Raw genomic sequence first — 451,723 nt, 5'->3', positions numbered from 1 at the left:
GCCGAATAATCAAGCTCACGACCCACCACTTTCTTTCTTCGTTTTTCAACATAATTAACAAGATAAATTTAAGTAAACCTAAGCGATGAGAATGCAAGCGTTCGACAAATTCGTCTGGAACGAATTTGAACAACACGAAGTGTTGGCCACGAAGGGGTGAGGCACACGATGTGCCGAATAATCAAGCTCACGACCCACCACTTTCTTTCTTCGTTTTTCAACATAATTAACAAGATAAATTTAAGTAAATCTAAGCGATGAGAACGCAAGCGTTCGACAAATTCGTCTGGAACGAATTTGATATGCATAATATGTAAATTTCATTTGAATTTATTATCAATCCACTAATCTAAACAACAAAATAAGCTAAAGATTTTAATTTTGCAGATATTTAGGTAATAAAACGCATTAGTGCAGGTTTTCAATACAAACATAGTCATTGTTTAAAATGAAAGACCACTATGCTATAGATTAAAAAGGCTGGATTAATCAGGTTGGCTAATAAAATTTGACGAGATTTGCAAATATTTCAACTTAACTTGCAATCATTATAATGATCACAAGTGTTGAAACGATCTTGTTGGTCAATAATGGTATATTAATGGTTTAAGTCAATTAAATACCTTGGTAAACATACATAATTAATCGATAAGCGATATAAAACATCACCAAACCGACCAAGCAATCTAAAATGACCCACATTCTTTTTTGTTTGAATAGGGGGGTTAAAAGTCTGGCGCCGTAACCAATACCAAAAAACCAGATAAATGAAACACAAACAGCACCAATTAGAAATGCTATTTTTTGCTCACTGGTTAACGTGCCTGCAATTCCCCCAACAATAACAACCGTATCTAAATAAACGTGTGGATTGAGTAACGTCACAGCTAAAGTCGCAAGTACGACTTTAAGTAAACTATTATTTTTTGTATCTTGAGATTCAATTTGCATACTACTTGTGCCTTTAATCGCACTTTTTAATGCGTTAAATCCATACCATATTAAAAAAAGTGCCCCTAAAATGGCAAGAATATTGGTAATAAAAGGATTGGCACTAATAAATGTTCCGACTCCCATGATGCCAATAGACATTAAGGTAAAATCACATATAAAACAGATAGCTGATACAAAGAATATATGATTTTTTAATAAACCTTGCTTTAGTACAAATAGATTTTGTGCGCCTATAGCAATAATAAGACTACCGGAGATCATTGCTCCCCGTAATATTTCTGCCAACATAGTGTAATAATCCTTTAAATGTATTTAATTGTTATTTTGATATATTCCATTCTATTATTCAATACACTATAGCATCGTTGATATAAATTAAAGTTGATTAGGTTATATATTCGCTTTAGTGAATGCCGTTAATTGGCATTTTCCTTGATTAAAAATCAAAACAACAATGCCTATCGTTAACCAGATAATCCCCACTATTTTGGCTTGATTATCAATATGCAGTAATACCGGTATTAAGACCAAGATACCGATAATAGGCAAGCATATATCAAATATAAAAGATGAAATCCCATAGTTGAAATTCTGTTTTTTAAACTTGAAATAGCCGATCACTGAAAGATGTAACATAATAAATGCAGTGAGTGCACCAACATCAACAAATGAAATTAAAGTTGGCAATCCTTTTGGACTGATTGCGGCAATCGCTGCCAAGCCTAAATTAAAAATTGCTGCAAATAAAATTGCGATAGTAGGTACACCGCTTTGCTTACCGACCTTTGCAAACATTGCAGGTAAGCGTTTATCTCGACCCATACTAAATAGTAAACGGCTAGAAGCAGCTTGTCCTACCATGGCAGCAAATGACGCGCCTATTGCTTTCATTAAACCTAATGCCCATCCAAGCCATAGACTTATCTCTTGGTTAACAATATTGTAAAAGGCTTTTCCTTGTAATTCTGTATGCGTTTGCAGATATTCGGGAGAGTAGGGACTGAGTAAGGAACCGACATAAATTTGAATAACAAACAGTAACCCTGCTATGAATAAACAAGTTAGGATAGCTTGACTGACTAAATTGCGTTCACCACGATTTTCTTCAGAAAAAGTTGCGATGGCGTCAAAACCTAAATACGATAATACGGCAATGGATACCGCTGTAAATAATTTTTCCCAAGTAAATAATTGTCCCCCTGTAAATGGGCTTAACCAGTCTCGTTCAATATCACTTGTTAATAATACCCAAATTCCTACAGTTAAAATCGCTAATAAAATTAAGACTTCCAGAATTAATATAACTAAAGTGATATTAATCGATTTTTTAATCCCTATTAAATTCAGTGCTGTTGTCACAATAACCGCTAAACCCGTCCATAGCCAAACAGGAATATCAGGCATGAGGGCATTAAGGGATATTCCACTAAATAAATAAGCTACAGCTGGAATAAACAAATAATCAAGCAATAATAACCAACCGACTAAAAAACCAGCATGAGGATGAATTCCCGCTGAACAGTAAGCATAAACTGATCCGGCATGGGGTAACGAATTTGCCATTCTGGCATAAGAATATGCCGTAAACCCCATAACTAATGTCGCTACTATATACACTAACGCCGTGGCGCCATCACTCGTTGCATCTAATACCCCAAATAATCCAACTGGGGCTGCGGGTCCAATAAAAAGCAATCCAAGAATGACCAGATCTCGAAATCGCATACTCTTTGTTAACTGCGGCATAACCATTCTCATATAAAATCAAAGCCTACATTCAATATGTTAATGGATGAATGGTTATACAGCTAAGATCAACTTGTTATTTATATATAACTTTTCGATCTATACGATTAATGGTGCTCTCTTATTTCATAGGTGTAACTCATTTTTGCTGTTTTACCTAACATAATTGAGGCACTACAATATTTTTCAGATGCAAGTTTTATGGCTTTTTCGACGGCTTCGTTGTCAATATTCTTACCTGTGACGACAATATGAAAGTTAATCGAGGTATAAACTTTAGGGGAAGAATCAGCTTGAGTTTTATCGATTTCAATCCACAGATCCCGTATATCTTTTTTAGCTGTTTTTAAAATAGCGACAATATCATAAGCCATGCAACCAGCAGCACCATGCAGTAATAGTTCCATTGGACGAGCACCACGATTGCGACCGCCGTGTTCAATGCCGCCATCCATGATTAAGGCATGACCGCTTGCTGTTTCGCCCATAAAACAAAATTCATCAACCCATTTTAATCGATCTTTCATGATGTACTCCTTACCATTTTAATTTTTAGAAATTTATTTTATTCATTGATTTTCTATTAAAATAAGCGATTTTTTGTCATCTGTCACTATTTGATCATGACCAAATACATTGTCATGTTAAACTTAGGTGGTCTGTCAAATATTAACCCTGTAAAACCGTACAATTTCGATGTATAACCAAATGATTATTTGAAATATTATTTAAAATCTGAATTTATGATCTCGATTTTAATGTTAGCTACTAAAACAAAAGGATGCTTTATGATACTAGAATTTATTCTGTTTCTTTGCATTGGGGCAGCAGCAGGTCTGTTAGCCGGCATGTTTGGTATCGGTGGGGGCGCTTTGATTGTGCCGGCGCTAATTTTTACACTCAACCACTTTACCGTTAATAGTGTTTGGACAAACCATATCGCTATAGCCACATCTTTAGCAACAATTATTGGGACGAGTTTGTCTTCAAGCTGGATGCATAATAAAAACCACAATATCGAGTGGTCTATTTTAAAAAGAATGGTTTTAGGTTGTATTATTGGTACTATCGGAGGATCCTACATTACGCCTTTGATACCGGGTGTTTGGTTAAAATGGATTTTTGTCATTTTCATGATTTATGTTGGTAGTCAATTTGTTTTTAAAACCCGTCAAGTTGCGCACAATCACGCTACTAAAGTGGTAAAGTTGAATACTAGTATTTATATCGCAATGGGCGGTGTTATTGGTCTTTTTGCCGCTTTAGTTGGCGTAGGTGGAGGCGTATTAGTCGTGCCTTTTCTAAAAAAATGCGGTATTGGTATGCGTAAAGCAATCGGCACATCAGCGGCTTTTACGCTACCGGTTGCCATAGCTGGCACGATAGGTTACATCATTTCTGGTTGGCATGTCATGCCTTTACCAAAATATTGCGTTGGTTTTGTTTATGTTCCTGCTGTATTAGCCATTATGCTAGCTAGTATTCCTATGGCAAAAGTGGGCGTACTAATTGCACAAAGAATTTCAGTGGATAAACTGATTAAGTTGTTTGGGATGTTCTTACTGGTATTAGCATTAAAATTAATGATCTCTTAGCGTTATACTCTGTTTTTTTGAAATGGTAAACAATTTAGTTTGGATTTTTTGTTTCTGTAAATTGTAACGTTATCTATACACTTTTATAATAAAAATATGTTATGCTTTCTCTAATTTAACTTTTATCGGGTTTTATATAAGGAAAATATAATGGCAGAAGAAACTATTTTTAGTAAAATTATCCGACATGAAATTCCTGCAGATATCGTATTTCAAGATGATAAAGTGACCGCTTTTCGAGATATCTCACCGCAAGCCCCCACTCACATTTTAATCATTCCAAACAAACTTATTCCAACCGTTAATCATGTGACTGAACAAGATGAACAGTTACTTGGACATATGATGATTGTGGCCGCTAACATTGCTAAACAAGAAGGAATTGATGAAAGTGGTTATCGATTAATCATGAATTGTAATAAAGATGCGGGACAAGAAGTCTTTCATATTCATATGCATTTATTAGGTGGAAAAAATTTGGGGCGATTAATAGGTTAATTTAATATGAGAAAAATTATAAGGTTATTAGCATTTATTGCATTTGTCAGTTTATTGGTGGGGTGTCATCTTCTTGATTCTAAAAAAACAGTCGATACTCCTCCAATTGACAATTCACCAATAGGCATTATTGAAACTCCGCCGCAAATTGTTAAAAAAACAGATTGGCGAAGTATTTTATCGCCATTTATTACTAAAATACTACAATCCTCATCAATCCCTGAAGGCAATAGAGTATTATTAATCAGTGATATACAAAATCGCACAGGTGAATTTGTCGCAAATAATCAAATTGATGAAGCGCTACACCAGTTAATGAGTAAGCAACCCATTTTTTCAGTTGTTAATAAGCAATCAATTAATCAAGCTAAACAAGCAATTGGTATTGGTTCAGATGATAAATTTGTGTCTCGAGGAAAAATGATTGGGTTAGCTAAATCAATAAATGCGCAATATGTATTGTTTACCACACTTTATCAATTACCTAATGATGATAATGGCACAGATGCTGATCTTTCAATAGAATTACTTTCTACCCAAAATGGCGAAATTTTAGAGAGAGTAACTTCAAAAGATTTTGCTCAGCCAAAGACGCAAACTAATAATAATCAAACTGAGGCAAATGAGTAATGGGACCGCTATTAATTGATTTTGAGGGGACGACCTTAACCAAAGAAGATCAAACGCTGTTACAAAATCCTTTAGTTGCGGGCATCATTTTATTTAGCCGTAATTTTCAGAATGTAGAACAATTATCAGAATTAATAAAAGAGATTCGTTCAGTATCCCCAGAACGATTATTAATTTCAGTGGATCATGAAGGGGGACGAGTTCAGCGTTTTAGACAAGGTTTTACATTAATTCCCCCTGCACAATCGTATGCGTTGCTGAATGATATTGAACAAGCAAAATCCTTAGCTTTTGATGCCGGTTGGTTGTTAGCAATGGAACTAATTGCCTTTGATATTGATTTGAGTTATGCGCCCGTATTGGATTTAGGTCATGAATGTTTGGCTATCGGCTCACGTTCGTTTCATCAAGATGTCGATATCGCATACCAAATTGCATCAGCAATGATTGATGGTATGCATAGTGCTGGAATGAAAACAACCGGTAAACATTTTCCGGGGCATGGTCATGTTATTGCTGATTCTCATAAAGAAACGCCAGTTGATCATCGCAATCAATCATTAATTGAACATGATATGCAGATATTTTCCAGATTAATTGCTGATAAAAAACTTGATGCAATTATGCCTGCGCATGTTATCTATCCAGCGTTTGATGATAAACCAGCGAGCGGTTCAAGCTATTGGCTTAAAACAGTGCTTCGTCAACAATTACATTTTGGTGGTGTCATTTTCTCGGATGATTTATCGATGGAAGGTGCTTCTGTCATGGGAAATTATGCTGAGCGAGCAAAAAATGCATTAGCAGCAGGTTGTGATCTGTTGTTAGCGTGTAATAACCGTCAAGGAACTTTTGCGATTTTAGAACAATTGGAAAGTTTAGATAAACAACACTCCCTTAGATCAACCAAAGCGCAATCGCTGTTAACAAAAAACAAAATTAGCTATGACGATTTAATCAAAACAGCTGATTGGCAAAATCGATATAATAATTTGATGAAACTAAACGAAAAATGGGCGGATTATAATGCAAATAGCCATCCTTGAAATTGATCATAATAAACGACTGATAGCATATAATGACAAGGCTAAAGCGTTACTTTCATCGACTTTGTTAACGTTACAACAACCTTTTGACTATCAGGCAATATTTCATCTGGATAAGACGCAAGGTGTTGATGAGCTAGATGATACTATTATTGTACTTAATGCACAGTATTATCTGTTGCAAAAAGTTAATGAAACATCAAAAACTATTTTTATCATTCAACCTATAGAATATCTTAAAAAAAGATTATCCAAAATTCATGTTGTGGCAAGTCAGGCTTTTGATATTTTTGCGACCCAAAGTAATGCCATGCAAAAATTAATTGCCCAAGCTAAAGCGTTTTCGATGCAACGTGAACCGTTATTAATCTCGGGAGAAACAGGTACTGGTAAAGATCTGCTTGCTTATGCCTGTCATCAATACAGTCCTCGAGGGGAGCAAACTTTTCTAGCGTTAAATTGTGCTGCAATGCCAGATGAAGTGGTTGAAAGCGAACTTTACGGTCATGCTGCTGGGGCTTACCCGGGGGTAATAGAAAGTAAAAAAGGTTTTTTTGAACAGGCTAATGGCGGATCGGTTCTACTTGATGGCATTGATGAAATGTCTTTTCAAATGCAGACCAAGTTATTACGTTTCATTAATGATGGCTATTTTCGTCGGGTTGGTGATGATAACGAGGTGTATGTTGATGTACGTATTATTTGTGCCACAAAAGTTGATTTAGCCGATTTAGTCGAACAAGGAAAATTTAGAAAAGATCTCTATTATCGGCTCAATGTGCTTTCATTACATCTTCCTTCATTACGCGAACGCAAAGAAGACATTGCTCCGCTAACCATGATGTTTGTCAATGAATTTGCCGATAAACAAGGCATACCTGCTCCTTATGTCGATAATGAAGTTTTTGACTATTTAGCCCGCTACTCATGGCCAGGGAATGTAAGACAACTAAAAAATATTCTGTATTGCGCTCTATCTCAGTTGACATCAACTAAATTGACCGTCAATGATATTGAGTTACCAGTGCAAACTTCATCAAGAATATCTAGCATTGATAATATCGAAAGTAAGACATTAGATGAAATGACCAAACAGTTTGAAAAAGAGATTTTATTACAGTTATACGATAAATATCCAAGTTCCCGTAAACTGGCGAAACGGTTAGGCGTATCACATACGGCAATCGCCAATAAATTACGGGATTATGGTATGAATCGATGATTAATTTTGAAAAAAATCCAATTGAAAAATAACGATTGATTTGTTTTATAAGACAAAATTGTTGAACTATTTATTATGGAAAACTGACGAGACAATAAAGAATGATTGAATGCTTCAAACGCCTTAATCGATATAGAAATTTTCTAATTAAAAAGATTAAGAATAATCTTAAAACAAATCAACTTAACAAACGAAAATTAAATCAAACCGTTTTTGATGCTGAAAAATATCACTCATTATTAATAGTCATGTGCGATTTTGGTATTGGTGATGCAATCGTTGCATCTTTTCTTATTAATGAATTAAGACAGAAAAATTATCAAGTGAATGTTGTTGTGGATGAACGGTTAAGCTTTTTATTTAATGGTTTTATTGAAGTCGACAATGCTTACTTTTTTAATAAAAAAGAGATAAAAAAATTTTGCAAAACCGAAAAAAATATCAAGATAGATCTTGCCATTGATCTTTATGATGAAGGTGATAATAGTCTTAGAAGAGTTGAACTTATCTCATCTTTTGACCCGACGCATACCATCGGGTTTAATCAATCTAAATTCTTACAATATGATACTTCAATTGTTTTTAACGAGGTGAATGCTCATATCACTCAACGAAGCTGTAAAATTCTAGATCTTCTGAAAATTAGTTATAATTGTGTTCAATATCATCTCAATATTTATCATGATGAATTATTAACAGCCAAAAAGTTTATTGACGAAGTGTGTAATGGATCGGATAAATTTATTATTGTTTTTAATCCGTTTGGATCGTCTGAAACGAAAAGTTTTTCACATGAACAAATAAAAAGAATTAATGCTTTTCTATCACAACAAAAAAATTGTACTACCATTATTGTGGGGGAACAGAAGCAAATTTGTGCTATTGATGAATTACCGAATATTTATCTCAATAGAAATCCATCTTTTATTGTGGCATCAGCGCTTGTTTCGCTATGTCATTTAGTCATTAGTGTGGATACATCAGTTGTGCATGTTGCATCAACTTATAATAAACCATTGATAGCCGTTTATAATAATCGTTTTAATGCTGGTTTCAATCTGAATAAAGTATGGGCACCTATCGGCACGAACGCTAAACTTTTATTTACACAACAAAACAAGATTACAAAGGCAGGTGATCCGATTGCTGAATTAGATATCCAATTGATTATCGAACAGATTAAAGAAACATTAAAAAGTTTCAGACCTTTGGTGTAATTTAAGCGTAGGATAATTTACGCTATCGATAATCGTTTAAATTTAGGTCATGTTGGTTGAAATTGTTAAGTAAATGAATCAATTTTTATACAAACGAACTTCAAAAATCAATATTTACCAACTTTCATTCCCAATTCAGTGACTAATAGTATAAACTTACCGCCATCCAATATTGAGTTTGGAATTATTAGTTAACTTTTTTATAAAAATAATGTTGACCAGTTATCAATTATTAAATATAACACTGTAATAAAATTTAAGTATTAAGAGTCAATAAAATCGTTGTGTCGTGAAATAATCTAAAAATCTTTAGTAGAGTGTGATTTCTATAGATTGGCATAAAAAAATACAGAATGTTGAATTAAGAATTATAATTGAAATAAGGCATTTTGTTTTAAATAATTGGCTATAAACTAAATAACATTAGAAAATTCCAAGTTTGGTTGTGCTTTGAAGACTGATTTTGGTGTTTAATCATGACTGATGTTATTTGACATATGATTGATAAGCTCATTTTAAACGTTATATTATAATGTTAAACGATACAGTATAGAAAAAATGGGATCAGCTTTGTGATAAATGGCACTTGTATGATCAGTATCCCTTTTTTGCGTGATTAAAATATATCAAACCTTTAACTAAAATATTAGCTAATTTTACCAAACGAATAATTGAATGTTTCAACCCAATTGCAAAATAGTACGTAATATAGTGATTAGAAAGTTAGAAAAGCAGTAAATTGTCAATGCTTTTAACGTTCTAATGTAAGCAGGTAATGTAGCAACCCATTTAATTGATAGCGTTTATTAAATTACGAATTGTAATGGCTGGAAAAATTCAAATTAATACATGGGGTAATATTAATTATGAGTTATCTTAAAGAGTTACAGAGAAAAGTTAATAAATATAAAACAAAATACAAAGTTAATGATAAGAAAATTGCGCTTAAATTAATTTGGTGGAACATTGTTCAAATAATTAGTTTAAAAACCAGTAAAGATAAAATATCTAAGAAAAATCTAAATAAAATAGCCCTAATTTTATCAGGGGGTATTGGTGATATTTTAATTGGTTTTAATTACGCTTGTTATTTACGAGAATATTTAAAGCCTAACAACATTATTATCGATATTTTTGTTAATAATGCTGGTATGGTGAAATCTTTAGATGGTGGGGCTGAATTTAATATTTTTCCCGTTTTAGAACCAATAAATGATAAATATCTGTTGAAAATAGGATTAGTTAGATATCCACAAATTTTAGAAAATAACCTTATTTATTCAAAGCATTCCAAAAATAAAAAATTGCTTAAACTTATTGACGTTTACAAAGATTTTTACAAGAAAAATACCCGTTTTTTTGATTACTTACCTTTTATGGACGGCATGACTAATCAGTTTTCGCTTATCAATGGACATAAAAGAATACAACAACCTGATATTGCTAATTTATTAAATATTAGTCGTAATTTTAAGTATACCCCTAAAATATTTCACGAAAACCGAATATTAAACAATTTAAGGCTCAAGCCAGGTAAATATATCACTATCAACAGGGGCGTGGATAATCAAGGTAATGTGATTGAGTCCACTAAACTGTGGAGCTTACACAATTATAATGCTTTAGTGAATCTTATTAAAATCAATTATCCAAATTATAAAATTGTTCAATTAGGCGCATCAACCGATCGATGTCAACTGATTGATAATGTTGATATAAACTTGGTTGGCGAAACATCATTAGACGCCCTTAAAGTATTACTTAAGCATTCTGTACTACATATTGATAGTGAAGGGGGAATGGTACATTTAAGAAAGGCTTTAAATGGAGGGGTATCTGTCGTGATTTTTGGGCCTACCTCTGCCGATTTTTATGGATATGCTGACAATATTAATATTGCTTCTAAAGCTTGCCCATTTAGTTGCGAATGGTTAAATGAAACATGGGCAAAAACTTGCATCAATAGTCTCAACAACCATATCTGCATGAAATCTATAGATACAAATTTTGTTTTTGAACAAGTCAAAAAATTTTTAAAGCATGATGAAAGTATAAATTAATTATTATCAATAGTCGCTTTATTGGAAAGGTCAAAGACTAAACTAGCATAGTTAAATAACACGATTGTTTACTCAAGTTATAAATATAATTACTTATTTATTCAGTTTTTTTGCTATAAAAATAATTTTAATTATTAGAAATTTTTCTAAAAATTTTCCTTTATTTTAGGGTATAATACCCCGCCCAAAAGCTAGGTTAATGTAAATATATTTTAATATTGAAACTATATGAGTAAATAAGAAATCAATTATGAACTATTTTGATAAATTACAGCAAAAAGTTAACAAATATAAATCACTTTATTCCAATAAGTATAAAAAAGCTGCAATCAAATTGTTGTGGTGGAATTTGTGTAAACTTTTTGACTTTAAATCAAACAAGCAAAAATTTGATCCGATTACTAATGAACCCTATGAAATTGAATATCGCTTAGATCGTTTATCTTTTTTCATTACAGGGGGAATCGGTGATATCTTAATTAATCTTAATTACTGTAGTTATCTCTTAGATTATTTGAAAGATGAAATTAAAACTATCGATATTTTCGTAAAGAATACCAAATTAGTTAAAGAATTGATTGGGGAATCAGTTTTTAATATCTATCATAAAGATGAGTGGAATCAAGATCGAGTAGCTTACTTACTTGATTTTAAAATAGATCGTTTTCCACTAATAGTTAAAAATAATTTAGTTTTACTCCCGTCAAATGTAAATTTGAAATTAAAAAAATTGGTTAAATTGTATGAAGAATTTTATCGAATAAATGGTAAAATTGTGTACGATCCACCTAAAATTGACTCATTAAGTATTCAGTATTCTATAATCAATAATCAAAATAGATTGCAACAGCCAGATATTTATGGTTTTTTGAATATTGATCGCAATAATTATAAATTTTTACCAGCACTATCTGATGATGAAAAAGTTTTAAAAGATCTAAAATTAGCCGATACAAAGTTTATTACGCTTAATCGTGGGGTGGATGGGACAAATCCTCAAAGTGAATCCACAAAATTATATCCGCTTGAATACTATGATGAATTAGTCAGGCTGATAAAAACAGCGTTTCCAGAATACAAAATTGTTCAATTAGGTGTATCGACAGATAGATGTCAGTTAATTAAAGGTACGGATTTAAACTTAGTTGGAAAAACGACTTTAAATCAGTTGAAAGCTATTTTGAAAAATTCCATGTTACATATTGATGGAGAAGGTGGAATGGTTCATTTAAGAAAGTCTTTAGAAGGTGGTGTTTCAGTCGTGATTTTTGGTCCGACCTCTGCAGACTTTTATGGTTATTCAGATAATGTCAATATTTCTTCCAGTGCGTGTCCTTTAACATGCGAATGGATAAATAATAAATGGGCATCATATTGTATCAATAAAAACAACAATCATATCTGTATGAAAAGTATCAAACCAAATTCGATTTTCGAAGAAATTAAAAAAATATTGAAATAGCATAAACTGGAAATATTAATATGAATCAATTTTATTCTTACCTTGATAGATTTAGAAATACTAAAGTAACGGTCATTGGGGATATTATGTTGGATCGTTTTTTGTATGGAACGGTAGAGCGGATTTCTCCTGAAGCACCCGTACCCATTTTCAGATTGGATCATGAAGAGGTAATGTTAGGTGGGGCAGGTAATGTGGCGGCAAATTTAGCGTCTCTTGGCTGTAAACCTACTTTTTTAGGATTTGTTGGTTTAGACACAAACGGTAAGCTTGTTACTTCACTTTTAAAAAATGCAGGAAGCCATAGTCATCTTTATCGATTAAAAAATCATCCAACTATTATCAAAACACGATTCATCGCTAATCATAATCATTTACTTCGTGCTGATGCTGAAAAGCTACTTCCGTTTGTACCTGAATTACTCCCTAAATTTTCTAAGTTAGTCAAGCAAGCCATTAAGATGACCGATATTGTTTTGTTATCGGATTACAATAAAGGTATTTTTAATCAAGAAACCACTCAGATGATTATTAATCTTTGTAATAAGTTTAATATTCCAGTTATTGTTGATCCAAAAGGTAATGATTATTCTAAGTATCGTGGTGCGACATTAATTAAGCCAAATATCAAAGAATTTTTTGATGCAACAGGTATTAAACTCAATCCTGATAGTCCACAATTTGATGATGAATTGAAACAAGGTGCTGATATTTTCTTAAAACAATATGGTATTAAAAATATTATTGTGACCTTAAGTGAATATGGAATGGCTTATATTTCATGTGAAAATAAAAATTTCATTGTCAAAATACCAACAGAAGCTAAAGAAGTTTTCGATGTTTCTGGTGCGGGGGATACCTCTTTAGCCACATTAGGTATTGCTTTAGGTGCAAAAGCACCAATTGCCGAAGCGATGCAATTAGCCAATATTGCATCAGGAATTGTGGTTGGAAAATTAGGCACAGCCACTGTTTCTTTTAATGAGTTAAAAGCAAAATTAACGACAAAAAAATGTGAAATTAAGTGTACTCGAACAAATAAAATTATCAGTTTATCCGATGCTAAGCCAATTATTGATGAATTAAAAAAACAAGGTAAAAAAATTGGATTTACAAATGGCTGTTTTGATTTGTTACATTTAGGGCATTTAAGTTCTTTGCAACAAGCTAAAAATGTTTGTGATATTCTCATTGTGGGAGTGAACTCAGACGATTCGATAAAAAAATATAAAGGTGCTGATAGACCTATTCAAGATCAAAACACTCGAGCCACGTTACTGGCTTCACTCGAATTTGTTGATTATGTCATCGTATTTAGTGAAGATAATGCGTGTCATATTGTTGAAGAACTTCGACCTGATGTGATTGCGAAAGAAGGCTACACCATTGATAATTGGCCTGAAGCGCAAAAAGTAGTCAGTTATGGTGGTGAGGCCATTATTCTTGAACGTATAGAAGGTTATTCAACCTCTCAGTTAGTCGCTAAATGTAAAAAATAATCGACGATTGGGTGATCTAAATGCATATCGAGTAGATATGCATTTTTTTTGATGCGAAGATTCTATTCTATTTTAAATGAACGAAGTTTTATTGTAGGAATAATTAACTAAGACTCTTTTAAGCATTTATTAAACTAACGAGACATCGTTATTTGTAGTATAATACCTATTATTTTGATAATTTTTAATTAACTTTATGTCGGACAAATATACCTCTTGGAAAACACTTAGACTGCTTTGGCCTTTTGTTGCACCATACAAAAAAGCATTAATTGCGGCCGTGTTTGGATTGCTATTAAATGCCGCTACTGATGCTACGCTAATTTCTCTTACAAAACCGTTATTGGATCATGGTTTAATGGGAAAAAATTATTCGTTATTGATGATCATTGCTGGTTCGATCATTGGTTTAATACTGTTAAGAGGATTGTCAAACTACGCATCGACCTACTGTCTATCGTGGTTGTCGGGCAAAGTTGTCACCAAATTTAGGCAGTTAATCTTCAATCATCTTGTTAAAAGCCCCGTTAGCTTCCATGATAAGAGTTCTGTGGGTGACCTTGTGTCAGTTATCACATTCAATACACAACTCTTATCCAAAGCTTCATCTGATGCATTAATTATCTTGGTTCGAGAAATTACCTACGCCATTGGACTTTGTTGTGTCATGTTTTATGGTAGTTGGAAATTAGCATTAGTGCTATTTATCATTGTTCCTTTAATCATTTTTATCGCACAATTTATTGCCAAAAAATTTAGAGAAACCATTAAATCGATGCAAAAAGGGATGGGTGAAATTACCACCGCTGCCGATGAAATGTTAAACGGTCACAAAGAGGTATTAATATTTAATGCCAAGGATTACGAAAAACGTAATTTTAGCCAGATAACGGATACTGTGCGACGTGGCGTATTAAAAATTGAATTTGTTTCAAGATTGTCAACACCAATCATCCAGTTGATTGCAACTTTAGGTTTAGGGGGCATCTTGTATCTGGTTGCCAGTGAAAGTTTGGATATCACGCCTGGATCTTTTACCGTGGTATTTTCTGCTATGGTTGCGGTTATGCGCCCACTTCGTGAATTAACCAGTTTACATGTTGAATTACAAAAAGGTGCGGTAGCTTGTGAATCATTATTTGGGATCTTAAATTCACCATTAGAAGAAGATGAAGGTAAAATTGAGAAAGATAAAGTTAATGGTAATATAGAATTTAGACATGTTACCTATACTTATCCTACTCGAAATACACCCTCACTCAATGATATCAGTTTTACGATAAAAGCGGGGCAAACGGTTGCATTAGTTGGACGGTCTGGAGCTGGTAAATCCACCATAGCCAGTTTAATTCCTCGTTTTTATGATGTAACAAACGGCGAAATTCTGTTAGATTCTATTAATATAAAAGATTACACATTAAAATCGTTACGAAGCCAGATTGGATATGTATCGCAACGCGTGCATTTATTCAATGGAACAATAGCCGATAATATTGCTTATGGAGAGAAAGGAAAACATTCTCAAGAAGCCATTATGCACGCTGCAAAATTAGCAAATGCTTTAGAGTTTATTGACAAATTAGAACAAGGTATTAATACTGAAATTGGTGATAACGGCGTATTGCTATCAGGAGGGCAGCGACAACGGATTGCAATTGCCAGAGTTCTGTTACGTAATAACCCGATTTTAATTTTAGATGAAGCGACTTCAGCATTAGATAATGAATCCGAACGATTGGTACAGGAAGCGATTGAAATTTTGCAAAAAAATCGTACATCTATCATTATTGCTCATCGATTATCAACCATTGAAAAAGCCGATCGAATTTTAGTTATTGATGAGGGAAAAATCGTTGAAGATGGCGATCATGAATCACTTTTAGCGCTGAATGGTATTTATTCTCAAATGCATAAAATGCAATTTAATGCGTAATATCATTAATTTATTTATGAAGAACAATATGACTAAAAAACATCAACAAGAAAAGCATGATCTCGATAAAGATTCATCAACATGGCAAACGTTTTTGAAACTGTGGCCATATATTATTGAGCATAAACTCATTTTATTTGTCTCTGTATTATTACTTTTCTTAAGTGCATTTGCCGATACATCACTCATTGCAATATTAAAACCCCTTTTAGATAGAGGGTTTAGTGATGGTGATAAAAGTTTTTTACTTATGGCTCCCCTCTATATTTTTGGGTTGGTTTTATTACGAGGTATAGCTAACTACGGCTATTCGGTTTCGTTAGCATTTATCTCTGGAAAAATTGTCATGCGGATTAGACAAAGGTTATTTAACCATTTTGTCGATGCGCCGGTTAGTTATTACGATCAAAATTCGAATGGTCGATTATTGTCTCGTATAACTTACGATACCGATCAGGTAGCCTCGTCATCATCCGATGCTTTAATTATCATTATTCGTGAATCAGCGTTTATTTGTGGATTATTTTATACGATGTTTTATAACAGTTGGCAATTATCATTGTCACTGATCATCATTACTCCCATTGTTATTGGTTTAATTACGTTTATTTCTGTGAAATTCCGACGATTAGCTAAAAACATGCAAAATTCAATGGGTAATGTCACCATGTCTGTTGAACAAATGTTAAAAGGACATCGTGAGATCATCGTATTTGGTGCACAAGACGAAGAGTCGAACAATTTTGTTAAAATAAGTAATAAGTTTCGTCGTGACGGTATGAGACTTGTCTCTATTTCAGCGCTCTCTACCCCAATTGTTCAGTTAGTTATTTCATTTGCAATTGCTTTTGTCTTATTAACGGCAAGTAATCCAGATTTAAATATCACAGCGGGTGAGTTTACGGTTGTTTTTTCTTCCTTAGTTGCGCTTATGCAACCTATTAAAAGTTTGACCAGTGTGAATGCGAGTTTTCAAAAAGGTATGGCGGCATGTCAAACACTCTTTTCCATTTTGGAGCAACCTGTCGAAAAAGACATGGGTAAACTTAACATTGAGCGTGTAAAAGGGGATATCGAATTTAAGCATGTTAGTTTTGGGTATGAAACCCGACAACAACTTGCGATCCAAGATATTAGCTTTACTGTTTCGGCAGGAAAAACCGTGGCTTTTGTTGGGCGTTCGGGTTCAGGGAAAACGACGATCACAAATTTACTGACACGTTTTTATGATATTTCTGAAGGTGAAATATTGATTGACGGACATAACATTCAAGACTTAACTCTATTTTGTTTAAGAAACCAAATTGGATTAGTTTCGCAAAATGTTTTTCTGTTTAATGATACCATTGCCAATAATATTGCATATGGTCGACTTGATCAGTATTCACAAGCTGAAATAGAAGCAGCCGCTAAAAAGGCTTTCGCTTATGATTTTATTATGAATTTTGAAAAAGGCTTTGACACCAAAGTTGGGGAAAGTGGCGTATTATTATCAGGAGGTCAACGCCAGCGAATCGCTATTGCAAGAGCATTATTGCGTGACAACCCTATTTTAATCTTAGATGAAGCGACTTCTGCATTAGATACGGAATCTGAACGTGCTATTCAAAAAGCGTTAGATGAATTACAAAAAGGCCGAACATCTTTAGTGATTGCACATCGACTCTCAACGATTGAAAATGCCGATGAGATTCTAGTCATTGATGATGGACATATTATCGAGCAAGGTAATCACGCAGCTTTATTAGAGAAAAAAGGAATATACTTTAATTTATATACAGGTAAACAATTCCAATAAATTAAGTGAACGCAAACTATAATCAAAAACTGTATTAGTCAAACCGGAAAAGTCGATACTATTGGATTTTTGAGGGTAAAAAGAATAATTGCAAGATATTTAATTTAAAAATATTATTTGTAGTAAATGGTGCATCATGGAAATAATTTAGATGAATAAACATAATACGATTAACATCGCTTTTTGCTCAGATAAAAATTACTTAAAATATGTAGCGATAGCTATTCAATCAATCTATTTTAACAATTTGAACAATGCGTTAAAATTTCATGTTTTTCTTTATGATGTCGAACAAGACGATATTGATCAATTGAGTCGTTTAAGCTCAGATATTATCGTCTATCCTATACCTAAAGCATGTTTGGACAAATATGATAACGAACATGCGATAAAGCATCTTAATCGTTCCATGTTTATTCGACTACTTGTCCCGCGGTTATTAAATGGAAAAGTGGATAAATTAATCTATTTAGATGCTGACATCCTTTGTTTCAAAGATATATTTGCAATAAATAATATCGACATCGATAATGTCGTGTGTGCGGCCGGTATTGATTCATTAAATAATGAAAACGTTTCTAAAAATATTCAACGATTAAACTTGTCGACTACACATTATTTTAATTCAGGTTTTTTATACATTAATGTAAAAAATTGGAATGATTTTAACACCGAAGATAAAGTAAATACGCTTTTATTATCGCATAAAGGTCAGTTGCGTTATCCAGATCAAGATGCGCTTAACATGGTATTACAAAATGATGTGTTAATCGTTGATCCTAGTTGGAACTACTTATTCACATGGATTAACGAAAAAAATAAAGATAAGTTTTTTGAAACTGAAAAAAATTTACCTTACTTTATTCATTTTACGGGAGCGAGAAAACCTTGGTACCATGAGCATGTGGGTGCTGCCCAGAATTGGTATCTTTTTTATAAACATTTTACGCCATGGCGAGATAATTGTTTAGACAGCTATCAAGATAAAATGAGACCAACTGATTGCCGAGTTTATGCAAAAAAATTCTTTAAAAGTGGTCATGTATTAAAAGCCTTAAAATATGCATTTATGTATATTAAACTTAAAAACAAAAAATAAAGTTAATCAAAATGAAATTAAGTGATGAATTGTTTAAAGTAATCTATCGACTAACGCACTCTAAGCGTTATAAACATAACCGTAAACGTTGGCCTCATGTCAAAATCTCTCGTGGGGATTGTGGGCAAATAGTCGATTTTGCTTATAAAGGGATCTCGATTCCTATCATCGATCTTAAGTCATTAAAACATGCCTTTACCGGTCAATTAGTCATGGTTGCTTCTGGGCCATCCATTAATCAAATAACGTTTAAACACTCTCCTTCGGTATTAACTTTAGGGGTAAATGGCTCATATTGTCTAAAGGACAAGATAAACTTTAATTTTTACGTTATCACGGATATTCACTTTTTTTCTCAACGACCTGAGATTGTAGAACAAATTATTGCTAACCCAGATCTTCTCTTATTTTTGCAAGTTGATGGTTTAGTGAAAATCATAAATCTTTTCGGTAACCAATCCATCTGTTGTAAAATAGCGTTAATTGAAGATGCGTTCAAACTGACTTATCAACCGATCCAAACATTGTCTGAAATTGAAAAAGATCCTACCCGAAATAAAAGTATTTACTTCTATCATAATGATCATCGGGAACATGAGCCGTTAGCCTTTGAGACAAATATTGTCAATGGCGTATTTCCGGCTAAAACTGTTGTTTATTGGGCGCTTCAAATAGCCGTTTACTTAGGTTTTAACCAACTTTATTTAGCTGGTGTTGATTTAAATAATTTCCATTTACCTCGATTTTATGAAACACCAGACAATATCACCTATTCACAATTAGCATCTGATTTTGAAAAAAATATTCTCCCTGCTTTTGAGCACGCAAGTTCTGTCATGAAAGCGTTAAAAGTAGAGGTTAAAAATATGTCTTTAGATAGTGCTCTTGATACGGATATTTTCGAAAAACAGGCTTATAACGATATTTTTAATTCATTATAACTGAGTAAGCTTAAGCTTTATAAACTTCATGACAATAATATTTTTTAAGTGAAATCTGATTTAAAGATTTATTGTCAGCTGATCTATATAGTGCTTTAAGTTCATTATATCTAAATTTTGGGCTGAGTTTTCGGGTGCAATGATCTGTATTGCATTTTCATAATTAGGTTTATACACATCGTTATTTTTATATCGGGGATCAAAAGTATCAATCTCAGAACTATAAACACTAATTAAAGGTTTATTATAAGCATTGGCAAGATGTACAATAGAGGTATCAACCGAAATAACAAAATCACAATGTTTAATTAACGACGCAGCATGAAAAAAATGATTGAGTGGATTAATTACTATATTTGGTGATGGATGTAATTTACTGATTTTATCTGGCAAACCAATGACAATGGTTACTATATTGGGGTAACTCGACATAAGATCTATAATATCTTGTGCCTGTTTGCTTGAAAAACTTCGGCGATCTGAGGATGCATAAGGATTAAAAATACAGATCTTTTTAGATGGATAATTAGATAAAAGACCTTCAACTTGTAAATCATATTCATCGGAATAATGAAGATCATATTTGTAATCATTTTCGCTTGTTTGTATATTAATTCTATTTAAAATATACCTAAATCTTTGACTAAAATGTGCACTAAAATCCGTATAGGTGATGATTGAGTCATATACACGGTAACAATTGGGATAGTTAAAGCCAATAGTATGTTTAGGTTTTATTTTCTTGATGATCTTAAAAATCCAATTGGAATAACTGGTTCTATTGTTTGGATCAATAAATAGATCGCATTCTAAAGATTTTAAAACACGAATCTGTGATTTGGTTAATGGTCTGTCAAGACAAATAACTTGACTGACATAAGGATTAGATTCAAATAAAAAAGCATTGGATTTTTTTGTCAGCACTGTCACTTCAAAACCGTGAGTGGCGAGAATTTTAGGCAGTCCTGATATGATAACAGCATCGCCAAGTCCATTTTTACATGCTTGAATGGTGACTTTATCTATTTTTGATAAATCTAATTGAGACCGTTTCAGCTTAAAGGACAAAATAAAAAGTTTTACATTTTTGAATAAATAATTTCGTTTTCTGTTTAATTTGCTAATTGTATTGATAATTTTTTTAAGCATCGGCTAGGTCTAATTGTTTTGTCTTGATTTTTTTATTGTACCAAAATTTGTATCAGTAAAACATAACCATTAATAAGATAAAATGTTTTTCAAATTATGAAAAACAAATAAAGAATATTTAAATCTGATTGAATAAGAACACTCGAAAATAACGATATTATACAATATAATATCTTTATTCATTAATTAAAAAGGTAATTATTATGATTGTTGTGACCGGTGGAGCAGGATTTATTGGTAGTAATATTGTAAGAGGTCTAAATAAAAAAGGATTTAAAGATATCCTTGTTGTTGATGACTTAAAAGATGGGACAAAATTTTCAAATCTTGTTGATCTCGATATTGCTGACTATATGGATAAAGATGATTTTATTGTCGCCATTTTATCCAACGAAAATTTAAATATCGATGTCATTTTTCATCAAGGTGCATGTTCCTCAACGACTGAGTGGGATGGCAAATTTATGATGGAAAACAATTATCAATATTCTAAAGATCTACTACACTACTGTTTAGAATTTGATATACCATTTTTATATGCTTCTTCTGCTGCAACTTATGGTGGTCGTAGCGACAACTTTATCGAAGATAGAGCTTATGAAAAACCGTTGAATGTATATGGGTATTCAAAATTTTTATTTGATCAATACGTAAGACAAGTATTACCAACGGCTAAATCACAAGTATGTGGTTTTCGCTATTTTAATGTTTATGGGCCTCGTGAAACACACAAAGGTAGTATGGCAAGCGTTGCATATCATCTTAATGAACAGCTTCACAAAGGCGAAAAACTTAAATTATTCGCTGGAAGTGATACTTTCAAACGTGATTTTATTTATGTGGAAGATGTGGTTGATGTTAATTTATGGTTTTGGGAAAATAAAGTATCAGGCATTTATAACTGTGGAACTGGAAAAGCTGAATCATTCCAAACAGTAGCTGATGCGGTACTTAACTATCATAAAAAAGGTGAAATTGAGTATATACCGTTCCCAGAACATTTAGAAGGACGTTATCAACGTTTTACCCAAGCTGATTTAACCAAATTTAGAAATTCAGGTTGTCCGATTCAATTCAAATCGGTGACCGAAGGTACGACCGAATACATGAAATGGTTAAATAACCAATAAAGTTTACGCTTTTTAGGCAATAGCATTTTTAATCATATTAACAACATCGTCCCTTAATAAACCGTTTTATCGTCATATCATTAAGGGACGGGTTGATAAAGTAATTTTCCTCAAGTTTTTAATAATATCTAGTGCTGGCTGCAAATAATTGGTATAGTATATTGGTTATTTAAGTTACGGGTTGTTCAATTCCAATACAATCAATTCATCCCTTTTTTATGAAAATACTATGTTTTCTTTATATTGAATTATTCCTTAAATAAACTTTCTAGCGTTTACATATAAACTAAATTATCTTTTTAAATTAGGTGCATTTAAGTGATTGATGATTTTTCTGAAAATGGTTTGCTTGCTCAAACTATTCAAGGCTTTGTGGCAAGAGAGCCACAACGACATATGGCAAGTAAAGTTTCTGAATCAATTAAAAAACAAAAATCATTGGTTGTTGAGGCGGGAACGGGTACCGGAAAAACATTTGCTTATTTAGTTCCTGCGCTACGGAGCGATAAAAAAGTTATCATCTCAACCGGTTCGAAAAATCTTCAAGAGCAGTTATTTAGTAAAGACCTGCCCATTATCAAAAAAGCATTAGACTACACCGGTAAAATTTCGTTATTGAAAGGACGAGCAAATTATCTTTGCTTGGAACGATTATATCATCAATACGCGGCAGCCGGTGACCTTGATAAAGGATTACGGGTTGATTTAGCTCGCGTTAAAAATTGGTCAATCAAAACTAAAGATGGTGATATTAGTAAATGTACGACGGTAACAGAAGACAATGCGATATGGCCTATATTAACCAGCACTAATGATAGTTGTTTAGGTAGTGATTGTGAACATTACAACGATTGTTATGTGGTTAAAGCGCGTAAAAGAGCCATGAACGCTGATATTGTCGTTGTGAATCATCATCTATTTTTAGCCGATGTTGTTGTGAAAGATACCGGTTTTGGGGAGTTAATCCCTAAAGCGGAGGTAATGATCTTTGATGAAGCACATCAATTACCCGATCTTGCTTGTCACTATTTTGGGCAACAACTAACCAGTCGACAGCTTTTTGATTTAGCTAAAGAGATTAATCTTACCTATCGAACTGAAGTTAAAGATATGTCGCAGTTGCAGCAGTGTGTCGATAAATTGCAAAAATGTACGCAAGATTTACGTCTTGTGATTAATCAACAAGCACCTAAAGGAAATCTGCGGTTTTTATTCAATCAAGAACCAGTCAAAAAAGAGATAGCTTACCTTTTTGATACGTTGAATTTTTGTCATGAGGTTTTATTATTAGCGGTCGGACGATCATCAACTTTAGATAATTGTTTTGAGCGTGTTAATCAATATAAAACGTTGCTTAATAGATTAACTGAAACCCATGTGACTGGTTTTAGTTATTGGTATGAAAGCACTCATCATCATTTTGTCTTTGCTTTAACGCCATTATCTGTCTCGGATAAATTTACGGAATTACTAACAGAACGCAAAGGGAGCTGGATATTTACGTCAGCAACCTTGTCTGTAAATAATCAACTTGACTATTTTACCCAGCGTTTAGGGTTAACAAATGCGGATTCGTTAATATTAGAAAGTCCGTTTGATTATTTGCACCAAACGATAATGTGCGTTCCTCGTTATATGCCTTCACCCAATGAACATGGCATTGCAGAAAAATTGGTAGAGCTACTATTACCAGTGATTGAGGCGAATAATGGGCGATGTTTTTTTCTGTGTACATCCTATGCGATGATGAATGCGTTAGCCAAGCAGTTTCGGGAACTGACAGCGTTACCAGTATTAGTTCAAGGTGAAACCAGTAAAGTTAAACTTCTAGAACAATTTATTAATAGTGGCAATGCGCTATTGATTGCAACCAGTAGTTTTTGGGAAGGAATTGATGTTAGAGGGGATACGCTTTCTTGTGTTATTATAGATAAATTACCTTTTACATCACCGGATGATCCCTTGATTAAAGCTCGCATGGAAGATTGCCAATTACAAGGTGGCGATGCTTTTAATGATGTGCAATTACCCGAAGCAGTGATCACGCTAAAACAAGGGGTAGGGCGATTGATTCGTCATCATGATGATCGAGGGGCAATCATTATTTGTGATAATCGTTTAGTCATGAGACCTTATGGCGCAATATTTCTTAATAGCTTGCCACCGTCGCCACGAACACGTGATCTGAACAAAGTTATTGATTTTTTGCTTGCCAAACACTAGCTTTTAAAAACGGACTATTTTGGAAAAAAAATGAGTACTATTTTAGCCATTGATACCTCAACTGAAGCGTGTTCAGTTGCGCTATTATATCAAAATGAAATCACGCATGATTTTCTTGTTTCTGCTCGAGATCATACCAAGCAGATACTGCCTATGGTGGATAAAATATTAAAACAATCCGATTGCCTATTATCACAAGTTGATGCTATCGCTTTTGGACAAGGTCCTGGTAGTTTTACGGGTGTAAGAATAGGTATTGGCGTTGCTCAAGGATTAGCGTTAGGCATTGACAGACCGATGATTGGTGTCTCGACATTGATGACGTTAGCCCAAGGCGCTTTACGTTTGAATCAAGCAAAAAACGTAATTGCCGCAATCGATGCCAGAATGAACGAAGTTTATTTAGGACAATATCAATATGTTAATGAGCAATGGCAAGCCATGATCGATGAATGCGTGATTGCTCCTGAAAAGGTCGCTGATAAAGTCAAACGAAAATGTACAGATGGCTATTATAGCGCAGGTACCGGTTGGCAAACTTATCCTGAAATGTTAACAGATATTAAAAGCAGCGATCTTTTGTTACCTCATGCACAAGATTTGATTGTTATTGCCAACCAAAAATGGCAAAGACAAGAGTTAGTGAATGTTGAAGATGTCGAACCAACTTATTTGCGTAACGAAGTTACTTGGAAGAAGTTGCCAGGGCGTTAAAAAAAATGCCACTGAAACGGTGGCATAGTATTAATAACCAATCAAGGAAAAGTGTTTAAACTACTCTTTAAATAATCCTAAGTGTGCTTTAGCATAAGCTTCAAAATCAGTACAACCGCCAATCGGTTTTTCATCAATAAAGATTTGAGGTACTGTTTCAACAGGTTTGCCAACACTTTTTGATAAATCTTCTTTAGTGATACCTTCTTCATTGATATCGACATAACGATAAGAAAAATCATCTCGCTCTTGAGACAGTTTTTCAGCTAATTCTTTTGCCCGTACACAATAAGGACAGCCTGAACGTCCAAAAATTACAGTAAACATTGGTCACCTCGGTTATATGTTATTTAATAATAGTTACTATACTTAACTTTTCTAGAAAAAAAAGCACTAAATCATATTTAATTTTATAGTTTAAACCTATTAATAATTTATTATTAGCTGTTAAAATTAATGAATACGTCTGATTTTAAATTAATTATTTCTAACAACGGTTAATTATTAAAAAACGTGTTTACCTAGTTTTAAACTAATATTGTTTATAAAGATAAGTTTCGTTGTTATTATGCTAAATATGGTTTTGTTAATGGCGTTTTTTTATGTCATGTAATTGATCATTTTATTATGGCAAATAAAAATTTTGTTATGTTTTTTATTTAAAGTCTGGTTATAATTTAACTAATCTTAATATATAAAAGTTGATATGTTAAAAAAACTATTGTTTTTATTATTGTTTAATTCATTCACTGTTTTTGCTGCTAACCAAGAGTGTGCAGTAAAACCCAGCTATGACATTGTAATAAGTAAACAGAATGTCCATATTTTTAATGATAAAAATGATTTATTGATTTCACCAACAGGAAAGATTATTTTCAATAATCAGTCGGTTTCGCCTTCTCCTCAATTGAAGCAAAATGCATTAAAATTTCAGCGTGCTTTACGTCAACAACTTCCAGAATTAGAACAACAAGCATTGAACTTGTTAGATGAAGTTAATACAACCTTCAAAAAAGCCATTATTACAAAATTGGATGATGATAGCGGATTACATGAACAACTCAAAAAATTATATAAACGATTAGTAAACTTATTACACCAATCGATTATCACTGAAAATAATGAAACCCATTTTTATTATAAAAATTTTAATAATTTAAAAAAAGATGGTGAACAGATTGGGCAACGAATTTTTTATAATATTGTCGGTAATAGTATTTTGCATTTTCGCCTGTTCAAAAATTATGGGGGAATTAAACAAATATCGAAAAATGAGTGGAAAACTCAAAAACCAAAATTAAAAGCTTTTGATAGTAAAATTTGTTCGGTAATTACAAATGTTGATACACAATATAAACAGATATTATCTGAACTTAGTCAAGCAAACGATAAGTGAATAGACATTAATAACAACTTTTGCGAAAATAAAGACTTTAGTGTTTAAAATAAGTAAGTATAGAAGCTCATGACTGCACATATAATTAATGGTAAAGCGTTAGCACAACAAATACGAAACGAAATTGCTAATAAGGTAAAAGTTCGGGTTGAAAATGGGTTATCTATTCCTGGGCTTGCTGTTATTCAAGTCGGTTCAGATCCTGCATCAAAAATATACGTAAACAATAAGCAAAAAGCTTGTGATGATGTTGGTTTTGCTTCATTTGCTTATGATTTTCCTACATCAACAACTGAAGCATTATTAGCATTGATAGATGAATTAAATCAGCGATCTGATGTGCATGGTATTTTGGTGCAACTTCCTCTCCCTGAAAATATTGATAAAACTAAAGTGCTTGAACGAATCGATCCGAATAAAGATGTTGATGGTTTTCATCCGTATAATATTGGTCATTTGTTACAGCGTGATCCACTTTTACGTCCATGTACACCCTATGGTGTGGTTAAAATGCTTGAATCGACCGGTATCAATTTATCTGGATTAAATGCCACTGTGGTTGGTGCTTCAAGTATTGTTGGTCGTCCCATGGCGTTAGAACTGCTTTTATTGGGTTGCACAACGACAATTACACATAGTAGAACGGTCGATTTAGCAAAGCATGTTAGTAATGCTGATATTGTTATCGCTGGGGTCGGAATTGCCAATTATGTGAAAAGCGAATGGATTAAACCCGGCGCTATTGTTATTGATGTCGGTATTAATCGTTTACCTGACGGTAAGCTTGTTGGCGATGTAGAATTTGATACTGCCGTAAAACGCGCGGGTTGGATAACACCTGTTCCCGGTGGTGTAGGGCCAATGACGGTCGCTATGTTAATGAGCAATACACTTCAAGCTTGTGAAAAATTAAGTAATTGAGTTCAATTAATCGAAACTCATTTAAGGTTTATTTGTTAGATTTACATTAAATAAAAATGAAAATAAGGAACATTTATGATCGTATTTCACACTACATATGGTGATATAAAAATTAATACTTTTGATGATAAAGCACCGGAAACGGTTAAAAACTTTGTCGAGTATTGTAAAGAGGGGTTTTATAATAACACTATTTTTCATCGTGTTATTAATAATTTTATGATTCAAGGTGGTGGTTTTGAACCGGGTATGAAACAAAAAAAGACGAAAGCACCGATTCAAAATGAAGCCGCAAATGGATTAAAAAACAATCGTGGTACATTGGCGATGGCACGTACATCAGATCCGCATTCAGCTACAGCACAATTTTTTATCAACGTGGTTGATAATGATTATTTAAATTATCGTTCAGCAGATGTTAACGGTTTTGGCTATTGTGTCTTTGCCGAAGTGGTTGATGGACTTGATGTCGTTGATAAGATCAAAGCGGTTAAAACGGGACGTAATGGTATGCATTCCGATGTTCCAGTCGAAGACGTGATTATTACGAGTGTCACGGTTGAATAATCCTGTCCGTTATTTTATCGCTGATATCCATTTATCAGATAGTGAGCCTGTGGCTGATTCATTTAATATTAGCGCAGGCTTTTTCTCGTTTCTTGACACATTACCTAAATACAGTGAACTTTACATTTTAGGTGATTTATTTGATTATTGGGTGGGTGATGATGTTAATTCTAAATTACAAAATCAAGTTGCAGATGCATTAAAATTACTCTCTCAACGTCATATTAAAAAATATTTTGTTCATGGTAATCGTGATTTTTTATTAGGTAAAAGATTTGCTGAAACTTGTGATATGATCTTATTACCAGATATAAATTGCTTACCAAATCAAAACGGAAAAATTCTATTTTTACATGGCGATTTGCTCTGTACAGATGATCTTCAATATCAAAAGTTTCGTAAAGTTATGCATAACCGATGGTTGCAAAAACTTTTCTTAATGATGCCATTATTCATCCGTTTGAAAATTGCTGCAAAATTAAGACAACAAAGTCGTGAACGTAATCAAGTTAAATCAGCGTATATTATGGATGTTAATCAGCAAACGGTTGACAGTATGATGAAACATTATCATGCAGATATTATGGTGCATGGTCATACACATAAACCTGCTGTTCATGATTTTTTAGTGGACAATAAACCTGTAAAAAGGCTTGTACTGGGTGCATGGCATGATGGTATTTCGTATATTAAACAAGAAAAAGATAGTGCTCAAGTAACTCTTTATAACCACTCTTGTAAATAAGCGCTTTGTAAAATAGAATCGGTTTTTCCATAATCTAATAATTTTCCTTGTTCCAAAATAACCACATCGTGAGCGATACGTTTGACTTCGTTTATGTTATGAGTGACATAAATTATTGGAATGTTTAGTTCATTAACCAATTTTTCGATGTAGCTTAACATCTCTTTTTTACGCGGCATATCTAACGCTGATAAAGGCTCATCCATTAATAATAGTTTAGGATGAGTTAATAGTGCTCGACCAATAGCGACTCGTTGCTTTTCACCGCCTGACAACATGGCTGGATAGCGTGATAATAAGGGGCGAATATTGAGTACATCGACGATTTCATCAAATCGTGACATTGTGATTTTTTTTGCACCATAGGTTAAATTTTTTATGACTCGGTAGTGGGGGAAGAGCAAAGGATCTTGAAATACGGTACCAATATCTCTTTTTTCAGGCAAAACAAAAATTTTTAGTTCTTCATCATATAAGGTTGTGCCATTAAGTTGGATAAAACCATGGTCGGGTTTAATTAAACCATTAATCAAATTAATTAGTGTCGATTTACCCGCACCCGATACCCCTAATACGGCAGTCACACCTTGACAAGGAATTTGAAGTTTAAATTCAAATAAAAAACGGGGAAGTTGTTTTTTTACATCAAGTTTTAACATCATTTATCAGCCTGCTATCTTTTTTTTATGCCAGCGGTTTAATATTTCAGATAAGAATAACGCCACTAGCGATAAGATAATGGAGATAATGCAAAGTCGAAAAGCGGCGAATTCACCATTTGGTATTTGCAATAAAGTATACATGGCTAAAGGCAATGTACGGGTTTCACCCTGTATATTTGAAACAAAGGTAATCGTTGCACCAAATTCACCTAAACAGCGAGCAAAACCAAGAATTATGCCCATTAAAATACCAGGAAAGGCTAATGGTAATGTTATGGTTATAAACACTCGTAACGGTTTTGCACCTAACGTGCGAGCAACTTGTTCAAGGCGGTAGTCAATCGATTCTATCGCCAAGCGAATTGAACGTACCATTAAGGGAAAAGCAACCACGGCTGAAGCTAACGCGGCACCTTGCCAATTAAAACTAAAACTAATATCTAAATAACGATAAAGCCATTTACCGATTATTCCCTGTTTGCCCATGGTCAACAGTAACAAATATCCCAACACTACAGGAGGCAAAACTAAAGGAAGATGAACAAAACTATCCAAACAAGATTTTCCCCAAAATTGGCATCGAGCCAAAATCCATGCGGTGAAAATACCGATGGGTAAACTGCAAGCAATGGCTACGCCTGCAATTTTTAAACTTAGCAATAAGGTTTGCCATTCAAAGTCTGTCAGTAGCATAGTGATAATGTGTTATTGCGTGATAAATCCATATTTTTCAAAAATTATTTTAGCATTGGGTGATTGCAAATATTGATAGAAATCTTGTGCTTCAGGTTTCAATAAAGCGATCGGGTACTCAATCGAGGTAAATGTATTGGCAGGAAACGTCCCTACTATTTTCACTTTATTACTTACTTTAGCATCTGTGCTGTAGACAATCCCAAGTACGGCTTCGTTTCGTTCAACTAACATTAAAGCATCACGAACATTACTTGCCGGTGCAAACTGAGAGGATAATTGATCATATACCCCTAAATTTGTTAATGACTCTTTAGCATAAAGTCCTGCTGGCACATGATCGGGATCGCCAATAGAGAGTTTTTCATTTTTAGGCAAAATAGCATTCCAATTCGTTGTAGAATTAATCTCAACTTTATCAATCGAAGACTGTTTTGGTGCAATAAGTACTAAAGCATTTTTGAGTAAGTTATCTTTATGGTTAACAAGATGATGATCAATCAAGTAAGTCATCCATTTCTGATCGGCAGACATAAAAATATCAGCCGGTGCACCTTGTTCAATCTGTTTGGCTAACACGGATGATGAGGCAAATGAAAACACAATCTCAACATTTTTATGATCGGTTTGATATTCATTTGCAATATCTTGCATAACGTTCGTCAGTGAAGCCGCAGCAAAAACAGTTATCTTCTCAATGGCTGAAACAGAAACGCTAAATAGAGTGGTTGCTGTCAACAGTGTTACGGCTAACAATGTTTTTATGTATTTGTTCATCCTCTTCCTCGCTCGATATAGGTTGTTTTAATATGACCTATCATATTGGTTTAACTAAACTTGTCATAACAGATAGCTAATCGTTATATAAAATATTATATAGCGATGCTACCAAAATTCGTTTATAAAGTACAATTAAACTTTTTGATATTTAGGATTGATTCGACAATCGAAAGCGTGTTTAACAGTCTAGCAAAATTGTTGAGTCATTTTATTGCTAATCAATCAATTAGTAAGATCGATTCATTTTTTGGTGGATGGCTAAAAAGCGTTTACAATAACAGAAATCTTTTGGTGACGGGTCGCTTTGAAATAAGCGCAATAATGGCTAACATCATGTTTTCTACTGAAATTTTACTGACATTAAATCTGAATCAACACCGGTTTGTCGATCCTCGTCGAATAGCCTTACTTAAAGCGATTGAGCAAACAGGCTCATTAAGTCAGGCTGCAAAACAAGTCGGCATGAGTTACAAAACTGCATGGGATGCTATTAATGAAATGAATGCGTTAGCCCCGACTCCTTTTTTTATTACCTCAATTGGTGGCAAGAAGGGCGGTGGAACAAAGCTTAGTCCTTATGCAGTAAGATTTATTCAGCTTTATGAATTGCTAACGCAATTACAGCAAAATGCTTTTAATATATTGAGTGATGATAAAGTTCCACTCGATGATATTTTAAAAACGACAGCAAAGTTATCTTTGCAGACCAGTGCACGTAATCAGTTATATGGTAGTATTAAGCAATTAGAGATCAATGAGGTCGCTGGCTATATCACCGTTCTATTAAGCGATAATCAAACTGAATTGAAAGTTAATATTACCCAATCAAGCGTGCAACGATTAAAATTGAGTCCAAATAAAACTGTTATGTTACTCATTAAAGCCCCTGCCATTGAATTTAATCATCTCAATGAAAACTGTTTATCGGCAAAAGTGCTGCAAATTAAAAGCGATAAACATTGGAGTGAAATTGAATTATTATTGCCCTCTGGGCTTGCCATTTATGCGACCAAATTAACCCAAGAAATAGAAAAATTGGCAATAACTAAAGACAAGAAGATTATGCTGTCTATTGATCCACAGCACATTATTATCGCCACCTTAATATAATATTGAATAAATGGAGGTATCCATGTTACGAATTGAAAATGCGGTTTATAAGATTAGTGATTATCGTGTATTTGATATTGAATCTTTGACGCTCAACTCAGGCAGTAGTTTAGCGTGTATTGGTCGTAACGGCAGCGGTAAATCGGTTTTTGTGAAAGCTATCGCTGGAGAGTTACCCCTATTATCTGGTATAATCGTTAACCAATTTAAATCCATTGCCCATATCTCGTTTGAGCAACTGCAAAAATTGATTGATGACGAATGGAAGCGAAATAATACAGATATGTTAAGTGAAGGTGAGCACGATACCGGATTAACGACTTCGCAAATTATTCAACAAGCCCATGCAAATGAATCTTTGTGTCAGCAATTAGCGCAACAATTTGGTATTAGCGAACTTTTAAGCCGTCGATTTAAATATCTGTCAACTGGTGAAACTCGCAAAGCATTGATTTGTCGAACGTTAATGGTAAAACCCGATTTATTGATTTTAGATGAACCCTTTGACGGATTAGATGTGCAATCACGTGAAAACCTATCTCAAATCCTTGAGGGGTTAGTCAAACAAGGAATTACTATCATATTGGTTTTAAATCGATTTAATGATATTCCCCCATTCATTGAAAATATTGGACTATTAGCCGATTGTCAACTCTTGAAAATGGGCAAAAAAGATACAATATTAAAGGATGAAACAATCCAGCAGCTGGTTAATTTGGAAAATCTGCCTGAGATGTCATTACCAGAAGCAGATGAATCACCTATTGAACTTGCCGATCACTTAGATCGTATCATTTTAAATAACGGCTATGTTTATTATGACGATAAAGCGGTGATTAATGGATTAACTTGGCAAGTTAAAGCGCATCAAAATTGGCAAATTATCGGGCCTAATGGTGCCGGTAAATCGACACTATTAAGTTTAATCACAGGCGATCATCCTCAAGGTTATAGCAATGATTTGACACTTTTTGGGCGTAAACGTGGCTCTGGTGAAACCATTTGGGATATAAAACGTCATATAGGCTATGTCAGCAGTAGCTTCCATTTAGACTATCGAGTGAGTACCAGCGTTAAAAATGTCCTTTTGTCCGGTTATTTTGATTCTGTTGGGGTTTATCAAACAGCGAGTGATAAACAAAATAAGCTAGCGGATAAATGGCTACAACTACTTGGTTTATATTCTCAGGCTAATAAACCGTTTCAATCGCTTTCTTGGGGGCAACAGCGCTTAGTTTTGATTGCCAGAGCATTGGTTAAACATCCTACATTATTAATATTGGATGAACCCTTACAAGGATTAGATTATTTAAATCGAGAATTAGTCAAACGTTGGATAGATTGCTTAATTGTTGATGGGCATACACAATTGTTATTTGTGTCTCATCATGCTGAAGATGCCCCTAAATGCATCACTCATCGATTAACTTTTGTACCTACAACTGATGTTAACTATCAATATAAGATTGAAGAGATTAATTAGTTTGTTAGTTTTTTGCTATTAAAAACTATTTAAAAATAGAAAAAAACAATTAAATAAAGGCGATTTAATCCCTAAATTTTTTGTTGAAATTTGAAAAAATTTTAAAAAGACTATACTTATGGAGTTATCCCCCAACCCTGTGGATAACTCTGTGAGTAGTTTATTCAAAACAGTAAAAAACTCAGTTTCTATAAGGTTTTGTATTGAACTGTTTAGATTGTAAGCGCAATGGAATGAAATTAATAATATCAATAAGTTATCATAAATCAAGTTGTCATTAGTAAGCGGCGATTAATTGAATTTATGTTAACTGAACAAAAAATATAACATTTTAAAAGGTCAAGCCCTTTTGGGGATAATTTTTATTAATAGGTAAAATTTTAGGTTACGACGTAATGAAAAAATTCAAATTGTGTTCCGATTTTAAACCTGCCGGCGACCAGCCAGAAGCGATTAAAAGGATTAATCAAAATCTTGATGACGGAATAGCACATCAAACATTATTAGGCGTGACTGGCTCAGGTAAAACGTTTACGATGGCAAATGTCATTGCTAAACATAATCGCCCAACGATTATTTTAGCGCCAAATAAAACACTTGCTGCACAGTTATATGGCGAGATGAAAGCTTTTTTTCCTGAAAATGCTGTTGAGTACTTTGTTTCTTACTATGATTATTACCAGCCAGAATCTTATGTACCTTCAACCGATACATTTATTGAAAAAGATGCATCGATTAATGAACATATCGAACAAATGCGACTTTCGGCAACAAAATCTTTATTGGAACGTCGTGATGTCGTCATAGTCGCTTCGGTATCAGCGATTTATGGCTTAGGTGCGCCAGAAACTTACATGTCAATGATTTTGCATTTAACTAAAGGTACGATTACCGATCAGCGCTCGATATTAACCCGTTTGGCTGAATTACAATATACGCGTAATGACCTTGGATTTAGTCGTGGTACTTTCCGAGTTCGTGGTGATGTCATCGATATTTTTCCGGCTGATTCGGATGAACTTGCGGTAAGGGTAGAACTATTTGATGATGAAGTCGATCGAATTACATTATTCGACCCATTGACAGGTAATAGCGTTAATGAGGTATCACGTATAACTATCTATCCAAAAACCCACTATGTTACACCAAGAAACATTATGGAAAATGCGATTGCTCAAATTAAGCTCGAACTTAAAGAGCGTCAGAAAGTACTACTTGATAATCAACGACTGTTAGAAGAACAACGTTTAACGCAACGTACGTTATTTGATATTGAGATGATGACCGAATTAGGCTACTGCTCGGGTATCGAAAACTATTCACGGTTTTTATCACAGCGCAAACCGGGCGATCCGCCGGCAACGTTATTTGATTATCTACCGGCTGACGGATTATTGTTTATTGATGAATCCCATGTTGCTATTCCCCAACTAGGTGCAATGTATAATGGCGACCGTTCACGTAAACTTAATTTGGTTGAATATGGTTTTCGTTTGCCGTCAGCGTTGGACAACCGTCCATTGAAATTTTCTGAATTTGAAAATATTATGCCGCAAACAATTTATGTATCGGCAACACCGGCAAAATATGAAATCGAAAAATCGGGTGGCGAAATCATCGAACAAGTGGTTAGACCAACAGGCTTGCTAGATCCTATTATTGAAATAAGACCGGTGGCAACGCAAGTTGATGACTTGCTTTCGGAAATTAAAATCCGCATGCAAAATGAAGAGCGGGTATTAGTTACCACCTTAACCAAAAAAATGGCAGAAAATCTAACCGATTATTTATCGGAGCATAATGTGAAAGTGAAGTATTTGCATTCTGATATTAATACGGTTGAACGCATGGAGATTATTCGGGATTTACGGTTAGGCAAGGTAGATGTGCTTGTTGGAATTAACTTATTACGTGAGGGATTAGATATTCCTGAAGTCTCGCTTATTGCGATTTTAGATGCTGACCGAGAGGGCTTTTTACGTTCTGAAAGTTCTTTAATTCAGACAGTAGGACGTGCCGCGCGTAATGTAAATGGTAAAGCGATTTTGTATGCTGATAAAATTACGCCAGCAATGCAAAAAACCATTGATGAAACCGCTCGACGTCGAAAAAAACAGGAAGATTTTAATACTGCACATGGCATTACACCAAAATCAGTACGTAAAGAGATTAAAGATATTTTAGAAGCAGGATTAAGCACTAAAAAATCAACGGCGAAAGTCCAAGCTTTTGAACCGGGTAAACCGTATCATTATGTCTCTGTCAAAGAGGTTCAAGCCAGAGTGAAAGAGCTAGAAGCAATGATGTATGAAGCAGCACAAAATCTTGAATTTGAAAAAGCAGGTGTGTTGCGTGATGAAATAAAAAAATTACGTGCAGATTTTATTAAGGTTTCTTAATTAATCATCTTATAAGGAATAAATGATGGCAATAACACGAATTGATCCAGCAGAACGTTGGTCTGAAGCGGTAATACACAATGATGTAATTTATTATACCAGTGTACCGACTAACTTAATCGACGATGCTTATGCACAAACTAAAAGTGCACTGGCTGAAATAGATAATATGTTAGCCAGAGCAAATAGTGATAAAACACAGCTTTTAGATGTTACCATTTTTCTTGCCAACAAAAGTGATTTTATCGCAATGAATAAAGCATGGGATGAATGGGTAGCAAAAGGCAGTGCGCCCGTTCGTTGTACGGTACATTGTGCGCTGATGGTAGAAGCGTATCTGGTTGAAATAAAAGTTATTGCTGCGGTGAAAGCGTAAATTAAAATTGATGCACATGCTACCTTTGTTATGTAGGCAATGGTAGCATGGTGTATATCCTTAACGATCCTTTTTATCCCCATTCATAAAATTTTAGTGTATACTTTATCTACTTAATCTTTTAAATATTCATACAATTTTCTATGCGTATTCAACCTAAAATTGCTATTGTTATGGGCTCCAAAAGTGATTGGGCAACGATGCAACATGCTGCAGACGTGCTCGATATACTCAGTCTTCCTTATCATGTTGAAGTCGTATCTGCTCATCGTACTCCAGATAAACTGTTTCAATTTGCTCAGGACGCTAAGCAAAAGGGCATTGATGTGATTATTGCTGGTGCTGGCGGTGCAGCTCACTTACCGGGTATGTTAGCGGCTAAAACGCTTGTCCCTGTACTGGGTGTACCTGTTCAAACCGCAGCTTTAAGTGGGGTAGATAGTCTTTATTCAATTGTGCAAATGCCTAAAGGCATTCCTGTTGGTACGCTAGCGATTGGTAAAGCTGGGGCAGCAAATGCCGCTTTACTTGCGGCGCAAATTCTTTCCTTGCATGATGCCGATATTTTCCAACGATTATCCCTTTGGCGATTAAGTCAAACGGATGATGTCCTTAATCATCCCGATCCGCGAGTTGAAGATTAACATGACAATGAAAACGGTATGTGTACTTGGAAACGGGCAATTAGGACGAATGTTAAGACAAGCTGGTGAGCCTTTAGGGATAAAAGTCTATCCTGTTGGCATAGATGTTGAACCCGATTCAATTCCTTATCAACAGTCGGTGATTACTGCTGAAATTGAACGTTGGCCTGATACGCCTTTTACCAAGCTTTTAGCTAACCATCCTCAATTTGTTAATCGCCATGTATTCCCTATTATTGCCGATCGTTTAACGCAAAAACAGTTACTCGATGGACTTGGTCTACCAACAGCGAAATGGCATTCACTTGAACATCAACAACAGTGGACAAATCTGTTTGCACAGTTAGGACAACGTTTGATTGTTAAACGTCGAACAGGCGGATATGACGGTCGTGGTCAATGGCGGATTACCGATCAGAACAATGTCAATATACCGGATGAAATCTATGGTCATGCGATCGTTGAGCAAACCATTAAATTTGAGAAAGAAGTTTCACTAATTGGGGCTCGTAATGCTAATGGGAACAAGGTTTTTTATCCGTTGACTAACAATTTACATCAAGACGGCATTTTAAAAATGAGTGTTGTCTTACCCGATGAATACAAAACATTACAGTCAAAAGCTGAGCAAATGCTATCGGCCATAATGGATAAACTAAATTATGTGGGTGTCATGGCGATGGAGTGTTTTGTGATGGGTAATGATTTGCTCATTAACGAACTGGCGCCTCGTGTGCATAATAGTGGACATTGGACACAAAATGGTGCTTCAATTAGTCAGTTTGAACTGCATTTAAGGGCTTTATTAGGATTGCCACTACCTAAGCCAGATGTCTTTACCCCTTCAATTATGGTGAATTTAATCGGTACAGAACTCAATAAAAAATGGTTATCGATTGATTTAGTGCATCTGCATTGGTACGAAAAGGAAGTCCGAGTTGGGCGTAAAGTAGGGCATATCAATTTAACACATGATAATCCAGATAAATTAAAGCAATCTTTAGCTAGTTTGATATCGTTATTACCAGTGGAATATCAATCGGCTATTGAATGGGTGAAACAGAAATTATAATAATATGAATACAAGGGATTGAGTATGATCGACTTCAATAAAAAAATTAACTATCAACGTAGCGCAAGCAAAACCCGAGAAAAGATAACCAATCTCTACTCAATAATTCGTTGTTTCGAAAGCGATCGAGGAAGGATCCTTAACTCTGCTGCGATTCGCCGTTTACAGCAAAAAACACAAGTTTTTCCATTAGAGCGTAATTCAGTTGTCAGAACACGATTAACCCACTCCATGGAAGTACAACAGGTAGGGCGTTATATTGTTAAAGAGATCATTCATCGTCTTAGCAACGCCGGAAAACTGGAACAATTGGGATTAGAACAAGTTATTATGCCGATTGAAAGTTTGGTTGAAATGGCTTGTTTAATGCATGATATTGGTAATCCTCCTTTCGGACACTTTGGTGAAAAAGCAATTAACCAATGGTTTGGCTCACGATTAAAAATTCATGCATCATCTTATTATCCTGTGCTTGAAATACAAAAAACGGATAATACTGAGCTTCAGGAGTTGAAAAGTAAAATCCGTCAAGACTTATGCAATTTTGAAGGTAATGCACAAGCCATACGATTAGTTCATACCATTTTGCGATTAAATCTTACTTATTCGCAAATTGCATCAATATTAAAATATTCCAAACCTGCCTATTGGTTGCGTGAAGTTCCTGTTAAATTCTCCTATTTGATGAAAAAGCCGGGTTATTACTTATCTGAAGAGCCTTTTATCAAAGAGTTATCTGAACAACTTGATATTAAACCTTTTCACCGTTATCCACTCACTTATATTATGGAAGCAGCAGATGATATTTCTTACTGTATTGCCGATCTTGAAGATGCGGTAGAAAAAAAATTATTTTCTGTACAACAACTTTATGAATATTTAAAGGACGCTTGGGGGCCAACCAAACCTGGTGATCTTTTTGATAAAGTTGTCGAGCGTTCATATGAAAATCTAAGACAAAATCAATTTAATGCGATAGCTATTGGGCAATTTTTCATGTATTTACGTGTTAACACTATCACAAAACTCGTCCCTCATGCTGCTGAGCGCTTTATTGAAAATATCGAGGAGATATACCATGGTTCATTTAATAATGCGCTGTTGGAAGGTCACGGGGCTGAATATAAATTATTAAATATCTTTAAAACGGTTGGAGTTAAATATGTTTTTAATCATGAATCTGTTGAAAATATTGAATTACAAGGTCACCGAATTATCAGTGGATTGTTAGATATCTATAGTCCTTTACTCGATATGCCAACCCATGATTTTTTAAAATTAGTAAAAGACGATAATCACAAAGAATACCCGATTGAAACACGACTTTATCATAAACTTTCCGCTAAACATCGGGATGCTTATCAACAAGCTATTAAGAATAAAGATGAAACGAAAGAGACTTTTCAAAGTTGGGAGTTCTATTATCGTTGTCGTTTGTTGCAAGATTATATTAGTGGCATGACTGATCACTTTGCTTTTGATGAATACCGCAAGTTAATGGTGACCTTCTAATTAAATTAATGAATAGATTAAAAGGCACTACAAAAACGCAATAGCACCAGATTAGTGCATCAAACGCTATCGAGTTAAATTTTCTTGATAACCCAATAGAGCTTATCAGCTCAATCATTTGTTATACAATTCATGTTTTATACCTGCATGATAACGCTTCATCATTGCTTATCTAAAATCACAACAAATTAATCTTAATCAAAGCTGGCATAACCTTTGCATTATGTTGATTACCCATAGTAAAAGATGAGGAGTTACATAGATGAAATTAGTGACTGTTGTGATTAAACCTTTCAAATTAGAAGAGGTCAGAGAATCACTTTCAAATATTGGTATCACTGGATTAACTGTTACAGAAGTAAAAGGGTTTGGGCGGCAAAAAGGTCATGCCGAACTTTATCGGGGTGCAGAATATACTGTTAATTTTTTACCTAAAGTAAAAATAGAGTTAGCGATCAGTGACGATCAACTCGACGAAGCTATTACCACAATTTGTCAGGCAGCTTATACCGGCAAAATTGGCGACGGAAAAATTTTTGTTACGCCATTGATGCACGTTGTTCGGATCCGAACGGGTGAAACCGATGAGTTAGCACTATAAATAGGGATAATATTATGTTAAAAAAATTAAGTTTAGTGTTTGGATTATTGGTTTCTGGTTCAGTATTGGCAAATGAAGTTCCTATTGCTAATAAAGCGGATAATGGTTTTATGATTATTTGTACTGCACTGGTACTATTTATGTCCGTACCGGGTATCGCACTCTTTTATGGTGGATTATTACGTTCTAAAAACGTGTTATCCATGTTGTCACAAGTATTGGTTACTTTTTCATTAATCACCGTGCTTTGGATAACGTATGGCTATACCTTATCCTTTGGTCAAGGAAATTGGTTTTTTGGTAACTTCGACCATTTTTTATTAATTGGCGTGAAGATAACGGACTTGTCGGGAACGATTTATGAGCTGATTTGGATCGCTTTTCAAGGCTCTTTTGCCTGTATAACCTGCTGTTTAATACTGGGGGCTTTTGCGGAACGTATTCGTTTTTCAGCAGTATTAATTTTTATGGTAATTTGGTTTACATTCGCCTATATACCGATGGCTCATATGGTTTGGGGCGGGGGTATATTAGGGGATGAAGGGGCATTAGATTTTGCTGGTGGTACGGTGGTTCATATTAATGCTTCAGTTGCCGGATTAATTGGCGCCTATCTGCTTAAAAACCGTATCGGTTATAATCGTGAGCCCTTAAAACCTTTCAATTTACCTTATGTGTACTTAGGGGCAGCAATTCTTTATATTGGCTGGTTTGGTTTTAATGCGGGATCGGCAACACAAGCCGATGAGATTGCCAGCTTGGCTTTTATTAATACGGTCGCAGCAACGGCAGCCGCCGTTTTAGCGTGGACCATTGCCGAATGGGTATTGCGAGGTAAACCATCATGTTTAGGCGCTGCTTCAGGGGTTATTGCTGGATTAGTTGGCATAACGCCAGCCGCTGGATTTGTCGGCGTTGGTGGCGCAATGTTAATTGGTTTGATTTGTGGTTTTGCCGGTGTTTGGGGCGTATCTTCTCTTAAAAAAAGGTTAAAAATTGATGACACCTGTGATGTGTTTGGAGTACATGGCGTCTGTGGTATTGTAGGTTGTCTGCTAACAGGTATATTTACAGCAGAATCGTTAGGCGGCATTGGTTATGCCCAAGGCATGAATATGCTAAGCCAATTAGGTATCCAATTATTGAGTGTGATTACCTGTGTTGTTTGGACAGCTATTATCGCATTGATTGGTTATAAAATTGCCGATTTGTCAGTTGGATTACGTGTATCAGAAGAGCATGAACGTGAAGGATTAGATATTAACAGCCATGGTGAAAGTGCCTTTAACAGTTAGCACTGATAAATATTAGTATTTGTTCTAACAAACCTATTAAATAAATTACAGGGCTTATACCCTGTAATTTATTAGACCTAGTATTAATTATTGTTAAAACTATTTTTTAATCATCCCAAAGCATAATGGCATTATCTTCAGTTAAGATTAAAGGTGGAGCAAACAAATGTTCTTTTATTTGTGTTGGGATCACATCAACATCACTTAGATCAAGTTCAACATCTGGGTATACTTTAGCCATCTCTTTCAATCGAGTACCAAGTAATTCCTTTACTTTATTGGACTCTTTAGCCAAAGCTATCTCATCTTTTAACATACCGATTTGTTTCTCATGGTGTTCGGATTCAAATATTTCCCCAAATATAAATGAAAACTCTTTATTTTTACGAAAAGTATTTTTTTCGTTGTACTCTTTTTCTTTATACTCAGTATGATGTAATTTAAGCTCCTTAATACGTAATGCAATGATTTCATCTACGCAATCCGGATAATTTAGTTTAGAGTCTAAATAGCTTAAAGTATTTTGTTTTGTTACTGATTCACTGTTTTGTACTAAGGTAAATAATGGTTTTTTATGTGTCTTCATTCTATAACTTCCTTTCTATTTCAGGACAATAATATAACAATGTGTCGGACAATGAAAAAAACGATTGTTACTTGTTTTCTTAAGATACTTCTTGTTACGGCGCTACATCAGTATAAAATAACTAACTTCCAGTTTTTTTGTAATTTCCTTATAACAAGTCGATTAAATGCTATTCAACAATTAATAAATCAAGTTAAAAAATTATTATTTACTTTATTTTTACAAGACGAAAATTAAAATTTAATGCCTCCTGTCATTACTAATACACTTTATAATGGATAAAACTAACCAAGAACTTAACACTAATTTCGAATAAAAATACCAATAAAATTACCAATTCTGTTCGGCTAACTCGTTTTCATATCACTCTTTAAATCAAATTCAGCTTGATCTCCATAATGAGAAAATATCGACATAGGTATAAGCTTTCCTAAGAAAATAACTATATTGTTAAGCAAATAATTACTTAAACTGTCGAGATGATAGTGTTTTTCTGGAAATAATGTTGTGTTCGATATGATAATTTTATTTGGCTTAATAATTCCTTTTGTTACAGCCGCTTTTGGAGATGATTTCTCGTGATAAGAAGTACTTCTTACTAGTTGTTGATCACATTCCATTACGCCTATTTTTGTTAATACTTGAAAAAATAATTTTTGAGTTAAAACGGTTATTCTTCGTTTAGACCAAGAAAATATTGCCAATTTAACAAGACTAATCACTAAATGGTGGCTTAGTAGACGTTTTTCAAGGTCTTGAAACATCATAATCCTATTCCTCTATATTATTTTATTGATTTAAAAAATAAAAATGTAGAAACAAGTATAACAAATCAAACTATTAAGGTTACAAAAGTATAGAAATTGTTCATTGCAATAAAGATTGTGGAGGAATATGTTTAAATTAAACATAAAAAATGGATAAGACATTTTGCTAGACGCATTTAAATTTAATATTTATTCGATCTTATTCACTCTCACATTCTTATTAAAATATTAGGATGACTATATAGCAGTAACTTAAATTAACGGCTAAGTTGTCTAACCAATATTGAATACAACAAACTCATTACATTCATCTTAATTTTATCGATCACCATTCTTTTAAGCCGGTTTAACTCACTAAATAGGCTAATCAGACAAGATGAATGAATAACAATTCACGACAAAAACTTCAATCTACGTTATACTAATGATTAATTTAGTAAAAATTATAAATTTTGAATTAAAAATGCCGTCTTTTTAAGCTGTTAAATACTGTTATTATTAGATGTTTTTGATTAATATTTGACAAATGATAAATAAACAACTTAACATGAACTGGATTCATCTAAAAAAGTAATTTAAAACCAGCAAGTCCTTCTTTTCAATACTTGTCCTACATATTATTGTTTGTAAATGTAAAGATGAAAGTTGAAAAACAGCTAACTGAAGTTTGACCGTCGAAGTACAGGAGAATTACAGATGTATGATGAAAATAAATATTTGGCACAAAGCCGTATCGTTAATCGTTATCAATTAGCTAAACTACATACTTTTGAATCAGCAGCTCGCCATTTATCATTCGCTTTAGCCGCAGAAGAGCTTTGTATTAGCCCAAGTGCTGTCAGTCATCAAATCAATAAATTAGAAGATGAGCTAGGTTTTAAGTTATTTCAGCGTTTTCATCGTCGTATTGAATTGACTTATAATGGCAAAAATCTTTTTAGTGCAGTAAAAAATTCGCTTCGTAATTTGAATCAAGAAATTCTGGAAATAACGAATCAAGAGGCAGCTGGAACATTAACGGTCTATGCAAAACCGTCATTTACTCAATGTTGGTTAGTCCCTAAACTTGCTGAATTTACTCGGCAGTATCCGTATATCAGTTTGAATATTTTGTCCGGTAATGAAGTGAGTAATTTTAATCGTCATCATATTGACCTTGCCATCTATTTTGATGCGCTACGCTATGAAGAAGTTCGTTATGACCATTTGATGAATGAAACCATTATTCCAGTCTGTAGCCACGCTTATGCGCTTAAACAGGATTTATATGGTAATATGGATAAATTGACCAATTGTACTTTGTTGCATGACGGACAAGCTTGGGGACATGACTCCAACTTAGAAGAGTGGAAGTCATGGGCAAATAATTTTTCATTACCTTTTGAACTTAATGATATCCCCAAAATCATCTTTGATCGTTCTGATTTAGCTATTATTGCGGCTATTAACCATACCGGTATTGCCATGGGACGAAAACAGTTAATTAGTAAATATTTGGAAACGAAAGAGTTGGTTATGCCTTTTCCTGATATGGAATTATTATGTAAACAGCGTTATTACATTTTAAGACCACAAACCAAATATAATCCGAAAGCGGATATTTTTATTAAATGGCTTAAACGTTATGTTTAAGCCTTGATGTCAGAATTTGTATATATAAAGCGAATTAGTCTTATTCGTAAATTATAACACCGTTATGAGCCTTTCTTAAGGTTTTTCAGATTTAACAATGCAATGGCTGATAGAATAATGATGACGCCGATCCATTGCGTTAACAAGACAGATTCTTTCAAATAGAAATAAGAACAGGTCACGGCTATCGGAAGCTCAGCTGCCGATAATATCGCACTAAATGAAATGCCAATTTTTGGCATACCAACCGAAAATAAAAAGGGCGGTAAAACGGTTCCTAATAACGCCAATAAGAATCCTAATACATAAAGTGGGTCTGAAATACTGTATTTAAAAAAGAATAACGGTGGAAAAATTAAAAACGTAATAATACATGCACCCGTTATCATTAAGGCACTTTTTTCAAGCTTTGGTAAATCGTTACCCACATTACTACTGGTAGTGATAAAAAGGGAATACATTAAAGCGGCTAAAAATCCAAATAAACAGCCTGAAAAATTTAAATGAATGTCTTGATTAAGAACGCCTGCTGCTAAGCAACTACCGATGATGATAATGCCTACTGTCAAAAGTTGAACGCTACTGGGTTTATTTTTAAATATGACAAAATCAATAATGATACTGATCCATAAATATTGCATCAGTAGAATAATGGCTATTGATGCCGGAACTAATTGAACACACTGATAGTAGCAGATACCAACTAAGCCGGGAAAAATTCCAACAGCACACACTTTCCATTTTGGGGTAGAAGGAGAATGTTTAACAGGGGTTGCTTTGGGTTTATTTAAGCTTTTAACGATTAGGTGACTGCCCCATAGTATCAGCATACCCAAAAAACATTGCACACCGGTAACTTCACCTAATGTATATCCAGCTTGATAAGCGGTTTTTACAATAGAAGAGAGGACACCAAAACTACATGCCCCTAAAAAAACTAGAAAACTGCCTAAAAATTTTTCTTTCATATTTGAATCTCAATACTTTTGTAACAAAAAACTTCATCGATAATTTTCGATGTAAAACATAATCACAGGGGGATTAGCCCTGTCGTTTATTCAAGTTCATTAAATGAGTGATGATAATGAATACGAATTGATTCGATTTAGAAGATAAACATGTTGTTATAATCCATTATATGAGTTGACTATCCTATTGTTTAATCTGTTTATTGCTTGTATGGTCATCATGAAAACTAAAGTAAAACACGATAGCTAAAATGAGTGCATAAGACGCAAAAATTAACCATATTGCTTGCCAATCTTTTACATTATTATGGGTACACATATCGACAACTAAACCACTGATAATTGAACCTAAATAAGCCCCGACACCGTTTACCATAGTCATAAATAAACCTTGTGCGCTGGCTCGTATACTTGCATTAACCTCTTTTTCAAGAAAAATTGAACCGGAAATATTAAAGAAATCAAATGCACAACCATAAACAATCATGGATAACATGAGTAAAACAAAACCAAATGGTGTTGGATCACCAAATGCAAATAGTCCGAATCTTAAAGTCCAAGCGATTAAGCTTATCATTATGACCTTTTTTATCCCCAATTTTTTGAGAAAAAATGGGATAGTTAAGATAAAGGCAACCTCTGCCATTTGTGAAACTGAAGATAAAATAGCCGGGTACTGTGTAATTAGACTATTTTCAAATTGCGGAATCTTATTAAAATCACGCAAAAAGGTGGTACCAAAAGTATTGGTTATTTGCAAAATAGCGCCTACTAATACCGAAAATAAAAAAAACACCGCCATTGTCGGTTTTTTAAAAAGTACAAATGCGTCTAATCCTAATCGAGAATGCCATGACTGTTTTATTTTTTTATGAATCGTTATTTTAGGTAGTGTCGAACTGTAAATGACAAGTATGATTGATGCGATACTGGCTACATAGAGTTGTGCATGACTCTGTTCTAATTTAAGTAGGCTTATTATCCACATTGCAATAATAAAGCCTACGGTACCAAAAACCCTTATTTTAGGAAAAGTTTTTAATGAATCAATATTATTGTTGTCTAAACAGTGATAACTGATTGAATTCGATAAAGCGATAGTGGGCATAAATGCTAAAGCATTCGCTAACATTACCCAAAATAATGGATTAGGTTGAGTGATTGATGCTGCATAAAAAAGTGCAATGGCACAGATTGTATGACATAGCATGAAAAGGTATTTAGGTTGTAAAAATTTATCTGCAATAATGCCGATAATGCATGGCATGATTAATGCGGCAAGTCCCTTTGAACTAAACACTAATCCTATTTCAGTCCCTGAAAAATGGAGAGTATGACTCATATAAGAGCCAAAGGTAACCAGCCAGCTTCCCCAAATAAAGTATTGGAAAAACAACATTATTTTCAATCTATTGCTTATGTTCATTACAGATACCTACAAAGTAAACCCTTAATACAACATCAACACAATAAAACAGTAATTAAAAGCGTGCTATCGTTTTAGTAATTAATTGTAAAAACGTTGATTTTACACGTTCTGCTGTTTCAATCACTTCTTCATGCCCTAATGGTTGATCCAAAATACCACAAGCCATATTCGTTAAACAGGATATGCCTATCGTTTTAATTCCCGAATGATGAGCAATAATGGCTTCAGGCACAGTGGACATACCGACTGCATCTGCACCTAATACCCGAATCATTCTAATTTCTGCTGGTGTTTCATAAGTTGGCCCTGTCCACCAAGCATAAACGCCTTGGCGTAAGGTAATATTAAGTTCTTTGGCAACGTCTAAAACGGTTGCACGTAATTGTTTATTATAAAGTTCACTGACATCTAAAAAACGTACACCTAGTTCATCGTTGTTCGGGCCAATTAAAGGATTATTTGCCGTCAAATTAATATGATCAGTGATCAGCATTAAATCACCAGGATTAAAACTGGTATTCACTGCACCACAAGCATTGGTGATAATCAGTTTTTCAACGCCCAGCATTTTCATGACTCGCACCGGAAAGGTCACTTGATCTAACGAAAATCCTTCGTAGTAATGAAAACGTCCTTTCATGGCAACTACTGTTTTATCGCCGCTTTGACCAATAACTAACTCATTAGAATGTCCCACAGCAGCTGATTTTGCAAAATGAGGGATTGTGTCATAAGGAATATGAACTGCATCTTCAAGCGTATCGGCAAAAGGGCCTAATCCTGAACCTAATATAATACCAATAGATGGTTTTTTATTGGTTTTTTGTTGAATATAGTTGACCGCTTGTTGAATATCAGATGTTTGATGCATGGATGTATCCTTAAATTGTCTGTAGATGTTTGTAAGAATAAATTTTGATGAAGCTAATTCATCTTTTCAAGATTAATGTATTATTAATAAATTCATTTTGAGAATGTGTGATGGCGTTGTTATTTTTGGCACATTCTTAAAATCGCCGTAGTATGTCATATCTAAAAAAATAATTAATCATCTTTTTTTTAAAACGCGAAAAAGATCACATAAAAATTTATCGTTAAACTCGCATTGTTCACCTTTTAACGTATTCGGTGACTAGCTGAATAAATCACACCTTTATCATTTTTGAAAAAACCGATTAAGGTAAGATTACTTTTCTTGGCCATATCGACTGCCATCGAGGTTGCAGCGGATACTGCCATCAATATTTCAATTCCACAATGAATGGTTTTTTGTACCATTTCATAACTGGCTCGACTTGAAACAACAATAACACCTTGAGGAAAATTCGGATTTTTTTTAAGTTGTGTCGCTCGAAAGCCTAACAATTTATCCAATGCGACATGTCGACCTATATCTTCGAAACCGGCAATAAAATTACCTGCTAAATCAAGTAATATTGCAGCATGCGTACAACCCGTTTGTTCACCAACAGTTTGAACACGTTTTAATGCTGACAATGCTTGATTAAAATAGGATAACTCAATGAAATGAGTGGATGACAAGGTAGGCAAGATGTTACAGACTTGTTCAATCTGTTCCGTGCCACAAATACCGCAACCTGTTTGACCTGTTAAGTTCCGGCGCTTTTGTTTAAGCTCAAAAAATCGCCGTGAAGATAGCTCAATGTGCACTTCAAAACCATTTGTCACTTTGATAATGTCAATGCTGTAGATGTCATCTAGGGATTGAATAATACCTTCTGTTAATGAAAAGCCGATAGCAAAATAGTCAAGGTCTTTAGGGGTTGCCATCATGACAACATGTGAAATACCGTTATATACCAATGCAACAGGGGTTTCTATAGCTAAAACATCATGTTCTGAATTGATAGGTTGATTACTGTTAAATTTTTCAACGGTAATATGTTCTAAACCGATTGTCATAGACTTTCTCTGGCTATCTGTCTTTGATAAAACGTTATGGCTAAGTGATTAGCTATTATACGCTATCTGGATTTGTTGAAAATAGGGTATTAGCATACTTAAAAATAGTTGTAAGATAATTCATAATGCACTGATAACTTAACGCTAATACTTACTTATTATGATAAAATAGGTCACCATAATCAATTGAAAATTTGTGATGCAATTATGTCATTAAATGAAATTACACACACCATAATGCAATTTATTGAAAATCATCAAATCTGGGCTTTGCCCATTATATTTTTATTAGCATTTGGTGAATCGCTTGCCATTATTTCTTTAGTGGTTCCAGCAACGGCTATATTATTAGGTGTAGGTGCATTAATTGGAACAGGTACACTCTCTTTCGTACCGGTATTGATTGCTGCTTCGCTAGGAGCCATTTTGGGTGATTTAATTTCATATTGGTTAGGTAAACATTATCATCATCAAGTTATCCATTCTTGGCCACTTAAAAAGTATCCTAAATTGGTTTTTCGAGCAGAACAATTTTTTCAACGTTATGGCGCATTAGGGGTTTTTATCGGGCGTTTTTTTGGTCCGTTAAGAGCCGTAGTGCCGTTAGTTGCTGGCGCAATGCATATGCCAACAACTAAGTTTAATTTAGCTAACATCACCTCAGCACCGATATGGGCATTTGTTCTGTTAGCGCCAGGCGCCTTCGGCGTGCCTTGGTTAGAGACACTTTTTGGTTAAATGGTTCCTACAGTATAACTACGACGCCCACTTTTGCGACCCAGTGCCTCTAAATTGGTTTGTAATGGTGGAAAAGGGAGTGTCAGACCGTTTTCACGGTAGGCTTCTAGGATTAATTTATGGATTGCGCTTCGTAACACCATGCGATGTCCCATTTCAGCAGCAAAAACACGCAGTTCAAATAATTGAATACCTTCTTGAATATCCACTAAAAAAACTTGCGGTTCAGGGTCTTTAAGCACATATTCACATTTATCCGAGGCTTTTTGAAGTAATTCAATAACCAGATCACTATTGGCATCAATTGTAGCCGGGATAGTGAGTACAATTCGTGTAATAGAATCTGACAATGACCAGTTAACGAGTTGTTCGGTGATAAATGCTTTATTCGGCATCACAATCTCTTTTCGATCCCAATCAACAATAGTGATGGCTCGAGTGTTAATTTTGGTGATATTACCAGTCAGATCCCTGATTGTTACGGTATCGCCTATTCTGACTGGTTTTTCGAAAAGAATGATTAATCCCGAAATGAAATTTGCAAATATTTCTTGTAAACCAAAACCTAAACCAACACCAAGTGCCGCTATAAGCCATTGTATTTTAGACCAATCTATCCCAATAAATGAAAAGGCCATCATGGAGCCAATCATTAAAATGATATATTTTGATAAGGTTGATATTGCATAACTGGTGCCCGGTGCTAAATCTAAGTGTTGCAATATTCCCAATTCCAGTAATGCAGGTAGATTTTTAACTAATTGGACGGTAATTGTCATCACCAAAATAGCAATACATACCGCGCCTAAAGTAATATATTGTTCAACTTCGGTACCATTGATGATCGTGGTAGTTCCCCAAAGTTTGATATTATTCATAAATGCGAATGCTGAATGTAATTCAGACCAAAGTAAAATCATACTAATTAAAGCAATTAACATGATGATAGAACGTACAAGTTGTAAAGATTGTGCACTAATCACATCTAAATCGATAACAGGCTCATCGACGTTGTCAGCCAGATCTTCTTCGGGTGTTTTAGCGCGTTGCAGACGTTCAAGACGGCGTTGTTTAGTTCGTTCAAATTCGATACGCCGTTTTTGTATCCACATCCAGCGACGAATCATAAAATAGATAACGAGAAGTCCACACCAAATCACGACCGATGCTTCAAGACGACCTAATAAAACTTGTGCCGTTGATAGATAACCCAAACAAGCAGCAATAATGGCAAGCCATGGCGCACTAAGAAGTATTAGCCAAACGATACGGCTTAATAAATTTTCGCCCGATCCTTTTTTATCAATATAAAGTGGAACGCCTGCTCGGTGGATAGAGTTAGTCATAAACACTAACGCAAAGCAAAGAATGATAAACGCAATACGCCCAATAGTTGCGGCAAATTGACGATTACTGAACTGATCAAAGCTCATGACAACCATAACCAATGGTATGACAAGCCATACCGATAATTGATAATATTTCATGGCTGCACGGACTTTTTTAGATGACCAACCAAAATGACTAATAAACAAGCCGTTTTGTGATGCCAGATGTGCCGTGATGATAAATACCCATAAAATTGGAGCAGCAGCATTAACACCGTATCCTAACGCAACGGCAACAGGATAATCCCAGTTGAGTTGTAATGCATAGCCAAAGACTGCCCATAAAATAGGAATCGGTAAAGCCATTATTAAAGAATATATGACGACTTCTAAAGTTAATGAAAAGTTATCTTGCGTTACTTTACCCACACGGGAGGCAGATTTATTCAAAAATGCGTAATATTTTTTACGCATTTTAAAATGCACAACGACAAATAATATCGATAAAATCAGTAAAAAAAGTGTTTTCGGGGTCGTCAGTATTTGGATTCCCGCTTTATATAATTGTGAAAGCGAGTCGATCGAAAAAATGACATAATTGACGTCTTTAGCTAATTGTAACGGAAAACTCAATGATACGGGATTTACATCAGCAACCCAAAAGAAATATCGATGAGCAGCATCATTCACTTCGTCAATAGCATTAATTAATTGCTTATTGGCAATTTTTAATTTGGTTAATTCTAAAATCGTGGTATCTGTACCTGCGATTAACGTCTTAAGTAACTCGCTTTGTTCACGTAATAGACGGCGATATTGCGAGCCTTGTTTTCCAGCGTTAATTTGATTAGATAAATTTGGATAATTATCCAAATTTTTAAGAACATTACTGTAATTAAGTTGTTGAACTTTGGCTTTGGCTATCTCTGCGTCGAGCGCTAAAGATTTTGGTTTTTCAGGTAAACGTAATAATTGTTGACGTAATGTTTCACCTAATGCCGTTGAAAAGCTTAGCCACTCTCCTTGTTCATCGAGAGTAGCTAGGGTATTTTGAACATGAGAGATTTGCGTTGATATATTTGTTTGTTCGTTAATTATACTGGTTAAATGAATCTTTTGGCTTTCCATATTTTGGCGAAGATCTTCATTAGTCTCGTTGAGTTTATCAACGATTTCAGTAAGTTGTTGAACATCATCAATAGTCGTTATTTTTTCTTCAGCGAATAGGGTTGAAGAAAAAACCATTAATAAAAAACATAACAATCCACGCATCCACATATTGTTAAATCCTTTCAGCTAATTTTTGACCTACACGTGTTACATCCCCAACTTTAAGATTGTTTGAAAATTCAATCGCATTTGAAGCAAATAATGTAATAACGGTTGAACCTAATTTGAAACATCCCATGTCTTGACCTTTGCTGAGTTTAATTTCATCAGAATATGTCCAACGTTTCATGATTCCTTCACGTGGTGGTGTGATTATTCCAGCCCAATCTACTTCAATACTTCCGACGATCGTAGCCCCGACTAATATTTGTGCCATTGGCCCCAATTCTGTTTCAAAAAGGCATATAACACGTTCATTACGCGCAAAAATATTCGGAATGCTTTCTGTTGTGGCTTTACTGACTGAAAAAAGTGAACCAGGCACATAGATCATCTCGCGTAATGTACCGTCACATGGCATATGGAAACGGTGGTAATTTTTGGGCGATAGATAGGTGGTGGCATAAGATCCATTTTGGAAGTACTTAATCATATCTGGATGACAAGCAACCAAAGATTCGAGTGAATAAAAATGTCCTTTTGCTTGTAATAATTGGCTATCTTGAATTGTACCAAATTGGCTTAATACGCCGTCGGCGGGCATGATAATTGAATTTTCAGCCGTATCAATTTCGCGAGCATCTTCTTTTAATTCCCGCGCAAAAAAGTCATTAAATGTTTTATAGTCTGCGGCATTAGTGAGCTTTGCTTCACTTAAGTCGACTCGATATAACTTACAAAAGCCTTTAATCATCCATGTTGTGACTTTTCCCAACTGTTTTTTGGCTAACCATCCAAAGATAATTGTTAAAAACTGTTTTGGAAGAAGATACTGAATAATTGCTTTAAGCTGATTTAACATAAGTCACTCTCAAATTATTGTAAAAATAGGTCATTATAACAATAATTATTATGAAAGTATAAAACGAACTAAAAACAAAACTGAAGCCTTATTGTTTATTTGCTTTATTATGAGTAATAAAATGATCGTTTTTGCATGGATTAAGAAAACATATTTGAACTTAACCAGACGTTTTATTTAAAGCCTCAAGCAGGATGAGCTATTACGCATTTAAATAAAAATTTGCTAATGAATATTGATGGATGCTGGGGTAAATTCGCTGTCAATTTAAAACAGTTATTGATGAAATAGTTAAAAGTTAAAAGGTTAAAATATTCATGTTAATTTAGTTGATGCTTTTAAAAAATGCCTTTTTTTGCGTTCATCATTTAGTTAAAAAAATGACTGTAATTTTTATTATAAACTCAATTGCAACCTCATTTTGACATGCGTCAATATAAACAACTTATCTTTTCTAAAATGATTTTTGGGAATTATTGTGATTATCTAAATTAAATAATTGTTAATGAATTAACATAATCTATACATAAATAAATAATTATTTACAATCATTAGAGTTTGATATTAAATTCTATTTATAAAAAAAGTAAATATTTTTTTATAGCATATAAAATTTGGATATTAAGTTGTCATTACTGATTCATTTTTCTCAATATCAATAAAATTTTTTTATTTGAGTTAAAAATATCATGTAAATAAAAATAGGTAATGTAGTATTCAGTGCAAAGTAAAAAATAAATATCAATCAGTTGGTTATAGTTTTAAGAGGTAAGTTGAAAAAAAACATAAAGAATTTAAGTGTTATGACCGATATATAAATAAGCTTAAGGCAAGATGGAAATTTTGTGTTTTACACAAAATTAATTGATGGGATTAAATGAGAGTTGTTTTAAATATGGATCAAAAATATAGATTAAAGTGGAATGTTGCACTACAACGTTGGATTATGACTTCGGAAGTATTACGACATGGAAAATCAAAATTTAAAAAAATATTAGTATTAACAGCATTAATGGGCGCTCCCTATATTTCTTATGCTGATTGTTATGCCGGTAACAAAGCGTATGCTAACCAAGGCTCAACATGTGAATTTTCAAACGGTGATTACTACGGAACTAATTTATCACGCATTGAAGGTGAAAATACAACAGCAATATTTACCGCTGATAAGGTAAAAATGATAAGCCCTTCTTATTCAAGTAATCACACGCTAGCGATAGGTGGCGGTAATGGCGGACCTCAAGTAGAAGGCGGGACAACAATATTTAATGGTGATTTGGAAATTATTACCGGTAATAAAGTTTCTCGTGGTATTTATATGTACAATAAGGGTACCCTTTTAATTAAAGGTGATTTAACGATAACTAAAAAAACCCCTACTGGTGCACCACTGGAAGTTGTAAAAGATAACAATGTGGTAACGGTCAATGGTGTTGCAACGTTTAACACTGATGGAGCAGATGCGATACGTAATGGTGGAAACATTACCTTTAATAATGATTTAATCATTAATAACAGTCAAGTCAGTGGTATTGGAATCAGCCTAGGCAACAAAGATGGAAATGAAAAATATTCTGGTAATCTAACATTAAATAAAAATACGACAATTACTACTGCAGGAAAGGGTATCCATTTATGGTACGGAACCTTAACGAATAATGGAATTATCACCTTAAATTCAAATAATGATGTATCAATAGTCCATGCAGCTGTCATGGGTGATGATACGACAACATTTAACAATAATGGAACACTTAGAGCTGATCCCGCTTCGACATCAATTGAACATATGTTTATTCATGAAGGAACAGGAACGTTTATTGTGAATAATAGCAATAATGGGGATCTTTCTTTTGAAAAAGGTTCATTATTTAAAAATATCACACCAGGTACAATTAATATTAATAATGCAGGTAAACTTAGCGGAACAATGGATGCTAATGTAGGTATTATAAATCTTGATAATAGTGGTCAATGGTATATTAATGGCGACTCAAATTTAAATAATGTCATAAATTCAGGTCTCATTTCATTTGCTCATAAATCACCAACTGAATTTCATATTATGGATGTGAAGGGTGATTATGTTGGAAAAAAAGGTATCGTGAAAATGCGTACTGTATGGGGAGCTACTGATAATGAAAGCGATAAAAATATTCAATCTGATACAATAAAAATTGCCGGTTCAGCTAAAGGGCATACCGTTGTTGTTCCTGTTTCTAATGATGGTAAAGAGAATATTATTGATGGTGATATAAAATCAATCACTAAAGCGATAAATACAACGCCTGTCATTTATGTTGCCGAAAGTAATAACGAAAAAGCCTTTAGTGGTACAGCAAAAACGAATGGCGTTGTTGAGTTTCAGTTAGCCAAACGCACAACAGAGAGTGGCGATGAATACTTTTGGACTATGGCAGCTAATTCGAAATCAGGCAAAGATGCTCAAAATGCTAAATTTGATAAGTTAATTTACGCAAATCCAGTGTCAGGTTATACATTGATGCCTCGTGTCAATTTAGAACAAGGGTATTCTAGTATAGCCAGCTTCAGAGAACGTCGAGGTGACATAACTTGTTATGATTGTAGTGAAATTAATGGAAATCATTCTTGGGGACGTTTTTTTGGGAAACATCATAAACAAGATGGTAAACAACGTTTAAATCTTGATACAAATATTTATGGTTTACAAATTGGTCATGATTTTTTTGTTAAACAGACAGATAGTCAAGATGTCATGATGTTAGGTGCTTATTTTGCCTATAGTAATGCCAATACTGATTTTTCAGATAAATATCATGCAAAAGATGGCGTTATCACACATGATAAAAAAACAGGTAATGGTAAATCAGAAAGCTTTAGTTTTGGCTTAACGAACACTTACTATACCCAAGGTGGGAGTTACTTAGATTTAGTAGGTCAATTATCTTATTTAACTAACAAATATCATGCTAAAAATAGCCATAATCCAGATAGTCAACATGGTTGGGCTGCTGCTGTTTCTGCTGAAGTTGGGCACGCTATTTCAGTGTTTGATAAAAATTGGTCAATAGAACCACAAGCACAATTGATTTACCAATATATCAATTTAAGTCACTTTAAAGATGGTATTCGTCATGTTGATCAAAATGGACAAGACGGTTTACGTAGTCGTTTAGGCTTAAAGTTATCCTATCATGATGATAACCAATTTAGTCAACGCAAATCTTTTTATGTTATTGGAAATTTATGGCATGATTTCGTGAATCCAGAAAAAACCAATATTGGTCGTAATCATATCAACGAAAAGTTTGCACGAACTTGGGGAGAAATGGGTATCGGTATGCAGTTACCTATAGTGACCAACATGAATCTGTATAGTGATGTTCGATATGAACATAACTTTGGTAGTACTCATCGTCAAGGTCTATCAGGGAATGTTGGAATGATGATCCGTTGGTAGTATGGAATATTAACGATTAATAATTAATAATAAAAAGGATCGTACATCATTGGTTTTATAATGTTGTACGATCCAGTAAAGTAAAATTTAAAACGATTTAACACCGCTAAATTTGTCTTCTATCCTTCATATCCTAAACAACAGTATAAATAGATTACTCTTACCGATTGCATAGCCTATAACTTAGGTTAAATTGACATTTTTTAATATTACATCGTTTTGTCTGTCATTATTGGTCATTGTTAACCAATTTTGATGACGTCAATAAGCCATTTTTTAAGGCTAATCTTAGTTCAATTAATTATAGAAAATTAAGCGTTGAATATTCTGCCACATAAATTCAACATTACTTTCATGTGGCAGAATAGATTGATGATAATTACCAGTTTATTTTTAAACCGATGTTACCACGAAAACTTTGATGTTTACTGCCACCAAAATTGTGTTCGTAGCGGACATCACCATATAGTTCACTTTGGGTAGTAATTGGAATATTTAAACCTAAACCAATTTCTCCCCAAGTTTTATTGAACTTCTCGCTAAGTTTATCATGTCCAATTTTTACATCATCAGGGCTAAAGAAATCATGCAAGATATTTACAATACCATATACTGACGTTTTTTGGTCTTCTGTATCTGTTGCATTATACGCAAACATGACACCAACACGACCACGTAATGTATCAGGATTATTCTGATCGACATGGCGAATATGATCATTAAAACTGTCAAGTTTCAAATACTGATATGTCAGTTGTGCTTGAGGTTCAATAGACCAATTCGTTCCACTTAATGGAATTGAATGACCTGCTTCAGCCGATAGCGCTACACCCCAACCATCTTGAGTGGATGGATTTTTACCTGTGCGAGCATTATATTTGTTGCGTAGATAAGATAATTGACCGACTAAGTCAACATAAGTGCCAGTACCGGTATAGTAGGTATTAGTGATACCCAAGCTAAAGTTATCTGATTCGCCTTTCCCTGTTTTTTTGTTACTGATGAGGATACCGTCTTTAGTACGATATTTATCAGAAAAATCAGTTTTAGCTCTGTTGTAAGACAGATAACCACCAAATAAATTCAGACCATTATTTTCCAACGATGTGATGGCGAAGTCGTGCCCAATTTGGAAACCATAGATATTGGTCTCAAAATTGAGGCGATGTTCACCATCTTGTTTTTGATGTTTACCAAAAATTCGAGCCCAAGTATTTTGACTATCGTCAGTAGCACAGTTCAAGCAATAGATATCTCCACGACGTTCCCTTAAATTAGCTAACGTTGTGTATCCTTGTTCAAAGTTGACACTCGGCATAAGTGCATAAGCCGCAATTGGATCGGCATAAATAGTTTTATTGGTTTCGACAAGTGATTTGGTTCTTGCTTTCATTGTCCAATAGTATTCATCTCGATTATCGACGGTACGTTTAGCTAACTGAACTTCTGTCAATCCGGTCGTTTGAGCTTTACCCGTAAAGGCAACTTCTGATCCGCTATTAGCAACATTGACAACTAAAACACTATTTAAACTTTTTTCAATTTGCTTTATATTACCATCAATAATGCGTTCTGTACCATCAGCAGATAATGGAACGATGGTCGTTGTGCCTTTAGCTGTTCCACTTATATTTAAAACATCTGACTTGATGCTACTATTATTTGGGTCGTCTGAAGCATTCCATATAGTATGCATTTTCACTGTACCTTGATCACCAACATAATCACCGGCAATATCAATTGAATAGAATTCGCTTGCACTACGGTTAAGCGATGTTGGGTGTTTAAAGTGAATGGTTCCGGCATTTTTGACATTGGTGAGAGTAGAATGTTCAGTGATTTCCCAAAGACCTGAGTTATTTAAATTAATGCTACCATTTCCGGTTTCTATCTTGCCATACAAATTACCAGCATTATTAACGACGATAGTTCCCGTAGATGTGTTGGTAAAAAGATTACCATTGTTAGCATTCAATACACCCGTTTTCGCATTGTTAATTTCTAACGTACCTGTTTTATCATGACTAACAATAGATTGAATATTATCAATTTTACTGGTATCTAATGTTCCAGCATTATTAAATACCGCTTTTTTGCCAGATTCGACAGTACTATGTATCGCTGCCGTATCCGTCACGGATTCAATAGTCAATTTACCTAAATTAGATAGTGAACCACCATCGAGAATAATGGCTTTATAACCTTGCGGAGATTTAATATTTGTATTTTTTAATATTAAATTTCCACCTGTTTGATAAATAGCGCTTGATTCTGTCGTGGTTATGTCTAATTGTGAATCATCTGCGGCAATGATGTTTCCTCCGCTAAGATGAATACCGTTGCCCAATTGGGTATTGATAGTGGTTTGTTGATTCAAATTAACTGTACCATTTTCAACATGAATACCGTGAGTAGCATGTTTAGCATTAAGCGTGGTATTTTTGGCTAAGTTGACAGTACCGTTTGTAACTTTAATTAAATTACCATTATTCGCATTTGAACTGATATTTAATTGGTCGGCTTTATCACTATTGATTGTGCCACCATTAATATTGAGACCATCGCCCATTTCGGTAAAAATAGTCGTTTGTCGGTTAAGGTTTAATTTACTATTACCACCCATAGTTATACCATTACCGGCGCCTTTTGCAGTAAGGGATGTTTTGCTCGCTAAATTAATTTCTCCCAAATCTTGCAGTTTTATGACATCACCGTTACCGGTATCCGTATTATTGGAATTGACGCTATTGGTGGTTGCGTTAAGTTCGGAACCAAAAGACGCTTTCCCTTGTCCTGAGACATATAATGAAGTGCCTGATGCATAATGTTGATTCCCTGCACCATATGATTCAATTGTGGTTATACCATCAATATTCATTTCACCACCATAAATATCGATGGCGTTATGGCTAGCACCGCTTAATTTATTTGATTCTACACCCAGATTACCTTTCACATGAATCGAACCAGAAGTTTGAACAATTCCTTTTCCTTCTTTCATATTAATATTTAGATCATTATGAAATGTAGTGTCACCTGCGCTGTTTTTTAAACCAACATAATTTGCTTCAATATTGACGTTTTTCTCAAAATTTAAGATTCCCCCTAATTGGGTATCATTTAATTCCGAACCATTACGAATACCGTCACCATTCGATTTTATATTGGTTTCTCCTTTTACCGTGATGCGTGCTGAGTTTGCCTTCGTCAAAGACACGTCGATCGGGGCACCCGTTTCAAATTCGGTTTGTGACTGATCATTTTTATCGGGCCAGAAATCGGTGTGATTGATGTTTAAATTACCATTAACCACTAATTCACTATTGTCCCCTAATAAAATACTACTTGGTCGGTATTGTTTTTTTGTAGCATCTGGTGGTAAAGTTTGAGCGTTAAGATTAATCGTTAAATCGCCGTCAACGGTCACCGTTCCGCCTAAATTTGGACGATTATTTACTGGGTCTTGCTTAGGATAAGGTTCTGTCGTCCCAACGACCAAAGCATGATTTTGGTTTTTGCTGGTAATGGTCACTTTACCGTTAGTTGGATTAAAAGTCAGTTTACCGCCGTTATCAACAGTAATGACTTTATTATCTTGCCCTTTAGTTTCAATGCCCGTATAGCTGTCATCAGTAAGTTCACAGTTACTACCATTGACATTTATTTGGTTTTGAACATTGATTGAGCAAGGACCAGCTAATGCATTAGCGGAAAGCGAAGCCAATGCTGTTACTGCTAACAATTTTGAACTTTTCGTTTTCCCTTTTTTTGCCAGCTCTGAAACAACAACCCATTGTCGTTTAGAGGTGTGCCAGACTATTTTGTAAACTTTATTCATATTTTCATCCTTTTAAGGTATTTCTTAGTCAACTTTGTTAGAAATCAAGCCAACAAAGTTTTTTTTATAATTAGATCTTATTACTTGTCTTTAACGGGTTGCGTAAAAATTATCCTAACAATATTTACATTTAAATAATAATTTGATGTGAATTATGTATCTAAATTGATTTTATTGTCAGGAACTCGTTAAAGGCGATTAATTCTATTCTTATTCGATTAATAAGTATATATAAAAATCATCTTTTTATGATCATAATTTGATCAGTGAAATTAGTGGTTAAAATCAAAAATTAAATTTTTGTTAAAATGTGTAAGTGTGCATTTCGACCCGTGATTAGGGATTAATATTATTTCGATAGGCATCGGGTTAACATTAAAAAATAATGCTAATCCCGATGAAATAAAATTAAGTGAAGTGTCTTCAACTAGTAAAAAAGAAATATTTAAAGTTCTTTTAGGATTTATTAACAGGCAATATTCATCTCATGTCACTGACTGACCCCATTCTATTTTTACGTTGTCAAATAAAAAATAATAAATTATTAACAATAAAAACAGGGATTAATATGCCAATTGACCATTTCATATACCCAAAAAAACTAGGCATCTCGATTTGATTTTGGGTCGCAATACTTTTAACCATAAAGTTAGGTGCATTACCAATATAGCTTAAAGCCCCCATAAAAACAGACCCCATAGATACGGCTAACAAGGTCTTTTCAAGCGAAGTCATTAATATTGTTGCATCACCCGATGCTAAATTAAAAAAGACAAGGTAAGTTGGTGCATTGTCTAAAAAGCCTGATAGGAGCCCGGAAAGCCAAAAATACATACTATTAATGGGGTGCGCTTGTTGATTATTGACTAACGAAACTAGTGGTGATAACGCTCCGTCACTGCCTGCTTTTAAAATGGCTAGAACTGGTACGATTGTAATAAATATACCAATGAATAGTTTAGCTACTTCAATAATAGGTTCCCAATTAAACTCATTAGCTGCGCGAATGTTTTTCGGAGTTATGCAAATGGAAATTAGGGTGATAATGATAAAAACGCCATCTCGGACAAGGTTAGGTAAACTTAGATGTGTCCCGAATAGCGTTATCTCTATAGAAGAATGCCATATTCCAGATAATAGAACCATTGCAATAATCAGGATTAACAGTAACACATTATTTAATCCATAAAACTTTATGGAACTGTTATTTTTGGGCATTGTGGCTAAATGTTGCTTTCCGTATTGTAATTGGAAATAGTGGCGATCAATGAAATAAAAAATCGTGAGTAATAGTGTTGAGGTTAACAATACCGGTAATAACATATGGCTCATTGTCCAGAAAAAATCGACACCTTTTAAAAAACCGATAAATAGTGGCGGATCACCAAGTGGTGTCAATCCTCCTCCTATATTAGCCACTAAAAAAATGAAGAAGATAATAATGTGAACGGCTTGTTTTCGATTGCGATTGGCTCTGATAAGGGGGCGTATCATTAGCATGGCAGCTCCAGTTGTTCCCATGATTGAAGCTAATAAAGTGCCCAATGCTAATAAGCATACATTTAATTTTGGGGTACTGACTATTTCACTTTTAATTAAAATACCACCTGATACGGTAAACAGCGCCAGCAATAACAGAATAAAAGGGAGATATTCAGCGAATATTGCATGAGTAGTTAGCTCAAGAGTTGATTGCCACCCAAAAAAATAACATGCTGATCCCATAAAGAGCAACGTCCAAAAAATGGTGATCTTGCCATAATGATGATGCCAAATTCGGGGGATCAATAATGGTAACAATGCTATCGACAACAAAATACCAACAAATGGGATACCCCAACAGAGTGATAGATGTTGACCACTAAAATCATCAGCATACAAGTCGAAAGGGATGAAGGTTAATATAATCAGTGGTGCGAGTGATATTTTAATTAATTGTTTCATTAGATCTATTTTAATTATTTATTTATCACCTATTATAACAAATATTTTAAAGGTAATAATGATTGCTGATTGCTGATTGCTGATTGCTGATTGTTGTATCCGTTACTGTGCTGAAAAGTTTGAATATATGCTATGTTAATAGTTGCAATTTGCTAGAAACCTATGTGAATGATGCCTAATTCATCATGTTTGTATTTTTCTCAATGCAAAACGCCATTATAATAAATAATAGTACATATTTCTGGAATAAACATGCCAAACCGATCACCAACTATCAACACATCGCCTTTACATATTCGCAATAAACATCGCCATGGATATGACTTTGCACAATTAATTAAAGCTGTGCCAGAATTTTCAGCTTTTGTTAAACGGAATCAATACGGAAATTTATCGATTGATTTTGCTGATCCTAACGCTGTCAGAATGTTAAATAAAGCACTACTATTGACCTATTACCAACTTTCTTATTGGGATATTCCTAACGATTATTTGTGTCCACCAATACCCGGACGAGCCGATTATATGCATTATTTGGCTGACTTACTGGCAGAAGATAATCAACATATCATACTCATGGGTAAAAAAGTTCAGGTGTTGGATATCGGTATGGGAGCCAATATGATCTATCCTATCATTGGTCGAGCTGAGTATGGTTGGTCATTTGTGGGCAGTGATATCAATCCAACAGCCATCAAAGTTGCATCATTAATCACAAAGGCTAATTTGTTACTCAAGGGATCTGTTCAATGTCGATTGCAAAAAAATTGTTTGGCGATTTTTGATGGGATTATTCAGCCTAAAGAGTTTTATATGCTAACTCTTTGTAATCCTCCTTTTCATGCGTCAGCGCAAGCTGCCTTAGCCAGTACCCAGAAAAAACTCAAAAATCTAGGAAAATTGGGTGATTCAAAACAAAAAACAGTACTGAATTTTGGTGGGCAACATATGGAATTATGGTGTCAAGGTGGCGAAAGTACATTTATCAGTAATATGATAAAAGAGAGTGCCAATTATAAAACACAGTGTTTATGGTTTACGACATTGGTTTCAAAAAAAGAATCATTACCGGTAATTAGAAAACACTTAAAAGCCGTTAAAGCTATTGAGACAAAAATTGTGCCTATGGCACAAGGACAAAAAATTAGCCGTTTTGTAGCATGGACTTACTTTAATAAAGCGGAACGTCAACAGCTTCTAGCAAATTATTAATGTTTAGTAAAATATCTCAAACAGACAGATAGTTAAGTCCTACAAAGGCGAGTGATTAATCACCCAAGATGTCCTGCAAATAGTATTCAATAATTTTTGTGTTGTTAATTGACCTTTTCTTGTTTTATCTAATCAGATGTTTAACCAACATGCTATTTTATACATATATAAAAAATGATATGTAATCAATGTTTAATATTAAAAATGGGTATTCATTATTTATATAATTCTTTGTTATAACTAAAAATTATTATTTTTCTTATAAAAAATTAACGATAATTAAAATGCTTTGCAATAAACAGTAATGGTTATAATATAATCAATACTGAAGCGATATCCATTTAGGTATAAGGAAGATAATATGAGTAAGAATACGACGGCAGAACTGATTGAAAAGTTAGAAACTATTGTGGGTAAAAAGCACACATTAACTGATCCTTCCCGTACTTTACTTTATCGTAAAGGTATTCGTTTTGGTGAAGGTGATGCTATTGCAGTGGTTTTACCCGGTACGTTAGTTGAACAGTGGCTAGTTTTAAAAGCGTGTGTTGAAGCCGATGTCATTGTGATTACTCAATCGGCAAATACAGGATTAACCGGTGGTTCTACACCTGACGGTAATGATTATGATAGGCCTGTGGTAATTGTCAGTACTCGTCGACTTGAAGGTATTCATGTGATTGAAAATGGTGAGCAAGTGGTTTGTTTGCCAGGCAGTACGCTATTTAAACTTGAAAAAGAGTTAAAAAAATATAATCGTGGGCCACATTCGGTAATAGGTTCATCTTGTATTGGCGCATCCGTTATGGGTGGGGTGTGTAATAATTCTGGTGGTGCTTTAATCCAGCATGGGCCTGCCTATACACAAATGGCCGTATTTGCTCAATTAGATGATCAAGGACAATTGCATCTGGTTAACCATTTAGGGATTGAATTAGGTGATGATCCAGAAACGATCTTACAAAATCTTCAAAATCATACTTATACTGAAAAAGATATTAATCATGATGCAGGTTTAGGACACGATCATCATTATTGCGATCATGTTCGTGAGATTGATGCCGATACGCCAGCGCGTTTTAATGCCGATCCAACTAGACATTACGAAGCTTCGGGTAGTGCAGGTCGGTTAATGGTATTTGCTGTACGATTAGATACGTTTCCACTCGAAAAAAATAGTGCAGTATTTTATATCGGTACTAATAATACTGATGATCTTGATGAAATCCGACGTCATATTTTAGCTCACTTTAAAAATTTGCCGGTATCGGGCGAATATATTCATCGTGATGCATTTGATATCGCTGCTGTATATGGTAAACATATCTATTTAGCCATACAAAAATTAGGGACAAATGTGATTCCTCGCTTATATGCATTTAAAAATTTTGTTGATCGTGTCAGTACAAAAATTCCATTCTTCCCCAATAATTTTTCAGATCGATTTGCGGTGTCTGTGAGTAAATTACTTCCTAACCACTTACCTAAATCTATTCGTGATTATCGTGATCGTTTTGAACATCATCTTATTTTAAAAATGGCCGATGATGGCATAGCGGAAGCTCAGGCATTTTTGCAAACATTTTTTCAAAACAAACAAAGCGACTATTTTCATTGTAATGAGAAAGAAGCAGAAGCGGCGATGTTGCATCGTTTTGCGACAGCTGGTGCTGCAACTGTTTATCGTAGTGTCCATTCGGATACGGTTGAAGATTTGGTGGCACTGGATATTGCTTTACGACGTAATGATAAAGATTGGTTTGAAACATTACCGGAAAATATAAGTCAGCATTTTATTCATAAATTATATTATGGGCATTTCTTCTGTTCTGTTTTTCACCAAGATTATATTGCCAAAAAAGGAACAGATTGCCACAAAGTGAAAGAAGCGATGTTAGCCATTTTAGATCAGCGTGGGGCACAATATCCTGCTGAACATAATGTTGGTCATTTATATCAAGCTAACGCTGATTTGAAAAAATTCTATCAGCAATTAGATCCGACTAACAGCCTCAATCCAGGTATTGGTAAGACATCGAAAAAGAAATATTGGCAGTAATTTGACCTTAAACGAAAACCGCCAGTATCGATAAACTGGCGGTGTTATGTTGATATGACTAAATAATCATATTGTTCAATAAATCGATTAATATATTGTCTTGAAAATCATTTGTATATCAAAGTAATTTTTTTAATTGATATAACATTTCTAATGCCTGTTTCGGTGTTAATGCATCAGGATCAATACGTTTTAAAGCCTCTTCAACTTCAGACGGTTCAGGCTCAGTTTCAAACGAAAGTTGCGAGCTATCAACATGGCTGTTCGCTGTCTGTTTTGAAATCATTTCAAGCTCTTTTAATTTCTGTTTGGCCCGTTTTAAAACCGTTTTAGGCACACCCGCTAAACCCGCAACGGCGATACCGAAACTTTTGCTTGCTGCACCTTCAGAAACTTCATGAATAAATGCAACGGTATTATCATGTTCAATAGCATCAAAATGGATGTTATAGACACCTTGCATATGTTCAGGTAGTTGAGTTAATTCAAAGTAATGAGTAGCAAATAGGGTCATTGCCTTAATGTGATTAGCTAAATTTTCTGCACATGCCCAAGCCAATGAAAGCCCATCATAGGTTGAAGTGCCTCGACCAATTTCATCCATCAGTACCAAACTTTGTTCAGTTGCGTTATGCATAATATTGGCTGTTTCGGTCATTTCAACCATAAAAGTAGAACGCCCGGATGCTAAATCATCTGATGCACCTATCCGCGTAAAGATGCGATCAACAGGTCCAATCACAGCTTTAGATGCAGGAACAAAGCTACCAATATAAGTCAGTAAAACAATCAATGCAGCTTGACGCATATAGGTGCTTTTCCCGCCCATATTTGGGCCCGTAATAATAAGCATTCTTCGGTTTGGTGATAGCAAAAGCGAGTTTGCAATAAATGGTGTTTTTAATACTTGTTCTATAACGACATGTCGACCATCTTTAATTTCAATTCCGGCGCTATTAGATAATGTCGGGCACTGATAATTAAGTGTTAAAGCACGTTCAGCAAGGTTAGTTAGTACATCAAGTTCAGCTATTGCATCAGCACTCATTTGCATATTCGCTAAATCAGGCAATAGTAACTCAAAAAGTTGATCGTAAAGTTGTTTTTCTAAAGCTAATGCACGACCTTTAGAGGTTAACACTTTATCTTCATATTCTTTTAATTCTGGAATAATATAACGTTCAACATTCTTCAATGTTTGCCGTCTGGTATAGTGAATCGGCGCTAAATGGCTTTGCCCTCGACTGATTTGAATATAGTAACCATGTACCGCATTAAATCCGACTTTTAAGGTATCGATACCTAGCGTTTCACGCTCGCGAATCTCAAGTTGTTCCAGATAATTCGTTGCACCGTCAGCAAGATTACGGAGTTCATCTAATTCGGCATTATAGCCAGTTGCAATCACCCCTCCATCACGAATAATAACAGGTGGGGCTTCAACAATCGCTTGATTTAAAAGATCGGCTATCTGATCAAATTGATTGATTTTAGCTCGTAAAGCAATTAAATAAGGTGATGAGTGATGATTTAACAATTGTTGTAATTCTGGCAATACATTATAAGCATCACGTAAACGAGCAAAATCACGTGGGCGTGCTGTTCTTAACGCTAATCTGGCTAAAATTCGTTCCAGATCACCAATTTGCTTTAAGATCGGTTGAATATTAATAAGATCTTGTTGTAATTCGCTAATGGCTTCTTGTCTATTTTGCAAAATAACCACATTACGGATAGGCGAATGCAACCAACGTTTTAACATTCGGCTTCCCATAGCGGTTTGCGTTTTGTCTAATATATCGGCAACCGTATTTTCAGTGCCACCACATAAATTTTCGGTGATTTCTAAGTTTCGGCGAGTAGCCGCATCTAAAACAACAAAATCATAGGCTGACTCTTTTATGATAGAGCGAATATGGGGCAGGGCTGTGCGTTGAGTATCTTTAACATATTGTAATAAACAACCTGCGGCAGACAATGCATAACAACAATTTTCAACTCCAAATCCGACTAAATCATTCGTTCCAAATTGTAACTTAAGCTGTTGTTTCGCTGTTTCAAGATCAAAGTCCCACAATGGGCGCCGTCTTAAGCCATTGCGATTGTCAATTAATGACATGGATTCGAAATCTTCAGGATAAAGAAGTTCAACCGGATTTGTCCGCTGTAGTTCAGCTTGCATTGCTTCAACGTTATCGCATTCGAATACAAAAAAACGACCAGAACTGATATCAAGAGTTGCATAACCAAAATGATTTTTGTGCTGCCAAATGGAAGCCAACAAATTATCTTTTCGATCTTCTAAAAGTAATTCATCACTTACTGTGCCAGGAGTGACTATACGAACAACCTTACGCTCAACAGGCCCTTTACTGGTAGCAGGATCGCCAATCTGCTCACAAATTGCGACCGACTCCCCCAACGCAATGAGTTTTGCTAAATAACTTTCAACTGCATGATAAGGCACGCCTGCCATTGGAATAGGTTCACCATTTGAAGAGCCTCTTTTTGTTAACGAGATATCAAGAAGTTGCGAAGCCCGTTTGGCATCATCATAAAACATCTCATAAAAATCACCCATACGATAAAACAGTAAAATATCCGGATTTTCTGCTTTCAATTTTAGGTATTGTCGCATCATTGGTGTGTGGTCGGTTAAATTTTCATTTTCATTCATGGCGTTATTTTTTATTTATGTTTATATTTCAATTCATTAGTTGTTTTTATTAGTCTCATTAAGTACCACTTGGACTCATAAAATATCGCTAATTCTTAATAATTAGTATAACTAAAAGTATAACTATTATGTATAATATGTTATAATTCAGTTATAACATATTAATCACTATTCGTTTATTATAACTGATTATTAGTTCATAGCAGAGGGCTATTTTATGGCAAATGGCAATCAAAAAGCATTATCTCATCAAGCCATAGTAAAACTAAAGCCGAATGGTAAAGTATTATGTGATTGTAATGAAAATCGTGGTTTAAGAGTTGAGTGTTCAAAGACCGGTAAAACACGGTTTATATATAGATACCGAAGAACTGATGGTAAATTAGTTGAAATGACTATTGGTTATTTTCCACAAATGCAATTAGCTGAGGCTCGTTTAGAATTACAAAAATTAAAAAAAATTAGAGAAAGTGGACAATGTCCTAGAGAACTACGAGAACAACAAAAACTTAAAGAGCTACAACTTAAAAAAGCTCAAGAAAATAAATCTAATTTTACTATTAAGAAAATGATTGATTTGTATCTGACTGAATATATTCAAGATCGCCAAACTAAAGATGGTAAAGTAATAGAAGGCGCAAGAAAACCTAAAGGTCAAAATGAAGTCAGAAGAACATTATACGCGGATCCTGTAAAAATTTTAGGTAATCAACCTGTAACGGATGTGACAAGGCAAAATATTATTGATCTTATAAAAGATATTTGTGAAAGAGGTGCAAATGTTCAAGCTGGTAATGTATTACGAGAACTTAATGCTGCATATGAATATGCATTAGGAACAGGTAAAATAGATAATAATTTTATCAATCCGGTTATTCTTGCAAAAAATAGTTTGCAGATAGCTAAATTTAAGTTAACCCCAAAACGTGGTACCAGAGTATTATCAGAATTAGAACTTAAACAATTTTTAAAATGGTTACCTATTTGTAAGTTACCAGATAAAGCCAAACATATATTTTTACTAACTTTATATACTGGATGTAGAACTGGTGAATGGTGCAATGCTAAATGGGAAGATATTAATTTTGAAAAAAGAACTTTTCACATAAAATTCACAAAAACAGAGACAGAACGTTATGTTCAATTAACAAAAACGGCAATAAATTTATTAAAATGTATTAAAGAAAAAAGTTCAACTGATGATTATTTATTTACGTCAAATTACACAGGTAAGGCATTAAATCAGAAAAAGTTAACTGAATATACCTGGCTTTTGCGTCGACATAACGAAATGTTAAACATTCCACGGTGGACACCGCATGATTTACGGCGTACTGTCCGTACTGGATTATCTCGGTTACGTTGCCCTAATGAGGTAGCTGAAGCGATTCTTGGACACTCACGAAAAGGGATTGAAGGAACATATGATTTATATCGCTATGATGATGAATGCAGGGAATGGTTGGAAAAGTGGGACAATTATTTAGATGAATTACAGCAAAATTCAAAGTAAGTCACGATTCAGCCACCAGTTAAACCTAGATTTAAGTTATTCAGTAATAAATTATCTTATTATTCATGAAAATGAATCCTACCCATAATTAACGATGGGTAGGTATGAATTTTAAAAATAAGTAAATATTGCGAATATTGATAGCAAAATATCCAAAGATACAACCACTAACGCTAATTTCTTCCATAATTTTTGATTGTTTGTTTTAGAAATACTTATGGCTATAATCGTAGACCACACAGTCATCCCAAAATCAAGCATGATTGCTTGTCGAGTGTTGTTTTCATATGCTTCAATAATTGTAAAAATAATCGTTGGAATAAACCAATATAACCAAAAAGTTTTTGTTAACCCATATCCTCCGGCTAATAATTTTTTATAAGTAGCATTACTTTTTTCTTGTTGTAATTTAATCTTTTGTAAAATGGACATTTAATACCCCTTTATAAAACTTCATTAGTTAACTATTTGGACATAAAATATTTTTTGTTGTTTATCTTGCCAAGTAATAGAGTATTTAAACGAGCCTGACTTCATTAAAGTTGCTTCTTGCAAATATGCCTGACAAAGATACTGTTTATTATCATTATCAGTACGGAGTGTTTTTTGATTGACAATAGTTGGTCTTTGAAAACCTTCTTTAGTGAAAATTTCTTTTAATGTTTCTTTAGCATCCTTACTATCACATTTTGGTGGCATTTCATCTCCACAACCAGTTAATAAAAAACAGCCTAATAAAGTAAATATAACTATCTTTTTCATTATTTTTCCTTAATCAAATAATATTTTAAATAGAATTAATCAGTTTTTTTGTGATTTTTGTTCTTCTTTTTTAAATACGGTATCCCAAGAGTAAACCCCTGCTAAAATTAATGCACAAATAGCTCCTCCTTTTCCAAAAGGTTGAATGGTGATATGCCCACAATATTGGTCAAAAAAAGTAAGAATAAAAAATATAAAAATAAATATAAAAATAAATATAAAAATGCTTTTCCTATAAAAACCATCATTAATTTCTCAGCCATGATTTTATCTTTTTATGAAATAATCAATTTTTAAACAATGAGATAATCTAAATTAATAAATATACTCATGTATAACGTTCTTATATTGGCTTGTGTTAAAAGTGACAATCCCTTTTTATTTTTGTTATTAAGTAACAAGCTATATGTCATTAAGTGTAGTATAAATTTATAAATATATCAATAATCGATACTTAAATTAGCATATATATCTATAACTGATATTTAAATGTTGGGGTAATGACTGGACAATAAGAAATAATAAATAACATAATTTAGAGCTATATAAATATGGCAAAAACGCCTGTTTCAGATATTGATAAAAAAGTGGGTAAACGAGTACAACTGTGTAGAAAAGAAAAAGGACTCACAGTTGTACAGCTATCGGAAAAAATTGAGTTACCAGCTCAAACTATTTCTCGTTACGAAAGAGGAGAGAATAAAATCAATCTGGAACATTTAACATTAATCGCCACAGGTCTACAAACCCCAATTAGTTGGTTTTTAATTGATGAAGAGCAAACCTACACTATAGAAACATCTAATAAAGTTGCAGAAAAAAAAGAAGCTTATTTTTATTCAAATTCTAAGGATCTTGAGATTAGATTGTTACAACGATGGGAACTTTTAACGACGGAACAAAAACGAGCATTCATCATTTTGCTAGATACACTACCACTACATTAAGTTTTGATTTTAAAACCTTTAGGTGCTTTATTACTTGTTAACAAATGATAAGGTGAAAAATACAATGAATTTATTAAATTGCCACTCTGCTTATAAATTTGATACTTTTGTATTGGTTGTTTAATATTACTAGCACTAACATTTTTTTCTTTTTTCCAATTGATCTTACTACCATTATTTAATCGAAGTTTTGATAAGTAGACTTCAATTTCAGGATCTCCATAAACAGGAATAGGGTTTGTTCTGTCTAAGCCAAATTGACCATAACCTTGTGGAATTTTATTTTTTCTACACGCTTGGGGATTATGCCTAATTATTCTTTCTAATGCTTTGGCTTTATAGTTTGGCATAGTATAAAACCATGAAGGTATTAATTGTATTTTCGGTATATTCATTTTTAACTCCCATTTAGCATAATATTTCATTAAGGTTTTGATTTAAAATGATTAAATTTGATTTCGGTACTGTTTTTTGCTATACTATTAGTTAGTATTAAGTTAATTGTGTTTTTTAATTACTCATTGGGTGTTATTACTCGTGATGCCAGCAAAGCAAGGGAGTTTAGATAACTTTTGTGGCATTTACAGTTTGGTAAATGCAGTATCACACCTGTATGGAAACCGATTAAAACGTAAAAATTTATACCTTAAATTAGTCAATCATTTTAACCAAAGCTACAATATTATTGATTTGATCAATTATGGTATGACTAATGTTGAAATGGATAATTTAATAATGACTGTATTTCAACAAGGTTATTATTATCAGCATTACCCATTAATAATCACGATGCCATATCGAGGTATATCAAAACTCACAACACCACAGCTATTTTCACAAATCAATCAATTTCTTAATAAATACCCAGATAAAAGAACTTCTGTCATTATTGGCACTCAGTACCATTGGTCAGTAATACAAGCGATTGATCATAAGTTTATTTATTTTTTAGATAGTACTGATTTTAATAAAGCATACCGACATAGTTTTTCAATAGTAAATAAGAATAAGACTTATCAGATTAGTTTAGATGATATTTATTTTTTTGAGCGTGTAATATGACGATAGTAACTATTAATGAACATGACCTAGATATCATTAATCAAGCCAAAGCTATTATTGCCAAATATATGCACACGGGCAAAAAACTATGTTCACCAAATGATGTAAAGGACTATCTGATATTAAACTTAGGACTGCTTGATTATGAAGAATTTTGTGTATTATATTTAAATAACCAAAATCAAGTAATAGTATTTGAAAAACTGTTTAGAGGAACAATCAATGAAACTAGTGTCTATCCACGTGAAATCGCTAAGCAAGTGATTTGTTATAATGCTATTTCAGTGATACTTGTACACAATCACCCCAGTGGAGAGCCATTACCTAGTAAGGAAGACGTTAAATTGACCCAACAAATTGAGAGTGTTTTATCATTGATCGATGTGAAAGTACTTGACCACTTTATTGTAGCCAAGCAAAAGATTGTTTCAATGAAAGAACTTGGGATAATTTAGTACAATTTAGTTTATTGTTCTTGGTTTTTTATTCGAGTTTTTTTGGCTTTTAATGTACTCACATATTTTTTTATAAATTTCAAATTAGCTGTATCTCGTAATAGTTCAGGTGTCCATTCAGGTGATGATTCAGATATATCCCAATGCATTACTTGTCTATGGTAATAATCAATATTACTAATCCCCATAGCATTTATTTCTTGAATTGCACCATAATCGCTTAATTCATCAATTGAACGCCAATATTTTGCTATTCTATGCCGTCGGTATAACTCTCTAATATGTTGGCTTTTATGTGTTTCAGGTGGCTCTGAATCTGCTTCATATTTAAGCAAGTATCCTATTATTCTGCTATAGATTTCAGAACCTCCTTTTTCATTTTCAGACACGGGTGAATATCCAAGTTTTTCTCTTAATTTGATTAGATTATTTAGAGCAATACTATTAAGTGACAATGTGATATTAACTTCATTACTTTTCTTTTTTCTATGCTTTTGTACGGCTTGTCGATTTTTTGATTTTTTTTCTTCTTCTAGTTTGATTTTTTCTTGTTCTTTTTTTGTTAGCTTAGCCATATTTGTCAACCTTAATTCATCAATTAACGATAAGTTTTTAACATGATTATCTCTCATTTTTTGACTTAAATAAATGCTAATAATTAATTGTGTTTTTTTTGTAATAATTTCTGAAATTATTTCTGTAATAATTAATAAAATTCACTAATTTCATTAAAAACTGATGTGTTATTTGTAGGTGATTCACTTGCTTTTATAGTGTGTTTTTGAATGAAAAATTTTTTATTTTCGATCTTGTAAATAAATTCCGCTGGAGTCGCAATTGTTGCAACTCCGTTAAAAATCGGAGTTTATAAAATGGTTACAATTATAAAAATTAGAGATGTATCAAGATTAACATCATTATCAAAAGCTACTATTTATCGTCAAATAAAAAAAGGCGTATTTCCAATACCTCTTCAATTAACTGAGAGAAATGTTGGTTGGTTAACATCAGAGATCGAAGAATGGATTAACCAAAAAGCAAAAAATAGGAGAGGAAATAATTTGCTAAATTAATATTGGGGTGTCATTTGTTATTGTGTCGTTGAGTAAATTCACACTTATTTTCAATGATTTTCCATAACACAAAAATAACCATACGATATTTATTTTTCTGAATCCAAAGAAATCAATGCTGTTATGGTTTTTCTCCTTAATAGAGACCTCTATCTGCTGTTTTGAACAAGTTTAACAATTATTTCTCTGCCATATTAAAGGCATATTCATACATATGATGATAAAAAAAACATCAATATATTGCACATTGATATGGTTGAAATACGAGAGTAAATATATAGACAGGATAATACAAAAATATGAAATATAATAAAATAAAAAAGAGTAAAGCTTATCTGATCAAACGAGCTATTTTAGTTACGTTAGATACCTTTAATAAATTTAACGATGATATTGATAACATACCTTTTATGGGTAATGACAAGAGAAAGTCTCCTTCATATTATCGAGATATAAAAAATTTTTTAATACATTTGATTTGTAATTGTTATCTTTACTCCAAAGATTCAAATAATAAACGTTATACGCGATATTCACCATTTCCGAGTAAATTGGGAAAAGCTAAATTGCCTCATGTATTTAAGCAAAAAAAATATCTTGGTTATGACAGAGCGTTAGAATTTTTAGAAAAAAGCAGAATCATTAAAATTAAAAGTTATAACTATGGGAATCATCAATGTCGCCGATTTGCATTATCAAAAAAGTATTTGAAAAAATGGTTTGGTTCAAGCAAAAAAGCTTATATGAATGACGAAGCGCGATTTATTCATCTAAATATGTCTAAAATAGGCGTTAGTCGCCATATTTTGACGCAAGACAACCTAGTGCACGAAATAATAAAAGAACAAAAAAAAGCAAAGCATTCTGTTCGGCATATCTCACGTAATACGATGAGTTATATGACATCGGTATATAGTAAGATGGGATTGTTGTTAATTAATGTAGACAAACTTTTCTTATTTAAGCCGAGAAGTGATATTGAAAACTTTCACAAAATGATGCTAATTCAACATTTAATTGATAGAGGTTGTGACGTTATAACGGATAGTCCTCTTGTTGTCGGTTATAAACCAGAATATAAAGTGGCTAGTATTGGAACCCGGTCTTTTGAAAAAAATGGAGGATTTCAGTTTTTAAAATCGAGTTTAAAATGGAATATTTTTGTTGGTTACAATTATGATATTAAGAGTAGTCAATTAATGATTTTAAAACATGAATTTAAAGAGAATAATATTAAATGTAAACGACTAAAAGCAATAACCAAAAAAAAGGTTATGGAGCGATTTAATATTAGTGATAAAGTAGCAAAAATATTGATATATTCCTTGATTTTCTCTATGGGGCATGTTCGTATAACGAGAAAAAGTGAAGTTTTTAAAGGGCTATCAAAGTACTATACTTATAGAGATATAGTAAGATTACTTAAAAAATGGAAAAAATATGTGAGACCAATTAAGGACTCACTCAATCAATTGGTTGATATTTACATCTCTAGAGCAACAAAAAGGGTAGATCGTGGTATTTCTATTCGTAATGCAGTTAAACATACCTATTTGATTAGAGATTCAAAAGTAACTATTAAGAGTAAGGGGAAAATATTAGCTCACATGATTCAGGGTATCGAAAGTAGAGCTATTTATGACACAATTTTGAATAATCCGTGTGTCTGCGGTTCAATAGAGCATGATGGATTAGTATCAAGTGAGCCTATTAAGTGGGTGCATCCTTATTTGAAGATTAAATTGAAACATGAAATAAAATATAGCTTTTAGCATTATTTAACTCAAGATTAAGCCTAAATTAGTGATTAATTTTTAGGCTTATGTGTACCAATAAAAAGAAATCTACATGTTATATCAAAGTAATATTCTTAACTGATTCATTAGCCGGAAACATAATATTATGAAAAATTATAGCAACAACACATCAATTAATTTTTCTAGAGCAGGTGATATTTTCCATTATAGATGGGCTGTTAAACGCTGTCTCAAGCTTTTAGACTTAAATACCAACCTAACCCAGATAACGATTGAAGGCTCTAAGGAGTCTAAATTAGCTGGGGAGTGTGTTATAGATTTAGCTGAATATCGCCAATCTGATGATGGAAGCAAATCTGTAGAGTATTTTCAGTTAAAACACTCAACTGTAAGGGTAAGTGATAGTTTTAGTTTATCTGATTTAAGGGAAACTATAGAAGGCTTTGCAAAGCGTTTTATAGATCTAGAACAATCTGAAAGTAAATTCATCAGTATAAAGTTAACAATTTTAACGAATCGTTTAATTTCAGATTCCTTTAAGACGAATATTAAGAAGTTGGCTAACAGCGGAAAAGTACCTAAAAGTTTCATAGCTACTATCGAAAAATATACGAATCTCAAAGATGTTAAATTAAAACAGTTCTGTCAATGTTTAAGCCTAGATGATTCGGAAGGTAACTATGACGAGCAAAAATTTGATATTCATAAAGAACTATATAAATTAACTGTTTCAAGAAATATTCATGACCGTGAAAAACTGTTAGTGGCTAAAATTTGGGAAAAAATTGAACCAGGTAAATCTAATGTGATAAAACGAGAGGACATATTGGAAGCATTCGATGCTATTAGTATGGATGATTTTTTTCCTGCTCCTCCATTATTTGAACCCATTGAAAACTATATTCCAAGAGAGCAACAAACTAACATTGTTAAATCAATAAAAGAAGCAATAACTCATACTATCATTACCGCAAGCGGGGGTGTTGGAAAATCAATATTAAGCAATAATATTTCTAAAGAATTTGACGAAACGTCAGTGGTTATTGCATATGACTGTTATGGAAATGGTAGTTATCGAAGAACTAGTGCGAAACGTCATGAGACTAAACATGCCTATACTCAAATAATAAATACTTTGGCTAAAGATGGATTGTGTGATCAGGTTATACCTACAAGAAATGAACCTGATGAATATTGGACAAAAATCTTTTTAGGTAGGCTTCGCGAAGCCTGTAACTTACTTAAGTCACAAGATTTGAATGCTCTTTTAGTCATAATTTTTGATGCGGCAGATAATGCTGAAATGGCTGCTGAAGAACAAGGTTCTACATGTTTTGTAAGCAGTCTTATAAGGGAAATTGTGCCTGAAAATTGTAGATTAGTATTTACTTGTCGACCTGAGAGATTAAGCCTTCTTGATCCTCCCAGCACAATTAATAGATTACAGTTGTCTACTTTTTCTGATGAAGAAACCTTGTCGAACCTACATACAAAGTTCCCTGAGGCAAGCCAAGAACAAGCGATTGAATTTAATCGGCTGACTGGTGGAAATCCTCGCGTTCAGGCTAATGCACTGTCACTGAAAGCATCTTCGTTAAGCGAATTGCTATTGTCTTTTGGTTCTCAAATAGTTACTGTTGAAGATTTGATTGAAAGACAATTAGAGCAATCGATCGAAAGAATAAAAGATGAATTTCCCAGAAACTATAGAAATAGTATAGATAATATTTGTACAGGACTTGCAGCACTACCACCATTTGTTCCAATAAGTGTTTTGGCAAGCGCCGCTAATGTATCAAAGGATTCTGTCACAAGCTTTATTGCTGATTTGGGGCGACCTTTATGGCAAATAGATGATATGGTTCAATTCAGGGATGAGCCAACCGAAAAGTGGTTTCAGGATAATTATTCTCCAACACCTGAAAAAATCTATTCTTTTATTCAAGCTATTAAACCATTGGCTCCACAATTCACTTATGTCTCAGAAGTGCTCCCCTTTTTATTGCTTAAAGCCAACCAGTTAGATGAACTTGTGGGACTGGCATTATCTGATGATTATCTGCCTTCGATCAGTAAATACGATGATAATTTGGTTAAAGTACAAAGATTACAATACGCTTTTAAGGCTGCACTTAAGGCGAATAAAATCTACGAAGCAATAAAATTGGCACTGCTAGCTGGTGAAGAAATCGCTGGCAATAAGCGTCAAATCAGTATATTGGCTCACAATATAGATTTAGTAGCAATTTTTTTGACAACAGAACGCATACAAGAGTTAGCGCATAGAAAAGTACTTAGAGGTAACTGGGAGGGTTCAGAAATGGTGTACGCTGCGTCATTATTGTCCACTATCCCTTTATTAAAAGGTGAAGCGCACAACTATTTTCGGTCTGCTCATCATTGGCTTTACCGCTACTTCCAAAAACGAGAAGAAGTTAAAGCTAAAGCTAAAGATGAACATGAACACTTCGATGAGAAGCTGGAAGATAACGAAATTTTAGAATTAGCTTTTACTTTATATCGAATGAATGGCTATAAAAAATGTGTTGATTTCCTTCTTTCATGGAAACCTCCCTGCTGTATCTACAGAGTTACATCTGACTTAATTGAAAGATTAATAGATATTGGTAATTTTGAAGACATTGAATTAATGGCCAGTTATGGAAAAGATAATCCAAGTTTTATCATAGCTATTACCTCGGAGTTAATGAAGGTAGGAAATACGCCCCCGAGGGGCTGTTTAATCCGTTGTCTTAACCAAATTATTCAACCTAAAGCTAGGTTAGATAAAGCGGGCGATGATATTCATAATACTGGATTTTCAAATGACGCTTATTTATCATTTTTTGAAGCCTGTGTTATTCATAGTTTGCCTATAGCGAATATCAGAAGAGGATTAAATTATTACTATAACTCTCTTTCTCTTTATCGAATAACAAATGATCACCAATATGGTAATGCAAGGGAGAGCTTTTTACGTTATTTGTCACTTCAAGCAGCATTGAAAAGCAATTTTAATCTTCGCCTTGATGATTTCATTCCCAATGATTGGCAAAACAAAAATGATACATACGAGGGAAGGCAAGAGCTCGAAAAAGTAAAAGAGTTAGTTGGTAAGCTTTTGCCTTGGTATATGGTAAGAGCTAAAGTTTTATCCGGACTGAAAGTCGATTTAAAAGAAGAACATAAAAATGCGGAATTATTATCGTCAAAAGTAGGACGTAGCTCATACCGTGAATATGATCCATTATCCTTTGAAATTACCAAGGCAAAATTCCAAAATATTTTATTTTGTACATCGGACTATTTGACCGAACTGAAATTATTTTCTGAAAAATATCAAAGTAATCATTTGAAGATATCTTTTCTTGATGATTTTTATTTTCTTCGAGTAAGTTGTCGAAGTGATAAGTTTTTTGATCTAAGCGATTTTATTGAAGAGGGGTGTCGTTCACGCTTAAATAATTACGACTACGATGAATCACCTGAAACACGCTCGGAAAATTTTATTAAATTATCTAGAGCAGTGCTTGCTGCGGGTAAAGATGATGCAGCGGTCTACTTTGATCAAGCACTAAGTAAAGCCTCTGAATTTGGTGAAGAAGGTATTATACGTTGGGAAGCCTTAACCTCAATTGCTAAACAAAGTTCACAGACTAATATAGGCAACCCCGAACTCTCCCATCGATATATGAGATGTGCAGAAATGATAGGAGATTCTGTCGCTCGAGAAAAATATTGGGATAGAAATGATGCGGTTTCAACTTGTTTCCAATTATCAGCAGAGTCAGCTTTTCCTATACTACATCGTTGGAAAGATAGAGACGTTGGCTGGCATGGGAGGCAAATGAATGCTCTCGCATATAGTGCAATTGATTCAAAACTTGCTTCATCAAGTGTTTTGTGGTCATTGTCGGCATTTTCTTGGGAATATGGTCTAGAGGAGTTCTTGGAAAAGTGTATTGCAAATGAACCAGAAAAGGCAAACCAGCAACGAATGCTTAATCACTACATTCGTGATTTGAGAATAAGTGGATATTTTGGTGATGAATGGGTAAAACTTGAAGCGCTGGCTAATAAATACTCTCTTAACTGTTTACCTGAAAAAGAACTCAAGTACTTAAGTGTTAATGATAAGCAAGATAACTCAAGTTATTCACTAAACCATACTGGAGAAACTGAAAAGAAAACGTATCCTTGGAGTACGCTTTATGGGCAATTTGATTTATTAACTGATAATGGTTTTATGAATGCCTATCAATGTTTTGAAAATCAAGGTTATCCAAGAAACACGGATGAGTTTTGGAAAGGCTGCTTTCAGAAAGTCACCTCTAGGGGATTAGGTGCGTTCTTAAATATTATTGCTTATTCAGAAAAATTGGATTTTTGGAATATTAAATGGGCATTTGAACAAATACCTATCGATTGGAAAAACAAAGCTTCTGTTCAAAAACAATGGAATACTGCTATAAAACATATTGCTTCTCGATTTCCAAGTAGATTTACAGAGATATATGAAAGACAATATATATTAGAATCTTTTTTATTGAATGAAGCAACCAATGGAGCTATAGAAAATGGCGTTAATATAGGGCTTTCAAATTCGGTCGATATAGAATCACCTAGCGCTTTATTCAGTTTCGCAAATTACAGTGCTAACAAGCTAACAGTGGAACAAGCTCAAAAAATGATTGATTTTGGGCTTGCAAGACTTGAATCATTTCTTGATGCTGATTATGCCGATGGTTGTTGGAATGAACATAAAAAATTACCAATCAGCCTTCCTCATGCAGTTATTTGTTATATATATGCAAATTTAGGTTCACCTCATGCAGAAGAACGGTGGAGAGCTATTCATGCAGTAACGAGACTATATGATCTTAATTGCCTAAATGAGGTCAATTTACTGTTAGATTGTTATACAAAAGGACTACCCCAGTCATACATCCCAACAAAATATGAATTTTATGATTTACATGCCAAATTGTATTTGCTTGTGGCTTTGACACGATGTGTTCATAAATCCCCCGTGTTATTAATGGGAAATAAGGACTTATTTTCAACAATAGCCATTAATAACGAACAAGGAATATTGTTTCAATATTATGCCAAACAAATATGTTTAATATTAAAAAGTTACTGTTCAGATATTTTTGATGATATTTTATGGGTAAAAATCACACAGGCTTGTACAACTCCGTATCCAACTATAAATAGAGATAAGTATCGATATCATATTGATACTCCTTGGCATAAAGCAAATACTTTAGGTAAGTTGCCCAAAATTAACTTTGGTTATGATTTTGATAGCTATTGGTTTGAACCATTAGGTCGAGTATTTGGTGTCTCAGGACAGCAGGTTGAAGATCTTGCAAAATATGTCTTACAGAATCGATGGCAGATGAGTGTTGAGTCATCATATATAACAGATTCAAGATCTGAACTTTGGAGACAAAGAAGAAACTCTAGAGATACATTTCATTCGCATTCAAGTTACCCTCAAATTGATAACTATGCTTTTTACATTTCTTATCATCTAATGCTTGAAGTCGCCTCAATGTTATTAAGTTCAATGCCAGTTATTAAAAATGACGATTATGACATTGATTGTTGGGAGGATTGGCTCAGTGGTCATCTAATTCTCAATAAAAATGATACCTTACTAGCAGAACTTAGAGATCCTATGCCACTTGAAATGCCAAAATGGTTAAACATTAAAAACGATGAGAATTGGCAATGGCAGATTATTGAAACAGACTTTATTGACCAGTTAATTACTAATGATGATTTTTCTACCTGGCTAAAAGTTAGCGGAGGTTTTGATAATTATAACAATTCAAAGAATGAACATATTTCATTTTCAAGTGTTTTAGTACCCAAGCATCTAAGTAAATCACTAATGTACACTATAGTAAATTTTGAAAATCATTTATATGAATGTTATTTAACTAATTTTTGCGATGACGATTATGACGATGAAAAGAGAAATGATTTTAAATGTAAAGCATGGTTGATGAAAGAAGGTGAAAACAATTATATTGAATCAAAAGATCCTTTTGTTGGCATAATATCTGCTCAGCCATATAAGTTAAAGCAATTTATAGCGGAGCAAATCAAAGTCAAGCATAGCAAGAATTATAAAACCTATAGCTTGTTGTCTAATGATAGCCAATGCTTCAAAAATATGTACTGGAGTGAAGATAAGCCTAATGACTCGGAATCATACATCAGTTCTGGTCATTTGGCACTAGCATCACTCGATTTTTTAAAATTAGTTTGCAATGTTTTGAATGTCGATATAGCAATTCAAGTAAATATTAGTCGAACGCTTAAAGATACTTACAGAGTGAGGAAAAATGAAGATGAACTCGGATACATCCCTAGATACAGTAAAACCTTCATCTTGTCTGGAGATGGAAAACTTAGAGATACAAGAAAAAGTTATCAACTTAGGTAAAAAGCTGCTTTCTAACTTAAAAGACAACAATACTGATGAAATTACAGCTTGGATGGTCAACTATATTGCAGAACTGATGATTAAAGCTGAGAGTGGCAATGAGGCTGATAAAACCAACTGTTTTAATACCATTCTAAAGCTTTGGGAGAATCGCAAGTTACTGCCAGATGGTACTCGACCATTTGAAAGTTTTGAGCCTATATTTCAAGCGTTAGAATCACTTAATCCTGAATCAGTCATACCTCGCTATTTTATAAATTTATATGATGACGAAAGTGATAAAAAACTAGATGAGTCAGCGGGTTGGCTTGAATTGATCAAAAATCTTGACTCAGCTACAAGAACATTAATCACTTTTATGTTTGAACGAGCTATTGAAGATATAACAAATGAAGAAACAAAAGAATGGCTTGAAGCAGTTTCAGGTACTGTTAAGTCTATTGAGCTAGAAATCATTTTTAGTCATATTCATTCTAAAGAAACTAATGAAAAAGAAGAAAGAATGCAGAAATTAGAAAATAGGATTAATCAATTGAAGTTCTTTGAAGAATTATGCTTGCCTGTGAGAGAAAAATTAGAAGAAGAGTTAAAAATTTTAAATAAATCATATGATATATGATCATTAAATAAATATTTTATTACAATATGCATAATGGTATTTTTATTAAACTAAGAAGGGGTTCTAATGTGTGACGAATCAAATGTTGAACTTCAAGAAAGTCACTATTTTCCAAAAGCAATTTATAAAAAATATAATTCACTAGCTAAAAACGATTCGGGTATAGTTCTTGTTAAAGAGAATACTAAACGAAAATTATCAGTTCAGTTAAAACAATATTTGCTCAGTAAAACATGTGAGAATAGACTTAAGCGTGGAGAGGATTATTTTTTTGAAATATCGAATCTTAATAATAAAAAAAAGCATCAAGAAAATATAGAAAAAACTTTATGAAGTTATTTTAAATTCCAATCCAGAACTAAAAAAAAGATATCTCGGATGAAGAAATAACAAAAATAGCCTTTAAATATTCTGAAGCTAACAAACTATTAGATAACACCCAACCTATTTTATTAAAGTCATTTGAGGCATTTTATAAAAAGAATAATGATTAAAGTGCTAGCAATATGCTGGCTAATATAGATAACGATTTGTTACATTATTTTATTGTTAGTATTTTCTGGCGCTCATCATTTAAATGGAATGAAGCTAAAAAAATAGAATTCCCTGAAAGGGTTATTAAGGAAATGAAAGAATATCTTATAGATCCACAGAAAAACCCAAAATCTTTTCATATCATTATTATACCTATCTTTGATTTGTGGTATAGCTTGATGTTTGTAGTTCCACTTAAAAATGAAAGTTATATGTTTTTAATTAATAACTTTGTGTTTTATCTTGTAGTTGGTGATAATAAAGATAATTATATGACTTATAAAATACATAATGAACTAACTCGAGAATTAAAAAACTGTATAGTTGGGGCTTTTAAAAAAGCAAAAGTAAAGGGAAAAGAACCTATTGATATTACTTGGTAATCATTATCAAATTTAAAGTAACCATATAAGTATTAATTAGCTAGTGTAACAAAAAATATAACAAACCATTTTAATTAAATAAAAATCCTTAAAAATCAATTTAACCACACAAGCGCATCATTGGTGTGTGGTCGGTGAAGTTGTCGTATTCGGTCATATTATCAATTCTTTTTTATCTAAAACTCAGGCGATTACTATATATCTACTCTTACTCACTTATCGCAAAATCTTTGATTTTGCTCTTAAGTAACTAGGTAACTGTCTTAAAAACCCTAAAAATCGGTGAAACTTATTATATTAGGCATTGTTTAATATTAAATGATTGTATCACTTTATAGGCTGTATTGAAAATGAGGGGATTTGATGTGAGTAATATTAGATTATTTATAAATTAGGTTTAAAAAGACTAGTTTAATTATATTCTAAAATAGCGAATTCTTTATTTAATTAACTGATTAAATGATGGTTTTATATCTCACGGCAATATTTAGTCATTGTCATTAAAAGGGTAACACATGAACCAAAAAAATTGGATAATTTGTCTCAATCACGTTAGTTAACGATTGCAAAAGAAGCAAATATTGACAATAAAATTGACTTCTTCAATTTATAATATGACTTTTCAAAAATATTAATAATGATAAAGAATTTGCTTTAAAAGTCTTATTATTTCTTAAATTAATCATCTTTATTGTTTAAAAATTTAGCATTAAATGAAAAAAATAAGATTAATTTTTTTCATAAGATCACTAAATCAAACTGTTTTTATTCTAACTGTCTGATAATTAATTAATAAATAGAGAAAGGAAATAATATGCGGATAGTTTTAGCGATTTTGTTGGTGTTTTGTTTAACGGCTTGCCATGTTCGTACGGCTGATCAAGCTTATAACGAAGGGAAATATGTAGAAAGTATTAGTTTATTAACGGCTACTATTGGTGAAAAAGGCGAAGCAAAATTTAATGAAGAAAGTGCCGAAAAATTACGGGGATTGGTTAGTAATGTGATGAAACATTACGAGACAATCATTAATAGTAGTGCTAGTACTGATTATCAAGCACGTATTGATAGTTATGAATCGCTTCGAAAAATCAATTTAATGTTAGTTAATCGTTTTTATAGTCAAACTGTTGCATTTTTTAACGATAAATATCCAGTGAGTAAATTAGATCAACTTATTGCAAAAGAGTATTACGATTATGGTAATTCGATAAAAGGTACGGATAGTGAAAGTTACAAAATAAAAGCTGACTTATATTTAAAAGGTTCAGAACGGTATAAATATAAAGATATTTTTACTTTATATAAAAATGCTAAAAAGCAACATTTGGATATTGAAGCAAAACAACACTATGATTTAGGTAAAACATTTTCGCAACAGGGTAGTTATCATGAAGCATCCCTAGAATATCTTAAAGCTTGGGAAGTTTATAAGCCAATAGGCGAATATAAAGATAGTTTTAAACTCTATGAGGATAATAAAAGAAAACATGTTACTGCGCTAGCAAAAGAGTATTATGAAAAAGCCTCGTCACTTGAAAAAATAGCTTATAAACGCAAAATTTATCGTGAAGCGGCTAAATATTATGAGGCAGCCAATTCAGCCTATGAACAGTTCGGTTCATACCGTGATGCCAGCGCTAGAGCGAGTCGTTGTAAATTAAAGGGACGCGTTAATGTGTATGTTAAAGATTCCGACTATCTTAGCTGGGTAAAACAAGTTTTTAACGCTGATTATATATACTTTGTTGATCATAGTTCACAAGCTAATATCATTATAGATATTAATGCCAAATCTGACTATATTCATATGAAACCGTATGAAAAAAATGAAGTAAAAACAGAAAAATATGTAGAAAGAATGAGCGAAAAAACCGATGATAAGGGTAATAAAATTAAAGTTCCAATTTATAAAGAGCAAAAATTCAACTTAAAGACTATCACTAATTCAAAAAAATACATTTTTACTACTGATATCGAAATAACCGGAGAAATCAGTAATTCTAAACGTTTGATAAGCGAAGCCATCTCTTCTAAAACGGATTATATCTATTCGGGCGATGTTCCAAGTAAATTTCATAACTCACAAGCAGGCGAGTGGAAGTCCAAATCAACGTTAAAATCTGAAGCACATTATACGCAAGGTGAGGATATCAGAAACCATTTAAAACAATTTATTGATAAGATGAGTTCTTTATAATAATTGTTAATTATCGCTCAAAAATAGAATCCCACAAAATTGATAATGTGGGATTTTTTATTTTAATCGTCTTTTAGTATAACTTAACGTCTGATATGGATTAATTGATACCTTTTAATTTATTAAATGTAATCGTGCGATTATCTAAAATTTAGCACCTTAATTATGATCAATTTAACTCTGACAATTTAGTTAAAAATTATCATTGTCATTGCTCAATCCAATCACAGTCTTATATAAAATATAACTAACCTATATCCTATGATTATTAAGATAATTTTCATTTTAATTTATTCTTGCCAATTATTCTGAATCAGCTTGAATAAACCTTAAAAATTTGGTAGTTTACTGTTAGTTATTTTATCATTTAACACAAATAAAGAAGGTAATTTTTATGACAATCAAAGTAGGTATTAATGGATTTGGCCGTATTGGTCGTATTGTTTTCCGTGCTGCACAAAAACGCTCTGATATTGAAATCGTTGCTATCAATGATTTATTAGACGTTGAGTATATGGCGTACATGCTTAAATATGATTCAACTCACGGTCGTTTTGATGGTACTGTTGAAGTTAAAGATGGCAAATTAATCGTTAACGGTAAAACAATCCGCGTTACAGCTGAAAGAGATCCTGCAAACTTAAAATGGAACGAAGTGGGTGTTGATGTTGTTGCTGAAGCAACAGGTTTATTCTTAGATGATGCAACTGCTCGTAAACACATCCAAGCGGGTGCTAAAAAAGTTGTTTTAACTGGTCCTTCTAAAGATAGCACGCCTATGTTTGTTATGGGTGTTAATGATAAAGATTATGCTGGTCAAGATATCGTATCTAATGCGTCATGTACCACTAACTGTTTAGCGCCTTTAGCTAAAGTAATCAATGATAACTTTGGTATCGTTGAAGGCTTAATGACAACTGTTCATGCAACTACAGCTACTCAAAAAACGGTAGATGGTCCATCTCACAAAGATTGGCGTGGTGGTCGTGGTGCAGCACAAAACATCATCCCTTCATCAACTGGTGCAGCTAAAGCAGTAGGTAAAGTTATTCCTGAATTAAACGGTAAATTAACTGGTATGGCTTTCCGTGTTCCAACTCCGGATGTTTCTGTTGTTGACTTAACTGCTCGTTTAGCAAAACCTGCTAAATATGAAGATATCTGTAAAGTGATCAAAGCGGCTTCAGAAGGCCCAATGAAAGGCGTTCTTGGTTACACTGAAGATGATGTTGTTTCAACTGATTTCTTAGGTGAAGTTTGTACTTCTGTATTTGATGCAAAAGCGGGTATCCAAATCAGCGATACTTTTGTTAAATTAGTTTCTTGGTACGATAACGAAGTTGGCTATTCAAATAAAGTTTTAGATTTAATTGCGGTTGTATCTAAAAAATAATGACTAATTTTTAGTTTTCTAAAAAGTGACCAAATGGTCACTTTTTTTTCGCTAAAATCTTATAGCCTTACAAAATAAAAACGCTCATTTTTTAAAAATGAGCGTTTTCACTAATATATATACTACGATATTAATTAGATTACGACAACTTCTGATGCCGCTGGTCCGCGAGGGCTATCTTGAATAGCAAATTCGACTTGTTGACCTTCAGCTAGAGTTTTAAAACCTTCCCCCGAGATTGCTGAAAAGTGAACAAATACGTCTTTGCTCCCATCGGTTGGTGTGATAAATCCAAAACCTTTACTCTCGTTAAACCATTTTACTTGGCCTGTTTTCTTATTCATTTACTAGATATCCTAACAATAATTAATATTTTGCCTTTAAGGCACGTATAGACTTTTATGCAATATAAATTAATCAACTTACAAACTAGATGATGCGTTAAAAACACCCCCTAATTGTTAAACGTTTTCATAAAAAAATATTGCTTCATAAGTCTGTTACTATTACCGCATAATTTATAATCGAAAGCAAGATATTAATGACAATTTTTTCATCTTAGGATGAAGTTTTTTATAAAATTTTTAGATATAATGGTTAAATTTGATAAATAGCAAATTATTGAAGGGTTTTTGATTTAAATTTATTTCGAAAGTAAAGATTATTTAAGCAGATTAAGGCATGTAAGATGTAAATTTAAAAATTAGTATTAACGATTACTTTTAGGTTTCTTTTAAATACATTGTTTTATCTTTTCTTTATATCAAACGTTTACATACGTTTTATCTGTAGGTTTACAACTTACTGTTAAAGATGTGAATCACAATGTGGTTAATTATGTCATTTATGTCATATAAGGCTTGCAATTTGCCTTATTGAGATAAGATTGCCAGCTTAAATTATCTAAGCTAAATATCATTAAATTGGATATTCACTTATTTTTCATCTCATCTGTTAAAAAGGCATTGTTATTGATTTAATTACTTTCTGCTATTCTTTATTTAAAAATAAAAGCTATAAGTAAAGACTTATAGCTTTTAATTAACCATTATTATGAAAATTGATAGCAAATATTAATTATTTTTTAGCTCTCTCAAAAGATTCAATAATTTCTTTGCGAGCAGCATCGGCATTTTCCCAACCGTCAACTTTTACCCATTTTCCTTTTTCTAATGCTTTGTATTGTTCGAAAAAGTGTTTAATTTGAGATTTTAGTAATTCAGGTAAATCATCCACATCTTTGATGTGATCATACTCTTTAGATAATTTAGTATGTGGTACGGCAACCAATTTAGCATCTTGACCGGCTTCATCAGTCATTTTTAATACACCAACAGGACGGCAACGAATCACTGAACCAGGTTGTAATGGATACGGTGTTGGAACTAAAACGTCAACAGGATCGCCATCAAGCGATAATGTGTTATTAATATAACCATAGTTACATGGATAAAACATTGCTGTTGCCATAAAACGGTCAACAAAAACTGCACCTGTATCTTTGTCTACTTCATATTTAATTGGATCCGAATTTGCTGGAATTTCAATTACTACATAAATATCATCCGGTAATTCTTTACCTGCTGGTACATTTAAAAGTCCCATTTTTGTATCCTCTATCTTGGTTAATAATTTACAATATTGTTTCTGATATGAAATGAGCGAACATTATAAAGATTATTCGGCGTTGCTCAATTCTTTTAAGTATTGAAAAATCTGTTTGGCTGTTTTTGGTGGTTTATTGGATTCTCGTTCTTTTTTAGCCTGACGGGCAAGCGTACGCAGTTGTTGTCTGTCTGCTATAGGAAAGAGTTCGATAATGTTTTCTGCATCACCTGTTTCAATCAATTCGTCACGTAACTTTTCTAGTTTATGAAATAAGGCAACTTGTTGGTTATGACGGTTTTTAAGCTTGTCTAAAGCTTGCGTGATAGGATCGATATTGCGGCTACGAAGCAATTTGCCAATATATTGTATTTGTCTTCGATATCCCTCTTTTTTGATTTTTTGAGCAAGTTCGATAGCATAAAGTAAATCTTCATCAAGAGGGATTTTAGTCAGTTCATTTTTGCTTAAATTGACCAATTCTACGCCCATTTTTTTCAAAATTTCGGCATCTCGTTTGATTTCACTTTTACTGACATAAATAATTTCATCATCCATATCAGTATCAAATTCTTGGTCAATGATTAAATCTTTAGGGTTATTCATAGGATTTCTTTTGTTAATAGTTAACTAAAATTGAATTCTGGCTTATTATAACGTATCACTAGCAGAATTGTAGAAAATAATAAAATGAGTATTGAACAGATTAAAAAAGATGCCCAAAGACAACAAGATAAGTTATCAAATATTGTTGCTCAAGCTATTGAACTGGCTAAACCTCGTGTTGATTCAGTTGAAGTTTCAATTAACCAAGCAACTGGTATTGGTGTAAGTACTCGACAAGGGGAAACTGAAAATGTTGAATTTAATAGTGATGGTGCATTATCTATAACCGTTTATAAAGAACAACGCAAAGGAAATGCATCAACTAATGATTTATCGCCACATGCAATAAATCAAGCTATCGATATGGCAATTAATATTATGCAATATACTTCTGCTGATCCTTGTTCTGGTTTAGGAAACTTAGATCAGATGGCATTGAATCCTCCTGATTTAGATCTTTTTTATCCCAGTGATTTAGACGTGGATAAGGCTATTGAGCAGGCAAAACAAGCTGAGCTAGCAGCCCTTGCCAATGCTGACATTATGAGTAGTGACGGCGGTTATTTTAGTAGTAAATATGGTGTGTATGTATATGGTAATAGTCTTGGTATGTTACAAGGCTACTGTGCAAGTTCTCATTCGTTGTCTTGTACAGCGATTGCTGAACAGGCGGGAAAAATGGAACGAAACTATGCTTACACTTCATCGCGTGATATTAAGGCTCTCAAATCCCCTAGTTGGGTTGGGCAGCAAGCAGCAGAAAGAACAATTGCGCATTTAGGGGCTAAACAAATTTCTACCATGCAAGTACCCGTACTGTTTAGTGCAGAAGTTGCAGTTGGATTAATAAGGCACTTAGTGGGTGCAATTAGTGGCGGTGCAATCTATCGCAAATCATCATTTTTACTTGATAGCGTGGGTAAACAGATTTTTCCTTCATGGCTAACTATTTTTGAAGATCCACATATTTTAAAAGGTGTTGGTTCATCGCCTTTTGATAGTGAAGGAACCAAAACAATTAAACGAAATATCATTGAAAACGGTGTATTGCAAACCTACTTGCTTAGTCATTATTCAGCCAGAAAGCTTGGTTTAACATCAACAGGTCATGCGGGAGGAATTCATAACTGGCTTGTATCGCCAAGTGAGCATGATGCTGATTTTAAAACCATGTTGAAAAAATTGGATAAAGGGGTTGTGATTACTTCGCTTATGGGGCAAGGTGTGAATAATGTAACGGGCGACTATTCACGTGGTGCGACAGGTTTTTGGGTTGAAAAAGGTGAAATTCAATATCCAATAAATGAAATAACCGTTGCTAATAACCTAAAAGATATGTATAAAAATATTGTAGCAATAGGGAATGATCTTGAAACACGCAGTAATATTCAATGTGGTTCAATATTGATAGATAAAATGAGTATAGCAGGGAAATAGGATGAAAAATGGGAAAGTTAGTCAGTAGTACGTTTTTCCAAAAAATCACATTATGGATGCCAGGACTAATCAGTTTCTTACATTATAAACGTGAATATTTAAACGCAGATATAAAAGCCGGATTATCCGTAGCCGCGGTATCCTTACCGGTATCGATTGCTTATGCTGAGCTAACAGGTGTTGGTGCTATTGCGGGGCTATACTCAACTATTTTACCGCTTATTGTCTATGCCCTTTTTGGATCGTCTAAACAGTTGATTGTAGGACCCGATACCGCAACGTGTGCGGTGGTTGCTGCGGTTGTTTTTCCTTTAGCTGCAGATGATCCCATGTTACGTTGGCAACTGGTGGTGCTGCTGACAATTATGATTGGTATTTGGTGCATCATTGCCGGCAAATTTCATCTTGGCGCTTTAGCAGATTTACTCAGTCAACCTATTTTGATTGGTTTGTTAAATGGTATTTCTATTACAATCATTGTCGATCAATTAGCGAAAACATTTGGTTTTCATTATGACTATTCTTACCTTATTGAACGTGTGGTTTATTTACCGGTTAAGCTTTATCAATCACATTTAGGCACGACATTTATATCTTTCATAACATTATTGATTCTCATTGCTTTTAAGAAATATAAACCACGTTACCCGGCACCACTTTTTGCTGTTGTGATAATGACTTTATTTTCATGGCTGTTTAATTTTGAACATTTTGATATCCACATTATTGGTAATGTAACTGGTGATTTTATACCATTGGAAGCTTGGATTGATTTTGACAAAGGATTAATGCGTGATTTAGTTGTTCCCTCATTGAATATTGCTGTTATCTGTTTTGTGAGTATGATGATTACCGTACGAAGTTTTGCGACAAAAAATAATTATGAAACGAATGCCGATGTTGAATTTAAGGCATTAGGCATGGCAAATATTGCAGCAGGTCTTTCACAAGGATTTGTTGTAAGTGGTACTTCGTCACGAACGGCAGTGAACGATGCGAATGGTGGAAAAACTCAGCTTGTATCGATAATCGCTGCGGCATTAATAGGATTTGTGGTACTCTTTTTGTTGTCACCGTTACAATATATTCCAACTAGTGTCCTTGGCGTGATTTTGATATATTCCTCGATCTCGCTAATTAATGTACAAACAATTTTGCGTTTTTTTAAATATGACCGTGACGCATTTTATTTAAGCTTATCAACATTTATTGCGGTATTACTTATCGGTATTATACCGGGTATGGCTTTAGCAGTATTATTAGGCATCTTTTTGTTTCTACGTCGCGTTTTTCGACCTAAAGATCAGTTATTAGGGGTTGATGATGACGGACGAATTCATTCATTAGGCAAAGATGTTAAACCTGTTAGTAATACGATAATTTATCGATTCAATTCACCTTTAACGTATTTTAATATTGCTTATTTTAAACGAAGAATCATTAGTTATATTGACGAATCAGAGCAACCTGTTAATTATGTTATCGTCGATGCGATTCCTTGCTTTACTTATAAAGATGTCAGTGTATTATCGGGTATTAACGAATTAGTTAATGCATTAAAAGTACGTAATGTGGTTTTAATCTTATCAGGTAGACGCAAAACCCTTAAAAATTGGTTTAAACAAATGAATATTACCCCTGAACATGATTACATTGAATTTACTTACGATCTCTATTTTGCTGTTAAGTTAGTTCAAAGTAGGGAACATATGGACAATAAAAATGAAGACGAGGATACGGATTAATTAACGCCCCCTTTTTTGTTCAATTAATGATGTCAAAAGGTGCAGAACCATGATGAATAGGAACAATAATCACGTTAAGATCGAAATGATAAGTACCGGCGATGAAATTTTATATGGTCAAATAACCGATACGAATGCAGCTTGGCTTTCTGAACTATTTTTTCAAGAAGGTATTTTAATCACGACTCGCCACACAGTTGGTGATAATCTTAACCAGCTTACCCAAACATTACAAGAACGTAGTCTGATCAATGATATCATTATTGTTAATGGGGGGCTTGGGCCAACCAGTGACGATTTAACAGCACAAGCGGCAGCTTTAGCCAATCATGAAGCACTGGTACTCAATCAGCAGTGGTTGACACAAATTGAACGTTATTTTGCCAGTTGCGGTAACGTGATGCCGTCAAGCAACCTTAAACAAGCTTTATTGCCGCAAAGTGCTATATTAATTGATAATCCAATAGGAACAGCCTGCGGATTTAAAATGCACATCAACGGTTGTATTGTGTTTTTTACGCCTGGTGTGCCTGCTGAATTTAAAGAGATGATCAAAACTCTTGTATTACCAGAAATTAAATTATCCTTTCCAAAATTAGAAAAAACGCTCTGCTATCGATTAACTATTATCGGGCGCACTGAAAGTGATTTAGCCACCGAGCTAACATCTAAATTAGATATTCCAAAAGATATCGTGATTGGTTATCGTGCTGCGATGCCTATTATTGAATTAAAATTGAGTGGTCCTCAACACAAAAAAGACACGTTGGATAGTTTATGGCGAAAAACTAAATCTATTGTTGATGACAATTTGCTTTACGAAGGCATGATTAGCAAAGACAGTGAACTCGGTTTAGCCAAAGTTGTTTCAGGGCTATTACATGAAAAAGATTTAACTATCGCAGTGGTCGAACAACAATCAGCAGGGATAATTAGTTATCAATTATTTGAAACCGATGCACCCATCGCAAAATCAGAAGTGATTCCATTATTATTTGAAGATCCCAAAGATTATCTTTGGCATATTATGACCCAATATAGAGCTGATATTGTATTAGGTATGGTTAATTTTAAAGAAAAGAACAGTCAATTTACGTTAATCATTACCACAGCAAAGCAAACTATCCAAGTTAATTTAAAATATATTGGTCGAAAACTTTCACGGCATGAAGAGTTACAAACTTTTTCAGCAATAGCGTTAGATGCTTTACGTCGTTATTTGTTAAATAAACCAATAATTGCTTCTAATGCTTGGCTCGATATTTTGGATTAAGTTAAACGATAATGTGATGTTTTTTAGACTGGGAATGGTTAATTTTAACTATCTTAACAATAGTATGATATTAATATAGACAATTCCCCACAAAATTAAGTAAAATAACGGATCTTCCAAATTACATAAACTAGTAAATACATTAGAGGTAAAAATGGCTCGAGTAACTGTTCAAGATGCTGTAGAAAAAATTGGTAATCGCTTTGATCTAGTTTTAGTTGCAGCAAGACGCGCACGTCAATTGCAAGTTGAAAACAAATCACCATTAATTCCAGAAGAAAACGATAAAGAAACCGTTGTTGCTTTACGTGAAATTGAAGATGGTCTTGTTAATAAACAAATTCTTGATACAGCTGATTTTCAAGCTCGTCAGGAAGAAGAAGCAGAAGTGCGTTCTACACTGCATGAATCGATCCTTCTTGAAAATACGCCATCATACGAATAAGCGCTATAGGAATTGCCTATGCAATATTTTGATAGCTTAAAAGAGGTTGTAGCATCTTATCTTCCACCCAAACAAGTTGAACTTATTAAAGATGCTTATCTTTTTGCTCAGAAAGCACATGAAGGGCAATTTCGATCTAGTGGTGAACCTTATGTCACGCATCCTGTTGCTGTGGCATCAATTTTAGCCGATATGCGGCTTGATTATGAAACCATCATTGCTGCACTATTACATGATACGATTGAAGATACACCAGTTACTTTCCAAGATATCACAAATCATTTTGGTAAACATGTTGCAGTGTTAGTTGAAGGTGTATCCAAACTTGATAAATTAAAATTTCGTAATCGACAAGAGGCTCAAGCTGAAAATTTTCGGAAAATGGTGCTCGCCATGACCGAAGATGTGCGAGTGATTTTAATTAAACTGGCTGATCGTACGCATAATATGCGAACACTTGCTGCATTAAGACCAGACAAACGCCGTCGTATTGCAAAAGAAACGCTTGAAATTTATGCTCCATTAGCTCACCGTTTAGGTATTCACCATATTAAAACTGAACTCGAAATTTTAGGATTCACGGCGATGCATCCTAATCGAGCCAAAGTAATTGAAAATGTGATAAAAGCAGCTCGAGGTACACGTAAAGAATTAATTCAACAGATTTTATCGGAAATACGTGGTCGTTTAGCTGAAGCAAATATCGAGGCGGAAGTTGAAGGATTAGAAAAAAATATCTACGTGATTTATCAAAAAATGCAAATGCGTGAACAGCATTTTCATTCTATCATGGATATTTATATTTTTCGGATCGTTGTGAAAGATGTTGATGCCTGTTATCGTGCACTTGGTCTTGTTCACAATCTGTATAAACCTCGCCTTAATCGCTTCAAAGACTATATTGCAATTCCTAAAGCTAACGGTTATCAGTCATTGCATTCTTCATTAATTGGACCACATGGTACGCCAGTTGAAGTGCAAATACGTACTGAAGATATGGATCAAATGGCTGAAATGGGCGTTGCCGCACATTGGGTTTATAATGCCAATGATGAGCTGAATAATACAACGGCGCAAATCAAAGCACAGCGTTGGATGCAAAGTCTATTAGAGTTGCAACAAAGTGTGGGTAACTCTTTTGAATTTATTGAAAATGTGAAATCTGACCTGTTTCCGAAAGAAATTTATGTTTTTACCCCTAAAGGAAGAATAGTACAGTTACCGGAAGGTTCAACCGCCGTAGATCTTGCTTACGCTGTCCATTCTGATATTGGCTATCAATGTATCGGCGCAATTGTTGACCGAAAACCTTATCCACTTTCACAGCCATTAAGTAATGGTCAAACCGTTGAAATTATCACGTCGCCTGAAGGTCGTCCGAATGCAAATTGGCTTAATTTTGTTGTGAGTGCTAAAGCCAGATCACGTATTAGACAAGCGTTAAAAATGTTAAAACGTGATGATGCAATTGAATTAGGTAGAAGACTATTGAATCTGTCATTATTAAAAACAGGTGGCATCAATTCACTTAAAGCTAAACAAATTGCGAAAATTGTTGAGATAACGCAGTTACAATCTTTTGATGATGTCTTAGCCGAGATTGGTCTTGGTAATATAATGAGCCATTTTATTGTCAAAGGATTGGAACACAAAGAATTGTTTCAAAATAACAACGACACAAATAAAACCTTAGTCATTACTGGTAGTGAAGGGGTTTTAGTCACATTTTCGAAATGTTGTCACCCAATTCCCGATGATCCGATTGTCGGTCAAGTGAGTCCTGAAAAAGGATTAATTGTCCATCATGAATCATGTCGAAATGTCACGGGATACCAAAATAATCCTGAAAAATACATCTCTTTAAAATGGGCGACTGATATCACTCAACAATTTGTTGCTGAAATATGGGTAGATATTTCCAACAACCAAGGAGCACTTGGGCATATTCTTTCAATTATTAATGATGAAAAAGCGCATTTGCAATGGCTTAATACCGAACAGAAAGATCGACAAATTTATACAGTCATTTTGCAAGTTGAAGTTAAAAATCGTCAGCAGCTCAATGAGTTAATGCGTAAAATTTCATTGCAGCAAGATGTTGTAAGTGTCTCACGTAATATTAATAAGCGATGATGGCAAATCGATTTTTAAGTCAGGTTCCGATAATAAAATTGAGCGGAATTGGCTCTAACCTTGAAAAAAAATTCAATGCATTAGGTATCTATACTGTTCAAGATCTTTTATTACACTTTCCGTTACGTTACGAAGATCGCACCTCATCTTGTCCTATAAGTGAGGTTGCTATTGGTGAGCACACTACCATAGAAGGTCGAATCATCAAGTGTGAAGTGGTGCTTAGACGTCGACAAATGTTAATTTGTCATATTCAAGATGATTCGGGCATAGCAATATTAAGATTCATGCATTTCAATGCAGGCATAAAAGCAAGTTTAGCACTTGGCAATTGGGTTAGTGCTTATGGTGAGATAAAAAAAGGAAAATTAGGCGCTGAAATTATTCATCCTCAATATAAAATTATTGCTAATCCAGCAGACAAATCTAAAAAATTATTGGATGATCAAGAAAAATATACCCCAGTCTATCCAACCACCTATGGATTAACTCAAAATGTCATTCGTAAATTAATTGCTTCTGCGTTATTACTGTTAAAACGTAATCCACCCAAAGAAATTCTGCCTAAGTCAATAGCAAATCATTTTTTACCAGCATTGGAATCATTAAATATCATTCACAATCCTCCAATTGGTACCGATATCACTCAATTATCTGCAGGGGAACATCCTGCTATCAAACGTTTTATTTTTGAAGAGCTACTTGCTTATCATCTGAGTATGTTAATGCTAAAAGTCGATAACCAAAAACAGCAAGCCCGTATTTATCGCCCAACGCAACAATTTATTGAGCCTTTTTTAGCCTCGTTACCCTTTAAACCCACTAACGCACAACAACGTGTTGTACACGATATCTATCACGATATGGCAAAACCAGTCCCAATGATGCGATTAATTCAAGGGGATGTGGGATCTGGAAAAACGTTAGTCGCGGCTTTAGCGGCATTAAATGCGATTGAAAATGGTGCGCAGGTTGTCTTAATGGCACCGACCGAGATATTAGCTGAGCAACACTATAATAACTTTAAACAATGGTTTGATCCGTTGGGTATTACCGTTGATTGGTTATCAGGGCGTTTGACTGCTAAAAATAAAAGATTGCGTTATGAACAAGTAAAAAGTGGGGATATTAGATTGTTAATTGGCACACATGCCGTATTTGTTGATAAAGTTGAATTTGCTTCGTTAGGACTGGTGATTATCGATGAACAGCATCGCTTTGGTGTGAATCAAAGACTGAGTTTATGGGAAAAGGGAATCCAAGATAACGACTATCCTCATCAGCTAATTATGACAGCTACTCCGATTCCACGAACATTAGCCATGACGGTATATGCTGACTTAGATGTCTCTATCATTGATGAGTTACCCCCGGGGCGCACACCTGTCACAACTGTTGTGATTCCAAATTCTCGGCGTGATGAAATTATTGAACGCGTTAATCAAGCTTGCCTGGAAAATCGTCAAGTCTATTGGGTTTGTACATTAGTCGAAGAGTCGGAAACATTAGATGCCCAAGCCGCTGAAATACTGGTTGAAGAGCTCAAAGAAAAAATGCCACATTTAACGATTGGGCTGGTTCATGGCAAAATGAAGTCGGACGAAAAACAATCGGTAATGCAGAATTTTAAACAAGGTGTCATCCAATTGCTCGTCGCCACAACGGTTATTGAAGTGGGTGTCGATGTGCCAAATGCAAGCTTGATGATTATTGAAAATGCGGAAAGATTAGGTCTGGCGCAATTGCATCAATTACGTGGTCGTGTAGGTAGAGGAACGGCGGTATCTCATTGTGTATTAATGTATCAAGCCCCATTAAGCAAAGTTGCACAAGCAAGAATGAAAGTCATGCGTGACAGTAATGATGGTTTTGTGATTGCGCAAAAAGATTTAGAAATACGTGGTAGTGGGGAGATTTTGGGCACGCGTCAAATGGGGATAGCTAACTTCAAAGTTGTGGATTTAATCCGTGATCAACATTTGATAAGTCAAGTTCAAAAAGCCTCTTATTTTTTACAACAACAACACTCCGAAAGTGTGAAAGAGCTGATTGACTGTTGGCTTCCGGATAGACAAAAATATATTAATGCCTAGTATTTTCATTTTCTTATTAGTTTATTCATACAAACAGATAGATAATTTCAGTGAATTGATTCCACATTTATTCATGGCAGAGAATATAAAAAGTGGACATTGAATCTTATTCACTGCCCACAAAAATTATTGATCTAAATTACAAGAAAGATCGATAAGGTAATTCAGGCTCATCGGTAAAGATGTCTCTAAATCCACGATAATGCTGATAGTGCATTTTGTTTTTATCTGTTGGATAAGTATATTTACCGCCAACTTGCCAGAAGAAAGGCGTAAATTGATATTCCAAACGATCTTTTTTCATTTGCCAAAGTACTTCAATTTCACGAGGATCACTTTGGAAATTCGCCCAAATATCATGATGAAAAGGGATCACAACTTGTGTTTTCAGCGATTCCGCAGCACGCAAAATATCTGAAGAGGTCATTTTATCGGTGACCCCACGCGGATTTTCACCATAAGAAAGTAACGCAACATCGATTTTATAGTCATTACCATGTTTGGCATAATAGTTAGAGTAATGAGAATCTCCTGAATGATAGAGTGAACCGCCCGAAGTTTCAAACAGATAGTTAACGGCTCTGTCATCCATGCCATCTAAAATCGCTTTATCAGTTGAGGAAACCCCTTTAGGTAGTGTCACTAACGAAGTTCTGTCAAAAGAATCTAGCACTCGAATGGTAATATCGCCCACTTTAATGGTTTCGCCTACTTTGGCAACAATGCAACGATCTTCAGGTACACCCCAACTTTTCCATAATTCGACACAAGCTTTAGGGCCAATAAATTTCACTTTTGGTGAACAGTTTTGAATGACCGCAGCAGCCACATTGACATCAATATGATCGGCATGATCGTGGGTTGCCATTACCGCATCAATCTCTTTAATAGCAAAAGGATCTAATACAAATGGGCTGGTTCTTAAATTAGGTTGTAATTCGCGTACTCCCCCCATACGCATCATTTGATGTTGTTTGTTCATCAAAGGATTAGCGTGTGTTTTTTTACCGGTCCCACACCAAAAATCGACGGAGATATTGGTATTACCGGCAGATTTTAACCAAATGCCAGTACAAGCAAGCCACCACATGGTAAACGTATTGGGTTTAACCTCTGTTGCTTCAATCTCTTCATTTAGCCAAGTACCCCATTCAGGAAAGGTATTTAATATCCACGATTCTCGGGTAATTTCGTTCACTTTACTCATACTTTGTTCCTTTTACATTTTAATAATTAAACTAAAATAACATCTACACCTTGCTCCTTAATGCTTTCAATGACTTCCTTGTTTGCTTGTTTACCGGTAATTAAAATATCGATTTTATTCACAGGACAAAAAAGCATGCCAGAATTGGCTTTGGTTTCAATTTTTGAACTATCGACAACAACAACTAATTTTTCAATTTTTTCAAGTATCTGTTGTTCAGCCACTGCACCTAATATTTCATTCTTATAAAGTCCATTGGGTGTTAACGTCTTGCCACTGGTAAACATCCATTTGCCAGCATAAGAATCAGTAATGTTCGCAATGGGGTTAAGAATAATATTTTGTGTTTTGTTATATAATCCTCCCATAATGATGACATTTTCATGATCATGTTCAATCAAGTAACACGCTAACGGAAAATAGTTAGTAATGATTGAAACATTTTTACCACAGAGTTCTCGACCCAATAAAAACGCCGTTGAACCGCAGTTAATGACAATATTTTCATCAGCACCACATAACTTAGCTGCACGAATAGCGATGCGAGCCTTTTCATGATAATGATCGGTATTATTATTGCCGATTGGTGCCCATATTGGCTTTTTCTCTTCGATGCGCATAATACCGTTACGTACTTTTTTTACTCTTCCTTCCTGATCGAGCTTAGTGATATCACGACGAGCTGTAGCCGGTGAGATAGAAAAATATGAAACTAACTCAGTCACTCTTAACATCCCTTTGTCGTTAACCATTGCCACTATTTCATTATGTCGTGATATTTCGTTCATTATTACCTCTTTGTTGAATTAAAGTGATTAATTTTGATCAAAAATGATAATAATTTTCATTCATAATATTGTCAAATATTTATAACCAATATTTAACTCATTATTGATTCAATATGTTGATAATAATAATTATATTTCTAATTTTTACCGCTGTTTTTTCCTAAAAATGTGATGATAATCACAGATGTGGGTGTGATAGATTTAGAAAAGTGATCTTTATCAAAATAATCATAAATAATCATTGAATGGTTAATTGTGATTGTAGAATATAACAAGTGTTATTTAATCATGAATAACGAAGTGTAATCAGAAATTTTATCTATTCATATAACAATAAATATTATAGAAAAATTTAAAAACGAAGTTAGTTCTCCACAGTAAAGCGTTAGATATTTAAAGATGTCGATCAACCAATGAGAGGAACATATGGAAGTAATCTACAACATATTTTATATTTTTTATAGCCAAGTTATGACAAAAGCGCCTTTGTTGCTTGGCTTAGTGACAATGTTAGGTTATTGCCTTTTACGTAAAGACATAACAACCGTTTTAAAAGGCACCATTAAAACCATTGTTGGTTTTATGTTATTACAAGTCGGTTCAGGAGTGTTAGTTTCAACCTTTAAACCCGTCATTGCAAAACTATCAGAATATCATGGTATTAAAGGATCGATTATTGATACGTATGCCTCGATGGTGGCCGTCGAAAAGGGTATGGGCGATCAATATTCTTGGGTTGGCTATGCAGTATTATTGGCACTTGCTATCAACATTGCACTTGTGCTGTTTCGCCGTTTAACCGGTATCAGAACGATCATGCTGACAGGTCATATTATGTTTCAGCAAGTCGGTCTTATTGCACTATTTTACTTTTTATTTGGTTATGGCATGTGGGAAACCATTATCTATTCCGCCATTATTACTGCACTCTATTGGGGGATATTCTCAAATATGATGTTTAAACCAACCGAAGCGGTAACAGGTGGGGCTGGTTTTTCCATTGGTCATCAACAGCAACTCGGTTCATGGATAGCAGTAAAATTAGCGCCAAAACTGGGTGATAAAAATGATTCGGTTGATAATCTTAAATTACCTAAATGGTTACATATTTTCCATGATAGTATCGCTGCCACAACCATTGTCATGACATTCTTCTTTGGCATCATCCTTCTTTCATTTGGTTTAGATAATCTTCAAACAATGGCTGGTTCAACCCATTGGACAATCTATATTTTCGAAACAGGACTTAAATTTGCCGTTGCAATACAAGTTATTGTGGGCGGTGTACGAATGTTTGTTGCTGAATTATCCGAAGCATTTAAAGGTATTTCTGAAAAATTAATTCCCAATGCTGTGCTTGCTATTGATTGTGCAGCCATTTATGCATTTTCACCCAATGCCATGGTTTTTGGTTTTATTTGGGGTGCATTAGGGCAATTCTTAGCGATCGCATTATTGCTTATCTTCAAATCCCCAATAATGATTATTCCAGGATTTATTCCTATGTTCTTCTCAAATGCGACAATCGGCGTATTTGCCAACCATTTTGGAGGTTGGAAAGCGGTAATGAAAATCTGTTTTGCGATGGGGATAATCGAAGTTCTGGGTTCTGCTTGGGTGATCAATATTTTTGCACAAAACGGCACGCCTATTGACTCATGGATGGGGATGGCGGATTGGTCAATTTTATTCCCACCAATCTTACAAGGGTTATCATTTTCTCATTTGTTTATCTATTTAATCATTGCGTTAGCGTTAGTTTATATGTTCTTTGCCGCTAAAACACTACGCGCTGAAGAAGCACAACAAAAAAATCAACCTATCGAAAACGATATACATCAGGATGTAAATGAAGCAGTAGTTGAAAAAATGGATGAAGTTGCAATAAGTGAAGGCCAACCAATTCGTATTCTGGCGGTATGCGGTAGTGGTCAAGGGTCATCAATGATGATGAAAATGAAAATTGCGAATTTTCTGGATAAGAAAGGGATCCCTAACATTATGGATTCTTGTGCAGTTACCGACTACAAATCCCGATTACCGAATGTTGATATCATCGTAGCATCGAAGCATCTGATACATGAAATTGAAGTGAATGAAGGTCAACATGCACTCGGTGTACAAAATATGCTTAATCCACATACGTTTGGCGATGAGCTTATCGAACTAATTAACCAAGTTAATACGAATAAATAGATAGAATATGAAAAAGGAGCGCAATATGGCTTTCAAAGAATCTTTAATTGAAAATAACTCAATATTACTCAGCGCAGAAGCGGCAAATTGGGAAGATGCGGTCAAGCTTGGAACCGATATGTTAGTAGCATCAAAAGCCATTGAACCATCTTATCACGATGCCATTATCCGTTGTGTAAAATCCATGGGACCTTACATTATCATTGCGCCTAATCTGGCTATGCCGCATGCCAGACCTGAAGATGGTGTCAATCGTACCGCTTTTGCCTTAGTAACCTTAAAAAAACCTGTTTATTTTGACGGAGAAGATGAACCGGTTGATGTGCTCGTCACCTTAGCCGGAAGTACGTCTGATCAACATATGGAAGGGTTAATGGAAGTGACACAAATTTTAGATGATGAAAATAGCGCAACAGGTGTTGATCTCGATAAATTAAGACGTTGTCACAGTAAAGAAGATGTCTATGCAGTCATTGATCGGGCTTTAAATGGAGGCTAGTTTATGTATCAAGCTTTAAAAGAAAGGGTTTTACACGCTAATTTACTGTTACCTAAATATAATCTGGTTACTTTTACTTGGGGCAACGTATCAGAAATTGATCGCACAAAAGGCGTTATTGCCATAAAGCCTTCAGGTGTTGAGTACGGTGCGATGACTGTAGATGACATTGTTGTGCTTTCATTAACAGGGGAAATTGTAGAAGGTAAACTCAATCCGTCCAGTGATACAGCCACTCATCTTGAACTCTATAAAGCATTTGAAAATATTGGTGGCATTGTCCATACCCATTCGCGCTATGCCACCATTTGGGCTCAAGCAGAGTTAGACATCCCAGCCTTAGGCACAACGCATGCCGATTACTTTTATGGTGATGTACCTTGTACTCGTCGGTTAACTGATAATGAAATTGCGACCGATTATGAAAAAAATACAGGACTTGTCATTATTGAGGAGTTCAAACGTCGAGGCGTCGATCCAAAAGCCATGCCTGGCGCTGTGATTTCTGGACATGCTCCATTTTGTTGGGGAAAAAATGCTATCGATGCCGTACATAATGCTGTGGTACTGGAAGAAGTCGCTATGATGGCAATTGCAACTCGTCAACTCAATCAAACCATTAAAATACAACAAACCTTATCTGATAAGCACTATTTTCGCAAACATGGCGCAAACGCTTATTACGGTCAAAAATAAAATGAACAAGGAAATAAAAATGACAGCACCTAAATTACAAATCGCCTTAGACCAAACTGAATTAAAACCGGCATTAGATGTTGCTAAAAATGTGTCAGGATTTGTCGACATTATTGAAGTCGGCACTATTCTTGCGTTTGGGGCAGGCATGGAAAGTGTAAAAACATTACGACAACTTTATCCCGATCATATTTTAGTCTGTGATTTAAAAACCACCGATGGCGGAGCAATATTAGCAAAAATGGCTTTTTCTGCTGGCGCTAATTGGTTAACTGTATCGGCAGCTGCGCACATAGCCACGGTTGAAGCATGTAAGAAAGTCGCCGATGAGTTTAAAGGCGAAATCCAAATCGAATTGTATGGGCATTGGACATTAGAAGATGCGAAAGCTTGGCGTAAATTGGGTATTAAACAGGCAATTTATCACCGTTCTCGAGATGCGGAATTAGCTGGCGTAGGTTGGGGGGAGGAGGATTTGGTTAAAATGCGTCAGCTTTCAGATTTAGGACTAGAGCTTTCAATCACAGGGGGAATTGTACCGGAAGATATCCACTTGTTTGCTGGCATTAAAACCAAAGCCTTCATTGCTGGTCGAGCTCTTGCCAATGAAAATGGTAAAAAAACGGCTCAAGCATTAAGAGAGCAAATAGCAAAATATTGGTAAGTGATAGATTGCAGTCGTTACGGCGACTGCATTTTTAAAATAATAAAGATATGAGCAGGTTTTAACTATGTCAACATTTGCAATCGATCCCACACTACAGACCAATCATATTGGTATTTATGAAAAAGCATTGCCTAATGAACTTTCATGGCAACAAAAATTGCAGGAAGCAAAATCATTAGGATTTAATTTTATTGAGATATCAATAGATGAATCTGATGAGCGTCGAGCAAGGCTCGATTGGTCTGATGACGAAATCTATGCATTAAAACGATTATGTGAGCAAAATCAAATACCACTACATTCAATGTGTTTAAGTGCACATCGTAAATATCCGTTTGGCTCAGCAGATGAAACAGTCCGCAACCAAGCAAAAGACATCATGAATAAAGCGCTTCGTTTGGCTTATAAGCTTGGAATACGAGTGATTCAGTTAGCAGGGTATGATGTCTATTATGAACCAGCCAATAACAAGACTCACCAACGTTTTATTGAAGGTATGCAATGGTCAGCTAAACAAGCGGAAAAAGTTGGGATAATGTTGGCAGTTGAAATTATGGATACTAATTACCTAAATTCACTCAGTAAATTTGAAATTTTAAAACGGGAAGTGAATTCCCCTTACTTCATGGCTTATCCTGATGTTGGAAATATTACGGGTTGGAACTACGATACATGTACTGAGCTATTGTTAAGTCGTGATCATATCGTCCAAATTCATCTGAAAGACACCTTAAAAGTGAAAAAGAATTATTCAGGACAATTTAGAGATCTTGTCATTGGTGAAGGTGAGGTTGATTTTCTGGCCATATTTAAAACACTTAAAATGATGAACTATTCCGCACCGTTAGTCATTGAGATGTGGGCAAAAGATGATAAATGGAAAGAAAATATTATCACAGCTCAAAAAAGATTAAAGGCAATCGGCGAACAGGCAGGATTTCCTATATTTAATTCAATATAAAATCAAACATGATTTGATTGTGAATCAACGCTTCATCTTATGAAAAAAGATGAAGCATTCAATGCATTAAGCTTTTTTGACAAAACAGGCTTTAAGCATAATTTTCATGCCATCGATTTTACAATCAATTTCATGATCACCGTCGACTAAACGAATCCCTTTCGCTTTTGCCCCTTTTTTTAGCACAGTCGATGAACCTTTTAATTTAAGGTCTTTAATCAATAATACATCATCACCATCCGCTAATAAATTATCGTTACTGTCTTTCACTTCACGTTGAGATGATTCAGTCGTTACTTGATTAGGATCCCACTCATGAGCACACATTGAGCAGACAATTAAATTACCGTCGGGATAAGTATACTCTGATCCACAGGTAGGGCAGTGATTTGTTGATTCCATCTTGTTTCCTGTCGTATTAAAAAGTTTAATTATAGCATAATTATTGTCAAATTTCCTGACATTAGATTTTGCTTTGTTATTTACCAAATTCATTATTTGCGCTTTGCACGATAAGGGCTATCGTGTAATATAGTCGTTATCATAAAAATTTAGAATATTGTGAATATTATATGAAATCATTAATAAAATTACTTTCGATGTTTTTGCTCATTCTATCTATTGTGGGGTGCGGTCTAAAAGGGCCTTTATATCATCCTACAGAAGCATCCAATAATCAAACAGACCAAACAACTATGAATAGTTTGAATCAAGAACAAATAATAAATAAAGTTGCTTAAGTTAGGAAAGAAACAATGAATTTTTTGCATTATCAAAATGGTCATTTATTGGCTGATCAGATAGCTATTGATGATTTAGCCAAACAATATGGTACCCCTTTATATGTCTATTCTGCTGACTATATCACTCAGCAGTTTTTAGCTTACAAGCATGCACTTACTCATCGTAAAAACTTAATTTGTTATGCGGTCAAAGCGAATAGTAACTTAGCGGTATTACAGTTGTTAGTTAAGTTAGGCTCAGGGTTTGATATTGTTTCACAAGGTGAGCTAGAACGAGTACTTAAAGCGGGCGCAGACCCCAAAAAAGTTGTCTTTTCGGGCGTGGCGAAATCCATTACCGAAATTGAACGAGCTTTACAAGTAGGTATAAAATGCTTCAATGTTGAATCAGAAGCAGAATTGTATCGAATCAATGATGTTGCAAAACGTCTTGGTAAAGTCGCTGCTATATCTTTAAGAATTAATCCCGATGTTGATGCAAAAACGCATCCGTATATTTCAACGGGTTTACGAGAAAACAAATTTGGTATTAGTTATCAATTAGCGATTGAGGTGTACCGCCAAGCAAAAGCATTATCCAATATTAACATTGTTGGCATTGATTGTCATATCGGCTCGCAACTCACCGAATTATCGCCATTTTTGGATGCCGCTGAACGTATACTTTTATTAGTCGATAAATTAAAATCAGAAAATATTCAGATACAACATATTGATCTAGGTGGCGGGTTAGGCGTTTGTTATGATGATGAGCAACCACCAACGGCATCGCTACTGGTGACTGAATTATTGAAAAAATTAGCGCATTATCCAGATCTCGAAGTAATATTTGAACCGGGGCGTTCAATAGTGGCTAATGCAGGTTTACTCATTACGAAAGTGGAATACACTAAACATCAAGATGATAACCATTTTGCAATAGTCGATGCGGGGATGAATGATTTAATTCGTCCAGCGCTTTATAAAGCTTGGATGCGTATATTACCCGAAAAAGAGCAACAAGCGGAAGATAAAACCTTTATATACAACGTTGTTGGGCCGATTTGTGAATCAAGTGATGTACTTGCTTATCAACGTGAGCTATCTGTCAAACAAGATGATTTAGTCGTGATATGTAGCGCAGGTGCTTATGGGTTTAGCATGGCTTCAAATTACAACAGCCATCCTCGCCCAGCAGAAGTGATGCTGATTGATCAACAACAGCATAAGTTGATTCGTCAACGCGAAACGTTTGACGACTTATGGCGTGGAGAACACGTCTTCTAGCTATCCATTGATGTATAGGTTATAACTGGTTAAACAAGAATGATGAATCTTAATAAGTTGTTTATGACGTTCTTAGTTCAAACGAATCAATAAACAATTATTCAAGATATAGTAATCTTTGATGATAAAAGGTAGATGATGATGAACTTTTCAAAAATGCATGGACTGGGAAATGACTTTATGGTTATTGATGCGGTAACGCAAAATGTTCATCTGTCTCCGGATTTAATTAAGCGTCTGGCTAATAGATATACCGGTATTGGGTTTGATCAGCTACTGATTGTTGAACCACCTTATTCACCTGATAGCGATTTTCACTATCGTATTTTTAATTCGGACGGAACAGAAGTTCAGCAATGTGGTAATGGTGCACGTTGTTTTGCGCGTTTTGTTCGTTTGAAAGGTTTGACCAAAAAGCGCGTGTTAAAAGTCAGTACCATGAAAGGGAACATTGTCTTAACCATTAACGATGATGAAACCGTTCGAGTGAACATGGGGGTACCTGTTTTTGAGCCAAATAAAGTACCTTTTAAAGCGATTAAAGAAGAAAAGACCTATATTATCAGAGCACAAGAACAAACCATTTTATGTGGAGTTGCCTCAATGGGCAATCCACACTGTGTAATACAAGTCGATAATATTCTAACTGCTCAAGTGAGCACGCTAGGGCCATTATTAGAGCAACATGAACGTTTTCCTGAACGGGCTAATATTGGATTTATGCATATTATTGATCGTAATAACATTAATTTGCGCGTATTCGAACGTGGAGTGGGTGAAACCCAAGCCTGTGGGACTGGTGCGTGTGCAGCGGTCGCGGTAGGAATTAATCAAGGCTTGTTAAATTCGACTGTAAATGTCAATTTACCCGGTGGCAAGTTGCTGATTGAGTGGAAAGGCGAAAATCAACCACTTTTTATGACGGGGCCGGCAACACATGTTTATGACGGTTTTATCTCTTTTTAAAATAGTGCTTATTTGGCAATTAATTTGTAGCGTGGGTCAATAAAAATCCGAGTTCGCATATTTGAATATTAAATGAGTCTATCTTTAAAATGTTAACAAATGAATAAAGAATTTAACTATGGTTGTAAAAAACACGCGGAATTTAAAAACTAAAAACAGTCAAACTCAAACTAAACCACTCAAATTAAATGATGAAGTGGTCAGTCAGTATATTATCAATAACCCTGATTTTTTTATTCGCAATGCCAACCAGATTGAAAGTTTGCAAATTCCTCATCCTGTGCGTGGCGTCATCTCATTACCCGAATGGCACATGGCAAGGCAACGAAATAAAATAAAGCAACTTGAGTCTGAGATAACGTTATTAATGGAACATGCCACAGCGAATGAGCAGCTGTTTAGCCAATTGATGGATCTTCAACTGAAATTGATTCAAACCTCAGACCTCAATGAATTAATTCAGTCACTTAATTCATGGGCAAAATCATTGGGACTGAACGGCGCTTATCTCTATCTTTTTGACGATAAATGGCTACTTAGCGCGCCATCAAATTATCACTACTTGGCGCTGAATTCTTCACAATTTGATTTTATTCGTGTTCGTCATTTGCAGTATAGCCATCAGTATTTAGGTGCATTAAATTCGACGGAATTAGATTTTTTATTACCGGAACATAACTATGTTGGATCAGTTGCTTTATCGCTATTAGGAAAATTTGGTGATTTGGGCATCTTGATTTTTACCAGTGCAAATCCACATCATTATCAAGCAGGTCAAGGGACACTCTTGTTGGAAAAAATAAGTGAGTTATTACCGATCTTGATTGAAAAGTGGATTATGCGAACAAAATAAGGACTAATGATGATTCAGTCTAATCAAGAACAACTATCATTATTAACCCAACCCGTTGAGCAATTTTTAAACTACTTAAAATCCGAAAGACAACTCAGTTTAAACACGCAAATTAATTATCGTCGACAACTCTATGCCATTATTGAATTAGCAAAAACAGTCGAAATTGCTAACTGGCAAGATCTCGATTCATCCGCGGTGCGCTTATTAATTGGTAGAAGTAAACAAGCAGGGTTACAAGCAAGAAGCTTGTCATTAAGGTTATCGGCATTGCGGAGCTTTTGTGATTGGATGGTCAAGAATCAATTGATCAGCGCAAATCCTGCTCGTGGCGTTTTAAATCCTAAGATCGGTCAACATCTGCCTAAAAATATTGATATTGACGAGATAAATCAATTACTGGACATTGAATATAACGATCCTTTATCTGTACGTGATCGGGCAATGCTTGAAGTTATGTATGGATCTGGATTACGTTTGTCAGAATTAGTGAATCTAAATTGCCGTGAATTAAACCTAAAAGAGGGGGAAATTCGGGTAATGGGGAAAGGAAATAAGGAACGGAAATTACCATTAGGTAGAGAATCGATTAAATGGATCCAACACTGGTTATCCATGCGTAACTTATTAGAACCTCAAGATGATGCCTTATTTATATCAAAATTAGGTCGTCGAATCTCCCCACGAAATGTTGAAAAAAGATTTGCTGAGTGGGGGATCAAACAGGGATTAAGTTCACATGTTCATCCGCATAAATTGCGTCACTCTTTTGCAACGCATATGTTAGAATCCAGTCGAGATCTGCGTGCAGTACAAGAGTTACTCGGGCATGCTGATTTGTCTACAACTCAAGTTTATACCCACCTTGATTTTTCACACTTATCTGATGTTTATGATTCGACGCATCCAAGAGCAAAAAGAGGAAGAAAGTAATGCGTTTTTACCGATCAATTAACCGCATTCAAGCAATGACATTTGATCTTGATGATACGTTATATGACAACAGCATGATTGTTGAAAAAGCTGAAGATGAAATCATCAAGTCTTTAAGACAACATGAACAGCTAAAAAATATCACCTTGTCAGATCTTCATACTGAAAAACAACAGGTATTAGCCCTAAATCCCGAAATCTATCACGATGTGGTTATTTGGCGAATCGAAACGATTAAATCTCTACTCCTTAAAATGGGTGTATCCACATTTAACATTGATGATATCGTTCAGCAATCTATGGCGTGCTTTAACTTTTGGCGTCATAAAATGCAAATCACTGAATCGACGCATCAATTATTGGCAACACTTGCCAGTAAAATACCCTTAGCGGTGATCACAAATGGCAATGTGGATATTCATAAAATAGGATTAGGAGATTACTTTCAATTTTCGCTTCGAGGTGGGGCGGATGGTCGTTCTAAACCTTTTCCTGAGATATTCGATTTAGCAGTTAACAAGTTAGCCGTACCAGCAAAGCACGTTTTACATATCGGTGATAATCTATTAACAGATGTTAACGGCGCAGTAAATAATGGTTTATTAGCTTGTTGGATAAATATTTATGGTCAAGATATTTATCACCTTGCTGATGCCAAATGTTTGCCACATATTGAAATCAATCATTTATCAGAACTGGATAATCTGCTATAATTTATTTTAAATATGTATAAATAGACAGTAAGCTACACGATCATCATCAATTGCTTTAAAAAACGCCTATCTTTACATCCTTTTTGATGACAACCTAAACACGACAGATTAACTGAAAAGAATTGATTGATACTAGGTTTAAATTCAAAACCTATCAATAATTGCTATGATGACAACAGGTTTTAACATAATGGAAAACAGACAATCATTATTAAACGACCTTAATACCGAGCAGAAAGATGCGGTGACCACTGATAATCAATACACTATTGTTCTTGCAGGGGCTGGCAGTGGTAAAACACGGGTATTAGTTCACCGTATTGCATGGCTCTGTATGGAAAAACATTATTCTCCTCATTCCATATTTGCCGTCACTTTCACCAATAAAGCTGCGGCTGAAATGCAAGAGCGTATACAGCATCTGATTGGTGAAGGTTATTTTAATGGTATGTGGGTTGGAACATTTCATGGGTTAACGCATCGTTTATTACGCATGTTCTCTCAGCAAGCTAAACTCCCATCCAATTTTCAATTGATCGATACGGAAGATCAGATTCGTCTGATCAAACGGATTTTCCGTGAATTAAAAATTGACGAAAAACAGTGGTCGGCAAAAGAGTGTGCAAGTTTTATCTCTAATCAAAAAGAGAAAGGCTTACGCGCTAAAGATTTGATACCTGAAGATCCTAAACAGATAATGTGGCAGACTATCTACAATGACTATCAAGCGATTTGTGACAGAGTAGGCTATGTTGATTTTTCGGAGCTTATTTTACGTGCTTATGAATTATTGTGCAGTGACAAAGATGTATTAAGTTACTGCCAACATCGTTTTTCAAATATTTTAATTGATGAATTCCAAGATACGAATCATATACAATATTCTTTAGTAAAAAAATTAGCGGGCACGACGGCGAATGTCATGATTGTTGGCGATGATGACCAATCAATCTATAGTTGGCGTGGTGCAAATGCCGATAATTTACAACTCTTTATTCATGATTTTCCCGAAACTGAAATTATTCGATTAGAGCAAAATTATCGTTCAACCAGTACGATTTTAGATGCTGCTAATCAACTTATTGCTAAAAATCAGAATCGATTAGGTAAGAATTTGTGGACAGATCGCAATGAAGGCGAAAAGATTTCTCTTTATGTTGGTTTCAATGATATTGATGAAGCCAGATTTGTTATTGGGCAGATAAAAAAATATCATGATGCTGGTGAAAAATATTCCAGTTGTGCCATTTTATATCGCAATAATGTGCAATCCCGACTGTTTGAAGACACGTTATTACAAGCTGGGTTACCTTACCAGATCTATGGTTCGATCCGGTTTTATGAGCGGCAAGAAGTCAAATTAGCACTTGCGTATTTACGGCTTTTGCATGATCACGATAACGATATGGCATTTGAAGCAACGGTGAATACGCCAACGCGGGGTATTGGTAACGTGACCCTTGATAAAATCAGATTAACAGCCAAACAAAATAATATTTCATTATGGAATGCGTGTTTAATGTTAATTCAAATGAATGGATTAACCGAACGGCAGCGATCTGGAGTAAGTCGTTTTCTTGAACTCATGGGATCAATTTATGATGAAGTTGCGCAAATGCCGTTTTATCAACAACTCGATATCCTGATAAAATCGTCCGGAATTCAACAAATGTATGAGCAAGAGCCAGGCATTAAAGGACAATCTCGACTTGAAAATCTTGAAGAGTTAGTGTCGGCGGCTGAACAGTTTTATCGTAATAATGAAAATACCGTGATTGAAGATAGTGAAACCGGTCAGACCTTAACCGTGCTTGAATCATTTTTAGCTTATACTTCGTTAGAAAGCCGAGACGTGCTAAAAGAACAAGATTCAGTCCAATTGATGACATTACATGCCGCAAAAGGACTTGAATTTGATAATGTTTTCATTGTCGGTCTTGAAGAAGGACTGTTTCCGGCGCAACGTTCAGCACTAGAAATCGACAGAATGGAAGAAGAAAGACGCCTTGCTTATGTTGGTATAACACGAGCACGCAAGCATTTAACCTTATCGCTATGCGAGTTAAGACGCCTTTATGGTCGTGAAGAGCGTAATTTACCTTCTCGCTTTTTAGCTGAATTGCCAGTCGACAGGTTAAACGAAATTAGCTATCGGGGATTCTTTGCGCCTCCTGAAGGCAAATTAGATAATCTAAGTCAAGAAAAGCAATTTCAGCAAAATCGTAGACAATCTTATCTGGATAAAAGTCGTGAAAGTGATGGTTATACATTAGGCAGAAAAGTGAAACATCATCGTTTTGGTGAAGGCACAATAATCAATCTTGATGGTGAAGGGGATCATCGACGCGTTCAAATCGCATTTGTTAACGAAGGAATCAAATGGTTAGTGATTAAATTAGCCAATTTAACCCTACTTTGATTATACCTGCAAAAAAATGAATATTGTTTGAACCTGAAAAGGGATCTTAATAAAGTATTGTAGGATCCCTTTTTTAACTGTTTATATGATTAGCTTGCTTGTTCTTTTACTGCTTCAGAAAAAATCGTGTCAAAGGTTTGATCACTTCGGTTACATATCCACTGCTGATCATGATAATCAAAATGATAACCCTGTTTTGAGGTTGCTAACCAAACTTGATAAAGCGGCTCTTGAGTATTGACAATGATTTTGCTGCCATTTGGAAAGCTGATTGTAATCACATTACCATTAGTTTCATAATCAATATCGACATCATGTTCTTGAGCGTAGTTATCTAAAAAAAGTTCAACACTATTAAATAATTGTTCTGTTAGAATGTGAAATTGCGTAATATTCATTTCATTGTCATCAATTCGTTAAAAATAATGCCAGAATATTAGCATAAACGCCTATTCTTCGCTACCGTACGCCTAAATGCAATGCACAAAGTTTGTGACTAATTCACAAGAGGTAACGAGCAGGCAATAACCAGTAACACCCGCATATCAGTTCCTGGATTGGTTGCAACCCAACGGTTTACTAACTGATTTTCAGAAATCAATTTACCGTCACCAAAATAGTTTGCATAAATTTGTATCTTGCCTTCGGCAATTTCCATTTTATCGCAATTCGCAAATTCTTGGATAACCATTGAATGATAAGGTACTTTATTCCCATTAATCTGTTCATAGTTAAGAGAAGGTATATAATTAGTCACTTTATTAAATTGACGAATGTTTTTATTATACGGATGCAATCTGACCGAATTTTTATCTATAAAAGTGTAACCGACCGAATCTCTTTCATAACTTTTATTGATTGAAATAAATTGCTCTCCAATACTGGCGTCTTTTAATTTTTGATACTCTTTATTAAAGTCAACTTTATTCACCTCCGTTTTATTTTTTGTTACTCCCTGAAGGCTTAGTACAGAAAAAGAAAAAAGAAATAACAGTATTCCTAATTTTTTCATTAAATTTCATCTCCATTTTTTAATTATTTTTTAAGCTTTGGTTAGGCTTAACTTGAGGTTGAAATTGTCTTTTTTGTTCTATTTCTTTCTGTTTATTATCTAGTTTTAACTTCTGTTTACGTTCAAGTTCCATTTTTTTCAAAATTGGTTTTATATCTGGTCTTGTAACATAAAGAATCTGTTTGTCTACATCACCTTGAATCGAGCACGACACCAAGCTTTGTTTGTCAGAAATTGGTTCTAAATAAAGTGATTTTTCAATAGTGCCAATTTTAGGAAGCACACCGTCTATAGAATAAGGATTATCCTGCCAATTAGGAGAATGAGATTGGGTATCAAAAATTTTAGTATTTGCAGTATAAATTTGTGCATTGAATTTAGACCAATGGAGAGTATCTAATGCGTTTTTTACATCGTCAATGGCATTATCAACAATAAATCCCCAGTAATAAAATTGGCCTGATGCGGTGGTGGTAAGGTAGACATTTTGATAACCCGAAATGGTTAACCCACGATATTGAAACGGTTTTTTAAACATCACTTTGTTTTTATCATGATTTTCGATAGATTCGACAGGAATATAGGTCACATTATCGGCGGTGGCTAAGTCAACATATTGATTAAAATCATCTTTGTATAAAGCAAGTTGCTTAAAAAATTGATTATCACATGCTAAAAAAGCTTTCATTACTTTGTCAGTTTTATTGATATCTTGTTGATTTTGAGCAGAAAAAGCCATGCAAGATATCAATAATGTACTCACAAGCACAGAAAGTTTTTTTAAAAGCATGGTGATGTCCTTTTGGTAATCTTTTTATTAAAAAAGTATAATGATATTGTAAATTATTGTAAATCACGCCGTCAATGTTTACTACTAAAATCTTCAATGAAAATGATTAAATTACCTTGTTGAAAAGTAATTTTAACTAAATCTGATATGGCTTTATTGCGTACGCTAATAAATTTCCCAAAAGTGAGCGTTTGATTGACTAAAGGATACTGCACGCCTGTAATGGTCAAGTCCGTCACTTCACAAAATGGCATAAAAGAGACTATATGATTGTTGATATTAACGATTTCTTGATACTTTTTGGCAAAAAAGAAGTGGCCGTAATTATCATAAAAAGTGATTTGATATTGTGAATGATACTGCAACGCTACCGATAAATTACCTAAAAAATGGTCGCTAGCATGTCCAGTTGCCCCATAAATATCAAAGTGTTGAATCCCTTTATCTGCTAAAAAAATGATAGCTTTCTCAAAGTCAGTTTTATTTTGATCGGGAGTTTGTATTATTTGGATTTTGTCTGGCACAGCCATAGTGTGATGGTAACTGTCTAAATCGCCAATAATAAAATCCGGTATGATAGCGGTTGGGGCTAAGTAATTATGATAAGCGCCGTCAGTACAAGCAACATAATGATAGCCGGTTAAATCACTTGGAAAGTGATGTGGCGGTTCACCATTGACAAAAAGTAGAGCCCGATGAGCTATCATTGATTATTCCTTCTGTAATTTATCGTTATGATAAGGTTAATGTGTAAGCCATAATAATTGCATCTTCGTGTTTGCCATTGGTTGTTGGATAATAGTTTTTCCTAACGGTAATTTGGTTAAAACCAAGAGAATGATAAAGTTCGATTGCGGGTGTATTTGATCTTCTTACTTCTAACCACAATGTGGAAATCGCAATCGGGTGATCGATGCTAGTCAGTTGATCAATTAAATGATTCAGTAACGCCTTAGCAAGCCCTTGTTGTCGGTATTTTGGATGAATAGCGATATTGAACAAATTAGCTTCGTCTGCAACCATTTGACAAATACAAAAACCAACTATACGGTTATCGATAGTCAATTTAAGATTGTAATAATGATCGCCTTGATTTGAATAGAACGTCTGCTTTGACCAAGGAATCAAGTGGCATTGTTGTTCTAACTCAAAAGCATCGGGTAAATCATTGTCGGTCAGGGTGGAAATAGTTTTCATATTCGCATAATTGTTGCCAAAGTTGGCGTTTTTGTTGTGGAGCTTTAGCTAAAGAAATTAAATCCGTTGTTTGAATCGTTAATGCACGTTTCCAAGATTCATCAGGATTTATGTCAATAAACCATATAACCTTATCAATATCATCTGAGGGGATGATTAATTGTGAAGGCGTTAAAAAAAGTACCTGCTCTTGATTAAGGCGAATGGCATTTAAAATATCAAAATAAATTTTTTGCGTGGGTTTTTGCTCAGCGACAACAATTAAACTAATTTCATCGTCAATATGGTTTACCACTTCACCTTTAAAAACATTTGCTTTACGCAACACATATTGCGTAATATTGCATTGTTGTAAGTACCAATCACGTTGTGACATTATCGACATTCGGTTTTTATTAGAGATTAAAGATGGTTAATTGTATAATCATCGCATCAATTTATAAAGGTTTTTCATTGAGGCATTATGGCAACATCCGCTTTTACTCCTGCAAGTCAAGTACTTGAACGTCATCAAACATTTTTTAGCGATAAAAAAGTTATTATTGCTGGTGATATTCAAGATAGTTATCCTATTGTTATTGCGGCTAATCAAGTTAAAATTCATTGTTCACAATTTCATACCTATTTGCGTCTAAAAAATAGTCGTAAGGGCACTGAAATCGATTTTTCTCTTCTGCCTGATAAAGATTTTTATAACGGCATGAATACGTTAATCTATTATTGGCCAAAAACAAAAAGCGAAGCCCAATTTCAGCTCTCTTATCTATTAAATAATATGCCAAAAGATAGTGATATTTTTATTGTTGGTGAAAATCGAACGGGGGTGAAAAGTGTTGAGTCGCTTCTCGCTGATTTTGGTGTCATCCAAAAAATTGACAGCGCAAGGCGTTGTGGTTTGTATCATTTTCAAGCTGAAAGTCGTTTGGCATTTGATCTTAGTGAATGGTGGTTAAATTATCATTTATCCATTGAAGATCAAGATATTGAAATTAAGAGTTTACCGGGCGTATTTAGTCAAAAAGGATTAGATGCCGGAAGTGAACTGCTATTAAATGCGTTAGTTGATCATGCTGATATTATTAAAGGTAATGTGTTAGATGTAGGATGCGGAGCAGGAGTGTTATCAACCGTGTTGGGTAAATTGTATCCTGAAATCAATCTTACTTTGTCTGATGTTAGCGTTGCTGCCATTGAATCAAGTAAAGCAACGATAAATGCCAATCATATTGATGCAACGGTTGTTGCCAGCGATGTATTTTCAAATATTAATGATAAATATCATCTTATTGTTTCTAACCCCCCTTTTCATGACGGTAAAGAAACCAGTTATACGGCAGTAAACACACTGATTAAAGAAGCGAAAAAACACTTGAAACTAAATGGTTACCTTTGTATTGTGGCAAACTCATTTTTACCTTATCAAGCTATTTTAGACGAAACCTTCAAAAGTGTTGAAGTCATTGCACAAACAACAAAATTTAGAGTTTATTTAGCTTGTCATTAACTGATAATTCCACACAAGAAAAAAAGTTACGGTTTTTACCGTAACTTTGCCTTTAATACATCATCGAAAGAGGGCGGTTTGACTAGTGACTAAATCACCCTTGAAAACTGCTGTTGCCGTGCTTGTTGTCTCATATAGCTATCAAAACACATGCAAATATTACGGATAAGCAAATGACCTTTAGGATTAACAATAATGGCATCGTCTGTTACTGTGACTAATCCATCTTTGACTAATGGGTCAAGCAAGGTTAAATCTTCGGCAAAATAGTGATCAAATCGGATTTGATACCGCTGTTCAATCGCTTGTTTATTTAAAAAGAAATGACAAATAAGCTGTTTTATCACATCACGACGAATTTTATCATCTTCATTTAAGCAAAACCCTTTCCATAAACCATTACCACTTAATTCAACTTGTTGTTGATAAAGTTTAAGATCTTTCTGATTTTGTGCATAACTATCACCCAGCATACTAATTGCTGATACGCCAAGCCCTAATAAATCTGCCTCTCCTTGGGTGGTATAACCTTGGAAATTTCGATGTAATTTATTTTGCTGCTGGGCAATTGCCAGTTCGTCAGTCGGTTTTGCAAAATGATCCATACCAATAAAGCGATACCCTGCTTGGGTTAACTTTTGAATACTGGTCTGTAAAATCTGTAATTTTGCATGAGCATTAGGTAAATCGTGGTCTTTAATTTTGCGTTGTGCTGCAAATCGGCTAGGTAAATGGGCATAATTAAAGACACTTAAACGATCGGGTGAGATATCAATCACTTTATCCAATGTTTCGGTAAAACTGTCAACCGTTTGTTTAGGTAATCCATAAATAAGATCTAAACTAATTGAATGAAAACGGTTTTTTCTTGCTTGAAGGATCAAGGATCGAATGAGTTGTTCATCTTGTTCACGATTAATTAAATACTGAATTTCATGATTAAAATCCTGAATCCCCATACTTAATCGATTAAAGCCCAAATTGGCTAGATGATCGATAGTTTGTGGGGTAATTTCCCTTGGATCGATTTCGATTGAAAGTTCAGCGTGGGTATCAAAATTGAAGTGCTTTTTTAACGAGGTAATAAGTCGAGTAATCTCGTCATGCGTTAAAAAAGTCGGTGTACCGCCTCCCCAATGCATTTGAGTGACGGTGCGATCTTTAAATAACTGAGAACGTGAAGCTATTTCCCGTTCCAGTATATCTAAGTATTGGGTGACTTTTTGGGTTTGTCGGGTAACCAGTTTATTACACCCACAAAAATAACAAAGTTTATGGCAAAATGGGATATGAACATAAAGCGATAAAGGTCTATCCGCAAAGCGGGTGGCGGACAAGATAAAGTCTTGTTGGCTAAAATTTTCATTAAACTCTAACGCAGTAGGATAAGAAGTATAGCGTGGGCCTGAATAATTGTATTTTTCAATTAAACTTTGATCCCACAATTGTGCTTCTGCTAAGCTATTATTTTCGTCTAATTTTGTCTTTGACATGACTTTTTCCATGACCTTTTAAAATCGTTTTCTGTTTTGCCTTAACACGAAATTTAATCCGGTTCGTTTTTCGAAGATAGAGTAAAGTACAAATAAATAGTCCAATATATAAACTAAGCATGATTAACATAGGCATAATGATTGGCTCTCATTATTAAATATTTGATTGTACATTCAGTCGACGGAACAGATTGATGTTGATATTTTAACAGCCAAACTATCACAAATTCATTGCATTATATATCACAATAAATTAATGTAAATTTGTTCAGGTATGACGTTAATTACGTTTCAATAAACTCACAATATCTTCTTGTTTCTCTTCTTCATCTTCAAAATCATCAACACTATAACCGAGTTGCTGCATCAATTCATCGATACGATTTAATTTAGTATCGAGATATGTTTGTTGCTCTTTTGTTAATTGGCTTCCACTTTCGACTAAATCAAGTAATTGCTCTAATTTAGGATCGTTTTCCAGTTGTTCCAATTCTTGCTCGGGTGAAAGAACTAATTTTTGCGTTTTCGGTTGTTTGATTTTATTGGTCGATTTCACTGATTCATCTGCAATTAACGAAATCGGTTTTTTACTACCAATGCGCGGATCTTTAACGGTTTTAGTAGTTGGTTTATTTTTTTTGGTTTCATTATTGAAACGAGAACCACTTGGTAAGCCTTTATGTTTGCGTTTTCGCTTGAGTGCCCAAGATTCTTCATTAATCTCTTGACGGGTTTTTTTCGGTTTTTGTTTCGATTTGGTTTTTAACATATAATCTCTGTTTAATATTAGGACAAATATTTATTTAGGCTATTTTATCAGTAAGTCTTCAATATAGCTACGATCATGCATTAATGCTAATTTATGATTGTAAAAGTTAAGATTTATGTATAATCTTAACCCAATCAATTTAAATAGATGGAATTTGAGAACACGACATGATGAAAAATCATCTTAGTCCTTATATGCAGTTTAGCCGCCAAGAATGGGCTAGTTTGCGTAATGCTGAACCCATGACATTAACCCCTGAGGAACTCACCTCATTGCAAGGGATTAATGAAGATTTGTCCATAGATGAAGTCAGCGAAATTTACTTACCCTTATCCCGATTGCTCAACTATTATATTAATAATAGTTTTAGCCGTCAGGCTGTTCTTGCCAAATTTTTAGGTAAAACCCAAAAAATCCCTTACGTTATCGGTATAGCAGGGAGTGTAGCAGTAGGTAAAAGTACAACTGCACGCGTTTTACAAGCACTATTAAGTCGTTGGCCTGAACATCGAAAAGTTGCATTAGTCACCACGGATGGTTTTTTATATCCTAATAAATATCTTGAAGAGCGTGGCATAATGAACAAAAAAGGCTTTCCACAATCTTATGATATTAAAAGGTTGATCAATTTTGTTGCTGATGTAAAATCAGGTCAATCTCAAGTTAAAGCACCCGTCTATTCACATCTGGTTTATGATATTGTTGATAATGAAGAAATCGTTATAGATAGTCCTGATATTCTCATTTTAGAAGGATTAAACGTATTACAAGGAACCTTAAATTTTACACAAAATACCAACCGAGTCTTTGTTTCAGATTATGTTGATTTTTCGATCTATGTTGATGCGGATTTGTCGCTTCTACATGATTGGTATGTGAATCGTTTTTTAAAATTTCGAGCTGGCGCCTTTAGTGATCCTAACTCATATTTTAATCACTATTCACAGCTTCCAGAGCAAGAAGCGATAAATATCGCTAATCGTCTTTGGCGAGAAATCAATGAATTAAATTTGATCGAAAACATTTTACCGACAAGAGAGCGAGCAAGTTTAATATTAACGAAAGGCAAAAACCATAAAGTCGATTGTGTTCAATTAAGAAAATAAACTTAAGAGGAATTATTATGAAATCAACAATTAAGTCGTCTGTAAGTAAATTAACACTGCTTTCTTTTTTAACAACCCTTACATTAGGTGTTTGTGCCGCAAACGTTGATGATCATGAAGGGCAAACCTGTGCCGGCAAAAAAGAGGCAATTGAAGCACAAATTACTGAAGCCCAAAAAACCGATAATGTTGAACGTGTTCAAGGATTAGAAAAAGCATTGTTAAATGTCAAAATGCATTGTAAAGATGATAATTTAGAAGCCGAATACAAAAAAAATATTAACGAAAAAACTGAAAAAGTGGCAGAAAGGCAAAAAGATTTAGCAGAGGCAAAACTCAAAGGTGATAACCAAAAAATTGCCGAAAAAACCGCAAAATTAAATGATGCTGAAAAAGAACTTGCGGAAGCTAAAGATAAATTGGACAACTTCTACAAAGCAGTGAAATCGAAATAAATTTTAAATTTTAGCTTTTATTAAGATTATCCTCCAAATTTGTCATCATCAAAATAGTGATAACGTTGTGTGTTATCCCGTTGATGATGACAACTTTCTTATTCAACACGCATTGCTATTGTTTAACCAAAATGCCCCAATTTTCAAGCAAATTAAGTTAACTTAGCGGTTAACGCCGTTATGCTAAGTGATTAAGCAATAGGCTAGACTTTTATCACAAAAAAAGGTAAGGTGTGCGCCTTATCACGTGGTTCGTAAACCTCCCACGCAAAAAAACTAAGGAAAATTATGAGTAACGTTACACTACTAGGCGATCAGTCTGTTCGCTATCCTACAACTTATTGTCCAGAAATTCTGGAAACCTTTGATAATAAACATCCTGATAATGACTATTTTGTAAAATTCAATTGTCCGGAATTTACCAGTCTTTGTCCTATCACCGGTCAACCTGATTTTGCAACGATCTACATTTCGTATGTACCTAATATCAAAATGGTCGAAAGTAAATCACTTAAGCTCTATATGTTTAGTTTCCGTAATCATGGTGATTATCATGAAGATTGTATTAATATCATCATGAAAGATCTGATTAAATTAATGGATCCCAAATACATCGAAGTCTGGGGTAAGTTTACGCCACGTGGTGGTATTTCTATTGATCCTTATGCTAATTACGGTAAACCCGGTACTCATTGGGAACAAATTGCGCTTAATCGTTTAGCTAATCACGATCTTTATCCTGAAAAAGTCGATAATCGCTAATCTCATCAGCCTAACAGGAATTTTTTAATGCAACATCGTAAAGCACTTGTGATATTTTCGGGTGGGCAAGATTCGACCACTTGCCTGCTACAAGCCATTGCTGATTATGGACGTGAAAACGTTGAAACAATCAGCTTTCAATACGGTCAACGACATGCCATTGAGCTTGAAAAAGCCAAATGGATTGCTGACGATCTTGGTGTAAAGCAAACCCTCATTGATACTTCAGTGATCAAACAAACGACCAATAATGCCTTGATTGATGACTCACAAGAAATCAAAGCCGCTCAAGAAGGGAATTATCCGAATACCTTTGTTGACGGGCGTAATATGCTATTTTTATTGTTAGCGGGGTGTTATGCCAAACAACACGCTATTCAAGATATTATTATTGGTGTATGTGAAACTGATTTTAGTGGTTATCCGGATTGTCGAGATATCTTTATTAAATCCATGAATGTATCGATGAATTTAGCTTTGGATTACACGTTTAACATCATCACCCCTTTAATGTATCTGACTAAAGCGCAAACATGGGAAATGGCTGATAAACTCGGTTATCTTGATTATATTCGACAACACACTCACACTTGTTATTACGGGGTTGACGGCGGATGTGGTCAGTGCCCAAGTTGTGAGCTACGTGAAAAAGGGTTAAATCAATATTTAACCGATGTCACAAAATAGTCGTGTCTGACGGTTAAATGAATGCAGGCAAATCATCAACGATTATTTTGTATAACAAGTATTTTTGTATAAAAAGTTAACAATATTAAATATCGATGTAATTAAATTAAGGTAATCCGACATTTTTACCTTAATTACATCATTTTTACGTTAAACATTATGGGTTCTCTCACCCCATTCAAAAAAGGAAACGAATATGTATTTAAATATTCACTCAGACTCATTACAGAAAAAATTTACTCCATCTCAGCAGCGTAAAGCACTTTGTTGGCTCTCTTTTTTTCATATCTTAGTTATTGCATCAAGCAATTATTTGGTACAAATCCCGTTTGATATCTTCGGTTTTCATACCACATGGGGAGCATTTACCTTTCCATTTATTTTTTTAACCACCGATTTAACCATTCGGGTATTTGGTGCCAGCCTTGCCAGAAAAATTATCTTCGTTGTCATGATACCGGCCTTACTGTTCTCTTATTCCATTTCGGTTGTGTTTTTTGAAGGGCATTGGATGGGCTTTTCAGCTTTATCTGATTTTAACAGTTTTGTTTTCCGTATTGCTTTAGCCAGTTTTGCCGCTTATTTGGTTGGGCAACTGATGGATATTACCGTGTTTAATTATTTACGAAAAAATAAAGCATGGTGGGTTGCGCCTTCAGCGTCAGCGGTATTAGGTAATGGTATTGATACTATTGTCTTTTTTGCTATTGCCTTTTATCAAAGTAACGACGAATTTATGGCGAATCATTGGATCGAAATAGCCTCGATTGACTATAGCTTTAAAATTTTAATTTGTGGATTATTCTTCTTACCCCTTTATGGTGTTATTTTAAATTTTTTAATGAAAAGATTAATGACGTTAGCTAGCGCCAATTCATAATTTTGTTCGCTTTTGTAACGAAGCGCCTTCCACTATTTACAAAACTCATTTATTTTCATGAATAAATGAGTTTTGTCTCTTCATCTAATGGCAATGATTTCTATTAACAATATGTTTTAATAAAAGATAATTTTTTTATCAGACATACTTGAAGAAGTGGCATTGTCTTTAAAAACAACTTTTGCCAAACGTTTTTAGGCAGTGCATAATATAGATAATCGAAAAATGTTGATAATGTAATATTTGGAATAGAAAATAGGTGAAAAATAATGAGCTTTATTAAAGGGTTAAGCGTATTGAGCTTAATTTTGGTTTTAATCGGTTGTGATAATAATAATAAATCTTCATCGATAGCTAATGAAAACAAAGATAGTCAGACAACAACTCAATCTGTCAATGACAATACTTCAAAGATTAATTCGAATCAAAATAATCAAACTCAAAGTATATTTACTGTTACTCCTGAGTTAAAAGAAAAATATAAAAATAACCCTTTTACTGTCCTTGATACCTCAGAAATGATACTTGATGGTTCGAGTACTTTAGTTGTTACGTTTTCTGTTCCGGTTAACCCTAAACTCAATTTTTCCAATCTTCTAAGACTTGTCGATAAGGAAAAAGGAACGGTTGATGGCGCATGGGAGCTTTCAAATAACGGTTTGGAATTAAGGCATCGATTCCTTGAACCGAATCGTAAGTTAACCTTGACCATTGATAAAATGCTATCTGCTATCAATGATAAGAGTTTATCCTCAGTATATCAAATTGAAATTAATACCCAAAATCGTGAGCCTTTTATCGCTTTTTCAAGTAGTGGAGTATTATTACCCAGCAAATCCATGAATGGTTTACCAGTTACGACACTGAATATTGATAAAGTCGATATTAATTTTTATCGAATCAAACCAGAAAAGTTAGCTAAATTTATTACGAATTACGGATTTATAAACCGTTATTATACTTGGCGTTCACAAAATTTTGAAGAATATATGGATTTATCTTTTTCTTCAAGGTTTGATCTCAATCCTACACCAAATACTCAAGAAACACTATTGCTGGATTTATCTAAGTTTTCAGAAATAAATAAAGAAGGCATTTATCTTGCAATAATGGATAAAGCTGGATCTTATAATGATGAATTGCCTGCCACATTATTTTCAATCAGTAATATTGGGATAGCTATTCATGCTTACAACAATGGTAAATTATTGGTAATGACTCATGGATTAGATAATGGCAAACCGTTACCAAACATAAATTTATCGCTACTTTGTGTTAACTCCTCAAATGACAACAATAATAATTGTAATACCCTTTCATTCCAAACGAATAATGAAGGTTTTGCTGAGATCACATTACCAGAAGGATCTAATTATTCTTTATTAACAGCCGATGATGGAAGCCAGACTTCATTTGTCACCATTAATCGTAATGCCCTAAATTTAACGGACTTTAATCTATCTGGTTCAACTTTTTATTCAAAACAATTATTTATTTTTGGGCCTCGCGATTTATACCGTCCTGGTGAAAAGGTTTATTTTAACGCATTATTACGGGATGCTGACGGACAACAATTACCTGATCAACCAATCATGGTTGAGGTGCTCTCTTCTGACGATAATGTTATAGCAAGTGGTTACGTAAAAAAAGAACCAGACACGCATGGTTTATATCAAGTTGAGTTCACGATACCAAATGATGCGCCAACAGGTAAATGGTCACTTCGTATTAATGTCGGTGATGACAACTATCGTTTTTCTTATTTTAAAGTAGAAGAGTTCCTGCCAGAAAGAATGGCAATGGAAATCAAAGCGCCTTCTAATGAACCTATATCATTTGATCAAGACGTGGAATTTAGTATAAAAGGTTGGTATCTCTATGGTGCACCAGCTTCTGGGAATAAATTGAATGGTAGGAACTATTATAAAAATTTAAGAACTGTTCAGGGATTAAATGATTTTAAAATCGGAAATGTTCAAGGTGAGACAGATTATACTGAGTTGTCTGAAATTGATGAAACTTTGGATAATAATGGTAAAACAGAAATCAAGCTTAGTGCAGATCAGTGGGCTCGTGTAAAAAAACCTATTAGAATCGTGACAAATATAAGTTTATTGGATTCGGGTGGAAGACCAGTTACTCGTTATGCAACTCAAGATATTTGGCCAGCAAATCAACTTCCCGCTTTACGTACTTTATTTAGTGACGAACCTTATTACAATTGGCAGATGGATACTTATAGTCAGCGTCCAACTGTTGACATTGGCGCTTTAGCGGAGTTTGAAGTCGCTTACGTGAATAAGCAAGGTGAAAAACTTGCTACAAATAATTTAATAGCCCGTGTAGTGCGTGAGCGTCGAAATTATTATTGGTCTTGGTCTGATGGTAGTGGTTGGGAGCAACATTCAACTTTAAAAGAGTTTGTTGTTTCAGAAAATAGGATTTCCATTGATGAAAACGCTACAGCTAAAGTCAGCTATCAACCTGATGATTATGGGGCATATCGAATGGAAATTGTGGATCCAAATACCAATGTAGTAAGTAACATTCGTTTTTGGGCTGGCTATGACTGGGAAGATAATACTCAAGGTACAAATAATTTGCGTCCAGATCAGGTAAAATTGAGTATAGACAAAGCATTTTATTCGGTTGGTGATACAGCAAAAGTACACGTACAAGCGCCGGCTGCCGGTTCAGGTTACATATCACTTGAAACCAACGATGGAACATTATGGAAAAAAGAAATTACCGTTGACGATGAAGGTCTTGAAGTTGAAATTCCAATTAATGATTGGAAACGTCACGATATTTATATAAATGCAATGATTATCCGACCATCGACGAATGCTGAAGTACAAACGGTTAAACGGGCGGTTGGTCTACTTTATTTACCGTTAGACACGTCAAATCGTCAATTAAATATCACGATTGACGCACCGAATAAAACCGAGCCAGAAAAAACCGTTCCAATTAAAATAAAAATGGATAAACAAGCAATTAATAAAGATCAGACCGTAACAGTTTTAGTTTCTGCGGTAGATGCAGGCGTGTTGAATATAACTAATTTCGCAACGCCCGATCCTTATACCTCATTTTTAGGACGTAAACGATATGATGTTGATCAGTATGACGTATACGGCAAGTTAATTGAGGCAAAAGGACGAAACATTAAAATGAGTTTTGGTGGTGATGCGGTAGCCGCAGGCGGTAAAAGACCATTAACGGAAGTAAACATCGTTGCTCAACAACTCAAAACGATCCAATTAAATGAAAATGGTGAAGGAATTGTTGAGTTAGCATTACCAAATTTTAATGGAGAATTACGTTTAATGGCGCAAGCATGGGATGACAACCGCTTTGGTAAAGCTGAGCAAGCGATGATTGTTGCTTCTCCTGTGATTGCTGAATTGTCTATTCCTCGATTCATATCAGGTGGAGATCGTGCTGAATTAGCATTAGATATCCATAATTTGACTGATACAACTCAAACCATGAAAATTGATGTCGCAACCTCAGGACTGGTTTATCAAACGGAATCGAAATCTATCAATCTTAAGCTTGATACAAAGCAGAAAAATATTATTCAAATCCCTATTATTGCTGATTACGGCTATGGTCAAGGAACCATAACAGTCACCGTAACAGGAATTAAATTGAATGATGGATCGGATTATAAAATCAACCGTTCATGGAAATTAGGAGTCAGGCCTGCCTATTCTGCAACCTACAAAAGTTATGTTGAAGCAATTGATGCAGGTGAAAGTTGGATGCTATCCCCGTCTAATTTAGATAATTTAATTGATAATACTGTTAGCGCTCAATTAATTGTTTCTAATCAGCCACCGTTAAATGTTGCCCAATATATCAAAGAATTGTTTGCGTATCCTTATGGATGTCTGGAACAAACTACAAGTGGCTTATTTCCATCTTTATATGCTAATAGTGAACAGCTAGCTGCATTAGGCATCAAAACCGATTCGGATGAAGAACGTCGTCAAAATGTTCAATTAGGGATTTCTCGTATTTTATCAATGCAAAGAAGCAATGGTAGTTTTGGTCTTTGGAGTAGTGAAAGTAATGAGGAATATTGGCTTACTGTCTATGCCACTGATTTTCTACTTCAAGCTAAAGAACGAGGTTATCAAGTGAATGATAAAGCACTCAATTCAGCGATGACACGAATTGGAGAGTATATCTATTCCTCTTCAGTTCTTGATAACATGAGATATTATTATCAAAATTCAGATAGATATGATCATGTAGAGCTTTCGATAAAAGCTTATGCGTTAATGTTAATGGCAAAACAAGATAAAATTACTTCGATAATGCGTAATGAAATTAAAAATCTATCTCGAAAAATTATAGACAACAACATAGCGTTATCTCCACTACCTATAATGCAGTTAGCATTAACGGCAAAACTTACCGGTTATGAAGAATTATATCGAGCTTTGATGGAAGAAGTGAAAAATACAAATTACGAAAACGACATTAATTATTATGGTGATTACGGTAGTGAACTTCGTGATGACGCTTTAGTATTAGCGATTCTTGTTGAAAATAAAATTGGTACGAATTTGCAAACTGAATATCTATTTAAATTATCTGATTTATTAAGTGACAAACGTTATCTATCAACGCAAGAATTAAATTCACTGTTTATTGCGGGATGGTCGTTAGAACAAAGCAAAAGCACACAGAAGTTTAAAGTAGCAGTGAATAATGAAGTCACTTCGGCTAGTGGGTCATTTAAACGTAATTTTAATTTTAACGATATAAATCATGGATTAACTATCAGTAACCCACAAAATGATAAACCGCTATATATTAAATTAACCGTATCAGGTTATGCTAAAACAGCGCCTGCACCAACATCAAATGGGAACATCTTAAGGATCAGTCGAAGTTATTATGATATGAAAGGCAATCCTATTATTCCTACAGATGTAAAAGTGGGTACAATGATGCTTGTCATCTTAGATGTAAAATCGCGAGAAAGAATTCAAGATGCGTTAATTGTTGATTTCTTACCTGCTGGATTAGAATTGGAAAATCAAAATCTTATAGGCAGTAATGTCAGTTTAGATTCTATTCCTGGGTTAGCCAATTTACTCAATAATCAAGATAGTAGTCATATTCGTTATCAGCAATATCGTGATGATAGATACGTAGCGGCTGTTGATATCCAAAATTATATCGGCAGAAATTTGTACGGTGAACGTATGGCTTATTTAGTTAGAGCAGTGACGCCAGGTAGCTATATGGTGCCTTCACCATTTGTTGAATCAATGTATCGTCCGGAAAGATTTGCGATTGGTCAAACACTAGATATGATGACAATATTTCAACCTAAAATTAAAAATGATTAGTAGTATAAACTCATTAAATTAATAATCTTTAAAACATCCGCCAAATAAAATTGGCGGTGTTTTTTGTGTAAAAATCTCTGTTAACTCCTGAAATTAGATAATGACAATGAAGATAATAAAACGCCTTTTTAAACTTCTTATTTGGCTATTCATTTTCGGATTTTTTGGGTTAATTATGTTTCTCATCGCTGATTACCTTTTTCCCATATCAATTTCAAAAAATAAACCTACTCAAACAATAGTTGCGCAAGACGGAACACCCTTGTGGCGATTTGCTGATGAAAATGGTATTTGGCGTTATTCCGTAAAACTCGATGAAGTTCCTGATTATTATCTGGATGTTTTATTAAATTACGAAGATCGCTATTTTTATGAACATGTTGGGATAAACCCTTTTTCTTTGCTTCGTGCTGCTTGGCAAAATATCAATAATGATAGAATTATATCTGGTGGTAGTACAATATCAATGCAAGTTGCCAGATTACTCTATCCTCATGAACGAACGCTTTCAGGTAAATTAAAGCAAATATTTCGAACTTTACAACTTGAACTGCATTACAGTAAAAAAGAAATACTCACGCTATATATTAACCATGCTCCTTATGGGGGAACAATAGAAGGTATTGGGGCTGCGAGCTGGTCATATTTTGGTAAAAAACCCAGTGCGTTAACTCGTAGCGAAGCTGCTTTATTAGCGGTTTTACCCCAAGCGCCAAGCCGATTAAGACCGGATAAATATCCAGAGCGAGCCAAACAAGCACGCGACAAAGTCTTGGATCGCCTAGCAACATATCAAGTCTGGACACCAGCAATTATTGAGCAAGTTAAGCAAGATGAAGTGTGGGTACATCCTCGCAAATCCCCACAACTAGCACCATTGCTATCTTATCGTTTAAAGCAGCAATATCCTAATGATGAAATTATTCATTCAACTATTGATCCATCACTTCAATATCATCTTGAAGATATGGTATTAAACCGCAAAAAACAGTTACCCCCTAAAACATCGCTTGCGATATTAGTTGTCGATCATACTGATATGACGGTGAAAGCATATTTAGGATCAGCGGATTTTAATGATAAAGAACGCTTTGGACAGATTGATATGATCAAAGCACTACGATCACCAGGCTCAACATTAAAACCCTTTATCTATGCTTTTGCGATTGATGATGGAATGATTCATTCTGAATCTTTACTGCAAGATGTGCCGCGTATAAGTACTGATTATCGACCCACTAATTTTGACGAAGATTTTAACGGACCCGTCAGCGCCTCAAATGCACTGCGAAAATCCCTTAATCTTCCGGCAGTACAGCTTATTGAACTCTATGGTCCAAAACGATTTGCAGCTAAACTTTTTAGCGTGGGGTTGCCATTGATTTCACAAGGCAACAATCCTAATATCGCTTATATTTTAGGTGGGGCTTCGTTAAGAATGGATAATTTAGTGAGTGCTTACAGTGCCTTTGCTCGACAAGGTGAAGTTAGCCCATTAAGATTTACTCAAAATGAACCTATCATTAATCAACCGTTTATTTCTGAGGGTAGTGCATGGATCACAAAACAAATGCTTATTAATAATAATCGCGTTTATTATAAAACAGGCACCAGCTATGGATATCGAGACGCATGGGCTGTCGGCATCAATCCTCGTTACTTAATTGGAGTATGGGTTGGTCGTCCTGACGGAACACCAGTAATAGGTCAATATGGTGCAATTACCGCTACCCCAATTTTGCAACAAGTAAACTCAATATTATTAAATAAAGAAAATCGAATTAATCGACCGTTACCAATTTCGGTTAAACCGGACTCGGTCACATCAGAAAAAATATGTTGGCCTACTGGACAAATATTACCTGTAACAGATGCTAATTGTCACCGTCAAAAAACGGCTTGGGTATTAAATAACATGATTCCACCAACGCAAAATTCATTAAATGAACTTAAAACTATTTATCGCACTGGTTGGATAAATGTATGGATTAATGATCAAGGAAAACGTGTTGCGCCTGATTGTGCTGGTGCTCAGAAAAAAACAATAGCACTTTGGCCGATAGCACTGGAAAACTGGTTATTACCGAAAGAGCGAAGAAATTCACTTATTCCACCAATCGATAAAGATTGTCCTATGATGGAAAAAAATATTTTTTCTACATTAACAATTATCGGAATGAAAAACCAGCAATTTGTTAAATCGCTACCGGGACAAAATCAAATAAATATCGAACTGTTTGCCGAAGGTGGAGTGGGCGAAAAATGGTGGTTTCTAGATGGAGAACTTGTTGCCCAATCAACTGATAATGATAAAATCGCATTAACAATCGTGAAAAAAGGACAACATCGATTATTATTACTCGATGAAAGTGGACAAATAACACGAATCCAATTTACTTCAGATTAACAAGGATAACGCACAATGGCTATTGAACGTACTTTATCAATTATTAAACCCAATGCCATAAAAAAACATTTAATGGGCGAAATAGAAACTCGAATAACTCAAGCAAATCTTAATATCATTGCAATAAAAATGCTTAAATTGACCCAAACACAAGCAGAAGGTTTCTATGCCGAACATCAAGGAAAACCGTTTTTCAATAACTTAATTAAATTTATGATCTCTGGTCCGATTATAGTACAAGTATTAGAGGGTGAAAATGCTATCAAACGTTATCGTGATCTTATGGGCCCAACGGATTTATCAAAAGCCCCTACAGGCACATTACGTGCAGATTTTGCTGACAACGTAACTGAAAATGCCGTTCATGGTTCTGACTCATTATCATCAGCTGAAAAAGAAATTGCCTATTTTTTTGTGGACAGTGAAATCGTCGGCAGCGACCATGTTTCCCCGCATACACAAAGATAAATCACCGATATAACCCAAATTACATAGCGTTAAAACAAAAATGATAAAACACCTTTTCTTATCTATTTTTTTATTTCTGGTAGGTAGTTATACAACAAATAGCGAAGCTAATAATCTAAAAAAGTTTTCAATAAACTTTATAGAAAAAAAAAGCAGCGCAGAAGAGTTCCGTCATATGAAAAAAATTTATGACCCAATGATTGAAAAAAATGATAAAAGATTCATAAAAACAGAATTATACCTAAAAGTGAACAATAAAACCTATGTAAATAATTTGAACGATAACGAATCCATGAAAATTCATGACTATTATGGTTATTGGAAACCCTTGAATAAGGATATTATTACAGTTTCATCTTATGAAGATAGCGAGGTTAAAATTCAGGATAACAAAAATAATACCATTACTTTACAAGGAATACCCTATATAAATAAGGCAAAAACGCATTTTACTACCTTTTATTTAGATTATGAAGGATCAAAATCAATTATAGACTTATACAAGATTAAACATGATCATATAGAGCATAATTTTTGTTTCGAAACAGAAAAATGGATTATTTGGGATTTGGTTTGGAATGACAATATTCTATACATAAAAGTCACGGATACTATATGGAACGAAAAAGGTTCTTTTAGTACTGATTATAAATATAAAAAATTAATTATTGAGGAATTTAATTAACCCCCCAATGAAAACAGTAAAAGCTATCTTATTGTTACTTCTAAAAGCATAACACCTTCTATTAAAGGTCAAAGAATAATATAGATTGACCTTAAAATTTAGGGCATGTGACTAAATATACAAATCAAAAGGGTCATAGAGTATCGTAATCAAAAAAACTCGTTACAATAGTGTAATTGTTACCACAAGGAATATCCTTCTATAAATAATAATAATCAAGATGAGAAAACGCATATTTTAAGTGGGACATGACTAGATTTCATTTAAAAAATAATAATATAAAAGGGCTCGATTACTACCCAGTAAAGAGATAATAAGCCAAAAATTTACACAGTTAAGCAGTGCCACAGAAAAAATGACTAAGGAATATGCCGATCAACTCACTATTGCGTGGTGCGAACAAAAATTATAGAAAAAAATGTCGTACAAAATTCCTTACAAATTACGCTTAACATTATGATAATATTATAAATTTAAGCCGATAATGCTTAATTATCAATTGCTTAAAAAAGCATCAAAAAATTTGGTAGATTTTTTCACCTTACTATTTTAATTAATAAACAATAAGTTATAATAAGTGTTCCCTGTATACACAGGGATAAACCGCAAGATACAACTGATGTAGCGCGCCCGCCACAACGAAAATAAAATCCGGTCAACGCGACAACCCAAATTATTATCGCACTAACCGAATTTACCAATAGCAAAACTTAGACTGGCTGTTCTGGCCATTCTATTTCATGACCAACATCAGCATCAATTTTGGATAGCGCAACTCGATATCGTCTCCACTCTATTAATTGAGCTATATCATTATCAGTGGCCTCACTGAATTCAACAACATCCTGTAGTATTGAGAGCTGCTGACTGGCATAGCTAATTAGCTGGCTCTTTCTAGCTTTATTCACCGCCCTGATTTCATCGGTATTCAGAGTGGGTTTAACGGCTACAGGAGCACCATTTTCATCCGGCTTAATAGTGAACCCCTCTGACTGTTTTTGCATTAATTCTGCGTGTAATTCTGCAGTTATCTCAACCGATTCACTAGGAATCTCATTAATTTCGTTAACATAAAACCCGTTATTTGTCGCATTGTAATAAATCACGTTATCCTACCTCCCGATAGCCATCATTTGCACTGACGAATCTGTATACACACCGTCATTTTTACCCCAAATTCTCACGGACGATAGCGAATTCGGAACTGCGCTAACAGAGTGACAGCCGTTATATCCATCACCACACATCACAAAATAAAACCCTGTTGGAAACGCCACCGGCAGTGAAACAACCGTGCCGATCTCACCGTGCCCTGCGTGGTAGCTAGCTCTGAAATGCTGAATAATTAACCCATCAGCGCGCCTCAAAACAGTGGTGGACGGCGTCACCTCATACACAAAATCCGATTTAACCACCACATCAGAACCATTGAGCATTGGGCGTCTCGAAAAATTGACGATTCTGTCAACCTGATAATTTACGTCATCGGATTTTTGGGCTGGCAAAAACGCACCAGCTGACACCAACGACCTGACAGCCGCACTCAACTGGCCTAGCTCACTTTTTACAGGCTGAATCCCAGCCGCACCCAATACATTCAGCAATTCAGCCTGAACAATATTAAACCAGTCTGCGCCAGGATAACTAGGTGGTGTTTGAGTATCTCCCTCAGTAAACCACTTTTCCATTCTTGATGACGTTTGTTTGATTGTCGGCATTACATCGATGCCACTATTGTTATCTAGGTGAAACATCACATCTCCTCGTAAATTAAATTGACGTGCGCCGGCTTATATCGTTCCAGCAGACACTCCAAATCGCCGTAATCGCTGACCCGTAGATAGGTTTGAACACCGTCTAATACTGTCATGCAACGTGACGCACGGTTAAAAACCTGTACATACGCCACCCACCAGTTACGCCACGGATTCAGCGGATAATTCACACTGCGCAGACAATGATGGGGGTGTTTATCCACTATCTTAATTTTATACCCTCGATCAGCCGCAATTTTTTCCAGAAATAGGGCGCACAGCGACGGCGACATCCGCAGTTTTGCAGATAGCGCGTGGTGGCGCGTATCGATAGTTGCTGTTTCGTCAGTGGTACAGTCAGGTAGTCCCGCAAACGCCTCCCATTCTGCCAGTAACCACATTGATTCACTGGGCAACACCTCCCGCAATAGCGATTCTGCGGTTGATTCAACACGTGAAAATTCGTGACCAAATCCCAATTGCAGTTTTGCGTTTTCGCTACCTGCCTCTTTATTCCACGCGTAACCATTTGGCAGTAATTGCAGTCCAGCACGCTGATAGTCCAACGGTGTCATAGCCACGTAATTACCCCTAACACAGCCAGTTCGTCGTTATTCACCTCAACGTCCTCGACCAGATTAATTCTGTGGTCAATAACGCCTGTTGTATTTGAAACTGCCGCGCGTATGTGGGACAGGTAAAAATTTTCGCCCAATTGTGATCCATTTAACAATTCAGTCAACGATTGATGAACTGCGGCTCGCGTTTCGGGCGTGTCCGGAAATAATCGGATCTGCGGGTTAATCGGTTTGATTACTGGCGCACGAACAATTAACTCTGCCGCTGGTGGTTTACCCTCAAACTGATTTGTAACCGGATTGACGTGTCCATTTATATGTTCACGCACACGAGCCAGATCGCTGTCAGTGGGCACAATATTCGGTCGTTCATCCAGCACAAACAGGACTATCACATAATTGCAATACATTGGCGCCGGAACACACCACGCACGCGTAACACCGGCGCATTCTCGTGCCCACCGGATATAGTCCCACCGGTTACCACCCGACGGCGGATATTGGACACGAAACAACAATCGCGTACGCAACGAGCTAATGCTTTCAATATCAGCGCCCCCAGTCAGCCCCGCTGAATCCAAAATTGCCGCACTCTCAACGTTTGCAACAGGCGAAATCAATTCAAATTTAGTGCCGCCAGCCATATTACCTAACGCGCCCTCAGTCACAGCAGTAACCTCTACTGTCGATATTCCCGCACCCAACAGGGCAGACTGAACGCACTCAACGATAAATCCGGATTCTGTTTGCCACTGAGTGCCCGCAGTAATTGCAGCATCCCCTCGAACAGTCAATTTTAATCGCCCTGACGAGCGGGCGGGCATTTTTCGTTGAACCCCCCAAAACTGACAAAACAGCAGCAGGATTTCGTCATCAGCGAGATGTGGCACAATCTGACGCGATATCCAACCCAAAAACTCATACAATCCGTTCACCTGCCCCGCGTGGGCCATCGCAATTGATTCAATCAATAACGACTGAATTCCGACGGCACGGAAATCCTCCGCCGTCCGTTTAATTAACTCCGTTAATCTGGGTGGTGTGTACGACATTTAAACCTCATCTAAATACTATTTAAAACTGCTGTAAACGAATACTCCGGAACGTCAGCGTCACTCAACAGGACAGGTCGAACCGTCAACATTAAAACGCCACGCGACGGATTTGTTGCAACGACCTCGACGGATTTTACCAAATTCTCCTCGACCATCCATTGCAGTGATTCTGCAGCATACTCCTGTGCTCGCCGCAGGACTGACGACAGCTGCTTTTCCCGACTGAGTAACCATAAACGTGAGCCAATTTTTCTGTTACTGAACGTATCACCCCACCAACCACGACGGTCTGTGCCGCCGTCTGGCAGGACGTCGTCTGCGTGCGCTCTGGCATCTGTAAACAGCGATATGATAATATTCGTTAACACCTCATTACCGTGAATATAATCGATATCTGCCGCATAGGCATCCCATGTCAATTGCATCACATTACCCAACCATTGGTTTTGACGTTGTTGTCCCGCATTTCTGACAATAGTGCACGTGATTCAAAAAACTAACGTTGCCACTGATATGATCTGATGCGGTGCTCGTACCTGTTGTCACGCTATATCCACCCATAATACGCACGTTCCCCGTAAACTGGGTTTGCGGCGTTTCAAACAAAATTAATTCATCAGCTATTACGTGCAAATTTTTGCACAACATTTTTACTAATTGCTCCTCTGTCAGTAGTAGGTAGTGCCCCTCAGCATGATAAACAGCGCTGTCTGCAATTTTCAGGTCTTTTAGCCTAGCGGTTTTGTTATCAACAGCAACAGCGACCAGATGCTGGCGTTTTCCGCCCACAGAGAGCATTATCGCCTCAGAGCCCGTCGGTGGCACTGACGTGTGCCCGTAGTTCTGAAATCGCTCAACATCGTCAGCTGTTTCACCGGATAGCAGACTAACCTGCACGTTTTGCTGTTTGAACGAATCGTTGACAATATTAACAACCGCACGCGAAACCAATAGCTGCAGCTTTCGCTTTAACTGACTAAACATTTTTATCTCCATATTGCACTCCGCTTTTCTGGCTCTGCGGGGGCGAGAAATCCGTCGCGAGGCATCAACAATAATTTTGTTGTCATACCATCGTCGTTACCGACGCCGAACTCAACCTCTATAATCAGCAACTCCTCAGCAAACAATCCGTACGTTTCAGCGGTCAAAAAAACCATGTGGTTTGGCAGCCACAAATTGACGTCGTCATACAGCCAACCCTGAACGGTAACTGAAAACTGCTGTCCGTGTGCGGCGGCTCGACGACGCTCCCAGTTGGCCCGTACCGTCGCACTTTTTTTATTGAGGTTATCGTCAGATACGATAATTGTAGGGCGGTAACGGGTGACCAACTCATCAACAGCGTTGGCGTAAACTGCGGTTGACTGGGTTGCGGTTTGAGTTTCACCCCAAATTGCCCCCCCCGCACAATCACCGATAACTCGATACAGACTAAATCTGTCGCGCCACGAGCGGGTTATACACAAATTTTTGATATTGTCACCTAACGTTAATATGGAGATGTTTTTTTTGCCCGCTCCCGTGAATACAAGATTCCCGTAAACGTCACTGGTCAGTATAACCCCTCGTTGACGCGTAGCTCTGGCCAGTATCTCAAACACGGTTTCGCCAGGCTCTATCTGCAGCCACCTAAACACCTCTCCAGCCTCGCCATCGTCCACATTCCAGACAACATTAATACCGAACGCCCCACACAAATCCGTCGCAATTTTTTGTAGCGACGCATTGCGCCAGCGTCCCGAGGCGTGAATTGCTGCACAATCAATTAGGTCGGCGACTTTGTCTCGACCTGTAACCGTTATTGTGTGCTCGGTATCACTAATATTAATTACGACGTCATCGATATATCCCGTTATTACTCTGTTATTGTTAATTTCCACGTAACATTCAGCACCGACCTGAATATTTCCGTCACTGACAGTAATTTTTGACGTGAGCTGCAGACTAAACGAGCCGCTCATATCCTCAATACCACGCGTGATACGCACATCTGTCCAGCCACTATATATCAAATGGCCAATATAGAGCTCAACAACTGGCCCGTTATTCATTCTCAATCACCTCATAGCTAGTGCCACCAACTGCAAACGTTGGGTGTCTCAGTCCGTTTCTGCGTATAAACTGCCCAACAGGGGCAGCGTTACCGGTCTCACGATAAAGAGCCACCAGCGCTGGCTCGGTTTGCGACAACGCGATAATTTTGCCAGCAGGCAGCCTTATCGATAACGCCTCCAGCTGGGCAACAAACGCCTGCCGAACGCCCCTGAGTGCCTGCGCTGATTTATACCAATACGCATCGCTACTAGCAATAATCAGTTCCTGCAGTTTATTGCCGTGCTCCCCGATTACGCGCTGGCAGTCGTTATATGTCACAATAATTTCTGGCTGCTGCGTTTTGACGGCATTAGCCGCGTCCTGCACTGCGATTTTTGCAACCTCAGTGGCGATAACCATATCAACCAGCAACTGCAACGCGTCGGTTACGACATTTCTGGATTTAGTCGCAGTCGCATTTTTGACATTTAACTCAACTGATTCGAGTATTTGGGTGGTGCTCGCACCTGATTCGACCAGCAGTGCTGCGGGTGGTGTTACTATATTCCGACGCGCCAGCCCCAATTGCTCGACAACCTGATTGGTATTTTTATTTTGCCTGTTATCACGACACAATTCCTCGATACCACCCAACAATCCCCTCAGCTCACGAGCTACAATCTGGGGGGATTTAAACAAATTCCTCAGTGACGCCTGATACGATTTAACTCTGCCCAGTAACGACGACAGACCAGACCCACCAACTGCGCCACGAATCGCGTTGGTGATACCGTTGGCGATTGCCTCTCCGTACGCCAGACAGTCCTCGATAAATAACACGGCCTCACCAACAGCGTCAAAAACACGAACAAAATCACTCACCAGACCCTCACCGAGAACGTCAGACAGTGCGCCCATTATCGATATACCGTTTGGTGTGGCGACAGGGGATTGTTCGTCCGTATCCGGAACAAACGTTACAGAAAAATAAACAACACGCTGTTCGCTAGCGACCGTTCTGGAGCTCCACTGCTCAACGTAAACCAACTGGGTCTTGAAATCTGGGTGCTGTAATTCACCCGATTCCGAACTATCCAGTGCGTCAATCAGCGTATCAGCCTGCTGCCTACAATCGTCACCCACAACAACAACGTTAATTGTTGTTGACGCAGTGGTTCGCCCCATATTCTCGACCAGACCAACGTCGCGCAACGGATATTCGTGCCGGATCAGCCGATTGCCACCCGTGCGCGCCGCTTCATCGATAACGTAAAACGGCACCCCACGAAACGATCCTCTGCCGATGTTTTTTGTGCCACCTCCCCTCAAAATATCCAGCATTAATACGCCCCCCCACCGTACATACTGTACGTTTTACCTGTATTAACAACAATATCAGTGCTGGCAATATTATCGACCGATTTTGTTTTAACCGTCAGCCCGTTGGCGGGCTCGATTTTCAGTACAATTTCTGAACGACCGTTATTTGCACCAGCCAGAATTGGGATATTGCCGTTAACCGCTCTGTTCGCGCTAGCCCCTGTCGGAACTACAGCGTCGATTGCCGACGTGAGCGCGTGAGTTAATTTTCTGTCAAAATTTTGCAGCGAATTATCTATTTCAGGATTAAACAGGTGCCTGCGCCATGTTTGCTCGTTACCCAAATCGTAAAACCTCTCAGGGTGCTCACGCATTTCCTGCAATCGTCGCAACTGGTGGGTCTCCGGCAGCTCATCAATCGACGGTCTGTTTATCAGTAATTCGGCAGCAGCTGCAACGACATTGAGTGATTTTGCGTTATTTCGCCCAAAACCAACCCCCCCCCTCCGATTATTACCACCAGCGCCCGAAAAATCACTTGGCCAGTTGGTTACGAACACAGGTGTCGCACCAGCTGACGACACCGCCGAATCAATAGCGCCCCCTAATTTGTGGCCACCCAGCATATTTTTAATACCTCGATACCCCCTATAGACGTATCTCGCAGCAATCGCTCCACCAATAATTTTGGCACCCGTTTCGAGTTTGCTGGTGTACGCGTCTAGCTGTTCAGGGGTGAGAGAGTTGATTGCATCAGCCAGATCCTGGATCGGTTTAGCCAATTTTAATTGCGCCCAGCGCTCCCCAGCGTTAGTTAGTGATGTCAGCGCACCATTGAACGTATTGATGTTTTTTGACGTCTTGCTCTCCAGTAAACCGTCCTCAATTTTTACACCGGCCAACAGCTTTTGTTGCTGCTCAGAATTTGCAAATGCCTGAGTTGTTTTTATCAGATTTTCAGGGAATATGGTTTTTAGGTTATGCTCTTTGAATTTTGAGCGATTGCCAATTTCTAGCAGCAGTTGAGCGGGGTCTTTGAATTGTAGTTTATTTGCATCTGAATAAACATCAATTCCGTTTAATTTTAATATTTGCTGAGCCTTCTTATCTTTGATGGTGTCGGCAAATGATTTCAACGCTGATGCGGCATCGGCGCTATTACCGAGTTGGGCATCGCTCAGACGCTGAATTGCCAACAACTGCATTAACTGCTCTGGCGATTGCCATTGAGTGTTTTTTGTCAGCTCAACAATGCCCGCAAATTGCTCCCTAATATTCCCTGTGCCAATTTTCGACGCCGATGCAACACCGTTAAATAATTTATTAATATTGTCAGATGTAACACCTTTATTCATTAATTGTGCAACATGCGCACCAGCTTCATCTGCATTTAGCCCAAGACCCTTTATAGCTTTAGCAATATTATCAACATTACTGATACTGCCAGACACGTCATTAGTGCGCTCTAACATTTTGTCCAGTGCTGTAATTACATCGCTGTACGGCATTTTGTATGCTGCGCCAGTTGCGTACACGGTATTTAAAAGGCCGTCAGATTGTTCAGCAGTGAGATTGTAACGCGTGCCAAGTTCTGTAAGTTGTTGTTGCCAATCGCCAACCTTTTTTGCAGCCATTACTAAGCCACCGCCTGTTGCAAATCCGACCAGTTTATTGTCAAATTTATCTAACATCCTGTTTGACGCAGACATTGCTGACGACAACATTTGCATTGAACGGGAGCCCGTCCGGCCCATCGCTGAAATTGAGCTACCAAACGATTTGGCTCGCTGTGCAACGTTACCAGTTAAATCAACAACAAATTGAGCCTTATTTTGCACTGTCATTTTTAAACGTCCACATTAAATACCGATAAAACCGATTTAACGGCAACCCCAACACCCAATCTGGGGCTGCATTTACACGAGCGCTGAGCGCGAGCGCTGCCCGTTCGAGCCTGCGAACGAGCATTAGCTTATCGCCCCTCAGCGCTATATTCAGCCACCTCTACAACCGGATTATTGAGTGCGTCGTACGCGTTTCTCAGCAAATTGTAATCGGTCAGTGATAACGATTTGAGTTGGCCCATTGATAGCGGGCCATCTAAATCACCAATTTTTGCAACACTACGGCGGTACAACTCGGCGGACATAACCGCAGCGCTCGCAATGAGCTGATGCCCCTGTGGCGTCAGCTTAACCTGTTCTGCAGCCATCTCACTATCGAGCAGATCACCCGTAGTTAATCTGCGTAACGTTAACGTAGTGACACGCTCATCTCCGATTTGTAAGCCGCTCGTTAATTCAATCTCCATTTAAATCTCCTTTGCCTCGCACGACGAAAAACCACAACTGATATTCCCCTCACTGTTAATACTGGCGTTACCGTTCGACCACGCGTTCGGCATTAACCATTGTCTGCCGGCGTCAGGCGTGATAGTAATTGTCGCGTCAGTTATGTTATTCAGCTCGTCAACTGAGGTGTCCGCACTATTGGGGATTGTCAGATTGACCACTGCCTCTGTCGGTGTCTGATTAAAACCGTATACCCGCGCACCCTTAACCGGTTGACGTGTAAATCCACCAGTTGTAAATGTTGCACCAGTCAGTGATTTAATTTCACGGCCATTGATTCTAATAACCGCGGTACCCTGAAATTGCATAATTCCCCCTAGTTACAGTAAAAATTGAATTGAATGTGCGTAAATTCGGAACTGATTAACCAGATCGTCATTGCTCAGTACGTTAATTCGATTTCTGTCGTTAGCGTCACGCTCCACAATCAATGAATTTTTATACGCGTCAAAATTTTCGACCAATCCTGCTGATTCCAATTCGGTGAATAGCGCAATTAGCTCAGCCCTGATAACTGACGGCGTGACCATCGCCTGACCAACACCAAACCGAGTACCGTCGTCAGCCAATTTATGACGTGGAAAACGCTGCGTGATGCGCGCCCGTATTGCGTAGCGTATATACGACAACGTTTTAATAGTCTCAACATCCAGATAGCTCGAATCCTCGACGTTATATTTATTCACGCGATACGTCGTGATAACCCGATCTAACTGAACAGCCCCGTTGGCGTTAACGTTATACGCGCTCAGCCCGTCAAATAAATGCAAGTTTCGCTCGTTCCACTGCCAGCGATCGGCGACCGCTGGCGGTTTAATACCCGTCAACTCCAGTGTTTGGACAGGTCGTGCCGGATCTATATTTAGCGCATACGTACACACCGCAGCGTTAACAGACGCCCAGATATACGGCGGCTCTGGCGATATATTGGTCGGTATACAGGTAAACAGATAATCGTTGCGTGATAACGCAAATGTGCTGGCCTGTGCGTGTGTGCCACGATACGCAATCCAGCACAGACCGTCAATTTGACGAATACCGCCCCAGCGCGATTGCAGCTCCTCACTGAGTAAATTCAGGTTATTGGTGTCCGTAAACGGATTAACAATATCTGTCCACCACGTGTCACCCAACGCCGCAATAGCCTGCGATACGTCCGGATTACCCACACCCCCAGCCATACCTGAAACGTCAACCGCAATTCCTGCCGGCACCGTTTCACCTGTAAAATAATTAACACGAACATCCACGTCGTTACCCGTGATACCACCCCAGCGGCACGTCAGTGTCACCTCAGAGCCAGATACACTGGCTGTAACGGGCAGGGCGGCATTAGCGTTAACCGCTGTAGCAATTTTATTTGCAATTGTTGCGGACGTATCGTTTGCACGAGCGGTCACGGGAACCCGCACACCGGCAACTAGTAGCGCAATTTGTCCAGCAGCGCTACACGTGCCAGTAACGGTTATTTTCCCCGTCGCACACACTGGGTCGGCAACGTCGTCGAGCGCCAGTGCGTATAAATCGCTGTAGGGATTTGCGCGCAAAAACGCACACAGCATTTCAGAGAGCATCGACCCCCGACCAAACGCCGTCACGGCCTGCTCACTACGTGTTATACGAACAGGTTGACCGGCAGCAACACTTCCTGTTGGCAGACGCAGACCTAGCACCAGCGTTTTATTATTTTTAACCGGTGTTCCTGTAATCGCCTGCGAATTATCAAATTCAACGTACGCCAGCGGTACACGCACCGTGTTGGGTATTGTATTAAATGAAACTGCCATTATTCAGCTCCTCTATTTTTCTTCTTTGCTGGCTCAACGACTTCGATGTCGCCATCGTTCAACCTGCGAAGCCAATAACTATTTTTGGGTTTTAATTCACCGCTTTCAGCCAGTGGATCTAATGTCTCGGGGTCACGAACTGTGACGCCGCTAACGGGTTTAATAAAAAATTCAGTCATTATTATTGTCCTGTGGCAATGTATTTAATGATTCCCAGTTAGGGGTTACTGATATAAATTTGTGATAATAGGTAACAAAATTGTCGATTGTATGGTGTTCGTCATCTGACGGCAGCGGCACGTCGACCGTGAAATAAACGCCGTAAACGAATAACCCCCGTTTTGCTGATAAATCGCTGAACAAATTCGCCGATTGAGCAAACCGCATTGCACGCGCAGCACAATTGAATTGCCGATTATTGAGCAGCCTGATCAGATAGTCGTGAATTAAAAAGGCTCGTTCAGGCTCAATTCGAACCCCGTTTAGCACGTTAACTGACACGAATAACGCCCACGTTTGACGCACGCAATCGCGTAGATCGCTCTGGGAATTACCGATAAACGCGACGTAAATTGCAGGTGCCACCCTCAACAACGTGCGCAGTGTCTCGTCAGTCCACGCACCACCGAGCGCCTCAACCGTTTTTATTTCACCGGTAAAATGCTCTCTGACACAATCGATTAACTCCCGCTCCAGCGCAGCAGTAGGGGAGAGCTGCCTCATCAGATAAACCCCCTCGAACGACCGCGAGCCCAGACCGAGCCGGCGCTGGTGATTACTGCAACCTCGCCAACCTCATCCAATTTCGAGTTATCAATCGACAACCCCAAACTGATTTGACCGGATGCCACCCGCTCCAAAAACCTAACAATATCGTCCTTGTCCTTTTCAGCTTTCTCTGTTGCAACATTGTCAGCCAGATTGTAATACGCCAGTACGCACGCAGCGCGGACTAATACAGCGGGGATTTTGTCAATAGGTAGCGTAACTCGCCCACTAATATATCCGTCAATCGCAGCTGACGCGTCCAGAATTGCATTGTTAATGATTTGTTCACGAGCCTTTGATAGCTCACCAGTTTCGGCATCAATATCAATTTTATTGTCAGCCAGCTGGTTAATAACTGTTTTGCTGTATCGGTTATACATATCCTGCGCTGTTGCGTACATCGTTTTATTCTCCAGATTTTGCGTTTTCGATCGCCTCGACCACCGCGTCCCTTTCTAACTCATTGTTACCGGTCACCTCACGCCATTTTGCAATTCGCGGTGACCCGTCCCGATTGAAATACACCAGCGAATCGCCTTCTGCTAGGGCTACCACAACCGCCTGAGATAGTTCAATATGCGGTTGAGGAATTGACGGAGTCTCAACATCGTCCTCGTCAGCGCCTCCTGAATCCTCAGTCGCACCCGTAGTTTTTCCGCTGGCACCACGCGATTCCAGACCTGTTGAATTACCAGTAGCGTCAGTAGCAGGGCGACCAGCATCATCAAATATTTCATTAATATCTCCCCCCTCAATAATTGTTACGGTCAGTGCAGAATCTGTTTGCAACGCATTAATCTGCTCAACCGTCAAATTCGTAAATTTATTTTCACCTCGACTGAGGGTTAGCCCCGCACGTCGATAGCCGTCATGACGAGTATTAACAACCTTAATACCTACAACACTGCTTATGCTTCTCATTAAAAACCTCCTAATCCAGCCACGGCACAACCAACACGTCGACAGCTCGATAGTTGATGTTGCTTTCACCGTGAACTTTATTTTCAGCATCCACTACTCGTTTGGCTGCAGCACGATTTTTAGGGCCAACAACTAATAGATTAGGATTAATACCCAGTTTTCGCCCCTGCTCAGATTTGAACCCCATCATCGCTGCAATCGCGTCGTTAAAATTATCCTCAACTAGCTCAGCCTTTGAACCAAATGCCTGCTGCCAAAAACCAAACCCCGCCGCAACACGAGCGTCAACACCATAGAGCAGCTCATCGGTCATAAAAACCCTATCACTGGTTGCGGGGTCATTTTTTTGTTGCAGACGATATTCACGTCGATTCTGAAAAATTAGCGGTTTTAGTGGTCGGCGTGTATCGAGTAAAAACCACGGTGCCCCGCTACCAGCCTGCATATTCGATACGCTCGCATCACCGACGGGGTGTTCTGCATCAAAAAAATTCTGCCCATCGTAACATTGTCGCTCAAAACCCTGACTGATTAATCCGAACGTCAGCTCGTCCGGATGTGTTGCGGCTGCATATCCCATGTCCTGAAATTTGGGCATTAATAACCCGTAGTTATCGTCCTCAACGTATTCAGCCGGAATCCCTTCGGTCGCCTCAAATTTAATATTAGTTAATGTGTACCGGTTGGCCGACATTTTTTTTACGTCACGCTCACCAACCCACTCTCTAAATCGAGCAAATTCACCGATCCAACTGTAATCCTCGGTCAGATTATTTGACGGCACAACGGTCGCTATTTGTTGATACAATTGCTGATACGAGCCCCGACCACTATTAAATGCGGTATTAACAGCTGTATAAATTGAACGCAAATTTTGCGGGTTAATCTCCATTAATCATCTCCTGTTTGGTTTTCAAATAATCGTCCCGATTGACCCCAGTCGCCGCAATCACCTGCAAATCAGACGCTGTCAATTCCGCCTGCGAATTTGATTTACGTACCGCGACTGTGCTGGTTTGACGCGCGGTTAGTGCAGCTAGAGGGCGGCGTCCGTCAATCAGTGCGCTGAGCGCAGCTATACCCTGCTGGCGAGCCACTCCATGATAGTAGGGCACCTCGCTAGCCAGAATTTTTCCCTGATTGCGTGCGTTATTAATTAACTGCTCCGCTGATAGCTGAGCGTTATTTGCGCTCAATGCGGCCAGCTGGCGCATTGCAGCTCGGTACGTTGGTGCCGGCACATATTTGCTCAGGTCAATACTGGACAATTCCGCCTCCGCAATCAGTTTTTCAGTTTCGGCGATTTCGTCAGCGTTCTCCGCTACAATATCCTGTGCCCGCTCGGCGATTGTACTAGAGCCCTCTGTCGTATCGACCACCTCCTTAATATTTACAGCCGCCTCAGCCGTCGTTTTCAAATTAGCAATAGCCTCAACGGCCTGTTCCGCATAGCGCTGAACATTATCGGCAGTGATATCAATATCGTTGTCTGACGAAATCACGCCTAGCGATTGCAGAATTGTTTTTAACAATTCATTCATTACATCCCCCTCCAGTTGGTCATTATTAATAAATTCAGCAGTGAGTGCGGCCAGCGATTGGATACCGAGCAGGCCCGGATCGTTTGTGATTGCCGCCATTCTCAAATATATTGGTTGCCCCGTCTCCCTATCGTATTCAAATACAGCCGACAACTCGTTAAATTCTCGATTATCAATCTCAGCTCTGGCAATTGGTGTCCAGTGTGGGCGTATATAAATACCGTCAGAGCGCCATTTTACGTCGTCGGACGGGTGCGCAATCCACCCAGCAGCAGGCGTCTTCTGCCCGTGTTCCTGCCTATGCAGCGTTAAATGGTCGTAATCAATTAAAATTGGTTTGTTGTTGCTCTCAACAATTGTTTTCTGAATAAACGCTGCTGCCACAGCCTCATCCAGATACCAGTGTCCGTCAGGTACGTCAAACGGTCTGCCGTCACGAGCCCTGAATTTTCCAGCTGGCAGCAGTTGATACCAGCCGTCGTTATCTGACGATAAATTTAGGTCTGCCGATAAAATGGCAACGCTATTTTTTGTTTGGTTATTTTTCGTTTTCATAACGCCAGAATAGCGGGTGTGATTTTTTTTTGGATTTGTGGTGTTTCAAATATTTTTTAACAGACAATATATAGGAGAGGGGGATATTGCAGAGATAGAGGGTACAAACCTAATTTAAAACCCGTTTAAAAAACACCAAAAACGTTTAAATAATTTGGGGAATATCTACGCTCACGTTTTGGTGTTGATTGCGTTAGAGAGCGTTGTATTAATTATATCGATAATATCCCTGATGCCGTATTGAGGCAACCCCATGTACGGGCGCGCAGGAACAGCTGCAGGAGCGGCCGGCATGTCAGGGGTACCTCCCAATAGGTGAATTGCCGCATAAATTTTATTTGAACCGATAACGGCACTAACAGCATCGAAATCCGTGGTCAACGAGGTTGCGAGCCCGCCCATGGTGCGATTGAGCATTTTCCCAGTCAATCCTCGTGCCGCCAATTTTTCGGCATATTGAGGGGTGAGGGGACGCCATTTTTGCCCCGTGGTTGGATCCTGCTCGTGCTGAAATGAGGCCTCAGCCTCACTAGCCAGAACAGCTGCCACTCCTCGGGTAATTGGCGTCATGTCTGCCCCGAGCCCCTGCAGACGTTTTATGCTAGCCTGTATCGCCTCGTCACTAAATTTATAATCAATTTGCATATTATCTGATTTCGTTTTATATTAGTCATCATCTGTGTACGAATAACGGTAATTCGGCGTAAACGCATAGCGTCACACGTTTATGTGGGTTCGACTCCCACCACAGTGCGCCTCTGTTCAGTATTTTATTCCATTTTTTTGACGGAGGCGTTTTTTAAACACTCCCGCTCAGGATCTGATACAAACCGCCAGCAATACCTCGCCTCAAATCAGTAAGGTTAACCCTGTAGGCGTTGATAATTACATCTAGGACGTCCTGCTGCCCCCTCAATTTGTACGGCGCATTAATGACTATCTTCATTAGACCGTCTCCACGTGATATATATAGTAGATTATTTTTTTTCACATCCCACAAAACAGCCTGAGGGTTATTAATTAACTCGGGCAATGACTGATAATCCCGCAGTGTCAATCCGACACCTGTTTTCCGGTGTTTCATACTATCAGCATGTAGTACGTTTTTTTCACTCATCACAAACAATCTAGCCGGCTCAACGCCCGATATCGCTCTAACCCGCTCAGCTACATCGTCGGTCATAAAACCGAGCGGTTGCAGCGCATTACCCGCTCGCCTCGTCGTTAAAATATTGCCAACCCACTGCGCAAACGCGTCACGACGAGCAGGCGCATTATTTAATGATTGAATGACCTGCTGGCGCAATTTTCTATTGCGTAATATTGCGAGCTTTTTGGCAATGTTGACATCCGAACCCATTGCGGCGCTACCAACATTACCCGACCATCCGGCATCAGTTCTAGTTGTCTGACCACCCGATTTAAATTCCGTAACCTCTGACTGGTAAATCTCGCCAGTTGCGTCATCAACACCTGAATTTACGTTGTACGTGTCCAATTTTCCTGCGCTAGATTCAATAATCAAACCCTCACGCTCCACCTGCGCCCGAGTTAATGCACGAACACGGCAACGACACCCCCAGCCGTTGGGCGGGTATAATTTTTGCCAGATTGGGTCGTCGTATCGAAATACCCGCAAATGCAACGCAGCATGAGCTGTCCGTGTTTGGCTGTCCATTGTTGCAACATACTGCCAGTACGGATGCGTCTCGCTACTAGCTAGCTGTTGCTGATAACGCCCAGCCTGATATGCAGTGGCGAGGTTAGTGCGATAAATAACACTCAGACGCCGCGGACTGCCGAGCTGCACCTCGTTATTAATATCAATTTTTTTTCCCCACCAGCCGAGCTTTTCTAAAACCGGCCTTAGATTTTTTTTGAACTCATGCTCAGTTGTTCCTGTTGCTAACGCTCTGTCGAGTTCCAAACGAACCGACTCCAATACATCCAGCGAGGTCGCCTTGGCGACTGTAAATGCCTGAGAGTGCGCCTGCATTGACATCTCCTGCCAATTCCACGAGATTTGGTACCCTTTACTGCGAAAATAGTCGACAGCTAATTTGGGCTCCAATTTCATGGCATAACCTAAATCGATATCAGGCATTCAGTCGCCCCCACATCTGAGCAACAAAAACCCCTCTGGCGATAATATCCTGTAGCTGCTCGTCATCCAAATTACTGTAGAGCGCTTCGATTTGGGATTTAGCTGTCGCCAAATCGTTTTGCATAATAATATCTACGATTGGCTGCAAAATAGGGTCGACAGCCTGTCGCCACTCGTCGCCGTTAATAGCAGCAGGGGCTGCACCTAACGGGTCAGCAGGTTGATGCTCGGCATTTAATGCAGCGATTCCGTTGCTGTGATTGGCGTTCAAAAATGCTGAGGGTGCAGATTGGATCGATTGCAACATCTCCTCGCCAGCTCTCGCCTCTGGTATTTGCAATTTATCGTGCGCCCACGAGCGCGGTATCCTCATACCCAGACCAACCAGCGCGGGAAGGGCGGTCGCATATGCTGCAATATCCTCAGCCTGCGTAATATCAAACTCAAAACGAGGGTGACGGCGAGGGCTCGAGAATGACACACCGTTCAAGCTGTAAAGGGGTAAAATTAAATCACGGGTAATTGTCGCCGCTAATTGTTTGGCATCACTATAACAAACCTCAACGCGCACCTCATTATGCACATTGCCGAGCGCGTTGGTGCTGGTCGCTCCGTCCGCCTGACTGGTCAGCGTACCGCCTAAAATCGCTTTAGATTGCGCTCGCTCCATAAGATTATTCATAGCTAAAAACGGATCTGACGTGCCGCTGGCTGCCGATTGAAAATCGATAGCCATGCCGTTTGGTATAATGCCACCCGCATTATGCCCGATTGACATCACTGCCTTTAATAGCGTTTTCTTTTCATCTTCAGTTGCGCCGCTCGGATAACTGCCGAGCCGAATCGGTATGCCATAGATTTCAAGAAACTCCGCCAGATCACGAACTGAATAATTTTTAAAGATGAACGGCCATATTAGCGTACGCACAAGCCCTGTGCGCGCCAGATAACCACTTTTTGAACGTGAAATATGTTTAACCCAGTTAAACGGTTGCAACCCAACACCTTCGTAACTGCCGTCTGATAGTCGTAACTCGTTACGATTATTAGGGTTAACTTGAAATGTGCTCGGGTCAATCCACTCAATGCCGGACGGCACAACTAAATCATCAGCACGTTCCCAGCCCGTGAACTCCTGACAGCTAACCCCCTTCAAAATGGCGTCAGTGCCGTCAAAGATGAAATCGTCAAGCCACGTGAACGAGTCAAGGACTTCATTCAGCATGTCAGTATCGCGCTGCTCTTCTTTGGACGGGTTCAGCGGTGGCACAACACTAAAACTTAATCGCTGCACAGCTCGACGGCGTTTGGCTAATTCAGACAGGATATGCGTGTCTTTTTCTTCCATATCTTCTGCCAGCGCGCACTGCGCCATAATGTTGCCTTGTTCGGCTTCTTTCAGAATCACCGCCGCCTGAAATGGCGTTAGTCCGCTGGACGGGTGCTCACTAAATCGCTGTTGAATCTGAATAATACGCGCATCGCTTTTTGTTTGTTGCTGGGACGGTAAATCGCTTTTCATCACCTTTATCATCTCATTCATTACCAGCATCCTCTTTCATATTTTCCATAGTCATCATCTTCATCATAATTGTGCTTTTCGTGCTTATTAGGCAACGCAATAAACTCAGCGACAAAACCCTCCAAGTAACTTGCGCGAACAGCCATAATGTAGGCAACACAGCTATCACCATGCCGCTTTTTGCCGTCACGACCCTTATCCCGTGACTTATCAATTTTTGGTACACCCTGAATTATCTTCAGGTGCCGCTGATCAACAATAATGTCCTCGTCTTTGGGTATTTCGATATAGCCTGACTCGTAGAGCGATTTATATTTCGGTGACCATTCCCGATAAAAATTCTCCGTAGTGTGCACAGCATCAACCATGGATTGACCGTATTGCAGCAGCAATGCTTCGCCGAGGTACCCGCCGTTACCGGTTGCATCTATCGCAATGCCGGTTATCCGCGGCGTGCTATTGATAATTAAAAAAGCAAGCTCACGCTGCTGATTGTACGGCACGTCATGCAGCTCTATTGTTAATCGCATCTTACGAGCTGTATTTTGCTCGATGCTTTCGATTGCAATTGTTGAACGGTCACCGCTTCGCGCAAAGTCCTGCCCGTACGCGTGTCGAACATTTTTATCGAGCTCATCAAGCAGCGGCTTAATTTTTTCATTGAAGAAAGTTATCACTTCCGTTGTTCGCGCCGGCTCTGTCCAAAGCATATGCCCCTCAGGCATCTCATAACGTATAACGCTATGCTCAGCGCGAGCCGCGTTATCAATAAGTACGCGCGGAATGTATGCACCTGCGCCATTTTTTGGCACACAAGAATACTCTTCAAGCGCGTCATCTTCAGTAAAGCAACCTTTTAATAAATCGGTTTTCCATTCATCTTCCTTTGCCTGTGACCACCGAGCATGATTGATCTGACAAATTCGGCGATAAAGCCCATCCTTGCATGCACTATCAAGTGTAATTGTGTGCACCGAGCCTTTGCGGACGCCCTTCCTGATTTCCTGAATCAGCTCATTAAAATCATTTTCCGTTCCATTGTGAGTGGAGATAATGCGAACTTTTGCACCCCACATGGTGAGCGCCATGCCTGCCTTTAGCAGTTCCGGCAGATACTCGTGGAATGCGGCTTCATCGATAACAACATTACCTTGCATCCCACGCAGATTTTTGGGATTGGATGATAAGGCTTGAATTTTAAAACCTGACGCAAAATAGATAACAAACGTTAAAATATCAGTGCGCTCATTCTCTATAATCAGCTCTTCTTCAACAATTTCACTAACAGCATAATTAAACGCCCTCGCCCACATTGCGCACGCATCAATAAACTCGCGCGCCATATCTTTTGATGAGCCGACATAGAACGTGTTGCGTCCACCAGCATCACGACTCATTGCGCCCGTCAATGTTGCATCGCAAGCCTCTGCCCATGTAAGACCTGTTCGCCGAGACTTTTCAGCGACCTTTAAAATCGAATCATCAGCAATCCAGCGCTTTTGATAACCGAGCAGCACATCCTCAGGGCTAAACTCACTATTTAAAATAGCGTTAACGGAGGCTGAAATATCGGTTAAATCAGTCCTAAACTCACTCATTACGCAATACCTAAAATCATCTGCTTAATACTTTGTGCTGTTTCTGCGCTCATACCGGCGGATCTAACTGCGTGCTCAGTCGATTCGGCAACCTCTGCGGCAAATGCCTCTCTAATTTCCCGCTCTCGTTTGTGACTTGCCATTGCCGCTTGCTCGACTCGTTGAATCGCAAGCGCCATTTGCGCGAGCGCTTTAGGCTCCGCTGCTTTATCCGATTCACTCATGTGCATTGATGTTTCAAACGCCAATGTCCTGACAATTTCCTGCAGTAGTTTCCCTACGTCAGACGTAGGAGCGTCCCCTAATTTGGCTGTCCACGCCTCGGCCACCTCTCGCGATTGTCGGATTTTTGCACCCATCTCCTCCATTCTGGTTGCGTAGCGATTCAGTCCGGTGCGGGAGAGTCTCATGTCGGCGCTCAATCCGTGCTCATCTATTAACTCATTAACGGCGGCACGAATATCCTGCTGCGTCAAACCCCTGTCACGCAATAATTTGTGCAGCTCATCCCTAATATGCTGTGGCAACAAATCTATTTTTGATGGTCGCCCGCGTGTAGTTTTAGTCATAATCACTAGCTCGCGGTTTTTTTACGCCAACAGCTGTTGCTCGACCCGTCGCTACGTCTGTACCCCGTCCGGTAATTTCAGCAACGAGACAACCAACAATATCCTGCAGTCGTATGAGATTTTGCTCCGCCAGCCAACCCATATACAAGCGCACCAAATCTCGACTAACGCGGTGCCCGTACTGGTCTAGACATGTCTGCAACACGGATTCGTTTGCAGAGCCTCCACAATCGCACAATGCCCGTAAAATTACGAGTCGTCGGTCAGCATCCAGTAGCTGTCTAAGGCTCATTTTTTACCTTCCTTTAATTCGTTTTCTAATAAAAGATTACTTATCCGTTTGACTCCTGCTAATTCAGGCTTTATTTCTTTAATATCACCACGCAACCCTGAAATTTCAAGATTTAATTTATGGATATCATCCTTAGTTGGCAATGACTCAAGCCGCCCCTGAATAGTGGAGACATCTTTTTTTAGTTTTGATACATCGCTAACAATAGCGTTCAGCTCTTCACGTTTTGCGAATTTTGTCGCTAAAAACATCACTAAAAACGACAACGCAAACGCACCTACCGAGCTGAGCGTTGACCAATGTTGACGAAAAAAATCGATCATAACCGCCCCTGTTTTTTCAGTAACTCATGTGTATGCTGACAATCAATACAGCGAACGATGTGGCCGCCCGCGTTCAATCGCTCAGACGGTATAGGCTCGTCACAATCAACGCAATTATCACCAATACGCTGTGGTAGCGTTTTGTTAATACAATTATTAATTTCAATATCCCTCAACAGTTGTTCAGTTTTACTGCCGCTGTCCACTAAATCCATTGTTTTCACTCCATTCTGCAATCGTTTTTATATTACTTTCCAACCGCTGACAGTATGCGCCATATTGCGTTGCAAACCTCAGCAGCTCCGCCGGCTGACCGTTTATTGGTGGTGCTGGTTTAACCGGCAATACCAGCGCCGATGTTGGTGGCTGGCTATTTGCAACTGTAACCGTAGGCCCGTCTGTAGACGCACAGGCTGTCAGCGCCAATGCCGCTATAAATATTGCCGTCGTTTTTAATCGCACCATCTATTGAACTCCCCAATTGCAGTAACTGTGTTGTAATCTGATTTTGCCGATCAATTAACTGCCTCGTCAATTCGTCATTGAGCGCAGCCTGCCGTTGCAATTCGGCGTTATATGCGTTAGCCGCGACCAGTCGCTCAGTAGTGTGACGCTCAGACATTTGCGCTAATTCGTTTTCCAAATTCACACTCCGCTGCATCCAGTAGAAACTGATGAGCGACAGGAGAGCGATAACAAATAGAGAGGGCGAAATTTTTCTCAGCGCGCTAATCAAAATACCCATTTTCACCTCGTCCATTGCGGAAATCCCGTTTTATTGCAGCACGTTTACTCGTCTGTGACTGCGTAACCCATGCCGCCAGATACGCACCCAGTAGTAACTCGTTGGGTTGATAGTTGACAGCCTGCCACAGGACAACAATTGTTGACACCACGAACGCCAGACACACAGCACAGTCTGACGACGACAAACGACCCGTTGCCGGATTCGTGATTAATTCGAGAATTTTTTTCATTTTTTGACCTCATTTAACGCTCGTTGTAGCCTGACGTCCTGCGCACTCACGCTACGCCACCCACGGGTAAAAACCGATTGATAGGTAGCGTCGTGGCTATATAGTGGCACGTTCCGACAGTCCTCGCCGTGTAACGCACGGCTCATGGCGGACTCGCGAGCAAATTCGAATACCGCCAAAAATCGAGGGTTGCGCAATATTGGGTACATTTTTGTGTACTCAGCAATTGTGTACGCTGATTCAACCATCAATTGCGACCCCAACGACTGAGAGTAGGGCGCACGTCAACGTGCGTAAACGTACGATAACGTCCAATACCGTATTTGTCTGGGTACTGTGACTCCAGATAATCGGCGACCAATTTTGGTGCAACACCCCTGACTGTTATATCTGCCGCGTCACCACGCAGGTGCCGGCTATTCGGTTGACCCCCGACGTTTTTATTGTGCTGAACACAACGAAAACCGCTATTAATAACAACGGGTGAATTAAAATGCGTGCGGACGTTTTCCAGAACATCTATTAACTCGTATGCGCACAGGAACCCGCTGCACCCGCAGCAACATACAAACTCACTACGTTTAAAATGGGATGATAATTGTTGTTGTTTCATTTTTTACCCTATCAATGATTGATATTGATAGGGTAGTTGATGTGGGGATTGATTGGGTTTGTGGCGGATCTAAGATTTTTCGAACATGTCAGGCTGATTTCGTCGTCTGTGCAGCGCCAACTGCTCACGTATAATAGAATAAATGTGACTGTCTGTTAACCGGTATTTTTTGGCCAGTGGAATAATATCACCGTTACCAACCTGATAATCCAAAAAAATCCGATTATCCCGAATTGCCTGTTGTAATCGCTCACCACTGGGGATATAACAAACACGACCGCCAAAATAATTACCCAGAACGCCAGCCAATTTTGGCGCTGCCACGATAGCCTGTGCCTCAGGCAGCCCCTGCCTGCGAAGCTCAGAATAGAATAAATCCACAAATTCTGACAACAATTTAGGCCAGTTTTTTCTGAGTGCCACAACGTCGGGTATACCGTCCAGCGTATCGAGCATTGCACCAAATTCCGCGTGGTCGTCATCGAACAATTGCAAATTATTAGTTCTGTCCGTCATTTTTTCGTCTCCTGTTTGCCAACCACTCCTGCGCACCGGCAACCTGAATTTTGGAAAAATCGGCACCGGCACGGTACATTTGTTCAAAATAAACCTCGTCGCTCTCCTTGACGGGGGCGACCTCCCCACCAGCCTCTGAGTACAAAAATAAATTGCTAGTTGAATCGTATACCGTTTTTAGATAATTGTGATTCGATAGCGGTTTAACGTCACCGCTACCGGCACGTTTTTTTTGAATCTGTCTAACCGTCTCACTGAGTGCGTGTGCGAGATGCCGACTCGGTTTAAACTGGTCTAACACCTCGCGCATTAATTTTGCCGTTCGGGAATTACTCAGGTTAGATTTGGCAGGGCGAAATAGCCCGAGATAGGCGACGAGAGGGCGGGCGCAGCTGTGTGTGAATTTGAGCAGCATGGCCAGCACCTCACGACCCGCCGCGTCCTCAATGAGGGCATCTAGATGCAGGTCGGAGTGACAGATTGGGCAGCGTCCTAACTTCATTTGCCCCTCCTGTATTTCTGATTAATTACTGCCTCGTATAGCTGAGTGATTTTGTCGTACCCATTGTACGAGGTGTTGTCTGGCAGATATAAAACACCGTTATTATACCGCACCCCGCTAACCAGTGATAACTGCTCAACAATTTCACGTACATGCCATTTTTTTAGCGATTCCAAAACATGCGCCGCCAAATTGGGATCCAGCCACGCGTGATTTTTAATGCCCAATCCGCCCGTAAATTTTCTGGTCATACGCTCGACAAACACATCGAGCGCAGCATCTCGGGAATCGGAAATAAATCCCTGATGCCCCATAGTAATCCAAATCCCGCGAATTTTTTTTATATCACCCCGCCTGTCAGACACCCTGACAGCTGGCGCAGGATGTCGTTTTTTCACACCTGTATATTTAAACCCGCGAGTTTTCAGTGCCTCATAAACACGTTCCAGTTCGGATTTTGCCATTTTAGCGCACGAGCGTTTTTGAGTCTCAGTAACGAGCAGGGCGCGATACGTCTCGTCGTCCAGTCCCAACTGGGACTGGGCTATGTGAATCAACTGAATTAATTGATTTTTAGTCACGTCAAACCCCCGAAACACCTAACGATAGCGGGCGATATTCGTCGCTATCTCCGACTCGTTCGTAGATTCGAATGTAGGTGCGATTACCCACAACCTGCAACGACACGTCCAGCGCGACCATTGCGCGACACCAGCGTTCGTCCTGAATATCCAGTCGTCGTAATTCCAGTAATCGACCCAATCTCAAACTGCCGTTTTTATCAGTGGCAAACGCTCTACTCACCACGGTTTTTAGCTCAGGTCTGGCGTTTTCAGCCCAGCTATTAACGCAATCAATAATCAGCTGTTTTGCAGCCAAAACGCGCTCGTCAGGTGCAACGCAATCGTAAACTGCGCGCTGAACTTTGTATCTACCGTCAAAACTAAATAGCGTCACGTTGCCCCGAGCACCTCCAACGTGAACATTATACTGCTCGGCAGATAACTCAACAAAAGCCTCAATGTCCCCCAAAATTTTCCCCTTGAAAAGTGACAACTCCCTGTTAAGCATTTTTGCGTGCTCAATAATTTCAGCCACAACCTGCTCGCGCTCCCTGTCAATCCCTCTAATCATTGATTCTGGGACTAGGGTACCTCTCGCGTCTCGCCAGTAGCCTGCAACCACCTGTTCGCTAGTGTACTGTTTATAAAATTCGTTTTCGTTATTCATATTCATCACTCCTCAATTTGATTAATGTGTAGTACTGTGATTGTCAGTGTTGAGACATTCCTGACTAAATTTAGTTAGAGCGTTTTCTATACAGAGCTTTATTTGGGTCACCTCTGTTTCGCTCGCCGCATCAAATAACTCACCAACCACCCGAACATCAAATCCGTCGCCAACAGCATCACGAGTTAACGTAACGCTAATCACACCCATTCGGCGGTCAATTCTGGTCAAAATCCTCATAATCACCTCTCGCTCCACACAAATCTACAACCGTGCTGATAAAAAAAACCGTTACGATGCAAACCATCACTGTCAGCCCACCCCAAACTCGCAACACCTGTCCGCAACAATTGCTGACACGCGTCATTGTTAAATAGTTGAATCTCTGGTGCGCAGCCGCCCTGAGTAACACTGATTTTTTGAATCGCAAACCCCTCTCGCGTCATTTTTAACGCAACCGCCGAAACGTCGATTAACGCCGCGGCAATTTCACCGGCGGTATACTGACGCCAGCCCCCATTAGCTCCAAACATAATGACCTCCTAATTAATTAAATTCTCAGACCAAACAACACAACAACCACCGAACTCGAACGCACCCTGTTTAATCCGGCAGTGATTCCCTATATACCGATAGTGTGCCCGACCTGAACTAATCAGCGCCCGACACCTGTCATTAACAAATAAAAAAATAGTGGGGCGCTGAGCATTACCAACAATCACCCTGTTAACCAAAAAACCGTCACCGGTGAGCTGAGACACCACCTGAGAAACGGTGCTCATTGTTGATGCTATTTCGTTATTTGAACTCATGATTAAACCCCCTCTAAATCCCTAATTGCCGCACTAATGTGCGCCTCGTTAATAGCTGAATTGCTACTATTTGCCAGTATTGCAGCTAGTGAGAGGGTTGTTTTAATAATACGTAACGCCCCTGCTCGTCGCCCTAATTCGTGCACCAATTTGCGCTCACGTTCGCCGTCAATACCCCACGCGTCGGCGATAGCGTCGATATCATCGGCAGTAACGTTGAGAATCGCTAATTTTTTTGCGATACGCGAAAACAGTCGTGCAAAATCAGTTTTACGTGTACCTCCCCCTGACAATTTTGAATAAATCTGGTGATTACCGCAGAGCACAACTCCGACGCCTGTCATTTCCTGAATTAGCCGAATTTCCTCCAAAACGTCGTAGGGCAGGTGGTCAGCTTCGTCAACAATTAGCAGCCCCTGAGTGCCTCGTAATTTTCGGCAAATGTGACTACTGAGTGCGCCAACACGTTTGGGCGCGTAATCCAGTTCGAGCGCGTACGCAATGTCGCTCAGACACTCAAGCAGCCGAGATGACGATGGGCGCGCGGTAATCAACCACGTGTTCGGTTTTTTTGCGTATTCAGTGATTGCGTTCGTTTTTCCAACCCCGCTGTTACCGTAGATAACCACAAAAACCCCAGAGATTTTTGCGTAATCCAGTGCGCTGAAAATTTTTTTACTGGTTGGCGTTCTAACAAAATTCGGTGCTACTCTCAGACTGCCTGCTGTGCGTCTATCCGCCAGCCAAACCGCCAATTTATCCGCAACACGCTGATTATCCCCAGCATACGAACCGTTAATAAACTGACTGAGGGTTGTGGGTGATATGCCGGACTGTTTAGCTATAACGCTATATTTTTCACCCCCCTCAACAGTTGACCGCACCTCGTTTCTGATATCAGTAAACATTCATCATTCCTCGCTCATTTCTGTTAGTTTTTTTAGTCCCAATTGGAATGCAGATTCAAAATCAATCACGTCAGCCAAATTGTCGTTATCAGAATCTGCCACCGTTTCCGCATTCACTGCCTGTAGAATCTCAATCGCTCCAGATTCTGTGCGTTCGGACAACTCAACGTTTGGCATCATTGCCTGAACCTCTAAAATCGACATACGTTTTTGATTTTTAGCCGCCTCTTTGTGTCGTTTAACAAATTGCGTGCGTTCGCGTTTATGTTCTCGGGCTGACTGGGTGTCGCCGAACGCAACCCTATCCAGACATTTGGCGTCACAGATAAACCGCCCGTCGAGCGTGTAAACCAGAACATGCTCGTGCAAATTGCGAGGATCGAATCGGACAACGATTTTATTCGGTCTGATACCAATCAGCCGCTCGTTGTAATAACGGTTTTTAGCACCACGGATTGAACCCCCCGCGTCAATTGTAAACGTGCCGTCGTGACGAACCGTGACAGCCTCGGACGGGAGCAGCAATAGTCGACGCTGTTCAGCTGTGGCTCGCCTAACCACACTGGACTGATAGTTCGCGTTAAACGCGTCATCAAACGACATTACACCACCACAGACCTCAGTATTACGACTAGGTTTGCTGTTAAACATTGCGATACCCTGTTCGAGTGCGCGGAGGAAAACGGTAACGTCGACGGCATTTTTGCTGTTGTAGTTGCTGGGTTTTTCGAGTACGTTCGCACCTGTATATGCACCAGCCAGCAGAGGGTGTTTATCAACCAATTCACCCAGCCCACCGTGTGAAAATGCTCTCTCAATTGGTTTAGCCTGACCGTGCCCACGACCCAGCATTACGCTAGACCAGTGCAACTGGATACCCAACATAGGAATGATACCCAGTGGCTCATCCGGTTTAATTCGGAATCGGTAGCGGTTTGGCACGCCCCCAGTTAGCCATTTATTGGCTGCCGCCCGCGTGTTATCGATAGTGATGTGTTTAGGAACACCGTACCGCTCAATAACGTCAGCCAACGACAATCGAATTGAATCGCTGTTTTCTGAAACGTCACAGTAATACGCCAGTATTTTACGGGTGCGAACATCCTGCCAAATCCACGTTTTAGGACGCAAAATCTCGCCGTTGTGCCAGCGAACAAACACGTTGTGCAAATAGCCGTCCCCATTAATCCACTCTAGCGCACTCAACTCCTCAACACTGCGTTGCTGAGCAGGGTATAATTGCATCAATGCGTATTCACCCTCACGCCACAGTACGCGTTGTTGTGGCGTAATTTCGCGCTCAATTTTACGGCGAACGCTGGATAATGACGGGATTTTCCAACCCCGCTCGCTGGCGACGTCGCACAATAATTGATAACACGTGTTAAATGCAGGGCGTTCGGGTCTGAAATAACTGGCCACAAAAAAATCCCACGCATCGGCCGTCATATCAAAATGTCGAGAGGTATTATTACGTGTTGCGTGACCGGATATTAACGCTGGCAACAAATCAGACTGATCTAATTTTCTCGTTCTGAAATACCAGCGCCACACGCTACCAACAGCCTCCCCGTGGGCGTTGGCAACAGTCTCGATCGCCTCGGTCGTTTTAGTTCCCGAACCAACCAATTGACGGACGTCGATAACTGCAGCAGCTCGTTTTTTGGCGTCGGATTTTTGCCTGTCAGTTACGCGTTCCCAGCGCGTCCACAATGCCTCTGCACAATAATTTTTTTCTATTGAATTAGGTCTATCCACGATCTGATTACCACCGATCAACATCTTGTTTTTCGATTTCAATACGCGAGCCTGATCGTGTATAGATAACGAGAAGAGATTGTATTCATAAGCACCGCCCCTAACACCCTGCGCCGTTCGTTTTTCCCACCCCTCTAGTCGTGCCTTCTTTGCAACACCTTGAGTGGTAGTTGGCATACCTGAAACCTGACTCAATTCCTGTGCTGTAATCCACATATCTAACCTCATTTATATTGATAACGTGACGGCCAGATATCCCTAGGACTCAAACCGAGTGCACCAGCTATAATTTTCTCAGCTTTAGGGTAAGATACTCTAAGTGCATTATTTAACGTGCATGGCGCCAACCCAGCATCAATCGAAAGTTTTTTTAGAGTAATCCTTTTTTTACGTAATGCGCATTTGATATCCTCGGGGTGCCAATCTTGTTGATTCATGTTTATTTCTCCTGTGATTTATGTAAATATGTAAGGTTAAAGATGTCTTAAATACACAACTTTAAACTCTAGGTGTAATTTAAGATAGCATACATAAATCTTAAGTTTCAAGTTAAATTTTAATTAGTTTCAATTTAAATTTGCTTCTAATTTTTAAAGTTTAACTTATCTTATTGTTTATTTTAATTTTATTTAAATTTAAACCGACAAAATAAAATAGAAACCATTGGATTAATTTAAGGGGTTTACATGAAACCAATTTGGCTGAGTGCAAAAAATTTAATTGGCAAATATAATTTACCTAACACAGTGCAGGGTTTAACAAAAAAAGCTAGAAATGAAAATTGGCAAAAACGAAAAGCAAAGGGTATAAAAGGAGGTGGATACGAATACGAAGTGTCTGATATTATTAATAAATTTGAATTATTACAGAATTACGATGCAGATCCTGATAATACACTGCGAGAGTCGTCAACCGAATACAAAACAAACAATAGAATACCAGTCAACAACAATTTTTTTGAAAATTATGTTTTGGTTGGCGATTTAAGTGTTGAAACTGCTGATAATGGTAATTTAAACGTTAAGACGAACGGTATAGCACGAATTATATTAGCCAAGGATTTCGTGGAGCAACAAGGGTTGGCAAACGCCCAGCTAGCAACATTTACAGCAACCGACGACAGCATGACAGAAACGATCAACAACGGTGATACTCTCATGGTTAGCGTCTATAACGAAACCGAACAACAAAGACCATTGGACGGCATCTACGTTATTCTATTTAACAATGTATTAATGGTTAAACGACTGCAATACAACCCCGTGACAGCATCGTACAACGTTATCAGTGATAACGCACAATATCAGTCGTTTACGATAACCCCTAAAGACGAACCCACATTTAGGGTCATCGCAAAATTGGAACGCGTGCTATCAAAAAAATAAAAGAGGGAGGAGTTTTTTAAACGTTTTTTAAATTCAATTTAAACGGCTAACCGGCGTTATCGTGCTCAACGAAAATTTCGAGCCGGTTTGTGTTTTTATTTTCATTTTGGTTTTTTTGACATTTTATTTTTGTAATTTCTACAATCTCAGCTTCCACCAATATCCGTCCCATTTATTCCCGCAAATTTTTATTTGATCCCTATATTTTCATTATTAGTGGTTCATTACAACTGATAAAATTTTCGAATTAAAGTGTTCCCTGTATACACAGGGATAAACCGTCCATCCTCCTCTGCATCAAGTAGATAGCCCAGTGTTCCCTGTATACACAGGGATAAACCGGGTTGCTAAAACTATAATTTTTATTTATTAACGTGTTCCCTGTATACACAGGGATAAACCGCAGTGAGCGGACGATTTTTGGCATTAACAAAAGTGTTCCCTGTATACACAGGGATAAACCGAGCGGGTTTTACACAAACCGATTTGGCTGCACGTGTTCCCTGTATACACAGGGATAAACCGTTCCAAAAACAACTAATTATGGTTTGGAAATTGTGTTCCCTGTATACACAGGGATAAACCGTTAGAATTGTGATTGAATGGTGTATTTATTAAGTGTTCCCTGTATACACAGGGATAAACCGATTATTAATTAAATCGTAGGCTTGAGATTGCTGTGTTCCCTGTATACACAGGGATAAACCGGGACATTATAAAAGCACGTCGGATAAAAATATGTGTTCCCTGTATACACAGGGATAAACCGTTTAACGCATAAAAATACCGCTTAAGCGGTTGGTGTTCCCTGTATACACAGGGATAAACCGTCTGGAACCAATCCCCGACGAGCGCCGCCTCGGTGTTCCCTGTATACACAGGGATAAACCGCCAGAGCCCGAGCCGGAACCTATACCTAGCGAGTGTTCCCTGTATACACAGGGATAAACCGGGTAAAATGTCAGTTTCAACTGATTCATTGTTGTGTTCCCTGTATACACAGGGATAAACCAGTGTCACATTTGATGATGCTAATTTAGAAAAATGTGTTCCCTGTATACACAGGGATAAACCGCATAGGTATTAAGTCAACACCATTTGAGGGGAGTGTTCCCTTTATACACAGGGATAAACCGAGAACATACGATTCGAAGTTTATTTATTAGATTAAAAAAATAAACATTTTTGATTACTTTTAATTGAAAAAATAAACATTTTTGTTTACTATAGTCTAATCTTAAATCAGCTCGAAATTAATTATGAAACATGCAGAGTTTTTAAGATGGCTAGTTGCTCAAGGAGTCGAAGTAAAGCAAGGTAGTAATCACCTAAAACTTTACTACCAAGGAAGGCGATCAACCATGCCAAGGCATCCAAATAAGGAATTAGCGAAAGGTACAATGATTGCGATTAGAAAGCAACTCAATCTTTAATAGATGCCCCGAAAGGGGCTATCTTGATAAGAGAATTCAACTTAAAAGCAAAGGAGGAGGTATGTTATATCCTGCAACATTAACCAATGAAGGGGATATGTATACAGTAACATTTAGAGATATACCAGAAGCAATAACCTGTGGTGATGACTTAAACGATGCTTTGAAAATGGCACGAGATGCATTAATTACAAGCATTGACTTTTACTTTGAAGATCATCGAAAAGTCCCATTACCCAGCAAGCAAAAAAAAGGTGAATATTTAATTGATTTACCAGTTAGTCTTTTTGCTAAAGTATTGTTGTTAAATGAAATGATTGAACAAAACATATCTAATGCTGAATTAGCTAAGAGGATCCACGTAAGACCACAAGAAGTTCAGCGGATTGTTAACTTAGGGCATTCAACAAAAATTGATACCATCAGCAAAGCGCTCTTTGCTCTGGGAAAACGTCTGGAATTAAACGTAACCTAAGGTTAAAAATTTAATTTAACGTAAATAAAAATCATTAAAATAAAAGCCCCTTAGTGGGTTTTTATTTTCTTCCTTATATATAAACTTTTATAAGGTTATAGCGACACTTATTATTTTTTATAAAATAAATGTTCTTTGTATAAACAGGGATAAACCACCAAATATAGTTATCTATCCAACCTAACCTAGGGTGAACTAAATCTGCCGGCTATAGTTTTTTTATTTTACACTATAGGTCAAGCAAGCAACCCAACCCAAACCAATAAAACGGTGACTAAACAATTGAAACAACAGATCATTACGATGACTTGTGTGATGTTAACTGATATGGTAAATACAAATTATATTATTGAAAAAATTGAAAAGTTATATTTAATTTGTTAAGTTATGCTCATTATAAATTTTAAGTTACAGGAAATATCACATGAAAAAAGTAGTTTTTAGCGCCATCCTTGCTTGTATTGGTTTTAATGTCTCAGCAAATGAAAATGCAAAAAGGATCATTGAATTTTTAATAGAAGATGATATAGAAGTATTCAGAGCGAATGGAAAATCAGGTTTTATGGATGCAATGCCAACGGTTAATGCTGCACAGCTAATTAAAGAATATGGTGATAACCAATATGTTTATGAAAAAAAATATGATAAAAATTTGGTTAATATTAAAACAGTTGCATCAGGAGTAAAAACCAGTTTGACAGGCGATCCTTATGTAGTAGCAAATGGAAAAAATCAATTTGAATATGTTTCGCTTGAATTAAAAAATAAAGATGATGCCATGAATATCAATAAAGGAACTAAGCTTGATATGATTTGTCTTGGCTCTAAAAATAATGTCATATTTCCTTCGTTGAAAAGTTGCGTAACCGCTGATAGTTATTTCGATAAGTTCCTCAACTCAGTAATGAGCGATCTAGATAAATTAGATATAAATGATAAACCATCAAATAAACTTGAGGCTGTTTATTTAGCAATGTGGGAATTTGATAAGCAAAAACCAAATACATTAGAGAAATTTAAAACAGCTGAGGATTTTGAAAAAAATCAAGCAGATTTCATCGAAATTATGACAATTGCACAGACTAAAGCGAAGGATGGGGTCAAAAAATTTACATTACCAAAACCATAAAAAAGCCCTTTTAGGGCTTTTTTTCTATGCCAGTTACATGTTTTACGCAATTCAATAATAAACGTTACACCAATATTATGTAGAATAATAAAATATTAAACAAAACTAAACGATATTTTTCACTTAAATGATATCAACAAATGAATTGATATCAAATATGTACGGAAAGACCAATAAGATTAAATAATACAAAGATGTATGATGCACGGTAATTTATTATTAACCTTTAACCAATCGATTACAGACATATGATGATTCCAAATTGGTTGGTAGACAAAAAAATTACAAGAACGTGTATCGTAAAAAGTCCCTTATAAATCATATTTAACAGTTTGATTAAATTATAAATTTAATCTGTTATTGCTCAACTCTTAATTGCTCAAAAAAGAATCAAAAAAATCGGTAGAATTTTACACCTCTCTATTTTAATTAATAAACAATAAGTTATAATAAGTGTTCCCTATACACATAGGGATAAACCGTATTCTGCACGGTCGAAATAGTTGCCAATATCGTGTTCCCTATACACATAGGGATAAACCGCGATTATGGTATGCCTGAATTTTATTTAGATAGTGTTCCCTATACACATAGGGATAAACCGGGCGCTCCGCCTTTGCTTAATCTTGCATTGCTGTGTTCCCTATACACATAGGGATAAACCGTTTAATCTCCTCTCCAGATTGTCGGCGTATTCGTGTTCCCTATACACATAGGGATAAACCGGTGTTTCTAAACCCCTCACCCCTACCGGTGGCGTGTTCCCTATACACATAGGGATAAACCGGCTCTCTATGAGTAGAGAAATAATCATACATTGTGTTCCCTATACACATAGGGATAAACCGGAGCTAAATAATGAATTTGAGAGAAATTATAAGTGTTCCCTATACACATAGGGATAAACCGAGCGGGGATCGCGTACAACATATATTTAAACGGTGTTCCCTATACACATAGGGATAAACCGGTAAATATACTGCATCAGTAAGAGGTATATCTGTGTTCCCTATACACATAGGGATAAACCGGTTCCGCCCTGTCCGAAATTGGCGAGAACTTTGTGTTCCCTATACACATAGGGATAAACCGTTAAACGTTGCCGCTTAGGTATTTTTTTTTCGCGTGTTCCCTATACACATAGGGATAAACCGGTTTTTCGTGTCAGGAATTTACCGGATGGGAGCGTGTTCCCTATACACATAGGGATAAACCGTTCGCATGCGAACAAATGTTTTTACAGTGGTAGTGTTCCCTATACACATAGGGATAAACCGATACCGTTAGTAGAACCAAGAGAATTAAGAATGTGTTCCCTATATACATAGGGATAAACCGTTTTTGGTCGGCGTATCGGCTTTGCTATATAGCTGTTCCCTATAAACATAGGGATCCGCGTTTGTCAAAAAAACGAATAAAACGCCTGCTAATGCTCTAAAAATAGCTAGAACCCGACTACAGGAGATGATTGAAAATGACCACTAGAAAAAAACATAGCACAACATTCGAGGAACTCAAAAATAGGGTTTTAGCAAACCCCACAGCCCTAGCCGCGTATCGCGAATCCCAAAAAACGTGGAAATTGAGGGCATTTCTGATTAACGCGCGTGAACGCGCGGGGTTTACACAAACCGATTTGGCTGCACAGTTAGACGTGTCGCCGTCAAATATCAGTAGAATTGAAAACAACCCAGATCATGCCAATATAAAAACAATTTTTAAATATCTGGACGCGTGTAACGCGGACGTCGATTTTGTAATATCTGGCAACAAATAACGATCGTTTATAATAAGTTATACAAAATTATTAGTTACAGGTTATTGTCAATTAATTGAATTAATCATATAGTTAACAATTATTGATATTGCAAATTGTGATTGAGAATTGTTAATTGATGAAAGTGTTTGTTATAAATTTAAAAAGCGCTGTTGATGTGTTCCCTATAATAAACCGGATTCGCTGGAGCAGGACATAGCAAAAGCGGAGTGTTCCCTATATACATAGGGATAAACCAGGGATTTGTATTAGTAATATATACGATGACTTAAAAAAATGTTCCCTGTATACACAGGGATAAACCAAGACTTAATTGCGTTGTGTAAAGTGACCAACCCCAAATACAGGTAAAGTTTATCAGCTTAAAATAAAAGATTGTTAGAAAGTTGAATCGTGTATCGTGTCATTGTGACAAAAAATAAAATTATTATTTCCCCTTGATTCCCCATACTATTTAAATGGATGTTTTCTTGATTAAGCTCGTATTTAAATATCTTTGTGACATATCTCAAAAAAATGTATTTTGTAAGTATTATTATGTAAATTTTATGATAATATAATGAAAATAAATGCAGAATTTTGTTATTAATGTTAATCAATAGAATATAAGGGAACAAGGTTATGAAAACAAAGGAGCAGTTGATAGACAGTTTGTCTTCTTTAGCAGGAAACTTATTAACTGGACATTCAGCGCAAAATAATTATTCCCTTTCAATTGATGGTGTAGATTTACTCACAACAATATCAATATTATCACTTGAAGGTAAAGAAGAATTAAATCAACCATGGCAATATGCAATTCATTTTACCAGTCCAAATAAGCATATATCCATTGATTCGATACTTAATCAAACCGCATCGCTTACTTTTCATCCTCGTCAATTACCTTTAAAGTTAACTCAAATCAGTTCCCTTGATAAGCTTGATAAATCAAGAACAATTTACGGTGTTATCACAGAGTTCAGCCTTGTTTCAATGAGTAAAGACGAAGCGCATTATTGCGTTACATTAGTGCCAAGGATAGCCTTATTAGCCAACCATCACCAAAGTGCAATTTATCAAAACACAAGTGTTGTTGATGTGGTTGAAGAAGTATTACGAAATCATGGTTTTACAGGAATTGATTTTCGTTTTGAATTAAACGAAACCTATCCGGCTCGTGAATTTATCACCCAATGGCAAGAGTCCGATTTAGCGTTTATACAAAGATTACTTGCCGATGTCGGGATTTGGTTCTATTTCGAAACGCATCCTAAGCACCATTGTGATGTTATCGTGATGAGTGATTATGAACAAGGACTGGAAGATGCCGGCAGTATTATAATCAAACAGCCGAGTGGACTAACGGATAATCAACGTCATAGCATATGGGACTTACAATTTAGTACTAAAACCAAACCTAAGCAAGTTAGTGTTAACGACTACAACTATCGCATGGCAAACAGTCAACTACATGGCTCAACCAATAGCCAGCCTAAAGATATCACAACCCATGGCGATGACTACCGTTATGAAGAGCATTATAAAGTATTGGGTGATAAACAAACCGTTGAAAGCGGGCAATGGTATGCGCACATACGTCACCAACACTATATATCAGAACAATTCATTATCTATGGTAAATGTAATGATTATCAACTGGTGCCGGGTCAACGTCTTATTATTGAAGAATGTCCGATTTATGATATAAAAGAAGGTATTATCATTCTTTCTACCGAAAGTCATGGTAATCGAACAGACTCTTACGAAACCCATTTTACTGCCATTCCATATGATGTATTAAAACCTTATCGTCCTTTGCCACTTCCTTGGCCACAAGTTAGCGGTACTTTACCGGCACGGGTAACCAGTCCGGATGATGATACTTATGGTTATATCGATACAAAAGGGCGCTATCGTATTAAATTCAATTTTGATTTAAAAAATTGGAAAAAAGGCGAAGAAAGTTTATGGGTAAGACTGGCAAAACCTTATTCGGGTAATACGTACGGCTTTCATTTTCCGTTAATAGACGGTACAGAAGTGGCGGTTGCATTTACTAATGGTAACCCGGACAGACCTTATATTGCCCATGCTATGCATGACAGCACGCACCCCGACCATGTCACCACAATCAACAAACACCGCAATGTAATTCGTACACCAGCGAACAACAAACTGCGCATGGATGACAAACGTGGGCAAGAACATATCAAGCTTGCCACTGAGTACGGTAAAACGCAGCTCAACATTGGTCATTTAGTGGATAGCGAAAAACATAAACGTGGTGAAGGCTTTGAGTTACGCACTGATGAATGGGGGGCAATGCGTGCTGCTAAAGGGGTCTATATCAGCACCATATCGCAAGAAAAGGCTGAAGGTCAACAACTTGATATGAAACAATCAATCCAACAGGTAGAAAAATCTTTAGAAATTTCTTACACCTTGATTGAATGTGGCAAATTAAGTGGTGCTGAACCGGCTGACATTAACGAACAACAAACACTGCTTAGCGCAACTAATCAACTACAAGAATCAACGGTCGTCATTCACGGTGAAAAAGGGATTGCCCAAACATCACCAAAAAGTATTCAAAGTTCAGCCAGTGAAAATATTATTGTCACAGCAGGTAAAAATGCCAGCGTCAATATTTTAAAAAAATTATCCATGGCAGCTGGCGAAATGGTGTCGATATTCGCACAAAAATTAGGGATCAAACTGATTGCGGCATCGGGTCGCATTCAAATTCAAGCACAATCTGACGAAATGGAAGTAATATCCCAAAAAAATATGTTTATAACCAGTACCGATGGCAAAGTCACGATCAATGCCAATAAAGAATTATTACTACTCAGTGGTGGGGCAGGCATACGCATTAAAGATGGGACCATTGAGTTAATTGCACCAACCAGTATTTTACAAAAAACCGCACTATTGTCCTATTCTGGGGCGGAAAGTATAAAAGAAGTTACACCTTCTTTTCAAAAAGGCGATTTTGGGCGTAAATTTAAGTTACGTGTAAATGGATCACCCACTCAAGTACTTAAAAATCATCCTTACCGAATTCATTTTAGTGACGGTAGTACACAAGAAGGCATGACGGATGAAAGTGGTAACACCGAACAATTACCGATGACTGAATTAGATGATTTAAAAATTGAAATATTAACAAAGGAATGATGAATGTCGAATAAAACAGACTCAGATAAAGTACTTCATTCAGTTGAAAAGGTGAGTGGCGTTCCATCAAATTCGACCGATGCAATGTTAACCTGTAACGTTGATGTATCAGCACCACTACCTTGTATCGTTATTTTAATCCACGGGGTAAATGATATTGGTGAAGCATTTGAAAATCAGGATCAAGGTATCTGTGAAGGATTAAATAAGCGATTAGGTCGTTGTGATTTAATTCCCAATAAATGGGCGACGATTCAAGAGGAAAGTGACAACTTTGCACCAAGAATAGCAATAACCAAAAGTCACTACTCCCCAGTTATTCCCTTTTTTTGGGGGTATCGTCCGGTCGATAAACAAAAGTATGACGAAGATCAACGCGCTTATGAAAAAAGACTTAAAGATCCGTCGGTGATTGATCCAGAATTACCCTACAGCAGTTATTGGCTAGATCGGGAATTTAAATTAGATACCGGTACCCTTGAGGTTGATAAACTCAATAGCGATAATTTTTTCAATTGGATCGATTATGGTTATCACCGCAATGGGGGGCCGTTTGCCAATGCGACCACCTCGATCCCCGATATGTATGGACCAGGCATGTCAGGTTTACTTGCCTTTGGCGGAAAAATAGTTACCCCTGAAGGTTCAAAAAGCTACGATAACCCGCATCGTATCTATTTTGCTTTTGCAGCTTACCGGTTAGCAAATTTGATTAAAAAAATTAGGAAGGATACCAAAGGGCAAGATATTCCGATTAACATTGTGGCGCACAGTCAAGGCACTATTATTACTATGTTGGCAACTTTTTTATTAGCTCAAGACAATGTTTTGCCTGCTGATTGCGTAATTTTGGCACACTCACCCTATGCCTTTGACCCGTCGTATGCTGAAGTGTTATCGAAAGATCTCTATATGGGTATTCAAACTGCACAAAGTCGCGAAAAAACATTTATCAACTTTGTAAAAAAAATTAAAGATCTACAAAAATTGAGAATTAAAAAAGTTACTCCTGAAATACTAAAAGAAAACTACATTATTAATACCACCGTTAACCCTGATGAAAAATATATTCAAGCGGACGGTAGCGAAAAACAGTATGATCGCTTGGGCAAAGACGAGGAGATGTTTTATCGCGATAACTTTGGCAAAGTGTATCACTATTTTAGTCCCAATGATCACGTGGTTTCGTTATGGAATGTGCAAGGGATGGGGTGGCAAGGGATTCCTGACCATATCATTAAAGCGTGCCATGAAAATTTAAGGCAGCGAGTGTTTTCTCATAAAGTTATTGCCGGTAACAATCCGATCAATCCAAATTTTATTATTCCTTTAGTGAGCATGACTATTGATGAGCAAGATTACCCGGACTATATCAGTTTTGAGGATTATAAACAACGAGTTACGTATTTTACTGTCCGTGAAGAAAAAATAGCGAATGCAGTCGCATTACTTCCTGAACAGTTGCAAAAACTTAAGCAAGAACCGTTATTCAGCAAATTAGAAGGGACAATCGAAAATGGTATATATACTAAATACGGTCGTAAAGTGAGAGTGGTATATCGCCCGACTTTTGCCGAAATGGCAAAAAGCCACCCAGAACAAACCTATAATAAGGTATCGTCTAGTAAAATGAAAAAACAGGGTGCAATGTGCTCAAGTCCGGACGAGCTATTACGTGATAATCCAAGTTTAAAAATCAGACCCTATAATTATGTCGATGCATTGATAAAAATGTTGAAATTTGCAACGGCACAATGTGATAACTATTCCACTGGTGACATTCAAACAGCACCTTTTATCCTCACAGAGCGGATTATCAATGGTGAAGAAGTGCCCGAAACCATGATTTATCAAGTTGATCAGCCCGGTGATAAAACTAAACTGAGCCGTGCCATACATTATGGGGATATCTATAATAAAAATCCTCAAAAAATAGAAAAACTAAAACAAGGGACAATCAATGTAACCGTACCCCGACCAAGTTATATACCGCCATCTAACCCGATTGATCTATTGGGGCAACCAATCATTACCGATCCGGTTTTATTAAAAAAACTTAATGATGATTTGAAACTATCGGATCGAGGGATAAAATGCTTTAGGTATATTGGTAATAACGATATGGGAAAAGATAAAGACCAAATTCGAATTTATTATTATCTATCAAATCAACAATTAAAGGATGCCATTCGTGATCTAGTGGACAGTGAAGAGGATAAAAGTAGCCACCATTCAGGCATCACCAACAGCAAAGAAGCACCGGCAAAAATTATGGCTTACGATCTAGCCCTTGGCGTGGTGAACGGCATTACCCCGCAAGACCAGCGGCTTCTTTTTGAATGGCGTGCTATAGCCGATTGGCGCCACCCCGAAAATAACGATACGGAAACAGTCTTATATAGTCGTTATGGCATCTTGCCAAAACCTATAAAAGAAGCGATGAATTATCCAAGCAAACACATGCCAATTGGCGATGATTTAGTAGATAATAGTTTTTATCATGATCCTTCTAGCCGAGAAATTGCAATACAAGAACTAATGAAAGAAAAATATCGAAAATTAAGCGAAAAGCCACAATGGCCATTACCCGATCCCGATATTAAGGAGCCTTAAATGTTAGCATTTTGTTATCTTTTTGTGACAACAGGGTTAGTCATTTACAGTTACGTCCAAAAAAAGCGAGGGTTAATGGCGATTAGCTATTGCGCTTTTCTAATCTGTTTTTTGGCATTAATGCCGATACCTGGTCAAGATCGCACGGTTTTCGGGGCGCCCACCCAGATGGTATTTAAATTTGACAACTACCGTTCGTTGCAGCTGACCGGCTTAGGGTGTCAAGGGCGGTTATATTATATTGACGAACAAAAACAGATTTACTCGGAATTAGCGCTACATTCAGCTCAAGCACTAACCGAACCGTTTAGCCATATGCCCGAAGATTATATATTTGTGCCTTTAGATGATTATTCAGGGATTGACTACTCCCGTGACGGCGGGCGTACTTTTCGAACTACGCATTTTGAAACTTCGGATAAGGTAAAGGGGTATTACCGCCCAATGGTTGATACGGTTGAACAAATAGTGGTGCTGAATAATCAAATATTTGTATTGGATAAAAACAGAGGCATATACCGCTCACCACAGCCTTATGGTACAAGAATTGCTTATGATTTATTATCGCCAATCAACCAAGCCATTTTAGAAGGTTATGATCGCTATATGGGCCCCCGCTGGGACAATCCGCCTGCAAGCCTGCCAACAATGCCAGACCAGTACACGGGCTGGGACCGTTGGCGGTGTGACCCAAGTCTAAAGCAAGAGGTGATAATCCAAAGTCGCTTTAAACCGTTTCATCAATGGCAAAACAAGTTGCGAGCGATAATAGGATTAAGTCATGACGAGGTAACGCATGAATCATAAATTAAAAGGGCTATTTTTGCTGCTGGTTGTGGTGCCGGCAATAATCTGGTTGTCAGTTTATTGGGTTGGGAATGCTCGACCCGATCAGGTTCAAAAAGTGGGGTTAGATATTCCAATGGCTGAGCCACGGGAAGGGTATGAAATCGTCTACCCATATATGTATGACTTACCTAATAAAATCACAACAAGAACCATAACTCATTACGAAAAGGCAACATATTATTATTTAAGCCAAAAACGTCAGGTGGTTTATCGTTACGACGAACACCGCTATTTAGAGTTACAAGGTGAAAACTGTGAAGGGTTAATGTGGTATCACGATGACGCTAACAATATTCATACCCGAATCAATATTCCGTTTTTCACCAAAACACAATTGCCAACGTTTCACTATTACAATCCGGGCAAGAAATATATTGCTATTCCGGCGAATGATATGTCATTTGTTCTGTTTTCGTTAGATCAAGGGCGAACGTTTCACATTGGTGAAGTCACAAGCTATGCCGCAGTGCCGGCAGAAAAAGTCGAGCGTTTTATTGGTGTGGATGATAGTCCACTTAATGTAACATTTGAAGATGTAAGAAAGAGTGATCCAAATGGATTTATGAATACTATCGCCATTCCGGGCAATACCGGTTATTTTATATTAAAAAATGGTAATGTACTGTTTGGGGAAACCGTATTTTATGATAATGACAAGTTTGGAACAAAAAATCAGCAGTCATTTCATTCATTAAATGATATTGATCCAAGCCTTATCCAGCAAAAAAATCCTAATTTTTTAGGTATGCAACCATTTGGAGCATACTGGGAAATATATCACAACCCCAATTATTTAGAACGGGTGCAAGCCGCGCGAAGCATCCACCCCGAACCTTACCAAGGCTGGGATAAGATTCGCTGTGTTGTTGGGGCGGAAAAGTAATATGTTAGCATTTTGTTATCTTTTTGTGACAACAGGGTTAGTCATTTACAGTTACGTCCAAAAAAAGCGAGGGTTAATGGCGATTAGCTATTGCGCTTTTCTAATCTGTTTTTTGGCATTAATGCCGATACCGGGTCAAGACCGCACGGTTTTAGGAGCGCCCACCCAAATAGTGTTTAAATTTGACAACTACCGTTCGTTGCAGCTGACCGGCTTAGGGTGTCAAGGGCGGTTATATTATATTGACGAACAAAAACAGATTTACTCGGAATTAGCGCTACATTCAGCCCGAGCACTAACCGAACCGTTTAGCCATATGCCCGAAGATTATATTTTTGTCCCTTTAAGAGATTATTCAGGGATTGACTATTCCCGTGACGGCGGGCGTACTTTTCGAACCACGCATTTTCATACTTCGGATAAGGTGAAGGGGTATTACCGCCCAATGGTTGATACGGTTGAACAAATAGTGGTGCTGAATAATCAAATATTTGTATTGGATAAAAACAGAGGCATATACCGCTCACCACAGCCTTATGGTACAAGCACTGGCTATGATTTATTATCGCCAACCAACCAAGCTATTTTAGATCGGCATACCCGTTATATGGGTCCCCGCTGGGACAATCCGCCTGCAAGCCTGCCCAAAATGCCAGATCAATATACAGGCTGGGACCGTTGGCAGTGTGACCCAAGTCTAAAGCAAGAGGTAATAATCCAAAGTCGCTTTAAACCGTTTCATCAATGGCAAAACAAGTTGCGAGCGGTAATAGGATTAAGTCATGACGAGGTAACGCATGCATCATAAATTAAAAGGGCTATTTTTGCTGCTGGTTTTAGTGCCGGCAATAATCTGGTTGTCAGTTTATTTGGTTGGAAGTTCTCGACCCGATCAGGTTGAAAAAGTGGGGTTAGATATTCCAATGGCTGAGCCACGAGAAGGATATGAAATTGTCTACCCATATATGTATGACTTACCTAATAAAATCACAACCAGAACCATAACTCATTATGAAAAGGCAACATATTATTATTTAAGCCAAAAGCGTCAGGTGGTTTATCGTTACGACGAGCACCGCTATTTAGAGTTACAAGGTGAAAACTGTGAAGGGTTAATGTGGTATCACGATGATGCTAACAATATTCATACCCGAATCAATATTCCGTTTTTCACCAAAACACAATTGCCAACGTTTCACTATTACAATCCGGGCAAAAAATATATTGCTATTCCGGCAAATGATATGTCATTTGTTTTGTATTCGTTAGATCAAGGGCGAACGTTTCGTATTGGTGAAGTCACAAGCTATGCTGCAGTTCCATCAGAAAGGGTCGAGCGTTTTATTGGTGTGGATGATAGTCCACTTAATGTAACATTTAAAGATGTAAGAAAGAGTGATCCAAATGGATTTATGAATACTATCGCCATTCCGGGCAATACCGGTTATTTTATATTAAACAATGGCGATGTGCTTTTTGGAGAAACCGTATATTATGATCATGAAGCGCTTAGAACGTTTGAACAAGCCTTTCACTCTGTTAAAGGTATTGATCCAAGCCTTATCCAGCAAAAAGATCCTAATTTTAAAGGTATGCAATTTTTTGGAAAATACTGGGAAATATATCACAAACCTAACTATATAGAACGGGTGCAAGCTGCGCGAAGCATTCACCCCGAACCTTACCAAGGCTGGGATAAGATTCGCTGTGTTGTTGGGGCAGAAAAGTAAAAATATATAAAAAAAGGAGTTATTAATATTATGAAAGGTGTGATTCGCTTGGGTGATCCCCATTCACATGGTGGAAATGTCATTAGTGCGTCAGGCGCTAAATTTGAGGGAAAACCGGTTGCTTTAGTTGGTGATCAAGTTTCGTGTCCCAAAAAAGGTCATGGGGTGAATAATATTGTTGAAGGCCATCCTACTTGGAAAATGTTTGATCGCAATGTAGCTGTGAATGGTTGTAAAACTGCTTGTGGTTGTTCTTTAATCTCAACTTTACCCGTAGCAGGGAGCGAATAATGCAGTGGAAATTTCCTAATATACCCGAAAAAGCATTGCCTAAAAACTTTTCTATCTTTTTATATTTATTAGTTTTTGTGGTAAGTATTGCTATTTTTGCTTTTGTTGTAATACTTATCAATGCTGAAAACATATTACCTAGTCTAGGGTTAAGTTGCTTATATTTTGTTATTGCACCACTATGTTTTGGTTTGTCGATAACAGGGATAGTGTATAATATTTATCATCATAAATTACTTTACGTACTTTTTTTTAATAAAAAAATCGAAAGTAAACACGAACAGTGGCAAAATTGGACTCGTCAATCAATTTGGTTAGTTGATTCACAATATCTTACCGATATTGAGAATCTAGGCTTGAAAATTATGGGTTTAGAAGGTAGTCAACCAATGAACCCAGAAAAACAAGTTCCCATTTCGACTTTGCATAATTTGAATAGTTCAGCCTTTTTTTATGTATTTGAAAAAATACTGATTCCAATGAAAAAGAAAATTAATCAATTTTCAAATATAAAAGTGCAATTGAATACATTAAACAATTCAGATTTAGCTATGACTAATTTGATTAATTTTTGTCATTCAAATAATATCAGTATTCGTGATTCAAATATCAGTGCATCAGATCAAATCCCTTCGCCAAAAATGATTAATGAATGGGTAGATGAATATGATAATCAAACAACATTGATTATTAATTTGATGTTTGATGTCAAAAATAGTTTACCTTTTAGTGAATATTGTTGCGCTTTATTGTTTTCAAATGAATATAAAGCGTCAAAACTTTCAAAATTAAGAGTATTTCGTCCTCTTACAACCAAATTAACGGATTTAAGTGACGATATTGAGTATCTAATTAAAGCTGAGCAAGTTGATAAAAAGCAAGTTCGACAATTATGGGCAGCGCATTTACCTTCTTCTGCATTGAATATTCTAAAAGGAACATTTTTAGATAATAATAGTGAGATCATTATTGAACCGAATAAGCTTTATCATTTGGATGATAACTTAGGTGTTTTAGATGATAGCCACGCATGGTTGACGTTATCGCTTGCTGCCGAAGCCGTAAATCAAGGTCAAAAAGGGCAAATGGTGGTAGCGCAGTGTGGTGATGAGATTCATATAATGCAGTTGTATGATAAAAATATGCAGCCTTCAAATCAAAAAATTGAACTATTTATTTTACCGGTTGTTTATCTTATAAGTATCATTTCGTTACTGTTTACTTTGATTGCTTTAATTCCGGCTAACGAAAATATTTTGATGACCTGTTTTATCATTATTTTTGTGGCAGCCGTTGCTTTAGCTTTTATCATTCCGGTTTCTCAATATGGAGAAATAAAAACTTATGAGCATGAATTCCAAGAAATATGGTCATCAGAATTGGCAAAACTAGATCCATAAATATCCAAGTAGTCGTAATAAAAAATTGCTGATAGCAATGATTATTTAAAGGCATTTTGATATGTTTAGTTTTAACTGACTTTATTTTCACTAAGTTTTTTATAAATATAATGTTAAGTTAAAAGTATCGAAATAATTGTTATGTATCCACCCGATATTTTATTGATAAACTTATAACCTTATCAAGAAAGAGGGGGGTAATAACAATAATATTTTTAACTAAGTCACTGACGGTGGTTACCTTAATCGGCTCATTTTGGGTGGCGAGTTTGGCTTATGATAATTGAATTATTTCTTCGGCAATGAGCAGAAATTTATCTTACTTTTTATTTACTTTTTTGAGTGTCAAATCCGCCCGAGTGAGTGTAAATAGAATGTTCTCTAAATTCAGATAATTTTTTGCTTTACTTATAAAACTATAAGACATTTTTAAATATAACTTTAAGTTATAAGCATCTAAATAATCGTTATTTATCCCCCCAATACTTTATTGATAAACTTAAAACCCTATTAAGTCCAAAGGGGGATAATAACAATGAAATTTTTTACTAAGTCACTGTCGGTAGCTGCATTAATCGGTTCATTATTGGTCGCAAGTTCGGTTTATGCTGATCGTCTTGATGATATCGAAAAAAAAGGGGTAATTAAAATTGCGGTATTTGATAGTAATCCACCCTTTGGATTTGTTGATGAAAAATCGCATAATATTGTCGGGTTAGATGTGGATTATGCCAATCAAATCGGTAAAGCTTTAAAGGTAAAGGTTGAACTTGTACCGACTAATCCTGCCAATCGTATACCATTATTAACTTCACAAAAAGCCGATTTAATTGTGGCTAATTTCACCGTAACTGAGGAGCGTGCCAAAGCGGTTGATTTTAGTTTGCCTTATTTTGCTACCGGACAAAAATTTGTGGCAAAAAAAGGGGTATTAACATCACCGGATGATTTGAAAAATCTTCGTATTGGAGCTGATAAAGGGACAGTAATGGAAATTACTCTACGTGAAAAATATCCTACCGCTAAAGTAATTTCGTATGATGATACGCCGTTTGCGTTTGCCGCTTTACGTAATGGGGTGGTGCAAGCTATTACGCAAGATGATGCTAAATTAATTGGTTTACTTGCCAACGTACCCGAAGAGCAACGTGCTATTTTTGAAATCTCACCCTTTAGTATTACCCAAGAATATCAAGCGGTTGGCATTCCTAAAGGCGAAACTCGTTTAAAAGATAAAGTGAATCAAATCTTGTTAAATCTTGAAACAGACGGTGAAGCGGTGACGATTTATAATCGCTGGTTTGGACCCGAAACGACGTCAGCAATGCCTCGTGGTGATTTTAAAATCGGTAAAGGTCAATAAATAGATGTTTGAGCAATTACTTGAACCACGATATTTGTGGTGGCTGTGGGACGGTTTTTTAGTGACGCTTGCGATTTCGTTATTAACCATAATATTGTCAACTGTGCTGGGTTTTTTGTTAGTGATTGCTCAACAAAGCCATATCAAAATCTTAAAAGGTTTGGTGACATTCTATAATGCAATTTTTCGTTATTCGCCTTTACTGCCCCAACTGTTTTTTTGGTATTTTGGTGTCGGTAATTTATTACCAATTGAATTTAAAGTGTGGTTATTTGATGAACCCCAAATTCAACTCTTTTTTTTAACGTTAAAAATGCCTTCTTTTGAGTTTATTATTGGTTTGATTGCTTTAACGTTTTATTCCAGTGCTTTTATTGCTGAAGAGTTTCGGGCTGGTATTTTAGGTGTGGCGAAGGGACAACAACAAGCGTCTTTAGCGTTGGGGTTAACGTGGTGGCAAACTATGCGGTTTATCATTTTACCACAAAGTGTGCGCATCGCTTTTCCGCCATTAATTGGGCAATATATGAATATTATCAAAAATTCATCATTAACCATGGCTATTGGCGTGCTTGAACTTTCTTATGTTTCTCGGCAAGTCGAAACGGAATCCTTAAAGACGTTTCAAGATTTTGCTATTGCAACCTTGTTATATATTTTAGCCATTGTAATAGTAGGAACGGTTGGCAATATTTATCAAGCAAGTCGGTTGCAAATAAGTAAAGGTTAGTCAGTTATGGATTTTATGGGATTTGCTGTTATTTGGAATAATCTGGGTTACCTGATGTGGGGTAACTTTCCTGGTGGCATGTTTTTAACGTTATTAATGAGTGTTGTTGCAATTGTTTTTTCAACTATTTTAGGCATAGTAGCCGGTGTTGGTTTAACCGTGCTAAAAGGGGGAGTGCGTCAGTTACTTATCACGCTTCTTGCTTTTTTGCGAGCAATTCCAGTCATTATGTTAATTTTTTGGACTTATTTTCTATTACCCGTGATTTTTAATGTCGATGTACCGGCTATTGCTACCGTGATCTTTGCTTTATCATTAATTGGAGCAGCTTATATTGGGCATTCTGTTCATGCCGGTATGAATGCAGTTGGTAAAGATCAGTGGCAAGCGGCTTATTCATTGGGGCTGAATAAAGCGCAAGTGATTATCGCAATTATTTTACCACAAGCATTAAAGATGATGTTGCCGTCGTTTATTAATCAGTGGGTTTCACTCATTAAAGATACTTCTTTGGCCTACATTGTTGGTGTTGCCGAGTTTACCTTTGTGGCAACACAAATTAATAATCGTAATATGGTTTACCCGACTGAGATTTTTTTATTTGTCATTCTGGTTTATTTTTTCATTTGTTGGTTGCTTGATATTACGGTTTCATTTTTGGCAAGATGTTGGTTGCATTATGGCATCGACCACAAATAAACATGTCTAACTTTTCAGTATTTAAATTAAACCCATATAACGATAAGTCACTCAAGTAAAATAGATTAAAGGGGTTATTAAGGTTTTTTTAAGGTTAATAGGTTACATTTTTGATATGAATAATTCAGTCTGTTCAACTTTTCATGTGGTATGATATTAATACTAAACTCTTTTTATTGATTAATGCTTCTGATCAAGCATCAAAATCTTTTATCTATTTTGCAATCTTTTGTGCTAATTATTTAATGTTTTTTCCAATTATCATGTTAGCTGGCTATTGGTTTTTGAAGCCCGATTATCGAGAATCGATTGTTAAAATTATGGTTAGTTTAGTGTTAGCGCTATTGATTTCTTTTGTGATACGTCATCTATTTTATTCGCCTCGCCCTTTTGCGCTTGATGTTGGAACCCATTATCTGTATCACGAAACCAATAGTTCGTTGCCAAGCCAACATGCTGTTTTTGTATGGACACTGTTTTTTTCGATTTTTTTCAATACAAAGCAGCAAGTTAAAAAATTATATTATTGCTGTTTTATTGTTGCGTTATTGGTTTGTTGGAGCCGAATTTATTTAGGTATTCATTGGCCTTTAGATATTATTATCAGTTTTATTGTCAGTCTTTTATCGGCTTATTTTGTGTCTAAATCTTGGGTTGCTTTTCTTAAATGATTGAGTGTATTAATCGTTAATTCAATAAAGTTGAGTCAATAAATCCAGTAATTGAATTTTTTCGATATCACTATTTTTACGTTAATTAAGGAACATTTAATATGAATGTCCAATCGACAATAGGATAACATTTAATGAAAATACTTATTGTTGAAGATGATAGCCTTCTTCAAAAAGGACTCTATGATGGCATTACTTCTAACGGTTATGTGTGTGAAGTGGCATCTAATGGTAAACAAGCTGAGCAGTTTATTCAATTTGGTCAATTTAGTCTGATAATATTGGATCTGGGGTTACCTGATTGTGACGGTTTAGATTTGCTAACGCGTTGGCGTAAAAAACAGATAGATACCCCAGTGCTTATTTTAACCGCTCGAGATACCATTGAAGATCGAGTTGAAGGATTAGATCATGGTGCCGATGATTATCTTATTAAACCTTTTGCTTTAACTGAGCTTTTAGCCAGAGTGAGAGCCTTAATTCGCCGTAATCAGGGCACTGCTGATAATCTTATTTGCTTTGGTTCAATTACCATTGATATTAAGCAACAAATTGTCACTCAACATCAGCGTGAAGTAACATTGACGCCTAAAGAGTTTATTGTACTTTCTCGACTGATGTTAAAAGCCGGCGAAAAAGTACACCGTGATTTATTGCAAAATGATCTATATGATTGGCAAAGTGATCCAAGTTCTAATGTGCTTGAGGTTTATATTCATGGATTACGAACTAAATTAGGTAAAAGTTTAATCAAAACTGTACGGGGCTATGGTTATCAACTCAATAGCGACTATTAAATTATTATTTTTCTTTATTGAATGAAAAACATGATGATCTTTAAATCGTTAAATAATATTCGTCAAAGTATTCGTTGGAATCTTTTTTTCACTTTGGGGGCGATTATGCTCATTTGCCAGATCATTACGGTGTTATGGTTATGGCATGAAAGTAAAGAACAGATAGATGTATTGGTAAATTTGACCTTAAGTCAAAACAAAATTGATGAAGTGGTTGAACATGAAGAACTAGAAGCTATTTTTGCCTTATTTTGTTCTGCTTTTTCAATGATGTTAGTCACTTTATTCCTTGCGTATAAAGCCATTAAATGGATTACAAAACCCTTAGAAGTGTTAGAAAAAGATTTAAATGAACGAACCGAAGATAATCTGAGTCCTATTGATCCCATTAGTAATAAGCGAGAAATTAAATCCATTACCACTGTTTTAAATAAGTTGTTTGTCCGATTAAGTAGTACACTTGCTCAAGAGCGTCTTTTTACGGCTGATGTTGCGCATGAAATGCGAACACCATTAGCCGGTATCCGTTTGCATTTAGAATTATTAGAAACAACACATCATATCGATTGTCATGAATTAATTGATCGTATTGATCGTTTAGTTAATACCGTCGAACAGTTATTAATGCTTGCCAGAGCTAGTCAAAAATTTACTGTTGGACACTATCAAAAAATTAATTTTCATGATGATATTATGTTGCCGCTTTTTGAAGAGTTATCCGAGCAAGCATTCCATAAGCAACAAGCGATTCAATGGAACATACCTGATAAAAAACTGATGTTTGAAGGAGATACCACTTTAATTAGATTATTGATTCGAAATTTGGTTGAAAATAGTAGTCGTTATAGTCCACCCAATACCAAAATTGTCGTTAATTGTTTTAAAGATGCCGAAGGCATTATTATTAATGTCGTCGATGAAGGTAGCGGTATTGATGAGTCTAAAAGCGAAAAATTAACTCAAGCCTTTTTCCGTATGGATCGAAAACATGATGGAATAGGGCTTGGATTAAGTATTGTGAATCGTATTTCAAAGTTGCATCATGGATCGTTCACTTTAGAAAATCGTCATGATCATCATCAAGGGACAGTTGCTCAGCTACGTCTTACTGATTTACCTCATCAATTAAATTAGCCACCAGTGGATTATGCCAATTATCTTTGATGATTGATTTTAAAAAACGTTGCCATGTGCGCTCAATCTTCGATTTAGCAAAATAGGGGATATAGTTGGCAACCGGAATAAAGGTCGAATTACCAATATTATCTATAATGACAAGCCGATTTTTTTGTTCTGAAAGATGTTGAAATAAGATATTTTTGCTTTTAATGGTCATCGTAATGATACGATTGTCAAGCAATGTCGACTTTAATGCTTTTAACAAAACAATTAATTCATCATAGTATTGTTGTGTTAATTGTTGGTCAGCAAGATATGTTTCGAGTGGTGTAGCGGTTTTGCCATCATAATTACGAATTAATTCGAAAAGATGTCCTTCACCAAAATTTGTTTGCACAGGGCCATAATATTTGGCTAACGCATCCCACGAGATATTGCGTTTAATAAGATGTTTGTAATAGGCAATTTCGCGGTTAGTTTCTTGTTCTGCCCCATCATTATAGTTGACTTTAATACATTGATCGGGATTAGTCGGATGGTGATAGCACTTCCTATGTAAGCCTTTGCTTATATAATCTTTATCGGTAAGTTGAATTATCTGAGTCATCTAAAATAATATGATTGAGTAAAATTAGTTTTAAGTTTAACAGCAAGCGTTTTTACTTGCTATAATTTTTTATGACAAAACCTAGCACTTTTACTATATTTCTGTATAATATTGCAACCCACGTTACAACAGTGTTCTTCCCAACGCTGTTTTCGGTTGTCAAGGTTAATATAACAACTCGAAGGGGTTAGTTACTTAATCATTGCAATCAAAAAGTGTAAATAAATCGTTTGATTTATTAACGTGAGATTAATTAAAAATTGGATAAATACGAATGAGTACTTTTTCAGCTAAACCAGAAACAGTTAAACGCGACTGGTATGTTGTTGATGCAGCAGGTAAAACGTTAGGTCGTTTAGCTACTGAGATCGCAAGCCGTTTGCGTGGTAAACATAAAGCAGAATATACACCACATGTAGATACAGGTGATTATATTATCGTTATCAATGCAGAAAAAGTTGCTGTAACAGGCAAAAAACGCACTGATAAGATCTATTATCGTCATACTGGTTACATCGGTGGACTTAAAGAAGCGACTTTTAAAGAAATGATTGAACGTCATCCTGAACAAGTCATCGAGATTGCTGTAAAAGGCATGTTACCGAAAGGTCCTCTTGGTCGTGCAATGTACCGTAAACTTAAAGTTTATGCTGGTAGCGAGCACAATCATGCGGCACAACAACCGCAAGTATTAGATATTTAAGGGGATAGAAGATGGCTGATAATCAATATTACGGTACTGGTCGCCGCAAAAGTTCTGCTGCTCGTGTGTTTATTAAACCAGGTAGTGGAAATATCGTTATTAACAAACGTTCATTAGAGCAATACTTTGGTCGTGATACAGCTCGTATGGTTGTGATGCAACCTTTAGAGTTAGTTGAAATGACTGACAAACTTGATCTTTACATCACTGTTAAAGGTGGCGGTATTTCAGGTCAAGCGGGTGCGATTCGTCACGGTATTACTCGTGCATTAATGGAATATGATGAAACTTTACGCTCTTCATTACGTCAAGCGGGCTTTGTTACTCGTGATGCACGTCAAGTTGAACGTAAAAAAGTGGGTCTACGCAAAGCTCGTCGTCGTCCACAATTCAGCAAACGTTAATTGCAGACGTTAAAAAATTATTTCAAAAGCCCAGCATTGTCTGGGTTTTTTTATGACTAAAATTTATCACACTTCCAATTACCAAAGTCTTTTTTTTCATTTCATCGGATTATTTAATTGTGAGCCAACTGTTATTGATAAATTGTATCGGTTTTAATTGACTTAAACATGGTAAATTGTCAAAGTTTTTCACAATTAAAACGATTATTTGAAGAAAGATGATAAGAAAATTAATTTTTTTTAACAATTTTGTTATCCAATTTGCTAGAATAGAAACTCTCTAAACCTATTTTAAATTTTGCATATTTGGAGTGAACATGGTTGTTGCTGTTAATAAACGTTCTGTAATGACATTATTTTGTGATACAACAGATATCTATGGTCATCAGATCCGATTTGTGTTGGCAGAAAAAGGTGTGACTGCTGAAATTGAGTTTGTAACTGCTGATAATTTACCTCAGGAGTTACTGGATCTTAATCCTTATGGTTCAATTCCAACGTTGATTGATCGCGATTTAACACTGTATGAGCCTCATATAGCGTTAGAATATCTCGATGAACGTTTCCCTCATCCACCATTAATGCCTGTTTATCCGATTGTGCGTGCTAATTCTCGATTAACGATGTATCGCATTAAAAGAGAATGGTACAGTGCTTATGAAACCATTATCGCCGATCCAAATAGTGATGCCGCTAAAGTCGCACGTAAAAATCTTCTTGATGATTTAGTCTCAATTTCTGTCATGTTTAAAGAAAAAGACTTTTTTATGAGTGATGATTTTACGCTATGCGATTGTTATTTCGCACCTCTACTATGGCGATTGCCAATACTTGGTATAGAATTACCTAAAGTTGCGGAAAAAAATTATTTAGCCTACATGGCAAGAATTTTTGAACGCCCAGCTTTTATCAGTTCATTAACTGAAGATGAGAGAAAAATTAGAGTATAATAATTTATCTGCTCTAATTTATTATATGATTTTAGAAGGTAATCTAAATGGATCCAAACCAAATGACTGCTCGACGCCCTTACTTATTTAGGGCGTTTTATGATTGGATTGTTGATAATGAACTTACTCCTTATATCGTGGTAAATGCTTCGGTATTCGGTGTTCTTGTACCGCAAGAGTTTGTGAAAGATAATCAGATCGTGTTAAATATTGCGCCACATTCCGTTGCGCAATATATGGCAACAAATGAAAAAATTGAATTTAATGCGCGATTTTCGGGTGTGCCACAACATATTGTTGTGCCGATGTCAGCCGTAGAAGCCATTTATGCTCGTGAAAATGGCGTGGGCATGGGATTTGAAGACGAACCCGAATATAAACAGCAACGCGAAACCGATATTCAGCAATCTGATAAAACCGAGAAGAAATCAACAAACCCATTCCGAGTAGTGAAGTAATAATTTAACCTAAAACGTGATAATAAATTCAGTTGAACAGTTGGTTAACTATAGAAAGTGATGATCAACTGTTTATTCCCACCTAATAGTGTATATTTATTTCATTAATCGGGATATGATATAGCAAATTAAATCCTATTCCCGTTTAAATTCATGAGTAATGAAATTGAGTTAAAATTCCAGATAAATAATTGTGACATTGCTGATCTACAATCTTTTTTAAACCAATGGGCAAGTAGTGATGAGCTTGAGTTTTCGAGCTTATCGAACAATCAGCGTACATTTTCAACCTTATCTTTGTGTAACTGTTACTATGACACAGCGGATAATTATTTGCGAAATCATCATTGTGGATTAAGACTTAGAGTAACTGAAAGCAACGAAAGTAAACAGTACGAAATGACGTTAAAACGTGATAGTCATGCTATCGCCGGTTTGCATGAACGCGCTGAATATAATGTTGATTTAAGTTGTCCACAACTCGATTTATCTCTATTTCCTGTAGGCGTATTTCCTAACAATTGTGACATCGAAAAGTTACAGAAAAATTTACAACCACTTTTTACTACTAACTTTACTCGTCAAGTGTGGTTAATCTCGTTTGCGAATAGCGAAATTGAAGTTGCTTTAGATTTAGGCAAAATAACCTCAAATGGTAAATTTAAACCAATACAAGAAGTTGAACTCGAAATAAAACAAGGCAATAAACAAGATTTGATTAACTTTGCGATTGAATTAAGTCGTTTTAACTTACATCTTTTTTCGCAGAGTAAGGCTTCAAGAGGTTACCGTTTATTATTAAATAAACCTGTTACTTCTGAAATCTTTTCTGCACAAATTGAACAAGATTTACCAAATTTACTCAACTTTTGGCAACAAAACGAAGAATATGCTTTAGAAAATAATGATTTCAGTTATTATAAACAGTTACTTATTCAAATAAACGAAGTATTAATAAACCTAAATCTTCAAATTGAGCCAGATTTTGAGCAGTGGCAAATGGCGATACAACGTATTGACTCAATTATAAAGTTTGCTTGTAGCGAGGCAAACACAAAACTCAAACTTAGGTTAATTTCTGAAATAAATGGAATATAGGTATAACAATGAAATTGAACAAGACTTTTTTTAAATTACCACTATTATTAGTTTTATTTTATTGGTTATTTAATATTTTATATATCATAGTCTATGTTACTGGATTTAATGATTATCCTTTACTGTCAGATATGACAAATAATCAATTTATTCGGTATGTAACTAGGCAAGTCGTAATCAACTTCTTCTTCCAAATACCTTGTTCGATTGTTTTATTTGTTGTTTCCATCGTATTATTTAATAAATACTCCATTCATCAAGTCAATTCGAGAAATATTATTAATACTTTACTTGTTGCTATTTTATTTGCCTCAATGGAGGTTGCAGGACGATCGCTTTTCTACAGTGATATCTTTTTATGGGTTAGATCTAAACTTAATTATTCAAATTCTGTTATCTCTTCTTCGTCTCTAACTTATGAATTGATTAATTTTGTTAACATATTAATTAGTTATATTTTTATAACACTGTGGACTTATCTTAGTATCAAATTGTTTAATAAAAATTTTATTCGCAGCAATGACGTATTAACTCAATCTGAAAGTCAGCGGTTACATTTTGGGTTATTTATTTCGCTTTATAATTGTTATTTTAGCACGTTGTTATTTCCTCTAATTTTTTTCGGTTATTATCACAGTTTAACAAGTTCAATTATTAATCTAACAATTTTAGTTCTATTTTTATTCATGACTAATTTGATAGGCTATTTTTTGTTGAGAAAATGTTTTACAGGCGTAACAGAAATTTTAAACCTGAAAAAGCTTATATTTAGTTCGTTATGTATATTTATTTTCAATTGTATCTTGGTTGCAATAATTTTTTGGGTATCTGTTTTTCTGTATGAATATTTACAAGCATTCTATAGATTCTCCAATAACTTTTTATTGTGTTATACATGGATAACGATAGCAATGGTGTTTATTTTAAGTTCGATACTGGTTAGAATTATGACTAAACTGTTATTTGATTCAAAAAATAAAATTAATATCACGCCATAATACAAGTTGTTATAGATGTATTGGTGAAAATGAATTTTAACGTAATACTCAGATTATGTTTTCGGTTATAGTAAATGGCGTTGATGCAATGATCTAACAAATCAAACCCGATAATACCTTGTGTGAGACAGAAAAATGCCCCAATCTAATCTTTTTAAAGATCAAAAGCAAAGCGTTATCAATCAGCTTCAACATTGCGATCCAGTACTGGTACAAGCAAACCTTGATATTTTAGTGCAAAGTAATTTTCTTGTTGAGGCATTTTCTCGTTTTCCACATTGGCTTGCTGATTTTGTACAAAACCCACCACTGGCAGATGAAAGACAATATTATCAATCTTGGTTGAATGAACAGTTAGTTTCAGTCATAGATGAAGCCTCGTTAATGAAAATATTAAGGCAATTTCGCCATAAAATGCTAATTCGTCTGGCATGGTCTCAATTAATAAAGGCAAGCAGTGATGAACAGATTTTGTTACAACTCAGTGAATTGGCAGAAATAATTGTTGTAACGGCTCGTGATTGGCTCTATTCATTAAGTTGTCAAGAATGGGGAACGCCAAGCAATATGCAAGGTAAACCCCAACCGTTATTGATTTTAGGTATGGGTAAATTGGGTGGTGGCGAGCTAAACTTTTCGTCTGATATTGATTTGATTTTCACTTATCCAGAACATGGACAGACACAAGGCGGACGTCGAGAATTAGATAATGCGGTTTTTTTTACACGTTTAGGACAACGTTTAATTAAAACGCTTGATCAGATTACAGAAGATGGATTTGTTTACCGTGTTGATATGCGTTTACGCCCTTTAGGCGATGGCGGTCCATTGGTTCTTAGCTTTTCTTCTATGGAAGATTATTATCAAGAACAAGGTCGAGATTGGGAACGTTATGCAATGGTGAAAGCAAAGGTGTTAGGTGACCAACATGATCCTTATACCCAAGAACTCTATCAAATGCTTAAACCTTTTATTTATCGCCGTTATATCGATTTTAGTGTTTTACAGTCACTGCGAAACATGAAAAGTATGATTGAACGTGAAGTCCGTCGTCGTGGCTTAAAAAACAATATTAAACTTGGCGCTGGCGGCATTCGGGAAATTGAGTTTATCGTTCAAGTTTTTCAACTTATTCGAGGTGGTCGAGTGGTTGGATTGCAAACACGTTCGTTATTAAGTGCTTTGCAGGTTATTGAACAAGAATCATTACTGAAACTCAATGAAGTGATTTTACTTCGAGAAAATTATCTTTTTTTACGTCGTTGTGAAAACCTTTTACAAGCGATTAATGATGAGCAAACCCAAACTTTGCCAGACAATGAACTAGATCAAATGCGTTTAGCAATCAGTATGGGGTTTGACAATTGGGAAAATTTTGAACAAGACTTGGCAAAAAGAATGTTGATCAACCGTGAAATATTCAATGAATTAATCGGTGATGAACAGTCCGAATCCACCCAGTCTAAACAATATAATGATAAGTTTGATGATTTATGGGTACCAGACTTAGAATTAAGTGATGTCAAAGCGGTGTTACCTAACTATTGTGATCAAACGGCAAATCAGCTTTGTCAATTGTTGTTACAATTTCGCAATGATATTGGTAAACGGACAATAGGTGTGCGTGGGCGAGAAATCCTTGATCAACTTATGCCGAGATTATTAGAAATACTCTGCAATGAAAAAAATGCCTTAACTGTGTTAGCAAGAATTTTTCCTTTATTAGTCAATATTGTTAGCCGTACTACCTATTTAGAATTATTACTTGAATATCCCACTGCATTGAAGCAGTTAATTCGGTTGTGTAGTGCTTCTCCAATGATTAGTGATCAGTTGGCACATTATCCGATTTTGTTAGATGAACTCATCGATATTCATTCACTTTATCAAACGGTTGCCCCGAATGAATATAAAAGTGAACTTTACCAATATTTGCTTCGCATTCAAGTTGATGATGAAGAACAACAACTTGAAGCGCTACGCCAGTTCAAGCAAATGCAACTATTGCATATTGCCGCAGCCGATGTTGCGCATGTATTAACCACCATGAAAGTGAGTGATCATTTAACGTTTGTGGCCGAAGCTCTCCTTGATTTTGTTGTTCAAATGGCATGGAATCAAATGATAGCTCGATATGGCAAGCCAGAACATCTTACAGATGACCATAAAGGTTTAGTGGTTATTGCGTATGGTAAATTGGGCGGTTGGGAGCTGGGTTATGGGTCGGATTTAGATTTAGTTTTTTTACATGACTGTCCTGTTAACAGTATGACTAGGGGTGAAAAACAGATAGATAGTCGTCAATTCTATCTTCGCTTAGTTCAGCGTATTATCCATTTATTTAATATACGTACCAGTTTTGGTATTTTGTATGAAGTTGACGTTCGTTTACGTCCGCAAGGGGAAGCGGGTTTATTAGCTTGTAGTTTAGCTGCTTTTGAGGACTATCAAATGCATGAAGCATGGACTTGGGAGCATCAAGCATTAGTCCGCGCCAGAGCCATTTATGGCGAAGTTGAACTTATTGAGCGTTTTAAACAAATCCGACATAAAGTACTTTGTAAAGTACGTGATGAACATCAATTAAAAACCGAAGTTAGAGAAATGCGTGAAAAAATGCGTACTCATTTGGGGTCAACTCAACCAGATTTATTTAATTTAAAAATTGATCAGGGTGGAATAGGGGATATTGAATTTTTATCACAGTATCTTGTGCTTAATTACGCACATCATTATCCTAAAATGACAACTTGGAGCGATAACGTTCGGATATTAGAATTAGCTGCTAATTATCAGATTATGGAACAGGATGAAGCCCAAAAGCTCACTCAAGCTTATATAGATATGCGTAACGAAATTCATCAATTATCATTACAACTATTACCCAGCACGGTTGATAACTCCTGTTTTGTTGAGGAAAAACAAATCGTCAATCAAAGTTGGTCTAAATGGTTAATGAATTGAAAAATATTAATGTTGATGCTCAATTTAAACTTTATCAATTATGTAATCGATTGAATGTTATCAGTGAGTTAACGCTATTAAAATTGACGAAAAAATGATGTTTTAGATTTGTTATCCCACTAAAGTGTTGAGTGGGATAATTTTACAAAATAGCGATAATATAAAGATTTATTTAACTTCTTTCCATAAGATCATGTCTTGATCTTCAAGGTCGGATGCATCAAATCCAATCGGTTGGGGCATATCTTCGTGATCAAATGCTATATCTCCTCCATCAATTACGTGATCCCCCTTTTTAATTCCTTTGAAATCAAAAAGTGAAGTATCACAAAGATGCGATAAGGTGATATTTTGGGTTGCACGGAACATGGTTTCAATGCGTCCGGGATATTTTTTATCCCATTCATTAAGCATCTCTTTAATCACTTGACGTTGTAAATTGGGCTGTGAACCACAAAGGTTACAAGGAATTATTGGGAATTGCTTAATTTCAGCATATTTTGCAATGTCTTTTTCTTTGCAATACGCAAGCGGACGAATAATGATATGCTCACCTGAATCATTCATTAATTTGGGTGGCATTGCTTTTAGTTTACCGCCGTAGAACATATTTAAAAACAGGGTTTCTAAAATATCGTCACGATGATGACCTAAGGCAATTTTTGTGGCGCCCAGTTCGGTTGCGGTGCGATATAAAATTCCACGGCGCAGACGTGAACAAAGCGAACAAGTTGTTTTACCTTCTGGTATTTTTTCTTTGACAATACCATAGGTATTTTCTTGAACTATTTTATATTCAATGCCTAACGACTCAAGGTATTGCGGTAATACATGCTCAGGAAATCCGGGTTGCTTTTGATCTAAATTAACGGCAATAAGATCAAAATCAATAGGCGCACTGATCTTTAAATTTAATAAAATATCAAGCAAGGTATAACTATCTTTACCGCCTGATAAACAGACCATAATACGATCGCCTTCTTCGATCATATTAAAATCAGCGATCGCTTCACCAGTAAGGCGACGCAATCGTTTATGGAGTTTGTTTTGATTATAGGTTTTCATGACAAATTAATACGTTATTCTGATCGTCCCATATAACGACGTTCGGCGATATGAATTTTGACCTTTTCATTGTTATCAATATATTCTGGAACTTGAATAACAAGTCCTGTTGATAATGTGGCTGGTTTGGTGCGAGCACTTGCTGATGCCCCTTTGATACTTGGTGAGGTCTCAATAATTTCTAGATCAACCGTTTGTGGTAATTCCAATGCAACGACTTCGCCATCAGCCATGAGTACTTGAATGCCGTTCATGCCACCTTCTGGAATAAAAAGAAGTTCTTCTTCAATTTGTGCTTTTTTGAAAATAAATGGCGTATAGTCTTCATTGTCCATAAAGACATATTCATCACCATCGATATAGGAAAAGCTGACTGGACGTCGAAAAAGTTCAATGGTTTCGATAATATCGTCACCTTTAAATCGCTCTTCAACTTTACCGCCTGTCTTGACATCGGTAAAACGCATTTTATAGAGTGTACTTGCACCACGGGCACTTGGGCTTTGAACATCAATGTCTTTAACCAGTAATAATTTGCCATTATAAGTGACGGCATCGCCACGTTTTATTTCATTTGCTTTTGCCATAATAGTTTCTTTGTGAGGTTTTAAAATCGAATTTAAAATTTAGCTCGCTATTTTACCCCTATCTTGCTATTGTCACCATCAAAATTTATCGATGTTCCTTAAATTAAAGGAATCTTATGACAGAATTGGTTAAATGTCGTCAAAATTGTGGGGCCTGCTGTATTGCACCTTCGATCTCGTCCATTATTCCCGGAATGCCCAATGGCAAGCCTGCCGGCGTGCCCTGTATCCATTTAGATAGTCGTTTTCAATGTCAACTCTTTGGACAATCCTCCAGACCAAAGGTTTGTTGTCGATTAAAGCCATGTATGGAAATGTGTGGCAATGATCGTGAACAAGCTTTAGATTATTTAACTCAATTAGAACAGGTCACTAGCGCCTAAATATTGCTAATATTTAACAAACTTGCGCTATTATTAGAATTATTTATCTCGTGTTGTTTTTTTTTTGATACACTTCACCGCATTTCATTATTTAATGATAAATATACACAATAATTAAGATAAATAGCGTTTTCTATCAATTTGTTAAAATAACCGATTGGAAACTGAAGTTTTCTTAATTACCTTTACTCTCTTTAAAAGAAGATTTTTGTTATGAAAAATAAATTAAAACGGGATTTAAAGGCTCGCCATTTAGCCATGATTGCAATCGGTGGTTCAATTGGGACAGGGCTTTTTGTTGCATCCGGTGCGACAGTTGCACAGGCAGGGCCTGGAGGTGCTTTGCTTTCCTATGCCATTATTGGTGTAATGGTGTACTTTTTAATGACCAGCCTTGGTGAACTTGCAGCATATTTACCTGTATCTGGGACATTTGCGACTTATGGCGCGCGTTATGTTGACGAGGCGTTCGGATTTGCGATTGGTTGGAATTATTGGTACAACTGGGCAATTACCGTCGCGGTCGATCTGGTTGCTGCGCAGTTGGTCATTTCGTATTGGTTTGATGCCGGAGCGTATAGTTGGCTTTGGAGTTTGCTATTCTTAAGCATTATCTTCTGTTTAAATTATATTTCTGTCAAAGGTTTTGGCGAAGCTGAGTTCTGGTTCTCATTAATTAAAGTTGTGACTGTTATCATTTTTATTGCAGTTGGCTTATTAATGATTGTCGGTATTTTACGTGGGAGTGAAAGCACTGGTTGGCAAAATTGGACTGTTGGTGATGCGCCTTTTGTTGGTGGCTTTTCTTCGATGATTGGTGTTGCTATGGTGGTTGGTTTTTCATTCCAAGGCACAGAACTCATTGGTATTGCAGCCGGCGAATCAAAAGATCCTGAAAAAAATATTCCTAAAGCCATGAAACAAGTTTTTTGGCGTATTTTGCTATTTTATATTTTTGCAATTTTAGTCATCAGTTTAATTATTCCTTATACCGATCCTAATTTACTTCGTAATGAGGAGACCGATATTAGTGTCAGCCCATTTACATTAGTATTCCAACATGCGGGCTTATTATCGGCAGCAGCCATAATGAATGCGGTTATTTTAACGTCAGTCTTATCCGCAGGTAATTCTGGTCTATATGCCTCGACACGTATGCTATATGCCTTAGCAAAAGAAGGAAAAGCACCTAAAATCTTTTCAAGATTATCTTCAACGGGTGTGCCTCGATTTGCATTATTAGCCACAACATTTGTTGCTATGTTATGTTTTTTAACATCAATGTATAAAGATCAAGAAGTTTATTTATGGCTTCTTAATATGTCGGGGATGACCGGATTTATTGCTTGGCTTGGGATTGCGATTAGTCATTATCGATTCAGAAAAGGATACATGGCTCAAGGTTTTGATGTGAATAAATTACCTTATCGTTCAAGTTGTTTCCCTTTTGGCCCTATATTTGCTTTTGTACTTTGTCTCACCATCACCCTTGGGCAAAACTATGAAGCATTTTTACAAGATACCATTGATTGGAATGGTGTAATAGCGACTTATGTTGGTATCCCGTTATTCTTTATTATTTATTTGGGTTATAAGATTGTGAAGAAAACTAAATGGGTGAAATACGAAGATATGGATTTTTCTCAAACGGATTAGTTTGAGAAAGTTGGTTAAATTTTTTCTCTTCCGTCGACATTTATGTCGACGGAATTTTATTAAAAAAGAGAAAAATAACCCATAAGGTTAGTTAATTTTTAAATAACAAGTTTGATAACGATATTAGCGACTACGGAAGATGATACGTGCTTTAGAAAGATCGTAAGGCGTCATTTCAACAGTAACTTTATCGCCAGTTAAAATACGAATATAGTTTTTTCGCATTTTGCCAGAAATATGTGCAGTAACGACATGACCATTTTCAAGTTCAACACGAAACATCGTGTTAGGAAGAGTATCAAGTATGGTACCTTGCATTTCAATGTTATCTTCTTTTGCCATTGGGGCCTCTTAATAATAAAAACAAATTAACTATACACAACTCGTTTATGATATCCCTTTTATTTTTGAGGGAAAGAAAAGTCAACTTTGGATGCTTTTCTTAAGTGACTAGTTCAGTATTTTATCATAAGATAAAATGATAGTGTGTATAAACATAAAAAAGCTCAACTTACAACATATAAGTATCGCCGCAAAATAATGCCGAAAAAACTCCCAGAAGTAAAGTCATTTCTAAATTTTCTTTGTCTGGTAAAGACCTTGTTGGTGGATATATTGCCAAACTTTTAGTGGTAATAGACCTTCACAACTTTGTTGATTCTTAATTTTTTGCCTGATTTGCGTTGCTGAAATATTTTCTAAAGGCGTATCAGAAAAATAGATACATCCTTGAGCAGAATCATGCAAATTTTTTATATTAGTCGTACGATTTTTATCAATCCATTGTTGAAATTCAACGTTATCAGTTCTTGCGGCATAATTTGGTCGCTGACAAATAATCAAATGGCAATAATCGAGTAATGATTGCCATTTATACCAACTGGGCAAATTCAGTAATGAATCTTGCCCCATAATGAATGCAAGTGATGCGGTTTTCCCGTTTTCATGACGCCATTGCTTTAAAGTATCGATGGTATAAGAAGGTCGATTTACAGTGCTAGGAACAATTTCACGGTTGTCAATGGTAAACAAAGGTAAATCTTCAATGGCTAATGCTAACATTGCCAGACGCTGTTGTGTGGTTGCTTCTGGTTGCGCTTTATGTGGTGGTATTTTATTGGGTAATAAAACTATCTGTGTCAAACCCACTTCTTGCGCTAATGAAATTGCAGTGCGTAGATGACCATAATGGATAGGATCGAACGTGCCACCAAATAAAGCGGTTAGCATTGATTTAATCCCATAAATTGCATCATCAAACTGGTCAAATTGTCCCAAATTTGCAATTGGCTATCGTGCTTTAAACCGATCTCAATATCGGTCAATTTTGCCAAAGTGGTAAATAAATTTTTGATATCACAACGCGTTAAATAGGCGGTATATAAAGCTCTTTTGTTTTGCCATATTTTATATTCATCAAACGCTTGTTTAAGCGATTTTTTTTCTGAAGATTTTTTTAAATTAATAAGTAGAATTAGCTCTCGTTGAAAAATTCGCATTAAAATCAGTGGTTCCAAATCATTCATTTTTAGTTGGTGTAATATATGTGTTGCACGTTTAGATTTATTGGCAACCATGGCATCAATCCAATGATAAGGCGTAAATACAGCCGAATCATTAATGTTATTTTCAACTTGATCATAACTAATGGTATGATTTGGATATAGTAATTTTAATTGTTCAATAATTTGTGTTAATGCGAGTAAATTACCTTCATAATAATAACAAAGTAGTTCAATCGCTTGTGGTTCGATGCTTATTTGTCTGTGCTGAAGATGACTTTTTATCCAATGAGGTAATTGTAAGGTATCGGGCGTGACGCAATTAACGACAACAAGTTTATCGTTTAACGCTTTATACCATGTTGCGTTTTCCTGGGTTTTAGTGATTTTGTTTAAACTGATTATTAGCGCAATTTCAGGGGTTAAAACGTCACTTAGTGTATTAAGCTTTGTTATTAAGGCTGTATTTAATGCATTATCACCAAAATCAAGAAAGATAAGCGTGTTATTCGAAAATAGATTTAATGCCTGACAACTGTCATAAATTGCTGACCAATCGGTTTGATTGTCTATCGTATATGTCAGTTGCTCATCGAATCCTTTCTGTTTAAAAGTATGACGCAATTGAGTTTGTGCATAATGTTGCAGATAGGGATCACTTCCTACTAATAAATAATAGGGTGATCCTAGGTGATTAGTAATTTGATCAGCATTGATTTTAATCATAACATCGTTATTTTTTGGCATCTACAGATTTTAATTTACCTATAATCTGTTTTGCTGCTTGCCTATACATTTCGTCTTCGATTAAATTTTGCTCTGCTGTTTTGGATAATGGCGTTGACGGATTATCAAAGAATGTACGGAATATCCGTACATTAATTGGATATATTTGCTTACCATTGATTACGGCTTGAGCATGGACGGTTAAAACTAATTGATATTCAGCAGCTTTACCGTCTTGATAAATCGATATAGTATTACGATCAATATTTTCATTGGTGATATTCAGTGTCGGATATTTGCCTGAAGCATCATCATTGACTAGTGTGATATGATTATCATGCAAGAGTTCTTTAACATATCTTGATAATTTACCGTAAGGATCATAACTTACGTAAGACATGGTTTTAAATCGTGCAGGAATTTCAGTTTCATTTTGCAAATGAAATCCACACCCTGTCAGTGATATTGCCATTAGCATGATTAAGACGATATATTTTTTCATAAGTATTACCACCAATTTTCGTTATTAACAATATTAACCAACAACCAAATTCAATAATTTACCTGGTACATAAATGACTTTACGAATAGTCACATCTGCCAAATATTTTTGTATATTAGGTTCTTGTTTAGCTTGTTCTACAACAAAATCTTGCTCAGCATTAGCAGGTACAGTGAATTTGCCCCGAACTTTACCATTAATTTGTACTACGATAAGTTTTTCATCTTCAATCATCGCTGATTCATCAGCAATCGGCCATGTTGCATCATCGATTGATTCACTATGCCCTAATGCTTGCCACATAATAAAACAGACATGCGGAATCATTGGATAAAGTAAACGAACAATCGCGTTTAAAGCTTCGTTCATTAATGCATAATCTTGATCGTTTTCTAAAGGTGCTTTTTGTAGACGATTCATAAACTCCATGACAGCAGCAATTGCCGTATTAAATGTTTGTCGACGTCCAATATCATCACTGACTTTGGCAATGGTTTTATGAAGTTCACGACGCAATGTTTTTTGTTCAGCATTCAATTGTGTCACATCTAATTTGACACTTTTACCTTGCTGTGCATATTCATACACTAAACGCCAAACACGTTTAATAAAACGGTTAGCCCCTTCAACACCTGATTCTTGCCATTCAAGCGTCATATCAGCAGGCGAGGCAAACATCATAAATAATCGAACTGTGTCAGCACCATATTTTTCAACCATTTCCTGTGGATCGATGCCGTTATTTTTCGATTTCGACATTTTAGTCATACCTGCATGCACAAGTTCATTGCCTTTGCTGTCGATTGCTTTACAAATGCGACCTTTTTCATCACGTTCAATGGTGACTTCGGTCGGTGATACCCAAATGCGTTCGTTTGTTGGACTGGTATAATAAAATGCATCAGCAAGTACCATACCTTGACAAAGTAATCGTTTAGCTGGTTCATCAGAGCTGACTAAGCCAAAATCACGCATTAATTTATGGAAGAATCTAAAATAAAGTAAATGCATAATGGCATGTTCAATACCACCAACGTACTGATCGACAGGTAACCAGTAATTCGCTGCTTTTTCATCTAACATGCCCTTGTCATAGTGCGGACAAGTATAACGTGCGTAATACCATGATGATTCCATAAAGGTATCAAAGGTATCGGTTTCTCGTAATGCCGCTTGACCATTAACAGTCGTTTTTGCCCAATTTGGATCGGCTTTAATTGGACTGGTTATTCCATTCATTTCGACGTCTTCAGGTAAAATAACCGGTAATTGGTCTTCTGGCGTCGGAATGGTGGTTCCATCTTCAAGGGTGACCATTGGAATCGGTGCGCCCCAATAACGTTGACGGGAAACACCCCAATCACGCAAGCGATAATTAACTTTACGCTCACCAATACCCAATGCAGTCAATTTGTCGGCGATCGCATTGAATGCTTGCTCAAAATTAAGTCCATCAAATTCACCCGAGTTAAATAGCTTACCATGTTCAGTATAAGCATTTTCAGACAGGTCAGGAGCTTGCCCATCTTGATTTAAGATAACTGGTTTAATTGGCAGATTATATTTTGATGCAAACTCATAATCTCGCTCATCATGTCCCGGTACAGCCATTACTGCACCAGTGCCATATTCAATTAAGACAAAGTTGGCAATCCATACCGGCACTTTATTACCCGTTAACGGATGAATAGCATAAAACCCAGTGGCGATACCTTTTTTCTCCATTGTTGCCATATCGGCTTCTGCGGTTTTGGTATTTTTGCATTCTGCAATAAATTCAGCAATTTTCGGATTATTTTTCCCTGCTAATTGTGCTAGTGGGTGCTCAGCGGCAACTGAGACAAAACTTACGCCCATTAAGGTATCAGGACGGGTTGTATAAACACGCAATTTATCATTGTAGTTTTCTACAGCAAAATCAAATTCGACCCCTTCAGAACGACCAATCCAGTTTCGTTGCATTGTTTTAACTTGTTCTGGCCAATCTTCAAGCGTATCTAAATCATTGAGTAGCTCTTCGGCATAGTCAGTAATTTTGATAAACCATTGTGGGATCTCTTTACGCTCGACGGGGGTATTACAGCGCCAACAGCAACCTTCAACGACTTGTTCGTTCGCCAGTACAGTTTGATCGTTAGGGCACCAGTTAACTGCTGAAGTCTTTTTGTAAACTAAACCTTTTTCATAAAGTTTAGTAAAAAACCATTGTTCCCATTTGTAGTATTCTGGTCGGCAAGTGGTGACTTCACGATCCCAATCATAACCAAAACCTAATAATTGTAATTGCTTTTTCATGTAAGCAATATTTTCGTAAGTCCATTTTGCTGGTGCGGTATTGTTTTTTACTGCCGCCCCCTCAGCGGGTAAACCGAAAGCATCCCAACCTATTGGTTGTAATACATTTTTACCATTTAGACGTTGATAACGTGAGATCGTATCACCGATTGTATAATTACGGACATGACCAAGATGCAAACGACCTGAAGGATAAGGAAGCATTGACAAGCAGTAATACTTCTCTTTAGATGCATCTTCAGTAACGTGAAATGTTTTGTTCTCTAGCCAATGTTGTTGAACTTTGGCTTCAATCTCATCTGGGCGATATTGTTCTTGCATGACGAATTAATGTCCTATCTATTATTGCTAATAAAAAATAATTTGCTAATTGTATTGGTTATTGGCACGTTTTACAAACGATATATGAAACAAGGAGAATGATTTGATACCAATATTTATAAGAATTAAAATCAATAGAGTTAACAAAATAAAAGAAATAAATCTTTGCTTCTCAATATATTTAAAAAAACTTAAGATATATTTCTAAAAATTTAAGGAATAGCTTATGGAAAATCGTACATTTGGATTTCGTTGTTTCACTCGTCGCTCATTTATTGTTTTAGTTATATCAGTTATTAGCTTTGCTTCATTTATCGCAGGTTATCTCATTTTTTTATTTACCTCTGATGCTGTCATGCCTTTGATCCCCAAACAATATTTTATGGAGATTCTTTTTGGTGGAATCCTTGTGTTGAGCTTACTTTCTGGCGTTTTGTTTGCTATAAGTATTGTGAGTTTATTCCGTAAAAAAATGACGTTTAATGTCAATTCATATTCGATTAATATTGATGACCATAAAAAATTGAATCAAATGTTTCAATGGTCAGCATTACAAAAAGTAATAATGTTTAAAGTCGAAAACGCTGTTTGGATTAATCAGACACTTATCCTGGAATTTGACAATGAGCGTATTAATATGCAGATAGTAAAGGGAAGAATTCCACTGTTATCCAAAAAAGATATCGATCAATTTTTTGAATTTACACAATATCTTCATGAACAAGTTCTCAAACCAGATTTTACATTATTCTCGGTGGATAAAACTTTATCATCTAAAACAGCTGAATTTCTAGTGGATGTTTCACATGATTTAGAATATCGTTACCTTTATATCAGAAAGTAGCTAATGCGCATATGTTGTTTGTAAATTAGTGATAAAACAATGGCTATTGAATGGTTAAATAGCCATCAACTGTTTTGATAAACGTTAACTGTCTTTTAATTGGTCAATATAATAGCTATCATTAAACACACTTAAGATACGAGAAAGAATGATTTTTCTCTTCAACCGGTATATTTTCGAAATTGGTTTAAATAAGTTCATCGACTTTTGGGGCTTCAATCTCATCTAGGCAATATTGTTCTTACGTGATGAATATATGTCCTATCTATTATTGCTAATAAAAAATAATTTGGTAACTCTATTGGCACGTTTTATAAACGATGTAAGAAACAAGAAGAATGATTTGATACCAATATTTATATGAATTAAACACAATAAAGTTAACAATATAAATAAAAAGAAATAAATCTTTTCTTCTCAAAGTATTTAAAAAAAACTTAAGATATATTTCTAAAAAAATATAAGGAATAGCTTATGGAAAATCGTACATTTGAATTTCGTTGTTTTACTCAGCGCTCATTTAAAAATTTAATGATACTCATTTGTTGCTTTGGTGTTTTAGTCCTTGGTTGTCTCATGTATTTATTTTTCTCTGATGCGATCATGCCGATGATTCCCAACCGGTACTTTGAGGTCATTTTTATTGTTGGACTGCTTGTTCCTGAATTATTTTCTATCTTTCTGTTTGCTATATGTATTGCTCGCTTGTTTCGTAAAAAAATGACGATTAATGTCAATTCATATTCGATTAGTATTGATGACCATAAAACATTGAATCAAACGTTTCAATGGTCAGCATTAAAAACAGTAATAATGTATAAAAGTACCGTAGTGCTATATCAAACGATTATTTTGGAGTTTAACAATAAGCTTATTAATATGATGATGGCAAAAAGTATATATTTATCCAAAAAAGATATTGATCAATTTCTTCAATTTATACAATATGTCGAAGAACAAATTATAAAGCCAGATTTTACATTATCCTCATCGGATACAACTTTATCAACTAAACTTACCCAAGAACTAACAAAAGCATTAACAAATATAAATGATGATCATGGAGTATACCGTTATTTATATGTCAGAAGGTAACGAGGCAATGTTTCTTGATGATAAAATACTAATATGGCTATTTAAACAATTAAATAGCCATACTCGATTTTATACAAATTTGGATATGAAGTGATTAATGGTTAATTAGCCGCCATTAAAGACGCTAGTAAACCGTGAAAAGAATGACTTTTGTTCCTCTTTGGGCATATTTTCAAGATTAGCTTGAATGAGTTTATCAACATTTTCGACTTCTGCCGTTAACCCTAATTCTTGATAAGCATTGCGCATTAACAATAGAGCAGATTTTGTTGAATCTGTATCGGGAAATAGGGATAGCATTTGTGTCACACGATTAATGACAGCGACATACGCTCCACGTTTGGTGTAAAATTCAGCCACTTTTAACTGATATCGTGCTATTCTATTTTTTAAAAAAACTAAGCGTTTTTGTGCATCAGCGGCATAATAACTTGATGGAAAACTGGAAACGAGGTAGGAAAAATCTTTAAAAGCCGTGATCGCATATTGGGAATCGCGATCTGAACGATCAACATTGAACCAACCCTGAATCATATTGTCATCTTGAGCCATATTAGATAGGCCTCGCATATATATCACCCAATCAACATTTGGATGAGTCGGATTCAATTTTAAAAAACGGTCTATTAAGGCTACAGCTAGTGGTAAATCTGCAGTTTTGTAATATGCATAAATTAAATCAAGTTGAACTTGTTGAGAATAGGGACCAAAAGGGTAACTTTTATCCAATGCTTCTAAAACAGAAATACTTGATTTTAAATTACCACTATTAAGTGCATCTTGTGCTTTACTATGGAGTTCAACCTCTGATACATTTTCAACATCAGGCTTTGTTGATGTACAACCAATAAGCACACCACTTAATGCGATAGCCAATAACGAGTGTAAGCGTAATTTCATTCAGTTTCCAATCCAAAAAATAAACAATAACCGTTATGATTAGTATATAATACTCTAAAACATATCAGCTTAAAATAGATAAATTACATATGCAAGAATTAAAATTATCAAATCAAATTGAGTCAACTCAACTTGGGATGCGTTTAGACCAAGCATTATCAGAACTTTTCCCCGATTATTCTCGCTCAAGAATTAAAGACTGGATTATCAATAATAAAGTATTAGTAAACGATGTGATAGTTAATAAACCCAAAGAGAAAGTATTGGGTGGTGAAAAAATTATTATTCATGCTGAGATTGAAGAAGAGACTTATCATCAACCAGAAGATATTAAATTAGATATTGTTTATGAAGATGATGATATTTTAGTGATAAATAAACCACGAGATTTAGTTGTTCACCCAGGTGCAGGTAATCCAAATGGCACAGTATTAAATGCGTTATTACATTACTGCCCTGAAATTGCTCGCGTTCCACGTGCAGGTATTGTTCATCGGTTGGATAAAGACACGACAGGTTTGATGGTCGTTGCTAAAACTATCGTTGCCCAAACGCATTTAGTCGAATCGCTACAATTAAGAGAAATAACCCGTGAGTATGAAGCGGTAGCTATGGGTATTATTACGGCGGGAGGAACGATAGATCAGCCGATTACCAGACACCCTACCAAACGAACTCATATGGCTGTGTTTCCGACAGGAAAACCTGCTGTAACACATTATCGTGTTTTAGAAAAATATCGATTGCATACAAGATTGCGTTTACGATTAGAAACTGGACGAACACACCAAATTCGAGTACATTTAGCACATATTGCTCATCCTTTGGTCGGTGATCCTCTTTATGGCGGACGTCCAAGACCACCAAAAGGGGCAAGCGAAACACTTATTAACACATTACGAGAATTTGATAGGCAAGCATTACATGCAACCATGTTAAGGTTATATCATCCAGTAACGGGTGAGCAAATGGAATGGCATGCGCCTATACCAGAAGATATGCAAAGACTAGTTGAAGCATTACAAGAAGATACAGAATTATATAAACATGAGCTGGATTGGTGAAAGAAAAATGATTAAATCGATTTATCCTTACTGGTTTGCGCCGAAAAATGTTCGAGCGTTGACCACAACACGAATGGGCGGTGTCAGTATGCCGCCATTTGAAAGTTTAAATATGGGAGGGCGTACCGGTGATAATATAAATGATGTTGCAGAAAACCGAAAACGCTTAATTACCGCTGAACAAATACCCAGCGAACCTTATTGGCTTAATCAAACTCATAGTACTGTCGCCCTTGATATTTCACAAATAAAATTACACCCCCCCACTGGAATCGTTAATAATAAACAAATATTTGAAGCTGACGCGGCTTATACTCATCAAGCAAAGCAAGTGTGTGTTGTGTTAACTGCCGATTGCATGCCTTTATTATTTTGCTCTTCGAAAGGCGATGAGGTCGCGGCAGCGCATGCGGGTTGGCGAGGATTGTGCAATGGAATTTTAGAAGAAACCGTTAAAAAATTCTCCTGTAAACCATCCGAAATTATGGTTTGGATGGGACCAGCCATAAGTGCCAAAAAATATGAAGTAGGGGAAGAAATAAAAAAACAATTTGAGGCCATCGATCCAGAAGCAAAAAGTGCATTTAAATTAATCAATATACCAGAGCAAAAATATTTGGCCGATCTCTACTTAATTGCCAAACAACGTTTGAATTCAATAGGTGTAAATAAAATATTTGGTGGTGATTATTGTACTTATACAGAACAAGATAAATTCTTTTCTTATCGACGAGAAAACCGAACAGGAAGAATGGCATCAATGATTTGGTTTGAGTGATATTTAAAAAAATGGTGCAAACATTCTCAGATTAGCTGGCAAATAAAGAAACCAATCATGACGTTCCTCAGTTATTCTATTTTGGTGACTAAAAAATATAAAACTTTTCTTTTGCCAGCTAAATAATCATTCTTACGTGTTTAACTTAGTGAAGTTAAGTTAATTTTCATTAAAAATTTATCTTTCATGTTTTAAGCAAGTTAATCTTGGCTAATAGTATGAAAAGTTCAAACATGTTATTCTTATTTTCGTAACAAAAACTTTATTAAATTATTAAGTTATATAACCATCACAATCGTTCGGGCAAAATTATGAGTCGTTAACGGTAAACAGATGTGCTTTTTCGTGATTAATTATTCAATATTAGCAAATTTATGCGTTTGGATATTCAGTAACCATTTATTTTCAATACGATTTTGATTAATTTGTCCAAGTAATATGATTGTGTCATGCATGTTAAACTCGCCATTTCTTTCACAAGGCGATAAGTAATAACGTTTAGCTTGAATATTTTGTTCAATATATTGGCAAAACGAAATGAAGTCAGGATGATTTTCAGCAACGATTCTCACTTCATTAGCAATTGACTGAACTATTTTTTGATAACGTGATTGATAGCAAAACTTAGGACTGAGAGCGATATAGTCAATTAAAGCGTCGACTTTGCCTAAACCATTACTTTCAATAGCAATAAAATAACCCGCTTGTTTAAGGGGGAAGAGTAATTTAGATAGATCTTTAACTAAGGTTGGCTCGCCACCCGTAATAATGATATTTTTGCTTTTATACTGTTTCACTTTGTCGAGAAGTTGATCTAATGTGAAACGGGTATATTGGCGAAAATTGGTATCACACCAACAACAATTTAGATTACAACCTGCCAAGCGAATAAAAATGGCGGGCATACCGGTATTATAACCTTCGCCTTGCAGTGATTCGAAGATTTCAACAATACGAAACTCAAGCATAGTTAACCCCGTTGATACTCGCAGTATGAGCTTGGGGTTTCCCACAGTTTAATCTTGGATATGGGTAAATAGTTCGATAAACAATCAAAAATGTATTGACTCATTCCTTCAGCGGTTGTGCGACACGGAAAAGCAAATGTTTTTCGATCCATTTCTTGCAATAAGGTAGCAATACGGCATTCATTAACATTATTTTGGTGGTAAAGATAAGCATGATCGAGCGGATCAATAATATGTTTTTTTACAATGGATTTGAGATCAGCGTAATCCATTACCATATCTTCGCTGGAACCCTTATTAATGAGTTCACCACTAATTTCGACGACTAATCGGTAAGTATGACCATGCAGGTTATGACATTTTTTGTTATGCCCGTCTAACATGTGACAAGCATCAAATTGGAACTCTTTGGCAATTTTGAACATTTTACATTCCTAGTTTTTTTTCGTGGGATGGATCACGAACCACGGTTAGTTAACCTAACAGAAGAAAGCGGTTAATATAATAGATATCAAGTTATTTGTCACCTTTCAATGATTATCTGAAACTAGATATTCTATTTAGGATGCGATTGTAAATATATTTAAATTTATCATTTTTAGGTCTAAAATGTTTCACGTTAGTCAGTTTTTATTATCTGTAAAAAAATTCTTGACAAGCTCTTGAAATTTTTCCTTCCACACTCATTTAGTCATTATGCAAATGGAATAAGTGTTTAATCATTTATGCCAAATTTATTGCTAAGGAGATAGATAATATGAGGTTAGATAAACTCACAAACAAATTTCAACAAGCTTTAGCTGATGCGCAGTCTTTAGCATTAGGCAAAGATAATCAGTATATAGAGCCTATCCATGTACTCTCAGCAATGCTTAATCAAGAAGGCAGTAGTGTTAATCCATTATTGGCAGCTGCTGGGGCAAATAATGCCATTTTACAACAAGAATTAAATCAATCCATTGACCGATTACCTCAAGTGCAGGGTGTCGGTGGCGAAGTTATCCCTTCTCAAGATTTAATTAAAGTTTTAAATTTATGCGATAAATTATCTCAAAAAAATGGAGATAGTTATATCTCTTCAGAGCTATTTATATTAGCTGCATTAGACGAAAAAGGGAGCCTTGGCGATATCCTAAAAAAATCGGGTGTCACTAAAGATAAATTTCTTCAAGCAGTCAATCAATTAAGAGGAAGCGACAACGTGAATGATCCAAATGCAGAAGATCAACGTGGTGCGTTGAAAAAATACACTATTGATTTAACACAGCGTGCAGAACAAGGTAAACTCGATCCAGTTATTGGGCGTGATGAAGAGATTCGCCGTACGATACAAGTGTTACAACGTCGTACCAAAAATAACCCTGTGTTAATTGGTGAACCGGGTGTGGGTAAAACTGCGATTGTTGAAGGATTAGCACAACGTATTGTGAATCGTGAAGTCCCCGAAGGATTACGTAATAAACGTGTCTTATCCTTGGATATGGGAGCCTTAATTGCTGGTGCTAAATATCGCGGTGAGTTCGAAGAGCGTTTGAAAGCTGTCCTTAAAGATATCGCTAAAGAAGAAGGTCGTATTATTCTGTTTATCGACGAAATTCACACTATGGTCGGTGCAGGTAAAGGCGATGGTGCTATGGATGCCGGAAACATGTTAAAACCAGCATTAGCTCGTGGTGAATTACACTGCGTTGGGGCAACAACACTTGACGAATATCGTCAATATATTGAAAAAGATCCTGCATTGGAACGTCGTTTTCAAAAAGTTTATGTGGCTGAACCGACTGTTGAAGACACCATTGCCATTTTGCGTGGTTTGAAAGAGCGTTATGAATTGCATCATCATGTTCAAATTACCGATCCAGCCATTGTGGCTGCGGCAACCTTATCGCATCGTTATATTTCAGATCGTATGTTGCCAGATAAAGCTATTGACTTGATTGACGAAGCTGCATCGAGTATTCGTATGCAAATGGATTCTAAGCCAGAATCATTAGATCGTCTTGAAAGACGTATCATTCAACTTAAACTTGAGCAACAAGCGCTTAAAAAAGAGTCGGATGATGCCAGTAAAAAACGACTTGAGATGTTAAATAATGAACTTGCTGAAAAAGAAAAGGATTATGCGTCACTTGAAGAAGAGTGGAAATCAGAGAAAGCTGCACTTTCGGGCACTCAGAATATCAAAGCAGAGTTGGAAAAAGCTCGCACTGAGATAGAACAAGCTCGTCGAGCAGGGGATTTAAACAAGATGTCGGAATTGCAATATGGCAAAATTCCGGAACTTGAAAAGAAACTCGCAACAGCTACGCAATTAGAAGGTAAAACCATGAAATTATTGCGTAACAAAGTGACCGATAACGAGATTGCCGAAGTATTATCGAAAGCGACGGGTATTCCTGTTTCGAGAATGCTTGAAAGCGAAAAAGATAAATTATTACACATGGAAGACGCTTTACATAAACGTGTTATTGGGCAAGATGAAGCTGTTGTCGCTGTTGCAAATGCTATTCGTCGTAGCCGTGCTGGTCTTTCTGATCCGAATAAACCGATTGGGTCTTTCTTATTCTTAGGTCCAACAGGTGTGGGTAAAACCGAGCTTTGTAAAGCATTGGCAAACTTTATGTTTGATAGTGAAGATGCAATGGTACGGATTGATATGTCTGAATTCATGGAAAAACATTCCGTTGCTCGCTTAATTGGTGCGCCTCCTGGTTATGTTGGTTATGAAGAGGGCGGATATTTAACCGAAGCTGTACGGCGTCGACCTTATTCAGTGATTTTACTGGATGAAGTGGAAAAAGCGCATCCGGATGTCTTTAATATTTTATTACAAGTCTTAGATGATGGTCGCTTAACTGACGGACAAGGTCGTACAGTGGATTTCCGCAATACGGTTATCATCATGACATCTAACTTGGGTTCTGATTTAATTCAAGGACAAGTTGAGCTTAGTTATGACGAAATGAAAGCATTAGTTATGACTGTGGTAACTAAACATTTTAGACCTGAATTTATCAACCGTATTGACGAAACGGTGGTCTTCCATCCACTGGGTCAAGAAAACATCAAAGCGATTGCTAGAATTCAATTGGCACATGTTGAAAAACGCTTAGATGAACGAGGTTATGAAATGGATATTTCTGATGCAGCGTTAGAACATCTTGCTAAAGTTGGTTTCGATCCAATTTATGGTGCAAGACCGTTAAAACGCGCTATTCAACAAGAAATTGAAAACCCATTAGCACAACAAATATTGTCCGGTAAATTAGTACCAGGTAAAACCATTCATTTGGATTTAGTGGGTGATAATATCGAAGCTAAACAGTAATCAACAAATAAACCGACCTTAATGGTCGGTTTTTTTTTATTGTACCGATCCGTCACTTTAACAGTGTATATTGCGGTAGATAAGTCATCGTCAATTTTAGATCTATCAATAATCAATCGATCCATTCTCGTTTTAACTCATTTGCATTAATAATAACTTTAACATATTAATAATATTGAGTATTTCCTAATAGAAAAACATCAATGGAATTTTTGACTTCATTTTTTTTGTGATCATGATCTCATCCTGAACGATTACAATATTGCCAAATCGATCATAAAACATCATAATCAATCATATCTTGATTGATTAAATAAAATGGCAATGAGAAAGGATATTAAAATGATTAAATTGATCATAAGTGATCTAGATGGGACATTTTTAAATAGCCAAGGTGATTATGACCGTAAGCTATTTTCGCAAGTGTATGCGCTTATGGCTGAGCAACAAATTCATTTTGTCACTTGTACCGGTAAACAATGTGAACGGGTTGAAGAGCTATTTGGTGATTACAGCGACAAAATCTGGATAGTCGGTGATAGCGCAACGACCATAAAACATAAAGGTGAATTTATTTATCGCTCATTCATCCCTAATGAACTAGGGCAGCGTATGATAAAAACCTTGGAACAAGTTAGTAAAGCGCACGTTATCATTGCTTGTACTGCTCAAGGAGCCGTCATCAAAGCCCATTTACCTGAACGATTAAAAGCTAAAGTCCGAGGTTCATATGCAACAATAATTGAAGTGGATGATCATGCTCTTATTGGTGATGACTTTATTAAAATCACTGTATATGATGAAAAAGGGCAATGTTTACAAACTCGACAGCATTTAACTCCTTTTGAAAACCAAGCTTATATTGTGGTGTCTGAAGCTTCATGGATTGATATCACTCAGCATGATGTTCATAAAGGGAATACTATCAAAAAATTACAACAGCTACTTAAGGTAAATTATCATGAAACCATGGCATTTGGTGACGGTTACAACGACATAGAATTACTTGAACAAGCGGAGTATAGTTTTGCAATGCGTAATGCATTTGAAGAAACCAAAGCTGTCGCTAAATTTATCACCGGTTTCAATGATGATAGTGCGGTACTGAATACGATAAAGCAACTAATTGAATTGCAAAGCAAATAATGGTATGCTCAGATTGAGTTGATGACAGCTGAATCTATTAAGCGATTTCTATTTTGAGATTAAAATCTTCAAAGCCCTCAATTTTGCTATCTCGACTAGCGATAATGATATCTATATCTTCACAAGTGGCAACTTTATAGCGAGCAACTTGTTGCATTTTGTCGGCAATCACTGCGGCTATAACCTCATTGCTTTGCGTAATGACTTCTTTTTTGAAGCAGGCATCATCATAATAAACTGCGCTTAACCCCGCATGCGGGTCAAGTCCACAAACGCCAATAAAGGTTTGATCAAAGACCATATTTCGGATTTGATTAACGGTATCAGCGCCCATTGTTCCCCCCGTTAACGGATTAACTTTGCCACCTAATAAAATGAGCTCGCCATTGGTACGGCTACTTAAGACCGAAGCAATTTGAGGAGAATTGGTGACAATCGTTAATGTCAAATTTTGTGGGATATAACTTGCCATTGCTAAATAGGTGGAACCAGTATCAATAAAAATGCAGGAATTATTTTTGATTAATTTTGCACATTTTATTGCTACTGAAGATTTTTCGTCTACACATTGATTAATACGAGTTTCAAATGTGTCTGATTGTTTTAAATGGCTAACTGCTCCACCATATACACGCTTGCAAACACCGTCACGGGCTAGTTTTTGTAAATCTCGACGAATCGTGTGTTCTGAAACCCCTAACAATTTAATTAAATCAGCACTGACAACACGCCCTTTTTCAGTCAAAAGCTGCCGGATAAAAGATTGGCGTTGTTCAGGGAATGCATTATAATCAATCATCTAATATCCTTTAAAAAATTATGCTGATTTCTAAAAATATCTTTAATGATCATACCGTTTTTAAGCGAATTATCCTATGATTTTTTAAAAGGATAAATTACTTCTGCCCCCGAATTTTTTAATTAACTTATTGATTGTGTGGTTTTTTTGTATTAAAACTTGATTAACCTTTCATATTTTATTTGTTATTATTTAGAACAGAAATTAAAATATCTTTTTTTACCTGAGTTAGGTTGGAAGTAATGTCTATTGCTGTCGTTAATGTTAATCGTCAAGCTATTCTGCATAATATTGAGTATGTGAGACGAAATTCACCTAATAGCTCCTTAATGGCTATTCTTAAAGCAAATGCTTATGGTCATGGGATTGCTGGCATTGCTCAATTATTATCCGATAAGGTCGACTACTTTGGGGTTGCAAGACTTTCTGAAGCGCTTTTGTTACGGCAAATTGGGATCATTACCCCCATTGTTTTGTTGGAAGGTTTTTTTCCACATGATGAAATAACGGATTTAATTGATTTTAATTTGCAAACTGTGGTTCATTCAAGTTGGCAAATTGATGCGTTAAATGCGATTAAAATTGAAAATCAAATCACAGCTTGGTTCAAAATAGACACAGGTATGCATCGTTTAGGGTTTCGGTTTGATGAGGCTCAAGGTGAATTTAATCGATTAGCAAGTTGTTGCGTTGTGCGTAAACCATTAAATATTATCAGTCATTTTAGTTCTGCTGATGATTTTTCTTCCAACCAAACGTCAAATCAATGTTTGCTGTTGGACGAATTTGTTGAATCAATTTCTAGTAAATCATTGCTTGATAAGCAATCTATTGCTGCTTCTGGCGGTATTCTTGCTTGGCCAAATTCACATCGTGATGTGATTCGATTAGGTATTGCTTTGTATGGCGTTTCTCCTTTTGAGAATCCCATTGCCGAATTACACCCAGCTATGACGTTTAAGTCAGAGCTAATTGCAGTAAGAAAGCATAAAAAGGGTGAATCTGTGGGCTACGGGCAAATTTGGACAAGTCATAAAGAGACAAAATTAGGTGTTGTTGCAATGGGGTATGGTGATGGATATCCTCGCGGTATACCCGAAAATACGCCTGTGTTAATTAATGGTAGACGTGTTCCTATTGTGGGGCGTGTTTCAATGGACATGATTATTGTTGATCTGGGACTGAATAGTTCGGATAAACCAGGCGACGAAGTCATTTTTTGGGGAAAGGAGTTGCCGGTAGAAGAAATTGCTAAATATACAGGTATCAGTGCATATGAATTATTAACGCGCTTAACTACACGAGCTAAGGTTCACTATATAGATAAATAAGTTATGATTAAAAAAATATTTTTATACACGTTTTTGGCAATAATTTTAGTTGTCACCGCTTCGCTTGCGTTGGGTTACTATTTTTTACAACAGTTTTCTAAACAGCATATTCATGTTAACGATGATAATAAAGTGTTTATTATCAAAAAAGGAACGTCAATACATCAGTTAGTTGAACAAATAGATCAAGCAAATTTAATGGATAGGGCTTATCTACTTCCTTATTTGTATAAATTAAATCCTGAATTAAGTTCTATTAAAGCAGGGGGATATAAGTTAGAACCCCATATGACTGTTGATGAGTTTCTAAAATTATTAGTGTCAGGGAAAGAAAGCAGTTTTACGCTAAGATTTGTAGAAGGGAAGCGAGCCAATGATTGGTTAAATACCATGAAAAATACCCCTTACATTCAACAAACTTTGGTTGATAAATCAAGCGATGATATTGCAAAAATTCTAGGTATTGAGGGGCCTCTTGAAGGGTGGCTTTCGCCAAATACTTATCTTTATACGGTCGACACCTTAGATATTAATATTTTAAAACGTGCTCATCTCACTATGAAAAATAACTTGCAAAGAGTGTGGGAAAATCGTGATAGTGGGCTACCATATAGCACACCGTATGAATTACTTATTATTGCCTCAATTATTGAAAAAGAAACTAGTCTCAGTTCTGAACGTGCGAATGTAGCATCTGTTTTTGTTAATCGATTAAAAGCAAAAATGAAGCTGCAAACCGATCCTACAATTATTTATGGTTTAGGTGATAAATATACGGGTAAAATTAGACGTATTGATATGACCGATAAGACTAATCCTTATAATACCTATGTCATTAATGGTTTACCACCTACGCCTATTTCAATGCCAAGTTTAGCGTCGTTAGAAGCTGCGGCACATCCTGCTGATACCAAATATCTGTTTTTTGTCGCTAATGGTAAGGGCGGACATACGTTTACGACGAATTATAATAGCCATTTAAAAGCGGTCAATGAGTATCGAAATAAGTTAAAAAAATAAAAATTATGTTCTTTATTAAAATTACCGCGTGCAGAACGCGGTAATTAACTTCTCAGATCTATTCAATATCACTTTTTCATATGTTTAAGCCACCATTAACTATTTGGATTGGGTCAATTCATCAAGTTGTTTTATCAGATCTAACAAATGGTCAATATTGTTCTCTGACTCTTTTAACGCTTCTTCAAAATAGGGGTGTAACGCAAAGGGGGGAATAGCCGAATTGGCATCAATTATAGCTCGAATTCGGGGTATAAAAATCCATTGTAACCATTCGTATGATTTCATGGTATCAAGAGCAAAAGGTTGTTGACTTAAAAAAGCATCCTGAGTGGGTGGCAAGGCTTGCCATAAATCTATTTTTTTTAACGCTTGCTCAATTCGTTCTAATTGATCTTTAATTAAGTTAGCTTGCATTTTATTAGCAAGCAAATGCCTATAATATTGCCAATCAAAATAAGGCCCAGGATCTGTTTTACGTTCTGGTGCAATGTCACTGTGTCCGGTGATATTGTGAAGTGGATAAGTTTGTTGTAGTAGAAGGGTGACTTTTGCCAGTTGTTGATATTGCACTTCGGTAAATTTTTCACTATCACATCCTTCCAATTCGATTCCTATTGAAAAATCATTACAATTTTCTTGTCCTTCAAATGCTGATATACCTGCATGCCATGCTCGTTTATCAAAAGCTACAAATTGAATTATCTCACCGTCACGACGAATAAATAGGTGACTTGATACCTGCATTTGATAGATATCGGCAAAATAAGGGTGTTCATTTGGATCAAGCTGACCTGTGAACAGTTGTTCTACATAAGGGCCACCAAATTGATTGGGCGGAAGGCTTATATTATGAATCACTAATAATGAAATGGGTTTATCACTTGGTCGATCATTATAAAATGGTGAAATGACCTGTTTTACACCTTGTAACCAACCATTAACGATCTTTAAGGACATATCGACTCCCTATCTTATAAAACTTTGTTATCAAATGACTGATTTGTGATTTGACTTCCAATAATTTAAATAATGATGAAATCAGAAAAACAATTATTGTTATCCTTTTTCCATACTTGGCATACCGTTATTATTTCATTTTTTTTAAACGCTATAAAGTTGCTTGTGTTTCGTTAGCAATTTAATAACAGAGAATGAATATGAACAAACAATCGGGATTTTCCTTATTTGAACTCATGATAGCAATTATAGTAATTGCTATTTTAACGGCAATTGGTTTGCCTGCTTATCAAGGCTATGTAAAAAAAGCAGCCATGACCGATATGCTACAAGCCATGACCGCTTACAAAACAGCGGTAGAAATATGTGTAATTGAGCAAGGTGGATTAGCAAATTGTAATAATGCAAATAATGGTATTCCAATGACTAAATCAACCAATTATGTCACCTCAGTGACAGTCACAAATGGGATGATTGAATTAGTTGGACAAAATGCCTTATCTGGCTTAACAGTAACGATGACACCGACGCTGAATATAACCCATGGTAGTGTTGATTGGTCACGTACCTGTGTAACTAATCCTGTTGATGTAAGCTTAAATAGTGTATGTGAAGATATCTTTAAATTTTAAATTAATGCAACAATAAAATGGTTTTAGTCATGCAAGAAGATCAACTAGTCGACAGTATTGATAAATTATTGCTTAAAGCTTTAAAAAAACGTGCTTCGGATATTCATTTTGAACCTTATCAACAAAGTTATCGCATTCGTATGCGGATTGACGGTGTATTGCATACCATACTGGTTCCTCCTTTAACACTGGCAAAGCAAATCGTTGCCAGATTGAAAATAATGGCAAAGTTGAATATTGCAGAACAGCGATTACCCCAAGATGGGCAATTAGTAATAGATCGTTATGCAATGCGGATTTCAACCTTACCGGTCATGAATGGTGAAAAAGTGGTGTTACGCGTACTCGATAATCATGATTCACCGCTGTCAATTCACGATTTAGGATTAACGGATCGGGATCTTGTTCAGTTTCAACAAATATTAAATTACCCACAAGGATTAATATTAGTTACAGGGCCGACAGGTAGCGGTAAAACGGTAACGCTATATAGTGGACTGAAAACATTAAACCTGCCTCATTGTAATATCTGTAGTGTGGAAGATCCGATTGAAATACCGGTTGAAGGTATTAATCAAACGTCTGTAAATATGAAAATTGGGTTAACTTTTGCAACCATTTTACGCGCTTTGTTAAGGCAAGATCCTGACGTGATGATGATTGGTGAAATTCGTGATCATGAAACAGCAGAAATAGCCATTCAAGCTGCCCAAACCGGACATTTAGTCCTGTCTACCTTACATACTAATTCAAGTATAGAAGCAATAACACGTTTGAATCAAATGGGAATAGAACGATATCTCATCTCTGCTAGTGTTAAATTAATCATCGCTCAACGATTAGTACGTAAGTTATGTTGTCATTGTAAAGTGGTGGCGAGCGAGCTGATTAGGCTAGGACAAAAGCCGATTCCACATTATGTCGCAATCGGATGTGAGAAATGTGTAGGTGGTTACTCAGGACGAATAGGGTTATATGAATTTTTAACTATCACCCCTGAAATTCAACACCAAATTTTAAATCAACAGGTTATAACACCTTCAAATCAAATTTCTTTAAGGCAATCAGCTGAACAATTAATACAGCAAGGGATAACGACCTTAGCAGAAATAAATAGAGTATTAGGTGAAACATGAAAAGGCTCTATTATTGGTACGACATCAATTTTGTAGAACATAAAATTATAGCGGCTTCACAAAACGATGCGCGACGGCAATTATTATTGCAAGGTGATATCGCCATAAAATTCAAGGCAGGTCACTATGTATTTTCAAGTAGTTTTAAGCGTATTGAATTATATATCTTGACAAAACAACTGGCTACCATGCTAAAAGCTGGATTACCTTTGCTTGAAATTTTGCATTTACTTGCGCATGAACACCCTAAACAGCATTGGCAATGTTTATTGACGGAAATTGCAGGGCAACTAGCTAAAGGAGAACGACTATCAACAGTACTAACTCAACATCAATCTGTCTTTCCACCACTTTATGCTGAAATTATTGCAACAGGGGAATTAACAGGACAACTTGATTTGAGTTTTGAACAATTGGCTTTTCAAATAGAGGCATCAATTAATTTACAAAAACGACTAAAAAAAGCATTGCGTTATCCATTATTCCTTTTGTTTATGTCAGTTGTTGTAACACTAATTATGTTATTGATAGTATTACCTAAATTTGTAGATATTTATCAAAGTTTTGAAGCTGAACTTCCCTTTTTTACATTATTAATTATTGATTTGTCTTACTATATTCAGAATAACTATGGGAAATGGGTCGGCATGATTGGTTTGTTTTGGCTTATTTATCATTATCACTTAAAAAAATCTTACGCCCCAAAAATGGATAAATTAATATTGAAATTACCATTCTTGAATTCGTTAATTCATACTTTGCATTTAACCCAAATATTTCAGACTCTTTCGATAACTCAAATAGCAGGTATTCCTATATTGAGTGGGTTGAATGCGGTTGCAACAATTATGCAAAATTACCATTATCGTCATGTTATTTATCAAATTATCGCCGGAATTGAACAAGGTTATTCATTCAGTGCTATTATCGAGCAGCAAAGTTTATTACCTCCATTGTGCAGTCAATTGATCTTGGTTGGTGAAGAGTCAGGTACATTAGATTTGATGCTAAAACAACTAGCAGAATATTATCAGGAACAACATCAAACGCTGACTGATAATATGATACAGCTGTTTGAACCGCTGTTGATGTTAATTTTAGGTTTGATTATTGGTGGGTTAATTATTGCCATGTATTTACCGATTTTCCAATTGGGGGATGTAATTCATTAATGATTTGGTTAATTATTGGATTGGGAATGTGTTTGGGAAGCTTCATTCATGTGGCTTACTGTCGTTTTAAGCCTATCTATTCAGGGTATGAATATTTAATTGCTATTTCTTTTCATCACTCTCGTTGTCCACATTGTCACAAACAACTTAGATTTTGGCAACTGTTTCCTGTTTTTTCATGGCTATTACTGAAGGGACAATGCTGGGCGTGCAAAGGGAAAATTCATTATCGCTATATCGTATTTGAGATTTTATTTGCGGTTATTTTTGCTATTCTATTTTTGACAAAAGGCTGGACTTTAAATACGGTTTTATTAATGATATTAGCGTGTTATTTTCTCTTATTGGCAATGATAGATCTAAAATATTATTTATTGCCAGATCTATTTACTCAACCCCTACTATGGTTAGGGATTTTAGCTGGCTATTTTAATCTGTTTGGCATTACGTTAAATAAAGCGATCACTGGCATTATTTGGGGTTATTTTTTATTAATTGTCCCTAAAGAATTATTTTATTTGCTGACCAAAAAACAGGGACTAGGGCAGGGTGATGTTAAGTTATTGGCTGCTTTAGGCGCATGGATATCTTATGAAGATCTTCCCTTGTTGTTAGTTTTTTCATCATTTTTAGCTATCGTTTATTATCTTATTTTGCGTTATGGATTAAGTGATCAATCAATAACTGTAATTCCATTTGGTCCGTTTTTGTTAATGTCGGGTTATTTGATTTTGTATTACCATGTGTGAGTTTTTTCAGTTATATACTGTTTTCAAAGCCGTTTTAATGTTTGATTGAAAATAGAGGCGTTTAACTAGTTTTAAATGTGAAACTTATAACTAAAATTAATAATCATAGTAAAATTAGTTATTTTTATTAAGAATGATATCGTATTATAGTGGCTATTAATTCGAGGTATAACTGGTAAATCAATTAGTCAGAAAGGAATAATTAATGGACTCAATTACACAACTAAAAAATGAGATGATCTCATGGCGTCACTATATTCACTCTCATCCCGAAACTGCATTTGAAGAAACTAATACCACTCAATTTATCATTGAAAAGTTGAAATCATTTGGTATATCAGAATTATACACTGACTTTGCACCCACAGGGGTTGTTGGCATCATAAAAGGTAATAAAGAAGGGCGGATGATTGCTTTACGAGCTGACATTGATGCCTTGGATATTACCGAAGAGAATAATATTGATTATAGTTCAACAATACACGGAAAAATGCATGCTTGTGGTCATGATGGTCATACAGCAACGTTATTGGGAACGGCAAAATATTTGAGCCAGCATCGTGATTTTAGTGGAACGGTAGTTGTTATCTTCCAACCAGCCGAAGAAAACGAAGGGGGTGGCCGTGTAATGGCGGAAAATGGGCTATTTGATAAATTGCCTATTGAAGCAGTATATGGAATTCACAATCAGCCCAATATGGCATTAAATCATTTCTATATTAATCACGGTGCAATAATGGCATCTTATGATATCTTTGAAATTAATGTGACAGGTGTTGGCTCACATGCAGCGGCACCGCATCTGGGTAAAGATACAATTTTAACTGCAACACAAATCGTCAATGGATTACAAAGTATTGTGAGCCGTAATGCCGATCCTCTTAGCTCCTTAGTTGTCAGCGTAACACAAATTCATAGTGGTGATACTTGGAATGTATTACCTCAACAAGCTGTAATTCGAGGAACGGTTAGAGCATTTAGTTCCGATGTTCAGGACATGGCTGAATCAAGAATCAAACAGATAGCACAGGGTATCGCATCAACTTTTGACGCCAAAGCGGAAGTCAATTATCAGCGCCGTTATCCTGCTACCATAAACTATGCTAAGCAGGCGGATATAGCCATTAGCGCTGCAAGAAAAGTGGTGGGCGATGATAATGTAACGATTGATCCTCCTCCTTCAATGGGATCTGAAGATTTTGCCTTTATGTTACAAAAGGTTCCTGGTGCTTATGTTTGGTTAGGTGCAGGGCAAGGGGCAAATTTGCATAATCCTGCTTATAATTTTAATGATGAGCTATTAACAACGGGTGTAAACTATTTTGTGCAAATTGTTTATCAAGAGTTAGGTAAGGGATAATTAAAGATTTCATTGATAGCTAGAATATATTTATCTATATTCTAGCTATTCTTATCAATTCAAATTGTTTAATTTTAATGAATATAAATTGAAAAATCGATATTGTTTTTAATTGGAATGATTAATAGCAACTAATTAATCAATGAAAATTTAGCTTGCTTGTTGATTGTCCTTTAATTCTAAAGTCAGTATTGATATCTATACCATTAGGTAGTACTACTTGTACATACACATCATGATTTTGATTAAGTTTTAGTGATGCTAACACTTTCCCCCCTTCTCGCCAATTTCCTTCTATTTGATATTCTATCGTATCACCAATGATAGGTAGTACATCACTTTTGCCAGATAATAGATAAAGTCCACGTTTATTTGTGCCACGAAATTGCGCTCTAGCAACCATTTCTTGTCCGCAATAACAACCTTTATCAAAACTAATGGCATTATAGAGTTGTAAATTACACGCTTGTGGTAATAAACTTTCTGTATTTTCACTATCAATAATGGCATAGCCTGCTTCTAAATCAAGTTGTAACCATTTATTGCTTGGTTGTAAATGACTTTCAATAGGCTGTGGTGTAATGACAATGATTCGGGGTTGAGGTAACATTAATTTAATATAAGTAGTGTCATTATCATTAACACAATTATCGTCATTGAATTTTGATAGTATTTGCGCTGGTAATGCATCAGCCATAATCCCATACATATTTAAATCTTGTTCCTTTTCAATCGTCACTTTGGAAAAAATAGCATATTTTTTTAGTTCGGTAATTTGCTTTTCTGCAACACTTTTACGCAATAAATAATATATCTCAGCACCGCGCATAAATAATAATAGATTACTCCACATTCTCCCTTTAGCATCACAATGAGCAGCAAACAATGCTGAGTGCTCGGAAAGATTTTTCATATCAATAGTCACTTGACCTTGTAAATATTTAAGATTGTCTTCTCCTGTCACTTTTACTAATTGCCAATCAGTAAGCGAGATAGGTTCCAAAGAATAATTGCTCATGATAATACCTTTTAGGAATAATATGTCGGGTTTAGATAAGACTTAAATAGACTTTTCCAAAGTGTATAGAAAAAACATAAAAATAACAATAAAACACAAAAATTATATTTTGCGTTAAATTTTTTAACAATATGTTTTATATTGACTTTTATTAGCATTTGTTTACGCTGTTATCGTATAAAGAAAATTAATAACCTTATACAGTTTATTGATTTAATGTAGTAGTTAATGCAAAATAAATGACTAATTTGTAATATTGGAGGCAACAACGATGGCAAAACTGTCAGGCGCAGAAATGGTCATTCAATCTTTGATTGATCAAGGAGTAAAACAGATATTTGGTTATCCCGGTGGTAGTGTTCTTGATATCTACGATGCAATTCATACTTTAGGTGGCATAGAGCATATATTAGTTCGTCATGAACAAGCCGCTGTACATATGGCTGATGGTTATGCTAGGGCTACAGGTGATGTTGGTGTTGTACTCGTAACATCAGGGCCTGGAGCGACCAATACAATTACTGGTATTGCGACTGCCTACATGGATTCTGTGCCATTGGTTGTTATTTCGGGTCAGGTAGCAAGTAACTTGATTGGCAATGATGCCTTCCAAGAGTGCGACATGGTCGGTATATCACGCCCGATAGTCAAACATAGTTTTCTAATAAAAGACAGTAAAGACATTCCTGAAATTATTAAGAAAGCTTTCTATATTGCGTCAACAGGTAGACCTGGCCCGGTTGTGATTGATCTGCCAAAAGATATTGTTAATCCTGCAAATAAATATAATTACCATTATCCTAAATCTGTCTCAATGCGTTCATATAATCCAACTATTCAAGGACATAAAGGACAAATTAAAAAAGCATTAACGACATTATTGGCAGCTAAAAAACCCGTTTTATTTATTGGTGGCGGAGTAATTAGCGCCGGTGCAAGTGATGCTATTAAACGTTTAGCCGAAAAATTGAATCTCCCTGTTGCGTCAACATTAATGGGGATAAGTGCTTTTCCTGGTACAGATAAACACTATTTAGGCATGATTGGAATGCATGGGGTGTATGAAGCCAATATGGCGATGCATAATGCCGATGTAATATTTGCTGTTGGTGCCAGATTTGATGATAGAACAACCAATAATGTTGAAAAATATTGTCCGAAAGCAAAAATAATACATATTGATATTGATCCAACATCAATTTCAAAAACAATTTCTGCCACTATTCCTGTTGTGGGTGATGCTAAAGTAGTGGTTGAAACGATGTTATCCGAACTTAATGAATTGCAAGCTGATCGTGATCTTGATGCATTAGTGGATTGGTGGAAACAAATTGATCATTGGCGTTCACGTCGCTGTTTAGCTTATAGTCATGAAGGTGAAAGCATCAAACCACAAGAAGCAATCGAAGTTTTATATAAATTGACTCAAGGTAATGCATTTGTCACTACTGATGTAGGTCAACATCAAATGTTTACTGCTTTGTATTATCCTTTTGATAAACCTCGTCATTTTATTACTTCTGGTGGTCTAGGTACCATGGGGTTTGGTCTTCCGGCTGCGCTTGGGGTGAAACTTGCTTTTCCAGATCAATGTGTCGTGTGTGTAACCGGTGATGGTAGTATTCAAATGAATATTCAAGAACTTTCTACCGCTTTACAATATGGTTTACCGGTTATTGTTTTAAATCTAAATAACCGTTTTTTAGGCATGGTTAAACAGTGGCAAGATATGATTTATGCTGGGCGACATTCTTGTTCGTATATGGAATCATTGCCTGATTTTGCAAAAATAGCGGAAGCTTATGGTCATGTTGGTATGGTCATTACCAAGCGTGAAGATCTGGAAACAAAACTTAAAAAAGCCTTGTCAATTAAAGATCGATTAGTCTTTATTGATGTCATGACCGATGCAACTGAACATGTCTACCCAATGCAAATACGTGGTGGAGCAATGAACGAAATGTGGCTGAGTAAAACGGAGAGAACCTAATGCGATATATTTTATCAATTTTAACAGAAAATGAACCCGGGGCTTTATCTCGAATTATTGGTCTGTTCTCACAACGTGGTTTTAATATTGAAACCATTACGACAGCACCGACAGAAGATCCGACCATGCACAGAATGACCATTCAAACAACAGGTGATGAACATGTGCTAGAGCAGATTCAAAAGCAGCTTCATAAACTTGTCAATGTTTACCGTGTACATGATTTAACCGAAGGGCCTCATGTTGAACGAGAAATTATGTTAGTGAAAGTGGCTGCTAAAGGGTCTGATGCACGAGATGAAGTTAAACGTTGTGCCGATATTTTTAGAGGCTCGATTGTCGATGTTACCGCAACGCATTACATTGTTCAATTATCGGGTACGAGTGAAAAACTAGATTCTTTCTTAGCGTCGATACGTGAAACTTGTCATATTGTCGAAATGGTTCGATCGGGAATTATTGGATTATCGCGTAGTGAAAAAACAGCAAATCACTAAATAAAAGAATCAGATTGACCAATTTTATCAGTTAAATATAACTATAATAATGTTTCATAAGGAATAAGTCACAAAATGAATATATTTGGTTTAATATTAGTCATTCACATTTTGGTTTTGATCGTTTCGTCGATTAGAAAAAACTTCAAAAGTAACAAAAAAAAGAAAAAGTTAATTGAAAAAAACTATATTGTTGATCTTAGGCCTATTAGGCAATTGTCCACACTAGAAGAACGTCTTATAACACCTTATCTAAAAACAACAAAACATTTATCTTCAGAGGTAAAAGAATCGTCATTAATAAATTCAGATGTAATATCAATATCTGGCAAATTAGTCAAACAAAATATCAATCACTATGTTGGCGAAACACTTTTTTATAAAATTAATAATATTGATGTCATTATCCCCTATGATATGGATCGTTTTATCTTAGATGATAATGTAGCTGAAGTAGTTTTCACTGAAGATTATGCCATTGTGATTAGGTTAAATGATCACGATATTCGTTATGCAGCGCATCAAAATATCATCAATGAAAAAAAATTAGAAAAAGATGATATGGAGTATTGGGCAAGTGAATTGTTTGATGTTCAACATCCAGAAAATTATAATCATAATCATGACAATGAGACTATAAACAATCGCATTGAAAATCAACAAAAATTTGGTTATGAAATTTTAATGACACGGCAAGAAACACCGTTAGAATCAGCGTATCGGAATAAAAATAATAAAGGGATAGTTGCGGTATTTTTTTGCTTTTTAACAATTAATTATTTTTTAGATTTTTGGCAAAGTAATGAACTATTTGATCTGTTTTTATTTGGCATAAATTTACTAGCAGTTATCTATTTTTATTGTCGTAAACCAAAGTCTAAAGTAAAAATTCAATTTGTTAATCGAATAAGAGGAAAAGTTAAACATAAAAACTCTAAAACGAAACAAATTACTGTTGGTCATAATTCTATTTTAAATTATCCTGATAATTGGCAAGCATATATTCCCGAACATACATTAACTAATGTTGAGCTTGATGTTACTTTTGAGGATAAAAAAATAATTCGTTATGGTTATACATTGTCAGTTTCGAAAGAGATTGAAAATTTTGGACCACCAAAGTTTGCGGGACGTAATTTATGGCTATTTCTTGTAGGTATTATTTTGACATTTATTGTTTATGCAAAATCCAATGTTAAAGATAATATCTTTTATATGTATCACTTTGCTAATCATGACCTGAAAAGTTGGAATTTTGATGATAGTTCACAATTATTAACCAACAATCTAAAAGAGGGCGATTGGGTAAATGTTACCACGGAAGAGGCACTTTGTGATAAATATAACAAAAAGGTGAATAGTAAGTGCGGAAAAGTAGAAATCCATAATCAAACCGATAATGTTTCTTTCTTCATTACGCTGAAAAATAAGTTTTTTAACGAAACAGATAGCAAAGACCAAGAGGATTTAGAATCTAATCGGGTTTCGAATTCAACTTTTCAAAATAGTTTGAATAGCCAATCGGGGCGAGTCAATTTTTCTGGATTAGTCTCAGATATTTATTATCGAGATGATAATTCTATCTCAGGATTTACGATTAATCCTGACATTAGATATCAAATTAATGAACAAGACAGGTGGTTACCCATTATTTTAAGTATCTCTTTATTTGCTTTTTTTGCATTAAGTACGATTTTTAATGGTTTAATTTTCATTTGGAAACGGATACAAAATCGAGTTCGAAAAAGTAAGATTAATAACTTTTATGCTAATCTTACAGTTTAGATTGATTGTCGAAGATAATTCTGTTTTCAAATTAAAGTTGATTAGATTGAGTAGCATTAAATCTATCTAATCAGCTTAATTAAAACATCTGTTAAAGATAATTATTCAATTGTGAGCAAGGTCAGATTCTGTTATACTATTTTCCCGTCTGATTTATCGTATATTGTGTTGCTTTTATCGTTTGAAAACGACGCAATATTGTTCTTATAAATTAATAATGGTCTGGTATTAATGGTCACGAATTATATTTTTGTTACAGGCGGTGTCGTTTCTTCTCTTGGTAAAGGCATTGCCGCAGCATCACTCGCTGCAATTTTAGAAGCCCGCAATTTAAAAGTCACCATGTTAAAACTTGATCCCTATATTAATGTCGATCCGGGTACAATGAGCCCGATTCAGCATGGTGAAGTTTTTGTGACGGAAGATGGGGCAGAAACGGATCTTGATTTAGGTCATTATGAGCGTTTTATTCGCACTAAAATGACTCGCAAAAATAACTTCACAACAGGGCGTATCTATTCCGATGTATTACGCAAAGAACGTCGTGGGGATTATTTAGGTGCAACTGTTCAAGTCATTCCCCATATTACCAATGAGATCAAATCTCGCGTTATTGCAGGAGCTAAAGGCTTCGATGTTGCTATTGTTGAAATCGGTGGCACAGTTGGGGATATTGAATCACTTCCATTTTTAGAAGCGATTCGTCAATTAGCGGTTGATGTAGGTCGAGAACATACCTTATTTATGCATTTAACCCTAGTGCCATATTTAGCTTCTGCTGGAGAAGTTAAAACAAAACCTACACAACACTCAGTCAAAGAGTTGTTATCTATTGGTATTCAACCTGATGTGTTAATCTGTCGTTCAGATCGTATCATTCCAGCTAATGAGCGAGCAAAAATTGCACTATTTTGTAATGTGCCTGAACGTGCAGTTATTTCATTAAAAGATGTCGATTCAATTTATAAAATACCTGCTCTTTTAAAATCACAAAATTTAGATACTTTTGTCTGCAATCGATTCCACCTTGATTGCGTTGAAGCAGATCTATCAGAGTGGGAACAAGTGATTTATGAAGAGGCCAATCCTGTTGGTGAAGTCACAATAGGTATGGTGGGTAAATACACTGAATTACCTGATGCTTATAAGTCTGTAAACGAAGCATTAAAACATGGCGGGTTGAAAAACCGTTTAACTGTTCATATTCGTTATATCGATTCTGAAGATCTTGAATCGCGTGGTACGGATTTACTTTCAGGCTTAGACGCAATACTTATTCCAGGTGGATTTGGGTATCGTGGCGTTGAGGGTAAAATCATTGCTGCACGCTATGCGCGTGAAAACCAAATACCTTATTTAGGTATTTGTCTTGGAATGCAAGTTGCCATGATTGAATATGCTCGTAATGTGGCTGGAATTAAAGACGCAAATTCTACAGAATTTGTTAAAGATTGTGCGAATCCAATCATTGCGTTAATCACTGAATGGAGTGATGAATCGGGTAATGTTGTCCAACGTAATGAAAATAGTGATTTAGGTGGTACTATGCGACTTGGTTCTCAGATATGTCATTTAGAACCAGACTCATTAGTATTTGATATGTATAAAAAAGAGTCAATCACTGAGCGTCATCGTCATCGTTACGAAGTGAATAATAATTTATTACCTGAAATTGTAAAAGCAGGATTAAAAGTAACAGGACTTTCAACTGATAGAAAATTAGTCGAGATTATTGAGGTTCCTAATCATCCATGGTTTGTTGCTTGTCAATTCCACCCGGAATTTACCTCGACACCACGAGATGGGCATCCACTGTTTAGTAGTTTTATAAAAGCTGCCAAGGAGTATCAGCAGCTACAACAAAAATAGTTTTAAAGTTTTACATTTGTAATATATCTGTCATATAGAGGAAAATAACATGGCAAAAATCGTTAAAGTACATGGTCGTGAAGTCATCGACTCTCGTGGGAACCCTACAGTTGAAGCTGAAGTTCATTTAGAAGGTGGTTTTGTTGGTCTAGCAATCGTTCCATCTGGTGCATCAACTGGTTCGCGTGAAGCATTAGAACTTCGTGATGGTGACAAATCTCGCTTTTTAGGAAAAGGTGTTTTAAAAGCAGTTGAAAACGTAAATGGACCAATTGCGAAAGCAGTTGTGGGTAAAGATGCGTTAGATCAAGCGGCTATCGACCAAATCATGCTTGATTTAGATGGAACTGATTTTAAATCTAACTTGGGTGCAAACTCAATTCTTGCAGTATCATTAGCTAATGCTAAAGCAGCAGCAGCAGCAAAAGGTGTTCCACTATATCAACATATTGCTGATTTGAATGGTACGCCAGGTCAATATTCAATGCCATTACCGATGATGAACATCATCAATGGTGGTGAACATGCGGATAATAACATCGATTTACAAGAATTTATGATTCAACCAGTTGGCGCGAAAACAGTACGTGAAGCAATCCGTATGGGTTCTGAAGTATTCCATAACTTAGCGAAAGTTTTACATGCTAAAGGTATGAATACTGCTGTAGGCGATGAAGGTGGTTTTGCCCCTAATTTAGATTCAAATGCTGAAGCATTAGCTTGTATCAAAGAAGCTGTAGAAAAAGCGGGTTATGTACTAGGTAAAGATATTACTTTAGCGATGGACTGTGCTGCTTCTGAATTCTATAACAAAGAAACAGGTAAATATGTATTAAAAGGTGAAGGTAATAAAGAGTTTACTGCTCAAGAATTTACGCACTATTTAGAAGGTTTAACTGAACAATATCCTATCGTATCAATCGAAGATGGTTTAGATGAAAGCGATTGGGACGGTTGGGCATACCAAACTAAAGCATTAGGTCACAAAATCCAATTAGTAGGTGACGATCTTTTTGTAACTAACACCAAAATCTTCAAACAAGGTATTGAAAAAGGGATTGCGAACTCAATCCTAGTTAAAGTTAACCAAATCGGTACATTAACTGAATCTATCGCAGCGGTTAAAATGGCGAAAGATGCAGGTTATACTGCTGTTATCTCTCACCGCAGTGGTGAAACTGAAGATTCAACTATCGCTGATTTAGCTGTTGGTTTAGCTGCTGGTCAAATCAAAACGGGTTCAATGAGCCGTTCTGATCGTGTTGCTAAATACAACCAATTAATCCGTATTGAAGAAGCATTAGGTGCTAAGGCTCCATTCAACGGACTTAAAGAAGTGAAAGGACAATAATTGAGTTTATAAAAACTGAATAATTGTTTAATAAGAAACGGTGACCAGTTCACCGTTTTTTATTTTCTTTTCTTATAGAATAAGATAGCAAAGGTTGCGTTGATTTATGTTGTATTGTACTCTTTAAAGTTGGTATTTATGACTAATCTTTGATATCTATTGATATTTTATAATTTAGCCACATATAAATTTTTTATAAATTAACTAACTCAAATTTATTTTTTCTGCTTATGAATAATATTACGAATATGTCCCAGCCAAAAAGCAAATGGCAACTTTTTAACTGGCTATGTACCGGTAAACTTCCGCTAAATGAACTTTGGCTTAATCCGACTTATCGTTATAAATTTTTTTTTAGAACCTTATTTTTAAGTCCTATTACACTAAAATGGTTGGATAAATTAAGACAATATCCATTACTTGGCTACTATTTTTCTTGCCAAACCAATTTACCGTGTAAATTACAAAGACCGTATTTATCATCAAGTTTGTCGCAACAAGAGCGTTTTGATGCGTTAGCATATCACTATGATTTTTTAGCGAATCAGCCTGATAGCATGACTAAGGCTTTTTATAATCCTAAAACTCCTTATGTATTGGCTAACCTAACAGTAAAAAATGAAGCTAATATTCAAATTGCGATTCAAGCGCGTAACAAGTTTGCTCGAGAAGGCGAAATAAGCCTTTATTTTTATGATAATGACGGTATTGATTTAGCAACATTAACTTTTTCAATCATTCAATATCAACAAAAAACGACTTTATTTATTGCAGGGTTGCAAGGTACCGGTCATCATGAAGCGCGAGTTCGGGTACAAAAAGCGACTAAGCAATGTTATGGATTATTTCCAAAACGAGTCGCCGTTGAGGCAGCATTAATCATTGCGCATTATTTTCAGCTTGAGCAAATTGTGGCGGTTGGAAATAAAACGCATGTGTATAACAATTGGCGTTATAACAGCAGACAAGAACGCATTTTGTCCGATTATGATGATTTTTGGTTAACAATCGATGGTCAACAAGATGATCGTGAGTTATTTATTTTACCTACTGAGATTACACGTAAATCGTTAGAAGATATAGCAAGTAAAAAACGTTCTGAATACCGTAATCGTTATGCTTTGTTAGATCAACTCAAACTGAATATTGAAACACAATTAGCATCATTAATATAATATACTAAAGGTAATGATTATTTACCTAATGTAGTGTCAAATTATCAAAATTGATTACAATCGATATTCAACTTGTTGTTTATCGATTTTTTTAATTAAAGCTCAATAAAATAATTGTCTTAAATTAATTAGTAGGGAATGAAATATGTATTTTGGTATTCTAATAGCACTTGTGCCTTTGTGCATTGGTTATTTAATTAAATGCAAACAAGAAAAATGGATAGCTAAAATTAACCAAATTCTAAGTTGGATGGTTTATTTTATTCTTTTTATTATGGGCGCAGAACTTGCTCATTTAGATAACCTTGCGACTAATTTGCAAAATGTTCTATTTTATACTGCTATTATTTTTATCTGTACTTTTGGCGGGAATTTTATTTTTCTAATGTTATTTGACCTATTTTTACCGTGGAAAGCCTCAAGCGTTAAACAAACCTTTGGTTCACGCGTAAAAATGATATTGGAATCATTGCGTGTCTTTATTGCACTTGTTTTGGGATTTATAGTCGGACTTTTTCCATTGTTTGTATGGCAATATACCGAAAACATTATTCAGGTTGTTTTAGTTTTTTTACTCTTGTTAATTGGTATTCAGTTAAGAAGTAATAATATTTCACTTAAACAAATTTTACTTAACAAAGTTGGTATTGCAACAACGCTAATCGTCATTATAAGCACTTTTATTGGTGGAATGGTAACCGCTTTACTATTAGATCTTCCTTTGCGTATAGGATTAGGTATGTCATCTGGATTTGGTTGGTATTCTTTGTCAGGCATTTTAATGACTGAAGCGCATGGGGCAATTATTGGCAGTGCCACATTTTTAAATGATATATTACGTGAACTTTTTGCCATTATACTTATTCCAACATTAATAAAACGGTATAAATTAACAACACTGGGTTTATGTGGTGCAACGTCTATGGATTTTACTTTGCCTATGTTACAGAAAGGAGCAGGAATAATGATAGTGCCACCTGCTATCGTGCAAGGTTTTTTGCTTACATTGCTAATGCCAATATTTATGACGTTATTTAATTATGGATGATAGATTATCTATTACTTGAGTCAAAAATCATATATTGATGAATTGAAAATGATATACAAAAATTAATGGTATGAAGAATTGAATAAAATTGCCTGGATTGCAAATTGGCAATATGATTACCTTATGTTACACTGCCAAAATCCGAATGGTTTGAGTGAATTATGAATACTGGATCGATTGATTATTGTGCGATAGGTCAGCGTTTACGGGCGTATCGTATAGCGGCTTCCTTAAAAGCAGAAGACATAGCACAAAATCTTAGAATTTCAAGAGCTGCGGTTTACCGTCTTGAAAAGGGTGAAATTATCAAAATCGAAACATTAGGACGTTTAGCGACTTTGTTAGATACATCCTTAGCAAGCTTGCTTGGTATTGATACTGAATATTATTCAAGTGGTGAAGGTTTTTTTGAACGTATGCGCCAACTTGAAGAACAATCAACACATATTTATTCTCATTTTGATCCTTTTTCTTTTTTACTCACTTCACCAGATTATCTTTCTCATCTTGCTATGATGCTAGATGAATCGGGCGATTCAATTAATTTAAAAAAATATGCAACAACGTTAGCCATTTTAAAAGAACGACAAACACAATTCTATCAATCAGCGCCTAAAGTCATTAATTTAATTAGTTTACGCAATGTAGAACGTTTTTTACATATTGGTTTAGTCGGTAATTTAAATCTTTCACCGGGTAAAAAGTCTGAACGCATGCTATTAGCTCGCAAAGAAGTCTATCACTTAATTGAATTAATTGAACAACAAACTTATTCGCCAACCATTGCTATTACAGAGCATGCAATTCCATCTATTGCTTTTCAACTATTTTATCAAAATGAAAACCCGATTTCGTTAGCGATGAGCCCGTTTCGATTAGGTGAATTACCGAATGTGACCACAGGGATTGCTTCTATTACCTCGTCTCACGATGCGATTAAGCGATACCGGTTGTTATTTGATAAATTGTGGCAAAATAGTGCTAAAGATAAACAAGCGATTGAATTGTTGAAAGCAACTTTAGATAAATTTTAAAAATCTTAAAAATATAAAGAGAACTATCATGTTATCCCTAACATTACAACCGATAAAAAGATTTAATGGTACGATAAACTTACCGGGTTCAAAAAGTGTGTCTAATCGGGCGCTACTTTTGTCTGCATTGAGTCAAGGTAATACACGTTTAACAAATTTATTAGACAGCGATGATGTCCGTTATATGCTTGATGCTCTTAAAGCATTAGGTGTTACGTATCAATTATCGAATGATCGCACGATTTGTGATATTCAGGGTGTCGGCGGAAAATTACATTCATCCCATGCATTAGAGCTTTTTTTAGGGAATGCCGGTACGGCGATGCGTCCTTTAACTGCTGCGTTATGTCTTGGTGAAAATAATATTGTGCTTACGGGCGAACCACGTATGAAAGAGCGCCCAATAGGGCATTTAGTTGATGCGCTTCGTCAAGGTGGGGCTAACATAGATTATCTTGAAAATGAAGGTTATCCACCACTGCATATTCATGGGGGCTTTATTGGCGGTAATATTCAGGTTGATGGCTCTGTTTCAAGTCAATTTTTAACGGCGCTATTAATGGCATCCCCACTTGCTGATAACGATACTGAAATTACTATTTTAGGGGATTTAGTCTCTAAACCGTATATTGATATCACGATCAAAATGATGGCGATATTTGGGGTGTCGGTCATCAATGATAATTATCAAAAATTTGTTATTAAAGCAAAGCAAACTTATAAGTCACCGGGTACTTATTTGGTTGAAGGTGATGCTTCATCTGCTTCATATTTTTTAGCTGCAGCGGCGATTAAAGGGGGCACTGTTCGCGTCACAGGTGTTGGTAAAAAAAGCTTACAAGGTGATACCCAATTTGCCCATGTACTTGAAAATATGGGAGCTAAAGTAACGTGGGCTGATGATTATATCGAGTGTAGCCGAGGGGAACTTAACGGTATTGATATGGATATGAATCATATTCCTGATGCGGCGATGACAATAGCAACAACCGCTTTGTTTGCCAAAGGATCCACAACTATCCGTAATATCTATAATTGGCGAGTTAAAGAAACTGACCGCTTATCTGCTATGGCAACTGAATTGCGTAAAGTAGGGGCAGAGGTTGAAGAAGGTAACGATTATATAACGATTATCCCCTCTAAATCTTTAACACATGCTGAAATAAAAACCTATAACGATCATCGTATGGCAATGTGTTTTTCATTAGTGGCATTATCCGATACGCCCGTGACTATATTAGATCCTAAATGTACAATGAAAACATTTCCTGACTATTTTGAACAATTTAAACGATTGAGTGAATACTAAATGAATACATTAGTTCCTGTTATTGCTGTCGATGGCCCTAGTGGTGTGGGGAAGGGCACGTTGTGTCAAGCGTTAGCTAATCATTTCAATTGGCATCTTTTAGACTCTGGCGCGATTTATCGTGTGCTTGCGTTGTCGGCGCTTAATCATCACATTGCGCTCAATGATGAACTACAATTAACTCAATTAGCATTAAATTTACCTTTAACTTTTGATACCCATCATGGCGAAGTCAAAGTACTATTAAATGGCGTTGATGTTTCTAAAGATATTCGTACTGAAGAGACTGGAGGCGCTGCTTCTAAAGTGGCTTCGCTAAATCAAGTTCGGGCAGCATTATTGCAACGACAAAGAGATTTCAGGCAGTTGCCGGGGTTAATTGCGGATGGGCGAGACATGGGGACAGTTGTGTTTACTGATGCACCAGTAAAAATTTTTCTGGATGCCAGCCCGCACTCAAGAGCAGAAAGAAGAATGAAACAGTTGCAAGATAAGCAAAAACATGCTAAATTCGCCGAAATTTTGCAGGAGATAACTGCGCGTGATGAGCGAGATCGTAATCGAGCCGTTGCCCCATTAAAACCTGCAACAGATGCACTAATAATTGATACCACATCACTCTCTATTCAAGATGTATTTAATCAATCTATTACGTATATAAACGAAAAACTTGCGTTGTAAATTTATTTATAACGTGAACAAAGCTCCATTATAAGGACGAGTGGAGTATCATAAACAACCCCACAAGACATGATGTAATGTGGACGTTAATATTAATTTAAGTATATAAATATGACTGAATCTTTTGCTCAACTCTTTGAAGAGTCTTTAAATCAACTAGACACTCGTTCTGGTAACATGATCCGTGGTACTGTCGTTGCAATCGACAAAGATGTTGTTTTAGTTGATGCTGGTTTAAAATCTGAATCAGCAATTCCAGTAGAGCAGTTTAAAAATGCCCAAGGCGAATTAGAAGTTAAAGTTGGTGACGTTGTTGATGTCGTACTTGACTCAATTGAAGACGGCTTTGGTGAAACCATTCTATCTCGTGAAAAAGCTAAACGTCATGAAGCGTGGCTTACATTAGAAAAAGCAGTTGAAGATGCTGCAACAGTTTTAGGTGTTATCAATGGTAAAGTTAAAGGTGGCTTTACGGTTGATCTTAATGGCGTTCGTGCGTTCCTTCCTGGTTCGCTTGTTGATGTACGTCCATTACGCGATACTTCTCATATTGAAAATAGAGAAATCGAATTAAAAGTTATTAAATTAGATCAAAAACGTAACAACGTTGTTGTTTCTCGTCGTGCAGTAATTGAATCTGAAAATAGCGCAGAAAGAGAACAACTTCTTGAAAATCTTCAAGAAGGTTCTGAAGTTAAAGGTATCATCAAAAATCTTACTGATTATGGTGCATTCGTTGACCTTGGTGGTGTTGATGGTTTACTTCATATTACTGATATGGCTTGGAAACGTGTTAAACACCCAAGTGAAGTGGTTGAAGTGGGTCAAGAATTACTTGTTAAAGTTCTTAAATTTGATAAAGACCGTTCACGTGTATCTCTTGGCTTAAAACAATTAGGCGAAGATCCATGGGTTTCAATTGCTAAACGTTACCCAGAAGGCACTAAAGTAACTGGTAAAGTAACTAACTTAACTGATTACGGTTGTTTCGTAGAAATTGAAACTGGCGTTGAAGGTTTAGTTCACGTTTCTGAAATGGATTGGACTAACAAAAACATTCACCCATCTAAAGTGGTTAGCTTAGGTGATGAAGTTGAAGTTATTGTTCTTGAAATTGATGAAGAACGTCGTCGTATTTCTCTTGGTCTTAAACAATGTAAACCTAACCCATGGTTACAATTTGCTGAATCACACAATAAAGGTGATAAAGTTAGCGGTAAGATCAAATCAATCACTGATTTCGGTATCTTCATCGGTTTAGATGGTGGTATTGACGGTTTAGTTCATCTTTCTGATATCTCTTGGAATATGCCAGGTGAAGAAGCAGTTAAAGCTTATAAGAAAGGTGATGATATCGAAGCGGTTGTATTACAAGTTGATGCAGAACGTGAGCGTATCTCTTTAGGTATTAAACAACTTGAAGATGATCCATTTAGTAGCTTTGCTTCAAACTTCAAAAAAGGTTCAATTGTTAAAGGTCATGTAACAGCTGTTGATGCTAAAGGCGCAACAATTGAAATCGCAGAAGGCATTGAAGGTTACTTAAAAGCTCAAGATATCGCACGTGAACGTATTGAAGATGCAACAACTGCATTAAAAGTTGGTGATGAAGTCGAGGCTAAGATTGTTAATATCGATCGTAAAACTCGCGCAATTTCATTATCTGTACGTGCTAAAGATGAAGCTGACGAAAAAGAAGCACTTGCTGCTGTAAATAATACTTCAACTCAAGAAGAAGCATCATTTACTAATGCAATGGCTGAAGCATTCAAAGCTGCATCAAAAACCGAGTAAAAAATATTCAACTAAAAAGTAAAGAGGGCTTGCCCTCTTTTTCTTTTGTGGTATAAAATGAACAAATTATATATCACATACATAACTTAGGAGTGACCATGAACAGATCAGATTTAGTGGAAAAGATAGTCAACTGGCGGGCACACCTTCCTGTGCAACTTGTTGATGACGCTGTAAGAGATATTATTGAACAGATCGCTTTAGCTATGGAAAGCAACGATCGTGTAGAAATTCGAGGATTTGGTAGTTTCAGCTTAAATTATCGTGCACCACGTAAAGCGAGAAACCCAAGAACTGGTGGTAATGTTGAGGTGAAACATAAATACATTCCTCACTTTAAACCAGGTAAAGAATTACGTGAAAGAGTAAATAATGCCGCTAAAGCATAATATCTAAAATAGTATTTAGTTTAAAAGCCTTTGAGTTAACTCAAAGGCTTTTTTATTAATCCCTCAATTAATATATTGATTAAACATTAAAAAGTTATTTAAAAATAATTAAAAAGTTTGATGACTATTTAAAGTAATTTTAGTCTTAACACCTATCAAAATACATTTATAAATGTTCTTATCATAATGATCGATTTTTAACAAATGCGAATTAAGATTGGAACCAAGATCGCAATATCTATCAAAAGTTTCTGAGCATAATTTGTTGACAGGTTATGCTAACTTATTGTTAATTCGATAGCCTAATTTGAGTCAATGCGGCAAATTTATTCACATGATTTACTTATAATTACATTTTCATTAGGCTGCTTGCCATTAATGTTTATGTCTAAATTACTTTCAGACATATTTTGGTATGCGACAGCTTTTGGCGTGTTGATTATTGTCATTGCGAGTAAATTTCTATTTAGAAAAACGTTGTTACTTATTAGTATATTTATGTTAAGTTTCTTATGGTCGACGGCATATTCTAAACAGTATTTAATCAATATCGATCCTTACATTGACAAAACACTCGTCGTCAAAGCAAAAGTCGAAAGTATCAATATCCGGCATCCATCTCAGCAAATGAATCCTTACTATCTGCAATGGACTATTCTTGAAAGTAATCACCAAGCATCATCAACTCCTATCCCAATTTCAATTTATTGGGATAATGTTAATGTACCTAAAATAGGTCAAATTTGGCAATTAACGATAAAAACGAAAGTAATTCATAGTTATTTAAATGAAGGAGGATTTGATAGTCAGCGTTTTGCTATAGCCAATCGGACATTATTATCTGCAAAAATCAATAATGCTAAATTATTAAAAGATAAAAATGATATTAGACAAACTATTGTTGATCATGCTTTGCCTTATATGTATTTGTTTCATTACCGTGGGATATTATTTGCATTGGCTTTTGGTGATCGCTCTCAACTTGATCATCATTATCGGCAAATTATGATGAATACCGGCGTTGCTCACTTAATGGCGATATCAGGTATGCATATTTTGTTGGTCTTTGGTATGTGTTACAGTCTCGTCAAATTAATGTTATTTTTTATTCCACAGCGATTTAATAATTTATATGTCCCAATTATAATCGGATGGTTATGCGCCTGTTTTTATGCTTGGTTAACAGGATTCAATCCTCCTGCTTTACGTGCAATAATGGCATTAGGGATATGGATTTATTTACGCTGTCAAAATCAACATATCAGCGCATGGCAGAAAATTAATCGAATAATAGCCTTATTATTATTAACCGATCCGTTGATGATTTTATCTGAAAGTTTTTGGCTATCTTGTTATGCTGTTGTTAGCTTAATATTTTTATATCAATGGGTACCATTATCAAAAAAGATTCAAAATAACAAAAAGTGTTACCTAGTTAAATTAATACATCTACAATTAGGTTTAACGGCGTTATTGTTACCAATACAATTATTTGTTTTTCAAGGTGTCAGTACTATGGCTCTTTTGGCAAATTTAATTGCGATTCCAATCATATCGTTACTGACTTTTCCATCAATCTTGATAGCACTCTGTTTTAGTTTTTTTGATTGTTTCTATTTAGCATTATGGTTTTGGTTTATTGCTGAACAGTCACTTGATTATTTATTTTACTGTCTGAAGCTGATTGATTTCCCTTGGTTTACTACTTCATCTGATTTTTATTTATTAAGTATTATTGGATGGCTGGCCATAATTACTCTTAAAACGGAATTTTGGCGTCGTCATACTATAACCCTCTGCATTTTACTCATGATAATAGTGAGTCCATTTTTTAAAAAACAGCATTATCTATGGCGAATGGATATGTTAGATGTCGGTCATGGTCTGGCAATTGTCATACATGATGGGAAATCCGCAATATTGTATGATACGGGGGCGCAGTGGCAAAATAGTTCTGCCGCAGAACGTATAATCATTCCATTTTTACAATGGCACAATTTAGATGTAAAGGGAATTATTATTAGCCATCAACACAATGATCATATTGGTGGACTTTATCTACTTCAACAACATTATCCCAATGCATGGCTGATGAGTTCATCAGTAAAATTAAAAAATCACTATCACTGTTTATCAGAAAATCATCTGACATGGAATAATCTAAGTTTAACTGTATTATGGCCAACTCATCTAGCCGAATATGCGCAAAACGAAGATTCATGTGTAATACACATTACAGATGGTCAATTTTCAGTATTATTATCAGGTGACTTAGAAAAAAATCAAGAGTATCAATTGATTGAAAAATATCGAAATACACTTAAATCAACAATTTTACAAATTCCTCATCATGGTAGTAACACGTCATCAAGCTATGCTTTTTTAAACGCTGTTAATCCTAGCGTGTCCCTTTTGTCGACTTCCCGTTATAATCCTTGGAAATTGCCTTCCAATAAAGTTATAGCACGTTACAAAGATCGACAATTAAATTTTTATACCACATCTAAATCAGGACAAATAAGTTTAGTTTTTTATCATCATAAATGGGAGTTGAAAACAATGAGGAATGAAATAAATCCGCGTTGGTATCATAATTGGTTTGGTCATTTGCCTGTATATTAACTAAATTTTCCTTTTGAAAAGGATAGATTAATTTCTCCAATCATCTTCTCAAAAAATCTAACACATAATATTTGCTAACGGGAATTCAACACAGTGACTTATTTGTTAATTTTCTGTAATAAAAGCAAACTTATTTTACAAAATAAATTTTTATGCTCTTCTATAAAATCTCAGTAATAGCTTATTTGGCTAATAATATAATTAACTTGAGGATATTGAACTTACTTAAGTAAGTTATTTAAAATGATTCGCCATAATTATTCATGGAATTTTAGGGCGTTAATCGGCGTAAAAAATTGATCTAAAAGTTTCTAATTTATAGTTTAATAAAAGTGCAATATTCATTAAAGCTAATAAAGATAATGGTTTATTATAGTTTTTTTAGATGTTTTTATTTCTAAATAATATTTATTTGGAAATTTTTGAATAAAAAGGTTTCAATTTTTTTAATCAGTATTATAATAAGAATTCATCATATTTTCGTTAAGAAGATTGATGAATATTAATTTTTTATAAAAAATTGGAAAATAAATATAGTTATACTAAATTATGAATGTTTTTATAATTTAGTTTAAGGATGGATAAAGTGAAGTTGAATTCTGTTAAACGATCGATAAGATTTATATTATTGATCCTCTTTGTAATAGTAATAGCTTATGCATATTTTTTTGATGATCTTTTAGAAGCTATTAATCATAATAAAATTATCAATACCGCTATTATTTCAATGCAAGTTATTGGTGTAATTTATACTTTTATTGTTTCTGTTTCACTAATGAGCGGAATCAATAGCTGGAAAAAGTTTTTATCAGTAGCCTCAGAAAATCCCAATAATTTTGATAAATTAAATAACTTTCCTTTTAAAGGTGCAGTTAAAGGGTTAAGAGGGCGTGTATCTGATTTGGCACTTTCAGGTCCAGAAATCCGTAATTCTGTTCTAGACAAATTAAAAGATAGCTTTTCCCACCGTGTATCTGGCGCAGATTATTTATCAGGTTTATTAGTTGGTTTAGGGTTATTAGGTACGTTCATTGGATTAATCTTAACAATGGGCAGTATCCGTGAATCAATGGATATTGTTACTAATAATACCAGTGATATTTCAGCTTTACTTGGTGGTATTGCCGCACCTTTAGGTGGCATGTCAGCAGCATTTACTGCATCATTTCTTGGATTAATGGGTTCTTTAGTAATGGGCTTATTAGCGCATTTATTAGGCTCAATAGTTGATAATATCTATTTTTCAGTTGAAGATTGGGCTAAAACGAATGCTAATGATGTAGGCGTTTCTATATCAAGTGTAATTAATGGTTCTACTGAGTCTGCTCTTGCATCACCTTCGGACGTTAAATTGCAAACAACGAATTTAAATGCAGCTTTATTAGATTCATTTAATCAATTTCTTAATTATCAGAAAAAATTCGAAGATAATCAATTACAACAGATTGAAAGCACCAATAAATTATCTAATTATTTTGATAAGCTCATTCAACAGCAAGAGCAGAGTTTTGCCTCACAAAACCAAATATTCAATTCTATGCAATCTGTGTTGGGGCAAATACAAAGTGAGTTAGAAGGTGTCAATTCAATGCTTGCCTCTATTGATGGTCAACAACCTATTTTACGAAGTATTCAAGTCGAATTAGAAACAGCGAATAATGCGTTAAATGCAATTGATGAACATACGGTGAAAATTAATGAGGTTCAAAGTCAAACAATTGAAGTTATTGAAAATGTTTATACCTCAACAGATAGAAATCGTACTGCTCTAGTTGAAGCAATTGGTGGAATGAATGCGGATCGCATACAAATAGTTCAAACATTTAAAGAAGTAGCTGAAACACTGACATGTTTGCAATCTGAAATGGAAGGTGTTCGCCAACAGTTATTAACAATTGAATCCGTTGCTCGTATGAAAACAAGTGATTCCGAAGCAGTAGTACAAGTAGTGCGTCAACAAAATGAACTTTTGCAAGAATGTGTTAGTCAAATGACTACATTAAGAGCATCTGTTCAAAATTGAGTTAATACTTTGTGTAGCACAGTTAATTAACTCTATTTTATTAAAGATAAGATGGAGTTAATTATTTTTAAATAGTTATTTGTTATATGGATTATGTTGTGAAAAATAAAATTATCGTATTAAGTGTGCTTTCGTCCCTTATGATTGGTTGTACTGTTAAACATGAGCTACCAAATACCCAAAATACTTACGAAGCAAATGAAAATATTCTATTAGCTAATAAACAATTACCTAGTATATTGCAAAATGGTTTTGATATTGAATCAAGAGGATTATCTTTAGCAGAAGCCATAGAACTTGCTCAATATTACTCCTTGCGTACTGTTTCTGCGAACTCAAGATTAGAAGAAGCAGATGCAAGAATAGATGAAATGAAAGCAACATACTATCCTAAAGTTAATGTGTTAGCTAAAACCCGCGATAAAGCCTTCGATCGAATGAGCTCGATATCAAGGTCTAATGATGAATATGCTCAAGCTCAGGTCTCTTTTCAATATAACCTGCTTGATTTTGGTCGTACTCGTTATAGTGTAGATAGTGCAAAACAACTTCGTGAATCAGCTAAATATGTTGCTGATTATGAAAAAAATAAAGTTACGTTCAATGTAGTGAAAGCTTACTTTAATGTACGTCGTTACACGCAACAAAAAGATTACGCTCAAGATTATATAAAAGAAATGTCACAACTTGTAAATACTATTGGTGTACAAGTTACAGGAGGGCTTTCACCTCAGTCAGAATTAATCAGGGCACAATTAGCATTAACCAATGCACAAAATGCTTCTAAATCAATTGAACTTCAATTGAAAAAATCGATACAAGAGTTGAATTCTTTGTTGGGTCGTTCAGCGCCAACCCATCCTGTAAAATTGAAAGAAGTATTTATTACAAGTCAATTATATGACCAAATCTTGAATAATGTGTTGGAAAATAACCCTGATATTAAATCTTCTGAGGCTCAGTTAAACAGTGCTCGTTCAGAAATTGAGGTAGCAAAAAGTGCACGATATCCTTCAGTTGATGCTGTCGGATCGTATAGTAAACCTTTCCAACATCCAAGTGATAAAAATGGCAATTTCATCGGTGGTAAAGTGTCACTACAAGTTAGTATGCCTGTCTTAGATGGTGGTATTAATTCATCAAGAATCAGTCAAGCAGTAGCTCGATATAGTTATAGTATGGCTTCTTACAATCAACTGGTACGTGATATTAAAGAGGTTTCAAATAATTTGGTAGAAGATGCGCTTAACTCTACTGATACTTACCTAATACAATCGAAAGCCGAAGATGATGCAAGTAGAACTCGCAAATTATATATGGATGAATTCATTTTAGGTAAACGTAATCTAAACGATTTATTAACCGTAGAAACAGATTACTTTAGTGCGAAAGTAAGTCGATCATCAGCATTATATGATTATTATCTTTCTACACTCGGTTTATATTTACTTGCTGATAAGTTAGATGATGGAATGTTCAAACTTAGCTTAAAATAATGAAAAGAAAGGTATTTCTATGAAATCAAATTCACATTTCTGGCCAGCATATGTTGATATGATGACAGTATTATTACTTGTATATCTTCTAATTACGTTACTTTTTCAAATATTAATGATTATTGCTCAACAAAATGTTGGGATTAAATTGCGTGAGCGTAATCAATTAGTGACTAATGTTTATAAGTATGATCAGGGTGTCAATCCAAATGAATTACGTCTGGATTTTCAGGGGCCTAAAAATCGAAATTTCTTAACAGAAGCAAATAAAGAAAAATTGATTCAATGGATTGATGCGAATAAAGACCAAATCGAGGAAAAAGGTGCTGTTATTTTTGCTACTTCGTCAGATGACGCACAAGTTGGTTTTTCTTTAAGTCTACAATATCAACGAAGTTTAGAAGTGTTTAGTATTTTACAATCTCGAAAAGTTTCCGTTCAAAAAGTAAAAATAGAAAATGCTTCTGTTAATAGGAGTGATATTGGATTTGTATCTATCCGTATATTACGTGATGATGAAGTCAATGTGGTTGAAAATCAGCCTTCAGAGATTCAAAGTCAAAGAATGATACAGAACTAAAATATAGGCGCAATAAATTACTAGAACAGGTAAATTAAAGTGGTCATCGCTGCCAACTGATACCAACAAATTAATGACAATATTTGAATCAAAATGAAAGATAGATTTAGAGAAAAATTTCAAGATGGAGTGGTAGTTTTAAAAAAACTAGCTAACTATATGCCAACAGGAATAGCAGGTAGAACACTACTTGTTATCGTTCTATTTCTAATTTGGATTTCATTATTTAAAGTTGATGTGTTAGTTAAAGGTGTTGGTGTTATTCGTGTCGAAAGTCGAAATATCACTCTTCAACACCCTGAAGGTGGCGTTATTCAACAACTTTTGGTGCATGAAGGGCAGCATGTTACAAAAGGACAATTAATTGCGATTGTTGATAATAGCTATGTTAATGAAAGCTTTGCCAAAAATGAAATTGAACGCAAAGCTTTATTGGTCAGAATAGAACGACTTAATGCAGAATTAAGTAATGAAAAATTTGAACCTAAATTTACGGGTGAAAAATCATTAGATGAAATTATAACAAATGAATTGCATTTATTTGATTCAAGATCCGTAGCTTTACGGGCACAAAAACAAGTCATTAATGCTCAAGTAGAACAGAAGAAAGCGCAAATTTTAGAATTGGTCACTAAAATTGATGATCTTAGCAAACAAGCGGAGTTGGCTAAACAAGAAGTACAGCTTTACAAAAACATGGTAGCTAAGGGAGCAGCAGCACAAGGAGCTTTGCTTCAGAAAAAACTTGAAAATCAGCAAATACAAACCGCACTTAATGAGTCCAGATTAAGAGTACCACGATTAAATAGTGAACTTTCAGAATATGAAGCAAGATATGAACAGATTCAAGCTGACTTCATATCTGATGTTCAAAAACAACTAACTCAAGTTAATATCAATTTAAGCGATGTTGATAACTCGCGAACGCACAGTGAAGGACGACGAGAAAACTCAAAAATTGTCAGTCCTGCCGATGGCGTAGTTCAGCGTCTGTTTGTTGCTCATACAGGTGCAGTTATTCGAGCAGGGGGAGAAGTAGTTGAAATAGCACCTTCAGAAGTCCCTCTCATTGCTGAAGTAAAAGTAAGACCAGAAGATAGGGATCGTATTTGGGAAAAAATGGTTGCAAGATTGCATATCAGTGCTTTTGACGTTTCATATGCTAACACACTAGAGGGAAGAGTATCTGTTATCAGTGCAGATGCTGTTTCAGACGAAAATTTAGGTCGATATTACCTTGTTAGTATTGAAGTTCCTTCTGAGAAATATAATGTAACTATGTACCCAGGTATGAGTGTCGATGCATATTTGCTGACTGGAAAAAGGACATTACTGGAATACTTTTTAAAACCCTTATTGTCAAACAGTTCTCTTGTTTTTTCAGAACCTTAACTTATTTAGATGAATGGATATAAATAGATGTCACAATATAATGAATTACCAATGCCTGCATCATCAGAAACAGCTGTTGTTCCTGTTACCTATGCAGAAAACTATATACCCGTTAATTATAAAGATGTTGAATTATTAATTAATGGTACTGATTTGATTGTTCAGTCTGGTGATAAAAAATTAATATTACCATTAGCGGCTAAACTAGCATCATTAGACCCAAATATATTTACTTTTTCATTTAAAGATGGGGTTACAATCAATGCTAATGAGTTAATTTCCAAGTCTCAATCTATTAATACTGCGCCAAAGTTAACTGAAAATAATGAATCTGATGTTACTGAAAAAAATGAGATGAAGGGGCAAGATGAACATGAAGTTATCGAACCTGTCGCTAATGAATCTGTTGAAATTATCGTAGTCAATAATTTAGACAGTCAATTACAAAAAGATGAAGAGAGTATTGAAGATCTTGAAAAGTTTATTTCAAAAAATTCTTCATCAACTATCAGTGATAATGATAACAATATTTCAGAAAATATCCCGTATCCATCAACATCCGATACAGCCGAATCTTCAAAGGAAAAATTTATTGCAGAATCGCATGAAATTATCGATATCAATGATAATAATAATAACAATAACGAAGATAGCTCTGATGAAATCGATATTCCTTCAATAAAGTTATTACAAATCAAATCGGTTGTTAATAACTCAAGTAAAATTTGGATAGCGGGTACCGGTAATGACGAAGCAGCTGAATCAGAAAATTTTAATATCCAATATGAAAATATTCATATAGATCTATCGGGAGAAACAGAAAATTGGACAATTTACGCTAATGATGAAACGAAGCTACCTATTGGGCAAATAGGGCGCGTTATAGAAATTAATGATGCAACAAGTGTCGTTTCTGTTACTGGTCAACTCGGAAATATGAAAATCATTACAGCTGATTCGGCACTCGGTAAAGAATTTGGATTAGCTGCAAATCAATTTTTAATTATTTATCCTGAAGGAATAAAATCGTCTTTTAGTCTTGCTTTAAGCTATATTGATAATCAAGGCAATACAGTAAATGAACAGGCTAATTTTGATATTACCGATCACCCAGCAATTATTGTTGATAATACTGGGCATTTTCAACTTTCATCAACCAAAAATAATGTTGATATCACCGCTGGTAGTGGGGATGATACCATTTTTGCAGGCAATCAAAATGGACATTATGATGGAGGTGCTGGTACAAATACAGTTAATTATAGCCAACTTAAAGAATCACTGGTTATTGATTTAAATAATGGAAAAACAGACGCCAAAAATACCCACCATACATTAGAAAATATTCAAAATGTAATTGGAAGTAATAATGGCGATACCATAATTGGGCATAGCCAAGAAAATAATATACTCACTGGCGGTGATGGTAATGATACGATTATGAGTGGTGGGGGTAACAACATTATTGATGGCGGTAAAGGTATCAATACCATTGCCTTTGAAAATGTGACTAGCGGTGTTCACGTTGATTTATCTGCAAATAAAGTTATTAATAACGGTAATGGTGGCACGGACTCTGTTAAAAATATTCAAAATATCACCGGTAGTGATTTTGATGATATTTTAATAGGCGATGATCAAGACAACCTCATTGTCGGTGGTAAAGGTAATGATACTTTATCAGGTCGAGGTGGAAATAATACACTCGATGGTGGTGAGGGAATTAACACCGCTGACTATTCAGACGCTGAATCTGGAATTGAAGTGGATTTAACAAAAGATAATAACCAAGTTGAAGATAATGGATTCGGTGGAAAAGATACACTAATTAATATCCAAGCTATTGTTGGAAGTGATTATGATGATAAATTCATAACAGGTGTTGGCACTACCATTATTGATGGTGGCGCTGGTGATGATCACTTTAAAGTTGGTGGTAATGAAGCGAGCATCACATTTTTAAGTGGAAATAGTGGTAATAACACCTATGAAGCAGGAGCAGGATTTAACAATTATTTAGGGGGAACAGGTTTTGACACCCTTAGTTATGTAAATGCAGCTTATGGAATTAGCATTGATTTCAATAAAAGTATTGTTTATGACAATGGCTTTTCAGGCATTGATATTTTAAAGGATATTAATAAAGTCATTGGAACTAATTTTGATGATTATTTCGTTTTAGGTAATGGCGATCATTCAGTCGATGGGGGTCTTGGTAATAATACAATCATAGCAGGTTCTGGCAACAATAAAATTGATGGAGGAAGTCAAGGCGCAGGTTTCATTAATACTGTTGATTACAGTAATGCAACTTCAGGTCTGGAAATGGATTTAGTAACGGGTGATGTTGCTAAAAATGGCTTTGGTGGTCAAGATAACATAACAAACATTCAAAAAATTATAGCGACTGATTTTGATGATGTGATCTACAGTAGTGCTAACGATCTAAGTATTTTAGCTGGGGCTGGAAATGATACAGTTTACGGCAATTATGGTAATGATATTCTTGATGGTGGAGAAGGTGTAAACACATTAAGATATGATGCTCTCAGTGACGGTGTTACTATCAATATGAGTAACGGCACTGTTACTAAAACCTCTGGTACAGATAATTTTACCAATTTCAATACTTTTATTGGTTCAAAAGGCAGTGATGTTTTCATCGCTGCAGCAGGCAATCAAACAATTGATGGTAGCTCAGGTCACGATGCCATAGATTATAGTGGTATGTCTGGAAGAATGGTGGCTCATCTTGATACTAATCAGATTGATGATGATGTTAAAGATAGACATTTATTTCATCACACCGTAAAAAATATTGATGAAGTTAGATTTTCAAATGCTTCAGGTAATGTTGGTTATACTAAAACATCGGGTTCAACAAAGTTTGTCGGCGGTTCATTAAATGATACCTTCTATATTTTAGGCGGAAATAATGAAATTTTTGGTGGAAGCGGCACAGATATAATCAGCTATCGATACTCTACTACTGGAAAAGGTGTTGTAGTAGAACTCAATCAAAGTGGTACAGGTTATGTAACACAAAATAGCTATGGTGGTAAAGACCATATTGTGGATGTCGAAACCGTTCATGGTACCGAATTCAATGACTATATTAAATCTTTCGCTGAAATGAGAGGATTTTCTGGTAACGATACACTAGAAGGCGTTGGTAAAAATGCGTGGGTTGATTATGGCGATGCATCAAATGTGGATATCGATTTAGAGAAAGGTATTGCTGTAAAAAGTGGTGGGAAAACCACAGGTACAGATAAACTAATCAATATCAATAAAGTTGTGACTGGTTCGGGTGATAGTATTGTTCGAGGCAATGATAACGACAATGTTATAACCGGACGATTTGGAAACGATACATTTTACGCTTCTACAGGAAACGATAGTTATAACGGCGATCGCGGTAATGATACGTTAATTTATAATGAATTAAATAATACTAAAATTGAAGTTAATCTTAATACTAACACAATTGTCAAAACCCATGATAATGGTAATCAAGGTGTGGACAACTATAAAAGTATTGAAAACATCATTGGAACCAATGGTAATGATATATTCAAAATTACCTCATTAGCAGATTTAAATGGCTATCAATGTATTGACGGAGGTCAAGGATTTGATGTTGTTAAAAAATCTGGTCAAACAGATAATTTCTTTTTTGGAAGTTCAACTATTTTTAAACATATAGACAGTTTTGATTTCAAAGACAATAGCATGGATAGAATTTCCATTGATTTATCGACCTTTTTTGATGCTTTGGATACAGATTCAGTTGAGTTTGTTTTAGATAGTAATGACAGTTTAGCATTAATAAATTCTTCTTCTTGGTCACATAGTGTAAATGGTTCAAAAGAAATTTGGACAGATGGTACACATGAATTAATCGTTGACCGAGTATAAATAGAGATAAGAAGTGAGACAAGTTTATGAGTAACACAAATACAGCCTTAACACCGATGGAGCCAGCTCTTTCAATTATTCCTTTTACTTATGAAGACAATAAAATTAATGCTTCATGGGAAAAAGATAAAGTATCTTTATCAATTAATGGTTCGGATTTAATCATTACTACAGGTGACAATCGTAAATTGATTTTAACGATGGGAGCCGAATTAGCTTCTTTAAATGGAGGCGTGCTTTCATTAGCATTTAATGATGGAAAAAAATTAAATTCATATGAAATTATGAGTTTAGCGAAAATTGAAGATATTACACCAGAGATAATTGAAACAAAAGCACCTGAACAACTTACCACTAAAGAGGATGACATCACTGTCGAAAGTGTCGAAGATAAAACGGTTGATCTCACGACAAACATGACAGACAATTTTATTGTTATTGATACAAGTGGTGGTGCGGACACGTCATCAAATGAAGTTCAATCTTCACTTGAAAATATGATGGATTTAGACATGCAAGTGAAGCCTGCTAAACTTAAGTCACCTCATGCAGATATTGTTTTTAAGAAGAGTTCATCATCCAGTTCGGATTCAGAAAAGTTTCAATCAAGTATTGATGGCGAAGTTCCAATTGTTGAAAGTAAACCACCTGCAAGTATTACGCCAAAGATGCCTAATGTTAAACTTTATCAATGGGAAGGATTAATTGATAGTGCTCAACATGTTTACGACGTCGGTGGTGGTAATCTAACAGCAAGAACGGATGTTACAGCCAATGCGCAGTATTCAACAACACTGGTTGATCTTTCGCAAGAAAATGCTGATTGGACGGTTAACGTAGCTAATCAAAATTATATTGAAGAAGGTAAAATTCTTCGTATTGTCTCTTTTGATGATGCTCAATCAATAGGTAACATAACAGGGCTTCCTTCTGACTATGAAATTATTCGAGGCGGTACAGCGCAGGGTGATAAATATGGTTTATCGCTCAATGAAATCATTATTTTATATCCAAAAGGTCAGATTAATAAATTCTCGATTTCGGTAACATACACTGATTCAAATGGAAAAACTGTAACAGAAGACTTTAATTTTTCAGTTGTTGATTCCCCTTCATCTCTTATTGATATCGATGGAAACATACTGTTATCAAGTTCCGCTAATAATGTTCATGTTGTTGGTGGTGCTGGAGATGATGTCATTATTGCTGGCACAACACAAGATATTTATGACGGTGGAGCTGGAATTAATACTGTAGATTATAGCCAAGTAAAAGGTGACTTAATTATTGATTTACATACGAAAACTGTTACAGGAGCTGTAAATCAACAGGTTGAAAATATTCAAAATATTATTGGTAACAATGGTGATAATACTTTTATCGGAAGCTTAACAGAAAGTAACAACTTGATTGGCGGTGATGGCAAGGATATCTTTTTTGTTGGTGGCGGCAAAGATAATCAGATAGATGGTAAAGGCGGTATTAATACAATAAGTTATGAAACCACTGATAACGGAGTCAATGTTGATTTAACTAAGGGCATTGTTACCGATGCATTTGGTCGAAACGACTCAATTCGAAATATTAATAACATTACTGGTACACATTTTGATGATGTCTTAATTGGAGATGATAAAGACAATATCATAATTGGTAATGGTGGTAATGATATCCTTGTAGGTATGGGGGGTAACAATACGCTAATAGGCGGTAATGGTGGAAATAGTACGGCCAGTTATCAAGAATCCGTAAAAGGAATTAATGTTGACCTTTCTAAAACAGATAAACAAGTTATCAATAATGGCTTTGATGGTTCGGATACTTTAACGAATATTCAATCAATTAAAGGTAGTCAACATGATGATATTTTTAAAACCGCCAAAGGTAGTATAACGATATATGGTGGTGAAGGTAATGATACTTTTTATATTGAAGGTGATGCAATTAGTCGAGCTGTAATTCACGGTGAAGCAGGTAATAATCTTTATGTTGCTGGGCAAGGTTATAACTCCTTTATTGGTGGTTCAGGAATTGACGTTGTAGATTATCATCTAGCGTCTTCGGCCATTGATGTAAATCTTAAAACACGACGTGCCTATTCAAATGGTTTTGGCGGTGCGGATCAGCTAACTAACATAAATGGCATTGTTGGAACTGATTTTGACGATCGTATTGAATTGGCTAATGATACTAATTATCTCATTAGTACAGGCGCTGGCGATGATTATCTTATTGTAGGCAAAGGCGGAATGTCTAATTATTATGATGGTGGAGATGGTGTCGATACTATCGATTATAGTAATGTCGCTAATGGCATTGAAATCAGCCTGAAAAATCAAGTAGCAACAAAGAACGGTACCAAAGATAGCAATGGTCTTGATGGTGTAGATAAGGTCTCAAATTTCGAAAATATTGTTGGTTCAGCTTTTGATGATATCATTGAAGGAAGCGATGCTGATAATATTATTCATGTTGGTGGCGGGTCGGAAAATATCATCTATGGTTCTTTGGGTAATGACCAAATTATCACTAAAGGTAATGGAACGAATACGTTAGATTATAGTCGTTATTCTATTGTTGCACAGAATTCTGGGATTGAGATAGACGCTACTAATGGAACAGTAATAAAAGATATCAACGGACAGACATATCAGGATAGTTTTACAGCGGGTGGATTCGCAAAATTTGTTGGTACGGAATATGATGATACATTCATTATAAACCAGAGTACAACATTTGTTGACGGTAGTGGTGGAACTAACTCGCTTATTTTAGATGAAACAATGCAAGGATCGTATATTGTTGATTTAGAAAACAATCGTATTACAGCTAATAATTATGATGCTGAAATAAAGAATATAAATAATGTGACCATTAAAAATGGTACTTTGCAGTTTTATGGAAACGAAACGGAAGGTAATACCGTTATTGCTGGTGCAGGTGATGATCATATCCATGCTAAAGGTGGTGATAATTTTATAGACGGTGGCGCTGGTAGTGACTGGCTCTATTACGATGATGGAATTCAAGGTGTGGTTGTTTCGTTAGATGCAAACGGTAATGGTACGGCGACTAATGGTTTTGGCGGAAAAGATACGATAAAAAATATCGAAAACATATATGGTTCACAATATGACGATATAATATCAGGAAAAGGAATTTTAATTGGTGGTGATGGAAACAATACATTAATTGGTATTGGCAATAATGCAGTTGTTCAATATAAATCACCAAATGGAATTAAAGCAAATCTTGACACAGGTATAGTAAGCGATAATGGGTATGGTAAAGAAGATCGTATCGTGAATATACACAAAATCATTGGAACTGATAAAGATGATGAATTTTATGGTAGTAGTGTAAGTGATGAAATTCATACTGGTGCTGGAAATGATATTGTTTACGGCAGTAGTGGTAATGATAGAATAGTGAATACTAGTGGTAATACGAAAATAGATTATACTAATTTAAGAGAAGGTATAAGAGTTTATATTACTAACAATAAAGATATGACAGTTTCTAAAGGTAATTGGGGGAGAGATACACTTACTTCCATTACCGATATTTCAGGAACTAATTTTAATGACGAGTTTCAATTCAGTTCGCTTACCGATTTCAATCGATATCACTCAATTGATGGTGGTTTAGGTATAGATAGTGTCACCAAAAAAGGAAGAGCTGGAACGTTTGATTTTAGTGTCGTTAATAAAAATTTATTTAAACATATTGATATTTTCAATTTTAAAGATGGGGTCGCTGGTGATTTTATCCTCGTAAATTTAAGTGATTTATTTGAGAATATGGATAATAACAATATTCGATTTGATACCGATAGCACTGATTCATTACAAATTTTAGATAGTGCAGGTACTTGGGTACATTCTGAAATTTCACCGGGTGTTGATCAGTGGACAGATGGAACCCATACATTAACTTGGAATCATGTATAGGTATCAGATATCTTTATGAATAGTGAATTATCTACAAATTCTGGTGATATTTTTCAACTAAAGTCGGTCTTGTCAGAGGCCGCAAAAAAATTATCTTTACCTGTTGGTCAATGGGAATGGCAGGAGCAGATTGAAAAACTAGAGCAGACTGCTAACCGAGAAATGTTGTTTGAGTTGGCACAAAAATATCTTGGTATAGAATTATTTCCTTGTTCCGAAGAACATAATGCTGTCAATAAAGGGTTATACGTTGCTTTTGAAGAACAAACAGGATGGTCTCTGCTTACCGTTCATTCTAATAAGATAAAAAATGAAAAAAATGTTAAATTAGATAAACTGCCAAAGGAGACTTGGCGTGTCTTGCTAACTGAAAGAAAAAATAAATTAAGTTGGCGTTCATTGTTGGTTATGGGGCAAAAAGAAAATAGGATTATCAGTCGTCTTTTTTGGACAACTCTGATAATCAATCTCTTTATCATGCTCATTCCATTATATTTAAATGCAATATATGATCGAGTAATACCCGGGCAAGCTGACTCTTCACTTTGGACACTATCCTTAGGCGTAATGCTGGCTATTTTAGTTGAGTATTACTTTAGAATGGATAGAATAAAATTGGGGTGTGAATATTCATCGTTAGTACAATATCGTTTAGAACCTAAAATTATTTCTGAACTTATTCAAGTTATGCCTAGCTTTAAAACTCAATGGGGACGCAAAGTAATTGAGGCAATGAACAACTGGAATGTGTTTAGAATGCAGTTTTTAACGTTCTTTTCAAGCACAGTATTAGATCTGGTTTTCAGTCTGCTTTATTTTATTGTTATTGCGATTGTTGCGGGTTGGTTAATCGTTGTTCCTATTTTTATTTTTATATGTGCAATCGTTCGTATTACGCTTTTTTATTTTGAAAATAAATCTATTCCAACGATAAATGCTCAAGTCCCTTTTTCACCGACAACTCTTGAATATTATCAGTCTTCGGTTTCTTATAAAGAAGCGACTTATACCTTTCTAGCCGGTAATGAAAAAGCGCAGCAAAATGAACAAAAACGCTATATTATTCATAACCGCTGTAGTTCTTTTTTAATGGGTTTAACTAGTTTACAAACTGTGCTTGCCGTGATTGTCGCTTTTTACCTAATACAGACAGGTCATATGTCGCCAGCAGGTTTATTTGCGACAATTATTATTGGTGGTCGTTTGAGTCAACCGTTTTTCTCGTTAATGCATATGTTACCCAATCTTGAACGTATGACTAACTCCATGAAACAGATTAATGCGCTTCTTGATAAAGAACAAAATGAAAACGGATTATTAAGTGGCTTCAACGGCCCTAAAAATGGTTGGGGGGCATCTAAAGTCAGTTTCAAATATCATCCTTCTTTACCTTGTTTAGACGATATCAGTTTGCAAATCAAGTCAGGTGAACGAATAGCGATAGTTGGTGGGCCAGGATCAGGGAAAAGTACTTTATTAAAATTATTATTAGGTATTTTAGAAGCAGATGAAGGCAACATAACATGGAATGGTTTTATGTTAACTAAATCTATTGCGGATTCATTACGAAGTGAAACTCATTATCTATGGCAATATAGTGGTATTATCGGCGAAACAGTATACGAATATCTTACATTAAATAATAAACCTGACCAAATTTCGCATGATCGCGCTTTAGAAGTATTAAAACAAGTGAATTTGCAAAATTTGTTACCTTTTTTAAATAATGGACTTGATACTTACTGGCGCCAATTGCCTGTTCCGTTAACGATTTTACAACGTCAAAAGTTAGCTTTAGCTCGATTTATTTTATCTCCGCATAGCATATCATTTTTAGATAATCCTAGCGCCGAGTTAGATCCGAATACTGAGCAGTTATTGTTAGCACAACTTGATTTACGTGCAAAACAAGGACAAACAATGGTTATTGCAACAGACAGAACTAATCTTTTGAGCTTTGTTGATCGAGTTATTATGCTTAATGGTGGCAATATTGTTTTTGACGGAAATAAGCAAGATTTCCAACAATATTTGCAAAAAACAGCTCAAGATAAATAAATTTGATTGATTACTGATAATCAATTCATTTTTCAATGATAAAAAAGGATTTGATAAGAATCCTTTTTTATTTGTTGTTTCCCTTCTATATTAAAATTATTGTCAGTAATACTGAATGATTAAAAATTCTCAAATTTAAACTTTTAATATTGGTTTAATCGATTTTAAAATTATAAAATAGGGTAATTTTTTAAAAAGCTTACTTAACTATGCTTTGTTAGATTATTCTCATTGTATAAATTAAAAATGACTAAAATGATTTGGATTAGTCAATAAACACCAGAATAGATTACAATAGCAAATTTAATATAAAAGCATAATTCAACGGTGAATAAACAATGATTGAAAAATTATGGTATGGTAAAACACATTTTTATTGGTTACTGATGCCATTATCATGGTTGTATGGATTAATAACATTGGTTAGACGCCAACTCTACAAAGCAGGAATATTAAAATCTTGGAAATCACCTGTACCAATCATCGTAATTGGAAACTTATCGGTAGGTGGGAATGGGAAAACTCCTCTGGTAATAGGATTAATTGAAGCTTTAAAGACTAAAGGTTTAAAAATCGGTGTTGTTTCACGTGGATATGGTGGAAAAGCAGAAAGTTATCCGCTTATTTTAGATGAACTAACAACCACCGCACAAGCTGGGGATGAACCAGTATTAATTTATCAAAGAACACATGTGCCAGTTGCCGTTTCTCCCAATCGAAGTCAAGCGGTACAAGCTTTATTAGATAACTATCAATTAGATGCAATTTTAACTGATGATGGCTTACAACATTATGCATTAAAGCGAGATATTGAAATTGTGGTTGTTGACGGTAAACGCTTATTTGGTAACGGTTGGTGGATACCAGCAGGGCCAATGAGGGAGCGACAAAGTCGATTAAAATCTGTTGATATTATTATTATTAATGGCGAAACTAAAAGTCATTTAGCTGAAAAATTCCCCGAAAAAACTTATACAATGCAACTAAAACCGCAATATGCAGTAAATTTATTAACAAAAGAAAAAATAGAATTGCATTCATTAAAAAATATCTGTGCTATGGCCGGTATTGGTGATCCCAACCGTTTTTTTACAATGCTAAATACACTCAAAGCTGATGTGATCAAAACAGTATCATTTGCGGATCATCAAAATTATACTTTGCCATTGTTAGCGAATATTGCTACACAAGATCAAACCCTTTTAATGACAGAAAAAGATGCGGTAAAATGTTTTCAATTTACATTACCAAATTGGTGGTATTTACCCATAGAGGCAATATTGCCTAATCAGGTAACTAATCAAATCTGCTCATTGTTAGAAGAAATAAAATCTAAAAGAGAATAAAAAATGAAAGAAATCCTCCTTAAGGCGCTAGCTTGCCCTAAATGTCATGGTGAACTTCAATATGATACTGAACAAAATAGTCTAATATGTCCAAAGGATAAACTTGTTTATTTAATCAAAGATAATATTCCTGTGTTACTGGAAAACGAAGCGAAAACACTGAATTCTTCGATTTCAGTTCACGAATAGGTAAAAGGTTTTAATTATGAATTTTTCGGTTATTATTCCTGCGAGATATGCTTCAAGTCGTTTACCGGCTAAACCGCTTGCTGATATTCATGGTAAACCTATGATTGTGCGAGTGATGGAGCAAGCCAAAAAGTCTTCAGCAAATCGGGTAATTATTGCAACTGATCATCAACAAGTATTCGATGTGGTGAAATCTTATGGCGGTGAAGTAATTCTGACTAGCAATAAACATAATTCGGGTATAGAACGATTAGCAGAAGTCATCAATGCCTATCAATTTTCCGATGATGAAATTATTGTGAACGTACAAGGTGACGAGCCGCTAATTCCACCAATCATCATTGATCAAGTTGCTGAAAACTTAGTACAGTATAAAACAGGAATGGCAACATTAGCTGTTCCAATAGATTCAGCAACAGAAGCATTTAATCCTGGTGCAGTGAAAGTAGTGACTGATAAAGATGGGTATGCACTCTACTTTTCACGAGCAACCATTCCTTGGGAAAGGGATCGCTTTGCGAAATCTGAAGATCTTTTCAAACCAACAAGTATTGGTGATTTTTATCTTCGACATATCGGGATTTATGCCTATCGAGCTGGTTTCATTCGTCAATATATCAATTGGGCACCTTCTACACTTGAGCAAATTGAAATGTTAGAACAGTTACGTGTACTTTGGTATGGTGAAAAAATTCATGTGGCAGTTGCTAAACAGGCCCCAGCTATAGGGGTTGATACACAAGAAGACTTAGAAAAAGTCAGAAAGTTATTCAAGGATTAAAATATGGCACAATTTTCTGGTTTTACCCAAACAGGACTTAATTTTTTACAAGATGTATGGATTAATAATAGTAGAGCATGGTTTGACGAGCACCGATCAATCTATGATAATGAATTAATCAAACCATTCCGGCTGTTAGTAGAACAGTTAACCCCCAACATGCTGGAAATTGATGAATGGTTTGAAACAAAACCAGCTATTGGTAAAACGATATCTCGCATACATCGTGACACACGTTTTTCGAAAGATAAATCGTTATATCGTAGTCGTTTATGGTTGACATTTAAACGACCAAACCGAGATTGGAAAGAAGCGCCTGCTTATTTTTTTGAAATAGCACCAGATTGCTATCGTTATGGACTTGGCTATTATTGTGCATCAAAGCAGACAATGGATATTTTTCGTGAAGAAATTCTTAATGATAGTGCAAAATTTTTAGACATGATTCGTTGTGTTAAAAAACCATTTGAACTTGTTGGTGAAAGTTATAAACGCCCACTAATTAAAGATCAAGATCCAAAAATAGCAACATGGTATAATCGAAAAAGTTTAGCAGCAATGGTTACAAACTCCAATATTGAAGATTTGCTAAACGGCGATCTACCTAACAAATTATCAAAGGGTTTTAAACAACTATTACCGCTTTATGATTATTTAATGCGGGTGGAAATGATAAAAAATATTCCCAATTTATGATTTAACACTGTGATTAAATGAGCTAGCCTAAGTAAACGACATTATTATTAATAAACAACTTTTTCAAAATGATTTAGTTTACTAAATATTGGGAAAGCTCATGATTAATTCTTTTACACCATTGATAATAAATTGAGTACCAACACAAACTAATAAGAACCCCATAATTCTTGAAGTCGCTTCAATTCCACTTTTTCCCATAAAACGCATAATACTGCCTGCACTTCGCATACAAAACCAAAGGATAATACACAATAAAAGCGGAACTAAGATTGAAGAAGTATAAACAACCCAACTTGAAATATCATAACCTCCACTTTTTACTGTTGAAGCCATACTGATAATCATTGCAATCGTTCCAGGACCTGCCGTACTTGGCATGGCTAGTGGTACAAAAGCAATATTATTCGATATTTCTTTCATTTTAGCATCGGCTTCTAACGTTCGATGAGAAGGTTGCTGAGGAAACAGCATTCTAAATCCAATAATACCAACAATCATACCACCAGCAATACGCAAACCTGGAATGGAAATACCAAACGTGCTCATCACTAGCTGTCCACCATAAAAAGAAACAACCATAATGATAAAAACGTAAATACAAGTCATCTTAGATTGGTAATTACGCTCTTCATTAGTCATATCACCCGACAAACCTAATAAAAGTACGACAGTAGTTAACGGATTAGTTAAAGGAATAAATAATATTAAACCAAAGCCAATAGTTTGTATCAGTTCAAACATAACACTATAAAATGAATAAAATTGGTAGGTTATAAGTATAATTGAAATTAAAAAGATAAGAAATATGGGCGCTTAATTACGCCCAATATTTTAAATGGGAGATAAAAATTAAAAAGGAATATCGTCATCAAAATCCATTGGTGGTTCAGGAGCTTTAGGTTGAGCAGCGGGTGCGGCTTGTGGTGCTGGGCGAGCCGCAGCGGCAGGCGCAGTTGAAATATTATTAGCACTTTGGCCCCAATTTTGTGAATTATCATCAAAGTTATCATTGCCATTTCGTGAACTTAAAATTTGTAATGTGCCACCGATTGGATTAACAACAACTTCTGTCGTATAGCGGTCGTTACCTGTTTGATCTTGCCATTTACGGGTTTGTAATTGACCTTCTAAATAAACTTGCGTGCCTTTCTTAATATATTCACCAGCAATTTCAGCTAATTTACCGAAAACAACCACACGATGCCATTCAGTACGATCGCGGTTTTCACCTGTTTGTTTATCTTTCCATGATTCTGAAGTTGCTACGCTAAAATTTGCAACAGCGCTTCCGTTTGGCATATAGCGAACTTCTGGATCCTGACCTAAATTACCCACCAAAATGACTTTATTTATTCCTCGGTTTGCCATTATAAACTCCTAAAAATTGCTTAAATATTTAATTTGCGTATTGTAACATGAGACAACAGCAACATCACCGTTTTTAATTTAATTCTGGAATATTACTTCTATTTTTAACATTACAAAAATAACTTTAGACATAGGAATTTAAAGATATTACGAGTATAATGCGCCACATTTGTTAATAGAATGTTCTAGAAACTTTCCTGTAAGGGGGCCTTATGATTAATGCGTTTGGACTAAAGAACAAACAATTAGTAAAAGTTAATGAAGGCGACATCAATAATGCGGCTTGGATTGACTTAATTGAACCAGAAGAAGCCGATCGTGATTTTGTTTTAAATCATTTAGGACAAAATTTAGCAACCAGTATTGAGTTAGATGATATCGAGGCCTCTGCTCGTTTTTTTGAAGATAATGAAGGATTGCATGTTCACTCTTTCTTTTTTTATGAAGATGCTGAAGATCGGGCGGGAAATTCAACCGTTGCTTTTACTGTACACAATGGTCGATTATTTACTTTGCGTGAACGGGATCTGCCAGCTTTTCGTTTATATCGTATGCGATCTCGTTATCAAAGCATGGTTGATGGAAATCCTTATGAAATATTACTGGATTTATTTGAAGTCAAAGTTGAACAACTAGCCGATCAAATCGAAAGTATTTATAGCAAATTAGAAGAATTGAGCCAAGTAATTATGGATCGTTCTGCACAAGAGCAATACGACGAAGCAATGACATCGTTAGCTGAACTTGAAGATACGGCTTGGAAAGTAAGATTGTGCTTAATGGATAGCCAACGTGCGGTTAACTACCTTGTTCGCCGAGCAAAAATGCCGGCAGATCAACTTGAGCAAGCACGTGAAGTTATTCGCGATGTTGAATCATTGGTACCACATAATGAATCATTATTTCAAAAAGTTAATTTTTTAATGCAAGCAGCAACAAGCTTTATCAACATTGAACAAAGTCGAATTATTAAAATTTTCTCAGTGGTATCTGTTGTATTCTTACCGCCAACTGTGGTTGCATCTGCATATGGTATGAACTTTGAAAATATGCCGGAACTGAAATGGGAATATGGTTATCCATTTTCATTATTACTCATGTTATTGGCTGGTGTTGCACCCTATATTTATTTTAAACTTAAAAAATGGTTATAAATACAGAAGTTGATTAGATGTTAACCTAACCTTTTAAATCAGTGAGTAAAAAAATGCGTTAATTTATAAAGTTAACAAAGGGAACTGAGTAACTCCACGAACACCTAGGAGACTACAAGGTTGCCTTTTATGTTTTTTAAGCTTAACTACTAAATACAATAAGTATAGAAAGATATTGATTTTAGATCATTAGTAAAATTAGTTTGTCAAAAAAGGGAGTAACATGAGTCAGTACGCACTAGTCACCGACATCGGTGGAACCAATGCCCGTTTTGCATTGTTTAATTTAGTTACAAACGAGTTATCGGCAATCACAAAAATACTCATTTCAAAAGAAGATATATTACTGACATTAATCAAAAATTATCTTCAAGCGCAATCCGTAAAAATTGAGATTGCGTGTATTGCCATCGCTTGTCCAATTGATGATGCTGACATTGTTACTATGACAAACAACAATTTGTCGTTTTCTCGCCGTGAATTAATCAAAGAACTCAAACTAAAAAAACTTGAGGTCATTAATGATTTTACTGCAGTCTCGACATCCATTCCAAGACTGTCACCGCAAGATTTAGTAAAAATTGGAGGGGATGAACCTAATCTAAATTATCCTATAGCAATTTATGGTGCGGGAACTGGGCTTGGTGTTTCACATTTGATAAAAGTTAATCAGCATTGGGTAAGTTTGTCCGGTGAAGGTGGGCATACAGAATTACCCATGATAAATGAAGAAGAAGATCGCATTTTGGTTCAGTTGCGTAAAAAATTTGGACGAGTTTCAGCCGAACGATTTTTATCCGGAAATGGTATTATTAACATTTATCAAGCCATACAGCAAATTAATCATCAACCATTAACTGATATCACTCCAGATATCATTGTCAACAAAGCACTAACAAATAGTTGTGATTTATGTTTGCAAACCTTAAATTACTTTTGTACATTTATGGGAAGATTTGGCGGTAATTTGGCATTAACGCTAAATACTCAAGGGGGAGTATATATTGCCGGTGGTATTGTTCCTCGTTTTATTGAATTTTTTAAAGCTTCGCCGTTTAGATCTGCTTTTGAATATAAAGGGCGAATGTCTACGCTGGTCAAAAAAATTCCTGTATATGTGATTACACATGAAGATCCAGGGCTATTTGGTGCAGGTGTTTATTTACAAAATAGCCTTCTAAATATTGATTAAAGGTTTTATTTTATGATGTGGTGTTATATTTATCGTAGTCCAAAAAAAGAAAATTGTTACTTGTATATGAAAAATGAAAATGATTTTTCTGGAATACCTGAAAGAATACTCTCAATTTTTGGTTCTCCGATATTTGTTATGAAAGTATTATTAGATGGAAAAAGACGTTTTGTAGTTGGAACATCCGAAGAAATCGAAGAAAAGATTAAAACGGATGGGTTTTTCTTACAAATGTTAAAAGAAGATGATTTTAAAGCATGATTGAGCCATTTTGGAAAGGTAAGACATTAGATCAACTTAGCGATGACGAATGGGAGCAGCTATGTGATGGTTGTGGTCAATGTTGTCTGAACAAATTAATGGATGAGGACACTGACGAAATCTTATACACTAATGTAGCTTGCAATTTGCTCGACGCCAACACATGCCAATGTAAACATTACGTTAATCGATTCAAATATGAACCCGATTGTATTAAGCTTACTCGAGAAAATTTACTTACTATTGAATGGCTACCTTTGAGTTGTTCTTATCGATATTTCCAAAAAAATGGGGATTTACCTGAATGGCATCCACTAATAGTGGGCAACAAAAAACTGATGCATGAATTAAAAATATCGGTTAAAAATCGAATTGTATATGAAAAAGATGTGATTTGTTGGGAAGATCATATCATTTAAAAAAAGGAGCAACAGCTCCTTTTTAAATCATCTAAAGAATGATCCACAGAGCACCAAAAATTTTGGTGGCAAAATAGTTCATAAACATTAGCACGACAGCCACAATAGCAAACGTAACATCGATCATGCCTATAGGAGGAATAAAACGACGAATTGGAGCCATTAATGGCTCTGTTAATTGGTAAAGAATTTCGTCAGGTACAGATTGCCCACGACTAATCCAACTCAAAACCGCTCTGAATAGCAATAACCAAAATAACAGGTAACCCATAGCATGCAAAATTGCGACCAAAGCAAACCATAAATAATCAACATTAAATGGTAAATTTATGGGGATAAAACTAAAAATAAACAAAATTTTAATTAAGGCAACTAAATACAAAAGTAGCCACGTTGCATAATCAAATTTTCCTACTGAAGGAATAAATCGGCGCAATGGTCCGATAATAGGTTGAGTAACTTTTACAATAAATTGAGTGATTGGATTATGAAAATTAACTCTGACTTGCTGCATCCACAAACGTAAAATTAAAACATACAGACAAAACGTTATAACCGTTTTGCCAAGAAAGTAGATCAATTCCATTGAAAACTCCTTAAATAAAAGTCATTGAGCCAATATATCATAAATACTTTCGCTCGCCAAAGATTGCTGTTCCAATACGAACCATTGTGCTACCAGCTAAAATCGCCGCTTTCATGTCTCCGCTCATTCCCATAGATAATGTATCGACATAAGGAATATCAATTTTTAATTGTTGTAAAAGCGCCGTCATTTTTGAAAAAATAGTGAATTGTTTATCGAAATCATCTTCGACTTCAGGGATAGCCATTAAACCACGTAAACAAAGGTTAGGTAATGTAATAATCTGGTGAGCTAAATCGAACACTTCTTCTGGTTTTACGCCGGATTTAGTGGCTTCTTGACTTATATTAACCTGAATAAGTACATTTAATTTAGCCATATTGGCAGGGCGCTGATCACTTAAGCGCTGAGCGATCTTGAAACGATCAATTGTATGCATCCAATCAAAGTGTTCTGCAACCAATTTGCTTTTATTCGACTGCAAAGGTCCAATAAAATGCCAAATAAGGGGACAATTTGGCATCGCTTTTTGAAAATAATTTATTTTTTCTACACCTTCTTGTACATAATTTTCACCAAATGCGAGCTGTCCTGCGTCTACCGCTTCTGTAATCAATGTAACTGGTTTGGTCTTACTTACCGCAATAAGTTCAATTGTTTTGGGATCTCGACCGCAATTTGAAGCTATTTTCTCAATATCTTTTTTTATAGCCATTAAATTGTCATGTACTGTATTCATGTTTATACCTAATTATCATTAGTATGTCTAAATTAATATTACATTCTTTATTATCGCTTAGTGTAACCCAAAAAGCATCCGATTTGCACCTATCTAGTGGCGAAGTGCCTTGTATGCGCATTAATGGACAACTGCAATTTTTGTCTGTTTCTCAACTATCATCTCAGGTTTTGGAAATAGAATTATTTAAATTACTTAATGATTCCCAGAAAAATCGATTACAACAAAATGGTCAAATTGATATCGCTTATCATCCCGCAGAAATAGGGCGATTTCGAGTAAATATATTTTATCAAATGCGAGGTATTTCAGCTGTCTTTCGTGTCATCAATCACCAAATTCCAAGTTTACAAGAAATTAATGCCCCAAAATTCTACCTGAATTAACACGAACTCAAAGCGGGATTATTTTAGTTACCGGTGCAACTGGTAGCGGTAAATCAACAACGCTGGCGTCATTGATACAATATATCAATATGACAGCAACTAAACATATTATTGCTTTAGAAGATCCGATAGAATTTATTTATCAAAATAATAAATCGCTTATTCAACAACGCGAGATTTCTGATTTTGGCTCGGCAATTGATAGTATTTTAAGACAAGATCCCGATATTATCATGCTTGGCGAATTACGGCATAAACAATCTATTCAAGCTGCGTTAACCGCTGCTGAGACAGGACATCTTGTCTTTGCAACTTTACATACAAGCTCTGCAATTAAAAGTATCAACCGAATTATTGATGTCTTTGAAAATCATTCACATAATTTTATACGAGCACAATTATCGACAAGTTTAAAAGCGATTATTACCCAAAAATTAGTCACAAATAACCGGCAGCGTAAAGCATTATTTGAAGTTTTGATTAATACGCCTGCGGTAAGCAACCTTATCAACGAAGGCAAAACTAAACAAATACTTTCATTAATGCAAACGGGTCAACAATATGGTATGCAAATAATGCAAAATGATGATTTGTAATGATCAGTAATACAATAAAATTATCATTATATTAAAATAAAAAATGATTGGATAAAATTTAAAGTTTTCTAAAAAAATAAATTATACTAGTGTTAAAAAGTTCAAATGAAAAAGGGGTAAATAATGGAACAACGCATTGGTTTAATTGGTTTAGGTAATATGGGTAATGCTATCTTACAAGGTATTTTATCAAGTAAAATTGTATCAGGTAATCAAATCAATATTTATGATACCCATCCAGAAAAAGGGATTTCACTTAATCAATCTTATGGAATTAATAATTTAGATTCAGCCAGAAATGTAGCAAAAGAATCGGATATGGTTATTGTGGCTGTTAAACCCAATGCTATTATTGATGTTTTAAATGATATCCAAAAAGAGTTAAAAAAAAGTACTATTGTTATTTCTATTGCAGCAGGGGTTAGTATAAAAACGATTGCAAAATGTGTGGGATATGAACAAAAAATTATAAGAGTCATGCCAAATACACCTGCCTTAGTCAATGCAGCAATGTGTTCAATCACGCCAAATACAGAAGTCACAGAAGAAGAATTAGCTACGGTTCAAACATTATTTAATTGTATTGGTGAAACTGAAATTGTACCTGAATATTTAATCGATGCTGTAGTTGGCGCAAGCGGATCCTCTCCTGCGTTTGTATTTATGTTTATTGAAGCTTTAGCTGATGGGGCAGTAAAAGGCGGTTTATCCAGAAAACAAGCCTATAAATTTGCCGCCCAAACAGTAATGGGATCTGCGAAGATGTTACTTGAAACGGGTAAGCATCCTGGTGAATTAAAAGATATGGTATGTTCACCAGCCGGTACGACCATTGAAGGCGTGCAAATGCTTGAAGAAAAGGGATTCAGAGCGGCGGTTATTGATGCTGTTGAAGCAACAATAAATAAGTCTCAAAGCATGAGTGAAAAATAACTTAGTCTCAAAATTTACATTTGGCAAAACTCTAAAATTAATTAAAACAAAAAAATTAAATTAATTTAACTAATGAATGCAAGTTAGGTTTTGCCTATTAAATAAATTTGTAAAACTTTACAAACAACACTTGCATTAACAATTAATATATGAGTTAATAGTTTACAGCATATAACGTGCAGATTTATTTAGTGACATCTTGATTTAAGCAGTTTGTAGTTTACTTTCTATTTACATTAGTATTAGTTCTCTTCAGCTTTCACGTTTCAGTGTTTATAAGTAGTCCAAGTTTTATGTTTTTTTTAAATTAGCCTTGTTGGCTTAAATTATTTTATAGGAAGATTATTATGTCTAAGAAAACTGGTCAAGTTAAGTGGTTCAACGAAAGTAAAGGTTATGGTTTCATTTCTCCTGCTGATGGTAGTAAAGATGTATTTGTACATTTTTCTGCAATCTCTGGTGAAGGTTTTAAAACTTTAGGTGAAGGTCAACAGGTTGAATTTTCAATTCAAGACAGTGAACGTGGCCCAGCTGCAGCAGATGTTGTTGTAATGTAATTCTGCACCCATCTTTATATTTTATCAGCATATTATAAATATGCTGATAATTTCCTACATCCTATAAAATATTTTATTTGCTTTTCCAAAATCTCTAATGTATTATTTTTTGCGATATTAGATGTGATAAATATACTAATATTATCAAAAAGATATTTTTTAAATCGAAAGGAAAAGTAAATAATGAAAAAAATACTAGTTTCAGCTGTACTTTTAAGCCTATCTTCAGCTGCGATGGCTGATTTATCTGATAGTTGTAAAACTTATTTTGAAAAAGTGGATAAATTAGTTGAATCTTTACCTAAAGATGCAGCAACAAAACAGCAAACTGATATGATGAAACAAAATTTAGAAGCAGGTAAAAAACAAGTTGCTGCTATGTCTTCAAGTGATCAAGAAACAGGTTGTAAACAAGGCTTAGATGCACTTAAACAATTAGAATCTCTTTATCCTGCTTTAAAATAAATTAATAACTTCTTGATGAAAAATCTATTTCTGATTTAAGCGTCGGAATTTCCATGGGGCTATTGGATTTTTATCTTTCCATAGTCCCTTTCTATTTTGTTTGGCTTGCGATTCAAGGGCTATTAATTGCTTATTTTTAGCCACACCTTTATAGCGATATACCCAAGCATATCCACTTGCAACCATTTTCTGATTGATATTAATGCCATTATAAAAAACGGTTCCTAATGTTCTGTTATAAATATCTTTGTTACTTTCTTTAATATAAACAGATTTTCCTGCGATGAGTGAAGCTAGGTATTTTCTAGATGCATTACCGTAGGCTTGTTTGCTTTCTGGTGCATCGATATCAACTAAACGGATTCGGATTTTTTGTTTCACAGGGGTTAATACATCAATTGTGTCACCATCTATTACTTTAACGACTTTTCCACTGAAATTAGCATAGGAAAAAGTATTGAAAAAACAAGATAAAATAAAAAAAACAACAAAACGATTAAGTAAACTCATGATTAATAAAGACTATAAAAAAATTGCCACATTATACCTTGAATAGCAAAAAATACGAATGAAAAATCATTAACCTAAAGAAAATTTGTATTCAATAGTTAATTTTTTAAGACAATAAAAACGGGCGAGAATATATTATTATACAAGGGATAAATGTATCATCAGAAACTGCTTGGATAATCGATATTCAAGGTAGCCTTACCGAATAATGTGTAAGGCTAGTTAAAATCAAAAAAATTAAAATTCGCTGGTATCTTTGAATAACCCAACTTTAAGATCGGTAGCTTCGTAAATCAATTTGCCATCTACATAAACTTCGCCATCACCGATTCCCATAATTAACTTGCGGTTAATCACACGTTTAAAATGGATTTTATAGGTAACTTTTTTGTTTTTAGGTAATATTTGACCTTTTAATTTTAATTCTCCAACCCCAAGAGCTCGACCTTTACCCTTACCGCCAATCCAGCCAAGGTAAAATCCGACTAATTGCCATAAAGCATCAAGCCCAAGACAACCAGGCATGACAGGATCATTTTTAAAATGACATTTGAAAAACCACAAATCTGGATTGATATCAAGTTCCGCTTCCACATAACCTTTATTAAAGTTTCCACCTTCTTCATTCATTTCGATAACACGGTCCATCATAAGCATTAAATCTGATGGTAAAGGCGGTCCGTCATGACCAAAAAGTTCACTATTTCCTGATTTAATCAGATCTGCTTTATCGTACGAAGATTTACGTTCAAATGTCATAAAAAAACCTTTTATTTTCTGTCATTACTTACATGATTATAAAAATAATTATTCAATAAAATATTATGAATAACCAATACTGTAAAATCCTTTGCCGCTTACTAAAATGTTACATCTCAACCAAATTCGGCTTTCAAGTTTATTGGGTATTACTATTTTTTGCAATATCTTTGCCATTTTGCAAACCAACCATCTTGTTTTTTATCTTGTAATAGCATAGTTTGCATACGTGCATAAATAAGCTTATAAAGACTAATTGCATTATCATCTTTATAAGGAATTCCTGTTAATAAATAAAGTGCATCCGCAATATGTTCAACAGTCCAAATAGAAAACTTTTCTTGAGCTATTGCTTCAATCACATTATCACTCAAGCACAAATGGCGTTGATTAGATGCGGGAATAATAACGCCTTGCTGACCGGTTAACCCCTGATGCTGACAAACAGTAAAAAAACCTTCAATTTTTTCGTTGATACCACCAATTGATTGTACATGACCAAACTGATCTACCGATCCGGTAACAGCTAATTGTTGATCGATAGGCTGACCTGAAAGCGCACTAATAATTGCACATAACCCAGCAAGCGATGCGCTGTCTCCGTCAATTTCATTATAAGATTGTTCAAATACTAAAGAGGTTGAAAAAGGTAATTGATGATTAATAGCAAATTCTGACATAATAAAAGCCTGCATGATCATCATACCTTTAGAATGAATATTTCCTGCAAGTTCAGTTTTGCGCTCGATATCAATTAACTCACCGTCTCCAAAATGAACAAGGCAACTTAAACGCGTTGGCTCACCAATCGCTAAAGGATAGCCAGGATATTCAACAACAGATAAACCATTAATTTGACCAACAACCTGATCTTGAGTATTAATCATGATCTGTTTATTAAAAAACTCTTCATGAAATCGTTTTTTAAGATAATCTTCACGCCATAATTTATTTTTAGTCGATGAAGCCACTGATAACTCATCAATAACCTCATTTTTGGCATAATAACTAGCATTAACTAATAAACCATGAACCCAATCAATCGCAAGGGGAAGATAAAACTGATCGCCTGTAAAACGCACCGCTTCTTGATATATTTTGTTATAGGCGGATGGTGCAATACTTGGCAAATGAAATTTATCAGCAATGAATTGTAAATAATCTAGCCACGTAGTGAGCTTGTCAGATGAGGTAATCTGCAATTCATTTTCAAATTCAGCATAGATAGACGTATTGTAAAATTCTGGATCAAAATCCTGTAATTCAGCTAAACTTAGCCGATCGCCAACCAATATAATTCTTAAATCCAGTGGCATTGAAGGAATAGATAACGGCAATGGATGCGATTCATCAGCTGAAAACCAGTCGAATTCCTGTTTAAATACCATCTGCTTTAATTTAATCAATAAAGTAGGTTGGCTTAATAAAGATCGTAAACCTAAAATTAAAACCCCACCATTAGCCTGATGCACTAAACCTGGATCGAGTTTAATTGGGCTATTCTCTGGTTGTCGAACACAACCAAATAATTTCTCGCCATCAACATAACTTGATGCTAAACAATCATCTAAAATGGCAAAGTTATCCTGCTTGCTTTTGGCCTCAGTCAAAGTGACTTTATTATCATTAATAAAATAGCTGTAACCCAACGCTGAAGAGGACGCATGTAATTTAACTGCTTGTTTTAACAAATCAAAAAATAGTTCACTTTCTGACGCTTTCAGTAACATAAAACGAGGGTGATAACTTGCTCTTTTACTCGGGCATAACATGGATAATGCAGACGAAATCCGAGGTTGCCAAGAAAGAATATTGTTTGACTTTTCTATCACAGATTCAGTTTCTGCTTTACTAGGGTTAACAAGCGCACTAATCTGAGACAAATCAGGTTGGATTTGATGTATTTTAAGTTGTGAGATAGCCAAAATTATTATCTTTGTTGTTAGCGAATTTAATCCTTAAATTATAACAAGTATCGATTATAACGCCAAGATCATACCAAAATCTTTATGCTAACAAATAAAAAAATTACAGAAAGATTTTTCAAAATCAGGTAAACTGTAAAGTATCTTACAGTAAATATTCTTCATTACTATCGTTACCAATAATAAATATGCTCAAACTCAAAAATAATCATATCAAAGATACCCAATCCTCACAAATTGTAAGCTGGGGACACTGGTTTACATTATTTAATATTTTTGTTGTTATATCTTTGGGTAGCCAATATTTAATCATTGCAGACTGGCCAAGAACATTTATGGGGCGGTTTTATGCAATCATTAGTGCAATTGGGCATTTTAGCTTTTTAACGTTTATAACCTACCTCATATTACTTTTTCCATTAAACTTTTTTATTCACTCAGCGCGTTGGCATCGAATATTAGCAACCATAATTGCCACATTAGGAATCGCCTTACTTTTAGTTGATATTGATATCTTCTCGCATTTTAGAATGCACTTAAATTTATCCATATGGCAGTTATTTACAGCGCAAAACGCTACTTTTTTAAGTAGTGCGTTTATAATCATTCCATTTATTTTATTAATTGAAATATTATTTGCATTATGGAGTTGGAAAAAATTACGCAGCTTAAATAAGCGTAAACGTTATGCAAAACCAGTCGTGGTTATATTTATTCTTTGTTTTGTCTTTTCGCATCTGATTCATATTTGGGCCGACGCAAATTTTTATCGCCCAATAACCATGCAACGTTCAAGCTTACCATTATCCTATCCATTGACCGCAAGACATTTCCTTGAACGATATGGATTTATGCCAGAAAATGATTACCGAACTCGGGTCAGCCAAGAAGGTAATCCTTTTGCTATTGCTATAGAATATCCTCTTGCACGGCTGAGTTATGATGAAAAACAAGCAACCCAAAATATACTAATGATAGTTATTGACGGATGGAATAGTCGTTTATTAAACGACAACATGCCATGGTTAAATGAATTTGCGAAAGAAAACCTTAAATTTACGGATCATTACTCTGCAAGTAACCAAACAAATATTAATAAATTTTCATTATTTTATGGACTCGATCCCAACTATTACAACAGCATATTAGCGGGTCATAAACCTTCAGTACTATTTGATGCTATTAATTATCGTCATTACAACTTAGGGATGTTTTCGTACGATGGATTTGATGAACCATTGTATCGATATGCATTGCTATCCAATTTTTCAATACCGCCGGCAAAAAAAATGACTAATAAACAGGTTACTGATAATTGGATGGCGTGGCATGATGAACAAAATAAATTAGAAAATCATGCACCACTATTTTCACTGGTACAATACTCACTCGGCGTAAAACATAAAAATATACCGCTAAAAGAACTTGAAACAGAAGCAAGAAAATTAGATCAATATCTTGAATCATTAATAGCGTATTTAAGACTAACCAATACCTACGAAAACACCGTAATTGTCATTACCGGAACCAATGACATCACTATAAAAGAAGCGAAAAAAACAGCGATACGTAATGACGACATTAATTACAGCCGAGAATCACTTAATGTGCCACTGATTATCTCATGGCCAAATAAAGAACCCGCTCAAATCAGCCGACTAACATCGCAAACTGATATTATGCGCACCTTAATGCAAGATGTGCTTTATGTTAACACCTCACCACATTTATATAATCAAGGTGAAAACTTATTTAATAGCAAGTCACGGCAATGGATAGTGGCGGGGAACGAAAAAGAAATCGCTGCACTATACAATGATAAAACAATTGTTTTAGATGGATTTGGACGATCTAAAATTTACGATATCAATAATACATTACAAAAAGAAGAAAAAATAAGTCTTCCTATATTTTTACAAATTGTCACGGCAAACCGTCGATTTATGGTGGTGTCCAATTAAAATTTGTTTACTTTATATAGGTAAGAATTGAGACTTGATTTTAATTTTGTTGAGTTTCAAAAAAGTAATCTTGGTTATAAAAAGAATAAACCATTTTTCGGTTAGCATAATATACATTTTGTCAATGTTTTCTATACACATAGGGATAAACTATTCAACCTGTATTATTAAATATCTATCCCTTGTCTTTTGAAAATACTTCCCATCAACATTTATCAACAAAATATTTCATCACCCGATTATCGTTAGATAGCTCGGGATGAAATGAGCAGACTAAAATATTATCTTGTTCTGCCATTACACAGTGATCATCAATAAATGCCAGTTGTTTTACTGGGTTACCTGCATGGATGATATAAGGAGCACGGATAAAGATGGCTGGAATGTGCTTGCCAATTGACGCTATATCTAAAAAGGTTTCAAAACTTGCTACTTGCCGACCAAACCCGTTGCGTTCAACGGTAATATCCATTAATTCAAGAAGTTCAACTTCATGATGAGTGGTTGTCATACCACAAAGAACTAAGCCGGCACAGGTGCCTAAAATACCTTTGCCTTGACGGGCAAATTCTTTAATGGGACCAAATAGTCCATTTTGTTTAATTAGTCGGCTAATTGCGGTAGATTCCCCGCCTGGAATAATTAAACCATCTAACCCCGCTAAATGGTCAGGTTTTTTTACTGTCACCGCAATCACATTTTCGATACTCAGCAACATGGTTATATGTTCACTAACTGCGCCTTGCAAGTTAAGCACGCCAATTTTTTTTAACCGTAAGGGTTTGAGTGATTGCATCGTTACCATCCTCGTTCTTGCATTCTTTCGGATACAGACAATTTACTGATCTCAATACCTTTCATTGCCTCACCTAATCCTTTAGATAGTTCTGCTAAGCGTGGATAATCGTCATAATACGTCGTTGCCTGTACAATCGCTTTTGCAAATTTTTCAGGATGTTGCGATTTAAAAATACCCGAGCCAACAAAAACGCCGTCTGCGCCAAGTTGCATCATCAAGGCTGCATCGGCTGGGGTTGCAATGCCTCCGGCAGCAAAGTTAACAACAGGTAATTTACCCAACTGTTTGATTTGTATGACGAGTTCATAAGGCGCACCGATTTCTTTTGCCAATGTCATTAGTTCGTCTTTAGATTTACTGTTTACCAATCGAATTTGTTCGTTCACTCTGCGCATATGGCGTACTGCTTCAACGATATTACCTGTCCCCGGTTCACCTTTTGTGCGTAGCATGGATGCCCCTTCACCTATACGACGTAGTGCTTCGCCTAAATCACGACAACCACAAACAAAAGGTACGGTAAATTCATCTTTGAGTAAATGGTACTGTTCATCGGCAGGTGTTAATACTTCGCTTTCATCAATATAATCAACGCCCATTGATTCTAAAATACGGGCTTCAACAATATGACCAATACGCGCTTTTGCCATAACAGGAATTGTAACCGCATTCATGACAGTTTCAACAATAGTTGGATCTGCCATTCGGGCAACACCGCCAGCAGCACGAATATCTGATGGAACCCGTTCTAGTGCCATAACTGCGACAGCGCCAGCTTGTTCAGCGATTTTGGCTTGTTCTGCATTCACTACATCCATTATCACGCCACCTTTTTGCATTTGTGCCATACCCCGTTTTACGGTCTGTGTTCCGATAATTTTATTCATCACGTCTCCTGTTTTAAATTAATTAATGCTTAGTTATATATTATTTAAAATTAACGATAGGTAAGATACAGCCAATTGGACTATAATTAGGTCATCCAATTTTTTATGCGTTGTCTGGCAAGGTTTAAAATGTTGAGTAATCGATAACATGTGGAATCATCAGAAATTAAATGCCTATCAAGGCGCACTTTTTAATAAAGTAAGTCAACTAATTGAATATTATATTGAGCAAGGCATATTGATTGCAGGCGAACGATTACCATCAGAACGTGAACTTGCTAACATTTTAAACATCAATCGAACAACGGTGGTTCGTGCTTTGGATAATCTCTCTGAACGAGGACTTTTAATCCGCAGGCAAGGAAGTGGAACATTTGTTAATGATAAAAAATGGGGTGTTCAGGCGTATACTTCAATAAATTGGAGGTTACCAGCACGTTTTTACCAAAATAAACAATCTCGTTATCAACAAAAAGTCGAACTGATACGACGTCAGCAATCTAACATCATCGATCTTGCTAATGGGGACTTACCCACAATTTGGATGCCCAAATTGTTATTACCCAATATCAGCTCAGATGAGCTTATCATGCATGAAAAAAATAGTGACCAATTACAGTTAGGTTTGCCAGCACTAAAAACGCAAATAGCCAATTACATGCAACAACGTTTTGCTATGTCGGTAGAGACATCTCAAATACTCATTACATCAGGCACACAGCAATCACTATTTTTAATTACTCAGGGATTACTTAAATCAGGCGATGCAATTGCTATCGAATCGCCTTCTTATTTTTACTCTTTGCCACTTTTCCAAGCAGCAGGGTTACGCTTATATGGGATTGAGTGCGATAATGAAGGTATTACCTTAGACAGTTTAAGTAAAGTCGTTAGTCAGCAACCCATAAAATGGCTGTTTCTCAATCCTATCTTTCAAAATCCATTAGGTTTTGTGATGAGTGATAAACGCAAAAAAGCAATATTAGCATTTTGTCGTTCGCAATGTATTGGTATCGTTGAAGATGATGCTTACAGTGGTTTAGCATTTAATTCTCAATTATCCATTTCACCCATTAAAAAGTTTGACCACCATAATCAAGTTATCTATTTAGGATCGCTTTCTAAATATATTGGTCGAAATATACGGGTGGGTTGGATGATAGCACCTCGTAATATTATTGAAAATCTAGCGAATATTCGTCAACATATCGATTCTGGGTTGAGTATTTTGCCGCAATTATTGGCAGAAGAATATCTAAAAAATCATTATTTCACTCATCAACACTTTTTGAGTGAACAGCTCAATTTTAAAGCGAATCAATTAATGGTATGGCTCAATAATTATTTTGATGACACAATAAATTATCAAAAACCTTTAGGTGGTTTTCATTTATATGCCCAATTACCTGTTAAATCATCACAACAAGAAATCGCTATTTTAAATCAATTGCTTGCTCAAAATATTATCGTATCACAAGGAAGTGATTATGGTGATAAATTAGGGTGGATACGTTTAAGCTATGGACATTTCAATCAGAATTTGGTTTGATCTTAAAAAATTACTATTATTTTTATGTTATGCAATATTCAACAAAACGCTCAATATCAACAAAAAAACTTTTATTTATTGCCGGTACAGGCTGGCTGTTTGATGCGATGGATGTCGGATTACTGTCGTTTATACTCGCCGCCTTAAAACAAGATTGGGGATTAAGTCCTGAACAACTTAGCTTAATTGGCAGTGTCAATTCTATCGGTATGGCGATAGGTGCTTTTCTGTTTGGGATCTATGCGGATAAAAAAGGACGTAAATCGGCATTTTTATTTACTTTATTAATGTTTAGTATTGCCAGCGGATTAAGTGCATTTGCTTGGGGACTAGCAAGTTTAGTTATTTTACGTTTTTTTATTGGTATGGGATTAGGCGGTGAATTACCGGTTGCTTCTACTTTAGTAAGCGAAAGTGTCGAGCCTGAACATCGGGGTCGAATTGTCGTATTACTTGAAAGTTTTTGGGCTGTCGGTTGGATTTTAGCTGCTCTAATCGCTTATTTTCTTATTCCTATTCCGGCAATAGGTTGGCGAGGAGCGATGATTATTTGCGCTATCCCTGCGTTTTATGCGCTTTACTTACGTTTTAACTTACCCGATTCATCGGCTTTTAATAGTTTGAATGCAAACTCTAAAAATGATTCGGTAATTAAAAAAGTTAATTCATTACTCACTTCAGAGTTTCGCCGTTCGACCATCATGTTATGGATAGTATGGTTTTGTGTGGTTTTTTCATATTATGGCATGTTTTTATGGTTACCTAGTGTCATGATGATAAAAGGATTTTCCATGATAAAAAGCTTTCAATATATTTTAATTATGACATTTGCTCAGTTACCGGGGTATTTTTCGGTTGCTTGGTTGATTGAGCGAGTAGGGCGTAAATGGGTGCTAATCACCTATTTATTAGGTACATTAATTAGTGCCTATTTATTTGGTGAGGCTAAATCTGTTAATCATTTACTCGTGTATGGTGCATTTTTATCATTTTTCAATTTAGGTGCTTGGGGTGCTATGTACGCTTATACTCCAGAGCAGTATCCTACCAATATTCGTGCAACAGGTTCAGGTATTGCTGCTTCGGTTGGACGTATAGGGGGAATATTAGGCCCTCTCATGGTTGGTTTTTTAATGGCTAAAGATATTCGTTTAAGTATGATTTTTGGGATATTTAGCTTATCTATTTTAATGGCAATAATGGCTATTGTCCTATTAGGTAAAGAAACAAAGCAAACACCATTAACCTAACTGTTTCCTAAAATGTGAGTTGTATAAATTCAGTGTTGACCTATACTAGTAAAGTCATCCGGTCGTTTCGTGTAATAAATAAATGATAAACATGAAGCGATAACACTGAATTTAACTTTAACGTTGATACCGTTGCTCAAATCTTTTCGTTCTTTATTAATCAATCTTTAGTCATGAATGAGTTTTATATCATTTAAACGTTTTCATTCAAAATGATGAGTATTGCAGTTATCAACATTATCGATTTAACTAATCATTAGGAGGTTATTTTGTATCTTTCAGCAAAAGCTTTCCATTATCTGGGTATTATTGCAACCATTGCTTCACTGGGTATGTACATTTCTTACATTCCACAAATCATTGATAATTTACAGGGTATGAAATCGAATCCTACTCAGCCATTAGCGGCAGCAATCAACTGTTCCTTATGGGTCAGTTATGGTCTTTTACGTGAAAAAAAGGATTGGCCTATTGCGATAGCGAATTCACCGGGGGTGATTTTTGGTCTTATCGCTTTTTTTACCGCCTTATAATTGTCAATGAAAGCGGAAGTATTTGCTTCTGCTCATTTATCTGAAGTCTTTTTTCGTCTATTTAATCCGTCTTAATTTAGCCTAATTTTAACAATTTAATACTTGATTTTTTCTTTAAAATAATATCATTTTTGAGGTCGTTTATTATTTAATCTGAATGATAAATTATTAATAATTAATAAGATAAAGAGTTATCAACAGGTTTGTTAAATACTTATCAAATAGTACAGTGCATAATTTTGATGTTACTCACAGCATCAATAATTATGTTTAAAAGTTACCGCCTATCCGATTATTCGTGTACCTATTTGAAAAGGGTATTTGAGTTTATTTGTCTTAAAATCTGCTATGATAAATGTATGGCAAAGTTAATCGTTATCATTTAATAAGTAATTATAACAATTTGATTTATTATATTTTAATTTCATAGAATATTATTAAGGAAAGAGATGAAAAAAGTAGTTTCTGTTTTGATGATATGTATGCCAACATTTGCGCTGGCATCAAATTGTGACGCTATTTGTGCCGATATTGCTGAAAAAATTGAAAATAATGGTGTAAAAACGTCTGACTATATATTAAAAATTTCACCCACCGATATTGCCGATCAAGCTGAAGGTAAAATTGTCGGATCCTGTGAAGCCGGACAGAAAAAAATTATTTATCTTCGGTTAAATCATGTCTCAGCGGAATTTTTAGATTTATCATCAGAACATCATTCAGGGGTCATTGAATGTACAAAAAGAAAGTGATTTAAAGCAAAGTACAGAAAATAAAATTGAATGAACAGCGTGAATAATTGAAGATGGATAAAGTTATGTTATTCGGTGATCTAAGCAGGTCATTTTTCTAATCAGAAGTGAGTAATATCTCTTCTACCATGAAAATAGAAGAGATAATCATTACATTATAATAAATTAGTGTAATTTTGATGAGTTACATCGTTCCAAACACTTGATTGTACTTGTCCAATATGTTTTTGTTGTAAAAGTAGCATCGCTAAACGAGATTGACCAATTCCACCCCCTATAGTTTGAAGTAGATCACCATCCACTAAAGCTTTATGCCACGCATATTGTAAACGATCTTCATCATTGGTTGCTTTTAATTGGCGTTTTAAAGCTTCTGGATTAACTCGAATTCCCATAGACGAAATTTCAAACGCACTATTTAAAATTGGATTCCAAACTAAAATATCGCCATTTAAACCTTTTGAACCCATTTCATTATCGCTACTCCAATCATCATAGTCGGGTGCACGTACATCGTGTTTTTCATTGTTAGACAAATCACCCCCTATACCGATCAGGAACACAGCACCAAGCTCTTTTGTGATGGCATTTTCACGTTCTTTAGGTGATAAATCAGGATAACGTTTTAATAATTGCTCACTATCGATAAATGTGATCGATTCGGGTAAAAATCGTGATAGATGATATTTATCGGATACTGCACTTTCAGTCGCTTTGATGGCGGCATAGATCTTTTCAACAGTTTGCTTTAAATACCCTAAATTACGATCTTCTGGTCGCATTACTTTTTCCCAATCCCATTGGTCAACATAAACAGAGTGAATAGGGGAGAGTTGATCTTCGTCGGGGCGTAATGCTTTCATATTCGTATACACACCTTCGCCGACAGGAAAATGATGCATACTTAATATTTTTCGTTTCCATTTTGCCAGTGAGTGAACGACTTCAAATTGTGATTGAGGAATAGCTTTAACTTTAACTTGAACGGCTTTTTCAGTTCCCGATAAATTGTCTTGTATCCCATCACCTACTTGACTTAATATGGGGGCTTGCACTTCAATAAGCGATAAGTTTTTTGCTAATTGTTCAGCAAAAAATTGTTTTACAAAACTGATACGTTGTTGTTGTTCTTTAAATGATATCGTCATGTTTACTCTTCAATTATTAGTTAATCCAGATAGCTAAATTAAACTAGAAAATAAAAATATGCAAGTTAGAACATATCGGCACTTTTTCAAAAATACTAAGCAAAATAGTTAACGAGTTTACTTTGGACTTTTCATCAATGATAGGAGCCGATATTAAATGTAAAAACTAAAAATTAAAACGCCTAATAAGACAATATATTAGGCAATATTTTAATAACACCAGAAAAAGATAAATGGGTTAATTATTGATTAATATAGGTGGTAATAATATTCGCTAAATTTGGTTTTTGCCATTTTGCGGTCAGCACAAAATTAGGCACTTTAAATGGATATCGTTTATTTTCAGTAGTTGTAAATTCAAATTTGCTGTTAATCCAACCTTTTTTGAAGGTCATATTTGAAATTGATGTCATCGGTATTTGGAGAACATTATAGGTAAAATCTCCTGTTACAGTTAAACCTATTAAAATAATTTCATTGGAATCAAAATAAATAAGGTAATTTTTAATATCTAAAACAGCTAATTCCTGATAAAGTGCAAATTTCCAAAATTTTGGGTTGATACAACCATAAATTACTGATGAGCTGTTAAACTTGGGTAATTCAAATTTTTCAAATAATGCGTTAATGTTTTCTAACTTTAAGCCTTCGTTCATGTTAATATTCCTTATGTATCGAGAATTTATTTTTAGTTTTTATTAAAAAAAATTATTTTTTAGTTTATATACTGTTTAATGTTAGTTCTAAGGATTTTCGTATTTTACTCTAATGAAATGTTTCATGATATTACAAAGTAGTGAAATAATTGTTTTATCTTCCGTTTTTCGTCATAGGTAATATTCTTTTTTTCAAAAAAATTTTGCAACGATTTTATAGCAGAAGTTTTAGATTCTGAATCTGTTTTAAAATCAGCTTCCATTTCTGCACAATATAACCCGTTTTTTAAATTTATTATTTCACTTCTTTACCCATAGCCTGTAAATCAGCATGATACGATGAACGGACAAAGGGGCCACATGCGGCATGAGTAAATCCCATATTTAAGGCAATTTGTTTTAGTTCATCAAATTCTGATGGTGATACATAACGCTCAACAGGAAGATGATATTTACTTGGTTGTAAATATTGCCCTAAGGTTAACATTGTCACACCATGACTACGCAAATCTTTTAAGACTTGAATAAGTTCTTCATTTGTTTCACCCAAACCAACCATTAAGCCCGATTTTGTTGGAATATCCGGATGTTTTTCTTTAAAGGCTTCTAATAACTTTAAAGAGCCTTCATAGCTAGCACCGGGGCGTATTTTTTTGTATAAACGAGGAATATTTTCAAGATTATGATTGAAAACATCGGGCGGGTTTTGACTTAAAACTTCGACAGCTTCATTTATGCAGCCTCGAAAGTCTGGTGTTAAGGTTTCGACTTTAATAGTCGGGCTTAAGGCGCGAATCTCTTTTGTACATGCTGCAAAATGACTTGCACCACCATCTTTTAAGTCGTCTCGGTCAACCGAGGTAATAACCACATAGCGCAATCTCATCTCTTGAATCGTTTTAGCAAGTTTAATGGGTTCTTCATGGTCTGGTGGTAATGGTCTACCGTGCGCAACATCACAAAATGGGCAACGGCGTGTACATATATCACCTAAAATCATAAAAGTAGCCGTTCCGTGATTAAAACATTCCGCTAAATTTGGACAAGACGCTTCTTCACAAACTGAATGTAAACCATGTTTACGCATAGTATTTTTTATATGGGCAATATTATCACTGTTAGCGGATAATTTAATTCTCATCCATTCAGGTTTTTTTAAGGGGGCAGAATCTTCCACCGTAATAGTTGGAATTAAACGTGTTTTATCTGCATCACGGTATTTTGAGCTTCGGATTATTGGTTCATCATTTTGCATAATTTTATCTTATTGATTTTGTAACTGGCTAATAAAGTTATCCGTTAATTGTTGTTTAATAACTTTGCGATCGATTGAAGAGACATATTCTTTTAATTGTGTCATTTGCAATCCAGCATAGCCACAAGGATTAATATAAGTAAAGGGAGTGAGATCCATATCAATATTTAAAGCAAGTCCATGCAATGTGCAACCACGTTGAATGTGCAAACCAAGTGAACAGATTTTTTTTGTATCAATATAGACGCCAGGTGCATCAGGTTTGGCATAGGCTATAATATCATAATTAGCTAAAGTTTGTATGATACTGTTTTCCAGATAACTGACCATATCACGAATGCCGAGTTTGGCTCTTTTTAAGTCAAACAAAATATACATAATTTGCTGACCGGGAGCATGGTAGGTGATTTGTCCACCTCGATCAGTTTGTACGACAGGAATATTGGTTTGTTTAAGTAAGTGTTCAGGTTTACCCACTTTACCTTGAGTAAAAACAGCATTATGTTCGACAAGCCAAATTTGATCTGGCGATTGATTATCACGACGTTGAGTATACTCATGCATAGCTTGATACGTTTGCATGTAAGGTTGTAGGTTCAAATCTTTGATAATGATGTCTTTCTTAGTCATGCTTGTTTTTTTCAATCTCTACGTTGCATTGCTTTAAAATTTACATTTATATATCAGATTTTACTATAGCTTGACAACCTATGCTTGAACAAGGTATAACCATATAAATAATTCTTTAGTTTTTCACTTCTTAAAAACTCTTTTATATCAATAGAATATGTGTTGAAAGTTATATTTATTGGAATAGTTGATTAATTTGATAGGAATTAACATTCTTTTCTAAACTCAGGTTTACTTTACTTTTTTTGTGAAAATGGCAGACTGATATTAGTAAAGCTCCATAGTGCAGAATTGAAGCTAATATATTTAGTTATGCTTTTGTGATAGCTAAGGATAGCAAAAACTGCATTTTTTTTAACAAAAAAGAGGTTTTTATATGTCGGACATGCAAATGAATGATATCGATCCATTTGAAACGCAAGATTGGCTTAAAAGTATCGAGTCAATTATCCGTGAAGAAGGTATCGAACGTGCTCAGTACATTATCGAACAAATAGTCAACAAAGCGAGAGATGGTGGTGTTCCACTACTTTTCGGTTCTTCAACAAGTAATTATATCAATACCATTCCAGTAGAAGAACAACCTGCTTATCCAGGGGACTGGGAGATTGAAAGGCGCATTCGTTCAATTGTTCGTTGGAATGCTATCATGATGGTATTACGAGCGTCTAAAAAGGATTTAGAGCTTGGCGGTCATATGGCTTCATTCCAATCGGCAGCCACTTTTTATGAAGTCTGTTTTAATCACTTCTTCCGCGCACGTAATGATAAAGATGGTGGGGATTTGGTTTATTTCCAAGGTCATATTTCACCGGGTATTTATTCTCGTGCTTTCATCGAAGGACGTTTGACTGAAGAACAATTAGATAACTTCCGTCAAGAAATTCATGGTAAAGGTTTACCGTCTTATCCACACCCTAAATTGTTACCAGAATTTTGGCAATTCCCTACCGTATCAATGGGATTAGGGCCGGTAAGTGCTATTTATCAAGCTCGCTTCTTAAAATATTTAAATCATCGTGGATTAAAAGATACCTCTGAACAAACCGTTTACGCTTTCTTAGGTGATGGTGAAATGGATGAGCCAGAATCTAAAGGTGCAATTACGGTGGCAACCCGTGAAAAACTGGATAATCTAGTATTTGTTGTCAACTGTAACTTACAAAGACTTGATGGCCCAGTAACAGGTAATGGTAAGATTATCAACGAACTTGAAGGGATTTTTGCTGGCGCAGGTTGGAATGTTATTAAAGTGCTTTGGGGTGATCGTTGGGATAAATTATTACAAAAAGATAAATCAGGTAAATTGATTCGTTTAATGAACGAAACCCTTGACGGTGACTATCAAACTTTCAAATCAAAAGATGGTGCTTATGTGCGTGAGCATTTCTTTGGTAAATATCCTGAAACGGCTGAATTAGTAAAAGACATGAGCGATGAAGAAATTTTCAGACTCAACCGTGGTGGTCAAGATCCAGAGAAGATGTTTGCTGCCTTTAGTCGTGCTAAAGAGACTAAAGATCGTCCTACAGTGATATTAGCACATACTATCAAAGGTTATGGTATGGGTGAAGCAGCTGAAGGTAAAAATATTGCTCACCAAGTGAAAAAAATGAATATGGACGGCGTTCGTCATGTTCGTGATTTCTTTAACATCCCGGTTAATGATGAATCACTTGAAAAATTACCTTACATTAAATTTGAAGAACATACACCAGAATATAAATATATTCATGAACGTCGCCAAGCATTACATGGTTATGTACCTTCACGATTAACTAAATTCTCAGGCACAGTATCAATTCCACCGTTAAGTGAATTTGCACCACTTCTTGAAGAGCAATCAAAAGAAATTTCGACCACTATTGCTTTTGTTCGTGCGCTTAACATCATGCTTAAAGATAAAGATCTTGCACCACGTTTAGTGCCAATTTTAGCAGATGAAGCAAGAACATTTGGTATGGAAGGTTTATTCCGTCAAATTGGTATTTATAATCCACACGGTCAACAATATACGCCACAAGACAAAGAACAAGTGGCTTATTATCGTGAAGACGAAAAAGGGCAAATTCTACAAGAAGGTATTAATGAATGTGGTGCAACCGCTTCATGGCTTGCAGCCGCAACATCTTACAGTACCAACGACTTGCCAATGATTCCATTTTATATTTACTACTCAATGTTTGGTTTCCAACGTATTGGTGACTTAATGTGGGCTGCTGGGGATCAACAAGCACGTGGATTTATGATTGGTGGGACTTCAGGACGAACAACGTTAAATGGTGAAGGTCTACAACACCAAGACGGTCACAGTCATATTCAATCTTTAACCATTCCTAACTGTATTTCATATGATCCAGCTTACGCTTATGAAGTAGCAGTAATTATGCAAGATGGCTTACGCCGTATGTATGGTGAGCAAGAAAATGTTTACTATTACATTACCACATTGAATGAAAACTATGCACAACCTGCAATGCCAGAAGGTGTTGAAGACGGTATTCGTCGTGGTATCTATAAACTTGATACGGTTAAAGGTAAAAAAGGTAGTCCAACTGTTCAATTATTAGGTTCAGGGGCAATTTTACGTCATGTTCGTGAAGCGGCAGAAATTTTGGCTAAAGATTACGGCATTGGATCCGATGTATATAGTGTTACTTCGTTCACTGAATTGGCTCGTGAAGGTCAAGATTGTGAGCGTTATAACATGTTACATCCAAGTGAAAAACCAAAAGTACCTTATGTAACACAAATTATGAATAATAACCCAGCCGTGGTTTCAACAGACTATATGAAACTGTTTGCTGAGCAAATCCGTGCCTTTGTACCTGCTGAAAGTTACAGAGTACTTGGTACTGATGGTTTTGGTCGCAGTGATAGCCGTGAAAACTTACGCCATCATTTTGAAGTGGATGCATCTTATGTTGTTGTTGCAGCATTAGGTGAGCTTGCTAAACGTGGTGATATTAAAGCCAGCGTTGTTGATGAAGCGATTAAAAAGTTTGAAATCAATGCTGACAAATTAAACCCACGTATTGCATAAGAGGTAACCAACATGAGTATTGAAATTAAATTACCTGACATTGGCAGTGATGAAGTCGAAGTCACCGAAATCCTTGTAAAAGTGGGAGATAAGGTAGAAGTCGATCAATCATTATTAACGGTTGAAGGCGATAAAGCCTCAATGGAAATCCCTGCGCCACAAGCAGGGATCGTAAAATCTATCTCAGTCAAAGTCGGCGATAAAGTTAAAACTGGTGTCGATATTATGGTATTTGATACCGAGAATGGTGCAGAATCTGCGCCAGCTCAAGCAGAGTCTGCCCCGAAAGTCGATGTTGCTCCAGCGGCTGCAACCGTAAGTCAAACAGTCGATGTTAATGTGCCAGATATTGGCGGTGACGAAGTCGAAGTGACCGAAATTTTAGTGAAAGTCGGTGATACTATATCGGTAGATGATTCACTTATTACTGTTGAAGGCGATAAAGCCTCAATGGAAATACCTGCCTCTATCGCAGGTGTGGTTAAAACGATAACAGTTAAAGTTGGCGATAAAGTGAAGACAGGTTCCAAAATTATGGAATTTGAAACGGCATCCAGCAGTGCGCCAGCTAACGCTGCAACTGCAACGCCAGCGCCGACAGCACCAGAAAAATCAGCTTCAGTTGCTGCACCGGTGAATAATGTTTCTACTCCTGCTGCAACGGCTTCTACAACGGCAAGTAATGATTTTGTTGAAAATGATGCATATGCACATGCAACACCTTCTGTTCGTCGTTTAGCGCGTGAATTTGGCGTGAATCTGGCTAAAGTATCACCAACAGGGCCTAAAAACCGAATCCTACGTGAAGACATTCAAGCTTACGTTAAAAATGCGGTTAAACAAGTTGAAAGTGGTGCAACAGGCGGAGCATTACCGGGATTATTACCATGGCCGAAAGTTGATTTTAGCAAATTTGGTGAAACTGAAACTTTACCATTAACTAAAATCCAAAAAGTGTCAGGTGCAAATTTACATCGTAACTGGGTCATGATTCCTCATGTTACTGAATTTGACGAAACCGATATTACGGATTTAGAAGCATTCCGTAAACAACAAAATGCCGAAGCAGAGAAGAAAAAACTTGATCTTAAGATCACGCCATTAGTGTTTATTATGAAAGCGGTGGCAAGTGCATTAACTGCTTATCCACGTTTTAATAGTTCATTATCGGAAGATGCGCAAACCTTGATTATCAAAAAATACATCAATATTGGTGTCGCAGTTGATACGCCAAACGGTTTAGTCGTACCGGTATTTAAAGATGTCAATAAAAAAGGCATCGTTGAGTTATCTCGTGAACTTGCCGAAATCTCGAAAAAAGCTCGTGAAGGTAAATTAACCGGTGCGGATATGCAGGGCGGATGTTTTACAATTTCAAGTTTAGGTGGTATTGGTACAACTTCATTTACCCCAATTGTGAATGCACCTGAAGTCGGTATTTTAGGGGTGTCACGCTCAAGTATGAAACCTGTATGGAATGGTAAAGAGTTTACGCCACGTTTAATGTTACCTTTATCTCTGTCATTTGATCATCGTGTGATTGATGGTGCAGACGGTGCACGCTTCTTAAGCCATATTGTTAACGTCTTATCTGACTTACGTCGATTAGTGATGTAGTTTAGGAGAATAAATTATGAGTCAAGAAGTTAAAACACAAGTGGTGGTTTTAGGTGCTGGTCCAGCAGGTTATTCTGCTGCGTTCCGTGCCGCCGATCTTGGATTAGACGTAACGTTAGTTGAACGCTATTCTACATTGGGTGGCGTATGCTTAAATGTGGGATGTATTCCTTCTAAAGCACTTTTGCATGTAGCTAAAGTCATGGACGAAGCCAAATCACTGACAGAACATGGAATTCATTTTGGTACACCTAAACTTGAACTGGATAAAGTTCGAGGTTGGAAAGAGAAGGTCATTAATCAGTTAACTAATGGATTAGCAGGTATGGCTAAAATGCGTAAAGTCAATGTTATTCAGGGCGAAGCGCAATTTACCGGTAGTCATACTATGGATGTGACTTCAGCAAAAGGTATTACTAAAATTACGTTTGATAATGCTATTATTGCAGCTGGGTCTCGACCAATTAAATTACCTTTTATTCCGCATGATGATCCTCGTATTTGGGATTCCACAGATGCGCTTGCTTTGACAACCATTCCTAAAAAATTATTATTAATGGGTGGGGGAATTATTGGGCTTGAAATGGGCACGGTTTATCATGCCTTAGGTTCAGAAGTCGATGTGGTTGAAATGTTTGATCAGGTCATTCCTGCTGCTGATAAAGATGTGATCAAAGTCTTTACTAAGCAAATTCAGGATAAATTCACCTTACGTCTTGAAACAAAAGTAACGACGGTTGAAGCAAAACATGATGCGATTTACGTCACTATGGAGAAAAAAGACGGAACCACTGAAACACACACTTATGATGCAGTATTAGTGGCAATTGGACGTTCGCCAAATGGAAAACTAATTAGTGCTGAAAAAGCAGGCGTGAACGTTACTGATCGTGGTTTTATTGAAGTCGATAAACAAATGCGCACCAATGTTCCACATATCTATGCTATAGGTGATATTGTTGGTCAGCCAATGCTTGCGCACAAGGGCGTTCACGAAGGACATGTGGCTGCTGAAGTGATTGCGGGCAAAAAACACTATTTTGATCCAAAAACGATTCCTTCTATTGCTTATACTGAGCCAGAGGTTGCTTGGGTTGGTTTAACCGAAAAAGAAGCGAAAGAAAAGGGTATCGATTATGAAGTGTCTATCTTCCCATGGGCAGCATCTGGGCGAGCTATCGCATCGGATTGTTCACAAGGGATGACTAAGCTGATCTTCAATAAAGCAGATAATCGCCTTTTAGGTGGCGCAGTCGTTGGTGCTAATGGCGGTGAATTGCTTGGAGAGATTACCCTTGCGGTTGAAATGGGGTGTGATGCCGAAGATATAGCCTTAACTATTCATGCGCATCCAACACTTCATGAATCAATTGGACTTGCTGCTGAAATTTATGAAGGAACGGTAACTGATTTACCGAATCCGAAAGCAGTAAAAAAATAGTTTATATTCAGTCATTCTATCTATCTTAAAATTTATGCCGTCAATGATTGACGGCTTTTTTTTAATCACTCACTTTTGCAAAACATCCTTTCCCACTATAACTATAATATTTGGCATGATACGCAATAAACACCGATTCACCTTTATTTAAAGTGAGTACTTCATGTTTTGTTGTTAATGTAATAGCGCCATTTGCACAAAATAGGATTTGAGGGCTGTTGACTTTTTCTTTTCTTAATTGAAGATCACTTTGAATGATTTCAAATTTAAAATCATTAACGGGAACAGGAAAATCAATTTTATTATGATTAATTAACGGATTAATTAGCAATTCACTAGCATCAATACTGCTAAAGTTCGTATTCGCTATTAATGCGTCAATATCAATAAACTTATGGGTTAAACCTGCTCTTAAAACATTATCTGAATTTGCCATCACTTCAAAACCGGTTCCCGATAAATAACAATGCGGTGTTTGGGCATGTAAAAACATCGCTTGAGATGGCTTGAGTTCAATCACATTCAAAATTAAAGGCATAAACAAACCAATATCGTTAGAATAATCTTTTACCAGTGTATGAATGGTTAAAAAAGGCTCTTGATTGAAACTTCTAGTACAGGCTAATAATTGATGAATAGCTTGTAATTTTTGGTCTGGAGAAAGATTCAACAAGAATTGAAAAAAGTGTTTCAGTTGTTTTGGATGAGGATTATTTTGTAATTGTGCTAATTCATGGTTAAAGATAGGGATAGTTATTTGCGAAAAAAATGATAATATTTGCTCAATCGGTCGAAACGAATTCATGGCTTTAAATGGCGTGAGTGCATACAATAATTCTGGTTTATGATTGGGATCTTTAAAATTTCGGTTTGGTGAATGAAGATCGATACCTAATTTATTTTCTTTTTCAAACCCTTTTTTTGCATCAGCTTTAGTTGGATGAACCTGAACTGAAAGGGGTTTATTTGCTGCGAGTACTTTGAATAAATAGGGAAGAGTACCGAAAAGTTGATAAGTATTTTTACCCAAAATCTGCAATGGGTTTTGATTGATAAGCGCATTAAGATTTATCTTTTCGCCATTTAAACCGATAATCTTTGAACAACCCAGAGGATGTATACCCATCCATATTTCAGCCATCGGCTTTTGGCTTGGGTTTTTAATACCAAATAAAGTCGTAATACTATCGATACTTCCCCAATCATAATCTTTAATACAATTTTCAAGTTTCCATATCGTTTGCTTCATATTATCAACCTGTAAAAGAGTGAATGTGATGCGAATATTGATATTTAAGCTTATTCCTTCTTAATAAACGTTATTTAACAGTAAAATCTGTGCCTTAAACCGATCATTAAACATATTTTTAGTTATCTTTTCCTGTATTCATAAAAAGTGTTGAATAGAGTAAAGACCTTTTAACAAAGTAACCAATCAACTGAATCATAGTAACGACTAAGCAAATTTTTGAAAAGATTAAAAAGTGATTTTTGTGAAATAAATAACACTTTTTGAATGTCTGTGTTTAAAATAAAATTCTGAGATATTTCACAGCATTATTAATAGTTGCAAGGATGAAAAAGTAGGGAAACTGTATTTTAAAGGCGATTAAGTATATAATGCCCCGCAAATTCATTTATTCACGATTAAAAATAGACTTTTATATGAAACCCTCAATTATCAGTAAGTTAGAAACTTTGCAAGAGCGCTACGAAGAGGTTCAAGCGTTATTGTCTGATGCCTCGGTGATTGCCGATCAAAATCGATTCCGTACTCTTTCTAAAGAATATGCGCAATTAACGGGTGTGGTGAAATGTTTTACAAGTTGGAAGCAGACTCAAGAAGATATTGAAACTGCTAAAATAATGCTTGCCGATCCTGAAATGAGTGAAATGGCTCAAGAAGAGTTAAATGAAGCGTTAAACCGTATCGAAGAGCAAGAAAAACAGTTACAAGTTTTATTATTACCTAAAGATCCCAATGATGATTATAACTGCTTTGTTGAAGTCCGAGCTGGAACAGGTGGAGATGAAGCAGCAATATTCGCTGGCGATCTTGCAAGAATGTATACAAGATATGCAGAATCCCGTCATTGGCGAGTTGAAATTATGAGTGCCAATGAGGGTGAGCATGGTGGCTATAAAGAAGTCATTATGTTAGTCAGTGGCGACGGCGTTTATGGTAACTTAAAATTTGAATCGGGTGGTCATCGTGTGCAGCGTGTACCTGAAACAGAATCGCAAGGTCGTATTCATACATCTGCATGTACGGTTGCGGTGTTACCTGAAATTCCAGAAGCAGAAATGCCTGAAATTAATCCCGCTGACTTAAAAATTGATACTTATCGTTCGTCTGGGGCAGGGGGGCAGCACGTTAATACAACCGATTCAGCTATTCGTATTACGCATATTCCAACAGGAATTGTGGTTGAATGTCAGGATGAACGTTCTCAACATAAAAATAAAGCTAAAGCGATGTCGGTGTTAGCAGCACGAATCCAAGACGCTGAAACCCGAAAACGCCAACAAGAAGAAGCGTCGACCAGACGTAACCTTTTAGGTACAGGTGATCGTTCAGATCGTATTCGAACCTATAACTATCCACAAGGACGAGTAACAGATCATCGTATCAATTTGACGATTTATCGCTTAGATGAAGTTATGGAAGGCAAGTTAGAAATGTTGATTGATCCAATTGTACAAGAATATCAGGCAGACCAGCTTGCTGCATTATCGGAACAAGATGAATGACTTATTTAGAGTGGCTTAAATATGCATCTCAAACTTTAAGTGAAAGTGAAAGTCCCAAGCGTGATGCGGAAATACTATTGAGTTTTGTGACGCACAAAACACGAACATTTTTAATGGCGTTTAGTGAAACTTCATTATCAGACGATGAGTTAACGCGCCTCAATGCATATTTAGCTCGTCGGCAAGCGGGTGAACCGATTGCTTACATTACCGGGGAAAAAGAGTTTTGGTCTTTAAAATTTAATGTGTCGGATTGTACTTTGATTCCAAGACCAGATACCGAAAAATTAGTTGAGCTGGGATTAGAATACCTACCTAAAATTCCCTGTGAAGTTTTAGATCTTGGAACAGGTACAGGAGCCATAGCCATTGCTATGGCAACAGAACGCCGAGACTGTCTTTTTACTGCTGTTGAAAAAAATCGAGATGCGCTAATATTAGCTCAACAAAATGCGACACAAATCGGTGTAAATAATGTTTATTTTTTACAAGGTGATTGGTATAAACCACTCAAAACCCGTAAATTTTCGATGATAACATCCAACCCGCCTTATATTGAGCCAACAGATATTCATCTATCTCAAGGTGATGTTCGTTATGAGCCAAGAACAGCACTTGTGTCAGACGACGATGGACTTGCGGATATAAAGTTAATTGTCAAAGGGGCTACCAAACATCTGAATCAATATGGTTGGTTACTGATCGAGCATGGTTGGAAGCAAGGCTCTGCAGTACAAACGATTTTCAAACAACATGGATTTCAATTAGTTGAAACCTTCACAGACTATAGTGGCAATGATCGAGTGACGCTTGGTCGTTGGTTCAAACCTTAACTAGGAAACAATTTATGATGAAGCAAAAACAAGTAAAAGTCAGGGATATTACGGTCGCAAATGATCTTCCATTTGTGTTATTTGGTGGTATGAATGTGCTTGAATCACGTGATTTGGCAATGAAAATTTGTGAGCACTTTGTGACGGTCACGGATAAACTCAACATCCCTTATATTTTCAAAGCTTCGTTTGATAAAGCGAATCGTTCTTCTGTTCATTCCTATCGTGGCCCTGGTTTGGAAGAAGGTATGAAAATTTTTCAAGAATTAAAACAACAATTTGGCGTAAAAATCATTACTGATGTTCATACCGAACAACAGTGTCAACCCGTTGCCGATGTTGTTGACGTTATTCAATTACCGGCTTTTTTAGCCAGACAAACCGATCTCGTTGTGGCAATGGCGAAGACAGGTGCCGTCATTAACGTTAAAAAACCACAATTTGTTAGTCCCGGACAAATGGGCAATATAGTTGAAAAATTTGAGGAAGCAGGCAATGATCAAATCATTCTTTGTGATCGTGGTAGCTGCTTTGGTTATGATAATTTAGTGGTTGATATGCTTGGCTTTAATATCATGAAAAAAGCCAGCCATGGTTCACCGGTAATTTTTGATGTCACTCATGCCTTACAATGTCGTGATCCTATGGGAGCAGCATCCGGTGGACGTCGTGGACAAGTGACCGAACTTGCTCGTGCAGGCATGGCAGTGGGTATAGCAGGGCTATTTTTAGAATCACATCCTGATCCAAGTCATGCAAAATGTGATGGACCTTCAGCACTTCCATTAGCTAAACTTGAGCCATTTTTAAAACAGATGAAAGCTATTGATGAGTTAGTAAAAAGTTTTGATGAAATTAATACTGAAAATTAAAATTGATTGATGTGATTAAATCCCTATTAATAAATTAAATTTTATCAATAGGGTTTAATCTCAGTATTGGTAATAAGAATTTTTTGATTTTTCTTTTTTCACCTTCCTATATTTTCATTTCTGACAAGCAAATTTATTTAAACATAGGATTTATACATCTGAATGCGTTAAGCGATCGTCTGGGTTAGTTCAAAACTCTATTAATCTTTTCTTATTTTTTAATATAAAAAAAGTTGTGATATTTATCGAAAAATTAGAAAAAAAAAGGGGTGTTTTGGTGATTCGGATCACGATTTAACAACATTTAATTTGATAACCAAAATATGTTTATGCATTATAAAAACACCTTATTCACAGGAGTTTTAGATTAATTTAGTAAATTTAACCAATTGTTTGTACAGAAGATTGACATTAATTTTGTCGTATTTTATTGATTTTAGGTAGAAAATGATTTTTTGATCCATAAAGATAAGTTGTTAACGGACTAATCTGATCGTTGATTTAAAAAAGTCATTTCAAGGAAGCAGATATGAATTTTTATAACCCCCTATTAACCACTCGTTCACTCAGTCGTATCACTAAGCTCATTTTGTCTTGCTCCATTTTAATCAGTGCGTTGCCTGCACAAGCAGAATATACCCATCCCTTTGTTGAGGATGCTTCATTAACCGGTAATGTCTTTTTTTGGAATCGTGATCGGGAAAGAAAGAATGTCACTCAACATAAATATGAGAAAAACCTAAGGCATACTTCTTTCAATACCAATCTGGATTTTAAAACAGGTTATATAGCCGATATGTTTGCTTTAGAATTGGGCGGCTATGGTGCTTGGGAAGTCAGTAATGGTGGTAATGGTCATCCTAATGAAATCGGTTTTAGTGGTGCCAATAATCGTTGGGACGAAAATTGGAAAAAAGATATTAGTGGTCTTAGTTTCTATAAAGCCCAAATGAACTTCAAACTTGATGAACTATTTTGGCTCAAAGCGGGGTATATTCAACCGTCAGGACAAACGTTGCTTGCTCCACACTGGAGTTTATTACCAGGCACTTATCGAGGCGTTGAATTTGGTACAAAGCTTGATTTTGATTCTGCGGGGGTGTTATCTATGTCCTATATGTGGGCAGATAAATATAAAGCACCTTGGTATAAACGACTTTATGAATTTAGACAATGGCAAAAAGGAAGAAAGATCGATTACTTACATTCTGCTGGTTTAAAGTATGATTTTAAAAATAATGTCGTGCTAGAAGGCGCATTTGGTCAATCCCATAACTATATGAATCAGTTTTTTGGTAAAGCGTCTTATCAATTAGATATTTTGGATAACCCGTTAACAATGAGTTATCAATTTTATGGTGCGAAAGATCAGTCTCATAAGGGGGCTAAAGTATATGATGGTTTAGCATGGTTACAAGCTGCGACGTTAGGTTATCAAATGGGGCCAGTAGGGTTACGTCTTGAAGGTGTAGCAGTTAAAGCAGAAGGTGAACAAGGATTCTTCTTACAACGAATGACGCCTGATTATGCTTCCTCAAATGGTCGTTTAGATGTCTGGTGGAATTCACGTTCAGATTTTAATGCCAATGGTGAAAAAGCATTATTTGCAGAAGTTACCTATGATTTAAGTCATCTATCACACTATTTATCTGGTTGGAGAACTGGCGCTTCGTATGCTTATGGCTGGGATGCTAAACCAAGTACTAATAAAGATTTTGATCAAAAAAGACGGTTGATTGAATCAGCTTATAACTTCGATTTAGGTTATACCGTACCACAAGGTTTTGCTAAAAACACCTCTTTCCAGTTACATTATACCAAATATAATAACCACTCAAAAATACCAAGTTGGAGTGAAGGTTATGGCAATATTTTCCAAGATGAACGAGATATCAAATTTATTGTTACCGTTCCATTCACTATATTTAATGCAAAACAAAAATAGGTAATAAAATAATGAAAAAGCTTAAAACTGCAATACTTGCAACCTCGATAGCCTCTTTATTAAGTGTAGGCGTTACACAATCAGCTTATGCAAATCAAAAGACAGTTGATTTAATGAGTGCTCAACTTAATGTTAAATATACTGTTAATGATAATCAGGCGAATGATCATGGTATCAATTGTGCTACTTTAGGTGCGGATTGGGCTGCATGTAATAAAGTGACTATTTCGTTAACAAATAAAGGTTCAGCAATTAATGATAAAGATTGGGCAATTTATTTTAGTAGTATTCGTATGATTTTGTCGGTTGACAATGATCAGTTTAAAATTACACACCTAACAGGCGATCTTCATAAAATTGAGCCGACGGATAAATTTGTTGGTTTTCCTGCTAAAGGCACTATCGAAATTCCTATGATTGGTGAATATTGGATCTTGAGCGAAAGTGATATTATGCCTCGTTGGTATGTGACATCGACCAATGCAACCCCTAAAATTATAGCAAATACCAATACAGATTCTGATAATTTATCGGCATTTGTGTCGCCAATTAATCAACACTGGAAAAGAACGGCTGATGATCATAATATTTTAATGACACCCGTCAATCGTTTTCAATATAATGCCGATATTGAAAACTTATCGGCAGAAACATTACGTGGGCAAATCTTGCCAACACCAAGTAAAATATCCATTGGAAATGAAGATATAACGCTCGATTCGCAAGGGGTAAATTTAGTTTTAAATGGATTAAATCAAGACAGTTTAGCTGTCATACAGACTGAATTTAAAGCATTAAATATCCCAATTACTCAACAAGGCTTTAAAATACAAGCAACAATCGAACCTGAACAATTTTCCCAAAAGCAAGCAGGGGCTTATCAATTAGTAATCAACAAAGACAAAGCAATCATTACAGCTTATGATGAGACTGGAATTTTTTACGCGATCCAATCCATTTTATCGACAATTTATGTCGATCATTCTCATACCATTCCAACACTTAATGTCATTGACTCGCCTCGATTTGAATATCGTGGTGTCATGCTTGATATTGGCCGTAATTTTAAATCTAAACAGGCCATTTTGCGTTTATTAGATCAAATGGCAAAATATAAAATGAATAAATTTCATTTTCATTTAAGTGATGATGAAGGTTGGCGAATTGAGATTCCAGGATTACCAGAACTCACCGAAATTGGTAGTAAACGTTGCCATGATCTTACTGAACAAACTTGTTTACTTCCTCAATTAGGATCTGGCCCTGACAGTAATACATCTGGCTCGGGATATTTAAGTCGTCAAGACTATATTGAAATTATTAAATACGCTAAAGCACGGTTTATTGAGGTCATCCCAGAGATTGATATGCCTGCGCATGCTAGAGCGGCGATTGTCTCTATGGAAGCACGTTATAACCGTTTAATGAAAGAAGGCAAAGCACAGCAAGCGAACGAATTTCGTTTAGTTGACCCAACGGATACTTCTAACACGACAACTGTTCAATTTTATAACCGATTGAGCTATTTAAACCCTTGTCTTGACTCGTCTAAACGGTTTGTAAATAAGATTATTGATGAAATAGCTAGCATGCACATCGAAGCAGGCCAACCTTTGACAACTTGGCATTTTGGTGGTGATGAAGCTAAAAATATCCATTTAGGATCTGGCTACCAAGATTTACAGCTTAAAGAAAAAGTTGCTTTTAAAGGTATTATCGATCAAAGCAATGAAGACCATCCATGGGCTAAATCACAAGCATGCCAAGCTTTTATATCTAAAGGTATTGTCAAACAAATTGAACATCTACCAAGTTATTTTGCTGAGCAGGTTAGTACTATCATTAAGGAACATGGTATTGACCATATGCAGGCTTGGCAAGACGGCATGAAACATGCTGACAGTGCTAAATCTTTTGCTGTTGATAAAGTCACAGTGAATTTTTGGGATACTCTTTATTGGGGTGGGGCTGACTCAGTCAATGAATGGGCAAATAAAGGCTATCAAGTCATTATTTCGAATCCGGATTATGTCTATTTAGATATGCCATACGAAGTCAATCCTAAAGAAAGCGGTTATTATTGGGCTACACGTTACAATGATGAACGTAAAATATTTACTTTTGCGCCTGATAACTTACCTCAAAATGCTGAAACATCGTTAGACCGCGACGGCAATCCATTTACCGCTAAAGGTACACTTAATTGGTCGGGCGCTTACGGATTATCTGCGCAAATTTGGACAGAAGATATTCGTAGCGATAATAAAATGGAATATATGGCATTTCCTCGTTTGCTAGCGGTGGCAGAAAGAGCGTGGCACCAAGCCGATTGGGAACTTAGTTATCAAAAAGATCGTGAATTCATACAAGGGAAAACACAGTATGTGGATCAACAAAAATTACGGCAAGATTGGGTACGTTTTGCTAACTTAGTTGGTCAGCGAGAATTAGCGAAATTGGATTTAATGGGAATAGATTATCGATTACCTATCCCAGGGGCTAAAATTGAGAACAATCAGCTCAATGCTAATATTGTTTTTCCGGGATTAATTATAGAATATTCGAAGGATAATGGTAAAAATTGGCATCGCTATACTGATCCCGTGACAATTAAAAAAGGTGATGTTGTATCAGTACGTAGTCTTTCAGCTGATCGAAAAAGAATAAGTCGTATTGAGCAAGTTAACGAGTAATCGAAACAGTTTACCATTTTTATCCAATCACCATTGGATAAGAATGGTAAATAATTAGTTCAATGTTTCTAGGCTATTAATGTAACGTTTCATTGTCAAAAACGCTATCATCTAAAATATCGTCACTTCCGTCTTCAAAATAAGTGCCCCAACCGTCATAATTCACATTAAATTGGTGCGCCAACGTCATAATTTGGGCAATTTGTGCATTGATTAAATCAGCACTGAGGGGGCTTTCAGCGATGATATCAAAACCAATAATAACATTACCAGAATCATCGACATCTTCATCAGGATCTGTTGCTTCATAACCTAATTTATAGGCTTCTACTGCAACTTTTTCAAGTTTATCAAAGTTTTCTGAAGAAATATGATGTTCTATCAAATACAGCGCATGGGGATCACTCCCATCTTCTAAAAGTTCATCAATAATTGATTGAGTATCTTGTTGGGCAAGCAGAATTTGATCTTTCATAATATACCTTTTAGTGGTCACGCAAATTGTGTGGTATATTACACGTTTAAAAATAATTTTCGAGAAAAAAGTGATCGTAGATTTGCATTCTCATACTATAGCCTCTGATGGTGTTCTATCACCAAGCGAGCTGGTTAAACGTGCTGTCGATAACCAAATTGACATATTAGCGATAACGGATCACGATACCATAAAAGGAATTCCTGAAGCGCAAAAGTTGATCTTAACTGAAAATCTTCCGGTTAAACTGGTGAGTGGAGTTGAAATATCAACCGTTTGGAAAAATAATGAAATTCATATTGTTGGATTGAATATTGATATTAAAAATCAACAATTATTAACATTGCTTCAAGCTCAAGAACAAGGTCGGATTGATCGCGCAATGGCAATTAGCTATAAATTGGGCAAGTTACATATTGATGATGCTTATGAACAAGCAAAGACTTTTTCAAAGGGGGATATTGTGTCTCGTGCACACTTTGCTCGATTTCTTGTTGCTCAAGGTTTGGTCAAAGATGTGAAAACGGCATTTAAAAAATATCTTGGAAAAAGTGGATATGCTTATGTACCAGCAAAATGGTGTAGTATTGAAGAGGCAATAACGGCGATTCATGTGGCAGGTGGACTTGCAGTATTAGCGCATCCGACTCGTTATGATTTAACTGGCACTAAATTAAAATTATTAATTAATGATTTCAAAACTTGGGGTGGTGATGCCATTGAAGTTTCGCAAAGCCGACAAACACAAGATGACTTACAGCGATTAGCTAAATTAGCCAACGAATTTGAACTGCTTGCTTCGCAAGGTTCGGATTTTCATGATCTGGTTAACTATTTAGATTTAGGAAAAACGCCCCCTTTGCCAGGCAGTGTCACACCGATTTGGCATAATTGGAAACTAAATTAATATGGACTAAAATTGCTTTAAGTTAACATGCTATCAACCTTCATGATAGCCAATCTGACATTGTAAAAAGTGTTTTAAATTTAATATTAATATAGAAGAACATTATGAGCCAAACTTTTTATATTCATCCGGACAATCCTCAAAATCGATTATTAGAACAAGTTGTTAAAATCTTAAAAGAGGGTGGCGTTATCGCTTTTCCTACTGATTCCGGTTATTCATTAGGTTGCTTGCTTGATAATAAAAATGGTGTTGAGCGTATTTGTAAAATACGACAGCTTGATAAATATCATAATTTTACGTTGATGTGTCGAGATTTATCGGAATTATCTTCCTATGCAATGGTCGATAATATTACGTTTCGACTGTTAAAAAATAATACGCCCGGTAAATACGTTTTTATTCTACCTGCAAGTAAAGAAGTACCACGTCGCTTGATGAATGACAAGCGAAAAACCATAGGGTTGCGTATACCGGACAACAAAATTGATTTAGCGTTACTGGATTTATTAGGGCAACCATTGATGACCACAACGTTAATTTTACCAAATGAAGAGGAAGCGCAATCCGATCCGGATGAAATTGAGGATAGAATTGGACATCTACTTGATGCAGTTGTCCATGGTGGTTATATAGGTCAACAACCTACAACCGTTATTGATTTAACAAATGATTACCCTGATATTATTCGTCAAGGAAGTGGTGATATAAAACCTTTTGAATCGTGATCAAATATTTCAAGAGCTCACTATTAAAAGCATCTGGATTATATAATTATGGTAGCTATTTATTGGGTGTTTTTGGAATATTGAAGTTCAAATTATGGATAATCTAATGATTTTGTTTGGTAAACACTATCCATTTTTAAGTTAGTCAAGCTGAGCACTATCGTATTAATTGTAATGCTAGTAAAGCAATATGAGTAAATCGTCGTTTTTCACAAAACGAACAAAGATATGGTTAATCTGATACCTGTGAAGGTAGCGAGGAAAATATGAAAAAAGTAAATGACAATACTGAAAAGTTGCAAAAAGTGTTAGCTAATTTAGGTAATGGCTCACGTCGTGAAATTGAGGCGATGATAGCCGCAGGAAAAATTAGCGTTGACGGAAAAATTGCAACATTAGGTGATAGGGTTGATGTAAATGCTAACCCTAAAATTCGAATTAATGGACACTTAGTTCAGCTAAGAAGTAAAGAAAAAACGGTTTGTCGTGTATTAGCCTATTACAAACCTGAAGGGGAAATCTGTTCGCGAAGCGATCCTCAAGGGCGAGCAACGGTTTTTGCTCGATTACCGCGTTTAAAAAATGCCCGTTGGATTAATATTGGACGATTGGATATTAATACTTCCGGTTTACTCCTTTTTACCACAGATGGTGAATTGGCTAATCGATTAATGCATCCTCGTCATGAAATAGAACGTGAATATGCGGTACGTGTATTTGGAAATGTGACTGATCAGCAAGTTAATCAATTACGCAAAGGGGTGCAACTTGAAGATGGCCCAGCTTCTTTTAAATCTGTAAAAGCGCAAGGTGGTGATGGTTTAAATCAGTGGTTTAATGTCGTCATAACTGAAGGGCGTAACCGTGAAGTGCGACGAATGTGGGAAGCGATTGATGTTCAAGTAAGCCGTTTGCTGCGTATTCGTTATGGCAATATAACCTTGCCTAAAGGTTTATCACGAGGAACTTGGATGGAGTTAAGTATTGATTCGGTTAATTATCTACGTGATATTGTCGGATTAGCAAAAGAATCCAAATCATTCATTGACGCCAAAACGGATAAACGTAGTTTCAGACCAAAAAGAACTAAACTTAACAACTTGTCAAAATCATCAAGACAAGCCACAGCCAAAAAACCAACACGAATCTAAAAACTAAATCACATCCTCAATAAAAAACATCAATTTATTGGGGATATGATGACATCTATCCAATTTTTCTTACATAGACAGTAAACCAATTATCATTAACTACATTGATTAAGTTGATAAACTTAATTTTAATTTATAAATTATTTGGTCACTCAATTGTGGTTTAGACCTTGTTATTGTTGTTGTAGATTTTCCAAATTTAGACTTAAATAACTTGAAATTAACAAATATAAATAAAGTAAAATGACTACGAAAACATTAACCGTCAAATGTTCACAATGAAGGTGTATTAAGCATATTTCATTAAGCTATGTACAATTACCTAGAAAAAAAAACAATAAAAATATTTTTCGTACATTCATAATTAAAAGCCGACATAACGTCGGCTTTGTTCATTTCAATTACTTAATGGCATTAGCAACAATTTGTTGTGCTTCTTCTTGAAGTAAGGCTAAATGCTGATTGCTGATAAAACTTTCCGCATAAATTTTATACGCATCTTCGGTGCCAGAAGGTCGGGCTGCAAACCAGCCATTTTCAGTGATAACTTTCAATCCACCAATAGGAGCATGATTAGCTGGCGCAGAGGTTAAACATTGGGTAATTTTTTCACCCGCAAGGTGATCGGTTGTCAGTTGGCTTGCATCAAGTTTGGCTAGTTTTTGTTTTTCAGCAAATGATGCGGGTGCCTGGATTCTGCCATAATAAGAAACGCCAAATTTATCCTCAAGTTGTTGATATTGTTCTTGAGGGTTTTTGCCTATTTTGGCGGTCATTTCTGCTGCCAGTAGACATAAAATAATCCCATCTTTATCGGTTGACCAAACTTTACCATTCGTTCGTAAAAATGATGCGCCTGCACTTTCTTCACCGGCAAAACCTAATTGACCATCATAAAGTCCTTGGGCATACCATTTAAAACCGACAGGGTATTCTAAAAATTTTCGGTTTAGACTGTTTGCAACGCGATCTATCATTGAACTTGTCACCACTGTTTTGCCAATGGCAACATCTTTATGCCACTCTGGACGGTGCTGAAATAAATAATTTACACAAGCTGAAAGATAAGCGTTTGGGTTCATTAATCCTTTTGGCGTAACAATCCCATGGCGATCAAAATCGGTGTCATTACCGAATGCTAGATCAAACTTGTCTTTTAAATTTAACAAACCATCCATTGCCCAGCGGCTGGAACAATCCATTCTTATCACTTCGTCGTGATCTAAATGCATAAAACTAAAGGTAGGATCAATTTTGTTATTTACAATATCAAGATTCAGACCATACTTTTCAGCAATTCGGGGCCAATAGGTAATACCTGCGCCACCTAATGGATCAACGCCTATTTTAAGCGATGAAGATTTAATCAATGCAAGATCAACAATGTTTTCCAGATCGTTAATATAATCAGTCTCATATTCTTTGGTATGAATAAATTGTGAATGAGTGGCTTTGTCTAATGAGACCCTTTTCACACCGTCTAATTGCTGTTTAAGGAGTTCATTTGCTCGATGTTCGATTTGTTTAGTGATGTCAGTATCAGCAGGGCCACCATTTGTTGGATTATATTTAATTCCACCATCTTCTGGGGGATTATGGGAAGGAGTAATGACAATACCATCAGCAAGCTGTGATTTTTTATCTTGATTATACGTTAAAATTGCATGTGAAATAACTGGAGTAGGGGTATATCCCCAATCATGTGCAATAACAACAGTCTGTTCGTTAGCAACGAACACTTCAAGCACTGATTTGAGCGCTAATTCAGATAAAGCATGCGTATCTTGACCAATAAAACAAGGACCAGTGATACCATGGGATTTACGGTATTCGGCAATAGCTTGAGCGATAGCGAGTATATGGGCTTCATTGAATGTGCCTTTATTTGAACTACCTCGATGTCCTGAAGTGCCGAAAATCACCAATTGGCTGATATTATCGGTATCGGGTTTAATTTGAAAATAGTTATCTTGTAAGGTTTCCACATTGATTAGATCAGAAGGTTTAGCTAATAATCCCGCTCGGCTATGGTTTGCCATTTTTCGCTCCTCTACATAATTTTTAATCATTTGATAATGGTTACAGCGCTTTTCTGATTAATATGTGACCACAGAAATTTTATTTCACTGATGTTGAAAACACATCTTTAATTTGGTTAATCGTATTTTCTGAAATCCCCATGTCGCTCATGATTGATTCAATGATATAAATTTTTCTTGCCGTATTGGTATTACTGATTACCCAATAAGGTGTGCCAATAATTTCACGAGGTTTAGTATTTTTACCCGAAATCTCTAAAGATTTTTTATCTTTGGCTAGATATTGGCGTTTACTACCATGAAGCGATGTCGCCGCAATGGCAAAAAGTGCTGGATTATAGTTATAAAGCGCAGCGAGTAATAATAAAAAACGACTGATAATCGATTTTTCATTCGTAAAGGTATCGCTGGTTAACAAATCATTGAACATCGAGTAATGACTTTCTAAATGAACTTTGGCGTTTGAGTTAACAGGATCCGCTTCTATTTTTAACAAACGTCGCAATATACTTGATGCATCTTCACCGATGTGTTTTGTTTGCCCTGCAATAAATTTATATAATTCGTCGTCAATTTCGATAGTTTTCATTATGTTAATTATGCCTATTAGATTATCTTACTGGACACCCTTGTACAGCAATATTGTCAATTTTATGTAAGTTTTGTGTTACGCTATTATTTAAACAATCATTATGAACCTCATCTTGCGGCTTAATGTTTGTTATTACGTCATTTTTTTGTTGTTGATATGAATTATGACAGGCCGATATCATAACTGATAATAATAATTGAAAAAATAACCGTTTCATATACTTATTGTATGTCATATAAACTATTAACTTGAGTATACTCCAACTTAAATGTAAATTGTATTATCTATTGATAAAATAATGAAAAAGATATTGTTGTTATTGTAAAAGAATATTATGCTTAATCTGACAAAAAAAGTATAACTTCAATAATATATATGGGGAATCAAATATGAAAAAAATTGTTTTAACAAGTATCATAGTTGCTATCCTTTCGGGATGTAGTAATAGTGATATCTATTCTGGCGATGTTTATACAACCGATCAAGCAAAACAAGTTCAACAAGTAAGTTATGGCACTGTTGTTTCAGTAAGACCAGTTAAAATTCAAACAAATGCATCTAATGGACGAAGTGAAAATGTGGTAGGTTCATTAGGTGGTGCTGTGATTGGTGGTGTACTTGGTAACACCATTGGTGATGGAGCCGGTAGAGCTTTAGCCGTTGCAACAGGTGCGATTGGTGGTGCGTTAATTGGTAACACAATCGAGGATAAAGCAAGCCAATCAAATGCGGTTGAATTAGAAATTAAGCAAGCAAATGGTGCAAATATTGTGATTGTGCAAAAAGGCACAACCAAAGAGTTTTATGTTGGTCAACAAGTTAGATTAGTGAGTAATGGAAGGCAGATAAGTGCTTCTCCTCGTTATACTACTTCAACACAATAGTTGTCATTAAAAGTTACTAACCCATTTATTATTAGTTTACATTCCAAGACTTTTGTTTATACCTTGTATAAATAAAAGTCTTTCTATCTATTTTATATGAAAGCGATTTCATACTCTACTTCATCTAAACTACTAAACGTTTTATCACGCGGTTGATAATGTTTTGCCTGCTATGACATCAAAAAAATTTGCGTCACTAAATATGAACATATAAACTCAATATTAATTTCACTAATAAAAAGGAATATTTTAGCAATGCGCATTTTACATACGATGATACGTGTAGGAGACTTACAACGTTCTATTGATTTTTATACTCAAGTTATGGGAATGAAAGTATTAAGAACAAGTGAAAATACAGAATACAAATATTCGTTAGCTTTCGTCGGTTATGATGATGAATCTGTCAGTTCCGTTATTGAGCTAACGTATAACTGGGGAACGCAAGAGTATGACCATGGTAATGCATTTGGTCATATTGCTATTGGTGTTGATGATGTCGCCAAAATGTGTGAAGACGTTAAACTTGCTGGTGGTAACGTAACCCGTGAAGCTGGTCCCGTGAAAGGTGGAACGACCATTATAGCCTTTGTTGAAGATCCTGACGGTTATAAGATAGAACTTATTCAGAATGATCAGGCTGATCAAGGACTAGGTAATTAACGCTAACGCTTTTATATATCGCCGATAACATCGGCGATATGTGTATTAAATAAGTATGAAATGATTAGTACTCAACTATATCAGCATGATTATTAATTATTGTGCGTTAAAAGTTTTGTGAAGAATGATTGATGAATGACTTCTTGTTTATCACGCTCTAAACTTGCTGCAATAATGATAGAATTAAGGGCGTTTAATGAAGTGTTAAAATCATCATTAATAATCACATAGTCATATTCATGATAATGTGAAATTTCAGCTTGTGCTTTTGCCATTCTTTTACGAATAACTTGTTCGGTATCTTGTCCTCGCTTAATAAGACGATGTTCAAGTTCTGCTAACGAGGGCGGTAAGATAAAAATACTTTTGGATTGTGGCATTTTTTCTCTAACTTGCTGTGCACCTTGCCAATCAATATCTAAAAATACGTTAACTCCTTGTAATAAGCTCTGCTCAATTTCTGCTTTCGAAGTACCATAATAGTGATCAAATACGTTTGCATATTCGACAAATGCCTGCTGACTAATCAATGACTCAAAATGGTCATGATCCACAAAATAATAATCTTCACCATGTTCTTCGCCTGGTCTTGGCGCTCGGGTGGTATGCGAAATTGAAACTTTTGCCGGATACTGATTTTTTTGCTCTAAATAAGCCCGAATCAAACTTGACTTTCCTGCTCCACTCGGAGCCGAAATAATAAAAAGTGTACCCGTATACTGGTTTGATATGTTATTTTTCATATAAAATCGATTTTGATTATCTTAAAAAACAATTTAAAGGATTATAACAAATTTACAGGCGGAGTGGTGCATAGTCGAACTATTTATCTTAATAATTACTATTAACCCGATCAAACTACATTACTGAGTGTAATTACGTTAATGTGATCCTTGTTAAAATAAGTGAATATTTTGCCTAGACTGAAAACGCATAACAAACTGGTCAATCATTTCATTTAAAATAAATTTTAAGATTAATCATTTATTGTTTGACAGTACCGTGTTAATAATTATGATGAAGTTTTTATCAAGAGAATGCGATATGTCACTCACATTTAAAGATGGTGTTTATGCTTGTATTCCAACGTTATTAGGCTACGTTGGTATAGGTATTGCTGCTGGCGTTGTAGGAAAATCGGCAAATTTAACGATTTTAGAAGTAACTCTACTTGCTGTGATTGTTTATGCTGGAGCGGCTCAATTTATCATAGCTGGGTTAATGTTAGTTGCTACACCCATTACAGCCATTATTTTTACTGTTTTTCTGGTTAATTCCCGCCATTTTTTAATGAGCATGGCAACTGCGCCTTCTTTTCGCCGTTTTTCATTACTGGATAATATTGGTATTGGTAGTTTGCTCACAGATGAGAGTTTTGCAGTGGCCATGAATGCAATTGCCAATCATAAACCTGTCAACGCCGTATGGATGCATGGACTGAATGTCACGGCTTATGTTGCTTGGATATTATCCTGCTTAATAGGTGCTTTAATCGGTGAGTGGTTACCCGATCCCACTATGTTTGGTCTGGATTATGCTTTAGTGGCTATGTTTATCGGTTTACTTTATTTACAGTTGATAGGTGACAAAACAAAAAGTATTTATAACAAGATTCTTGTTATGCTCACTGTTTCAGTACTGCTGATCATCTTAATGCGATTTGTATCCCCTGAAATGGCAATATTAATTAGCACATTTGCTGGATGTTTTATGGGAATAGCGATGGAGCGTAAAGTATGACTACTTATAGTTTACTCATCATTATAGGATGTGGATTGGTAACATGGTTACCTCGAATTATTCCTTTTATACTTGTTAGAAAGTTACATTTGCCTGATATTGTGATTCGATTTTTATCGTATGTTCCACTTTGTATCTTAACGGCACTTTTTGTACAAAACCTATTTCTTGCAAAACAGGGGCATTTTCCTGATTTTAAGATCGAATACTGTTTAGCTAGTCTTCCTACTATTTTGGTGGCTTTATTGACGAAAAATCTGATGTGCATTGTTGTGACAGGGATGTGCTTTATGGCGTTGATTCGATATTTTTTATAATGCAAAATATTTTATACCTAAAAAAAATAGGGCTTATCGCCCTGTTTTTATGTTCTTTCTTGATCTTTAATTTTAGCCACTGATTCCAGCAATTTATCTGCTTCGACAGTTTGGCCAAGTTGTTTAAGGTAGTTAGCCATTGCTTTTTGATACGCAGTATTATTAAGTATTGCTTTTGGCTGTGATTTCCACCATTTAATTAATGCGAGCGGATCATTATCGGTTGATAACTGTTTGATTCGAGCAATATAAGCAGCTTGTTTAAACTGATCTAATTGAGAATCACTATATGTTTTTACTTTATACATAATAGGTAATAAATCAATAACAGCTTGATAATTACCCATTTCATAATAAAGTTGATCTGCAAGCCTTAATACTTCGGCATTACGTGGCTTTTCATTTAACAAACTTTCAATAATAGTATGAGCACTATCATATTCATGATTCTTAAGCTGTAAGCGAACTTGAACCAATTGGAAAGCAAATTTTTCGCTAGGTTGGCAAGTCGCTGCGGCTGCTTCGAGCATTTGGTTAGCTTGAATCAACTGATCATTATCAATATTCGCTTGTGCCGCTAATAAATAAGATAATGTTGTATTGGTTGCACCCTTAGCACTTTTCATGAAAAGTTTAGCTGCTTGTTGGTAGTTACCTTCAAGTAATAAAAATTGTGCTTGTTCAATTAATTTTTTTGCTTTATGAGGCGATTTTAAACGAAGCCAATTACCGAAAGCTGTTTTAGAATTGAAGATTTTTTTAAATAATCGATCAACCAAATAAAGACAAAAAAGCGCCAACAATAATAAAATAACAAAAGAATTGAAGGACATGCTAATTTTATAATTGGCGATGATAAATACAGCTGAACCTTGATTGAATTGCAATAAAGGCCCTAAAAAGAATCCCCCAACTAATGCTAAGAAAATAACTAATATTTTAATCATTATTATTCTCCTATTTAGCCAACATAGAACGAACACGAGTTTGCATTAACTTCTCAAGTTCACTTAAGCTAGCTAATCTGTCAGGAACACTTTTATTACTAATTGTTTGATTTTGCAAATTATCAAGATCACTTAGGAAGGCTTTAACACTTGGCGAATTATTATCAAAATAGGCATTAACCCAAACAGCAACATCATTAAGCGAACGCTGATAAATCAACTCTTGATGTCGAGGTACAGCTTGTGCGGCTATTAACAGACGGAAACGAATATTTTCACGAAGATACAGTGATTGTTCTAAATTTAGTGGGGTACTTAAAATATGGCATCTAACGATCTGCTTTTCATCTTTCCCTGCTTGTGACAAACATGTCGCAAAGTTATTATCATTTTTATCCAATTTTTCAATGGTAATAAATTTTTGCATAAAAGAATCAATGTTTGCCCATAAATTATGCGACCAATCAGAAATTGACGAAGTGACCACATTGTCGGAACTTTTAGTTGGGTCAATTTTATTTTCTGAATCAGCATCTGAAGATGCGCTGTGAGAATCATCAACTGGCAAAGCATCATTATACTGCGTTAAGCCAAGATCAATATCATTATAATTCTCAACCAAAGGAAGATCGGTCAACGAATCCGAAAGACTAATTAAATTCAAAACAATACCGTCAGAATCGATAAAACTCAATTCAGAAAGCGAACTGATATCTTTATTAATGGCTTGTCTGGCAGGCAATAAACTGGGGTCATTTGTTTGTGCTAAACTTTCATCTGCATTTCTTAACAACAAACGGGCAGTGGTATAATCTTGATCACTCCAGATTTTTCGAGCTGCTAAATGGACTAAATAGTTAGCTTGCGATATCAGCCAAACATTATTATCAGTGCTCGACATTGCTGATAATCGTTCGTTAAAGTTATGAAGATTTTGTTCATTTAACCTAATTGTGTCATTAATTTGATTGGTTAACTGTTTTTGTAACTTTTGTTGCTCATTTAACTGATTAGTAACACGCTCTTCAAGCGAAGAAAACTGCTGGTTTTGTTTGGTTACTGCATCATTAATATTACTTTCTAAATCCTTAACAATACTCTGCTTGGTAGTTTGTTTTAAATTGGCTATTTCCATTTCGAGCATTGAAATAGTGCTGTTTTGTTTTTCAAGTTGTTCATGGCCGTGATAAAAAACAAAGCCACCTAAGCCTAAAGTTAAAGCAATAGCTACAAGCGATAGTTTTGAAATGGGTGTTTTATTGACATTATTTTTGCTGGATGAAGAAGTCGATTTTTTTTCTGTTGTTAGACTTGAATTTGTCGTTATCGTATTTTTTTCTTCTTTCATAATATTGTTCACTTGTGTTAGTGCATCGGTTGTAAAAGGTTTGCTAAATGAGGTGGTACTAATCGTTGAACTGGTTGCATTAGCTCCATAAAATCGAATCGGCATAAAAACCTCATTTAGATGATTTTATATAATTGATATTATTATGACATAGACTTATCATTGTTTTAAATAAAATTTGATTATTTGCGCTTTTGGCTAAAACAATATTTTGCCAGTTTAGGCGCTTAGCTTCCTCAAAAATTCTTAGACTGGTCACCACTAAACAAGCTTGTTTTTTATGTTCTGTTTGGCAATACAACTCAAGTTGATGTAAATGTTCAATACTGGTAATGATAACGAGCTGATGCTCAATGGAATTACTCAGTATGTCCAACGGATAGGATATAGCATGACGAGAATAACACTCTACCAGTTTGACTTGGGCTTGTTTGGCACTTAATGTATCGGCAATTAGCTGTCTTCCTGAATCACCGCGTAAAATTAAAACTCTTCGGTTTTTCACCATATCAGCATCAAATAAGGCAAGTAATCCTTCACTATTTTCTTGTTTTGGAAAACTTACCGATTTATGGACTAATTGACGAATCAGTTCCGCCGTTTTATTTCCTATGGCAAAATACTGTAAATGTTTAGGAAAATTAAGATGCGGATTAAATGTGGTAATAACATTTGCGACTTGTGGCGACACTGCAATAACAATATCATTTGGTAACAACTGGTTTAAATTATATTGTAAATTCAGCAGATCCTTACCTGCTGAAATCCTAAATAAAGGAAGATGGGTAGCCTGTAAATTGGCTTGATTTAATAATTTAGTCAATGCTTCACCTTGCGGTGAAGGGCGGGTGACGAAAATCATTCGCTATTCAATTCCTCTAAAATTGCTTTAGCACCAAGCATTAACAATTTATTAGCGACATCTCGTCCTAACTGTTCTGCTTGAGTAATGCTACCGGACAAAGGGACTTTGATTATTGTAGAACCATCTGTTTTGCCAACTAAACCCTTTAAAAATAGCTTGTCATCCAAAATTTGGCTATAACAAGCAATAGGAACTTGGCAACCACCTTGCAATTGTTGATTCATTGCTCTTTCAGCTTGTATGCAAATTCGACTATGTTGGTCATCTAAAGGGGCCAGTAAAGCTAAAATTTGCTTATCATTAGCACGTGTTTCAATACCAATTGCCCCTTGACCGACAGCAGGTAAGATTACATCAGTATCAATATATTGTTTAATACGGTCTTGCAATGATAAACGTTTTAATCCTACAGCGGCTAAAATAATTGCATCATATTCTTGATTGTCTAATTTTGCTAAACGGGTACCAATGTTGCCTCGCAAATCTTTAATATGCAAATGTGGGTAAAGCGCACGTAATTGACATTGTCGTCGTAAACTTGAAGTACCAACCACTGCACCAGAAGGTAACTGTGATAAATTTTCGTAGCGATTTGAAATAAATGCATCTCGGACATCATCCCGTTTGCAGATTGTTGCAAGTGTGAGTCCATCGGGAAAATGCACGGGAATATCTTTTATAGAATGCACTGCAATATCAGCTTCATTATTTAAAATGGCTTCTTCCAATTGTTTAACAAATAATCCTTTGCCACCTATTTTTGATAATGGGCTATCAAGTAATATATCACCTTTTGTCACCATAGGGATAAGCTCTACAGACAAATCAGGGTGAATGGCTAATAGCTGCTGTTTAACATAGTTAGCTTGCCAAAGAGCTAAAGGGCTTTTCCTTGTTGCAATGCGGATTTTCAATGGATGTTCCTATAAATACTTTTAATGTTATTTTATTATTGATGTCTTAAAGGTGAATAAGAATAACCGTTTGTTATTTAATCACAAATTGACATCATTCAATCATGTATTGTGATTCAATATAATCTGAAACATTATTCAATGATGTTTCAGATTATTAACCAACAAAAGATAATCAAAGTTTATCAATAAACGTTGAAGCGTAACCAATATAGTTGGCTGGTGTTAACTGTTTCAAACGTGATTTTTCATTTTCTGGTAAATCTAACGAATCAATAAACTGCTTCATTCCTTCGGCATCGACACGTTTTCCTCGCGTCAATTCTTTTAGTTTCTCGTAAGGCTTTTCAATACCATAACGTCGCATCACTGTTTGAATGGGTTCAGCTAAGACTTCCCAGTTACGATTGAGCTCATCCAACAAGTACTCTTGATTCACTTCAAGTTTGCTTAATCCTTTTAAGGTTGATTGATAAGCAATGATTGCATAACCAATACCTACACCAAGATTACGTAAAACGGTTGAATCTGTTAAATCACGTTGAAAACGGGAAATTGGCAATTTGCTACCTAAATGATTCATAATGGCATTAGCTATGCCAAGGTTGCCTTCAGAGTTTTCAAAATCGATTGGATTGACTTTGTGTGGCATGGTTGACGATCCGATTTCGCCAGCTACCGTTTTTTGTTTAAAGTGATTTAGTGAAATATAACCCCAAATATCACGATTAAAGTCGATCATAATGGTATTAAACCGAGCAACACAATCAAAAAACTCGGCAATATAATCATGCGGTTCGATTTGAGTTGTAAATGGATTCCATTGTAAACCCAAAGAACAGACAAACTCTTCACTAAATTGATGCCAGTCAATATGAGGATAAGCCACAATATGCGCATTATAGTTACCGGTAGCCCCATTGATTTTACCCAGTATTTCTACCGATTGTAGCTGTTTTAATTGACGCTGTAAGCGATAAGCAACATTAGCAAATTCTTTACCAATCGTTGATGGAGTAGCTGGTTGACCATGAGTTCTGGAAAGTAAAGGTAAATCACGATACGCTTTAGCCTGATCAGTAATTTTATCAATTACTTTTTTCCAATACGGGATTAAAACACTTTCTTTCGCCGTTTTTAACATTAAAGCATATGATAAATTATTGATATCTTCGGATGTACATGCAAAATGAATAAACTCATTGACGGCATGCAACTCTTCATTCGTTTTCACTTTTTCTTTAAGAAAATACTCAACCGCTTTAACATCGTGATTGGTTGTTTTTTCGATCGCTTTAATACGTTTAGCATCATCTTCGTTAAACTGTTCAACAATTTGATTAAGATGCGCCAAGGCTGATTGGCTGAGTGCAGGCACTTCAATAATTTCGGGGTGTGAAGCTAATTTTTGTAACCAACGAACTTCGACTTGTACACGGTATTTTAATAAACCATATTCGCTAAAAATAGTACGTAATTCTGTCGTTTTATCTCCATATCGACCATCAATAGGCGAAAGGGCGGTAAGTGCAGATAATTCCATCGGGATAACTCCGTTACGATGTTAAAATAGTAATAAAAAATTAAAGTGAATTTGCTTTTTCAATTTCTTGCAAAAGCGCCTGAGCCGTTTTTATTAAGCGTTTTCGTTGAAAAAATAGCTGTAAACGGCTTCCTCCTACTTGGTACCATAAAATAGCAGAACGAATACAACCCAACAACGACGTTCTCACCTTTGCTTGAACTAAAGAATTTTGTAAATACTCAATTTTACCCATCACTTTAATTTTAGCGGTTAATGGGCTAATAATATCGGAATAAATACCGGCTAACGAATAAGACAGATCATCTACATGTGAACTAATCGTTTCTTCATTCATGATAGGATACAATCCCGAAATACGCGTTAAACGCTGGTCAATATTATTTAATGCATCATTATTTTTTATTAATCTACTGGTAATACTTAATGTTCTTAACAGATAGCGAACAACATCCAGTTGTTCTTTTTGCCCTGATGAAAACAGATAAACTAATGTTTGTAAACCCGTTTTAATATTCTGAATACCACCATACACTTCTTCGGTAGTTTGTGGTGAGGTAATAAAAAGGCTATGTATAGTTTGCTCATAAAGTGTTGAGCTACAGACCCCAGTATTGGCTAACTGGGGAACTAAAACAGAACTTTGTATCACACCGGCAAGGGCAATAGTAGTATGGTAATACTTATTCGTCACTCGAACTCTCCTTACTTCGAATAATACGTTCCTCAATAATGCCGCCACCTAGACACACTTCGTCTTGATAAAACACAGCAGATTGTCCAGGAGTGACTGCCGCTACAGGGTTAGCAAAAATCACTTCGATTTTGTCTTCTGATATTGGATTGACCTGGCATTGAATATCTTGTTGACGATAACGCGTTTTCACCGTACAAGTAAAAGGTTTGGTCACAGCTTTTCTATCAACCCAATGTAGTTGTTGTGCAATCAGACCATCTGAAAATAGCGCAGGGTGATCATGACCTTGAGCAACAATAAGTTCATTATTTTTAATATCTTTATCCACAACATACCATGGGGTATCATCGGCTTGCTTTAATCCACCAATTCCCAGTCCTTTACGTTGTCCTAAAGTATGATACATAAGTCCTTGATGTTTACCGATAATCTGTCCATCCACCGTACGAATTGCGCCAGCTTGAGCCGGTAAATATCGAGCTAAAAAGTCACTAAACTTTCGTTCGCCAATAAAGCAAATTCCTGTAGAGTCTTTTTTAGATGCAGTAGCTAATCCTAGCTGCTCAGCGATTTTACGAACTTGCGGTTTTTCAAGTTCCCCAACAGGGAACAGACTTTGTCTGACTTGGTCTTCGCTTAACGTATATAAAAAGTAACTTTGGTCTTTATTATTATCTACCCCTCGCAATAATTCGACTTTATCGCCAGTGGTACGTTTACGAACATAATGACCAGTTGCAATATAATCGGCACCAAGATCTTGCGCTGCATACTCTAAAAATGCTTTAAATTTAATTTCTTTATTACATAAAATATCGGGATTAGGGGTTCGCCCTGCTTTATATTCTGATAAAAAATGTTCAAATACGTTATCCCAATATTCGGCTGCAAAATTAATAGTATAAAGTTTAATATTGAGTTTATCACAAACAGCTTGAGCATCGGCTAAGTCAACAGCCGCTGAACAGTATTCATCTGTGTCGTCTTCTTCCCAGTTCTTCATAAATAAACCAACAACTTGATAACCTTGTTGCTGAAGTAAATATGCAGAAACAGAAGAATCAACGCCACCAGACATACCGACGACAACTTTTGGGGAAGTATTCATATTTGGCATAATAACTAACATTGTCTATAAAAAAATAATGGCTAATTTTAGCATAAATGACCCCAAAAGCATAAATTTATGCCAATAAGAATTCTGATTGAGAACATTTTTTTTACTGGAACATAGACGGATACTTAAACATTTTTACGTTTTTTTACTCAGTAATCTTTCTAAAATCTAAAGAAAAAAAACGAGTGCCTAAATTTCTTAATAAGTGGTTCTATCAACATTAATCAACAAAACCACATATTTTATATGCCATAAAAAAATACAATCAATACACAATATTGTTAATAAAGATCCTTTAACAGATAAACGACATGACCAATAATTTTAAAATCTTGAGGTTCATTTTTGTCTACAGTTATAGACGGATATTTTTGATTATCACAGAGCAAAGCAATGTTAGAACCCTGATTTTGGATGCGTTTAATACTTATCTGATCATCATATTGCACGGCATAAAGATATCCATCAATCGGTTTGCTATGTGCAGTATTAATAATCAAAATATCATGATTGGATATCGTCGGCTCCATGCTATCACCTTTAGCCCAAACCGCTCGCAAGTCATCATTATCAAAAAGTTGATGTTTAATCAATGTGATATCAAACGGTATTGCCTCGATTTGTAAAAGTGACTTATTATTACCGAATTCATTTAATTTATAAAAAGGGATATAGACAAAACCACGACGTTCAGTATCGGGAAGTAACCGACACTCACCTTTACCTGTTGCTAACCACTCAATAGGGATATCACATTTTTGTGCGATAATTGCTAATCTATTAAGAGAAGGGTAAGTTTTACCAGATAAATAGTCACGAATAACGGCTTCAGACATTCCCACTTTTTTGGCAAAGGCATTACCCGATAAACTCTCTAAAACTAAGGTAAGTCGATGCTTAAAATCGATAACACCTGTTTCCTTAAGAATTCGTGTTTTTTCTTGATCTTCAGTTGTTTTTATGTTGCTTTCTTTCATTTTTATAATCCATTTTGCGTTATTTTTTATTTTTCTTGTTTTAATTCGTTTTTTTATGTGTTATTCTTTTGCTTGGAATTTACACCATGCTAGTGTTGTATACCGATAATCTTTTGGATAGCAATAAAAATAAACTTATAGAGGATCTCATAATGAGCGAACAAGATCAAGACTGGACTCCATCAAGAGTAGTAGGCGAAATTAAAATTAGAGGTGGAAATTTAAGAGGTCTATCTCGTGCGAGTGGCTTGCAAGCTGATACTCTACGAAACGCACTTTATCGTCATTGTCCTAAGTATGAACATATTATTTCAGAATATTTAAAAGTTCCTGCTGAAAAAATTTGGCCTTCTCGATATAACTCAAAATCAAATAAAGTTAAATATAAATAAATTATTTAAGTTTCTATTGAAAGACGCCAATCTGGCGTCTTTTATCTTATTGTTAAGTTTTAAAAAAATTAATTCTTTGCTTTTTCCGCTGCTTTAACAATAGCTGCAAATGCATCTGCTTTTAATGATGCGCCACCCACTAATGCACCATCAATATCTGGTTGAGTAAATAACTCAGCGGCATTTTTATCATTGACCGAACCACCGTATTGAATAATGACTTGTTCAGCTACTTTTGCATCTTGTTTTGCAATATGGTCACGAATAAATTTATGAACAGCTTGAGCTTGTGCAGGCGTCGCTGATTTGCCTGTACCAATTGCCCATACAGGTTCATAAGCAATAACTGCGCCATTGAAAGCTTGAACACCTAATGCATTAATCACCGCATCAATCTGACGAGCACAAACAGTTTGAGTTTGACCCGCTTCGTTTTCGGCTTCGGTTTCACCAATACAAAGTACAGGAACTAAACCTGCTTCTTTAATGACTCCAAATTTTTTAGCGATAAATTCATCTGATTCTTTATGATAAGTACGACGTTCAGAATGACCAATAATAATATGCGTGACCCCGACTTCTTTTAGCATGTTGACAGATACTTCACCAGTATAAGCGCCAGATAAGTTAATTCCGACATCTTGAGCGCCTAAAAGAATATTTGATCCACCTAATTGGTGTTTAACAAAATCTAAATAAACGACTGGTGGAGCGATCGCAACATCACATTCGACATCCGTAGATAGCTCATTTCTTAGTTCGGCAACTAAGTTTTTAGCCATTTCAATACTACCATTGAGTTTCCAGTTACCCATCACGAGAGGTTTACGCATAATTTTCTCCAACTTAAATTTTAAAAAGGTGTTGATTTTAGAATGAATTCGTTATAATAGTAGACATTATACACCAAGTAAATAAAGTCTGAGGAAAAATATGTCATTAGAAATATTGAATCAATTGGAAAATAAAATCCAACATACTGTGAATACTATCAGTACATTACAACAAGAGATTGCAACGTTAAAACAAGGAAATCAAGAATTAGAACAGTTGATTAATGACAGTTCAGACGAAATGAAAGCACTACGTGACGAAAACGAAAAATTAAAACAAGATCAACAAGTTTGGCAACAACGTATTCAAACTTTATTAAGTAAAATTGGTGAAATAGCACAGTAATATATTTAACTTACACAACGCGACTTAAGTCGCGTTTCTTTTATGCTTCATTAATCTCATTTTAAGATAAGTATAATGCGAGAAAAGTTAAAATCTTTATGGCTTGCTGAAACGATACGCTTGATTGAAAATGAATCAGGTCGATATGCCGATCAAGACATCAATCGAAAGGCAAGGGCTACACAATCATCATTATCCGATCGAATTATGCTACGAGCGGTGATGTTGTCTAAGCAAAATGGACTTTATACTGCACAAACGCTATTACTGCATGCGATAAAAATTTCTTTTGTTCTGCTCCTGTTACTTTCCGTTTTTTTAGGCGTGACATTAGCGTTTAGCGCACTCAATCAAAACCCTGTTAATTTATACTGGGCACTTTTCAGCTTATTAGGCGTTCACCTCATCACCTTTTTAATCTGGGTTTGTTCCTTTTTTTTCTTTTCCAATATGGGCGGAAGTATTCTTATTCATTGTTGGTTATGGTTAGCTAAAAAGCTATCTCAAAAAAAGACCATACAAGAACTGATTCCTGCTTTTGTACAACTGTTTGGGGGTAAAATCCGCTGGCTAATTGGGTTTGTCCTTAATCTTTTTTGGACAATCATATTAAGCTTTGCCCTTGTTGTACTGGTGGTTTTGTTTTCGACACAACATTACAGTTTTGAATGGAAATCAACCCTACTAAACCCCGATGCAATTATACAACTGACCCATTATCTAGGGTTGTTACCTTCAATATTTGGGTTTTCAATTCCGCAAGATGAGATTATTCGATACAGTGAACGCGCACTTAATGCTAGCGAAGTTCGATCTGCGTGGGCGATTTGGTTACTTGGCGTGTTTATTGTTTACGGATTAGCAGTACGTTTTATTTGCATGATCATTTGCGGTATTAACTGGATAGTCAGTTGCCGTAAAGTAAAATTGAATTTAAATTTACCTGAATATCAAATTTTGGCTAATGATTTACAACCGATTTCAATCCACGTTGTGGATGAAGATACGCATAAACAAGATCTTAATATTGATTTAACCAAACATTTTATAAACAATGGCGAAGGAATTTTTTTAGTTGCGGTAGATATTCCTGAAAGCTGGACACCGCCAGCATCTGTTACCTTTTTAGGTTTTGTAAATACGCGTGAACAGCGCAAACAAATTTTAGATTATCTTCAAATAAACCCAGCTAAAAAATTATTAATCGCTATTGATACCGACCGATCACCCGATCGAGGAGTATTAAATTTACTTAGTCAATTAACTGAAAAATCGCAACAAAACCGTATTTGGTTCATCAATCAAGGTCACCAACTTAACAACTGGCAATCTTTACCGTTTGAGTTTGCTCAACCCTCATGGTTAAAAGAGGAACTGTAAAATGTTAACAACATTAAAATTAGCCGTTGTTGGTCATGCTAATGTTGGTAAAACCTCATTATTACGGACATTAATTCGCAATAGTCATTTTGGTGAGGTTTCGAATAAACCTGGCACAACAAGGCATGTCGAATCCATAAAAATAAAACTAGGCAATCAAAAATCGATTATTTTTTATGATACACCTGGTTTAGAAGATAGCTTGGCTCTATACGACTACATTAATCAACTTTTGCCTACCAATCATAAACTTGACGGCATTGATAAATTAACGATTTTTTTACAAAGTTCAGAGGCAGAAAACCAATTTAACCAAGAAGCAAAAGTTATAAAACAACTCCTAAATAGTGATGCAGCTATCTATGTTATTGATGTGAGAGAGCCTATACTACCTAAATTTCATGATGAATTAGCTATCTTAGCCAATAGTGATAAACCTATTTTAGCGGTGTTAAATTTTACTGCACAACAAAATCAGAATGAAAAAGAATGGAAAATGTTACTTTCACGAGTCGGGATACATGCTATCATAAGGTTCGACGCGATCGTGCCACCATTGGACGGTGAAGAAAGATTGTACAAAAGCCTTGCGCTTATGATTGAGCCAGCTAAAGCTATTTTAGATGAATGGCTAAATAAGATAACCGAATTACGAGACTCTCGCAACCAAAGCGCTAACTTAATTATAGCAGAAACACTGGTTGATGTGACTGCATTTTATCAAATGGCGAAAACAGATGATAAACAAGCCATAGTTGATATGCAAAATAAAGTAAGAAAGCGAGAACAAAAAGCAATTGATGAATTATTATCGCTTTATCAATTTGATGCTGAGCACGAAAGCGAACAAGGTTTACCCTTAATTAAAGGGCGCTACAAAGCGGATCTTTTCAATATTGATGCGTTAAAAAGCATGGGCGTTCATTTAACCAAAGGTTTTGTATCGGGAGCCACTATCGGTGCAAGCATCGACTTAGCAACCGGAGGATTGACCTTCGGATCTGCTGCGTTAATTGGTGGTGCTGTAGGTACGCTAATGCAAACGGCCAAACATTACGGATCTAGAATGCGCTACCAGCTATCTGGATACAGTAAATTAAGTGTTGACGATGCAATTATCTGTTTTCTTTCATTGCGATTAATTCGTCTTAAAGAAAATTTGAATAATCGTAGTCATGCAAATACCGACCCGATTCAATTGTCTAATTTGGATAATAGCGAATGGGAAAAGGGTGTATTACCCAAAAGTCTAAAAGTTGCAAGACGTTATTCACAATGGTCAAACTTAAACAAGGGAACCAAAAGATATGACAAAAAAAGGCAATCAACGATACGTGACGTTGCTAAGCAGTTGTTTTAGTCTAAGGAAACGTTGTTTTATTCTCACGTTAATTTTATCTATGTTTATGCTATTTGGCTGTAGCAGTAGTCGGGGACAAGTGACCTCAAATACGCTAAGATCAGAAACGGCTATGTTAGCTAAAATAGAATCCCATTACAAAAAATGGCAAGGTACGCCATACCGTTATGGTGGAACAACCCTAGCCGGGAGCGATTGTTCAGCTTTAGTCATGAACTTCTTTAAAAATAAACTAGCTAAACGATTGCCAAGAAGTGCAGCTGAACAAGCTAAACTAGGTTATAAAGTGACGAAACCCAAAGCGGGAGATTTAGTCTTTTTCAAAACCGGTGGACGGGGTAGTGGATTACATGTCGGCATCTATTACACGGATGGAAAATTTTTACATGCCTCGACGTCGAAAGGTGTCATCTATTCCAATTTAAATGAGTCTTATTGGAAACAGCGCTATTGGATGGCAAGACGAATAAATGATATTTAAAAACGACTAAAATGCTCACTCATCACATCATGACAAGTGAGCATGATACTATCAGCACAATCAGTAATTTCAACTTAAATCAAAGACTGACTTTTCAAATTTCGCATAACATTTGCAACATAAAGCATTTCACTTGGTGTCCCTAATAATATTCGACACCAATTTGTGGCAGGCTCAAAATCTCGACCTATTAAAATAAAATTTTGTTTCATGAGTTCTCGATATTTTTTTAAATCAATGGGGCTTTCATGAAACAAAAAGTTCGTTTCAGATTTAAGATAATGTAAACCTAAATCTGACAAAGTCTTTTCCATAATCGTCCGTGACACATCAACTGCTTTTTTAGAATAAGTTAAAAACTTGACATCATCCATTGATGCTAAAGCCGCACAGACACCGCAATAATTTAACTTTTCGCCTGCAACATACTGAGCAATATGACGAATATTATCTGCTGAACTCACCACATAACCGACACGTAGACCAGCCATAGCATGAATTTTTGAAAACGTTTTCAGTAAAACGATATTATCAAACCCCTTCGATATTAAGTAATCAACCGACTTAAAAGCTGGATCATTGACGAATTCGGCATAGGCTTCATCGACAATAAATACCGTATTTTTGGGTTTACTTGTTAACCATGATTCTATTTCGCTATTGGCAAATACAGTCGAAGTAGGATTATTAGGGTTGACTAAATAAACGATTGAAGAGCCTTGATAATCCTCAACCGCTTTTTGTAAGCCTTTAATATCAATTTGCCAATCGGCTAAGCAGGGCACTTTGGTTACCTTTAATTTAAAGATTTTAGCAAAATGTTCGCCGTCACTATAAGTTAATTCTGGTATCACTAACTGTGTATCCGGTTTCACATAAGCTGCTAATGAACTTCGAATACCTTCAGATGATCCTGCCGTTAGCAAAATGTGATCATCGCTTACATGATGATATTCAGCCAATCGTCTATTTAACAGGGGCATTTCAGCTTTAGCATAACGGTTTGCTTTAGGAATCGCATCAATGGCTGCTTGTTTAGCTGCGCCTGACATACCAAGCGCATTTTCATTAAAGTTCAGTCTAACGGGATTGTTAAGGTTAGGTATCACAACGTTATCTTGTATGGGTAACGAATATGACACTGTTTTTTGTTGTTCTAGCGCATGTGCTTTAGCCAGTAATTGATTAACCGTCAAACCTGCAATTGCAGCGGAAGACAACGTTAATAGTTTTCTACGGTTGATATTCAAATTTGCGACCATTTTTCACCTCTCGATTAATGATTTCTTTACAGGCTAATTAAACAGTGCAAAAAACATACCAAATATAATGATAATCATTAAAAGCGTATTGATACCCTAATTAGGGTCAATAATGGTCAATTTTGAAAATGATAACGATTAACTTGGTTAAAAAAACGCACTTAACTGGTGCTAGTTTGCACTAAAGCGCATCACGAATAAAAAGCCATTGCGTATGCTGCATAACATACGCAATGGTCTTAATTAAGATGATATGATTCTAATCACAACAGCGATTGATTAGCTGTCTGAGGGCGTTTCGATATCAGAATACGTCGATAACATTTGCAAGAACTTAAATTTAGCGTTTACCATTTTGGTTGAACGTTCATGCAAGGTATTGGCAATCACCGGTTCCAACGTTTCTAAACGTCTAAAACGCTGCTCTTTCAATAAAATACTAGATAATAATTCACTATTTGGTGATTTAGAATCAAGCACCAGACCAGGTTTACCTTCTGCCGTACGTCGTGGATCATAACGATAAAGCGGCCAGAATCCTGATTTAACTAAATCTTTCATTTGTTCATGCGATTTTGCTAAATCATAACCATGCTCTTCGCAAGGGCTATAAGCAATCACTAAAGAAGGGCCGTCATAGGCTTCGGCTTCTTGCAGGGCTTTTAACGTTTGATTAAGCTGTGCACCTAATGCAATTTGCGCAACATAAACATGCCCATACATCATCACACTCACGCCTAAATCTTTGCGTGCTTTATGTTTACCTAAATCGGCAAATTTAGACACGGCTCCCATTGGCGTTGCTTTAGATTGCTGACCACCAGTATTAGAATAGCATTGTGTATCTAATACCAAAATATTAACGTTATCGGTCAAACTCATTACATGATCCAGTCCACCAAAACCAATATCATATGCCCAACCGTCCCCACCAATTGCCCAAACTGACTTATCGATTAAATAATCCGCATCTTGAATTAACTCTATTGCTTCAGGCGAGTCCAAATGAGCCAGTTGATCACGCAATAAAGCAACCTGCTTGCGTTTATCATCAATAGTAGAATCAAGGGACTGTAACGCAATGACAATTTCGGGCGAAATCTCACCCGCTACATGTTCAAGCAAACGTAACGCCCGTTTTTTATGTTGGTCATAAGTGATCCGATAACCTAAAGCAAACTCGGCATTGTCTTCAAATAACGAATTTGCCCAAGCAGGACCACGACCGTAACGATCGGTAGTATAAGGGGTTGAAGGTAAATTACCGCCATAAATTGAAGAACAACCGGTTGCATTAGCTATGGCAAGATGATCACCATAAAGTTGCGTTAACAATTTAATGTAAGGGGTTTCACCACAGCCGGCACAAGCGCCCGAATACTCAAACAATGGTGTTAATAACTGCGATGTGCGGACATCAATACGTTCAAGTGATTTAATATCACGATCAGGCAACTCATTAAAGAACGCAAAATTAGCGCGTTGCGTTTCTAAATTATCAATGCGTGATTGCATATTAATCGCTTTAATATCAAAATTATTACGATCCCGAGACGGACACACCTCAACACACAAATTACAACCCGTACAATCTTCAGGCGCAACTTGTAAAACGTAGCGTTGACCTCGCATATCGCGGGCTTTTACCTCGAGCGAACTCAATGAATCGGGTGCGTTTGCCAAATCGTCAGGTAATACCACTTTAGCTCGAATTGCCGCATGTGGACATGCAACTGCACAATGATTACATTGGGTACAAAGGTCAGGTTGCCAAATTGGAATCGCTTCGGCAATGTTTCGTTTTTCCCATTTTGTGGTGCCCGTTGGCCAAGTGCCGTCGGGTGGAAAGGCAGATACTGGCAAGTTATCGCCTAAACCGGCAAGCATTGATGCCGTCACTACTTTCACAAAGTCAGGCGCATTACTTGGTACTATAGAAGGGCGTGATGCGCTACTTTGATCGACACAACTTAGCGGAATTTGCTCTAAAGAAGCAATCGCTAAATCAAGGGCTTTCCAGTTGTTTTCGACTAATTCTTGACCTTTGCTACTGTAACTTTTGGCTATCACTTCTTTAAGCTGTGTGATACTAAAATCATTTTTAAATATTTCAGAAAGATGAAAGAAAGCCGCTTGCATAACGGTATTAATACGGGCTCCTAAATTACATTCTCGGGCAATTTTAGCGGCATTAATAATATAAAAGTGTGCTCTTTTCTGGATTAATTGTACTTGAACTTCTTTCGGTAAACGATGCCAAACTTCATCTTTACTATAAGGTGTGTTAAGTAAAAAGATCCCGTCATCTTTTAGTTTTTCAACAATCTGGTATTTATCGATAAATTGATCTTGATGACAGCCAATAAAATGTGCGCTAGTGATTAAATAAGGAGAATCAATAGGCTCCAAACTTACTCGTAAATGCGAAGTCGTTAAGCCACCGGCCTTTTTAGAGTCATAAACAAAATAGCCTTGCACATAAAAAGGTGAGCTATCACCAATAATTTTAATATTATTTTTAGTCGCCGAAACCGTACCGTCACTACCCAAACCATAAAATAATGCTTCAAGCGCAGATTTTTGTGGAATAGATTGTTCGGGTAATTTCAATGACAATCCAGTTACATCATCATAAATCCCAACGGTAAAGCGTGGTTTAGGTTTTTCTGCTAACAGCTCGTTAAAGATAGCCAAGACACAGCGAGGATCAAACTCTTTCGATGACAAACCATAACGTCCACCAACAATGGTTGGTAAACAATGGCGTTCACCTTGACTAAAGCTTTCGGCAAAAGCAGTCATAACATCTAAGTACAAAGGTTCGGCTTGGGCACCAGGTTCTTTTGTTCTATCTAAAACCGCTATTTTTTTAACAGAATCCGGAATGACCGCTAACAAATGTTTTGCAGAAAAAGGGCGGAATAATCTAACAATCACCACACCGACTTTTTCATGATTATCAAGCAGATAATTGACAACTTCTTTACAAGTACTCACGCCTGAGCCCATTATGACAATCACACGTTCGGCATCACTTGCCCCATAATATTCAAACGGTTGGTATTGTCTGCCTGTCTCTTTTTCAAATGCTTGCATAGCATCGACAACATGCTGATAAGTCTGATCATAATAAGAATTTACCGCTTCACGACATTGAAAATAGGTATCAGGATTAGCCGACGTGCCACGAATAACAGGATTATCGGGCGTCAAAGCACGGCTACGATAAGCTTTTATAGCATCATGCGGTAATAGGTTATGAATTTGTTTATCGCTTAAAGGATGAATTTTATTCACTTCATGAGATGTTCGAAAACCATCAAAAAAGTGGACAAAAGGCACACGACTATTCAATGTTGCCATTTGTGCAATTAGCGCAAAATCTTGGGCTTCTTGAACTGAACTTGAACACAGCATAGCAAAGCCCGTTTGTCTGATTGACATTACATCAGAATGATCACCAAAAATTGACAGCGCATGGGTGGCAACCGTACGAGCAGCGACATGTAAAACAAAAGGCGTTAATTCACCGGCTATCTTATATAACGAAGGGATCATTAACAACAAGCCTTGCGATGATGTAAACGACGTCGCTAATGCGCCCGTCATTAAAGAACCATGCACAGTTGAAATAGCACCAGCTTCGGACTGCATTTCAACTACTTTTGGAATATCGCCAAAGACATTAGGCTTATTAAATTCAGCCCAAGTGCTTGCTTGCTCAGCCATGGTTGAGCTTGGCGTAATAGGATAAATTGCTATGACTTCATTGGCACGATAAGCAACGGATGACACCGCACTATTAGCATCAGATATGATCATTAAAAAACCTTGTGTTTTATAGTGTTACGACATTACTTCATTATTATAAATTTAGACTATTGTATCAGAAACCAAGATAGCTTTGAGTTATTTTTGAATTAAAATTTTTTTGACTTGAAATTAGTGTTCAATAATTGGATTAGGATTAACTAAATAAACCCAACCTTTTTTAAACATGATTGATGACTTTGTAGATATTAAAAAAGAATTGCATAGTTTCATTCATCTAATATGTGCTCGATAATGAACAAATGAAATGGTTTTGGCATTATTCATTGAATAGACATCTGTTACTATACAATTTATCTAAATTATATAATAACAGATGTCTATTTTACTGAATAATGACTTGTTCATCCGATGTTGACTGTTTTATTTCACCCATTAACCACGCTTTTTCACCATGATTATTGAGTAACGTTAAGGCGTCATTAACACAATGTTGGGGTAAGACAATAATCAAACCTACACCGCAGTTAAAAGTACGGTACATTTCGTGCCGACTGACATGACCTGCTTGTTGTAGCCAATTAAATAGTGGTGGCCATTGCCAACTGCTTTCGTTAATGATTGCTTGCATATTGTCGGGTAGCACTCGTGGAATGTTTTCCCAGAATCCACCGCCTGTAATGTGCGCTATGGCATGTACATTGACATGTTCAATTAAATCAAGAATCGATTTGACGTAGATTTTGGTCGGTGCAAGCAGGTGATCAGCAAGTGGCATACCATTTAATTGTTCAGTTGCCGGATTTACCCCACTGACTTCAATAATTTTTCGAATTAATGAGTAGCCATTAGAGTGCGCCCCACTGGATGCTAACGCAATGATGGCATCACCGTCTTGTACTTGACTGCCGTCAATCATTTTTGATTTTTCAACGACACCCACACAGAATCCAGCTAGATCGTAATCATTATCCTGATACATGCCTGGCATTTCGGCCGTTTCGCCACCGACTAGTGCACAACCAGCTTGTTTACAACCTTGTGCTATTCCTGTCACTACCGTTGCTGCAATGTCAACATTGAGTTTTCCTGTTGCATAATAATCAAGAAAGAATAGGGGTTCAGCACCTTGAACAATAAGATCATTTACACACATGGCGACTAAATCAATGCCGATAGAGTCATGGCGTTGTAAGTCCATTGCTAACCGTAATTTAGTCCCGACACCATCTGTACCCGACACTAGAATCGGTTGGTGATATTTTTGTGGGATTGCGCATAGTGCGCCAAATCCACCTAATCCGCCCATGACTTCAGGACGTTTAGTTTCTTTGACAACTGATTTAATACGGTCAACCAGTGCATTACCGGCGTCGATATCGACACCGGCATCTTTATAGCTAAGAGGCGTTTTATTTGACACGAGAAGCAGTCCTTAAATAAAAAAACTGCTGATTATTTTAGCAAGTATGTAAATGATTAGCGATGAATTATTTGTAAAATAAATAAAAGGTTAAAATAGTTAATGGTTTTCAAACCAACTTTCTAAAATTATAATTGCCGAAGTAGCATCAATATGACCTTTTTCAAGTGCACGGTAACCACGTGACGCAAAGATGTGCGATTTAGCTTCGACCGTCGATAATCGTTCATCCTGTAAATGGACTTGATAACCAAACATGCCATGTAAACGGTTAGCAAATTTTCGTGCTCTGGCTGTCAGTGGTTGTTCGCTACCGTCCATGTTAAGGGGTAACCCAACCACTAAGTAATCAGGTTTCCACTCTTTAAGTACCTTTTCAATAGTTTGCCAATTAGGAATGCCGTCTCGTGCTTTGAACGAACAAAGTGGATTGGCTGTTTTGGTGATGTCTTGTCCAATCGCCGCACCAATACTTGAGGTTCCAAAATCAAATGCAATAATGGTTGCCATTGTTTATGCATTTCCCATTTGATGTGATATGCGATTGATATTAATCCCTAGCGATTCGGCGGCTTTTTGCCAGCGTTCTTCAATGGCAACATTAAAAATAATATTGGGATCGGCTTCTGCCACTAACCAATCGTTGCGGGCAACTTCTGATTCAAGTTGCAGTGATTGCCAACTTGAATAACCTAATGCAAGAAAAAGATCTTTCGGTTGTTCAGGTGTTCCAATCGATTTTAATGCATCAAGTGATGTGGTTATCATCACGTCATCAGATATTTGAATGCTCGATGAAAAGCCCGATTGTGGAGTATGTAAAATAAATCCTTGTTCATCCGCTAAAGGGCCACCACAAAATACAGGGTATTCTAGTTCAGCACAGTTTTTTGGTGCCATAATTTCAAGACGAGTCAATACGGTGGCAACATTGAGTTCAACAAGAGGTTTGTTAATGATGATACCCATTGCTCCATCTCGATTATGTTCACAAATATATACCACCGATCGGCTAAACAAGGTTTCGGATACGTTTGGCATTGCAATGATAAAATAATTTTTTAGATTCATATGCTCACATTTTAGTTTTATTTAAATTGCACACTTGCCGATTTTTACGTTGTGTTCAACTAAGCAACGCATCAATAATTCGGGTTCATTGGTTTCTTCATTGATGGATTCGGAAACAATTTCAAAATTTTGTGAAAGATAAAAATTAATAGCTGTACTATTTTGTTTGTAGACATGAACAAGTAATTCGTTGTAACGCTGTTTCGCTTTATTAACTAGTGCTTTTCCTGTCCCTTGTCGGCGGAATTCTTCATCAACAAATAAACCAGAAATATAGTTTTCGGTTAAGCCAATAAATCCTTTTACGCCATTAAGATCTTGCACGTAAATGGTTGACATTGGAATGAGCATTTTAACAAATTCATAATTTTGTTTGAAAAATTCAGGATCAATAAAATTATGGGCTTGTATATTTCCTTCAAGCCATAGTTGCATAATTTTATCGAGATCCGTTTTTTTATATTCTCTAATCATGTTTAGCTCTTTTTATTTAATCGTTTTTCAATGGCATCCATTAACATGCCTGTAATAGATATGTCTGGGTTTGCCGCTTCAATTTCACGTACACAAGTCGGGCTGGTGACGTTTATTTCAGTTAATTTATCACCAATAATATCTAAACCAACAAACAATAGTCCTTTTTCTTTTAAGGTTGGTGCTACGCTTTTAGCTATTTGCCAATCACTGTCACTGAGTGGTCTTACTTCGCCATATCCCCCAGCTGCCAGATTTCCACGAGTTTCCCCTTTTTGAGGGATTCTAGCAAGACAGTAAGGCACCGGTTGACCGTCAACGACCAAAACACGTTTGTCGCCGTCTTTAATTGCAGGAATAAACGCTTGAGCCATGCAATATCGGGTGTTCATTTCGGTTAGGGTTTCGATAATAACGGATATATTGGGATCATCTTGTTTTATTCTAAAAATCGACGATCCGCCCATGCCGTCAAGTGGTTTTAAGATGATATCTTGGTGTTCTTGATGAAATGCTCGTATTAATTGAGTTTGACGAGTCACGAGGGTTTCTGGCGTAAATTGGGCAAACCATGCTGTAAATAGTTTTTCGTTACAGTCACGTAAGCTTTGTGGTTTATTTACTACAAGTACACCATTTGCTTCTGCTCGTTCTAAAATATAAGTTGAATAGATAAATTCAGTATCAAAAGGGGGATCTTTACGCATTAGTATGACATCAAGATCACTTAATGGTAGTGTTTGTTCTTCATCCATATCAAACCAGTGATTGAGATCGTGATGAACGGTTAACTTTCGTGTTGTTGCATAAGGTTGACCATTACGTAAAAACAGATCGTTCATTTCCATGTAAAAAAGTTGATAACCCCGTTTTTGTGCTTCAAGCAACATTGCAAAACTGGTGTCTTTTTTTATTTTGATATGACTGATTGGATCCATAACAATACCAAGCTTAATCATGGTAACTCCTTTTGTATTGTTCAATAAAATATGAATTGTGACAGATAGTGTTTTTATCACTATGCAAAAGCTTTGGCAACTATCATACTCGCAACAGATTAAGATGCAATGTAAACATGATGAATTATGATTTTTTACAGTTAATTATCCTAAATCACCAAATTGAACTTGTAGTGCTGTTAAGGCTGTAAGCGCTGCAGTTTCGGTGCGCAATATTCGTGGTCCTAGTAAAATATCGGTAAATTGATACTGATGTGTCATGTTGATTTCGTCATCAGATAATCCCCCTTCAGGCCCGATTAGTAAACTGATATCCGTTTGTTCGGTAGGAAGGTGTTTTACTCCATGCGTTGCTTTAGGGTGTAAGTTTAAACGTAAACCGCTGTTTAAGTTGGCACACCAATTTTCTAGTTTCATGACGGGATGAATCACCGGAATGATATTACGACCACATTGTTCACAAGCTGAAATCACAATTTTTTGCCACTGATTCACTTTTTTGTCTAATCGTTCTGCATCGAGTTTTACTCCACAACGTTCAGAAAGTAGGGGCGTAATACTGGTTACCCCTAATTCGACAGATTTTTGTATGGTGAACTCCATTTTTTCACCGCGTGATATGACTTGTCCAAGATGAATTTTTAAAGGGGATTCACGGTTGTCTAATAGGGTGGTCGCCGTTTTGACGGTTACCGATTTTTTATTGATTTCATGTATTGTTGCTGGTGTGATGTGATTAGTACCATCAAAAAGGATAATATTTTCACCTATTTTCATTCGTAAAACCCGAATAAGGTGATTAAATGCATTATCATCTAATGTCATGATGCTATTTTCAATAATCGAAACAGGTTGATATATACGGGTCATAAGTGCTATGGTTAATTTCATTACAATTTAAAATAAATTATAGCGTAATTTGTTGAGATTCGGTAATCTTCTGTTTAAAGTAGATAAACTTAATCTGTTTTTAGGGTGAAATATGCGCATAAATAATCATGATCGTGTTCTGATTGAAGGTTTAACTATTTTTACAACCATTGGGGTCTATAGTTGGGAAAAAAACATTAAGCAAAAGCTTATCTTGGATTTAGAGATGGCTTGGAATAATCAACCAGCAGGCAAAAATGACGATGTTTCGCTCTGTTTAGACTATTTTTTGGTTAGTCAGTCTGTTACTCTGTTTGTTGAAAGTCAGCAATTTGAACTAATTGAAACCGTTGCTGAACAGGTTGCTGAGCATGTTATGCAAAAGTTTTCAGTTGGTCATATTAAAATTAAAGTCTCTAAACCCGATGCTATTGCTAATGCTAGTAATGTCGCTGTGTTAATTGAGCGATATGCAAATTAATAAGGGTAGTTTTAATGAGTTATGAACAGAAAAATATCGTTGATCAATCTCACCATAACGGTAAAAAATTTAAAAATCAGGAGCCGTTTAAGCTTACTTTAAGTGATACTTGTCGTTGGTATTTTAATCGGAATGTTTTGCCCCCACAAGCAGGTTATCTTGGTTTTAATCATCAATGGTGTCAATCGATTGATATGACGTTAGACGATGATAGAATTTGGTGGATAGGGCATTCAACCACGTTGATTCGTCTTAACGGTAAAATGATTTTAACCGATCCTGTTTTTTCTGATCGTGCTTCACCTTTTCAGTTTTTAGGCCCTAAACGCCGTACACCACCCGCACTGAGTATTGAAGAACTTCCTAACATTGATTTTATTGTGATTTCACATAATCATTATGATCATCTTGATTATCATAGCATTCGACAATTAGTGAGTCGTTTTGCAAATGTTGTTATTTTAGTGCCAATAGGTTTAAAAACTAAACTTCATAAGTGGGGGGCTAAGACGGTTATTGAGCTGGATTGGTGGGGATCGGCGGATATCGATAATCTTACTTTTACTGCAACACCTGCCAAACATTGGAGTAAACGTGGTTTATTTGATGTGAATAAGGTATTGTGGTGTGGTTGGGTGATTCAATCAAATGTGGCTAATGCTAATCAAACAAAAACACTCTATTTTATGGGCGATACCGCTTATTCATCAGTTTTAAAGCATATTGGTGAATATTTTACACATATTGATTTGGCACTTATTCCAATTGGTGCTTATGCGCCTCGTTGGTTTATGCAGTCACAACATATCGATCCTGAGCAAGCAGTACAACTTTATGATGAGTTACATTGCCATGCCGCAATGGCAATACATTGGGGAGCGTTTGAGTTAGCCGATGAACCTTTAGATGAACCGCCAACTTTGTTATCTCAATACCGTGAAGCTCGAGCCTTTCATTTGTTAAAAATAGGTGGTAGTCTATCTATTCATCAAACAGATTCTAAAATAGAATAACAGTTATTAATCTATATAGCTTAAGTAATCATTTCTACATTAACATCGGAGAAAACCATGAAAACAGTACTGATTACATTGTCTTGTGTGATACTGAGTTTAAGCTTAATTGCTTGTGGTGGTAAGAATGATCACGGTAAACAATATCGTTGGTCAAAAGCGCACGGTGTGTTAGAAGGTTGTGATGGTGTGATGAGTAATTCACAACAATGCCAAAAAAATTCAAATAACCAGCAATATATGATTCAAATAGACAGGAATTAAAGATGAGTGCTTGGCTTATTTATGCCTTGTTGTCTGCCATTTCTGCGGCTTTCGTGGCAATTTTGGGCAAAATTGGTTTACAGCATCTTGATGCAAATACGGCAACCGCAATTCGAGCTATTGTTATGGCGATATTTTTGGTTGGCGTGGTGGCAGTTCAGGGTAAATTAAACTTAATTAATACGTTTTTTAATGATAAAAAAGCATTACTGATTATTGCATTAAGTGGTATTGCCGGTGCGTTGTCATGGCTGTTTTATTTTATGGCAATCAAAGACGGTAAAGTGTCGCAAGTTGCCCCTATTGATAAGCTAAGCGTGGTGTTTGCAGTGGTATTTGCCGCGGTTTTATTTGGTGAAAAAATTTCATTTTTATCAGGCGTAGGGGTTGTGATGATTGCCGCTGGAGCCATTTTAGTGGCACTATTTTAATAAGTCATTAAACAGCGTAACGGTGACATATTCTCCTTTACTGACGTTTCCGCGTTCTTGTTCTAATATTATAAAACAGTTAGCTTTATTGAACGATTGGGTAATATGTGAACCTTGTTGACCCGTTGATTTAACTTCTAACTCGCCTTGGTCATTTGGTTCCACTCTACCACGTTGAAAATCTATGCGCCCAACACTTTTTTTAAGATCGGTTGCTGTTTTAACTTTAAAAGTTAAATCCGCTGATAGCGTTTGTTGTCCTGCAAGCGCTGAAATTAAAGGTTGAACGAGTTGATAAAATGTCACTACTGTTGAAACAGGATTACCGGGTAAACCACAAAATAGCGCTTTGCCAATTTGTCCAAAGGCAAATGGTTTACCGGGTTTCATCGCTATCTTCCAAAAATTAATTTGTCCTAACTCTTCTAAAGCCGTTTTGGTGTAGTCAGCATCGCCTACCGATACCCCACCACTGGTAATGATTAAATCAGCTTGGGTTGAGGCTGTCATTAAAGCTTGTTTAATTTGGTTAGGATCATCAGGAATAATACCTAGGTCGATCACTTGGCAATTCAGTTTTGTTAATAGCTGTTTTAATGTGAAACCATTACTGTCATAAATAGCACCATTGTCGGTTAACGGTTGACCAATTGGCGTTAGTTCGTTGCCGGTTGAAAAGATAGCAACGTTTAATGTTTTATACACGCAAACTTGATGAATGCCAAGCGTTGCTAATGTCGATAAAGTAGGAATTGATAAGAGTTGACCTTTGGCAACTGTGATTGCATCTTTTTTGATATCTTCACCGATTCGGCGAATATTATCCCCAGCTTTAATATCTTTAAGAAAAGTAATGTGTTGACCTTTTACTTGTGTATGTTCTTGCATAACAACCGCATCAGCATCATTAGGAACAGGCGCACCTGTCATAATTCGTAAACAACTGCCAATTGCCCAGTTAAGATCATCGATATCATCACCTGCATAAACAGTCTTAGAAACCGGTAAGGTTCTTGATTTTTCAATATCAGCTAATCTGACAGCATAACCATCCATTGCCGAATTATCAAAACGAGGGACGTTAATGGGGGAAATAATGGGTACAGCAGTAATTCGGTCGAGTGCATCATTTAATGATACTGTTTCGTGTTCAAGTGATTTTACGGTGGTGCAAGCTTGCAATATTTTTTGTTTTGCTTGGTCGAAAGTCAGTAACATAGTTTTTCCTTACCTAGTTGATGCATCCATTTTATCGATAGTGTTAATGTTTATTAACATGGTTATTTGCGTTTCAATGGATCGACTCGATGTGTTTTGATTATTGTTTAATGATTTAGGCTTTGGTTATCGTGTTTTTTATCGTTTAACGTCAACGCCACCTTGTGGTGACGTTAATGTATTTCATCATACGTGTTACTATTAGACATTAAATAAAAAGTTCATAATGTCGCCGTCTTGTACGATGTAGTCTTTACCTTCAGAACGCATTTTACCTGCTTCTTTTGCCCCTTGTTCACCCCCGTATTTGATAAAGTCATCAAATGCGATAGTCTGCGCTCGGATAAAGCCTTTTTCAAAATCAGTGTGGATTTTTCCAGCCGCTTGCGGTGCGGTATCACCAACGGATATTGTCCATGCTCGTACTTCTTTCACGCCTGCGGTAAAATAGGTTTGTAAATTAAGTAATTTATAACCTGCACGTATGACACGATTTAACCCCGGTTCAGTTAATCCTAAGTCTTGCATAAATTCATCTCGGTCGGCATCATCAAGTTCTGAAAGTTCCGCTTCAATGGCAGCACAGACAGGAACAACAACCGCTTTTTCTGCTTCTGCAATGGCTTTAACTTTATCTAAATAAGGGTTATTTTCAAAACCGTCTTCGTTGACATTAGCAATATACATGGTTGGTTTTAAGGTTAAGAAGCTAAGATACTTTATTGCGTTTAGCTCTTCTTTGCTTAAATCCAATAGTAATAATTTTTTACCTTGTTCTAAGTGGGGTAGACATTTTTCTAGAATTTCAAGTTCAAACTTGGCATCCTTGTCACCGCCTTTTGCTCGTTTTTGTATTCGAGTCATAGCACGTTCACAAGCTTCAAGGTCAGCTAACGCTAGCTCGGTGTTAATAATTTCAATATCTTCGGCAGGGTCAATTTTACCTGCTACGTGAATGATGTTTTCATTTTCAAAGCATCGTACGACATGACCAATTGCTTCGGTTTCACGGATATTGGCTAAAAACTGGTTTCCAAGCCCTTCACCTTTTGATGCACCTTTCACTAATCCAGCAATATCCACAAATTCCATTGTGGTTGGTAAAGTGCGTTGTGGTTTGACAATTTCAGCAAGCTGATCGAGACGAGGATCGGGCATTGGCACTACACCAGTGTTTGGCTCGATTGTACAAAACGGAAAGTTAGCCGCCTCAATGCCTGCTTTAGTTAGTGCGTTAAAAAGTGTTGACTTACCAACATTTGGTAGTCCGACGATCCCACATTTGAATCCCATACTGTTTGTTACCTTTTATCATTAAATTACTTAAAAATAGTGGCTAATTATATACTAAATCGCACTATTTGTGCCAATGTTCTTATCGATGTTTTACTGTCTAATCTTATTCGAGGTTAACGCTTATCTTACGGTGTAGCTTGTAAGTTTGTTTTAGCTCAATAGCTATTAAATGTTAGTTGGTTGATGCTTTCATTATTCCAAACTCAATCCAATTTGATAAAGTTGGTTCTTTTTAAGTCCGTATATTTCGGCGGTGATTGCAGCCGCTTTTTTTAATGGAAGCTCTTTGGTTAATAACTTTAATGTGTGAATGACATTGGGATCGATATCCATGTCAGTTTTAGTATGACCTTCAACAATTAAAACAAACTCCCCTTTTTGACGGGCAATATCTTCATTTAGCCAATTAATTAATTGACTCACCGGATAGCTGACAATCGTTTCCCATGTTTTTGTTAGCTCTTTGGCTAATACGATTTGTTTGTCTGTGCCAAATGCAGTTTGCATATCATGCAAGGTATCAAGTAAACGATGTGTTGATTCATAAAATATCATCGTTCGTGTTTCATTCACCAGTGTTATTAAGTAGTCCAGACGAGCTTTACTTTTAGCGGGTAAAAAACCTTCATAGCTGAATTTATCAGACGGTAGTCCTGCAACCGATAAGGCTGCAATCGCTGCGCAAGCACCAGGAATAGGAACAACGTTAATCTCATTTTCACGGCAAGCTTTCACTAAATGATAGCCTGGATCATTTATTAAGGGGGTTCCTGCATCAGAAATTAATGCTATCGATACGCCAGACTTGAGCTTTTCGATTAATAGCTGAGATTTTTCTTGCTCGTTGTGATCGTGCAGTGCAAAAAGTTTGGCTTTGATTCCCAAATGTTGCAACAATAATCCACTGTGGCGAGTGTCTTCGGCAGCAACTAAATCAACCTTTTTAAGGATCTCAATTGCGCGAAGCGTGATATCGTTTAAGTTTCCAATTGGGGTGGCTACAATATATAAAGTCATTAGATTTGGTCACATTTTAATTTTGAAAAAAATACCACAAATATACTATACGAAAACCTATTTTATTGTATATACTCATTGCGTTCAAAACAATTTCAGTTTTTATCATTTTATACCCATTGTAAAATTGCATTTTGAATATTTAATCTTAGTTGATAAGCAAGTTTGCTTGTTGATTCACTAATGGTATAGTGGTGTTAAATTTCTTGTCAGAAAGGGCATTCATTTTTATACAGCTTATTGGATTTATGGCGTGAGTTTGTCTTTAATTAAGTACTCATCATCATTCTTCGACCATGATCAAATTAGCATGAATATTTTAAAGATAATAGCTTTTTACGGTAAAAACGTTAAAATGTATAATCATGGGCAATTTCTACCAAAATAAGATTAACGAATGAAAGGTATTAAAGTGAAAAAAATTCTCACATTAAGTAGTTTAAGTTTGCTGATTGCTGCGTGTACTCAAACAAACCCTGCTACAATTGTAGATATTTCAGATTCTTCCGGGAGTTCAAATCCGTCTGTTTATAGCAGACCACCGACAAATATTTCGACGGGTAACCGAATATCGAACTCTACTTATCCTAAATCGTCATCAAGCTCTAGTTCAACTGTGCAATCTTCCAGCTCGTCTGGTCAAAGCGTTGCAACAACGAATGAACGTATTGTGTATAATCGTAATTATGATGATATTCCTAAAGGTGGCTATAAGGGGGATACATATACTGTCAAACGTGGAGATACCTTATTTTATATTGCTTGGGTAACGGGTAATGATTATCGATCATTAGCCGCAAAAAATAATATTAAAGAACCTTTCGCCGTTAATGTAGGTCAAGTTTTGGATGTCAGTTTTGGAACAACGGTTGTTGAAACTAAAAATAACGTAACCCAAAAAGTTGTGACGATCAAAGATAATTCAAATGGTACTTCATCAAGCCGTTCATCTGATCAAGGCAGCACCATTCAATCTGTTCAAAGTAATACTATTACATCTGTTCCAAGTAGTTCTAATTCATCGGATCAAAGTCGTTCCAATTTAGGAGGCGCAACAGCCACGGTTGCTAATATTTCATGGCAATGGCCAGCTAATGGTAAGATTATTGAAAAGTTTTCTAACGCAAGTAAAGGGATTGATATTTCAGGATCGTTAGGTGATAAAGTTGTCGCTGCGGCTGATGGTCGAGTGGTTTATTCTGGTAATGCGTTACCGGGATACGGTAATTTAATTATTGTTAAACATAATGATGATTATTTGACAGCTTATGCGCATAATCAGTCAATCTTAGTTAAGGAACAACAAACAGTTCGAGCCGGTGAGCAAATTGCAACAATGGGCGCAACAGGAACTTCATCAGTTAGACTACATTTTGAGATTCGTTATAAAGCGCAATCCGTTGATCCTGCAAAATATTTACCAAAATAATGTGTATAGTTTAAAAACGTTTATTGAAATACAACAGGAATACATGATTAAAATCATGTATTCCTGTTGATAACAAGATACATCAAATTTATTTTACGTAACAAAGGAGTTATATTCATGGCAGTAAAAAAATTAGTTCTTATTCGACATGGAGAAAGTGTTTGGAATCAAGAAAACCGTTTTTGTGGTTGGACTGATGTTGATTTATCTGATAAAGGTAATAAAGAAGCAGCAGAAGCAGGTCAATTACTTAAAAAAGAAGGTTTCGAATTTGATTATGCGTATACCTCAGTGTTAAAACGTGCTATTCATACATTATGGCATGTTTTAGATGAAGTGGATCAAGCATGGTTGCCTGTTGAAAAAAGTTGGAAATTAAATGAGCGTCACTATGGTGCACTTCAAGGTTTAAATAAAGCGGAAACTGCTGCAAAATATGGTGATGAGCAAGTAAAATTGTGGCGTCGTGGTTTTGCTATTACCCCACCTGCATTAGAAAAATCAGATGAGCGTTTTCCGGGACATGATTCACGTTACAGCAAATTGCCTGAATCAGAATTACCATTAACTGAAAGCTTAGCATTAACAATTAAACGTGTTCTTCCTTACTGGGAATCAACGATTGCACCACGTGTAGCAAGAGGCGAGCGTGTTATTATTGCTGCTCATGGTAACTCTTTACGTGCTTTAGTTAAACATTTAGATAATATCAGTGATGATGATATTATCGATCTTAACATCCCAACGGGTGTGCCTTTAGTATATGAATTTGATGACAATATGAAAGTGATCAAACATTACTATTTAGGTAATGCTGATGAAATTGCCGCCAAACAAGCAGCTGTTGCAAATCAAGGCAAAGCAAAATAGTTTTTATTTCATTATAATGATAAAAGGTAGGTTTGATAACTTACCTTTTTTATTTTCTAAATTATTCTGTTTCTTTATTAATTTATTTTGAGGCCTTATTTTGTCGAAAATTTATTATATTTATGCCGTCATGAATGCGGGTAAATCAACTGAATTATTACAAATCGACCATAATTATTTAAGTAATAATATGCAAACATTGCTACTTAAATCGTCTGTCGATACGCGTGATTCTGCTGTAGAAATTGTATCACGTTTAGGATTACGCAAAAAAGCGCTACAGCTTGATGATAATAGTGTTGATGAGATAATTGAATTAATTAAACAAAATGATTATGCCTGTATACTGATCGACGAAAGTCAGTTTTTATCCCGAAATACAATCTGGAAATTATCTGATGTTTGTGATGAGTATGGAGTACCAATGATGTTTTTTGGATTAAAAACAGATTATATGGGACATCTTTTTGAAGGCTCAAAAACCTTACTTGAAATCGCAGATAATTTTAGAGAGCTTAAAACCGTTTGTTGGTGTGGAAAAAAAGCAACGATGAATTTGCTAGAAGGTAAAGATGGTAAGATTGTTAAGTTTGGTAACTCTATACATTTAGGTGATAGCGAGTTTCATTCTGTTTGCCGTAAACATTGGAAAGCAGGACAGGTTAGACCCAATCGTTAATTGTGGTTAAATAAAATCATTTCATTATAACTCATAAGATTATTGATATTTTTTCTGTTTAAAAAGTGTGAATAATCTCTCATTTTTGATATTTTCTTTTTGTTGATTTATCTCGTTTTATGCCATATTGACTGAAGCGATTCAGTTTAGTTGTTTTAATAAATTATGAGGAATTAACATGAAAGTTAAAATCATTTCACTTACAGTATTAGCATGTTTTACAACCATGACGGCTAATGCTAAAGAATTTGTGCTAATTGATACCGAGAAAGATGTAGCAAAAGGAAATTGGTCTATCTCCAATAAAGATTTAGGGATAAACGCCGAAAAATTTTTTATTGCAAATACTGTCCTTAAAGGTGGAAAACAAGAAGGAAGCGAGTTATTAACAATCAACAGTAATGATTTTACCATAAAATTAAGTCCGACTCGTGGACTGGGAATTATTTCAGTTGTTGGTGACGGTATTAGAATGGGGTGGGATTCACCAGTTGACGAAATTGTTCACCCGAAATTTATAAATCTTGAAAGCCGTGCAGGGCTGGGTTGGTTGGATGGTTTTAACGAAATGATGGTGCGTTGTGGTTTTGAATGGACAGGTCATGCAGTGCAAGCAGACGGAATGATGTATACATTGCATGGGCGAGCTCAAAACACTCCGGTTTCAAAATTAGTCGTCGAAGTTTTAGATAAAGCACCTTACACAATCACGGTTAAAGGTTTAATAAAAGAAAACACATTCAAAAAGAGCAATCTTGAAACGTGGGCATCAATAAGTTACGTACCAGGTAGTAAAGAGTTTACGGTACATGATGTTGTGACCAATAAAGGTGATTACACGAAAGATTTCCAAATCATTTATCATAGCAATTACGGTACGCCAATTTTGGAAGAGGGTGCTCAATTTGTTGCACCAGTCCGAGAAATCTCGCCTTTTAACGATTATGCTAAAGATGGGTTAAAAACATGGCAAACTTATCTAGGGCCAACCAAAGGTTTTGACGAAATGGTATTTAACGTTTATCCGTATGCCGATGCTAATGGTAAAACGCAAGTTATGTTAACGAATAAAGCAGGGGATAAAGGCACAGGTATTGCTTTTAATACCAAAGAACTTCCTGTTCTTTCTTTGTGGAAAAATACCGATACACTTAAGCAAGGTTATGTTACTGGTTTAGAACCGGGAACCAGTTTTGCCTATCCTGTGACTATTGAACGTGAACAAAAACGGGTACGCCAGTTAGAGCCGGGACAAAGTACCGAATTTACGTTAACTTATAGTCTGTTATCCGGTAAAGATGCTGTCGCCAAATATGCTCAACAAATCCAAGCAATTCAAGGTAATCAAGAAACCAAAGTGGTTGAACAGCCAATGGCTAAGGAATAACTGAAACTATACTACGCCTAAGCCTATTAAATTAGGCGTAGTTAGCGCATTTTATCTTAATTCATCACATTTCATCCTGTAATGTTGTATTTGTGTAGCTGATATCCAAATCCTTAAACTTAATGTAATATCGTTTTATTAAAAAGATTAATTTTATTAAATAAATTTATTCTTTTTTGTTCTCAATTTTTATATAAGCTTTCCCTTACTTGAAAGCTAAATTCGATATAGGTATGATGTGTTGTGATAAATCTATCATAATCGATCTTTTTAACTTGACAGCTTTTTTGTTCAATGAGCTATCAATGATAAGTGATAAGATTTACTCATGCATAACATCTCAGTTTATCGAATGAAAAAATTGGAATCATCTTATTTTGAACATATCAATGTCAACCGATGTTGTTTGTATTCAAAATACTATAGGAATTAACATGACAGCAAAGCGTATCATTATAGGAATCAGTGGTGCAACGGGGTTTGCTTATGGCATAAAAGCGTTAACGCTTTTAAAACCATTGGATATTGAAACTCATTTGGTAATCTCTAAAGCTGCCCACATGACCTGTTCTTACGAAGTTCCCAATATGAGCATCAAACAGATAGAGGCGCTTGCCGACAAGGTTTATTCTATTAATAATATCGGGGCAGCTATAGCAAGTGGTTCTTATAAAACAATGGGCATGTTAGTTGCACCGTGCTCAATGCGTAGTTTGTCTGCAATTGCTAACAGTTTATCGGATAATTTGCTAACTCGGGCTGCCGATGTAGTTTTAAAAGAACGTCGCCGTTTAGTCTTAATGGTACGTGAAGCACCTTTACATTTAGGACATATTAAAAATATGGAGGCTGTCACTTTAATGGGTGGGGTGATATTTCCACCTGTGCCGGCACTGTATCAACGTATTGATAGTATTGATGATATGATAACTCATAGTGTAGCTAGAGCGTTAGACCTGTTTGATATCGATATTTCTGCATTACCTCGTTGGGGTGAAGATATGCATTTAAACAATACACCATCTTAATCGAGTTTAACTTTCATTAAATATGCAGCCCAATAAAAAAATCCTTGAATTTATTAACAAACACCATGTGTTATCACTCAGTATGATTCTGCCTGATCATCAACTTTGGGCGTGTAATGCTTTTTATGTTTTTAATGAAGATTCCATGTGTCTTTATATCCTTTCTGACGTGAAAACAATTCATGGTAATGCGATGTTAACCCATTCACACGTGGCGGGTACAATAAGCATAGCACCAAAGACCGTTGCAAAAATCCAAGGTATTCAATTTCAAGCCATCGCATCGCGATTAGAGGGGCACGATGCCACCCAAGCTTACTCACACTATTATCGAAAATTCCCTTTTGCCAGAATGATTAAAGCGCCAATTTGGTCACTTAAATTACAACGAATTAAAATGACCAATAATTTAATGGGATTTGCACATAAAACCCATTGGGATAGGACAGAGGAATAAATAATGAGTGAGTTTTTTAGTAAAATCTGCTTAGTCCAATAGAGCTAATTAACATAACGATCTGTTATGCAATGATCCAAAATAGCGTTGGTACATAAGCGCATGGCAAGTATAAATATTGCACAAATTTCTTTACTAATATTGCTTAATAAATTGATAATATTATAAATTTTGTCAAACTCCATCAGAATTTCAATCGCTTAAAAAAGCAGCAAAAAAGTTGGTGGAATTTTACACCCTCCTATTTTAATTAATAAACAATAGGTTATAATTAGTGTTCCCTGTATACACAGGGATAAACCGGTGATTTAAGTTTGATTTCATTCATAATGTCTGTGTTCCCTGTATACACAGGGATAAACCGGCATCCTGTTTATTTACGAAATAATCACCACGGTGTTCCCTGTATACACAGGGATAAACCATTGGATTCCTCTCGAGCCTATCCAGTTTTAGCGTGTTCCCTGTATACACAGGGATAAACCGGTGTTGATGTTTCATCAACAGGTTTTAATTTACGTGTTCCATGTATACACAGGGATAAACCGAGCCGCGTACGATTTTGCCGCACCATTCCCCAGTGTTCCCTGTATACACAGGGATAAACCGAGCTCCAATCACAACTTTATAATGAAATGATAGTGTTCCCTGTATACACAGGGATAAACCGCGGGGAGAGTTGCATTATTGGCATGCTATCAAGTGTTCCCTGTATACACAGGGATAAACCGGGGAGCCGAAAGAGTTTTCAGCACGACTTATACGTGTTCCCTGTATACACAGGGATAAACCGAGACCGCTCAAAATTCCGGGATGTTATCCTCGGTGTTCCCTGTATACACAGGGATAAACCGCGCTACAGAAAAATTAGCGGCGGCACAGGAAAGTGTTCCCTGTATACACAGGGATAAACCGGGAGCTTGTAGTGCGCTAATACAGTAGGAATGGTGTTCCCTGTATACACAGGGATAAACCGCCCTCATTAGAGGGCTGGGGGTGGATGCTGTAGTGTTCCCTGAATACACAGGGATAAACCGGAACTGAATTGCGTAGTTGTTCTGTTAACTCAGTGTTCCCTGTATACACAGGGATAAACCGGGTGAAATTAAATAAAAATTACCACCAAAACAGTGTTCCCTGTATACACAGGGATAAACCGAACTCAAAGACAGAATAATCAAATTTCCAAATGTGTTCCCTGTATACACAGGGATACATCATCAACAAAATCAATAAACTCTACAATTAACTATTTTGATGCAACAATAAAAGGTTATTTTTAGCTTGTAATCACTCTTAATGATTAACCCTTTTTATTCTGCAAATTTATTTTTGTGATCGTAACGATCAAAGTGAACATCATCGCTAATCAAATATTGATAAATATCATCCACGATTTCGATCCCATTTTTAATATAATCTGCTTCCCGTTTTTTTCCTCTTTCACCAGGGAAGAATACTTCACTATTGCCTTTTGCAGGTTTTACCTGTTTCAATTGATCTAACATCGCAGACATGCTTTTTTTGAATACTTCAAGCCCAACAAAGTATTCTGGGTTAATGACAATATGTAAATGCCCTAGATCACGTCCTTTGGATAAATCGGCATACATCGAAGACACGTTTTTACCAAATGGTACACCAAGCAAAATTCCGGATAACACATCAACCATCATCATTAATCCATATCCTTTTGCATCTGCAATAGGTAATAATGCATTGACTTTATAAGGATCGGTAGTGGCTTCACCATGCTCATCAACAGCCCAAGTAGGGGGGATTGCTGCACCTTTAGAGCGAGCATACAATACTTTACCCCAAGCTTGTACAGTCGTTGCCATATCAAATGATACGACTCTTTCATCAGCAGAAGGGGCGGCAAAGGCGATAGGATTAGTGCCAAAAAATTCTTCGGCACCGCCAAAAGGTACCGCCATCGGATCAGATTGACACATTGAGATAGCAACAAGATTATGAGCGGCTGCCATTTCGGTAAAATAACATAATGAACCACTGTGTGACATGCGTCGAATACCGACAACGGCAACGCCATTTTTTTTGGCTAGTTCAATCGCTTTATCCATACCAATTTTTGCGCCAACCAAACCACATCCATTATCAAAATCGAGAATCGCACTAGCTGGCCCGGTTTCTTTATAGGTCATATTGGGATTTGTGGTCATGCCGCCTTTGGCTATCCGCTCAGAATAGTATTCAACTCTTACCGCTCCATGTGAGTGTATTCCCCTTGCATCAGCAAAGGCTAGTGCATCGGCAGCAATATCAGCATGTTCTTTGCTTAATCCTGCTTTATGTAGTTTTTTCGCAATTAAATTATGTAATGTTTTTCGGTCTACTCTCATGTTTGTACTCCTCTGAATGGATTCTATTTAACCATGGAATGGTTTTTTATTACGGTACCTTTTTGACCTTTTAATAAGGATTCAATATCTGTTAGGGTACCGATATAAGCTGTATTCCCTGTTTTTTCGACAAATTCAATGACGGATTTGACTTTAGGGCCAATGGCACCATCATCGATAGTAAGCGGTTTTAGGCGTTCAGTATCAACATGACCAAGTGCTTTTTGTTGTGGTGTCCCCCAGTTTTCATAAATGGCATCAGCATCGGTTAATATCATTAGGTGATCAGCTTGTAGCTGTATGGCTAATTGCGCCGCAGACAGATCTTTATCAATGACCGCTTCCACTCCTTGGTAGCCATGGTCAATGCTGATAACAGGAATACCACCACCCCCATTACAGATCACGATAGTATTGTCATTCAGCAATTTTTGAATGGTTGCAATTTCCAAAATTTTTTTTGGTTTAGGGGAGGGGACTACCCGTCGAATGTATTGACCGTCTTGTTTAAATATCCAACCATATTGTTGTTTGAGTTGATTTTGTTGTTCGGGGGGATAGACAGGCCCTATAAATTTTGTCGGGTGAGTAAACGAAGGATCATATTTATCAACCTCCACTTGCGTAAGTAACGTGACCACTTGGGTAACATTAGGTTGTTGCTGTAAACTTTGACCTATCATATACCCTAGCATGCCTTGAGTTTGCGCAACTAATATATCAAGCGGATAAGCCGGTACCTTTGAATAAGCTGCATTTTGCAAGGCTAAAAGTCCCACTTGCGGACCATTACCATGTACAATGACTAATCGATATTTATCTGCTAATTTGGCAATTAATTTGGTTGTAGAATGAATATTTTGATATTGATTCTCAACCGATAAAGGTTCATTTCGTTTGGCAATTGCATTACCACCTAAAGCAATGACAATCAGTTCCATATGGTTTCCTTGATCATTTGTTAAAGTTAACGGATTTATCCGTTTTTAAGTTTACGTTGTCTTATTATTGATTGATTAGATAGCAACGTCTCGATGACAATCTTTAGAATAGATATAACTTAAAGGCACTTTACCAACGGCATAACAGGCTTGTAAGGCATAGGCACCCATAAAAATATAGTCATCTTTTTTAACGGGGATCCATTCATTATCCAGTAGGTACATCCCTTCACCACTTAGCAGATAAGCACCATGTTCTTGGACATGGGTTTCAATGTAACCATGACTGGCGCCGAGATTGAAGGTTAAAATATGGAAATTCATATCAAATCCAAGTTCTTTAGGTAATAAGTCTTGGATAAATACGTTATCCATATTTTCATAATTTAAGCTTTCTAACTGCTGAACGTGATTGGAAATAATGCGAGTTTGATAATCTGCTAAGGGGATATAACGTCTTTTGTAGAGAAATAATCGTGAACTTTCGGCATGATTGTGTAGATATAATTTTACCCCAGCAGGACAATATAAATAGCCACCAGTCTTTAATCTAAACGATTGACTATCTGCGGTGGCGGTAATATCTCCACTAATGACATAAACAAAAAGTTCAATCCCTTCACTGCCAAAACCTTGTACATTTTTTGCATCTTGATGCATGGTGACAAGATAATCTACGAAGGATGCACCTAACTTAGGTGTCGATAAGATAGTGATATCACAATTTTCGAATCCCGGAATGACATTTTTGACTAATCCATCAGGCGGAATAAGCGCATAATTTTGGCGTTTGATGATGGCTCTGGAAGCCAGCAAATCTTTTGGATAACCGGTATTGTGATTGAAGTACCCCATATTTATCTCCTTGAAAAATAATAATCTTATACTTTGCTGTTCGTTTTTTTAGGGTAAAAGGCAACTAGCCTGTAAAACAACATCGTTTTAAAGCAATATAGTAATTGCCGACTACCGCAATGGATCGGCAATGATTGATTTGTTAATTGGTGATATGTTTACGCATGTTGATCAGGAAAAAGAGCAAGGTAGCGATAATTAAAATGCCAATTGCCACGTAAAATCCTGTCATTTTGGTTCCGGTTAGATCAGCTAAATAACCGGTTAATGGCGGTGCAATTACCGATGAGCTCATACCAAAAAAGTTAAATACCCCAAACGAAGTGCCATAATTTGTTTTCGGTGCTGTATCAGCCACGTGTGAGATGAGGATAGGCTCTACCGCCAATTTACCAAACAGTCCATAAAAAATGAGCCCACCTAGCAATAACGTGATGGTTGTTGCTTGTACGGTCGTTAACAGGGTCGCTGCTGCAATTAACTCAAGTACAATAATGAAAAATAGCCGTTTATTTTGGTATTTATCTGATATTTTACTGATGATTAACGCCCCGGGTATGGCTGCAAAGGCAACCAAAGACGATGCAGATCCAATGTTTCCACCCGTAAAGCCACGCTCGGTTTCGAGAAAGTTAGGTAACCAACTAACTATCATGTAATACCCATAGCAGGTTGCAAAATACATAATATAAGAAGCCACCATTTGACTACTAAAAAATCGGTGTTTGGCGTTCGGTTCGTCAGCGGATGTGACCGCTTCTTTTGCTGACGATGATTGACTTTGATTTTGTTTTTGTTTTTGCGTTTCCTTAATAATCAGGGCAAACCCTGCCACTAAACAAAGTAATAAGGCTGCAATGATATATAGCATATATTCCCAAGGCATTCCCCATGATTTGACCAAAAAGCTGGTGGCAAGCAGACTGATCCCCATTCCTAATGCTGAACCAGTATTAATAATAGCAGAAGCAAAACCGCGATGTTGCGAAGGAATGTTTTCAGCAGAAAGCGACCAAGCTGATCCATAATAAGAGCCACATCCTAATCCAGCCAATAAGCTACCGACATAAATCATCATAATTGAATGTGCATTACCAATGATTAATGCCGCTATGGTAAAGAGTAAAAATCCCGGAATCACCACGGCTTTTTTACCGAATCGATCGACAAGAATGCCAGCCGGAATTTGCATTGCGGTGTAAGCAAAAAAATAGCAACTTGCAATAAGTCCAAGTTCCGTATTGGATTGAGGGCCTATAGTTTGTTGAACTTCAGGGAAGATAGCGGTTAACACAGGGCGATAGATCCACATCACTGTCCAACCCAGACATAATAATACGACGATTTTATGCCAATATTGAATACCGCCTGTTTTTTCTGTCGTGGTCATATTGATTCCTCTTACTCTTGATAAGCTAGTTTATATAGGGCATAAGTGAGCGCTTTAATGCCTTCAACTAAATCTTCGGTTTTGGTATCTTCGGCTATATTGTGACTAATGCCTTTTATACTCGGCACAAATAGCATCGCTGTTGGAACACGAGGTGCGAAAATCTGTGAGTCATGACCTGCACCGCTGTGCATTACCCGATAACTTAATCCTTCTTGAACACAGATTTCTTCTAGCAGATGAATTAATTTAGTGTCCATAGGAATGGGATCTTCATCCATCCAGCGATTGATTTCGATCTCAAGATTAAGTTGATGGGCGATGCGAATCATATCCGCTTCAATCTCTTCGGTGAAGGCGACGAGTTCCGCTTTATTGGTATGTCGACAATCCATCGTGAATAGCACTTCACCCGGCACGACGTTTACAACATTCGGTTTAGGTTCAACGTGCCCAAAAGTCAGGACTAAGGGATCACCCACTTTTATGGCTTTATTAATTGATTGATAACAGATTTGACTAAAGGCATAAACTGCGTCTTTACGATAACCCATTGGTGTTGTGCCGGCATGGTTAGCTTCGCCAATTAAGCGGATGTTATAACGGCGCTGACCAACTATGCTTGTCACCACACCGATACTTTTTTGTTCTTTTTCAAGCACGCCACCTTGTTCGATATGAATTTCTAGAAAAGTTTTAATGTCGTTGCGTGCAGGCTGAGTTTTGAAATTAAATCCACATGCTTTCATGGCATCAACAAATTTGATTCCGTCACTATCTTCAATCTCATTAACATCACGATGATCGGCAATGGCAAACACATTTTTACTTCCCCAAAAAACATACGGAAAACGGCTACCTTCTTCTTCTGCCATTGAGATGAGTTCTAGTGTTCGTAACGGTTGACCATAATGTTGATGTAAGTATTGCATGGCAAGTAACGCAGCAATAATACCAAGTTGCCCGTCAAGTTTGCCACCGTTAACAACGGTATCAACATGCGACCCAGACATAATGACTTCATCCGGATATTTGCTACCTTTGAATCGTCCATAAAGATTGCCTATTTCATCAAAGTCGCTTTCCATACCGATTTGCGTCATTCTGTCTTTTAAGGCATTTTGGGCGGCCAGCCATTCTGGTGTATATAGCAGTCGGGTGGTACCGCCTTGTTCAAGCCCCCCAAAACTCGATATCCATTTAACTGCATTAGCCACATCATCATACAAGATATTCATAAGCGTTTACCTATCATTAACCATTCGTTTAGAAAAATTGCTTTAACTCTTTTTAACTACTCGTTTTTAATTAGGTTTTTAGTTCTGGAACAAATTCGATAATTGTTTATTTGCCGTTTAGACTATCTATTAATAGCAGAGAATAATGTGATCAAACTAACTATTTTAGATTTATAAAATTTAATTAAATTAATGGGTTATTATTATAAAAAATTTTTTAATAATAATTTATCTTCATGATTATATTCATATTTATTTAATGATATAGATGATTGTTTTGTGACTTATGACCTATTTATTCCGCTTTTTTTACGTAATATATAAATATAGTCTGATAGTTAGATTTAATAGGTTAACGCAATATTGTTGTTGTAAAACAGATTCAAAGCGGATAGCAGGGTATGACTGAGTAGGATAATTTATCGCGTCAATGAAAATGTCTTTTAACATCTAGCAAGCGCATATCTATTTATTTCCAATTACCATTACAGCATTTATTACAATAATTTAATAACTGAGAGGTCCAATTCTCATGATTCAATCTTTCATAAAAAAAGGTAGTTTTCAGGATTCTGTTAGCCTCATGTTGATATCTAAAAAGCTGAGTAACCTTGAAGAAGTCGATGAAGTTTCCGTTATGATGGGAACACCAGCCAATAAATCATTGCTTGTAGCCACGGGATTTTGGAGTGATACTTTCAATCAAGCAACGCCTAATGATATCTGTGTAGCAATTAAAACGCATGATGATGCTAGCGATGCCATAGATTTAATTCGTTCACAACTTGAAGAGGCTTTAAAAAATATTGCTCAGCAACAGCAGGGGGGCAGTAAATTACTTAAAGCAAGGCGTTTTGCAACCGCTAATCGAAAACTCCCTGATGCTAATTTGGTGCTTATTTCAATTGCCGGTGAATATGCGGCAGAATTGGCAGAACAAGCGTTAGATGAAAATAAAAATGTCATGATATTTTCCGATAATGTGTCGCTTGAAGATGAAATCCGTTTGAAAAAAAGCGCAGCAGCAAAAGATCTTATTGTCATGGGGCCGGATTGTGGAACGGCAATCATAGCTGGGGCGCCATTGGCATTTTCTAACGTGATACCTAACGGTAACATTGGGGTGATTGGGGCATCGGGAACCGGCATTCAAGAAGTGATTTCACAAATTGCATTACTCAATCAGGGAATTACACAAGCAATTGGACTTGGCGGACGTGATTTATCGCAAGCAGTAGGGGGGATTAGCGCATTAACCGCATTAACTATGCTAGCAGCTGACAAGCAAACGCAAGTCATTACTTTTATTTCTAAACCGCCAGCAGAAAGTGTCCGTATAAAAGTGATTAATGCAATGAAGCAAATAGCTAAACCTATTGTAGCGCTCTTTTTAGGTTCCTGTATTGATAAACGGCAAGACGATAATATCTTTTTTGCCAGCACGTTAGATGAAGCTGCTAGATTAGCTTGTTTATTAGCCAAAGTTGAAAGTGCGAAGAGCACGTTGCCTAGTGTGGCTCATCAAACCATCATGGGATTATATACCGGTGGTACATTAGCATCGGAAGCCGCAATGTTGCTGGCTAATCAACTCAATCTTTTGCTCAGTGATAACCACGACAAAGGCATCATGTTTGACCAACAAGGTCATAAAATTATCGATCTGGGCGATGACTTTTATACCGTTGGACGCCCACATCCCATGATTGACCCATCCATACGTGAACATGCAATAGCACAATTGGGCGAGCAAACAGGGGTGGGGGTATTGTTGCTTGATCTGGTCATAGGCTATGGCGCAAATGCGAATCCGGCTGAATCAATAATCTCAGGTTACAACAAGGCTAACGCTAAACGATCTTCTCATCATCCCTTAATTGCTATTGCCACGGTGACAGGATCTGAATCCGATCCACAATGTCGTAGTAAGCAAATTGCAGCACTTCAATCGGCAGGTATTACCGTAATGGATAATTTACCCGAAGCCATTTTATTAGCCACAAAATTAATTACGCCAGCAAATAAAATTGATTGCTTAAAACCTTACCCTTTACTTGAGCATATCAGTGTGATTAATGCCGGTTTGCGGAGTTTTGCTGAAGATCTGCAATCATCAAATATTCCTGTGGTGCATTATCAATGGGCACCGATAGCTGGTGGCAATCAAAAATTAGCGGCTATTTTGAAAAAATTAAACTAAGAGGTTGTAACAATGAACTCATCAATTAATGAAGCAAATCAGGCCATTATTGAAATAATTAAAGCGGCAAGACCGCATTGGGTTGGTGTTATTGCTGCTAAAGAAGCGATCCCGACTTTGGCACAAGGTTACAAATTATTACATGCAGGCCCACCGATTATATGGCAGGACATGACTGGACCAATGCAAGGTGCCTGTATTGGTGCCTGTTTATTTGAAGGCTGGGCGCAAAATGAAGAACAGGCACTAGCTTTGCTAACGACAGGTAAAGTGGAATTTATACCTTGTCATTCGGTTCATGCTGTTGGCCCTATGGGTGGGATTACTTCGGCAAATATGCCTGTTGTTGTGGTTGAAAATATTACTCATGGCAACCGAGCTTACTGCAATTTGAATGAAGGTATTGGAAAAGTCATGCGTTTTGGTGCCTATGGGCAAGAGGTGTTAAATCGTCATCACTGGATGAAAATGTCATTAGCACCGGCGCTTAATGAAACATTAAAATTATTTGAAAAAGGAATCGACTTAACCGCACTGATGGCTCAAGCCATTTCAATGGGGGATGAGTTTCATCAACGCAATATTGCTGCATCGGCATTATTACTTCGTACCTTATCACCTAAATTAGCTCTGCTTAATCGTAGTAAAGAAGAAATGGCGAAGATTTTTGATTTTTTAAGTGTCACCGACCAATTCTTTTTGAATTTAGCCATGGCATATTGTAAATCAGTTATGGATAGCGCAGCACAGATCCAAGCCGGCACTATTATTACTGCGATGACACGTAATGGTAAAGATTTTGGTATTAAAGTCAGTGGACTGGGTGATGAATGGTTTACTGCACCCGTTAACACACCACAAGGACTTTTCTTTACCGGATACTCCCAAAAGGATGCGAACCCCGATATCGGTGATAGTGCAATAACTGAAACATTTGGTATTGGTGGGGTGGCAATGGTTGCTGCACCAGGGGTAACCCGTTTTGTTGGCGCAGGTGGTGCGGATGTTGCATATGAAGTATCAGAAGAGATGAGCGAAATCTTTTTAGAACATAATATGCAACTACAAATACCGTCTTGGAACTTTCAAGGATGTTGTATGGGATTAGATCTTCGTCTGATTGTAGAAACCGGTATTACGCCCTTAATTAATACAGGAATTGCCCATAAACAAGCAGGTGTGGGTCAAATTGGTGCAGGAACGGTGCGTGCGCCGTTAGCCTGTTTTGAAAAAGCGCTTGAGGCATTAGCGATAAAATTGAAAGTGTAATTTATGAATCAGGAACTTGCAGATTGTCATCGTACCGATAATCAAGCTGAAAATCAGCAATGGCTCTCACCATTCTCTGCCGATTTTAATCGGCAGGGAGTTTTCCATACATCAAAACGTATTACGCAATCTATAAAGCCATTGCTTAAAAGTGCCCATGTACCATTTACTGTGAGTGATTTAACACTATTTAGTCTGCATGAACATACCATTAATCTGATTAATAATGCAAAGCAGCTTATCACTTTACACCGTTATGGTCACGGTTTGTCGCCAATGGGTTGGTTACTAAAAAGTGCTCAATTTGATTTAATCAAACAGACACTAACTCAACGTCATAAACCAATCGAACAATTAGCAACGGGTGACTTAATTATCGGACATATTCAAATTAGTGCGAAAACACACATCTGCTCTTTGCAATTACTTCCTTATCCGCTTACCAATTATGATAAAAATAGAGTTGCTCAATTATTCAAGCAGATCAATAATCCTACAGGATTGTTTGGCGAGTTAAGACAAAATATTACTGAAAAAAGGGCGCCTGAATTGTGCCAGTTTTGTGACAAAATTGACGCATTATTAAATGGATATTCTGATGATATTACCCCTTTTATTGGTCTAGGAGCAGGATTAACCCCCAGCTTTGATGATATTTTGATTGGCATGATTGCAGTACTATTAAGTGATCAGCGTTTTTATCGTCGATGTAACTTGTTACAACGTGCCATACTGAAGCTTGATCTTGATTCTTTAACGACAACTATTAGTGCGACTTTTTTACGTCATGCCCTGCAAGGAAGATTTTCATTACAAGTACTGCAAGTTATAACCGCACTCAATCAACAAAAATATCAACATCGATCTTTGGCTGAGATATCAAATTATGGTCATACTTCAGGGGCTGATCTGTTGCTTGGTATTTGGCTTGGTATCGATCGTTTTGTCATAAGGGATTGAAGTATGTTAGATACAGAAACTATGCGCACATTTACTAAAGTTGTTGAGTGTAACAGTTTTTCTAAAGCCGCAAAGTTATTATATAAAACCCCAGCCGCAATTAGCTATCGAATAAAATCATTAGAAGCTGAACTCAACACTCAGCTATTTGAACGAACCACTCGAACGGTTTCACTTACGCTTGCCGGTCAACACCTTTATGAGCATTGTAGTCAGTGGTTATTATGGTTAAATTCAATGCCCGAAGAGTTACAACAAATTCGTGATGGCGTTGAACGTAGAGTCAATTTAACCATTAATAACCTATTATATGACAGCGACGCTATTACAGAACTGCTAGATTATCTACTGGAAAAATTTCCTTTTACCCATTTTACGATTAATCGCCAAGTTTATATGGGGGTGTGGGATTCATTGTTATATGGAGAATGTCATCTTGCTATTGGGGCAACAGGCACGGAATCACTGGATAATATGATTAATATCTTTCCATTAGGCGAAATAACTTGGGCATTTGTAGCTGCTAAGCATCATCCTATCACTCGTATAGATAGTCCTTTATCAAATGATGCACTGCGTAAATATCCTGCAATCAATGTTGAAGATACCTCTATTCATATGAATAAACGTGTGGCATGGTTATTGCCAAGTCAGACCGAAATCATCGTACCGGATATTTCAACTAAATTGGCTTGTCATTTAAAAGGGCTTGGTATTGGATTTTTGCCTCGCTCTTTGTGTCAACCCTATTTGGACACGGGGGAATTAATTGAATGCAAAGTGATTAATGAACGCAAACCCTCACCACTTTCGTTAGCATGGAAAAAATCGAATATGGGTAAAGTGATGAATGAAATCGTCAATTTGTTTAAATATCATCATCCTATTGCACTTCGTTTTTTAAAAAATATTGATAAAAAAAGGTAATCCAATTCGTTCTTAAAGTAGACATTGTTAATTAACAAATTTGATATTAATAAAGGAAAAATAATATGTTAGACCTAGATAAGTATGATCAAATTAATCCGCCGATGCGTTTACTCATGGGACCGGGGCCAATTAATGCCGATCCAAGAGTGACCCGTGCTATGGCTGCGCCATTAATTGGTCAATTTGATCCAGTTATGACGGATTATATGAATCAAACAATGGCACTGTATCGAGATATTTTCAAAACCACCAATGAGCAAACTTTTGTGATTGATGGCACAGCACGAGCAGGAATTGAAGCGGTCTTAATTTCAACTATTCGTCCGGGTGATAAAGTTTTGGTACCGGTTTTTGGTCGGTTTGGATTATTGCTATGCGAGATTGCCCATCGTTGTCGGGCACAAGTCCACACGATTGAAGTACCATGGGGTGAAGTGTTTGATCCTAATGTGATTGAAGATGCGATCAAAAAAGTGAAACCGAGATTATTACTTTGTGTTCAGGGCGATACTTCGACAACGTTACTTCAACCGCTTGATAAAATCGGTGAAATTTGTCGCCGACATGGTGTGTTGTCGTATGTTGATGCGACTGCTTCAATCGTCGGTAATACTTTGGAAGTGGATAAATGGCAACTCGATGGGGTATCAGTCAGTTTACAAAAATGTTTAAGTGGTCCACCGGGTGTTGCACCATTAACCTTAAGTCCTGCGATGGTCGACGTTATTCAAGCTCGCAAATGCGTTGAATTAGGCATTCGTGCAGAGGGTGATACCAGTGGCAATGACGAAATCATCTATTCTAACTATTTTGACATCGATATGATCATCCGCTATTGGGGGGCGGAACGCATTAATCATCACACAGAAGCAACTTCGATGCTTTACGCTGCAAGAGAGTGTGCCCGTATTGTGTTACAAGAAGGACTAGATAATGTTATTGAACGTCATCGTATTAATGGCGAGGCAATGGTCGCAGGTTTGCAAGCGATGGGGCTTAAACTTTTTGGCGATCTTAAATACAAAATGAATAATGTGGTTGGGGTTATGCGTCCTGAAAATATCGACGACCAACAAGTTCGTAACCTAATGCTGAATGATTTCGGTATCGAAATAGGGGCATCTTTTGGCCCACTTAAAGGGAATGTTTGGCGCATTGGCACAATGGGATATAACGCCAGAAAACAGTGTGTTTTACAAACCTTGACCGCATTTGAAGCCGTGTTAAACCGTCTTGGCTTTAAAACCATACAAGGTGCTGGTCTTCAAGCTGCCTGGAACATTTATCAAAATTCGTAATATATCGTCATCGTTATAAAGCTCACTAAGGTGAGCTGATCTTATAACTATTAAAAGTATTAGATACACCATTTATATCGAAAAGTAAGTTAGTTGTTATTGGTTGCAATAAAAGCAGATTATCAAATTAGCGTCTAAAAGCGTTGTGACTCGTTGCTCATTGATTTGAGTGATGGAGGACAATAGCCTAATTATACTTAAGGAAATTCTATGAGTATCTTAACAAATAAAGAGCCGACATCGGGATATCATCCTAAAAAGTGGAAAGGTCGTTATAGTGTCCTGTTGTTATTATGGTCTGCTTGGTTAGTATCATTTCTCGATCGAATGGTGATGAATGTATCGCTTCCCTTTATTGGTGACGATTTAGGGTTGGATAAAATAGAACAAGCATCAATTATCAGTGCTTTTTTTATTGGTTATGCCCTTTTTCAAATACCGGGCGGGTATTTATCCGATAGATTTGGATCCCGTAAAGTCATGGCATTCGCCATCGTTTGGTGGTCAGTTTTTACTTTTTTCACAGGTTTAATCTATATTCTGCCTTTAATGTTATTAGTCAGATTTCTGTTTGGTCTAGGAGAAGGCGGGTTTCCTGCTTCATCATGGAAAACCATTGCCACTTATTTTCCTGCTAAAGAACGAGGTCGAGCCACTGCGATTCAATCTTCTGTCAATACATTAGGGCCTGCTATTTCGGTCATCGTTGCGGTGACAATTATCGAATGGTTAGGTTGGCGTGCCGTGTTTATTCTGTTGAGCCTGCCCGGATTAGTATTAGGTTATCTTATCTACCGTTTGATACACAATCATCCTGCTGAAAATCCCTTAATCAAGCCTGAAGAATTGCATGAACTACAAGAATGCAATGACAATTTTAATCCCCCTAATCATAACGTCAATTTGCGCAATAATAGCCAGTCGCTAGCGGATGTGTTGAAAATGCCTTTATTATGGAAGCTGTCGCTAATTTGGTTTTTATTTGATATTACTTTTTGGGGATTTACGACTTGGTTACCCAGTTATTTACTGGAAGCAAGAGGATTATCGTTATCCAAAACTGGGATATGGGCAGCTATTCCATTTTTATTTGGTGCAGTAGGTACCTTGATCGGTGGCTATCTTGCCGATAAATTTGTACAACGACTCAAAATTATTTATGGCGTTACCGCAATCTTATCTGCTAGTTTTTTATTTCTCATGTTTAACGTTGAAAATCTAGATGCAGCCATTGCTTTTCAATGTATTTCAGCGTTGTTTATGTTTATTGCCTTTGCTATTTTTTGGGGAATGTTAATGCAACTTATTCCAACGGTCATTATGGGTAAAGCTTCCAGTATCGTTAATTTTGGCGGACAAGTTGCCGGAATTATTTCACCCTTTATCATCGGTTTTTTAATTGAAAAATCAGATGGTGGATACCAAAGTGGTTTTTTATTTATGGTGCTATCACTGATTGCATCGGCAATTTTAACGCTATTCATTCAAAAAATAACACGTTAAAAAAGTGGAGCAATGCTCTGCTTTTTGTTATTGCTATTCAATCCATTAATATGGTTGCCATAAGGTTTGATTAAACAAGTGGAATAAAAGTAGTCAGAATAACTAAGAAGAAATCTATACGATTAACCTAATCGGAAAAGTAAAATTATTTTATTTTCTCTAAAAATCATCTTGTTGTAAAAGAGATAAAAATATCTGCGAAATTTATTGATTACTATGTGATTCAAAAATAAGTCAGGTTAACGTAACGCATTAATTAGTTAACCAATGAAAAATAGGATGTTTATAAAATGAATGTTTGCGATATTTTTGAACGTGAATAAAAAAACCGTTCCAAAGAGAACGGTTTTTATTTAACTAAAACACTAGACTAAGCTTTATATTTTTTCATGACAATTGAAGCGTTAGTTCCACCAAATCCGAAGCTATTCGACATGACTGTCGTTAATTCACGCTCGGTTGGTTCAGTGATAATGTTCATGCCAATAGCGGCTTCATCAAGTTCATCAATGTTAATACTTGGCGTAATAAAGCCATGTTCTAACATTAATAATGAATAAATTAATTCTTGTGCACCGGTCGCACTTAACGAGTGACCCGTCATTGATTTAGTGGATGAAATCGCCGGGATATTATCACCAAATACTTGCTTGATAGCCCATAGCTCTTTAACGTCACCAACAGGAGTTGATGTACCGTGTGTATTGATATAATCCACAGGCACATCTAAATCTTGGATCGCAAGTTGCATACAACGCATTGCACCTTCACCAGATGGGGCTACCATGTCATAACCGTCAGATGTAGCAGCATAACCAACCAGTTCACCATAGATATGGGCACCACGAGCAAGCGCATGCTCTAACTCTTCAACTACAACCATACCAGCACCGCCGGCAATCACAAATCCATCACGGTTGGCGTCATAGGCACGAGATGCTTTTTCAGGTGTATCATTGTATTTAGTTGATAACGCACCCATTGCATCAAATTCACATGACATTTCCCAACAAAGTTCTTCACCACCACCGGCAAAAACAATATCTTGTTTACCGAGTTGAATCAGCTCAGCAGCATGACCAATACAGTGTACAGACGTTGCACAAGCTGACGTCATAGAATAGCTAATCCCTTTGATTTTAAATGGTGTTGCTAAACAAGCTGAAATGGCTGATGACATTGATTTTGTCACAGCATAAGGCCCCACGCCACGTAATCCCTTTTCTTTCATACCTGCAACGACGTTATATTGAGTTTTGGTTGAACCACCATAGCCCGCAATTAAACCAGTTCGAGGATTTGAGACTTGTTCAGGAGTCAATTTTGCATCGTCAATAGCTTGTTGTAGAGCAAGATAACCATAGATAGAAGCATCATTCATAAAGCGCACGATTTTGCGATCGATAAGTCCAGTAGTATCTAATTTAACATTACCGCAAACATGGCTTCGCATTCCGCTATCTTTCATTTCTTGAGAAAAAGTGATTCCACTACGACCCACTTTTAATGATTCTAAAACCTCTTTAGTATTGTTCCCAATACTCGAAAGAATACCTAATCCGGTAATAACAACTCGTTTCATGTAATATTCTGCTCCTAAATTAACTGGCTTCATAAGAAAAATTGATGTGATTATAGCGTACACTTGTAAGCTGAACAATACCTAACGAAGCTATTTTATTTATAATATTAAATCGAGTAATTTCGAAAGTAAAAAATATATCAATTATCCTTTAAATTATATTAATTATTATGTTTTATTAACAATAAACCTCATACTTTGTTAAGTACCTAAAATTACACTTTTCTGATTGTTTATTTACTTGCTAATTAAAAAGTGATTAGTATAATACTGTTTGTTTATACAGTATAAGGGGTTAGCAATGAATGAAAAGATGATATCAAAGCTTGAAATATTAGCTGAATCAGCAAAGTATGATATTTCTTGTGCTTCAAGTGGCTCATCTCGAACTAATAAAAATAAAGGGATTGGCAGTGCGCATCGTTGTGGAATATGTCATTCATTCACTGCTGATGGGCGTTGTGTCTCTTTGCTTAAAATCATGTTAACTAACTATTGCATGTTTGACTGTGCTTATTGTATAAATCGCCAAAGCAATGATATTCCCAGAGCTGGATTTACGCCTAAAGAATTAGCTGATTTAACCATTGAATTTTATCGTCGTAACTATATTGAAGGACTTTTCTTAAGTTCTGGCATTGTCAGAAGCCCTGATCATACGATGGAAAAAATGATTAGAGTGGTAAAAATATTACGTAATGAACATGGATTTAATGGCTATATCCACATGAAAGCCATTCCTGGTGCCAGTAATGATCTTATAGTTCAGGCTGGTTTGTTGGTTGATCGAATGAGTGTGAACTTAGAGATCCCGACAGAAAAAAATCTAAAGTTATTAGCGCCCGATAAAGATCATCAAAGCATTTATCAACCAATGCGCCATATTCATCAAAACTTACTTGAAAACATAGAAGATCGAAAAAAAATTAAATCTACGCCAAAATTTGTACCAGCAGGGCAGAGCACTCAAGTCATTATTGGGGCGACAGATGAGACAGACAGCCAGATTTTACAACTAACGGCTAAACTCTATAAACGACCAAGCATGAAGCGTGTTTATTATTCAGGGTTTATTCCTGTTAATGGTTATGATAAAAGATTACCCGTATTGCAAGAAGTACCAAGAGTGCGAGAAAATCGCCTTTATCAAGCTGATTGGTTATTACGATTCTACGATTTTAGTGTCGACGAAATTGTCAATGATCAATATCCTGATCTTGATTTAACTGTTGATCCTAAACTGGCGTGGGCTATTCGAAATCCCCAATTCTTTCCGGTAGATATAAACCGTGATAGTTATCAAAAAATTTTACGGGTACCGGGTATTGGTGTTAAATCGGCAAAATTAATTGTTTTAGCAAGGCGACATCGTAAATTAAATTTAGAAGCTTTAAAACGAATAGGCGTTGTTCTAAAAAGAGCCCAATTTTTTATTATTTGCCATGAAATGCGAAAATTTAAATTATTAGACTCATCCGAGCAGTATATTCGGCTTTCTTTGCAAGAAAAACCGTTGCTTGAAGTCAAAAATGATAATATTCCTCAGCAATTAGTGATGGGTTGGTAAATCATGTTAGCTTTTCAATATGATAAAAGTTTTGAAGGATTGCTATGCGCAGTGTTTGATGCGTTTGAGCAAAAAAAGATGCCCGATTGTTTGTTGGCGCATAATGATCTTGTGCCTTTGTTAGTATCCGATACGCATCATGTGGAAGTACGTAATAGTAAATATGAACGGGTTCAAGTAGCTTTGAACAAAAAGTTATCTCACGTTGCGCTTAATCAATTAAAGTATGTTTGGCTTTCTGAATTACCAGAAAGTGATTTCATTATTTTTCGTTATATCTGTAAAGTTTTCAAATCAAAGCATCCTATTGAAACGGATTTTGGTGATCCTGATGTACTAATTGTTCACGACATTGCTAAAAAAGTAAGTCGGGAACGGCATCATTTAATGCAATTTGTTCGTTTCAATACTATTGAAAACCCAATTGATAACACAAATGACGGACAAAATGAAAAGATCTATTTTTCGGTTATTGCTCCTATCTATAACGCATTGCCTTTAGTCTTAGATTTTTTTAAAGATCGTTATGCCGATCAGAAATGGGCGATTTATGATGAAAAACGTAAATATGGCTACTTTTATGATCTCGACAAACTTGAAAAAATTTCACTTGTTGATCATGAGGAGTTGATCGTAGATAACAAAGTCAATCAACGGTTTTTAACGAAAGATGAACAACTATTTCAAACCCTATGGCATCGTTACTTTAATGCTTTATCTATCAAAGAAAGAGAAAATCCTAAATTACAACGTCAACAGATGCCAAAACGGTTTTGGCACAATTTACCTGAAATGAAAGGCAAATAAAAAACCGCTATTGAAGCAGCGGTTTTTTTTATCTATAAATCATGATAAAACAAGTTATTGTGAATCGATATCATTAATAAAACTATTGATGCTTTCTTCACGTTGTTGCTGTTTCTTTTCATCGACTTTACCACCAGAAGCAATAAAATCATTTCGTTGGAAATAAGCATTACGCATAAAGTTATAAGGATCGTCACTGTTTTTAATCAGATCTTCGTATTCAATCGCCATCGCACGAGCCTCAATACCGTCGAACACGCCTCGTACTAATGCCCATTTCCAATTTAACCAAGCTAAAGGTGGATAAAGCGTATCAACTAAGGCACCGCCTTCCTCTCTAAGCGTTGCTGAACCATAGAAAGGTAAAACCACATATGGACCATACGGTACGTCATAGTGACCAAGCACATCACCAAAAGTATGCCTATTGCCTTTTTGTAATTGTGGGTCAGCTAAACTGGCAACATCAAATAATCCTGCAACACCAAAAACAGTGTTTAAAAAGAATCGTGCTAAGTGTTTTCCGGCTTGGTGGACATTTCCTTGTAAAAGATTATTCACCATCGAAGCAGGTTCAGAAAGGTTAGAAGAAAAGTTCACGACACCTTTACGAAGTGGTGTTGGTACATAATCTTTCCAAACGACAGCAGCTGGACGCAAAACATACGGATCTAATGCATAATAGTTAACATTAAACATTGCTTTATTGAATCCAGATAAAGGATCACTGTATGAATTGCTTTCAGGATCATATGAAGCGCAACTTGTTAGTGCCATAACAGAGAACAGCATGCCAATTATTCTTTTTTTCATAGGATTTTCAACTAAACAAAATTCAGATTATTGATTTTTTAATTGTATCATGTTTACACATAATACAAAATTTTTCATTATTTAAATGGTATTATTTTTTTAAATTTATTAAAATGGGCGCCCCCGATGACCTCATAGTTAAATGGATATAACGAGCCCCTCCTAAGGGCTAGTTGCAGGTTCGATTCCTGCTGGGGTCAAGTACATATATAAACCTATCTATTAAATATAGCAACTGTAAAAAATTTTTTACTGAAAAATATAACAATTTGTCATGTTCTATCTTAACTTATTTGTCATCACTTTGTTTGGTGTATTTTAATTATTTTTTGTTATCAATATAATAATAGTCATCAATTCAAATGTATAATGTATTAATGGATGCTGATTAAAATAGTTGAAGTTTAGTCAGAAAATTTAACACCACGATTGAAGCATTTTATGCACCGGCTTATGTTGAAAGTCGACAACTTAAGCAAGCTTTTATTCAAATCGGGTTATAAAAGATACCTTAAAATAATCTACTAAGGCTGATATTTTATTGGTTGGTTTAGGCAATAATCCCTTTGTTATTGTCATTGCTTTCTAGGCGCATTGTGCTTAGAGCGATTGATATTTTTGCAATTAGTGCTTCAAATGGCCGAACGGTTTTAAGTTTGCAAAAAAATAGCCCTGAATAAATATTATTTCGTTAAATTTTTAAAGCTATAGAGATTAAATTTGACTAAGAACAGTTGTTATTATCTTTAATAACTAGTCAATTTTATTCTCTATAGCTTATTTTAGTTGACGATTTACTAACAGCTTATCATTTATTTTCGTTTTATAATAAGCGTTTTATAATCCGATCAACACGTATGCGAGTTAATCTTTTAATTAACTTATGTACGTGAGGTGGGTAAAACTGGCTGGCTTGAATTTGTTGAAAATGTGTCACCAATGTGGTTTTTTCTCTGATTGTATCAAGTTCTTTATCAAACTGATCTTGCAATTCTTGTTTAGGATCATGAATTAAAATACCATTTTCAAGATCTAATCGCCATGCCCTTGGGTTAAGATTATTACCCGTAATTAATACCCATTTTTTATCGACCCAAATACCTTTAAGGTGATAAGTTTGTTCGCCATCTTTCCATAATCGAATAATGAGTTGTTCTTTATCAATAAAAGGTTGCAGTCGCTCGATAAATTTTCTTAAGTTAATTTCATATAAATAAGGTAGCCCACCTGAAATATTGAAAGGTTTATCTTCTGGAATATAGAAATCATTGGCGATTTTGTCACCGATTATAATTTCTACTTGTTTACCTTTGCGCAATAAGCGAATAATGTCACGAACTAAAATATTAGGTAAGTTGAAATAAGGGGTACAAAAGATAATTTTTTGCTGAGTAACATTAATTAGGTGATGTATCGTTCTATTTAATGAGTTATTACGGCCTAAACCTGAAATAGGGGATACTGAAAGGGATTGATTATCGGCATCGCCCGTATAATGATATTTTGCATTCATTAAATGTTGACGAAGGGCTTTAATCTCAGCTTTTAGTTGTTTTCTGGTTTTATGGTTTTCACCATCCAGCCGTTGTAATCCGCTAAAAGGTAAAAAATTGTCATTAATATAGTTCACCATACTATCGGCGAGTACTTTATTGGTAATAAAGTGGTAGCGGTCGTAGCGATATTTATCCAGCTTATGTAAATAGACGTTATTTATACTTGCACCGCTATAAATCACGGTATCATCGATAATAAACCCTTTAAGGTGAAGAACGCCCAGCACTTCACGGCGATTAACAGGCACACCATAAATAGGAATATCAACTTGAGGATTTTCTTGTTTTAATTGGTAATAATATTTTGCATTAGTTTGACTTTTGTCTTCACCAATCCTACCGCGTTGTGCTCGATGCCAATCGACAAAGATTTTTATATCTAAATTGGGATTTTGTTGCTTAACATTATATAATTCTTTAAGAAATTCTTTTCCTGCTTCATCTTGCTCTAAATATAACGCAACAATATAGATGCGTTCCTTGGCATGTTTAATTGCATCAAGCAAAGCAAGCCGATAGTCTGTAGGATTATATATAATACGGTATTGATCGGCATGTTGAGAAATTTTTGCTAATTCATCAAGCTGTTTTTGGTGATTATATTTTATAAATGGTATTCGCATGATTTCTATATCATTTTAACTGACGCATATCGTTGAGTAATACGAATTATATCAGAAAATAATTCTCCTTTTTATACAACATTTGTTAATGTATTTAGTCACAACGTTATAAAATCTTATTTTCGGGATGATAATAAATTGTTTAAGATTGTTCATCAACCCATGTCTGAATAATTTTATAGGTTAAGGCTAATACGACTGGTCCGATGAATAATCCCATAATACCAAATCCAAGTAATCCACCAATAACACCAAATAGAATAAGTAAAAAAGGTAAATCAGCGCCTTTTTTGATTAAATAAGCACGCATAACACTATCAAGTGTCGTCAGTATTACTGCGACGACAATTAAGATAATACCTGAAGCCGTATGACCACTCCAAAATTGCCAAATTATACAACCTAGCATGACGACAACTGGCCCAATTTGGGCAACACAACAAATAAATAGTACTAGAGTTAATAGACCCGCTAACGGCATATTCGTTAACACAAAGCTTAAACCACCAATTAAAGCTAAAGTAATGGCGGTTACCACTACGCCTAATGCGACTGCACGAATTGATTGGCCTGCTAAGGTGACGGTTGTTTCGCCATATTGTTTAGAGAGTCGATTAGCAAATACATAAACATATTTGGTAATACTTTCACCTTTTAAGAAAAGTAAAAGGCTAAAAATAATCATGACACCAGCATGGAAAATGAAAATACCTAAATTAGTTACTTGCTCGATCAACCACTTAATCATAGTGCCAATATAGGGTTGAACATTGCTCATTAAATCTGAACCATCGGTTTTGATCAGCTCTAACCATTTTTGATGTAATTCCTCACCAAACATAGGAATGCTATTTAGCCAATCAAGAGTGGGTAACTCGTGATGAGATAGTGATTTTGCCCATTCAATCAGATAGTGTCCATTTTGTGCTACACTACTAATAATGAGAAGAAAAGGAATGACACAAACAAAGGCTAAAATTAATGCCATAACCAACAAAGATAACCAGCGTTTATGGAAAAGTTTGTTTTGAATTTTGATCATAAGTGGCCAAGTTGCAATCACGACCATGACCGCCCAGAAGAATCCAAACAAAAAAGGTTCAACAATCCGATAAGTAATGATGATAAATAATCCAATTAATAGCAGATTAAGAATTAATTTTAATAAATCATTAGTATTTTTTTCTTTAGGCATTTTATAACCATAGTAAATAGTAAATATAATGCTATTATACGCATTATCATTTAAAAAGCATATCATGCAATATTAATGAACCTATTTTTACAGGAGACAAAAAAATGAAAAAAATAATATTGGTAGCCTTAATGGGCGTATCTTTATTTGCTTGTGCTGAAAAAACTAAATTGCCAGAAACAGTGCAAAATGTGAATGACATTGCACCTTATCCTGAAGCGAAAGCTGGTTACACCCGTTTTGCAATAAATCTACCTGCATTGCCTGATGAGAATAATGCTCGTATTGAATTACTAATTGGCAAAGAAATGAATGTTGATTGTAATTCTCAACGTTTGGCAGGGACAGTTAAAGAGGAAGAATTAAAAGGTTGGGGTTATTCTTATTATGTTGTAGAAGCCGGTAACGGTGTTCTATCAACCATGATGGCTTGCCCGACAGGTTCTAATAAAAATCAGTTTGTTACTCTTCATCATAATTTGGGTTGGTTAGACTATAATAGTCGCTTACCAATTGTCATTTATGCACCAAATGATTTCCAAATTAAGTATCGTGTTTGGCAACCTGATGCAAAAATTCTACCAGCCATAGCTGAATAAAATTGGAAAGGACGCTATTGGCGTTATCTATTTTTAGTATCGTTAAAAAGGGTTGAGTGAACAAAATATCGTCACTCAATCTCAAATCTTAAGTTATTTTACATTTTATGTAGACTTCTTTGAAAAAAAAGGTATTTTATGCCACGTAATGCAAAGCTAACCATTTATTTTTATCAATATAATAATAAATAATTTGCTTGCTTACCTCGGTTTCGCCAGACTGTGTGTTTTCAACAGGTTTTTGGTAAAATTTGGGGGTCCATTGTTTTGATTCAGTGGGCTTGTGTTTAACATGTAATATCCCTATTACTAGAGGAGAAGTGGTGAGCATGTTTACTCAACGTAAAACAATTCTTTCAATTCTTGCTGGTGTCACACTAGCGTTATCTCAATCTGCTATTGCTAAAGATCGTGTCGTACATTTTTATAATTGGGCAGGTCAAATTGGTCATGAAACCATTAATGATTTTGAAAAATCAACAGGTATTAAACTTGTTTATGATGTTTATGACTCTAATGAAGCACTTGAAGGAAAACTCATGGCGGGGCATTCCGGCTTTGATGTTGTTTCACCTTCTGATAGCTTTTTAGCAAGACAGATTAAGTCAGGTATTTATCTTCCATTAGATAAAAGTAAATTACCGAATTGGAAAAATCTTGATCCTAACTTAATGAAACTAATGGCGACCCATGACCCAGATAATACTTATGCTATTCCTTATGTCTGGATGACAACGGGTATCGGTTATAATATCGATAAAGTCAAAGAGCGTTTAGGTGAAGATGCCCCAGTTAATAGTTGGGATTTAGTCTTTAAACCTGAAAACATGGAAAAACTTAAAGATTGTGGTGTTGCATTTTTAGATGCGCCTACTGAAATTTTTGCCAGTGCGTTACAATATTTAGGTAAAGATCCTAATAGCACTGATGCCAAAGATTATACTGGTGCGGCTTATGATCTTTTAGCAAAAGTAAGACCGAATATTCGTTATTTTCATTCATCTCAATATATAACCGACCTTGCTAATGGTGATATTTGTGTCATTTTAGGTTGGTCTGGCGATATTTTACAAGCACGAGATCGCGCAAATGAGGCTAAAAATGGTGTCCATATCGGTTATCAAATACCTAAAGAAGGGGCATTAGTCTTTTTTGATACTTTTGCGATTCCAAAAGATGCGGCTAATGTTGATGAAGCCCATGAATTTTTAAACTTTATCATGAAGCCAGAAATCGCTGCGCAAGTGACTAATGATGTTAATTTTGCAAGTGCCAATAAAGTCGCAAATGACAATTTTGTTAAACCGGAAATTAAAAACGATCCTGCGGTTTATCCATCACCTGAAGTCATGGAAAAATTGTTTACATTAAAAGTTAAAGAACCTAAACTTGAACGCGTGATTACTCGTACGTGGACAAAACTTAAAACTGGTCGATAAAGTTTTAACAAATAATTGATTATTAAGTGTTATTTATTATAGACGGAGAGATTGATTTAATCTTTCCGTTTCGTTTTTTATGGCTTGTTGTTATGAGGAAAAAAGAGTGAATAATAAAACAACAATTCAGGTTCAGCCTAAAAAAAAGATGGTTACGCCATTATTGGAGATCAAAAATTTAACCAAAGTGTTTAATGATGATTATTATGCTGTTGATGATATTAATCTCACTATCTACACTGGTGAAATTTTTGCTTTGCTTGGTGCTTCAGGTAGTGGTAAATCGACCCTATTACGGATGTTAGCAGGATTTGAGCAACCAACATCTGGGCAAATTATTTTAGATGGTAAAGATTTATCGCAAGTTCCGCCTTATAATCGTCCAATCAATATGATGTTTCAATCGTATGCTCTCTTTCCTCACATGACGGTTGAGCAAAATATTGCTTTTGGTTTAAAGCAAGATAGATTAGACAATAAAGAGATCAAACACCGTGTTGAAGAAATGCTTGCGCTTGTGCATATGGAACAATTTGGAAAACGTAAGCCACATCAATTATCTGGTGGTCAAAGACAACGCGTAGCGTTAGCACGTAGTTTAGCAAAACGTCCAAAATTATTGCTTCTTGACGAACCGATGGGAGCGTTAGATAAGCAACTGCGTGATCGTATGCAACTTGAAGTTGTCAGTATTTTAGAACAAGTAGGGGCAACTTGTGTTATGGTTACCCATGATCAAGAAGAAGCCATGACCATGGCTGGTCGTATTGCCATTATGAATAAAGGTCAATTTGTTCAAATTGGTGAGCCTGAAGAAATTTATGAACATCCAAACAGTCGTTATAGTGCTGAGTTTATTGGATCGGTAAATGTGTTTGATGGCATTTTACAAGAAACACTTGAAGACGGATTGATTATTAGCTGTCCAATGATAAAACATCCAATAAAAGTTGATTATGATTCACCAGCGGTTGAAGGTGTGCCAATTCAAGTTGCGCTTCGTCCGGAAAAAATCAAATTATGTGACGACATTCCAGAAGACGGCTATAACGTTGCAACAGGTGAAGTAGTTGAAATTGCCTATTTAGGTGATTTATCAATATATCATGTTAAGTTATCAAGTGGGCAAATTATCATTGCACAACTACAAAATGAGCACCGTTATCGAAAAGGAATGCCTACTTGGGGTGATATAGTTAACCTAAGTTGGGAAGTTGATAGCTGTGTGGTACTTACCGAATAAACAAAAGAGGATATAACGATGCGTTCCATTTTTTGGAGTGTAGTATTAAATGCATTTGTCTTGCTCTGTGTTTATTGGCGTTTTGTCACCACAGATGCATTTGATAACTTATTTTTAGATGCGCTATTTACTGCATTAGTATTAAGTTTTTTAATGTCATGTTTTGGTTTGTTTTTAGCAAATTACAAGCCTTCTAGACTTGCTTATCGAATGATTATTGCTGGCAGTATTCTATTTATACCTGCTGGTTTAGTTGCTATTTATTTTGCAATTAAGAAAATTAAAAAACAGCCTGATGATACAGATTTGATGACGCTTTATGGTCGTTTAACAGTCATTGCTATTCCTTATTTATGGATGCTGCTACTGTTTTTATTACCATTTTTAATTGTTTTTAGAATCAGTTTTTCCGAAATAGCATCCGCTGTTCCGCCATATACGGATTTATTTAGCTTTGACGATGGATTGCTCAATATAACCTTAAATTTTGGTAATTATCTCAATTTATTGAGTGATACCATCTATTTTGATTCTTATTTGCAATCATTAAAAATTGCGGCAATATCAACTTTATTATGTATTTTAATTGGTTACCCACTAGCTTGGGCTATTTCGCAATGTAAACCGTCAACGCGAAATATTTTGCTTTTACTAATTATTTTACCGTCATGGACATCCTTTTTGATTCGTGTTTATGCGTGGATAGGTATTTTAAATCCTAATGGGCTTTTGAATCATTTTTTAATGTGGTTAGGCGTTATCGATCAGCCGTTAATCATTATGAAAACCTATTTCGCTGTGTATATAGGAATTGTGTATTCTTATTTGCCTTTTGTCGTTTTACCGATTTATACATCGTTAATCAAAGTTGATTCAACGCTAATTGAAGCGTCGTTAGATTTAGGCTGTAAACCGATTAAAACCTTCTTTCAAATCATTGTACCATTGACAAAAAATGGAGTAATTGCAGGGGGAATGTTAGTGTTTATTCCTGCCGTTGGTGAATATGTTATTCCTGAATTATTGGGGCCGTCAGAAGGAATCATGATAGGTACTCAGTTATGGACAGAATTCTTTAATAATCATGATTGGCCTGCTGCTTCAGCGGTTGCATCGGTGATGTTGTTAATATTGATTGTGCCGATTTATTATTTCAACAAATTCCAAAATCGACAAATGGGAGGTAAATAGATGAACAATTTACCAATTATCCTACGTTCAGCTTTGATTGTCTTTGTGTCATTGTTGATCGGTTCATTTATATTAACGCTTTTAATTTCATCATCGGGATTTGAACTTATTACAAATGGCAGTGTTTACGTGGGCTGTTTTGTTTTTAGTCTGATTGTCACGTTAATTATTACATTAGCGTTAGCTTGCCGATGTTTAAAAGGGCTTATATTATTGGCGGTATTCTCTTTTTTATATATCCCAATGATTATTTTGATTGTTTATTCATTTAATAGTTCACGTTTGGTGACTGTTTGGGCAGAATTTTCAACCAAATGGTACGTTGAATTGATTCATAATCAAACTTTACTCAAGGCGGTTGGTTTAAGTTTAACTATCGCAGCTTGTGCAGCAACATTTGCGATTGTACTTGGTACGTTAGCTGCTTTTGCCATTATCCGTTTTAGGCGTTTTCGTGGGTCAAATCTGTTTTCTTTTATGACAACAGCACCTTTGGTTATGCCTGATGTAATAACGGGTTTAGCTTTGCTATTGCTCTTTGTAGGAATGGGGCAGGTACTGGGTTGGCCAAAAGATCGGGGGGCGATCACGATTTGGATGGCTCATACTACATTTTGTACAGCTTATGTCACCGTCGTTATTAGCGCACGGTTACGAGAGTTGGATAAATCCATTGAAGAAGCTGCATTAGATTTAGGCGCAAATCCATTAAAAGTCTTTTTCGTGATTACTTTACCAATGATTGCGCCGGCATTAGTGTCAGGGTGGTTGCTTGCATTCACATTATCACTTGACGATGTGGTTATTGCTAATTTTGTGACCGGCCCAGGTGCGATGACATTACCTAAACTGATCTTCTCCAAAGTTCGCTTAGGTGTGGATCCTCAAGTTAATGCACTTGCCACAATTATTTTGTTAATTGTTGGCATCATTGGATTTATTTCGTGGTTATGGATGCGTAAATCTGAACGTCGTCGATTGCGTGAAACTCGCCTGCATTAAATCTTTTTAAAACTGAATATTGCCGCACAATGCGGCAATATTTTCCTTTCAAAATATCCGTGTCTTTTTACTAGATTTATATTATAGTGTTGAGTGTTAGTTTACTAACAAAATTCTCAGGGCGGGGTGCAAGTCCCCACCGGTGGTATAGCCCACGAGCGCTTAATATTTTAGTCAGTCAATATTTCAAATAGCTAAAATCAATTTCATTGTTGTGCAAAATGATTTGAAGTGAATTTGAAGATGATTAATAGGTATTAAGGTCTAGCAGATTTGGTGAAATTCCAAAGCCGACAGTGAAAGTCTGGATAAAAGAGAGTTGCTTATCTTTTCTTAATTTGCTATTAAGTTGCATAGTTTACTTTTTAGCAATATCACTATGGTCAAGCACAGCCCTGATTCTGGTATTAAGTTTATTTTTAATTAAATTAGCTTGGAAATGCATAAAATACGATTGATGAGTATTACTTTGGAATACCAAGATAATTTAGAAAAATAATAAATATATTAAAAAAGGACCTAGGTATTTACCATGAATCAGTTTAATTTAAATGAATTTGGAACCCCATCAGAACGTGTCAAAAAAGCGATTGCATCGATTCAAGCAGGGCAAGGCGTGTTAGTTTTAGATGATGAAGATCGGGAAAATGAAGGTGATATTATTTGGGCAGCGCAAACCATAACGACAGAACAAATGGCACTGACAATTCGTTATGGAAGTGGAATCGTTTGCTTATGTATGCCAAAAGAACAATGTGAAAAATTGAATCTTCCCATGATGGTGGCAAACAATACCAGTAAAAATCATACTGCCTTTACTATTTCAATTGAAGCGGCAAAGGGTGTGTCAACTGGCGTATCAGCGGCAGATCGCGTTACCACGATTAAAGCTGCCGTAGCCGATGAAGCTAAACCCAGTGACTTAAATCATCCTGGTCATGTTTTTCCACTGGTAGCAAAAGAAGGTGGAGTACTTGCTCGTCGAGGACACACCGAAGCATCGGTTGATCTGGTCAAGCTAGCTGGATTGAAACCTGCCGCTGTGATTTGCGAAGTAACGAATGATGATGGTTCAATGGCAAGAGCGCCCCAAGTGATTGAGTTCGCTAAAAAGCATCAATTGCCTGTGGTGACAATAGAAGATATAGCAAACTATTTACAGTCTTTATAATCATTACGTTAGAAGTTTACTTCCTTTTATATAGGGAAGTAAATTTACGTGTAATTGTGTGCTTAAACATTTATTCATATCTGTTTAAACCGTTTCAATCAACTTATCTTCAATTTTTTAATGAAACACTGAAATATAGCGAATAATCAGGGTTAGCCTTGCCAATTTTGTATCTTCATTATAGAATTGAATAAGAATAAGCTAAGTAAACTAGTAATGATATATCAAAATGTTTTAGTGCGACTTAAGTTAGTTTAATCTTAAACCACGTAGTTTTTCTGCATTAACATGTTGATCTTTCGGTGGCAAACCTTCATGTTTGCGAACCATCTTATTTTTCAACGATATAAACATCGGTAGAAAAAGCAAAATCAAGCAATAAATAAAATGATAGCAGCGAGGTAGCTATGTTTAGCATTAATAAAGAGTGGGGATTTGTTATATTGACCTGCTTTTTTGAATTATGTTGGATTTTAGGATTTAGTGTTGCAACGGAGTATTGGCATTGGATGATTATTATCACATTAATTATTGTCGATTTTACATTTTTAACTAATGCCTGTAAGACCATTCCAACAGGCACTGTTTATGCCATATTTTCCGGCGTTGGTGCCGTTGGGGCAACGATTATTGATATGGTGCTTTTTGGTAAAGAAATCAAAATGATGCAACTCTTTTTTGTAGCATTAATCATAATTGGCGTTGTGCAACTTAAACGTACAGATAGTTAATCGACAAAGATCAGATTGAGGATTTTATTATGGGATGGCTTTTAATATTAACAGCATCATTTTTTGAAGTGATAGGGGCAATAGGATTGAAGCTCTATGCTGAACAAAAAAAAATAATAAGATTAGTTTTATATTGGGGCGGATTTTTTGTTTCTTTTGTTCTTTTTTATTTCTCCCTTCATTATCTTGAACTGAGTATTGTTTACCCCGTATGGGTTGGACTTGGCACATCCGGAGCAGTATTTGCCAATATGTTTTTATTCAATGAGCCTAAAAATTTACCGCGTTTATTGGGATTGGTCATTATTATTGTTGGCGTGGTTGGACTGCATATGACAATGTAAAACGAAGTGTTAAATTATTTTCCATTATTGTTTTTAATCGTTCGCAAACTATTTTCAACTGGATAACTCAATTTGATAAAGTATTTTTATTGATAAAAGATCCGTTTCAAGTCACAGAATTTATCTAAATAGACATTCATTTCAATCTTTTCATCTTCTAGTTAATGTACACAAAACTATTGAATGAATTTATTCAAAGTAAAAAGGGAATTAAGAAAACAATTAAGAATAAAAAAAACCGGAGAACATCTCCGGTTTAACAAAGTAACTTGAATTGAAAGTTAATCTTTTCAATAAGTTATTCAGTATAGAGTAGAATATTAAAGTTCGTTAGCGTGTTGTTTTAAGTAGCTTGCAACACCATTAGGATTGCCTTGCATACCTTGTTTACCTTTAGTCCATTGTGCAGGGCAAACTTCACCGTGTTCTTCATGGAATTGGAAAGCATCAACAATACGGATCATTTCATCAATATTACGCCCAATAGGTAAATCATTGATAGTCTCGTGACGAACAATTCCATTTTTATCAATAAAGAATGATGCACGAAGCGCTACACCTGCTTCAGGATGTTCAACACCATAAGCTTGCATAATAGTGTGCTTGATATCGGCAACAATTGGGAATTTAACTTCGCCAATTCCACCTTTATCTTGCGGAGTGTTTCGCCATGCGTTATGAACATATTCTGAGTCCATTGAAACACCAATAACTTCAACACCACGTTTTTTGAATTCTTCAAGACGATGATCGAAAGCAATAATTTCTGATGGACAAACAAAAGTAAAATCCATTGGCCAAAAGAATACAACGGCATATTTACCTTGAATATGCTGAGCTAAATTAAAGTTATTTACAATTTCACCAGAACCTAAAACTGCTGATGAAGTAAAATCAGGTGCTTTTCGCGTGACTAATGTCATGTGTTTCTCCTTGTATAAAACCAAAAATATTGTAAACCTTGATGGAATGTATTATAGCAACTGATAAAAATTGTCCAAGTTGTTATTAACAATCGCTTTCATAAGCTCTGACTATGTCAAACTTTTGAATTAGTCGATTCGCTCAATTTGTGTTTGGGTTTACCTTTATTTTTGGTGTCACGTAAACGGACTTTAACTTTTTTCTTTGCTGTGTCATCCTGTTTTTTTGCACCCCGCTTCAATTTTGATTTATTTGACGGTTTTTTCTTGCTAGTCGGTTTTGGTGCTTTAGTTTTAGGACGTAATCCTTCAATCGTTCTCAATTTTATGGGTTCTTGAATATAGCGTTCAATTTTCAGTAATAGATCATTGTCATGCGCTTCAACTAACATGATAGCCGTACCTTTTTTACCTGCTCTTGCTGTACGACCAATACGGTGTAGATAAACATCTGCTGTTTTTGGCGCATCAAAATTGATCACGTGCGTAACATCATCAATATCGATTCCCCGAGCAGCCACATCAGTAGCCACTAAGACGTTTACGGTGTTGTTACTGATTCTTTTTATTGCTTCATTGCGTTTTGCTTGTACCATTTCGCCTTCTAAATAACAACTTTTTATACCTGCTTGATGTAACCAAGTTACCAGTTCGTGTACCCGTTCACGTTTTCGAACAAATACAATTGTTTTTTGAAATTCATCTTGCTTGAGAAGATGGGTTAATAAAGCAACTTTATGATTGAGATCATCAGCACGATAATAAAATTGGATGATTTTTTTACGCTCTTTACGGGACGGAGTCGCATTAATTTCAACAGGCTGATCGAGAATTCGACTGGCAAAATTGAATAAACCTTCACCTTCCAGTGTCGCTGAAAAAAGTAAGGTTTGTTTGCGCCAACGGGTTTCGGCAGAAATTGTTTCCACATCTTGTGAAAAGCCCATGTCTAACATGCGATCGGCTTCATCTAATATCAACATTTCCACCGCTCGGCAGTCGAAGTTTTCTTCTTTAATATACTGCAATAGTCGTCCGGTTGTGGCAATGACAATGTCCTGGTTTCTACTAAATACTTCTGCATGATTCATATAAGCGACACCACCAGTAATTGTCGCAATACTCAGATGCGTTGATTGCGTTAAGTTTTTTGCCTGTTCTGCAATTTGCATTGCAAGCTCACGCGTTGGCGTTAAAATTAAAATTCTTGGTGGCCCCGGTTTTCGACGCGGAAAGTCTAAAAGATGTTGTACCGCTGGGATTAAAAAAGCAAGTGTTTTACCGGTACCAGTTGGTGCCGATCCTAAGATATCTTTGCCATCTAAAGCTACAGGGATCGTTTGTGCTTGAATTACGGTAGGGGTAATAATATTTTGGGCTTTAAGATTGTTAATTAATACATCATCTATTTGTAAATCGGAAAAAGTTTGCGTTGTCATAATGACCTTTATAACGAGAAATTTAAAACACATTATAACGGCAATCAATATAACTACAATATTATCACACCAATGATTGTCTATGGTGATACCAACATTTCAACCAAATGAAAGCTTAATGCGCTAATTTTAGTAAATCCCCAGATAATTAATGTCAATGAATGAAAATAACTTATTTAAGTGAATGTAATATTCATTAAGAAAAAACGTCAATTCTGACCAACTGCATAAATTGAATTTCATGATGCAAATTTGATGACAAGTGACTTAAAGTTAACGTTGGGTGGTATCAGGCTTACCATTGATAGTGGTTTATGATAACATAGATAAAATAATGGGGCTAAAATCTTTGTGATATACTAAGCGAAAATCAATTTTTATATCTCTGTTTAGTCTATAGCATTAAATCAAATTGACTAATTTTTTATAACCACTTTTTAATAATCTGATAATTAAAATGGCAGAATGTTTCTCTAACGAAAAATATCAACAACAGCTTGAAAATAAAGTCACGAATTTAAAAGCGCTTTTATCACATTTTTCACTACCTGATTTAACCGTTTATTCGTCTCCAATCAGTCATTATCGTATGCGTGCAGAATTTAGAATATGGCATGATAAAGATGACCTTTATCATATCATGTACAATAAAAATACAAAAAAGCGAATAAAAGTAGAAACTTTCCCGATTGCAACAGCACTTGTTAATGATGCTATGCAAAAAATTATTCCACTTTTAAAACCTAATTATTTGCTTCGCCATATGCTTTTTCAAATCGATTATTTTTCGACATTAAGTGGTGAACTGCTTATTACACTTTTATATCATAAAAAATTATCCGATGAATGGCGGGTAGAAGCTGAAAAATTAAAGCAACAGTTAGCCGAACAAGGTGTTAACTGCCATATTATCGGTCGAGCAAGTAATCAAAAAATTGTTATTGATGTTGATTATGTTGATGAAGTTTTACCGGTTATGGGTAACAATTTGATTTATCGGCAAGTTGAAAATAGTTTTACGCAGCCTAATGCAGCCGTCAATATTAAAATGCTTGAGTGGGCTACTTCGGTCACCCAAGGTTTATCCGGTGATCTGCTAGAATTTTATTGTGGAAATGGTAATTTTTCAATTGCGTTGGCTCGAAATTTCCGAAAGGTATTAGCCACTGAAATTGCCAAAGCTTCGGTCTATTCGGCACAACATAATATTGCGGTCAATCATATTAATAATCTGATTATTGCTCGATTATCGGCTGAAGAGTTTACGTCAGCTATAAGAAAAGAACGAGAATTTAATCGATTGAAAGGAATTAATTTAGATGACTATCAGTGTGATACGGTACTTGTTGATCCTCCTCGTGCAGGATTAGACATAGAAACATTAAATAATTTAAAAAGTTATAAAACCATTATTTATATTTCTTGTAACCCTTATACATTGCGTGAAAATTTACAGCAACTGACAGAAACGCACTCGATTAAACATTTTGCTCTGTTTGATCAGTTTCCTTATACAGAACACATCGAAACAGGCGTAGTTTTGCATAAAAATAACTGAATTTGATATTCAGATTCAGTTATTTTTGTTAGAATGCCGAGATTTTAAAGTCAATCATTTATTGTTTCAGAGATTAATTCGAGCTTATCGTGATTTATAAGCAAAAAAAAACCCTAGATAAACTAGGGCTGCATTAAATTGCAAGGAATGGATGAAAGGAAATAAAACAATGAAACAATAATGTCTAGCCTCATGAATCATTGTGTGGATACTATAACAAACACATTCAAACGGATTAATGACAAGTAGATTACAAAATAGTCATGGAAATATCATGAATGTTTTTGAACTTTTCATATATCATAGGAACAGTATTATGTAAGTTAGATAACCTGATACTTTGGCAAAGGAAATATTTAAAATGAAATTGTTAGTTGTTGAAGATGAACAGAAAACAGGTGAATACCTTCGTCAAGGATTAATTGAATCAGGCTTTATTGTTGACCTAACCAAAAATGGTTTAGATGGCTATCATCGGGCAATGACAGAAGATTATGATTTAATTATCCTGGATGTAATGTTACCGGATATTGTTGGTTGGAAAATTGTTCAGTCATTGCGTGAAGCGGGTAAAGACACCCAAATTATATTGCTGACAGCAATGGGAAGTGTTGAAGATAAAGTTAAAGGATTAAATTTAGGTGCCGACGATTATTTAGTGAAGCCTTTTTCATTCGCTGAATTATTAGCGAGAGTTAAATCGTTATTAAGACGAAATGTGCCGCAAGTAAACAATTATCAATTAAGTATTGCTGATTTAGTCATGGATTTGCCAAAGCGAACAGTGACGCGTTCAGATAAACGTATCGATCTCACCAATAAAGAGTTTTTATTACTTGAATACTTCTTACGTTATCCGGGTGAAGTGTTACCGCGATCGTTAATTGCTTCACAAGTTTGGGATATGAATTTTGATAGCGATACTAATGTGATTGATGTAGCCATAAGACGGTTACGTAACAAAATAGATGCTGGATTCGAACCTAAACTTATTCATACTGTGCGTGGAATGGGTTATAAAATAGATGTATTAGATGAAACAGAGTAAATTAATTTCCGTTCGGTTACCCATTATTGTTTGTCTGATAACATGTGGACTACTTTATTGTTTCAGTTATTTGATCGAGCGGTCTTTTGAAAAATTTTCAATCAGACAAAATGTGACCGAATTAAATTCGGTTATTACCTCTATAGAAAGAGAACTAACTTATTATTCTCCGAATGATAATCGTGATGAATTTATCCAAAATTTATTGCTAATTCTCACCGGGCATCATCACTTATTTGTTTATATCATTGATGATATGGGCAAAATAGTCTATCGCACTCGAGGCCCCAACTTAGCGATAGCACTAAAATCACAAGAGTTAGAACGGATTATTGAAAATGACAGTACTTCTATTGAGACGATAGATAAATCATCTTATCGAATTGCGGCATCAAGGGTGATAGGGGAAGACGGTAAACGATTCACTACGATTGTTGCCGTTCGTCGTGATGTGCAACTTGAATTTATTAATCGATTAAGAAACGGATTAGGTCTGCTAATTATTATTTCTTGTGTGTTAGCATTAATCGGTTCATTCATCAGTATTTACTATACTCAAAAACCAATCAATCGCTTAATCAAGAAGATTGAAAGAATTAGTTTAAATAATTTAAATTATCGTATTCCAACCTCGTCAGTACCGGTTAAATATGTAAGCTTGGTCAGAGCATTTAATAACATGCTTAATCGTATGGAAGATGTTTTTACTCGTCAGCATAATTTTACTGCCGATATTGCACATGAGATGCGTACACCAATTACTAATCTTACCACGCAAACGCAAATTGTACTCAATAACGCTCGTACGACAAATGAGTACCGTGAAATTTTATATTCTAATTTAGAAGAATATGAAAAAATGTCACAAATGATTTCTGATATGTTATTTTTGGCGCAGGCAGACAATCGCCAGCTTGTGCCTAATTTGATTGACATTGATCTTACTAACATGGTTATGATGATGTGTGATTATTTCGAGCCTCTCACCGATGAAAAAAATATTACTTTCCAACTCGACGGTCACTGTTCTCACATACAAGGTGATAAAATGATGTTAGGGCGTGCAATTGGTAATATTTTGTCTAATGCGATTCGTTATACACCGAATAACGAGGTCATAACTATCACGTTAAGTCAAATGAGTGAAAAACGGGTTAAGATTATTATCTCTAATCCGGGCAAAAAAATTGATAAAAAACATTTACCACATCTTTTTGACCGATTCTATCGTGTCGATGAATCACGTCATCGTAATGACAGTTCCGGCGCAGGTATTGGGCTAGCCATTGTTAAATCCATTATTGAAACCCATAAGGGATCAATTTATGTAGAATCAGATGATAAATCGACACGTTTTATTATCAATTTACCAACGGCTATTTAATGTCATAGTCACTCATAAATAAGTTAGCTGCTGCATAAGCAGCTTTCTCTCTAAGTTCAGTAGGTACTTGTTTATCAGCTGCAACTTCATTTAAAACCAACATAACGGCTCCTAAAGCATCTTCAACATAGCCTAATTCATTACTGCCGATTTGAGCATATTTTTCCCGAATGAGCTCACAATATTTATTCATTAGTTCGATTCCTTTAATCTTTTTCAATAACGTTATTTCAATTCTATCCTGTTTTACAAAAAACGGGCTAATTGCTCATATACCTTCGTTGCTGAGATAGTTTGCATTTTTTGATCTGGAGAGACAAGACTAAATTGATTTTTACCATAACCGCCTATTAATTTCGGATCGGTTTGACCAAATAAAGTTATGTTTGGGCGATCGAGTGCCGCAGTTAAATGACTTAATCCTGTATCGACTGAAACCACAGCTTTAGCCCCAGCAAGTTCAGTCGCCACTTGAGAAAGAGACAATTTTGGTAGCACTTCGACATGATTAAATCCTTGTGCTAAGCGTTGAGCGCTTTGCATTTCATTCGCCGTTCCCCAAGGTAATTTAATTTTTAAACCGGTTGGCGCTATCAATTGTATTAATTGACGCCAAGCGTCTTCTGTCCAATGTTTTTCATATCTGGTAGTGGCATGTAAAAATATCAAATATTGTCCATGGTCAGACGGTAATTCTGATAAAAAATGACTTGCAATTGCATAGTCACCCATGTCACCAGATAGGTCGTACCCAAGACTTTTTGCAAAGAGTTGTCGTACTCGTTCAATGGCATGCATTGATTTTGGAACAGAATGTTTAACATCATAAAACCAACTGGCAATCGGTTCTCTTATGCTATGACGATCTAAACCGTGCTTAATGCCTCTTGCTTTACGTGTGATAAAAAAAGCACTTTTTATTAATCCTTGCGCATCAATAATACAGTCATATTCCCGTTCAAGTAGTGATTGAATAAATTGGTGACGCTCTTGACGAATAGATTTACCGAACCAGTTTTTACGCCAGCGCCGAATGGCCACAGGGATCACTTTATCTACCGCAAAATGCCATGTTGGTATTTGCGCAAAATTTTCTTCAACCACCCAATCAAAAGTCATATTAGGTAAATGACGGGCAGCATCAGTTAACGCGGGTAAAGTATGAAGTACATCACCCATTGAAGATGTTTTAACAATAAGTACACGCATAATTAATGACTCTTTTCACAACGAGCAATAAGCTTCATTAAAGTTTCAAACACAGTTTCAGGTTTTATATCAATCAAACTTTGATGATAGCCTTGTTCTGCATCGCCTTTACGAACTTTATGATACCCTGATATTAAGCGAATAACTTCAGCTTTATCAGAAAGGGGTGGGGTAAAGTCTGGACTACTTGGGCCATAAAGCGCAACCAAAGGGCGATCCAAAGCTGCGGCGACATGCATCAATCCTGAATCATTAGTCACAATTGCTTTACAAGCCGCAATTAAATTAACCGCTTGATCCAATTTTGTTTTACCGGCAAGATTAATACACTGATCGCCTTGTGTCATTTGTTCAATAATTTTTTCGCCAACTTGTCGATCATTATCAGAACCAAAAATAACAATTTTGGCATGTTGCTTTACAAGCATATCACCAAGAGCGGCATAATGATAATCCGGCCAACGTTTTGCTGGACCAAATTCAGCACCAGGACAAAAACCAATTAACGGCAAATTATCATTGATCTTAAACGTGTTAAGCGTGCCATTGATGTCTGTTTGACAAACTTCAAGTTTAGGCCAAAGTATGGGTTGTGGTATTTGCTCTGCTGTGTGGATCTGATCCTTAGGGTAGGCAAGGGCAACATAACGTTGAACCATTAATGGAAAGGCTTGTTTATTAAGTTTACGAAGATCGTTAATCAGTCCATAACGCATTTCACCTTTCCAACCTGTTCGCTGATGAATCCTAGCAAAAAAAGGGATTAAAGCTGATTTAAACGAATTAGGTAAAATTATCGCTTGGTCGTAATGATTATGACGGAGTGATTTGCCGAGTCGATAGCGTTGGGTTAAACCGAATTTACCATGACCAATTGGCATCTCAATAGCTCGATTCACTTCTGGCATTTTATTCAATAGTGCTTGGCACCATGCTGGTGCCATAACATCAATTTCAATATTAGGATGAAGTTGTTTTAACGTTCGATATAAACTTTGCGACATCATCATATCGCCAACCCATGAAGGACCAATAATTAGTGTTCTCATTTAATGTCCTTTTATAATCGTTGATGAACAAACATTGTGATGAAATATTGCTTTAATGTCTAACTGCTGATCGGCAACGATAGCCGTAGTAAAGTCATCTTTATCAATAAAATCAGCCATATTTAAATCAAGTAAATTGGCAAATTTTGTCTCATCAATTAAATTATCAACGTCTAAAACATCTTTAATTTTTTGATTATTCAGACTATTAACAATATTACTTCCGATAGAAACAATACCATCAGATATGATGATTATCATTATTTTCCTTAATTAATTAAATTACGCTGTTTATCATACCGAGTTAAGCCAATATTTTCGAGTGAAGTTTAACTATTTCAAGCTTAGTATCAGTATGATGAAAAGTGTTAGCCATTTTTTGCGGTAACTAAAATGTATCGAGCAAGACTTAGATACGGTTCCGCTTGGCAATACTGCTTTTCAAGTGCCAATAACTGATCAAACTGACTATTTATTTTTTCTTTATTATTCATATAATCATGAAATAGACGAATTCCCGTTTTTTTAATAATATGAAAATCAAGCGTGGCTAACCATTGATAGACATCATCTGGTATTCGAGGAAAATCGGGTGATAATGTTTTTTTCTTACGTTTTGCAAGCCCTGATTGAGTATAACCAAAATTACCAAGTGTCACCGTTTTAAAAAGAAGTGCATGATAATTATAGAACATCAGCGATAAATACCCTTCGGGTTTGAGGTGTTTTTTTAATGATTCGAGAACACTGATTGGATCGGCAACCCACTCTAATACTGCATGACAAATCACCATATCATATTGTTCATTAATGATATGATCAATATCTTGAATAGCACAACAATGACAATTGATATTTAACTTTTCTCCTTGGGCATTTTTTTGTGCCAGTTCTAGCATTTGCATAGAAATATCACATAATGTGACATGATGTCCTAATTTTGCCAATCGGCAAGCCATTTGTCCTTGTCCACCACCTGCATCAAGAATTTTCAACGGTTTGGTTGTTGGAAATGTGGCTAATATATTTTCTAATTCCTGCCAGACAATGGCTTCACGAATTTTTCCTTTACTTGTGCCATAAATATTTTGTGCAAACTTATGACTGATATCATCAAAATTACGGTCTTGCATATTCATTAATTATTTTTTACTGTTTAGTTGCTTAACTTCATTGTTGATTTCAATTAATTTTTCAGTCATTTGTTGATAACATTGTTCCATTAATGTTCTGGCGTCTTCTTTACGTAACGATTTGGTGTCAATAGGATCCAACATTTCAACAATCATATGACCGTTATTTAAACGATTTAATTGAATGTTATTGGTATCAGAGACGCAAATAGGCACAATAGGAACACCTGCCGCAATTGCTGCTTTAAATGCGCCTGTTTTAAACGGTAATAATCCACGTCCGCGACTTCGTGTTCCTTCAGGAAACATCCAAATCGATATGCCACGTGTTTTAATTTCTTTAACAACTTGTCCAATGGTATCGTGGGCTTTTGATTTATTATTACGATCAATTAAAATATTACCGGTCAGATAGTATAATTGCCCAAAAAAAGGAATCCACGCTAAACTTTTTTTTCCGACAGTCACGGTTTTGGGTTGGACAACGTCTGCGGCAACAACCATATCAAAGTTGTTTTGATGATTAGCGATATAAACACAACTGCCTATTTTACTAATCTCAGGATAGAGACGAGTATCAACTTTAACGCCCAAAATAGGTTTAAAGAAAAAACTAAATAAATGTGCAAATCTGGCTACGTTTTTGGGATTCCGAGGATTGAATAGGCAAAATATAATGCCCAGTACACAAACTACAATACCTATTAACACAACTGTAATTAAGCGGAAAAGAAAAACCATAATTTACCTCATAAATTGATTTAGCGTATTATATACGTAAACTGTGCCAATATACAGTTTGATCAACGATAACTGAGTAAAGAGGCGTCATGCAAAAATCAACTATTATTTGGAACGAAAACCAAGCCCCAGTGTCTGTCTATTTTGATGATATCTATTTCAACACACAAGGTGCAGTTGCTGAAACAAAATATGTTTTTATTGAAGGCAATCATCTACAGCAACGTTTTATCCAACATGATAAAGATACTTTTATTATTGGTGAAACGGGTTTTGGTTCGGGGTTAAGTTTTCTTATAGCCTGGCAAACGTTTTTAACTTTTAAAAAAGAATATTCCAACCATCAACTTCAGCAACTTAAATTTATCAGTATTGAAAAATATCCGTTATCAGTGACAGAAATGATGAAGATGCATCAAGCCGCCATAGAAGATGAACGCCAACTTCAACTATTAGCCAAGCAGTTATATGCCTATTTAACGGATAACACCTGTCATTTAGACAAGGTCAGTTTAGATATACTTTATGATGACATTCAATATTTTCCGGAATTTTTGGCTAAACAAAATGGGTTGATTGATGCTTGGTTCTTTGATGGATTTTCACCCGCTAAAAATCCTGACATGTGGTCAGAATCCTTATTTAAAAGCTGTTTTGAATATACGTCACAAAAGGGAACGTTTGCGACTTTTAGTGCGGCTGGATTTGTTCGGCGAAACTTAATCAATGCAGGATTCAATGTGATAAAACAAAAAGGTTTTGGCTTAAAAAGAGAAATGTTAATCGGCAGTAAAAATTAGCTAGCCTTAACCAAATAATTGATAAGGCTAACTCAATTATCCTAATAAGTGATTAAAATTCAAATTGGTAGATAAAATCTAACGTTTGTGCAAGTCCAGATGTTGCTTCTAAATAGAGTCTTGGCATCAATCGGTATCGTAAAGTAAATGTCGCCAGTGAATCAAAAATACCTACACCATATTTCAGTTGTAGGTTAGGCAAAATATACCCACTAACAACCACTTTAGAATTATTACCGGCTCCTTGCGTGTCTAAAGAAAGATTTTTTATTCCAAAGACATTACCAATATCACCAATATATTTACCTGTTTTTGCCGTACCGATACCAACGAGTAAGGCGGTCATCATATCATTATCGCTTTGATCGGTGCTTTCAAGTCCTTGACCTCGTATTAGATAAGATAATGCTTCTTGCTGGGACATGGCTGGATCTGAAAATATTTCAATTTTGGGCTCTTCCGAAGATCCTGTTACACGAATACCCGCTGTAATACTACTGTTATCAATTGAGTCTGGATTACGAATAGCTTCAATATCTAACTTAGCTTGGTCAGTAGGGCCCGAAAAAGTGATAATACCTTTACGGATAACTAAATCTTGACCATAAGCGTGAAATCTTCCTGTTGGAATCAAAACTTGCCCATGCAGATCTAAGCCTTTGTTGGTTTGTGCCGCAAGGAGATTGCCTTTCAGTGATGCGTTTAACCCAAAAGCATCGACAGTCACATGTTCACCAATATCAATTTCAATATGGCTACTGATTTTTATGCCAAGTTTTTGTTTTTCGATTACTTGATAATTTTTATCTAACATAACTTCGTCAGGCGATACATCAACACTGGATGCCGGTAACGATTCGACGGTAATCTTACCTTTAGGGATACTGACTTTTCCGGAAAGAATTATCTCATCTTGGGTCGCATCAATTCTAATATTGGGGATAATACTTAACACAACCATTGGCGGTACGGTAACTTCCATTGCTGCACCCGTGACAGAAAGATCCGCTTGCCATTTATCAAATGTATCCCAATTGGCGTGACCGTTAATATCAATATTACCAGACTTGGTGGTTAAAACTCCTTTTAAGTTGGAGGATTTACCATTGAAATTAAGATCTACCTTTGCTGATTTCAAATCAATTGGTAATTGACTGGATTTTATTTCACTGTGTTTTAAATCAATATTACCTGTTAAATAAGGATCCATTAAAGACCCGGAAAAATTAACGTTGCCATTTATCGAGCCTTTAGCAAAATCATCTTTATCTAATAAGGGATTGATTATTGCTAAGGCAAGATGATCAATGTTTAATTTTCCATTTAATTTCTTTTGTTGAGTGGGATCGATAATAGTTAAATCACCGCTCATTTTACCTAATTGTTTTAAGCTAAATAACCAATCAAACTTTGCTTGTTGTTGATTAAATTCAGCATTAATAGTAAATATTTCAAATGGAATAGATAATGATTGGGATGTGATCATCTGTTGAATATAAACTTCATTCCCTTTGATATTGGCCTTGATATTCGGCATTTCACTATTTGCATTAAATTTTATATAAGCTTTACCATTAATCAAGCCAGCTAGTTTTGTTTCACCGTCGTTTGGAATAGGGAGTTTTGCCAGATCAATATCTTTTAACGTGATACTTGTATTACTGTTAGCTGTTGGAGATAGTGCTTGATCTAAACAAATACTTGACCCTTTGTTTGACCAACAATGCGAGCCTATAGTGGGAACTTGAAGAGTAACATCATAAGATAAAGGTAATGTTTTAACCAATTGCCAATGATTTTTATCACCTAAATTTAACACAGCGTGGGATAAATCCCCCGTCCATTTTGTTCGATCAGGATCTAATTTTCCATTGAGTGATGTTGTGAATGAGGCTGGAGTTCCTGTAAGGTTGATATCTAAAACATGATGACTTTCATTACCTTTAAGCTCAATATTGGCATTTTTTATGCTTTGATTAGGAAGTTCTATATCGTGTCCTATGAGTTTTAAATGTCCACTAATTTGTTTTTTATATTCTATTTTTCCGGAAAGTTGGGCTGATGATATTGACATATTCATCAAACTTAATTGGTGAATATTGATATCGGTATCCACGTTTGGTTCATTAAAGCTACCATTCATTTTCAACGTGCCGACAATTGAACCCTGTAAGTCATCAGCCAATAATGATAAAGAGGATAACTCTAACTTAGCACTCAAATTTTCTTTATCTGAAGCGCCATTGATATTGATATGATTTTTTCCCCAATCCATAACAAAATTATTCGCACTGATTGATTGATGAGAGTTAATTTGAATACTGCCATTAGTTGAAAAATCAGCGTGATTAATATTACCTTTTAATTGGATTTCGGAAAGATTCAATTGCCATTTATCACCTTCTAACTGACCATTGGTTTTAAGTTGACCATTTAATCGTATAGGATAGTTTGGTAAATCTTTGCTGGTATCAACATCAGTAAATTTAACTTTTGCATCCCAGTGTAAGGCTTTTTGCCAGTCGAAATTACCTGAAACATTGATTTCCCCTTGTGGTAGTTTCACTATTCCATGATCGAATATGGCTGATTGATTCGTTCCCTTGCCTATAACATCAAACGACGTATCGGGCAGATCGTCACCTTTAAATTTACCTTTAGCTGATAAGTCATACTGTTGGACGTTACCCCCTATTGAAAGATTAAAATTATTAACTTGATATTGCGCTTGTCCTTCAATTGGCCATTGAATGTGTTTACCCTTTAAGTCGGTCATCACCGGTAAATATTTTCCGATAAAATTGATTTTTGCATTAATTTTTGCTGAATTCAGTCCTTCAAGTACCGTATTTGTCGTCAATTCACCTAACAATTTACCTGAAAATTGGCTATGTAGTTGATTACTGGCTGTTTTTAATTGAATAAATGCCAAAACAGGCCAATCATTGCCTAATGTAATATCTCCTGAAACAAAAGCATGCCCATTAGCATAAGGAGTTGTCGCATCCGTATTCACCTGTTGAACGATAATATGATTATTGATGATATTAGTTTGAATAGTCACATTGTTAAATCGATAATCTTCTCCGCCAATATGTAAAAGCCAATTATTACCCGTTAAGCGACCGACATTGATATCGAGAGGAATTGTAACTTGGGGTAATGATTCGATTAACGGCTGATTGAATAATTGATTTATCTTTTCATTAAGAGGCAAATCATTCTGAACTGAATCTGTTGTTGATTTTACTTGTGGGTGATCAGCAAAAATAGCACTTAAATCCTGAGCCTCAGCAGGAAATACATAAATTTTTTCGTTTACCCAAGTCGCCTTACCCGTAAAATCAGACAGACCAAATTGCATATCATCAATATCAACTTTCACATCTGATACATGTGCCGTTTTCAGTTCGATTGGTAATGGGGTTTTCAAAACAACCCGTTTGTCTGGTATTGGCTTATTGGGGTCGGTAATAATCTGATCGGTGTTCAGTTTTACTTTAATACCCTTTGATTCAAACTGTTCGATACAGATTTTAGTTTCAAGCAAACATAACCCAGATAATTTTAATGATGCATTATCAACCTGAACATCAATACCCGGTAGTTGCAATGAAAGACCATTTACCTGTAAATCGCTTAATGTCCCTTCCACTTGTTCAATTTTCAATTCGGGTAGGGCTTTACTTAAGACATAAGTGGTGAACTTAACGCCTAAACTGGTATAAAGCAGTAAGATAATAAACACGACCAAAAACACGAAAATAGATAATACTACAATACTACGCTTTTTCCATTTTCGTATTCTTTTAATTTTTTTTAATTTTTTTTCTCTAATGGGATTTTTAGCCATATTATAATTCGGATCCTAAACCAATATATAGGTGAACTGAACCAGAGTCTCTTCGCGTTAACGGAGTTGCTAAATCGAATTTTATTGGTCCAACCGGAGAAGCCCAACGCACACCAATACCACTTCCTGTATAAAATTTAGTTTTATCGACTTTATCAATTGCTTCACCTGAATCAATAAAAACAGCACCCCACCAAGCACCTGTTAAATTAAATTGGTATTCAACTGAACCTGTGATGAGCTTTGACGCACCTTTTAATTTACCATTTTTATCTTTAGGCGAAATAGATTGGTAACTATAACCTCGTATACTACGGTCACCCCCTGCAAAGAATCGAAATGAAGGCGGAACACGATCAAAATTATTTGCCTGAATTATGCCGAAATTGCCCCGAAAAATAAATCGATGACTATCAAACAAGGATCGAATCCAAGTTTGTTGCGTTTGAAAACGAATAAGATTGAGATCGGATCCTAAAGAATTTGTAGCTGCCTCAACAGAATAGCGTTGTGAATCTCCCCACATTGGCATAAGATTGCCATCGCTACGAATTCGTGAAAGACTAATAGAAGGGTAGTACAAAAGGGTATTAAAACTTGAGTCACCTTGCGTAAAGTCATCATGTAAAAGATTTAAACCTAGCGCGCTTTGCCACCCTTCAAAATTGTCCCAATATCGAACCACACCAAAGGTATAGGAACGTGATTTAGTATCGTTATTGTCAATTTTTTTATAACCACCTTGAACAGTGTAGTATTGTTCAAGGGGAGATTTTTTTAATGGGATTTTATAGCTCATTGTAATGGATTGTTCGGGTGAAGAAAGTGATAAATTACTTTGTAAACTTTGTCCACGACTGTTAATCCACGGTTTATTCCAAGTTATTTTGCCATATACGCCATTGTCGGTTGAGTATCCAAGCCCTAAATCCATGCTATTTTTTTTTCGGGGAGAGGTGACAACATTGATTGGTAGTGATTTGTCTGCTGTAACATTTGGAAAATCAGGAACAACAACAATTGAACTAAACCAATTTGTAGAAGTTAATCGACGATTAAGAATGGAAAGTTTTTCGGCACTATAAGGTTCACCTTCTTTAAACGGTATAATATTTTTAAGATAATCATCTCTTATTTTGGTATTAGAAAATTTCACTTGACTGAATTTATAGCGCTGCCCGGTATTAAAATCGATATTCCAAAAAGCTTGATGATGATCCATGGACACCGCTAATTGGTGTTGCGTCATATTGGCATCAAAATAGCCTTTTTCTAACGCGAGATTTTTCAAACTTTTCTTGAAAGACTCATAAATGCCATGATTTAAAATATCACCCGTTTTAGGTAGGTTTTTTTCGAGTAAATGTTGGTAATCATTATCATGCTGGCCTTCACCTTCAATAATCACATTTAATTGTTCAATTTTAATCGGTTCACCAGCTGAAATCGTTACCGCTAATACTCTTGGATTTTGAGTGTTATATTGAAACACAGGAGCGTAATAACCCAAAGCTCGAAGCGCTTTTTTAACCTCGCTTTCAAAATACCGTTTAAAATTAGGCGTGTTATCGACTTTATCTGGGGTAATTAATGAAACACGAGCATCGACATTGTCAGCAAGTTCACCCGATAAACCTTTAATCGATAACTTCATATCAGCATAGCTTGATGTTGATATGATTGTAAACATTAAAAGTAAACAAAACCTATAGGAAAATTGTGACACAAAGACCTCGAAGAAGTTTAAGTTAAAAAACGATCAATTGTTAATTTCTGGGCTAATCATGAACGTAAATTTAACATATTTAATATTTCATCGTCTATGATAAGCTAACTAAATCAGTTTTGATATCATCTTTTGTAAGGATCAATGTCTAATTTATTAATATTGAGTTTTAACATTTTAAGTTTAAGATTGTAAAGGTAACCCCTTGATCTTTGGGAAAAACCTTTTATAAGCAAATAAAATATTATAAATTACTATAAGCATTTAGTTTATTCTGAAGTGGGACTAAGATTTCTACTATTTCATTAATGTATAATATCAATGAAGCAAAGTAGGGACTAATTAATGGTATATTTACTTAATTTATGCAGATACCTTAAGTTAACATTATTAAAATGTAAAAAATATACTTAGCTGTTTTGATATAGGATCGATTGATAGACATCGATCCTTTTTTGTTTCAGAAATTTTAAAAAGGTTATTGATTGCGCTATAACGCAGTACTATAACTTTAAATGATTATGCAAACCACAGATTGTTAACATCTGTTCAGTTTAATACTAAGGGCTTTTAATTAAGTCGTATCACAGATTTATTCTATTAATGACTAAATTTTCGACCAACATTTATTTAGGCTTCTAGTAGTGTAACCTGACCGATATAAGGTAAATGGCGATAATGTTGAGCATAATCAATTCCATAACCAACGACAAATTCATCAGGAATTGAAAAACCAATGTATTTTACTGGTACAGCCACTTCCCGACGTGATGGCTTATCTAAAAGCGTACAAATTTCGATACTACGAGGATGACGTAATTTTAAAATTGCCATGACTTTACTTAACGTATTACCAGTATCAATAATATCTTCAACAATTAGCACATCTTTATCACGAATATCTTCATCCAAATCTTTCAATATTTTGACATCTCGATTACTGACAACGGCATTACCATAACTTGATGCGGTCATAAAATCAACTTCATGCCCGACAGTAATAGCACGGCTTAAATCCGCCATAAAAATAAATGAACCACGTAGCAGACCGACTAAAATAAGTTCATTTTGGCTGTGTTTATAATCTTGACTAATTTGTTGCCCTAGTTCTTTGATACGTTTTTGAATATCATCCGTTGATATCATCATTTCTAAAGTGTGTTTCTTCATTACTAATACTCAAAAAATAAAATTTAAATTAGATTCTAACAATTTTCATAGATAAAAAGAATAACAAAGCTTATTTTAATCTGCTTAGCATAACATTTGATAACCCTATACTATTCATAGTATGTTCTTATCTATCATCTTGTTAGCATCGATCTTGGCTGCTCTTTTTTCTAAGCGACGTTTTTTGAAAAATTGACTGAGTAGCAAGCTGCACTCATCAGCTAATACGCCACCTTGCACTTGTGCAATGTGATTAATGCCTTGATAAGCTAGAATATTAATAAACGAGCCGGCAGCCCCTGTTTTATAATCGCTTGCTCCAAATACTACTCGTTTTATTCGACTATGTATAATGGCACCAGCACACATCATACACGGTTCAAGTGTGACAAAAAGGGTCGTATTAATTAAACGGTAATTATTGATACACTTACCCGCTTGCTCGATAGCAAGCATTTCAGCGTGAGCAGTTGGATTATGGGTAAGTATTGATTGGTTAAAACCTTCGCCAATGACTTGACTGTTTTCATCGATAATTACCGCTCCTACCGGAATTTCACCTAAGGATTCAGCACGTTTGGCAAGCGTTAATGCATATTGCATCCAATATTCATCTGACATTGCAATTATTTATAGATTATTCAAATTTAATACGTCTCGCATGTCATAAAGTCCGACAGGCTGTTTTGCAAGCCATAATGCAGCACGGACGGCGCCATTTGCAAATGTCATCCGACTAGACGCCTTATGACTAATTTCCACACGTTCGCCAATATCGGCAAAAATTGCCGTATGTTCGCCAACAATATCACCCGCTCGGATAGTTGAAAAACCAATTGCTCCTTTTGGTCTTTCACCGGTATGACCTTCACGACAATAAATCGCACGATCGTTCAAATTGAATTTTAAAGCTTCAGCTATCGATTCACCCATCGCAAGTGCAGTACCCGATGGGGCATCGACTTTATAACGATGATGAGCCTCAATAATTTCAATATCTGTATAATCTCCCATGATTTTTGCCGCTTTTTCAAGTAATTTAAGTACCAAATTTACACCTACACTAAAATTGGCAGCAAAAACAATAGCGATATTTTTTGCCGCATCCGTTATGGCTTGCTTACCTGTAGAATCAAAACCAGTGGTTCCTATAATCATCATTTTTTTATGTTCAACACAAAAATTCAAATGGGCAAGCGTACCTTCAGGTCGGGTAAAATCAATTAACAAATCAAATTGATCTTTGGCGAGTTCTAAATTATCCGTAATAGTGACACCACAAATGCCTATTCCAGCAAGTTCACCTGCATCGCTTCCAATGAGGGAAGAACCTTGTCTTTCAAATGCCGCACCTAAAGTTACTCCTTCGATTTGTGCAACAGATTGAATTAATTGACGTCCCATTTTTCCACCTGCGCCAGCAATAGCGATACGGATGAGGTTAGTTGACATAAAATTTTCCTTACCTATTTTCAAAATATTATCGAATATTATATCGGAAAACAAAAGACTTATATACCGTGCAAAATTAAAATGCTGTAATATAAGTGATGTATCGTAATTCTTTAAATGAACAATTTTATCTGTTGTTCTTGGTACATCGGAAAGGATGGTATTATTGGTGCTGATTTCTATTTTAATCGTCGTTAACTTTTAAACATTATTGTTATTGGCAGGTTATTTAGAGCTTATAGTTAGATTATAAAAAAAGGACGCTTAAATGCGTCCATTAGATTTATAAAACTTTCAATAATTCGACATCAAAAATTAATGTACTGTAGGGTGGAATTGAGCCTCCTGCACCTTGTGCTCCATAAGCAAGTTCTTGAGGAATATACAATCTCCATTTTGAACCTTCAGGCATTAGCTGTAAAGCTTCAACCCAACCTTGAATAACGCCATTAACAGGAAACTCAGCTGGTTGTCCACGTTGTACAGAACTGTCAAAAATCGTACCATCGATTAATTGTCCCGTATAATGAACTTGAACACGGTCTGTTGATTTAGGTAAGGCGCCTGTACCTTCGGTAATGACTTCATATTGCAAGCCGGATTCAGTTGATTTAATCCCATCTTTTTTAATATTTTCTGCTAAAAAATCTTTACCTGCTTGAGCTATTTTCTCAGCTTGTTTTGCTTTCTCTTGAGTGGCTTTTTCATGCATATGGCGAAGCGCATCATGCAATTCTTGTAATGGTAGAATAGGTTGATTATTTGCTAGAACGTCTTGCATAGCTAATTTTAATGCATCAAGATCTAGACCATTCAAACCTGACTCCTTTAATTGTTGTCCAATTTGTAATCCAATAGCATAACTCGCTTTTTGATCTATGGTTTCTAATTTCATTTTTTACCTTTTGTTTGTCGTTTATAAACAGTATTCGAGACCCATTAAGTTTGTGATCAACAGAATAAATATTAATTAATAAAATAGAATAACGCTTTTTTTATAAAATGCATAAAGAATTTATTAATTTGGCTAGCACTTAGTGCAAATATCAGCGATAATACATCTTATTATAATTTCAATATGGATTAAGTTAAATGCAGTTTCGTAAATTTACCTCGCTTGCAATTGTGGCTAGTATATTATTAACTGGTTGTTCAGTGGTAGACCGTTGGGTATATAGACCTGATATCAATCAAGGTAATTATGTAACACAAGATGCAATTGATTTATTGAAAGTTGGTCAAACAAAAGATCAAGTTATTTTTATAATGGGTTCACCTATGTTAACGTCGGTATTTGGTGATAACGTTTGGTATTATGTTTTTCGTCAACAACCACAACATAATGGTATAAGCCAAATTACTTATTCTATTTATTTTAACGAAATGGGCATAGTGACTGACATTAAAAACTCAACGCTTGATGGTTCCAAAACACTACAAGAAATGAATAAACAAATCATTTCTGATCCTATCGATGTAATTTCTGACAACAACGAAGATATAGAATAAAAGTCATTCCAAAGTTGTTTTTCTTAAAAAATAAAAACCTCATTAATTAATGAGGTTTTTATTGTTATCTTTTATATTTAAAACCTAAGTTTAGGAACGATAATTTATTGTTAATAATATTGATTATTCACTGCACTAATAATGGATAAAAGAGCAAATATAAAGAAAATAACCATCATTACAATAGAACAGATAAAAACAATAAGGTTGAATTTCCAATAACCATGTAAATTTTGAATAGCATAAATAATATCTTCTTCTCGTCCAAGAGTCGCTGTTTGATTAAATCCTTTTCCCGATTGAAACAGTTTGACCCCAGTTATAATTAACGGAACACCTACTATTGCTGTAATAATACCTAAACAAGTTAAAGAGCCACTAATGATTCCTAAAACCCCAAAAATTTGCTGCATCGTTCCCACAAATCTTAATTGTTTAAATAACAATTGGTTCATACTAAATGATATTATCTTATTTTCAGTTGTATTCATTTCTTTCCTCTTCCTTCATTTATAGTTGTATTTAAAAAGGAGCATAGAATATCAGTTTTATCATAGATGTCTAGGTGTTTTTCATCATAAATTACAAGGTTTAATTACTATTCATAATCGCGATAATATTTAAGATTTTTACATTTTAATCTTTATGTTTTGAGAGGCAAAATTAGGGAAAATACTTTTACATATAAAGAGTATTTAAATAATCACAATAAATAGTGTTTAAAGTTACTATATAAAATCTATGCGTTAAAGTGAGTGATTAGTATTGACCTTTTGTAGGTTATCGTTATAATATAAATCGTCATTTCTTTAGTTTTGAAATGATACGAACATAGCGTTACTATGCAATTAAAAAATGTTATTATCATGAAAAATGAACTTAAAAATTTTAAGTTAAAAGACCTAGGATGTGTCGCAGGATCATGTCTGTCAGGTCTCGAAATCAAAGTACTAGGCTATCGAGATCCTGAGACTAATTGTGAGTGTTATGGATTATTAGCTGAGTATTATTGTTTACCAATTCCTGGAACGCAAGTCTCAATTAGCGAAGAGACTTATAATGAAATTACCGGTCAATTTGAAAAGCCTGGATATGCTTTTACTAAAGCTGCCCAAATTTGTAAATTGAGTAAGCACGCAAAATTTGATATTCGTCCTTATAATCGATGATTTCATCCAATGAACCCCAGTTATTAATAACTGGGGTTTTTTATTGCATAATCAGAATGATAGACCTTATGAGGTTATGCTTAAATATTATAGGCTTTCTTAATTGTTTTTTTATAAATAATATTGACTTAAATCGATTATCTATATAATATAATCAGCAGTTAATTTTTAAAATTAACTAACTACAAAGTATAATTTACCTATGCCTTAATGAATTCAAATGTTTTATTAACTTTAAATTTTTAGTATTATGCAAACGTTAAGAACGCACATTCCAGAATTCAGAATCGGGGAAGTTCCTGGTTCAATTTTGAAAGACTTTCAAATTTTTGTTAGTCGAAGTCAAACAGCCGAAAAAGAAGTATGCTACAAATTGTGTGCTTATATCAACGGAATGCGCATTAAAGAAACAGAAACGATTATAACTGAACAAGTTTATCGGCAGAATTTTCAAAGTTATTTTGATTCTTCTATCCTGTTTTATAATGCGTTGGAGTTGATTGGATTCGACAAATTTGTTCTTGGAGGTTTGACAACGAATTAAATTTTAATTTAATTCACCCCCCAGTTATTTATTTAACTGGGGTTTTATTGCTTGATATAGGTGAAAATTATCAAAAAATTATTTAAATTGTCAGTTATATTTTATTCACTTAATCTAAAACTAATTTGATATAAAAATTATCTACAAGTTTTACGCAATTTACACCATTGCTCTTTCAATAAAAAAGCTATTTAATTACTGAAAATCTCTGATAACTTAATATCAAATCAAGCTAATAAACTAGCTATATAACCAGCACTAATGTTAATGACGTTTTGGCAGAAAGATAAATTAACCAAATAAAGGTATGATTAAGTATCGATCAATAAACTATGGAAGTTATATAAATAGTCATTACAAGATAAACAAAACAAAAAATGGCAAATTCTATCAAATCTTCTATTTTAATTTATTAAACAAAATTAGCATTCCCATAATTTTTATAACTGACAGTGGCGTTAGCGTTGCCTACTGTCTACATAAAACAGTTTTTGAGAAATAAATAATTTGAATTATATGAATTATCGGTATAATATAGATTCTGAGTTTTGTCAACTCCCATGTGAGGTGCACATATTAAACAAAAATAAAAATTTAAGAAATGAATGATTTACTATTTAAAGGCTTCTTATATGAAAGTCGTACAGGTGAAATCTCAGTAGCAGTTTATACAGATATAAATTCTACTTGTTATCGTATAGCCATAATAGGCTCGAAATCAGAACAAAGAGGTGAAAGCATTTTTGCCGACTATACTAAAGAAGAGTATGAGCAATTTATTTTATCTGTTTGTCGGAATAAATATCGATTATTAAAAGCTTATGAAGCTTCTGGTTATACATTAGATGTCGATGATATTAATAAGCTTATCCGAAAAATGGAAAAAAGGGCTGAAATAAAAAGATTGATAGTCAGATTCTCGATTATTGCTTTTAATGTTATTTGGATTTTATTGATAATTTTGTTATTGGGACTATTTTTTTCTTATATCTTTTAATTGTTCTAAACAGACCCCGGTAATTCAACTGGGGTTTTTTATTATAGTAAGCATGAATGATTTCAAGTGAGAAACATTTAACAAAATGTCACTTATATCAATCCAAACTAGTTAAGCGTAATCGAAAAAAATACTTTTCAAAAAAAGTGATTGATTATTCAACCGATTGAAAATAATGTTCAATCAAGACATATTTATTTAGTAGAAAGCAGGAATATTGTGATTTTCGTTATCAACTTTATGGGCTTTCTTAATAGATAATTTTTATGGATGTTATTGACTTAAGTCGATTATCAATATAATATAAAAAAGTTAATTATTAAAATTAACTGACTACAAAAGTATAATTTAACTATGCCTTAATGATTTTAAAATTTTTAAATAATAAAAAAATTAAATCATGCAAAAAAGAAGAAGTACAAAAAGAAGAGTTCGCGAAATCGAAATGCTTTCGAGTTCAATGTTCCTAGCGGTGACAATCTCAGTTAATCGAATTGAAGAAGACAATCAATACTCATTGATCCTTTGTAAGAATAGACAAATCATTGAAAGAACAGAGGTTATTATAAGTGAACAAGTTTTTAAAGAGAATGTCGATACTTATGATGATCAATATATAAGGTTTGTTAAAACCTTTAGGTTGTTTCCTTCTAATTCTGTTAAGATTGCCATCTTTATAGAAATATCTTCTAGACTCAGAAAATTAAATTAGTTTAATTTTATCTAACCTCAATTTATTAATTTAAATTGGGGTTTTATTGTTTGATATAAGTTGACATTGACATCAAATTATCAAAATTGCCAATCATATTGTATCTAATTAATCTAAAATAAAATTGATTTAAAACAGAGATTTATATATAAATTTTACGCAATTCACACCATTGCTCTTTTCAATAAAAAGTTATTTTTTTACTGAAAACCTCTGATAACTTAATATCAAATCGAGGTGATAACCCGCTAACATCAAACGTAATAACATTGATGACGTTTTGGCTGAAAGATAAATTAATCAAGTTAAAATGTGATTAAGTATTCAATAAACTAACCGATGAACAAATAATTTGGATAGTAGAATTGATTAAAATACATTAGGGATAAAAAAATATTGAAATTTATAATTATCGGTATAGTATAAAAACAGGTTGCTTTAATTCACAGTATTGAATTAAATACTACCTACTGGTGAGGTAATTCACAAAATTTAATTAATTAAAATCTTATTATGATGTTTAAAATTAACGGATTTCTATCCGAAAACAGTGAAAATGGAATATCGATAGCAATATTGATGAATCCAGATCGTTCGATGGTCAAATTAGTGGCAATGCGAAATGACGAAAAAATTGAAGGTACAACTGAAGTTGAATTAACTTCAGCGCGTTTTGATGAACTGATAGCTGATTATCCTGACATATCAAAACGTTTGTATCATGTCTTTGACATGTGTAAAGTGGACAAGGATTTTTTATCACCAAGTGTAATTGTTCGAACAATAGCTAGGACTGATTCAAAATCTAAGAAATATTTACTAAGTAAGGAAGATCGTTTACATTTCGAATTTATGCTGATAATTGCTTTATTTATGGCTTTGTTTTATTTGTTAGGTAAATGGCTTCATATTTTTTAGATAGAATTTCCTTTATCTGTCAAAAGTTTTTTAAGATCATCTTGAATTTAATTAATTGATCTAAATAAACCTCAGTTATTTAACTGGGGTTTTTTTATTACATGATTAAAACAAAAGTCTTGTTGAGGTCATACTTAGAATAAATTAAAGAGTTAATATGTGATCTAAAGCAATATTAAGGTAACTTAAGAATATTTCAAATCTAGTTTGTTTTAATGCTAATAGATGTTAATTAAAGGTTATGATTAATTGTTATTATTTGCAAATGAAAATGTATTTAGAATTTGTGTGTTATTATCAAAAAATCTTATTATAAGTTAAGAAAAATTGAAACATTTTTGTTATCGGTGTAATATAACTATTGAGTTTCTGTTAACTCCCAGGTGTGGTACACACAATTTTAATCATTAAAAAAATTAAAAAATGAAACATTATGATTTTAAAGGCTATTTATTCCTAGATAGTCAAAGTGAAATGTCATTAGGAATTTTTGCAAATGCAGATCTTACTATTTATCGCATAGTTTTGATGCGTGGAAATGAAATTGTTGAAGATTCACTTATTTTAGAAATGCCTAAAACGCTTTATGATGAGGCTGTTAGTAAGGATCCTCATATTGTAAGTCGTATTTTTCAACAGTTCTATTTGTGTAGATTTATGGAACATGTCAAATCTTTACACTTAGCAAAAAAGGGGATAAAGCCGTTTTTATCGTCTTTATTTAATGGGTTGAAAAGAGGTATGTTATTGATTATAGATTCTTTTAAAAGAAAAAATAAGAATCTATAGAAGAATCTACAAAAAGAGATTTAAATTTCAAACACGAATTTGAACAATTTGGCGAACAAAAAATGACTTCAGAGCAATCACGTTTAACGTTATTACTAGTGATGATTCTGATTATCATGATGGCTACCTTAGTTTATTTGGTTTCTAAATCGTGTTAATTTATTTTTAATACTTTTTATTGATCCAAAAGAACCCCAGTTATCTAACTGGGGTTTTTATTATATAAAGCATGGTGAGTTTGAGAAAGGAACATTAAACAAAATATTCCATATACCCATCGAAAGTAGTTAGTAACGATCCCTAAAAATACCTTTCAAAAAAGTAAATAATGATATAAACAAATAAAATGATATTTAATAAAGATATATCTATATTTATAGAAAGTAATAATATTATGAATTGGAATAACAATATTATAGACTTATTCAATTCATAATTTTTAATCTTTTTATTGATTTAAGTCGATTATCTATATAATATTAAATAGAATTAATTTTAAAAAAATTAATTTACTACAAAAGTATAATTTACCTATACCTTAATGAATTTAAATTAATAATTAATTTTAATTACAAATTTATGAATCAAAAAACAAACAACGACAAGAAATTAATCGAATTCGGATATATTCCTTGTCTAAATTTGCCAGAAAGAATTGACATCTTCATTTATGAAATCGAAGAAACTGAGATGTACTTATTGGTACTTCGTATTAATGGAAATCCCATTAAAACAACAGTAACGATAATAAGTCAACAAGTCCTTAATGACCATTTATCTGGTATTTCAGGTCTTGAATTGTTTGATGAAACAGTGAAGTTGTGTAATGTCTTTACACGCATAATAGTCTTTCTTAAAAAGTTATATTATGTTTAAAAATTAAATTTTAATTTTAATTTAATTCACCCCCCAGTTGTCGATCTAACTGGGGTTTTTATTGCTTGACTTAAGTAAAAGTCGTCATGGAATAATTTAAATAGTCTATTATAAAATATCTCATCAATCCAAAGCTATCTTGATTTAAAACTGAAGAATTATTTAAAAGTTTATGAAACTCACAACTTACTTTTTAATAGAGAGCAAAAATATTATGAATTCAAATCTCAATATTATAGGCTTTATTAACTAATAACTTTTATAAGTGTTATTGACCTAATTTGATAATCTATATAGTATAGAATGGAATTAATTTTTAAAATTAATTTGCTACAAAAGTATAATTTATCTATACCTTAATGAATTTAAATTATTGTTAAATTTTAATATTAAACTCATGAAAAAAAGAAGTGACGACAAGAAATTAACCGAATTAGGTTATATTTCCTGTCCAAATTTGAAAGAAAGAATTGACATCTTTGTTTATCGAATTGAAGAAATTAAGAAGTTCTTATTGGTACTTCGTATTGATGGAAAAACAGTTAAATCAACAGAAACTACGATAAGTGAACAAGTCTTTATTGATAATCTAGCGGGTGATTTTACTCTTGAAACCTTGTTTGTTAACGCTGTGGGATTGTGTAATATCAATGCACGCATGATACTCTTTCTTATAAAATTTTCTTCTGTTCTCAAAAATTAAATTTTTAATTTATTTTACCCCTCAGTTATTGGTATAACTGGGGTTTTTATTGCATGATATAAACGAAAATCGTCATGAAATAGCTTGAATAATCAATTATAAAGCATTTAATCAATTCAGAGTCATCTTGATTTAAAACTAAAGAATTATTTAAAAGTTTATGAAACTCACAACTTCCTTATTAATAGAGAGCAAAAATATTATGAATTCAGATATCAATATTATAGACTTTCACAATTAATCACTTTTAGGAATGTAATTGACTTAATCCGATTATCTATATAATCTAATCTAGAATTAATTTTTAAAATTAATTTACTACAAAAGTATAATTTACCTATGCCTTAATGAATTTAAAAATTTTATTAACTAAAAAATATTTAAATCATGAAAAAAAGATTTAGACGTATGCCTAGAGGAAAATCTGAGTACGGTTGTTTTTCTAGTGAAGAGGTAAAAGGATGTGAAATCTTAGTTTATACTTATTTCCCTTACTTAGAATACTCATTGGTTCTTCGCTTTGATGAAGATATCATTGTTAGTGAAACTGAAACTTTTATAAGTAAAAGTGATTATTTTGATAATTTCAAAGATTATTTTGATTCTTATACGAAGTTTCATATTGCATTGAAGTTGATGAAATTAGATTTAAATAAGATTCGCGATTTACATCAAACATGGTCTCAATCCAAAAAATAAATTAAATTTTTAATTTATTTTACCCCCCCAGTTATTGATTTAACTGGGGTTTTTATTGAATGATATAAGGGTTCATTGCCTTGAAATTATCAATCATATTGCATCTAATTAACCCAAAGTTACCTTGATATAAAAATAAAATTATCTACAAATTTTACGCAATTCACTTCACTCCTCTTTCAATAAAAAAGCTATTTAATTAGCTGAAAACCTATGACTAATTAAAATCAATTGGGATGATAACTGGCTAATTCAGTTAATATTAACGCTGATTGCGTTTTGATTGAAAGCTAAATTGATTCAATATAGTTTAATAAACTAACTGAAGAAATAAAAAAATGATTACTGTAGAATTGAGTAAAAAACCTTAGGTATTAAAAAATATTGAAATTTCAGAATTATTGGTTTAGTATAAAAGTAGGTTAGTCTAATTCACAATGTTGAGTTATATAACTACCTACTGGTGAAGTATTCACAAATTTAATTAATTTATTCCATTATGTCAAATTTTGTAATAATCGGATTTTTATCCGAACAAAAAGAAGAGGGAGTATCAATAGCAATATTGATGGAACCTGATCGTTCGATTGTTAAATTAGTAGCAATGCGAAACGGCAAGAAAATTGAAGGTACTATTGAAGTTAAATTAACCTCAAAGGATTTTGATAGACTGTTATATGATTATCCAGATCCAACAGAGCGTAAGTATTATGTCTATGGCTTGTGTAAAGTAAATAAAAATGTATTATATCCTAATACGTTTCGTACTGTACCGAGAAATCATAGAACGCTAGAACATGTATTTATACATATACTCTTCTTTATTTGTATATCTGGAATTCTGGCTTGTTTACTCTTTGGTTTAGGTAAATTTGTTCTATATATAGTAGAATTTTTTTCTTGGCCATAGTTTTGGAATTTTATTAATTCAACAAAATAAACCTCAGTTATTTAACTGAGGTTTATTATTAAAGTTTGGTCTTTCATGAATAGTTATCATTATTGCGCAACAAATTAAAATTCTATAGCAAATAAAGACTACGATGAATAAATAGGTTACTCGTATAAATATGATACTTTTAATAACTTTAAGACTTTTAACAGGTAATCTTTTAAAGATTTAACAAAACTATTGAATTAATTAAATAATATATCTTTATAAATTATCAATCATATTGCATCTAATTAACCCAAAGTTACCTAGATATAAAAAATAAAATTATCTATAAATTTTACGCAATTCATTTCACTCCTCTTTCAATAAAAAAGCTATTTAATTAGCTGGAAATCTATGATTAATTAAAATCAATTGGGATGATAACTGGGTAATACAGTTAATATTAACGCTGATGGTGTTTTGATAAAAAGCTAAATTGATTCAATATAGTTTAATAAACTAACTAAAGAGATAAAAAAATTATTACTGTAGAATTGAGTAAAACACTTTGGGGGATTAAAAAAATATTGAAATTTAACGATTATCGGTCTAACATAAAAACAGGTTAGTCTAATTCACAATGATGAATTATATAACTACCTACTGGTGAAGTAATTCACATGCCTAATTAAAAAAATTGCATTATGTCAGATTGTAAAATCATCGGATTTTTATCCGAAAACAGTGAAAGGGGAGTATCAATAGCAATATTGATGGATCCTGATCGTTCAATTGTTAAATTAGTAGCAATGCGAAACGGCGAACAAATTGAAGGTACCATTGGAGTTGAATTAACTTCAAAGCGTTTTGATAGACTGATAGATGATTATCCTGATCTAAAGAAACGTAAGTATCATGTCTATGGCATGTGTAAAGTGGATTACAATGTATTATATTCTGATACATCTGATGAAACCACAAATGAAATTAGTTCAAATTCTAATGATCATCTACGGATTGAAAATAAAATCGTCGATGCACTTGCAACTACTTTGGCGTTTCTTTTCATAATAGGATTAGTGTGTATTTCTGTTTATCTTATAGGCAAATTCGCACTTGCTATATTAGTGTACATTTTTGACCATTTGAAATTTGATTAATCTAACCAAATAAACCTCAGTTATTTAACTGGGGTTTATTGTTATAGTTTGTTCTTTCATAAATAGTTATCATTATTGCGCAACTAATTAAAATTCTACAGCAAATAAAGACTACGATGAATAAATAGGTTGCTCGTATAAATATGATACTTTTAATAACTTTAAGACTTTTAACAAGTAATCTTTTAAAGATTTAACAAAACTATTGATTTAATTAAATAATATAATTTTATAAATTAAAATCCAATATAACAAGATAAAAAACAAGTTAAATTATGCACTTTTTATTGATACACTTCTAAATTAAACACAAAACCCTAACATCATTGTATTCTATGTTTTATGATAGAATATATGTTTAGTTATTTGCTTCATAATTTAATTACCGCTTTAAATCTGGTACATAAATGAAATCAACAAACAATAAATTTTCTGTAGCACCCATGCTTGATTGGACCGATAAACATTGTCGGTATTTTCATCGGATATTGACTAAACAAACTTTACTGTATACCGAAATGGTAACAACAGGAGCAATCTTATTTGGTAAAGGGAATTACCTTGATTTTAACGTCGATGAACATCCTATTGCTTTACAACTTGGCGGAAGTGATCCCAATGCATTAGCACAGTGCGCTAAATTAGCTCAAAATCATGGTTATGATGAAGTAAATCTTAATGTTGGCTGCCCTTCAGATCGCGTTCAAAATGGGATGTTTGGTGCGTGCTTAATGGGAAATGCTGATTTAGTGGCTAAATGTATTGAATCCATGCAAGAACAAATTGATATCCCCGTAACGGTTAAAACACGAATCGGGATCGATGATCTAGATAGCTACGCTTTTTTATGCCAATTTATTGAAACAGTTCTACCTTATACTAACACGTTTATTGTACATGCACGTAAAGCATGGTTATCCGGACTTAGCCCTAAAGAAAATCGTGAAGTTCCACCACTTGACTATGAACGAGTTTATCAACTCAAACGAGATTACCCTAACTTAACTATAGCCATCAATGGTGGTGTTAAAACGATCGACGAAATAAAACACCATTTAAATTATGTTGATGGCGTCATGGTGGGACGAGAAGCCTATCAGAATCCCATGTTATTAGCACAAATTGACTCCCAAATCTTTGGCTTAGATACGCAACCCATAGATCCAATAGCGGCAATACGATGTCTTTATCCTTATATCGAACAACAACTTTTACAAGGTGCTCAACTTAATCACATTATGCGTCATACATTGGGTATTTTTAATGGACAAAAAGGTGCAAAACAATGGCGACGCTATCTTAGCGAAAATGCATATAAAAAAGGGGCAGGGATTGAAGTTGTCGAACATGCTTTAAACTTTATTCAGTAACATTGCCAGCGTCATCCTGTTGTTATGGTTGTTTAAAAATTAAGCGTAATTGCAGGTGACAAGCAAATCGTTATATACTATTAAGCCATTTTCATAAAGGTCTAAATTCTGTGCGGTTAAATACAAGTCAGCAACAAGCTGTTGAATATGTTTCTGGCCCGTGCCTGGTCTTAGCCGGTGCAGGTTCGGGAAAAACTCGGGTTATAATAAACAAAATTGCTTACTTAATTCGTGTTAAGGAATATTTGCCACGCCACATTGTTGCTGTGACCTTTACCAACAAAGCCGCGCGTGAAATGAAAGAGCGTATTGCTCAATCACTCAGCAAACAAGAGGCAAGAGGGCTTAAAATCTCGACTTTTCATACACTGGGTTTGGATATCGTTCGTCGAGAATATAAACATCTTGGCATTAAAGCTAACTTTTCTTTATTTGATGATCATGATCAAACTGCATTACTCAAAGAACTGACTCAACAATGGTTAGATGGCGATAAAGATCTCATTAACCAACTACGTTCAACTATTTCGAATTGGAAAAATGATATTGTCGACTCAACAATAGCCATGGCTAGGGCTCAAACCAACAAAGAAAAGTTATTTGCTCATTGTTATCAGCTTTATGAAAAACAATTAAAAGCTTGCAGTATCTTGGATTTTGATGATCTTATCTTATTGCCTACCTTATTATTAAAAAATAATGAAGAAGTTCGAGAAAAATGGCAAAATCGAGTTCGTTATCTACTCATTGATGAATATCAAGATACTAATACCAGTCAATATGAATTCATTAAATTATTAGTCGGTAATCGAGCCAAATTTACTGTTGTAGGCGATGATGATCAATCGATCTACTCATGGCGAGGAGCCCGCCCTAAAAATTTAGTTTTACTCCAACAAGATTTTCCTAATCTAGAAGTTATAAAACTCGAACAAAATTATCGATCTTCTGGGCGAATTTTAAAAGTTGCCAATATTTTAATTGAAAATAATCCCCATATATTTGAAAAAAAACTATTTTCAGAACTGGGTTATGGTGAACAGCTTAAAGTTATCTCTGCCGATAGTGAAGAGTCCGAAGCCGAAAAGGTGATCAATGATTTAATTGGTCATCGATTTGCGAATAATAGCCAATATGGTCAATATGCAATTTTATATCGTGGAAATCATCAAGCCAGATTGATCGAAAAAATGTTAATGCAATACCGGATCCCTTATCGAATTTCGGGGGGGACTTCCTTTTTTGCTCGAACTGAAATTAAAGATCTCATGGCTTACTTGCGATTATTGACAAATCCCGATGATGATAATGCGTTCATACGCATTATCAACACGCCAAAACGTGAAATAGGGCCAGTCACGATCCAAAAACTAGGGGAATGGGCAAATCATCGAGCTGTCAGTTTATATCAAGCAAGTCATGATATGGGACTTACGGAAGTATTATCTGGCAAACGAATGGAAACGCTACAACTCTTTATTCAATGGTTTGATTCACTAATTCAAAAATCCCATAATGAACCCATGGAAGCTATTCACGAGTTACTGCATGGAATCCATTATGAAAGTTGGATTTATGAAACATCACCCTCACCAACCGCAGGACAAATGCGAATGCGCAATGTAGAGCAATTAATCAGTTGGTTAAATGATATGTTACAAGGTGATGACATTGACGAAGGTATGACACTTGAACAAGCCGTAGCAAGATTTACCTTACGGGATATGCTAGAACGCAACGAATCTGAAGAAGAACTCGATCAAGTTCAGCTTATGACACTTCATGCATCTAAAGGATTAGAATTCCCTTATGTCTATTTGGTTGGCATGTCTGAAGGCGTTTTACCGCATCAAAACAGTATTGATGAGGACAATATAGAAGAGGAGCGTCGTCTTGCTTATGTTGGCATTACCCGAGCACAACAAGAACTCACTTTTTCCTTTAGTCGTCAACGCAAACAATTTGGCGAAACAGTTTACGTAGAGCCAAGCCGTTTTTTGCTGGAACTCCCTCAAGATGATCTCAATTGGACGGATGAACGAACAAAATTATCCCCTGAGAAGAATATGCAACAAGGACAAAGCAGGCTTGCTATGTTAAAAGCGCAGATAGCCAATGCTAAATAAATATCAATTACAATTAAACTTAATTCGAAAAAATTTAAAAACAGGCGGAAAGAATAAACTGATAGAAATTTAGAATTAAAATTTCCAAATGGAAAATGTTTAAGTGATCGATAGAAGTTAAATAAAACCAATAAACAGATAACCTACAAATACCGTTTTAACGATTAGCAAATATAGACAAATAAAACGATAAATTGATGATATTTTGATAATCTAAGCAGACAAACGACTAAAAATCATTGACGGATCGAAATAGCTTTATATAATACACAGCGTTAAATCAACAAATCAATGATAACATGTCTCCTTAGCTCAGCTGGATAGAGCAACGGCCTTCTAAGCCGTAGGTCACAGGTTCGAATCCTGTAGGGGACGCCATTTCATCAATAACTCACAATGCCCGACCACGATTAAATCCCATTGATACTTGATTTTTAGAATTTTTAACACGATCTAATATGATTCTATAGGATTGACAACACCAATCTATTAACGGTGTCGTTACGGTATATTCTAATTCAGCAACAAAAAAATACTGTAAATAGGCTAATTGTAAAAGCCATTGAATCTGCAAAACCTAGGATAAACATCCAGTAGAACAAGCCAAATAATCCACCTAAATTCACCACGTATGTGCAAAGTAAGGTGAAAATTAATTTCGCAGTTTATTAACTCATAAACTTTCTAAAACCTATCTTTGATTTTCATATTAACAAAATTTTTTTAGTCATAATCATCTCTAAAAAAGCCTTCAAAAGAAGGCAAAGTATATAAGATGCTCGCCTTTTCGAGCTATCAGTATTCATAAATTCACCCGTAAATAATTTTGTGAATAATGTATTTGGCTGTATAGTGTGCTTTATTTATACACGAGAAACAGATATGAATATATTTAAGAGATTAGTGAAAGGCGATCTAGGTCTAGCTGTAACTTTTTGGGTGTTCGGTGTTTTATTTAGTGTGATTCTAATTGTAATTTATTTTGCAATTACTTCTATTTTCAACGCATATCACGTTCCAACATTGCTTAGAATTAGCGTAATCTTATTTATTTATTCAATTAATTTTTTAAATTCGATTCTGGTTCTTGTCGGTTTATTTAATCTATTAAAAAATAATGGCGTTACTTATTGGAGAGTGATAGCTTTGGTTGTTTGGTTATGCGCGACAGCATATTCAGTCTATGATGACAGCTGCGACATACTACATTTAGTTACGCAGTAGCCTTACAACTGTTTACATCTGTATTTTTAACATGTAAGCACTCTGAAGCGTTATGAATCGCAATTACCAGCAGTTCCCTAAATTATTAAGCCAACAGTTGAGGCTGATTGACTGCCGTTAATTTTGGTCCGCCGAGCATTTGGTGCATGAATTTGCGTTTTTCTTCGATGATAATACAATCATAAGGGCATTATTACCTATTTATTTTTGTTGGATAAAATAATCGATATTCCTTCGATGGCTAATTTTGTATAATTACAAAAAAATCAATTAACAAAAGGACATTATACATGTTCAAGAAGTTACTAGCTGTATTTGTTGTTAGTTTTGTTTTAGTTGGATGTGGTGATGGTTCACCTAAAGTTGACGCTTCATCTAAGTCAGCATTTCAAACATCAATGAAAGAAATATCGGAAACTTTAAAAGGAGAGGATAGCGATAATTTCAAAAAGGCAATATTTAACATTGTTTTCGCCGCTAGTTTTGAAACTGGAGGTGACGAAGCTAAAATTCAGCAAATATTGAAAGAAAAACTTGATGGTAAAACGGCAAAAGAAATCCTAAAAGAGTATAGCAAAAGTCAACCATAGTAAAAGATTAAAAGCTCGTTAAAAGCGAGCTTTTTTGGGAAAAATAAATGACTAAAAAGTAAAAATATATAATTTTGTCATGATTACCTATCTTATTACTTCTAATGGTGCATTAGGATAAGGGCGATGGAGATAGATTTGATATGAGTAAATATCATTTTTATCTTCTGCAAACAGCGGAGTTTCGCCTTTTTTGTCTTCTAATGTCACTAATCTTCCATTTCCATAAAACATAATATTATAATTTTTGATCGGTTGTATATTTCCTATACTTTTAGATAATCTATTGTCTATATATTGTTCATCTTCTTTAATTAATTCAGTATCATTATATAATGATTTAAAGACTTCGGAATCTCTTACTTTCATAATGGTCAAGAAAGATTTTTTATCGCCTTTATTAATTATATTAGCTAAATGGTTATAATAATCTACGACTTCTTTAAGTAACTTATCCTTATTTTCTTTTCTCAAATCTATGCTGTGTTCCCAATTTTTTAGTTTGTACGGAACATCAATATTGAAAATCCATTCTTTGGTGATTAGTGGCATTTCTGCATGTGGATCATCCAATTTAAATTCGTAAATTAAAGTCGATTTTTGTTCTGAATAAGATGAATATCCATTATTATATTTATAAATACTTAATGTTAGGTAATCAATACCCAATTTATCTACCGTTTTATTTCCATCATTTGGTAATAAGACAATTTGTAATTTTTGTTTTCCCGATTTTAATATAAGATCATTAATAATTAATTCACTATCACTCGAACCTGCTAAATAATTTTTTTCCAAAACCATGTTATTTACGTAAGATTCATACGGATTACCGGAAGTAACTTTTAAAGTATAGATAGTTTCTTGAATTATTTGTTTATCTGTTTTTTGTGCTTGTCCGCAAGAAAACAGAAAACTACTAAGTAAAAAAACGTTTATTAATTTTTTCATGATTACCATACCTTCAACTCATTGCTACCTTGTGGCATATATAAAAAAATACCTCATCCTCATAAGGAGACGTCATTTTTTCTAAAGATTCTTAATTATAATTACCCTTAAATTTAGATGAAAAGATATCGATAGGTACGGAAAAATCGAGGTGTCTAATATCAAAAGGTTTTCCATTGATGATTTTAGAACTTTTTGGTTGCGGGACTTGATTGCATCCGATCCTCAAAATAGGTCATACAAATAATAAGTTTTTTTAAGTAGCTTCAATGTATTCTTTTCCGGAATTATAAATTTTTCTTTCATTAGATAATGTAATATGTTTTCTTTATATAAGTTATATGTTTTCCTTAATACTCATTTGTATATTTTTATCGTTATTTTAGCCCTCCAAAAATTATTGTCTGGTTTAATTGTTTATCAATTTTGTTTTAACCTAATTGAATCATGATCATCATTTCTAACAAAAAGCGGAAAATTAATTTCCGCTTTTTTAATAAAATAACCAGTTTATAACTTTAATGCTTGAACACTTTGTACTAAGTCAGCTAGTTGGGTAACAATTTGGTTACCGGTATTCGCTTCGTCACCACCTAGTGTTTTATTGCGCATAAAGTCAGCTTTGATTTGTTGCCAACGTTTAGTTTGTTCTTTTGTTAACACCCCTCGAATTTCAGCAAGTTTAAGCAGATTTTCTTCTGCGCCGTTGGTCAGCAGTTGTGCCTCGCCCAAGTAGTGATCTTCAATAATTTGGTTGAGTTCTTCATCATTCATTACGGAAGAAACTTTTTCGGCTAATTTGTTCATGTTTCGATAACTACCTTGTAACTTGAACGGCGGTTCTGTTCGATATTTATCGGATTGCGCTGCGCTAATAATGTATTGCTGATTGACTTTAAAGACGACTTCTCGAATTTTCAGTAAATGACGCAGTACGGCTACAATTTCGCTAATTTCCGCTTGGCTATAGGCATAGCTAAGTTCGTTGGTGTTAAGCGGTTTTCCTTGCGCATGGTCGATAAACTGATATAGGTCATTAAGATCACGTAGTGCCAATGGCGATAATATTGGATTTGATGTTAAGCAGTTTTCAATGTAACTTGATGAAAACACTTCATCCATGCCACCTAAAACTTCACCTAAGTTATAAATATCTGCACGGTTGGCTAACATGTCAGGGATTTTGAAAACCTCACCCGATTCGGTATAAGGGTTGCCAGCCATAATGACACAGAATTTTTTACCCCGTAGGTCATAGGTTTTGGTTTTTTCTTTCCATACCCCTTCAATACGACGAGAACCATCACATAACGAAATAAATTTTTGTAAAAATTCTGGGTTAGTGTGTTGAATATCGTCAATATAAAGCATGACGTTATTACCCATTTCGAGCGCTAAATTGAGTTTTTCAAGTTCTTGTCGCGCGGTGGCATTTGGCGCTTGCTGTGGATCGAATGATAATACGCTGTGACCTAGTGCTGGGCCATTAATTTTCATAAATATTAAGCCAAGTCGATTAGCCACATATTCCATTAAGGTTGTTTTACCGTAACCTGGTGGCGAGATGAGTAGTAATAACCCCATTAAATCAGTACGGCGACTTTCACCGACAGTGCCCATTTGTTTTGCTAAATTGTCCCCAATGATTGGTAAATAAACTTGGTTGATCAGTTTATTACGCACAAATGAACTGAGTGGTTTAGCTTTGAATTCTTCAATATGTAATTGCTCACGTTGTTCATCCAGCACTTCTTGACGCAGGCTTTGGTAATGTTGGAATTGCGGTATGACGACACGTGATTGTTTACGCATGCGACTAAAAAAGTCATCAAGATTGATTTGTAACCCCCCTTGTGTAATTGAAGGGTGTTCACCTAATAAATCATTGACGGTGATATCCAGTTCAATTTCGCTGATTGCTAAAGTGATGTTACTTTCTTTATCCAGCATGCATAGTAAAGTGGCTTCGGCGATGTATTCACTCAATTTTTGATATTGGGGTAGGGTACAAAGCCCTTTAAACCAACTTTCAATAAGATTCCAACGGTCAGCCAGTCGTTTTTTAAGATTTAATTGCGATTGGTTAAAATCACTCCACATGTGCGATTCTTCTAATCGAGTATTTAATCCTTCATATAAATAATGGCTATATTTGCTTAACGTAAATTGTTGTGGAATTTCAGCTAAGACATAGCTTAAGTATTCGCTTGCCTGTTTAATATGGTAAGGTTCATGTTCGATTGGCTGTTTTTGTAAGAATAGAGTGAGTTCAACCGATATTTCGTGCTGTAGATTTTTTAATCCTTCTTCATGTCCGAATAATGCTTGTATATCCTTACACGTTTTGGCACGTTCTGGCCATAATCTGACGATATCATTTTTTTGATTGTGATACCAAAATAGTATCGCTAAGCTACGTGCTAGAGGATTGTATCTGAGTAGTTTGGCGGCTTCACCAAGTGGAACAATTTTCGATAATATTTTTACCGCATCGTGATCATGTATCCCTTTTTCATAACCTTCTCGATAGCGTAAGGCAGCGTAGTCACGTACCGTTTTATTTAGAATTTCGGGTTGATTAAGTTGGCTGATTAAATCTTCATAACTTAAATTATGTTCTTTTTTTAATGCCGAGTTGATGATCGAATAGGCAAGATACTCTGCTCGATAGACAGTAGGGGATTCAGATTCAAGCGAAATAGTCCAAAAAGGTTGATAACTTTCTAATTTTGGATGGACTATTTTTTCTTGGTAATCGGTACCCGTTAATTGTAAGTAAAGATGATGTTCTTTGGGTACAATGGTAAGGTCAAGTTCTTGTGTATTGACGCTAAATTTATGTCTTGGCCCTAATTTAATGACATTTCCACCCGATTCAAAGATTTCGGATTTGTCACGTAAAGAACGTATTGCTTGATCTCTGGCACTTTTGAAGCGTGATTCAATATCATCAGCTTTGACATTATCAAAAAGTGCACGTAATTTTTCGACTATTTCACGAATTTTCAGCGCTAAAGGATCGGCAACAAAAAAGGCATTGAGTTCGTTTTGATCTGAAAATTTTGCGGTTCGTCTTGGAATACTGTCTAAAATTCTATCAGCAGCAGTGAGTAGCGATTCCGTTCGTCTTGTTCGATCTTCAAGTAGTGCTTGTTTGTGCGTTTCGAATGATTCTAAGATTTCTTCACGTTTTGCCAGTATGTCATTTAAAAACTCTTCACTTTCGCTAAACTGATTTTCCAGTTCTTCAAGTTGAACTAATAGCCTTGATAGTTCATCGTCACATTTTTCTGGCGTGGTGGCTAAGCTTAATGCACTGGCAATACTTTGACTAAATAGTTTGAATTGCGCACCAAATTGCGCCACCATTTCAACGCTGGATAGATTTTTCCGTTTTTGGTTAATGCGTGCTTTGGTTTGATTGAGTTTGGCATAAACTTCGGCGATCGATTCAATAATTTTGGTTTGTAGTGTTACGTCATCAAATTTTAATGATGCCATTAATTGTGAAAGCATATCTAAGTTTTCAGACATTTGGTCAGCGGTTTTTATCGGTTCGATAAGTTTGGCGACTGTGTCTGCTTTAGTAAGATATTTTTCAATTTCATCTATTTGGGTGATAAACGGTTCAAGGGCTTTGTCACTGCCTAAAAATTCGGCTGTCGCTAATGATACGATAGATTGGCGTTCTTTTAAGGCTTTTTCCATTATGTCGATCTGATTCAAATCAATATAACGGTAGGTTCTTAATGTCACTAAACTACCTAGCTGCATTTTTATCGCATTTAGCGCATCGACATATTCTTGTGTTTCTTGCCAGCTGTCGGGATAGAGTTTGGCTAATAAGTCTTGTTGGTTTGAAATCGCTTCACGCATGGCGCTTTCAGATTGTCGGCGTATGCTTTCCACTTTTTCATATTCATCTATCACTAATTCACTCGTTTGTATAATGTTACGTAGTACAGGCGTAAAAGATAGATTTTTTTCATCGTTGAGCCAAAAATAGCTGTCAAATAACCGTTTTGTGTCTTCACTTAGTTTGCTGTATAGTTGGGATGAAACCGATTGGTTATCAATTTCACGTGCAATAAAGTAAAGATCTGAAATCCCTCTGACCAGTTCCGCATTACCAATCTTGCCTAAAAAACTGTTGTTAGTTGGTTGTGTTGCTGCAAATTCGTCACTATAAAAGGGGGTTTGCCAAATTTGCATTGGATGAACACGAGTCGGGTCGTTATTTTCACCTTCAAATACCACCATTCGACCGTCTTCAAACACTGCATAACCATGACCTAAAATTGGATTATCAAGTTTTCGTTCGATCATATTGTAGTTGAACAATGCTAAGCGACCTGAACTTGGTTCATAAAATATGTAAAGGACATCTTCGCCATTGGGTGAACGTCTGATACGTCTAAATCGCATACCCGACATGGATTGATCGAAAGTTTTATATTCCCCATTTTGTAGATAATATCCACCAGGAAAGATTACACCATGATCTTCTGGTAGCTGAATACAGGCTTGTCCAATAAAATCGATGCGTTGGGCTTTTTGAGTGAGGGTGTTATAGATTAAATAGCGCCAATTTTCTTCACGATACGGTAAGACTTTTAGCAAAATTAAGGATCCGACTTTTGCGTATTCAATTTTGGCATCATTAATGGATTGATTTTTGTCGAGTACTTCTTCACTGTAGATTCCCAGCCCGTCATTGGTGTTGTTTTCACATTTTATGGTTAAGTCACCGCCAATGGTTTCAACAAAAACAGTATCTAAAATATTTACATGAGGGAATCGTCCATTGACGATATTGTCACGTGTGGTTTCAATCCATTCAAAATCGTAAGCTGGTGGTAGCGCTATATCACGTTCACCACGATTATCAATGTAATCAATGGTTTTTTTGTCACTTGAAATTGACCAACGAAATACACGAATGTCACTGACTCGCTCACCAATTTGGAAACTGGCAAGTAGCTTTCCATCTCGTTCAACTAATTGGAGTAATTGTGCATTTTTATAATAGGTGTAGAGTTCATTAAAATCTTGAACAAAGCGATCAATATTTAAAAAGGTATTGGATAGATCAACCGAATCGGCTTCGTAATTGCCATCTCGTTCTACAAGTTGATAAAGCGAGAATACGTCTTCGATTTTGGTCTCTTTTTTTAATCCTAGAAAGACGTTGTAACCAAAAAGTAACCAATCACCAAATCGAACTATGTCTCTGGCGATACAGTTATTTTCAGTTCTGATGCGAATACGTCCGATAATTGACATGTCACTTTTGCCAAATTCGGTCAGTCGTTGTTGATTTAGGGCTTCGGTTTTTTGGTTTAGTTCTTGTCCTAGCGAAGTCAAACGTTTACGAAGGATTTCATAAGCACCGCCTTCGGCGACCGCTTTATCGAGTGTTGTTTGTTGTTCATTTTCTTGTTCTATTTCTGCCATTTTTAACTCTTGATCATTATCCAGAAAGGCGATTGTTTTCGGTAGGCTATTATTGCCTTACCGAAAACAGGTGATAGTGATAATGTTGTTTTAATCATTATCAATAATGTGCAGTTGGGTTAGCTGTCACTTTCTTTTTTGCTATCCGATGGTAAAAATTGTTTAGCTAATGCTTTTAAATCAGTATTTTTTAATGTGTCTTTGATATCAATGTCTTTATTTCCGGATAGGCGTGATAAGACTGATTGTAGAGCAGATTGCAGAACAGGGCTTTGGTTAACTGTTCCTTCAATTGCTTTACCTACGCTAATGGCTTTAGAGAAGCTGTTAAAGAAGTTGTCATTACCGCCAACAATTTCAATATTTGCTTTACTAAATGCAGCTGCAAGTACGTCTGCTTGTTCTTTAGCGATTTCTTTATTCGCAGCAATTGCTGCCATTGCTTGTTCAAAGCCTTTTTCGAGTGCCAAGCGGAACTCTTCGTGATTTTTAGATTGTTCACTCATGGTGCCCATTGCTTGGAATTTTTCAATTAAACCATTTGCTTCAGCAGTTAGTCGTTCACGTATAATCAGTGCTTCAGCCAGACCTTGTTCTTTCATTGCAGCGGCTTTAGCAAATCCAATGCGTTCATCACCACGTGCTTGAGCAGATAGTTTTTCTTCCAATATTTTCGCTTCGGTCAGACCTTGTTTTTCAATTGCTGTCGCTTTCGCTTCAATGACTTTTGCTTCAGATAATCCTTTTTCTTGATTTCCTCTTGCTTCTGCTAATAAGGTTTCAGCGGTAATGTTGGCTTTGACTAATCCTTCTTTTTCTTCCGCTTCGGCACGTGCTTTACGTACTTTTGCTTCAGCAAGTCCAATTGCCGCTTCTTCCGCTTCTATACCTTGAGCAAGTTGTTTTTTCGCTTCGGCTTGTTTTGCAGCAGCTTCAAGTTCGGCTTGTGCCATGGTGCTAAGTTCGACCGCACGATGTTTCGATGCTTGTTCATCCGCTTCGGCTTGTTTAACTTGTTTGACTAATTCTTGCTCTGCTCGTGCTTCGGCTTCGATAATTGTTGTTTGTTTTTCTCGATCTGCTTTTGATACTTCGCGCACTTCTTTGATGTTTTCTTCTTCAATCGCAACGGTTTTTTCAACCGCTACACGTTCACGAATCACATTGGCAATATGTTTCTTTTCTTCTTCAAGAACTTTATCTTTTTCGATTCGTTGTAATTCAACTTCACGTTCACGAGCGACGATTTCAAGTGATCGAGCACGTTCAACACGTTCTTCTTCAATGGCAATTGCTCGTAAGCGGTTTTGTTGTGCAACTTCTACTTCACGCAGCCGGTTTTCTTCACGAACTTCGATTTCTTGTTGCGATTGAATTCTTGCTTGTTCAGCTTTTAATCGCTCTTCTTCTTGAACTTTTAATGTTTCAGCTTGTTCACGTGCTCGAATCGTTTCAATCTCACGTTTTTGACGGGCTTCGGCATCGGCTTGTTGACGCTCAAGTTCTAATTTAGCTTCAATCGTTTCTGTGTCTTTTTTCTTTAAGGCTAATTCAAGATCTCTTTCCCGTTTGTTGGTTTCATCTTTATGGATAGCGGTGATAGCCGTGATTTTATTAATCCCTTCTGCATCAAAAATATTATCCGGATCAAGCGATTTAATCGGAGTTTGCTCTAAGTAATCGATAGCGACATCTTCTAAAGCATAACCGTTAAGATCTTTTCCAATCACATCAATGATTCGTTCACGGAAATTCATCCGATCTTCAAAGAGTTTGGCAAGTTCGAATTGTTTACCAACCGTTTTTAACGCTTCCGAGAATTTAGCACTAAATAGGGTGCTGACGGCTTTTTGATCTGATGCACGATCAACGCCGATCGATTTTGCCACTTTTAACACATCTTCTGTGGTTTCGTTGACACGTAAATAAAAGGCAACACAAATATCTGCACGTAGATTATCTTTACAGATTAATCCGTCTTTGCCTCGACGTTCCACATCAAAAGTAATCAATGATATTTTCATAAATTCTTTTTTGTAGATTACAGGATAGACTAACGCGCCAGTAAAGTGTACCTTCGGTCTTGACGTCATATCGTTAACAATAAGTGCAGTACCTTGCGGCACTTTTATATAAAATGCTTTGAATAATAAGAAAAATCCAACAATAACAAGGAATATAATTCCGATTGTTAACAAGAAAAATATGACTGTATCTTGATTGATTGACATGATTTGTTTTTCTCCAAAAAAATAATTTTGTTATCCATTAAACTCGTCGAGGCTAATAATTTCATAGCTATTATTTGTTTTATCATAGCTTAGCAAAATGGCTTTATCGCCACGTTTGAATTGATATGATTCGTTACATCTAACTTGTAAGATTAGACCTGCTCCACCGTCTTCATACGTTGCTTCACCTTTGGTTTCGCTGACAGTACTGGAACGGATTTCAACAGTTTGACCTAATAATGATTTATGACTATTGGCTGTATTGAGTTTGCTAAAAATAGGGCGTAGAGGTTTTATTGTAAATGCGGTTAAGTACACCGCCGCGATAAAGGCCGTTATGAAAATTATTAATCCTAATAAGTAGTAAATTAGCGCATAATGACTAATTGGTATCATGAAAAAACGAAATGAAAAATAGCAGATAGTCCATCCAAATAAAGAGATTAGGGTAATGACTAATGTCATGGGGACTTCGTTGAATCCTAACTTCATGAGTAAACCGCTAAATCCTGAAGCTGGATTATCAGTTGATAGTTGTTTGACATCTATATCAAAATCAATGTCTAAGCAATCAACCGTTAAAACGCCAATTGATGCAACCAACCAATACAGTACGCAAATCGTGACTAATCCACTAAAGATGACGACTGGAAAAGAAAAAAAGATTCCCCAGAAAAGATCCATTATATTTCCTTAAATTTCATTCTTCCAAATAGCGATATTTATAATTTTTAAGTTTAAAAAATAAATAACTATTTTAGTTTGTTTGTTTTTCTTTTAATCTGGCTAAAATTGCCATCGCGCTTTGATTGCCTGTTTTAATTCCTGCTGCTTCAAGCTTGTTATCAAGTGAACTTTCATTTTCTGCTGTTGCCAGTTCATTTTTTGCTTCAATAATGGCAGCATTTTTTTCCTGACGTTTTTTGATACGTTCTAAAGAATCTAACGCCGTTTGTAATTTAGCGGTCGAACTTCCATAACGTTGAGCAATCGCAGTTTGAGCTTTTTGCACGCTTTCGGTCGCTTTGACAATATCAACTTGTTGTTTTAAATTGCGAATGTTAATTTCAGTTTGTGAAATGGTTTGACGCAAGTTTTTTACACTGTCAGAAAAATAGGTCACCTGTTTTTGGTAGTTATCATGTTCGTTTTCAAGTGTCACTAATTTTTCAGCAATTTCTAATGCAAGTTCTTCATTATTTGAATCTAATGCTTTTACTGCGTAGCCTTCGTATTCAGTAATTTGAGTTTTAACTCTTTTTGCTTCTTTTTCCGCTATTTTTTGTTGAGCAAGGACGTTCGCTAGCGACTCTTTCGCTTGTTTGAGTTCTGCATCGGCGTCTCGGATTTCTTGATCCAATATGCGCAAAGCTTGGGTATCGATAATGGATTCACCGGCTTCGTTAATACCGCCTCGTAGTGCCGTAATCAGTTTTTTGAAAATGGTCATTGTTTAATCTCCTTATTGTTGATATTTATTCTGTAGTTAAATATTAAAGTAATGTTCGTAAGCTTCGGTCGCTTTGATCACATTATCGGATAAGGTTTCTAATTCATAAATGACATTACTTAGTATCGATGTCGCACTAAGCGCACCATACATAATATAGTTAACTGAGCCATCTCCCGTTTTTTCAATCGCAATGGTTGATAATGGGAAAAGTTTACGAGTACATAAAATTTCTTCGTTAAATTGGGATGGTTGTTTAATTATATTAACAGGCCAAAGTAGCGCTTCAACAATAATTTGTTGATTTGATACACTTAAAAATAGTGGTAAGTCACCATATTCATGCATGATAATATGCAAACAAGCATCAACACCATCAATGATTTCGATACTTGCAGAACCTTGTTTAACTAATTCAGAATTGTTTAATTCATCATAAAGATCTGTAATTAACCAAACTTTATTATTTTTCATTTCGTTATATTCCTGTTTATCATTAAAACGCTGGTTGTTTATTACCAAAGGTTGTCGAAATTGCTTTTCAATATCGAGTAACCTTGAAGTATTTTCTGGCAAAATCCAAACTTCTTTTTTGATTAAGCCCTGATCACGCAGACGTTGTCGATACTGCTGCTGATAAAAAGCCGAACTTTTTGTCTCTTTCATTTTTTTCATAAAAATTAGTTAAGATTTTGTTAGTGTTTAATGTGAACAATATTATCATAAAAATATTACATGTAAATATTACATGTAATATTTTTTATGATGATTATTTATTCATGAAAAATTGAGTTATTTTTAAATAATTATTTGATTAATTGTGCTTTATTAATAGTTGTCTGTTGAGTAGCCATTAACGATAGGATAATTAATCTTTATTCAGCGCCATATTATTGAATAAATTTGAAACGTGTTCAATTCGATTTGTTGTTTTTTTTGATGTACCGAATTTTAGGCTAGCTTGCTCTCCTTTTCTAACAAAAACCCGCATAAGCGGGTTAATTGTCAACATTATGTTATCAGGCGATTTTAAAAATCGATATCTAAGCCGAGTTGGAATGTTCGACCCGGTGCAGTAAATAGATCGAGGTATTTACGATCAGATGAACGATATAACTTGTTATTACTTAAATAATCCCAGTATTTTTGGTCAGTAAGATTATAAATACCACCACTTAACTTGACGTTTTTAGTGATGTTAACATAGCTGGTTAAGTCAATGACTCCATGTCCTGCGATTCTAAAATATTCTTCTTTTGAATCAGGAATGGGTTTACCATCATTGTTATAGGATTCCCGTGAAGTTGGGGTGGTTTTTTTGCCTTTTTGGAAAGTTGCATTAATTGCAATACCATAAAATTTATTTGGATCATCCCATGCTAAACCAATGGTACTTTTGAGTGGGGCGATAGAGTCCATTTCAACATATTTGTCACCTAAATAGCTCGATTTTGATTTACCTTGGTTGTAGCCGATTGCAAATTTAGCTGTTAAGCCATTAGCTTGGTCGAACCATGAACCAAAATTAAATTCACTGCTTAATTCGGCACCATAAATGTGCGCTTTATCACGGTTTTCGGCTTGATAAACCAGTCGATTACCCGTTCCGACAAAATCTTTTTTATAGCGTGTGTAAGCGATAAAATTTTTGTATTTATTGTAGAAAGCTGCGGTGGATAAGGTTATTCCTGTCATGGGATGACCTTTAACACCTAATTCAAAATTGTCGCTTGTTTCGGTTTTGAGATTAGAGTCACCAACCAGTACATACATGGTGCTATGCGCTAAATAAGAACCATAAAGTTGATTTTGGTTTGGCATTTGTGCGCTGCGTTTATATTGTAGGTAAGCTGTAAAATTAGGATTGATGTCGTACATCAAAGCGAGTGAAGGTAATAGCTGGAAATCACTGTTACTTTTATATTGTTGGCTTAGTCTAGATGCATCTGCAATGGTGACAGCCATATTTTCTAAATGACGTGGCTTTGTTTTTTGATAAATTGCTCGAATGCCAGGTACTAAGTAATAGTTATGATGATCATTAATATTGAAGGCGATTCGGTCTTCAATAAATCCACCAAGTTGATAAGTACGGCTGTCAGCTTGGGGTTTAGTGTAATCTCCGTCAGGGAAAATCTTTCCATATCTTGGTTTGGCTGATGTATAAAATGGCGATTCGTCCTCACTCCATTTACCATTTAAACCAGCACTTATTTTTTGATTATTATATTGTTTTAGCAAGGTGGTAATAAAATTATAGGCTTTAGTATTGTAATTGGTTTGAATGTTATATTGACCATTTGTTGTATGATTTAGATAGGTGCTGTCATATACATTCGTACGTTGATAATTTAATTGCGTTGTCAGGCTATCTATCCAATTAATATTGGTTGGTGTCCATATATCTTTTATCGCCAAATTGAAGCGGTTGTTTTTACTTCGTTGCTTATCATGCGATTCAATTTTTTTACCATTTTTGTCCCATGTATCATAATGAGAATGTTTAGTTTTATTATTGTAATCGATAGTTGTGTTAAGTTGATGCTCATCAGTCATTTGCCAGCTGAAACCCGCAAGGATTGAATTTGAATGGTAGTTTTCCGGATAGTTATTAATTGAGTTTCCGTAATTTCTTCCTTGCTGCCCATCACGACGACTTAATACGATAATTCCGTTTAGTTCATCATCACCGCCTGCTAATGTGATACCTTGATGATAGCTTCTGTCGGTGCTGTCATAATTATTTTGGAATCCAAAATAGCTGGTTTTTCCGGGGTAGAGGTAATAGCTAGCAGTTTTAGTTTGAAACGACACCGATCCACCAAGTGCATTATTGGCATTACTTACCGAAGTTGCACCAGATTGAATATCGACTTTGTTATACATATAGGTATCGATGTAATCGCGTCCTATTCCATACGAGCCAAAACCCGCTCGCCCGACAGAATTGACGCGTCCTTGTGCAATAGGCAGTGGCATTCCGTCAATATCGATAGAAACGCGATTAGCATCTAATCCTCGAATGTTGTAACCTGTAAAGCCTCCTCTGTCCCAACTACTTTTACCACTGCCAGAACCCGATATGTTGCCCGATGCTGAAATCAATGGTTGGTAGCGCATAAGCGTGCCAAAATTAGTTCCGCCGTCTCGTCGAATATCTTGTTCGGAAATTTCAGTATTGATACCCGGCTGTTTGATTGATTCGTGTGCCGTTACTGTCATGACATCGTTGATTTTTTCATCATCATGTTTGTCAGTTGCTATGGCAGGCATAACGAATGTTAAGCCTAAAGCTAGTGTGCCCGTTTTTTTTAAGTTCTTAATGTATAACATGTTTAACCTTCAATCTTACTAATCTAAATTAAATGATTTTTATCATTCGTTAAAAACAGTTTTCGTGATGCTTGATTGTTTTATCGTTACTGTTAAATGCCTTTAATGCTGAATAATCTAAAGTACTTTCAATTGATTATTCTGGGTAAAAAATTTGATAAAGCTGGGTAGCAACTTCATCCACTCGTGGCCCAATGCCAAAAAGATAACTGTCATCAATGGTTTTAATTCGATTATTTTTGTAAGCGGATGTTTCGGTTATGCCAGATATCGTTTGTAATTTATCCATACCCCCTAATTGTTGTATGGAATGGCTGTTTAATAAAATAACATCAGGATTCATCGCAATTAGCGATTCGGCGCTGTAATTTTTATAGCTGTTATGCGTCGCTAGATTTTCACCACCTGCAATGGTGATTAAGGCGTCAGCGGTGGTATTTTTACCGGCAATGGCATTACTTCCTCCCATTGTCATCATGAATAATACTTTGGTTTTTTGGGGATGCGTTTTAATCTTGTCTTGTAGCTTGGAAAGATGGGTTTTTATTCTGGTAATTAATTGATTACCCTCATGTTGCTTGTTGAGTTTTTGAGCAATCTTTTCAATGTTTTGATAAAGTAATTCAACTGTGCCTGGGACACGTGGTAATGCCAATACGTCAACGTTAGCTTGATGCATTTGTGTTAAAACGTTGTCGGGTTCAATATCATTAAAGGCAATAAATAGCGTTGGTTTAAGCGATAATATACCTTCTATGTTGAGCAGTTTCCAATATCCAATTTGGGGTAGATGTTGAGTTGTTGCCGGATACGTACTGGTTTTATCAACACCGACCACTTGTTGATCTTCTCCCAAAGCATAAACAATCTCTGTTAACGATCCCCCAGCAATGACAATTCTTTGATTAGCTGAACTGATATTTATTAAACCTGATAATGTAAGTATAAGTAAAATAACACTCAGGTTTGTATATATTTTTTTAATCATTACATAATTCCTATAGCTAAAATACAGTTGCATTACACTATATTGAAAATGAGAACTATTATCAATAGTGATATGGTGATATTTTTACGTTTTAGTTGGATATTCGGTTTAAAACTAAGGGGAAATAGAGTAAGAACAATGAATGTTATAAGTGATTATTTTGTTAAAAATGGCAAAAAATTGAAAAAAGGAGATTCAAATTGGTAGTAAAAGAATCTCATCACTCATTGAAAAAATAAAAATATCTATCAAAGTATCAAATGGTTAATAAAAAATTAAATAAAATATATTGATAAATGATAATAATTATTATTTAATCTTTACAGAATATTTAATCAGAATGGCAGTTATGAAATCTTTAGATGTTAGTCCTTTTTATGCGTTAAATTCAGCACTTCCTTTTAAGGATCGCTGGGCGGTTATGCCCTTACAGGCAAGTTTACCCGTTGCCCCACACGAAATTGAACAAAAATGGCAAGAAATTCAAAATGCTGATTTGCGTGGTCGAAAGCGTCTTATTTATATTCATATTCCTTTTTGTGACATTCATTGTCAATTTTGTGGCTTTTATCAAAACCCCTTGCGTAAATTTGATACAAGTACTTATATCGATTATTTATTGAAAGAAATTTCATTGGAAATTAATAATAAAGCCATGCAATCCGCCCCCGTTCATGCCATTTATTTTGGCGGTGGTACGCCTTCGGCTTTAGCTGCCGGGCAATTAGCACGCGTTATCCGTTATCTTAAGCAATATGCGCCTTTAGCCCCCGATTGCGAAATTACGGTAGAAGGGCGTATTTCTGATTTTGATGATGAAAAAGTGGATAGCTATATTGAGGCGGGTGCTAATCGATTTTCAATTGGCATACAAACCTTCAATACGACAATCAGACAGAAGTTAGGTCGTCAATCAACAGAACAAGTAATTATCAAAAATTTTGAGCGTATTGCTTCACGTGATAGTGTGGCATTAGTCTGCGATTTGATGTTTGGTTTACCTAATCAAACTATTGAAACTTGGCAACGTGATCTTGAAATCGTCAATGATCTTCCGTTAGATGGTGTTGATCTTTATTCACTAAATTTACTACCTACCACACCGTTAGCAAAAGGGGTAGAAAACAACCGTATAGCGTTGCCGTCAGTAAGTGACAAATGTCATTTTTATCATCAAGGTGCTGAGTTTTTAGCTAAACAGGGGTGGGTTCATTTGACCAATGCGCATTGGGCTAAAACAAGTCGTGAACGTAACTTGTACAACTTTTTGATTAAGCAAGGTTCGCATTTTTTTGGCTTTGGATCGTGTGCTGGTGGTAAATTAGATACGCATTCGTATATGCTTCATCGTGACTTAAATCAGTATTATATGCAACTTGATCAGGGCAAAAAACCCCTAATGATGTTAACAGGTAAATCCTTATTAGGGGATTGGTTACATCAATTACAAGCAGGCATTGAGAAAGGTCGAGTGGATTTGACTAAATTGACCGAGCATAGTCATTTATTTGATCCTTTAATTAAACAGTGGCATCAAGTTGGTTTACTTCAAGATGAGGATCATTGTTTACGACTGACATTATCTGGTCGTTTTTGGTCAAGCAATATTTTACAAGCTTTGCAGCAGTTGTTATTACAACTGAACAACCCCGAACATATTGAATTACAGCATAAAATGGCAAAGGCTAAGCAAGCAATGAAAGGTCATCCTGCTATGCCTGGTGCACATTCTGAAAAGAAAAATAATCAACCTATTTCACATCATTAAAGGATATTAACATGGTAGATAAGCAAACTCATCTCAGTAATCTTTCAACTTATATGCAAACAAATCCCGAGGAGTTATTAGAAAAAATTGCTCAAGATCATCAAGTGACTTTGACGCAAGTTATTCAAGCCTTACCGGATGCGAAAATTGTTGATGGTTCATATTTTGATATGATTTGGGATGAAGTGACAACTTGGGGCGATGTGTTATTTTTGATCCATACCGGAGATGTGATTGCTGAAATTTCAGGTGAATTACCGCCAGGTTCGCATAGTCAAAAATATTTCAATTTACGTCATCAAAAAGGATTAAGTGGTCATATTAAAGCTGAACATTGTCAATATATTGCTTTTATTGAACGTAAATTTATGAAAATGTCGACAGCTTCGATGATCTTTCTTAATCATATGGGACAATCAATGTTTAAAATTTTTGTGGGTCGTGATGAAAAACATCAGTTAAAACAAGATCAGTTAGAAAAATTTAGAGCATTAGCAAATAAAATTAACTAATGTTGAGATGATAATAGCATGAAAACAATATTAGTTTTTGGTGTCAGTCCAAAATTGGGTACGGGTTATCAGATTTGTCAGTTAGTTAAACAGTGCCAACCAAGTTGGCGTTGTATTGCATTGGTACGAGACGAAACTTTTGCCAAGCAGTTAAGTGAGCAAGGTATTGAGTGTCATGTCGGTGATGCGACCGACTCATCTATGGTTAGCCAGCTTTGTGCATTAGCCGGACCTGACGCCACAATTATTTCAACACTGGGTGGGGAAACCGGAAATTATCTAGCACAACGTATTATTATTGATTGTGCTGAACAAGCCAATATAAGGCAGATGGTGTTAGTCACATCCTTAGGTTGTGGTGATACATGGTCAACATTATCTTTACGAGCTAAACAAGCGTTTGGACATGCGGTACGTGAAAAATCGTTAGCGGAAGTTTGGTTACAAACTAGCACGCTAAAATACCTTATATTAAGACCGGGCGGATTACAAAATGGGGAACTAACAGGTAATGCAAAATGCTATTTTCAGCAAGAGGTACATGGACTGATTCATCGTATCGATTTAGCGAAAGTCATTATTGATAAAATAGCGCATCAGCAACTTAATAATAAAGCTTATACTGTTATTGATCCGAATCTTAAATTTGAACATTAAAATAGCATGAATGTAATTAAATCCATATTTTTAGCGAGGATAGTGAGTGCAACGTTATAGTCATCGTTCATTGTTATGGGGACTGTTTATCGTGCTGTTGGTTTTGATGGTTTTATCAGCTAATACGGGTGCTTTAACATTTCCAGTTTCTCAGTTATTGTCATTATCATTTGATGATCCATTGATGAATATTTGGTTGAATATACGTTTACCTCGTATTTTATTAGCAGTGATTGTTGGTATGGCATTAGCAACTTCAGGCGCTGTCATGCAAGGATTATTTCGTAATCCTTTAGCGGATTCAGGTTTGTTGGGTATCAGCAGTGGCGCTGGTTTGTTGGTTGGTTTGTCAGTTTTATTTCCGACTATCTTTCCACCAATTATGATGCTGTATGGAAAAATGTTGGCTGCTTTTTTGGGTAGTTTATTCATCTGTTTTCTGATCTATCTTTACAGTCTTCATGCCGAGTGTAATTTGGCCAAAATGGTGTTGTTGGGTGTAGCAATCAATGCCATTATCGGAGCAGTAATGGGATGCCTAAGTTATATTAGTGATGAAGCACAATTAAGACAAATATCACTTTGGTCAATGGGGCATTTGGGTAAAGGATCGTGGGAATTAGTGTTAGTTGCTACTTCGTTAATTATCCCTGCTTTGTTAGCCATTTTGGTCCTTTCTCATCAGCTCAATATATTGCAATTGGGGGATGAAGATGCGCACTATTTAGGTATTAATGTTATTCGTATTAAGCAATATTTGTTGGTGCTTAGTGCTATTTTAATCGGTACATCGGTTGCAGTAAGTGGCATTATTGCTTTTGTTGGTTTAGTAGTTCCTCATATGATTCGATTACGTATTGGGGCTAATCATAGCGTGTTATTACCTGCATCGGCATTGGCAGGTGGCTGTTTATTACTTTCTGCCGATACTCTGGCAAGAACGGTTGTTGCACCGACTGAAATACCGGTAGGGTTATTGACAAGTTTAATTGGTGGACCTTATTTTCTTTGGCTCATTTTAAGGCACAAATAACGGGTATAATTTGACGATGTTGATAGCAAAAAACTTAACTTTTTATTGTGGTACTCGGTGTTTAATCGATGATGTGTCTTTAGATATTCAAGCTGGCGAAATTGCCATTATCATTGGTCCTAATGGTGCAGGTAAATCAACTTTATTACGGCTTTTAACGGGTTATCAGACCCCATCATCTGGCGATATTTATCTTTTTGATAAAGCGATGACACAATGGTCTGCTAAGCAATTAGCTAAAGTGAGAACGGTGATGTTACAGCATAGCCAGATGACGTTTCCTTTTACGGTAAAAGAAGTGGTGGCAATGGGGCGAGCACCTTACGGTAAACTTCATTTTGAACAAGCCATTCACGAAACTATGCAACAAACTGATTGCTTGAAGTTGGCTAGCCGTGATTACCGTAGCTTGTCAGGCGGAGAACAGCAACGTGTCCAATTGGCTCGCGTTTTGGCACAATTATGGCAAGAGGAGCCAACTGAAAAGCTACTTTTTTTAGATGAACCCACTTCAGCATTAGATTTGTATCATCAGCAACATACATTGCGATTATTAAAACAACTCGCCAAAGAACAGCAACTGGCAGTGTGTTGTGTGTTACATGATCTTAATTTGGCTGCCTTGTATGCGGATAAAGTGTTGCTTCTTAGTCAGGGAAAAATCGTTAAGCAAGGTGTACCTGCTGAAGTATTAACTGTTGAAAATATTAATCATTGGTATGGGGTTGAATTAGGTATTATTCCGCACCCTAGTAATGCTATGGTTCCGCAACTCTATTTAATGCCTTAATTTTGATAAATTAAGTTAATCAATCGCTCCATTTTTAAGCAATTTCAGTATATAATTAAGAAAACTTAACAAATGGGGCTTATAATGACGAATGAAAATAGTGAAAATTCCGTTCCTGTTTCAGATCTTATATCAGCAAAACCTGTTTTTAGTTGTCAATTTGATGGTAAAGGTAAAGCCAATCCTTTAAATAATGATTGCCAAGCGACGGTGCAAAAGCCATGTTGGATCCATCTGGATTTTGCTAAATCCGAAACGATTAAGTGGATTAATCAGACAAAATTGATTCCGGATTTAGTGAAAAATGAGTTAATTAAACCCAACCAAATATCGAAAGAAATTCGTTTTGATACAGGTATTTTAGTCGTATTAAAAGGTGTCAATTATACGCCAAATGAATTACCCGATCCGATTGTAACCTTCCGTTTTTATATTACCGATAATCTAATTGTTTCGACCCGACATCAACAAATTGATGCGATTTTCCAATTAAAAGATAATTTAGAAAAAGGGATAGGGCCTGTTGATGTTGCTGATTGGTTAATTCAAGTATCCGAACTCATTAGTGATCAAGTCAATTTATCGTTTGATAGTGTACATAACAAAATTGTTAAACTTGAAGACTTAGTATTAAATCAGCGAATTCTTTCACATAAAGAAATTGGTCGAGTACGTAAACAGTTGATCATTCTTCGTCGATTATTATCTCCACAACGGGATATTTTTGTCAAAATTTCAACCGAAAGGATTTCTTGGATTGATGATAACGATCGCCAACGTCTACATGATATTTCTAATCAACAAAGCCACTATGTGTCAGATATCGATAGTTGTTTATTGCGTCTTGCCTCGATTATGGAGCAAATTAATAGCTTTTTGGCAGAATCGACCAATAAACGAATCTATTTAATGTCACTATTTACCATTATATTTACACCAATCACGTTTATAACCAGTTTACTTGGTGTCAATCTTGCCGGTATTCCGTTTAGTGAGCATCCTTGGTCTTTTGTTGGGTTAATCTTGATTCTTATTGTTATTTCTATTATTTCTGCCATTTGGCTTAAGTTCAAAAAATGGTGGTAAAAACCCGTTTTAAAATCACAACAACTAAAAAATGATAAAGCTGAATCTTGTAACATAATTAATCAATTAAATGATATTTTAAAAGCTTTAACATGCATTGTTGACGATGTATTGGCAAAGTGATAAGTGTTGTGCTTTCAATCTTAGTTGATTTCAGCCTTGTGATAAGATTATAAATAATAACTGTCTTCTTTAGGGTATTAGGATTACTTAAACAGACTAAGCTTAGTTATGTTCTTTTAATGCATTGTAAAGATTAGGTTATTTTTGTGTTTATTGTTGAAAATGATTATCTGCAAATTATTGCGCTTGAATGGCGTTAAGACTTATGTAACAATTTTCAACCTTATTGAGCATTAATAACAGACTCAGCAGGATTGGAAATTTTAAAGGATAATATGATAATTTATGGAGCCTTACCTTATTTGGCCTATCACACGGGTTTTAAGATTGAATGGTACACGACAAAGCAAAAAAGTCGAAAAGAACAAGGTTTGATGTGTTTAGACAAACATATTTTAATTTGTTTTTATTGTCGCATTCTGCCTTGTAGGGATGCTGACAAGGCATTGTTATTGAAGATGTTAAATCATTTAAATTTTAGCGTTAAATCATCCTATCAAACTTATTTTGTTTCAAATTTATGATTAAGACTAATAATTATGCAATCTAATCAAACTTATCGTCTGTTTATTGCTGAAAAGCCCAGTCTAGCAAGGGCTATTGCCGATGTTTTGCCTAAACCACATCAAAAAGGAACGGGTTTTATCAAAGCCGCTAATGGCGATATTGTGAGTTGGTGTATCGGACATCTTTTAGAACAAGCCACCCCAGAAGTGTATGATGATCGCTTTAAAAAATGGGTGATTGATGATCTTCCTATTGTTCCGGAAAAGTGGATTTTGATGCCAAAAGGGAGTACAAAAAGCCAATTTGATATTTTAGTCGAATTGATTAAATCTGCCGATCAGATTGTACATGCAGGCGATCCAGATCGAGAAGGGCAATTATTAGTCGATGAAGTTTTGAATTATTGTCAACTCACGCCCGATAAACGCAAAACAATTAAGCGTTGCTTGATTAGTGATTTAAATGCCAGTGCAGTTGAAAAATCGCTTGAACAATTACGCAGTAATCAAGATTTTATTCCGCTCTCTACGTCAGCGCTTGCAAGAGCCCGTGCTGATTGGTTGTATGGTATTAATATGAGTCGTCTTTGTACACTGGTGGGGCAACGAGGCGGGTATCGAGGAGTGTTATCCATTGGACGGGTACAAACGCCTATTCTTGGTTTAGTGGTAAGGCGTGATTTAGATATTGAAAAGTTTGTTCCCAAACCGTTTTATGAAGTTTTTGCTGTACTTCAAACCCAGCATAATGAAATATTTAAGGCCAAGTGGCAACCTAGCGAAGCTTGTGCTCCCTATCAAGATGAAGAAGGGCGAGTTTTAGTCAAAGCATTAGCCGAAAATGTTTGTCAAAGAATTAAAGATCAAACCGGTATTATTGAGAAAGTCAGTAACAAAAAGAAAGAAGTTGCACCGCCTATGCCATTTAATTTATCTGCTCTTCAAATTGAGATGGCTAAAAAAAATGGGTTAAGTGCACAAGATGTGCTTGATATTTGCCAGTCATTATATGAAAAGCATAAACTGATCACCTACCCGAGATCCGATTGCCGTTTTTTACCCGAAGAGCATCTTAACCAAATAATCAGTGTAAAATTAGCAATCGAAAATAATTGCCCGGATTTACAGCCTGCTATTGAAAACGCTGATTTTAGTTTGCGGACAAAAGCTTGGAACGATAAAAAAGTTGAAGCGCACCATGCCATCATTCCAACACAGCGCAAGGCTAAAATGGACAATTTAACGGATAATGAAAAATTAGTTTATCAGGTGATTGCAACCCAATATTTAGCACAATTTTATCCTGTATATAAATACGCTGAATTACAAATTGATGTTGATATTCAAGGTGGAAAATTTATTGCTAGAGCAACGCAAATGCTTGAAGCAGGCTGGAAAGCGTTGTTTGGAACGAAAACTTTACAAGCTGATCAATCCGAAGCGGATGCAGAGAGTAATGGATTGTTAACTAAATTAGTGAAAAAAGGGGAGGCAGTGCAATGTATCGATGCTGAACTTATCAGTAAAGAAACACAACCCCCTAAACCTTTTAATGATGCAACTTTACTTTCCGCAATGACAGGCATTGCAAGATTCGTTAAAGATCCAGAGATAAAAAAAATATTACGGGAAACCGATGGTTTAGGCACAGAAGCAACCCGAGCAGGAATAATAGAACTGTTATTTAAACGTCAATTTTTAACACGACAAGGCAAAACAATTCGTGCCACTCCAGTTGGACGTAAGTTAATTTTATCGTTACCAGATATTATGTCTATCCCCGATATGACTGCGCATTGGGAACGACAATTAGATGAAATCAGTAAAAAGGCGTTTTCTTACCAACAATTTATGAATCAGTTAAATCAATCATTGCTTGAACTTGTAGAGCAGCTTAAAAATGCCCGTTTAAATATACGTGCTTAGTTCCCATATAACTATTAAGGCGACGTAAAGCCCAGATTTGTCGCCTTATTTATTACCACAGCAGATAAAGCCTTCGAAATTGGGTTATGATTGATGCGATTCTTCTTTACTCATTATGGATTTTTCAAAACTAGGATTACTATTATTACTTTCTTGAATAATGCGAACTAGTTGATCATTAGCACGCTTTAAAAAAGTGTCGTCTTTCAAAATCAATCGATAGGTATTAAGCCTTTTTAAAGGCGCTATGGCGAACTGAGTTGCAATCAATAAGATAATAAAAATGGTTATCGAGGCAATGATTATATTAATCATTGAATTTGATCTAAAAACGGTATCAAGATTCGATATCACCATAATAAAAGCGAGAATGAACCCAACACATAATAGGATGACTTCTTTAACTAAAAAAGGATTGACTGCCGTTATTTTATTTTGTCTGATACAAAAGTATTGGGTTAGTGAATTTAATTGTAATAAATTGATGATGTTTTTAATGTCAGCATTAATTAACGAAATTGCGATTCTTTCTTTATTCATGTCACCGGTTTGATAAAAACAGACCTTGTCCCAAAGAAGTTTACTTTTAATATTATTCAAGTAATCCTTTTGGTATTTTGGCTTAGGTGTCTTTTCTAAAATATCAGCATATATAATGATATTATCGAGGTATTGATTGGGTGATCTTTTTCGATTGAAAAACCATAAAAATGAAAGTGCGAAAATGATCACGAAATTTAACCAATTAGTATCGAGTAATGTTATGAGTTCCACTTTCGTTTTCCTTGCGTTGAACAGTATTAGTTATTGTAAATGATATTAAGTTTTGTGTGTATTATTTATATACAAAAAAGCATTTATTGGGGCGATAAGTGCTGTTTTTAAGCTGTTATGACCTTTTTAAAGGATTATTGGTTGACTTATTTTGGCTAAAGGCGTATAAATTGCCCGCCTTTGAGCTTTTCTTACTTTTTTAACTATTAGGTGGTTAAAAATGAGGGTTAAGAAAAGTTGAAATACAAAGTGTTGAGTTCAATTTTATAGGAGAACTATGGACGCTCAATCGGGTCACCCCATATATGGGGAGATGTATTCAAACACAAATCATTATCGGTTAATGAACCTGTCTAAATAATCATTTTTTCAGTTCACGCGCCGAAATTGATCGAACGGTAACGGTGAACGATATGCAATTTTTTACACGCTATCACACAAATTCAAAACATCATGGTGCGCACATCTTAATGTTGTGTTCATTACTTTTTTCAGAAAAACATTTAGAACCACCGAGTTGTATCTAATTCTTAATTAAATTATCTCGCTAAATTATTTTTTGCTCAGCCATCGCTTTGAGTGCGGTCATGCTGTTGCATTAAAGTCTTAGCTATTCAATTAGTTACTTTGCTTATTGTTATTTTTTAACAGTGAGTAGGCATATTTTTGTCTAAAAAATTATGAATATAGGTACATAAGATGACCAAAAACACTACAAAAATTCATTCACAAACAAGCTCAGATATTAAAGCAATTCATGAAGCTCAACATAGCTTAGATAGCATTTTATCTAAATTTCAATCGAGCTTGTCCGGTTTAACGCAAGAAAATGCAAAATCAAGATTAGAAGAGTATGGCAAAAACGAAGTAGCCCGAGAAAAAGTCCCTTCAGTATTTATGCAACTATTAATGGCGTTTAATAATCCATTTATTTTTGTGTTACTTATTTTAGCGGTGGTTAGTTTTGTCACGGATTTCTGGTTACCTTTACAAAAGGGGGAAGAAACCGATCTAACCAGTATTATTATCATTTTAACCATGGTTTCATTAAGTGGTTTATTGCGTTTTTGGCAAGAGTTTCGATCTAATAAAGCCGCTGAAGCGCTCAAATCGATGATTCGAACAACGGCAACGGTATTAAGACGTCCGCATAAGGATATGAATCCTGAACATTTTGAAATTCCGTTAAGCGAGATTGTGCCTGGCGATATTGTCTTTTTATCGGCAGGGGATATGATTCCTGCGGATATCCGCTTAATTGAATCACGGGATCTTTTTGTCAGCCAAGCGGTACTGACAGGTGAGTCTATACCTGTTGAAAAATATGACACTTTAGGCGCCGTTTCACAAAAGACAACCGATGAAATTAATGCATCGGATATTGATAAAGATAATGTTCTTGATGTGAATAACGTCTGTTTTATGGGGACGAATGTGGTAAGTGGAACGGCTAAGGCAATTGTGGTTGCCACAGGTGCAGACACGCATTTTGGATCATTAGCTAAATCCATTGTTGGTTCCCGTGCTGAAACGTCATTCGATCGAGGTGTGAATAGTGTTAGTTGGTTACTGATCCGTTTTATGCTTATTATGGTGCCAATTGTTTTTGTGATAAATGGTATTTCAAAAGGGGATTGGGGCGATGCGGCTTTGTTTGCTTTGGCGGTAGCGGTTGGATTAACCCCTGAAATGTTGCCGATGATTGTCAGTGCTAACCTGGCTAAAGGTGCGGTTGGAATGGCAAAGCGTAAGGTTGTTGTGAAACGTCTTAATGCGATTCAAAATTTTGGTGCAATGGATATTTTATGTACCGACAAAACGGGTACATTGACACAAGATAAAATTATCCTTGAACATCATCTTGATAGTCATGGTCAAATTGACCCAGCTGTATTAGAACTCGCTTGGTTAAACAGCTATTATCAAAGTGGTATGAAAAACCTAATGGACAAAGCCATTATCCGTTTCACTGAAGAGAAAACCAGTGTTAAAAAAGTCGGGGTTGGACTTTATAAAAAGATTGATGAATTGCCATTTGATTTTGTTCGTCGTCGTTTATCGGTTGTGGTGCAAAATGGTAATGATGATCATTTGATGATTTGCAAAGGTGCCGTTGAAGAGATGCTGTCTATTTCTCGTTATGTTTATCAAGACGGTGAATATTTGCCATTAGATGAAAAACGCAAACAAGAGTTAATCGAACTTGCTCATAACTACAATAAAGAAGGATTCCGAGTTTTAGCGGTGGGATTAAAAAATATTTCTGCTTCACAAACAAAAACGCAATACAGTGTCCAAGATGAGACTGATCTTGCAATTCGAGGGTTCTTAACGTTTTTAGATCCGCCAAAAGAGAGCGCATACGAAGCCATTTCTGCATTAAATGAACATGGTGTAGGGGTAAAAGTTTTAACTGGTGATAATGAAATTATTACCATAAAAGTGTGTCGTGAAGTGGGGCTAGAGCCAGGAACTCCCTTACTGGGTACCGAAATTGAAAAAATGGATGATGATGAACTCAAAGAACAAATTGAGCAACGTACTATTTTTGCTAAATTAACACCTTTACAAAAATCACGAATCATCCGTTTATTACAAGAAAATGGTCATACAGTGGGCTTTTTAGGCGATGGTATCAATGATGCGCCTGCATTACGTGACGCCGATGTTGGTATATCGGTGGATACTGCAACCGACATTGCGAAAGAATCAGCGGATATCATTTTGCTTGAAAAGAGTTTAATGGTGTTAGAAGAAGGGGTAATTTGCGGTCGAGAAACATTCGGTAATATTATGAAGTATTTGAATATGACTGCCAGTTCAAACTTTGGTAATATTTTTTCGGTGTTAGTTGCCAGTGCATTTTTACCTTTTTTACCTATGCTAGCAATTCATTTGTTGATCCAAAATTTATTGTATGATATTTCACAATTATCATTACCTTGGGATAAAATGGATGATGAGTTTTTACAAAAGCCTCGTAAATGGGATGCGCAAAATATCAAACGATTTATGATTTGGATTGGACCAACATCTTCTATTTTTGATATTACTACCTATGCGTTAATGTGGTTTGTGTTCAGTGCAAATAGTGTCGAAGTACAATCATTATTCCATTCTGGTTGGTTTATTGAAGGGTTACTTTCACAAACTTTAGTTGTGCATATGTTAAGAACACAAAAAATTCCATTTGTTCAAAGTACAGCAGCGTTTCCGGTCATTGTGATGACATTATTGATAATGGTCGTAGGTATTTATATCCCATTTTCTCCAATAGGAAGTTTGATTGGTCTTGCTCCTTTACCTTGGTCATATTTCCCATGGTTAATTGCCACACTACTATCTTATTGTTTTGTTGCGCAGTTAATGAAACGAATTTATATAAAACGTTTTGGGCAATGGTTCTAAATTTGTTGGTAGCGCAAGTAGGCGATATGGAAGTCGCTTACTAAATAACCAAAATAATTGGTAATACCGTTAATTTATGCTAAAGTAACTACCATTATTGGAGATGGCGAGTATTTTATACAAAATACCTGATAAGGATATTGCTAGTCACTCTTTAAAAATTCCATACATTTTCGTGGTGTGATAACTATAACAAAAAGAGGAAATTAAAATATGAAAACTCCACATAAAAATATTATTGTATTGATTAAAAATCGTAAAAAAAGAACGACAAAAGAACAATTAAACAAGTAAAAATTCGCTTTATTATTAAATTTTTTAGTTTTTGTTTTATCTGTTATCATCATAAACCCCTTGTTTGGGGTTTATTTATATTTATTGCTTTTGATAAAAGCACCTACATCAACATTGTTTTCACAACACTAATTTTTTGAATAAAGATTGACTAATACGCTATTGATGTTTTTATCCCGTATTTATGCCTGATTTTTTAAGATTGTGTGTATTTCATCTTTAAGTTTAAGTTTCTGTTTTTTTAAGTTTTCGATAGTTTCGGATGTGTCGATTTCGATACCTGACTCAATATTTTTAATTTTTTGATCCAAAGCATTATGTTGATCAAATAATTTTTGAAATCGTAAATCTGTATTTTTTAATTTTGAAATTAATTCTCGATATTCTGGAAACATAGTGGCTCCTTATGTTGGCTAATGAATGGTTAAATCGTCGATATTGCATTCTTAGCTTACAATATTACTGATTGTTTTAATAGCAATTTAATGAGGATTTAATGTATGAGTGAATCTATCGTTATAGCCAAAAGCAATGGCAAGGATTTATCTATTATCAGCGCATTAGCTAATCGTCATGGTCTCATTTCTGGTGCAACAGGTACCGGTAAAACAGTGACGCTTCAAAAAATGGCAGAGAGTTTTTCTCATATAGGTGTACCGGTATTTTTGGCTGATGTTAAAGGGGATTTGACCGGTTTGGGTGAGAAAGGGATTTTAACAGATAAACTTAAAGCACGCCTAACAAGCATTGGGGTAACTGATTGGCAACCTGAAGCCTCGCCCATTGAATTGTGGGATGTGTTTGCTGAAAAAGGGATTCCGGTGCGAAGTACCGTTTCGGATATTGGTCCAATTTTATTAGCACGATTATTAAATCTTAATGATATTCAATCAGATGTATTACAACTGGTATTTAAAATTGCCGATGACAATAATCTTTTATTACTGGATTTTAAAGATTTACGAGCCTTAGTGCAGTTAATTGGTGATAATGCAAAAAAATTTACGTCTGAATACGGCAATATTTCTTTATCATCGATTGGTGCCATACAACGCAGTTTATTATCGCTTGATCAAGAAGGGGCAGAATATTTTTTAGGTGAACCTATGCTTGATATTCAAGATTTAATGAAAACCGATGCCAACGGTCACGGTATGATTAATATTTTAGCTGCAGATAAATTATATAACTCACCTAAATTGTATTCTGTTTTTTTGTTGTGGTTGCTGTCAGAACTGTTTGAACATATGCCTGAAATTGGTGATCCTGATAAACCTAAATTAGTCTTCTTTTTTGATGAAGCGCATTTACTATTTAATGATATTACCCCCGCTTTATTACAGAAAATTGAGCAGGTAGTCAGACTGATTCGCTCTAAAGGCGTTGGTATCTATTTTGTTACTCAAAATCCTACCGATATTCCCGATACCGTTCTTGGTCAGCTTGGCAATCGTGTCCAACATGCGCTTAGGGCATTTACGCCTAAAGATCAAAAAGCAGTAAAAGCCGCGGCTCAAACTATGCGAGCTAATCCCAATTTAGATACCGAAAAAGTGATTATGGAATTAGCTGTCGGCGAAGCCTTAATTTCTTTTTTAGATGAGAAAGGGCGTCCTAATATGGTCGAGCGTGGTTTTGTTATTGCACCAAATTCTAAAATTGGTCCAATTACACCTGAAAAAATTCCTGAGATTATTAAACAATCGCTATTTTATGATAAATATGCTAAAACTGTCGATCGGCAATCCGCTTATGAGAAAATAAAAGCAGGTTTTTCATTGGATAATTCAGCTAACGTTCAATCAGCTGATGATGATAATTCAACAGAACCAGCTGAAAAATCCAGTAGTGGTGGTTGGTTAGATATGCTAAGTTCTCTGTTTTTTGGTCATAAAGGCCCAAGAGGTGGTCAACAAGATGGCTTTGCGCAAAAAGTTGCTCGAAGCGCAACGCGACAAGTAGCCAATGAAATCGGTCGACGCATTACTCGTGGTATTTTAGGTGGATTTAAACGATAAATGCATTGGGCTTATAATTTATCGTATTGAAACTTAATCTAATATAAACAGCAAAATAGGAGTGTTTGCAATGTTTAAATTGTTTGTGGAATGGTATAAAAGACGATTCAGTGATCCGCATGTGGTATCGTTGATAGTGGTTTTAGTCTTCCTGTTTTTAATTATTTATTTTTTTAATAAAATTCTTTTACCCGTTTTCATTGCAATCGTGCTTTCCTATTTGCTTGATACCCCAGTCAATTTTTTGTATCGAAAGGGCATTCCACGCACTTTTGCGGTTATCATTGTATTACTCATTTTTCTTCTTGTTGTTTTAGCATGTTTTATGATTCTGGTACCTTTAGTTTGGCAACAAAGTATTAGTTTGATAACCAATATTCCAAACATGCTCAATTTTGCTAATAAGTTTTTGACATCACTGCCGGAACACTACCCCGAACTGATTGATGTTGGATTATTTGATTCTATTATTCAAGGCATTACTAGCAGGGTCGTGCAAACCGGAAATTCGTTATTACAATTCTCTATTGTTTCCCTGTTTGGTCTTGTTTCAGTTGCAATTAATGCCGTGCTAGTCCCTATTATGATGTTTTTCTTTTTGAAAGATAAAGCAAAAATATGGGGATATTGTTCTCGTATTCTGCCTAAAAATCGAGGAGTGTTAAATAAAGTCGCCGCTGAAATGGATACGCAAATTGCTAACTATATTGTAGGCAATGTTTTGCATATTCTTATTCTAGGTATTAGCGTGTATATTCCATTTTGGTTTTTTGGTTTAGATTATGGATTATTATTGGCGGTAATTGTTGGGCTTTCGGTGTTGATTCCTTATATTGGGATTATTATTTCAAGTATTCCGGTTATTCTTATTGCTCTATTCCAATGGGGCATCAGTCCAGAATTTGGGTATTTGATTTTCTTTTATGTGCTTATTCAGGCTTTAGACGGTAATTTGTTAGTTCCTTGTCTTTTTTCCGAGAAATTGAATCTTCATCCATTAGTAATTATTTTAGCGGTGATTGTATTTGGTGGATTATGGGGATTTTGGGGAATATTTTTTGCTATCCCACTTGCCACTTTAGTCAAAGCAATTATTAATGCTTGGCCAAATCCGGATGAGATTAATAGTTTTGATAAAGTAAAAGCAGATTAGGTTAATCTGCTTTTAAGATGTCTATTTTGAGTGGTTTTTGAGGTAATCTAAAACCACTTCATGGTGATTACTGGTTTTGAAATCGTCAAAGACTTTTTCGATTTTTCCATCAGTCCCAATTAAGAAACTAATACGGTGAATGCCGTCATAGGTTTTTCCCATAAACTCTTTTTCACCCCATGTGCCAAAAGCTTCACATAATTCATGATTTTCATCAGAAAGCAACGTAAAGTTTAATAATTCTTTTTCTGAAAATCTTGATAACTTTTCTGGCTTATCTGTACTAATGCCAATGATTACCACATTGTATTTTTTGAGGTCATCAGCACAATCCCGTAAATTACAAGCTTGAACTGTACAGCCAGGTGTCATGGCTTTGGGATAGAAATAGATCAACATACGTTGACCTTTAAAGTCTTTAGAGCTTATTAGCTCTCCATCTTGGTCAGGCAACGAAAATTGAGGTGCTTTTTCACCTTCTTTAAGTGGATTAACCATAAATTAATTACCTATGTTAATAGTTTAATATTTTAATCGCTAATGGTATCAAAAACTTTGTGTCATCAATTTAACTTATCTTACTAAAAAAACGACTTGCTGCATCAATAGTATGATTGATTTCTTTATCTGTGTGCATAAGTGACATGAAACCTGCTTCAAAAGCTGACGGTGCAAAGTAAACACCTTCAGTGAGCATATGATGATAGAATTTTTTGAATAATTCAATATCACAATTCATTACATCTTGATAACTGCTTACTTCGGAAGCATTTGTAAAGAAAAATCCAAACATCGCACCCGCTTGATTAACCGCAAAAGGAACTTTATGCTGTCTGGCAGCGGATAAAAGTCCGTTTGTTAGCGTTTTAGTTTTCTCCTCTAATTCTTGATAAATACCTACGTCCATCAATTTGGTTAAGGTTGCATATCCGGCTGCCATGGCAACAGGATTACCCGAAAGCGTACCAGCTTGATAAATTGGTCCGGTTGGCGCTAATTGTTGCATGATATCTGCACGACCACCAAATGCGCCCACAGGCATTCCCCCTCCAATGATTTTACCTAAACAAGTCAAATCGGGGACAATGTCATAATAATCTTGCGCTCCACCTAGTGCTACCCTAAATCCTGTCATCACTTCATCAATAATTAACAATGCCCCATATTCATCACAAAGCACTCTTAATCCTTGTAAAAACGATTTTTTAGCCGGGATACAATTCATGTTGCCGGCAACGGGCTCAATAATAATCGCGGCAATTTCATTTGGATATTGTTCAAACTGTTTTTTAACTGATTCAAGGTTGTTATAATCACATACTAAAGTATGCTTAACAAAATCATTAGGTACGCCGGGTGACGTCGGATGTCCAAAAGTAAGAGCACCTGATCCAGCTTTTACCAATAGATAATCAGCATGACCATGATAGCATCCTTCAAATTTAATGATTTTATCACGCCCGGTAAAACCTCGTGCCACGCGTATTGCACTCATGGTTGCTTCAGTACCTGAGTTGACCATGCGTAGCATCTCTATCGATGGCATAAGTTCAGTGACTAAATTGGCGACTTTAGTTTCAATTTCGGTCGGAGCACCAAAACTGAGTCCATTACGCACAGCGTGAATGACTGCGTCAGCTACGTCTGGATCATTGTGTCCAAGAATCATTGGACCCCATGAGCCTACATAATCGATATAAGCTTTTTCATCAACGTCATAAATATAAGCACCATTGGCACGCTCAATAAATAAGGGTATTCCACCCACGCCATTAAAAGCCCGTACAGGTGAATTTACGCCACCAGGTAAAACGGATAAAGCTTGATGAAAGAATATTTCGGATTTTAATGATTTTGTAAACATATGTTGTATTCTCATTGAAGAAATATGGTGGTATTTATTCATAGTTTCAAAATTATTTCAAGCAACTAAACAAAAATTTAAATAATAGAGTTTTTCATTTTGTAATTTCTTTTTTACACAGTATATAATAAGCAGATCAAGACAGTAGGAGAATAAAATGGGCAATGCTTTACCAATTAATTTTACTGATGCTGCAGCGAATAAAGTAAAAGCGTTAGTCACCGAAGAAGAAAACCCAAATCTTAAATTAAGGGTTTATATTACAGGTGGAGGATGTAGTGGATTTCAGTATGGGTTTACTTTTGACGAGAAAGTAAACGAAGATGATTTAGCCATAGAGAAAAATGGGGTATCGTTGGTTATCGATCCTATGAGTTTACAATACTTAGTTGGCGGTACCATTGATTATGTAGAAGGATTACAAGGCTCACGTTTTGTGGTTGATAATCCTAATGCAACAACGACTTGTGGTTGTGGTTCGTCATTTAGTGTTTAATCTTCAGACCCAAAAATTTTGGGTCTGCGTTCTAAGCAATAATTCATTTTAGAGTTGTTAATATCATAGATAAAAGTTACTCCAATAACATTTCCTTACCAAACTAATCTTGTCACTAAAAAGTTTAATTATAGCGCTATTTTTTGAGCATACTCAGCCGTTAGCTATTGATCCATTAAACATTATGGATGATTACATTATTTTTGTTCAAGCAGTGGATCTGACTTATCTAAAAAATTGAATTTTATTAAACAACTAAAACATCTTTAATTAAATGATTGATAAAGTTTTTTAGTAAAATGTTGATATAAGTTAGTAATAATATGCTTACAAAGGTGTCGTTAAGACAGTGATAAAATAAGTCGATGAAAGAAGGATAAAGAGAGATAGATGTGGTGCCCGGGGCGAGACTTGAACTCGCACGGCCAAAAAGGCCGAGGGATTTTAAATCCCTTGTGTCTACCGATTTCACCACCCGGGCTCAAAACGATTCGTTAAAAATAAATGCGTTTCGAATGCAGTGCATTTTACCCATCTTAATTTCTACGTCAATAGAAATTTAAAAAAAATTGATTAACCGCTCAATGTTTATCATATTTCTGTTTTATTTTAGTCTGTTTCTCTATAACCTTATCGTTGCGTTATAGAATTATTCTGTAAAAGTTGGTCTTGATTAATTCCTTATTAGGAATCTAATTTATTGGTGATCCATTTAACTAATTTCATTTTCCTTTCTCTTGAACAATAGACCCAATAACCTTTTATCACTGAGGGTATAGTTAATTTTATCAGCCATCTGTCATCTTTTTCGATATCATTAGGAAGAACAATGTCCCGTAACACAATATCGATGTCTGAATTAAGTTTTTTAACAATCCAGTCTGATAACGTCATATTGGCTTTTTTGGCTAATTTTTTCCATTTTATAAATTTTTTTTTCTGAGTATGAAAACAAAAACTTATTTGTTTAGTGTTTGAATCAGTAAACATATTTCTTTCCTGTTAAAACTTTATTAATTTTAAGATTTTAACCTCTATTCCTTAATAGATTAACGCATACTAGGTTAAGATTTTATTTTTGAGATTATTTTTTTGATTTTAATGGCATTAAATTGATGCTTAAATAACAACAATTACTTGTCATTTGACTGGGTTCGGTTAACTTGAGGAACAACCAAGGATATTTACTCCATTAACATTTGATGTCATCTTTTATGGTTTGTATTTATAACAAACTGCTTACCCGTCTAAGTATATTGTAGTTCACCTTTTTTATAATGACATGAATATCAATTAATATTTAATCAATAATTATGCATGATTAGAATAATCGGTTTAGTATTATTTCTGATTTTAATCACTTAATCAAATTTATTTTGGCGATTAATATTTGATATTTCTTACATGTAACCTATTGAATTAAGTTAAAATAAGTAAATAATTTTAATTTTTTATTTAAGAAATGAATGGAAAAGCAAATTTTCGATCTGGCTTGAAAACCGATTTTTATCGAAATCATCAGACAATATCCTAACTAGGCTTAGGATGAGCGAAGCGTTTCTAGTATTCCTTAATTGTAATTATCAAATTGTCTATCTTTTAAATGGCATAACAATATGAATTCTAACTCTTAGTTTCAATATAAGTTCAAATTTTTCATGTTTATTAAAAAAATTAAATTGGTAAATTCACTTTTCTTTTTTATTTTAAACATGTATTTTATATACCTGTTTTAGTAAGAGGAAAGAAAACAGGAGTAATGATGTTTTGTATTCAGTGTGAGCAAACAATAATAAAATCAAATGAAAAAGGGTGTAGTTATTCTAAAGGAATGTGTGGTAAAACAGCAGAAGTTTCTGATCTTCAAGATGTTTTAGTCGCCAGTTTGCAAAAGGTTTCATTTTGGGCGGCCATTTGTCGTAGACATGACATTGTGGACAGACAAATCGATAGATGGTGTGCACAAACATTTTTCTCAACGTTAACTAATGTGAATTTTGATGCAGACAGAATGTTGGCGTATCTTGCAGAAGCCGATATCTATTCTCAAAAATTAGAACAGCTAGCCAAAGTTGCTGTACTACAATTTAATGAACATTTACCTGCGTTAACCTATGTAGCCCAATTAAATTTTCCTAAAACTAAGCAAGAATTATTGGATTTTTCTTCTTTAGTGATGTTAAAGCACGATCAAGATAAAGTCGGAAAGGATGTCATTGGACTGCGCTTATTAGCACTATATGGATTGAAAGGGGCAGCTGCTTATATGGAACACGCTGCTGTTTTGGGGCAATTTAATCAAGATATTTACACCGAATATCATGAAATGATGAGTTTTCTTGGCGATAATCCTTCTGACATTAATAAATTATTTCAATTATCCATGCAAATAGGACGATTGAATTATAAAGTAATGGGAATGCTTGATGCCGGCGCTACCAATACATTTGGCGATCCTATCCCGACTAAAGTCAATACTAGACCTGTTGCAGGTAAATGTATCCTTGTCTCTGGTCACGATTTTCATGATTTGCGTTTGATATTAGAACAGACTCAAGATAAAGGCATTAATGTGTATACACACGGCGAAATGTTACCGGCTCATGCTTATCCTGAATTAAAAAAATATTCACATTTAGTTGGAAACTACGGTACAGCTTGGCAAAATCAACAGACTGAATTTGCTAATTTTCCTGGCGCTATCGTCATGACGTCTAACTGTATTATTAATCCTTTTACTAAAGGCTATGCAGAGCGCATCTTTACCCGAAGTATGGTTGGCTGGCCAGGTGTCACTCATATTGAAACAGATGATTTTAGTCCCGTTATAGAGTGTGCATTGAACCAACTCGGATTTGATTACACGGAATTAGAGCATTTTATTACTGTCGGCTTTGCCCGTAATACTTTATTAAATGTAGCACCAACGGTTGTCGAACAAGTTAAAGCAGGTAATATTAAGCATTTCTTTTTAATTGGTGGATGTGACGGCAGTAAAAGTGAACGGCATTATTATACCGAAATGGCAAATCAAGTCCCTAAAGATAGTGTTATTTTAACTTTAGGTTGTGGTAAATATCGGTTTAATATGCAAAATTTCGGCAATATCAACGGCATCCCTCGATTAATTGATATTGGGCAATGTAATGATGCTTATTCCGCAGTGCAATTAGCATTGGCGTTGGTTGAAGCTTTTGGATGTGGCGTGAATGAATTACCATTGACTTTGGTTTTATCATGGTTTGAACAGAAAGCTATAGTTATATTATTGACATTATTGTCGCTAGGTATCAAAGGAATTTATGCAGGGCCTTCAATGCCTGAATTTTTAACCGACAATATATTGAATATTTTACAAGATAAATTTGATCTTCGTATGACTTCTCAAGCCAGTAAAGATCTAAATCAAATACTAAATTATTGTGCAGCATAACAAAACTTAAACTGATTGTTATCCTCATGTTGTTGATGAGGATAACACCATGATAATTTAGTTTTTTAACTTGGTAATAAAAATTCAATTAGTCATAAAAAGAGGGTTAATTTAATCATTGATATTGCCTATAATGTGAGATGATAAGTTTTTTAAGTAGATAGGAAAAATCAGTGCAATTATCAAGTTTTACCGATTACAGTATACGTGTGCTTCTTTATTTATCCACGGTAGATGGTGATCAGCTAGTCAGTATCGCAGATATTAGTCATTATTTTAAAATTTCTAAAAATCATTTGGTTAAAGTCGTTTATAATTTAAGTAAATTAGGTTATGTCGAGACCAAGCAAGGAAAAAATGGTGGCATTAAATTAAAAATAGAAAAAAAACTGATTAATATTGGTACTGTGGTTAGACAAATTGAACCGCTAAATCTTCTTAATTGCAGTTTATCATTTTGTCATATCAGTCCTGCTTGTCGTTTAAAATACTATCTGTCAGATGCTAAAGAAGCATTTTTGAAAGAGCTCGAAAAGTATACGATAGAAGATATTATGGATCCCAATGTGCAATTAAATAACTTTAACTAACAAGTTTAATTAGCTAAAGTTAATTTAATTAGGTGATTATTTTTTTAAGTGGGTTTTAAGCTGACTTATTTTCAGTTTTATCATATGGGTAGATGATGAGTTTATTATCAAACCATTCTGCACAAAAAATGTCTTCGACTTTTTCATATCCTTGTTTATGGATTTCCTGCATGAGCCAATCTTCATCTTTTTTGAGTTGTTCAAGATTATCTTGACTAATACAGCCATTTTCGATGATCAGTTCAGCAATATCTTTTTCACCTTTCTTAATAATGGTTAGCGAACCATTTAATTCATACCAAACTTGTTTTAATTGACTAAATGAGGATATTCCTTGTATGTTCACTAAAGTTTCAAAATCACGTACAGGCAAGTTTGCCTTGGCAAAATTATCTGTTAATAATTTTCCGTTTTTAACTAACTGAATTGCTTCACCGTCAATCGCATCTCTTAATCGAGAATTTTTTGATTTAATAAAGCGAATTAAAATTAATAACGCTGCCCAAATTGCGACAAGCCCAGCGGCTTCCCAAGCTGAAACGGTTGGACTGAGTAAAGCTCCCCCGACTAACGCACCGATTACCATACTACCAACCTGATCTAACTGAGACATCGGGGCAATTTGACTTTTACCCGATAGTTTCACGTAAATAAGCAAAATGATGAGTGCAAGTAAAAATTTCGGTGCCATTTGTAGTAAATACATTTCCAACCTCCAAATTAAAAAGTTATTTTAAGTAGCATTGATCCATGCCTTTTTAGAGAAATAAAAAATTAAATTTAAAATGGTCGAGATTAAATTTAGTGAGTTCTAATTTATGAAGAATTTTTGTTAAAAACGTGTTTTTTCTTGAAATGCAGGTTTTATTATATCTGATTTTTGAAAAATTAATGAGAAAATTATTGTCAGTTGGATTGTAAATTAATCAAATCTAAACTTGATTTTTTACTGATAGACGTTTATATATAATAGTGATAAGTAATGTGCTTATCACTAACCTACAACATACGAGGAGCTAATAATGGTACAAAAATTTGCTTCATACGGTAGTGATGTTTCAGCCGGCACCTATAAGTGTGCTGATTGCGGTTATACTTTTTCCAATCAAAGTAAAAAATCCTTACCACCATGTCCGGATCATAACAAAAAACCACATATCAAAAATGGTTGGTATATTGTTTCAGGACAGGGCGATTCAGTAAAAGATCCTCATCCAGATAAAAAAAAGTAGACGACCATTGCTAAAATACATTCGCTATCTATGTGTTTTGGTTATGAATAGTATAAAAAAAGGAGCGTTGCTTGTTTTTCTACTTATGAAAGCTGCATGATGAAATCAGTAACGCTCTAATCATGATTTAATCCTTATCTTTATATGTAAGCTGAACTAAAAAAAGTGATTAACTTAAAGATGTTAATAAGCGCAAAACGTGTTATCTTTTATAAGATAACGATTTTATTAAATCGAAATAGTTGCGGATTTTCAGTTTTCAACATCACAATGAATTTTATAATTAGGCAATAAACAAAATTTTAACGTAGTTGACTGTCTTTACTGCCTCGACGATTATATAAAATCGCCGCTTTAGCAGACTGTTTATCCAGTTCTTGTTGGCAGTTTAAACAATATTGTACGCCAGGTAATGCAAGCTTTCGTGCTTTTGGAATAGGATCACCGCATTCAATACAGAAATCAGCACTTTGAGCACCTTGTTTAAGTTGGCGTCTAGCATTTTCGATAGCATCAGCAATGGTGCTTTCAATTTGTTGATTAACGGCATCGTCAGATGCCCAACCACTAGCCATATTCGATCCTCCTAAAACTGAGATGGTTAGCTTGTGAAATGGTGATTTTTTAAGCTTTTTCAAGGGGTGTCTTTTAAAATCATTTTTATTGGAGATTATTATGCAACAATATGAGCAAGCAACATTCGCCGGCGGTTGTTTTTGGTGTATGGTCAAACCGTTCGATCAATACGAAGGTGTTATTAGTGTGGTGTCGGGTTATACGGGTGGGCATGTAGTAAACCCTACCTATGAACAAGTATGTCAAGGTGATACCGGGCATACTGAAGCCGTTCAAATTACGTTTGATCCCAAGAAAATTAGTTATAAAAAGTTATTAGATATTTTTTGGCAACAAATTGATCCTACGGATCAACATGGTCAGTTTGCTGATCGAGGAGATTCTTACCGTCCGGTTATTTTTTATCATAATCAATTCCAACATAATTTAGCACTAGAATCGAAAAAAGAGTTAGAGGCAAGTGGTCGTTTTACTCACCCGATTCAAGTCGCTATTGAACCCGCTGTCGCTTTTTATCCAGCTGAAGAGTATCATCAAGACTTTTATAAAAAACAGTCACAACATTACAATCGTTATTATCAATTGTCCGGGCGTTCGTCATTTTTGTCACAGCATTGGCAAGATAAATCTAAACCTAAAAGTGAGTAAGTTATGCAAGATTACCCTCAGTATCGAAGTCAACAAAAATTAATACATTGGCTATCAGCAGTGCTAGTTATATTAGCGTTTTTGCTGATTATGTTTAAAATCATTCTATCTCATTTTTTGGGAGGGATGCCGAATATCTATTTGTTACATAAATCAATTGGTGTTTTAGTCTTCATTGTAACAATATGGCGTATTAAAGTAATTATCCAATATGGTATCCCTGATGTTTTAGATAAACATCAAAGATTACAGCGAATTTTATCAAAATCTACCCAAGGCTTTATCTATATTTTTCTGTTAATTGTTCCGTTATCTGGGTATTTGATGAGTAGTCGCCCGCTCAATGTTTTTGGTCTTGTTTCCATCCCTGCTATCGATATGCCAAATGAGTTTTATCTGTTTTTCCATAGCACTCATTTAATCAGTTCATATTTGCTAGCCGTATTAATTTTGGTACATATTCTCGGGGCTTTATATCATTACTTTTGGCTTAAAGATAAAGTTTTACAATCGATGTTGGCAAAATAGTTAGCTTTAAAGGCTGTTTTGCTAATTAAGTTCTTCAATATTAGCTATTAGGTGACTTATGAATAAACTTACGAAAGACCAAGCCATTTCTAAATTAACCGCTATGCAATATCATGTGACGCAACAAAATGGCACAGAACCACCGTTTGAAAATGAGTTTAATGATAATCATGAAGAAGGATTATATGTCGATATTGTATCCGGTGAACCTTTATTTACTTCTTACGATAAATTTGATTCTGGATGTGGTTGGCCAAGTTTTTCTCGTCCTGTTAATGATCATCATATTCTTGAAAAAGCAGATAACAGTTATGGTATGCATAGAACCGAAGTCCGATCTGTAAAAGGGGATTCTCACCTTGGGCATGTTTTTAATGATGGGCCTAAAGCGTTAGGTGGATTGCGTTATTGTATTAATTCTGCTGCTTTACGTTTTATTCCGGTTAATAAACTGGTCGAAGAGGGGTATAGGGAATATTTATCTCTTTTTGAAAAACATAAATCTTGATTTCCTATCATTCATTTATTGAATGATAGGCGTTAAATGGTAAGTAAAAAGAGCAACAAACATTTAGGGTATGTTGGTTTAATTTCTTCTTTTAAATAGTGCATAACTTATCAGTAAAAAAACAAAACTGGTTATTAACGATCCTATGATTGGATAGATACCAATAACGATACTCATTTGAGCAAATAAGTTATCGGCTATGTAGAAAATAAACCCAAAACTAATGCCGATGATGACCCTAACACCTGTTGACACACTTCGCAGTGGGCCAAATATAAACGAGAGGGCAAGTAACATCATGACAGCAACAGAGACCGGTTTTATGATTTTTTTCCAGAAAAGTAAATCATAATAGCTCGTATCTTGTCCCGAGTTGTGCAGATATTGTGAATATTTATAAAGTCCTGTAGCAGAAAGCGAATCAGGATCAAAAGCAACAATGTTCAATTTATCCGGCGTGATGTTAGTTTCCCATTTCATGGACATCAGATTTGTCCCATTTACTTTAACCGGATCACTAAAGTCATTTCTTTCAACTTGCGTTAATGTCCATTCATTTTTTTTAAATATGCCATAATCAGCATGGGTTATAGACAATAATTGATTATTATCTGTCGCATAAATTGAAATATCGTTAATGGAATTATCGTCATTAACACGACCAATATAAATATAATTGTTTCCATCTTTTGCCCATAAACTACCTTGTTCAGCTAATAACGAATTGCCATATATTTTTACAGAACGCATATTACGGGCAGTTTGTTCACACTCAGGGGCTACCCATTCACCGATTGCCATAGTAATAATCACTAATGGTATAGCCGTTTTCATAACGGCTTTTGCAATTTTAAAACGGCTAAAACCAGACGTTTCCATAACGATAAGCTCACTTCGAGATGCCAGTAACCCTAATCCAATTAAGGCGCCTAACAATGCTGCCATTGGAAAAAAAGTTTCCAGATCTTTAGGTGTCATTAAGGCCGTATATATACCAACTGAAAAAGCATCATAATCACCTTTTATTCTTCTGAGTTGGTCTATAAAACGAATAATCCCTGACAAGCTAATAAGTAAAAACAGGCTCAGACCTATTGAGCTTAAAATTGTTCTACCAATGTAGCGATCTAAAATCGAAAACACATTTTTCCCCTTTATGATTTACTGAATTTTAGACGAAGTTTACGCATGAAGATGCTATCCCAGCAATTTAATATCAATGCAATAATAAAATAGGTAATATTAATTAAGTAAAACCAAAATTCAGCATCCATACGGCCTTTCCCAGCATTTGCTTTTATTGAACTGGCTAACAGAAAATAGACCAAATAGAGCAGTAAAGCGGGTAAGATTTGCGAAAGCCTGCCTTGCCTTGGATTTGTGACACTCAGTGGAATAACTAAAAAAGCCATTAATGGAACGGAAACAATCAGTGTTAACCGCCAATAAAACTCAGCTTTGGTTTTGGGCGTTTTCAGCGTTTGCAATTCAGTTAATCCGAGCTGTTGTACATCAATTTTTTCATCATCACTATTCATATCCAATTCTTTAGGTTTGATAATTCCCAAATAATTATGAAAATTTGATATACGAAAATCTTGTAATTGTATGTTTCCTTCGTAACGATTGGCGCTTTCTAACGTAATAATTTGATTGCCTTCTTTGTCATGGCCGGTTTTGCCTTTATTCGCAATTATGATCGAGGGTCTTTCGTTATCTTTAGTTTTTACTTTAGCGATAAAAACATTTTCTAAATTGTTATTATTGACATTACCAATATAGATGACCGAATTTCCGTCAGGAGTTTGTTGAAATTGTCCGGATAATAATCCCGCTAAACTTGGATTTAATTTTGCATTTTCAATTAATTGACTTTGCTTGATATTTGACCAAGGCCCGAACCATAAAGTATTTAGCATTGTTAACGAGCAGGTGAAGATACATAGTAAAAAAACGACTTGATAAGTGACATTTTTTTTCACGCCGCAGGCATGCATAGCAACCATTTCACTGTCTGAATATAAGCGGCCAAATGTAATAAGCACCCCTAAAAAAAGACTTAAAGGTAAAATCAAATCAGCCATATTAGAAATACCCAAGACTAACAAGGGCATGATTAAGTCACGAGGAATATTTCCTTCGATCGCGCTCGATAAAATTTTAATTAATTTTTGAGAAAAGAAAATAAGGAGCAAGATAAACAAAATAGCACCTTGTGTTTTCAATGTCTCTTTAACTAAATATCGACGAATTATCACATTTTACCTATACAAAATTAAACGTTTTTTCAGATCTAATTATTATAAACTGAAATAAGAGTGATTAGTTATCTTTTTGTTGCTATCCCATGATGAATCGATAAAATATTACTATTCGCATTATCTTTTACACGAGAAACATTATGGAATTCTTAATCAAAAACAGTCATACTTTAACGAATCAAAAAACAGAATGTTTAGTTATTTCAATAGATTCAAGTAAGAAACAATCAGACATTGTTAATGAAATCGATGAATTGACTCATGGCATGATTAGCCAACTTATTAAAAGTGGTGATATTAGTAGTGAATTAGGAAAAACCACTCTGTTGTACCCTTGTATAGCTGGTTTTACTCAAAAGTTATTATTGGTTGGCTGTGGCAAATGTAAAGAATTTGATTTTTCAAAAGCCAAAAAAGTGATTCAAAATGTGGTGAAAGAGTTAGTTGCTAAAAATATTAAGAGCCTCACTTGGGATTTACTAACCGTCAATACTGCCTATAGTTCAATCATTGCAAAACAATTACCGCAAATTGTGAATGATATAACGTATCACTTTGATCTATTCAAAACGGAAAAAGCACCCAAACTGAATATTGCTAAAGTTAATTTGATTTATGGTGATAAAGAACAAACGCAATCGATTAGTTGCAATTTACAACAGGGTAAAATTATTGCTGATGCTATCTTGGCTACAAAAACGCTGGCTAATATGCCTTCAAATATCTGTAATGCACAATATTTAGCAGAACAGGGTAAATTGCTAGACAAAACTTATGAATCATTAAAAACGACGTGCTTAGGTGAAAAAGAGCTCGCTAAATTAAATATGAATGCTTATCTAGCTGTAGGTCGAGGTTCACAGAATGAATCGATAATGACAGTTATCGAATACAACGGTGCAAAAGACAAAAAAGCGCAACCTATTGTTTTAGTCGGTAAGGGATTAACGTTTGATTCTGGTGGTTTGTCAATTAAGCCAGCTGCAAGTATGGATGAAATGAAATACGATATGTGTGGCGCAGCTACCGTTTATGGCGTAATGCAAGCTGTAGCAGAATTAAATTTACCAATTAATGTGGTTGGTGTTATGGCTGGATGTGAAAATATGCCCGATGGTAATGCTTATCGTCCTGGCGATATTTTAACGACAATGTCAGGTACAACGGTTGAAGTGATTAATACAGATGCGGAAGGTCGTTTAGTTTTATGTGATACACTAACTTATGTTGAGCGTTTTAATCCAAAAGCGGTGATTGATATTGCAACGCTAACTGGTGCATGTATTGTGGCTTTAGGACATCATTATACGGGCGTGATGGGAAATGATGAAAAGTTAGTAACACAATTAGTGCATGCATCCAATAAAGCAGATGATAAAGCATGGGCTTTACCAATGGATAATGATTTCCAAGATCAGATTAAATCAACGTGTGCCGATATTGTCAATGCTGGTGGGCGTGATGGTGGTACGATTACAGCGGCATGTTTCTTGTCTCGTTTTACTCAAAAATACCATTGGGCACATTTAGATATTGCGGGTACAGCATGGAAATCAGGTGCAAACAAAGGTGCGACAGGGCGACCGGTTGCTATGTTGATTCAATATTTGTTAGATCAATAAGACGGCATTACTATTTTTATGAAAAAAGTGATTTTCTATCTGTTAGAAAACCAAACAGAAGCAAGCGAAACAGGCATATTGTTTTATGAAAAACTCGCTTGCCAAAAAATTGTCGAGGCATGGCAGGCAAAACAAAGAGTGTTGGTTGCTTGCCAAGATCAAGTTCAAGCTGAACGTATCGATGAATACCTTTGGCAACTGGATACCGATAATTTTGTTCCTCATAATTTAGTCGGCGAAGGAATGAAAGGGGGATCACCTGTTGAAATCTGTTGGCCTCAAAAACGCAGTAGTGGTAATCGTCAATTATTGATTAATTTGCAGGAACAATTCCCTGAATTTTCTGGATTATATCATGATATTATTGATTTTGTGCCTGTTGAGGAACGATTGAAATCACTTGCCAGAAATAGGTATAAAACGTATAAAGAAAGTGGTTTTAATCTGAAAACAATACCCATATTATGTACATAATGGCTAGTATTGCTATGCTTGGTCATTAAGTTTTCAAACAGCAAATTTAATACTTTATGGTAGTATTAAGCCAATTTATTGTTTTTCTATTTTATTGTAAAATAGTTCCATTTTTATGCCTTGAATTAGGATTAATGCATTTATATGAAAAATTCGACTTATAATCCACAAGAAATCGAACAGCCCATTTACCAACATTGGGAACAGAGCGGTTATTTTAAACCCAACGGTGACAAATCCCAGCCTAGCTATTGCATAGCGATTCCACCACCTAATGTGACAGGTAGTTTACATATGGGACATGCGTTCCAACAAACGATTATGGATGCGTTGATTCGGTATCATCGTATGCAAGGTCATAACACATTATGGCAATCTGGTACTGACCATGCCGGTATTGCAACGCAAATGGTGGTAGAGCGTAAAATCGCAGCCGAAGAAAGTAAAACCCGTCATGATTATGGTCGTGAAGCTTTTATTGAAAAAATTTGGCAATGGAAAGCCGAATCAGGGGGAAGCATTACTAAGCAAATGCGTCGTTTAGGTGATTCGGTTGATTGGGATCGTGAGCGTTTTACCATGGATGAAGGTTTATCTAATGCCGTTAAAGAGGTATTTGTAAGGCTTTATCAAGAGGATTTAATTTATCGTGGTAAACGTTTAGTAAACTGGGATCCGAAGTTACGTACAGCTATTTCT

402 protein-coding genes, 3 tRNA genes, 5 pseudogenes, 3 CRISPR repeat arrays and 3 riboswitches (1 of these 416 running past the window's edge) are annotated in these 451,723 nt (G+C 35.7%); of the genes and pseudogenes, 239 read left to right on the top strand and 171 right to left on the bottom strand.

The genetic code is table 11. From position 1 onward, the window contains the following. Positions 1-615 precede the first annotated feature (615 nt). From ACGH6R_RS03095 to ACGH6R_RS03085, 3 genes are all read right to left on the bottom strand, one after another. The gene (locus ACGH6R_RS03095) at positions 616-1,242 is read right to left on the bottom strand and encodes a LysE/ArgO family amino acid transporter (RefSeq protein ID WP_411597209.1); all 627 of its coding nucleotides are present in this window, start codon (positions 1,240-1,242) and stop codon (positions 616-618) included. Positions 1,243-1,344: 102 nt separating this feature from the next. Then, positions 1,345-2,700 carry an APC family permease gene (locus ACGH6R_RS03090; RefSeq protein ID WP_411598876.1) on the bottom strand — a complete coding sequence of 452 codons (1,356 nt, stop codon included), beginning with the start codon at positions 2,698-2,700 and terminating at the stop codon, positions 1,345-1,347. 107 nt (positions 2,701-2,807) lie between these two features. Then, positions 2,808-3,227 carry an OsmC family protein gene (locus ACGH6R_RS03085; protein ID WP_411598875.1) on the bottom strand — a complete coding sequence of 140 codons (420 nt, stop codon included), beginning with the start codon at positions 3,225-3,227 and terminating at the stop codon, positions 2,808-2,810. A 261-nt stretch (positions 3,228-3,488) separates the two neighbouring features. Here ACGH6R_RS03085 and ACGH6R_RS03080 point away from each other — a divergent pair, with 261 nt between their 5' ends. The 13 genes from ACGH6R_RS03080 to ACGH6R_RS03020 all read left to right on the top strand — a co-directional run bounded on the left by ACGH6R_RS03080 (position 3,489) and on the right by ACGH6R_RS03020 (position 19,700). After that, entirely contained in the window at positions 3,489-4,295 is an 807-nt protein-coding gene (locus tag ACGH6R_RS03080; RefSeq protein WP_411598874.1) for a sulfite exporter TauE/SafE family protein, read from the top strand. 150 nt (positions 4,296-4,445) lie between these two features. After that, entirely contained in the window at positions 4,446-4,793 is a 348-nt protein-coding gene (locus tag ACGH6R_RS03075; protein ID WP_267361157.1) for an HIT domain-containing protein, read from the top strand. Positions 4,794-4,799: 6 nt separating this feature from the next. Then, complete coding sequence (locus ACGH6R_RS03070) at positions 4,800-5,423, top strand: hypothetical protein (RefSeq protein ID WP_267361159.1); 624 nt, start codon at positions 4,800-4,802, stop codon at positions 5,421-5,423. Beyond that, positions 5,423-6,469, top strand: a complete 1,047-nt coding sequence (gene nagZ / locus ACGH6R_RS03065; protein WP_267361161.1) for a beta-N-acetylhexosaminidase — start codon at positions 5,423-5,425, stop codon at positions 6,467-6,469. The genes ACGH6R_RS03070 and nagZ overlap by 1 nt, the downstream gene beginning before the upstream one ends. After that, a complete protein-coding gene (locus ACGH6R_RS03060) occupies positions 6,450-7,691 on the top strand; it encodes a sigma 54-interacting transcriptional regulator (protein ID WP_411598873.1) in 1,242 nt (413 codons plus the stop codon). The genes nagZ and ACGH6R_RS03060 overlap by 20 nt, the downstream gene beginning before the upstream one ends. A 101-nt stretch (positions 7,692-7,792) precedes the next feature. Beyond that, positions 7,793-8,908: a glycosyltransferase family 9 protein gene (locus tag ACGH6R_RS03055; RefSeq protein ID WP_411598872.1), complete on the top strand. Its 1,116-nt coding sequence runs from the start codon at positions 7,793-7,795 to the stop codon at positions 8,906-8,908. Positions 8,909-9,774: 866 nt separating this feature from the next. After that, on the top strand, positions 9,775-10,968 hold the full coding sequence (locus ACGH6R_RS03050; RefSeq protein ID WP_267351280.1) for a glycosyltransferase family 9 protein: 1,194 nt from the start codon (positions 9,775-9,777) through the stop codon (positions 10,966-10,968). A gap of 250 nt (positions 10,969-11,218) precedes the next feature. Beyond that, positions 11,219-12,430 (top strand): glycosyltransferase family 9 protein, encoded by a 1,212-nt coding sequence (locus tag ACGH6R_RS03045; RefSeq protein WP_267351281.1) that lies wholly within the window; start codon positions 11,219-11,221, stop codon positions 12,428-12,430. Positions 12,431-12,450: 20 nt separating this feature from the next. After that, positions 12,451-13,929: a D-glycero-beta-D-manno-heptose-7-phosphate kinase gene (gene rfaE1, locus ACGH6R_RS03040; protein ID WP_267351283.1), complete on the top strand. Its 1,479-nt coding sequence runs from the start codon at positions 12,451-12,453 to the stop codon at positions 13,927-13,929. A 196-nt stretch (positions 13,930-14,125) separates the two neighbouring features. After that, entirely contained in the window at positions 14,126-15,862 is a 1,737-nt protein-coding gene (gene msbA, locus ACGH6R_RS03035; protein WP_267361167.1) for a lipid A export permease/ATP-binding protein MsbA, read from the top strand. 28 nt (positions 15,863-15,890) lie between these two features. Beyond that, positions 15,891-17,660: a lipid A ABC transporter ATP-binding protein/permease MsbA gene (gene msbA / locus ACGH6R_RS03030; RefSeq protein ID WP_411598871.1), complete on the top strand. Its 1,770-nt coding sequence runs from the start codon at positions 15,891-15,893 to the stop codon at positions 17,658-17,660. A gap of 151 nt (positions 17,661-17,811) precedes the next feature. Then, positions 17,812-18,759 (top strand): glycosyltransferase family 8 protein, encoded by a 948-nt coding sequence (locus tag ACGH6R_RS03025; protein ID WP_411598870.1) that lies wholly within the window; start codon positions 17,812-17,814, stop codon positions 18,757-18,759. Positions 18,760-18,770: 11 nt separating this feature from the next. Continuing rightward, entirely contained in the window at positions 18,771-19,700 is a 930-nt protein-coding gene (locus ACGH6R_RS03020; protein ID WP_411598869.1) for a sugar glycosyltransferase, read from the top strand. Between the two features lie 60 nt (positions 19,701-19,760). On the opposite strand, the gene ACGH6R_RS03015 is transcribed toward ACGH6R_RS03020, so the two are convergent. After that, on the bottom strand, positions 19,761-20,768 hold the full coding sequence (locus ACGH6R_RS03015; RefSeq protein WP_411598868.1) for a glycosyltransferase family 9 protein: 1,008 nt from the start codon (positions 20,766-20,768) through the stop codon (positions 19,761-19,763). A gap of 284 nt (positions 20,769-21,052) precedes the next feature. Here ACGH6R_RS03015 and rfaD point away from each other — a divergent pair, with 284 nt between their 5' ends. The 3 genes from rfaD to tsaB all read left to right on the top strand — a co-directional run bounded on the left by rfaD (position 21,053) and on the right by tsaB (position 24,916). After that, positions 21,053-21,979: an ADP-glyceromanno-heptose 6-epimerase gene (gene rfaD / locus ACGH6R_RS03010; protein WP_267351293.1), complete on the top strand. Its 927-nt coding sequence runs from the start codon at positions 21,053-21,055 to the stop codon at positions 21,977-21,979. Between the two features lie 318 nt (positions 21,980-22,297). Further along, positions 22,298-24,202, top strand: a complete 1,905-nt coding sequence (locus tag ACGH6R_RS03005) for an ATP-dependent DNA helicase (RefSeq protein ID WP_411598867.1) — start codon at positions 22,298-22,300, stop codon at positions 24,200-24,202. Positions 24,203-24,232: 30 nt separating this feature from the next. Beyond that, positions 24,233-24,916 (top strand): tRNA (adenosine(37)-N6)-threonylcarbamoyltransferase complex dimerization subunit type 1 TsaB, encoded by a 684-nt coding sequence (gene tsaB, locus ACGH6R_RS03000; protein ID WP_411598866.1) that lies wholly within the window; start codon positions 24,233-24,235, stop codon positions 24,914-24,916. 60 nt (positions 24,917-24,976) lie between these two features. Here tsaB and ACGH6R_RS02995 read toward each other — a convergent pair whose 3' ends face one another. Then, complete coding sequence (locus tag ACGH6R_RS02995) at positions 24,977-25,243, bottom strand: GrxA family glutaredoxin (RefSeq protein ID WP_220216757.1); 267 nt, start codon at positions 25,241-25,243, stop codon at positions 24,977-24,979. A 379-nt stretch (positions 25,244-25,622) separates the two neighbouring features. Between ACGH6R_RS02995 and ACGH6R_RS02990 the strand changes: the two genes are divergently transcribed. From ACGH6R_RS02990 to ACGH6R_RS02975, 4 genes are all read left to right on the top strand, one after another. Then, the gene (locus tag ACGH6R_RS02990) at positions 25,623-26,312 is read left to right on the top strand and encodes a DUF2884 family protein (RefSeq protein ID WP_267361175.1); all 690 of its coding nucleotides are present in this window, start codon (positions 25,623-25,625) and stop codon (positions 26,310-26,312) included. A gap of 69 nt (positions 26,313-26,381) precedes the next feature. Then, the gene (gene folD / locus ACGH6R_RS02985; protein WP_411598865.1) at positions 26,382-27,233 is read left to right on the top strand and encodes a bifunctional methylenetetrahydrofolate dehydrogenase/methenyltetrahydrofolate cyclohydrolase FolD; all 852 of its coding nucleotides are present in this window, start codon (positions 26,382-26,384) and stop codon (positions 27,231-27,233) included. Between the two features lie 75 nt (positions 27,234-27,308). Further along, complete coding sequence (gene ppiB, locus ACGH6R_RS02980) at positions 27,309-27,800, top strand: peptidylprolyl isomerase B (protein ID WP_065559211.1); 492 nt, start codon at positions 27,309-27,311, stop codon at positions 27,798-27,800. Further along, the gene (locus ACGH6R_RS02975; protein ID WP_411598864.1) at positions 27,784-28,545 is read left to right on the top strand and encodes a UDP-2,3-diacylglucosamine diphosphatase; all 762 of its coding nucleotides are present in this window, start codon (positions 27,784-27,786) and stop codon (positions 28,543-28,545) included. Before ppiB ends, ACGH6R_RS02975 begins: the two co-directional genes overlap by 17 nt. Here the strand turns inward: ACGH6R_RS02975 and modC are convergent. Genes modC through modA form a run of 3 tightly spaced genes read right to left on the bottom strand, consistent with a single transcriptional unit; the run spans position 28,524 to position 30,677 of the window. Next, positions 28,524-29,207, bottom strand: a complete 684-nt coding sequence (modC, locus tag ACGH6R_RS02970) for a molybdenum ABC transporter ATP-binding protein (RefSeq protein WP_411598863.1) — start codon at positions 29,205-29,207, stop codon at positions 28,524-28,526. The genes ACGH6R_RS02975 and modC overlap by 22 nt on opposite strands. Before the next feature lie 3 nt (positions 29,208-29,210). Beyond that, entirely contained in the window at positions 29,211-29,900 is a 690-nt protein-coding gene (modB, locus tag ACGH6R_RS02965; protein WP_267351309.1) for a molybdate ABC transporter permease subunit, read from the bottom strand. 12 nt (positions 29,901-29,912) lie between these two features. Further along, a complete protein-coding gene (gene modA, locus ACGH6R_RS02960; RefSeq protein WP_411598862.1) occupies positions 29,913-30,677 on the bottom strand; it encodes a molybdate ABC transporter substrate-binding protein in 765 nt (254 codons plus the stop codon). 336 nt (positions 30,678-31,013) lie between these two features. On the opposite strand from modA, the gene ACGH6R_RS02955 reads away from it, so the two are divergent. From ACGH6R_RS02955 to amtB, 9 genes are all read left to right on the top strand, one after another. After that, positions 31,014-31,790, top strand: a complete 777-nt coding sequence (locus ACGH6R_RS02955; RefSeq protein ID WP_411598861.1) for a TOBE domain-containing protein — start codon at positions 31,014-31,016, stop codon at positions 31,788-31,790. Positions 31,791-31,800: 10 nt separating this feature from the next. Continuing rightward, positions 31,801-33,273: a molybdate ABC transporter ATP-binding protein ModF gene (gene modF, locus ACGH6R_RS02950; RefSeq protein ID WP_411598860.1), complete on the top strand. Its 1,473-nt coding sequence runs from the start codon at positions 31,801-31,803 to the stop codon at positions 33,271-33,273. A 395-nt stretch (positions 33,274-33,668) separates the two neighbouring features. After that, positions 33,669-35,672, top strand: a complete 2,004-nt coding sequence (gene uvrB, locus ACGH6R_RS02945) for an excinuclease ABC subunit UvrB (protein ID WP_220216767.1) — start codon at positions 33,669-33,671, stop codon at positions 35,670-35,672. Between the two features lie 25 nt (positions 35,673-35,697). After that, positions 35,698-36,048 carry a RidA family protein gene (locus ACGH6R_RS02940; RefSeq protein WP_267351316.1) on the top strand — a complete coding sequence of 117 codons (351 nt, stop codon included), beginning with the start codon at positions 35,698-35,700 and terminating at the stop codon, positions 36,046-36,048. A 143-nt stretch (positions 36,049-36,191) separates the two neighbouring features. Further along, positions 36,192-36,692: a 5-(carboxyamino)imidazole ribonucleotide mutase gene (gene purE / locus ACGH6R_RS02935; RefSeq protein ID WP_267351318.1), complete on the top strand. Its 501-nt coding sequence runs from the start codon at positions 36,192-36,194 to the stop codon at positions 36,690-36,692. A 7-nt stretch (positions 36,693-36,699) separates the two neighbouring features. Continuing rightward, entirely contained in the window at positions 36,700-37,764 is a 1,065-nt protein-coding gene (purK, locus tag ACGH6R_RS02930; RefSeq protein WP_411598964.1) for a 5-(carboxyamino)imidazole ribonucleotide synthase, read from the top strand. A gap of 18 nt (positions 37,765-37,782) precedes the next feature. Continuing rightward, positions 37,783-39,276, top strand: coding sequence for a dGTPase (gene dgt, locus ACGH6R_RS02925; protein ID WP_411598859.1), 1,494 nt, complete (start codon positions 37,783-37,785; stop codon positions 39,274-39,276). Positions 39,277-39,538: 262 nt separating this feature from the next. After that, positions 39,539-39,877, top strand: a complete 339-nt coding sequence (gene glnK, locus ACGH6R_RS02920) for a P-II family nitrogen regulator (RefSeq protein WP_220216771.1) — start codon at positions 39,539-39,541, stop codon at positions 39,875-39,877. Positions 39,878-39,891: 14 nt separating this feature from the next. After that, a complete protein-coding gene (gene amtB, locus ACGH6R_RS02915) occupies positions 39,892-41,172 on the top strand; it encodes an ammonium transporter AmtB (protein ID WP_411598858.1) in 1,281 nt (426 codons plus the stop codon). 106 nt (positions 41,173-41,278) lie between these two features. Here amtB and ACGH6R_RS02910 read toward each other — a convergent pair whose 3' ends face one another. Then, entirely contained in the window at positions 41,279-41,758 is a 480-nt protein-coding gene (locus ACGH6R_RS02910; RefSeq protein ID WP_267351326.1) for a hypothetical protein, read from the bottom strand. 347 nt (positions 41,759-42,105) lie between these two features. Further along, positions 42,106-42,525, bottom strand: coding sequence for a hypothetical protein (locus ACGH6R_RS02905; RefSeq protein ID WP_267351328.1), 420 nt, complete (start codon positions 42,523-42,525; stop codon positions 42,106-42,108). A gap of 696 nt (positions 42,526-43,221) precedes the next feature. Between ACGH6R_RS02905 and dsdC the strand changes: the two genes are divergently transcribed. Next, a complete protein-coding gene (gene dsdC / locus ACGH6R_RS02900) occupies positions 43,222-44,157 on the top strand; it encodes a DNA-binding transcriptional regulator DsdC (RefSeq protein ID WP_411598857.1) in 936 nt (311 codons plus the stop codon). Between the two features lie 62 nt (positions 44,158-44,219). Here the strand turns inward: dsdC and ACGH6R_RS02895 are convergent, their stop codons facing one another. The 4 genes from ACGH6R_RS02895 to fdhD all read right to left on the bottom strand — a co-directional run bounded on the left by ACGH6R_RS02895 (position 44,220) and on the right by fdhD (position 48,477). Then, positions 44,220-45,125 (bottom strand): EamA family transporter, encoded by a 906-nt coding sequence (locus tag ACGH6R_RS02895; protein WP_411597224.1) that lies wholly within the window; start codon positions 45,123-45,125, stop codon positions 44,220-44,222. 184 nt (positions 45,126-45,309) lie between these two features. Beyond that, positions 45,310-46,551, bottom strand: coding sequence for a nucleoside permease (locus ACGH6R_RS02890; protein WP_411598856.1), 1,242 nt, complete (start codon positions 46,549-46,551; stop codon positions 45,310-45,312). 55 nt (positions 46,552-46,606) lie between these two features. Next, on the bottom strand, positions 46,607-47,425 hold the full coding sequence (locus ACGH6R_RS02885) for a purine-nucleoside phosphorylase (protein ID WP_411598855.1): 819 nt from the start codon (positions 47,423-47,425) through the stop codon (positions 46,607-46,609). A gap of 245 nt (positions 47,426-47,670) precedes the next feature. After that, entirely contained in the window at positions 47,671-48,477 is an 807-nt protein-coding gene (gene fdhD / locus ACGH6R_RS02880) for a formate dehydrogenase accessory sulfurtransferase FdhD (protein ID WP_411598854.1), read from the bottom strand. A 207-nt stretch (positions 48,478-48,684) separates the two neighbouring features. Between fdhD and ACGH6R_RS02875 the strand changes: the two genes are divergently transcribed. Further along, positions 48,685-49,215 carry a DedA family protein gene (locus tag ACGH6R_RS02875; RefSeq protein WP_411598853.1) on the top strand — a complete coding sequence of 177 codons (531 nt, stop codon included), beginning with the start codon at positions 48,685-48,687 and terminating at the stop codon, positions 49,213-49,215. Here the strand turns inward: ACGH6R_RS02875 and mscM are convergent. Further along, complete coding sequence (gene mscM, locus ACGH6R_RS02870; protein ID WP_411598852.1) at positions 49,212-51,821, bottom strand: miniconductance mechanosensitive channel MscM; 2,610 nt, start codon at positions 51,819-51,821, stop codon at positions 49,212-49,214. The two genes, ACGH6R_RS02875 and mscM, sit on opposite strands and share 4 nt — an antisense overlap. Positions 51,822-51,825: 4 nt before the next feature. Then, positions 51,826-52,674 (bottom strand): archaetidylserine decarboxylase, encoded by an 849-nt coding sequence (gene asd, locus ACGH6R_RS02865; protein ID WP_411598851.1) that lies wholly within the window; start codon positions 52,672-52,674, stop codon positions 51,826-51,828. An 895-nt stretch (positions 52,675-53,569) separates the two neighbouring features. Here asd and ACGH6R_RS02860 point away from each other — a divergent pair. Then, the gene (locus tag ACGH6R_RS02860) at positions 53,570-56,116 is read left to right on the top strand and encodes an autotransporter outer membrane beta-barrel domain-containing protein (protein WP_411598850.1); all 2,547 of its coding nucleotides are present in this window, start codon (positions 53,570-53,572) and stop codon (positions 56,114-56,116) included. Positions 56,117-56,495: 379 nt separating this feature from the next. Here the strand turns inward: ACGH6R_RS02860 and ACGH6R_RS02855 are convergent, their stop codons facing one another. Both ACGH6R_RS02855 and ACGH6R_RS02850 read right to left on the bottom strand, forming a co-directional pair. After that, positions 56,496-59,954, bottom strand: a complete 3,459-nt coding sequence (locus ACGH6R_RS02855) for an autotransporter outer membrane beta-barrel domain-containing protein (RefSeq protein WP_411598849.1) — start codon at positions 59,952-59,954, stop codon at positions 56,496-56,498. 522 nt (positions 59,955-60,476) lie between these two features. Then, positions 60,477-61,898, bottom strand: coding sequence for a sodium:proton antiporter (locus ACGH6R_RS02850; protein WP_411598848.1), 1,422 nt, complete (start codon positions 61,896-61,898; stop codon positions 60,477-60,479). 252 nt (positions 61,899-62,150) lie between these two features. Between ACGH6R_RS02850 and rlmF the strand changes: the two genes are divergently transcribed. Then, positions 62,151-63,110 carry a 23S rRNA (adenine(1618)-N(6))-methyltransferase RlmF gene (gene rlmF, locus ACGH6R_RS02845; RefSeq protein ID WP_411598847.1) on the top strand — a complete coding sequence of 320 codons (960 nt, stop codon included), beginning with the start codon at positions 62,151-62,153 and terminating at the stop codon, positions 63,108-63,110. A 361-nt stretch (positions 63,111-63,471) separates the two neighbouring features. Next, positions 63,472-65,169: a D-lactate dehydrogenase gene (gene dld / locus ACGH6R_RS02840; RefSeq protein ID WP_411598846.1), complete on the top strand. Its 1,698-nt coding sequence runs from the start codon at positions 63,472-63,474 to the stop codon at positions 65,167-65,169. Between the two features lie 118 nt (positions 65,170-65,287). Here dld and mutS read toward each other — a convergent pair whose 3' ends face one another. Beyond that, entirely contained in the window at positions 65,288-67,846 is a 2,559-nt protein-coding gene (gene mutS / locus ACGH6R_RS02835) for a DNA mismatch repair protein MutS (RefSeq protein WP_411598845.1), read from the bottom strand. Between the two features lie 217 nt (positions 67,847-68,063). On the opposite strand from mutS, the gene ACGH6R_RS02830 reads away from it, so the two are divergent. Further along, the gene (locus ACGH6R_RS02830) at positions 68,064-69,359 is read left to right on the top strand and encodes a tyrosine-type recombinase/integrase (protein ID WP_411598844.1); all 1,296 of its coding nucleotides are present in this window, start codon (positions 68,064-68,066) and stop codon (positions 69,357-69,359) included. Between the two features lie 111 nt (positions 69,360-69,470). Here the strand turns inward: ACGH6R_RS02830 and ACGH6R_RS02825 are convergent, their stop codons facing one another. Both ACGH6R_RS02825 and ACGH6R_RS02820 read right to left on the bottom strand, forming a co-directional pair. Continuing rightward, the gene (locus ACGH6R_RS02825; RefSeq protein ID WP_411598843.1) at positions 69,471-69,791 is read right to left on the bottom strand and encodes a hypothetical protein; all 321 of its coding nucleotides are present in this window, start codon (positions 69,789-69,791) and stop codon (positions 69,471-69,473) included. Between the two features lie 24 nt (positions 69,792-69,815). Beyond that, positions 69,816-70,121: a hypothetical protein gene (locus ACGH6R_RS02820; protein WP_411598842.1), complete on the bottom strand. Its 306-nt coding sequence runs from the start codon at positions 70,119-70,121 to the stop codon at positions 69,816-69,818. A gap of 551 nt (positions 70,122-70,672) precedes the next feature. Here ACGH6R_RS02820 and ACGH6R_RS02815 point away from each other — a divergent pair. After that, positions 70,673-71,068: a helix-turn-helix domain-containing protein gene (locus tag ACGH6R_RS02815; RefSeq protein WP_411598841.1), complete on the top strand. Its 396-nt coding sequence runs from the start codon at positions 70,673-70,675 to the stop codon at positions 71,066-71,068. On the opposite strand, the gene ACGH6R_RS02810 is transcribed toward ACGH6R_RS02815, so the two are convergent. Next, positions 71,065-71,463 (bottom strand): hypothetical protein, encoded by a 399-nt coding sequence (locus ACGH6R_RS02810; protein WP_411598840.1) that lies wholly within the window; start codon positions 71,461-71,463, stop codon positions 71,065-71,067. The genes ACGH6R_RS02815 and ACGH6R_RS02810 overlap by 4 nt on opposite strands. 145 nt (positions 71,464-71,608) lie before the next feature. Here ACGH6R_RS02810 and ACGH6R_RS02805 point away from each other — a divergent pair, with 145 nt between their 5' ends. Beyond that, positions 71,609-72,130: a hypothetical protein gene (locus ACGH6R_RS02805; RefSeq protein ID WP_411598839.1), complete on the top strand. Its 522-nt coding sequence runs from the start codon at positions 71,609-71,611 to the stop codon at positions 72,128-72,130. After that, complete coding sequence (locus ACGH6R_RS02800) at positions 72,127-72,585, top strand: JAB domain-containing protein (protein WP_411598838.1); 459 nt, start codon at positions 72,127-72,129, stop codon at positions 72,583-72,585. Before ACGH6R_RS02805 ends, ACGH6R_RS02800 begins: the two co-directional genes overlap by 4 nt. A gap of 11 nt (positions 72,586-72,596) precedes the next feature. Here the strand turns inward: ACGH6R_RS02800 and ACGH6R_RS02795 are convergent, their stop codons facing one another. Then, positions 72,597-73,160 (bottom strand): hypothetical protein, encoded by a 564-nt coding sequence (locus ACGH6R_RS02795; protein ID WP_411598837.1) that lies wholly within the window; start codon positions 73,158-73,160, stop codon positions 72,597-72,599. A 297-nt stretch (positions 73,161-73,457) separates the two neighbouring features. Between ACGH6R_RS02795 and ACGH6R_RS02790 the strand changes: the two genes are divergently transcribed. The 8 genes from ACGH6R_RS02790 to gapA all read left to right on the top strand — a co-directional run bounded on the left by ACGH6R_RS02790 (position 73,458) and on the right by gapA (position 87,001). Continuing rightward, positions 73,458-73,658, top strand: a complete 201-nt coding sequence (locus ACGH6R_RS02790; protein ID WP_411598836.1) for a helix-turn-helix transcriptional regulator — start codon at positions 73,458-73,460, stop codon at positions 73,656-73,658. A 299-nt stretch (positions 73,659-73,957) separates the two neighbouring features. Continuing rightward, entirely contained in the window at positions 73,958-75,430 is a 1,473-nt protein-coding gene (locus ACGH6R_RS02785) for a hypothetical protein (protein ID WP_411598835.1), read from the top strand. A gap of 130 nt (positions 75,431-75,560) precedes the next feature. Further along, the gene (locus ACGH6R_RS02780) at positions 75,561-81,872 is read left to right on the top strand and encodes a hypothetical protein (RefSeq protein WP_411598834.1); all 6,312 of its coding nucleotides are present in this window, start codon (positions 75,561-75,563) and stop codon (positions 81,870-81,872) included. Beyond that, entirely contained in the window at positions 81,829-82,491 is a 663-nt protein-coding gene (locus ACGH6R_RS02775; protein ID WP_411598833.1) for a hypothetical protein, read from the top strand. The genes ACGH6R_RS02780 and ACGH6R_RS02775 overlap by 44 nt, the downstream gene beginning before the upstream one ends. Before the next feature lie 66 nt (positions 82,492-82,557). Beyond that, positions 82,558-82,824 (top strand): hypothetical protein, encoded by a 267-nt coding sequence (locus ACGH6R_RS02770; RefSeq protein WP_411598832.1) that lies wholly within the window; start codon positions 82,558-82,560, stop codon positions 82,822-82,824. 173 nt (positions 82,825-82,997) lie between these two features. Further along, the gene (locus tag ACGH6R_RS02765) at positions 82,998-83,408 is read left to right on the top strand and encodes a hypothetical protein (RefSeq protein WP_411598831.1); all 411 of its coding nucleotides are present in this window, start codon (positions 82,998-83,000) and stop codon (positions 83,406-83,408) included. Between the two features lie 814 nt (positions 83,409-84,222). Continuing rightward, entirely contained in the window at positions 84,223-85,608 is a 1,386-nt protein-coding gene (locus ACGH6R_RS02760; protein WP_411598830.1) for a hypothetical protein, read from the top strand. Positions 85,609-86,002: 394 nt separating this feature from the next. Next, positions 86,003-87,001 carry a glyceraldehyde-3-phosphate dehydrogenase gene (gene gapA, locus ACGH6R_RS02755; RefSeq protein ID WP_065559241.1) on the top strand — a complete coding sequence of 333 codons (999 nt, stop codon included), beginning with the start codon at positions 86,003-86,005 and terminating at the stop codon, positions 86,999-87,001. Positions 87,002-87,135: 134 nt separating this feature from the next. Here the strand turns inward: gapA and ACGH6R_RS02750 are convergent, their stop codons facing one another. The 3 genes from ACGH6R_RS02750 to yjgA all read right to left on the bottom strand — a co-directional run bounded on the left by ACGH6R_RS02750 (position 87,136) and on the right by yjgA (position 89,212). Continuing rightward, the gene (locus ACGH6R_RS02750) at positions 87,136-87,345 is read right to left on the bottom strand and encodes a cold shock domain-containing protein (protein WP_065559242.1); all 210 of its coding nucleotides are present in this window, start codon (positions 87,343-87,345) and stop codon (positions 87,136-87,138) included. A 733-nt stretch (positions 87,346-88,078) separates the two neighbouring features. Further along, positions 88,079-88,606: an inorganic diphosphatase gene (ppa, locus tag ACGH6R_RS02745; protein ID WP_065559243.1), complete on the bottom strand. Its 528-nt coding sequence runs from the start codon at positions 88,604-88,606 to the stop codon at positions 88,079-88,081. Positions 88,607-88,678: 72 nt separating this feature from the next. After that, complete coding sequence (gene yjgA / locus ACGH6R_RS02740) at positions 88,679-89,212, bottom strand: ribosome biogenesis factor YjgA (protein WP_267361241.1); 534 nt, start codon at positions 89,210-89,212, stop codon at positions 88,679-88,681. Between the two features lie 84 nt (positions 89,213-89,296). On the opposite strand from yjgA, the gene pmbA reads away from it, so the two are divergent. From pmbA to recG, 6 genes are all read left to right on the top strand, one after another. Further along, complete coding sequence (gene pmbA, locus ACGH6R_RS02735; RefSeq protein WP_411590837.1) at positions 89,297-90,649, top strand: metalloprotease PmbA; 1,353 nt, start codon at positions 89,297-89,299, stop codon at positions 90,647-90,649. 8 nt (positions 90,650-90,657) lie between these two features. Beyond that, positions 90,658-92,394, top strand: coding sequence for a SulP family inorganic anion transporter (locus ACGH6R_RS02730; protein ID WP_411598829.1), 1,737 nt, complete (start codon positions 90,658-90,660; stop codon positions 92,392-92,394). Between the two features lie 49 nt (positions 92,395-92,443). Then, positions 92,444-93,667 carry a CinA family nicotinamide mononucleotide deamidase-related protein gene (locus ACGH6R_RS02725; protein ID WP_411598828.1) on the top strand — a complete coding sequence of 408 codons (1,224 nt, stop codon included), beginning with the start codon at positions 92,444-92,446 and terminating at the stop codon, positions 93,665-93,667. Between the two features lie 154 nt (positions 93,668-93,821). After that, on the top strand, positions 93,822-94,112 hold the full coding sequence (gene rpoZ, locus ACGH6R_RS02720; protein ID WP_220216796.1) for a DNA-directed RNA polymerase subunit omega: 291 nt from the start codon (positions 93,822-93,824) through the stop codon (positions 94,110-94,112). An 18-nt stretch (positions 94,113-94,130) separates the two neighbouring features. Beyond that, a complete protein-coding gene (spoT, locus tag ACGH6R_RS02715) occupies positions 94,131-96,245 on the top strand; it encodes a bifunctional GTP diphosphokinase/guanosine-3',5'-bis pyrophosphate 3'-pyrophosphohydrolase (RefSeq protein ID WP_267351382.1) in 2,115 nt (704 codons plus the stop codon). Then, positions 96,245-98,338, top strand: a complete 2,094-nt coding sequence (recG, locus tag ACGH6R_RS02710) for an ATP-dependent DNA helicase RecG (RefSeq protein WP_411598827.1) — start codon at positions 96,245-96,247, stop codon at positions 98,336-98,338. The genes spoT and recG overlap by 1 nt, the downstream gene beginning before the upstream one ends. A gap of 139 nt (positions 98,339-98,477) precedes the next feature. Here recG and ulaG read toward each other — a convergent pair whose 3' ends face one another. Together ulaG and ulaR are read right to left on the bottom strand one after the other, a co-directional pair. Further along, entirely contained in the window at positions 98,478-99,545 is a 1,068-nt protein-coding gene (gene ulaG, locus ACGH6R_RS02705) for an L-ascorbate 6-phosphate lactonase (RefSeq protein WP_267351386.1), read from the bottom strand. Between the two features lie 26 nt (positions 99,546-99,571). Then, entirely contained in the window at positions 99,572-100,333 is a 762-nt protein-coding gene (gene ulaR / locus ACGH6R_RS02700; protein ID WP_267378223.1) for an HTH-type transcriptional regulator UlaR, read from the bottom strand. A gap of 426 nt (positions 100,334-100,759) precedes the next feature. Here ulaR and ACGH6R_RS02695 point away from each other — a divergent pair, with 426 nt between their 5' ends. The 5 genes from ACGH6R_RS02695 to ACGH6R_RS02675 all read left to right on the top strand — a co-directional run bounded on the left by ACGH6R_RS02695 (position 100,760) and on the right by ACGH6R_RS02675 (position 105,352). After that, positions 100,760-102,529: a PTS ascorbate-specific subunit IIBC gene (locus ACGH6R_RS02695; RefSeq protein ID WP_411598826.1), complete on the top strand. Its 1,770-nt coding sequence runs from the start codon at positions 100,760-100,762 to the stop codon at positions 102,527-102,529. Between the two features lie 25 nt (positions 102,530-102,554). Next, the gene (locus ACGH6R_RS02690; RefSeq protein ID WP_267351391.1) at positions 102,555-103,028 is read left to right on the top strand and encodes a PTS sugar transporter subunit IIA; all 474 of its coding nucleotides are present in this window, start codon (positions 102,555-102,557) and stop codon (positions 103,026-103,028) included. Positions 103,029-103,031: 3 nt separating this feature from the next. Next, entirely contained in the window at positions 103,032-103,724 is a 693-nt protein-coding gene (locus ACGH6R_RS02685; RefSeq protein WP_411598825.1) for an L-ribulose-5-phosphate 4-epimerase, read from the top strand. 19 nt (positions 103,725-103,743) lie between these two features. Then, the gene (locus ACGH6R_RS02680) at positions 103,744-104,388 is read left to right on the top strand and encodes a 3-keto-L-gulonate-6-phosphate decarboxylase UlaD (RefSeq protein WP_267361259.1); all 645 of its coding nucleotides are present in this window, start codon (positions 103,744-103,746) and stop codon (positions 104,386-104,388) included. Between the two features lie 67 nt (positions 104,389-104,455). Next, positions 104,456-105,352: an L-ribulose-5-phosphate 3-epimerase gene (locus ACGH6R_RS02675; protein WP_411598824.1), complete on the top strand. Its 897-nt coding sequence runs from the start codon at positions 104,456-104,458 to the stop codon at positions 105,350-105,352. A gap of 66 nt (positions 105,353-105,418) precedes the next feature. Here ACGH6R_RS02675 and ACGH6R_RS02670 read toward each other — a convergent pair whose 3' ends face one another. Continuing rightward, on the bottom strand, positions 105,419-105,754 hold the full coding sequence (locus ACGH6R_RS02670) for a zinc ribbon domain-containing protein YjdM (protein ID WP_411598823.1): 336 nt from the start codon (positions 105,752-105,754) through the stop codon (positions 105,419-105,421). A gap of 170 nt (positions 105,755-105,924) precedes the next feature. Here ACGH6R_RS02670 and lptM point away from each other — a divergent pair, with 170 nt between their 5' ends. From lptM to uvrD, 7 genes are all read left to right on the top strand, one after another. After that, complete coding sequence (gene lptM / locus ACGH6R_RS02665; RefSeq protein WP_220216806.1) at positions 105,925-106,092, top strand: LPS translocon maturation chaperone LptM; 168 nt, start codon at positions 105,925-105,927, stop codon at positions 106,090-106,092. Positions 106,093-106,107: 15 nt separating this feature from the next. Next, a complete protein-coding gene (gene lysA, locus ACGH6R_RS02660; RefSeq protein ID WP_411598822.1) occupies positions 106,108-107,361 on the top strand; it encodes a diaminopimelate decarboxylase in 1,254 nt (417 codons plus the stop codon). A gap of 141 nt (positions 107,362-107,502) precedes the next feature. Further along, complete coding sequence (dapF, locus tag ACGH6R_RS02655; RefSeq protein ID WP_411598821.1) at positions 107,503-108,327, top strand: diaminopimelate epimerase; 825 nt, start codon at positions 107,503-107,505, stop codon at positions 108,325-108,327. A 118-nt stretch (positions 108,328-108,445) separates the two neighbouring features. Continuing rightward, positions 108,446-109,180: a DUF484 family protein gene (locus tag ACGH6R_RS02650; protein ID WP_411598820.1), complete on the top strand. Its 735-nt coding sequence runs from the start codon at positions 108,446-108,448 to the stop codon at positions 109,178-109,180. Positions 109,181-109,189: 9 nt separating this feature from the next. Next, complete coding sequence (xerC, locus tag ACGH6R_RS02645) at positions 109,190-110,113, top strand: tyrosine recombinase XerC (RefSeq protein ID WP_065559259.1); 924 nt, start codon at positions 109,190-109,192, stop codon at positions 110,111-110,113. Continuing rightward, a complete protein-coding gene (gene yigB, locus ACGH6R_RS02640) occupies positions 110,113-110,826 on the top strand; it encodes a 5-amino-6-(5-phospho-D-ribitylamino)uracil phosphatase YigB (RefSeq protein WP_411598819.1) in 714 nt (237 codons plus the stop codon). Before xerC ends, yigB begins: the two co-directional genes overlap by 1 nt. 190 nt (positions 110,827-111,016) lie before the next feature. Continuing rightward, entirely contained in the window at positions 111,017-113,245 is a 2,229-nt protein-coding gene (uvrD, locus tag ACGH6R_RS02635) for a DNA helicase II (protein ID WP_267351407.1), read from the top strand. Between the two features lie 89 nt (positions 113,246-113,334). On the opposite strand, the gene cyaY is transcribed toward uvrD, so the two are convergent. The 6 genes from cyaY to ACGH6R_RS02605 form a co-directional block, all read right to left on the bottom strand. Beyond that, positions 113,335-113,643 (bottom strand): iron donor protein CyaY, encoded by a 309-nt coding sequence (cyaY, locus tag ACGH6R_RS02630; protein WP_267378247.1) that lies wholly within the window; start codon positions 113,641-113,643, stop codon positions 113,335-113,337. A gap of 98 nt (positions 113,644-113,741) precedes the next feature. Continuing rightward, entirely contained in the window at positions 113,742-114,257 is a 516-nt protein-coding gene (locus ACGH6R_RS02625; RefSeq protein ID WP_267351411.1) for a surface-adhesin E family protein, read from the bottom strand. A 19-nt stretch (positions 114,258-114,276) separates the two neighbouring features. Further along, positions 114,277-115,047 carry a hypothetical protein gene (locus ACGH6R_RS02620; RefSeq protein WP_267351413.1) on the bottom strand — a complete coding sequence of 257 codons (771 nt, stop codon included), beginning with the start codon at positions 115,045-115,047 and terminating at the stop codon, positions 114,277-114,279. 71 nt (positions 115,048-115,118) lie between these two features. Then, positions 115,119-115,754, bottom strand: a complete 636-nt coding sequence (locus ACGH6R_RS02615) for a thiamine diphosphokinase (protein WP_411598818.1) — start codon at positions 115,752-115,754, stop codon at positions 115,119-115,121. A gap of 25 nt (positions 115,755-115,779) precedes the next feature. Next, positions 115,780-116,244, bottom strand: a complete 465-nt coding sequence (rimI, locus tag ACGH6R_RS02610; RefSeq protein ID WP_411598817.1) for a ribosomal protein S18-alanine N-acetyltransferase — start codon at positions 116,242-116,244, stop codon at positions 115,780-115,782. After that, entirely contained in the window at positions 116,213-116,629 is a 417-nt protein-coding gene (locus ACGH6R_RS02605) for a DNA polymerase III subunit psi (protein WP_411598816.1), read from the bottom strand. The genes rimI and ACGH6R_RS02605 overlap by 32 nt, the downstream gene beginning before the upstream one ends. Positions 116,630-116,707: 78 nt before the next feature. Here ACGH6R_RS02605 and rsmC point away from each other — a divergent pair, with 78 nt between their 5' ends. Then, positions 116,708-117,748 carry a 16S rRNA (guanine(1207)-N(2))-methyltransferase RsmC gene (rsmC, locus tag ACGH6R_RS02600; protein ID WP_411597254.1) on the top strand — a complete coding sequence of 347 codons (1,041 nt, stop codon included), beginning with the start codon at positions 116,708-116,710 and terminating at the stop codon, positions 117,746-117,748. A gap of 89 nt (positions 117,749-117,837) precedes the next feature. Here the strand turns inward: rsmC and hemN are convergent, their stop codons facing one another. Further along, complete coding sequence (gene hemN, locus ACGH6R_RS02595) at positions 117,838-119,241, bottom strand: oxygen-independent coproporphyrinogen III oxidase (RefSeq protein WP_411598815.1); 1,404 nt, start codon at positions 119,239-119,241, stop codon at positions 117,838-117,840. A gap of 280 nt (positions 119,242-119,521) precedes the next feature. Further along, positions 119,522-120,010: a Der GTPase-activating protein YihI gene (yihI, locus tag ACGH6R_RS02590; protein ID WP_267361281.1), complete on the bottom strand. Its 489-nt coding sequence runs from the start codon at positions 120,008-120,010 to the stop codon at positions 119,522-119,524. A gap of 167 nt (positions 120,011-120,177) precedes the next feature. Here yihI and coaA point away from each other — a divergent pair, with 167 nt between their 5' ends. The 9 genes from coaA (at position 120,178) to ACGH6R_RS02545 (ending at position 132,829) form a co-directional block, all read left to right on the top strand. After that, positions 120,178-121,116 (top strand): type I pantothenate kinase, encoded by a 939-nt coding sequence (gene coaA / locus ACGH6R_RS02585; RefSeq protein WP_267351425.1) that lies wholly within the window; start codon positions 120,178-120,180, stop codon positions 121,114-121,116. A gap of 17 nt (positions 121,117-121,133) precedes the next feature. After that, complete coding sequence (locus ACGH6R_RS02580; RefSeq protein ID WP_267378272.1) at positions 121,134-121,571, top strand: DUF1090 domain-containing protein; 438 nt, start codon at positions 121,134-121,136, stop codon at positions 121,569-121,571. A gap of 241 nt (positions 121,572-121,812) precedes the next feature. Continuing rightward, positions 121,813-121,857: riboswitch (PreQ1 riboswitch) on the top strand. A gap of 2 nt (positions 121,858-121,859) precedes the next feature. Further along, a complete protein-coding gene (gene queF, locus ACGH6R_RS02575; protein WP_267378274.1) occupies positions 121,860-122,333 on the top strand; it encodes a preQ(1) synthase in 474 nt (157 codons plus the stop codon). Positions 122,334-122,360: 27 nt separating this feature from the next. Then, positions 122,361-123,020: a 7-cyano-7-deazaguanine synthase QueC gene (queC, locus tag ACGH6R_RS02570; RefSeq protein ID WP_411598814.1), complete on the top strand. Its 660-nt coding sequence runs from the start codon at positions 122,361-122,363 to the stop codon at positions 123,018-123,020. A gap of 196 nt (positions 123,021-123,216) precedes the next feature. Further along, positions 123,217-123,900, top strand: a complete 684-nt coding sequence (locus ACGH6R_RS02565) for a 7-cyano-7-deazaguanine/7-aminomethyl-7-deazaguanine transporter (RefSeq protein WP_267378278.1) — start codon at positions 123,217-123,219, stop codon at positions 123,898-123,900. A gap of 269 nt (positions 123,901-124,169) precedes the next feature. Then, positions 124,170-129,269 (top strand): MG2 domain-containing protein, encoded by a 5,100-nt coding sequence (locus tag ACGH6R_RS02560; protein ID WP_411598813.1) that lies wholly within the window; start codon positions 124,170-124,172, stop codon positions 129,267-129,269. A gap of 175 nt (positions 129,270-129,444) precedes the next feature. Beyond that, positions 129,445-131,676: a penicillin-binding protein 1C gene (gene pbpC / locus ACGH6R_RS02555; protein ID WP_411598812.1), complete on the top strand. Its 2,232-nt coding sequence runs from the start codon at positions 129,445-129,447 to the stop codon at positions 131,674-131,676. Between the two features lie 15 nt (positions 131,677-131,691). Next, positions 131,692-132,144, top strand: a complete 453-nt coding sequence (gene ndk, locus ACGH6R_RS02550; protein WP_411590872.1) for a nucleoside-diphosphate kinase — start codon at positions 131,692-131,694, stop codon at positions 132,142-132,144. Between the two features lie 40 nt (positions 132,145-132,184). Continuing rightward, positions 132,185-132,829 (top strand): hypothetical protein, encoded by a 645-nt coding sequence (locus ACGH6R_RS02545; protein WP_411598811.1) that lies wholly within the window; start codon positions 132,185-132,187, stop codon positions 132,827-132,829. Between the two features lie 710 nt (positions 132,830-133,539). On the opposite strand, the gene ACGH6R_RS02540 is transcribed toward ACGH6R_RS02545, so the two are convergent. From ACGH6R_RS02540 to ACGH6R_RS02350, 39 genes are all read right to left on the bottom strand, one after another. Next, positions 133,540-133,935 (bottom strand): tail fiber assembly protein, encoded by a 396-nt coding sequence (locus ACGH6R_RS02540; protein ID WP_411598810.1) that lies wholly within the window; start codon positions 133,933-133,935, stop codon positions 133,540-133,542. 6 nt (positions 133,936-133,941) lie between these two features. Continuing rightward, the gene (locus ACGH6R_RS02535; protein WP_411598809.1) at positions 133,942-134,583 is read right to left on the bottom strand and encodes a hypothetical protein; all 642 of its coding nucleotides are present in this window, start codon (positions 134,581-134,583) and stop codon (positions 133,942-133,944) included. Further along, a complete protein-coding gene (locus ACGH6R_RS02530) occupies positions 134,583-135,158 on the bottom strand; it encodes a YmfQ family protein (protein ID WP_411598963.1) in 576 nt (191 codons plus the stop codon). The genes ACGH6R_RS02535 and ACGH6R_RS02530 overlap by 1 nt, the downstream gene beginning before the upstream one ends. Beyond that, positions 135,155-136,213 (bottom strand): baseplate J/gp47 family protein, encoded by a 1,059-nt coding sequence (locus tag ACGH6R_RS02525; RefSeq protein WP_411598808.1) that lies wholly within the window; start codon positions 136,211-136,213, stop codon positions 135,155-135,157. The genes ACGH6R_RS02530 and ACGH6R_RS02525 overlap by 4 nt, the downstream gene beginning before the upstream one ends. Before the next feature lie 11 nt (positions 136,214-136,224). Beyond that, complete coding sequence (locus tag ACGH6R_RS02520) at positions 136,225-136,641, bottom strand: phage GP46 family protein (protein ID WP_411598807.1); 417 nt, start codon at positions 136,639-136,641, stop codon at positions 136,225-136,227. 4 nt (positions 136,642-136,645) lie between these two features. Continuing rightward, positions 136,646-137,212, bottom strand: coding sequence for a phage baseplate assembly protein V (locus ACGH6R_RS02515; protein WP_411598806.1), 567 nt, complete (start codon positions 137,210-137,212; stop codon positions 136,646-136,648). Then, positions 137,203-138,270, bottom strand: coding sequence for a phage baseplate assembly protein (locus ACGH6R_RS02510; RefSeq protein ID WP_411598805.1), 1,068 nt, complete (start codon positions 138,268-138,270; stop codon positions 137,203-137,205). Before ACGH6R_RS02510 ends, ACGH6R_RS02515 begins: the two co-directional genes overlap by 10 nt. Further along, the gene (locus ACGH6R_RS02505) at positions 138,263-139,594 is read right to left on the bottom strand and encodes a DNA circularization protein (RefSeq protein WP_411598804.1); all 1,332 of its coding nucleotides are present in this window, start codon (positions 139,592-139,594) and stop codon (positions 138,263-138,265) included. The genes ACGH6R_RS02510 and ACGH6R_RS02505 overlap by 8 nt, the downstream gene beginning before the upstream one ends. After that, on the bottom strand, positions 139,594-141,417 hold the full coding sequence (locus ACGH6R_RS02500; protein WP_411598803.1) for a hypothetical protein: 1,824 nt from the start codon (positions 141,415-141,417) through the stop codon (positions 139,594-139,596). Before ACGH6R_RS02500 ends, ACGH6R_RS02505 begins: the two co-directional genes overlap by 1 nt. Before the next feature lie 128 nt (positions 141,418-141,545). Then, a complete protein-coding gene (locus tag ACGH6R_RS02495; RefSeq protein ID WP_411598802.1) occupies positions 141,546-141,884 on the bottom strand; it encodes a phage tail assembly protein in 339 nt (112 codons plus the stop codon). Beyond that, positions 141,885-142,232 (bottom strand): phage tail tube protein, encoded by a 348-nt coding sequence (locus tag ACGH6R_RS02490; protein ID WP_411598801.1) that lies wholly within the window; start codon positions 142,230-142,232, stop codon positions 141,885-141,887. A 12-nt stretch (positions 142,233-142,244) separates the two neighbouring features. Beyond that, on the bottom strand, positions 142,245-143,711 hold the full coding sequence (locus tag ACGH6R_RS02485) for a phage tail sheath C-terminal domain-containing protein (RefSeq protein WP_411598800.1): 1,467 nt from the start codon (positions 143,709-143,711) through the stop codon (positions 142,245-142,247). Further along, on the bottom strand, positions 143,711-143,890 hold the full coding sequence (locus ACGH6R_RS02480; RefSeq protein WP_411598799.1) for a DUF2635 domain-containing protein: 180 nt from the start codon (positions 143,888-143,890) through the stop codon (positions 143,711-143,713). The genes ACGH6R_RS02485 and ACGH6R_RS02480 overlap by 1 nt, the downstream gene beginning before the upstream one ends. Then, positions 143,883-144,434: a phage protein Gp37 gene (locus tag ACGH6R_RS02475; RefSeq protein ID WP_411598798.1), complete on the bottom strand. Its 552-nt coding sequence runs from the start codon at positions 144,432-144,434 to the stop codon at positions 143,883-143,885. Before ACGH6R_RS02475 ends, ACGH6R_RS02480 begins: the two co-directional genes overlap by 8 nt. Further along, positions 144,434-144,880 (bottom strand): gp436 family protein, encoded by a 447-nt coding sequence (locus tag ACGH6R_RS02470; RefSeq protein ID WP_411598797.1) that lies wholly within the window; start codon positions 144,878-144,880, stop codon positions 144,434-144,436. The genes ACGH6R_RS02475 and ACGH6R_RS02470 overlap by 1 nt, the downstream gene beginning before the upstream one ends. A 4-nt stretch (positions 144,881-144,884) precedes the next feature. Next, a complete protein-coding gene (locus ACGH6R_RS02465) occupies positions 144,885-145,400 on the bottom strand; it encodes an HI1506-related protein (RefSeq protein WP_411598796.1) in 516 nt (171 codons plus the stop codon). Positions 145,401-145,410: 10 nt separating this feature from the next. Beyond that, on the bottom strand, positions 145,411-146,292 hold the full coding sequence (locus ACGH6R_RS02460; protein ID WP_411598795.1) for a Mu-like prophage major head subunit gpT family protein: 882 nt from the start codon (positions 146,290-146,292) through the stop codon (positions 145,411-145,413). After that, positions 146,282-147,496, bottom strand: a complete 1,215-nt coding sequence (locus ACGH6R_RS02455) for a phage protease (RefSeq protein ID WP_411598794.1) — start codon at positions 147,494-147,496, stop codon at positions 146,282-146,284. The genes ACGH6R_RS02460 and ACGH6R_RS02455 overlap by 11 nt, the downstream gene beginning before the upstream one ends. A 171-nt stretch (positions 147,497-147,667) precedes the next feature. Next, positions 147,668-148,141, bottom strand: a complete 474-nt coding sequence (locus ACGH6R_RS02450; RefSeq protein ID WP_411598793.1) for a phage virion morphogenesis protein — start codon at positions 148,139-148,141, stop codon at positions 147,668-147,670. A 154-nt stretch (positions 148,142-148,295) separates the two neighbouring features. Beyond that, positions 148,296-149,600 carry a phage minor head protein gene (locus tag ACGH6R_RS02445; RefSeq protein WP_411598792.1) on the bottom strand — a complete coding sequence of 435 codons (1,305 nt, stop codon included), beginning with the start codon at positions 149,598-149,600 and terminating at the stop codon, positions 148,296-148,298. Continuing rightward, positions 149,593-151,143 (bottom strand): DUF935 domain-containing protein, encoded by a 1,551-nt coding sequence (locus ACGH6R_RS02440; RefSeq protein ID WP_411598791.1) that lies wholly within the window; start codon positions 151,141-151,143, stop codon positions 149,593-149,595. The genes ACGH6R_RS02445 and ACGH6R_RS02440 overlap by 8 nt, the downstream gene beginning before the upstream one ends. After that, positions 151,143-152,720, bottom strand: coding sequence for a terminase large subunit domain-containing protein (locus tag ACGH6R_RS02435; RefSeq protein ID WP_411598790.1), 1,578 nt, complete (start codon positions 152,718-152,720; stop codon positions 151,143-151,145). The genes ACGH6R_RS02440 and ACGH6R_RS02435 overlap by 1 nt, the downstream gene beginning before the upstream one ends. Continuing rightward, a complete protein-coding gene (locus ACGH6R_RS02430) occupies positions 152,720-153,289 on the bottom strand; it encodes a DUF3486 family protein (RefSeq protein ID WP_411598789.1) in 570 nt (189 codons plus the stop codon). The genes ACGH6R_RS02435 and ACGH6R_RS02430 overlap by 1 nt, the downstream gene beginning before the upstream one ends. Then, complete coding sequence (locus tag ACGH6R_RS02425; RefSeq protein WP_411598788.1) at positions 153,282-153,581, bottom strand: ArsR family transcriptional regulator; 300 nt, start codon at positions 153,579-153,581, stop codon at positions 153,282-153,284. The genes ACGH6R_RS02430 and ACGH6R_RS02425 overlap by 8 nt, the downstream gene beginning before the upstream one ends. Beyond that, positions 153,578-153,904 (bottom strand): DUF2730 family protein, encoded by a 327-nt coding sequence (locus tag ACGH6R_RS02420; RefSeq protein WP_411598787.1) that lies wholly within the window; start codon positions 153,902-153,904, stop codon positions 153,578-153,580. The genes ACGH6R_RS02425 and ACGH6R_RS02420 overlap by 4 nt, the downstream gene beginning before the upstream one ends. After that, positions 153,901-154,119 carry a TraR/DksA C4-type zinc finger protein gene (locus tag ACGH6R_RS02415; protein ID WP_411598786.1) on the bottom strand — a complete coding sequence of 73 codons (219 nt, stop codon included), beginning with the start codon at positions 154,117-154,119 and terminating at the stop codon, positions 153,901-153,903. The genes ACGH6R_RS02420 and ACGH6R_RS02415 overlap by 4 nt, the downstream gene beginning before the upstream one ends. A 155-nt stretch (positions 154,120-154,274) precedes the next feature. Continuing rightward, positions 154,275-154,664: a hypothetical protein gene (locus ACGH6R_RS02410; protein WP_411598785.1), complete on the bottom strand. Its 390-nt coding sequence runs from the start codon at positions 154,662-154,664 to the stop codon at positions 154,275-154,277. A gap of 29 nt (positions 154,665-154,693) precedes the next feature. Continuing rightward, positions 154,694-154,894: a hypothetical protein gene (locus tag ACGH6R_RS02405; protein WP_411598784.1), complete on the bottom strand. Its 201-nt coding sequence runs from the start codon at positions 154,892-154,894 to the stop codon at positions 154,694-154,696. A 234-nt stretch (positions 154,895-155,128) separates the two neighbouring features. Continuing rightward, on the bottom strand, positions 155,129-155,494 hold the full coding sequence (locus tag ACGH6R_RS02400; protein WP_411598783.1) for a D-Ala-D-Ala carboxypeptidase family metallohydrolase: 366 nt from the start codon (positions 155,492-155,494) through the stop codon (positions 155,129-155,131). A gap of 69 nt (positions 155,495-155,563) precedes the next feature. Then, positions 155,564-155,950 carry a Mor transcription activator family protein gene (locus tag ACGH6R_RS02395; protein ID WP_411598782.1) on the bottom strand — a complete coding sequence of 129 codons (387 nt, stop codon included), beginning with the start codon at positions 155,948-155,950 and terminating at the stop codon, positions 155,564-155,566. Positions 155,951-155,993: 43 nt separating this feature from the next. Further along, positions 155,994-156,512, bottom strand: coding sequence for a hypothetical protein (locus ACGH6R_RS02390; protein WP_411598781.1), 519 nt, complete (start codon positions 156,510-156,512; stop codon positions 155,994-155,996). Then, on the bottom strand, positions 156,509-157,093 hold the full coding sequence (locus ACGH6R_RS02385; protein WP_411598780.1) for a gp16 family protein: 585 nt from the start codon (positions 157,091-157,093) through the stop codon (positions 156,509-156,511). The genes ACGH6R_RS02390 and ACGH6R_RS02385 overlap by 4 nt, the downstream gene beginning before the upstream one ends. Before the next feature lies 1 nt (position 157,094). Further along, positions 157,095-157,742, bottom strand: a complete 648-nt coding sequence (locus ACGH6R_RS02380) for a DUF3164 family protein (RefSeq protein ID WP_411598779.1) — start codon at positions 157,740-157,742, stop codon at positions 157,095-157,097. A gap of 21 nt (positions 157,743-157,763) precedes the next feature. Then, positions 157,764-157,982: a hypothetical protein gene (locus ACGH6R_RS02375; protein WP_411598778.1), complete on the bottom strand. Its 219-nt coding sequence runs from the start codon at positions 157,980-157,982 to the stop codon at positions 157,764-157,766. Positions 157,983-157,984: 2 nt separating this feature from the next. Beyond that, positions 157,985-158,275, bottom strand: a complete 291-nt coding sequence (locus tag ACGH6R_RS02370) for a hypothetical protein (RefSeq protein WP_411598777.1) — start codon at positions 158,273-158,275, stop codon at positions 157,985-157,987. Between the two features lie 9 nt (positions 158,276-158,284). Next, entirely contained in the window at positions 158,285-158,554 is a 270-nt protein-coding gene (locus ACGH6R_RS02365) for a hypothetical protein (protein ID WP_411598776.1), read from the bottom strand. Between the two features lie 2 nt (positions 158,555-158,556). Next, entirely contained in the window at positions 158,557-159,462 is a 906-nt protein-coding gene (locus tag ACGH6R_RS02360) for an AAA family ATPase (protein WP_411598775.1), read from the bottom strand. A 3-nt stretch (positions 159,463-159,465) separates the two neighbouring features. Further along, a complete protein-coding gene (locus ACGH6R_RS02355; protein ID WP_411598774.1) occupies positions 159,466-161,436 on the bottom strand; it encodes a transposase domain-containing protein in 1,971 nt (656 codons plus the stop codon). Between the two features lie 8 nt (positions 161,437-161,444). Beyond that, positions 161,445-161,657: a helix-turn-helix domain-containing protein gene (locus tag ACGH6R_RS02350; protein ID WP_411598773.1), complete on the bottom strand. Its 213-nt coding sequence runs from the start codon at positions 161,655-161,657 to the stop codon at positions 161,445-161,447. A 249-nt stretch (positions 161,658-161,906) separates the two neighbouring features. Here ACGH6R_RS02350 and ACGH6R_RS02345 point away from each other — a divergent pair, with 249 nt between their 5' ends. The 19 genes from ACGH6R_RS02345 (at position 161,907) to pmrB (ending at position 183,738) form a co-directional block, all read left to right on the top strand. Next, entirely contained in the window at positions 161,907-162,605 is a 699-nt protein-coding gene (locus ACGH6R_RS02345) for a helix-turn-helix domain-containing protein (protein ID WP_411598772.1), read from the top strand. 252 nt (positions 162,606-162,857) lie between these two features. Beyond that, a CRISPR array of direct repeats spans positions 162,858-163,741; the repeat unit is 29 nt; unit sequence GTGTTCCCTGTATACACAGGGATAAACCG. A 123-nt stretch (positions 163,742-163,864) separates the two neighbouring features. Further along, positions 163,865-164,038, top strand: a complete 174-nt coding sequence (locus ACGH6R_RS02340) for a type II toxin-antitoxin system HicA family toxin (RefSeq protein WP_267361297.1) — start codon at positions 163,865-163,867, stop codon at positions 164,036-164,038. A 61-nt stretch (positions 164,039-164,099) separates the two neighbouring features. Continuing rightward, a complete protein-coding gene (locus ACGH6R_RS02335; RefSeq protein WP_411598771.1) occupies positions 164,100-164,513 on the top strand; it encodes a type II toxin-antitoxin system HicB family antitoxin in 414 nt (137 codons plus the stop codon). A gap of 424 nt (positions 164,514-164,937) precedes the next feature. Beyond that, positions 164,938-165,642, top strand: a complete 705-nt coding sequence (locus ACGH6R_RS02330) for an OB-fold protein (protein WP_267378289.1) — start codon at positions 164,938-164,940, stop codon at positions 165,640-165,642. Between the two features lie 453 nt (positions 165,643-166,095). Further along, positions 166,096-166,980: direct repeats of the CRISPR family, unit length 29 nt; unit sequence GTGTTCCCTATACACATAGGGATAAACCG. Between the two features lie 136 nt (positions 166,981-167,116). Then, positions 167,117-167,419: a helix-turn-helix domain-containing protein gene (locus ACGH6R_RS02325; RefSeq protein ID WP_065559280.1), complete on the top strand. Its 303-nt coding sequence runs from the start codon at positions 167,117-167,119 to the stop codon at positions 167,417-167,419. A 621-nt stretch (positions 167,420-168,040) separates the two neighbouring features. After that, the gene (locus ACGH6R_RS02320) at positions 168,041-170,578 is read left to right on the top strand and encodes a type VI secretion system Vgr family protein (protein ID WP_411598770.1); all 2,538 of its coding nucleotides are present in this window, start codon (positions 168,041-168,043) and stop codon (positions 170,576-170,578) included. A gap of 3 nt (positions 170,579-170,581) precedes the next feature. After that, entirely contained in the window at positions 170,582-173,191 is a 2,610-nt protein-coding gene (locus ACGH6R_RS02315; RefSeq protein ID WP_411598769.1) for a hypothetical protein, read from the top strand. Then, positions 173,192-173,998, top strand: coding sequence for a hypothetical protein (locus ACGH6R_RS02310; RefSeq protein ID WP_411598768.1), 807 nt, complete (start codon positions 173,192-173,194; stop codon positions 173,996-173,998). Next, entirely contained in the window at positions 173,988-174,923 is a 936-nt protein-coding gene (locus ACGH6R_RS02305; RefSeq protein WP_411598767.1) for a hypothetical protein, read from the top strand. The genes ACGH6R_RS02310 and ACGH6R_RS02305 overlap by 11 nt, the downstream gene beginning before the upstream one ends. A gap of 1 nt (position 174,924) precedes the next feature. Further along, positions 174,925-175,731: a hypothetical protein gene (locus ACGH6R_RS02300; RefSeq protein WP_411598766.1), complete on the top strand. Its 807-nt coding sequence runs from the start codon at positions 174,925-174,927 to the stop codon at positions 175,729-175,731. Further along, the gene (locus tag ACGH6R_RS02295; RefSeq protein WP_411598765.1) at positions 175,721-176,653 is read left to right on the top strand and encodes a hypothetical protein; all 933 of its coding nucleotides are present in this window, start codon (positions 175,721-175,723) and stop codon (positions 176,651-176,653) included. Before ACGH6R_RS02300 ends, ACGH6R_RS02295 begins: the two co-directional genes overlap by 11 nt. A gap of 30 nt (positions 176,654-176,683) precedes the next feature. Beyond that, a complete protein-coding gene (locus ACGH6R_RS02290) occupies positions 176,684-176,944 on the top strand; it encodes a PAAR domain-containing protein (protein WP_267380768.1) in 261 nt (86 codons plus the stop codon). Next, positions 176,944-178,344: a hypothetical protein gene (locus ACGH6R_RS02285; protein ID WP_411598764.1), complete on the top strand. Its 1,401-nt coding sequence runs from the start codon at positions 176,944-176,946 to the stop codon at positions 178,342-178,344. The genes ACGH6R_RS02290 and ACGH6R_RS02285 overlap by 1 nt, the downstream gene beginning before the upstream one ends. A 535-nt stretch (positions 178,345-178,879) precedes the next feature. Further along, positions 178,880-179,707: an ABC transporter substrate-binding protein gene (locus ACGH6R_RS02280; RefSeq protein WP_267360147.1), complete on the top strand. Its 828-nt coding sequence runs from the start codon at positions 178,880-178,882 to the stop codon at positions 179,705-179,707. Positions 179,708-179,711: 4 nt separating this feature from the next. Continuing rightward, entirely contained in the window at positions 179,712-180,437 is a 726-nt protein-coding gene (locus tag ACGH6R_RS02275; protein ID WP_411598763.1) for an amino acid ABC transporter permease, read from the top strand. Positions 180,438-180,452: 15 nt separating this feature from the next. After that, positions 180,453-181,136, top strand: coding sequence for an amino acid ABC transporter permease (locus tag ACGH6R_RS02270; RefSeq protein WP_411598762.1), 684 nt, complete (start codon positions 180,453-180,455; stop codon positions 181,134-181,136). Positions 181,137-181,279: 143 nt separating this feature from the next. Continuing rightward, a complete protein-coding gene (locus ACGH6R_RS02265; protein WP_411598761.1) occupies positions 181,280-181,807 on the top strand; it encodes an undecaprenyl-diphosphatase in 528 nt (175 codons plus the stop codon). Positions 181,808-181,941: 134 nt separating this feature from the next. Continuing rightward, positions 181,942-182,604 (top strand): two-component system response regulator PmrA, encoded by a 663-nt coding sequence (pmrA, locus tag ACGH6R_RS02260; RefSeq protein ID WP_411598760.1) that lies wholly within the window; start codon positions 181,942-181,944, stop codon positions 182,602-182,604. A 30-nt stretch (positions 182,605-182,634) separates the two neighbouring features. Then, entirely contained in the window at positions 182,635-183,738 is a 1,104-nt protein-coding gene (gene pmrB / locus ACGH6R_RS02255) for a two-component system sensor histidine kinase PmrB (RefSeq protein ID WP_267360153.1), read from the top strand. On the opposite strand, the gene ACGH6R_RS02250 is transcribed toward pmrB, so the two are convergent. Next, positions 183,710-184,330, bottom strand: coding sequence for a YrbL family protein (locus ACGH6R_RS02250; protein WP_267380756.1), 621 nt, complete (start codon positions 184,328-184,330; stop codon positions 183,710-183,712). The genes pmrB and ACGH6R_RS02250 overlap by 29 nt on opposite strands. A 274-nt stretch (positions 184,331-184,604) precedes the next feature. Between ACGH6R_RS02250 and rplM the strand changes: the two genes are divergently transcribed. The 6 genes from rplM to glnE all read left to right on the top strand — a co-directional run bounded on the left by rplM (position 184,605) and on the right by glnE (position 191,905). Continuing rightward, on the top strand, positions 184,605-185,033 hold the full coding sequence (gene rplM / locus ACGH6R_RS02245; RefSeq protein ID WP_034901369.1) for a 50S ribosomal protein L13: 429 nt from the start codon (positions 184,605-184,607) through the stop codon (positions 185,031-185,033). 11 nt (positions 185,034-185,044) lie between these two features. After that, positions 185,045-185,437 (top strand): 30S ribosomal protein S9, encoded by a 393-nt coding sequence (gene rpsI, locus ACGH6R_RS02240; RefSeq protein WP_034901366.1) that lies wholly within the window; start codon positions 185,045-185,047, stop codon positions 185,435-185,437. Positions 185,438-185,754: 317 nt separating this feature from the next. Then, a complete protein-coding gene (locus tag ACGH6R_RS02235) occupies positions 185,755-186,387 on the top strand; it encodes a glutathione S-transferase N-terminal domain-containing protein (protein ID WP_267352456.1) in 633 nt (210 codons plus the stop codon). A gap of 47 nt (positions 186,388-186,434) precedes the next feature. Beyond that, entirely contained in the window at positions 186,435-186,845 is a 411-nt protein-coding gene (locus ACGH6R_RS02230; protein WP_267352457.1) for a ClpXP protease specificity-enhancing factor, read from the top strand. Between the two features lie 153 nt (positions 186,846-186,998). Beyond that, positions 186,999-187,943 carry an inorganic triphosphatase gene (locus tag ACGH6R_RS02225; RefSeq protein ID WP_411598759.1) on the top strand — a complete coding sequence of 315 codons (945 nt, stop codon included), beginning with the start codon at positions 186,999-187,001 and terminating at the stop codon, positions 187,941-187,943. A 1,133-nt stretch (positions 187,944-189,076) separates the two neighbouring features. Beyond that, positions 189,077-191,905: a bifunctional [glutamate--ammonia ligase]-adenylyl-L-tyrosine phosphorylase/[glutamate--ammonia-ligase] adenylyltransferase gene (gene glnE, locus ACGH6R_RS02220; RefSeq protein ID WP_411598758.1), complete on the top strand. Its 2,829-nt coding sequence runs from the start codon at positions 189,077-189,079 to the stop codon at positions 191,903-191,905. A gap of 168 nt (positions 191,906-192,073) precedes the next feature. Here the strand turns inward: glnE and ttcA are convergent, their stop codons facing one another. Together ttcA and yeiP are read right to left on the bottom strand one after the other, a co-directional pair. Further along, positions 192,074-192,970: a tRNA 2-thiocytidine(32) synthetase TtcA gene (gene ttcA, locus ACGH6R_RS02215; protein WP_411598757.1), complete on the bottom strand. Its 897-nt coding sequence runs from the start codon at positions 192,968-192,970 to the stop codon at positions 192,074-192,076. A 14-nt stretch (positions 192,971-192,984) separates the two neighbouring features. After that, the gene (yeiP, locus tag ACGH6R_RS02210; protein ID WP_220216846.1) at positions 192,985-193,557 is read right to left on the bottom strand and encodes an elongation factor P-like protein YeiP; all 573 of its coding nucleotides are present in this window, start codon (positions 193,555-193,557) and stop codon (positions 192,985-192,987) included. 116 nt (positions 193,558-193,673) lie between these two features. Here yeiP and ACGH6R_RS02205 point away from each other — a divergent pair, with 116 nt between their 5' ends. Both ACGH6R_RS02205 and ACGH6R_RS02200 read left to right on the top strand, forming a co-directional pair. Further along, the gene (locus ACGH6R_RS02205; RefSeq protein ID WP_267360165.1) at positions 193,674-193,940 is read left to right on the top strand and encodes a YkgJ family cysteine cluster protein; all 267 of its coding nucleotides are present in this window, start codon (positions 193,674-193,676) and stop codon (positions 193,938-193,940) included. A 213-nt stretch (positions 193,941-194,153) separates the two neighbouring features. Then, on the top strand, positions 194,154-195,596 hold the full coding sequence (locus ACGH6R_RS02200) for an amino acid permease (protein ID WP_267360167.1): 1,443 nt from the start codon (positions 194,154-194,156) through the stop codon (positions 195,594-195,596). Positions 195,597-195,719: 123 nt separating this feature from the next. Here the strand turns inward: ACGH6R_RS02200 and infA are convergent, their stop codons facing one another. The 5 genes from infA to leuS form a co-directional block, all read right to left on the bottom strand. Then, positions 195,720-195,938 (bottom strand): translation initiation factor IF-1, encoded by a 219-nt coding sequence (infA, locus tag ACGH6R_RS02195; protein WP_025315083.1) that lies wholly within the window; start codon positions 195,936-195,938, stop codon positions 195,720-195,722. Between the two features lie 231 nt (positions 195,939-196,169). Further along, positions 196,170-196,826, bottom strand: coding sequence for a nicotinate-nucleotide adenylyltransferase (gene nadD / locus ACGH6R_RS02190; RefSeq protein ID WP_267360169.1), 657 nt, complete (start codon positions 196,824-196,826; stop codon positions 196,170-196,172). Beyond that, positions 196,820-197,824 (bottom strand): DNA polymerase III subunit delta, encoded by a 1,005-nt coding sequence (holA, locus tag ACGH6R_RS02185; RefSeq protein WP_411598756.1) that lies wholly within the window; start codon positions 197,822-197,824, stop codon positions 196,820-196,822. The genes nadD and holA overlap by 7 nt, the downstream gene beginning before the upstream one ends. A 7-nt stretch (positions 197,825-197,831) precedes the next feature. Further along, positions 197,832-198,326: an LPS assembly lipoprotein LptE gene (gene lptE / locus ACGH6R_RS02180; protein ID WP_267352465.1), complete on the bottom strand. Its 495-nt coding sequence runs from the start codon at positions 198,324-198,326 to the stop codon at positions 197,832-197,834. A 33-nt stretch (positions 198,327-198,359) separates the two neighbouring features. Beyond that, positions 198,360-200,942 carry a leucine--tRNA ligase gene (gene leuS, locus ACGH6R_RS02175; RefSeq protein WP_411598755.1) on the bottom strand — a complete coding sequence of 861 codons (2,583 nt, stop codon included), beginning with the start codon at positions 200,940-200,942 and terminating at the stop codon, positions 198,360-198,362. Between the two features lie 226 nt (positions 200,943-201,168). Here leuS and ACGH6R_RS02170 point away from each other — a divergent pair, with 226 nt between their 5' ends. Continuing rightward, positions 201,169-201,786 carry a hypothetical protein gene (locus tag ACGH6R_RS02170; RefSeq protein WP_411598754.1) on the top strand — a complete coding sequence of 206 codons (618 nt, stop codon included), beginning with the start codon at positions 201,169-201,171 and terminating at the stop codon, positions 201,784-201,786. A 474-nt stretch (positions 201,787-202,260) separates the two neighbouring features. Beyond that, entirely contained in the window at positions 202,261-202,881 is a 621-nt protein-coding gene (locus tag ACGH6R_RS02165; protein WP_065559308.1) for a hypothetical protein, read from the top strand. Between the two features lie 177 nt (positions 202,882-203,058). On the opposite strand, the pseudogene bamD reads toward ACGH6R_RS02165, so the two are convergent. Beyond that, a pseudogene (gene bamD, locus ACGH6R_RS02160) lies at positions 203,059-203,781 on the bottom strand (outer membrane protein assembly factor BamD); the annotation flags it as partial. Between the two features lie 89 nt (positions 203,782-203,870). Here bamD and rluD point away from each other — a divergent pair. Both rluD and pgeF read left to right on the top strand, forming a co-directional pair. After that, a complete protein-coding gene (gene rluD / locus ACGH6R_RS02155; protein ID WP_411598753.1) occupies positions 203,871-204,845 on the top strand; it encodes a 23S rRNA pseudouridine(1911/1915/1917) synthase RluD in 975 nt (324 codons plus the stop codon). Between the two features lie 10 nt (positions 204,846-204,855). After that, entirely contained in the window at positions 204,856-205,623 is a 768-nt protein-coding gene (pgeF, locus tag ACGH6R_RS02150) for a peptidoglycan editing factor PgeF (protein ID WP_411598962.1), read from the top strand. Positions 205,624-205,976: 353 nt separating this feature from the next. Here pgeF and ACGH6R_RS02145 read toward each other — a convergent pair whose 3' ends face one another. After that, complete coding sequence (locus tag ACGH6R_RS02145) at positions 205,977-206,591, bottom strand: 7-carboxy-7-deazaguanine synthase QueE (RefSeq protein ID WP_267352472.1); 615 nt, start codon at positions 206,589-206,591, stop codon at positions 205,977-205,979. 2 nt (positions 206,592-206,593) lie between these two features. Further along, positions 206,594-207,016: a 6-carboxytetrahydropterin synthase QueD gene (queD, locus tag ACGH6R_RS02140; protein WP_267380739.1), complete on the bottom strand. Its 423-nt coding sequence runs from the start codon at positions 207,014-207,016 to the stop codon at positions 206,594-206,596. A gap of 3 nt (positions 207,017-207,019) precedes the next feature. Beyond that, a riboswitch (PreQ1 riboswitch) is annotated at positions 207,020-207,065 on the bottom strand. A gap of 283 nt (positions 207,066-207,348) precedes the next feature. Here queD and clpB point away from each other — a divergent pair. Together clpB and ACGH6R_RS02130 are read left to right on the top strand one after the other, a co-directional pair. After that, complete coding sequence (clpB, locus tag ACGH6R_RS02135) at positions 207,349-209,919, top strand: ATP-dependent chaperone ClpB (RefSeq protein WP_267352474.1); 2,571 nt, start codon at positions 207,349-207,351, stop codon at positions 209,917-209,919. A gap of 342 nt (positions 209,920-210,261) precedes the next feature. Next, the gene (locus tag ACGH6R_RS02130; protein WP_411598752.1) at positions 210,262-211,065 is read left to right on the top strand and encodes a Cof-type HAD-IIB family hydrolase; all 804 of its coding nucleotides are present in this window, start codon (positions 210,262-210,264) and stop codon (positions 211,063-211,065) included. 37 nt (positions 211,066-211,102) lie between these two features. Here the strand turns inward: ACGH6R_RS02130 and ACGH6R_RS02125 are convergent, their stop codons facing one another. Continuing rightward, a complete protein-coding gene (locus ACGH6R_RS02125; protein WP_411598751.1) occupies positions 211,103-211,864 on the bottom strand; it encodes a DeoR/GlpR family DNA-binding transcription regulator in 762 nt (253 codons plus the stop codon). A gap of 242 nt (positions 211,865-212,106) precedes the next feature. Here ACGH6R_RS02125 and alr point away from each other — a divergent pair, with 242 nt between their 5' ends. Together alr and mltG are read left to right on the top strand one after the other, a co-directional pair. Further along, positions 212,107-213,195, top strand: a complete 1,089-nt coding sequence (gene alr, locus ACGH6R_RS02120) for an alanine racemase (RefSeq protein WP_411598750.1) — start codon at positions 212,107-212,109, stop codon at positions 213,193-213,195. 6 nt (positions 213,196-213,201) lie between these two features. After that, a complete protein-coding gene (gene mltG / locus ACGH6R_RS02115) occupies positions 213,202-214,215 on the top strand; it encodes an endolytic transglycosylase MltG (RefSeq protein ID WP_411590563.1) in 1,014 nt (337 codons plus the stop codon). Between the two features lie 99 nt (positions 214,216-214,314). Here the strand turns inward: mltG and ACGH6R_RS02110 are convergent, their stop codons facing one another. Both ACGH6R_RS02110 and ampD read right to left on the bottom strand, forming a co-directional pair. Then, positions 214,315-214,632 (bottom strand): YqcC family protein, encoded by a 318-nt coding sequence (locus ACGH6R_RS02110; RefSeq protein ID WP_411598961.1) that lies wholly within the window; start codon positions 214,630-214,632, stop codon positions 214,315-214,317. Continuing rightward, a pseudogene (gene ampD / locus ACGH6R_RS02105) lies at positions 214,633-215,175 on the bottom strand (1,6-anhydro-N-acetylmuramyl-L-alanine amidase AmpD); the annotation flags it as partial. Positions 215,176-215,375: 200 nt separating this feature from the next. Here ampD and ppdD point away from each other — a divergent pair. The 5 genes and pseudogenes from ppdD (at position 215,376) to ACGH6R_RS02080 (ending at position 220,224) form a co-directional block, all read left to right on the top strand. Beyond that, entirely contained in the window at positions 215,376-215,807 is a 432-nt protein-coding gene (gene ppdD, locus ACGH6R_RS02100) for a prepilin peptidase-dependent pilin (RefSeq protein WP_267352480.1), read from the top strand. Positions 215,808-215,851: 44 nt separating this feature from the next. Beyond that, positions 215,852-216,943: pseudogene (locus tag ACGH6R_RS02095) on the top strand (GspE/PulE family protein); the annotation flags it as partial. Further along, positions 216,940-218,115 (top strand): protein transport protein HofC, encoded by a 1,176-nt coding sequence (gene hofC / locus ACGH6R_RS02090; protein ID WP_411598749.1) that lies wholly within the window; start codon positions 216,940-216,942, stop codon positions 218,113-218,115. The pseudogene ACGH6R_RS02095 and the gene hofC, both read left to right, overlap by 4 nt. Next, the gene (locus tag ACGH6R_RS02085) at positions 218,115-218,864 is read left to right on the top strand and encodes a prepilin peptidase (RefSeq protein ID WP_411598748.1); all 750 of its coding nucleotides are present in this window, start codon (positions 218,115-218,117) and stop codon (positions 218,862-218,864) included. The genes hofC and ACGH6R_RS02085 overlap by 1 nt, the downstream gene beginning before the upstream one ends. A gap of 205 nt (positions 218,865-219,069) precedes the next feature. Then, entirely contained in the window at positions 219,070-220,224 is a 1,155-nt protein-coding gene (locus tag ACGH6R_RS02080; RefSeq protein ID WP_411598747.1) for a M20 aminoacylase family protein, read from the top strand. 139 nt (positions 220,225-220,363) lie between these two features. On the opposite strand, the gene ygfZ is transcribed toward ACGH6R_RS02080, so the two are convergent. Then, positions 220,364-221,242, bottom strand: a complete 879-nt coding sequence (gene ygfZ / locus ACGH6R_RS02075) for a tRNA-modifying protein YgfZ (RefSeq protein WP_411598746.1) — start codon at positions 221,240-221,242, stop codon at positions 220,364-220,366. Between the two features lie 271 nt (positions 221,243-221,513). Between ygfZ and ilvI the strand changes: the two genes are divergently transcribed. The 24 genes from ilvI (at position 221,514) to ACGH6R_RS01955 (ending at position 257,215) form a co-directional block, all read left to right on the top strand. Then, positions 221,514-223,232: an acetolactate synthase 3 large subunit gene (ilvI, locus tag ACGH6R_RS02070; protein ID WP_411598745.1), complete on the top strand. Its 1,719-nt coding sequence runs from the start codon at positions 221,514-221,516 to the stop codon at positions 223,230-223,232. Beyond that, on the top strand, positions 223,232-223,729 hold the full coding sequence (gene ilvN, locus ACGH6R_RS02065; protein WP_267352487.1) for an acetolactate synthase small subunit: 498 nt from the start codon (positions 223,232-223,234) through the stop codon (positions 223,727-223,729). The genes ilvI and ilvN overlap by 1 nt, the downstream gene beginning before the upstream one ends. Positions 223,730-223,804: 75 nt before the next feature. Continuing rightward, positions 223,805-225,514, top strand: a complete 1,710-nt coding sequence (locus tag ACGH6R_RS02060; RefSeq protein ID WP_411598744.1) for an IgaA/UmoB family intracellular growth attenuator — start codon at positions 223,805-223,807, stop codon at positions 225,512-225,514. Positions 225,515-225,745: 231 nt separating this feature from the next. Further along, the gene (gene pyrG, locus ACGH6R_RS02055; protein WP_267352489.1) at positions 225,746-227,383 is read left to right on the top strand and encodes a glutamine hydrolyzing CTP synthase; all 1,638 of its coding nucleotides are present in this window, start codon (positions 225,746-225,748) and stop codon (positions 227,381-227,383) included. Positions 227,384-227,432: 49 nt separating this feature from the next. Then, entirely contained in the window at positions 227,433-228,734 is a 1,302-nt protein-coding gene (gene eno, locus ACGH6R_RS02050; RefSeq protein WP_065559328.1) for a phosphopyruvate hydratase, read from the top strand. Positions 228,735-228,982: 248 nt separating this feature from the next. Next, the gene (locus ACGH6R_RS02045; RefSeq protein ID WP_267352490.1) at positions 228,983-229,909 is read left to right on the top strand and encodes a VirK/YbjX family protein; all 927 of its coding nucleotides are present in this window, start codon (positions 228,983-228,985) and stop codon (positions 229,907-229,909) included. A gap of 145 nt (positions 229,910-230,054) precedes the next feature. After that, entirely contained in the window at positions 230,055-230,957 is a 903-nt protein-coding gene (locus ACGH6R_RS02040) for a lysine exporter LysO family protein (RefSeq protein ID WP_411598743.1), read from the top strand. A 161-nt stretch (positions 230,958-231,118) separates the two neighbouring features. After that, positions 231,119-231,991 carry a helix-turn-helix domain-containing protein gene (locus tag ACGH6R_RS02035; protein WP_267360208.1) on the top strand — a complete coding sequence of 291 codons (873 nt, stop codon included), beginning with the start codon at positions 231,119-231,121 and terminating at the stop codon, positions 231,989-231,991. Positions 231,992-232,016: 25 nt separating this feature from the next. Beyond that, complete coding sequence (gene aroA, locus ACGH6R_RS02030; protein ID WP_411598960.1) at positions 232,017-233,300, top strand: 3-phosphoshikimate 1-carboxyvinyltransferase; 1,284 nt, start codon at positions 232,017-232,019, stop codon at positions 233,298-233,300. Beyond that, positions 233,301-233,981 carry a (d)CMP kinase gene (cmk, locus tag ACGH6R_RS02025; RefSeq protein ID WP_267352494.1) on the top strand — a complete coding sequence of 227 codons (681 nt, stop codon included), beginning with the start codon at positions 233,301-233,303 and terminating at the stop codon, positions 233,979-233,981. A 111-nt stretch (positions 233,982-234,092) separates the two neighbouring features. Then, positions 234,093-235,775: a 30S ribosomal protein S1 gene (rpsA, locus tag ACGH6R_RS02020; protein WP_267352495.1), complete on the top strand. Its 1,683-nt coding sequence runs from the start codon at positions 234,093-234,095 to the stop codon at positions 235,773-235,775. Between the two features lie 98 nt (positions 235,776-235,873). Continuing rightward, complete coding sequence (ihfB, locus tag ACGH6R_RS02015; protein ID WP_065559335.1) at positions 235,874-236,164, top strand: integration host factor subunit beta; 291 nt, start codon at positions 235,874-235,876, stop codon at positions 236,162-236,164. Between the two features lie 384 nt (positions 236,165-236,548). Continuing rightward, positions 236,549-238,786, top strand: a complete 2,238-nt coding sequence (locus tag ACGH6R_RS02010; RefSeq protein ID WP_411598742.1) for a DNA internalization-related competence protein ComEC/Rec2 — start codon at positions 236,549-236,551, stop codon at positions 238,784-238,786. A gap of 586 nt (positions 238,787-239,372) precedes the next feature. Beyond that, complete coding sequence (locus tag ACGH6R_RS02005) at positions 239,373-240,809, top strand: MotA/TolQ/ExbB proton channel family protein (RefSeq protein WP_267380711.1); 1,437 nt, start codon at positions 239,373-239,375, stop codon at positions 240,807-240,809. 98 nt (positions 240,810-240,907) lie between these two features. Further along, positions 240,908-242,305 carry a TolC family protein gene (locus ACGH6R_RS02000; RefSeq protein ID WP_179855830.1) on the top strand — a complete coding sequence of 466 codons (1,398 nt, stop codon included), beginning with the start codon at positions 240,908-240,910 and terminating at the stop codon, positions 242,303-242,305. A gap of 19 nt (positions 242,306-242,324) precedes the next feature. Then, on the top strand, positions 242,325-242,885 hold the full coding sequence (locus ACGH6R_RS01995; RefSeq protein WP_267352498.1) for a hypothetical protein: 561 nt from the start codon (positions 242,325-242,327) through the stop codon (positions 242,883-242,885). A 93-nt stretch (positions 242,886-242,978) separates the two neighbouring features. Further along, the gene (locus ACGH6R_RS01990; RefSeq protein ID WP_267352499.1) at positions 242,979-244,277 is read left to right on the top strand and encodes an HlyD family type I secretion periplasmic adaptor subunit; all 1,299 of its coding nucleotides are present in this window, start codon (positions 242,979-242,981) and stop codon (positions 244,275-244,277) included. Between the two features lie 27 nt (positions 244,278-244,304). Continuing rightward, on the top strand, positions 244,305-248,195 hold the full coding sequence (locus ACGH6R_RS01985) for a hypothetical protein (RefSeq protein ID WP_411598741.1): 3,891 nt from the start codon (positions 244,305-244,307) through the stop codon (positions 248,193-248,195). A gap of 26 nt (positions 248,196-248,221) precedes the next feature. Further along, positions 248,222-252,145 carry a beta strand repeat-containing protein gene (locus ACGH6R_RS01980; RefSeq protein ID WP_411598740.1) on the top strand — a complete coding sequence of 1,308 codons (3,924 nt, stop codon included), beginning with the start codon at positions 248,222-248,224 and terminating at the stop codon, positions 252,143-252,145. Between the two features lie 15 nt (positions 252,146-252,160). Then, positions 252,161-254,203 carry an ATP-binding cassette domain-containing protein gene (locus tag ACGH6R_RS01975; protein ID WP_267352502.1) on the top strand — a complete coding sequence of 681 codons (2,043 nt, stop codon included), beginning with the start codon at positions 252,161-252,163 and terminating at the stop codon, positions 254,201-254,203. Positions 254,204-254,541: 338 nt separating this feature from the next. After that, a complete protein-coding gene (gene lpxK, locus ACGH6R_RS01970; protein WP_411598739.1) occupies positions 254,542-255,549 on the top strand; it encodes a tetraacyldisaccharide 4'-kinase in 1,008 nt (335 codons plus the stop codon). Positions 255,550-255,552: 3 nt separating this feature from the next. Next, positions 255,553-255,738 (top strand): Trm112 family protein, encoded by a 186-nt coding sequence (locus ACGH6R_RS01965; RefSeq protein WP_267352504.1) that lies wholly within the window; start codon positions 255,553-255,555, stop codon positions 255,736-255,738. A 16-nt stretch (positions 255,739-255,754) separates the two neighbouring features. After that, a complete protein-coding gene (kdsB, locus tag ACGH6R_RS01960; protein WP_411598738.1) occupies positions 255,755-256,519 on the top strand; it encodes a 3-deoxy-manno-octulosonate cytidylyltransferase in 765 nt (254 codons plus the stop codon). A 3-nt stretch (positions 256,520-256,522) separates the two neighbouring features. After that, complete coding sequence (locus ACGH6R_RS01955) at positions 256,523-257,215, top strand: DUF2461 domain-containing protein (RefSeq protein ID WP_267352506.1); 693 nt, start codon at positions 256,523-256,525, stop codon at positions 257,213-257,215. Positions 257,216-257,296: 81 nt separating this feature from the next. Here the strand turns inward: ACGH6R_RS01955 and ACGH6R_RS01950 are convergent, their stop codons facing one another. After that, positions 257,297-257,959, bottom strand: a complete 663-nt coding sequence (locus ACGH6R_RS01950; protein ID WP_411596840.1) for a MarC family NAAT transporter — start codon at positions 257,957-257,959, stop codon at positions 257,297-257,299. A 108-nt stretch (positions 257,960-258,067) separates the two neighbouring features. Next, positions 258,068-258,586 carry a single-stranded DNA-binding protein gene (locus ACGH6R_RS01945; RefSeq protein ID WP_267380701.1) on the bottom strand — a complete coding sequence of 173 codons (519 nt, stop codon included), beginning with the start codon at positions 258,584-258,586 and terminating at the stop codon, positions 258,068-258,070. 212 nt (positions 258,587-258,798) lie between these two features. Here ACGH6R_RS01945 and corA point away from each other — a divergent pair, with 212 nt between their 5' ends. The 4 genes from corA to ACGH6R_RS01925 all read left to right on the top strand — a co-directional run bounded on the left by corA (position 258,799) and on the right by ACGH6R_RS01925 (position 261,612). Continuing rightward, positions 258,799-259,740 (top strand): magnesium/cobalt transporter CorA, encoded by a 942-nt coding sequence (gene corA / locus ACGH6R_RS01940; RefSeq protein ID WP_411598737.1) that lies wholly within the window; start codon positions 258,799-258,801, stop codon positions 259,738-259,740. Positions 259,741-259,963: 223 nt separating this feature from the next. Continuing rightward, a complete protein-coding gene (locus ACGH6R_RS01935; protein ID WP_411598736.1) occupies positions 259,964-260,932 on the top strand; it encodes a glucokinase in 969 nt (322 codons plus the stop codon). A 12-nt stretch (positions 260,933-260,944) separates the two neighbouring features. Beyond that, complete coding sequence (locus ACGH6R_RS01930) at positions 260,945-261,193, top strand: YcgL domain-containing protein (RefSeq protein ID WP_081299176.1); 249 nt, start codon at positions 260,945-260,947, stop codon at positions 261,191-261,193. After that, positions 261,190-261,612, top strand: coding sequence for a YcgN family cysteine cluster protein (locus tag ACGH6R_RS01925; RefSeq protein ID WP_267352511.1), 423 nt, complete (start codon positions 261,190-261,192; stop codon positions 261,610-261,612). The genes ACGH6R_RS01930 and ACGH6R_RS01925 overlap by 4 nt, the downstream gene beginning before the upstream one ends. Positions 261,613-261,643: 31 nt before the next feature. On the opposite strand, the gene ACGH6R_RS01920 is transcribed toward ACGH6R_RS01925, so the two are convergent. Together ACGH6R_RS01920 and ACGH6R_RS01915 are read right to left on the bottom strand one after the other, a co-directional pair. Next, on the bottom strand, positions 261,644-262,198 hold the full coding sequence (locus tag ACGH6R_RS01920) for a YggT family protein (protein WP_267380699.1): 555 nt from the start codon (positions 262,196-262,198) through the stop codon (positions 261,644-261,646). A gap of 37 nt (positions 262,199-262,235) precedes the next feature. Then, a complete protein-coding gene (locus tag ACGH6R_RS01915) occupies positions 262,236-262,937 on the bottom strand; it encodes a YggS family pyridoxal phosphate-dependent enzyme (RefSeq protein ID WP_411598735.1) in 702 nt (233 codons plus the stop codon). 23 nt (positions 262,938-262,960) lie between these two features. Here ACGH6R_RS01915 and ACGH6R_RS01910 point away from each other — a divergent pair, with 23 nt between their 5' ends. The 5 genes from ACGH6R_RS01910 (at position 262,961) to ACGH6R_RS01890 (ending at position 265,874) form a co-directional block, all read left to right on the top strand. Continuing rightward, positions 262,961-263,323, top strand: coding sequence for a hypothetical protein (locus ACGH6R_RS01910; RefSeq protein WP_411598734.1), 363 nt, complete (start codon positions 262,961-262,963; stop codon positions 263,321-263,323). Further along, entirely contained in the window at positions 263,308-263,919 is a 612-nt protein-coding gene (locus ACGH6R_RS01905) for a type IV pilus twitching motility protein PilT (protein ID WP_411598959.1), read from the top strand. Before ACGH6R_RS01910 ends, ACGH6R_RS01905 begins: the two co-directional genes overlap by 16 nt. Before the next feature lie 123 nt (positions 263,920-264,042). Continuing rightward, positions 264,043-264,852 (top strand): pyrroline-5-carboxylate reductase, encoded by an 810-nt coding sequence (proC, locus tag ACGH6R_RS01900; protein ID WP_267380696.1) that lies wholly within the window; start codon positions 264,043-264,045, stop codon positions 264,850-264,852. Positions 264,853-265,199: 347 nt separating this feature from the next. After that, on the top strand, positions 265,200-265,409 hold the full coding sequence (locus tag ACGH6R_RS01895; protein WP_065559356.1) for a cold shock domain-containing protein: 210 nt from the start codon (positions 265,200-265,202) through the stop codon (positions 265,407-265,409). Between the two features lie 183 nt (positions 265,410-265,592). Next, positions 265,593-265,874, top strand: a complete 282-nt coding sequence (locus ACGH6R_RS01890; protein WP_267352516.1) for a DUF5339 domain-containing protein — start codon at positions 265,593-265,595, stop codon at positions 265,872-265,874. Positions 265,875-265,898: 24 nt separating this feature from the next. Here ACGH6R_RS01890 and ACGH6R_RS01885 read toward each other — a convergent pair whose 3' ends face one another. From ACGH6R_RS01885 to ACGH6R_RS01875, 3 genes are all read right to left on the bottom strand, one after another. Beyond that, a complete protein-coding gene (locus tag ACGH6R_RS01885; RefSeq protein WP_411598733.1) occupies positions 265,899-266,384 on the bottom strand; it encodes a thermonuclease family protein in 486 nt (161 codons plus the stop codon). Between the two features lie 237 nt (positions 266,385-266,621). Continuing rightward, positions 266,622-267,143 carry a bifunctional 3-hydroxydecanoyl-ACP dehydratase/trans-2-decenoyl-ACP isomerase gene (fabA, locus tag ACGH6R_RS01880; RefSeq protein WP_267352518.1) on the bottom strand — a complete coding sequence of 174 codons (522 nt, stop codon included), beginning with the start codon at positions 267,141-267,143 and terminating at the stop codon, positions 266,622-266,624. A gap of 152 nt (positions 267,144-267,295) precedes the next feature. After that, the gene (locus tag ACGH6R_RS01875) at positions 267,296-269,068 is read right to left on the bottom strand and encodes an AAA family ATPase (RefSeq protein WP_411598732.1); all 1,773 of its coding nucleotides are present in this window, start codon (positions 269,066-269,068) and stop codon (positions 267,296-267,298) included. 188 nt (positions 269,069-269,256) lie between these two features. Between ACGH6R_RS01875 and ACGH6R_RS01870 the strand changes: the two genes are divergently transcribed. Beyond that, positions 269,257-271,029 (top strand): DUF3413 domain-containing protein, encoded by a 1,773-nt coding sequence (locus tag ACGH6R_RS01870; protein WP_411598731.1) that lies wholly within the window; start codon positions 269,257-269,259, stop codon positions 271,027-271,029. Between the two features lie 205 nt (positions 271,030-271,234). Here ACGH6R_RS01870 and pdxT read toward each other — a convergent pair whose 3' ends face one another. Together pdxT and pdxS are read right to left on the bottom strand one after the other, a co-directional pair. Then, on the bottom strand, positions 271,235-271,825 hold the full coding sequence (gene pdxT / locus ACGH6R_RS01865; protein ID WP_411598730.1) for a pyridoxal 5'-phosphate synthase glutaminase subunit PdxT: 591 nt from the start codon (positions 271,823-271,825) through the stop codon (positions 271,235-271,237). A gap of 2 nt (positions 271,826-271,827) precedes the next feature. After that, a complete protein-coding gene (gene pdxS, locus ACGH6R_RS01860) occupies positions 271,828-272,715 on the bottom strand; it encodes a pyridoxal 5'-phosphate synthase subunit PdxS (protein WP_411598729.1) in 888 nt (295 codons plus the stop codon). Positions 272,716-272,863: 148 nt separating this feature from the next. Here pdxS and ACGH6R_RS01855 point away from each other — a divergent pair, with 148 nt between their 5' ends. The 4 genes from ACGH6R_RS01855 to ACGH6R_RS01840 all read left to right on the top strand — a co-directional run bounded on the left by ACGH6R_RS01855 (position 272,864) and on the right by ACGH6R_RS01840 (position 276,799). Beyond that, complete coding sequence (locus ACGH6R_RS01855) at positions 272,864-274,264, top strand: PLP-dependent aminotransferase family protein (protein WP_411598728.1); 1,401 nt, start codon at positions 272,864-272,866, stop codon at positions 274,262-274,264. A gap of 29 nt (positions 274,265-274,293) precedes the next feature. Then, on the top strand, positions 274,294-275,514 hold the full coding sequence (locus ACGH6R_RS01850) for an MFS transporter (protein WP_411598958.1): 1,221 nt from the start codon (positions 274,294-274,296) through the stop codon (positions 275,512-275,514). Between the two features lie 269 nt (positions 275,515-275,783). Then, on the top strand, positions 275,784-276,047 hold the full coding sequence (locus ACGH6R_RS01845) for a SemiSWEET family transporter (RefSeq protein ID WP_081299178.1): 264 nt from the start codon (positions 275,784-275,786) through the stop codon (positions 276,045-276,047). Positions 276,048-276,496: 449 nt separating this feature from the next. Continuing rightward, a complete protein-coding gene (locus tag ACGH6R_RS01840; protein ID WP_411598727.1) occupies positions 276,497-276,799 on the top strand; it encodes a DUF1161 domain-containing protein in 303 nt (100 codons plus the stop codon). 155 nt (positions 276,800-276,954) lie between these two features. Here the strand turns inward: ACGH6R_RS01840 and asnA are convergent, their stop codons facing one another. The 4 genes from asnA to lipB form a co-directional block, all read right to left on the bottom strand. Continuing rightward, on the bottom strand, positions 276,955-277,947 hold the full coding sequence (asnA, locus tag ACGH6R_RS01835) for an aspartate--ammonia ligase (RefSeq protein ID WP_411598726.1): 993 nt from the start codon (positions 277,945-277,947) through the stop codon (positions 276,955-276,957). A gap of 242 nt (positions 277,948-278,189) precedes the next feature. Next, positions 278,190-278,603, bottom strand: a complete 414-nt coding sequence (locus ACGH6R_RS01830; RefSeq protein ID WP_411598725.1) for a hypothetical protein — start codon at positions 278,601-278,603, stop codon at positions 278,190-278,192. 295 nt (positions 278,604-278,898) lie between these two features. Continuing rightward, positions 278,899-279,858: a lipoyl synthase gene (gene lipA / locus ACGH6R_RS01825; RefSeq protein WP_267352536.1), complete on the bottom strand. Its 960-nt coding sequence runs from the start codon at positions 279,856-279,858 to the stop codon at positions 278,899-278,901. Positions 279,859-279,867: 9 nt separating this feature from the next. After that, entirely contained in the window at positions 279,868-280,488 is a 621-nt protein-coding gene (gene lipB, locus ACGH6R_RS01820; protein ID WP_267352537.1) for a lipoyl(octanoyl) transferase LipB, read from the bottom strand. 376 nt (positions 280,489-280,864) lie between these two features. Here lipB and aceE point away from each other — a divergent pair, with 376 nt between their 5' ends. The 3 genes from aceE to lpdA are packed head-to-tail and all read left to right on the top strand — an operon-like array spanning position 280,865 to position 286,589. Beyond that, positions 280,865-283,531, top strand: coding sequence for a pyruvate dehydrogenase (acetyl-transferring), homodimeric type (aceE, locus tag ACGH6R_RS01815; protein WP_267352538.1), 2,667 nt, complete (start codon positions 280,865-280,867; stop codon positions 283,529-283,531). A gap of 12 nt (positions 283,532-283,543) precedes the next feature. After that, positions 283,544-285,148, top strand: a complete 1,605-nt coding sequence (gene aceF / locus ACGH6R_RS01810; RefSeq protein ID WP_411598724.1) for a pyruvate dehydrogenase complex dihydrolipoyllysine-residue acetyltransferase — start codon at positions 283,544-283,546, stop codon at positions 285,146-285,148. 16 nt (positions 285,149-285,164) lie between these two features. Then, positions 285,165-286,589 carry a dihydrolipoyl dehydrogenase gene (gene lpdA / locus ACGH6R_RS01805; protein WP_065559371.1) on the top strand — a complete coding sequence of 475 codons (1,425 nt, stop codon included), beginning with the start codon at positions 285,165-285,167 and terminating at the stop codon, positions 286,587-286,589. A 61-nt stretch (positions 286,590-286,650) separates the two neighbouring features. Here lpdA and manA read toward each other — a convergent pair whose 3' ends face one another. After that, positions 286,651-287,838, bottom strand: a complete 1,188-nt coding sequence (manA, locus tag ACGH6R_RS01800) for a mannose-6-phosphate isomerase, class I (protein WP_411598723.1) — start codon at positions 287,836-287,838, stop codon at positions 286,651-286,653. Positions 287,839-288,254: 416 nt separating this feature from the next. Between manA and prfA the strand changes: the two genes are divergently transcribed. From prfA to ACGH6R_RS01775, 5 genes are all read left to right on the top strand, one after another. Continuing rightward, complete coding sequence (gene prfA / locus ACGH6R_RS01795) at positions 288,255-289,340, top strand: peptide chain release factor 1 (protein WP_267380687.1); 1,086 nt, start codon at positions 288,255-288,257, stop codon at positions 289,338-289,340. Then, the gene (gene prmC, locus ACGH6R_RS01790) at positions 289,337-290,173 is read left to right on the top strand and encodes a peptide chain release factor N(5)-glutamine methyltransferase (RefSeq protein ID WP_267352541.1); all 837 of its coding nucleotides are present in this window, start codon (positions 289,337-289,339) and stop codon (positions 290,171-290,173) included. Before prfA ends, prmC begins: the two co-directional genes overlap by 4 nt. A 17-nt stretch (positions 290,174-290,190) precedes the next feature. Then, the gene (gene kdsA, locus ACGH6R_RS01785; protein ID WP_324123836.1) at positions 290,191-291,045 is read left to right on the top strand and encodes a 3-deoxy-8-phosphooctulonate synthase; all 855 of its coding nucleotides are present in this window, start codon (positions 290,191-290,193) and stop codon (positions 291,043-291,045) included. Positions 291,046-291,574: 529 nt separating this feature from the next. Then, positions 291,575-292,990: an OprD family outer membrane porin gene (locus ACGH6R_RS01780; RefSeq protein WP_267352543.1), complete on the top strand. Its 1,416-nt coding sequence runs from the start codon at positions 291,575-291,577 to the stop codon at positions 292,988-292,990. Between the two features lie 11 nt (positions 292,991-293,001). After that, positions 293,002-295,683, top strand: a complete 2,682-nt coding sequence (locus tag ACGH6R_RS01775; RefSeq protein WP_411598722.1) for a beta-N-acetylhexosaminidase — start codon at positions 293,002-293,004, stop codon at positions 295,681-295,683. Positions 295,684-295,759: 76 nt separating this feature from the next. Here ACGH6R_RS01775 and rraB read toward each other — a convergent pair whose 3' ends face one another. Beyond that, positions 295,760-296,158, bottom strand: coding sequence for a ribonuclease E inhibitor RraB (gene rraB / locus ACGH6R_RS01770; protein ID WP_267352545.1), 399 nt, complete (start codon positions 296,156-296,158; stop codon positions 295,760-295,762). Between the two features lie 70 nt (positions 296,159-296,228). On the opposite strand from rraB, the gene rnm reads away from it, so the two are divergent. From rnm to rluB, 3 genes are all read left to right on the top strand, one after another. Further along, positions 296,229-297,065: an RNase RNM gene (gene rnm, locus ACGH6R_RS01765; protein WP_411598721.1), complete on the top strand. Its 837-nt coding sequence runs from the start codon at positions 296,229-296,231 to the stop codon at positions 297,063-297,065. A gap of 104 nt (positions 297,066-297,169) precedes the next feature. Beyond that, the gene (locus tag ACGH6R_RS01760; protein ID WP_267352547.1) at positions 297,170-297,793 is read left to right on the top strand and encodes an L-threonylcarbamoyladenylate synthase; all 624 of its coding nucleotides are present in this window, start codon (positions 297,170-297,172) and stop codon (positions 297,791-297,793) included. Positions 297,794-298,059: 266 nt separating this feature from the next. After that, positions 298,060-298,944: a 23S rRNA pseudouridine(2605) synthase RluB gene (rluB, locus tag ACGH6R_RS01755; RefSeq protein ID WP_267360285.1), complete on the top strand. Its 885-nt coding sequence runs from the start codon at positions 298,060-298,062 to the stop codon at positions 298,942-298,944. A 401-nt stretch (positions 298,945-299,345) separates the two neighbouring features. On the opposite strand, the gene pgm is transcribed toward rluB, so the two are convergent. Continuing rightward, positions 299,346-300,983, bottom strand: coding sequence for a phosphoglucomutase (alpha-D-glucose-1,6-bisphosphate-dependent) (pgm, locus tag ACGH6R_RS01750; RefSeq protein ID WP_411598720.1), 1,638 nt, complete (start codon positions 300,981-300,983; stop codon positions 299,346-299,348). A gap of 79 nt (positions 300,984-301,062) precedes the next feature. After that, a complete protein-coding gene (locus tag ACGH6R_RS01745; protein WP_065559380.1) occupies positions 301,063-301,572 on the bottom strand; it encodes a hypothetical protein in 510 nt (169 codons plus the stop codon). 392 nt (positions 301,573-301,964) lie between these two features. Between ACGH6R_RS01745 and ACGH6R_RS01740 the strand changes: the two genes are divergently transcribed. Both ACGH6R_RS01740 and gloA read left to right on the top strand, forming a co-directional pair. Then, positions 301,965-302,459 (top strand): glycine zipper 2TM domain-containing protein, encoded by a 495-nt coding sequence (locus tag ACGH6R_RS01740; protein ID WP_267352550.1) that lies wholly within the window; start codon positions 301,965-301,967, stop codon positions 302,457-302,459. A 255-nt stretch (positions 302,460-302,714) separates the two neighbouring features. Beyond that, positions 302,715-303,122 (top strand): lactoylglutathione lyase, encoded by a 408-nt coding sequence (gene gloA / locus ACGH6R_RS01735; protein ID WP_267352551.1) that lies wholly within the window; start codon positions 302,715-302,717, stop codon positions 303,120-303,122. Between the two features lie 92 nt (positions 303,123-303,214). Here the strand turns inward: gloA and gmk are convergent, their stop codons facing one another. Then, positions 303,215-303,865 (bottom strand): guanylate kinase, encoded by a 651-nt coding sequence (gene gmk, locus ACGH6R_RS01730; protein WP_411590214.1) that lies wholly within the window; start codon positions 303,863-303,865, stop codon positions 303,215-303,217. Between the two features lie 301 nt (positions 303,866-304,166). Here gmk and ACGH6R_RS01725 point away from each other — a divergent pair, with 301 nt between their 5' ends. Continuing rightward, positions 304,167-304,862, top strand: a complete 696-nt coding sequence (locus tag ACGH6R_RS01725; RefSeq protein WP_411598719.1) for an AzlC family ABC transporter permease — start codon at positions 304,167-304,169, stop codon at positions 304,860-304,862. Then, entirely contained in the window at positions 304,859-305,179 is a 321-nt protein-coding gene (locus tag ACGH6R_RS01720; RefSeq protein ID WP_411598718.1) for an AzlD domain-containing protein, read from the top strand. The genes ACGH6R_RS01725 and ACGH6R_RS01720 overlap by 4 nt, the downstream gene beginning before the upstream one ends. A 47-nt stretch (positions 305,180-305,226) precedes the next feature. Here the strand turns inward: ACGH6R_RS01720 and ACGH6R_RS01715 are convergent, their stop codons facing one another. The 8 genes from ACGH6R_RS01715 to ACGH6R_RS01680 form a co-directional block, all read right to left on the bottom strand. Then, a complete protein-coding gene (locus ACGH6R_RS01715) occupies positions 305,227-306,126 on the bottom strand; it encodes a heme biosynthesis HemY N-terminal domain-containing protein (protein WP_411598717.1) in 900 nt (299 codons plus the stop codon). Between the two features lie 10 nt (positions 306,127-306,136). Further along, positions 306,137-307,579 carry a uroporphyrinogen-III C-methyltransferase gene (locus ACGH6R_RS01710; protein WP_411598716.1) on the bottom strand — a complete coding sequence of 481 codons (1,443 nt, stop codon included), beginning with the start codon at positions 307,577-307,579 and terminating at the stop codon, positions 306,137-306,139. A 7-nt stretch (positions 307,580-307,586) separates the two neighbouring features. Next, the gene (locus tag ACGH6R_RS01705; RefSeq protein WP_267360290.1) at positions 307,587-308,336 is read right to left on the bottom strand and encodes a uroporphyrinogen-III synthase; all 750 of its coding nucleotides are present in this window, start codon (positions 308,334-308,336) and stop codon (positions 307,587-307,589) included. After that, on the bottom strand, positions 308,333-309,253 hold the full coding sequence (gene hemC / locus ACGH6R_RS01700) for a hydroxymethylbilane synthase (protein ID WP_267352558.1): 921 nt from the start codon (positions 309,251-309,253) through the stop codon (positions 308,333-308,335). Before hemC ends, ACGH6R_RS01705 begins: the two co-directional genes overlap by 4 nt. Positions 309,254-309,428: 175 nt before the next feature. After that, positions 309,429-310,796, bottom strand: a complete 1,368-nt coding sequence (gene purB, locus ACGH6R_RS01695; RefSeq protein WP_267352559.1) for an adenylosuccinate lyase — start codon at positions 310,794-310,796, stop codon at positions 309,429-309,431. Positions 310,797-310,836: 40 nt separating this feature from the next. Next, entirely contained in the window at positions 310,837-311,490 is a 654-nt protein-coding gene (hflD, locus tag ACGH6R_RS01690; protein WP_411598715.1) for a high frequency lysogenization protein HflD, read from the bottom strand. Continuing rightward, positions 311,480-312,601: a tRNA 2-thiouridine(34) synthase MnmA gene (gene mnmA, locus ACGH6R_RS01685; RefSeq protein ID WP_411590251.1), complete on the bottom strand. Its 1,122-nt coding sequence runs from the start codon at positions 312,599-312,601 to the stop codon at positions 311,480-311,482. Before mnmA ends, hflD begins: the two co-directional genes overlap by 11 nt. Positions 312,602-312,891: 290 nt before the next feature. Continuing rightward, on the bottom strand, positions 312,892-313,587 hold the full coding sequence (locus ACGH6R_RS01680; RefSeq protein WP_267352562.1) for a helix-turn-helix transcriptional regulator: 696 nt from the start codon (positions 313,585-313,587) through the stop codon (positions 312,892-312,894). Positions 313,588-313,739: 152 nt separating this feature from the next. Here ACGH6R_RS01680 and ACGH6R_RS01675 point away from each other — a divergent pair, with 152 nt between their 5' ends. After that, entirely contained in the window at positions 313,740-313,979 is a 240-nt protein-coding gene (locus ACGH6R_RS01675; protein ID WP_267352563.1) for a transcriptional regulator, read from the top strand. A 68-nt stretch (positions 313,980-314,047) separates the two neighbouring features. Here ACGH6R_RS01675 and tpiA read toward each other — a convergent pair whose 3' ends face one another. Continuing rightward, the gene (gene tpiA, locus ACGH6R_RS01670; protein ID WP_267360294.1) at positions 314,048-314,812 is read right to left on the bottom strand and encodes a triose-phosphate isomerase; all 765 of its coding nucleotides are present in this window, start codon (positions 314,810-314,812) and stop codon (positions 314,048-314,050) included. 100 nt (positions 314,813-314,912) lie between these two features. Between tpiA and zapB the strand changes: the two genes are divergently transcribed. From zapB to ACGH6R_RS01650, 4 genes are all read left to right on the top strand, one after another. Then, on the top strand, positions 314,913-315,158 hold the full coding sequence (gene zapB, locus ACGH6R_RS01665; RefSeq protein WP_267352565.1) for a cell division protein ZapB: 246 nt from the start codon (positions 314,913-314,915) through the stop codon (positions 315,156-315,158). A gap of 75 nt (positions 315,159-315,233) precedes the next feature. Further along, positions 315,234-316,538, top strand: coding sequence for a DUF2868 domain-containing protein (locus ACGH6R_RS01660; protein ID WP_411598714.1), 1,305 nt, complete (start codon positions 315,234-315,236; stop codon positions 316,536-316,538). A gap of 1 nt (position 316,539) precedes the next feature. Beyond that, positions 316,540-317,898 carry a GTPase/DUF3482 domain-containing protein gene (locus ACGH6R_RS01655; protein ID WP_411598713.1) on the top strand — a complete coding sequence of 453 codons (1,359 nt, stop codon included), beginning with the start codon at positions 316,540-316,542 and terminating at the stop codon, positions 317,896-317,898. After that, positions 317,846-318,379, top strand: a complete 534-nt coding sequence (locus ACGH6R_RS01650) for a C40 family peptidase (RefSeq protein WP_081299181.1) — start codon at positions 317,846-317,848, stop codon at positions 318,377-318,379. The genes ACGH6R_RS01655 and ACGH6R_RS01650 overlap by 53 nt, the downstream gene beginning before the upstream one ends. Before the next feature lie 74 nt (positions 318,380-318,453). On the opposite strand, the gene ACGH6R_RS01645 is transcribed toward ACGH6R_RS01650, so the two are convergent. The 8 genes from ACGH6R_RS01645 to rsmE form a co-directional block, all read right to left on the bottom strand. Then, on the bottom strand, positions 318,454-319,641 hold the full coding sequence (locus ACGH6R_RS01645; protein ID WP_411598712.1) for a pyridoxal phosphate-dependent aminotransferase: 1,188 nt from the start codon (positions 319,639-319,641) through the stop codon (positions 318,454-318,456). A 279-nt stretch (positions 319,642-319,920) separates the two neighbouring features. Next, complete coding sequence (gene nifJ, locus ACGH6R_RS01640) at positions 319,921-323,463, bottom strand: pyruvate:ferredoxin (flavodoxin) oxidoreductase (protein ID WP_411598711.1); 3,543 nt, start codon at positions 323,461-323,463, stop codon at positions 319,921-319,923. 334 nt (positions 323,464-323,797) lie between these two features. Then, a complete protein-coding gene (gene purM, locus ACGH6R_RS01635; protein ID WP_411598710.1) occupies positions 323,798-324,835 on the bottom strand; it encodes a phosphoribosylformylglycinamidine cyclo-ligase in 1,038 nt (345 codons plus the stop codon). Positions 324,836-324,934: 99 nt separating this feature from the next. Further along, positions 324,935-325,345, bottom strand: a complete 411-nt coding sequence (ruvX, locus tag ACGH6R_RS01630; protein WP_267352571.1) for a Holliday junction resolvase RuvX — start codon at positions 325,343-325,345, stop codon at positions 324,935-324,937. Between the two features lie 3 nt (positions 325,346-325,348). After that, positions 325,349-325,906 carry a YqgE/AlgH family protein gene (locus ACGH6R_RS01625; protein WP_267380659.1) on the bottom strand — a complete coding sequence of 186 codons (558 nt, stop codon included), beginning with the start codon at positions 325,904-325,906 and terminating at the stop codon, positions 325,349-325,351. 21 nt (positions 325,907-325,927) lie between these two features. Next, positions 325,928-326,380 (bottom strand): GNAT family N-acetyltransferase, encoded by a 453-nt coding sequence (locus tag ACGH6R_RS01620; protein WP_267352573.1) that lies wholly within the window; start codon positions 326,378-326,380, stop codon positions 325,928-325,930. Positions 326,381-326,382: 2 nt separating this feature from the next. Next, positions 326,383-327,339 carry a glutathione synthase gene (gshB, locus tag ACGH6R_RS01615; protein ID WP_267380657.1) on the bottom strand — a complete coding sequence of 319 codons (957 nt, stop codon included), beginning with the start codon at positions 327,337-327,339 and terminating at the stop codon, positions 326,383-326,385. Positions 327,340-327,483: 144 nt separating this feature from the next. Then, a complete protein-coding gene (gene rsmE, locus ACGH6R_RS01610; RefSeq protein WP_411598709.1) occupies positions 327,484-328,209 on the bottom strand; it encodes a 16S rRNA (uracil(1498)-N(3))-methyltransferase in 726 nt (241 codons plus the stop codon). A gap of 112 nt (positions 328,210-328,321) precedes the next feature. Between rsmE and folB the strand changes: the two genes are divergently transcribed. Genes folB through ACGH6R_RS01590 form a run of 4 tightly spaced genes read left to right on the top strand, consistent with a single transcriptional unit; the run spans position 328,322 to position 330,398 of the window. Continuing rightward, positions 328,322-328,690 (top strand): dihydroneopterin aldolase, encoded by a 369-nt coding sequence (folB, locus tag ACGH6R_RS01605; protein WP_267352576.1) that lies wholly within the window; start codon positions 328,322-328,324, stop codon positions 328,688-328,690. Between the two features lie 14 nt (positions 328,691-328,704). Then, positions 328,705-329,703, top strand: a complete 999-nt coding sequence (locus ACGH6R_RS01600) for an MBL fold metallo-hydrolase (protein WP_411598708.1) — start codon at positions 328,705-328,707, stop codon at positions 329,701-329,703. A 57-nt stretch (positions 329,704-329,760) separates the two neighbouring features. Continuing rightward, on the top strand, positions 329,761-329,967 hold the full coding sequence (locus tag ACGH6R_RS01595; protein ID WP_267352578.1) for a hypothetical protein: 207 nt from the start codon (positions 329,761-329,763) through the stop codon (positions 329,965-329,967). 2 nt (positions 329,968-329,969) lie between these two features. Continuing rightward, positions 329,970-330,398, top strand: coding sequence for an EamA family transporter (locus ACGH6R_RS01590; RefSeq protein WP_267352579.1), 429 nt, complete (start codon positions 329,970-329,972; stop codon positions 330,396-330,398). Here ACGH6R_RS01590 and moeA read toward each other — a convergent pair. The 3 genes from moeA to rsmI all read right to left on the bottom strand — a co-directional run bounded on the left by moeA (position 330,390) and on the right by rsmI (position 333,929). Next, the gene (gene moeA, locus ACGH6R_RS01585) at positions 330,390-331,616 is read right to left on the bottom strand and encodes a molybdopterin molybdotransferase MoeA (protein WP_411598707.1); all 1,227 of its coding nucleotides are present in this window, start codon (positions 331,614-331,616) and stop codon (positions 330,390-330,392) included. The two genes, ACGH6R_RS01590 and moeA, sit on opposite strands and share 9 nt — an antisense overlap. Before the next feature lie 201 nt (positions 331,617-331,817). Continuing rightward, positions 331,818-332,909, bottom strand: a complete 1,092-nt coding sequence (gene ychF / locus ACGH6R_RS01580; protein WP_267360468.1) for a redox-regulated ATPase YchF — start codon at positions 332,907-332,909, stop codon at positions 331,818-331,820. 195 nt (positions 332,910-333,104) lie between these two features. Continuing rightward, on the bottom strand, positions 333,105-333,929 hold the full coding sequence (gene rsmI / locus ACGH6R_RS01575) for a 16S rRNA (cytidine(1402)-2'-O)-methyltransferase (RefSeq protein ID WP_411598706.1): 825 nt from the start codon (positions 333,927-333,929) through the stop codon (positions 333,105-333,107). Positions 333,930-334,326: 397 nt separating this feature from the next. Here rsmI and nlpD point away from each other — a divergent pair, with 397 nt between their 5' ends. From nlpD to ACGH6R_RS01545, 6 genes are all read left to right on the top strand, one after another. Beyond that, on the top strand, positions 334,327-335,358 hold the full coding sequence (gene nlpD, locus ACGH6R_RS01570) for a murein hydrolase activator NlpD (protein ID WP_411590246.1): 1,032 nt from the start codon (positions 334,327-334,329) through the stop codon (positions 335,356-335,358). Between the two features lie 117 nt (positions 335,359-335,475). Next, positions 335,476-336,228 (top strand): 2,3-diphosphoglycerate-dependent phosphoglycerate mutase, encoded by a 753-nt coding sequence (gpmA, locus tag ACGH6R_RS01565; protein WP_065559417.1) that lies wholly within the window; start codon positions 335,476-335,478, stop codon positions 336,226-336,228. 100 nt (positions 336,229-336,328) lie between these two features. Continuing rightward, positions 336,329-336,907 carry a thymidine kinase gene (locus ACGH6R_RS01560; RefSeq protein ID WP_065559418.1) on the top strand — a complete coding sequence of 193 codons (579 nt, stop codon included), beginning with the start codon at positions 336,329-336,331 and terminating at the stop codon, positions 336,905-336,907. Positions 336,908-337,085: 178 nt separating this feature from the next. Beyond that, on the top strand, positions 337,086-338,294 hold the full coding sequence (locus ACGH6R_RS01555; protein WP_411598705.1) for an aldose 1-epimerase family protein: 1,209 nt from the start codon (positions 337,086-337,088) through the stop codon (positions 338,292-338,294). Positions 338,295-338,728: 434 nt separating this feature from the next. Continuing rightward, complete coding sequence (locus ACGH6R_RS01550) at positions 338,729-339,322, top strand: UbiX family flavin prenyltransferase (protein ID WP_267380646.1); 594 nt, start codon at positions 338,729-338,731, stop codon at positions 339,320-339,322. A gap of 82 nt (positions 339,323-339,404) precedes the next feature. After that, positions 339,405-339,779, top strand: coding sequence for a hypothetical protein (locus ACGH6R_RS01545; RefSeq protein ID WP_267409136.1), 375 nt, complete (start codon positions 339,405-339,407; stop codon positions 339,777-339,779). 274 nt (positions 339,780-340,053) lie between these two features. Next, positions 340,054-340,999: a CRISPR direct-repeat array (repeat unit 29 nt; unit sequence GTGTTCCCTGTATACACAGGGATAAACCG). Between the two features lie 93 nt (positions 341,000-341,092). Here ACGH6R_RS01545 and allD read toward each other — a convergent pair. The 5 genes from allD to allC all read right to left on the bottom strand — a co-directional run bounded on the left by allD (position 341,093) and on the right by allC (position 346,566). Further along, positions 341,093-342,142, bottom strand: coding sequence for an ureidoglycolate dehydrogenase (gene allD / locus ACGH6R_RS01540; RefSeq protein ID WP_411598704.1), 1,050 nt, complete (start codon positions 342,140-342,142; stop codon positions 341,093-341,095). A gap of 23 nt (positions 342,143-342,165) precedes the next feature. Continuing rightward, positions 342,166-343,083 (bottom strand): carbamate kinase, encoded by a 918-nt coding sequence (locus ACGH6R_RS01535; protein WP_411598703.1) that lies wholly within the window; start codon positions 343,081-343,083, stop codon positions 342,166-342,168. Positions 343,084-343,158: 75 nt separating this feature from the next. Beyond that, complete coding sequence (gene allE / locus ACGH6R_RS01530) at positions 343,159-343,938, bottom strand: (S)-ureidoglycine aminohydrolase (RefSeq protein ID WP_411598702.1); 780 nt, start codon at positions 343,936-343,938, stop codon at positions 343,159-343,161. A gap of 142 nt (positions 343,939-344,080) precedes the next feature. Further along, positions 344,081-345,328, bottom strand: coding sequence for an MFS transporter (locus ACGH6R_RS01525; RefSeq protein ID WP_411598701.1), 1,248 nt, complete (start codon positions 345,326-345,328; stop codon positions 344,081-344,083). A gap of 11 nt (positions 345,329-345,339) precedes the next feature. Further along, positions 345,340-346,566, bottom strand: a complete 1,227-nt coding sequence (gene allC / locus ACGH6R_RS01520) for an allantoate deiminase (RefSeq protein ID WP_411598700.1) — start codon at positions 346,564-346,566, stop codon at positions 345,340-345,342. Between the two features lie 532 nt (positions 346,567-347,098). On the opposite strand from allC, the gene fdrA reads away from it, so the two are divergent. From fdrA to ACGH6R_RS01490, 6 genes are all read left to right on the top strand, one after another. After that, positions 347,099-348,766 carry an acyl-CoA synthetase FdrA gene (gene fdrA, locus ACGH6R_RS01515; RefSeq protein WP_411598699.1) on the top strand — a complete coding sequence of 556 codons (1,668 nt, stop codon included), beginning with the start codon at positions 347,099-347,101 and terminating at the stop codon, positions 348,764-348,766. Positions 348,767-348,778: 12 nt separating this feature from the next. Further along, a complete protein-coding gene (locus ACGH6R_RS01510; protein WP_411598698.1) occupies positions 348,779-350,035 on the top strand; it encodes a DUF1116 domain-containing protein in 1,257 nt (418 codons plus the stop codon). Between the two features lie 3 nt (positions 350,036-350,038). Continuing rightward, a complete protein-coding gene (locus tag ACGH6R_RS01505; protein ID WP_411598697.1) occupies positions 350,039-350,995 on the top strand; it encodes a DUF2877 domain-containing protein in 957 nt (318 codons plus the stop codon). 3 nt (positions 350,996-350,998) lie between these two features. After that, positions 350,999-351,922, top strand: a complete 924-nt coding sequence (gene allS / locus ACGH6R_RS01500) for an HTH-type transcriptional activator AllS (protein ID WP_411598696.1) — start codon at positions 350,999-351,001, stop codon at positions 351,920-351,922. Positions 351,923-351,987: 65 nt separating this feature from the next. After that, complete coding sequence (locus tag ACGH6R_RS01495; RefSeq protein WP_411598695.1) at positions 351,988-353,223, top strand: pyridoxal-phosphate-dependent aminotransferase family protein; 1,236 nt, start codon at positions 351,988-351,990, stop codon at positions 353,221-353,223. Positions 353,224-353,433: 210 nt separating this feature from the next. After that, on the top strand, positions 353,434-354,726 hold the full coding sequence (locus ACGH6R_RS01490) for an MFS transporter (RefSeq protein WP_411598694.1): 1,293 nt from the start codon (positions 353,434-353,436) through the stop codon (positions 354,724-354,726). A 370-nt stretch (positions 354,727-355,096) separates the two neighbouring features. On the opposite strand, the gene fabB is transcribed toward ACGH6R_RS01490, so the two are convergent. Further along, a complete protein-coding gene (gene fabB / locus ACGH6R_RS01485) occupies positions 355,097-356,308 on the bottom strand; it encodes a beta-ketoacyl-ACP synthase I (RefSeq protein ID WP_065559433.1) in 1,212 nt (403 codons plus the stop codon). 301 nt (positions 356,309-356,609) lie between these two features. On the opposite strand from fabB, the gene ACGH6R_RS01480 reads away from it, so the two are divergent. Both ACGH6R_RS01480 and ACGH6R_RS01475 read left to right on the top strand, forming a co-directional pair. Next, complete coding sequence (locus tag ACGH6R_RS01480; protein WP_411598693.1) at positions 356,610-357,875, top strand: putative DNA modification/repair radical SAM protein; 1,266 nt, start codon at positions 356,610-356,612, stop codon at positions 357,873-357,875. A gap of 3 nt (positions 357,876-357,878) precedes the next feature. Next, entirely contained in the window at positions 357,879-358,682 is an 804-nt protein-coding gene (locus tag ACGH6R_RS01475) for a TIGR03915 family putative DNA repair protein (protein ID WP_411598692.1), read from the top strand. A 54-nt stretch (positions 358,683-358,736) separates the two neighbouring features. Here ACGH6R_RS01475 and ACGH6R_RS01470 read toward each other — a convergent pair whose 3' ends face one another. Then, positions 358,737-359,495 (bottom strand): MlaA family lipoprotein, encoded by a 759-nt coding sequence (locus ACGH6R_RS01470; RefSeq protein ID WP_411598691.1) that lies wholly within the window; start codon positions 359,493-359,495, stop codon positions 358,737-358,739. A 128-nt stretch (positions 359,496-359,623) separates the two neighbouring features. Here ACGH6R_RS01470 and ACGH6R_RS01465 point away from each other — a divergent pair. Then, positions 359,624-359,695 (top strand) — tRNA-Arg (locus ACGH6R_RS01465). A gap of 623 nt (positions 359,696-360,318) precedes the next feature. Here ACGH6R_RS01465 and pssA read toward each other — a convergent pair. Next, on the bottom strand, positions 360,319-361,674 hold the full coding sequence (pssA, locus tag ACGH6R_RS01460; RefSeq protein ID WP_267350672.1) for a CDP-diacylglycerol--serine O-phosphatidyltransferase: 1,356 nt from the start codon (positions 361,672-361,674) through the stop codon (positions 360,319-360,321). Positions 361,675-361,816: 142 nt separating this feature from the next. Beyond that, positions 361,817-362,869 (bottom strand): AI-2E family transporter YdiK, encoded by a 1,053-nt coding sequence (gene ydiK / locus ACGH6R_RS01455; protein ID WP_267350674.1) that lies wholly within the window; start codon positions 362,867-362,869, stop codon positions 361,817-361,819. A 104-nt stretch (positions 362,870-362,973) separates the two neighbouring features. Between ydiK and eco the strand changes: the two genes are divergently transcribed. The 8 genes and pseudogenes from eco to ACGH6R_RS01415 all read left to right on the top strand — a co-directional run bounded on the left by eco (position 362,974) and on the right by ACGH6R_RS01415 (position 370,589). Next, entirely contained in the window at positions 362,974-363,468 is a 495-nt protein-coding gene (gene eco, locus ACGH6R_RS01450; RefSeq protein ID WP_411598690.1) for a serine protease inhibitor ecotin, read from the top strand. Between the two features lie 329 nt (positions 363,469-363,797). Continuing rightward, entirely contained in the window at positions 363,798-364,907 is a 1,110-nt protein-coding gene (locus ACGH6R_RS01445) for an extracellular solute-binding protein (RefSeq protein ID WP_065559442.1), read from the top strand. A gap of 148 nt (positions 364,908-365,055) precedes the next feature. After that, complete coding sequence (gene potG / locus ACGH6R_RS01440) at positions 365,056-366,150, top strand: putrescine ABC transporter ATP-binding subunit PotG (protein WP_065559507.1); 1,095 nt, start codon at positions 365,056-365,058, stop codon at positions 366,148-366,150. A gap of 321 nt (positions 366,151-366,471) precedes the next feature. Further along, positions 366,472-367,341: pseudogene (potH, locus tag ACGH6R_RS01435) on the top strand (putrescine ABC transporter permease PotH); the annotation flags it as partial. 243 nt (positions 367,342-367,584) lie between these two features. Next, positions 367,585-368,343, top strand: coding sequence for an ABC transporter permease subunit (locus ACGH6R_RS01430; RefSeq protein WP_411596692.1), 759 nt, complete (start codon positions 367,585-367,587; stop codon positions 368,341-368,343). 108 nt (positions 368,344-368,451) lie between these two features. Continuing rightward, a riboswitch (FMN riboswitch) is annotated at positions 368,452-368,667 on the top strand. A gap of 208 nt (positions 368,668-368,875) precedes the next feature. Then, positions 368,876-369,514 carry a 3,4-dihydroxy-2-butanone-4-phosphate synthase gene (ribB, locus tag ACGH6R_RS01425; RefSeq protein WP_411598689.1) on the top strand — a complete coding sequence of 213 codons (639 nt, stop codon included), beginning with the start codon at positions 368,876-368,878 and terminating at the stop codon, positions 369,512-369,514. A 407-nt stretch (positions 369,515-369,921) separates the two neighbouring features. Then, a complete protein-coding gene (locus ACGH6R_RS01420) occupies positions 369,922-370,245 on the top strand; it encodes a DMT family transporter (RefSeq protein ID WP_267350683.1) in 324 nt (107 codons plus the stop codon). A 29-nt stretch (positions 370,246-370,274) separates the two neighbouring features. Then, the gene (locus tag ACGH6R_RS01415; RefSeq protein WP_267350685.1) at positions 370,275-370,589 is read left to right on the top strand and encodes a DMT family transporter; all 315 of its coding nucleotides are present in this window, start codon (positions 370,275-370,277) and stop codon (positions 370,587-370,589) included. A gap of 320 nt (positions 370,590-370,909) precedes the next feature. Here the strand turns inward: ACGH6R_RS01415 and ACGH6R_RS01410 are convergent, their stop codons facing one another. Continuing rightward, the gene (locus ACGH6R_RS01410) at positions 370,910-371,512 is read right to left on the bottom strand and encodes a peroxiredoxin C (RefSeq protein WP_065559446.1); all 603 of its coding nucleotides are present in this window, start codon (positions 371,510-371,512) and stop codon (positions 370,910-370,912) included. A gap of 116 nt (positions 371,513-371,628) precedes the next feature. Further along, positions 371,629-372,951, bottom strand: a complete 1,323-nt coding sequence (gene srmB / locus ACGH6R_RS01405) for an ATP-dependent RNA helicase SrmB (protein ID WP_411598688.1) — start codon at positions 372,949-372,951, stop codon at positions 371,629-371,631. A gap of 457 nt (positions 372,952-373,408) precedes the next feature. Between srmB and trmA the strand changes: the two genes are divergently transcribed. From trmA to ACGH6R_RS01390, 3 genes are all read left to right on the top strand, one after another. Then, positions 373,409-374,509 carry a tRNA (uridine(54)-C5)-methyltransferase TrmA gene (gene trmA / locus ACGH6R_RS01400; protein WP_411598687.1) on the top strand — a complete coding sequence of 367 codons (1,101 nt, stop codon included), beginning with the start codon at positions 373,409-373,411 and terminating at the stop codon, positions 374,507-374,509. A 361-nt stretch (positions 374,510-374,870) separates the two neighbouring features. Further along, a complete protein-coding gene (locus tag ACGH6R_RS01395) occupies positions 374,871-375,557 on the top strand; it encodes a heavy metal response regulator transcription factor (protein WP_065559449.1) in 687 nt (228 codons plus the stop codon). Then, positions 375,544-376,941 (top strand): heavy metal sensor histidine kinase, encoded by a 1,398-nt coding sequence (locus tag ACGH6R_RS01390; RefSeq protein ID WP_267359651.1) that lies wholly within the window; start codon positions 375,544-375,546, stop codon positions 376,939-376,941. Before ACGH6R_RS01395 ends, ACGH6R_RS01390 begins: the two co-directional genes overlap by 14 nt. On the opposite strand, the gene ACGH6R_RS01385 is transcribed toward ACGH6R_RS01390, so the two are convergent. The 6 genes from ACGH6R_RS01385 to ACGH6R_RS01360 form a co-directional block, all read right to left on the bottom strand. Further along, positions 376,934-377,134, bottom strand: a complete 201-nt coding sequence (locus ACGH6R_RS01385) for a YaeP family protein (RefSeq protein WP_411598686.1) — start codon at positions 377,132-377,134, stop codon at positions 376,934-376,936. The two genes, ACGH6R_RS01390 and ACGH6R_RS01385, sit on opposite strands and share 8 nt — an antisense overlap. A gap of 53 nt (positions 377,135-377,187) precedes the next feature. Then, positions 377,188-378,150 (bottom strand): lipopolysaccharide heptosyltransferase RfaC, encoded by a 963-nt coding sequence (rfaC, locus tag ACGH6R_RS01380; RefSeq protein ID WP_267350697.1) that lies wholly within the window; start codon positions 378,148-378,150, stop codon positions 377,188-377,190. A 2-nt stretch (positions 378,151-378,152) separates the two neighbouring features. Next, complete coding sequence (rfaF, locus tag ACGH6R_RS01375; RefSeq protein ID WP_411598685.1) at positions 378,153-379,199, bottom strand: ADP-heptose--LPS heptosyltransferase RfaF; 1,047 nt, start codon at positions 379,197-379,199, stop codon at positions 378,153-378,155. After that, entirely contained in the window at positions 379,200-379,460 is a 261-nt protein-coding gene (locus tag ACGH6R_RS01370; RefSeq protein WP_411598684.1) for a hypothetical protein, read from the bottom strand. A 107-nt stretch (positions 379,461-379,567) separates the two neighbouring features. Beyond that, on the bottom strand, positions 379,568-380,332 hold the full coding sequence (locus tag ACGH6R_RS01365) for a methyltransferase domain-containing protein (protein ID WP_411598957.1): 765 nt from the start codon (positions 380,330-380,332) through the stop codon (positions 379,568-379,570). Between the two features lie 9 nt (positions 380,333-380,341). Continuing rightward, complete coding sequence (locus ACGH6R_RS01360) at positions 380,342-381,073, bottom strand: 1-acylglycerol-3-phosphate O-acyltransferase (protein WP_267350703.1); 732 nt, start codon at positions 381,071-381,073, stop codon at positions 380,342-380,344. Positions 381,074-381,162: 89 nt separating this feature from the next. Here ACGH6R_RS01360 and mnmD point away from each other — a divergent pair, with 89 nt between their 5' ends. Further along, positions 381,163-381,873: a tRNA (5-methylaminomethyl-2-thiouridine)(34)-methyltransferase MnmD gene (mnmD, locus tag ACGH6R_RS01355; protein WP_411598683.1), complete on the top strand. Its 711-nt coding sequence runs from the start codon at positions 381,163-381,165 to the stop codon at positions 381,871-381,873. 52 nt (positions 381,874-381,925) lie between these two features. Here mnmD and ACGH6R_RS01350 read toward each other — a convergent pair whose 3' ends face one another. The 6 genes from ACGH6R_RS01350 to ACGH6R_RS01325 all read right to left on the bottom strand — a co-directional run bounded on the left by ACGH6R_RS01350 (position 381,926) and on the right by ACGH6R_RS01325 (position 390,969). Beyond that, positions 381,926-385,726, bottom strand: a complete 3,801-nt coding sequence (locus tag ACGH6R_RS01350) for a translocation/assembly module TamB domain-containing protein (protein WP_411598682.1) — start codon at positions 385,724-385,726, stop codon at positions 381,926-381,928. 1 nt (position 385,727) lies between these two features. Next, positions 385,728-387,416 carry an autotransporter assembly complex protein TamA gene (locus tag ACGH6R_RS01345; protein ID WP_411590929.1) on the bottom strand — a complete coding sequence of 563 codons (1,689 nt, stop codon included), beginning with the start codon at positions 387,414-387,416 and terminating at the stop codon, positions 385,728-385,730. A 666-nt stretch (positions 387,417-388,082) separates the two neighbouring features. Then, the gene (hpt, locus tag ACGH6R_RS01340) at positions 388,083-388,622 is read right to left on the bottom strand and encodes a hypoxanthine phosphoribosyltransferase (RefSeq protein WP_267350709.1); all 540 of its coding nucleotides are present in this window, start codon (positions 388,620-388,622) and stop codon (positions 388,083-388,085) included. A gap of 114 nt (positions 388,623-388,736) precedes the next feature. Continuing rightward, positions 388,737-389,243, bottom strand: coding sequence for a tRNA adenosine(34) deaminase TadA (tadA, locus tag ACGH6R_RS01335; RefSeq protein ID WP_267359635.1), 507 nt, complete (start codon positions 389,241-389,243; stop codon positions 388,737-388,739). Positions 389,244-389,252: 9 nt separating this feature from the next. Beyond that, on the bottom strand, positions 389,253-390,074 hold the full coding sequence (dapB, locus tag ACGH6R_RS01330; RefSeq protein ID WP_267350711.1) for a 4-hydroxy-tetrahydrodipicolinate reductase: 822 nt from the start codon (positions 390,072-390,074) through the stop codon (positions 389,253-389,255). Between the two features lie 283 nt (positions 390,075-390,357). Next, entirely contained in the window at positions 390,358-390,969 is a 612-nt protein-coding gene (locus tag ACGH6R_RS01325) for an FKBP-type peptidyl-prolyl cis-trans isomerase (protein ID WP_411598681.1), read from the bottom strand. A gap of 197 nt (positions 390,970-391,166) precedes the next feature. Between ACGH6R_RS01325 and bamE the strand changes: the two genes are divergently transcribed. Further along, positions 391,167-391,583, top strand: a complete 417-nt coding sequence (gene bamE / locus ACGH6R_RS01320; RefSeq protein ID WP_065559463.1) for an outer membrane protein assembly factor BamE — start codon at positions 391,167-391,169, stop codon at positions 391,581-391,583. Between the two features lie 110 nt (positions 391,584-391,693). Here the strand turns inward: bamE and ACGH6R_RS01315 are convergent, their stop codons facing one another. Further along, entirely contained in the window at positions 391,694-392,074 is a 381-nt protein-coding gene (locus ACGH6R_RS01315) for a DUF5362 family protein (RefSeq protein WP_267380489.1), read from the bottom strand. A gap of 375 nt (positions 392,075-392,449) precedes the next feature. Between ACGH6R_RS01315 and ACGH6R_RS01310 the strand changes: the two genes are divergently transcribed. From ACGH6R_RS01310 to ACGH6R_RS01245, 14 genes are all read left to right on the top strand, one after another. Next, positions 392,450-392,752, top strand: coding sequence for a hypothetical protein (locus ACGH6R_RS01310; RefSeq protein ID WP_267359633.1), 303 nt, complete (start codon positions 392,450-392,452; stop codon positions 392,750-392,752). Positions 392,753-393,002: 250 nt separating this feature from the next. Next, complete coding sequence (locus ACGH6R_RS01305; RefSeq protein ID WP_267359631.1) at positions 393,003-393,296, top strand: hypothetical protein; 294 nt, start codon at positions 393,003-393,005, stop codon at positions 393,294-393,296. 601 nt (positions 393,297-393,897) lie between these two features. Beyond that, entirely contained in the window at positions 393,898-394,293 is a 396-nt protein-coding gene (locus tag ACGH6R_RS01300; RefSeq protein WP_065559467.1) for a hypothetical protein, read from the top strand. A 1,225-nt stretch (positions 394,294-395,518) separates the two neighbouring features. Further along, positions 395,519-395,923 carry a hypothetical protein gene (locus ACGH6R_RS01295; protein WP_065559469.1) on the top strand — a complete coding sequence of 135 codons (405 nt, stop codon included), beginning with the start codon at positions 395,519-395,521 and terminating at the stop codon, positions 395,921-395,923. A gap of 423 nt (positions 395,924-396,346) precedes the next feature. After that, entirely contained in the window at positions 396,347-396,712 is a 366-nt protein-coding gene (locus tag ACGH6R_RS01290) for a hypothetical protein (RefSeq protein WP_065559470.1), read from the top strand. Between the two features lie 690 nt (positions 396,713-397,402). Then, entirely contained in the window at positions 397,403-397,588 is a 186-nt protein-coding gene (locus ACGH6R_RS01285; protein ID WP_411598680.1) for a hypothetical protein, read from the top strand. 397 nt (positions 397,589-397,985) lie between these two features. Further along, a complete protein-coding gene (locus ACGH6R_RS01280) occupies positions 397,986-398,291 on the top strand; it encodes a hypothetical protein (protein ID WP_267359628.1) in 306 nt (101 codons plus the stop codon). Between the two features lie 387 nt (positions 398,292-398,678). Continuing rightward, positions 398,679-398,990 (top strand): hypothetical protein, encoded by a 312-nt coding sequence (locus tag ACGH6R_RS01275; protein WP_411598679.1) that lies wholly within the window; start codon positions 398,679-398,681, stop codon positions 398,988-398,990. 499 nt (positions 398,991-399,489) lie between these two features. After that, positions 399,490-399,900 (top strand): hypothetical protein, encoded by a 411-nt coding sequence (locus ACGH6R_RS01270; RefSeq protein WP_267380493.1) that lies wholly within the window; start codon positions 399,490-399,492, stop codon positions 399,898-399,900. A 671-nt stretch (positions 399,901-400,571) separates the two neighbouring features. Next, complete coding sequence (locus tag ACGH6R_RS01265; protein ID WP_267380495.1) at positions 400,572-401,027, top strand: hypothetical protein; 456 nt, start codon at positions 400,572-400,574, stop codon at positions 401,025-401,027. 407 nt (positions 401,028-401,434) lie between these two features. Beyond that, on the top strand, positions 401,435-402,397 hold the full coding sequence (dusA, locus tag ACGH6R_RS01260) for a tRNA dihydrouridine(20/20a) synthase DusA (protein ID WP_411598678.1): 963 nt from the start codon (positions 401,435-401,437) through the stop codon (positions 402,395-402,397). A 110-nt stretch (positions 402,398-402,507) separates the two neighbouring features. After that, positions 402,508-404,523: a DNA helicase Rep gene (gene rep / locus ACGH6R_RS01255; RefSeq protein ID WP_411598677.1), complete on the top strand. Its 2,016-nt coding sequence runs from the start codon at positions 402,508-402,510 to the stop codon at positions 404,521-404,523. Positions 404,524-404,824: 301 nt separating this feature from the next. After that, positions 404,825-404,901: transfer RNA gene (locus tag ACGH6R_RS01250), tRNA-Arg, on the top strand. A 1,136-nt stretch (positions 404,902-406,037) separates the two neighbouring features. Further along, positions 406,038-406,337: a DUF6694 family lipoprotein gene (locus tag ACGH6R_RS01245; RefSeq protein ID WP_267350741.1), complete on the top strand. Its 300-nt coding sequence runs from the start codon at positions 406,038-406,040 to the stop codon at positions 406,335-406,337. Between the two features lie 87 nt (positions 406,338-406,424). Here the strand turns inward: ACGH6R_RS01245 and ACGH6R_RS01240 are convergent, their stop codons facing one another. From ACGH6R_RS01240 to ACGH6R_RS01205, 8 genes are all read right to left on the bottom strand, one after another. Continuing rightward, complete coding sequence (locus ACGH6R_RS01240; protein WP_411598676.1) at positions 406,425-407,288, bottom strand: hypothetical protein; 864 nt, start codon at positions 407,286-407,288, stop codon at positions 406,425-406,427. A gap of 510 nt (positions 407,289-407,798) precedes the next feature. Next, positions 407,799-412,742, bottom strand: a complete 4,944-nt coding sequence (locus ACGH6R_RS01235; RefSeq protein ID WP_411598675.1) for a DNA repair ATPase — start codon at positions 412,740-412,742, stop codon at positions 407,799-407,801. 119 nt (positions 412,743-412,861) lie between these two features. After that, a complete protein-coding gene (locus tag ACGH6R_RS01230) occupies positions 412,862-414,973 on the bottom strand; it encodes a hypothetical protein (protein ID WP_411598674.1) in 2,112 nt (703 codons plus the stop codon). Between the two features lie 30 nt (positions 414,974-415,003). Beyond that, complete coding sequence (locus ACGH6R_RS01225; protein WP_411598673.1) at positions 415,004-415,657, bottom strand: hypothetical protein; 654 nt, start codon at positions 415,655-415,657, stop codon at positions 415,004-415,006. A 73-nt stretch (positions 415,658-415,730) separates the two neighbouring features. After that, on the bottom strand, positions 415,731-416,423 hold the full coding sequence (locus ACGH6R_RS01220; RefSeq protein WP_267380615.1) for a PspA/IM30 family protein: 693 nt from the start codon (positions 416,421-416,423) through the stop codon (positions 415,731-415,733). 36 nt (positions 416,424-416,459) lie between these two features. Continuing rightward, complete coding sequence (locus ACGH6R_RS01215) at positions 416,460-417,089, bottom strand: YjfI family protein (protein ID WP_411598672.1); 630 nt, start codon at positions 417,087-417,089, stop codon at positions 416,460-416,462. A gap of 363 nt (positions 417,090-417,452) precedes the next feature. Further along, the gene (locus ACGH6R_RS01210; RefSeq protein ID WP_411598671.1) at positions 417,453-419,756 is read right to left on the bottom strand and encodes a TonB-dependent receptor domain-containing protein; all 2,304 of its coding nucleotides are present in this window, start codon (positions 419,754-419,756) and stop codon (positions 417,453-417,455) included. A 136-nt stretch (positions 419,757-419,892) separates the two neighbouring features. Next, positions 419,893-420,744: a hemin ABC transporter substrate-binding protein gene (locus tag ACGH6R_RS01205; protein WP_411598670.1), complete on the bottom strand. Its 852-nt coding sequence runs from the start codon at positions 420,742-420,744 to the stop codon at positions 419,893-419,895. 340 nt (positions 420,745-421,084) lie between these two features. Here ACGH6R_RS01205 and hutW point away from each other — a divergent pair. The 8 genes and pseudogenes from hutW to ACGH6R_RS01165 all read left to right on the top strand — a co-directional run. Further along, positions 421,085-422,398: pseudogene (gene hutW, locus ACGH6R_RS01200) on the top strand (heme anaerobic degradation radical SAM methyltransferase ChuW/HutW); the annotation flags it as partial. Positions 422,399-422,523: 125 nt separating this feature from the next. Next, complete coding sequence (gene hutX / locus ACGH6R_RS01195; protein ID WP_065558198.1) at positions 422,524-423,024, top strand: heme utilization cystosolic carrier protein HutX; 501 nt, start codon at positions 422,524-422,526, stop codon at positions 423,022-423,024. 18 nt (positions 423,025-423,042) lie between these two features. Further along, complete coding sequence (locus ACGH6R_RS01190) at positions 423,043-423,681, top strand: NAD(P)H-binding protein (protein ID WP_411598669.1); 639 nt, start codon at positions 423,043-423,045, stop codon at positions 423,679-423,681. A 106-nt stretch (positions 423,682-423,787) separates the two neighbouring features. Further along, entirely contained in the window at positions 423,788-424,714 is a 927-nt protein-coding gene (locus ACGH6R_RS01185) for a FecCD family ABC transporter permease (RefSeq protein WP_411598956.1), read from the top strand. A gap of 16 nt (positions 424,715-424,730) precedes the next feature. Continuing rightward, positions 424,731-425,504 (top strand): heme ABC transporter ATP-binding protein, encoded by a 774-nt coding sequence (locus ACGH6R_RS01180; RefSeq protein ID WP_411598668.1) that lies wholly within the window; start codon positions 424,731-424,733, stop codon positions 425,502-425,504. An 84-nt stretch (positions 425,505-425,588) separates the two neighbouring features. Then, positions 425,589-426,590, top strand: coding sequence for a zinc transporter ZntB (gene zntB, locus ACGH6R_RS01175; protein WP_411598667.1), 1,002 nt, complete (start codon positions 425,589-425,591; stop codon positions 426,588-426,590). Between the two features lie 377 nt (positions 426,591-426,967). Then, entirely contained in the window at positions 426,968-427,237 is a 270-nt protein-coding gene (locus ACGH6R_RS01170) for a GNAT family N-acetyltransferase (protein ID WP_411589717.1), read from the top strand. Positions 427,238-427,252: 15 nt separating this feature from the next. After that, positions 427,253-429,145: a DNA topoisomerase III gene (locus tag ACGH6R_RS01165; protein WP_411598666.1), complete on the top strand. Its 1,893-nt coding sequence runs from the start codon at positions 427,253-427,255 to the stop codon at positions 429,143-429,145. Between the two features lie 84 nt (positions 429,146-429,229). Here the strand turns inward: ACGH6R_RS01165 and ACGH6R_RS01160 are convergent, their stop codons facing one another. Next, complete coding sequence (locus tag ACGH6R_RS01160) at positions 429,230-429,919, bottom strand: hypothetical protein (protein ID WP_411598665.1); 690 nt, start codon at positions 429,917-429,919, stop codon at positions 429,230-429,232. A gap of 699 nt (positions 429,920-430,618) precedes the next feature. Here ACGH6R_RS01160 and mgtA point away from each other — a divergent pair. Continuing rightward, positions 430,619-433,327: a magnesium-translocating P-type ATPase gene (gene mgtA, locus ACGH6R_RS01155; protein WP_411589721.1), complete on the top strand. Its 2,709-nt coding sequence runs from the start codon at positions 430,619-430,621 to the stop codon at positions 433,325-433,327. Between the two features lie 476 nt (positions 433,328-433,803). Here the strand turns inward: mgtA and ACGH6R_RS01150 are convergent, their stop codons facing one another. Continuing rightward, a complete protein-coding gene (locus ACGH6R_RS01150) occupies positions 433,804-434,016 on the bottom strand; it encodes a YdcH family protein (protein WP_065558206.1) in 213 nt (70 codons plus the stop codon). Between the two features lie 105 nt (positions 434,017-434,121). Between ACGH6R_RS01150 and ACGH6R_RS01145 the strand changes: the two genes are divergently transcribed. Then, positions 434,122-435,639 carry a helicase HerA-like C-terminal domain-containing protein gene (locus ACGH6R_RS01145; protein WP_411596577.1) on the top strand — a complete coding sequence of 506 codons (1,518 nt, stop codon included), beginning with the start codon at positions 434,122-434,124 and terminating at the stop codon, positions 435,637-435,639. A gap of 70 nt (positions 435,640-435,709) precedes the next feature. Further along, complete coding sequence (locus tag ACGH6R_RS01140; protein ID WP_267350769.1) at positions 435,710-436,792, top strand: AI-2E family transporter; 1,083 nt, start codon at positions 435,710-435,712, stop codon at positions 436,790-436,792. A 21-nt stretch (positions 436,793-436,813) separates the two neighbouring features. On the opposite strand, the gene bcp is transcribed toward ACGH6R_RS01140, so the two are convergent. Both bcp and hemL read right to left on the bottom strand, forming a co-directional pair. Continuing rightward, on the bottom strand, positions 436,814-437,290 hold the full coding sequence (gene bcp, locus ACGH6R_RS01135; protein ID WP_065558209.1) for a thioredoxin-dependent thiol peroxidase: 477 nt from the start codon (positions 437,288-437,290) through the stop codon (positions 436,814-436,816). A 70-nt stretch (positions 437,291-437,360) separates the two neighbouring features. After that, complete coding sequence (gene hemL, locus ACGH6R_RS01130; RefSeq protein WP_411598664.1) at positions 437,361-438,656, bottom strand: glutamate-1-semialdehyde 2,1-aminomutase; 1,296 nt, start codon at positions 438,654-438,656, stop codon at positions 437,361-437,363. Positions 438,657-438,813: 157 nt separating this feature from the next. Between hemL and erpA the strand changes: the two genes are divergently transcribed. Further along, positions 438,814-439,152: an iron-sulfur cluster insertion protein ErpA gene (gene erpA, locus ACGH6R_RS01125; RefSeq protein ID WP_065558211.1), complete on the top strand. Its 339-nt coding sequence runs from the start codon at positions 438,814-438,816 to the stop codon at positions 439,150-439,152. A 393-nt stretch (positions 439,153-439,545) separates the two neighbouring features. Here erpA and ACGH6R_RS01120 read toward each other — a convergent pair. After that, a tRNA-Leu gene (locus tag ACGH6R_RS01120) sits at positions 439,546-439,633 on the bottom strand. A gap of 203 nt (positions 439,634-439,836) precedes the next feature. Next, positions 439,837-440,142 carry a hypothetical protein gene (locus ACGH6R_RS01115; RefSeq protein ID WP_065558212.1) on the bottom strand — a complete coding sequence of 102 codons (306 nt, stop codon included), beginning with the start codon at positions 440,140-440,142 and terminating at the stop codon, positions 439,837-439,839. Positions 440,143-440,914: 772 nt separating this feature from the next. Between ACGH6R_RS01115 and hcp the strand changes: the two genes are divergently transcribed. Then, the gene (hcp, locus tag ACGH6R_RS01110) at positions 440,915-442,585 is read left to right on the top strand and encodes a hydroxylamine reductase (RefSeq protein WP_411598663.1); all 1,671 of its coding nucleotides are present in this window, start codon (positions 440,915-440,917) and stop codon (positions 442,583-442,585) included. A gap of 173 nt (positions 442,586-442,758) precedes the next feature. Next, positions 442,759-443,175: an Rrf2 family transcriptional regulator gene (locus ACGH6R_RS01105; RefSeq protein WP_267350772.1), complete on the top strand. Its 417-nt coding sequence runs from the start codon at positions 442,759-442,761 to the stop codon at positions 443,173-443,175. Between the two features lie 55 nt (positions 443,176-443,230). Here the strand turns inward: ACGH6R_RS01105 and ACGH6R_RS01100 are convergent, their stop codons facing one another. Then, entirely contained in the window at positions 443,231-443,881 is a 651-nt protein-coding gene (locus ACGH6R_RS01100) for a DUF421 domain-containing protein (protein ID WP_411598662.1), read from the bottom strand. 316 nt (positions 443,882-444,197) lie between these two features. On the opposite strand from ACGH6R_RS01100, the gene ACGH6R_RS01095 reads away from it, so the two are divergent. After that, positions 444,198-444,407, top strand: a complete 210-nt coding sequence (locus ACGH6R_RS01095) for a hypothetical protein (RefSeq protein WP_065558216.1) — start codon at positions 444,198-444,200, stop codon at positions 444,405-444,407. Between the two features lie 302 nt (positions 444,408-444,709). Here ACGH6R_RS01095 and ACGH6R_RS01090 read toward each other — a convergent pair whose 3' ends face one another. After that, positions 444,710-444,982 (bottom strand): DksA/TraR family C4-type zinc finger protein, encoded by a 273-nt coding sequence (locus ACGH6R_RS01090; protein WP_065558217.1) that lies wholly within the window; start codon positions 444,980-444,982, stop codon positions 444,710-444,712. A 100-nt stretch (positions 444,983-445,082) separates the two neighbouring features. Between ACGH6R_RS01090 and msrA the strand changes: the two genes are divergently transcribed. From msrA to msrB, 3 genes are read left to right on the top strand one after another with little or no spacing between them, the layout of a single operon-like run. Then, a complete protein-coding gene (msrA, locus tag ACGH6R_RS01085; protein ID WP_267350773.1) occupies positions 445,083-445,631 on the top strand; it encodes a peptide-methionine (S)-S-oxide reductase MsrA in 549 nt (182 codons plus the stop codon). A gap of 3 nt (positions 445,632-445,634) precedes the next feature. Next, entirely contained in the window at positions 445,635-446,159 is a 525-nt protein-coding gene (locus ACGH6R_RS01080) for a cytochrome b (protein WP_267350774.1), read from the top strand. Between the two features lie 58 nt (positions 446,160-446,217). Then, positions 446,218-446,667, top strand: coding sequence for a peptide-methionine (R)-S-oxide reductase MsrB (gene msrB / locus ACGH6R_RS01075; protein ID WP_411598661.1), 450 nt, complete (start codon positions 446,218-446,220; stop codon positions 446,665-446,667). 78 nt (positions 446,668-446,745) lie between these two features. Here the strand turns inward: msrB and lptG are convergent, their stop codons facing one another. Both lptG and lptF read right to left on the bottom strand, forming a co-directional pair. Beyond that, a complete protein-coding gene (lptG, locus tag ACGH6R_RS01070; protein WP_411589731.1) occupies positions 446,746-447,810 on the bottom strand; it encodes an LPS export ABC transporter permease LptG in 1,065 nt (354 codons plus the stop codon). 11 nt (positions 447,811-447,821) lie between these two features. Next, entirely contained in the window at positions 447,822-448,925 is a 1,104-nt protein-coding gene (lptF, locus tag ACGH6R_RS01065; RefSeq protein ID WP_267350777.1) for an LPS export ABC transporter permease LptF, read from the bottom strand. Positions 448,926-449,068: 143 nt separating this feature from the next. On the opposite strand from lptF, the gene ACGH6R_RS01060 reads away from it, so the two are divergent. The 3 genes from ACGH6R_RS01060 to ACGH6R_RS01050 form a co-directional block, all read left to right on the top strand. Then, positions 449,069-450,550 (top strand): leucyl aminopeptidase, encoded by a 1,482-nt coding sequence (locus ACGH6R_RS01060; protein WP_411598660.1) that lies wholly within the window; start codon positions 449,069-449,071, stop codon positions 450,548-450,550. A gap of 18 nt (positions 450,551-450,568) precedes the next feature. Next, the gene (locus ACGH6R_RS01055) at positions 450,569-451,024 is read left to right on the top strand and encodes a DNA polymerase III subunit chi (protein WP_267350779.1); all 456 of its coding nucleotides are present in this window, start codon (positions 450,569-450,571) and stop codon (positions 451,022-451,024) included. A gap of 144 nt (positions 451,025-451,168) precedes the next feature. Beyond that, positions 451,169-451,723 carry the start of a valine--tRNA ligase gene (locus tag ACGH6R_RS01050; RefSeq protein WP_411598659.1) on the top strand. 2,304 nt of this gene lie beyond the right edge of the window, so only the first 555 of its 2,859 coding nucleotides appear in the window; its start codon is at positions 451,169-451,171; the stop codon falls past the right edge of the window.

Origin of the sequence: Gilliamella sp. CG13 (genome assembly GCF_046635805.1) — a bacterium.
Lineage (GTDB): Bacteria > Pseudomonadota > Gammaproteobacteria > Enterobacterales > Orbaceae > Gilliamella > Gilliamella apicola_I.
Note: the sequence above shows the minus strand (reverse complement) of the source record. Positions and strands in the feature narration are given on the sequence as shown.

Bases quoted from the DNA above. Each gene is read 5' to 3' on its own strand.
- ACGH6R_RS03095 (WP_411597209.1), bottom strand. From the start codon at position 1,242: ATGTTGGCAGAAATATTACGGGGAGCAATGATCTCCGGTAGTCTTATT.
- ACGH6R_RS03090 (WP_411598876.1), bottom strand. From the start codon at position 2,700: ATGCCGCAGTTAACAAAGAGTATGCGATTTCGAGATCTGGTCATTCTT.
- ACGH6R_RS03085 (WP_411598875.1), bottom strand. From the start codon at position 3,227: ATGAAAGATCGATTAAAATGGGTTGATGAATTTTGTTTTATGGGCGAA.
- ACGH6R_RS03080 (WP_411598874.1), top strand. From the start codon at position 3,489: ATGATACTAGAATTTATTCTGTTTCTTTGCATTGGGGCAGCAGCAGGT.
- ACGH6R_RS03075 (WP_267361157.1), top strand. From the start codon at position 4,446: ATGGCAGAAGAAACTATTTTTAGTAAAATTATCCGACATGAAATTCCT.
- ACGH6R_RS03070 (WP_267361159.1), top strand. From the start codon at position 4,800: ATGAGAAAAATTATAAGGTTATTAGCATTTATTGCATTTGTCAGTTTA.
- nagZ (WP_267361161.1), top strand. From the start codon at position 5,423: ATGGGACCGCTATTAATTGATTTTGAGGGGACGACCTTAACCAAAGAA.
- ACGH6R_RS03060 (WP_411598873.1), top strand. From the start codon at position 6,450: ATGCAAATAGCCATCCTTGAAATTGATCATAATAAACGACTGATAGCA.
- ACGH6R_RS03055 (WP_411598872.1), top strand. From the start codon at position 7,793: ATGATTGAATGCTTCAAACGCCTTAATCGATATAGAAATTTTCTAATT.
- ACGH6R_RS03050 (WP_267351280.1), top strand. From the start codon at position 9,775: ATGAGTTATCTTAAAGAGTTACAGAGAAAAGTTAATAAATATAAAACA.
- ACGH6R_RS03045 (WP_267351281.1), top strand. From the start codon at position 11,219: ATGAACTATTTTGATAAATTACAGCAAAAAGTTAACAAATATAAATCA.
- rfaE1 (WP_267351283.1), top strand. From the start codon at position 12,451: ATGAATCAATTTTATTCTTACCTTGATAGATTTAGAAATACTAAAGTA.
- msbA (WP_267361167.1), top strand. From the start codon at position 14,126: ATGTCGGACAAATATACCTCTTGGAAAACACTTAGACTGCTTTGGCCT.
- msbA (WP_411598871.1), top strand. From the start codon at position 15,891: ATGACTAAAAAACATCAACAAGAAAAGCATGATCTCGATAAAGATTCA.
- ACGH6R_RS03025 (WP_411598870.1), top strand. From the start codon at position 17,812: ATGAATAAACATAATACGATTAACATCGCTTTTTGCTCAGATAAAAAT.
- ACGH6R_RS03020 (WP_411598869.1), top strand. From the start codon at position 18,771: ATGAAATTAAGTGATGAATTGTTTAAAGTAATCTATCGACTAACGCAC.
- rfaD (WP_267351293.1), top strand. From the start codon at position 21,053: ATGATTGTTGTGACCGGTGGAGCAGGATTTATTGGTAGTAATATTGTA.
- tsaB (WP_411598866.1), top strand. From the start codon at position 24,233: ATGAGTACTATTTTAGCCATTGATACCTCAACTGAAGCGTGTTCAGTT.
- ACGH6R_RS02995 (WP_220216757.1), bottom strand. From the start codon at position 25,243: ATGTTTACTGTAATTTTTGGACGTTCAGGCTGTCCTTATTGTGTACGG.
- ACGH6R_RS02990 (WP_267361175.1), top strand. From the start codon at position 25,623: ATGTTAAAAAAACTATTGTTTTTATTATTGTTTAATTCATTCACTGTT.
- folD (WP_411598865.1), top strand. From the start codon at position 26,382: ATGACTGCACATATAATTAATGGTAAAGCGTTAGCACAACAAATACGA.
- ppiB (WP_065559211.1), top strand. From the start codon at position 27,309: ATGATCGTATTTCACACTACATATGGTGATATAAAAATTAATACTTTT.
- modC (WP_411598863.1), bottom strand. From the start codon at position 29,207: ATGATGTTAAAACTTGATGTAAAAAAACAACTTCCCCGTTTTTTATTT.
- modB (WP_267351309.1), bottom strand. From the start codon at position 29,900: ATGCTACTGACAGACTTTGAATGGCAAACCTTATTGCTAAGTTTAAAA.
- modA (WP_411598862.1), bottom strand. From the start codon at position 30,677: ATGAACAAATACATAAAAACATTGTTAGCCGTAACACTGTTGACAGCA.
- ACGH6R_RS02955 (WP_411598861.1), top strand. From the start codon at position 31,014: ATGTTTTCTACTGAAATTTTACTGACATTAAATCTGAATCAACACCGG.
- modF (WP_411598860.1), top strand. From the start codon at position 31,801: ATGGAGGTATCCATGTTACGAATTGAAAATGCGGTTTATAAGATTAGT.
- uvrB (WP_220216767.1), top strand. From the start codon at position 33,669: ATGAAAAAATTCAAATTGTGTTCCGATTTTAAACCTGCCGGCGACCAG.
- ACGH6R_RS02940 (WP_267351316.1), top strand. From the start codon at position 35,698: ATGGCAATAACACGAATTGATCCAGCAGAACGTTGGTCTGAAGCGGTA.
- purE (WP_267351318.1), top strand. From the start codon at position 36,192: ATGCGTATTCAACCTAAAATTGCTATTGTTATGGGCTCCAAAAGTGAT.
- purK (WP_411598964.1), top strand. From the start codon at position 36,700: ATGAAAACGGTATGTGTACTTGGAAACGGGCAATTAGGACGAATGTTA.
- glnK (WP_220216771.1), top strand. From the start codon at position 39,539: ATGAAATTAGTGACTGTTGTGATTAAACCTTTCAAATTAGAAGAGGTC.
- amtB (WP_411598858.1), top strand. From the start codon at position 39,892: ATGTTAAAAAAATTAAGTTTAGTGTTTGGATTATTGGTTTCTGGTTCA.
- ACGH6R_RS02910 (WP_267351326.1), bottom strand. From the start codon at position 41,758: ATGAAGACACATAAAAAACCATTATTTACCTTAGTACAAAACAGTGAA.
- ACGH6R_RS02905 (WP_267351328.1), bottom strand. From the start codon at position 42,525: ATGATGTTTCAAGACCTTGAAAAACGTCTACTAAGCCACCATTTAGTG.
- dsdC (WP_411598857.1), top strand. From the start codon at position 43,222: ATGTATGATGAAAATAAATATTTGGCACAAAGCCGTATCGTTAATCGT.
- ACGH6R_RS02895 (WP_411597224.1), bottom strand. From the start codon at position 45,125: ATGAAAGAAAAATTTTTAGGCAGTTTTCTAGTTTTTTTAGGGGCATGT.
- ACGH6R_RS02890 (WP_411598856.1), bottom strand. From the start codon at position 46,551: ATGAACATAAGCAATAGATTGAAAATAATGTTGTTTTTCCAATACTTT.
- ACGH6R_RS02885 (WP_411598855.1), bottom strand. From the start codon at position 47,425: ATGCATCAAACATCTGATATTCAACAAGCGGTCAACTATATTCAACAA.
- fdhD (WP_411598854.1), bottom strand. From the start codon at position 48,477: ATGACAATCGGTTTAGAACATATTACCGTTGAAAAATTTAACAGTAAT.
- ACGH6R_RS02875 (WP_411598853.1), top strand. From the start codon at position 48,685: ATGTCATTAAATGAAATTACACACACCATAATGCAATTTATTGAAAAT.
- mscM (WP_411598852.1), bottom strand. From the start codon at position 51,821: ATGTGGATGCGTGGATTGTTATGTTTTTTATTAATGGTTTTTTCTTCA.
- asd (WP_411598851.1), bottom strand. From the start codon at position 52,674: ATGTTAAATCAGCTTAAAGCAATTATTCAGTATCTTCTTCCAAAACAG.
- ACGH6R_RS02860 (WP_411598850.1), top strand. From the start codon at position 53,570: ATGGATCAAAAATATAGATTAAAGTGGAATGTTGCACTACAACGTTGG.
- ACGH6R_RS02855 (WP_411598849.1), bottom strand. From the start codon at position 59,954: ATGAATAAAGTTTACAAAATAGTCTGGCACACCTCTAAACGACAATGG.
- ACGH6R_RS02850 (WP_411598848.1), bottom strand. From the start codon at position 61,898: ATGAAACAATTAATTAAAATATCACTCGCACCACTGATTATATTAACC.
- rlmF (WP_411598847.1), top strand. From the start codon at position 62,151: ATGCCAAACCGATCACCAACTATCAACACATCGCCTTTACATATTCGC.
- dld (WP_411598846.1), top strand. From the start codon at position 63,472: ATGAGTAAGAATACGACGGCAGAACTGATTGAAAAGTTAGAAACTATT.
- mutS (WP_411598845.1), bottom strand. From the start codon at position 67,846: ATGAATGAAAATGAAAATTTAACCGACCACACACCAATGATGCGACAA.
- ACGH6R_RS02830 (WP_411598844.1), top strand. From the start codon at position 68,064: ATGGCAAATGGCAATCAAAAAGCATTATCTCATCAAGCCATAGTAAAA.
- ACGH6R_RS02825 (WP_411598843.1), bottom strand. From the start codon at position 69,791: ATGTCCATTTTACAAAAGATTAAATTACAACAAGAAAAAAGTAATGCT.
- ACGH6R_RS02820 (WP_411598842.1), bottom strand. From the start codon at position 70,121: ATGAAAAAGATAGTTATATTTACTTTATTAGGCTGTTTTTTATTAACT.
- ACGH6R_RS02815 (WP_411598841.1), top strand. From the start codon at position 70,673: ATGGCAAAAACGCCTGTTTCAGATATTGATAAAAAAGTGGGTAAACGA.
- ACGH6R_RS02810 (WP_411598840.1), bottom strand. From the start codon at position 71,463: ATGAATATACCGAAAATACAATTAATACCTTCATGGTTTTATACTATG.
- ACGH6R_RS02805 (WP_411598839.1), top strand. From the start codon at position 71,609: ATGCCAGCAAAGCAAGGGAGTTTAGATAACTTTTGTGGCATTTACAGT.
- ACGH6R_RS02800 (WP_411598838.1), top strand. From the start codon at position 72,127: ATGACGATAGTAACTATTAATGAACATGACCTAGATATCATTAATCAA.
- ACGH6R_RS02795 (WP_411598837.1), bottom strand. From the start codon at position 73,160: ATGGCTAAGCTAACAAAAAAAGAACAAGAAAAAATCAAACTAGAAGAA.
- ACGH6R_RS02790 (WP_411598836.1), top strand. From the start codon at position 73,458: ATGGTTACAATTATAAAAATTAGAGATGTATCAAGATTAACATCATTA.
- ACGH6R_RS02785 (WP_411598835.1), top strand. From the start codon at position 73,958: ATGAAATATAATAAAATAAAAAAGAGTAAAGCTTATCTGATCAAACGA.
- ACGH6R_RS02780 (WP_411598834.1), top strand. From the start codon at position 75,561: ATGAAAAATTATAGCAACAACACATCAATTAATTTTTCTAGAGCAGGT.
- ACGH6R_RS02775 (WP_411598833.1), top strand. From the start codon at position 81,829: ATGGAAAACTTAGAGATACAAGAAAAAGTTATCAACTTAGGTAAAAAG.
- ACGH6R_RS02770 (WP_411598832.1), top strand. From the start codon at position 82,558: ATGTGTGACGAATCAAATGTTGAACTTCAAGAAAGTCACTATTTTCCA.
- ACGH6R_RS02765 (WP_411598831.1), top strand. From the start codon at position 82,998: ATGCTGGCTAATATAGATAACGATTTGTTACATTATTTTATTGTTAGT.
- ACGH6R_RS02760 (WP_411598830.1), top strand. From the start codon at position 84,223: ATGCGGATAGTTTTAGCGATTTTGTTGGTGTTTTGTTTAACGGCTTGC.
- gapA (WP_065559241.1), top strand. From the start codon at position 86,003: ATGACAATCAAAGTAGGTATTAATGGATTTGGCCGTATTGGTCGTATT.
- ACGH6R_RS02750 (WP_065559242.1), bottom strand. From the start codon at position 87,345: ATGAATAAGAAAACAGGCCAAGTAAAATGGTTTAACGAGAGTAAAGGT.
- ppa (WP_065559243.1), bottom strand. From the start codon at position 88,606: ATGGGACTTTTAAATGTACCAGCAGGTAAAGAATTACCGGATGATATT.
- yjgA (WP_267361241.1), bottom strand. From the start codon at position 89,212: ATGAATAACCCTAAAGATTTAATCATTGACCAAGAATTTGATACTGAT.
- pmbA (WP_411590837.1), top strand. From the start codon at position 89,297: ATGAGTATTGAACAGATTAAAAAAGATGCCCAAAGACAACAAGATAAG.
- ACGH6R_RS02730 (WP_411598829.1), top strand. From the start codon at position 90,658: ATGGGAAAGTTAGTCAGTAGTACGTTTTTCCAAAAAATCACATTATGG.
- ACGH6R_RS02725 (WP_411598828.1), top strand. From the start codon at position 92,444: ATGATGAATAGGAACAATAATCACGTTAAGATCGAAATGATAAGTACC.
- rpoZ (WP_220216796.1), top strand. From the start codon at position 93,822: ATGGCTCGAGTAACTGTTCAAGATGCTGTAGAAAAAATTGGTAATCGC.
- spoT (WP_267351382.1), top strand. From the start codon at position 94,131: ATGCAATATTTTGATAGCTTAAAAGAGGTTGTAGCATCTTATCTTCCA.
- recG (WP_411598827.1), top strand. From the start codon at position 96,245: ATGGCAAATCGATTTTTAAGTCAGGTTCCGATAATAAAATTGAGCGGA.
- ulaG (WP_267351386.1), bottom strand. From the start codon at position 99,545: ATGAGTAAAGTGAACGAAATTACCCGAGAATCGTGGATATTAAATACC.
- ulaR (WP_267378223.1), bottom strand. From the start codon at position 100,333: ATGAACGAAATATCACGACATAATGAAATAGTGGCAATGGTTAACGAC.
- ACGH6R_RS02695 (WP_411598826.1), top strand. From the start codon at position 100,760: ATGGAAGTAATCTACAACATATTTTATATTTTTTATAGCCAAGTTATG.
- ACGH6R_RS02690 (WP_267351391.1), top strand. From the start codon at position 102,555: ATGGCTTTCAAAGAATCTTTAATTGAAAATAACTCAATATTACTCAGC.
- ACGH6R_RS02685 (WP_411598825.1), top strand. From the start codon at position 103,032: ATGTATCAAGCTTTAAAAGAAAGGGTTTTACACGCTAATTTACTGTTA.
- ACGH6R_RS02680 (WP_267361259.1), top strand. From the start codon at position 103,744: ATGACAGCACCTAAATTACAAATCGCCTTAGACCAAACTGAATTAAAA.
- ACGH6R_RS02675 (WP_411598824.1), top strand. From the start codon at position 104,456: ATGTCAACATTTGCAATCGATCCCACACTACAGACCAATCATATTGGT.
- ACGH6R_RS02670 (WP_411598823.1), bottom strand. From the start codon at position 105,754: ATGGAATCAACAAATCACTGCCCTACCTGTGGATCAGAGTATACTTAT.
- lptM (WP_220216806.1), top strand. From the start codon at position 105,925: ATGAAATCATTAATAAAATTACTTTCGATGTTTTTGCTCATTCTATCT.
- lysA (WP_411598822.1), top strand. From the start codon at position 106,108: ATGAATTTTTTGCATTATCAAAATGGTCATTTATTGGCTGATCAGATA.
- dapF (WP_411598821.1), top strand. From the start codon at position 107,503: ATGAACTTTTCAAAAATGCATGGACTGGGAAATGACTTTATGGTTATT.
- ACGH6R_RS02650 (WP_411598820.1), top strand. From the start codon at position 108,446: ATGGTTGTAAAAAACACGCGGAATTTAAAAACTAAAAACAGTCAAACT.
- xerC (WP_065559259.1), top strand. From the start codon at position 109,190: ATGATTCAGTCTAATCAAGAACAACTATCATTATTAACCCAACCCGTT.
- yigB (WP_411598819.1), top strand. From the start codon at position 110,113: ATGCGTTTTTACCGATCAATTAACCGCATTCAAGCAATGACATTTGAT.
- uvrD (WP_267351407.1), top strand. From the start codon at position 111,017: ATGGAAAACAGACAATCATTATTAAACGACCTTAATACCGAGCAGAAA.
- cyaY (WP_267378247.1), bottom strand. From the start codon at position 113,643: ATGAATATTACGCAATTTCACATTCTAACAGAACAATTATTTAATAGT.
- ACGH6R_RS02625 (WP_267351411.1), bottom strand. From the start codon at position 114,257: ATGAAAAAATTAGGAATACTGTTATTTCTTTTTTCTTTTTCTGTACTA.
- ACGH6R_RS02620 (WP_267351413.1), bottom strand. From the start codon at position 115,047: ATGCTTTTAAAAAAACTTTCTGTGCTTGTGAGTACATTATTGATATCT.
- ACGH6R_RS02615 (WP_411598818.1), bottom strand. From the start codon at position 115,754: ATGATAGCTCATCGGGCTCTACTTTTTGTCAATGGTGAACCGCCACAT.
- rimI (WP_411598817.1), bottom strand. From the start codon at position 116,244: ATGAAAACTATTTCCACCCTGACCGACAATGATTTACCCGATGCTTTT.
- ACGH6R_RS02605 (WP_411598816.1), bottom strand. From the start codon at position 116,629: ATGTCGATAATGTCACAACGTGATTGGTACTTACAACAATGCAATATT.
- rsmC (WP_411597254.1), top strand. From the start codon at position 116,708: ATGGCAACATCCGCTTTTACTCCTGCAAGTCAAGTACTTGAACGTCAT.
- hemN (WP_411598815.1), bottom strand. From the start codon at position 119,241: ATGTCAAAGACAAAATTAGACGAAAATAATAGCTTAGCAGAAGCACAA.
- yihI (WP_267361281.1), bottom strand. From the start codon at position 120,010: ATGTTAAAAACCAAATCGAAACAAAAACCGAAAAAAACCCGTCAAGAG.
- coaA (WP_267351425.1), top strand. From the start codon at position 120,178: ATGATGAAAAATCATCTTAGTCCTTATATGCAGTTTAGCCGCCAAGAA.
- ACGH6R_RS02580 (WP_267378272.1), top strand. From the start codon at position 121,134: ATGAAATCAACAATTAAGTCGTCTGTAAGTAAATTAACACTGCTTTCT.
- queF (WP_267378274.1), top strand. From the start codon at position 121,860: ATGAGTAACGTTACACTACTAGGCGATCAGTCTGTTCGCTATCCTACA.
- queC (WP_411598814.1), top strand. From the start codon at position 122,361: ATGCAACATCGTAAAGCACTTGTGATATTTTCGGGTGGGCAAGATTCG.
- ACGH6R_RS02565 (WP_267378278.1), top strand. From the start codon at position 123,217: ATGTATTTAAATATTCACTCAGACTCATTACAGAAAAAATTTACTCCA.
- ACGH6R_RS02560 (WP_411598813.1), top strand. From the start codon at position 124,170: ATGAGCTTTATTAAAGGGTTAAGCGTATTGAGCTTAATTTTGGTTTTA.
- pbpC (WP_411598812.1), top strand. From the start codon at position 129,445: ATGTTTCTCATCGCTGATTACCTTTTTCCCATATCAATTTCAAAAAAT.
- ndk (WP_411590872.1), top strand. From the start codon at position 131,692: ATGGCTATTGAACGTACTTTATCAATTATTAAACCCAATGCCATAAAA.
- ACGH6R_RS02545 (WP_411598811.1), top strand. From the start codon at position 132,185: ATGATAAAACACCTTTTCTTATCTATTTTTTTATTTCTGGTAGGTAGT.
- ACGH6R_RS02535 (WP_411598809.1), bottom strand. From the start codon at position 134,583: ATGTTTCACCTAGATAACAATAGTGGCATCGATGTAATGCCGACAATC.
- ACGH6R_RS02530 (WP_411598963.1), bottom strand. From the start codon at position 135,158: ATGACACCGTTGGACTATCAGCGTGCTGGACTGCAATTACTGCCAAAT.
- ACGH6R_RS02525 (WP_411598808.1), bottom strand. From the start codon at position 136,213: ATGTCGTACACACCACCCAGATTAACGGAGTTAATTAAACGGACGGCG.
- ACGH6R_RS02520 (WP_411598807.1), bottom strand. From the start codon at position 136,641: ATGCAATTGACATGGGATGCCTATGCGGCAGATATCGATTATATTCAC.
- ACGH6R_RS02515 (WP_411598806.1), bottom strand. From the start codon at position 137,212: ATGGAGATAAAAATGTTTAGTCAGTTAAAGCGAAAGCTGCAGCTATTG.
- ACGH6R_RS02510 (WP_411598805.1), bottom strand. From the start codon at position 138,270: ATGAATAACGGGCCAGTTGTTGAGCTCTATATTGGCCATTTGATATAT.
- ACGH6R_RS02505 (WP_411598804.1), bottom strand. From the start codon at position 139,594: ATGCTGGATATTTTGAGGGGAGGTGGCACAAAAAACATCGGCAGAGGA.
- ACGH6R_RS02500 (WP_411598803.1), bottom strand. From the start codon at position 141,417: ATGACAGTGCAAAATAAGGCTCAATTTGTTGTTGATTTAACTGGTAAC.
- ACGH6R_RS02495 (WP_411598802.1), bottom strand. From the start codon at position 141,884: ATGGAGATTGAATTAACGAGCGGCTTACAAATCGGAGATGAGCGTGTC.
- ACGH6R_RS02490 (WP_411598801.1), bottom strand. From the start codon at position 142,232: ATGCAATTTCAGGGTACCGCGGTTATTAGAATCAATGGCCGTGAAATT.
- ACGH6R_RS02485 (WP_411598800.1), bottom strand. From the start codon at position 143,711: ATGGCAGTTTCATTTAATACAATACCCAACACGGTGCGTGTACCGCTG.
- ACGH6R_RS02480 (WP_411598799.1), bottom strand. From the start codon at position 143,890: ATGACTGAATTTTTTATTAAACCCGTTAGCGGCGTCACAGTTCGTGAC.
- ACGH6R_RS02475 (WP_411598798.1), bottom strand. From the start codon at position 144,434: ATGAGGCAGCTCTCCCCTACTGCTGCGCTGGAGCGGGAGTTAATCGAT.
- ACGH6R_RS02470 (WP_411598797.1), bottom strand. From the start codon at position 144,880: ATGTACGCAACAGCGCAGGATATGTATAACCGATACAGCAAAACAGTT.
- ACGH6R_RS02465 (WP_411598796.1), bottom strand. From the start codon at position 145,400: ATGAGAAGCATAAGCAGTGTTGTAGGTATTAAGGTTGTTAATACTCGT.
- ACGH6R_RS02460 (WP_411598795.1), bottom strand. From the start codon at position 146,292: ATGGAGATTAACCCGCAAAATTTGCGTTCAATTTATACAGCTGTTAAT.
- ACGH6R_RS02455 (WP_411598794.1), bottom strand. From the start codon at position 147,496: ATGAAAACGAAAAATAACCAAACAAAAAATAGCGTTGCCATTTTATCG.
- ACGH6R_RS02450 (WP_411598793.1), bottom strand. From the start codon at position 148,141: ATGCAAATTGATTATAAATTTAGTGACGAGGCGATACAGGCTAGCATA.
- ACGH6R_RS02445 (WP_411598792.1), bottom strand. From the start codon at position 149,600: ATGCCTGATATCGATTTAGGTTATGCCATGAAATTGGAGCCCAAATTA.
- ACGH6R_RS02440 (WP_411598791.1), bottom strand. From the start codon at position 151,143: ATGAATGAGATGATAAAGGTGATGAAAAGCGATTTACCGTCCCAGCAA.
- ACGH6R_RS02435 (WP_411598790.1), bottom strand. From the start codon at position 152,720: ATGAGTGAGTTTAGGACTGATTTAACCGATATTTCAGCCTCCGTTAAC.
- ACGH6R_RS02430 (WP_411598789.1), bottom strand. From the start codon at position 153,289: ATGACTAAAACTACACGCGGGCGACCATCAAAAATAGATTTGTTGCCA.
- ACGH6R_RS02425 (WP_411598788.1), bottom strand. From the start codon at position 153,581: ATGAGCCTTAGACAGCTACTGGATGCTGACCGACGACTCGTAATTTTA.
- ACGH6R_RS02420 (WP_411598787.1), bottom strand. From the start codon at position 153,904: ATGATCGATTTTTTTCGTCAACATTGGTCAACGCTCAGCTCGGTAGGT.
- ACGH6R_RS02415 (WP_411598786.1), bottom strand. From the start codon at position 154,119: ATGGATTTAGTGGACAGCGGCAGTAAAACTGAACAACTGTTGAGGGAT.
- ACGH6R_RS02410 (WP_411598785.1), bottom strand. From the start codon at position 154,664: ATGGACGAGGTGAAAATGGGTATTTTGATTAGCGCGCTGAGAAAAATT.
- ACGH6R_RS02405 (WP_411598784.1), bottom strand. From the start codon at position 154,894: ATGAGGTCAAAAAATGAAAAAAATTCTCGAATTAATCACGAATCCGGC.
- ACGH6R_RS02400 (WP_411598783.1), bottom strand. From the start codon at position 155,494: ATGAAACAACAACAATTATCATCCCATTTTAAACGTAGTGAGTTTGTA.
- ACGH6R_RS02395 (WP_411598782.1), bottom strand. From the start codon at position 155,950: ATGCTCGATACGCTGGACGGTATACCCGACGTTGTGGCACTCAGAAAA.
- ACGH6R_RS02390 (WP_411598781.1), bottom strand. From the start codon at position 156,512: ATGAAGTTAGGACGCTGCCCAATCTGTCACTCCGACCTGCATCTAGAT.
- ACGH6R_RS02380 (WP_411598779.1), bottom strand. From the start codon at position 157,742: ATGAATAACGAAAACGAATTTTATAAACAGTACACTAGCGAACAGGTG.
- ACGH6R_RS02375 (WP_411598778.1), bottom strand. From the start codon at position 157,982: ATGAGGATTTTGACCAGAATTGACCGCCGAATGGGTGTGATTAGCGTT.
- ACGH6R_RS02370 (WP_411598777.1), bottom strand. From the start codon at position 158,275: ATGTTTGGAGCTAATGGGGGCTGGCGTCAGTATACCGCCGGTGAAATT.
- ACGH6R_RS02365 (WP_411598776.1), bottom strand. From the start codon at position 158,554: ATGAGTTCAAATAACGAAATAGCATCAACAATGAGCACCGTTTCTCAG.
- ACGH6R_RS02360 (WP_411598775.1), bottom strand. From the start codon at position 159,462: ATGTTTACTGATATCAGAAACGAGGTGCGGTCAACTGTTGAGGGGGGT.
- ACGH6R_RS02355 (WP_411598774.1), bottom strand. From the start codon at position 161,436: ATGTGGATTACAGCACAGGAATTGAGTCAGGTTTCAGGTATGCCAACT.
- ACGH6R_RS02350 (WP_411598773.1), bottom strand. From the start codon at position 161,657: ATGAATCAACAAGATTGGCACCCCGAGGATATCAAATGCGCATTACGT.
- ACGH6R_RS02345 (WP_411598772.1), top strand. From the start codon at position 161,907: ATGAAACCAATTTGGCTGAGTGCAAAAAATTTAATTGGCAAATATAAT.
- ACGH6R_RS02340 (WP_267361297.1), top strand. From the start codon at position 163,865: ATGAAACATGCAGAGTTTTTAAGATGGCTAGTTGCTCAAGGAGTCGAA.
- ACGH6R_RS02335 (WP_411598771.1), top strand. From the start codon at position 164,100: ATGTTATATCCTGCAACATTAACCAATGAAGGGGATATGTATACAGTA.
- ACGH6R_RS02330 (WP_267378289.1), top strand. From the start codon at position 164,938: ATGAAAAAAGTAGTTTTTAGCGCCATCCTTGCTTGTATTGGTTTTAAT.
- ACGH6R_RS02325 (WP_065559280.1), top strand. From the start codon at position 167,117: ATGACCACTAGAAAAAAACATAGCACAACATTCGAGGAACTCAAAAAT.
- ACGH6R_RS02320 (WP_411598770.1), top strand. From the start codon at position 168,041: ATGAAAACAAAGGAGCAGTTGATAGACAGTTTGTCTTCTTTAGCAGGA.
- ACGH6R_RS02315 (WP_411598769.1), top strand. From the start codon at position 170,582: ATGTCGAATAAAACAGACTCAGATAAAGTACTTCATTCAGTTGAAAAG.
- ACGH6R_RS02310 (WP_411598768.1), top strand. From the start codon at position 173,192: ATGTTAGCATTTTGTTATCTTTTTGTGACAACAGGGTTAGTCATTTAC.
- ACGH6R_RS02305 (WP_411598767.1), top strand. From the start codon at position 173,988: ATGAATCATAAATTAAAAGGGCTATTTTTGCTGCTGGTTGTGGTGCCG.
- ACGH6R_RS02300 (WP_411598766.1), top strand. From the start codon at position 174,925: ATGTTAGCATTTTGTTATCTTTTTGTGACAACAGGGTTAGTCATTTAC.
- ACGH6R_RS02295 (WP_411598765.1), top strand. From the start codon at position 175,721: ATGCATCATAAATTAAAAGGGCTATTTTTGCTGCTGGTTTTAGTGCCG.
- ACGH6R_RS02290 (WP_267380768.1), top strand. From the start codon at position 176,684: ATGAAAGGTGTGATTCGCTTGGGTGATCCCCATTCACATGGTGGAAAT.
- ACGH6R_RS02285 (WP_411598764.1), top strand. From the start codon at position 176,944: ATGCAGTGGAAATTTCCTAATATACCCGAAAAAGCATTGCCTAAAAAC.
- ACGH6R_RS02280 (WP_267360147.1), top strand. From the start codon at position 178,880: ATGAAATTTTTTACTAAGTCACTGTCGGTAGCTGCATTAATCGGTTCA.
- ACGH6R_RS02275 (WP_411598763.1), top strand. From the start codon at position 179,712: ATGTTTGAGCAATTACTTGAACCACGATATTTGTGGTGGCTGTGGGAC.
- ACGH6R_RS02270 (WP_411598762.1), top strand. From the start codon at position 180,453: ATGGGATTTGCTGTTATTTGGAATAATCTGGGTTACCTGATGTGGGGT.
- ACGH6R_RS02265 (WP_411598761.1), top strand. From the start codon at position 181,280: ATGTGGTATGATATTAATACTAAACTCTTTTTATTGATTAATGCTTCT.
- pmrA (WP_411598760.1), top strand. From the start codon at position 181,942: ATGAAAATACTTATTGTTGAAGATGATAGCCTTCTTCAAAAAGGACTC.
- pmrB (WP_267360153.1), top strand. From the start codon at position 182,635: ATGATGATCTTTAAATCGTTAAATAATATTCGTCAAAGTATTCGTTGG.
- ACGH6R_RS02250 (WP_267380756.1), bottom strand. From the start codon at position 184,330: ATGACTCAGATAATTCAACTTACCGATAAAGATTATATAAGCAAAGGC.
- rplM (WP_034901369.1), top strand. From the start codon at position 184,605: ATGAGTACTTTTTCAGCTAAACCAGAAACAGTTAAACGCGACTGGTAT.
- rpsI (WP_034901366.1), top strand. From the start codon at position 185,045: ATGGCTGATAATCAATATTACGGTACTGGTCGCCGCAAAAGTTCTGCT.
- ACGH6R_RS02235 (WP_267352456.1), top strand. From the start codon at position 185,755: ATGGTTGTTGCTGTTAATAAACGTTCTGTAATGACATTATTTTGTGAT.
- ACGH6R_RS02230 (WP_267352457.1), top strand. From the start codon at position 186,435: ATGGATCCAAACCAAATGACTGCTCGACGCCCTTACTTATTTAGGGCG.
- ACGH6R_RS02225 (WP_411598759.1), top strand. From the start codon at position 186,999: ATGAGTAATGAAATTGAGTTAAAATTCCAGATAAATAATTGTGACATT.
- glnE (WP_411598758.1), top strand. From the start codon at position 189,077: ATGCCCCAATCTAATCTTTTTAAAGATCAAAAGCAAAGCGTTATCAAT.
- ttcA (WP_411598757.1), bottom strand. From the start codon at position 192,970: ATGAAAACCTATAATCAAAACAAACTCCATAAACGATTGCGTCGCCTT.
- yeiP (WP_220216846.1), bottom strand. From the start codon at position 193,557: ATGGCAAAAGCAAATGAAATAAAACGTGGCGATGCCGTCACTTATAAT.
- ACGH6R_RS02205 (WP_267360165.1), top strand. From the start codon at position 193,674: ATGACAGAATTGGTTAAATGTCGTCAAAATTGTGGGGCCTGCTGTATT.
- ACGH6R_RS02200 (WP_267360167.1), top strand. From the start codon at position 194,154: ATGAAAAATAAATTAAAACGGGATTTAAAGGCTCGCCATTTAGCCATG.
- infA (WP_025315083.1), bottom strand. From the start codon at position 195,938: ATGGCAAAAGAAGATAACATTGAAATGCAAGGTACCATACTTGATACT.
- nadD (WP_267360169.1), bottom strand. From the start codon at position 196,826: ATGCTAACCGCTTTATTTGGTGGCACGTTCGATCCTATCCATTATGGT.
- holA (WP_411598756.1), bottom strand. From the start codon at position 197,824: ATGATTAAAATCAATGCTGATCAAATTACTAATCACCTAGGATCACCC.
- lptE (WP_267352465.1), bottom strand. From the start codon at position 198,326: ATGAAAAAATATATCGTCTTAATCATGCTAATGGCAATATCACTGACA.
- leuS (WP_411598755.1), bottom strand. From the start codon at position 200,942: ATGCAAGAACAATATCGCCCAGATGAGATTGAAGCCAAAGTTCAACAA.
- ACGH6R_RS02170 (WP_411598754.1), top strand. From the start codon at position 201,169: ATGGAAAATCGTACATTTGGATTTCGTTGTTTCACTCGTCGCTCATTT.
- ACGH6R_RS02165 (WP_065559308.1), top strand. From the start codon at position 202,261: ATGGAAAATCGTACATTTGAATTTCGTTGTTTTACTCAGCGCTCATTT.
- rluD (WP_411598753.1), top strand. From the start codon at position 203,871: ATGCAAGAATTAAAATTATCAAATCAAATTGAGTCAACTCAACTTGGG.
- ACGH6R_RS02145 (WP_267352472.1), bottom strand. From the start codon at position 206,591: ATGCTTGAGTTTCGTATTGTTGAAATCTTCGAATCACTGCAAGGCGAA.
- queD (WP_267380739.1), bottom strand. From the start codon at position 207,016: ATGTTCAAAATTGCCAAAGAGTTCCAATTTGATGCTTGTCACATGTTA.
- clpB (WP_267352474.1), top strand. From the start codon at position 207,349: ATGAGGTTAGATAAACTCACAAACAAATTTCAACAAGCTTTAGCTGAT.
- ACGH6R_RS02130 (WP_411598752.1), top strand. From the start codon at position 210,262: ATGATTAAATTGATCATAAGTGATCTAGATGGGACATTTTTAAATAGC.
- ACGH6R_RS02125 (WP_411598751.1), bottom strand. From the start codon at position 211,864: ATGATTGATTATAATGCATTCCCTGAACAACGCCAATCTTTTATCCGG.
- alr (WP_411598750.1), top strand. From the start codon at position 212,107: ATGTCTATTGCTGTCGTTAATGTTAATCGTCAAGCTATTCTGCATAAT.
- ACGH6R_RS02110 (WP_411598961.1), bottom strand. From the start codon at position 214,632: ATGCAAGCTAACTTAATTAAAGATCAATTAGAACGAATTGAGCAAGCG.
- ppdD (WP_267352480.1), top strand. From the start codon at position 215,376: ATGAACAAACAATCGGGATTTTCCTTATTTGAACTCATGATAGCAATT.
- hofC (WP_411598749.1), top strand. From the start codon at position 216,940: ATGAAAAGGCTCTATTATTGGTACGACATCAATTTTGTAGAACATAAA.
- ACGH6R_RS02085 (WP_411598748.1), top strand. From the start codon at position 218,115: ATGATTTGGTTAATTATTGGATTGGGAATGTGTTTGGGAAGCTTCATT.
- ACGH6R_RS02080 (WP_411598747.1), top strand. From the start codon at position 219,070: ATGGACTCAATTACACAACTAAAAAATGAGATGATCTCATGGCGTCAC.
- ygfZ (WP_411598746.1), bottom strand. From the start codon at position 221,242: ATGAGCAATTATTCTTTGGAACCTATCTCGCTTACTGATTGGCAATTA.
- ilvI (WP_411598745.1), top strand. From the start codon at position 221,514: ATGGCAAAACTGTCAGGCGCAGAAATGGTCATTCAATCTTTGATTGAT.
- ilvN (WP_267352487.1), top strand. From the start codon at position 223,232: ATGCGATATATTTTATCAATTTTAACAGAAAATGAACCCGGGGCTTTA.
- ACGH6R_RS02060 (WP_411598744.1), top strand. From the start codon at position 223,805: ATGAATATATTTGGTTTAATATTAGTCATTCACATTTTGGTTTTGATC.
- pyrG (WP_267352489.1), top strand. From the start codon at position 225,746: ATGGTCACGAATTATATTTTTGTTACAGGCGGTGTCGTTTCTTCTCTT.
- eno (WP_065559328.1), top strand. From the start codon at position 227,433: ATGGCAAAAATCGTTAAAGTACATGGTCGTGAAGTCATCGACTCTCGT.
- ACGH6R_RS02045 (WP_267352490.1), top strand. From the start codon at position 228,983: ATGTCCCAGCCAAAAAGCAAATGGCAACTTTTTAACTGGCTATGTACC.
- ACGH6R_RS02040 (WP_411598743.1), top strand. From the start codon at position 230,055: ATGTATTTTGGTATTCTAATAGCACTTGTGCCTTTGTGCATTGGTTAT.
- ACGH6R_RS02035 (WP_267360208.1), top strand. From the start codon at position 231,119: ATGAATACTGGATCGATTGATTATTGTGCGATAGGTCAGCGTTTACGG.
- cmk (WP_267352494.1), top strand. From the start codon at position 233,301: ATGAATACATTAGTTCCTGTTATTGCTGTCGATGGCCCTAGTGGTGTG.
- rpsA (WP_267352495.1), top strand. From the start codon at position 234,093: ATGACTGAATCTTTTGCTCAACTCTTTGAAGAGTCTTTAAATCAACTA.
- ihfB (WP_065559335.1), top strand. From the start codon at position 235,874: ATGAACAGATCAGATTTAGTGGAAAAGATAGTCAACTGGCGGGCACAC.
- ACGH6R_RS02010 (WP_411598742.1), top strand. From the start codon at position 236,549: ATGTCTAAATTACTTTCAGACATATTTTGGTATGCGACAGCTTTTGGC.
- ACGH6R_RS01995 (WP_267352498.1), top strand. From the start codon at position 242,325: ATGAAATCAAATTCACATTTCTGGCCAGCATATGTTGATATGATGACA.
- ACGH6R_RS01990 (WP_267352499.1), top strand. From the start codon at position 242,979: ATGAAAGATAGATTTAGAGAAAAATTTCAAGATGGAGTGGTAGTTTTA.
- ACGH6R_RS01985 (WP_411598741.1), top strand. From the start codon at position 244,305: ATGTCACAATATAATGAATTACCAATGCCTGCATCATCAGAAACAGCT.
- ACGH6R_RS01980 (WP_411598740.1), top strand. From the start codon at position 248,222: ATGAGTAACACAAATACAGCCTTAACACCGATGGAGCCAGCTCTTTCA.
- ACGH6R_RS01975 (WP_267352502.1), top strand. From the start codon at position 252,161: ATGAATAGTGAATTATCTACAAATTCTGGTGATATTTTTCAACTAAAG.
- lpxK (WP_411598739.1), top strand. From the start codon at position 254,542: ATGATTGAAAAATTATGGTATGGTAAAACACATTTTTATTGGTTACTG.
- ACGH6R_RS01965 (WP_267352504.1), top strand. From the start codon at position 255,553: ATGAAAGAAATCCTCCTTAAGGCGCTAGCTTGCCCTAAATGTCATGGT.
- kdsB (WP_411598738.1), top strand. From the start codon at position 255,755: ATGAATTTTTCGGTTATTATTCCTGCGAGATATGCTTCAAGTCGTTTA.
- ACGH6R_RS01955 (WP_267352506.1), top strand. From the start codon at position 256,523: ATGGCACAATTTTCTGGTTTTACCCAAACAGGACTTAATTTTTTACAA.
- ACGH6R_RS01950 (WP_411596840.1), bottom strand. From the start codon at position 257,959: ATGTTTGAACTGATACAAACTATTGGCTTTGGTTTAATATTATTTATT.
- ACGH6R_RS01945 (WP_267380701.1), bottom strand. From the start codon at position 258,586: ATGGCAAACCGAGGAATAAATAAAGTCATTTTGGTGGGTAATTTAGGT.
- corA (WP_411598737.1), top strand. From the start codon at position 258,799: ATGATTAATGCGTTTGGACTAAAGAACAAACAATTAGTAAAAGTTAAT.
- ACGH6R_RS01935 (WP_411598736.1), top strand. From the start codon at position 259,964: ATGAGTCAGTACGCACTAGTCACCGACATCGGTGGAACCAATGCCCGT.
- ACGH6R_RS01930 (WP_081299176.1), top strand. From the start codon at position 260,945: ATGATGTGGTGTTATATTTATCGTAGTCCAAAAAAAGAAAATTGTTAC.
- ACGH6R_RS01925 (WP_267352511.1), top strand. From the start codon at position 261,190: ATGATTGAGCCATTTTGGAAAGGTAAGACATTAGATCAACTTAGCGAT.
- ACGH6R_RS01920 (WP_267380699.1), bottom strand. From the start codon at position 262,198: ATGGAATTGATCTACTTTCTTGGCAAAACGGTTATAACGTTTTGTCTG.
- ACGH6R_RS01915 (WP_411598735.1), bottom strand. From the start codon at position 262,937: ATGAATACAGTACATGACAATTTAATGGCTATAAAAAAAGATATTGAG.
- ACGH6R_RS01910 (WP_411598734.1), top strand. From the start codon at position 262,961: ATGTCTAAATTAATATTACATTCTTTATTATCGCTTAGTGTAACCCAA.
- proC (WP_267380696.1), top strand. From the start codon at position 264,043: ATGGAACAACGCATTGGTTTAATTGGTTTAGGTAATATGGGTAATGCT.
- ACGH6R_RS01895 (WP_065559356.1), top strand. From the start codon at position 265,200: ATGTCTAAGAAAACTGGTCAAGTTAAGTGGTTCAACGAAAGTAAAGGT.
- ACGH6R_RS01890 (WP_267352516.1), top strand. From the start codon at position 265,593: ATGAAAAAAATACTAGTTTCAGCTGTACTTTTAAGCCTATCTTCAGCT.
- ACGH6R_RS01885 (WP_411598733.1), bottom strand. From the start codon at position 266,384: ATGAGTTTACTTAATCGTTTTGTTGTTTTTTTTATTTTATCTTGTTTT.
- fabA (WP_267352518.1), bottom strand. From the start codon at position 267,143: ATGACATTTGAACGTAAATCTTCGTACGATAAAGCAGATCTGATTAAA.
- ACGH6R_RS01870 (WP_411598731.1), top strand. From the start codon at position 269,257: ATGCTCAAACTCAAAAATAATCATATCAAAGATACCCAATCCTCACAA.
- pdxT (WP_411598730.1), bottom strand. From the start codon at position 271,825: ATGCAATCACTCAAACCCTTACGGTTAAAAAAAATTGGCGTGCTTAAC.
- pdxS (WP_411598729.1), bottom strand. From the start codon at position 272,715: ATGAATAAAATTATCGGAACACAGACCGTAAAACGGGGTATGGCACAA.
- ACGH6R_RS01855 (WP_411598728.1), top strand. From the start codon at position 272,864: ATGTGGAATCATCAGAAATTAAATGCCTATCAAGGCGCACTTTTTAAT.
- ACGH6R_RS01850 (WP_411598958.1), top strand. From the start codon at position 274,294: ATGCAATATTCAACAAAACGCTCAATATCAACAAAAAAACTTTTATTT.
- ACGH6R_RS01840 (WP_411598727.1), top strand. From the start codon at position 276,497: ATGAAAAAAGTAGTTTCTGTTTTGATGATATGTATGCCAACATTTGCG.
- asnA (WP_411598726.1), bottom strand. From the start codon at position 277,947: ATGACGATATCATTTAAAGAACAACAACAACGTATCAGTTTTGTAAAA.
- ACGH6R_RS01830 (WP_411598725.1), bottom strand. From the start codon at position 278,603: ATGAACGAAGGCTTAAAGTTAGAAAACATTAACGCATTATTTGAAAAA.
- lipA (WP_267352536.1), bottom strand. From the start codon at position 279,858: ATGCAAAATGATGAACCAATAATCCGAAGCTCAAAATACCGTGATGCA.
- lipB (WP_267352537.1), bottom strand. From the start codon at position 280,488: ATGACTAAGAAAGACATCATTATCAAAGATTTGAACCTACAACCTTAC.
- aceE (WP_267352538.1), top strand. From the start codon at position 280,865: ATGTCGGACATGCAAATGAATGATATCGATCCATTTGAAACGCAAGAT.
- aceF (WP_411598724.1), top strand. From the start codon at position 283,544: ATGAGTATTGAAATTAAATTACCTGACATTGGCAGTGATGAAGTCGAA.
- lpdA (WP_065559371.1), top strand. From the start codon at position 285,165: ATGAGTCAAGAAGTTAAAACACAAGTGGTGGTTTTAGGTGCTGGTCCA.
- manA (WP_411598723.1), bottom strand. From the start codon at position 287,838: ATGAAGCAAACGATATGGAAACTTGAAAATTGTATTAAAGATTATGAT.
- prfA (WP_267380687.1), top strand. From the start codon at position 288,255: ATGAAACCCTCAATTATCAGTAAGTTAGAAACTTTGCAAGAGCGCTAC.
- prmC (WP_267352541.1), top strand. From the start codon at position 289,337: ATGACTTATTTAGAGTGGCTTAAATATGCATCTCAAACTTTAAGTGAA.
- kdsA (WP_324123836.1), top strand. From the start codon at position 290,191: ATGAAGCAAAAACAAGTAAAAGTCAGGGATATTACGGTCGCAAATGAT.
- ACGH6R_RS01780 (WP_267352543.1), top strand. From the start codon at position 291,575: ATGAATTTTTATAACCCCCTATTAACCACTCGTTCACTCAGTCGTATC.
- ACGH6R_RS01775 (WP_411598722.1), top strand. From the start codon at position 293,002: ATGAAAAAGCTTAAAACTGCAATACTTGCAACCTCGATAGCCTCTTTA.
- rraB (WP_267352545.1), bottom strand. From the start codon at position 296,158: ATGAAAGATCAAATTCTGCTTGCCCAACAAGATACTCAATCAATTATT.
- ACGH6R_RS01760 (WP_267352547.1), top strand. From the start codon at position 297,170: ATGAGCCAAACTTTTTATATTCATCCGGACAATCCTCAAAATCGATTA.
- rluB (WP_267360285.1), top strand. From the start codon at position 298,060: ATGAAAAAAGTAAATGACAATACTGAAAAGTTGCAAAAAGTGTTAGCT.
- pgm (WP_411598720.1), bottom strand. From the start codon at position 300,983: ATGGCAAACCATAGCCGAGCGGGATTATTAGCTAAACCTTCTGATCTA.
- ACGH6R_RS01745 (WP_065559380.1), bottom strand. From the start codon at position 301,572: ATGAAAACTATCGAAATTGACGACGAATTATATAAATTTATTGCAGGG.
- ACGH6R_RS01740 (WP_267352550.1), top strand. From the start codon at position 301,965: ATGAAAAAAATTGTTTTAACAAGTATCATAGTTGCTATCCTTTCGGGA.
- gloA (WP_267352551.1), top strand. From the start codon at position 302,715: ATGCGCATTTTACATACGATGATACGTGTAGGAGACTTACAACGTTCT.
- gmk (WP_411590214.1), bottom strand. From the start codon at position 303,865: ATGAAAAATAACATATCAAACCAGTATACGGGTACACTTTTTATTATT.
- ACGH6R_RS01725 (WP_411598719.1), top strand. From the start codon at position 304,167: ATGTCACTCACATTTAAAGATGGTGTTTATGCTTGTATTCCAACGTTA.
- ACGH6R_RS01720 (WP_411598718.1), top strand. From the start codon at position 304,859: ATGACTACTTATAGTTTACTCATCATTATAGGATGTGGATTGGTAACA.
- ACGH6R_RS01715 (WP_411598717.1), bottom strand. From the start codon at position 306,126: ATGATTAAAATATTAGTTATTTTCTTAGCATTAGTTGGGGGATTCTTT.
- ACGH6R_RS01710 (WP_411598716.1), bottom strand. From the start codon at position 307,579: ATGCCGATTCGATTTTATGGAGCTAATGCAACCAGTTCAACGATTAGT.
- ACGH6R_RS01705 (WP_267360290.1), bottom strand. From the start codon at position 308,336: ATGATTTTCGTCACCCGCCCTTCACCGCAAGGTGAAGCATTGACTAAA.
- purB (WP_267352559.1), bottom strand. From the start codon at position 310,796: ATGGAATTATCTGCACTTACCGCCCTTTCGCCTATTGATGGTCGATAT.
- mnmA (WP_411590251.1), bottom strand. From the start codon at position 312,601: ATGAATACTTCCCCAAAAGTTGTCGTCGGTATGTCTGGTGGCGTTGAT.
- ACGH6R_RS01680 (WP_267352562.1), bottom strand. From the start codon at position 313,587: ATGAAAGAAAGCAACATAAAAACAACTGAAGATCAAGAAAAAACACGA.
- ACGH6R_RS01675 (WP_267352563.1), top strand. From the start codon at position 313,740: ATGAGCGAACAAGATCAAGACTGGACTCCATCAAGAGTAGTAGGCGAA.
- tpiA (WP_267360294.1), bottom strand. From the start codon at position 314,812: ATGCGTAAACCTCTCGTGATGGGTAACTGGAAACTCAATGGTAGTATT.
- zapB (WP_267352565.1), top strand. From the start codon at position 314,913: ATGTCATTAGAAATATTGAATCAATTGGAAAATAAAATCCAACATACT.
- ACGH6R_RS01660 (WP_411598714.1), top strand. From the start codon at position 315,234: ATGCGAGAAAAGTTAAAATCTTTATGGCTTGCTGAAACGATACGCTTG.
- ACGH6R_RS01655 (WP_411598713.1), top strand. From the start codon at position 316,540: ATGTTAACAACATTAAAATTAGCCGTTGTTGGTCATGCTAATGTTGGT.
- ACGH6R_RS01650 (WP_081299181.1), top strand. From the start codon at position 317,846: ATGACAAAAAAAGGCAATCAACGATACGTGACGTTGCTAAGCAGTTGT.
- ACGH6R_RS01645 (WP_411598712.1), bottom strand. From the start codon at position 319,641: ATGGTCGCAAATTTGAATATCAACCGTAGAAAACTATTAACGTTGTCT.
- nifJ (WP_411598711.1), bottom strand. From the start codon at position 323,463: ATGATCATATCTGATGCTAATAGTGCGGTGTCATCCGTTGCTTATCGT.
- ruvX (WP_267352571.1), bottom strand. From the start codon at position 325,345: ATGGCAACCATTATTGCATTTGATTTTGGAACCTCAAGTATTGGTGCG.
- ACGH6R_RS01625 (WP_267380659.1), bottom strand. From the start codon at position 325,906: ATGAATCTAAAAAATTATTTTATCATTGCAATGCCAAACGTATCCGAA.
- ACGH6R_RS01620 (WP_267352573.1), bottom strand. From the start codon at position 326,380: ATGATTAGAGAATATAAAAAAACGGATCTCGATAAAATTATGCAACTA.
- gshB (WP_267380657.1), bottom strand. From the start codon at position 327,339: ATGATTAAGCTTGGTATTGTTATGGATCCAATCAGTCATATCAAAATA.
- rsmE (WP_411598709.1), bottom strand. From the start codon at position 328,209: ATGACCCGTATATATCAACCTGTTTCGATTATTGAAAATAGCATCATG.
- folB (WP_267352576.1), top strand. From the start codon at position 328,322: ATGCGCATAAATAATCATGATCGTGTTCTGATTGAAGGTTTAACTATT.
- ACGH6R_RS01600 (WP_411598708.1), top strand. From the start codon at position 328,705: ATGAGTTATGAACAGAAAAATATCGTTGATCAATCTCACCATAACGGT.
- ACGH6R_RS01595 (WP_267352578.1), top strand. From the start codon at position 329,761: ATGAAAACAGTACTGATTACATTGTCTTGTGTGATACTGAGTTTAAGC.
- ACGH6R_RS01590 (WP_267352579.1), top strand. From the start codon at position 329,970: ATGAGTGCTTGGCTTATTTATGCCTTGTTGTCTGCCATTTCTGCGGCT.
- moeA (WP_411598707.1), bottom strand. From the start codon at position 331,616: ATGTTACTGACTTTCGACCAAGCAAAACAAAAAATATTGCAAGCTTGC.
- ychF (WP_267360468.1), bottom strand. From the start codon at position 332,909: ATGGGATTCAAATGTGGGATCGTCGGACTACCAAATGTTGGTAAGTCA.
- rsmI (WP_411598706.1), bottom strand. From the start codon at position 333,929: ATGACTTTATATATTGTAGCCACCCCAATTGGAAACTTAAACGATATC.
- nlpD (WP_411590246.1), top strand. From the start codon at position 334,327: ATGAAAGGTATTAAAGTGAAAAAAATTCTCACATTAAGTAGTTTAAGT.
- gpmA (WP_065559417.1), top strand. From the start codon at position 335,476: ATGGCAGTAAAAAAATTAGTTCTTATTCGACATGGAGAAAGTGTTTGG.
- ACGH6R_RS01555 (WP_411598705.1), top strand. From the start codon at position 337,086: ATGAAAGTTAAAATCATTTCACTTACAGTATTAGCATGTTTTACAACC.
- ACGH6R_RS01550 (WP_267380646.1), top strand. From the start codon at position 338,729: ATGACAGCAAAGCGTATCATTATAGGAATCAGTGGTGCAACGGGGTTT.
- ACGH6R_RS01545 (WP_267409136.1), top strand. From the start codon at position 339,405: ATGATTCTGCCTGATCATCAACTTTGGGCGTGTAATGCTTTTTATGTT.
- allD (WP_411598704.1), bottom strand. From the start codon at position 342,142: ATGAGAGTAGACCGAAAAACATTACATAATTTAATTGCGAAAAAACTA.
- ACGH6R_RS01535 (WP_411598703.1), bottom strand. From the start codon at position 343,083: ATGGAACTGATTGTCATTGCTTTAGGTGGTAATGCAATTGCCAAACGA.
- allE (WP_411598702.1), bottom strand. From the start codon at position 343,938: ATGGGGTACTTCAATCACAATACCGGTTATCCAAAAGATTTGCTGGCT.
- ACGH6R_RS01525 (WP_411598701.1), bottom strand. From the start codon at position 345,328: ATGACCACGACAGAAAAAACAGGCGGTATTCAATATTGGCATAAAATC.
- allC (WP_411598700.1), bottom strand. From the start codon at position 346,566: ATGAATATCTTGTATGATGATGTGGCTAATGCAGTTAAATGGATATCG.
- fdrA (WP_411598699.1), top strand. From the start codon at position 347,099: ATGATTCAATCTTTCATAAAAAAAGGTAGTTTTCAGGATTCTGTTAGC.
- ACGH6R_RS01510 (WP_411598698.1), top strand. From the start codon at position 348,779: ATGAACTCATCAATTAATGAAGCAAATCAGGCCATTATTGAAATAATT.
- ACGH6R_RS01505 (WP_411598697.1), top strand. From the start codon at position 350,039: ATGAATCAGGAACTTGCAGATTGTCATCGTACCGATAATCAAGCTGAA.
- allS (WP_411598696.1), top strand. From the start codon at position 350,999: ATGTTAGATACAGAAACTATGCGCACATTTACTAAAGTTGTTGAGTGT.
- ACGH6R_RS01495 (WP_411598695.1), top strand. From the start codon at position 351,988: ATGTTAGACCTAGATAAGTATGATCAAATTAATCCGCCGATGCGTTTA.
- ACGH6R_RS01490 (WP_411598694.1), top strand. From the start codon at position 353,434: ATGAGTATCTTAACAAATAAAGAGCCGACATCGGGATATCATCCTAAA.
- fabB (WP_065559433.1), bottom strand. From the start codon at position 356,308: ATGAAACGAGTTGTTATTACCGGATTAGGTATTCTTTCGAGTATTGGG.
- ACGH6R_RS01480 (WP_411598693.1), top strand. From the start codon at position 356,610: ATGAATGAAAAGATGATATCAAAGCTTGAAATATTAGCTGAATCAGCA.
- ACGH6R_RS01475 (WP_411598692.1), top strand. From the start codon at position 357,879: ATGTTAGCTTTTCAATATGATAAAAGTTTTGAAGGATTGCTATGCGCA.
- ACGH6R_RS01470 (WP_411598691.1), bottom strand. From the start codon at position 359,495: ATGAAAAAAAGAATAATTGGCATGCTGTTCTCTGTTATGGCACTAACA.
- pssA (WP_267350672.1), bottom strand. From the start codon at position 361,674: ATGCGAATACCATTTATAAAATATAATCACCAAAAACAGCTTGATGAA.
- ydiK (WP_267350674.1), bottom strand. From the start codon at position 362,869: ATGCCTAAAGAAAAAAATACTAATGATTTATTAAAATTAATTCTTAAT.
- eco (WP_411598690.1), top strand. From the start codon at position 362,974: ATGAAAAAAATAATATTGGTAGCCTTAATGGGCGTATCTTTATTTGCT.
- ACGH6R_RS01445 (WP_065559442.1), top strand. From the start codon at position 363,798: ATGTTTACTCAACGTAAAACAATTCTTTCAATTCTTGCTGGTGTCACA.
- potG (WP_065559507.1), top strand. From the start codon at position 365,056: ATGGTTACGCCATTATTGGAGATCAAAAATTTAACCAAAGTGTTTAAT.
- ACGH6R_RS01430 (WP_411596692.1), top strand. From the start codon at position 367,585: ATGATTATTTTGATTGTTTATTCATTTAATAGTTCACGTTTGGTGACT.
- ribB (WP_411598689.1), top strand. From the start codon at position 368,876: ATGAATCAGTTTAATTTAAATGAATTTGGAACCCCATCAGAACGTGTC.
- ACGH6R_RS01420 (WP_267350683.1), top strand. From the start codon at position 369,922: ATGTTTAGCATTAATAAAGAGTGGGGATTTGTTATATTGACCTGCTTT.
- ACGH6R_RS01415 (WP_267350685.1), top strand. From the start codon at position 370,275: ATGGGATGGCTTTTAATATTAACAGCATCATTTTTTGAAGTGATAGGG.
- ACGH6R_RS01410 (WP_065559446.1), bottom strand. From the start codon at position 371,512: ATGACATTAGTCACGCGAAAAGCACCTGATTTTACTTCATCAGCAGTT.
- srmB (WP_411598688.1), bottom strand. From the start codon at position 372,951: ATGACAACGCAAACTTTTTCCGATTTACAAATAGATGATGTATTAATT.
- trmA (WP_411598687.1), top strand. From the start codon at position 373,409: ATGGCAGAATGTTTCTCTAACGAAAAATATCAACAACAGCTTGAAAAT.
- ACGH6R_RS01395 (WP_065559449.1), top strand. From the start codon at position 374,871: ATGAAATTGTTAGTTGTTGAAGATGAACAGAAAACAGGTGAATACCTT.
- ACGH6R_RS01390 (WP_267359651.1), top strand. From the start codon at position 375,544: ATGAAACAGAGTAAATTAATTTCCGTTCGGTTACCCATTATTGTTTGT.
- ACGH6R_RS01385 (WP_411598686.1), bottom strand. From the start codon at position 377,134: ATGAATAAATATTGTGAGCTCATTCGGGAAAAATATGCTCAAATCGGC.
- rfaC (WP_267350697.1), bottom strand. From the start codon at position 378,150: ATGCGTGTACTTATTGTTAAAACATCTTCAATGGGTGATGTACTTCAT.
- rfaF (WP_411598685.1), bottom strand. From the start codon at position 379,199: ATGAGAACACTAATTATTGGTCCTTCATGGGTTGGCGATATGATGATG.
- ACGH6R_RS01370 (WP_411598684.1), bottom strand. From the start codon at position 379,460: ATGATAATCATCATATCTGATGGTATTGTTTCTATCGGAAGTAATATT.
- ACGH6R_RS01365 (WP_411598957.1), bottom strand. From the start codon at position 380,332: ATGCAAGACCGTAATTTTGATGATATCAGTCATAAGTTTGCACAAAAT.
- ACGH6R_RS01360 (WP_267350703.1), bottom strand. From the start codon at position 381,073: ATGGTTTTTCTTTTCCGCTTAATTACAGTTGTGTTAATAGGTATTGTA.
- mnmD (WP_411598683.1), top strand. From the start codon at position 381,163: ATGCAAAAATCAACTATTATTTGGAACGAAAACCAAGCCCCAGTGTCT.
- ACGH6R_RS01350 (WP_411598682.1), bottom strand. From the start codon at position 385,726: ATGGCTAAAAATCCCATTAGAGAAAAAAAATTAAAAAAAATTAAAAGA.
- ACGH6R_RS01345 (WP_411590929.1), bottom strand. From the start codon at position 387,416: ATGTTTACAATCATATCAACATCAAGCTATGCTGATATGAAGTTATCG.
- hpt (WP_267350709.1), bottom strand. From the start codon at position 388,622: ATGAAGAAACACACTTTAGAAATGATGATATCAACGGATGATATTCAA.
- tadA (WP_267359635.1), bottom strand. From the start codon at position 389,243: ATGTCAGATGAATATTGGATGCAATATGCATTAACGCTTGCCAAACGT.
- dapB (WP_267350711.1), bottom strand. From the start codon at position 390,074: ATGTCAACTAACCTCATCCGTATCGCTATTGCTGGCGCAGGTGGAAAA.
- ACGH6R_RS01325 (WP_411598681.1), bottom strand. From the start codon at position 390,969: ATGAAATTAGAAACCATAGATCAAAAAGCGAGTTATGCTATTGGATTA.
- bamE (WP_065559463.1), top strand. From the start codon at position 391,167: ATGCAGTTTCGTAAATTTACCTCGCTTGCAATTGTGGCTAGTATATTA.
- ACGH6R_RS01315 (WP_267380489.1), bottom strand. From the start codon at position 392,074: ATGAATACAACTGAAAATAAGATAATATCATTTAGTATGAACCAATTG.
- ACGH6R_RS01310 (WP_267359633.1), top strand. From the start codon at position 392,450: ATGAAAAATGAACTTAAAAATTTTAAGTTAAAAGACCTAGGATGTGTC.
- ACGH6R_RS01305 (WP_267359631.1), top strand. From the start codon at position 393,003: ATGCAAACGTTAAGAACGCACATTCCAGAATTCAGAATCGGGGAAGTT.
- ACGH6R_RS01300 (WP_065559467.1), top strand. From the start codon at position 393,898: ATGAATGATTTACTATTTAAAGGCTTCTTATATGAAAGTCGTACAGGT.
- ACGH6R_RS01295 (WP_065559469.1), top strand. From the start codon at position 395,519: ATGATGTTTAAAATTAACGGATTTCTATCCGAAAACAGTGAAAATGGA.
- ACGH6R_RS01290 (WP_065559470.1), top strand. From the start codon at position 396,347: ATGAAACATTATGATTTTAAAGGCTATTTATTCCTAGATAGTCAAAGT.
- ACGH6R_RS01285 (WP_411598680.1), top strand. From the start codon at position 397,403: ATGTACTTATTGGTACTTCGTATTAATGGAAATCCCATTAAAACAACA.
- ACGH6R_RS01280 (WP_267359628.1), top strand. From the start codon at position 397,986: ATGAAAAAAAGAAGTGACGACAAGAAATTAACCGAATTAGGTTATATT.
- ACGH6R_RS01275 (WP_411598679.1), top strand. From the start codon at position 398,679: ATGAAAAAAAGATTTAGACGTATGCCTAGAGGAAAATCTGAGTACGGT.
- ACGH6R_RS01270 (WP_267380493.1), top strand. From the start codon at position 399,490: ATGTCAAATTTTGTAATAATCGGATTTTTATCCGAACAAAAAGAAGAG.
- ACGH6R_RS01265 (WP_267380495.1), top strand. From the start codon at position 400,572: ATGTCAGATTGTAAAATCATCGGATTTTTATCCGAAAACAGTGAAAGG.
- dusA (WP_411598678.1), top strand. From the start codon at position 401,435: ATGAAATCAACAAACAATAAATTTTCTGTAGCACCCATGCTTGATTGG.
- ACGH6R_RS01245 (WP_267350741.1), top strand. From the start codon at position 406,038: ATGTTCAAGAAGTTACTAGCTGTATTTGTTGTTAGTTTTGTTTTAGTT.
- ACGH6R_RS01240 (WP_411598676.1), bottom strand. From the start codon at position 407,288: ATGAAAAAATTAATAAACGTTTTTTTACTTAGTAGTTTTCTGTTTTCT.
- ACGH6R_RS01235 (WP_411598675.1), bottom strand. From the start codon at position 412,742: ATGGCAGAAATAGAACAAGAAAATGAACAACAAACAACACTCGATAAA.
- ACGH6R_RS01230 (WP_411598674.1), bottom strand. From the start codon at position 414,973: ATGTCAATCAATCAAGATACAGTCATATTTTTCTTGTTAACAATCGGA.
- ACGH6R_RS01225 (WP_411598673.1), bottom strand. From the start codon at position 415,657: ATGGATCTTTTCTGGGGAATCTTTTTTTCTTTTCCAGTCGTCATCTTT.
- ACGH6R_RS01220 (WP_267380615.1), bottom strand. From the start codon at position 416,423: ATGACCATTTTCAAAAAACTGATTACGGCACTACGAGGCGGTATTAAC.
- ACGH6R_RS01215 (WP_411598672.1), bottom strand. From the start codon at position 417,089: ATGAAAGAGACAAAAAGTTCGGCTTTTTATCAGCAGCAGTATCGACAA.
- ACGH6R_RS01210 (WP_411598671.1), bottom strand. From the start codon at position 419,756: ATGTTATACATTAAGAACTTAAAAAAAACGGGCACACTAGCTTTAGGC.
- ACGH6R_RS01205 (WP_411598670.1), bottom strand. From the start codon at position 420,744: ATGATTAAAAAAATATATACAAACCTGAGTGTTATTTTACTTATACTT.
- hutX (WP_065558198.1), top strand. From the start codon at position 422,524: ATGGTAGATAAGCAAACTCATCTCAGTAATCTTTCAACTTATATGCAA.
- ACGH6R_RS01190 (WP_411598669.1), top strand. From the start codon at position 423,043: ATGAAAACAATATTAGTTTTTGGTGTCAGTCCAAAATTGGGTACGGGT.
- ACGH6R_RS01185 (WP_411598956.1), top strand. From the start codon at position 423,788: ATGGTTTTATCAGCTAATACGGGTGCTTTAACATTTCCAGTTTCTCAG.
- ACGH6R_RS01180 (WP_411598668.1), top strand. From the start codon at position 424,731: ATGTTGATAGCAAAAAACTTAACTTTTTATTGTGGTACTCGGTGTTTA.
- zntB (WP_411598667.1), top strand. From the start codon at position 425,589: ATGACGAATGAAAATAGTGAAAATTCCGTTCCTGTTTCAGATCTTATA.
- ACGH6R_RS01165 (WP_411598666.1), top strand. From the start codon at position 427,253: ATGCAATCTAATCAAACTTATCGTCTGTTTATTGCTGAAAAGCCCAGT.
- mgtA (WP_411589721.1), top strand. From the start codon at position 430,619: ATGACCAAAAACACTACAAAAATTCATTCACAAACAAGCTCAGATATT.
- ACGH6R_RS01150 (WP_065558206.1), bottom strand. From the start codon at position 434,016: ATGTTTCCAGAATATCGAGAATTAATTTCAAAATTAAAAAATACAGAT.
- ACGH6R_RS01145 (WP_411596577.1), top strand. From the start codon at position 434,122: ATGAGTGAATCTATCGTTATAGCCAAAAGCAATGGCAAGGATTTATCT.
- ACGH6R_RS01140 (WP_267350769.1), top strand. From the start codon at position 435,710: ATGTTTAAATTGTTTGTGGAATGGTATAAAAGACGATTCAGTGATCCG.
- bcp (WP_065558209.1), bottom strand. From the start codon at position 437,290: ATGGTTAATCCACTTAAAGAAGGTGAAAAAGCACCTCAATTTTCGTTG.
- hemL (WP_411598664.1), bottom strand. From the start codon at position 438,656: ATGTTTACAAAATCATTAAAATCCGAAATATTCTTTCATCAAGCTTTA.
- erpA (WP_065558211.1), top strand. From the start codon at position 438,814: ATGGGCAATGCTTTACCAATTAATTTTACTGATGCTGCAGCGAATAAA.
- ACGH6R_RS01115 (WP_065558212.1), bottom strand. From the start codon at position 440,142: ATGTTTACTGATTCAAACACTAAACAAATAAGTTTTTGTTTTCATACT.
- hcp (WP_411598663.1), top strand. From the start codon at position 440,915: ATGTTTTGTATTCAGTGTGAGCAAACAATAATAAAATCAAATGAAAAA.
- ACGH6R_RS01100 (WP_411598662.1), bottom strand. From the start codon at position 443,881: ATGTATTTACTACAAATGGCACCGAAATTTTTACTTGCACTCATCATT.
- ACGH6R_RS01095 (WP_065558216.1), top strand. From the start codon at position 444,198: ATGGTACAAAAATTTGCTTCATACGGTAGTGATGTTTCAGCCGGCACC.
- ACGH6R_RS01090 (WP_065558217.1), bottom strand. From the start codon at position 444,982: ATGGCTAGTGGTTGGGCATCTGACGATGCCGTTAATCAACAAATTGAA.
- msrA (WP_267350773.1), top strand. From the start codon at position 445,083: ATGCAACAATATGAGCAAGCAACATTCGCCGGCGGTTGTTTTTGGTGT.
- ACGH6R_RS01080 (WP_267350774.1), top strand. From the start codon at position 445,635: ATGCAAGATTACCCTCAGTATCGAAGTCAACAAAAATTAATACATTGG.
- msrB (WP_411598661.1), top strand. From the start codon at position 446,218: ATGAATAAACTTACGAAAGACCAAGCCATTTCTAAATTAACCGCTATG.
- ACGH6R_RS01060 (WP_411598660.1), top strand. From the start codon at position 449,069: ATGGAATTCTTAATCAAAAACAGTCATACTTTAACGAATCAAAAAACA.
- ACGH6R_RS01055 (WP_267350779.1), top strand. From the start codon at position 450,569: ATGAAAAAAGTGATTTTCTATCTGTTAGAAAACCAAACAGAAGCAAGC.